The sequence below is a fragment of the Natronorubrum daqingense genome (assembly GCF_001971705.1).
Lineage (GTDB): Archaea > Halobacteriota > Halobacteria > Halobacteriales > Natrialbaceae > Natronorubrum > Natronorubrum daqingense.
Window position 1 is genome coordinate 2727004 of record NZ_CP019327.1, and the last position, 461373, is coordinate 3188376.

A 461373-nucleotide genomic window follows, 5' to 3' on the forward strand; every position below is an offset into this window, starting at 1 on the left:
TAGGGTTCGGCCGGGAAGTCGTCACGACCGCGGTTCGGGGGTTGGTACAGGTCGTGGCGGCCGGGGCGATCATCGGGATCCTGTTGACGATGCACCTCGCGTGGGCTGGCGTCGTTCTCGTGTGTATGATCGTCGTCGCAGCGTGGATCTCTTACAAGCGCGCCACTGCGCTGCCGGGCGTGTTTCGGACGTCCGTCGTCGCAATCGGATTCGGAGGTGGGCTCACGATCGTGGCGATGACGGCCGCGGGGGCCATCGAGATGACGATGGAGGACGTCATCGTCATCGGCAGTATGGTTATCGCGAACTCGATGCAGACGAATTCGCTCGCGCTAGATCGCTTCACCGGAGAGATTGCGGCCAACCGAGACGAGATCGAAGCGCTGCTGAGCGTCGGTGCCTCGCCGGATCAGGCGATCACCGAGTACGTCTCGACGAGCGTCTACGCGGCGTTGATTCCGACGTTAGATGCAATCAAGAGCCTCGGGGTCGTCAAAATACCGGGGTTGATGGCGGGGATGATCATCGCCGGCGCGAATCCGATCTACGCCGCACAGTACCAGTTCGTGATCATGCTGATGATCTTCGCCGCCGGCGGCTTAACCGTCGTCGCAAACACGCTACTCCTCAGTCGGCGCGTCTTCACCGATTCGAAACAGTTGGATCAGGATATCGTCGACGCGATCGAGACGTGACGGTATCAGTGTTGCTCGAGCGTCTCGCGATAGTCTTCGGTCGTCTCGATGGCCGACTCGAGTTTTGCCTTCGTATTGCCGTCGGCCTCCTCGCGAGCCAATCGGAGCGTGTTGAGCCGTTCGTCGAGGAGGGCGTGATCCGGCGCGCTGTCGCTCATCACGTAGTCGGAGAACGCCTCGGACGTCTCGCGGATGTCCTCACGAATGTCGTCGTCGTCCGCCGACTTCGCCGCCTCCTCCAAGTCGTCACGGGCCTGCTGCAGTTGCTCGGTCATATATGGACACTCCTCGAGTCGCCTCATAACGATTTGGCGGGCAGTCGCCACGTTCGGATGGCCGGGTCGGAGTCTGTTTCGTCCCGAGTCTTCCCGTCGGTAGATTCGATGACGCAAGCGCTCGAACGCGACCGCTTTGGTGCGACCACTCGAGATGCGAGCGCGTAAAGTACCTCGACGCCCTGAACCTGATAATGAGTGACTCCGACTCTCGAGGCCCGCTTCAGCCGGACCGACCCGACGTCGATCGTCCGTTCGAGGTCGACGCTCCCTTCGACCCGGCGGGAGACCAACCCGAAGCCATCGAGCAGTTGGCCGATGGATTCCGGTCGGGCGTGGACAAGCAGACCCTCCTCGGCGTGACGGGATCGGGCAAGACCAACACCGTCTCCTGGACCATGGAGGAAGTCCAGAAGCCGACGCTGGTCATCGCCCACAACAAGACGCTCGCCGCCCAGTTGTACGAGGAGTTTCGTGAGCTCTTCCCCACCAATGCCGTCGAGTACTTCGTCTCCTACTACGACTACTACCAGCCCGAGGCCTACGTCGAACAGAGCGACACCTACATCGACAAGGACGCCTCGGTCAACGACGAAATCGACCGCCTACGCCACTCCGCGACGCGCTCGCTTCTGACCCGCGAGGACGTCATCGTCGTCGCCTCGGTGTCGGCCATCTACGGGCTGGGTGACCCGCGAAACTACATCGACATGTCGCTGCGACTCGAGGTCGGCGAGGAGATCGGTCGCGACGAACTGCTCGCCCAGTTAGTCGATCTAAACTACGAGCGAAACGACGTGGACTTCACGCAGGGCACGTTCCGCGTCCGGGGCGACACGATCGAGATCTACCCGATGTACGGCCGCTACGCCGTCCGCGTGGAGCTGTGGGGCGACGAAATCGATCGCATGGTCAAGGTCGACCCGCTCGAGGGGACGACCCAGGGCGACCAACAGGCCGTCCTCGTCCACCCCGCGGAGCACTACTCGATTCCGCAGACGAAACTCGAGCGGGCCATGGACGAGATTCGGGACGACCTAGATTCGCGCATTTCGTACTTCGAGCGACAGGGCGACCTCGTCGCGGCCCAGCGCATCGAGGAACGAACCTCCTTCGACCTCGAGATGATGCAGGAGACGGGCTACTGTTCGGGCATCGAAAACTACTCCGTCTACCTCTCGGATCGAGAATCCGGCGAGGCCCCCTACACCCTGCTGGATTACTTCCCCGAGGACTTCCTGACCGTCGTCGACGAATCCCACGTCACCCTCCCGCAGGTTCGCGGGCAGTACGCCGGCGACAAGTCCCGGAAGGACTCGCTGGTCGAAAACGGCTTCCGACTCCCCACGGCCTACGACAACCGGCCGCTGACGTTCGAGGAGTTTCAGGAGAAGACCGACCAGACGCTCTACGTCTCGGCGACGCCCGGCGACTACGAGCGCGAGCACAGCGACCAGATCGTCGAGCAGATCGTCCGCCCCACGCACCTCGTCGACCCCGCGATCGAGGTCTCGCCGGCCAGCGGGCAGGTCGACGACCTCATGGATCGCATCGACGACCGAATCGAGCGCGACGAGCGAACCCTCGTCACCACGCTCACGAAGCGGATGGCCGAGGATCTGACCGAGTACCTCGAGGAAGCCGGTGTGAACGTCGCGTACATGCACGACGAGACCGACACGCTCGAGCGCCACGAGATCATCCGCTCGCTTCGACTCGGTGAGATCGACGTGCTCGTCGGAATCAATCTTCTGCGAGAGGGACTCGACATCCCCGAAGTTTCGCTGGTCGCAATTTTGGACGCCGACCAGGAGGGCTTCCTCCGCAGCGAGACGACGCTCGTCCAGACGATGGGGCGAGCGGCCCGAAACGTCAACGGCGAGGTCGTCCTCTACGCCGACGAGCCCTCGAACGCGATGGAGTCTGCCATCGAGGAGACCACACGTCGCCGTGAAATTCAGCGCGAGTACAACGAGGAACACGGCCTCGAGCCGACGACCATCGAGAAAGACGTCGGCGAGACCAACCTGCCCGGCAGCAAGACCGACACCTCGAGCGTCTCCGGGAAGGACATCGCCGACGAGGACGAAGCCGAACGCTACATCGCCGAACTCGAGGATCGGATGGACGAAGCCGCGAGCAACCTCGAGTTCGAACTCGCAGCCGACATCCGCGATCGAATCCGAGAAGTGCGCGAGGAGTTCGAACTCGCGGGCGACGACGAAGGTATCGCGCCGCCGACGGAGGAGTTCTAATCGCGACCCACGCTCGAGTCCGTTCGAGTGACGGGACGAGGAAGCTCACAACTCGAGCGTGTAGACGACCTCCTGGCGCTCTTCGCCGCCGATTTCGACCGTCCCCTCGCCGGTCCGCTCGAAGCCCTGTTTCTCGTAGAATCGCTGACCACCGTCGTTCGAGGCGAGGTCGATCGCCTGCATTCGCTCCATGTTGAAATCCTCCAAGTCCGCCCGGAGTCGATCGTGGAGGGCCGTCCCGATGCCCTCGCCCTGGTGGTCGGGATGAACCGACATTCTGAGGACGTCGCCTTCCGCCTCGCTGACGACGCCGTGCGTGAAGCCGACGACCCCCTCGTCGGCCGTCTCGGCGACGAGAAACGCCGTCCCCGGTTTCGAGAGGGCCTCCTCGAGTCGCTCGTCGCCGTACCAGTCGTCGACCGTCTCGTCGATCGTCTCCCCCTCGAGTTCGTCGTACGTCTCGTGCCAGGTTGCTCGAGCGACCGTTCTGATCGCCTCGTAGTCGTCGACAGTCGCTGGTCGGATCTCCATACGCTCACCGAGGACCGCGAGTGCCAAAGTGCTATCACCCACCACAGTTGGGTATCACGCGACCATCGACGAAGCGCGACCAGCAGCGAACGCGTCCGACGACGAAGCGCAACCACTGCCGAAGTGCGACTGACGGCGAATATCGTCGAACGCTACAGGTCCCGAGAATAGACCGCTTCGTCGTAGAACTCGCCGTCGATTTCGACCTCGCCGGTGTCGGTCTGTTCGAACCCCTGACTCTCGTAGAACTGCCGACTGGTGTCGTTGAACGCGAAGTCGAACGCCCGAATCCGTTCGACGTCGTAGACCTCGAGTTGTTCGACGAGGCATTCGTGGAGGTCGGTTCCGACGCCGTCGCCCTGACGGCCGGGTTCGACGTACATTCGGAGGATGTCGGCAGTTTCGCCCTGTGCCACTGCGTGGGTAAAGCCGACGACCGACCCGTCGATCTCGACGACGAGGACGACCGTTCCCGGTGCCCCGAGTGGCATCGAGTCGTCGGTGTACCACCTGTCGACGGTCCGGTCGATCAACTCGGCCTCGAGTTCGTCGTACGTATCGTGCCAAGTCGTTCGAGCGACCGCTTTGATGGCCGAAAAATCGGCAGCCTCCGCCGGACGGATTTTCATACGTGTACGTGGAGGGGGATACCATAAAGTGACTTCGATACGTTACCAGTTGGCATGCACCGATGGCGAGATCGGCTAAGCGGTCTGTATCGTGGCTCGCAGCCGCTTCAGACGATTCGAAACGTCGAACGCGGTCGTCTCACCCCTCGACGTCGAACCCGCGCTCGCGAAGCAACGACGGAACGCGGTTGCGGTGGTCTCCCTGCAGTTCGATTCGCCCGTCGCTGACCGTGCCACCAGTCCCCAACGAGCGCTTGAGTTCCGACGCCGTCGACTGGAGATCGGCGGTCTCGAGGTCGAATCCCTCGACGATCGTCACCGGTTTGTCGTATCGTCGACGCTCCATTCGAATCGAGAGTTGCTGCTGTGACGTCTCGAGATCGCCCTGACTGTCGAGTTCGTCGAGTAAATCCTCGAGTTCGTCGTCGCTTGCCATATATTGGCATGGCAGCGGACGAGGTTAGCCCTGACCTTGCGCTTGCAATGGATCGGTCGAAGCGATACTATCTATGCGGCATACATGATTATCTCCCGTCACTTTCGCTGTTGTGTGCCCGTGTACAGACGCTGAAATGCATCGTGTCGGTGTGTCGGCGTGTCGACGTGTCGACGCTTCGGCGGTCGTTCGCGGTCGACGCATACTCGAGAAGCGTACGTATCCGAAATCGCTACGCACCAGGGGGTAATATCCTATTGAGGGCGGACTGTCGGTGTCGTGGGTCGACGAATCAGTGAGAGGCGGCGAAATAGCAACGCCACTGAGAGAACGAACGGGTTCACCCGTCAATACGACTCAAAGAGCGATATCAGTCGGCACACGAGCCTGTACGGGCTGTCCGCAGTCTGGTCAAATCTGAATTCGGTCGTCGATGCCGACGAGCCAGATAGTGTGGGAGAGTAATTGTCACTACCCCTACGTTATCGGACATACATAATATATTCAATAGATTGTCCCGAGGAACTGGTGGTGTGTCCCCTGCTGTGGCCGGTATCGATCCGTGCTCAGTGTTCCCGGCTCACGTACATTGATATACCTCCGTTCATTGGTGGCTCATATGTACCGCGTACTTGCGCCGATCGATTCGGACGAACCGCGCACGCGTGCCCAGATCGAAGCCATTCGCGACCTGCCGGAGGCAGCCGAATCGGTCCGCGTCGATCTGTTGCACGTCCACGAAGAGATCGACGCCCCGGGCGACGAAGCCGGAACGAGTTACATCCGCGAACTCAACGAGCGGATCGAAGATCTTCAGGGAACCCCGGATACGGTCGGAATCGCCGTCGAAGAACTCGAGAACGCCGGAATCGAAGCGGAGATTCACGACATCACCGGCGAACCGGTCAGTGCGATTCTCGAGGTCGCCGAGGAGTTCGACGTCGATGCGATCGTCGTCGGAACGCGAAGCCAAACGCCAGTCGGAAAAGTGGTGTTCGGCAGCGTCGCACAGGGAGTAATCATCGATAGCGACCGTCCGGTACTGGTCGCCACCCCGTGACCTGCGAGTGACAGGTGCAGGTGCGATTCCGAATAGCCACGCACCACGCGCGCACCGATACACGCTCGGCGTCGGTCGTCGCCAAACGATAGAACCGGACGTGTACCGGTGGAACTACCGTGGCCGTCTCGAGAGTCATCGACATCGATACCGACGTCGACGCCTCGCCGTCAGCGAAGCGGGCGGAGAACAGGTGGGATACACACGAATGAGTGCAGAATACGAACGAGACAGTCCATGGAATACGAACGAGACAGTCTGAGTCGCAGGTCGGAGCGGCCGACACTCGAGACGACGAGCGGCCGAACTCCACGACGACGAGGAGAGATGGACACATGATCGACGGAGACGACGACACGACGGGTGAATCGACTCGAGACGACGACCGTCTCGAGCGCGACTATCGAACGCGCAGGCTCGGGCCTCGAGTGAGGGGGTGATTCCTCGATGACAACTGCCATCCAATCGGCTCACGGCCGCAGTTGGCAGGCCAATACGTTGTTGATCTTGCTCTGGCAGGTCTCTGCGAGCATCTGCTTTTATGCGGTGTACGCGGTCACGCCCTTCGTACGTGACGAGTTCGGCCTCTCCGCGACGCTCATCGGCGTGATGGTGACGGCGATGATGCTCGGCTACACGCTGTTTCTCGTGCCGGCGGGGGCGATTATCGACACCTACGGCGAGGGACGAACGCTCGTCGTCGGCCTCCTTGGGCTTGCCGGCGGCGCGGTCGGAATCACCGCTGCGCCGACGTACGCGACGGTCCTCGGCACGGTGTTCGTTATCGGTGGATTCTACGCGACGGCGATTCCCGGGACGAACAAGGCCGTCTTCAACGTGATTCCCGACGACCGCCTCAACACGTCGATGGGGATCAAACAGGTCGGCGTCACGGCGGGGAGTGGCATCAGTTCGATCGTTATCCCGTGGTTCGGCGCGACGCGATTCGGCTGGGAAGTCGGATTTCTGCTGACGGGGATCCTCGCGGTCGTCGTCACCGGCGTGTTCCGACTCATGTACGGAGCGGGGGGAGCCGGCAGTGACGCGAGCGCCCTCGATATTCGCGGCCACTTCGCGAAACCGGAGTACGCACTGCTCACCGCCGCCGGGTTCTTCCTCGGCGCGGGGCTCTTCACGACGACCGGATACACGATCCTCTTCGTCGAGGAGGCGATCGGCGCGAGCGTCGTCTTCGCCGGGATTACGCTGGCCGTCGCCCAGGGATCTGGCAGCGTCGGTCGGATCGCGTTCGGGTGGCTCGCGGACAAACTCGCCGCACCGCTCGCGGTTTCGACGCTCCGTATTCTGCTCTTTCAGGCGGCCGGCGCGAGCGTCTTGTTCTTCCTCGCGACGCAAGTCCAGACGAACCTGACCTCACTCGTCTACTTCGTCTTCCTCGGGTTCTTCGTCCTCGGATTCACGGGAATTTACTATTCCTGTATCGGTTCGATGGTCGACCCCGACGAAATCGGGAGCGCCACTGCGGGGGGACAACTCGCCCTCAACGGCGGGGCATTACTCGCACCGCCAGTATTCGGATTTCTCGTCGACACGTCCGGATACGACACGGCGTGGGCGATGCTCGGCGTGAGTACGACGGTCGCGCTCGCGCTCTTGGTTCTCGCTCGCCGCAAACTCTAATGAAGTCGTGAAAATCATACGCACTGATCCGAATATAAAGGCAGTAATCCGTGATAGAAATTGTCGTCGTATATCGATCGTGAAAAAATCCATCAGACGGCCACCATGTTGCGTTAGCCGCCTCTATGGATCCATTACGAACGATAATGATTATCATAGACTATCGCCATAGTAGAAAGGGTTAAGTATTGGCCTTCGTAAGCATGGGCTTGTATGCCAAGGGATGACAATGTTTCACGGCGAACCGTCTTGAAAGCTACTGCTGCAACAGGCGCAGTCGGACTCGCCGGCTGTCTCGGTGGGGGGGCAGATCACTCGATCGCGATTGCGGGGACTTCGAGTGGAAGTGCAACGCAGGCGGCCGGACAGGCGCTCTCGCTCGTGGCGAACGACAGCGACGTCGTCGACGTCGACGTGCAGGTTACCTCAGGGTGGACGGCAAACCTCACCGAGTTCGACGACGGCGAGTTCAGCACCATCGGCGTAGACAACAACTCGCTCGCAGCGGCACTCAACGACGAAGATCCGTTCGACGAGGACCCCGTCGACGACATGCCGATGCAGGGGTTCCTCTTCGACAGCCTCGAGATGCACTGGGTCGCGATGGACGGGTCGGGGATCGAGTCGACCGCCGACCTCCGCGACGGCGGCTACACCATCTACCCGATCGAACCAGGATTCGGTACGCGACTGATCACTGAAGAACTGCTCCGAGACGACGGTATCTGGGACGCAAACGATATCAACAACGAGGATACCGACGACATTCCGGGCGTCGTCGAGGAGGGAACCGTCGACGCCCTCGTCCTCTACGGATCGAACCGCGTCGAACTCGCCGGTTGGTCCGCAGAGGTCGACGTTCGCAGTGACGGCCAACTGTACGCTGTCGATGTCGACGACGAGTTCGAAGAAACGCTCGAGGCGAACGACGGTGTTCGCGTCGAAACCCACGAACCGTACGGCTACGAGCAGGACCTCGAGACCGACGAGGTTACGAGTTGGGTCCTCGACGGTCAGTGGGCGTTCGGACCGGACGTGCACCCGGACGCAGTCTACGAGCTGTGTCGACTCGCCCACGAAGAACACGACGAGATGCGCGATTCTGACCCGACGACACTCGATTACGACGACGTGGAAGTGATGACCGAAGCAGTCCTGCCAGAGATCGACATTCACCCAGGAGCCGCCGAGTTCTTCCAGGAGCACGACGTCTGGGACGACGAGTGGAGCGAGGGCGAAGCTGACACTGACGACTAACTTGAGGGCACCACCGAATTGGTCCTCACTGCAACTTTCGTGCTACCAATATACGACGATATCTGGATTAAATAACTATGGCAGAACAACCACCGGCTGATGACACAGAAGACGCGGCAGATATCGATATCGATGGGAAAGGCATCGATATCGACGACGAGGTGACTGATCGCCCGATCGGAACGGAGATTAGTAACCGTCTCTCGTGGGACCGTTTGCAATCAAAAATGACGTTGTGGAGCTTTTTGGCGCTCCTGTCCGTTCCGTTCTGGTTGTACGTCATGTGGATGGCGTACCTGCAGTCGGCGATTATCGGGACGGCACCGTCTCGAGCCCAGTTCGGTGCCGGGTTCCTCGGCGGAGTCATCGTGTTGTACGCGCTCTACGAGATGATCCAACGCGTCGGTGGTGGGAAACGACACTACCGCAAGGACGTGAAAGAACTGGTTTCGAAAGAAAACCGGCTCGATACGTCGTTACTCCTCATCTCGGTCGCTCTCATGGCGCCGACAGTCGTGTACATTTACATAAACGCCCTCGACCTCGCCGGGCGGGGTGGGGCGTCGACGCCGGAGGAGGTGATGGCACTGTCGTTCACGCTCGTGATGATCTACATCACGTGGCGGGCGTTCGGACTGACGTTCCTCGCAGTCTTGTTGGCAGGGATAGCCTACGGCCTGTTCGGGTCCGTGGTTCCCGGGACGCTCAGCCACACCGGAATCTCGCCGGAGCGAACGCTCCGAATTCTGGTCATCAGCATGGACGGCTTCTTCGGCTTCCTGACGCAGTTAACGGCGGCCTGGATCGCCCTGTTCTTGCTCTACGCCGGGTTGTTGAAGTCCTACGGGGCGTTCGAACTCATCTTGCGCGTTGCGACTCGATCCGCGAAGTACATCGACTCCGGCGTCGCACAGACGGCGGTCATCGCGAGCGCGGTCATCGGGTCCGTTAACGGGAGTCAGACGGCGAACGCCGGCATGACCGGTTCGTTCACGATTCCGATGATGAAAAAGAGCGGCGTCAAGCCGGCTACCGCCGGCGGGATCGAATCCGTCGCATCCACGTCGGGCCAGGTTCTTCCGCCCGTCATGGGCGCCGGCGCATTCGTCATGGCCCAACTCATTACGGGCGCATCGTACCTCGACGTCATCGTCGCCGGCCTGATTCCGGCGGCGATCCTCATGATTACGGTCTTCGTCGCGGTCCACTACGCTGCCGGACCGCAGATCGAAGATCCGGATATGGACGAACTCTACGACCAATCACTCACCACGGGCGAAATGGTCCTCGAGGGGATCAAGTTCGGTGTCCCGATCGTGATTCTCGTCTACCTGCTCGGTGTCGTCGGCTGGACCGTCGGAACGTCGGCGTTCTGGACGGTCATCACGATGATCACACTCGGGATGGCGATTCCGACGGCGAAGCGGGCGTACGAAACGACCGACGTTCGGGAAACGTTCTGGGCGTTCGTCCACACTGGCGGCCAGACGATCAACGGGTTCCGCGAAGGCGTCATCGTCCTCGCACCCGTCGCGATCATCCTGGCGTCCATCAACGGTGTCGTCGACATTTTCGAAGCGACCGGCGTTCCAGGATCGATCGCACTCGCGCTCATGGACCTCTCTGGTGGCGTACTGCTGATCGCGGCCATCCTGGCGATGATCATCTGTATCATCCTCGGACTCGGGATGCCGACGACGGCCGCGTACACGATCGTGGCAATGCTCGTCGCGCCGACGCTGGTCGAACAGTTCATGCTCCCCGAGTTCTCCGGGCACTTCTTCGTCTTCTACGCCGCAATCCTGGCGGGGCTCACACCGCCAATTGCGACCTGTGTGGCAGTCGCTACGGGGATCGCCGGATCGAACTTCTGGCGAACGTGTTTCGAGGGCGTGAAAATCTCCGCCCCGCTGTTCGTCCTGCCGTTCTCGTTCATCTACCACCCCGACATCGTCGACCACGGCGGTGACGTGTCGGCAACGGTGTTGATGACGAGTGCGATCATCCTCTTCGGCGGATTGCTCATCATCCACGGACTGAACTACCGATTCGACCGCTCGAGAGTGACCGCCTACGGCCTCCGAGCCGTCTTCTTCGGTCTCGGTGTCACGGCAATGGTCTACCCCGAGACGACCGTGCAACTCGGTGCACTCGGCGTCGGAACCGCCCTCTACCTGACGCAAGCGGCCGTCGGTGAATCGAGTCCGCTCGACAAACTCCGCGGTTCGCAATCGAACTGATCGGTCGCGAACTGTCGACGGCTCTGAGCTAATTTTTCTCCGCGGATTATCACGGTCAGCCAAAACGTATCAGGTTCATCGAACCAACTGCGCCGACCGTCTCGCCGTCCGCTGGTTCGGCCGACCGAATTCGCCGTGTGAGTGGGGAACAATTATTATACTCCCGTTCGCTTACCCGATATGGCCCGCGTTTCATACGTTCGCGCAGACGAACTCGAGTCCGAATACGAAGACCTGGTCGTCTCCTCGCTCCAGCCGGGAAAGGCGGTAAACGTCTACAGCGCAGTCGCGACGAACCCGCCGGTTCTGAAAGGCCTCAGGCAGTTTCTCGGCTCGTTGTGGTCACACTCGGGGCTGAGCGACCGACAGCGAGAACTCGTCATTCTCACGGCGGCCCACGAAATCGGCGTCGGCTACGAGTGGCACCAACACGTCAACATTGCCAGAAACGCCGACATTACGGACGCAGAGATCGCCGCACTCGCTCGAGACGATCGGGAGCCCTTCGCCGAAGACGAGAAAGCCATCATCGCGTACGCTCGAGCGGTCGTACGCGGACGCGTCACCGACTCCCTCCACGACGCCGTCGTCGAGTACGTCGGCGAGGAGGCGACGGTCGGTGCCGCAACCGTCGCGGCAGGCTACCTCGGTCTCGGACGCGTCATCGACGCCCTCGACGTCGACCTCGAGGACGGTGACGACTTCGTCGGCTGGGACCCTCGATAGGTGCGCTCGAGAGCCCACAGGGCAATCGCTCACTGCACACCAGATTATCCGCCGCTGGCTGTCGAACGCAGTAGACGGCGCGAAAAACAAAAGAGCCAACTTATGGTACACACCAACATCCCCCAATGACTGGAACGACGCGCAACGGTGATCGAACGGATGGACGATAACGACCGCTCGATCGTCACGTTCGTCTCGCTGTCGCACATGATGGTCCACACGTACGAGTTCGCCGTCCCGATTCTCATGACGGTCTGGCTGCTCGAGTTTTCCGTCACGGCAGCGACGCTCGGGGCCGTCGTCACGGTGGGATACTTCCTGTTCGGGGTGGGCGCGCTCCCGGCGGGGATGCTCGTCGATCGGTTCGGCTCGAGGCCACTCATCTTCGCGTGTCTCATCGGAATGGCGCTCTCGTTTCTCTTACTCGGCATCGCGAGTAACGTCTACGTCGTCGCGCTCGCGCTCGGACTGTGGGGGATCGCCGCGAGCGTCCACCACCCCGCCGGTCTGACGCTCATCAGCAAAGGCGTCTCGGATCCCGGGTGGGCGTACGCCTACCACGGCATGGCGGGCAACGTCGGTATCGCGTTCGGACCGCTGGCGACCGCCCTGTTGTTGCTCGCGTTCGACTGGCGACTCGTCGCGGCGCTGCTCGTGGTCCCGACGGTGATCACGATCGGCATCGGACTCACGCTCTCGTTCGACGAGACGGCACAGGTGACGGCGACCGATGGCGGCGGAACGCAGAGTAAAGGCGAGATTACTCCCTCGTCGTTCGTCTCCGATACGCGACTGCTGGCAACCGTCGGGTTTCTGACAGTGTTCGCGATCGTCATGTTCAACGGCCTCTACTATCGCGGCGTGCTCACGTTCCTGCCGGACATGCTCGGCGGGTTCCTGGCCGACCTCGACATCCACCTGGACCTCTTCGATCCCGACAGTCCCTACGCCGAAGAGTTCGACCTCGCGCAGTACGTCTACGTCGGCCTCCTGATGATCGGCATCCTCGGTCAGTACATCGGTGGCATTCTGACGAGCAGGATTCCGACCGAACGAGGGCTCGTCATCGCACTCGGGGCGCTCACGATACTCGGAATTACGTACGTGCCCGCCGCGACGGCCGGGTTCGGACCGCTCCTCGTTGTCAGCGCGCTGCTCGGCGTCTTCCTGTTCGCGATGCAGCCACTCACGCAGGCGACCATCGCAGCCTACTCTCCCGCGGAAGCCCGCGGCCTGTCCTTCGGCTGGACGTTCCTCGCCATCTTCGGCATCGGCTCGCTCGGCGCAACCATCGCCGGATTCGTGCTCACCTACGCGAGCGCGAACGTCTTGTTCCTCGTCCTCGCCTGTTTCGCCGGCACGGGCTGTCTACTCGCCCTCTCGCTCGTCGTGCGAAACCGAGCGGGTGAGTAGGCAGCTTCTTTTCGAGCGTCCTGACGCGTTGATCGATCCAGAGCCGAGCCTGCCGTTCGACCCATCTCGACTCGAGCCAGCCGTTCGTCGATTCGGACTCGAGGCGTCGCCGTCGTCCGTCGAGACGCGTCGCTCGTCCGATAGGCAACCGAAAGAAGACGGATCGAGGGCTACTCCTGCCAGGAGAAGGCCGTCTCGAGGTCGTGTGGTTCGTGGCCGCCGTTCGCGTCCGCTCGCTCGAGGGAGGACTCGAGGGCGGGTTCGAAGTCGGGGTGGGCACACGACTCGAGGATCGCGCGGGCGCGTTCGCGCGGCGAGGTCCCGCGAAGGTCCGCGACGCCGCGTTCGGTGACGATGACGTCCACGTCGTGTTCGGTGTGGTCGACGTGTGGGGCCATCGGGACGATTCTCGAGATGTCGCCGTCGACGGCCGTCGAGGGAAGCGTGATGACGGACAGGGGCGAGTTCCGGGTGAAGTCGCCACTGCCGCCGATCCCGTTGAGCATCCGCGAGCCGTCGACGTGCGTCGAATTGACGTGTCCGTAGAGGTCGACCTCGAGCGCGCTGTTGACCGCGATGACGCCGAATCGGTCGACGAGTGTCGGACTGTTCGAAAGGTCGGCCGGCCTGAGGACGACGTCTTCGGCGTAGCGCGATGCGTTCTCGAACAGGCGCTCTTGACCGTCGCTCGAGAGGGCGAAGGAGGTCGCACTCGCGGCGTGGAGTTGGTTCTCGTCGAGTAAATCGAGCAGGCCGTCCTGAATCACCTCGCCGAAGTAGACGAGGTCTCGATCGCCAAAGTCCGCGTCGGCGAGCGCGCCCATGAGCGCGTTACCGAGGCTGCCAACACCGAACTGGACGCGAACCGAGTCGTCGTACAGCGACGACTCCCTGACTTCCTCGACGAGAAACGACTGCAGATTCGACGCGATCTCGAGGTCGACGTCGGTCGGGTCGCGGAACTCGTAGGGCGAATCCGGCGTCTCAGTTTCGACCACGGCGGTCAGTGCCTCCGAATCGAACTCGATGCGCGGGCCGCCGATTCGCCCGTCAGGAGCCGACAGTGGAACCGGCTCACGATTCGGCGGCGTTCCCGGTCGATAGTTGTCGTGGAAGGCCGTCAACTCGAGGGGCTGGGCTCGGTTTACCTCGACGATAATCTGGTCGACGCTCTCGACCCACGCCGGGGTGTGGCCGATCGAGGTCGAGGGGATCAGCCAGTCTTCGCCGACGGCGATCGCCTCGACGATGGCGACGTCAGGGTCGACGAAACCACCGTACTGAACGTCGTCAGCGAGTGCGGCGATGTGTCGATCCGCGAACGCAACCGTCTCGTCGTTGACCGATCGTCGGACCGCGCCGGCGGATTGATAGGGGTAGCGCCGGTCGATCGCGCCCGCTTCGACCATCGCCTCGTCGATTTCGTCGCCGACGCTGCCGCCGCTGACGACCGTGAGCCCGAACTCCTCGTCGGCATCGGCGATGGCGAGTGGAATCGCCTTCGGGTAGCCGACGCGGCCGAAGCCACTGACGAGGACGGTTGCATCGGGTTCGAGTTGGTCGACGACCGATTCGGCGTCGACGACGGGTAAATCGCCCGAGAGGCGTTCCGACGGGATCGTCACTCTAACTCCTCCGGTTGCGTGCCGACCCCCTCCGGCCAGCCCGTCGGCTGTGCCGCGGAGGGTTGTGCGTACTCGCGTTTCAAGACCATCGGCGTCCGCTCGAGCGAGAGCACCTGCTCGCCGTCCTCGTTGTATGCTCGGAGTTCGGTCGTTACGATGCCCACGTGGTCTCGAGAGTCGCTCTCGCGTTTCTCGATGACTTCGCTCTCGGCGAAGAGCGTGTCACCGTGGTAGACGGGGCCGTGGTGGCGGATCTTGTCGTAGCCGAGGTTCGCGGTCGCGTTCGCCGAGATGTCGATGACGCTCATCCCGACGGCGAGGGCGATGACGAACGTCCCGTCGACGAGGCGCTCGCCGAACTCGGTTTCAGCGGCGTAGGCCTCGTTGAAGTGCATCGGGTTGAGGTTCATCGTGATGTTGGTGAACCAAACGTTGTCCGTCTCGGTGACCGTCCGGCCGTAGGGGTGTTTGTACACGTCACCGACGGTGAAATCTTCGTAGTAACGGCCTTCCCAGCCGGAAACAAGTCGTCGCTCCTGTTCGCCTTCTGCAGTGTTATCGTCTGTCATGGTGTGTTTGATCTGCGGTGGTGGGTTGCGTGTCGATTCCGGTTTCGGTCGCGGTGTGCGTCCGTTAGCAGTGCGTTCGCTCGCTGCGTCGGTCGTCGAATCCTCAGTACGAGCGCGGCAGCCCCAACACGTTCTCGCCAACGTAGTTGAGGACGAGTTGCTGGGTGATCGGCACCAATCGGGTCAGGCGCGCCTCGCGGAAGTAGCGTTCGACGTCGTACTCTCGAGCGACGCCGAAACCACCGTGGGTCTGGACCGCCGCGTCGGCAGCGTCGAAGGCCGCGTCGGCTGCGAGAAACTTCGACATGTTCGCTCGAGCGCCGATCGCTTTCGGATTGGCGTCGTTCTCGACGGCGCTCGCGGCCGTGTAGACCATCTGCTTTGCGGCCTGCACCCGTGCGTACGCTTCCGCGAGCGGGTGTTGAATCGCCTGATTCTGGCCGATCGGGTTGCCGAAGACCTCTCGTTCTGAGGCGTAGTCGACGCCCGCCTCGAGTGCGGCCTCGCCGAGGCCGACGCACTCCGCGGCGATGACGAGTCGCTCCTCGTTGAGGCCGTCGAGCATCTGGTAGAAGCCCTCGCCTTCCTCGCCGATGACGGCGTCTTCCTCGAGGCGGAGGTCCTCGAACCACATCTCGTATGAGTGGACGAGATTACTCGCCGTCTTCTCGATCTGTTCGATCTGGAGGGCACCCTGATCGTAGGCGTCCTCGAGGTTGACGAGGAACATGGTCATCCCCTGTGTGCGTTTCTCGACCTCGGACTTCGGCGTCGTGCGCGCCATGAGCACGATGTAGTCGCTGGCGTCGACCCGGGAGATCCAGATCTTCTGACCGTTGACGACGAACTCGTCGCCGTCTCGCTCGGCCGTGGTCTCGATCGACGTCGAGTCGGAGCCGGCGTTTGGCTCGGTGAGCCCGAACGCCTGAATCGACGTCTCGCCGCGGGCGACCTTCGGGAGGAGGTCCGCTTTCATCTCCTCGTGGCCGTATTTCACGAGGGGGACGGAGTTGTAGATCCCGCCGTGAATGGCCTGGGCGGCGCTGAAGCCGCCGCCGTTCGCGGCGATCTCTTCCATCATGACGACGACTTCCTCCGTCGACATGCCGGCACCATCGTACTCCTCGGGGATCAACGCGCCGAACCAGCCGTTTTCGGAGAGTTGGTCCACGAACTCCTGTGGATACTCGCCGGCCGCTTCGTGTTCGCGCCAGTACGCGTCATCAAAATCTGCACAAATGTCTCGGATCGAGTCTCGGACCAGTTGCTGTTGGTCGGTCAACGAGACCGTATCTCTCTGTACCATTCGAGCGTGTGAACCTGTGGGAGTCTGCGTATTAAAGCTATGCACTCATCGGCTACGGACCGTCTCGTACGCACTCATATCCGGCGTTTGCTGGCGAAGGCACTCTCGAGGGGACGAACCGAAGGTCCCCCAATCCGACTCCTTGCGTAACACTGTCACGATCCGGGCCAGTGCTGATCTCCGTTCCGTATAATCGAACGATATTTACCCGTTCTCGACGACTGTGATCACATGTCAGAGGACGACGGACAACGGACAGCAGGAACGGTACAGACGTCGCGAACGATGTTCGTAATCGTCGAGTACATCAAAGAACAGGATGGGGCCACGATCACGGAGGTGGCGAACGACCTCGGGTACGCGAAAAGCACCGTTCATCGCCACCTCTCGACGTTGACCGAGATGGGCTACGCCGTCAAGGAGGGCAACGAGTTTCACGTGGGGTTGCGGTTCGTCGACCTCGGTCAGCACGCCCGCACGCGCCGAAACGGGTACGAACTGGCCAGAGAAAAGGTCGACCAGATCGCCGCAGCGACCGGCGAGCGAGCGCAGTTTATCGTCGAAGAACACGGCGAAGGCGTCTACTTGCACCGCTCGTTCGGCGAACACGCGATTCGAACCGACCCCGGAATCGGCAGTCGAATCCCGCTTCACGCGACGGCTGCCGGAAAGGCAATTCTTGCAAACCTCGAGGAATCCCGGCGGTTCGAAATAATCGAACAGACCGACTTCGATTCGCTCACGGAACACACGATAACAGATACCGAGACGTTGTTCGAGGAACTCGAGACGATCCGCGAACGCGGCTACGGGTTCAATCGACAGGAGAATCTCAACGGACTTTACGCCGTCGGAGTCGCCGTCAAAAGCCCCACAGAAGGCGTTATCGGTGCGTTCAGCGTCTCCGGTCCGATCCACCGACTCAAAGGCGAACGCATTCAAGAGGAACTTCCAGATCGATTGCTGGGCACGGCGAACGAACTCGAGCTCAACATCACGCACTCCTGAAGTTCGAACATATCGAACGGCCTGTCCGGCCAATCGAACGCTCCCCGCGTATCGTTTTTCGTCACAAAGGCACGAATGCCGCCAACCTGATCACGTTCAGTCGACGTCGGCTCTCGCGAGAAAACGCGGATTCGTCGTTCTCGTCCAGTGTATCGCAGCTACCGGCCGATCCCGTATCATCGGAAGAGCCGAGCATTGTCGTTCCGCATGTTCGAAAGTCGTTCATCGACATCGGTCGCTCTGGCAAAATCCCGGCAAACAAGGCAACAACCGCGTTGTCGGCCGAAAAATCGAACGACACAGGTATGATTACAAACATAGAAGTGTAATGTTCAGATAGAGCGTAAGAAGGGGTCAAAAGTAGATACACATCTACCGGTTATCCGGGGAAAACAGCGATGATACAGACTGGTTCGAGAGTTGCTTGTTCGTGGACGAATATGCGGGCGATACGATGGGTTCTGATGGAATAGTCGAGTATCGAGACCAACCGTCGACAATCATACGAGTTCGAGCCGGCATCAAGAACGAAACGTGACTCGACCGACGGTTCGAGCGGGCTAAAGTGGCGAATCGGACGCTGACGCGGACTTCGTCGGTCAACGCCGGTCGAGTACGAACGCGTGTCGAATGTGTCGGTTAGAGCCCTCGAGAGAGCACAGTAGCAAGAGTAGGTGGCCACACCGAAGTACCAGCGCACTCGCTTGGGGAGATAGTGTAATCATTTCTAATCATCCTGGTCCGAAGACGAAATTGATACCTTCCCTCGTGTGAAGTGTCCTCTATGCGCATTGCATTTTGTCTCTACGATGGCATGACGGCTCTCGATTTCGTCGGCGCGTACGACGCGATTACCCGCCTCGAGCGAATGGATCTCAGCCCGCTCGAGTGGGACGTCTGCGCCCCGACGGCGTCGGTGACGGGAACCCAACTCACGCTCGAGGTCGACCGCGTCGAGCCCGATCTGGGCGAGTACGACCTGGTCTTCCTGCCCGGCGGCTACGCGACCCGTGAGCTTCGACGCGACGAGGAGTTTCTCGAGTGGATTCGGACGGCTGCGGGGTGTGAGTACCTGACGTCCGTCTGTACCGGCTCGCTGTTGCTCGGCGGCGCGGGTCTGTTGGAGGGAAAACGGGCGACGACACACCCCGGCGAGTTCGAGACGCTTGCCGAGTACGCAACGGTCGTCGAGCAACGGGTGGTACAGGACGGAAACGTGATCACGGGCGGCGGCGTCGCGGCGAGCGTCGACCTCGGATTGTACATCGTCGAGGAACTCACCGACCGAGAGACGCGGGAAACGGTCGCAGCGCAGATGGATTACCCCTACGGCGAAGCCGTCTTCGAACGGTAGGAGCGGGAACCGTCTTCAAACCGAGTCAGAGCCGCGATTTGAGGGTTTCAGCCGTCTTCGTCCCGATACCGGACACGCTCTCGAGGTCGTCCAGGCTCGCCTCGCGAACGTTCTCGACGCTGCCGAAGCGTCCGAGTAGTCGCTTTCTGGTTTCGGGGCCGATGCCGGGCACGTCGTCCAGCACGGTCTTGACCTCGTCGCGCACGGTCTGGTGGTACTGGACGGCAAAGCGGTGAGACTCGTCGCGAACGCGCTGGAGCAGGTGCAGGTGGGGCGCGTCGCTGGGCCACGAATACTCTCGATCCGGCGTCACGACGCGCTCTTCGGCCTTCGCGAGAGCGATGGCCGGAACGTCCCATCCGACTTCCGAGAGGGCGTCTCTGGCGGCCTCGAGTTGTCCCTCGCCGCCGTCGATAACCAGCAAATCCGGATCCGGGCGGTCGTCTCGGCCTTCGACGGCGCGGCTGGCGCGCCACTCGAGGAGGGCGCGCATGTTGTCGTAGTCGTCGTTCTGGTCGGTCAGCTTCTTCCGTCGGTAGTGGGCCTTCTCCGCGCTGCCGTCGACGAAGGTGACGTTGCTGCCGACCGCCGCTTTTCCCTGTGCGTGGCTCACGTCGAAGCCCTCGATTCGCCGCGCGGAGTCGATCTCGAGCGCGTCGGCGAGCATCCCACACTCGTCCCGTCCGCCGACGTTTCGTCGGGCGTTCTTGAGCGCGAGTTCGACGAGTTTGGCTTCCCGACCTGCACCCGGGACGCGAACCGAGACGCCTTCGGCCTCGAGCCACGCCTCGACCTCGCTGTCGCCGTGGCGTTCGGGCAAGAGGAGCGCGTCCGGGAGGTCACGCTCGGCGTAGTACTGGACGATGAACGCGGCGAGCACGGCGGGAACGCCCCCCTCCGCCGCCCCGTCGGCCGCCTCGTCGTTCGGCTGTCCCGCGGTGTCAGCGCCCGGTGCCTCGAGCGTGTGGCGGTCTCTGTCGACCAGCTTACCGGTTTCGGCGCGCAAGCGAGCGACGGTGGCGTCCTCGCCTTCGATGGCGACGCCGAGGATATCGACGGCCCGTTCGTCGCTTCGCGTCTGGACTGCCTCGCCGCCCTCGCCGTGGAACGCCTCGACGGTCTCGAGTCGATCGCGGAGGTTCGCCGCGCGTTCGAAGTTCTGTTCCTCGGCAGCGGCCTCCATCTCGCGGCGCAGCGGGTCCGCGAGAATCCCCGTCTCGCCCTCGAGAAAACGCTCGACCAGGCTCACGTCTTCCGCGTAGGACTCGAGGTCGATCTCTCGGGTACAGGGGGCCGTACAGAGGCCCATCTCGTAGTCGAGACAGGGGCGATCGCGGCCCGAGTACTTGTGATCCGAGCACCCCCGAACGCCGTAGGTCTCTCGGAGCGCCTTCACGACGGTCTCGACTTGCCCCTTGTTCGTGTAGGGGCCGAAGACGGTCGGTCCGCTCGCTGCGGCCGAACTGCCCGCTTCGCCGTCCGGGTCGCGAGTGATTTCGATCCGCGGCGCGTTGTGGGCCGTCAACTGCACCATCGGGTACGACTTGTCGTCTTTGAGTCGGACGTTGTACCGTGGCTGGTGGCGCTTGATGAGGTTCGCCTCGAGCAACAGCGCCTGCGTCTCGGTATCGGTGACGGCGAGTTCGATCTCGTCGGCTCGATCGACCATGCGCCGGATGCGCGCGCTTCGCGGATCGGCGTAGGAGCGAACCCGACTGCGCAGATCGACCGCCTTGCCGACGTAGAGCGTGGTCCCGTCGACTCGAAACTGGTAGACGCCGGGCTCGCGTGGCAACGATTTCGCCCGCTCGCGTACCTCCTCGGCGTTCATCAGCGGCCCTAGTTCCTCAGTGGCTTTCAGCCTGACTCATCGAATCGCTCGCTGGGTGGCGTCGGTTCGCAACGTCGTCGCGGTCGCCTGGTCGGTTCTCGCGTCCGTTGGGTCGAATTCGCCCGGTCGTCGCTCGAGTCAGTTCGCCCGGTCGTCGCTCGAGTCGTGTTGCTCGTCGGGTGCGTTGCCCTCCTCGAATTGCCCCGGCTCGTTGCTCTCCTCGAGATCGTCGAGCGACTCGTCTTCGGGCTCCGTTTGGGGGTCGCTCCCCATCGTCGTTTCACCCTCCGGGTCGTCCAACAGGAGGTGCTCCGAACCGGCTGTCTCGTCAGCGTCGTCGGTGGATGGATCCTCGTCGGACGCGACGTCGTCAGCGCTCGCGTGCTCGTCGGCATCGCCCGCCGACTCACGGGAATCGACAGCAGCTTCCGGAGGGGCGTCGTCCACACCGTCCGACCCGGGACCGATCGCCTCGTGCAAGTCGACCGGTCGGTCGGCTTCGATGTCCGCGTCGGTGACCGGCAAGACGATGTCGTCGTCACCGGAGACGCGAAGGACGAGGTGGCGCGAGCGCGAGCGGATGTATCGCACGAAAAAGATTGCGCCGATCAGGGCCACCACGCCACCGGCTGCGAACACCGTCAGGTCGAAGACGGTGAGCAGCGTTTCGACGACATCGATCACACTGCCGGCGAGACCCGTTGAATCCCCAGGGTCGACGCCGTCGACGGCGTCGGCGAGGTCGTACGTCGCTGCAAGCAGGAATAACCCGATCGCGAGAAACAGAACGATCGTTCCCCAGACGAGGTGTCCGAGTTCGCTTTCGTTTTCGACCGACACTCGCCCGACGTTCGGGCGGTCGACGTGCGTGTAATTCGACCCGTTTCCGCCTTCCGTGAACACGAGCACGCGCTCGTTCGTCACGACGACGGTCGCCGACTCGAGGTCGACGCGCTTTCGGACGCGCTCGCCGTCGTAAAGCAATTCGTCGACGTGTTCGCTCCAAGTCCCGAGCATCAGTAGGTCGTCTTCGAAGTGTTCGTTCTCGAGTGGCAAGTAGCTCGCGGCGTCTCTCGTCCACGGCGAATGTACTATGGAAACCCACCACACACTCGAGCGGTGCATCGAATCGGACACGGTACTTTCTCGAGTCTCGAGGGCGAAACGACCGCTATGAGTGATTCGACAGTCCGATGCTGGCTGGTCGAGCGGACGTTCGACGATCGGAATCTCGTGACGATCGTCTACGCGACGCCGGACGGGTCGCGATACCAACAACGCGAACGATCGGCGACGTCGCTTCGCACCGGTGCCCCCGTCACCGCGGCGACCTCGATTCCCGAGGACGAACTCGAGGGGGTTCCCGATGAGGAGACCCAGACGCGCTACGCGACGGAAGCCGAACGGGTCGCCGAGCAGTACGATCCAGACGACGAACTGTAACCGACGAAGAGACCGGACTCAACCCACCAATTGGACGAACGCGGGTCCAAAATTCGGTCTCATCGACGGACGTGTCACAGCAAGTATCAATGAGTGACAACGTTTATCGGCCAACGCCGAGAGCACACAGCCATGCCAGCGATCACAGTCGATGGCTTGAGCAAATCCTACGGTCGAACCCTCGCACTCGAGGACCTCTCGTTTCAGGTCGAAGAGGGCGAAGTCTTCGGGTTTCTGGGACCGAACGGAGCCGGCAAGTCGACGACGATCAACGTCATTCTGGACTTCATCCGCCCGACGAACGGGCAGGTCACGGTCCACGGGATGGATGCACAGGCACACAGTCGCGACATCCGCGCGCGAACTGGCGTCCTCCCCGAAGGCGTCGAAACGTACGACCGCCTGACCGCGCGCCAACACCTCGAGTTCGCCATCGACTCGAAGGGGACGACGGACGACCCCGAAGCGCTTCTCGAGCGCGTCGGCCTGCTCGACGCGATCGACAAGAAGGCCGGCGGCTACTCGAAGGGGATGTCCCAGCGACTCATGCTCGCGATGGCACTCGTCGGCGAACCAGACCTCCTCATCTTGGACGAGCCGTCGACGGGACTCGACCCCAACGGCGCTCGCGAGATGCGCGAAATCGTCCGCGAGGAGAACGCCCGCGGGGCGACCGTCTTCTTCTCGAGTCACATCATGGAACAGGTCGAGGCGGTCTGTGACCGCGTCGGCATTCTCCGGGACGGTGAGATGGTCGCCGTCGACACCGTCGAGGGGCTTCGCGACTCCGCGGGCGGTGCGACGACGCTGCGAGTCACCGTCGACCGGATCGACGACGACGCGCTGGCGGCCGTCCGGGCGCTGTCGGACGTCACCACCGCCACCGTCGACGGCCAAGACCCACCGGTAGTGGTCGCACAGGTCGACGGCTCGAAGACCGCCGTTCTCGGCGAACTCGAGGATCGCGGCATCGAGATTCGTGACTTCTCGACGCGGGAGGCCTCCCTCGAGGACGTCTTCCAGTCGTACACGACGGGAACGGAGGTGGAAGCGCAATGAGCACGGATACCGGGACCGGAGCCGATACCGAAGCGACGAGTTCGGGGGCGAGGTCGCCCTCGAGTTCGATCAACCTCGAGAGCGTCCGTGCGATCGCGAAAAAGGACTTTCAGGACTCGGTCCGTTCGTGGCTGATTTGGGTGCTGAGTTTCTCGTTTTTCCTGTTGCTCGTCGGCATAACCGGAACGCTCGCGTACTTCGGTGAAGATATCGCTGCAGAGGGCGCGACGACGGACATGCTCATCATGTACACCAGCGAAATTACGCGTGTCATTATTCCGCTAATCGCGCTGGTGCTCGGCTGGAAAGCCATTGCTGGCGAGCGGGAGACGGGGAGCATCAAGATACTACTGTCGCTACCACACTCTCGAAAAGACGTCCTGCTCGGAAAGCTCATCGGCCGATCAGCGGTGCTGTCGCTATCACTCGTCGTTGGCTTTGCACTCGCCGCCGTGGTCGTCGCCGCGCTGCTCGGCGGATTCGACATCGTCGATTACGCCGGGCTACTCGTGATGTCCATCGTCTACGGTGTCGCATACACGAGCATCGCCGTCTCGCTATCGTCCCTATTCCGATCGACGACCATGGCCGGTACCGCATGTTTCGGCGTCTTTCTCCTGTTCTACGGAGTCTGGAACGCGCTTGCCGGTGCATTCGGACAACTCGCTCAGGAAGGAGTGTTGTTCTTCGACACCGTCACCTACACGTTCGAGATAAACGGCGAAGAGGTCCAAGGAGAACGGTTACAGGATTGGGTGTACTTCGTATTGAACCTGGATCCCGGTGAGGCCTACAGTAGAGGGCTCTCGCTGGTCACCGATACGGACGCCATTCAGTTTCAGGTCGAACTGAGCGAACAGATGTTCGGTGGAGAACTTCCCTTCTTCCTTCAGGATTGGTTCTCGTTCTTGATTTTGCTGTTCTGGGTCGTCGTCCCGGTCCTTATTGCGCTCTATCGATTCGAGCGCGTTGATCTCTAATCAGAGACGACGAGTGTTTGATTCTGATTTCTCTTCTTGCAGTCCTAGGCATTCTACTCCTCAATTTCGACCGAATCGAACTCGATTGTCTCACAATCCTCACTAACCCAGAAGTTATCGACAGTTGGTGTGCAGTACGTGATTTCTTGCTCGACGGGGACACCATCGGCCACGCCGTCCCCATACGTACAGGTTCTCCCGCCGAGACTGAATGGGCCAGCGTCGAGAGAGACCTCTTCACACGATTCACCGTCTGGGTCACATTCCCACGTTTCTCTTCTGGATCCGAGGGTTCCCGCGTCGATTTCCATCTCGAAACTGCAGTTATCGTACATCTGGAACTCTAAATAGATCGGGAGATCGTAATCGATCGGAAAGTACTCCAGGAAGTTCGTAGTTATCGGCGGGCCGAACGGATCGCCCCCATCAGTGGGATCTGCCGCAGCCACTCCAGGAATAGCCACGGCGCTAGCCCCGGTCGCTGCAACTGCTTTCATTACGGATCGACGCGCCAGTACTGAGTCATCGTCCGACGTATTGGTTCCATTATCGGTCATGGCACAGTACCATACTTTTCAATATTTTATTTTTAAATTTTTGTCGTTTATGGAAGAATATCACGATAAGTGAGGTATCGAATGGTCGAAGACAGTGTGCGAAAATGAGGGATCGCTGACGCCAGCGAGCTGTTGAGCACGCTGTGGACAGGTTATCGTTCACTCGAGCGCGATTCCGTACTCCGCTAGTAGCTCGCGGAACTCGTCTTCGTCGACGATCGGGACGTCGTTGGCCTCGGCGTCGTCGCGTTTCGTCTGGCCGGGGCTCTCGCCGACGACGAGATAGTCCGTGTTCCCCGAAACGCTACCCGTCGCGTTCGCGCCGTGGGCTTCGACCGTCTCCTGTGCCTCGCCGCGAGTGACGTCGGAGAGTGACCCCGTGAAGACGAACGTCAGTTCCTCGAGCTCCTCGCCACCTGCGTCGGTGTCCGCCTCCTGCGGTGAGACGTGCTCGAGCAGGTCGTCGACGGCCGCGGCGTTTTTGTCGCTCGCGAAGAACTCGTGGAGCTGTTGGGCGACGGTCTCGCCGACGTCGTCGACCCCCTCGAGTCGCTCCGGCTCGGTCTCAGCCGTCTCGCGGAACGCCTCGAACGTGGCGAACTCGCGGGCGAGTTCGCGGGCCGTCGTGGGTCCGACGTGTGGAATGCCGAGCGCCGAACAGAAGTCGGCGAGTGGTGGCTCACGGGCGGCCTCGAGTTCGGACAGGAGGTTCTCGGCGCTCGTTTCACCCCACCCCTCGAGGTCGGTCAGCTCCTCACGCTCGAGTTCGTAGAGGTCCGCCACGGATTCCAATAACTCGGCGTCGACGAGTTGTCGGACGCTCTTCTCGCCGAGGCCCTCGAGGTCCAGCCCGTCGTCGCTCGCGTAGTACTCGATGGAGCGGCGAAGCTGGGCGTCACACGCTAAGCCGCCCGTACAGAAGGCCATCGGGCCGTCTCGCTCGACGGCGCTGTCACAGACGGGGCAGGCCTCGGGGAACTCGTAGTGACCTTCGCTTCCCTTCTCGACGACCTCCTCGACGTAGGGGATTACGTCGCCCGCCCGCTGCACGCGAACGGTATCCCCGACGTTGACGTTCTTCTCCGCGATCTCCTCGGGGTTGTGCAGGCTCGCTCGAGAGACCGTCACACCGCCGACGTCGACCGGCTCGAGGAGGGCGACGGGCGTGAGTCGACCAGTTCGGCCCACCTGCACCGCCACGTCGACGATCGGGGTGACCTCCGCGCGTGCGGGGAACTTGTAGGCGAACGCGTAGCGGTCGTGGCGCGCCGTGCGGCCCAGTTCCTCGCGAGCCTCCCGGTCGTCGACCTTGATGACGGTGCCGTCGATCTCGTAGTTGAGGTCGTCGCGCAACTCGAGCATTCGGTCGCGGTAGTCAATCGCCTCGTCGATGTCGTCAGCGTATTCGATGTGGTCGGTCACTCGGAGCCCCCACTTGGGGAAGCGCTCGAGTTCCGCGCTGTGGCTGTCTTCGAGGTCGCTGGCCTCGAGCACGTCGAAGTAGAACACCTCGAGGGGCCGGTCGGCGACGATCGAGGGGTCGAGTTGGCGGATCGTCCCCGCAGTCGCATTTCGAGGGTTCGCGAACGGCTCCTCGCCGCGCTCGATCCGCTCGCGATTGTGCGCCTGGAAGGCGTCCTTGGGCATGTACACCTCGCCGCGGACCGCGAGGAATTCGGGGTAGTCGCCGTGGAGCTGTTGGGGCACCGACCCGATCGTCCGGGCGTTTCGCGTCACGTCGTCGCCCTCGCGACCGTCGCCGCGGGTAACCGCCCGCTCGAGCGAACCGTCCTCGTAGACGAACTCCATCGAGACGCCGTCGAACTTGGGTTCGCAGACGTACTGGAGGTCGTCCGCGTGCTCGCTGGCGCGCAACTCCCTGCGGACGCGCTCGTCGAACTCCCGTACGTCCGCGGCCTCGCCGCTCTGGTCGATCGAGAGCATCGGCGCGACGTGCTCGACCGTCTCGAACGCGTCGATCGGTTCGCCCCCGACGCTTCTGGTCGGACTGTCTGGATGGGAGAGGTCGAACGCGTCCTCGAGGTCTTGCAACCGCGCGAAGAGGGCGTCGTAGGTTCGATCGGCGACGATCGGATCGTTCTCGACGTAGTACCGGCGGTCGTGCTCGCGGACGGCCGCGCGCAACAGTTCGACGTCGCGTTCGGCGTCGGCCGCCGAGAGGTCGTCGACCGGCTCGAACTCGGTCGGGGGATCTCTCACGTACGGGTTGGCGTCCTCCGCGTTCTCGTCGGCAGCGGGCATTCTTGCTCGAGCGTTTCTACTCTCACTCAAAAAGGGTTACCACCTCCTCGAGGTTCGAACAACAAATCAACCGGAAAACATATTGCCCGACTTCCAAAACCCGATTCAATGCGATCCGCCCGTGCCGTCTACCGAACGTATCGCGTCCACCTCTTGCTCGGCCTCGGTATCCCACTTTTGCTCGCAAGCGCCCTCTACGCACCGGGTATCACGCTGACCGACGACTACACTCAGTACGAGGCGCTCGAGGTCGACCACGACGAGGACGGACTGAGCACCGTACACGCCGAAAGCGAGACGGAAATCGATCCGCCACGAGGGATCGACGGCATTCTGTGTGGCGACTACCGGGACGGGGCTGGACAGCTCTGTTCGCTCGTGTACGAACTCGACGACGGCGCGGAGATCGAAACGGCACACTCGCCCGTCGGAGGGCCAAGCGAGTACGGCTATCAGTGGGAATCAGACGAGTTCGTCGAACTCACCGCCACGACTACCGAGGACAACGAGACGGTTGTGGATCTCGAACCCGTCGACGCAGAAACCGTCTTCGACGACCTCGCGGTCGAAGAGGACCGATTGACGACCGACGAACGGACGGTCGTCGAGGACGGTCAGGTCCGAACGACCGAGCGACTGCCGGAGAACCAACTGCTCGAGTTCGACGGCGAGTACTACCTCCTCGAGGAGACTGGCACTTACGACGGAGCCGTCCGCGACGCCGACTGCGGAATCACCCTCGGGAGCGACGAATCGTTCTGCGAAGAACTGCGCCCGTGGCTGTGGCTCGAGTCGGGAGCGACGGTTCTCGGCTTCGTCCTCGGCGGTGGCCTCGTCGTTCAGGGCTACCGTCGCGCCGTCGGTCACGAGTTCGACCGGGAGCGCTGGCGGAAACTGAACGAGAAGTGACGCGTCGAACGACCGACCCCCAGCACTTTACCCGTCAGGCCGCCTACGGTCGGATAGATGGGACAGGGAACGGATACGGAGTTCGGACTGGTCGACCTCGAGGAGGCAGAAACCCCCGGCGACGAGTGGGAGGAGATCGACATCTCGGAGACCGAGGCCGACCGGATCGCTCGCAAGCGCGACCGCGAGTTCGAGCAGTTCGAAGAGCGAATCAAAGACGCCGACCAGTTCAAGGTCGAACAGTCGGTGTTCGACGACGCGACGCTGGCGGCGCTCTATAAACTCGTCCAGGACGGCTACGTCGAGGCTTTCGGCGGGCCGCTCTCGACCGGTAAGGAGGCGAACGTCTACCACGCACTTGGCGACGACCGCGAGGTCGCCGTCAAGATTTACCGAATCAACGCCTCGAACTTCCGGCAAATGCGCGACTACCTCGAGGGCGACCCCCGCTTCGAGGGGCTAGGCGGCAAGAAGAAAGACGTCGTCCTCGCCTGGACGAAGAAGGAACTCGCGAACCTCGAGCGAGCGAAAAAGGCCGGCGTTCGGGTGCCGGAGCCACTCGCCACGGAGCGAAACGTCCTCGTCATGGAGTACATCGGGACCGACGACGGCCGCGCGAAGCGACTCGGCGAGGTCCACATCGAGAACCCCGAGACCGCCTACGGAGTCATGCGCGAGTACATGCGCCGACTCTACTCCGCCGGGATCATCCACGGCGACCTGAGCGAGTACAACGTCGTCTTCGACGAGGACGAAGGCCAACTCGTCATTATCGACGTCGGCCAGGCCGTCACCGTCCACCACCCCAACAGCCGCGACTTCCTCGAGCGAGACTGCGAGAACGTCGCGAGTTTCTTCTCCCGACAGGGCGTCGACACCGACGCGGACGACTTACTCGAGTTCGTCACGAGTCCGGAGCCGGACCCCTCGCGCGACTAGGGGCGAAAAACGACAGCGGCGGCCGACTCAGACCGTCTCGATTCGCCCCTCGAGTTCGGGCGAGATCGTGCCTTCGTCCTCGAGTCTGTTCATGGCGAGCGCCGAGGTGACGGTGCCTTCGTCCGGCGGCACGATGACCTCGCCCTCCGTGAGCGACTCGTAGCCGTCGCCGCCCTCCATGAGGAAATCGTTCGTTCCGAGTTCGTACGTCGCCTCGGGGTCGACGTCCTCGCCGTCGACCGTGAGTTCCTCGACGCGCTCGCCCGTCTCGGCGTCGAGATCGTAGGTGAACGACATGCCACTGACCTGCGGGAATCGACCGTGGCCGTCTTCGACCGAACTCACGCCGGTTTCGATGGCCGCCTCGAGGTTCTCGCCGGTGACCTCGATCTTCACCGTCTCGTTGGGGAACGGCAGAATGTCGACGATCACGCCGCGGGTGAGTTCGCCGGCCTCGTACAGTTCGTCGCTGCGGATGCCGCCGCCGTTCTGGATGGCGATTTCCGCGTCGACGTCCTCGCGAATCACGTCGGTCAGCCAGTTGCCGACGTTCGATTCCTCGCTACGGACGGTATCGTTTCTGGCGTCCAGGTCGGTCGTCGTCTCGCCGATAACCTCCTCGAGTTCGTCGTCGAGTTCGTCCTCGTACTCGAGGAGGAGATCCTCGATCTCGTCGTGGGGATCGACCTCGTCCGCGTCGACCAGTTCCTCGAGGTCGTGTTTCTCGAAGGCGTACTCCAAAATTTCGTCGCCCGCGATCTCGAGGTCGAGTTGCCCGACGTAGTCGAACTCGTCGCCGACGACCGAGATGATCGTGTCGTTCTCCTCGAGTGGCTCCTCCTCGACGAACGCCGCGTGGTCGCCGACGACAGCGTCGATGCCGTCGACCTCGGCGACGAGATCCTCGGCGACCGGACTCGAGAGGTGTGAGAGCAAGATGACGATGTCGACCCCCTCCTCCTCGAGGTCGGCGACGACGTCCTCGGCCGCGGTCACCGGATCGATTACCTCCGTGTCGTCGCCGACGGACGTGATCTCCGGCGTGTCCTCGGGTGCGAGGCCGGTGAAGCCAACGTCGACGCCGTCGATTTCTTCGACGACGTACCGGGCCGCGCCCTCCTCGCTGGCGAACGCCTCGCCCGTCTCTTCCTCGAGGACGTTCGCGCTCAGCCACGTGAATTCGCTATCGGCGATGTTCTCGCGGAGGCTCTCCGGGCCGTTGTCGAACTCGTGGTTCCCGATGGCGTTGTGCGAGACCGGGCTCTCGTTGAGCACGCTCGTGATGTGTTCGCCCTCGAAGACAGAGGACTCGACGGACATGTGCAGGTCGTCGCCGTTGCCGACCGCGAACGCGTTCTCCGCGTCCTCGTACAACTCCGCCATCAACCCGAAGTAGTTCGCGACGTTCAGGGGCTCCTCGGAGTCGCCGAGCAGGCCGTGAAAGTGCGTGTCGTGGATGATTCGGAGACTCGTCGTCTCCTCGTCGCCGTCGCCGTTTTCGTCGTCAGAACTCGCGTCCGAACAACCGGCGAGTGCGGCCACGCCGGCCGCGCCCGCGTACTGTAGTACTCGTCTCCGCTCGAGTTCGTTGGGTGACCCCTTCGACATAGCCCCACACTTCGACACAAGTTACATATACGTACGGGTTGGATCAAACGCTACCGCAACCGTCGTACCGTCTGAAACAACGACGAACGTCGATGCTGGTCGGTCCACCGCAGAGTATCGAACGCTACGCGCTCGAGCCTACAGATAGTACGGCCGGGTTCGATCGGTTCGTCTGAATCGCCAACCCAACCCGTGGTCTCTTCACGGATTTCAACTCTTCAACCCTACAAAGGTTCGTCTGAAACATTCTGCAGGTTCGACGCAAAGTCAGCGCCAAACAGGCTTCAACCCTACAAAGGTTCGTCTGAAACGAGTGCGGTTTCATAACCTTCGTTGATTGCATCAAGCTTCAACCCTACAAAGGTTCGTCTGAAACGAGTGCGGTTTCATAACCTTCGTTGATTGCATCAAGCTTCAACCCTACAAAGGTTCGTCTGAAACAACTCGACAACGGCGAGTACCGCGTGCTCGTCGCTTCAACCCTACAAAGGTTCGTCTGAAACCATGCCGAAATCTCGGCCCTAAGGCATCATATTGGCCACTCACACAAATGAATTTCCGTCGACCTGCAATAGTTGCCATCTGACGGGGGGTCGACGAAAGTGATAGAGAATCTTGTTACGTTCTTATATTCACGATCAGGTATACTACTAAGGGGCTCGTACTAAATGTGAAACTCGATCCATCATCATTGTTAGAATGGATGGTGTTTATAATCTGCTCGAGAGTAGTGGCAATGAGAATCGATTTTGAGACAGTCATCGGTTCGTCTCGACTGTCGTTTCGGTTCGAACTCTCTGACAAATACCGGAGTTCGGTATCTCTTTCACGTAAACTCCCAGAGACCACCTCACAATAGATTAAGAGGGACTGTATTGAAGTAGGAACCAATAATGAACATCGGAATCATCTCCGACACGCACGATAACGTCGAGGCGATCGAACGCGCGACCGAGATTTTCGAGGACGAAGGCGTCGAAATCGTTCTCCACTGCGGGGATTTCGTCGCCCCCCTGATGCTCAACGACTTCGGCGAGTTCGAACTCCACGGCGTGTTAGGGAACAACGACGGCGACGCCGCCACCCTCCAGTCGATCTTCGACGGCCTCGGCGACGAGAGCGAACTCCACGGTCGATTCGCCAGCCTCGAGTTCGACGGCCTCTCGTTCGCGATGCTCCACGGCGAGCACAAAGACGAAGTCGAGGCGATCGCGGCCGGCGAGACGTTCGATTTCGTCTGTTACGGCCACCACCACGAACGCGAGTTGTCGGAGGAGGGGCGAACGACGGTGCTCAACCCCGGTGCGCACGTCCTCGCGAAGTCCGAGGCGGACCGAACGGTCGCCATCGTCGACACCCGCACGGAGTCGGTTCAGTTCCGATCCGTCCTCGAGTAAGGCCCTCGAGTTCGAGTGGAAACGAAGGGGTTGCGTGGGGTGGGGACGTGGCACAGACGGGTGGACAAAGGTCTTAACCTCACCCAGCCAGTAGCGTGGGGTATGCAACACGTGAAGATTCCGCAGGACCGCATCGGTGTTCTCATCGGAGAGGGTGGCGAGACGATGCGCGAAATCGAGGCCGAAGCCGAGGTACGACTCGACATCGACTCGGAGAACGGCTCCGTCGCGATCGAGACCGTCGGCGACCCCGTTCGCGGCCTCAAAGCGCCGGATATCGTTCGCGCAGTCGGTCGCGGCTTTGCACCCGACGCGGCGCTTCGCTTGCTCGACGACGATATGATGATGTTCGACATCGTCGACATCGACAGCGCTGCCCGAAACACGAACGATATGAAACGCAAGAAGGGCCGACTCATCGGCGAGGACGGGCGCACGCGAGAACTCATGGAAGAACTGGGAGGTGCCGACGTCGTCATCTACGGCTCGACGCTCGGCATCATCGGCGCACCACAGGAGGTCGACGCCGTTCGAACCGCTGCCGAGATGCTCCTCGACGGTGCACCCCACGGGACCGTCTACTCCTTCTTAGAGGAGCGACACAACGAGATGAAACACCAGGGGATGCAGTACCACCGCTACCCTGGCGGCGAATCGTAGGCCGTCTTTGGCGTTCGACTCTGTGCGAGTCGGTCAGCGAGCACGATCAGTCCTGCTCCGCCAACGGCGGCAATTCCGGCTGCGATGAAGACCGGATTGTACGTCCCGATCGAATCGTATCCGAGGCCAGCGATATACGGTGCAATAAGACCTGAAACGGCAAACGACCCGGAAATCAAGCCGAACACCGCGTTGATGTTTTCTCGCCCGAACAGATCCGCGGTCAACGGCGACAGCAGTGCGCCGTTCCCACCGTAGCCGATGCCGTAGACGAACGCGAAGGCGAGGAGTGTCCAACTACTCGTCGCGAACGGCAGTGCGATCGTCGCGAGGCCCATAATCGCCGAGCAGGTTCCGAACACCGCCGTGCGGCCCACCGCGTCCGCGATGTGTCCGATTCCGACTCGAGCGACGGCGCTCGCGCCGCCGATGATCGCGATCACCAACGCCCCGACGGCCGCCGAGATCCCGATGTCCGTCACGTAGACCACGATGTGCGAGAACACGACGTACAACGTGGTGTAGATGGCCACCCAGCCGACGAACAAACAGAAGAACGACGGCGTGAACGCGATTCGCCGCACGGCCTCGAGTTGCTCGCGCAAGTTCTCGTCGGTGGCCGGCGTTGGTTCGCCGACGAACTCGTTTTCCGGCGGCGTCACGTCGGCAGCGAGTGGATCGTCCCGGATTAAGACGGCCGCGACGAGCAGTAACGCGGTCGCGCCCGCGGTGAGGAGTAAAAACGCCGTTCGCCAGCCCGTCTGTTCGATGAGTGCAGTCGACGCGGGCGCGACGAAGAGCATTCCCGCACCGAGGCCGGCGGAGGCGATTCCGCCGGCGAGACCGACGTGTCGATCGAACCAGCGCGGAACGGTCGCATAGGAGACGACGTAGACCGCACACATGCCGAAACCGGTGATGATACCGTAGAACAGAAACAACGCGAACAGCGACTCGGCCTGACTGGTTCCGAGGAGTCCGACGCAGAGGAGTCCCGTTCCGGCCAGCAGGATCTGACGCGTTCCGTATCGGTCGACGAGCGCACCGACGAGTACCGCGCCGATGTAGAGCGTGAACGTCTGGAGACCGAACGCAATCGACGTGACGCCTCGAGAGTGGCCGAACTCGTCGAGTATTCGCTCGAAGAACACGCCGAAGGAGTACGAGAGACCGAAGACGACGAACGTCCCGATGAAACATGCGACGACGACGATCCACCCGTAGTAGAGTCCGTCTTCGTCGCTCTCGCTAGGCATAGGTGTGAATGTCACGCAGGATTCTTAAAGGATCAGTTAGCGGTAGGTGTGAGTCGTACTCGGTCGGTGCGGTGACGGCGTCAGCGAAAGAAGTGTTGTGAACGGCTGAGTCGGTGCCGCCTCGGTCGACGGCAGCGCCTCGAGCGATCAGTACGGGACGACGTACAGCGCGATCGCCAGGAACGGCGTCAGCAGGATCATCATCGTGATCGCGTAGCCGAACATATCACGTGCACGAAGTCCGGTAATCGCCAGCAGCGGAATCGCCCAGAACGGGTTCAGCAGGTTCGTGTGTGCGTCACCCACTCCGTACGCGGCGATCGTCTGTCCGTGTGGAATACCGAGTTCCGCCCCCGCACTCATCATCGGTCCGCCGACGATGGTCCACTCGCCGCCCGCAGACGGCACGAACACGTTGAGGATACCGGCGGTGATCCAGGCGATGACCGGGAACGTCGCCGGCGTCGCGATCGACAACAGGAACTCCGTCATCGTGTCGACCAGCCCGGTCCCTTCCATGATCCCGATGATCCCCGCGTAGAACGGGAACTGCAGGATGATCCCGGAACTCGAATGGACGGCGTCGTAGAACTCCTCGAGGTAGTCGATCGGACTCGTGTACAGGATGAGCCCGATCATGATGAATCCGAAGTTCAGCACGTTCAGGTCCAGTGCGTCGAGTCCTTGGACGTAGAACGCTCGAACGAACAGCGCGACACCCGTCAGCGCGAGCACCCCGCCGAGTACCTTGCTGTTGTTGATTTTGTCCGCCGGTGCCGGCGACTCGTCTTCCGGGCGCATGTCGCCTTCACTCGGCGATTCCTCGTCCGCGAGTTCGGTCTGCTGGCTCCCACCGTCGGCCGCCACGTCGGCGTCCCCGTCAGCGTCTGCAACCGAGTCGCTCGATGAGTCCTCTTCGTCGTCGTTCATCTCTTCGCGACTGAGGTATTGACTCATTCCCCGTGCGTACTCTCCTGGTGGAGAGAGCAAGTAGAGACAGATCGACGCGTAGACGATGGCGAGACCGGTCAACATCAACGGGTACGGGTGGAACACCCACTCCGTCGCCGGAATAACGGTGTCGACGACACCCTGTTCCATGAAGACGTTACCCTCCGTCGCCTGGAGCAGTCCCGCCGAACTGGACATTCCCCACCCCCAGGTGAGGCTCATGCCGAGGTAGCCGGCGACGGCGACGAGCGGGTAGTGCAGTTGCATCCCGTTCTGTTCGGCGTACTTCCCCATCTCTCGAGCGAGAATCGCGCCGAAAATGAGTCCGAGCCCCCAGGAAATCCACCCGACCATCATCGCGCCGACGCCGACCACGACGACGGCCTGTTTTCCGTTGTTGGGGAGCCGAACGATTCGGTCGATTACTCCCTTTACCCACGGATGATACGCCACGACGAACGCCGTTACCAGAATCAACACCATCTGCATCGCGAAGTCGAGCAGGTCCCAGAACCCGCCGTACCACGAGAGTGCGATTTCCGTCGCGCCTGCGCCCTCGGATAGGAAGGCGATCACCGCCGCGACGTACGTGAGCAGTATCGCGAACAGAAACGGACTCGGCATCCATCGTTCCACCCTGTCAGCGATCCCTTCCCCGAACCGTTGAACCGGGGTCATCTGTGCCTCTGAAGACTCCTGTATGTCAGACATACACTCACAAGATAAAAGCATTAGTTATTATATAAGGTGAACTAGGCAATAATGCCCCATAACAAATTCATTATATATTGTCGACAGACAGAGGACTAGCCTGTGTCAGCACCCACAATCGTCGGGTCCAATCCACAACACAAACGCGTCCCGCAATTATCGCTCTGGGCATTTATAAATATAATTCACCGCATGGCAGTGTATAGCGAGGAGGTGCCAACGCAGTCGTTGCCCCGCGTCTGTCGCGTTCCTTCCTGCCGTCGTGAGCGCCCGCTTCGGCCGTCACGAACCGCTGTCTGCCTGTAATCGGTCGCACTCGTGCGAGACCAACGACCGGACGAATTAGTGTTACCGAGTGTCCAACGAGCGTGGACGACCACCAGAAGAGAGGCGAACGAAACCACACGTTACGAAACTTTTTTATAGAACCCCAAACAATCCTTCGTCTGACTATGGCACAACAGATGGGCAACCAGCCTCTCATCGTTCTCTCGGAGGATAGCCAGCGGACGTCCGGCAAAGACGCACAGTCGATGAACGTACAGGCCGGCAAGGCCGTTGCCGAGTCCGTCCGGACCACACTCGGTCCGAAAGGAATGGACAAGATGCTCGTCGATTCCTCGGGTAACGTCATCGTCACGAACGACGGTGTCACCCTCCTCTCGGAGATGGAGATCGATCACCCAGCCGCCGACATGATCGTCGAAGTCGCCGAGACGCAGGAGGACGAGGTCGGCGACGGCACCACGAGCGCCGTCGTCATCTCCGGTGAACTCCTCAGCCAAGCCGAGGAACTTCTCGAGCAGGATATCCACGCGACCACGCTCGCACAGGGATACCGTCAGGCCGCCGAGGAAGCCACCGAAGCCCTCGAAGAGATCGCCATCGACGTCGACGAGGACGACACCGAAATCCTCGAGCAGATCGCCGCGACCGCGATGACGGGCAAGGGTGCGGAGAACGCTCGCGACCTCCTCTCGGAACTCGTCGTCGAGGCCGTCCAGTCGGTCGCCGACGGCGACGACATCGACACGGACAACATCAAAGTCGAGAAGGTCGTCGGCAGTTCCATCGACGAGTCCGAACTCGTCGAGGGCGTCATCGTCGACAAGGAGCGCGTCTCGGACAACATGCCGTACTTCGCGGAAGACGCCTCCGTCGCCATCGTCGACGGCGACCTCGAGATCAAAGAGACCGAAATCGACGCCGAAGTCAACGTCACCGACCCCGACCAACTCGAGCAGTTCTTAGAGCAAGAAGAGACCCAACTGCGCGAGATGGCCGAGCAGGTCGCAGACGCCGGTGCCGACGTCGTCTTCGTCGACGGCGGCATCGACGACATGGCCCAGCACTACCTCGCACAGGAGGGCATCATCGCCGTCCGCCGCGTCAAATCCAGCGACCAGAGCCAGCTGGCACGCGCGACCGGCGCGACGCCCGTCACCAGCGTCGACGACCTCAGCGAGGACGACCTCGGCTTCGCCGGTAGCGTCGCCCAGAAGGAGATCGCTGGCGATCAGCGCATCTTCGTCGAGGACGTCGACGACGCCAAGGCCGTCACCCTCATCCTCCGCGGTGGCACCGAGCACGTCATCGACGAGGTCGACCGCGCCATCGAGGATTCGCTGGGCGTCGTCCGCACCACGCTCGAGGACGGCAAAGTCCTCGCCGGCGGCGGTGCCCCAGAGGTCGACCTCTCGCTCGCACTTCGCGACTACGCGGACTCCGTCGGCGGCCGCGAACAGCTCGCCGTCGAAGCCTTCGCGGACGCACTCGAGGTCATCCCACGAACGCTCGCCGAGAACGCTGGCCTCGACCCCATCGACTCGCTGGTCGAACTCCGCGCCGACCACGACGGCGGCGACACCGCCTCCGGTCTCGACGCGTTCACCGGCGACACCATCGACATGGGCGAGGAAGGCGTCTACGAGCCGCTTCGCGTGAAGACCCAGGCCATCGAATCCGCAACCGAAGCCGCAGTCATGTTGCTTCGCATCGACGACGTCATCGCGGCCGGCGACCTCGCCGTCGCTGACGACGACGATGGCGAAGACATGCCACCAGGCGGCGGTGGCATGGGCGGCGGCATGGGCGGTATGGGCGGTGGCATGGGCGGCATGATGTAAGAGCGATTCGGAGCGAACGCAGTGAGCGAGAATCGCTGAAAACGAGCGGGGAACGCAGTGACCCGCGAGCAAAACTAAATTTTGCTCTGCGGGCCGCCTTCGGCGGCCCTCGGCAAAATTTAGTATAAAAGCCTCCTCCCTCCCCGATGGGTCGGTCGTCGGCCCGCGAGCGCCGTACGGCGCTCGCGGTGAACGGCTTCGTTCGGGTTCTCCGAACCGCTCACTCGCCGACAAACGCTGTGGAATGATTTGCAGATCGCTGGATGAGGGAGGTTCATTCATTATCGCTCGAGCACCCGTTCACGACTCGAGTCGGCTCGATACACCTACTTTGCTCCTGCAGATTCGGTGTCGTTCCTTCGTTCTCGTACCGAGTAGCGTCGAATCCAGACTCGAGTCACGTAGTCGGCGAGAATCCTGTTGGACGTGTTACGTGCTGTGTTCGACAAATCAGGACGAATTAAGTAGGTTCCCGCAATATTCGCCACCATGAACACGCTTCTGCTGGATAGCGAGGACGTCGAGGAGTACGCACGCCTCGAGGACGTCATCGACGCCGTCGAGCAGGCCTTCGCGGCCTTCGAGCGCGGTGATACACAGATGCCTGCAAAGTCCTACATCGACTTGCCACAGTACAACGGCGACTTTCGGTCGATGCCGGCGTACCTCCAGACTGAGGGGTGGGACGCCGCCGGGTTGAAGTGGGTCAACGTCCACCCCGACAACCCGACGGATCACGACCTGCCGACCGTGCTGGGGACGATGATCTACTCAGACCCCGAGACGGCCTTCCCACTCGCCGTGATGGACGGGACGACGCTGACGATGAAACGAACCGGCGCGGCGGCCGCCGTCGCCACCGACTACCTCGCCGTCGACGACGCCTCGAGTCTCGGCCTCGTCGGCGCTGGCGTTCAGTCCTACACGCAACTGCGAGCGATCAGCGAAATTCGGGACATCTCGACGGTCGTCGTCTCCGATCCGGACGAAGCGCGCGTCGAACGGTTCGTCGACACCTTCGAGGACCAATTCGACGTTCGAGCCGGCTCAATTGTAGACGCTGGCCACTGTGACATTCTCTCGACAGTGACGCCGGTCGAAGACCCGATCGTCGGCCTCGACGACGTCGGCGAACGCACGCACGTCAACGCGATCGGTGCCGACGCCGAGGGCAAACACGAACTGAGCGACGACCTCCTGTCCGAGGCGGCGATCGTCATCGACGACCACGAACAGTGCACTCACTCCGGCGAGATCAACGTCCCCTACAACGAGGGGGTGCTGACCGACACCGATCTTCACGGCGAGATCGGCGAAGTCGTCGTCGGCTCGAAGCCGGGTCGAACGGGCGAGACGGGCGTCACCGTCTTCGATTCGACTGGGCTCGCGATTCAGGACGTCGCCGCCGCCCACGTCGTCTACGAAAACGCGAGCGAGGCGACGGACGGCCACCCATTCGACCTCGTCGGCGTCGGTTCCTCGACGTAACCGTTCTTTACCCCTCACTCAGCGATCGCGGAGTCGTCGAGGAATCGATCCCGTCATCGGTAGTTCGTCGCAGTAGTAAGCAACCGGCTCACCCGTCGGCTCCGGCAGTCCGTTCGCCTCGAGCATCGTGTTTTCTTCGATCGTCACGCGTGCGGGTTGTAACGGCCAGGGGTCGTGTGCGATTTCACCGGCCAACACGCCACCGGCTTCGGGGGCGTAGAACCGACGGCGTTCGACGAGCCAGTGTGCGAGCGAACCCGACTTTGGCTCGAACACGTCCCCGTCGGGACGGTAGCTGGCCGAGAACCGAGCGGCGGTCGTTCGCTCGAACTGTGGACGAGCACCCGCTGCGAGTTGACTCCGCACGCTCGAGAACGCGACCGACTCATCGGTCGCCCCGACTCGCATGTGCGCGTGAAAGACCGGGAGTCGGGTCGTGCGACCGACCACACCCGCGACGAGTGGCGTGCCGACGTCGATACTGAAGAAAAAGAGCGCGGGGTCGCCGCGATATCGAACGTAGGTCCGGACGTTGAGTTCGGCGACCGCCGTCCGAAGCGCGGGCGGCGTTCCACGAATCCCTGCGTTCGTGAGGACGAACGGCAGGACGCTCACCCAGGCTTCGCCGTCGCGCGTCTCGAGTGTCAACTCGTCGGGGACGTGTGGACGCAACGCGTCGGGGTCGACGGGCCAGTTGACGAACAATCCGTTTCGCCACGTCATCGAGACGACGTGCGGTGCGATCGGTGACGATCCGTCTGCGAACGTCCACCGGAACGGGCTGGTTCGCTTTCGTGTCGGTCGTCGTGTCCGTATCTCTTCTTGATATGTCATCCTCGAGTGTGAACAGACGTGCTGTCAGTGACACTACGACGCGAACGAGCATAAAGAAGCCAGCCACCTGTCAGTTCTTGTGGCGGAGTTCGAGTAGACACGCGACCGAATCCGACCACTCGATTCGAACGAGCGGATTCGGTCCGCTGTCCGCCTCAGTCGGCCGGTTCGATGTCGGGGTCGGTATCGGAGCCAATCTCGGTGTCCGTCGCGCTCGAGTCCGAGAACGTGACGTCGGTGCCGTCGGAGTCCCCACCCGTTGTGGCGTCTCGCAGGTCGACCATCGCGTCCGTCGCCCGGAGGACGAGGATGCCAAATCCGATCCGCGTCGCGATGTCGAGGTACGCACCGACGAAGATGCCGCCGAAGGCATCGAGCAAGCCAATTCCCTGCCGAGAGATGACACCGATCACGAGGTAGCCGATCCAGAGTAACAACAACAGGTTCCGGAGCTTTCCGTAGAGCAACACCCGTTCGCCACTCGTCTCGCCCGAGCGTGCCGTTACCGGCCAGACGAGCGTGTAGATGAGCACTCCGAGTACGACGACCGTCAGTCCGTTCAGCACCAGCGCCTCCGGTGGCGTCTGAAAGACGCCGACGATCGTCACGCTGATCCACGCGAACACGAGAACGACGAGCGTGATGAGTTGTCGCCGACTCGCGCCGGCGATCATACCGGCGAGGACGACCATGATCGGCGTCGCGACGTAGTACTCGACGTAACGCGTCAACGCGACCGGCTCGCCATCGGGCGTCGTAAACCGAAGCAACTCGAGTGACATCCCGAGGTACGCGAGCGAGAGCGTACCACAGATGATCGGCACCGGCAGGTAGTACCGACGGAGTCCCGCCGGCTTGCGGGCGACCCACACGAGGAACGCGACCGTCGCGAGCGCCGTGATCGCCGCACCGATTCGGTACATCTCGAGTTCGGGAATCATCGGTCCTCACCTCCGGCGTCCGAAAAGACGAGGTGTGAACCGTCGTCGCCCCCGTCTGCAGAAACGCTGAACTGGTCGACGGCGTCGGCGAGTTCCATCGCTCGGTCGTCGAGTCGAGTCGCTTCTGCGGAGACGTCGGTGATCGTCGCCGTCGTCTCTTCGGCCGCGGCGGCGACTTGCTGGGCCTGTGAAGTCGTCTCCGCGGCGACGCTCGCGACGTCTTGAACGATCGTCGCGAGTTCCTCGGTGGACGTCGCCTGTTCGTCCGTCGCCTGATCGATCTCCTGGACCCCCGCAGTCACCTGTTCGATCTCCAAGGCGATCCGATCGAGGCTGTCCGCGAGCGTTTCGACCTGATGGGTTGCAGCGCCGATCGTTTCCTCGGTCGCCTCGATCTGTTCGACACTGGTCGTCGCCCGCTGTTGTACCGATTCGATCATTGCTTCGACGTCGTCGACTGCTTCCTGGGTCTGCTCTGCGAGTTCCTTGACCTCGTCCGCGACGGCCTGGAATCCCTCGCCGTCTCCCGACGCGCTTCCCGAGCGAGCGGATTCGATCGCCGCGTTCAACGCCAGCATGTTCGTCTGCGCCGCGATGTCGTCGATCAGTTCGACGACCTGTTGAATCTGTTCGGCCTCGCGCTCGAGGTCGTGAATCGTCGACGCGACGGTGTCAGTTCGCTCGCCGGCGTCGTGCATCTCGTCGGTGAGTTCCGTCGCCGCCACCTGGCCGTCCGTCGCCAGATCGTCGACCTGACTCGATTGGTCTGCGATCGTACTCGTCGCCGCGGCGACCTCCTCGACGGTCGCCGACAGCTCCTTGACTTCCGTCGTCGCCGTCTCGAGGTCCTCAGCCTGCGCAGAGGACCCGTCCGAAATTTCCTGAATCGACGCGCTGACTTCCTCGCTGGCTCGGCTAATCTCCTCGGAACTCGTCTGAACTTCGGTGCTCGTGTGCGCGACGTCCTGGGAGATGCGCTCGACCTGGGCCACCGCCCGTTCGAGATCCGTAATCATCTCGTTGAACGAGTCGGCGATCTCGACCATCGCTTCGTGGTCCGTTTCGGGGTCGAGTCGCTGCTGAAGGTCCCCGCCAGCGCACGCGGACATCACGTCGCCAAAGCGCTGGGCTTCGGCCTCGAGTTCGCGGTTTCGCCGCGCCGTCTGGCGCTGGGCCTCGCGTGCGCGTTCGCGTTCGTCCTCGAGGTCTGCCATCGTCGTGTCGAGGTCGTCACGCATCGTGCCAAAGGAGTCGTAGAGACTGCCGACCTCGTCGACCCGGTTCGTCTCGAGGTCGACTGTGAGGTTGCCATCACCCATCTGTTCGGCCTTGTCCGCGAGGCGGCGGAGTTTCAGCGAGAGGTTGCCGCCGAGGACGATGCCGACGAAGCCGAGGTTGATGACGAAGACGAACGCGAGCGTCGCAACGCTCGCCGTCGCGACGTTGTGCGCGCCGAAGACGTCCGCTTCAGCGCCGTAGGTCGTGAGCTGAAGGGGCGTCTCACCGTCTGTGATAGCCGCCGTCGTGCCGGCGTACTCCTGAGTCGCGTCGTCGGGCGTTCCGGTGGCGATATCGGCGTCGTCACCCGAGAGAGCGGCGAGTACGGCCTCGTCACCCACGTCGGCTTCGGTGCCGGCTGCGAGGAGCGCCTCGCCCTCATTGTCGGTGACGACCGTTCGGTAGTCGTCGTTCGGTTCGATCACGGACTCGAGGCCGCTCGCCGGTGCCGAGAGGGCGACGTACCGGTCCTCACCCTCGTCCGCGGGGGCACTCACAACGTGTGAGAGGACGTCCCCGTCACCCGAGAGCGAGTCGTGTGGCGCGGTCGGCCCGTCCGTTTCGCCGTCGACGCTAATGGCGAAATCCTCGCCGGTCGCGTCGCTCGCACTGCTGGCGAGGACCTCGCCGTCGCCGTCGAGATAATGTAATTCGGTGATCCGGTCGTCACGATCGGCTTGCACCTCGGCAAAGCGGTCGTCTATCGCGTCAGTATCACCGTCGTCGACGCTCGTATCCGCAGCGAGACCGTCGGCCGTCGCGGCGTTCGTCTCGAGCCACTCGGCCGCGACGTCGCTTCGATCCTCGGCGTGGTCGCTGAACTGCTGCTCGGCCGTCGCCCCGACTGCGCCCGACGCGTGGGCGAAAAAGAGCGCGGAGACGAAAATCGTCAACACGGCTACCGCGACGAATATCACGCCGATTTTCACACTGTACGATCGTCTGAGCCGGTCTGGGGTGTAATCCTCGAGTGCCATAGTGGTCCGTGGCCGTATCGATCAACCCGATACGGAAACGTATCATCTGTACTGGACAGTCACGATAAGTTAATGTATCGATTATCGTAAACGACGACTACATCGAGAGTCGCGTTCGCGAGTAGCTAGTCCCAATAAGAGAGAGAAACTACCGGCACGTATCCAGAAATAGAACTCGAGAATACCTCTCCGTCGAAGATAGTCGACCGCCGGTCGGAGACGGGACGCGTCGTCGCCGGAGTCTACGGCTCAGTTGGGAACCCGATATACATGTAGCCGAGTCGAAAATTCACGTGGATTTCGTTGAAATCTGTTTATTCGCGATGGCCGGGATGACGGGTCTCGAGAAGACAGAGAGGACGGCCAGTGACGCACCGATTGAGATCGGGGGGAAACCCGTTCAATCCTCGATTTCGATCGCTGGTCGGCCCGGTTCGGCGTTTTTGTGGACGCTCTCTGGGACCTCCACAGCGTGAACGACGGATACCGGCGCGTCGAACTCGCGTTCGATCAGCCACGCGGCCGACTCGAGGGCGGCGTGTTCGGCCTCGGAGTCGAGCGTCGTCGAGAGTGCCTCGCGTTCGGCCTGCAGGTCCTGTCCGTAGCTCGCGGCGGCGTCGCCCTGCTCGCGGATGTGTGACTCCTGCATCAGTTCGCCGATCAGGTTGTCGGCGTCGCTCTCGATCGCGATCTCGAGGGCGTCGTACTTCCACTCGGGGGCGACGACGACCTCGATCGCCTCGGGGTCCTCGATTCCGGCCACGTCGACGATGTCGCGGATGTCCTCGCGCGTGTTCTGGACCAACTGTCGGCGCTTCGTGACGCGCTCGCGATCGATTTCGGCGGCCGGCCACTCGGCGTCGACGACGAGTCCGTCTTGGCCCAGTTCCTCCCACAGCTCCTCGGCGAGGTGGGGAGCGACGGGCGCGAGCAGACGGACGACGACCGACAGGCCCCGGCGGTACGTCTCAGCGTGTGGATCGGTGTGGGCGGCGTACTGGCGGAGCGTTCGCGTCAAGTCCTGGGTCTCCCGGAGCGCTCGGTTGAACGTCAGTTCGTCGTACTCCGCGCTCGCGATGGCGACGGTCGCGTCGATTTCGGCTCGGACGTAACTCGCGACGGCGTCGTCCTCGCCGTCGGGTTCGTCCGCTGTGATGTCGGCGACCATCTCCGTCAGGCGGCTCAGGTAGGCGTACGTCGATCGAACGCCCTCCTCGCTCCAGTCGAAGTCGCGTTCGGGCTGGGCGGCCTGCATCATGAACAGCCGGGCCGTGTCAGCGCCGTACTCCTCGACGATCCGCTGGGGCGAGACGACGTTGCCCTTCGACTTGGACATCTTCTCACCCTCGAGTTGGACCATCCCCTGTGCCAGCAGGTTCGTGAAGGGTTCGCGGTGCGCTAAGCCCTCGTGATCGGCGAGCACCTTCGTAAAGAAACGCGAGTACAGCAGGTGCATCACGGCGTGTTCGATGCCGCCGACGTACTGATCGACCGGCAGCCAGTCGTTCGCCTGCTCGAGGTCGAACGGCGCGTCCTCGAGGTCCGGCGAGACGAACCGCAGCGGGTACCACGAGGAGTCGACGAAGGTATCCATCGTGTCCGTTTCGCGAGTTGCCTCGCCGCCACAGTCCGGACAGGTCGTCTGCTTCCACTCATCGGCCGCGTCCAGCGGATTTCCGGTGGTGTTGATGAACTCCGGTAACTCGACCGGCAGGTCCTCGTCGGGAACCATCACGGCCCCGCAGTCGTCGTGACAATGGATGACCGGAATCGGCGTCCCCCAGTAGCGCTGGCGGGAGATCCCCCAGTCGCGTAGCTGGTACTGAGTCGCTTCCTCGGCGCTCTCGATGTCCGCGGTGAGTCGCTCTCGAGCCGTTTCGCTCTCGAGGCCGTCGTACTCCCCGGAGTTTACGAGGACGCCGTCGTCGGTGAACGCCTCCTCGCTGACGTCTGGAATCACCGGCTCCTCGCCCGCTTCGGGTTCGGGTGCGATGACGGGGACGATCTCCTCGTCCATCTTCTGGGCAAAGGCGTGGTCGCGCTCGTCGTGGCCCGGAACGGCCATCAGCGCGCCCGTTCCGACGTCAGAGAGGACGAAATCTGCGACGTAGACGGGAATTTCCTCGCCCGTTGCGGGGTTGGTCGCCGTCAGGTCGGTCGCGACGCCGTTTGGCTCGTCGCCCTCGGGGTCGGCCTTCTCCTCGATGAAGTGGCGAACGTCATCGTCTTCGGCTGCGACTGCCTCGCTGATCGGGTGGTCCGGTGCGAGCGCGAAGAAAGTCGCACCGTGGATGGTGTCGACGCGGGTGGTGAAGGCCGTCACCGATCCGTGGCCCGAAATATCGAAATCCAGTTCCGTGCCGTACTGGCGGCCGATCCAGTTGCGTTGCATCTGGCGAACCGAGTTCGGCCACCCCTCCAGGTCGTCGATCGCTTCCAACAACTCGTCGGCGTACTTGGTAATTTGGAGGAACCACTGCTCGAGTTCGCGTTGCTCGACGGGTGTGTCACAGCGCCAGCAGAGTTCGGCCTCGCCTTCGACCTGTTCGTCGGCCAGCACGGTTTCACAGTGGGGACACCAGTTGACCTCGGCGTCGCGACGCTCGACGAGTCCTTCGTCGTGGAACCGGGAGAAGAGCCACTGGTTCCACTGGTAGTACTCGGGCGTGCAGGTCGCGATTTCGCGCTCCCAGTCGTAGCCAAAGCCCATCGCGTTCATCTGCTCGCGCATCGTGTCGATACAGTCGAACGTCCAGTCGCGGGGGTTGGTGTCGCGCTCTTTGGCCGCGTTCTCTGCGGGGAGGCCGAAGGCGTCCCAGCCCATCGGGTGGAGGACTTCCTCGCCCTGCATCCGCCGGTATCGAGCGTAGGCGTCCGTAATCGTGTAATTTCTGACGTGGCCCATGTGGAGTTTACCCGACGGATACGGGTACATGCCGAGGACGTACGTTGGATCCTCGACGTCGTCCGGCGTCCGATAGGCGTCTTCGTCGTCCCACGCCTCCTGCCAGCGTCGTTCGACCGCCGCGTGGTCGTATCCCGCGTCGCTCATTCTTGTATGCGTGTCCGGGCGTCGTCGCCCTATAGCTTTCCATACCACTATCGACACAGCAGGTCGCGACCGCTCGAAATTCGTGAAATCCGACGACCCGGTACCATTCCACCATCCTTACTCGAGTCGAGACTGTCACAAAATGATTTGTTTTTGACAAAAATCTGTCCCTCGAACTCTTAATCTGAGGAACAGGACAATCACCATGTTCACGCGCCTGTTCGGTTCCTACCTACCATGTCAGATGATGGTAAAAATTCAAGAGGTGTGGAATTAAACGGGTGCCAGTCCTGTCCAGATGAGAAACGGACAACCCTCACAGCGGCGGACGGAACAGCCGTCGATTCGTCGACCCGACGACACGTCTTGGGGACGCTGGGCGCACTTTCGGCGACTTCACTCGCGGCTGGAACCGGAAGTGCGGGCTCCCGCGACGAACCAAAATCAGGTGCAGGCGAGAGGGAACCGAAGAGACCAGCACCGAAAGTCGACGGTCCGATCACCGGGGGGAGTGCAACCGGCGAGCCACAGCTATCGGCCGTTCCCAATCTGTCGAAGTACGGCTACGTCGAGGAGGAATATTTCATCTCCGGCCGTGCTCACAGCCTCGAGTCGCTTTCTGGTGGGAAGCGAGACGACGCGTCGTACACGACCCGGATCGTCGTCTGGCGGCCGGCCCACCGCTCGACGTTCAACGGCACGCTACTGGCCGACTGGCCGAACGTCTCGACGCAGGTCGACGTTCCCGTCACCTGGATCAACGCCGACGACTACCTGATGCGCGAGGGCTATGCGGTCGCAATGATCTCGGCACAGGAGGTCGGCGTACAGGACTCCGCCGAGGAGATGGACCTTGTGACGTGGGACCCCGAGCGCTACGGCGATCTCCACCATCCGGGCGACGACTACGCCTTTGACATCTTTTCGCAGGCGATCCGGACGCTGCGGGGCGACTCGAAGCGCCGAAAGGGGGATCCGGATCCGATGGCCGGCCTCGAGCCGAAGCGCGTGCTGGCGACGGGCGTCTCCCAGTCCGCGGGCTTTCTCCACTCGTATATCAACGCGGTCCAGGAACACCTCGGCCTGATCGACGGCTTCCTGCCCGCAACGGCCGGCACGATCATCGACGAGCAGCCGGTGCGCGACGACGTCGCCCCCGTCTTGTGGCTGAACTCCGAGGACGAGGCCGACACAAAGCAACGGCCCGACGAGGGACAGTTCCGGCTCTGGGAAGTTGCCGGCGCTTCGCACGTCAATCGCTGGCTCTCGGCATACGTCGAGATCGCCCTCGCCCGGGACCTCGAGGGCGAAGCGATCCCGTGGGAGCCAGCCATCGCGGGCCAGTACGGCGAACTCGAGGACGGCGTCTACGGCGAGTGCGAGTACAACTACTTCCCGATGCGCTACGCCTACCGGTCGGCCCTCGAGCACCTAAACGAGTGGGTAAAGACCGGCGAGAAACCGACGAGGACGCCCAAAATCCAGCGGGCGGACGACGGCGTTGCCCGCGACGAGTACGGTAACGCCAAGGGTGGCGTTCGCCTGCCGCCGATCGACGTCCCCGTCGCGGAGTACGACGCGATGAGCTGCGAACTGTTCGGCCAAACGCACCGATTCGACGAGCAGACGCTCTCGAAGCTGTATCCGACGCCTCATAAGTACCTGACAAAAATGGCGACAGCAACCGACGAAGCCGTCGAGAACGGCTATCTGCTTCCGGCGGACGCGGCCGACCTCATGCGCCGCGCAAAGGACTCACCTGTCGGCCACGACTGAGTCGGGACGCCCGAAGACTCGTCGTCGTGACTCGAGGTCTCAGGTTGCTCGAAGTCGACATCGATCGCTCTGTCGCTGGAGGTCGATCGCTCTGTCGCTCGAGGCCGATCGCTGGACGCGGACCTCTCTCGATTACTCGATGTCGATCTCTTTCGAGGTCTCGGTGCCGGTCACTTTCGGGAGTCGAACGGTCAGCACGCCGTTTTCGAAGCCGGCCGAGACCTCGTCTTCTTCGACGGGCTCCGGCAGGCGGATGCGCCGACTCGCGGACGTTCGCGTCCGTTCGCGGCGAAGGAACCGTCCGTCGACGGACGCCTCAGATTCCTCCTCCCGGTCGGCCTCGAGGCGAAGCGTTCCCTCCGAGAGCGTCAGTTCGATATCGTCCGTGTCGTAGCCGGGCAGATCGGCCGTCACGAGGTACTCCTCGCCGGTATCGACGACATCGGCCGGAACGGAACCCGGGACCTGCAACCCGCCGCTGGTCATCCCCGATTCGACCTGTTTGCTGACGCGGTCGAGCATCTCCTCGATTTCGTCGAACGGATTTCCTCGCATACGCGAACCTACGGGTTCGAGCAGGATAAATTCTGCCCGCGACGGAAGGTCAGAACACGACCTCGAGTCGACGGCCCGTCCGTCGCCTCGGGTTGGTCAATTTCGAGCGAAGAGACGAGAGCTACTCTGGAAGCGTCACGAGTCCGTCCTCGAGCGCGTCGAACAGGACGTCCCGCGCGTGGCCGTCGGGGTCGACGTTCTCGTAGACCGACTTCACCTCGCCGTCGGCGAGGACGAACGTCGTCCGCGTCGTCACGCCGCTGTCGCGCAACGCCACGTCGAACGCCTCGGCGATCTCGGCGTCGGGGTCGGCCAACAGGTCGAACTCGAGGCCCTCCTGCTCGCAGAAGGCTTCGTGGGAGTCGACGTCGTCGACCGAGACGCCGTAGACGTCGACGCCGGCGTCCTCGTAGCTCTCGCGCTCGCGCTGGAACTGGTTTGCCTCGACCGTACAGCCGGGCGTGTCGTCTTTCGGATAGAAGTAGACGACGGTGGGGTCCTCGAACTCGAGGGTTACCTCCGCTGCGTCCTGGTTCTGTGCGGTCACGGTCGGCGCGTCGGCTCCGTCCTCGAGTGGCATACGTGTATACTCCCGCAGGGGGGAGAAAAGTCGTTTGTGGTGCGGTGTCAGTTGATCACGATAGCCAGAGATAGTACTACGAGTGGACGTCGATCCACGTACAAAACGCATCAAAGTCGTGTGCACCTGCGCTGTCTGCGATATTTCGAAGTGTTCCCGTACGGAGTTCTTCATGCAACGGGACAGTTACCTGTCGCCGGTCGTCCGGGTTTGACGGGTGTTCGTAGTATAACTGGGCGTGATCACCGGTTGTGCGACGCCATTCAAATCCGCCAACGTTGACTAATACTTTGACGATCTCGAATCCGGAAAACGTGCGCCGCCCCATTCCTACTTGAGGATATCCGGTGGTTCGGTGTCACCAGTCGTATTTGCTGCTGGGTCGATGCCGAGTTCACGGAGTTCCTCCGCAGATGGCTCGGTTCCGCGCTCTCCAGTATGGAGTGCAACTGCCTCGTCGAGGTTTTCGAGTGCAGCGGTCCGAGACGAGCCCTGTGTCGTGACGCCAGTCGTAACATCGGTCGCAATCCACACGTCCTCCTCGCGCCAGAGTCGGATCTCATCGTCATAGACACCACCATCACTCGTGGAACTGGCCATGATAGGTGTAAATTGTTGGAGAATTCTCATAAGTGTTTGGCTCACCCGAGAGCAAACGCGGCCAGAGATCCATCGCCGAACCGGTACTGGCGTATACTACCCGACCACGTGTTCCGTATCGTACGATCCCAGTCGCCGCACCCAGCCCTTCTCGGTCAATCCCTCGAGTTCCTCGATCGCTTCCGTCGTCCGGGCCTCGTACAGGCCCGCTTCGATGTCGATGTGGAAGACGTAATCGCCCAGTCGCTGGCCGCTGGGGCGGGACTCGACGCGCGTCATGTTGATGTCGCGGTCGGCGAATGGCTCGAGGAGTTCGAGTAGCAATCCGGGGTAGTTCGCGTTGGGATAGACGACGAGCGAACTCTTGCCGCCGCCTTTCGAGCGCTCCTCGGCCGGTGCGAGTGCGAAGAACCGCGTCGCATTCGAATCTTGATCCTGGATGTCTTCGGCGAGGACCTCGAGGCCATCGCCGCCGTTGTCGGGGTGGCCGATGCCGGCGATCGAGGCGTCGTCACGGGCGAATTCGACGCCCTGTGCGGTGCTCGCGACGGCCTCCAAGGTGGCGTCGGGGTGTTCTCGCTCGAGGTAGGATCGACACTGCGCGAGCGCCTGCGAGTGGCTGGCCACGGTGTCGAACTCGTCGGATTGAGCGAGCAACGCGTGTTTGATCGGGGTAACGACCTCGCGGACGACGGCAACGTCGTACTCCGAGAGGGCGTCGAGGCTCTCCGTGACGCTGCCCTCGATGCTGTTCTCGATCGGGATGACGCCGCGGTCGTACTCGCCGCCGGCGACGGCGTCGACGATGGCCGTCACCGACTGGCGAAAGTCGATCTCGTCGCCGTTCGCGACGGCCGTCGCCGCACGATGCGAGTAGGTTCCTTCGGGACCCAACGTAACTGCGACCATTGGGTGACGATAGCAGGGATGGGATCAAAAGACCGTCGGGTCTGCCCTGTCAAGCCGTGACAGTGACGATGTCGTCTTCGTACTCACCGACTGCAGCGAGGACGGCGTCTCGGTCGTCGGCGTCGACCTCGAACGCCTCGAGCGTCGCCTCGAGGTGAGCGGCGATCGCGTTGAAATCGGCCGTCGTAATTCCGAGGTCCTCGTGTGCCGTCTCCATGTCTTCGCCGGAGTAGTCGACGGGACCACCGGCAACGGCGCTGATGAACTGGGTCTGGTGGGCGCGTTGTTTCTGCATGTCCACGTCGTCGAAGTAGTGGGCCACCTGTTCGTCTGCCAGCACGCGTTCGTAGAACCGCTCGACGACGGCTCCGATCGCCTCCTGACCGCCGAGTCGCTCGTACAGTGTTTCGCTCATCTACGTGCGACTACGAACAGATGCGCTATAAGTCTCCATCGACGTCTAACGAAGTTGGAAGTGACACAACATATATCTCGACGGAGATTCGTGAACCCACCTCGAGCACCCCCTCCAGCGGCGAACGGTGGGTTCGACCGATCGTTCGAACGTATCCGACGAACAGCATAAGCCACACGACCAGTTAGCGGGCGTCAAGCGTGCGCTTTTCATACCCGAGGCGATGACCCATAGCCATGAGAACGCGCGGGACGCTACGACTGGCGACACGGGGGTCCGCACTCGCTCGGCGACAGGCCTCACTGGTGAAAGAGGCCCTCGAGAATCGACGCTACGAGGTCGAACTCGTCTCCGTCGAGACGACGGGCGATCAGATCAGGGACGAACTGATCCATCGGCTGGGAAAGACCGGCGCGTTCGTTCGCGAACTCGACGAACGCGTCCTCGAGGGCGACCTCGACGGCGCGATCCACTCGATGAAGGACATGCCGACCGAACAGCCCGAAGAACTCGTCACGGCTGCCGTCCCCGAACGCGGCCGCCCGGGAGACCTCCTCGTGACCCCCGACGGATCGACGCTCGAGGAACTCCCAGACGGCGCAACCGTCGGCACCTCGAGCCTTCGGCGTCGCGCGCAACTGCTCTCCGAGCGACCCGACCTCACGGTCGAACCGCTACGCGGGAATGTCGACACGCGACTCGAGAAACTGCTCGCGCCCACGCTGCAGGCGGAACATCAGGACCGCTCCGAGGCGGACAAGGAACGAAAGGGGAACACCGGAGACGAAGATTTCGAGCCCGAGTTCGACCAGAACGTCGACGACTGGTTCGACGGCCTCTCCGAACTCGAGAAACAGGCCCTCGGCCGCGAGGTCGAAACTGAGTACGACGCAATCGTACTCGCGGAAGCGGGCCTCGAACGAAGCGGCCTCGCTCGCCACGTCGATACGCACTCGCTCTCGACGAATACGTTCGTCCCCGCGCCGGGCCAGGGTGCGCTCGCGGTGACCGCGATCGACGGCGAAACCGCTCGAGACGTCCAATCGGCGATCGACCACCCGCGCAGTCGCGTCGAGACGACGGTCGAGCGAACGATTCTTGCCGAACTCGGCGGCGGCTGTATCGCCCCGATCGGCATCTACGCCGTCGTGCAGGGTGAGTACGTCCACACCAGCGTCAGCGTCTCCGACCGCGACGGCGAGGAGTCGGTCGTCGCCAGCCGAGACCTCCCCGTCGATAACCACGCCGTGGCTGCTCGCGAGTTCGCGCAGGATCTCGCCGACCGCGGCGCTGCTGCGTTGATCGAACAAGCCAGCGAGAACGGCGGCGACGGACCTGTCTCCGAGCAAGATAAGCCGGAGGGGAAGTGAGGGGACACACGGACATGTCAGATCAGTCCCCCGACGCCGAATCCGACGCGGCCGCCGCCTCGGAGGCCGACTCCACCTCCGGCGCCGACCTCGAGACCGGTACCGTCTCCCTCGTCGGCAGCGGCCCCGGCGACCCGGAGCTGTTGACCGTCAAGGCCAAACGGCTGCTCGAGACGGCCGACGTGGTTCTTCACGACAAGCTCCCGGGCCCGGAAATCATCGAGATGCTCCCCGAGGACAGACGCGAAGACGTCGGCAAGCGCGCCGGCGGCGAGCGAACGTCCCAGCCCGAAATCAACGAGCGACTGGTCGAACTCGCCCGCGACGGTAAGCGCGTCGTTCGACTCAAAGGCGGCGACTCGTTCGTCTTCGGCCGCGGCGGCGAAGAGGCGGAGTACCTCGCGGCCCACGACGTGCCGTTCGAGGTCGTCCCCGCCGTCACGTCGGCCATCGCCGCCCCCGCCGTCGCCGGCGTTCCGGTTACCCACCGCGATCACGCCTCCTCAGTCTCGTTCGTCACCGGACACGAGGACCCGACGAAGGACGAGTCGTCGGTCGACTGGGAGGCGCTCGCCGCGACGGGCGGCACCATCGTCGTCCTGATGGGCGTCGGTCGACTGCCGGACTACACGACCGAACTCCTCGAGGCCGGAATGGCCCCCGAGACGCCCGTTGCCCTCGTCGAACGGGGAACCTGGCCCGGCCAGCGGGTCGCAACCGGGACGCTCGAGACCATCGTCGACGTTCGTGACGAGCACGACATTTCGCCGCCCGCCGTGACGGTCATCGGCGACGTCGCCGGCACCCGCGAGTCGGTCGTCGAATTGCTCCAAAACGAGTACGGCGTCGAGAGCGAGGATACCTGAGTGAGCCAAACGATGCGCGAAACACCCACCATCGCCGTCTTCCGTCCCGACGACGAGCGCCTCGCGGACGCCGTCTCCCTGCTCGAGGACCTCGGAGCCGACCCGGTGGCAGATCCGATGCTCGCCGTCAAGGCGACCGACGCGACCCCACGAACCGACGCGGAGTACGTCGTCCTCACGAGCAAGACCGGCGCGGAACTCGTCTCGCAGGCGGGCTGGGACCCCGGCGCACAGACCGTCTGTGCGATCGGTCCCGCGACGGCCGACGCGCTCCGTGCGGAGGGGTACGCAGTCGACGTCGTCCCCGAGGAGTACACCTCGAGCGGTCTCGTCGCCGAGTTAGCCGACGACATCGACGGCGCTCGTATCGAGGTCGCTCGCAGCGATCACGGCAGCCCCGTCCTGCTCGAGGGGTTCGAAGGCGCCGGCGCGTACGTTCACGAGACGATCCTCTACCGACTGGTCCGGCCCGAAGGAAGCGGCGAATCGGCCGAACTGGCCGCCAACGGAGCACTCGACGCCGCGTGTTTCACCTCGTCGCTGACCGTCGAGCACTTCCTCGAGGCCGCAGCCGAACGCGGCATTCGCGAGGACGCACTTGCAGGACTCGCTGACGCGACCGTCGGCGTCATCGGCGAGCCGACGGCCGAGACCGCTCGATCGCTGGGAATCGACGCCGACGTGATCCCCGACGACGCGATGTTCGACGCGCTCGCCCGGGAGACAGTTGCGGCCGTCAGCGATCGTTGAACGTCTCGTAGACCACGCGAATTGGCTCACTCGAGCGTGTGAGAGCATTGCAAACCAGAGTTGGCAAGGTCAATAGCTACACGCGAGAGACCCGCATTTTGTAGCGTGCATGGAAGTAGGCTCATTTCGTAAGCGAGCCCCAGATCCGCCGAACTCTGTCGGGCTTCGTATCACGTTTTTCGTCCTCTGGGCGATGGACACCATCGCCGCAACGCTGTTTTTCGTCGTTCCGCACGCAACCGAATTGAATCCCGTGACTGTCTACTTTTATCACGTCTTTGGTCTGCCAGGCGTCGTTCTCGCAGCCGCCTGCTACGCCGCGCTCGTCGTTTTCATCGGACACATCCTCTCCGATCCGTTGGACATCAAATTCGTGGGGCTCGTCGTCCTCCTTTATATTTTCTTCGTCACGAACAACGTCCTCCTCCTGGTGTTCCACGAGCCGTTACCGGAGTTTCTCGGCGTGTGAGTCTCCCGTTCGAGACGACCCGTTCTCGTCCCCAGCCTCGCACTCTGCCCCCACTCTCGAGGCCAGAGGTTTATCCCGGATGGCGCCCCAGTATCGAGCGATGAACCGATGACCGGGCCGGTGCCAGCACTCGAGGACCGAGCCGTCGCGTGTGCAAACCGACTGCTCGAGGCCGACCGCGTCCTCCTCGCCTCGCACATCGACGCAGACGGATTGACCAGCGCCGCGGTCGCCGCACAGGCGCTCGAGCGCGCCGAGATCCAATTCGAGACTGTCTTCGAGAAGCAACTCGACGAGGCGGCGATCGCCCGAATCGCTGCGACCGAGTACGACACCGTCCTGTTCACCGACTTCGGCAGCGGGCAACTCGACGACATCGGCGAGCACGAAGACGACGGCGCGTTCACGCCCGTCATCGCGGACCACCACCAGCCCGCGGATCGCGACACGGAGTACCACCTCAACCCGCTCCTCTTCGGGATCAACGGGGCCTCGGAGCTTTCGGGCGCGGGTGCCAGTTATGTCCTCGCGCGGGCGCTCGCCGATGTCTCGTCGACAGCCGCGACCGACGGTGGCACGAAACCGGCCGACGACCCCGCGACGACTCCGCGGACGGACAATCGAGACCTCGCCGCGCTTGCCGTCGTCGGCGCCGTCGGCGATATGCAGGCCTCGGGCGGCGAACTCCACGGCGCGAACGCGAAGATCGTCGAGGAGGGCGTCGACGCCGGCGTCCTCGAGACCGGAACCGACCTCGCGCTCTACGGCAAACAGACGCGTCCCCTGCCGAAGCTCCTCGAGTACGCGACCGACGTACAGATTCCTGGTATCTCGAACAGCGAGCGCGGCGCACTGCGATTTTTGGACGGACTCGACCTCGAGTTGAAACGTGACGGCGAGTGGCGACGATGGTCCGGCCTCTCGGGCGACGAAAAGCAGACCATCGCCAGCGCGCTCGTCCAGCGCGCCGTCTCGAAGGGCGTTCCAGCCTCGAAGATCGACCAACTCGTCGGGACGGCGTACGTCCTGCCCGAGGAACCCGTCGGTACCGAACTCCGCGACGCCAGCGAGTTCTCGACGCTGCTCAACGCGACCGCTCGCTACGAACGCGCCGACGTCGGCCTCGGCGTCTGCCTCGGCGACCGAGACGGAGCACTCGAGCGGGCACGGAAACTCCTACGGGATCACCGCCGAAATCTCTCGAACGGCATCGACCTGGTCACCGAGAAGGGCGTCACCCACGAGGAGAACCTCCAGTGGTTCGACGCGGGCGACGAGATTCGCGAGACCATCGTCGGCATCGTCGCCGGCATGGCGATGGGGAATCAGGGAATCAGCCGTTCGAAACCGATTCTCGCGTTTGCGGAAAAGAGCGCGGATCCACGATCCGCCGAAAACAGCGCGGACGCCCAGTCCGCGGACCAAACCGGCGAAGCCGCGACGGAGACCGACGGGGGCGAACTGAAAGTCTCGGCTCGCGGCACGCACGCGCTCGTCCGGCAGGGACTCGACCTCTCGGTCGTCGTCGGCGAGGCCGCTCGAGCGGTCGGCGGCGACGGCGGCGGACACGACGTCGCTGCCGGCGCGACGGTACCGAAAGGAGAGGAGGCGGAATTTCTCGAGCGGGCCGACGAAATCGTCGGCGAACAACTCGCCTGAACCGAGCGATTAGCTCCGACGGGGTTCGGATCGATCCATCGACGACGGAATCGTCGGGATAAGCGGCGTTCGCTTGGTCACTAGATACGACGACTTCCGTATCGCACCCTTGGTGTACTGGATCGTACTTTTGTGGATCGGCGTGCGTTTGCCCCGAATCTGGGTTCGGCCCTCGAGAATGGCGTCGACGAGGGCGTCGCCGTCGATGTCGGCTTTCGTCGCCGAATTGTCGTCGGAGGCAACGATGATTTCGGTGTAGGCCTTCCCGACGTTCGGTAGATAGTGGGCGTCGCTCGCTCCGATCTCCGGATAACCGCGACGGCGAGCGAACGTCCGCGCGCGGCGGTTTCGGTAACCGGTAAAGACCATCGAGTTGTACGTCTCGATCGCGTCGGCATCCTCGATGTGACGCTTGCGAACGCCGTGGCGACTGCGTTGAAACGGGTGGGGAACGATCGCGATACCGCCCGCCGCACGCACGGCCTCGACGGTTTCCATGAACGGCTGGCCGGGGTCCGGCCGTTCTTCGACACCGATCGCCAACAGGTGACCGTGGCGAGTCGAGACTTCGACGCCGGGAATGCCGATCAGCCCGTATTCGGGCGCAATTTCGGCGGCCCGGAGCGACTCGGTGATTTCGTCGTGGTCGGTGATAACGACCCCGTCGAGCCCGATGTCGGCCGCGTGCTCGAGGATGAGTTCGATCGGTTCGTGACCGTCGTAGGAATCGTCCGAGTGGACGTGAAAGTCGATAGCGAAGGGGAGCAACGTTGTCATGGGACCACTAGGGGACTTCGTGAAACACCCATTCACGGACGAGCGTATAAGCACTCTGTTGAGCGCCGCGGTGTGGCGAGGTAGAGCATTCCATATCCCGATATAGGGTTTATTACCCGGAGATCGGGCGTTCCAACTCACCCTACGGAGAACGTACAACACCTTCTACTGGCGGCCTGTAACTGCTGATAGCGGCGATTCCGGTTTCGAAACCGGTCATTCCACCTGGCCCGATCTGTCGCAGAACTCGACGACGAGTACGGGACACTCGAGTCACAACTCTGAGAAGGGACACTCGAGTCACAACTCTGAGAAGGGACACTCGAGTCACAACTCTGAGAAGGGACAATTCGCGTCTCGGAGGTCGGTCTTCAGCCGAGCGAATCGTACTCCGCGCCTCGAGAGACCCACCCTCCGGTTTAGTACTCGAGTTCGAGAACCCGGTCAAGAAACGATTTGTACACACCATACAACACGACCCGGACGAGAGCGGACTCGAACCAGTGGTGAACAGATACATCGAGGGACCAGCAACGATGGAACGCGCATTTGGCCAAGAGAGATCCCAGAACTGACCGCCCTCATCGCAGGTGGACGAACAGGACACGAGTAGTCACCAAAGCCAGTCGAACCGTCCGTCGACGCAGGCTGTTGGCTTCGAACGTGATCAGTAGAAAGTCCACACTTACTGGCCCGTTCGTTTCGAAGTTACTCGATATGACCTAGTAAATCATATACTGCGATACAAAATTCGAGAGTGTCGAATCGCCACGGACACAGTAGCGTCACTGGAGAGCGCCTATAGCTCCGGAACGCCGTCCGAAAGGCGAACTCGAGAGAGCAGGTCGTGCAGTGCTACCGGATCGGCGATATCGTCGATCGACGCGTTGATGAGTTCCATACACTCGAGAATCCCGTCGACGGCAGCCCGACGAGTCGCAACGCGACCGATCGGTTCGACGACGAACTGTTCGCCGAGTTCGTACCGGTACCGAAGTGCCCAGCATCGGCACAACCCCAATCTGGGATGGGAACGATCCGCCGACGTAGACTCTGCGACGAGGTCGATGAGAGGGTTTCTGTGACGGTAGATCACTTCGTCGTCACAGAACGACGTCAACCCCCATCCCGGCGGCAAGGCTTCACGCGGGATTGGTGGGTGATCGGGGAGCATATCGAGTTGTGATGGTGGTCGCGCGAGTGTTGGTTCCGCTTGCGTACGCATCGTCCGTATAGGGGGGCTTATCCGAATCAGTGTAGGTATCACGTTCGGCTGCTAACCGAGTGACTCGACGAGAGAGTCGGTACAACCGATGAACGACCTGGAGCAAGCAGGCAACACCGATCGTCCGACTTTTGTCTTCGCCACCCCTCAGAACGAGTATGGCCGATTTCGATCCCGAGAAGTTCGAAGACAAGTACGCGAATTATTTCCCCGAGCTCCAGCAAGCGTACAAGAACGCATTCAATCGAATGAACGATCGCTACGACTCGGAACTGGTCCACGCGATCGACCAACAGGTGCTCAACGAGAGCGAACCGTTCTACGTCGGCGACGACGATGACTACGAGAGCACGTTCCGTATCGAACTTCCAGATCAACCCCACGATCGCCTCTCAGGGGTCGTCGTCGAAAAAGAACGATTCGACCAACTTCTCGAGCGACACGTCGAGGAGATCGAAACCGAATTGGAGCGCGTCTTCGGTCTCCAGTAAGGACCTCAGGGACCAATACGGATCGACGACCGGAAAACGTGTCGTTTAACGAACAGAGATGACGGAAGGTTTAGGGGCACTCGTACCCAACCGTGGCGTATGAGTACCGAGACCCAAAACGACGGGGACGACCTCGAGGACCGCGTCGCGAACTTCCTGCGTCGGAACTTCCCACAGATTCAGATGCACGGCGGCAGTGCAGCGATTCAGGATCTCGACCGCGAGAGCGGTGAGGTCACGATTGCCCTCGGCGGTGCCTGCAGTGGCTGTGGTATCTCGCCGATGACGATTCAGGCGATCAAGAGCCGAATGGTCAAAGAGATTCCCGAGATCGAGCAGGTCAACGCCCACACCGGTATGGAAGGTGGCGACGAAGACGACATGGGTGGAATGAGCCCATCGTTCCCCGGTGAAACCGTCGACGACGGCGAAGCAGACGAAGGTCCCGAAGCACCGTTTTAATCGTTCACCTCTGATTCTCGAACACGTTTCGCTGTAGATCGATTCTCGCTCGCGTAGTCACGCGTGCGCACTGAAACTGCAATTACTCGAACGCAGTGACCGTAATTCGACGACAGTGACCGTGAGCCTGTTCGTCCCGACAAGCCACAGCAACCATCACGAAGAAGTTCGATAGGAGCGACTGAGAATCGATTCTATATATCGTAATATAGTTTAGAGGCCGCGTTAGCGAAGACCCTTTCCTCGTTCCCACGTTCGAACGAGGGACGTGAGGGAGTGGTTCATCGGAGTTTCCACACCAACTTTGGCGGATTGATCGACGACATAGCCGTTGAGCGAATCTATTTCGGTGCGTTGGCCAGCGAGGACGTCCTGGTGCATCGAAGACGTGTTCGCAGCGGTGTCACTCGCGACCGATTCCAGTGCAGTCAGCGCCTCACGATTCGAGAGCGAAATACCACTGGCTCGAGCGGTGCGTGCAGTTTCACGAACAACCCCACGCGCGAGAGGACGAGCCTCGTCCTCGAGCACCGCTGCATTGTCAGTTCGCGTTAGTGCCGTCACGGGGTTGATACCGGTGTTGACGGCGAGTTTCTCCCAGAGGCGACAGGGCATCTCCTCGTCGACCGTCGTTTCGAGACCGGCCGAATCGAACAGTGCCCCGACTTCGTCTGCACGCCGTGATTTCCCCCCGTCTCGAGCGCCGAGAACGACCTCCCCGATACCAGTACACTCGACGAGACCCGGTTCGACCAGAATCGCCCCGTAAGAGGCCGTTCCAGCGAGAACTGGACACTCGAGGTGTGTTTCGATCGTCGCTTCGTTCCCCAGTCCGTTTTGCAACGACAGGACGGCGTCGAACGAGCCCGTCGCGAGTGTGCGGGCGGCAGCGACCGTGTCGAACGATTTGACCGTCACGATCGCGAGGTCACCTTCGAGGTGTCGGCCGTCGGTGGTTGCAGCCGGAGTCGTCGATGCCTCGAGTTCGCCTCGGATCTCGAGTCCCGAGCGTTGAATCGCACTGATATGGGGGTCTCGGCCGACGAGCGTGACGTCGTTCGATCGTTCGCGCGCGAGAAGCCCCCCGACGAGGCTCCCCACACTCCCGGCTCCGAAAACGACGATGTTCATGGGACAACCACTGCGAGTACGATAAAAACGATTTGCGTCTTCGCGTCGGAGTGCTACCGCGTCAGTCTTCGGTCCAGTAGTAGAGGTCTTCCCGACCGGTTCCACAGGAGGGGCACGTGTCGGGAAAGTCCGTGTCGAGTGGGCCCATCTCACCGCACTCGAGACACCGCCACATCAGGTGGGCCTCGCCGAATTCGTGGCCCGAACGGACGTGTTCGACACTCATTCCCTCGAAACCGTCGCGCAGCGTGACGTAGAAGCCGTCTTCGTCGAAGCCACGGATGTGGCCGATTTTCTCTCCGTCGTCGGTGTAGACCGCCGTTCCGAACCCGAGGTCTGGGCGGTCGCGTTCTATGGCCATGTGTGCCCTCATGCCGAGGGAGGTAATAAAGGCGATACGGTGTTCAGGCAGGCTGTAGGACACGTTTTCGTGAGTGTCGTGTGTAACGATGGAACGGGTTGGTAAACCGCTATATGCGATATGCAATCGTGTCGTCCGGGAATGGCTCGCGAACGAGTCGTCGATAGAAACAGCCACAAGTGGCCAGCCCAACTGCTGGACATGCGCCCTCCATCACTTACTACAGTTCGACTCGACGAGCCGTCGTACGTCGTTCAGGCTCTCGAATCGCTCTCGGCCGACACAGCAACACGATGACGGGAACCGGCGTCGCTACCGTTCGTGGGTGTCGACTCTCCTACCGACGGGCCGGGACGAGTGGCCCCCCGATCGTGCTCTGTCACGGTGCCGGAGTCGACGACGCGAGTATATCGTGGCGTCACGCGATCGACGCTCTCGCCGAAACCCATCGCGTCTACGCACCGGACTGGCCGGGATACGGGGAGAGCACGGGGGACGTGACACACACGACCGAGTCCTACGTCGACGTACTCGAGGGGTTCGTCGAAACGATCCCCGGCGAAGTGGTATCGCTCGCCGGCATTTCGATGGGTGGTGGTGTCGCGCTAGGCTACGCCCTCGAGCACCCCGACCGAGTCGACCGGTTGGCGCTCGTCGACAGCTACGGCCTCGGTGAGAAGTTGCCGTCCGCTTTGTCCTGGAAACTCCAGTCACAGGTGCCCGGTATGACCGAATTCGGAAAATTTGCCGCGGGAGTCACGCCGGGTACGGCACGACTGGTCCTCGACAATCTCGTTGCCGACGCCGGCGAACTCCCCGAACCGTTCGTCGAAGACGTGCGAACGAAGCTGAGAGAGCCCGGATCGATGCAAGCGTTTACCGCGTTTCAGCGAAACGAACTCGCATTCGATGGACGCGTCGAGACGAACTACGTCGACGACCTCGAGTCGCTTTCCGTCCCGACGCTGCTCGTCCACGGGAAAGAAGATCCGCTCGTGCCCCCCGAATGGTCGGTCAGAGCGGCGGATCGGATCCCGAACGCGACGCTCGAGATCGTCGACGACTGCGGTCACTGGGCACCTCGAGAGCGACCCGAGGCGTTCAACGAACGCTTGATGCGGTGGCTCTCGGAGACTCGAGCGGAATTACGTGATTCGGCGGAGGCGTATCCGAAAGCTGGGATTCCGGGAGTGACTCGAACGGGAGAGTAAAAGACCCAACGTGGCGAGTGATGGGCGTGTGATTCTCTAATTAGCGTCTCGAGTTGCTCAGGTCGTTTGTGGCCGACGGGGGTCAGTAAAACTAGACTAAAGAGAAACTAGTCGCTGGGAACATTGCGTTGTTATTTCCAGCACTCGGACTCGTCTGACCCTATCTATTTGCTAGTTCTGTAAAGTAAACGGCGATATCACGCTATCGTTTACTGCGATGGAGAAGCTACCGTGTGGTTCGCTACATGAAGTCCTCAATTCCCGACTGTTTGTTCTTGTCGAACTGCGTCACGACCTCTGTGGAATTCCGAACTACTATTATCTAGTAGCCTGAGTATCTGGTATGGGGAACAGTCCACGCGAGAAACTACAGGCTCGCAGGGATCGGTTTGAGAAGCTAGTCAAGGACGGAAAGATAGACGAAAAGACGGGTGACGCTATCCGCGAATTGCTGAACGCCTACGACGAGAATAACGTCATGGTGACGAAACCCAAGGGGGAGAGTCACCGAACGCCGCAAACACTCATGGCGTGGCTCTATCGGCTGATTGTGTTTTCCCAATACCGAGACCTAACCGAAGCGACGGCCGACGGCATTAACCGCGACGTACAAGATATGCACTCCGGCAAGCACCCCCACGTTCAGGATAAAGGTCTCAAGAAGGGGACGCTTCGGGCGTATCAAGCTGCAGTCCGTCGGTTCTACCAATACCATGACTTTGAGGTAGACCCGAACGATATTCCGCTATTCGACAAAGAAGAAACGTCGGTCGATCCCAACGATATGCTCACGAAAGAGGAGATTCATGAAGCGCGGGACGCAATTGATAATCCCCGCGACTTGCTGATTTACGACCTCCTAATCTACACCGGCCAACGCCGCGAAGCCTTGCGGACGCTTCGAATCAAGGACGTAGATCCGCAAGAAGGAACGTTCAGACTCAACCCCGAAGTTGATGGATTGAAGGGGGCGGCCGAACGGAACGGGAATAGACCACTTCTCGCTGCAAAGGCGACGGTTCAGGATTGGATCAATAACTACCACCCCGATGCATCCGACCCTGAACACTACCTGATTACCGCCCGCCCTGGATACTCGAGACCTGACCCAACAACGCCCGTTAGTGGAGAGACGATTCGGAAAGTAATGGAGAACATTAAGAAAGAGACCGACATCACCAAGCCGATGCACCCCCACGCAATGCGACACAATTTCGTGACTGTCGCAAAACGGGACTACGATATTCCTGACGATACGATCAAGTACCTAATCGGCCATGACGCTGATTCGACCGTCATGGAAAGCACATACGCACACCTATCCGGTGACGACCACGTACAACGCGCGGAAGAAGCCTTCGGGATTCGTGAACCCGAAGAACAATCGTCGTTCACTCCCGACGTGTGCCGCGTGTGTAACAATCCACTCGAGCCAAGCGCCAAAGCCTGCTCGAATTGCGGGACCGTCTATACACCCGATGCACAACAGACCCAAGAACAGATAGGCGGGGATATGAAACGCTCCTATGCTGAAACCGAACCCGGTGACGATGAGACTCTAGACGAACTCGACCAGCTTGATGAACTTCTCGAGAATCCCGAGGTAAAAGCCGCCCTCCTCGAGAAACTACAGGAATGAGAAGGGTGTGCTGAACTGATAGCAAAGGAGATAATTCGCTCGAGATACTAATTCTAGCTATGTCACACCTTTGCGGTAGTTGTGGAACTACAGTAGGGACCGAAGCCAAGTTTTGCCCTGAATGCGGAACAGAGACCGGCCAAGAGAGCGGAGAATACCAAGCAGATACCGAGACGGACGAATGCCGGAAGTGCAACACAGAAATTCCACTAACGGCTATGAAGTGCTCTCAGTGTGGCTATGAGCCTTCGAAGAATACGGCCGGTCGGTGGATTATGGGGATTTTCGCGTTCCCCGTGTTTCTCCTAACTAGTCTCCTAACTGTTATCGTTCCCATTGTGTTCCTTGACGGGTCGGTTCCACTATCCTCCGCTCTCCTAACGCTGATTTTCTTTGGAGGTATTGCCGCCGGAACGGGATTCGTTCTGTACGGGATCTACAAGGCCCAAACCTGGAAGCCAACGCAAGACGCGCCAATCCAGGTTGGCCCTTCGGAATAGCCAGTATCTCGAGAATCCACACGCGAAACGCTACCTTCTCCGACCTTTTGGACTAACGTTTACGTATGTGGGAACCCGTCATTAAGCCGTAAGTCATGTTTGGGGTTCCAATCCGAAAACCACACCGAGAGGGTCCAACGTTGGGAAAGACGGACGATTTCCCGTTTCCCCCTATGGGGGTGGCTAACCGTGAGTAAGGCACAACCCCCTGAACCGGAGCCATTTAGCGAGAATATGGACCGGTCGGACGTGCTGGATATGGTCGAATCGGCTATGGAAGAAGCTCATAGCAAGGTCGAAAGCGGCCGGGTGTACGACCCCGAAAACGAGAAAATCCGAATCAAGTGGGTGAAGGCACTCGGCTACCTGGCAAACCAGCATCGACAAATCCAGAAAGATAAGGACCTCGAAGAACTCGCGGAAGAAGTCGAACACCTGAAAGAGCAACAGGGGCGAGAATGACCACCAAACGATCCATCAAGAACGACGTAGAGGACTTGAAAAGCCGCGAAGGCGTTGACAGTGACCCACTGGTTTGCGTGTTGACCCATTGCGACGGGGAGGATTCACCACACCCTGAATTGACGATTCAACCCCACCCGGAGCAAAAGCCACAGAGTCACCGCATTGCCGTTCCTATCCTCAAGTCGGTGGAATACCTTGAGGAACGATGGTTCACCGTTCACACGTGCGAGAACGCCGAGAAATTCGGTCTACACACTACAGGGAACGACGATAGTACGGTAACGGCGTGTGAGCTGTGGGACGCACTTACCGACGACGACCTCGAGCGAGAGAAGGAACTACGAAAAGAACGCGACGAACCAATCCCGCCGATCCTAGAGAACCTATGACCCGAAAGACCAAGCGGCAGATAGAGAACGAACTCGAGAGCCTTGTGGGGAGAGAAAGCAACGAGAACGATTCTCGCCACAAGATACCGGAGGTACTACTCGATGAATGGGGGTTTGACGAAAGCAGGAACAACAAGGGTGGCCTTCGGCAGAAAATCCCGGTTGAACTAGTCAAGGAATGGCAAAATAGAGACCCATGAAGCGACCAACCAAGTCGAAACTGTGGAACGCACTCGAGGATATGAAAGATAGACACACGGGCGACATTGAGGTAACAAGCAGCGTGGTCACTATCACGGACGATATGGCTGACGGGAACGGTGACACGATCCCTGGAAGCGTCCCCGACCCCGAAGCGGCCGACGGCTACGAACTCAAGCCGATCCCCACAGAGTCACCCGTAGTTGATTGTTATAGCCTTGAGTCGGCCACCAAGGATTGACGAGTTTTCTACCTTGCCCCACTTTGGATTTGTACTGTAATCTCAAGTGGCTACCAGTGAGTCCCGTTTTACGCATTTTACGCCGTTTTACGCGGGGGTGTAAAATGCCGATTCACCGACACAGACACCCTACCCCACAATATCGGTAGAATAGATTACCGTTTTACGCATTTTACGCTCCTGTGTTAGAGGGGTATGTTGTAGGAGTAGCCCATACGCCTCTACAGTACGCATACACCTACCTACAACACACAGGCGTAAAATGCGTAAATTCGGGGGCCAACCCCAGCGTCGTATTGCGATTTTCCGCTTTACACCCCACGTAAACCACGTAAATCTGAGGGGGTGATTTTACGCACCTTGTGGGAAGGCGCTCGAGAGGGGTCAAAAAATCAGTTGTCGGATAGCATTCCTTCGCGGGCAAGACGGCCTAGCTGGTTGCATGGGGTCGTTAGACGCAGAAATTGACGAAACAGTTCGGAACGATACGGGAACTTACAACTTCGACGCGGAACCGGGCGACGAAATTGAGATAGAAATTGAGAACGAAGAAGGGTTATCAACGATGGTCTTGCTCGAGGACCCGGACGATGAGCAAGTTTTGGATGAGGACGTCGAAACAGAGGAAACGTTTGAGCATGAAGCTGAAATGGAAGGGGCATACACGATCTATGTTATGCCGATGGAAGTTGCATCGGTCACGGTGTGGGTTGATAGTTAGTTAACGCTACCCGTTCACCAACGCCGATCGTCAAGGTGTGTTTTTGTGACCACAACCTGCTATACCTCCCAAGAATAGGTAACATTTTCCGGAGTATGCAGGTTATGCAACTTCTGACCTATTGAGAGAATCTGAGGAGGAGCGGCGTGTCTCTGCTGAATAAATCTAAGTGAGAAAAAAGCTGCATAACCTGCATACCCCAACCTTGTGGGATCGGTCGGTAAAAAGGAGAGGACTCAGTTAACGCTCTTTCCCGAGTTCTCCAATGTTCATGGGTATACCGACTACATTGGAGAACTCGAGAAAGAGTCTACTATTCGTCGGGATCGTCTATCAGGTGTTTGTCGATCAAGCCGCCTAGGTTTTTCCCAAGTGTTTCATCTACATCCGGGTGGTTGCTAAGCCGTTCGTGGATCTCATTGTAATCTTCTTTGGATAGTGGGACATCATGTTTCCATTTCTCTGCGGGGTCCATTCTGTCGGGGTCATGGATTTCGAGGGTTAAATCTAACTTACATTCGACGTTTGTCGGATCTTCCCCCTGATACTCAGCTTCGGCATGCATGATAGACCGCTCGAGGATTTTACTCACAAATTCGTTGGGGGTGACACCGTTGGCTCGCATACCCCTATAAGCAAATTGAATCATATGACGGACCGGCATGAATTGCCCCGGAACCTCCATTTGGGAACTTACTACAGCTTTCTTTTCGTCTGTTGCATCGTCGTCAACCCCTTTGACTTGGGTAGAAACCTCGTGTTTGTGGTCAAATATTTGCTCAATGTCGGTGTCTTTGACATACTGATTGAGGGACATGAAGTCGTGCAATCCCACACGGACCCTTTCCCGCATTTCCGCCCGGCGGGTTCTTACCCGGTTGTCATTTTCCGGCTGTAACTCCAACAATTCGCGCATATCCTTGGTTAGCAAACTAGCCCTCCGAGTGGATTTATCCGACTCCATATTAATGGGTGTGCGCTGCACCCCTATATATCCATGGGGTTCTAATAATCTTCTATGTCGCAAAGAACGACAATTCAGGTACGGGATAATACCCGAAAGAGGCTCAAGAACCTCAAGCCGTATCCATCGGTTTCCTACGACGATCTGCTGCAGGATATGGCAGAACAGTACGAAAGCGAGGACTCTGTCGGGGTTAAATGAAATGTCGGGAAACAGCAAGACCGTGTTGTCGCACGGCCTGAGTGTTGGCGCTGGTAGTGCCGAGAACCGGAAAGAGGGTGGTTCTCATGTGTAGCAATACTGTCCAACGACAAAAGTCTAACTCTGCCCAACAGTGTGAGGCACCGAGTTGTTGGGAGCGGGAACGTACAATTTCCATCCTGACGGATACGGACGGCTATACAACACTCTGTGAGTTCCACAGCGGTCTTTTCGAGGGTTCTAACCATGAATGACGTGATTGACGAGAAGCGCGACGTGTTGGAGAGTCTCGCAGAGAAGGATTTGCCGGCGAGTGAGCTAGCCGGCGCGCTGCTCGAGGTAGCGGAGGGTTCGGAATGAGTCGCGCGGATCGCTCTACAGGTGGGGACTGTAGCCCCAAAGAAACAGTATCCCGCCATCTTTCCAAATCTGGATTGGCAACGGATCGGTTCATTAACGTTGAAAACGGTGGCAAAAAGAGCACTGACCACACTCAGGTTGATTCCTCGAAGGTTTCAGGAAACTACGGTGTGTACGCTGGCCGTGGTCTCGTCTTAATCGACATTGACGACTATAACGGGAGTCACGACCTCGCCCCGATCAATGGGCTACAGGATACGCTCACTATAGGAACCCCGAACGGCGGTGAGCACCGATACTATCATATCCCAAACGCGGCCGACGTTTTCGAGGATGCGTTCGGTGTGAAAAATCCGGTACCTGAATGGGGCGAGGTTCGCGTTCATAACCAGTATGTCGTTGGGCCTGGATCAACAAACCCGGACGGCGACACTCGAGACGGGTACGTAATTGCCGAGAACCGTCCGGTTGCCCAGATTAGCGCACACGTCCTTGTGGGTGCGATTCGGGCAACTGGATACGATACAACCGATGATACAACAGAGACCGATAGCGACGAATCTGACGTGCCTACGGTCGACGTGAGTATTGACGATGCCGAACTACTCGAGAAGGCAAAGAACGCGGATAACGGCGACAAGTTCAACCGGCTGTGGCGTGGGGACACCTCCGACCACAAAAGTCAAAGTGAAGCCGATCTAGCGCTATGCAATCACCTCGCGTTTTGGACGGGTAACGATCGGAGTCGTATCGATTCGCTCTTTCGACAATCGGGATTGAACCGCGAGAAGTGGAATAACCGTGACGATTACCGCGAACGTACGCTCGACAAGGCGCTCGACGGGCGGACCGACTTCTACGAACCAAGCGGGGCGAAAGCAACAGGCGGTGGTGTGGCTACTGCAGAGACTCGAGACAGTGACTTGCCTATCCCGTCGGCTTTCGACGTTCATAATGGTGGATACGCGAAATATCACCCACCACGTGACGACGACGGTAATGGCTACTATGAGCGGATTACGAACTTCCAGATTGAGACGCTAAGCCGTCTCACCCATGACGACGATACTCGAGAGTTCCACCTTCGGGTTCACCCGGCTGGCGGTGAGAGCTACACCGTTACGTGTGAGCCGGTCGTATTAAACGACCTTCCGAAGTTTCGCCGGGGAATTTTAGACGGGTGGACGACCACCTTCGATGGATCTCAAGACGACCTCAACCGACTGAAAGAGTTCGTTGGGAACCAACAGACAAAACACCGCACAGGGACCAAATTGTTAGGTTTGCACGGTGACGAATGGGTCACTCCCGATGGTTCGCTTACAACCGATGGGTGGACTGATGACCCCGACACTGTATTCACGGACGTAGATACTCCGCTAGCAACGGCGTTCAACCTCAAGCCGTCAAGAGGTGATGAATACGACCGTGATGCCGTGCGGGAAATTCTCCGACTCTTTCCACAAACCCGAACGAAAGAACGCTTCTTGCCGGTCATAGGGTGGTTCTATGCAGCACCATTCCGACCACACATACAGCAGTGGGAAGGCGAGTTCAATATCCTCAACATCCTTGGTGACACCGGTTCAGGAAAGACAACAACACTCGAAACGCTATGGCAGGCCTTCGGTGTCGATGAAGAACTTCTCGAAGCGAAGGCTACACCTTTCTCTATCATGCGAATGATAGCCTCGAGTAACGCCGTTCCGGTTCTCCTTGACGAATATAAGCCGTCGGAGATTGGAGACTACGAGTTGAATAAACTCCATTCGAACCTGCGAGCTTCAACCCGTGGGGGGGTGGTGACTAAAGGGCGGCCGGATATGGGTGTTGACAAGTACCACCTAAAAGCCCCCGTGTGCATTTCCGGGGAGCAACCAATCCAGGGACCGGCCGAAGAACGGCGAACGATCCTTACGGTGTTCAAGCGTGACGTGACGGTCGGTGAAACGCCAGAACAAGAAGCCTTTGCCCGCTTAGTTGGGGGAGAAGCGAACGGCAAATGGTATGATGGATACGACCTTACCGACCATGCACTTGCCTATTATCGGTGGGTGCTGCAGCAAGATCCCGACGAGTTACACGGCCTATGGAAGAATAGCCGCCATGCGGTGATGGATCTACTTGCGGGGACCGAATACACCGGTTTAGACGATATGGTCATCCAGGGGTTCCAAACGATCAAATTCGGTTGTACGCTCTACAGAGCGTTTGCCGACGAAATGGGCCTTGATCCCGACGAGACACCGGTTACATCGGACGCAATCAACCAAGCTATTCACTACGTAGCAGACGGTGGGACCGGAGCAGAACACACGTCACACCTTGACCGACTCTTGGGAATCATGGGCCGGGCGGCAAGTGCCGGCTATCTCGAGGAGAATGGACATTACAAGGTGGTCAATCAAGGGGGGCCGAACGCTGAACTCGCCATCCACCTTGATACGGCGTTTGACAAGGTACGAAAGTACGCTCGAGACCATGACGTGCGTGGTGACGACCTCTTGAGTAGTTCGGGAGACTACAAAGCGCGGATAGAGGACGCTGCAGACGACCCCGAGAGTTACATTGCGGCATGTAGTCAAAACACACCACCACTAAACCGGTGTGTCCGTATCCATATTGCCGATGCAACGGAACTAGTGGGTGGATTCGAACCGGAACCCTTCGGTGCGAATAACGATTCGGACGACGAGAAGGCAAGCACCCGGTTCGATCCCGTTTCAATCCATGACGTAGCGAAAGACCCCACCGGCTACCCGACTGTTGAGGGGGAAATAGCAACGATTGACTACCCCGAAAACGACGATGCGCCGGCAGTGGCCGCTACTCTTGTGGATGGTAGCGCGGCTATCGACGTGGTGTCATGGGACGATGGTAGTTGTCTCGAGCAGGGGGAGCAGGTAATCATAGAGAACGCCAGGACAAGTGAGTTCAATGGAACGACCCAACTTGTAGTCAAGGGCGGGGTTACGTCGATTCATGAAGCTCCTAGCGACGGTCAAAGTCAGATAGACGACCCTGATAACGGCGCATAGCCGTTACGGTAGGCAAACTATCTAATCACTTGAGCGGAGACTATAACATGGCTTTCCGAAGCCAGTTCCAACGTGCGAGTGCTGATCTGGTCTTGCAGATCCAATGACTGGCCGGGTGTCGCGACGTGCACACACCACGTTGGAAACGCGACTTTCGGCCAGTTCACCCACCATTGTCTCGCATTTAGGCCCGTACTTTAGTGAATTGAATGACTGATATTTCATAGACATGGCAATGGTGGCAGAACCGGAAAATTCAGTCGATCCGAACGAACTTCTCGAAGGGTTAGACCGTCCTCGAGAGACGGTAGAACTCGGCGAACTCGAGATTGAAGTTCAATACGGCGTTCCCGGTGCGGTATCGGAAGAAGCCAAAGCCGTAGCTGCGAAGCTCAAGACCGAATCGCCGGAGATTGCCGGCGTCGTCGATGAGACGGTTACGGTCTTGGCGCATATCACCGACGACCGGTTCACTCGAGAGTTCTGGAATATGTATCTCGACGTGCACGGCAAAGCGAAGCTGCAAACGGCCGCTATGAAAGTTCTGAGTGTTCCATACAGTCGGGGGTGGTTGTAATGTCGACTGAAGAACTTCGAGGGAAAGAGGATAGGGTTCGGATTCGGTTCCAAGATCCTGAAGCCGGCGAGACGGCGATTGTGGTCACAGACAGTCAAAAGAAAATGGTTGCAAGCGCGGTAGACCGGCTAGATACGGACGTTTCCCTGTTCATCAATATGGCTTCGAAGTGGGGGAACGCGAGAGACCCGAACCTCCCCGATAGGATTACAACGAAACACAAGCGCCGCGCACACCGTTCCCCAAAGTCTCGAGAACAATTGATAGCGGATGCACGAAACAAGATCCTAAAAACGCGTGTGCTCGACTTTGCCGAGTTCGTGACGGCAGAGAACCCAAACCCGGATTGGAACACGGATGGTGGCGAACTCTCGCTGCACGGTGATCTTGAACCATGAGTGAAGAAATGCAGCGACTCGTCATTGCCGCTGAGCCTCGCGGCATCGACGAAACGAGCAGTGAGATTGAGTCACTCGAGGATACTTTAGATGACTCTGCCGACAGTATGGACGATACTGGCGATAGCTTCGCGGACATGCAGAGGCGCTGGCAGGGCGCACTTCAGGCCATTATGGTGGGCTTAACCGCCGCGAGCGCCGGCCTCTTGGCCTCTGTGCCGATTCTAGGGGAGGTGTTTGCAGGCCTTCAATCTGTAATCAGCGCGGTGGCTTGGCACATGGATGGTGTTTTGCGTCCGGTATTAACTCCCGTCCGTTCGTTGTTTTGGAGCCTCTCAGAGACCATATGGGAACTAGATGGGGCGGCTTCAGCTTTCGTCGGGATTCTTGGAACCCTGGCAACAGTGTTCGCCGCGGTCATTGTCCCTGTCGCGAAATTGACCTCTATGGTTACATCCCTCGCAAGCACGAAAGCGGTGCTGATTGCTGCAGGGAAGGCACTGGTTGCAGCATTAGGGGCCGTAGCAGGGGCGTTATCCCTTCCACTGGTCGCCGTACTTGCATTGGCCGCAGGCATTGGCCTCTTGGCATATTTCTTCTCTGACGAACTTCTTAGCGCACTCTCGACGGCGTCGGAAGGCATTACGGACTTTGTGAGTGGGGCAACAGACTGGGGGCGTGACATACTCTCTAATCTGGCGGAAGGAATCACAGACCGGGTTTCCCGAGTTGGTGGCGCTATCAGCGACGTGGCAAGCGAGATATCCGATACAATCACAGACCTGGATGCATGGCAGTGGGGGCGCGACTTAATCGCAGACGTGGCTGACGGAATTCGTGATGCAATCGGGCGAGTTGAAAGTGCCGGCGAAGACGCGGCAGAGGCACTTGGTGATTACTTCCCGAGTTCACCAGCAGAGAAGGGCGAACTCTCGAATCTTGGCGATTACGGGCCAGACTTCGTGGAAGAGTTTGCCGGCGGGATTAGCGCCAATGTCTCGAGGATTGAGCAAGCTGGGGCGAGTGCGGGCGAAGCGGCGAGTCCGTCCGATCCGACCGGATTCCGCGCGTCCCGTGGTAGCTCCCCAGATATTATCATGGACGGACGGAAGCTCAACAAAAGGAACAACAAGTATCTCTCAGATATGACGGCGTCGCGCAATAGAAACGGGTAATCACTGGCGATATTCGTCTAGTTCCTGTTCAGCTTGCTCCCGGTCGATCGGCGTAACGTCGATAACGTTCTCACCCGTTTGGCTATGGCCGGTGAAGAACGATTCTAACCGGCCTGAAGGGACGTAATAGGTATTCTTGTGTGTCGGTCGGTCCACTAAATCGAGTATGCACGTCACACGATAGACGTCCGAATCGGGGTGTGGCTTCTCGTCGACGTGCTCGTAGGTATAGGGTATATCCCCAGCTTCGGAAACCCCGGTGTGTTCGTCACTCATTCGTCGTCACCGTCCTCACACACGATTTCTTGGAGTTCCTCGAGTAGGTCAGGGGCGTGTTCCTCCAACACTTCAATGTCTTTCTCGACCTCGTCGACACGATTCAGAAAGTAAGATCGTGTTTTGTAACGGTATGAGTCTGAACGCTCCCCAGCAATTGCTTCCCGTTCGGATTCGGTCAACAGTCCACGGCCTTCGGTCATGGCTGGCCGTTCGGTCTCTGCCTTCATACTCTATATGGTATGGACTTGCCCTTAGATATTACTAAAAATGGTATGTCTTACTGTATTCGGTATGGTTAAGTCACTGCAGTATCTCGTATACAGTAAGCACTGATCGGTTGTAGAAACCGACCGGCGTTGGACCGCCGGCCGAAGTGCTGAAAGACAGCATGAACGCATACCAGATACAAGCTGTTGAATCTGCCGGAGAACAGACTACAGTACAAGAAGCCGCGGGCGATTGCGAAGTGACCACAACCAACGACGTGTGGAGTGGCCCGCACCTCGAGTATGACAAATACGGCCAACTCACCGGTGCGAAATACTTCCGGTGCCGGGATTGTGGCCGTGAGGTTCACGAGTCGATCGACAAGGAACAGGTTACGCACCGGAGCGGATGCGAGAACGGACGGTGAACACTAATGACAACACCAGAGTGCGCTATGACCGTGGAAACGATGCACCAACTGTATGACGCTAACGACGTGGCGATAGTAGCCGACGGCGAAGAATACGAGTGCGTTGTTGACGAGATTGGCGATAAGGACGGGTACGTAAGACTCCTACTCGAGGAATAGACGCAGAAAACGCGTTCTCAGCGGTTTTTTATTCGTCGCCGGCCCATTTCCAGTCTGGTTCGTTCCGTCCGTTTGCAGGGCGGATTTGCGGCATCATAGGGACGTACCGATCATACACCCGCTCCCATTGTTTGTTCACACCTGTTTTTCGCCGCGTGAGTTCCCAGCGGGATATACGCCGGCCGTTCTGTTGTGAGTGTAGGTAGCCGATTTTCTCGACGACGCGGGCGACAGTCGCGTAATCCCCTTCGGCTCTATCGGGTAGGTGGTTCGCGGCTATCTCCTTGAGTTCGTGAAAACCGGGGAAGCCCTCGGATTCGTCGTATCCGTGGTGTCCGACCCATTCAACACTCGAGCTTGTCGCAACTGTCGGGGCGACGTACTGCCAATAGACACGTTCACGGTCTATTTGATTACTTGAATGCGTCCACGTGAACGGTTCGACGTATCGCTCTAATTCGTCGTCGTGCATCTCACCCATTCCCTCAATGTGGCTGTGGACTCTAACAGCCTGCTCGAGGGACCGGTTTCCTGTGTCAGTGGTTGTAACCCACGGGACGCACGTAAACGGCGTTTCGTCAATGTCGATTGTTTCCTGGCCGTTCGCACTGGTTGGTTCACTGTCCGATTCGTCCGTTTCATCCGGGGTTTCGGGTAGGTAATCCATTGGTATCACTATCTCGCGGTTACGGATCGTCACTTTCAGTTTCATCTACCCATTCCCAGTCTGGCCGGTCGTCTAGTGGCGACGGTGGTATAATATCCGGGAACTCTCGGAGGTAGTTCATGCACCGCTTGTAATCCTTATCGGTGAGGTGCATCACACTCGAGACGAGTTCACTTCCCGAAACGCCGTGACGTGGATCATCGGATTCGTAGGTATTCCGCACGCACCGGTACATACCGCTGATCGTTTTCGGGTAGTGTCGGCGGTGGTCCATCTCATTGTCGAAATTTGGCGAGATGTTGAACTCACTGGCAATATCTTTCCATTCATCGGCACTCACCGCGTTTTCGGGATCGAACTTCCAGCAATCGTTCCAACGAATGTTGTCGTGGGTCTCGAGGGTCGGACAAACAGTGTGCCATATCCACGTTTTGTATCTCCCGTCGTCTGTGACATTCCGCGGTGACTGTGCTCTATTACTCACGTCGTTGCTGGATAGTTCACCACTTCGCTCGAGATCCTTCGCAATCCGCTGGCAAGATTCAATGAGTGAAGCCCATGACGTAGTGGGGGCAATATATTTCACGTCGGTAAACGCGGTTTCGTCCGGTTCAGGCGGTTCATCCGGCGGATTGCTAAACATGAAGTCGGTCATCCTATACACGAAATTCCGCACGACACTACCTTTAACGTTGGCCCATATGGGAACGTTATCTAATACGGGAGCCTTCCCACATGGGCCAACAATTACAGTGTGTTTACGCGAACCAACGGATGTAATGGCTACGTCAGCGAAACAGACCGCTATGACACGGCGGGGACTATTGACGGATCGTGAACGCGAGCTTATCCAAGCTGATAATCTCGAGGGGGACGAACTTGACCGGCGATACCAAGCTGTCTCTCGAGTCCGGACGAAGATTGAGGGGCGGTTAGCCGACGACGTGGATATTCTCAAGAGAAGCCACCCCGAGCTATACAACGAACTCCAAGAGGCGGTTTGCGATGAGTAGACCGACCGTTTTCCCGTCTATTACACCGTCGGATAGCGTTTCGTATTACTCGAGTGACGAACTCGAGACGTGGGACTATCAGGTACTTCGAAAGGTAGCGACCAAAGTTCCAACCGACGAGATTAGTGGTAACGATATGAAAGGCGATATTGCGTTTTTCCTTGCTCACAACTACACAGCGGGGGAGATTGACCAGTTCCGAAAGCGCGTGGAGTGACCATGAGCCAAGCCCGAGAGAATCACAAAGTGGTAAACCTGTACCGCGAGCAAACGATAGCCTACCAGAACGCTCGAGAAGCGGTTAAACGGGAACTTGGCAGCGACGTAAGCGAGGGTGAGATAATCAAGGAACTGGCACGTGCGTATACAGGTCACAACGGGTTCGCCGAACCACGTGCAATGTGCGGACTCGTAACGGAGACGGCCGCAGAGAACGGCGAAATGACGTATTCGTACGACGAACTACAGCAGATTGAAAATCATAAGCTGCGGAATATGGCCGCCGATGCCGATACGGACGCCATTCACGGAAAATCGACCCGGTTGGAGATAGTCGCGTACTTTTGTTGTCCCGAGGCGATCTAGATGAAAGCGTGTGATAACTGCGACCGGCCGGTATCTGACGACTTTTACCGAGTGCTTTCCGACAATTCCGGGGAGCTACACGGGTGTCTCAAGTGTAAGACTAATTCCGAAGCGACGAATGGAACGGCCCGGCCTTAGTCGCCGTTCTTAGGACCACCTCCCATGAAATCCGCAATAGTCGTGGGCTTATTCTTGTCGTTCTCGAAGATGCTCTCGAGCGAGCGTTCTAGGACCTCGAGTCGCTGTTTCGTGTAGTCTCGACAGTCGTACTCGTCGGCGACTTGAATCGCGGTCTGCATGTACTTGTTCACGGACCCTTTGTGGACGGTGAGGTTGACTCGGCCGCCACACTCCCTGCAGTCGCCGGTCAGGGGCATTCGACGGAACTTCTCGCCGCAATCGAGACAGCGAGTTTCCTGCCGGGAGAACGCCCGAAGGTTCCCGATCAGGTCCGGCAGGAAGTGGTACTCGATGACCCGTTCGGCGACGTCCGTCTCGTCGACAGACTCGAGTTTCCGCGCGATCTCGAGTTGGGCGTCCATCTTGTCCATCATCGAGCCGAGCGTCTTGTAGGCCGAGAGGTCGGGACCCATGGCGATGTCGGTGGTGTCGTGGGTGTGCTCGAAACCGGTGTACTCGCCGTCGGTGCCGAGCGTGTCCTCGCCGAGTTGGATCTCGACCGACTCGGGGTCGGCCTGATCCAAGGTCGCGAGGTAGAACTCGCGTGGATACTGGCTCACGATGTCCATGTTGTGGGCCTCGTCGTCGATTTCGGAGGGATCGATTCTCGAGGACATGACGAGTGGGGCGTCCATCCGCCCGCCTCGCTTGTCCGGCAGAAAACTTCTACTGAAGTTGAGAAGTCCGTCCATGAGGAGCATAACGCAGTCTTCGTCACCGTCACACTGACCGACGAACACGTCGTTCGCAACGAGCGTGTTCGTCTCCTCAACAGTGAGACAGTACGTGTGTTCGATATCGCTTTCGACGGTCTCGACCGAGACGACTTCATCGAGCCATGTTTCACCACCGTCAGCGAACAGCCGCTGTGAACGAAGTTCGGTACTCTCGAGTACGTCAGTGATCGTTTCTTGTTTCCGTTCGAGATGGAATCCGATTCGATCAGCGAACCGAGCAGCATTCTCGGACGTGATTTTGAGAACCCACGACTCGAATTCGGGAACTGGTTCTTCGTCGCCGTAGAACTCGGCAACAGCACCAGTCGACGGGCGACGGGTTTCACGATACGTTTTTGTGGCAATCCCGAAACGCTTCAGCGCGGCTACGAGGCCATCTACTAATTCGTCACTGACGGTGTGTGCCCGGATGTCGATTCGCTTACTCGACGTACTGCCATCTCCACTAAAGTACGCAGCCAAGAACGCTCGCAACTGTGGCTTCGGGCTATTGAAGATGAGATTCGGAATTCGTTTCGTTTCTGCAGTCGAGCCGAGGTTGAGCACGTCCGCGAACAGTACCGAGACGAGACGGCTCGATACGGTTACTTTCCACTCGTTTTCTTCGAAGGCGTCGATCGATAACGCGCTCTCGAACGCATCGATGATATCGTCTCGAGCTTCCCTGTCGGGCGAACAAATCGTCGTCTGATAAAACGAACCGTCTTCGTGCCGAGTGAACCCTTCGGCAGCGTAGTACCCGAGAAGCGTTGCAACGGATTCGTCGATCTCGAAATGACGCTGGACGGCCGCAGTGTCCCGTTTTATGCCGAGTGTAACGTGGTCGGGAATCCATTCGAGAAGGTCCTCGGTGTCGAACAGCGAGCAGAGTGGACCGACCGGAACGCTGTCTCGATTGACCCAATTGTAGACCGTCGACTGGGAGACATCGAGCCGCTCCGCAACCGGTTTGAGGTATGCTCGCTCCGGCGTCGCATCGTCGAGTAGCTCCTTGATTCGGTCCGACCCGAGTCCACGGACAACGAGCGAGTCGTTCGGAATCGTGTCTGCCTCGATAAACGCCTCCAACAGGTCGATCGACTCGTTCGTTCCTTCGAAATCAATCGATTTCGGACTCGGGAGTTCATCGCCAGTCGAGAGTTCTCGAGCGTCGACGGATTCCAAGCCGGCGGGCGTCCACTGCCGAAACGTGTGATCCGGCGTCACCGTTAGCGTTCGGCCACTCCGCGTTTCGACACGAACGAGATGATCAGGGGCCGGGTGTTTCGAAAGCGCTTCGACAGGGCGATTGAGAGGCGTTCCGTCAGCAGTAACTGACGGAACGGTAAGCCCGTCGACGTCCTGAACGAGTGTTCCAAAGTCGTCTTCCTGGGGGTCGCTCAACCGCTCTTCGACGATCGTTTCGATCGGTTCGTGACCCCAGTCGTCGTTTTCGTCCTGGTACCAGAGGTTCGTTCCCGGGTGGAAACAATTCCGGCGTTTCGCGGCGTGAAAGTACGGATGGGCGTATCCGACCGCCGCACTCGTAAAACCAATCACCCGTCCGACAGTTGCCGCACTCGTGTGGGGTGCCATCCCGAAGACCAGCTCCCCGACGAGATCTTGTCGATCCTCGAGTTCGTAAAAGGGCTCGAGGCCGTAGTACTGCGCCAGAAGGTCGTCGATGAAGTCGGCCGTTTGCATCATGTGCTCGGCCGCGCCGTCGGAGAGGACGATATCTTGAACCTTGAGTTCGACCAGTTGATCCTCGTGGGTCAGCGCGTCGCCGTGCATGTCCTCCTCGTAGCCGAGGGCCTGGAGTTGGCCGACATCGATGTCGAGTTCGCGCGCGCGGACCGACGTGACGGGGAGGTCGGTCATGTCGTAGCGAACGGTGCCGTCTTTGAACGAGGAAACATCGTGTTTCGCCCGGAGGACGCCTTTCTCGATCGGTTCGGGGATCTTGGTCGTCGAGGTGAGCCCCTTCACGCCCTTGAGAATCTCGAAGGCGTTCTCGCGTTCGCCGACCGACTCGAGGGCGTCGCGGTACTCCTCGTGAACGTCGACCTCGCGGATTTCGACGCAGGTCGCCTCGCGTTCGCAGTGGCCACACTCGACGCGGCCCGCTTCGTCCGGTTCGATTCGTTCGTCACAGTCCGGACAGCGATAGTCGGGTTTCGTTCGAGCCTCACACTCCGGACAGCGGTTTTTGAACGTCTCGGTGGCGCAGGACGGACAGTACGTCCGTCCGATCTGGACCTCGACGACGCCCGGCGTGTCGGCCATCGTCTCCGCGTGCGTGGCCGCATCGGCGACGTTTCGCTGTGCGCCGCCGGCTTCGCCGATCGGAAAGAGGGTGTGGACGGGGGGGCTCAGATCCCGGCGCTCTGACTTCTCGGGGCGACCCATCCGGTTGCCGACGCGCGTCGGTGCACGCTCGCGGACCTCGAAGGGAGCGACCTCGTTGACCGCCTCGATGGCGTTGTCCCCCTCGGTTTCGTGGCCCCACGTCCGCGCGCGCTCGGAGAGGTCGTCGTTGGCCCACGTTCGCTCGAGTTCGATCTGGGGAGCCTGCGCGTCGGGATCGAGTGCGGCCCCGTCGGCGACCGCTTGACGCGGTTCGCAGCCGAGCGTGCTGACGAGCGGCCGCCAGTCGTCGACCTCGAGTCTCCCCTCGTCCGGACGCTGGCGGTGTTCGACGATGATCGTCTCGAGGGCCTCGGCGGTCGACTCGTCGTATTCGAGAACGAGCGTGTCGCCCGTCTCGCCGGCGGCCTCGATTCGGCCGTCGGCGACGGCCGCCGCGAGGGCACAGAACGCGTCGACCGAGAGGTCGTGCCAGGTGTAGGTGTACTGTGGGTGAAGCGGTGCGTCGTACTCGAGGGCCCACTCGAGGGCCGCGTTGGGGTCGGGGAACTCGAGGTCGATTCGCGGGTCGTCCTCGAGGGCCTGGACGTCCGCACCGGCGGCCTTCAGGTCCTGAATCCACCACTCGTAGACGTAGGAGGCGGGTGCGAGCGGGTGGTTGTTCTCGACGAACTCGCCGTAGTTGACGAGGTACTCGCCGGCGTCCAAGATTGCCTCGACGCCGTTTCTGATCTCGAGGGCCTCCTCGGGATCGTCGATCCGACGGACGTCGCCGTTTGCGAGTTTGACGGTCGGGCCGTCGATGCTGTCGACGGGGATGATCCCGTGGGCCTTCCCGGGCCGTTCGGTCTTGATCTGGGTTCCCGTCGCGAGGAAGTCGTCGACGAGGTGCATCGTTGCGGGGTGGATCCCCCCGGTCGCGAACCCGTGATTGCGTGCGCGGCCGTAGCGGAGGCGAAATCCGCCTTCGGCGCTTGGGTGAGAGAAGACCGGCCGGCCGGCGATCAGGTCCCGAAGGAACTTCTTCGAGGGATCCGCTCGCGGGGGGCCCGACGGGCCATCGACACCGGTCTCGTCGGCGTCGGGGTCCACGGCGTCTTCGGGTGTCGCATCCGCGTCGTCGCCGTCCGTCGAATCGTCGGCCGCGTCACCGTTGTCGTCGCCGTCGCTGTCACTGTCGCCTGTTGGGTCGTCCGCAGCAGAATCGTCCGCCGACTCGTCGGCGTAGTTGCCGTCGATCAGGTCCTGCAGCCACGGCCAGTCGATCTCGTCGAGGTTGCGGGTGTATCGCTGGATCTTCGGTGCCTTGAGCGCGATACCTTCCCCGAGGACCAGACACATGCCACCGCGGGCGCTGTTGGTGTCGACGCGCTCGAGGTCTCGGAATCCCGACACCTCCTCGTCGCCGGTGGCCTCTCCGTCCAGCATGATCGGGAGGTGTTTGGCGATGAACTTGGCCTCCTTCGCCTTCGGCGTGTACTGGAGGCCCGTTTCCTTGTCGTAGAGGGCGATCTCTTCGGCGTAGCGTTCGACCTCGTCGGTCCGGGCGTCGTACTGATCGATTCCGACCAACGCACGCGTGTAGTCCGCGACGAGGACCGAGAGCGCCTGTGCCGTCCCGCCCGCAGAGCGGATCGGGCCGGCGTAGTAGACGTTGACGAACTCGCTCCCGTCGTCGTTCGTGAGGAGTTCGACCCTGTCGATCCCCTCGATGGGCGCGGCGACGACACCTTCGGTCAGCAGGGCGACCGCGGTCCTGACTGCTCCCTCGATCTTGCCCGCTTTCGTCTCGTAGTCGCCGACGCGGCCTTCGGCGAAGTCTTCGGCGAGGGCGAGTGCCGCCTCCTCGCGGGACATCTCGCCCTCGAGTTCGCGGACGCGTTCGGCGACGCCGTCGATGCCGAGGATGTTCTCGACGCGGTCGGCCATGTCCTTGGCGACGGGAATCTCGACTTCGGGTTCGGGATCCGCGCCGCGTTCTTTGGCGGTTTCGGCGACCTCGAACGCCTCGTCTAACTGTGACTCGAGTCGGGTGAAGTACTGGCGGTCCTCCTCGCGCATATCAGAGCCAGAGGTCGAGATCGGTCGTCTCGTCGTGTTCGCGCACCAGGTCGTCCTCGAAGACGCGCATGTACACTTCGCCGGCCCAGACGGTCGCCTCGTTCAGGTGGCCGGAGATCGTCTCGCCGTCTGGTCCCGAGAGGACCGCGTGCGTGTGCGCGAACAGGTCGTCCTCGAGCCAGGAGACGTTGCCGACGCAACTCGCGACCTCGAGGGGTTCGTCCGCGTCGATCGCGTCGTACTCGAGACCGTCCTGATCGTAAAAGGCGAGTTCGGCGTCCTGGACGGCACCGAGTGCGCTAAACCAGGCCGCACCGGCGTCGACCTCGCGTGCGAGCGACTCGATTTCGGCCCGCCAGTCGGCCCCGGTCTCGAGGCGAGCGACGTACTCGGACGTAGTTTCGACAGCGCGATAGTTCATAGGAAGGCACTGTACCCCCAGGAGAAAAATACTACTGGTCGTGGCGTTCGAAGGGACGGCGACCCGCGAGGATCGGTGCACGCGCGTGATGTCGCCGGAGCGATATCACCCTCGAGTAACGATAAACTCGATGTATATTGTTGGACGATAGTGTACAAATGACTTCGGTGTTGATAATATGCAAATATCACCGAGATTGTTATTCGGTAATCGATGGTGTAAAGTAAGTGCAAACTGGGTGAAGAACCAAAACTAATAAGGGTTTTCCCCTCGGCAGGATGGGTAGTATGAGAGGTAACAACAAGGGTGCAACTCGGCGGCGAGTGCTCGTCACTGGAGTGTCCGCAGGTGCACTTGCGCTCGCAGGGTGTATCGGTGGGAACGGCGACGACGATGACGACGGTGGGATCATCGATCCGGACGAATACGACTACGAGCGAGACGAACCGGACGACGAAGACGCTGCGATGGACAGTACGATGGTCTATACGCAGGAACTCGAGCGAGACGACGACTTCGATCCGGTCGTCTCGAACGACGCCTACAGCATGCAGGTCGCCGAACTCCTCTACGACAGCCTCTTCGAGTTCGATTACGAGTACGAACTCCAGCCGAAGGTTGCCGTCGACTTCCCGGACGTCGAGCGCGACGACACGCGATTCATCTACGAGATCCACGACGGAATCGAGTTCCACAACGGCGACGAACTGACCGCCGACGACGTGGCGCACTCGTTTTTGGCACCCGTCGAGGAAGAGACGCCGAACGCGACGTCCTACGACATGATCGAGGACATCGAGGTCATCGACGACACGCAGTTGCAAGTCGACCTCGAGTACCCCTACGGTCCCTGGGAGATGTTCAATCAGGGGGTCAACATCGTTCCCGAAGACGCCAGGACGGACGACGTCGACGCGTTCAACACCGATCCGATCGGCTCCGGGCCGTTCGTCTGGAGCGACTACCAGATGGGCGAGTACGTCGAACTCGAGCGAAACGACGACTACTGGGACGATCCGCTTCCGTACCTCGCGGAGATTCGCTTCGAGGACAACGTCGACGACTCGAGCCGCGTCGGCGAGATTCTCGCCGGTGACACGGACGCGATCGGTGACGTTCCGAATGCGGACTGGGACGAAATCGACGGCGAGGACGACATCAACGCGCACGTCGCGGAGAGCCCGTCGGTTGCGTACATCTTCTTCAACTGTAACGATGGCGCGGGAACGGCCAACGCGGACGTTCGCCGCGGCATCGCCCACGCGTTCTCGGCGACCGATTACGTCGAAACGTACCTGAACAACGCGGCGGCACCGGTCGTGACGCCGACGTCGCCGATCACGAACGAACTGTGGGACTTCCCGCTCGACGAGTGGGAGGACGCTTACCCCGACTACGACCCCGATCTCGCACAGGAGTTACTCGACGAGAACGCGCCGGACGATTGGAATCCGACGTTCATGGCGCCCGACGACGAGCGAGCGACGCTCGCCGAACGCGTTGCTCAACGCCTCGACGAAATCGGCTACGACATGGAGGTCCAGACGATGGCGTTCGACCAGATGCTGGATCAGACCATCTACAGCGAGGGCGATCCGGACGACTACGAACTGTACATCTCCGGGTGGACCGGCGGTCCGGACCCAGATCAGTACCTCTACTCCAACTTCCACGAGAGCCAAGAGGAGATCAACCAGGGCCACCACTACGAGGGAAGCGACGACTTCCACGACAACATCATCGAAGCCCGTGAAACCGGGGACCAAGCGGAACGGGAGGAACTCTACACCGACGTGATCGGCGAGATTATCGAGGAAGTTCCGGCACTGCCGATCTTCACGGAACACAACTCGATGGCGACGGGCGAGCACATCAAGGACATGCACGTCCACCCGCAGATGCAGTACAACCCACACGTCGTCTCCGGAGACGGAAACGTCTGGGTCGACGACGACTGACGACCGAGAGACGGCCAGTTTGCGATTCGACGCGGCCGGTCGGCGGCCGTGAACGTCCATTCGCGTTTCACCAAAAACGGAAGAGACACAGATTTAACAGACGATTTCGAGATGGGACTACTTCGATACACACTGTACCGATTCGTGCAAGCGATTCCCGTACTGTTCGGAATCACGATCATCACGTTTGCCCTCGCGAATTTGGCTCCCGGCGACCCCGTCCAGATCATGCTGCAGGGACAGGAAGTCGACGAGGACCTGATCCAGACGATGGAAGAACGGTACGGGCTCGACGAACCCGTTCACGAACGGTACATCTCGTATATGACTGGGGTATTGCAAGGCGACCTCGGGCAGAGTTTTCACTACAATCAGCCCGTTTCTGACCTGATCATGAGTCGCCTCGGACCAACGCTGCTTCTCGTGTTGTCGGCGTACGCGTTCGCGATCGTCACGTCGATACCACTCGGTATCCTCGCCGCGAAGCGACGAAACGAGCCAGCAGACCACGTGTCACGCATCGTCGCACTGCTGGGCGTTAGCACGCCGTCGTTCTGGATCGGCATCATGCTCATCATCATCTTCGCCGTCCAACTCGGGTGGTTCCCGTCGACCGGCCTCGTCTATCCGTGGTGGTCACCAGAGGCCTACGGCTACACCGGGTGGCCCGGACCGCTCGAGCAACTTCCCGTCGTTGGGGCGATGTTCAGCCAGTACACGCTGGGTGGGTGGCCCGAGCACGTGTTCCAGATCGTCCGGCACCTGCTGCTACCGATGATCGCGCTAGGAACGTTACAGATGGCGACGCTGATGCGTATCGAGCGGACGCAGATGATCGAATCGCTGCAAGGAGAGTACGTCAAACTCGCTCGAGCCTACGGCGTCTCAGAGCGGACGATCCTCCGAAAGCACGCCTTCCGAACGGCGCAGTTGCCGATCATTACGATCATCGGATTGAACCTGTCGACGGCACTCGGCGGCGCGGTGCTCGTCGAGTACGTCTTCAACATCAACGGAATGGGACGGCTGTTCATCGATGCGATTCACAACCTCGACTACCAGTTGATCATGGGAGTAACGCTCATCTTCGGGACGATATTCATCATCGGCGTCATCATCACCGACATCTCCTACGCGTACGTCGATCCGCGGGTTACGTACGGAGGTGACGACTAACGATGGCGATCGGTGAATCACAGGTCGACGACGGCAAATCGTCCGACGCCGTCGAGGCGGAGTTCGGCTGGCGACACTCGGTCAAAAAGATCAAAGACGATACGACCGCCAGATGGGGGCTCTACATCGTCGTCCTCGTCTTGCTCATCTCGGCGTACACGATGATCGACAGCAACCTCTCGCGACTCACGCTCGGAGCCGTCTCCGACTTCACGTTCGCGGAGATGCTCCCGATATTCGATCATCCGGAGCGGATTCCACCGCCGGGGCAAGGTGAGGAGAACGTGCCTCCCGCGTTCCACGTCGACGGTTCGATGAGCCACCCCCTCGGTACCGATCCGGACGGACGGGATTACTTCACCCGACTCGTCTACGGCGCGCAAGTGTCGGTGAGCGTCGGCATCGTCTCGACGCTCATCGGATTCGTCGGGGGAACGCTCATCGGTGCCGTCGCCGGCTTCTACGGCGGGAAGGTCGACGACATCCTCATGCGTAGCGTCGAGACGATCTACGCGATTCCGCCGCTGATCCTCATCATCGTCTTCACGGTCTTCGTGAGCGGCGGAACACCCGACATTAGATACGCCGTCATCGGCGTCGGAATCACGTTCATCCCGGTGTTCGCGCGGATCATCCGCAGCGAGGTGTTGTCCGTCCGCGAGATGGACTACATCGAGGCGGCGCGCGCCTCGGGGGTGAAAAACAGACACATCATCCTCAGACACGTGATACCGAACAGTTTCGCACCGGTGCTCGTCTACGCGACGCTTCAGATCGGCGTGACGATCCTCATCGTCGCCGGCCTCTCGTTCCTCGGCTACGGCGCACAGCCGCCGACCCCCGACTGGGGCGAGATGCTGAACGTCGCCCACGGCTACATGCACGCGAACGTCTGGCTCTCGATCTGGCCGGGCTTCGCGATCCTCATCACGATTATGGGATTCAACCTCTTCGGCGACGGCCTCCAAGACGCCCTCGATCCACGACTCAATGAATAAGTATGGCTGAACCACTCCTTCGCGTCGAAAACCTCAAGACACAGTTCTTCACCGAGAGCGGTACCGTTCGCGCCGTCGACGGCATCTCCTTTACCGTCGACGAAGGCGAAATCGTCGGCCTCGTCGGCGAAAGCGGCGCCGGCAAATCGGTCGCCTCGATGAGTCTGTTGCGACTCGTCGAGAATCCCGGCGAAATCGTCGCCGGCGAAATCACCTACAAGGGCCAGACTATCTTCGGCCTCGAGGAGGGGCCGGACGGCGAGCCTCGAGAGCGAGAAGACATGCTCTCCGAGCAGGAGGTTCGCCAGCAGATCCGTGGCAACGAAATCGCCGTGATCTTTCAGGATCCGATGGAGTCGCTCAATCCGGTCTTTACGGTCGGCGGCCAACTCCGCGAGTTCATCGAACTCAATCGCGACCTCTCGAAAGACGAGGCGAAACGGGAGGCGATCGAGATGCTGCGGGAAGTCGGCATTCCGGATCCCGAGGACCGATACGGCGAGTACCCACACCAGTTCTCGGGTGGGATGCGCCAGCGCGTGCTCATCGCGATGGCGCTGGCCTGTGAGCCGAGTCTCATCGTCGCCGACGAGCCGACGACGGCACTCGACGTGACCGTCGAAGGCCAGATTCTCGACCTCGTCGACGACTTACAGGAGAAGTACGATACGAGCTTCATCTGGGTGACCCACGACATGGGCGTCGTCGCCGAGATCTGCGACCGAGTGAACGTGATGTACCTCGGCGAGATCGTCGAACAAGCGCCGGTCGACGAGTTGTTCCACGACACCCACCACCCCTACACGAACGCGCTGTTGAACTCGATGCCCCGACCCGACCGAACGGTCGAGGACTTAGAGGCCATCCGTGGGGTGATGCCCGAGGCCGTCGATCCGCCGTCGGGCTGTCGCTTCCACACGCGCTGTCCGGACGCCAGAGAGGCCTGTCGGCGCGTCCACCCGGAGCCAGCGGAAGTCACTCGAGACGGCGAGTACGTTCACCGATCGGCGTGTATCAAACACGACGCCTTCGACGTCGGATACGACGAGAGCGCGCCCCTCGAGGACGAGCCACAGCTCACGACGACGTCGGACGGAGGTGAGGACCGATGAGCGAAGTGAGCAACGTTACCGACGGCGAACGGGAGGCTGGTGAGTCGACGGACGGTGACGAGCGGGTCGCCTTCGGGGAGACGCTGGTCGACGTCAACGGGCTGAAGAAGTACTTCACCCAGAGCTCGGGGCTGTTCTCGAGCATCTCGTTCGAGCCGGATCAGTTCCCGCCGGTCAGTCTCGGCCAGCAGAAGGTGAAGGCCGTCGACGACGTGAGTTTCGAGATCAAACGCGGCGAGACGCTCGGACTCGTCGGCGAGTCCGGTTGTGGGAAGAGTACGCTGGGTCGCTCGCTCTTGCGACTGGTCGATCCGACCGACGGGACGATCGAGTTCAAAGGCGAGGACCTCGCGGACATCTCCGGCGAGGAACTGCGCCGGAAACGCTCGGAGATCCAGATGATCTTCCAGGACCCCCAATCGTCGCTCGATCCGCGGATGAAGATGGGCCAAATCGTCGAAGAACCCATGCGCGCCCACGACATGCCGAAGTCGGATCCGGACGTGGCGACGACGGCGTCGGTCACGGCCGAGAACGTCGACGAACCAGTCGACGTCACCGTCGCAGACGATGCCGATCTCGTCGTCGAGGCGGACGACGAGGGCGTGGCAACGGTGCCGGTAACGGTCGCTCGAGACGAGTACGGCGTGACGGCGACCGTTCCCGAGCACCTCGAGGCGTCCGCGTCGGTCGAGTCGGATGGCACCATCTCGGTGAACGTCTCGGTCTCGACGTCGAAAGACGAACTCCGGCGCGAACGGGCGAAGGAACTCCTCGGGAAAGTCGGACTCGATCCGACCTACTACAACCGGTACCCACACGCCTTCTCCGGCGGGCAACGCCAGCGGATCAACCTCGCGCGGGCGCTGTCGGTCGACCCCGACTTCGTCGTCTGTGACGAACCCGTCTCCGCGCTCGACGTCTCGATTCAGGCGCAGGTGATGAACACGATGGAGGAACTCCAGGAGGAGTTCGGACTAACCTATCTCTTCATCGCCCACGACCTCTCGGTCATCCGGCACATCTCCGACCGCGTCGCGGTGATGTATCTGGGCCATATCGTCGAAATCGCCGAGAAGGAGGAACTGTTCGAGAATTCCCAACACCCCTACACGAAGGCGTTGCTCGAGTCGATTCCCGTCCCGGACCCCCGAGACGAGGGCGCTCGCGGGGTGCTCGAGGGAGAGGTGCCGAGCCCGCAGAATCCGCCGTCGGGCTGTCGGTTCCGAACGCGGTGTCCGGAACTCATCGCCCCCGACGAGTACGACCTTCCCGACGAGCAGTGGGCTCACGTCCGGGCGTTCATGCGAGCGGTCAAACGGCGTACGTTCGAACCGATGACGGCCGAGGCACTCGAGGCGGAGTTCTTCGGTGGCACGCTCCCCTGGGGCGAGGCTGGCGAAGTCGTCCGCGACGTCATCGACCTGATTGCAACCGACCGACAGGGCGGCGAACGCACGCCTGACGGCGACGACGAGGTCGAAGAGAACTGGGAAGAAGCGACCGACCTCCTCCTCGAGTCGTTCGCCGAACGGAGTATTTGCGCGCAGGAACGACCGTCCTACGAACTCGAGTCCGAGTACGGGTCGGGGACGCACTTCGCCGCGTGTCACCGGCATCGCTGACGGACGGACTCGGCCGGACCAGTATATCTGACTTTAGAGAGGGGTGCCATAGAACCACACTCACGCGCTTGTTTTCATCTCTTCCTCGGTGAACCAGCCGATACGTGAACCTCCTCGGGGGTCAAGCCCTCGGAGCACCCAGCCTGCTCGGTCGGGCCGGCGCGGCTAAAAAATTACACTGGCAAGTGGGCGATTCGCTTACTCCGTGCCGCCCTCCCACGGCCAGTCGCCCGCGCCGGGGCGGTCTGGAATCTCCGCGACACGGTCGGCATCGCGATCGAAGAGCGTCTCGTTGGCAGTCTCTTCGAGGACGGCGCGATTCTCGTTTCGCATGATGCGGACCATCTGTCCCTCCATCCGTTCGCCGCGGTCGGAGACCTGACCGGTCATCTCGTTGAGAATGCTGCCAAAACCGTAGGCGCCGTACGCATTGCGGGCGATGTTGACCGTATCGCCTCCGGGATAGACCGATAGCTGCGCGTTAGCTTGGCCTTCGGCCTGATCGTACATCGCGACGTTGAGCTGTTGGGAGAGCTCGGTCGCGTCCTCGTCCGCTGCGTCAGCGATCGGCCAGAAGTTCGACGAGTGGTACATGTCGCCTGGGTTCTCGTCCTCGTCGTAGTACATCCCGCTCTGCGTATGCAGATCGGATACCCAGAGCGGTTCGAGCGGGAGAACGTAGTCGAGCATCGCCTGTGTCTCAGGCGAGGGATTCTCGTCGGGCTTCGGTCCGGGGAGGAGGTCCGCAGGGAGTTCGAAGTAGTGCTGGCGGTTCGGATCGGCGGGACCGCTTTGTTCGCCGAGGAACGGATCGTCCCATGTGTACTCTTCCGGACGAGCGTTCTCACGCTGGTTGCGCATCGCCCCGTCGGGGTTGAGCATCGCCAGGACGTGGACGGTTAGCTCGTCGGTAACCGTCGTCGCGAACGGACTGCCCGACGTTGCGAGTTCTCGGAGTTCGGCCAGAATAGCGTTGGTACCGGTCGGTTCGTCACCGTGTTGCTCGGAGACGACGAAGACGTCCGTGTTACCGCTGCCGACGCGGGCGACGGTGAGTTCACGACCTTCGAGGCTCTCACCGATCTCCTCGAGTTCGAAATTTCGCCGTGCCCGCTGGTCGAGATCGTCGAGGAACTCCTGAACCTCCTGATGGGTGAAGAATCGACTCGTCTCCTCGCGCGGCCACGCGTCGTCCGCGCTTACGGTTTTCGTCCCGAGTAGACCCGCTCCTGCAACGCTTCCAAGTAGCTTGAGTGTGGTGCGTCGTCTCATAACACACCCGCAGTTGATCAGGATATATTATATAACGTTTCCCATTATATTTAGCCGCGTCTAGTCATCCTTCGATCACTTCCCCGGCGGGAGTGTGAACGTCGAGTACGTGATTCGGCCGCTGCGTGTTGTAATAGTGAACGAAGACTAGGAACTGGCCCTGGGCGCTGGCTCGCTGCTCCATTCACTGGACACAGTTTCCAGGCCCTGCAGCCACCTCTGTGAGGCGATATGATACGTACTTTAGACATTGTGGGACGATCACGTGATTCGAGGGTCATATCGTTCCGATTGTCGAAAGCCACCTCGAGAGCCCCGTATAACACCATTTAGGAGCCGACCACGAGGATTGCAATCGCGGTCGAACCAACATAATTGTTCATCTCGAAAACACTTATATGCGCGGCACGCGTTTTTACTCGTGTATGAGTAAGATCCTCGCTACCCTCACGGCAGGCACGCAACGACTCGCAAAGGCACGACGAACGATCGAGCACTCGCCGGAGTTCGGTGCGGCCGACGACTCCGACGAGGACAGCCCCACGGGACAGATCCCACCCGGTGGCTTCCTCACCGGATAAGCAGGAAGCGCGACCGCAGCAGTTCGCCCTCCCTCTCGTCTACTCCCTATCTCTCTCGTCTACTCCCTACCTCTCTCCCAGCGATCCCGTCTACCGGCCATCTACACGCTATGTCGCCCTCCGTTTTCTTCTCCCGTCTCCTCTCTCGTCTCACGTGCAGTAACTCCTCCTCGACCACAAGCGGGTGCGAGAACTCGAGGCCCAGTCATTACTCGAGGCGAATCGTCGTCGAGTCACTCGGCTGGAAACGGCCGTCGTGCGTCGCGACGAACGCGCGAAGTTCGTACTCGCCGGCGTCGGGGAGCACGGACTCGTAGCGGGTGTCAGCCCGATCATCGGTCGTGCGCTTGAGCCGACCGTTCCAGGTGACCGTCGCTCGTTTTCGCTCGCCGCCGTGAAATTCGAACGTTGATGGACGCTCTCGGGTGAACAGTCGTTCGTCGGTGGCCTCGAGTTCGCCGTCGAACGTCCACCCCCAGCGGCGTCGGCGCGGCGTCGGAATCGAGACGGGAAGCGGCGAGCGGTTCTTGAACTCGACGGTGAGTTCGACGGAGTCACCGCGTTCGTAGACCGTTCGATCGGTTTCGAGCGAGACGGTGATCGCTCGACGAGCGAGGGCCGTCGGAACGAGCGCCGAGAGAAAGGTCGCAGCGGTGTAGCGATCGCTCTCCGGTCGCGTCCCGAACTCGTTCGTCCCATCGGCTCCCTGTTCGTCTCGCGGGCGTGGACCGACCATCGAACGCCCCTACGCACGTCACCGACAAAACTGTACTAGCCACTCCACGTCAGTGCACAGCTGATCGCCAGACGGTTCGGCGAACAGTGTGTACTCCGTTTTAGTGGTACTATAGACGGTTCCTGACAGCGCGGTTTGTGGTACCAATTGCCGAAAACGGCCGATAACACCGCCGTCACCCGGGGAAACCGATGTCCGGGAACGCCTATATCTATCTGGTCCCTCAGAAACTCGTGCACGATGATATTTGCTATCGAAACGGCTGCGCTCCAAACGTTCGATGGAGCCTTTGCTGACGAACTGTTCCTCGTTGCGCGCATTCTCTTTGGCGGAGTAATCGCGTTCATCGGCCTCAACCACTTCCTGAATCTCGAGGAGATGGCGGGCTACGCCGAATACAAAGGCGCACCGGCACCGACGCTCTCCGTCGGTGCCTCCGGTGTCGTCTTGGTTTTGGGCGGGCTCGCGGTTGCGCTGGGCGCGTTCCCCACGCTCGCGGCGGGCGCACTCGCGGGCTTCCTGGTCGTCGCGACGCCGATGATGCACGACTTCTGGGCCGTTCCCGAGGACCAACGACAGGACGAACTGAACAGCTTCCTCAAGAACGTCGGCTTGCTCGGAATGACGGTGCTCTTGCTCGCGGTCAGTACGGTCGAGTGGCCCTACGCAGTGGGCGTCGGCCTCGTCTAAGCGGACTCCGCTGTATCGGACGAACGTACTCGCATTCTTTCAGTGTGGTAACTCGAGGGACGGAGCAACGGCTCTCCGGACGGATGGGGGGTCGGAAGAAGCGGATTCAACGCCCTCAGCGGAACCGAAGGGGACCTGTTAGCGGGGATTATCGCCACGCCGGAAGTGTCGGCGCGTCGTCCGCGTGCATCGATAACCAGGCTCCGTCGGCCGAAATATCGGCGATGACGTAGTCCGTACTCGAGTCGCTCGAGTCGATCGACCCAACGACGGTTTCGTCGGACGATACGACGTGAGAGTTCGTCGCCATGTATGAGAGTGTCTCCCACCCGCATATAAACTCGTCGGATTGAATTCTCACGCGATCTGATCAGTCAGGCAAATCACGGACCAGTGAAACACTGGGTTTATACTCATTTTCGCCGTAGCGTGGGGATATGAACGTAGCCGACGCCATGACGGCTCGCGAGGACGTGGTCACCGTGGAACTACCCGGCACCCGCTCGGACGTCCTCGAGTACCTGCAAGAACGGTCGTTCTCGTCCGTTCCGGTCGTCAAAGAGACCGACGACGGCCTCGAGTACCGCGGACTCGTTTCGCGGGACGTCCTGATCGAACAGCCCGACGAGGACCAACTCGTCATGTTGATGGACGACGTGCCGACGACGACGGCAGAGACCGCGCTCGAGGACGTCGCGCGAACGATGGTCGAGGAGGGAGCGCGGCGCGTCCCGGTCGTCGACGGCGAGTTCGAGGGGATCGTCACGGTAACGGACGTGATCCACGCGATCGCGACGGGCGATCAAGAGACCGACGGTGCCGTCGACGAACACGCGAGCACCGACGTGAACACGAGCTACGAGGGCGCGCCGCTGCCCGTCGCAGAGCGGGAACTGTACTACGCGAACGTGCCCTACACCGTCGCGCTGGACGAGGAGGGACAGATGAACGGCGTCCTCACGGAAGTCGACATCATCGACGTCGCGCGCATCGTCGAGGGCGAAGAGGAGACGGGGAACAACTTCCCGGATCAGGATTCCCAGTGGTCTTGGGAGGGAATCAAGGGGGTCGGCAGCCGCTACCTCCCCACGCGGGACATCGAGATTCCGAACGGGCCGGTCAGCGAGTTCATGACCGACGACGTGGTGACGGTGTCGGCCCGGACGTCGATCCAGGACGCCGCACAGAAGATGATCACCAACGACATCGAGCAGATTCCGATGGTCACGGGCGAGCAACTCGTCGGCATCGTCTGTGACGTCGACCTGCTGGAGGCCCTCTATGAGTGAACATCAGCACACGGAACCGACCGAAGACGCGACGGAACCGACGAGCGAGAAACTGGTCGAACTGGCCAAGCGTCGGGGCTACTTCTTCCAGTCCTCGGGAGCCTACGGCGGCGTCGGCGGCTTCTACACCTTCGGCCCGCAGGGAGCCTCGTTGAAGGGCAACGTCGAGGACGCCTGGCGCGACCGCTTCGCCGTCGCCGAGGGGAACATGGAGATCGACGCGCCGACGATCATGCCCGAACCCGTCTTCGAGGCGTCTGGCCACCTCGACGGTTTCGACGACATGCTCGTCGAGTGCACCGACTGCGGCGAGAGCCACCGCGCGGATCACGTCGTCGAAGACAACACGGAGTACGAGGATGCCGAGAGCCTCCCCATTCCGGAGGTCGAGGAGGTCATTGCCGAACACGAACTCGTCTGTCCGAACTGCGGAGCCGGCCTCGCGGGGCAGGCCGTCGATGCCTTCAACCTCATGTTCGCGACGAACATCGGCCCCGGCGACTCCGATCCGGGCTACCTGCGCCCCGAGACCGCACAGGGTATCTTCGTCGAGTTCCCCCGACTCAAGGAGTACGCCCGAAATCAGCTTCCGTTCGGCGTGACCCAGATCGGTCGGGCCTACCGCAACGAGATCAGCCCGCGGCGCTCCATTATTCGGACCCGCGAGTTCACGCAGGCCGAACTCGAGTACTTCGTCGATCCCGAGGAGGACGAACCAGATCTCGAAGCGGTGGCGGACGTCGCGGTGACGCTCTATCCCGCGAGCGAGCAAAACGCCGAGGACGGCGACGAGATCGAGACGACCATCGGCGACGCCGTCGAGGAGGGCATTATCGGCGACGAGTGGGTCGCCTACTTCCTCGGCGTCGCGAAACCGTGGTACGACGCCGTCGGCGTCGAGATGGATCGCTTCCGGTTCCGCCAGCACCTCTCGGGCGAGCGCGCCCACTACGCCGCAGATTGCTGGGACGCCGAGAGTGAGATCGATGGAAACTGGATCGAGATGGCCGGCTTCGCCTACCGCGGGGACTACGACCTCTCGAAACACGCCGAGCACTCCGGCGACCGATTCACCGTCTTCAAGCAGTACGACGAGCCGAAGACGGTCGAGCGCGCCACCGTCGACCCCGACATGAGCTACCTCGGTCCGGAATTCGGCGGCGACGCACAAGCTGTCGTCGAGGAACTCGAGACGCTGGCCCTCCGCGACCGCGCGGCATTCGAGGACGAAAGCGTCGAAATCGAACTCGAGGGCGAGAGCCACGAAATCCCCGTCGAGAAGACCGGCTTCGCGGTCGAAGAGCAGACGGAGGCGGGCGAGCACATCGTCCCCCACGTGGTCGAACCCTCCTTCGGCGTCGATCGACTGGTCTACACCGTCCTCCACCACGCCTACCGCGAGGACGAGGTCGACGGCGAGGAGCGAACGTACCTCGAGCTCGAGCCCGAAGTCGCTCCGACCTTCGTCGGCGTCTTCCCGCTGCAAAGCGACGACGAACTCGAGGCCGTGGCGGACGACGTGGTCGACGACCTTCGGGAGGCAGGGCTCTCGATCGCCTACGACGACTCGGGCAACATCGGCCGGCGCTACCGCCGCCAGGATGAGGTCGGCACGCCGTTTTGCGTGACGATCGACTACGAGACCGTCGAGGACGACGAGACGACCGTTACGGTTCGCGAACGAGACACGACCGACCAGAAGCGACTATCCGTTGAGGGACTGGCGGAGACGCTCTCGGCGATTCGAGCGGGCGATCTCGAGTTCGAGGAGTTGTAACGCGCAAGCGGTTCCGGAGCTATTCCGCGGCAGTATCGAAGACCGATCGTCGCGGTCCCCTTAGCGCAGTGGCCTTTATTTTACTGGCGCACATACTGTATTCGAATGTCAGACGAGAGTGGCACAGCGGACTATCAGGTGAGTGCGGACGACGACGCCGTTCACAGTAGCTGGGATAACGATCTCGAGCCGGTGGCGACGGTCGAGCCGGGCGACGTCGTCCGGTTCGAGTGTCGGGACGCGACGAACGGACAGCTCGGTCCCGGCTCGACGGCCGCGGACATCGCGACGCTGGACGTCGGGCCGATCCACCCGCTGACGGGACCAATCGCGATCGAAGGCGCCCGTCCGGGAGACGTACTCGAGGTCGAACTGGTCGAACTCGAACACCACGGCTGGGGACAGACGCTGGTTCTCCCCGGGGAACTCGAACTCGGCCTCCTCGCCGACGAGTTTCCGGAGCCGGCGCTCCACGTCTGGGAGTTCGAGGACGGCATTGCCAGGTTCGTCGACGGAATCGAGGTTCCGATCGACCCGTTCCCCGGCGTGATCGGCGTCGAACCGGCCGAGGACGGCGCACACAGCACCTTCCCGCCGCGGTCCGTCGGCGGGAACCTGGACATCAAGCACCTCACGGCGGGGTCGACGCTGTCCCTCCCCGTCGCGGTCGAGGACGCGCTGTTCTCGATCGGCGACTGTCACGCGACACAGGGAGACGGCGAGGTCTGTGGAACCGGCATCGAGGCGCCGATGACGGTGACGTGTCGCTTCGACGTCCGCTCGGAGTCGTCGATCGAACAGCCCCGGTTCGAGACGACGGGTCCGTTCACGCCGACCGGCCGAGACGAGCCGATGTACGGGACGACCGGCGTCGGCGACGATCTGATGGCGGCCGCCAGAACGGCGATTCGCCAGCAGATCGACCATATGCAGGCCGAACGTGGACTCGGCCGAACGGAGGCGTACATGCTGTGTTCGGCCGCCGTCGACCTGAAAGTGAGCGAAGCGGTCAACGCCCCGAACTGGGTCGTCTCCGCGTACCTTCCGGAGGGAATCTTCCCGACAGAGTAGCCGACCAACGTGATCGTGACGGATTCCGTCACAATGGGTGACCTGTGGAACACACATATCCGCTGAGACCGTACCTGTGCTATGGGGTGTCACCGACCCACAGAGGGGACGGTCGATCCGACGCACAGACGAGTTGGGTGTATACCCGCTGGCGGACGGTTCAATCGACGGGCCGACCGACGGCGTTCGCGTAGGGTGGTGGAGCGGTGACCGACTCACCAACTGAGGATGGCGACCTCGAGGTAGCGGACGAATACCGAACGGAGGGACTCGAGTGGGTGCCGCCGGACGATCTTGCTCGGCGAGCGTTCGACGTCAATCCGGTCGGCACCATCGTCGTCGATTCGGCGGGTGAAATGGTCTACGCGAACCGACGCGCGGCCGAAATTCTCGGGCTCGCGCGCGAGGAGCTCACCAGTCGGGAGTACGATTCGAGCATCTGGAGTATCTACTACGACGACGGAAATCCCGTTCCGGTATCGGAGAATCCCGTCACTCGCGTGTTCGAAACCGGTGACCCGGAGTTCGGGTTCGAACACTGGATCGAACTCTCCGACGGCTCCGAGCGGTGGCTCTCGAGCAACACGGCCCCCGTCTACGACGACACGGGGGCGATCGAGTACGTCGTCGTCGCCTTCGAGGACGTGACGGCGTTGAAACGCCGCGAAAAGCGCCTGACCAGCGACCACGTTCGCCACCTCGAGTTTCGCGCCGACGAGTCGGCGGTCCCGCCGAGCCTCCGCGTCGAAGACAGCGAGACGCACCTCGATATCGACTCGGTCGTCCCCCTACCCGATGGAACGACGGTCCAGTACATGGGAACCGCCGACCTTCCGGCAAGCGATCTCGTCACCGCGGTTGAAGAGGTTCCCCACTACCTCGACGCCCGCCTGCTCAGTTCGATCGAGGGCTACAATCGAGTCGAAGCGCACGCCGAATCGTCGACGGTCTCGCAGGTGTTCACCTCGCTCGGCGGCCGCGCTCGAACGATCGTTATCGCTCCCCACGAGGTCAGGTTCCTCGGGGAGTTACCGGGGGACGTCGACCCCCGCCAGGCAGCCGACGGAATCCGGGAATTTCACTCGAACGTCGAATTGGTGTCGGAAGACCTCGTCTACTCGCCGCACCTGCTGTACGACGTCGTCGCCGACGCGCTCACCGAGCGACAACTCGCCGTGCTCGACACCGCGTACTTCGGCGGCTACTTCGATTCGCCCCGGGCCAGCACGGGCGACGAACTCGCGGATCGATTCGGCGTGACGCGACAGACGTTCAACCAGCACCTCCGTAAAGCGCAGCAGATCGTCTTCCGTCACCTCTTCGAAAAATCCGGCGCGGACGCACACTGACTAGTCAACGTCTCCTCTTAGGACGTTGCACCCGTACTCGAGACTAATGAACGACGAAACAGTACGCACGGAGACGCCGTCGGTCAGCGACGACAGCGTGGGCTACGATCCAACGACAGAGACGTTTCACGCACACTTCGACGGCGGGACGGAGACAGTCACACTGGCGATCGTCGAAACCGTTGCGACCGTCATCGACTGTCGGCTCGTTTCGATGACGCCGCTTTACGATAGCGTCGATCCGGAGGCCCTCTCCACGCTCCTTGCATCACCGCGAAACCACTCCATCGAGGCGAAGTTCACGTACGAGGGGTGTCACGTAACCGTCTCGAACGACGGCTCCGTCGTCGTCGAGCCGCCGGACACCTGAACGCGTCCGGCCCCACCTCCTGCAGACAGCGGGTGGTGTACACCACGAAGCACCGTCTCTCGTTCCAGACGACGTAACCGACGGACTGAAGGTACCGACCTTCGAGGATTGGCCTGATGGCCGACGAACTGAAACGACGGCTCGTCCACTCGAGTGGCGCGGGACTCGTCGCACTCTACCTCCTCGCGAACTACGCCGACCTCGGGCTGACGTGGCCACGGTTTCAGGCGCTGATGGTCGTCCTCGCGCTCGGGACGATCGGACTCGAGTTCCTCCGGCTGCAGGTCGGATTGGACTGGACGATCTACGACAAACTCACGCGCGAGTACGAACAGGACCAGTTCGCGGGCTACGGCTACTACATGGTCAGTATGACGGTCGCCGTGTTGCTCTTCGACCCCCAGATCGCTCTCCCCGCGATGTTGATGCTCGCGCTCGGCGATCCGATCAGCGGGGCCGTCTCGGACGACAGTCTCAAATTCGTCAAGGGGCCGAAGGTGCTCGTCACGATGTTCGTCGTCAGCGCGATCATCGCGACTCCCTTCCTCTACGAACTCCCGCTCGCAGTCGTCGCGGCGGCGCTGGGAGCGACGATCGCCGACGGCGTCAAGCTCAGAATCGGCGACTACATCGTCGACGACAACCTGACGATTCCGATCTACGCGGGGGTTCTGGCCTGGCTGGTCGTCGAATTTGTGCCGGCCTAACTAGCCGTCGATTGTTCCGGTGAGCAACTTCGACGAAAGAACGAATCGCGATGGCTCGAGCGACGTTTTAGAGGTCCGTTGCGCGGAACCGCCAGCAGGCGAACGCGATCGGTCCGACGATCCAGGCGACGAGAACGGCCAGGGCGAACGTCGGCTCCTCGTAGAACGCCGGGTCGGGCGAGGGCTGGACGAGCGTGCCGGCCTGATAGTCGGGCAGGACCGCCTCGAAGAAGTACGTGTACGCCGCCACCGGATTCACGGCGGCGACGATGTCGACCCACTCCGGCGTCGTCTCCGGAAACGAGAAGCCGTGACGAACGTACAACAGCGCCAGTGGGAGCGACCCCCAGAGCCCGAAGAAAAAGAGCACGAAGACCCCGAACGCCCAAATCGTCGCTCGAGTCGTCGTGCGGACGACGGCCGAGATGGCGACGGCGATGGCAGTGAACGTCACGGCGAGCAGCGAGAGCATGATCGTCGCGGTGGCGACGTGCCCGAGATCGAACTCGACGCCTCGCAGGACGGCGACGGGGAGTGCAGCGAGGATGGACGCGACGATAGTCCCACAGACGACGAGGCTACGCCCGAGGAAGGTTCCGACGACGACCGTTCGTCGGGTAAACGGAAGCCCGAGTACGATCTTGAGCGCCCCGTTCGTCCGTTTCTCGACCAGTGCAGTGGCGAAGAACGCGAGCGCGAGCAGCGGCGTCAACATCGTAAACAGTGAGAGCAACTGTTGGAGCATCTCGGGAACGTTGTCCGACCCCGCAGGGTGCTGGTTGGCGGCGGAGTACGTCAACAGGATAGCGAGACCGACGTACACGACGGCGAGCATGTGAAACTGGCGCTCGCGAACGGTGTCGAGTACGTCCTCCCGAACGTACAACGCGAGCGAGCGGCCGAGGCTCATTGGGCGACACCCCGCGTGTAGTTCTCGAAGAGTTCCTCGAGCGACGTCTCGTCGGTCGTCACGTTTCGCACGTCAGCCCCCGACTCGTGGACCGCGGCGATGGCGGGGGCTTTCGCGGCGTCGGTGCACGCGACGACCACGCTGGAGCCGTTGGCTGACTCCGCCGGTGGTGTTTTGACTCCCGTGACGCCCTCGAGCGCGCGAACGCGGGAAAGGGTATCATCCGGGACGCTCGAGACCTCTATCGTCACGGTGGACGTTCCCCCGGCGGAGTCACGCAGCGCATCGATCGTATCCACGGCGACGAGTTCGCCGCCGTCCAAAATTGCGACGCGGTCGCAGACGGCCTCGACTTGTTCCATAATGTGACTCGAGAAGAAGACGGTCGCCCCGCGTTCGTTCTCCTCGCGGACGATCCGGCGCATGGTTCGCGCCCCGTTGGGATCGAGACCCGTCGATGGCTCGTCTAAAATGAGGAGATCGGGTTCGCCGACGAGTGCGACGGCGAGCATCAGTCGTTGGGCCATCCCCTTCGAGTACTCCTCGACGGGGTAGTCGCCGACGGTGTGCATGCCGACGCGCTCGAGGAGTGCGTCCGGGTCGTCGGCGGCGTCTTTGGCGTCGATGGCGAACTCGAGATGTTCGCGGCCCGTGCGCTCACCGATGGCTCCGTAGCCGTCGGGGAGGACGCCGACGCGCTGACGAATTGCCGCGCTCTCGGTGGCGACGTCTCGCTCGAGGACGCGAACCGTTCCCTCGGTTGGCGCGGCGTAGTCGAGCAAAAGATCGATCGTGGTGGATTTCCCGGCCCCGTTGGGCCCCAGAAATCCGAATATCTCACCCGATCGGACGGTGAGGTCGACGTCGTGGAGGGCGGTGACCGATCGGCCTCTCAGCGGGCCGAGACGCTCGTAGCGTTTGGTCACGCCGCGGAGTTCGATCGCGGTCATACGTCGGTCATCTGAGTGGTATCGTATGAGTCTTTTGATAGTTTGACGGCAGCGTCGGTCGGTGACGACGGCGTCGGGAGTTCCCGACACGAGCGGTATCGGCAACACCGTCGCTGAACGGTGTGATCTTGGGGACCGCCCGACCAAGGCACAGACAGTGGCTCAGGTACTCGGATTCGACGGGCAGCACGTGCGGAACGTCCTCGCCGACGGGCGCGGACAGATCCTCTTCGCCGTCGCGCTCGGGTGGTGTCTCTCGATCGGCGTCAGACTCGCCTACCCGGTGTTGTTGCCGTACCTCCAGTCCGGGCTGGGTCTCGACCTGACGACGGCTGGCTTTCTGCTGACCGTTCTCTGGCTCGCCTACGCGCTCGGACAGCTCCCGGGTGGCATTCTCTCGGACCGACTCGGAGAGGGAAACGTCCTCGTCCTCAGCACGGCGATCTCGGCCGTGATGCTCGGCGTCGTGGCCGTCGCCGGCTCGGCACCGTGGGTCTTCTTCGCGACGGCGTGTTTCGGGTTCGGCACGGCGCTCTACGGCGTCGCCCGCTTCACGATCCTCTCGGCGGTATTTCCGAACAACGACGGGACGGCGATCGGCATCACGATGGCCGCCGGCGAGGTCGGCAACGCCGTCCTCCCGCTCGTCGCCGGGGGAATCGCGGCCACGCTCGCCTGGCAGTACGGCTTCGGCCTCGCAGTCCCCGTCTTCGCGCTCGTCGCCGTCCTCCTCTGGTTCGTCGTCCCCGCCCGAACTTCGAGTGCGACGAGCGCCGTCGACAGCCTCTCGCTCGAGGCCGCGCGCTACGTCGTGGCGGAGCTTCGCCGCCCGGCCATCATCGTCGTCACGGTGATCCAGATCCTCACCTACTGCATCTGGCAGGGCTTTACGGGCCTCTATCCGACGTACCTGATCGAGATGAAGGGCTTCTCGGAAGCGATGGCGACGGGGCTGTTCAGCGCGTTCTTCGCGCTCGGCATCGTCGTGCAACCCCTGACGGGGCGACTGTACGATAGCTTCGGTATCCGTCGATCCCTGCCCGTCGTCCTAAGCGTTATCACGGTCTCGCTCGTCGCGCTGCCGTTTCTCGAGGGCTTTTGGCCCGTCGTCGTCGGCACGATCTTCCTCTCGAGCATCCTCGGCTACGGGACGATCACGCTGCCGTACATGACCGCAGCGTTCCCCGCGGACATGAAAGGGACGGGACTCGGCCTGTTACGGACGTTCTACATGACCATCGGGGCCGCGAGTCCAGCGTTGTTCGGCATCCTCGCGGACAACGGCTACTTCGACGAGGGCTACATCGTGCTGGCCGGATTCGCCGTCGTGGCGATCGCTCTCATTCCGTTGTTGCCGAACGAAGCGAGCGGGTGAAAAGCGGCGGAGGGGAGATGCGTCCTCGAGGGAGCCCACGCGTCGGAAGGGAGGTTCCAGCCTCGCTCACGCGTTGAGTCGCCAAATTTCGAAGTTGAGCACGGCGGCGAACGTCACCCACGCGATGTACGGTACGAGCAACGCTCCGGCGCGTCGGTCGACGCGAGCGAACGCGGCGAGCGTCCCCGCGACTAGCACCCAGAGGACGACGATGATGCCGAGGGCGGCCAGGGGCGCCTCGAGCGAGAAGAACGCGGGCGTCCACGTGACGTTGACCACCATCTGGACGGCGAACAGGCCGAGCGCGAGTCGCCGTCCGGACGAGTCGCTGCGCCAGACGAGCCACAGCGCGATCCCGAGGAGCGTGAAGATGACCGTCCAGGCGACCGAGAACGTGATTCCGGGCGGGTAGAACCACGGCTTCTCGAGTTGCTGAAACCAGGCCGTATCGCTCGTAGAGAGGACGCCGGGGAGGCTGCCGATCAGGTTGACGAGGATGACGAAGCCGACGGCCTGAAGCAGCGGGTCCCGGTCCGGAAGTCGGCGTTTGACGCTGGCGAAGTCTGCGACCATACCGCGAACACGACCGACGTCCCGATAGTGGTACGCCTCTCAACAGCAACGTTGCTGCCAAATCCGTCGGCGCGGGCGACCGAGTCCTCGAGGCGAGTGTCCCGATAGAAACACCTATTGTGTTCGATTAGAATCACATTCCCAGATGAGTCCCGCTTCTCGCGACGCCCTCTCTCAGTCGGGACGCCGGCTTCGGACGTACCTGCGTCGACGGATTCGCATCGACACGCGATCACTGGCCGTCTTTCGAATCTTCGTCGGCGTCCTGATCGTCGCCGACTTGCTGGCTCGCTCGAGGAATTTCTCGCGGTTCTACACGGACGACGGCGTCGTCCCGCAGGCACTCGCACAGGAGTTGAGCGCCGACGGCGCGTTCTCGTTCTACCATCTGACGTCGGATCCAACCGTCATCGCTGGATTGTTCGTCCTGCAAGGGCTGATCGCCCTGCAGTTGATTGTCGGCTACAAGACGCGAATCGCGACGATCCTCTCGTTTCTGTTCGTCATCTCGCTCGACCACCACAACCCGTTCGTCTTGAGCTACGCCGACACGCTCTTTCGGCTCCTATTGTTCTGGGCCATCTTCCTCCCGCTTGGCGAGCGCTGGTCGGTCGACGCCGTCCACGCCGACCGCGAGCGACGGGCGCACGTCGCCAACGCCGCCACCGTCTTGATCCTGGCTCAGATGGTCTACATGTACCTCACGAACGGTCTCATCAAGTCCCAGTCGGAGGTCTGGACCAGCGGCGACGCGGCCCCGCTCGTGCTCGGCATCGACGAGATGACGTTCTTCCTCGGGAATACGATCCGACAGGGACCGATTCTACTCGAGCTCGGCGGGCGCGTCTGGTTCACCATCCTCCTGTTGTCGTGGCTACTCATCGTCCTGCCGGCCAGAGCGCGGTACCCGCTCGTCGCCCTGTTCGCGATCGGCCACCTCTCGTTTGCCCTTACGGTTCGTATCGGCGCGTTCCCCTACGTCCCGCTCGCGGGGCTCGTGCTCTTCTTACAGGGGGCGTTCTGGACGGACCTGAACCGCCTCGGCGGGTATGTGAACGTCGACTCGAGTCGCGTCGCCGGGTCGGTGACGCGGCTCTCGGCTCTCGCGGCAACCGTCCCGGACTATCGGCTGACCTCCGAGCGGATTCGGCGTGCACGCAGACTTACCTACAGTCTCGCACTCGGCATCGTCGTCGTCTCGCTCCTGTTCGTCGCCGTCGTCATGGCGTTCAACGTCGGCACTGCGATAGCCGACACCGAAGCGGATCAGTCGATGGACGAACGAGTCGAGGGAACCGTCGACGAGACGCTGTACGAAACGGCGGGGGTAAAACAGATCGAGTCCACCGCCTCGAGATTCGGCGTCGATCAGCCCGTCGGCTGGGCCGTCTTCGCCGGGCCCGACCCCAGAACGACGGATCGCTACTACGTTTTCCCCGCCGAAACCGAGAGCGGGGAGGTGGTCGACGCCTACAACGAGCGGGAGCTGACCTACGACAGGCCGTACGACGGCGAGTTACAGAACCAATACGGCAGCTATCGAGAACGCTTCTACATGAACAGCGTTCGCAATGGCGGCAACCAGAACGACGTGCCCGTCGAGTTCGGCGAGGAGATCTGCGAACGCTGGAGCGAGGAGCACGACGAGGAACTCGTACGCATCTCGATGTACGTCGTCGAGGAGGAGATCACCCACGACACGATCACCGAACCGGGCGACCGAGAGCAAGAGTTCGACGAGTTCCACCGCCACGGCTGTGGCGACAACGAGCCGGCGGAAGTTGACTCGCCGATGTAAATCCCGCGACATACTACTCGCCGACGCGATTCGTCTCGGAGGACAACCTGTCGAGAGCACGTCCACTTTCACCCCGGTACGAGAACCCTTATTCACCGCGAGGATGAATCACCGGCAATGGCGACAACGGACGAGGGTGCAGAGCCACCCTCAATCGAGCACCCCCTCCTCGAGCCCGAGTTTCTCGAGCGGCGACTCTACCAGTTGAAACTCGCGGGGACGGCCGCGAACGGCCACACGCTCGTCTGTCTCCCGACGGGACTCGGGAAGACGACGGTGAGCCTGCTCGTGACGGCTCGCAGGCTCGAGGAGGTCGGCGGGAAGTCGCTCATGCTCGCGCCGACGAAACCGCTCGTCCAGCAACACGCGGACTTTTACCGAGAGGCTCTTCAGATTCCCGACGAAGAAATCGTCGTCTTCACGGGCGACGTCAGCCCGGACGACCGGTCGGCGACGTGGGAAGAAGCGACGATCGTCATGGCCACCCCGCAGGTCATCGAAAACGACCTCGTCGGCAGCCGTATCTCGCTTGCCGACGTGACTCACATCACCTTCGACGAGTGCCATCGCGCGACCGGCGACTACGCCTACAATTACATCGCAGAACGCTACCACGTCGACGCGAATCAGCCCCTCGTGACGGGCATGTCGGCCTCGCCCGGCGGCGACGAGGAGGCCATCCTCGAGGTCTGTGAGAACCTCGGCATCAGCGAGGTCGAGGTGATGACCGAGGAGGACGCCGACGTCTCCGAATTTACCCACGACACCGACGTCGAGTGGGAGCGCATCGACCTCCCCGAGGACGTCCTCGAGATTCGCGACGCGTTGAACGAGGTGATCACGGACCGCCTCGAGAAACTCAAGGAACTCGGCGTCGCCTCCTCGACCCAACCTGATCAGTCCCAGAAGGACCTCAACCGAATGCGCGCGGAGCTCCAGAAGCTGATCAACAACGACCAGTCGGAGGGGTTCAAAGGGATGTCCGTCCACGCCGAGGTGATGAAGCTCCGCCAGGCCGTCACGCTCGTCGAAACCCAGAGCGTCGAGGCCGTCCGGCGGTACTTCGACCGCCAGCGCAATCAGGCGCGCTCGTCGGGGGCCTCGAAAGCGAGCCAGCGGATGGTTTCGGATCCGCGCGTTCGTGAAGCCATGCGACAGGCTGAGAGTTACGACGAACTGCACCCCAAGTACCGCAAGACCAGGATGTTGCTCGCCGAGACGCTCGGCCTCGAGGGCGGCGAGCGCGTCATCGTCTTCACCGAATCTCGAGATACGGCGGAAGCCCTCACCGACTTCCTCTCGGACAGTTTCGACGCGAAGCGATTCGTCGGACAGGGCGACCGCGAGGGATCGGACGGCATGACCCAAAAGCAACAACAGAGGGTGTTGGACCAGTTCCGGGGCGGGGAGTTCGAGGTGCTCGTCTCGACCTCCGTCGCCGAGGAGGGACTGGACGTGCCGGAAGTCGACCTCGTCCTGTTCTACGAGCCGGTTCCGACGGCCATTCGCTCCATCCAGCGCAAGGGACGAACGGGCCGCCAGTCCGAGGGACGAGTCGTCGTCTTGATGGCCGAAGACACCCGCGACGAGGCGTACTTCTGGATCTCACGCCGTCGCGAGAAGGAGATGGAGTCCGAACTCCGCGAACTCAAGGGAATGGCCGACACCCTCGCCGAGGAACTCGACGACTCCCAGCAGGCGCTGTCGGACTTCGGCGGCGAAACCGCCGGCAGCGACGACGGTGACGGATACGACCCCGACGCAGGCGGCGGGTCTTCCAGTGGAAATGAAGGGGGTTCGACAGCACCAGGATTGCAAGACTTTTCGGACGACGTGACCGACGCTGCGGACGAGACAGAGAGCGAAGGCGGCGATTCGGAGGCGGACGCTGACGCCGTCGAAACTCACGAACCACACGCCGAGGGAGAGCAGATCGAAATCGTCGCCGACCAGCGCGAGATGGACGCCAACATCGCCCGCGACCTCTCGAGGCGCGAGGACGTGGAGGTGCGCCTCGAGACGCTCGAGGTGGGCGACTACGTCTGTTCGGATCGCGTCGTCGTCGAGCGAAAATCGGTGGCCGACTTCGTCGACTCCCTGGTCGGGGGCGAGCGATCCATTTTCGAACAGGTGGGCGCGATGGCCAGACACTACTCGCGACCGATCGTCCTCGTCGAGGGTGAGGGGTTGTACGAACAGCGGGATATTCACCCGAACGCGATTCGGGGCGCGCTCTCGAGTCTGGCCGTCGACTTCGGCGCGAGCGTGTTGCGGACCGAGAGCGAAGGCGAATCCACCGAACTGCTCGCGGTGCTCGCCGGTCGCGAACAGCAAACCTCCGACCGCGAGGTTTCGGTCCACGGCGAGAAGGGGGCCAAAACGGTCGCCGAACAACAGGAGTACGTCGTCTCCTCGATCGCCGAAATCGGCCCCGTCACGGCCCGCTCGCTCCTCGAGGAGTTCGGCACCGTCGAAGCCGTGATGATCGCGAGCGAAGACGAGTTACAGGATGCAGACGGCGTCGGCTCGGTCACGGCCGAGCGAATGCGAGAGGTCATCGGCACCGAGTACACGGGATCGTAACGGCGAGACGAGAGGGAGTCGAACGTGCCTGCGCGGTCGGTCGTCAGCGCGGCTACGAAACGTCTGGCACCCACCACGGAGTTGGCGACGACGAGAGCGAGTCAGCGGTGCGACTCTCGGACGTTCCAACCCATCTATAACATTCGTGTTATGTTTCGGGTTCGGAGAAGTTAATGCCCAGTATCACCGTTTTGCAGGAGATAGCTATATACTTCTACCCGGCTTCGAACAACGTGTGAGAGCAATGCGTAATCGTGCAACCAATTCTGGGTACCAACTGGACGAGGTCGACCGGCGGGTCATCTACGAGTTGATGACCGACGCTCGAGGGAACTCGTCGCCGGCGATCGCCGAGGAGATCGACGTTTCCCCGGGAACGGTCCGAAACCGGATCGAGGATCTCGAGGAACACGGCGTCATCGACGGCTATCACGCGCACATCGACTTCGAGGCGACCGACGGGCGCCTGTCGACGCTGTTCATGTGCAGCGTGCCGTTTGCGGACCGAAAGACGGCTGCGCGCGCTGCAGACGAAATTCCGGGCGTCGTCAACGTTCGAATTCTCATGGGCGGGCGGCGGAACTTTCACGTCCTCGCCGTCGGAGAGGATACCGACGACTTGCGCCGGATCGGAACGACGCTCTCGGAACTCGGCGTCGAGATCGAAGACGAGATGCTCGTCGAGAACGACAAGGTCCGACCGTACGAGCCGTTCGGTCCCGATGGGAGCCGACAGTCGCTTCCGACCGATTTCATCAGCCTCTCGGGGGACTCCGAAGTAGTCGAGATTACGGTTCGTCCGGATGCACCGATCGCTGGAGCGACCATCTCAGACGCTGCGAACGACGGCCACCTCGAGGACAATCCGCTCATCGTCGCCATCACGCGTGACGACGAACTGCTGACACCCCATGGCGACACCACAATTCAACCGGACGACATCGTGACGGTGTTCTCGAACGGCGGCGTCAGTGACGAGACCGTTCAGGCGTTCGTCGAAACCGACGCTCGAGGTGTCACTCCGTGACGACACCGCTCTTCGAACGCGTGCTCGTCCCGATCGCCGAGGCGGATGACGCGAAAACGACGTGCGAGGCCGTCGTTCCCTACCTCGAGTCGTCGGGGGAGGTCGTCGTCGTGCACGTCATCGAGAAGACCGAGGGCGGGCCCGACAAAGCGCCCAGAGAGGCCAGACAGGAGCAAGCGGAGGAGATTTTCGCGATCGCTCGCGAGCAATTCGGCGATGCCGGCTACGACGTAGAGACGGAACTGCGATACGGGCCGGACGTCATCGACGAAATCCTCGCCGCTGGGGCGGCCTTCGACGTGACCGCGATCGCATTCACACCCCGCCCAGGGGGTCGCTGGATCAAGCTTCTCTCCGGCAATCACGCGAATCGGTTAACGAGAGAGAGCACGTACCCGATCCTGATCGTTCCCCACTCCGAGAAAGAAACCCCCGAGATGACCGAGGCTACCGCGGAGACGACTGGTGGTACCGACGGATCCGGTTACCGCGTACTCGTTCCGATCGACGGCACCGAGGACGCCTTGTCGGCCGTTAGCCACGCCTGTCGCGCCTACCCGACCGCCGACGTAACCTGTCTCCACGTCCACGAGTCGGCGAGTACCGACGTCTACGCGTCGATGACCGGCGGCCAGTCGAGCGGGGTCGACGACGAAGATCGCGAGTGGCAACGAGAGGTGACACAGCGCTTCGAGGAGGCACAGGCCGTGGCCGACGACCACGGCGTCGAACTCGAGACCGTGACGTTCCCCGGGGCGGTCCCCGACGCCATCGTCACGTGTGCGGAGGAACTCGGCGTCGACCTGGTCGTCATGACCACCCGAGGCCGAGAAGGCCTCAAGCAGAAGCTCCTCGGGAGCACCACCGAGACCGTCGTGCGCCGATCACCCGTTCCGGTCACCGTCGTCCGATAGCACCGCGAGTAGCCACGGACGCTCGCGGACGAACGTGCAGTTCGACTCACTTCCGTGTCGGTATCGATGAACGCACTGTGCCCTCCGTCGCTGGCGAGTACGCATTCGGTGGTGGCTACGGACGGCGTCCGTCTCGAGGGATACGAGACGCTGCTATCGACGGGTCCGTCACTGACGCCGCCGTTCGACGACCCCGTCCTCATCTTTGGGCTCGCGATGGTGATCTTCCTCGTCGCCCCGCTCGTCCTCCAGCGCTATCGGCTGCCGGGGATAATCGGTATCATTCTGATCGGTGCGGCCATCGGTCCCAACGGCGCGCACTTACTCGAGCGAGACGCGACGATCGAGTTGCTCGGCGAAGTGGGCCTGATCTACCTGATGTTCATCGCGGGCCTCGAGATCAACCTCGCGCAGTTTCTCGAGTACAAGGATCGGAGCGTCGTCTTCGGCTTGCTGTCGTTCGTGATTCCACAGACGGTCGGCACGGTCGTCGGCGTCTCGCTGCTCGGATTGGAGCTTCCGGCGGCGCTGTTGTTCGCCGCCATCTTCTCCTCGCACACGCTGCTCGCGTATCCGGTCGTCAACCGACTCGGGATCGCGACCGACGAATCGATGACCGCGACGATCGGCGGCACGATCCTCACGGACACGCTCGCGTTGCTCGTGCTCGCGGTCGTCATCGCCGGCGTCGACGGGACGCTCGACGCCGCGTTCTGGACGCAGCTGTCGGTCGGACTGACGCTGTTTTTCGTCGGCGTCTGGGTACTCGTTCCCCGACTCGGCCGCTGGTTCTTTCGCATCCACAGCGAGGAGAGTTACTTCGAGTTTCTGTTCGTCATGGCCGTCTTGTTCATCTGTGCGTTTCTCGCCGAACTCGTCGGCGTCGAACACATCATCGGGGCGTTTCTCGCCGGATTAACGCTCAATCGACTGATTCCGGAGTCGGGGACGCTGATGAATCGAATCGAGTTCGTCGGCAACGCGCTCTTCATCCCCTTCTTTCTCCTCTCGGTTGGAATGCTCGTCAACGTCGGCGTCGTGTTCGAGGGACTCGACACGCTCGCACTCGCCGGCTCGCTTCTCGTCATGGTCTTCATCACGAAATACGTCGCGGCGTGGGCGACCGGCCGCGTCTACGGCTACGATCGAGATCAAGTCCTCGGGATGTTCGGCCTCTCCGTCGGGCAGGCCGCCGCCGCGCTCGCGATCGTCCAGATCGGCTTCGACGCGGGCGTTCCGGGGTTCGGCCAGGAGATGATCAACGCCGTCGTCGTAATGATCCTCGTCGTGAGTCTGTTCAGCCCCGCACTGGTCGAACGCGCCGGGAGCGCGCTCGTCCGCGCCCGCGAACGCGAGGCGTACGATCCGGGCCGGACGTCACAACGGATCCTCGTTCCCGTCTCGAGGGAGACCGAACACGCGGAGTCGCTGCTCGACCTCGCCGTCACGATTCGCAACGAGCGCGCACACGAGCCGATTCACACGGTCACGGTGGTTCGCCCGGAGCAACGCTCACGCACCACGGCGAACGTCGCCGAAGTCGAAGCCCTACTCGAGGACCTCGAAGCGTACACCGCCGGTGCCGAAGTTCCGATCGAACCTCACACTCGCGTCAACCACAACATCGCCTCGGGCATCGTTCGCTCGAGCGTCGAGAACCGGATTACGACGCTCGTCGTCGGCTGGGACGGTCGAACGGCACGGACCCAACAGGTGTTCGGACACATCATCGATCAGGTGCTCGATCGAACCACGGAGTTGACGCTGGTCGGTCGGCTCAGGAGCCCACTCAACACGACCCAGCGGATCGTCCTCGTGCTCCCGCCGGATATCCACCACAACGACGGGTTCTCCGAGGCGTTGCACACGGTGAAACGCATCTCGGCGCAAACGGGGGCACCGATTCACGGCCTCGTCGTCGACGGGAATCCGGGCCACTTCGATCGAGTGACGACGAGCCTCGAGCCATCGACGTCGGCGACGTTCCACGCGGTCGACGGCTGGAACGAGTTGTTCGAGAAACTCCGCGACGAGACGCGATCGGACGACTTCCTCGTCTGCGTGAGCGCCCGGCGAAACGAAGTCGGCTGGCACAGCGAGTTACGGACCCTCCCGAACCGACTCGCGAGGGTGACAGATGGAAATTTCGTCGTGATGTATCCGGCGACGGAAGAACGAGCAGACGACAGGCAATTCCTCAGATTCTCCTGAACAGGGTATTGTCACCCTGCGTTCAGTTTCGACCGAAATGATTATTTCGATAACATCGACATGTGTGAGCACATGGAGCGTCCCGTGCGGTCGCAACTCGAGACAGGGGTCCGTCGAGTGCGACGGAACCTCGCGGACTCCGTACGGATCGATACGCGGACGCTCGCGGTTTTTCGCGTCTTCGTTGGCCTCCTCATCGTCGCCGATATTGTCCTTCGCTCGCGAAACTTTTCCTTTTACTACACCGAGGATGGCGTCGTCCCCCAATCGATCGCGATGGAGTTGAGCGCCGACGGCGCGTTCTCGTTCTATCATCTGACGACCGATCCGACGGTTATCGCCGCGCTGATGGGACTGCAAGTGCTGATCGCGATTCAGCTGATCGTCGGCTACAAGACGCGAGTGGCGATGGTGCTCTCGTTCCTGTTCGTCGTCTCGCTTGACCACCACAACCCGCTCGTCCTGAGCTACGCCGACACGCTCTTTCGGCTCCTGTTGTTCTGGGCCATCTTCCTCCCATTGGGCGAACGCTGGTCCGTCGACGCCGTTCACGCCGAGCGCGAGCCACGGGAGTCGGTCGCCGGTATCGCCTCCGCGTTGATCCTCTCGCAGATGGTGTACATGTACTTCCTCAACTGGTATCACAAGTCCCAGAGCGACCTGTGGACCGGCGGGGAGGCGACGCCGCTCGTCATGGGTCTCGACGACATGACGTTTCTCCTGACACCGTACATCCGGCAGTTCCCGGCACTGCTCGAGTTGGGAACCCACCTCTGGTACTACATGCTCATGTTCTCCTGGCTGCTCATCGTCTTCGTCGGCCGGAAACGCATGTTCCTCGCCGCGTTATTCGTGGGTGGCCACGTCTCGTTCATCCTCACGGTCCGCATCGGCGCGTTCCCCTACGTCGCGATCGCCGGCCTGTTGTTGTTCCTCCAGGCGCAGTTCTGGACCGACCTGCAACGCGTCGCCGACCTCCTCGACGTCGATCGCTCTCGACTGACCCGAACGCGCCGGACGCTCGCCTCACACGCCGCGGCCGTGCCGAATCCGCGGCTCTCGAGTCCATCCCTCGATCGATTCCGGGTTAACGTCCACAGCGTCTTCCTCGGCGTGGTCGTCGGCTCGCTCGTGTTGCTCTCGATCCTGTCGTACATGCCCGTCGTCTCCGTCATCGACGGCAATTCACCGCCCGAACAACAGGTCGACGATATCGCCTCGAGTTTCGGCGTCGACCAACCCGAGTGGAGCGTGTTCGCCCCCGAGCCGCGGACGACGGATCGCTACTACGTCTTCCCGGCGGTGACCGAGGACGGCGAGTACGTCGACGCCTACAACGAACGGGAGCTGACGTACGAGCGACCGTCCGACGAACTCCAGACCCAGTACGACACGTATCGCGAACGCTTCTACATGAACAGCGTCCGCAGCGGCGGGCTAAACGACAACGAGGTGCCGACGGCGCTCGCCGAACACCTCTGTTCGACGTGGGAAGACGATCACGGCGAAGAATTGACGCACATCAACATGTACGTCGTCAGCGAAGACATCACCTACGAGACCATCGACGACCACGACGAGCGAGATAGGAACACGACGCACCTCTACGAACACGGCTGTGGCGACAACGAGCCGAAGGAAATTCAGCCACCAGATCTGTAGCGTCGGTTCCACCCACCAGCTCTGTAGCGTCGGTCGTTCTCGAGTCCGAACTTCCCTCTCAACCCGTATCGAACCCGTTTCAGCCCTACCGGAGCGTCTCGAGCGCCTCGCTCGCCTCGCGTGCGGCCTCGAGACAGGCCGTCGCGTGGCGTGGGTCGTCCGTTTCGGCCGCCTTCGCGGCGAACTTCTCGAGCGCCCGGACGAGCGAGGCTCGAGCGGCCTCGCGGTCGCCGTCGACGGCCGATGCAGACGAAGTCTCGTCGCGGCGGGGCGACCGAGATTCGTCCTCGACACCGACATCGGCCGTCGGTTGCCGAGCGCTCGGCGATCGCTGATCCGGTGTCGATGGCTGCTCGGGTGTTACGGATCGGTTCGGTACCGATTCGGCAGCGCTCGAGGATGATTGGGTGGGTTCCTTCGAGGGAGGATGCTCGGCCGCATTCTGAGTCGGTCGCTCGCCTGCGTTCGACGACGCCCCCTCGTTTCCACTCGAGTTCGGTCGTTCAGTGGCAGTCCCGTCGGGCTGGCCAGCAGTATTCGAGGCCGCCGCTTCGTTTGGTCGGGACTCGCGCTTGCTCGAGTCAGCGGTGGAGTCTGACGCATTGCCAGCGTCAGCGGTAGCGTCAGCGTTAGCGTTACCGGCCGATTCATTCGCCGGCTGAGCCTCGAGGTCCGTCCCTTCGACTGCGTCGGGGTTGCCGTGACAACTCGGACAGAACGTGGTTCCGTTTTGCTGGAACAGCGGGTCGCCACAGGTCCCGCAGTGGGCGTTCGTCATCGTCGCTCCCTTGAGCAACAGGTCGCTCATTCGCTGGGTCGCCTCGCGCTCTTTGGCGTCGCGTTCGTACTTCTCTCGAAGTTTCTCGCGTTCGGCTTCCTTGTCGAAGTCGCTCATACTCGTGTAGAGACGCTGGAACGTCTAAAAAGGCGCGAACGTGACCGAGGGGGATCGAAATCAGCCCACAGAACCCTCCTCCGGCCCGAATGCGTCCTCGACGGCGTCCACTGCTTCCGTCGGCGTTTCAACCGTCGTGGCACAGACGCCGAGATCCGACATATCGTGCGTCTCGAGGCCAACGATCGGTCGGTCGTAGATGCCGGCGAAGCCGATCTCCGAGAGCGTGCCGACGCCACCCGCGAGCGCGATCACCGCGTCACCGTTCAACGCAACGAGCGCGTTTCGGGCGTGGCCCAGTCCGGTCGCGATGACGATATCGACGAACTCGTTCGCGTCCTCGCGGTCCTCGCCGGGCAAAATGCCGATCGTCGTTCCTCCTGCATCGTTCGCACCACGGCAGACGGCCGCCATCGTTCCGCCGCGACCGCCACAGACGACCGTGTGGCCTCGAGTCGCAAGCTCGCGACCGACGCCTTCGGCGCGATTCGCTGCCGTCTCGTTGATCGTTCCGCCGCCGATAACACTGACTCGCATAGTCGAGACGTCGCGGACAGCAACCATGGTCGGTTCGATACGAGCGTCTCTCCGCGGAGACGAACCGTTCCGAATAGCCGACGGTATCCGCTCGAGGACGGTTACTCTCGATTCACTCTCGAGCGTAACCGCGGCTGGCCGGCGGTTCGACGGTGGTAGCTGCCCGATCGCAAGTGTTTCGACAGCTGTCGATTCAATGCTCGTCAAATCGCTCGAGAGAAGGGGTTTCGACGGATTTAACGCACGGGGTGGCTGATGTTTACGTGGTATGACGAAAGTTAGCGTGGTCGGCGCGGCTGGAACGGTTGGAGCCGCAGCGGGCTACAACATCGCACTTCGAGATATCGCCGACGAACTCGTCTTCGTGGACATTCCGGATCAAGAGGACACGACGGTCGGACAGGCTGCGGACACCAACCACGGTGCAGCCTACGACTCGAACACGACGATCCGTCAGGGAGGCTACGAGGACACCGAGGGCTCGGACGTCGTCGTCATCACGGCCGGCATCCCCCGCCAGCCCGGCCAGACGCGAATCGACCTCGCGGGCGACAACGCCCCGATCATGGAGGATATCGGCTCCTCCATCGCGGAGTACAACGACGACTTCATCACCGTCACGACCTCGAACCCCGTCGACCTGCTCAACCGCCACCTCTACGAGGTCGGCGACCGCGCACGCGAGCAGGTGGTCGGCTTCGGCGGCCGACTCGACTCCGCGCGATTCCGCTACGTCATCTCCCAGCGCTACGACGCCCCCGTCCAGAACGTCGACGCGACCATCCTCGGCGAGCACGGCGACGCCCAGGTTCCCGTCTTCTCGAAGGTCCGCGTCGACGGCCAGGACCGCGAGTTCGACGAGAACGAGAAAGAAGAACTGCTCGAGGAACTCCAGACCTCCGCGATGAACGTCATCGAAAAGAAAGGCGCGACGCAGTGGGGGCCAGCGACCGGCGTCGGACACACCGTCGAGGCCATCCTGCGCGACACCGGCGAAGTGCTTCCGTGCAGCGTCCCCCTCGAGGGCGAGTTCGGCCACGAGGGCACCGCATTCGGCGTCCCGGCCAAACTCGGCTCCGACGGCGTCGAAGAAATCGTCGAGTGGGAGCTCTCGGAGTTCGAGCGCGACCAGCTCGGCGAAGCCGCCGAGAAGCTCTCGGATCAGTACAACAAAATCTCGTAACGACGTCGCGACCGACGCTCGTTTTTTCGCCGCACGCTCGAGTCACCGACTGCGCCGACGAGTGAGAACGCTGCGTTCAGGGAATCAACTGCTCGCCGTCGTCGTCGTAGATCCTGATCGCGTCGACCGGGCAGGTCCGAGCCGCGAACTTTGCGTCGAGTTCCGCACCTTCGGGGACCTCGCGGACGAAGATGCCCTCTTCGATCTCCTCGCTGTCCTCGAGAATCGCTTTGCCTTTCGTCTTATCCTCTTCGAAGGCGTCCCACTCGGCGACGCACTGATACATCCCGATACAGGTTTCCTCGTCGAATTCGACTTTCATGAGCGATGGTTGGACCGATCGTCGTAAATCGTTAGCGGTCCGCGAGAAACTCTTCTCGTGATCTCTCTGCACCTGGAAACGATATATCGACTTATCGACGGACGTAGTAGACGACGATTCCTGGAACGGTCATGATCGCGAACACGGAGAACAGCGTGAGTTCATACCCGAAAACCACGTGCGAGTCGTCCAGTGAGTCGGTCCACGCACCGGCCGCGAGCAGCGTCGTGCCGTAACACCCCGAGGCCAGTCCCCGCGGCCCGCCGACGACCGAGAGCAGTCGTCCCCAGCGCGACGGTTCAATCCACGGCATCGCGCCGTAGACCGTCGATCCTACCCGGCGGAAGACGCCGCCGACTGCGGGAAGCGCCACCAGTGCCGGGAGTCCGATCCCGAACCCGAACGTTCCGAGAAGACCGTATCCCGCCGCGCGTTTGAGTTTGCCGAGTAGGTACCGGACGAACGCCACCGCGACGGCCGCGCCGACCAGCACGAGGCAGGCCTCGAGCACCGTGATCGACGTTCCAAGCGCCTCGAGTCGACGGTCGAGCGTCCCGGTGAACATCCCGAGCGTGAGCACGACGAGTGCCGTCCCCACGAGGAGTTTGCCGCTTCGACCGCGGGGCTTCTTCGTCCGCAGCGGCGACGACTCGAGCGCGCGGGCGAGTGTCGACATGCGTGAGTGTCAACTCGAATGGGACAAAAACACCGCGACTCGTCGGCGTCACGGGTGGACCGACGGACGGGCCTCGAGACGACAGTTTAAACCACGGGACGCGCCAAAGACGGGTAATGAATCTCGAGGAGCTGACGGGGCTCCCATCCGGTGCCACGGACCACTTCCGGCAGGAGGGCATCGAGGAGCTCTACCCGCCACAGGCTGAGGCGGTCGACGCCGGCGCGACCGACGGCGAGAACCTCGTCGCCGCCGTGCCGACCGCCAGCGGGAAAACCATGATCGCCGCGCTCTCGATGCTCTCGGCGGTCGAACGCGGCGGGAAAGCGCTGTACATCGTCCCGTTGCGAGCGCTCGCCAGCGAAAAACGAGCCGAGTTCGAAGCGTACGAACAGTTTGGCATCACGACCGGCGTCACGACGGGCAACTACGAGAGCACCGACGACTGGCTCGCGACGAAGGATATCATCGTTGCGACGAGCGAAAAGGTCGACTCGCTCGTCCGAAACGGGGCCGGCTGGCTCTCAGAACTCACCTGCGTCGTCAGCGACGAAGTCCACCTGATCGACGACCGAAATCGGGGGCCCACCCTCGAGGTGACCCTCGCGAAGCTCCAGCAGCTCAATCCCGCGATGCAAACCGTCGCGCTCTCCGCAACCGTCGGGAACGCCGACGAAATCGCCGACTGGCTCGACGCCTCCCTCGTCGACAGCGACTGGCGACCGATCGATCTGGAGATGGGCGTCCACTACGGCAACGCGCTGAACTTCGACGACGGCTCGACGCGAGAGGTTCCCGTCGAGGGCAGCGAAAAGCAAGAAGCCGCGCTCGTCCGGGACATCCTTCAAGAAGGAGGCTCCTCGCTCGTCTTCGTCAGCTCTCGGCGCAACGCCGAGGCCGCCGCGGGCAGATTAGGCGGCGTCTCGAGTCCGGAACTATCGGGCGAAGAGCGCACCGAACTGGCCGAACTCGCCGCGGAGATTCGCGACGACAGCGACACCGAGACGAGCAAGGATCTGGCCGACTGCGTCGAGCGCGGCGCAGCGTTTCACCACGCTGGGCTTTCGAGTACCCAACGCTCGCTCGTCGAGGACGCCTTTCGCGACCGGCTGTTGAAAGTCATCTCGGCGACCCCGACGCTCGCAGCGGGGGTGAACACGCCCGCTCGGCGCGTGATCGTCCGCGACTGGCGACGGTTCGACCCGAGTGCGGGCGGAATGGCTCCGCTGGACGTCCTCGAGGTCCACCAGATGATGGGACGAGCCGGACGTCCCGGTCTCGACCCCTACGGCGAGGCCGTCTTGCTCGCGAAGAGTCACGACGAAAGTCAAGAACTGTTCGACCGCTACATCTGGGCAGATCCGGAGGCCGTCCGGTCGAAACTCGCGGCCGAACCTGCACTCCGGACGCACGTCCTCGCCACCATCGCCTCCGGCTTCGCGCGAACCCGGGGCGGACTCCTCGAGTTCCTCGAGGCAACGCTGTACGCGAGTCAGTCGAGCGAAGCCGGGCGACTCGAGAGCGTCACCGACGAGGTATTGAGCTACCTCGAGCGAAACGACTTCATCGAACGGGATGGCGAAACTGAACAGACGAACGACGACGCCGGAGCGTTCACCTCGGCGGCCGACCTCGCGGACCGACAGCGCTCGAAGAACGAACAGGCGCTCGAGGCGACCAGCCTCGGCCACACCGTCTCGCGGCTCTACCTCGATCCGATGAGTGCGGCGGAGATCGTCCACGGCCTCGAGGGAGCCGAGGAACGACCGACGGCACTCGGTCTCTACCAGCTCGTCTCGCGAACGCCCGACATGTACGAACTCTACTTGCGCTCGGGAGAGGACGAGAAATTCGGCGAACTGTTCTACGAACGCGAGCGCGAACTGCTCGGTGACGCGCCGAGCGAGTTCGAGGAGGGGCGCTTCGAGGACTGGCTGGCAGCCCTCAAAACGGGAACGCTACTCGAGGACTGGGCTGAGGAAGCCGACGAGGAGACGATCACCGAACGGTACAAGATCGGACCCGGCGACCTCCGCGGCAAGGTCGACACCGCCGAGTGGCTGTTGGGTGCCGCCGAGTCCCTGGCCGCCGAAATCGACAGCGAATGGACCGTCGCCGTCCGCGAAGCCCGCGCACGCGTCGAACACGGCGTCGGCGAGGAGTTGCTCGAACTCGTTTCGGTCGGCGGCGTCGGCCGAAAACGTGCTCGACGACTCTATGCAGCCGGAATCGAGGAACCCGCCGACCTCCGAAGCGCCGAGAAGAGCGTCGTCCTCGGAGCACTAAAAGGCGAGAAGACGGCCGAGAACATCCTCGAGAACGCCGGTCGAGAGGACCCGTCGATGGACGGCGTCGAACCGGCTAGTAGAGACGCGAGTCCGACGAGCGGCGAGTCGAACGTCAGTGCAAGCGACGAACCGAACGGAGAAACCGCGGACGACAACCAATCCAGTCTGGGTGATTTCTAGTGGAACTCCTCGAGTGTACACTGACGGTCGACGATCTCGACGAGTTCGTCGCCCAACTCGGCCGAATCGGTGACCGCCACGACGTGACGATTCAGGCCTTCGACGCACGTTACGTCGTCGACCGCTCACACCTCGAGTGCGCCCGAAAACTGGCAGACCGGGCCATCGCTCGCGAGGAGAACATCGCCAGAGATCGAGCCGTCGAAGTCCTGCTCTACGCCGCCGGTCGACGACAGATCAATCGCGCACTCGAAATGGGAATCAACGTCGGCGAAACGGACGCCATCGTCCTGATCGACGCCGATTCCAGTGGAAATGAAGGGGGTCACAAGGGTGGAACTGCTGAGACACTCGAACGCGAGGCGGCCACCCGACGAGAACTGGTGAAATTGGACGCCATCGAACCGACTGAATCGATACTCGAGGCTGTCGACACGGAAGCAATCTGTTCGTTTTACGACGTTACTGACACCGAGCAAGCAGCAACCGATGCGTCGCTTTCGGACCTCGTCCGCGAACGCGTGGCCTTACTCGAGGTCGAAAAGTGAGTGCGAGAGAGGTCTGAGAAAGGAGCGAAGCGAGGACCTGCGGTCCGCCCCCCTAACCCGGGCGAGGGGTGTTCGATCGCGCCACTGTGGCGACTTCGTACTCGCGAAGGGACAGTATTCTCTTGACCGTCCCCGCCGTATACTCGGTATGACCACCCTCGAGGAGCCACTCGAAATCGGCGGCGTGACGGTTCCCAACCGGCTCTATCGCGCTCCGTTGCTCGAGTGTGCGGGTAACGGTTCGGAAGCGGTCGATACCCTGATCGACGACCTCGAGCCGGCCGCCGAGTCGGGCGTCGGTCTCATCTGCCAAGGAGCGACCATCGTACGCGGCGACGGCGGCTGTGCTGCGCCCGGAATGACCCGCGTTCACGACCCCGACTTCGTCTCGAAACTCGCTCGGCTAACCGATCGAATTCACGACCACGGCAGCCGAATTTTCTTGCAACTCGAGCACGGCGGCCTGCGAAGCATGGAAACCTGGCACGCTGCATATCGTCGAGAGAACCCGAATCTCGAGCAGCTCGCAGTTTCACGGCCGCCCTGGCAGTTACGACTGCTCGATCGGCTCGGATTTCTGAACTACGACCCGCACGTGCTCTCGACCGACGAGGTGTACGAACTCGCCGCGGATTTTGGTCGCTGTGCAGCGTCCGCTGTCGACGCCGGCTACGACGGCATTCATCTCGCCGGGGCCAACATGGGAATCGTCCAGCAGTTCCTCTCGCCGTTTTACAACCGACGCGAAGACGAGTTCGGTGGCGATCCCGAATCGAGACTCGAGTTTCTCGCCGTCGTCCACGACGAGATTCGCGACCGGGCCGGAGACGTTCCACTGATCACTAAGGTGCCGGCCGAAACGGCCGCACCGCCCTCACCCGTCGTGCGTCGAAAACTCTCCCTCGGAGATGGGGTCGAAATCGCGAGGCGACTCGAGCGAATCGGCTACGACGGCGTCGTGCCGGTGCAAGCCTCCGTCGTCTGGGATATGAGCATCGTTCGCGGGGAGTATCCCGACCGAGCGTGGGCGAACGAACAGTTACGCGAGGGGTACGACGAGGCCTTCGGCGGTGCACACCGACGGCGTCTCGTCGCCGGCGCAAACTGGATTCAGTCGCGACAGTACGACTTCGAGTCCGCGTGGAACGAACCGTTCTGTCGGCGCGTTCGAGAACGGGTCTCGATTCCAGTGCTGGCGGAGGGTGGCGTTCGCGAACGTGCGGAAATGGATCGGTTACTCGGTGAGACGGCGGACGCCGAGGCGGCGGCTTGCGACATGGTCGGTATGGCCCGTCCGTTTTACGCCGAGCCAAAACTCGGGGCGCGATTGCTCGAGTCCGCGGCCGCTAGTAGGGAAAAATCACCACAAGTGCTCTGTGAAAGCTGTAACAACTGCACCGTTCCGCAGGTAACCGGCGCGCCGGGAATCTGCCGGACGCCATCCGTACTGCGAGAGCGCGGTGAACTCGAGCGAGACGGGGCCTACGAACGTGACGACGTGTAATCGGCTGTCGGGCCCGAATCAGTGTGCAGCGATTCTCGAGTGTGAGTAGCGTTATGGGCCGCCTATCGAACCCCTTCGTTTCAACTGGAGACGGACCGACGGCTGGGCGATGAGCCTCGAGACGAAGAACCGAGAAGAGTAGTCCATCCTGGATTCGAACCAGGGTCTCGAGCCCCAGAAGCTCGAAGGATTGGCCACTACCCTAATGGACTGATATGTCCCCGTTGGGCGTTTTCACCAACGGTGTGTCCTGTAGTAGATGAGTCCCGTATTAGAGTGTTACGAACTGGGATACGTCTGTGGATTACTCAGTTGTATGCTTGTAGTGTTCGATTCGGTGGCAGTTAGCACAAAGGACGACACACCGTTCGATTTCGGTGCGGATTCGTTGTTTCGATCGGTTCGCAGCGACGAGGGCCGCGACAGTAGCACGCTTATTGCCCGAGTTGTGGTGGTAATCGAGACAAGCTGGATCATCTTCGACACATCGCTTACAACCACCAGAGATGTGCTTTTGAGAATGGACCCACCGTTGGAGTGGACGGGTTAGAGTGCGAAAATGTTCTTTTCGATGGCAGTTTGCGCAGAGTACGACACATTTTGTTATTTCAGCGCGAAGTGCATCTTTCCCGTAACCAAATGTAACCATCCGGCCCACGGCCATCGTTTTTGAGTCTGGATTGCGATGATGAAAGTCGAGACACCCAACGTGGTCGATAGGGCATCGTGAACAACGCTGTTTTTGATCGTTGAGCCACGCTCGGAGCCGACGGCGGCGGCGTAATGTCCGTTCGGTATTCCACTCGGTATTTCGATAGTGCCACCGTTGATCGACGGTCAACGCTTCCCAAGACATTCCCTCGGGAAGGTCGACATCGTCGGGCTTCGGGCTCACACGGGAACCTCTCGAGTACGACGTTGCTAGCCCGGCACGTTCTTTCGCATTATTCCAACCACCGCACGTTCGAATGATCGTTGCAGAGGCTGGGGTCATTCCTAGTTCTTCGTACTGCGCTTTCGTCGGTGAACAACCGAGTTCCTCGGCAGCATCTCGGAGAGCGTCCAGGCACTCCGCTTGCGTAGTCACACACAGATTCGCTGCGGAATCTGATATAAATCCTCTCACTGGACTCGACAACGCTATCGAATACGACTAGCAGTAAACCGACATTCATTTTCCTCTCACCCGCACACCTTCTCGCATGTACATCGGACGATTCGTCGTCGTCGGTCCCGACGTCGGTGCCTACCGCGTCTCATCACGATCCTTCCCGAACCGGGAGATTTCGACTCGAGACGACGCGCTCACTGTCGGTCCCACGGCGGACGCACCCGAAACGGACAACCCGTACGTCTCGTATAACTGCCTCCGACTCGTCGACACCCCGACGGGCGAGACGGCCGCGTTCGGAAACGGCTCGCACGTCGACCCCATCGCGGAGAAACTCGAGTTAGGCTATCCCGCTCGAGACGCCCTCGCGGAGAGTCTCCTGGCACTCGACTACGAGAAAGACGACTACGACACGCCCCGAATCGGGGCGACGATCGGTGCCGACGGCGAAGCGCTGATCGGAACGGTCCGAAAAGACGCCCTGCTCGTCGAGACCGTCGAAGAGCCGACGCTCGTCGCGACGTACGAGAAGAACGCACCCGAATCGTTCGACTTCGAGGCGACCACCGCGACAGAAGCAGCAACCGACGCCTACGACCTCGAGTTCGAACACGCAGTCTGTGCAGCGGGCGTCGCCCGCACTGACGGCGGCTTCGAAACGGCACTCGAGAACGGCAACTGAGTACGTACAGCCCTTTTTGCGGAACTGAACGTTCGACCTCCATCGTACTGGCTCGAACTGCCGATTTCGGGGTCAAATTACTGGGAGTGGGAGTAAGGCACGGCGAGTTCAATGGGCGTTCGCCCGGCGAACGTACAAACTGCTCAAGACCGTACACCCGGGTATGAACGTCGGACTACTCTCCGACATCCACGGCAACCGGATCGCTCTCGAGGCGGTGCTCGAGGACATGCCGTCAGTCGATCGCCTGCTGTGTGCCGGTGACGTCGTCGGCTACAACTCGTGGCCGGCGGCCTGTGTCGACGTACTTCGCACGCGAGACGTGCCGACAGTGATGGGAAATCACGACGCCGCAGTCGTCGACGAGGCTCCGTTTCAGTTCAACGGAATGGCCCGCGCTGGCGTCGAACACGCGACGGACCAGCTCTCCGATGATCAGTTGGGGTGGCTCGAATCGCTGCCGACCGAACGACTGGCGTGTGACGGACGAGTGAAACTCGTCCACGGCCATCCTGACGACCCGAAGCGCTACACTCGCTACACCTATCCCAAGGAATTCTCGCCGGGGCTCCTCGAGGACGAAGACATCCTGGTTCTCGGCCACACGCACGTCCAGGGCGTCGAGCGCTTTCGCGAGGGAATCGTCGTCAATCCAGGCAGCGTTGGTCAACCGCGAGACGGAGATCCACGAGCGGCCTACGCGGTGCTTGACCTCGATCACCTGACGGTCGACACGTACCGTGTGGAGTACGACATCGAATCGGTCCAGACGGCAGTTTCCGACGCCGATCTCCCGACGCGAATCGGGTCGCGACTCGAGCGCGGGAAGTAATTCGCTCGGGGCGCGGAAACGAACCCTTTTAGGTGATTTCGTCGGAACGGATGGATATGAACACCACCGGCAAGAGTATTGAAATCGGCTGGAACGACCACACTCGCGTCGACAGCCGGTGGTGTCACTCGTGCGGTCGAACGAACGTTCCCAGTGCACATCACACTCCAGCGACCGCGACCTCCCGGGAGGAAAATGCTCAGCCGGCTTCGTGAAGACGTCCGCACGATGTGCGAGCGTGACCCGGCTGCAACCGGGTCCCTCGAGGTCGTCTGTTGTTATCCTGGGTTGCACGCCGTTTGGGCCCACCAGTTCGCCCACTGGCTCTGGACGCGCGACGTGCGAGTTCTCGCCAGGTTCCTCTCGCATCTCGTCCGCATAGTGACCGGCGTCGAAATTCATCCCGGTGCGACGATCGGGCGACGCGTGACAATCGACCACGGAATGGGCGTCGTCATCGGCGAAACAGCCGAAATTGGTGATGACGTACATCTTTACCACGGCGTTACGCTCGGGGGCGATCGGAACGAACCAGTCAAACGACACCCGACGGTCGAAGACGAGGTCCACATCGGGGCGAACGCGACGTTACTCGGTGACATCACGATCGGTGAAGGTGCAGCCGTCGGTGCAGGCTCGGTCGTCACGAAAGACGTCGACGCGAACACGACCGTTGCCGGCGTTCCAGCCGAACGCGTCGACGAGGAGTAACCAAACGGCTCAGAGAGAAACAGCACTCGAGTACGCTGCACCCGAATAACAGACGACAGTCGCCTAACGCATCAACCGACGGTACAGCGGGTTATTCGTCGGTCTCGATCTCGAGTCGAAGCGCATCCCCATCTTGGATCTCGTAGGAGGTCGGATCGACTGACTCGTCGTCGGCGAGAAAGTCGATCGACGTCGGAGACTCCGACCCGTCGTAGACAGTGTCGTCTATCGTCACGACGTGGTCGTCGGCTTCGGTTTCGTACTCGAAGTGAGGAAGGAGATCGATTCCGGTTGCGAACGTTACCGGTTCCTCACCTTCCATGTACCACTGATCGTCGTGTTCGTGGAGGTGAAAGTCGATCGAGTGATCGTCGGCGTGTTCCGCCTGATATCGATCGGCGGAAAGGTCGTGTGGTTCGCCGTCGATGACGACATCGAGTTCTCCTCGTTTATCGATCGCATCGTCTTCGAAAAGTGTCGTACAGCCAGCCAGTGGTAGTAGACTCGAGCACGCGACGAGAACTGCCCGTCTGTTCATACGAGAGCGGAGGCAGTCGCAGCATATCGGTGCTTCGTTGTCCGCCGATAGCCCCCTATTTCGACTGGACAGGGGAGACGTGCGAGCTCTCGACAGGAACGACGTTGCTGTTCGTCGGTGTATCGATCGAGGGAGACCCGAGTACGCGTTTCCCTCACGGGGAACGTAGTTAGTTTTCGAATCGTGCCTGGACGAACGGCTGAACTTCGTCGATATCGCTGAGGCGGGAATCCGAGAGTAACACGGCCTCCGTCTCACCGAGCGGAACGGAGAGACTGATCTCCTTCGTTCGACCGTATCGTCCCTTCGAGACGACGACTGCGTTCACGATACCGAGCATATCGAGTTCACTGATGAGGTCCGTCACGCGGCGTTGGGTCAAGACGTCTGCGTCGATCTCTTCACAGAGGCGCTTGTAGATGTTGAACACTTCGCCAGTGTTGATGCTGTTGACGCCGTTTTTCTCGAGTAAAATGATCGCGAAGAGGACGAGTTTGCTCTGTGTCGGCAGCGTCCGAACGACTTCGACGACTCGGTCGAGTTCGATCTTGTCCTGTGCCTGGCGGACGTGTTCTTCGACGATCGTCTCCGTCTGAGATCGTTCCGCTAACTCGCCTGCCGTGCGAAGCAAATCGAGCGCTCGCCGTGCGTCACCGTGTTCCTGTGCGGCGAATGCAGCACAGAGGGGAATAACGTCGTCCGAAAGTGCACCTTCTTTAAACGCAACCTCCGAGCGGTGCTCGAGGATATCACGCAGTTGATTCGCGTCGTAAGGTGGGAAAACGATCTCTTCTTCGCCGAGTGAGGATTTGACGCGAGGATCGAGAAAGTCGGTGAACTTCAGATCGTTCGAGATACCGATAATCGACACGCGCGAGTTCTCGAGTTCGGAGTTCATTCGCGAGAGGTTATACAGCGTATCGTCGCCGCTTTTCTCCACGAGTTTGTCGATCTCGTCGAGCATGATGACGACGACGCGTTCGTCGTAATCGACGGCGTCGAAAAAGACGCTGTAGACGCGGTCTGTCGGCCATCCAGTCATCGGAACTTCCTCGAAGGATTCCTTGTCGTCTTCGAGTTCGGCGATTCGATCGTCGATATCCTCGCTCGTTTCGAACGGCGTCGACTCGAGTGGGTGTGGCGATGATTCCGCCGTGGCCGGTGTGTCGGAACCCGCCACCGTCGACTCGGTAGGTTCCCCCTTCGTTTCAGCTGGAACCGCGGAAGGGTGTTCGGAGCCATCGCCCGACGATGCGTTCGGAGTAGCTCGATCATCGGTGTGGGTATCAGTTTCCGATGATTCGTCGGTAACAGCGTGCGCATCTACGTCATCTGGCGATCTCAACTCCGTGGGTGTCCCCCCGGATGTATCGTCGTGGTCCGCCGTCTCTGAGAACAACGTCTCCGACCCGGTGTCAGTTCCAGCGGAAACGTCGGGGTCCGACTGAGACGCTCGATCGTACTCCTCGAATGCCTCTTTGAGCGCCTCGAGGTCGTCGATTCGGTCGTCGATGCGTTCTTTGTTCTTGTCGATGAACTTGTTCGCGAGTTGCGCGAGCACGCGATACTGCGTATCAGTGACTTCACAGTTGATGTATTCGACGTCACAGGGAACGCTATACTTCTGGGACGTACTCTCGAGTTCTTTGCTGACAAATTTTGCACTCGCAGTTTTCCCAGTGCCAGTTTTCCCGTAGATGAGAATGTTCGAGGGTGTCTCCCCGCGCAACGCTGCGACGAGAATCGTCGCCATCTTGTTGATCTGGTCGCTTCTGTGTGGGAGCTCGTGTGGCGTGTAGGAAGGACGAAGCACTTCCTTGTTCTCGAAAATCGGTTCGCCGCTGAGCAGATCGTCGAATAGCCCCTGGCTCGAGTCATTGCCATCGAGATCGGATCGCTCGAGATTCGAGAATCCGTGTGCCTCGTCGGTATCGACGTGGTCTGCGCCTGTGGGTTCTGAATTATCGTCTGACATCCGTCGTACACATACCCCCTTACTTCGAGTGGAATCCAAGACCCAAAATCAGGAATATTGTGGGGTAGATGGCCCATATTTGGTGATCTACTACCAAACGTTCCTAACCGGGGTCCAGTTGATGCAAACGAAACAGAGGAAAACCAGGCTATTAAATTCTTCCCTTCGCTTCAGGGCGAGGAACGAGAGAGTCGACGATTGTCGTCCGTTGAGCGCTAATACGCAAAACCTGCGACCAGCCGAAGACAGACCGACCCATCAGAACCACCTAACACGTCCGTTTCAGGTCGATTGCACACGAACAGTGTTCGACGATCGATGCACTCCGCTTGCACTGTCTCGAGTAGTAGTAGAACGTTACTCGAGTCCCGTGTTTGATTGTGCTAACATCCAACGCAGTGGTGTAACTCACATACCGAGATTGGAGAGAGACTAGCTTGTGGATCGAGCACCGTGCGTATCACACTGTTCTAGTACCAATAAGGGCAATTAGATATTAGAATGAAAGTTCTAGGAATGCTGACGGAGTCTACTCGAGCGGCGAATAAATCGATTTGATTGGACTGTCGAGGACGGAGGGAAAATTCCGTTGGGCGTCCGATAACGGCCGTGGAACCCCCTCTAAACGAGATTGGTTCGTTGTCGGAACCAGTTACGGGAGTGAGTGAAGCCCCCCACCCCTTCGTTTCAGGTGGAGCGCGCCGAAGGAGGGAGGGGGTCTCGAAAGGTCTTCTAAACGGGAGGGTTTTAAGTAGTTAGGTGAAAAACACGGTCCGTAGCACTAGCAAAAACAGATTTTTACTAGATGTATTGGTATTAGTTACTAGACCCTGCTAGAACGGCGTCTCTAGACTGCATGAATTACTAGACTAGTTCTTCTCCACCAAATCACTCCTCTAGAGGCTTCACGTCCGGAACATCAGCAGTATCGTCGTTTTCTCCATCCGGAAGCGACCAGATTCGACGAACGATCCCCCACAGGGGGTCGGACGTCTCCAGTCGAAACGAAGGGGTGGGGGTGATCCCTCTCGAACATTCAGTACCGAGATCCAACCCAGTATATCGATTTTCATGTTGCATGCATTCAATTCCCATGTTGCATGCTTTCAATATTCATGGGTCGGCACGTTATCTGTTCGTAGTATTCGTGGGATATATTCTTAGCATCCATGCCCTGTCATGTCGAATGTTCCTGGTAGTCGTGGGGATGTATCCAGTTTACACGACCGTAACTCCCAGACACGGATCGTTGCTGAACGAAGGTAGCTTCTGCTCTGGACCAGGCGAGCTCCAATCTATCCGAGGTATTCCGTGCTTGTTTCTATCATCGCGCACGAATCGTGACGACGAATGGTGCGCACAAATTGTGGCGACGAACGGTGAGGAGTGACTGCAGTAGCAGAGTGTGAAAGAACGGTGAGTAGCGACTAGAGTAATAGAACTAGAGTGTGAAGGTTGCTTCAACGCATCACTCAACTCTCGAGAATCACATCACGCTACACTGGTACGGTGAATTGTCTATCCGTCTGACGTAGGCTTAAGTAGATTCAGTTTGTAGTACGCGCAGATGCACCCCGCGGTCGCGCAACTGCCACCCGCGGTGCTGGAGGGCCCCAAGGATGGGACTGTTCACAGAACTCAAAACTAGTATCTCTCGGGTTACAGACCGCCTCTTTACGGATGAGGAACCCAAACGAATCGGTATCTACGGTCCACCAAACGCTGGAAAGACAACGCTCGCCAACCGAATCGCTCGAGACTGGACTGGTGACGCGATTGGTGCGGAGAGTCATATCCCACACGAAACGCGTCGCGCACGCCGGAAAGAAGATGTTCAGATCGAACGTGAGGGGAAGTCGGTAACGATCGATATCGTCGATACGCCTGGTGTGACGACGAAAGTCGACTACGAGGAGTTTACCGACGAGATGGAAGAAGACGATGCGATCCGTCGCTCCCGCGAGGCCACCGAAGGCGTCGCAGAGGCGATGCACTGGCTTCGTGAGGACGTCGACGGCGTCATTTACGTGCTCGATAGCGCAGAGGATCCGATCACGCAAGTCAACACGATGTTGATCGGGATTATCGAATCTCGCGATCTCCCGGTGTTGATCTTCGCAAACAAGATCGACCTCGAGGACTCGAGCGTCAAACGGATCGAAGACGCGTTCCCACAGCACAAGACCGTCCCGCTCTCGGCGAAAGAAGGCGAGAACATGGACGAAGTGTACGAAAAAATTGCGGAGTACTTCGGGTGAGCAACGATGCCACACGCAACTAACGCAGACGACCCAGACACACCCGACGGTGTCCAGATCGACTTGATCAGCGGCGAACGAATGGATAGTTTGGCCTCGATGGAGAAGATCCGGATGATCTTGGATGGCGTCCACGAGGGGAACATCGTTATTCTCGAGGAAGGACTGAGTCCTGACGAAGAGAGTAAACTGATCGAGGTGACGATGTCCGAAATCAGTCCCGATGAGTTCAACGGGATCGAGATCGAGACGTATCCAAAATCCTCGACACGCGATTCCTCGTTGCTCGGTCGGATTATGGGTAACAACGAGTCTGCAGCAAAGTTGACTGTTATCGGTCCTGCAAATCAAATCGAAACGCTCCACAAGGATGAAACGCTGATCAGTGCCCTCGTGTCCCGAGACTAATGCCACACGAATGTACGAACTGCGGTCGCACATTTCCCGACGGTTCCAAAGAGATGTTGTCGGGGTGTCCAGACTGCGGTGGAAACAAGTTCCAGTTTGCACCGTCTGGACAAGCGACGAGCAACTCGGCTCACTCGAGTGAGGCGTCAGCGGGTGCTACCGAGAGTGCTGGTGACGCGTCCTCTCCGTCTTCGTCTTCTCCCACCGGAACCGTCGGGCGTGCTGCGAAAACAGTTCGTGGCTGGGTTTCCTCGGAGTCGGATACCGCAGACGATGCTCCACCGGTCTCGAGCGAATCGCCGCCAACGACGAGCGAAACGCCACAAGCCTCGAGCGAATCGTCACCAGAACGATCGCCGCAGTCGAGTACACCGAGCCAACGCGATTCGTCACAGCCACAGCCCCAATCGTGGCCCGACGAGGCCAAACCGGACAACCCGTCCGAAGAGTCGACGACGGAGGAATTTACTGCGTGGCCCGAAACAGCTCGTCGACCCGAAAACCGGTCGGATGCCCCGTCGGATGGGGATCGGGGTGCACCGGAAACACAGGGGTCGGCGTCGGCCACCCCGGCTTCGAGTCCAGCGTCGTCTGAACCCTCGAGTGACGGCAACGAGCGTACACCCGAAACGAACGCCGAACCAACTCCAACTCGAGCAGACGGGACGATTGTTGCCGACGACGAGGATACGGCACAGGCCGATGCTCGGAGTGAAGTCGTCTCGAGTAACGATCTTCCGGAAACGGATCACCCGTCTCCAGATACACGAGATGGTGCGTCTCATCCACAACACGCAAACGCAGCCTCGAGCGATGCGCAGCCACCGAGTGACGGTCGTGTCGTCAGCGAACCGACGGGAGAGCAACCGTCGATCGAAGAACTCCGCGCGGAACTCAACGAACAATTCGAGAGTATCAAGATCGTGAGTCCGGGACAGTACGAACTCAACCTCATGGAACTCTACAATCGCGAAGAGTACATTATCTCGCTGCAAGAGGACGGCCGATACGTTATCGACGTTCCCGATTCCTGGCGAAACGACGAAGACGAGGAGTAATTTCGTGGGTTGGGTCTTTCGGGTAGCCCGTTAGTCGAGTTCACCGGGTAGTCCAGTAGTAGCGTTCGGCCTGTTTGAGTGCCACCGGGTACGACCGTGACCAACGAGTCTCTCGAGGGAGTCGATTCCGAAACCAGAGCGTTTGGATTCGGTTCGCTCAGGCTCTCCTTAACAGACCCCTCTGTTGCAACTCCAGAACCTCACTTCTGGCGGCATACGACGGGACTATACAGAATACATACTCCAGTTGAAATGAAGGTTTTCCAATGGTCTCACCCGTTTCGTTTTCCGAAGGGATCTAAGCGGACGCCACCCCTGCTCTGGGGATCGTCTCAAATCGGTGCCCGTGAGTCTCGTTCGCGATGGAACTCGTCGGGGATCGGTAGGCGAGACAGATGGATTTAAGCGACGCGGTCGAGTTCAGTAGCGTATGAGCACTCCAACCAAGGTCGTTCTCACCACGATCACCGTCGCAGCACTCCTGTCACTGTTGGTCGTCTTCCAGACTGTTCTCGTCTGATGTTCCAGACTCGCGACCTCTCGAGTTCGGTCGAGTCCGTTCGTGAGTCCTACGCGCCGACAGTTCGCGTCCTCGAGTCGGATCGAGACTTCGAGACGATTCCGCCCACACAGGCCGAAGATCTCGGTCTCCTCGTCGATTCGCTCGAGCCGGCGAGTTATCCTGCCGAGTGGCTTCCGAACGACGCCCCGACGTTGCTCACTCGATACGCGGGTACGGACTTCACGATCGGTATGCCGGGTGATGGAAGCGTCGCGTGGACTCGCCAGAGTGATCCGCCGGTCGTGATTATCAAGCCTCGTGTCGAAGGGTCGCCGGAGGCGTTCGTCGACTTCTTACTCGCCGAGGCGGTCGTCGAGGTATCACTCGGCGTTCCCGAACACTTCCTCGGGTTTTTCGAAGACCAGTATCGCGAACTCGACGACGCGGTCGCACTCGATCCGAACGAGACGTATCAGGTAGCGTCGGCACTATACGATGGATGGGTTGGTCTCCAGACCCGAGCGGAGTTCGCGACGTGGAACGAGGCCCACCCTGCCCTCGCCGACGCGTGGCAGGATGCGGGAACGCGACTCGAGGATCGAGTCTCGGAATTGCCACGGGCCGTCGCCCGGGGTGAGACGGACTTTGCAGATGCAACCGAACTCGCGTGTGCAGCGATCAAACACGCCATCGAACTTCCAGCGCCGTTTGCGGCACTCGATACGAGTGCGTACCGTGATCACGGTGCCGAGTACGCGGTGACATGGGCCGAGAAGACGTTCGATTCTCTCGAGGAGTGACAATTTCTCGAGCGACGAACGCGAAGGACTGGAATTACTAGTTAGTCGAAGTCGGTGTCGATGTGGCCGTCCTCGTCGAGATCGATCGTTCCGTCGAATACGTCACGGAACTGCGCAACGAGTGCCTCGTCGTGGGGGTCTTCCGAGACGTGAAAGAGACCGATTGCGTCGTGTTTCTCGAGCAATTCGACGATCCGTTCGGCGGTTTCGAGAGCTTCCTCGTCGCCGGCGTAGTAGGCGAGTTCGGTGATGGAGTCGAAACTGAGGCGAAGTTTGCCATCGTGTGCCTCGAGGAAGCCGTCGATGTGTTCGACGATGCCGTCGACGTCGTCGGGTGCGGCGACGTAGTGGACGGTGTCGGCGGAGCGTCGGGAGTAGCCGCGTTCGATACTGAGGGTGTCGAGAATCTCGGCACAGTCTTCGTCGACGTCGTAGTACTCGAGTTTTTGTTTGACTTCGCGGGCGGTGGTTCGTGTGGAGATGACGAGGAAGTAGTCGGTGTCGGTTTTGAGAAAATCGGTATCGATGCGGTCCGTTTCACCCGTACTCGGGTGAAGTAACAGTACACCCGTTCCACCCGATACCGTTGCTGGTGTCTCGTCGATTGCAAGCGAATACTCCATTACTGGCCTGAACAACTTTCGGAACCGACTTAATAGTGCGGATCTGTTTGGTGTCGACAACTGACACTCTGTCGTTTCTTCTATCGGTTTGAGTGATCGCGAATGCTCAGTTGAGATCGCTCCCTTCCTGGCGAAGCAAGATGAGCATCGAGAATCCCGAGATGAGGATGAGCAACAGCGACGGGAACGCCGCGTATCGATAGGCGAGGTCGGCTTGAGCCCCCCAGATGATAGAAACTAATGTCTCCATGCCGACGGGACGAAGCATCAGCGTTACTGGGAGTTCCTTCATGGTCGTCAGAAAGACGAGAACACCGCCGGCGACCACGCCGGGCATGATCAGCGGGAGCGTAATTCGTCTGAACGCTTCGAGTCGACTGGCGTTTAGCGTCCGTGCGGCTTCGATCGTCTTCGCGTCTACCTGCAGGACCGACGAACGAACGGTTCCGACGGCCTGTGGCAGGAAGCGAACGACGTAGGCGAAGACGAGCAGCCAGATTCCCTGGCGGTAAAACGAAGGGAGCGTTCTGGTCCCGAGAAACACCAGTGCCAGTCCGATGACGACGCCGGGAACGGCGAATCCGATGTAGGTCGCTCGCTCTAAGATCCGCGATAGTAGCGAGTTCGTTCGGCCCGAGTAGTAGGCGACGGGAAGGGCGAACAGACAGGCGACGAATGCGGCGATCAGGGCGAGGTGGACCGAGTTGAACGCGTAGACCCACTCGAATTCGAGCGACGAGATCGGATCTCCCTGACTGCGAAACAGCCAGTTCGTAAAGATCGCAACCGGAATGACGAGCGTGAGCACTCCGAGCGAGGAGATGAAGCCTATTGCCAGCCACTTCCAGCGGCCGAGGCGGATCACGCTGCCGTTGCTGGGGCCACCGGTTGCGTCTTCGTCACGACCGATACCCGCTTCGATGACGAGGACGATCGCGACGATCGCAATCAACTGCAGCGCGAGCAACGCGGCGTACTCGACGGCGAAGTTGTTGAACTCCCAGTAGATTCGACTCGTGAAGACGCTCGCACCCATAAACGCGGGCGTTCCGAAGTCGGAAATAGCGTAGAGGCCGGCGAGCAACGCACCGGCGGCGATTCCCGGCCTAATCTGTGGAAGGGTGACGCGGCGAAACGCCTCGAGTGGACCGGCGTTCAGGGTTCGTGCGGCGTCGACGATCGAACTATCCATCGACAGCAACGCGGCTCTCGTCGTCAAGAACACGTAGGGGTACGTGTACAGCGTGATGATGAATATGGCCCCCGGGAGTCCGTCGAGGTTCGGAATCGTCGTCCCGAAGAGCGTATCGACCTGCCCGCCGGAGCCGAACATTCCGGTGAACGCGATCGCACCGATATAACTCGGGATAACGAGCGGGAGCGCGGCGACGACGGTCCAGAATCGTGGGTTCGGGAGGTCTGTTCTGGTCGTGAGGATCGCGAGCGGAACGCCGAGTCCAATCGAGAACACGGTCACGAGCCCCATCAAGGCGATACTGTTGATCGTCGTTCCGGCAGTCCGCGAAGAGAAGATGAGGTCGATCGCTCGCGACGGTTCGACCGTAATCGCACGCCAGAGCAACCAGAACATCGGCGAGATGACGAGAAACGCGACGACGGCACTCAGTAGTACCAAGGCGGCCATCGAGCGGTCGGTCACGCCGAGTCGCTTCGAGAGTTCCTCGAGCGACCGCGGAGCGTCGAGATAGTTCGTGAGTGATTTCATTATGGTCGGCTACTCGGTATGTCGAAACCGGCTGTCGCTACGTGCTTTGAGTTAGGTTCACCTAAATCCCCCGAACCGCTCTCGCCCCACTGCAAGTCGAAGGCGGGTAGTTACGATGCCCCCGTAGCGTGTAACAACTCTATTCTCGCGTTTTAGACTTCCATCCCTTCGTCTTCGATGATGTCTCTGGCACCCTGCATGTCCATGTCGAAGTCGCTGAGATCGAATTCGGGTGGGTTGATCTCGTCGAGGTCTGGGAGTTCGTCGACGTAGTCGACGTCCTCGACGACGGGGTACTCGCCGTTTTGTTCCATCATGAGCTCTTGGCCTTCTTCGGCGATCAGGTGACGGACGAACTCCGCGACGAGGTCGGGGTCGCTGACGGCGTTCGTGGCGGCGACGCCCGCGACACTGAACAGACAGCCGGCGTCGTTCTCCGTAAACGCGACGTCGATCGGTGAGTCGGGGTCCTCGCTGATGAGACGGGCGGCGTAGTAGCTGTTTCCGAGTGCGATGATCGGGTCGTCGTCACCGCCTTGCTCGACGGCCGCTGCCTGGTCTCCCCCGCTCGTGAAGAGTTGGGCGTCCTGATCTTCCATCATACCGCGAACCCACTCGCGAGTGTCGTCCTCGCCCTCGAGTTCGACCATCGCCTGGATGAATCCGCGGAAGGTCCCGGAGTTGGGTCGCGTCGAAATGATCCCCTGGAACCGCTCGTCAGTTGCGAATTCCATGATGTCGTCCGGGAAGTCCTCGGGGCCGTCGAACTCCGTCTCATCTAATCGCTCCGTGTTATACTGGATCGCACGGACGCGGCCGGTGACGCCGGTCCAGTAGCCGTCGGGGTCTCGGTAGCTTTCGGGAACACCCTCGACGATATCGTCGGGCAGCGCCTGAACGACGCCCTCGCGCTCTAGTTCGCCGAGCGCGCCGGGATCCTGTGAGTACATGAGGTCCGCTGCGGTGGCGTCGCCTTCCTCGATGATCTGGTTCACGTGGACGTCGTTATCGTCGTAATCGACGCTGACGGAGAGATCGTCGTACTCGTCCTCGAGCGCCTCGAACACGTCGTCGATCTGATCACGGTCGCGACCGCAGTAAATGCTGATCTCCCCCTCGAGATTGCCGAGGTCGTCCCACCTGACGCCACCGGAATCGACCCCGCTCTCCCCTGGATCGGAGTCTGTCAGCGGTGGAGCGTCGTCATCACCAAGACAGCCGGCGAGTCCGGCGAGTCCGGCTACCGAAGCGCTCGTGGCTGCGAGGAACGGTCGACGACTCATCGTAGATCGCTGCGTTTGATCGGTATCGCGCTGTTGCATATCTAGATTTAGGCTGGCCTAAAACACATATACCTTCCGATTAGTTCGAAGTGGTTGCCAAAAAAGTGTGTCAGCAGGAGCTATTGGTTCGGCCTTCGCCCGATGCCCACGGGTTTCGGCCGGCCTAAACCTCTCCACTTTCCTCTTTTTAGGCTGCCCTAAAGAAACCATCGATCCCATCAAGCGGGCGAAAGAGATTGATCTGTAGAAACTGCTCTCTGCAACCTTCTCTAATATCAATTCAACTGATTCACACACTGGTTGCCGACACGCCTGGCGATCGGGTTGGTAACACTTGCAGTGGCTACGATTGTTTCTTAGTGGATTCGAACCCCCTTCACTTCGAGTCGAACGCGTTTTGATCGCCGAGCGTGAGCACTCGAGTATGAGCGTTCGCGAGGAGTTCGACGAGTGGGCGACGAGCGGCCGCGACCGAGGGATGGAAGACCGTCACTGGCACACCGCAAAACACGTCCTCGCGCGGATGCCGGTGGAGGCTGGCGACACGATTCTCGACCTCGGATGCGGTAGCGGCTACGCCGGCCGGGCACTGCGGGACACGAAGGACGCGGGCCGTGTATACGGGCTCGACGGCTCACCCGAAATGGCACGCAACGCAGCGGGATACACCGACGACCCCGTCGTCGGCTTCCTCGTCGGTGATTTCGACGAGTTGCCGTTCGCCGACGACTCGATCGATCACGTGTTTTCGATGGAGGCGTTTTACTATGCGCCCGATCCACGCCACACGCTCGAGGAAGTCGCACGCGTGCTTCGTCCGGGCGGGACGTTCTACTGCGCCGTGAACTACTACGAGGAGAACGTTCACTCTCACGAGTGGCAAGACAACATCTCGATCGAGATGACGCGCTGGGATCGCGAGCAGTATCGCAACGCGTTCCGAGAGAGCGGACTCGCAGTCGCCGAGCAGGACCACGTTCCGGATCGCGAAATCACGATTCCAGCCGAGGCCGAATTCCCGCTCGAGGAGTGGGACACGCGCGAGGAGATGGTCGAACGGTATCGAGAGTTCGGGACGTTGCTCACCGTCGGCGTTGCGCCGTAACGATCTGTCCGACCCAAGCGATGGCGCGGCGAACCGCCTCCTGCTCGTTCGAGACACCCAATGAGACGGCCCGCCATTTCGACTCGAGGTATCTTCTCCGGCAACCCCCTCGTTTCCACTCGAATTCCGCCGCTTGTGGTGATTTTTCGCGCGAGTAACGGACTCGAAACGGTCCCGGGGTCGACGAGACAGGCTGGATCCGAAACCGCCGTCAGCGAGCGTGATGGTCACGCTATCCGTTCCGTTCGCCGGCGGGAATCGTCACTTCGAGCCAGTTTTCCTCCGGCGGGAGGGGACAGTCGAACGTCTCGCTGTAGCCACAAAACGGCGTGTACGCGATGTTGAAGTCGACGGTAATCTCGTCGCCGTCTTCGAGCCCCCGATCGGGAGCTAACTCCATGTACCGTCCGCCCTCGTAGCTCTGTTGACCGGTCGTTTTGTCTCTGAAGGGGACGAACAGTGGCTCGTCGTTGGGGCTCTCGAGTTGGTAGGCTGCGAGTTCGTACGTACCGTCCTCGAGTTCCGCGTCGGCTCGAGTGAGGTCGAACTCGAGGGTCGCGACGCGAAGATAGCGCATCTCTCTGCCCGCCGTCGTCTCCATCAGGACGACGTCGGGGTCCTCGTGAACGGTCGCCGTCGCGGTGACGCGGTAGTCGAGGTCGAGCTCGAAGTACTCGAGTCCGTCGAACGTCTCGCGGTCTTCCGGCGGAACCGGTGACTGGGGATGTTCCGCGAAGAATTCGTCCTTTTCGGCGCGTTTGGACTCGAGTTCCTCGCGCCAGCGGTCGGCGTCGACGGCCGAATCAGAATCGTCGGATTCGCTCATATCGGTACGAGGGCGGCAAAACGGGAATGGGTTGTGTTTCACCCGCGTCGGCGAGCCTGACGCGGCGGTTACTCTTTGATCGTGAGCACGCCGTTGTTGACGGTGATGTCGCTGGCTTCGGGTGGCAGTTCGAACTCGAACTGCTCGTCGTCGGTTACGATGAGCGCGACGGAGTCGACGACGTCGATCGCGACGTTCTCACCGGTGTCGCCGAAATCGACGGCGATGATGCTTCCGTCGTCGTACTCCTGGGTGCGAACGACTGCACCGTCTCGATCGACTTCGCGGAGGGACTTGGGGACTTTCACGGTTATACTGTGGTGGCCAATACTGGTAAGGACTACGCCGGCAACGTCCAGCCGAAACACTGAAATACGCGTCACATTACCCGTTTCGAGGCTTCTTTCGACAACCGAGGGGCGGCAAGTTCACTCGCACTCGAGCGCCTCACATTTATCACTGATAAGGGAGCCAGTCTGGTTCGTCACAGCTATGGACGACCGACGACGAGTACGGAACCCATGACGGACTGGCGTTCGATCTTCGGCCACCGCGAGCCCTACGACGAGCAAGTCGACGGCATCGAATCCGCTATCGACACCGCTCGAGAGGGCGGCTATACCGTCATCGAAGGGGCCTGTGGCACCGGGAAGACGATGATCGCGCTCACCGCCGGGATCGACCTCGTTCGCGACCCCGACACCGACTACGAGCGCGTCTTCGTTCTCACGAGCGTCAAACAGCAACTGCGCCAGTTCGAAACAGACCTCGAGACGATCAACGAGAATTTGCCCGACGACTGGAACCCCGTCTCGGGGCTCACGCTCGTCGGAAAGGCCGACGTCTGTCCGTACAACCGCGAGGGGAAAGCTGGCATCGACGACGGCAACGTCTACGACCGCTGTGAGACGCTCCGTGATCGAACCCGCGACCTCACCGGCGAAGGCGGCGACACGACCGCACAGAACCTCGCCACACGCGCTCGCAGCCAACAGATCGGACTGGCGGACAGCGGCTCTCGTGGTGGCGGAACCAGCCAGTTCCTCGAGACCGCGGGCGAACCGACACCGTACCCGCCGGATCTTCCGGAGTACGGCGAGGGCGGCCCGGTAGGTGCCGAAACCGAGTACTGTCCGTTCTACGCGCAATACCTCGAGGACCTCCCCGAGGATGGCAGCGACGGTGACGCAGTCGAAGCCGTCCCCTACGACTTCACCGAAGCGGGAATGCTCACGCCCGAAGACCTGGTCGCGCGCTCCGTCGCCCACGGAACCTGCCCGCACTCGGTGATGGGGGCCGTGTTGGGCCACGTCGAGGTCGCCATCGGAAACTACTACCACGCGTTCGATCCCCAGACGACCGGGTCGTTCACCGGGGCACTCCTCGATGACTCGACGTTCGTCGTCTGTGACGAAGCCCACATGTTAGAGCCCCGCGTGCGCGACCTGGTCAGCGACGGCGTGGGAGACCGAACCCTCCGAGACGCCGAAGGCGAACTCTCTCGAGTCATCCAGCCGGTCAAGTTCGAACGCGAGGGGAGACAGGCACAGGGTGGCTCGAAGACGGCCGACGCAGACCTCGTCAGGGCGGAACTCAACGACAGCGACGTTACCTACGACGAACTCACCCGAACGCTCGAGTTCGTCCAGGACGTTCGGAGCGAACTCGACCGACGAGTGACCGCGTTTCTCGACCGGAAACACAGGGGGTGGCAGTCGAACCTCGCGGAACTCGACGATGCCGAGATTCCGCTTCGCGACCCGGCCGAGCCCGCGGAAGACGAACTGACAGAGTGGGCCCGAACGGAAGGGTACAGCGACGTCGATTGGGTTCGTCTCGAATCCGTCGGTGCCGTCGTCGAGCGAATTTTGAACGAAGCCGAAGACGAAGATAGAACTCGCGCAGCCCCCGCCGTCGGTCGCGTCCTGGGCGAGTGGTACCGACGCGGTCACACCGACTACTTCCGAGAGATCGAACTCGAGCGGACGTGGGACGACACTGAGCCGTCCGATTCGTGGCGACGCGCGTACAACGCTCGTCTCTCCTTGCACAACTGCGTGCCGAGCGACGCCATCGGCGACCGACTCGCCTCCTTTGGCGGCGGCATCCTCATGAGTGCGACCCTCGAGCCGATGGACGCGTTTACCGACGTGACTGGTTTGCAGTACCTCGAGCGCGAAGAAGACCGTCCGGTCGTCGAACGACGCTACGGTCTCCACTTCCCGGCCGAAAACCGCGAGAGTTTCGCGGTTGCCGCACCGAAGTTCACCTACGACAACCGCGGTCCTCCCGGGGACGAGAACCCGACTCGAACGCACTACGTGGACGCCATATCGAAAGTCGGCCGACTTCCCGGCAACGTCCTCGTCGGTATGCCGAGTTACGCCGAGGCCGACTGGATCGCGAGCGCGCTCGAGGGGCGCCTCGAGAAACCCGTCTTGCTCGACGCGGCGAGCGACGCCGAGACGACCCAGTCGCTCAAACGCGAGTTCTTCGACGGTGACGGCAAGGTTCTCGTCACGAGCCTCCGGGGAACGCTCACCGAGGGCGTCGATTACAGCGGCGACCGCCTCTCGGCGGCCGTCATCTGTGGCGTTCCGATCGTCAACACCTCGAGTCCGCGGACGAAGGCGGTCCGACGGGCCTACGAGGACGAATTCGGCGACGGGTTCACCTACGCGCTCACGATTCCGGCGGTCAGAAAGGCTCGCCAGGCGATCGGCCGTGTCATTCGCTCTCCACAGGATGTCGGCGTCCGCGTGCTCCTCGACGAACGGTACGCGCGCGATAGCTGGGATTCGGTTCGACCGTTCCTCCCCGACGATGGCGAGTTTCAGGCCGTCAGCCCGGATATGCTCGAGATGGGTCTCGATCGGATTCGGCCGCGTCTCGAGTAAGCCGTCGGTCCCACCGACGTCGGTCTCGTTTCGACCGCTCGAGTCGTTATTCGGACTGACGAATCGTGACGGTGGTCGTCATCGACGTCTCGGCGTACAGCGAGTACAGGACGATTCCGAACCCGCCAGCGGTGAACGAACTCTGAATCGTGACGCCGAGGGCGACGTTGTCACCGAGGAGGTGGACGAACGCACCGAAGACCGACCCGGCGACGATGAAGCCAAACCCGATCGCGAGCGCTCGCAATGCGCCAGACCCGGTCCGACGAAAGGCGCGGTAGGCGAGTAACGCGACGGCCCCGCCCGTGAGGACCGTTGCGGTGTTCGCGACCGCGATGAGGAGAACGTACTCGTCCATACTGCTGGTGAGTACGCCGCCGTGCTCGAATGTACCGATTGCCGCGTGAAAAACGAGCAGTGACTACTCGTTCTCGAGGACGTCGTCGCCGACGCGGTCGTCCCACTCCTCGAGCCAGTCGGTGACGGATCCCTCGAGGTCGTCGTAGCCCAGCGCGACGGGATCAGACGGTTCGCGAGCGATGCCGTCGAACGCCGAGTCGGTGTCGATGCCGTCGATGACGGGGAACTGGAGATTTCGGTGAGCGAGTTCGGATTGGGCTTCTTCCGTGAAGATCGTGCTGAGAAAGCCGTAGGCGAGATCGGGTTCGGTCGCCTCTTCGAAGATCCCCATTCCCTCGGGGAGCGCGTACCCTTCGTCGTCCAGAAATGCGACCTGATGACGCGAGGTATCGTCTGCTTCTCTGGCGGCGAAGGCGGGATCGGTCGAGTAGGAAACGACCATTGGGCGCTCCTCCTCGAGGTAGGCACCGACGTACGAGTCGCTCCAGGACCTGTGGATGTCGACGTCGGCATCGACGAGTTGTTCCCACCACTCGAAGGCGTCGTCGGCCCCCATCGCGTCGATCGTCCACAGGAAGAAGGCCTGTCCCGGGTTGGACGTTCGCGGATCCTGCGCGAGGAGGGTGTCCTCGTACTCGCCGTCCAACAACTCCTCGAACGTCTCTGGTCCCTCGAGTTCGTTCCCGTCGTAGACGAGGTTCACGAAGCCCGTGTCGAAGGGCAGCGCTCGACCGAGTGGATCCCCGAACTCGTACTCGTCTTGGATTTCGTCGACGCCCTCGACTCGCTCGAGATTGAGTTCGCGAAGGAGACTCCCTTCCTCGATTCGCTCGTCGATTCGCGCGAGGTCGCCGACGGTAAAGCCAAAGAGCACGTCGACGTCGATTTGGCCGCCGTACTCCGAGCGGCGAATGTAGTGGTCGACGCCGCCGTTTGGAACCACCCACTCGAGTTCGGCGTCGGGGAACTCCTCCGTAAACGCCTCCTCGAGCCACTCGCCGGCCGGGTTCGGACCGTCGACCATCGAACGGTACGTCGCGACCCTGAGCGTGCCGTCGTATCGCGGCTCGTCGGGCTCTGGATCGCCGTCGTCGCCGTTCGGTGGCTCGTCGTCCCCGTTTCGCGTCAGACAGCCGGCGAGTCCAGCCGTGGCTCCCGTCCCGACGCCGCCGAGGGCACGAACGACCGTCCGGCGTTTCATCCTGCGAGACTACGTAGTGAAGACGTAAGTCTCGTTCCCAACCAATCGAATTTCACACATATTTGTTGAAAAACAATTTCTGATTGGGCCTCGAGCGACGGCTCCACATCCGTCCGCGACGTCGTACTCGTCATCGTCACTCGTATCGGAGCGCGTCGATCGGATCCGTGCGCGCCGCTCGCCAGGCCGGATACAGGCCTGAGAGGATTCCGACGAGGACGCCGACGACAATCGCCAGCGCGACGTATTCGTAGGGGTAGACCAGCGGTAGATCGATGTACCAGACGCCGAGATAGCCCGCGGCGAGGCCGAGAATCGTGCCGATGATCGCTCCGACGACGCCGAGAATTACCGCTTCTGCGAGGAACAACCCCAGAATCTCTCGGTTTTGGGCCCCGACGGCCTTCATGATCCCGATTTCGCGGGTCCGCTCGGTGACGGAGACGAGCATGATGTTCGCGATGCCGATGGACCCGACGAGCAACGAGAGCGCCGCGATACCGACGATAAAGTTCTGCAGGAGACCCAACACGTCCTCGAGTTGCTGGAGCAACTCCGTGCTCGTCTGGAGGGTTACCTCGAGGTCATCGTCGAGTAACTCGCCGGCGTCGGAGTCCTCGCTCTCGAGGTAGGTGGTCGCACTCTCCTGGGCACGATCGATCGCTTCCTCGTCGGCTGACTCGGCTTCGACGACGATGGCGAGGAAACGAGCGTCCGCCATCGCCTGATCGTCCTCGCTGCCGTTCGCGCCAGCGTTCTCGTCGGTGGCTTCGTCCCCTTCGGTACCCTCCCCGCCGCCGGCGTCACCGTCACCCCCGGCCTCGCCTCCTGGAAGCTCTCCTGCAGCGTCTTCGGTGTAGTAGGGGTCCGTCGGGACGTACACTCGCGGCGACGGCTCGAATCCTTCGAAGGGACTCAGCCCCTCCGACGTTTCGGTGATGCCGACGACGGTGACGCTGGTCTGCTCGCCACCCTGTAACGCGACGGTTAGTTCATCGCCGGTCTCGAGATCCTCCTCGAACTGGCCGGCGACGGCGGGGTTGACGACCGCCTCGCGTTCGCCCTGTTCGAACTGTCGACCCTCCTCGAGCGTGTCGTCTCTGATGTACGTCGGCCCGGCCGCGACCAGCGCGTCGCTCTGTGGAGAGAGTTCGTCCTCGTAGACGAGCGCCTGCGTCGAAATCGGCATGTAGCCGTAGGCGGCGTCGATATCCTCGTCGTCGGAGAGCGTCTCGAGGTCGTCCTCGCTGAAGACGGGTTGTGCACCGGCCAGTGGCCCACCTTCGGTGTCGGGGTCGCTCGCCCAGCCGTAGCTGTTGCGCTGGTCGTCGGGGCTAATGTCGCCGATGACGCCCGCCTGCAGGCTCGCTCCGAGCGTGACGAACGCGATGACGGCTGCGATGCCGATCACGATGCCGAGGGTCGTCAGCGTCGAGCGAAGTTTGTGCCCGCGAATCGACCGCCAGGCGAGTGCCAGACTCGCGCCGAGACGCATCAGTGGCCTCCGTATGCGTCGCCCCGCTCGTCTGCGCCATCGGTTCCGTCGACAGATTCGACGCGCTCGAGCGTTCCATCGAGCAGGTGAACGATTCGCTCGGCGTGGGTGGCGACGTGACGTTCGTGGGTCACGACGACCATCGTCGTCCCGGCCTCGTGGAACTCGGCGAAGAGTTCGAGCACGTTCGCGCCGGTTTCGGTGTCCAGATTACCCGTCGGCTCGTCAGCGAGGACGAGTTCGGGTTCGTTGACGAGCGCGCGAGCCAGCGCCACTCGCTGGCGCTGCCCGCCGGAGAGTTCGTTCGGGTGGTGGTCCGCTCGATCCGCGAGGCCGACGCGTTCGAGTAACGTGCTCGCTCGTTCACGGCGTTCCGCTCGGCCGACGTTTCGAAACAGCTGTGGCATCGCCACGTTCTCGAGGGCGGACAGCCGCGGCATGAGGTTGAACGTCTGGAAGACGAAACCGACGGTCGTCCCGCGGAGGGTCGTTCGCTCGGCGTCGCTTAGACCGCCAACGTCGCGGCCGTCGACCACGACGGTGCCGCTCGTCGGCGTGTCGAGACAGCCAACGAGGTTCATCAACGTCGACTTTCCCGAGCCACTCGGGCCCATGATCGCCGTGTAGGACCCTCGCGGAATTTCGAGCGAGACGCCGTCGAGCGCGTGAACTGGCTCACCGAGGTGGTAGGTCTTGTGGACGTTCTCGAGGGAGACTGCCGACCCGGAGTCACCGGTAGTCGCTGGGTCCGATGTCGCCATGGGTCTCCGACCACAGCGGGGGCGAAAAAGGTTCGAGTGGCTTTCAGCGTCGGATCGAGTTCACGAACTCGAGCCAGCGTTCGTGGCCGTCGAGCGAGGCCGTTCGCGCTTCCTCCGCGAACCGATCTCGTCGCAGGCTCCGCAGTGCGTTGTGCGCGCGGTCGATGCCGACGATCATCTCGACGAGTTCCTCGCCTTCCGCCCGATCGATCGGTGCCGACTCGAGGCGTTCGACGAGTCGTTTTCGCTCGTCAGTTAGCTTCAGTTCCGTCTCCCGGAGCACCGGCTTCACGTCGTCCGGGACGCCGTCGACCTTGCGCGTCTCGATGAGGAACTCCTCGAGTGGGAGTTGTGCTTCTCCGACAGTGATGGTGTCCGGCAGTTCCTGTCCGATGGTCGCACTCTGGCTATTCGCCCGCTCGAGGAGTGTTCGTCGTTCGGTCGTATCCATCATCGTGATCGTATCGACTGGCCGAGTGGCTCAGTCCACTGCTGGCCGAATGGTTCGGTCCATTGCCGGCTGGGTGACTCGATCCAGCGACCTTCTCGATAGTGACTCATCCAGTGCAATAAGCTATGTCTTTTGAGAAATAACTACTGACTAATACAAACTATGGAGACGATCGATATTTCCAACGTGACGAAACGATACGGGTCGGAGACCGCGCTCGAGGACTTGTCCCTCACCGTCCAACGCGGCGAAATATACGGCTTCCTCGGCCCGAACGGAGCCGGCAAGTCGACGACGATTAACTTGCTCCTCGACTTCATCCGTCCCACGAGCGGCGACGTCCGCGTCTTCGGCCTCGACGCTACCGACGACACCCTCGAGATTCGGTCTCGAACCGGAATCCTGCCAGAAGGCGTCGCGTGTTACGATCGACTGACTGGTCGCCAGCACGTCGAGTTCGCCATCGAATCGAACGATGCTGGCGACGATCCGGACGACCTCCTCGAGCGAGTCGGGATCGCCGACGCGGCCGACCAGAAAGCCGGCGGCTACTCGAAGGGAATGGCCCAGCGACTCATGCTCGCGACGGCGCTCGTGGGCGAACCGGATCTCCTCATCCTCGACGAGCCGTCGACGGGACTCGACCCCAACGGCGCTCGCGAGATGCGCGAGATCATCCGCGAGGAGAACGCTCGTGGTGCGACGGTCTTTTTCTCCTCGCACGTCCTCGGCCAGGTCGAAGCCGTTTGCGACCGAGTGGGAATCCTCCGAGACGGCCAGTTGATCGCCGAGGATACCGTCGACGGCCTTCGAGACTCGATGCCGAATCAGACCCAACTCCGTCTCCATCTCGATCGAATTCCCGAGGACGCTTCGGCCGCACGGGCGGCGCTCGAGTCGCTCGAGGGGGTCTCGAGGGTGACGACGGACGGATCGACGGTCGTCGTCACCTGTGGAGACGGTACGAAGACGACCGTCATGCGGACTATCGAGGAGTACGGCGTCACCGTCGAGGACTTTGCAACCGACGAATCGTCGCTCGAGGATCTGTTCGTCGCGTACACCGAGGGCGATGCTCGAGGGGTGGCCCAATGAGTGCGATCACCGTCGGGAAGAAGGAGTTTCGAGACGCCGTCCGCTCGCGAAAGCTGGCGCTCTTGACGGCCGTCTTCGCCCTGTTCACGCTCGGCGGCGCGTATTTGGCGTCGTGGGCGGGCGACCTCTTCGCGGAGGTCGACGGCGAGGGTGCCCAGTCGACGACGGAACTCGTCCTCGCACTGCAGAGTCCCGCGGGATTTCTCGTGCCGATTATCGCGCTAGTATTCAGCTACGCGGCGATCGCTCGCGAGCGGGAGCGAGGGAGCGTAAAATTCCTGCTCGGACAGCCACACAGTCGTCGCGAGGTCGTCGCGGGCAAAATCCTCGGTCGATCCGCCGTCGTCGCCGTCTCGATTCTCGTCGGATTCGGCGTGGGTTTCGTCGGACTCGTCGTCTTCGTCGGGTCGGTGTCGATCGTCGACTACCTGCTGTTTACGCTCGTGACGATGCTGTTCGGGGCCGTCTACGTCTGTATCGGCGTTGGGATCTCCGCGATGACGCGGTCGACGACGACGGCCGCAGTCGGGGTCGTCGGGCTGATCGTCCTCTTCTGGATCGTCTGGGGTTCGCTCGCGCAGGGACTGCTGTTCTGGCGGGAGGGAAGCATGATGGTCGACCCGATGCCCGAGTGGTTCGTGAGTTTCGTTTCTATTCCGCCGGATTCGGCCTACAGCAGTGCACTCAGTGTCGTCCTCGGTGAAGGCGGATTTGCGATGGCAGACGTCTATCAAACGGAGCGCGTCCCGCTGCTCGCCGAGCCTTGGTTCGGCTTCGTCCTGCTCGCACTCTGGGCGCTCGTCCCGGTGGCGATCGGCCTCTGGCGCTTCGATCGAGCGGACCTCTCGTAGCCCGACGTCTCTCTCGAGTCGACTCGAGAGTGTGCAACGTTTTTCTCGGTCCCTACCCACCATAGACGCATGAAAACGACGGGCGGTTCGGACGCAGCGAAGCGCCGAGCGGGTGAACGCGCCGCCGAACGGGCCGAAGACGGATTCGTCGTCGGATTGGGAACCGGATCGACGACCGCCTACGCGATCGACGCGCTCGGTCGGGCTATCGACGACGGCCTCGAGATCCGCGGCATTCCAACCTCCTTTCAATCCCGACAGACGGCACTCGAGGCGAGCGTTCCGCTGACGACGCTCGAGGAAGTCGACGGCGTGGACCTCGCGATCGACGGGGCGGATCAGGTCGCAGACGATTCGACGGCCGACGCCTACGGCGCGTTGATCAAGGGCGGGGGCGGCGCGCACACCCGCGAGAAACTCGTCGACGCGGCTGCCGACGAGTTCGTCGTCGTCGCCGACCCCTCGAAACTCGCGCCGACGCTCGAGCGATCCGTGCCGGTTGAAGTCATTCCTGACGCCTACAGCGTCGTCTCCGAGCGCGTTCGGGAGTTAGGTGGCGACCCGACGCTTCGAGCGGCGGAGTGCAAGGACGGCCCGGTCGTCACCGACAACGGCAACCTCCTGTTGGACTGTGCGTTCGGATCGATCGACGACCCCGAGGGGGTGGCGTCGACGCTCGCTCGAGTCCCAGGCGTCCTCGAGCACGGCCTGTTCGTCGACCTGGCCGATATCACGTACGTCGGGACTGACGACGGCGTCGAGACGCGCGAGTACTGACGTTCAGACACTCACTCGGAGGCTGAAACGAGAGACTCGTCCTCGTCGGTGGTTGCACGTCTCGAGAACAGTGCGACGGCCACGTAGCTCGCGCCGAGTACGCGTGCGGTAGGAAGCACCCACGGTTTCACCTCGAGATCGTCCGGGTTCTCGTAGGCGACGCGAAGCCCCACCTCGAGCGCCCGCCGCGAAAGCACTGCGAGGACGAATCCGAGCGCGGCGAGCGGGCCCGAGAGTGCACGGATGCTGTGAGGGCTGCGAACGAGGAGCAAACAGAAAACCGCTCCTTTGAGTCGAGCGATCGGCACCGTCCACGGCCGCCGCCGTCCCACGTCGGCGTTTTCGAACGCGAGCCGCTCGACGGTTTCGACGAACGGGTTCGGAACGACCGCCACGAACAGTCCCGCCGCGAGCGCGAGTAGTCGTCGCATACGGCCTCTACGCGTTCCACCCGCATTAACTGGTCCCACACGTGACGCTCGAAGAGCGACTCGAGCGTCGACGGGATTTTGCTCGTCCTCTCATCCTCGTGGTGGCCGGCAACGACGGGTCCTCTATTCCCTCGTTTGTACCGACGTGCGGGCGTCGAGCAGATGGACACCTTTTCAACACCGTCACACCATCGTTCGGGTGAGACGATTCGATGCCCGAAACATCCGACCGGAAAGACGACCACATCCGAATCATCGAGGAAGAAGACGTAGAGACGACTGGTGCCGGATTCGCCGATATCGACCTCGTCCACGAGGCGTTACCGGAGATCCACCGCGACGAGATCGACACCGCCACGACGCTGTTCGGTCACGAGTTGTCGGCACCGATCGTCATCGAGAGCATGACCGGCGGCCACCCAAACACGACGAAACTCAACCGGGCGCTGGCCGAAGCCGCCCAGGAGACGAACGTCGCCATGGGCGTCGGGAGCCAACGCGCCGGCCTCGAACTCGAGGACGAAGCGTTACTCGAGTCCTACACCGTCGTCCGGGACGTCGCCCCCGATGCCTTCCTCTACGGCAACGTCGGCGCAGCACAGTTGCTCGAGTACGACGTCGACGACGTCGAGCGCGCCGTCGAGATGATCGACGCCGACGCGATGGCGATCCACCTCAACTTCCTGCAGGAGGCCGTCCAACCCGAGGGTGATATCGACGCACGCGGCTGTCTCGAGGCGATCGAACGCGTCACCGAGTCGCTCTCGGTTCCGGTCGTCGTCAAGGAGACGGGCAACGGCATCGCCCGCGAAACGGCACGGCGATTGGCTGATGCCGGCGTCGACGCGATCGACGTCGCTGGACAGGGCGGGACGACCTGGTCGGGAATCGAATCCTATCGGGCGGCGGCCGTCGGCGCGTCGCGACAGGAACACGTCGGCCAGTTGTTCCGCGCCTGGGGCGTCCCGACCGCGGTCAGCACGCGAGAAGCCGCGTCGGTCCACGACTGCGTCATCGCCAGCGGCGGCGTCCGCTCGGGCCTCGACATCGCGAAAGCGATCGCCCTCGGTGCCCGCGCAGGCGGTCTCGCGAAGCCGTTTCTCTCTCCGGCCGCACAGGGAACCGACGCCGTCGTCGACCTGATCGAAACGCTCTCCCTCGAGTTGCGAACGGCGATGTTCGTCACCGGCTCTGCGTCCGTTTCCGACCTCCAATCCGCCGAGTACGTGGTCACCGGTCGAACGAACGAGTATCTCGAGCAGCGACGATCGTAGCTGGAGAATTCACGTATCGCGTCGTATCCGGTTAGGGTGTCTGTTCCTCCGAGTCCACCACGCTCACACACTTTCGAATGAGCCAGATCTGTCGAGTTGGAGCGCTCGAAGAACTAGGTGGTACTCACAGAGCGACCAATCTCGTCGATCTGGTCGGTGACCAGTCGATAGCGGTCGCTTACGGGGTGTAGCGTCAATAAAAGAATTCTTACTGGCGTCCCTTACAGGTCGCGTGGCTGGACCGTCTTCCGGTCGTTTGCTTCGGCACGTCGGGCTGCGTCTTCGAGAAGCTCGTCGACTTCCTCGTCGAGTGCTTCGTAGAAGTCCGAGGCGACGTTCTTGTCATCGAGCGCTTCCTTTACGGCGGCTTTGACGATAAGGTCTGCCATACGATGTACGGATTTCGTGTTACCCAATATAAAGATTTTGGTTGTGGGTCGGAATACGGGGGTTGCAGCGGTTGCGCTGCCCGTTTCGATAGCCGATATCACCGGAAAGTATATGACTAATGAGTCGGGTGCGGTGACCGATCCCCCGTGAGACGGCTCTCGGTGGCTCGCGCGCGCTCAGTGGTGGCTGCAGCGCCCCTACCGGCGGTTGCATGTGTTTACCTCTCTCGGTTGGGCGTGTAGTTGCACTTCTCGCCGCACTACCGACCCCAGTACCATCCTCACGAGACGCGCTCTCGCAGGCTGGTTCTCGGCTTGAGCGACGGTGGCGTGTCGCTCCGTCGTGCGACCCGACGGATTCGAGTATATCCGTTCCCTCACCCCCAATATGCGCGAACTCCTCGAGTCAGTCGCTGACGGTTCACTCTCACCGACGGAAGCAGAAGCAGCGCTCAACGGGTACGTGACCGGTGAGGCTGGCCGATTCGACGCGGCCCGGCGACAGCGACGTGGTATTCCGGAAGCGATCTACGCCGAAGGCAAGTCGGCCCCACAGGTGGTTGCACTCGCCGAAACGGCACTCGAGACCACCGATCGGGCACTGATCACACGAATCAGCGACGAACAATTCGAGGCTCTCGAATCGACGTTCGCCGACTCTGCACCCGACGCGACGCTCGAGCGGTACGGGTCGACGGTTCGCGTCCTCGGTGCCGAGTTCGAACAGCCCTCGCTCGAGGCGACGGTCGGAATCGTCACGGCAGGAACCGTCGACGGACCGGTCGCCGACGAAGCACAGGTCGTCTGTACCGATGCCGGCGCGACGGTCGACCGCGTCGACGACATCGGCGTCGCCGCCCTCAACCGTACGCTCGACCAGGTCGACAGGCTCCGCGATGCCGACACGCTCATCGTCGCCGCTGGCCGCGAGGGGGCACTCCCAACCGTCGTCGCCGGACTCGTCGATACGCCCGTCATCGCGGTTCCCGTCTCGAGTGGCTACGGTCACGGCGGCGACGGCGAGGCCGCGCTGGCTGGGCTGTTGCAGTCGTGTACGGTCCTCTCGGTGGTCAACATCGACGCCGGATTCGTCGCTGGGGCGCAGGCGACGCTCATCGCTCGCGCGATTGACGCTGCTCGAACCGACGATGGCTCTCGCTGAAAATCGAAAATATTCTTCGGAAACCAAAACTTGACTCTGGGAACGGAGAAGCACTTTTGTCCGTTCGGCGAGTAATTGTTCGTACCGGCCCCGCCGGTGTGACCACCACCCAATGCCTACCTGTGATCACTGCGATGCGCACGTCTCCGAGCGCTTCGCACGCGTCTTCGCTGATGAGAACGGCGAAATTCACGCCTGTATCAGCTGTTCGGCCAATGCAGGGATCGCCGAAGCGTCACGAAACCGCGAACGAGGTGCGTAGGCTCGCACCCCTTGCCCGCGTCATCGTCATCGACATCGTCGGTTCCCTCGGTACGAGCACTTTTTAGACTACTAGCACGAGCGAACGCACGATGAGCGAGCGCGAGCGTGAGCACGAAGACGAACGCGAACACGTCGTTTACGTCCTCGAGTGTGCCGATGGGTCGCTGTATACCGGCTACACGACCGACCTCGAGCGGCGAGTCGCCGAACACGATAACGGTGAGGGCGCGAAGTACACGCGCGGTCGGACGCCCGTCGAACTGCGTTATCACGAACGCTACGCCTCTCGGTCGGCCGCGATGTCTCGTGAGTACGAGATCAAGCAACTCTCCCGAAGCCGAAAGGAACGACTCGTCGCACTCAAGTGAACTCGCTTCTGTTCGTTCCGATCAGAGTAGTATTCTTCTCTCAAGTACCAAAAAATAGATATCATTTCCTCTCCTGTCTCGTGCTACATGGAGATCGATTTCGTCGAGGACCTCAAGCAGCCGGAGTATACCGGCGAGAACCGGTGTGAGCCGTGTACACTACTGAATCTCGCGATCGCGGTCGCCGTCGGTTCGCTCGTCGCACGGAAGACGAAACTCGGGGGCGCGCTCGCGATCGTCGTCTCGATTGGACTCATTTACCTTCGCGGGTACCTCGTTCCGGGAACGCCGACCCTGACAAAACGGTATCTACCGCCGGAAGTCTTGCGCTGGTTCGGAAAGGAACCGGAACCCGAACTCGCCAGCGGCGTCGGCGGCATCGATAGCGGTGGTTCCCCATCCAACGACGCTACCGACACGCCTGCAGCGGCCGCTGACTCACCGCCCGAATCCAACGGCGAGTCCAGCGGGGACGACGCACCCGAGGAACCGGTCGAACTCGACCTCGAGACGTTCTTTCTCTCTCACGACGTCCTCGAGCCATGTGCCGACCGCGACGATCTTTGTCTCACCGACGCGTTCGAGGCCGACTGGCTCGACGCGATCGACAAAATCGATACCGCTGGCGTCGATTCTGCCGACGCAATCGCCGCGTTCGGTTTCGAAGAAGACCCCGACGAATTCGATATCGAGTCTCGTGAGGACACTCAGTTGCTCGTCGCCTCACACGGTATCGCCGGCCGCTGGCCGTCCCGGCCCGCACTGATCGCGGATATCGCTGCCAGTGGCGTTCTCGAGGAGTGGACACCCGAGTGGGACGATCAGGGACCAGAAACGAAGGGGCAGGTGCTCAACGGACTTCGAATGTTCCTCGAAACCTGTCCGACGAGCGGCGGCGAGATCAGTATGGATGAGGAGGTCGTCGAATCGTGCTGTAGTTCACACGACGTGATCGCCGTCACCTGCGACGAAACCGGCGAACGACTGTTCGAACAGCGTCTCGACACCGTCGGCGCCTGATTCGGCTGCGATCGATCATCGCCGAATCGGGGGCTGGAACAGGGCGTCGCTTTTTTCGCACCCCACAATGAGACACGGGTATGGAGACGATTCGTTTCGGTACCGACGGCTGGCGGGCGACGTTAGAGGAGTTCACCACACCGCGCGTCCGGATGGTCGGACAGGCCGTCGGGACGTATCTCCGCGACGAGGATCTCGAGGGCTCGGTCGTCATCGGCTACGACGCTCGAGAAACCTCGCGGGGCTTCGCGGAGGAACTCGCTCGCGTGGTGTGTGCGAACGGCTTCGATGTCATCATGCCGGAGCGAGACCGACCGACGCCGCTCGTCGCCCACGCGATCGTCGAGCGGGAGCTGGCGGGAGGACTCGCAATTACGGCCTCGCACAACCCACCAGAGTACAACGGAGTCAAATTCATCCCCGAAGACGGTGCCCCGGCGCTGCCCGAGGTGACGGACGCCATCGCCGACCGACTCGCCGAACCCGATCCGCTCCCCGCCGACGAGCACGGCACCGTTCGCGAAGTCGACCTCACCACACCCCACGCCGACGCGACCGTCGACCGCCTCGAGGAACTCGTCGGTCCCCTCGGCCTCGACGGGCAGACCGTCGCCTACGACGCCATGCACGGGAGCGGCCGCGGGACGACGGACGCACTCCTCGAGCGTGCCGGGGCGTCACTCGAGTGCTTGCGGTGTGAACGCGACCCCGACTTCGGCGGTGGGGCCCCTGAACCTGCCCCGGAGAACCTCGAGGCACTTGCCGACCTCGTCACCGACGACGCGACCGAGCCGACGCTCGGTATCGCGAACGACGGCGACGCGGATCGGATCGCACTTGTCACGCCCGAACGGGGCTATCTCGACGAGAATCTCTTCTTCGCCGCGTTGTACGACTACTTACTCGAGTCGGCCTCGGGTGCGGTGATCCGAACCGTCTCCACGACGTTTCTGATCGATCGGGTGGCCGGAGCGCACGACGAAGCCGTCCACGAGGTTCCTGTCGGGTTCAAGTGGGTCGCACAGGCGATGGCCGATAACGACGCACTCGTCGGCGGTGAGGAATCCGGCGGCTTCACCGTCCGCGGGCACGTCCGCGAGAAAGACGGCGTCATGATGGCTCTGTTCGCGGCCGCGATGGACGCCGAAGAACCGCTGGACGAGCGGGTCGATCGGCTGCTCTCCGAACACGGGACAGTCGTCCAGAACAAACGAAGCGTCGCGTGCCCCGATCACGAGAAATCGCGGGTGCTCTCGGATCTCGAGACCGAAATCCCCGACAGCGTCGCCGGTACCGACGTGGACGACGTCAATACGGCCGACGGGTTCAAACTGCAACTGACCGACGGTTCGTGGCTCCTGATCCGCCCCAGCGGCACGGAGCCGGTGTTGCGAGTGTACGCTGAGGCCACGGATGAGCCCCGCGTCGACGAACTGCTCGGGGCTGGCGAGGGCCTGCTCGAGCCACTCGTCGAGTAACGCTGGCTTTCGAACTCTTCGCAGTCGTCTGAGCGAAGTGAGCACCGCCGTCGAAGGTTCGTGGGGCCGTGTTCGAAGGGTCGACGTCGCGAACGCTCGAGGGCGACATGCACAATCCGGGTACTCGTTTACCCGTCTGGCTTCCGATAGGTTTCCTATGAACACTCACGACCGTGAAGACGCCGCGTACACGGAACTCACGCCCGACTCGTGGCACCAAAACGACGACGGCAACTACTACATCGACTGCCCGGAGTGTGGGTCCGCGGCGACGTTGATGAACGTCGTCTCCCACGGCCGCTGTAACGGCTACCTCGACCAGCGCGAAGACGAAACCGAACTGGACGAGGAGTCGTTCGGGTGCACCGCGAAACTCTGGTTCGAACTCGGGTACGTCTCCGACGCCGACCCCGCTGCGACCGATTCCGACGCCGAACAGTCCGAAGACAGCGTCACCACGGGTGAGGGCGTCCCTGCCGAAGGGTCGCCCGCTGGATCGGACGGCACTGTGGACGACGACTAGGAGTAACACTCGTCGACTCCGTGCGTTGGCTCGTCACGCCAGTGGCCCCGCTCTCGAGTGCGTCGCACGAATCGCGTCAGTGAAAACGACTTGATACTCAGTCCCGGTACCGATTCAGCGCGACCCCGACTCCACCAGCAGCGCCCGCTGCGCCGGTCGTCCCGGCGATACCGAGTTGGGTGGCGGCGACGGCGGAGTCACTCGCCGGCACGCTGTCGATAACCGGTCCCGGCGCGAGCATGCCGCCGAGAATCGAGTCGAAGGTCAGACGGATGTGGCCGAGCCACGGGATGCCAAATCGCGCTTTGCCGGTGACCCACTCGGACTTGACGACGTCACTTTGGCCCTCCTGCGCGCCGTACTGCTGGTCGTAACCCTCGTTCGCGTCACCTTTCGTGATGAATCCATCGTGCTGGGCGGGACACGTGTCGATGTCGTCACAGCTCGTGTCGCCGATGATATCGTCGTCGGCTTTCGTGTCGACCCAGTTTTCGCCCTCTTCGACCCAGAAGTGCGCCCGGTGTATGATCGGCGTCTGGTGTTCCTCGCCGTTCGGCTGGAAGACGATCACGTCACCCGGTTGATCGAACCGCTCGTGGCCGTTCTCTTCACCGTCCTCCAGCGGCACGATACCGGTGTCACCGGCAGGATCGTCGCCAACGAAGCGATCCTGATCGATCACGAAGATGAGGTCTCCCTTCTCCATGTTCGGTTCCATGCTGCCACTCTCGACGGCGACTAACGGCGGCCAGATCCCACTGACGGCAAAGAGCAAGAGTCCGATGACCGCAACGATCGCAACGGAACTCAAAATGTCTCGAGCGAAGACGACGTTCCCCTCCTCGGCTTTCAGAAACCAGTGGACGATGCCGTCGTCTTCGATCGTCACTCGGTCGTCGCTGTTGGTCTGGCTGTCCGTCCCCATCCCCTCTGCGGTGTCGTTCCCCGCGTCGTCGCGTCGGTGGGTCCAGTCACCGTCGGTATCGTCACTCGCGGGAGGATCGTCAGGAGAGTCGCCGGGGTTGGGGCCGCTCATCGTCACTGGTTTTGCTAGGGTCTGCAATCAACTTTCTGCTCTCTTGACCCGACCGAGTCGAACACTTCGAGCGAGCCTCGGTTCGCTGGAGGCCGATTTCATTACGGTATCCTTTTTGCTCCGCTCGCGAATACGATTCGTGTGCCACTCGAGGCGTCTGCACGGATCGTCAGCGAACTCACGAGTCGCGGGTACAACGCCGAACGAGAGGCGGTGACCAAACTCGCCGCTGCCGACGATCCGCAGGCGACCGTCGAACGCGTCGTCGACGACCTCCCGCCGGGAACGCTCGTCGTTCGAACCGATCACGTCGAAACGGTTCTTTCTTCGAGCGATCCGGGTGAAAAACCACGTGACGGCGGCGATGTTTCGGGTTCTGACGAGACGACCACCGACCCCTCCGTTTCAACTGGAGATCACCGTCCTGATCCGACAGCCGTGGATGGGGCGGTTCCAGTTGAAACGAAGGGGTCTTCGGCTGGTGGACGATCGAGCGATCCAGCGGTACGGTCACTCGAGATCGACGGCGATATGACCGGTGACAGTACGGGAACGGGGGAATACGATGATTTCGTCGCCGTGTTCCGAGATCGACTCGAGACGTTGGGAGGGAAACTCCGCGGCCGTGTCAATCACCGTCCGGCGACGGCGATTCAGAACATGCCGGGCGGTGGCGAAGTCGGAATGGTCGGATTAGTCAACGACATTCGTTCGACTGCCAGTGGCCACTGGTTGATCGAACTCGAGGACGCGACGGGGACGTTTCCGTGGCTGGTGATGAAAGATCGAGAGTACGCCGATCTGGTCGAGGAGTTGCTCTGCGACGAAGTGTTGGCGATGGAAGGGACGCTGTCGGACGACGCGGGAATCGCGTTCGTCGACTCGATGTACTTCCCGGACGTACCGCGAACGCACGAGCCCTCGACCGCGGACCGTCACGTGCAGGCGGCGCTCATCAGCGACGTCCACGTCGGCAGTCAGGAGTTCATGCACGACGCCTGGAACCGATTTGCAGACTGGCTCCACACTCCCGAGGCCCAGCACGTCGAGTACCTGCTCATCGCCGGCGACATGGTCGAAGGCGTCGGCGTCTATCCCAATCAGGACGAAGAACTCGACGTCGTCGACATCTACGAGCAGTACGAGGTGTTCAACGAGTACCTCAAGCAGGTCCCCGGCGACATCGAGATCGTCATGATTCCGGGCAACCACGACGCGGTTCGACTGGCCGAACCCCAACCCGGTTTCGACGAGGACCTTCGGGAGATCATGTCGGCCCACGACTCACGGATCGTCAGCAATCCCTCGACGGTCACGCTCGAGGGCGTCTCCGTCCTCATGTACCACGGCGTCAGTCTGGACGAGGTGATCGCCGAGTTGCCCGAGGAGAAGGCGAGTTACGACGATCCGCACAAGGCGATGTACCACCTCCTCAAGAAGCGCCACGTCGCGCCCCAGTTCGGCGGGCACACCCGACTCGCACCAGAGGAGGAGGACTTCCTCATCATGGAGGAGGTACCGGACATCTTTCACACCGGCCACGTTCACAAACTCGGCTTCGGCAAGTACCACAACGTGCTCGCGATCAACTCCGGTTGTTGGCAGTCCCAGACGGACTTCCAGAAGAGCGTCAACATCGACCCCGACGCCGGCTACGCGCCGATCGTGGACCTCGATACGTTAGACGTGACGGTCCAGAAGTTCAGTTAACGGTCGCTCGAGGAGCGGACGTTCGGTCGCACGCCGACGCTCGACCGTACGCCGGTCGTGTTTTTATGGCCGCCGTCGTCGAAGTCCGCGGCGATGCCCCCGACGATCGGCGCGCTCTTCCTCGCGGGAGTATTGGCCGCGGTGCACGTTAGCGCCGGCAGACTCCGATTCCTGCAAACCGTTCCTCGGAGCCGGTGGCTCTCGCTGTGTGGCGGAATCTCCGTCGCCTACGTCTTCGTCCACCTCCTGCCCGAGATCACGGACCACCAGTCGCGGATCGTCGAGACGACCGACCCGACGAACGTCGTCCTCGAGGCGACTCACGAACGCTCGCTGTTTATCGCCGCACTCGTTGGCTTCGCGCTCTTTTACGGACTCGAGCAGGCCGCTCGCCGCTCGTCTCGGGGGGTGGCCCGGCGAGCGACCGCCGGTGTGAGGACTCGGCCCGACGCGAGCGTGTTCTGGCTCCACATCGGTTCGTTCGCGGCGTACAACGCGCTCATCGGCTACTTTCTCTTACATCGAGAGGAAGCTGGGCTCGCGAACCTGTTGCTCTACGGGACGGCCATGGGACTGCACTTCGTCGTCAACGACTACGGACTTCGAGAGCACCACCGGGACGTCTACGACCGCCTCGGTCGGTGGGTGCTTGCCGGCGCGATTCTCGCCGGCACGCTGGTCGGCTTTCTGGTCGGCCTTCCGGAACTCGTCCTCAGCCTGCTGCTCGCGTTCCTGTCCGGCGGCGTCATCCTCAACGTGATCAAGGAGGAACTGCCCGAAGACCGCGAAAGTCGATTTTGGGCGTTCGGTGCCGGACTGGCGGGGTACACCGCCGTTCTCCTGGTGATCTGAAGACCGGACGTTTCGGCGACCGTTGGGCGACAGCGAGCGCTGATGACAGCAAGCGCCGACGCAGCGAGAGGTGACGCAACGAGGCCGACGACAGCGAGCGCCGACGACTCGAGGAGATGTCAGGCCGCGTCGGCTTCTCCGTCCGTCTCGTCCCGGAGTTCCGTCCGTCTGATCTTCCCCGTAACCGTCTTCGGCAGTTCCTCGCGGAACTCGACCTCGCGAGGGTACTCGTGAGCCGACAGCTCCGATCTTACGTGCTCTTTGATGTCCTCCTCGAGGTCGGCGGCGGGTTCGACGCCCTCGCTCAGTACGATGTACGCTTTCACGATGTTCCCCCGTTCTCGGTGTGGCTTCGGAACGACGGCGGCTTCGGCGACGGCCTCGTGTTCGCCGAGCGAGCTTTCGACTTCGAAGGGGCCGATCCGGTAGCCCGAGGAGAGAATAACGTCGTCGGCCCGTCCCTCGAACCAGAAGTAGCCGTCCTCATCCTTGCGCGCGAGGTCGCCCGAACAGTACCACCGACCGTCCGGACCGTCGACGAAGCAGCCGGCAGTCTGTTCGGGCTTTTCCCAGTACTCCGCGAAGAAACAGGGGTAGTCCCCGCGCTGGGCGATCTCGCCCGTTTCACCGGGCTCGAGCACCTCGCCAGTTTCCGGATCGACGACCGCGGCCTCGATGCCCGGCAGCGGCTTGCCCATCGAGCCCGGCCGCAGCTCCATCGTCGGGTAGTTGTTGATGATCATGTTCCCCGTCTCGGTCTGGCCGTAGGTGTCGTGGATCGTCACGTCTAGCGTTTCTTCGCCCCACTCGACGACGCCCGCCGAGAGCGGTTCACCGATCGACAGCGCGTGACGCAGGTCCAGCGAGACGTCCTCGAGGACCGCTTCGTGCTCGCGGAGCATGCGGTAGGCCGTCGGGACCGAGAACAACACCGTGATCGGGAACCGATCGAGGAGGTCGGCCCACGTCTCGGGGTCGAACTCGCCCTCGTAGGTGAACAGCGCGGTGCCCCAGTACCAGGCACCGAGGGTGTTGATCGGACCCGTAAGCCAGCCGAGGTCGGCCGTCGACCAGTAGCAGTCGCCCTCCTGCAGGTCGGCGGCGTACCGCTGCGTCGCGGCGACCCCCGTGACCCACCGGTGTTTGTGCAGGACACCCTTTGCCAGCCCCGTCGTCCCGCTGGTGTAGTAGAGCAGCGCGTCGTCCTCGCCGCTCGTCTCGACGGGGTCGTACTCGCGACTCGCGGACTCCATCTCGGTACGGTAGTCGACGTCGTCGCCGCGGTCGTTCGTCCCGTCGTCGCTGACGACGATGACGTGCTCGACGGAGGGCGCGTCCTCGAGGGCGTCCGCGACGGTCTCGCGGTTGTCGGCGGTGGTGACGACGGCCTTCGCGTCGCAGTCGTCGAGCCGGTAGGAGATGCCGTCGGGACCGAACCGTTCGTTGATGCCGCCGAAGACAGCGCCGCGTTTCAGCGTTCCAATGAGCGCGACGTAATGTTCCGGGATCCGCGGCATGTACGAGAAGACGCGATCACCTCGCTCGACGCCCAGCGACTCGAGGACGTTCGCAAACCGATTCGTCCGCTCGGCCAGTTCCCAGAAGGTCGTCGTCGTCAACTCGCCGTCCTCGTCGACCTGATAGAGCGCGACCGACTCTTTGTTTTTGGCGTGACGGTCGCAGACCTCACGAGCGATGTTCAGGCGCTCCGGTGCGTCCTCGGCGGCGGCGTCGTAGAGGTCGTCCCACGAGAAGCCGTCCCGAAATTGCTCGTAGTCGGGCATATTGTACGCTGTTGGCATACGTCACAGTAGCCACCGTTACTGGCAATAATTTCACCGGTTAATACGACGGGGATAGTTATAGAAACAATCTCTGTTTTCCACTGTGAACGCAGAACGCGCCGCTTAGATGGTCGATCGGCGCTACTGGTCGCTTCGAGTGTCGTCGTTTCCCGGCGAAGCTGGCCCGAAACGATCACCGGCGGCTGGTACACCGATCCGGGACACCCACTACGGCTCGAGTCGAAATCGGACCGTCGGTGCGCCGTCGAATTGTGGGCCACGGCCGTGGCGCTCGAAGCCGAGGTCCTCGGCGGCGTTCGTCACGCAGTCGCTATCGGGCGACGTGAGGAGTTCGACGGCCATCGACTCGGATTCGGCGAACCGAACCGGTTCGGCGAGCAGTTGTTTACACGCGTCCGCCGTGCCGTCGACTTGGGTGACGTGAACGGTATCTTCTTTCGCGTCGAAGCTGATGAACCCCAGCAGGTCCTCCGGATCGGAACCGTTGTACTGCGAGCCCGAAACGTCCGCGTTCGGATCGTGCGTTCCGTCTTCGGCGACGCGCACCGTCCGATCGTGAACCAGATTCCGCATTACATCGGTCGGCGAGTCCGCGATCGACGCGAGCGCGTCTGCGTCGGCCTCGAGAGCGTCCCGTACGTTCATTAGCGTGTGGTAATGATACGCACAAATATAAATCCCGCCTGCGCTGGGGCCGAATTGACCGTCTTCGAACTCGAGCGACCCGCTCGAACGCGTCGTTCTCGAGACACGAGTCGTGGTAAAAACGCGGGCGATGGGACACAGTTATCTGCTCGCTCTTGTAACGAACTGGCATATGAGCCACGTGATCCACACGACGATTGATGGGGTGGAACCATGCGCGTTGTAGCCAAATTCGGCGGAACGAGCCTGGGAAGCGGGGATCGGATCAACCGAGCGGCGGACTCGATCGCTGCAGCCGTCGAGGACGGCCACGAAATCGCCGTCGTCGCCAGCGCGATGGGGTCGACGACCGACGACCTGCTCGAGGAGATTACCTTCGAGACCGACGAAGCCGACCGCGCACAGATCGTCAGTATGGGCGAGCGAACGTCCGTTCGCATGCTCAAGGCCGCGCTGGCGGCGCGCGGGATCGACGCAACGTTCTTCGAGCCGGGTGCGGACGGCTGGCCGGTCGTCACCGACGAGTACGGCGAGGTCGACGTCGAGGAGACGCAAACGCGCGCACTCGAGGTCGCAGACGATCTCGAGGAGACGGTACCGGTGCTCACCGGGTTCCTCGCGGAAGGCCCGGAGGGCTCCATCACGACGCTCGGACGGGGTGGCAGCGACACGACGGCGGTCATGATGGGCAAGTACATGGACGCCGACGAGGTCGTCATCGTCACCGACGTCGAGGGCGTCATGACCGGCGACCCTCACGTCGTCGAGGGAGCCCGCAACGTCGGCGAAATTTCCGTCGACGAGCTCCGGAACCTCTCCTTTCGCGGGGCCGAAGTCGTCGCGCCGTCCGCTCTCTCCTACAAGGGAGGAAATCTCGACGTTCGCGTCGTCCACTACCAACACGGCGACTTGCTCTCGGGCGGGACGAGCATCGAAGGCGAGTTCAAGAATCTCGTCGACCTGCGAGAGCGCCCGCTCGCTTGCTTGACCGTCGCCGGCCGCGCAATCCGTAACGAACCCGGAATCTTCAACCACCTCTCGGAGGCGCTCGCCGAGAGCGACGTCAACATCGACGCCGTCGCGAGCGGCATGGACACCGTCACGTTCTACATCGACGAGGAAGAGGCCGAACGCGCCGAGAACATCCTCCACCGCGAGGTCATCGCCCGCGACGAACTCTCGAGCGTCACCGTCGACTCGCCGACCGCAGTCGTTCGCGTGACTGGCGGCGAACTTCCCAACCAGCCGGGCATCATCAGCGAGATCGTCAACCCCATCGCCGAAGAACGCATCCACCTGCAGGACATCATCACGAGCGCGACCAGCGTCGCCCTCTTCGTCGAGTGGGACGACCGCGAGAAGACCCTCGAGTTGACCCAGGACCTCTTTTAATCCCTGTCCGTCGGTTGTTTCGCTGTGTGACTGCTGAGCACGGTACGACGTGCATAACGCTGTCGTCACCCGTCGGTAGCGAGTTCGTAACGAATACCGTGAGTCTCACAGCTCCTGTCATGACCGACGACTCGCCAGGAACGCGCGTTTTCGAGACCATCGAACCGGACCCCGACGCAGTGCTCGAGGCGTTCGACGTCGACGCACCCGACGACCTCCTCGAGTCCGGGCGGCCGGACGACGCGGACGGAGACGACGGCGCGAACGAGATGGACGATATCGAGATCGACGACACGACGGCCGCCGAGTTGTTCGACGAGTTAGCGGCGATCGAAACGACGGACGGGCAGTCCTCGCAATCAGTCCAACCGACGAGTGACGGCGATTCCGATGTCACGGCGGACGGCTCGAGCGAGTCCGACGCGGGTGTCGAGGACGCTACCGTGTGTCCCGCTGATCACGCCGATTCCGCCGGTCACGCCGAGTCCCACGGTGTCGGTGACGCCCTCGAGGAACTCGCGTTCGAGTTCGTCGGTGATTCGGACGTCATCGTTCGAGAGGAGGGCGACGCGGTCGAGTCGACGGCGGCCGAACTCAGCGCACTCACCGCGGGGAAATCGACCGCCGCCGAGGACGAATCCGAGCACACCGAGAGCCGCTCTCTCGACGACGGTGCCGACGCTATCGGCAGTACCGATGGGACCGTCTCGAGTGGGACGCACGTCGTCGACTCGGCCGCCGTAGACGGGTTCGAACTCGTCGGCCCCGATCCGACGCCGACGCGGGTCACGAACGACGCCTTCGGCAGTGTCGAGGTCGACGCTCGCTGAATTTCCGCGTCGAAGATTCGACTCCGCTCATTACGATTGCCGTCGACTCCGTCCATCGATGCTCCGATTCGTTCGGCAGCCGACGGTTCGAGACGCCACCGGACACGAGAATTCAACTAGACTGAACACGCGCGGCGGCGTCGAGTCGGTATGGTCGCGTACAAGTCCAAGGTGGTCGAGCGAATCCAGTTGCCGTCTCGAGAGCGGCGCGAACGAGCGCTCGAGCAGGCCGGGTACAACGTCTTCGATCTCGCTGCCGAGGACGTCTTTATCGATCTGCTGACCGACAGCGGGACCGGCGCGATGAGCGACGAGCAGTGGGCCGCGTTGCTCCGGGGCGACGAAGCCTACGCGGGGTCGCGAAGCTTCGACGAACTCGAGTCGGCGGTAGGAGAGGTGATGGGATTCTCCAACGTCGTGCCGACCCACCAGGGCCGCGGCGCGGAGAACGTCCTCTACGGCACGTTGCTCGAGGACGGCGACGTCGCGCTCAACAACACGCACTTCGATACGACGCGGGCCCACGTCGCGAACCAGGGGGCCGATCCCGTCGACTGTCCGGTCGCTCGAGCCCACGATCTGACAGTCGACGGTCCGTTCAAGGGCAACTTCTCGCTCGACCGTGCGCGCTCGGTCGTCGACGACGTGGGGTCAGAGCGCGTGCCGCTGGTAATTCTGACGGTCACGAATAACTCGGCGGCGGGACAGCCGGTCAGCGTCGAAAACACCCGCCGGGTCCGCGAGTTCGCGGACGAGATCGACGCGACGTTCGTGATCGACGCCTGTCGGTTCGCCGAGAACGCCGCGTTCGTCGCGCGGCGGGAAGCTGAGTTCGCCGACGCCGAAATCGGTGAAATCGCCCGCGAACAACTCGGCTACGCCGACGCGCTCGTCATGAGCGGGAAGAAAGACGGGTTGGTCAACGCTGGCGGCTTCGTCGCGACCGACGACGAAGCGCTCTTCGAGAAATGTAAGCAGCGGGCGATCCTCTACGAGGGGTTTCCGACCTACGGCGGGATGGCCGGTCGAGACGTCGCCGCGATGGCCGTCGGCCTCCGCGAGGCCGTCGAGGAAGCCTACGTCACGGACCGAATCGACCAGGTCCGCGCGTTCGCCGCGATGCTCGAGGACGTCGGCGTCCCGATTTACACCCCGCCCGGCGGCCACGCCGTCTACCTCGACGCGGGGGCCACACTCCCACACCTCTCACCCGACGAGTTCCCGGGGCAGGCGCTGGTCTGTGCGCTCTATCGAGAAGGTGGCGTTCGCGGCGTCGAACTCGGCAGTTTCGCCTTCCCCGGTACTGACCGGCCGGAACTGGTCCGACTCGCCGTGCCGCGTCGTACCTATCACGACGAGCACCTCGAGCACGTCGCCGAGACCGCCGCCGCCGTCCTCGAAACGCGCGAGTCGATCGACGGACTCGAGATTGCCTCCGAACCCGCGGTACCCGAATTACGTCATTTCACGGCGTCGCTCGAGCCGATCTCGTCTTGACTGGCGTTCGTCGACAGTCGCGAAAAGTGGTCGCCTGGCGTTCGTCGATCAGCCTGAGAGCATCCCTCGAGCGCGATCACGAACGGTTGGCTCCGATTCGGACTGGCCTCCCAGTCGACGGTTCGCGACGCTCCGAACGCCCTGTTTCGCCGCCGGGGAGGTCGCGGCCGAGATCGCCCAGTCGGGAATCTGTGACTCGAGTTCCGCTCGTTTTTCGGCTTTGACCTGGCTGTACTTGCGTAACGCGAGTCCGACGCCGATGAACATCGCGGCGTCGAGGAGCTCTCGCCGGAATCGATCCTGGTCCTTCCGAAGTGCGATCGCTTTGGCGAGGGAGACGGCGCCGATCGCGAGGTACAGTTTCGAGCGTTTCGATGGGTCGCCACTGAGTATCCGTCCGAAGGCCATGCACCCGACGTACCACGGTCTGGACGATAAAGCTCGGCCGGAACTCGCCGGCTCTCTCGAGTGGGGGTCACTACGACCTGTCTCGGCAACTCCGCCGACACCGACGACGAGAGGGACTGGAATCGCTTTGGTCCCCGGCTAGAAACGCCGTTGGCGCTCGACTGGAAACGCTGTCAGCGCTCGTGCTGTCGGTGATTGCAACATCGACGCTCACGATATCGGGACTCACGACGCTGACGCTCACGACTCCTTGGATGCTACCGCGACGCCGTGGTACCGGTCCGATTCGGTCCGCTCGAGAGCGAAGCCGAGTCTGTCGTAGAACGGTCGGACGTCGCCGTCGAAGTGTGCCGTGAGTCGCCCTTCGCGCTCGATCCCCCGTTCGATCAGCGCGCTGCCGACGCCTCGACCTCGCTGGCGGCGGCGCACGGCGACGGCCGTCACGTGTGCACCCCGTTCGTGCTCGTGTGGCTCGAGGACAACGGTTCCCAGCAGCCGTTCGCTGCCGTCGCTTCCGCCGCGATAATCGCCGGCGACGAGGACGTGTTCGGTCTCGATCAGCGCCTCGACGTCGCCGTACTCGAGCATCGCCGCGTCGAGGATTCGGCGAGCCTCGAGTGCGTCTGCGGTCGTCGCGGGGCGAACGTGAACGGTCATGTTGGAATTCGAGTGCCTCGAAAAACCGCTATCCGCCCTTAATCAGGCGCAACACGGTTACCGATTCGCTCTCGACGGGCTGATCCTCGGGAACGGGCCGGCCGTCGACGAGGACGCTCACCTCGTGGGGGCTGAGATCGAGTTCGGCCAGCAGGTCCTGGTAGGTCGGGGTCACCTCCTCGGTATCAGTGACGTCCGTGGAACTCGGGGACACCGTCTCGAGGTCGATTTCGTGGGTATCCTCGCCCTTGACGTCGACGGTGACGTACATGGGTTCTCTTACGCGAGGCGAAACTTGAGCGCGTCGTTTGTGCAGCCGCGGTGACTGCTGACACCTTACTCTGTGGCTGGTCCGTCGGTTCCGGCTCCGGTTCGACGCGGGTACTCCCGTTTCCGGGCGTGACGCCAGCGCCCGACCAGTGCTCGAGCGAACGCGCCGAGGCCCACCAACAGGACGAACAGGGAAATCGCCTCGCCGATGACGGGGATCGGGAGCTGTGAGAGGACGGCACCGGCGACCAGCCCGACGACGAGTGCGAGCCAGCGATTCCCGAGTCCAACGAGCGAGAGGAGCCACGTGGCAACGGCGAACCAGCCGTAGACGAAGCCGATCCAGAGCACCAGTGCGAATAGCAACCCCCCGAACAGCGACAGTGGAATGCCGACGACGCTGATCGCGAGCGCGATCAGAACGATGGGGATCCCGAGGAGAGCGCCGACGCCGACCAGACCCGAGCGAAGGGGTTCTCCCGCGACGTGGCCGGCGACGCCGTCGGAGAAGCGCGGGAAGAGAGCGAGCAACAGGGCACCCACCAGCAGATTCGCCGCGAGGACGTAGGCCGCGAACACCCACGAGGCGAGCGGACCGATCATCGGCGCGCCGTCGACGCCGAGGGCGGGATCTTCCTCGAGTTCGCCCTCGACGACGTCCGTGTCTCCTTCGATCGTCGCGTCGTAGCGCAGGTCGCCGGCGACCTGCGCCTCGTCGCCGAGTTGGATCGTATCGGCTCCGATTTCGGCGTCGCCGTCGAGGGTGCCCGAAATAGTCACGACTCCCGCACCAGCCACGAGCGTGCCACCGACGGTCCCCGATTCGGTGACCGTGAGACTTCCCGCAGCGGCGTCGACGTCGCCGTCGACGGTTCCGGCGATCGTCACGCTTCCGCCGGCAGCCTCGAGATCGCCGCCGACCTCACCCGTCTCTTCGACGCGGACGTCGCCACCGACGGCGCTGACGTCACCGGTGACGGTCCCGCTGACGACGACGGTTCCGCCGAACGCCTCGAGGCTGTCGACCGTTTCGCCCTCCTCGACCACGACGGTCCCGCCAGTTTGGCCGTCAGTCTGGGCGGCAACCGATAGCGGAATCGTCCCACAGACTATCAGGACGACCAATACCACGACGAGACTCCGTCCGAGTGACCACTGCTCGAGCATTACCGTCGCTCTCACCGAGCAGCCGGTTAGAACTGTTAGTCGAATCCCGTGACCGTCATAATTCGGTCTATTGGCGTCCCTGACTGTTCCATTCGAGGGTCACTCGAGCGACTCGACCGAAGACGACCTTCGGTCGTTTTATCTTCGGCCCACTCTTTTCCCCGGTATGAGCGAGGCCGACGCCGAGGCGGCGGAGCCGACACCCGGCAAGACCGAAGTCTGGATCGAGAAGTACCGGCCCGAACGCTTAGCGGAGATCAAGGGACACGAGAATATCGTCCCGCGACTCGAGCGATACGTCGAACAGGACGACCTCCCCCACCTCATGTTTGCGGGCCCGGCCGGAACCGGCAAGACCACGGCTGCACAGGCCACCGCCCGCGAAATATACGACGACGACTGGCGCGAGAACTTCCTCGAACTCAACGCCTCCGACCAGCGCGGGATCGACGTCGTCCGCGACCGGATCAAGGATTTCGCCCGCTCGAGTTTCGGCGGCTACAACTACCGCATCATCTTCCTGGACGAAGCCGACGCGCTGACGAGCGACGCGCAGTCGGCCCTGCGCCGAACGATGGAGCAGTTCTCGAACAACACCCGCTTCATCCTCTCGTGTAACTACTCGAGTCAGATCATCGACCCGATCCAATCTCGCTGCGCGGTCTTCCGGTTCACCGAACTCTCCGAGACCGCGATCGAAGCCCAGGTTCGCGAAATCGCCGCGAACGAGGGTATCGACGTGACCGGCGACGGCGTCGACGCGCTGGTGTACGCGGCCGACGGCGACATGCGAAAGGCGATCAACGGCCTGCAGGCCGCGGCCGTGATGGGCGAAACCGTCGACGAGGAGACCGTCTTCGCGATCACCTCCACCGCTCGACCCGAAGAAGTCGAAGCGATGGTCGAACACGCCATCGGCGGCGACTTCACGGCCGCTCGAGCAGCCTTAGAGGATCTCCTGACGGAGCGCGGCCTCGCCGGCGGCGACGTTATCGATCAGCTTCACCGCTCCGCGTGGGAGTTCGATATTCCAGAGCAGGCGACCGTACAGTTGCTCGAGCGCCTCGGCGAAGTCGACTATCGAATCACGGAGGGTGCCAACGAGCGACTCCAACTCGAGGCGATGTTGGCGTCGCTGGCGCTCGAAAACGACGGATAGCGTCGTTCTGAGAGGGTTCTTTCTGTCGCAGAAAGGCGTCGTAAAGCTACGATTCGACTCGCTCGTCCGCCGCTCGCGGCTCTCGCCACGTGCGAATCGTCGCCTGCCAGTAGCACGCGAGAACGCAGACTGGCACGAGCCAGAGCACGCCGAAGGGTGCGTACCACTCGAGTGAACGCGGTGTCGTCGTCGCGACGAATCGAAGGACGCTAGCGGCGGCGACGACCGTTGCGATGGTGACGAAGATGAGTCGCGCGCTATCGAGGCCGACGCGTCGCCACGGTCGAAGCGACCCCGCTCGTCGAACGTCGGTTGCGAACAGCGCGAGCGCACAGGCCGCCGCGCCGACGGTCAGTCCGATTACGGCGTCGACGGTGAGGACGTACCGACCCGCAGCGAGGTACCCGAACCCGACGGGAACCAACGGCATCCCCATCGCGAGGGCCGGCCCGCCGTTCCAGACGGCGTAGAGAAACGGCACGACCGTGATCGTCGCCGTCGCGAGCGCGATCAGCCCTGCCGTGATGGTATCGAAGCGCGTCGACATCGACTCGAGTGCCACGTTGCCGATCGTGACCGTCGTCCCCGCGTAGCTGAGCGCGAAGAGCCCACTCAGGACGCCGAGGTAGGCGAATGCGAGTGCCGTTCGGCGTCGCTCGAGGCCGACGAGCGGATGGTCGAGCAGTCGGTACCCCGTGTGCCTTCGGCCCAGCGTGTGGTGGTCGTCGGTGCTCATGACTCCTCCGTCAGCGTCGTCTCCTCGCCGTCGGTTCGTTCCGTGATGACCGACGCGATGCCGTCGTGGTCGCCCTGCTCGTTATCGAGGTCGATCGCGTCCGGGGAGACGCGCCAGCCTGCAGCATCGAAGATGGCTTCGATCGCCGTCCGGGCGTCGCTGTAGGATTCGATTTCGTGCTCGGGGCGCGCGCCGGTGTCTTCGTGGGCTTGCATCGAGACGACGCCCTCGAACGACCAACAACGGACGTGGAGGCGACCGCTGGTCCCGTAGTACGTCTCAGCAGCCGTTCCCTCCTGACGGACGAACGTCTCGTCCGATCGGTCCCACCCGTATCGCGTGTACTCCTCGGGGCCGCGCAGCCACCCCTCCTCGTCGAGGACGGACATCACGCGCTCGAGTGGCGCACCGTCGCCTTCGGCGTCCTCGTCCGGAACGAGAACGACGTTGATCGGCGCCGTCGCGACGAACGCGTCTCTGTCGCCGAAGTCGTCGACGCCGTTGTCGATCGATCGGTACTGGTAGCGCGCGATGGGGGTTGCCTCCTCGTCGCTGATCGTCTCGTCAGTCCAGTCGGCCACCGAGGTCGGCGGATCGGCTCCTTGGACGGTTCGGTCGGCCGGCGTCGTCGCGGGCGGCGAGGGGAGTGCGACGATTCCGGCGATCGTCCCGGCCCCTGCCAACGCGCCCGTTCGGAGGACCGTTCGTCTCGTCGCCATCAGCGACACGGTCCCCGTTGCGGCTGTCTCCCCCACCTGCGGCCCGTTCGCCTCACCATCGGGTACCCGAATTTCGGATCCCGATCGAATTTCGCACCACCTGTCATTTTGGTATTACGTATTTCTCGTATTTTACTCTCCACTATATGTTTTCTCCTTCACATAACTCGCTAGCACTGCGTTCATCACTCGAGTGTCAATTCGGCCGCCGTCGGTGGATCTCAGCAGATGGGCGTTGCGGAACTGTTTTAGGCGCTGGCTCGCCAACACAGGTACAATGAGCGAACTGGCGGACGCGTACCGCCTCGAGTACTTCGAGGAGGAAGGCTTCGAGCGCAAGGAGTGTCCCTCATGTGGCGCGCACTTCTGGACTCGCGACCACGGCCGGGAGACCTGCGGTGAGCCGCCGTGTGAAGAGTACGACTTCATCGACAACTCCGGATTCGAGGAGGAGTACACTCTCGAGGAGATGCGCGAGGTGTTCCTCTCGTACTTCGAGGATCACGACCACGAGCGCATCGATCCCTACCCCGTTGCGGCCAATCGGTGGCGAGACGATGTCTTGTTGACCCAGGCGTCGATCTACGACTTCCAGCCCCTCGTCACGAGCGGCGAGACGCCGCCGCCGGCGAACCCGCTGACGGTCTCACAACCGTGCATTCGGATGCAGGACATCGACAACGTCGGCAAGACGGGTCGGCACACGATGGCCTTCGAAATGATGGCCCATCACGCGTTCAACGCACGCGAGGACTTAGACGACCCCGACCAGTACGCCTACCAGGGCGAAGTCTACTGGAAGGACCGAACCGTCGAACTCTGTGACGGCTTCTTCGAGTCGCTCGGAATCGACCTCGAGGAAGTGATCTACATCGAAGATCCGTGGGTCGGCGGCGGCAACGCGGGCCCCGCGATCGAGGTCATCTACCGCGGCGTCGAACTCGCGACGCTCGTCTTCATGTCCATGGAACAGGACCCGGACGGCGAGTACGAGATGAAAGACGGGAACCGCTACAGCCCGATGGACACCTACATCGTCGACACGGGCTACGGGCTCGAGCGCTGGACCTGGGTGTCTCAGGGCACGCCGACGGTCTACGAGGCGATCTATCCGGACATGATCGAGTTCCTCAAGGACAACGCCGACATCGACCACACCGACGACGAGTCGGAACTCGTCTACCGCGCCGCGAAACTCGCCGGGCACATGGACATCGACGAGGCCGAGGACATGGAAACCGCTCGCGGCGAGATTGCAGACGAACTCGACGTCGACGCGGGCGACCTCGAGGAGCTAATGGAACCGCTCGAGGACATCTACGCCATCGCCGATCACTGTCGCACCCTCGCGTACATGCTCGGGGACGGCATCGTCCCCTCGAACGTCGGGACGGGCTACCTCGCACGGATGGTTCTCCGACGGACGAAACGCCTCTGTGACAACGTCGGCGTCGACGCGCCACTGGACGAACTCGTCGACATGCAAGCCGACCGCCTCGAGTACGAGAACCGAGACACCATTCGCGACATCGTCCGAACCGAGGTCGAGAAGTACCGCGAGACGCTCGAGCGCGGGGGCCGTCGCGTCGAGGCGCTCGCCGAGGAGTACGCGAAGAAAGGCGAAGCGATTCCGACCCAGGAACTCATCGAACTCTACGACTCCCACGGCATCCAGCCCGATATGGTCGCCGAGATCGCCGACGACGCGGGAGCGGACGTCGACGTTCCCGACGACTTCTACAGTCTCGTCGCGAAGCGCCACGATACGCCCGAGGCCATCGACGCGGCCGAGGACGAGGAAGACGAACGCTTCGAGGATCTCCCCAAGACGGAGAAACTCTACTACGACGATCAACAGCGCACGCAGTTCGAAGCCGTCGTCCTCGACGTCTTCGAGCGCGAGGAGGGCTACGACGTCGTCCTCGACCAGACGATGTTCTACCCCGAAGGCGGGGGTCAGCCCGCCGATACGGGAACGCTCTCGACGGACGATACGACGGTCGAAGTCACGGACGTCCAGATCGAAGACGGCGTCATCCTGCATCGAACCGACGAGCGCCCGGGCAAGGGCGAGTTCGCCAACGGCCAACTCGACGCCGGCCGACGCCGGCAGTTGATGCGCCACCACACGGCCACGCACATCGTCATTCACGCCGCACGCCAGATTCTGGGCGAGCACATCCGACAGGCGGGTGCCCAGAAGGGCGTCGACAGCTCCCGGATCGACATGCGCCACTACGACCGAATCAGCCGCGAGGACGTCAAGCGCATCGAGTCGCTGGCAAACGACATCGTGATGGACAACACCGCAGTCACCCAGGAGTGGCCCGACCGTCACGACGCCGAATCGGAACACGGCTTCGGCCTCTATCAGGGCGGCATTCCGCCGGGCGAGCAGATCCGCCTGATCCACGTCGACGACGACGTCCAGGCCTGCGGTGGCACCCACGTCGCCCGAACCGGCGAGATCGGCACGATCAAAGTGCTCTCCACCGAGCGTGTCCAGGACGGCGTCGAGCGAATCACGTTCGCCGCCGGCGAGGCCGCCCTCGAGGCGACCCAACGCAAAGAAGACGCACTCTACGAGGCCGCCGAGATTCTGGACGTCTCGCCAGAAGACGTCCCCGAGACCGCCGAACGGTTCTTCGAGGAGTGGAAGGACCGCGGCAAGGAAATCGACGATCTGACCGAACAACTCGCCGCGGCTCGAGCCGGCGGCGGTGGCGACGCCAAAGAGGTCGAGGTCGGCGAGTCGACCGCGGTCGTCGACCGAATCGACGCCGACGTCGACGAACTCCGCGCGACGGCGAACGCCATCAGTGAGACGGGCAAGATCGCGGTGCTGGGAAGCGGACAGAACAGCGCCCAATTCGTCGTTTCGGTGCCCGACGACGTCGGCGTCAACGCTGGCGAAGTCGTCGGCGAACTCGCCTCGAGAGTCGGCGGCGGTGGCGGCGGCCCGCCGGACTTCGCACAGGGTGGCGGCCCGAACGTCGAGGATCTCGATGCGACGCTCGAGGACGCGCCGGATATCCTGCGACAGGTCCAGGACGCCTGAGCGACTCGAGACCGACCATCATTTGGGTGTCTGCTTCGCCGTGCTCGAGTGAATCGAAGATCGGGTTCGGGCGCGACACGAGTAGCAGGCTATCTCGGCAGCTAGCGTACGAATCCGAAACCGTCGCCTTGCTCCAGCCACATCGTTCTTCTATGCCCACTGCAACGAACGGCTCCGTCTCACTGCACTACGACCGCGAGGGCGAGGGTCAATCGGTCGTCTTCGTCTCCGAGGCCGGACTCGGGGGCTGGCTCTGGGGCTGGCAACACGCCGCCCTCGCCGGCCCCTCCGAAACCGTCGTCTGGGACCGTCGCGGGACGGGGCGCTCAGACGCACCGCCCGGCCCGTACAGCCTCGAGGACCTCGTCTCCGACCTCGAAGCCGTCCTCGCCGAGTGTGAGATCACAAACGCTCACCTCGTCGGCTGCGGTCTCGGTGGCGCGATCTCGCTGCGGGCCGCTCGAGATTCGAGTCGCGTCGGGACGCTGACGCTCTTCGGAACCGCTTCGCGAGCCGACGCGTTCGACCTCGAGTCCCTCGCCGCGTCCCCCGAAGACGACGAGGCGTTGCGAACGTCGCTCGAGACGGCGTTTTCGGACGCGTTTCTGGAAGCCCAGGCGGACGTCGTCGACGGCATCGTCGACTGGCGGGCCGACGGCGACGCCGACCCAGCGGGCTGGGACGCACAATTGGCTGCACTCGAGGAGTTCGACGCGACGGACTGGCTAATCGAGGTCACACAGCCGACGCAGGTGATCCACGGCGGAGCGGACGAACTGGTCGCACCCGCCGCTGGCGAGAACCTGGCGAACGGACTTCCCCGCGGCGAGTACGTCGAACTCGAGGGAGCGGGCCACCTCTGCTTCATCGAGCGTTCGCGGACGGTCAACGATCGGCTGGCGGGTTTTCTCGAGGCGCACGTCGACGCCGAGTGAACAGTCTCCACCGTCGAACCGATTTCGGCAAGACGGGCTTGCGAGTGACTCCCCGGCTACTACGGGCGAAAGTGTGGTATGCGTGTTCGTGACACTTTCGATGGCACGTCGGGCGGAGCGATTTCCCGATCGAACGGCGCTCGTCGATACCTCCGAGGAGCGATTGTATGCCCCCGCAGAAACGATACACGAGAACCGGGTCACTTACGGGGAACTCGCGGCGATCGTGGACCGAACTGCACAACACCTGACAGCACTCGGCATCGGTGCCGGCGACACCGTCTGTCTCCTCACGCGAAACCGGGTCGCCTCGCTGGCGATTTACTTCGCCTGCCGTCGACTCGAGGCCGCCTTCGCACCGATTTCTCACTGGCTCACACCGGTGACCGTCGAGCGCCCGTTCGCGGTTCTCGATCCCGACCTCGTCGTATCGGAAGCCGCCCAGCGCGACCTCGTCCGGTCGATTCCGTTCGACCGATCGGTCACGCTCGAGGAACTCGCAAATGCCGATCGAGCACCGATATCCGACGAAAACGGAGCCGACCACGACGGTCGTGACGAACCCGATGGCCGCAGCGACGATACCCGGATGCCGCTGGCGATTTTCCACGGTACCGAGGGTCGGCCGGTCGTGGGCTACACCGAACGCACGCTCGAGTGGAACTGCATCTCGGCGCTTCTCACCTGGGACCTCTCGCGGACCGACGTCGCCCCGCTCGTGGCACCCCTCTCGAGCGTGGCTGGACTCGTTCGGGTCGCGTTGCCGTTATTGTACGTCGGGGGGACCGTGCTGCTCGACAGGGCGTTCGACCCCGGTGACACCCTGACGGCGATCGGCGACGAACGCGCGACGGTTCTGGCCGGCAACCCACGTCCGTTGGAACAACTCGCAGCCGAACCCGGATTTGCGGAGGCCGCGGCGTCACTCGATCGAACCGTCGTCGAGCACTCCATGTCCGACGACGCTCGCACTCGGTATCGAGACGCCGGCGTCTCGCTCGCCAACGCGTACGGACGACTCGAGTGTCCGACCGCGTTGAGCCAGTCGTTCGACGCGGTTGACGACGACGCGACGGAGACCGCCTCTCCGGTCGTCGGTCGCCCGGTCGTGAACTGTCGCGCCCGAATCGTCGACGATGCGGGCAGCGTCCTCGCTGGCGAAAGCGAGGGCGAACTCGAACTCTCGGGCTCGGTCGTCGCCGACGGTTACGTCGATCCTGCTGGTATTGCGGACGGAAACTGGACCGTGAGTCTCGAGCGACAACGCGAGGCAGTTGACAACAGCGGTTCTGGGGACGAATCCGACGAGGTCGACGGAGACGCACGACTTTCAGACGGCTGGCTTCACACCGAACAGTCAGTTCGGCGAACCGAAGACGGAGACTACCAGCTTCGATGACAGTCTCCCCAACTCGTCGGCGAGGCACTCGAGCAAAAACTCATAGCCGTCCATGGTTGCGGCAACGCCGACGACGGACAGAAAGACTATCCCTCCAGAGTAGCCATTACGGAACGATGACTCAGCTTCGTATTGCCGTCCTGAACGCAGCCCAACAGGACGAGAACACGACACGAAACTTCCGGCGCGAACTGGACGCCTCTATCGCTGAATTCGATATCTCTTCGGGTGAGGTCCCGGCCAACTTCGAGTTCGATGCAGCCGTCGTTACCGGCTCGAGAACGTCAGTGTACTGGGACGAAGCGTGGATGCAGGCGACCAAGGAGTGGGTCGCCGACGCAATCGATCGCGACATTCCGTTCCTCGGCGTCTGTTGGGGCCACCAACTTCTCGCCGACGTCCTCGGGGGCACCGTCGAGGATATGGGTGCCTACGAGGTCGGCTACAGCGAAATAGGCCGCCTCGAGTCTGACTCGCGGCTCTTCGATGGGATCAGTGAGGACTTTCTCGCGTTCACCAGCCACTCGGACGAAGTCTCGGAACTTCCACCCGGTGGAACGCCCCTCGCGGAGAATCACTACTCCAATCACGGGTTCCGCAAGGACCGCGTCTTCGGCGTCCAGTTTCACCCCGAGTACGATCTGAAGACCGCCCGCGAACTCGTCCACCGCAAGGATCTCTCCGACGAGCGCCGCCAGTCGGTCCTCGAGGAGATCACCGAGGTGAACTATCGACAGGCCTGTGAAGCCAAACTCGTCTTCGAGAACTTCCTCGAGTTCGCCCGCGAAATGAACGAAGGTAGCGTCTCCGCCGAGGCCAGCAGCGACGCGTCGGCGTCGCTTGGCTGTTCTGATTGAATTCCGGTGGGGTTTCGGCGTCGCGTCAGTGTGTCAAACGCGTCGACCCTACATCGCTTTGACTCACAGCTTTCCGTCGCACTCAGAACGTAGTGTCGCCCTTGCAAAACCGATCGGAAAACAAGTGCTCCCTCGAGTTCGAAATCGAGTTCGTCGTTAGTCCGCCGCGACCTCGAGATCGGCCGTTTCTTCCGCACCGATGGCTTCGACGATGAGTTCGGCGACGTCGACGATTTCGATGTCGTCCTCGTAGCCGCCGGTCTTGCGCCCGTCCTCGTACATGGTCATGCACATCGGACAGGCGACGACGAACTTCTCGACGTCGGGGCCGTTGTCGGTGTCCTCGAGCGCTTCCCGGATTCGTTCTTCGCTCGGCTTCGGTTCCTCTTCGAAGTCCATCCAGAGACCGCCACCGCCGCCGCCACAACAGAACGAGTTGTCGCGGTTGCGGGGCATCTCGTCGAGTTCACAACCCGTCGCGCGGATGAGTTCTCGCGGGGCCTCGTACTCGTCGTTGTACCGCCCGAGGTGACACGGATCGTGATAGGTGACGGTGTAGTCGAGTTCGGTTCCGGTGAGTTCGAGTGCGCCGTCATTGACGAGTTCTTCGACGGCTTGGGTCCAGTGAAGGACGTCGATTTCGCCGTCTGCGTTCCACTCGTCTTCGTACTCGAAGGGCATCATCGGATCGTCGGCGAACTCCTCGAAGTCGACCTCCGGATACTCGTTCTTGAACGTGTTGTAGGAGTGTGGGTCCGTACAGACGATCTTATCGAACTCGCAGTCTTCCCACGTTTCGACGTGATGACCGGCGAGTTCGACGTAGAGGAACTCTTCGCCGACGCGGCGGATGTCGTTGCCGTCGTACTTCTCGTCGTCGAAGAGGATGCCGAAGCTGACGTCGGCTTCCTGGAGAATCGTCGCCAGCGAGCGCGCGACCTGCTTGTTGCGCTCGTCGTAGCTCGGGAAGTCGCCGACGTACCAGAGGTAGTCGACCTCCTCTTCGCGGGCGTCGGGCACGTCGAACTCGAGGTCGTCGGCCCAGTCACCGCGGTTTCGTGGACTGTCGCCGAACGTGTTGCCGTTTTGCATGACGTTCTGGAAGACGTCCTGCATGGAACTCGAGATGTCTCCCTGGTCGGTCATCTGGCGGTTGAGCCGGGTGAACGACTGGAGGTGTTCGATCTCGACGGGACAGGCGTCCATGCAGGCCATACAGGCCATACAGGACTCCATCGTTTCGGTGTTGATGACGCTCGTGCCGCCGTCCGCGACGATCGGTTTCTCCTCGCCGCCGGCATCGAGTTCCTCGCGGTATTTCTTCAGGTCGAGGATGACGTCCCGCGGGTCGAGCGGTCGGTCGGAAGCCTTCGCGGGACAGACCGACGAACAGCGACCGCACTTGGTACAGGCGTCCTGGTCGAGAATCTCCTTCCAGGTGAAGTCGTCGATGGATTCGGCGTTGGTCGCGTCGAGGTCCGACGGGACGTTCGGCAGCCGAGCGCCGGCCTTCTCGTCGCGCGTGACGACGTTCGCAAACGAGGAGATCATGTGGAACGGCTTGGCGTAGGGAATCCACGCGATGAAGAAGAACGCGAGCAGCGAGTGTTTCCACCAGACCAGCCAGTGGAGCGTCTCGGCGTTGTAGCCGAGCTCGTTCACCGCGCTGTAACTCGCTCCGCCGGTGGAGGCCTCGAGTGCGGCGCCGGTCGTCGGCAGGTCTATCGCCTGGAAGAGTATGGCGATTCCGTAGCCGACGAAGCTGACGACCTCGTGATCTGGCATGCCGGTTGCGTAGATTCGTGCGCCCTCGAGGAGGAAGCCACCCACGCCGAGTCCGAACAGCGTCCAGATGAAGATGTCGTCTTCGTTCGAGGTGTGACGGCCCCAGAGCCGGTGGTTCTGAACCCAGTAGCGTCGGTACATCGCCATCCCGATTCCGACGACGAAGAGCAGTCCCATCGCGTCGACGATGAACTGGTAGGAGAGATAGAAGTCACCTTCCCAGAAGACGAACCCGAAGATGAGTTCCGTCGTGTACTGCTCGAAGCCGATGATGAGCGTCGCGATGAGCAGCGTCAGGAAGCCCCAGAGGATAAACGAGTGCATCAGCCCGCCGTAGAGATCCCTGTTGAACTGCTTCTCGTTCGAGAGGACGATCTTCGTCGCGCTGATGATGCGACTCGGTAACTCGTTGACTCTGGCGAACGGGTCGTCGTCACCCTCGGCGTAGCGACTGAATCGCTGGTAGACGCCGTAGGCCAAGACGGAAAGCGTAATCACCACGAGAAGATAGAACAGCGCGTATCCCACGCTGCCAATTCCCAGGTAGGTTTCTCGTCCCACCTCCGACTGTGCTATGACGTTCATATACAATGACGTGGGGGGCTGTGACTTAATTCTTGTCACACACCCTCGAAGACAATTGGTCCGCCTTCTTTCGAAAATTCCCACTCTATTCTGAGTTTATAATTGTTTTCTATGCACGACCGAGGCGCCAATGTAAGCTGGCAACAGCCTTAAATAGCCACCCGTCGCGAATGACCATCCATGAACGAGAAAACGGAGGAACTTCGCGAGATCTTTACCGACGTCACCGACGGCGACGCGACGGTCACCGAATCCCAAGAAAACACGCGCGGATCACTCGAGCGCGACGAGCGAACGGTCGAAGAGCGCCTCGAGAGTGTCGTCCAGCAGATGCGCGAGCGCTACGAGTTCGATACCACCCTTTCGAACGACGAACTCGCCGACGTCGCGACGGCCTTCTACGAGGGTGAGACCGACGAAGAGATCGCCGACGACGTCGGCATCGATCCCGAGACGGCGTTCGACGCCCGCCTCTCGTTGCACCTCGTTCGCGACGACGACGCCGATGAAGTCGACCTCGTCGCTATCCGAGAGCGCGAGGAAGACGACGCGACGCTCGCCGAGGAGTACGACGTCAGCGAGGACCAGATCAGTCGCTACCGACGCGTCGCGACGGCGACCGACGAATCTCGAGCCGCCAACGATCGCTACCGAGACGAGTTCGACAGCCTTCTCGCGGATGCAGACCTCTCCGAGCGGATGGCCACCGACGTTCGCGAGGACGGCCTCGAGGACGCGACGGAAGGGATGGAGACGGACGTAGACTTCTAACGCTCCGTTCGCCACCGCTGGCACGTTGCAACGTTGTTCCACCGAACAGCCGCCACTGTTTTTTATACGAACGGGCGGCCAGAGCGTCCGTGACTCGAGCCCTCGTTTCGTTGAGCGATCTGCGGACGGCCGCGTACTGTCCGCGAAAGTGCTACTATCGTCAGACGAGCGACGACGACGGTGAACCGCCGCCCGTCGTCGACTCGATTCGAACCCTCGCGACGCGCTATCCCGAACTGCTGAGCGCTCCAGCGGGCGCACTCGAGGCCGAACCGATCGCCGTCACTCCGATCCAGTATCGCGAGCGACTCGGGGCGACGAGAGACCGACTCGAAGGGCGCGGCCACTGGGATCGACTCACGGCGGCGAGTGTGCAACACGTCTACGTCGCTGGCCGCGACTGCCACGGTATCGTCCACAAGGTTCTCGAGGACCCACTCGAACCCGTCCTGATTTCGACCGGTTCCCCTCCAGAACAGGGGGTCTGGGACTCTCAGTCGGTCCACGCCGTCGGAGCCGCCAAGGCGCTGTCGTGGGAACACGACCAGCGAGTCGAGCACGCCTGGCTCGAGTATCCCGCTCACGGGGTAATTCGACGAATCAAACTCTCGACGCGTCGAAAAGCCCGGTATCGACGAGTCCTTCGCTCGGTTCGGGAACTCGACGGCCCGCCGGCTCGAACGACCAATCGATCGAAGTGTTCCGCCTGCGAGTTCGCCACGAAGTGTGGCGTCCGAACCCGGACGCTTCGCTCGTTACTCGGATTCTAAAATACAGGTTAGATGCCGTGATACTCCTCTCACGGGACGATTTAGGAAGGCGACCGCTCCCGGACCGTCAGACTTTTACTCAAAACCGAGTAATGCGTTCTACGATGATGTGGCAAGACCTTGTGTTTCTCGCTGGAAGCGTTCTCTCGATCGTCTTCCTCGCACCGACGATCCGAGATACCTCCGCCCGAATCCCGCTCGGCTCGAGCGTTCCGTCGATGACGATCGGTGGCGTCTACGCCTTCACGTACGCGACGATGGGCATGACCTTCTCTGCGCTCGGGTCCGCCGGCGTCGCGATCATGTGGTCGTTGATCGTTTGCTATCGCTCGCCTGGCGTCCAGACAGGTCCCAGAAACGTCCTCCGATTTGTCGACTCGCTGTTTCGCCAAAGCGCTCACCTCGCAATCAGCGCTCTCGGCCGTGACCAGCATGCTCACACCGACCACGAACAGGCGGCCGACTAACGCGCTTCGCGATCAGTTTTCCTCGAGCCACGCGTCGATCGCCGTCGCGTTCGCTCCGCGGCGGTGGATCGTCCCCGTCGAAACGTCGACGACGGTGCTTTCGGTTCGTTCGTTCGCATCGTTCGCACCGTTCGCTTCGTCCCCGTTGTTCGCTTCGTCCGTTTCTCGACCCGACGCGTACAGATCGTCGGCCTCGAGCACGAGCGCCGCGTTTCGGACCTGCGAGCCGATGTCGGCGACGCGACGGGCGCTTGGCTCACCGCTGACGTTTGCACTCGTCGCCGTAATCGGTCGCGCCGCCCGCTCGAGAAGTTCGAGCGCGGGTTCGCAGTCGGGGACGCGCACGCCGACGCGGTCCGCGCCGGCGGTGAGCACGTCCGGAATCGCCTCGCCGCGTTCACAGAGCACCGTCACCGGCCCCGGGAGGAACTCCGCCGCGAAGGCGCGCTCGCGCTCGTTCGCGTGAATGTACTCGGCCTCGACGGCCGTCTCGAACGATGGGACAGCGAACGAGACCGGCTTCGACCGAGCCCTCGCTTTCACCTCGAAGACGCGCTCGACGGCGTCGGCATCGAGCGCGTTGGCTCCCAGTCCGTAGACCGTCTCGGTCGGATACACGACCAACTCCCCCGCACGGATCGCCGCTGCGCCTCGCTCGAGCGTCTCCGCGTCCACCGTGTCCATACAGTAGCGTCGCCGCGTCCGAGTCAAAAACGTAGCGTCCTCGGGCGGGCGGCGTCCGTCGCTGGTGACGCGGCTGTTCTAGCGCGACTCGAGGCCGAGGTCCGACTCGAGGGCGTCGTAGTCGGGGAACTCGGGCCACTCGGTCGCGACCCAGGCGGCGTCGACGGTCAGATCTGGTTCGACGGCGAAAAACGCTACTCGCGGCTCGCTGACGCCGGACATGCCGTCGAGGTCGTGGTCGATCCCGTAGGCGGCCGCAACTTCGTTGCTCGGGTCTGCGAAGAGGTCGAACGAGAACTCGTTCTCCTCGAGAAACTGCGAAATCCCGTAGGGCGTCGAGGCGGTGACGCCGACAACCGAATTCGCCCGGTCGGCCCACGCTCGCTCCTCGAGTTCGCTCCAGACGTAGGTGCCGACGAACGAGCCGATCATGGGTGTGAACACGACGATTGTGCGCCCGTTCTCGCTGAGTAGTTCGGATAGCTGGCGATCCTCCCAGAACTCGTCCGTGACCAGCGGTCGCGTGAAGTCCTCGATGGCCTCTCCTTGCGTCGGATGGTCGGCGGGCCCGAGTTCGACGACCTCGAAGTCGGGCACTACTAGTCCCCTCCGTTCGCGTTCTCGCCGTTGGTTTCGTAGGTCGACTCGAGATAGTCGACGATGTTCGCGCTCTCGGCCATCGTGACGCCGGTGTTCTCGTCGACGATGACGGGAACCGTACGGACGCCGGCGACGCGTTTGACGACGTCGCGTTTGGAGTGTAGTGGTTCGACGAATCGCGAGTGATACTCGAGGCCGGCGTCCTCGAGCACTCGAGTGACGCGTTCGCAGTACGGACACGCCTGCAGACGATAGAACGTGATCGTCCCGTCGGTGTCTGTACCGTGCGTAGCTACCATACCCGGTTGTACGGGAACCGATCTGGTAAACGTGTCGTCGGCGGCGTTCGCATCGCCTCCTCCTCCCCTGTAGAGATGTCTGGCTCGCGGCGACCCGTAAATGGTAAACGGTTAACCGGTTCGGCTATTAAGTCCCACATCAATGGCGACGTCTCTGCTGTCTGGGGTCGTGTTTGCTGCGTACGAAGTCCCCGGCGTGGGACTCGAGATCGATCAGACGACGGTAACCGTTCTCGGGGTACTCGCAGTGACCATCCTCATCCTCCTCTCCGGATTCTTCTCTTCCTCGGAAATAGCGATGTTCAACCTCCCAAAACACCGTCTCGAGGGGATGGTCGAGGACGAGGTCCCCGGAGCGAGTCTGGTCAAGGCGCTCAAGGACGACCCACACCGACTGCTGGTGACGATCCTCGTCGGCAACAACATCGTCAACATCGCGATGTCGTCGATCGCGACCGCCCTGTTGGGACTGTACTTCGGCGGATTAACGGCCGTTTTGCTGGCGACGTTCGGCATCACTGCGATCGTCCTCTTATTCGGCGAGAGCGTCCCCAAGTCCTACGCGGTCGAAAACACGGAATCGTGGGCCATCCGCATCTCGAAGCCCCTGAAAGCGACCGAGTACCTCCTCTACCCGCTCATCGTCCTCTTCGATTACCTCACTCGCCAGGTGAACAAACTGACAGGCTCGACGGGGGCGATCGAGTCGCCGTACGTCACCCGCGACGAAATTCAGGAGATGATCGAGTCGGGCGAACGCGAGGGTGTGCTCGCCGAAGATGAACACGAGATGCTCCAGCGAATCTTCCGCTTCAACAACACCATCGTCAAGGAGGTGATGACGCCCCGACTCGACATGACCGCCGTCCCGAAGGATGCGAGCATCGACGAGGCCATCGAAACCTGTATCCAGAGCGGTCACGCCCGCGTCCCGGTCTACGAAGGTAGTCTCGATAACGTTCAGGGCGTCGTTCACATCCGCGACCTCGTTCGCGACCTCAATTACGGCGAGACGGACGCCGATGATCTGGAACTCGAGGACCTGATCCAACCGACCTTACACGTCCCCGAGTCGAAGAACGTCGACGAACTCCTCACGGAGATGCGCGAAAACCGGATGCACATGGCCATCGTCATCGACGAGTTCGGGACCACGGAGGGACTCGTGACCGTCGAGGACATGATCGAGGAGATCGTCGGCGAGATCCTCAAATCCGGCGAGGACGAACCGATCGAGGAGGTCGACGACCGGGCCGTCATCGTCCGCGGCGAGGTCAACATCGAGGACGTCAACGAAGCCCTCGATATCGAACTCCCGGAGGGCGAGGAGTTCGAGACCATCGCCGGCTTTATCTTCAACCGTGCGGGTCGTCTCGTCGAGGAAGGCGAGGAGATCACCTTCGACGGCGTCCGGATCACCGTCGAGGGCGTCGAAAACACCCGCATCATGAAAGCTCGCCTGCGAAAACTCGAGCAGCCATCCGAACCCGACGAGGAAACAACGGGCGAAGAGAGCGAAGAATCGGTGGCTCGAGACTGATTTTGTCGGGAATCCAACGCAGGATCGGTGGAGGGAGACTCTCTTGAAACCCTTCAATCCTGATAGGAACTGCGTGTTGAATATAGGGCGCGAATGAGGCATACCCCAAGTGCCAATCTGTGAAGTACAGTGATCGATCAGTATAATTGACAGAGGGGTCAAATAATTCGCTGAACAACTACACTTGTATTCGATAAAGACTGATCTTCAACAGTAATCACTGTTCATCCTGCTCCTCTCGATAAATTACTTCCCAGACTCCGACGGCGATTACCAGATAGGTGAGTCCAGCCAGTATGCCACGATATCCAGAGAGGCTCGTACTCATGACGAGGTAGGGATAGACAAGTGCCATCAGTGCCAAGAGGAGGCCATACCCAACGTACTGGGACTGACCACGCTTAGCAAATGTGCCGCTGGTTGCGGCGAGGAAGCCCGCATACGGGAGGAAAACCCCCTGTCTGATGATGAACTCAATGGCCGGTTGAACATTCCAATCAGTCCCGCCACTCGTTCGAACGAGATAGATCTCCCCTTCATATTCGACAAAACCGTGGGATTCATATGTATAACCAGGGTACGAGTTTCCCGGAAACTCCGGATCTTCCTCGTACGCATCACAATACAGGAGCCATTCATTACAAATCGGAACACTACCGATACTCTGCCAGCCATCAGGAATACTGTTGTATTCCGTTCTCGGTTCATCTTTTGCTGTTTTGAACGCCTGCTGCGTGTCTTCGGAGAGGTCCTCAACCGGCGTGGCAGCATCAGGAGCCGCGTCATATTCCTCAACGAAGTCCTCAAAAACTTCTGTCGAATCATTTGCCACCGAGTAACTGTGGTGGCTATCGTTATACGGAGCCGCAAGCGCACCGGGATAGATCATTAAGCCGACAAGGAGAATCACGACGAGAAATGATCCCCGATGAATAGTCTTTGGCTCCATCAACCGATTTTATTTAATCAATTTGTAAGTACTTTCTGGGGGAAGAAGAATTAGCTGATGCTGAACTCATGCTCTGTATTTAACACCGGGATTCAAACTCGTCACTCACAGAGGATTTCAACAGAGCTGTGAAATGCTCTTCCGGTGGCTGGTTAGGATGCCACACGCTGATTACGACTCGGCTTCGGTCTCGAGCATTCGTTCTCGAAGTTTTCGTCCTCGCTCCGAGTCGACCGTGAGTTCCGGAACGGCGACCGGAGAGCCGTCCTCGTCGATCGCGACGAACGTGAACGACGACTCCGTCGTTCGCTCCATCTCACCGGTCGTTGGGGTTTCGCGCCACGCCCGGAGGCCGACGTGCACGCTCGTCCGCCCGGTATCGTAGACGAACGCTTCGACCACGGCCGTGTCGCCGATCCCGATCGGCCGCTCGAACTCGAGTTCGTTGACGCGGGCGGTGACGCAGGTCTCGCCGGAAAAGCGCATTGCAGACATCGCGCCGATCTCGTCGAGCCACTTCATCAGGTTGCCGCCGTGGAGCGTCTCGTTGTTGTTCGCGTGATTTGGCTGAACGCGAAAGCGATTCTCGATACGTGTCTCGAGGACGGTTGGCATACGCCAAAATTCGTTTCAGGCGAGGAAAACCCTCGTACTTTCGTTGGGAGGAGATTCACGCCAACCGACCACTCGCTGCACGAAAATCTCGAGAACACGTCTCGAGTCGGATCGGATGCACGCACGACGACAAAATCGGGTCTCACTCGCACTGAGGCTCGGCGATGAGTTGTCGAACGACAGTGAGGTGCCTCAGGCGTCCCGGTCCGACTCTGTCAGGCGTCCCGACCCAGTTCTGCCAGTAAGTGAGAGACGTGGATCCGGTCGCTCGAGCCCTCGTGCATCTCGAACTCGATATCGGCGGCGAGTCGGTGGATCTCGGCCAGATGCTCGCCCTGGTATCGTTTGCGAGCGACGCCGAGAATCGAATCGATGACCTCCTCGCCGTCGAGCCCTTCGTCGACCAGCAGGTCGTCCAGCGCGCTGCGGGCGTCGGTGAACTCACCGGCTTCGGCGTCGTCTAGCATCCCCTCGATTTCGTCCTCGAGGCCGACCTCGCCGATGGTCTCGTAGGCCGCTTGCATCGTGAGTTCGCCCTCGTCCTCGACGGTGGTCTGGGCGGCCAGGATGGCCTGCCGGAGATTGCCGTTGGCGTAGCCGGCGACGAACTCGAGGCCGTCGGCTTCGTACGCGACGGCCTCGCTCTCGACGATTCGCTCGAGGACGGCGACGATCTCCTCGCTCGAGGGGGAACGAACGGAGACGGGGAAACACCGCGAGCGGATCGGCGGGATGAGCTTCGTCGGCTGGCGCGTGGCGATGACGAACTGCGTCGTTCGGTGGTGTTGTTCCATGATCCGGCGAAGCGCCTGCTGGAAGTCCTCGCGGACGTCCTCGGCGTTGTCGAGCAGGATCGTCTTGTACTCACCGGAGACGGAGGCGTAGCTCGCCGACTCCTTGAGGACGCGGTTGATCATGTCCCGTTTGGACATCGAGGATCGGCCGACGAGGAACTGTTCGAAGCGCGGATCATTCTTGATCTCCGTCTTCGTCCGGCCGAAGAAGTCGGCGACGTTGATCTCGATCAGGTCGTTGTCCGGGTCTTCGTGCGCCTCGCGGGCGAGTGCGCGCGCCGCTGCAGTCTTCCCGCTGCCGGGTGGACCCTGCAGCAGGAGGTTGATCGGCTCGTCGACGGCTCGCTCTAAGTACTCGCGAGCGTCGTCCTGTGGCAACTCGGCCAGCTCCGGGGCGTGGGTGTCGGTCCACAGCGGCGCGTCCATCGCCGGACAGTAGGGGCGGCCCGAAAGTGAGTCTTTGGAAGTCGACTGTCGCGGCCCGAAAGTGAGTCTTTGGAAGTCGACTGTCGCGGCCCGATCCCGTCAATCGTCTCGAGTCGATTCCGCGTTACTCGTCGCTATCGTCTGCGTCGTCCTCGTCGTCTGCATCGTCGGCTGCGTCCGCTTCCTCTTCTACCTCGGCGATCGTGAACGTCTCCTCGATCGGTTCGCCGGTGTCTTCGTCCTCGAGTGGCGCGCCGGTCTCGTCCGGATCGCCGTCGTAGAGGGCTGCGGTGAGTTCCGCCTCGTCGTCGACGTCGGCGTCGTCTTCGAAGTCCGCGCTCACGTCCTCGTGTTCGTCGGGATCGAGTTGCTCGCTCGAGGCGAGAACGGTTCCGTCCTCGTCTTCGATCACGAGCGCTCCTTCGGTGGGAATCGCGACGTCGGCCGTCACGCGCTCGTCGCTCGCGTCGACGACGTCGACGCTGGGGTCGGTGTGGAACTCGAGGTCGATCGTTTGGATCTCACCGTCACCCTCGGTGTAGACGCCGACCGGTTGCTCGCCGGGCGGGGAGCCGCTCGTCTCGACGTCGAACGTTACGTCGCTGGATTCGCCGCCGCCGAGTTCGAGGGGCCGTTGTTCGAGGACGGTCCCGCCGAGGCGGAGCTCGACGTTCTGTTGGGTCTCGATCTCCGTCGGGTTCCTGATTTCGGCGGTGATTTCGATCGATTCGTCGGTCGTCGCCGACGTCGGTGCGTCGATGGATTCGACGGCGAAGGAATCCGAGAACGAATCGTCGTCGTCGGTCGTCATTACCGTCGCGGTATCTTCGACGGGGAATCCGCCCTCGAGGTAGGGCTGGTCGTCTTCGCCCTCGCTTTCCTCGTGGACGAACTCCTCGTCGTTCGTCGTGTCCTGGTGAACCGTCGCGGTGAGTTGGCCGACGAGTTCGTCGTCGGCGTCTTCGTCGCGATCGATGGTCACATCCTCGTGCGTCCCGGACCCGAGGTACTCGGAGACGGCGAGGGGCTCATCACTGCTGTCGGTAATGGTAATAAAGCCGCCATCAGAGAGAGACACTTCCTCGATCGTCACGTTCTCGCCGTCGCTTTGTTGATCGTCGAACTCGATCGACGCTTCGGGATCGTCCTCGACGCCGAAGAGTGTGGGTGCCTGCCCGACGACGATCCCGGCGGCGAGCACGACCGCGATCGCGATCAGAATCGCGACCACGCGCTTGATCGTGCCAAACGTCAGTCCTGAACTCATAGAGACTGGTATCGTTCTCGGATACACACTCGAGGGACGTAAAACGCTGAGTCTGTTCACGGGATTCGAGTATTGGTACCACGCGACAGCACATCCTCACCGATACTGACCGGTTGCGCCCCGTCTCAGTCGGGTCCTCGTGACGGTAATGTCACGTTACCCGTGGATTTCACTATCGACTATCGTCCATCGCCGACTTTTGAGAGTCGACAAAATAGACAGCTTCGCTCGAGTGAACTGTGTTCGACCTCGACTGATTGGACCGAGCGGCACCATCCGAAGGGGGTTTAGTGACGGCACTCCCAGTAGGGAGCGATGCCACTGCGTGTGACGTTTCTGGGGACGGCTGGGGCGATTCCGACGACCGACCGCAACCCGAGCAGCATCTTCGTCGCTCGCGAAGGCGAGCAGTTGCTCTTCGACGTCGGAGAGGGAACCCAGCGCCAGTTGATGCGCTTTGGAACTGGCTTCTCGGTCTCACAGATATTCATCACGCACCTTCACGGGGACCACGTCTTTGGCATTCCGGGACTGCTCCAGACGATGGCCTTCAACGACCGCGAGGAGTCGCTCACGATCCACACGCCCCACGGAACCCGTCGCAAAATTTCGGGACTGGTGAACGCGCTGGGCAACCGTCCGTCGTTTCCGGTCCACATTAACGAGGTCGGTGACGGCGACGTTGCCCACGGCAGCGAGGACTACGAGGTGCGAGCGTTCGCCACCGATCACGACGCTCGCTCCGTCGGCTACGCGCTCGTCGAGGACGACCGAAAGGGGCGATTCGACCGCGAGCGCGCCGAAGAACTCGGCGTCCCCGTCGGCTCGAAGTTCTCCACGCTTCACGAGGGCGACTCCGTCGAACTCGAGGACGGAACCGTCGTCGAGCCCGAGCAAGTCGTCGGCGACCCTCGCCCCGGTCGATCGATCGTCTACACGGGCGACACGCGACCGACCACGGAGACGATCGAGGTCGCGGACGAACCAGACCTGTTGATCCACGACGCGACGTTCGCTGACGACTGGGCCGATCGAGCCGCGAAGACGGCCCACTCGACGGCCAGACAGGCGGCCGAAATCGCGAACCGGGCCGGTGCGGACCGCCTCGCACTAATGCACCTCTCCTCGCGTTACGCGGGTCACACCGGTGACCACCTCGAGCAAGCCCGCGAGGTGTTCGACGGCGAGGTGTTTCTCCCGGACGACGGCGACGAACTCGAGATTTCCTACCCAGACGCTTAACTCGAGGCGTGACAGCGTTCTGTTCACGTTCTCGTGGCCGTTGGCGACACAGCTCGACGACTCCTCACGAGCAACCGATGTCGATTAGTCCTCGTCTCGAGTATCGCGACCAGTTTGTGTGTCGTGACCCGGTTGCGTGTCGTTGCTGACCCGCGTCTCACGCGTTTCGTCGTGTTCTCGGGCCTCCCGGCCGTCGCTTCCGGCGCGAGTCACACTGCTCTCTCGAGTGTCGCTGTTCGCTCGGCCGTCACGCGACGTTCGGGCGTCTCGCGTGCGTCGAGTACGCCGCGGCCGCTCTTGCACCTCGAGAGCGTTCGGTGCTCGCGTTCGCGTGGCCCAGACGCCACCCACAGCGACGAGTCCGGCGGTAATTCCGGCGAGGATCGCGTTGACGAACAGACTGCTGATATCGATGGACACCTCGAGTGGAATCGTCCCAAACAGCGCCGTGAGCGTCCAGAAGACGAACGTCGCGACACCCGTGCCGATTCCGGCGGTTACGTACGTCGTCGATCGATCACGCTCGAGTCGCCAGCCGAGGAACGCACCGACGAAGACGGCGAGGACGATCGCCAGATAGGGGGTTCCCGTAAGCGGAATCGAGACCGCCGCCTCGACCGTCGACTCGAGGCCCGTGAGGCCGTCGGCCGTGTCGACAACGCCGTTGCCAATGGCATCACTGAAGATGCCGAACAGGCCGAAGCCGACGGCGATGAGCGCGAGCAACAGCGTCAGATACGTCGTCCAGGCGGTGACGACCGGTTGCCGGGCGAGGTCGACGACCGACGCTCCACTCGGATTGTCCCGTCGTTCACCTGGCGGAGATGCGTCCCGTCGATCACCTGCCGGAGATCCGCCCCGCAGTTTACCTGCCGGGTCGTCGTCACGTCCAGAAGAACCGCTCTCTCGTCCGTCGGTCTCCTCACGGTCGGTGGTTCGATCGGTCGTGGCGTCCTCGTGCTCTCGATTATCCATATCCCTGTCACGACAGCTTGCTCCTTAGCAGTTGGGCCGACGGCCGGCACGAACCCGCGCCGGATTTATCACCGACTCGTCCCTAGACGCTCCCGTGAGTACGCGAACGAGTGCCCTCGACGCGGTCGTCTTCGGTGTCGATATTCAAAGCGGGGACGTCCGTGGCGACGCTCCATCGTACGCACTCGTCGTCTACGACGGCGAGGGCGTCACTCGAGACGTCGTCACCCACCGCAAACTCCGCCGGTTGATCGACGACGAGGAGCCGGCGATCGTTGCAACGGACAATATGTACGAGCTAGCGGCGGACAAGGATCAGCTCATCCACCTCCTCGGCTCGCTGCCTGCCGAAACGAAACTCGTGCAAGTGACGGGGGCCGAACAGCCCGAGCCGCTCTCTCGAGTCGCGAAACGCCACGGCGTCCCCTACGGCAAGGATCCGATGGAGGAAGCCGAGGCTGCAGCCCGATTGGCCGCTCACAACGTCGGCCACGAGGTCTCCGCCTTTACGGACACGACCGAACTCAAGGTTGCTCGCGGTCGCTCGACCGGCAGCGGCGGCTGGAGTGAGGACCGATTCACTCGTCGCATTCACGGCTCCGTGAAGAAACGAGCCCGCGAGGTCGAATCCGAACTCGAGGAGGCGAACCTCGAGTACGAGCGAGACGTCAGAGAGGCCTACGGCGGCTTCGCGAACGCCGTGTTCACCGTCGAGGGCCGCCCCCAGGATATCCCCGTCTCGCGAAACAGATCGGGCGACGTTCGCGTCGAAATCGAACGCGAGCGCCGCGACGGGATCGAATTCCGCCCGCTCGTCAAACGCCGGGATTACGTCCTCGTCGGCATCGACCCCGGGACGACGACCGCCGTCGCCATCGTGAGCCTCGAGGGCGAGGTGCTCGACGTCTGGAGTTCGCGAACCAGCGACACGGCCGACGTGATCGAGTGGATCGTCGAACGCGGCCGACCGATCGTCGTGGCCGCGGACGTGACGCCGATGCCCGAAACGGTCGAGAAATTTCGTCGGAGCTTCGACGCCGCGGGCTGGACGCCGACGAGCGACTTGCCGATCGACGAGAAACAACACCGGACGCGGGAGGAGCCCTACGACGACGATCACCAGCGCGACGCCATGGCCGCCGCGCTCTACGCGTTCGACGCCCACGAGGATCAGTTCGAACGCATCGCCAGAAAGCTCCCGCCGGGAATCGACCGCGGCGAGGTGATCGCCCGCGTCGTCGCCGGCGAGGAGAGCGTCGAAGCCGTCCTCACGGACCTGTCTGATGACGATTCGGGCGACGAGGATGCCACCGAGCACGAGCCGCGAGAACTGACCGAGGAGGAAAAGCGAATCAACTCCCTCGAGCGCCAGGTCGAACGCCTCGACTCACACGTCGACACGCTCGAGGGACGGATTTCCGAGCGCGACGAGCGAATCGAGGAACTCGAGTCGAAGCTGACGCTCGCCCGTCGTGAAGAACGGACGCAGGTTCGAACGGACCGAGAGGTCAGCCGCCTCGAGCGAAAAGCGAACCGGCTGGAACGCGAGCGCGACGACGCCCGCGAGGACGTCTCTGAACTCGAGGACAAAGTCGAGCGGATGAAAGCGCTCTGGAAACTCGATCACTCGAATTTCAGTGACGTCTCGGCGAAAAAGGAGGGACTCGTTCCCGTCAAAGTCGTCGAGAAGTTCACGAAGGGGGCGATTCGCGAGGCTGACGAGCAGTACGGGCTCGTCGACGACGACGTCGTCTACGTGCGAGACGCGAGTGGCGCCGGGAAATCGACGGCCACGCTCCTCGCGGGGTTCGAGCCGCGGGTCGTCTTGAAAGACGGCGGCCTCTCGGAGATCGCAGACGAGATTCTCTTCGAGAACGAGATTCCGGTCGGGCCGGCGGACGACGTCGCGATGCAGGAAGTCGACGAACTGGCCGTCGCTCGCGAAGACGACGTCGAGGCGGTCATCGACGACTGGCACGAGCGGGCGACGGAGCGAGAACTCGATCGCAAGGCGGCGATGGTCGATCAACTCATCAGCGAACACCGGGCCGGCGACAACGAGGTCTGAAGGGCCGCATGTGCGGCTTCGCGATTATTCTACTCTGGCGATTCGATCGGTGAGAGCACCTTCGGCACCGCTTCGGGTTCGACTTCTTCGGTTAGATCCGCCACTTCGTCGACCGGGCCGTTGACGAACAACGCGTGAACGATAAATCCGAGCGATACGAGTCCGAGTGCAGCGACCGAGAGCTCGAGGGCGACTGGCGTGGCGTAGCCGATAACTGCTCCAAGACCGAGACTCGCGGCGATACAGACCAGGACGAGGTCGTAGTACTGGAGCGTGTAGTCCATACGCACCGTACGGGTGCGTGCGACAAAATGGTTCGGAGCGCGATGGCAACGTCGGTTTCCGATTAGAACATGCCGAAACTCTGGAGCAGCCCCGAGACCAGCGCCTTGACGACGAGTCCGAGCCCCCCGAGAACGAGCGCTATCCCGATGGCGATCAGCGGACTCACGTACGCGATGAGCCCAATTCCGGCGAGTACGAGCACCAACCCAGCGATTCCCAACGGGCCGAGATTCTGCAGCATACGACTTCTGTCCTGTCGAAGGAAATAAACGACGTGGTTTCCCGCCTCGGGCCCGTCCTCGGATGGTTTGCGATGCAATCAGTAAAGGGTTAAACGGATCGCCTCCGAAAGGCGAACCATGAGCGACGACGGTGAGGGCGGCCGGAAGAACCTCCGGATGCCGGACGACGACGAGGTCTTCGCGACCGTCACCAACATGCTCGGAGCGAATCGCGTGAAAGTACGCTGTGCAGACGGCCAAGAACGCACTGTACGCATCCCCGGCAAGATGCAAAAACGTATCTGGATTCGCGAGGACGACGTCGTTCTCGTCGAGCCCTGGGACTGGCAAGACGAGAAGGGCGACATCACCTGGCGCTACGAGAAGAGCGAGGCCGACCAGCTCCGACGAGAAGGCCACATTCACTAGCGACGACCGTTTCTTCCGATAGCATCCGACGAGAGCGCCAGCGACGCTCTCCCCGATCACCCCTCGATGTCGTGACCGTCGAGGCTCGAGGCGCTCTCTCCACGACGGTGTCTCGTTCGGGGCGCTACGGCACAGATCACCCCGTGGCCCCGTCCCGAGCGTTGCTCGCGTTCCGCAAACAATTCAGTTTTACCGACTGTCACGATCACACGGAAGACTTATTCCGAACTTGTTCGTGTGGCCGTGCATGCAACTCAGTCGGCGGCGGATGCTCCAGGGTGTCGGTGCCGGGGCCGCGGTCGGCGTACTCGGGACGCCGGGATCGGCCACTGAACCCGATACCGATACCGATACTGACGACAACGGTGGGAGCGACACCGAACGATTGTTCGTCCACCCCGAGACGGGACTGCTCGAGGGAATCGGTGACCTCCGCAACGTCATCGAGGCCGTCGGCGGCACCACGCTCTTCGAGTACGACAACTTCGAGTTCGTCGTCGCGGAGGTGCCGGCCGAGAGCCGTTCGAATCTTCTCGAGGATCGGCTCGTCTCGGACGTCGAGGAGGACGACGAGACGGGGATTCCCGACGAGTGGTCGCCGTCTATTCCGGATCTTCTGGACCCCGGCGGTGGGAGCGACTGTTCGATGCACCCGAGCCAACAGCCGTCGTGGGGTGTCGAACGAATCGGTGCCGACGACGTCGAGCCGGACGGCTCGGGTGTCGATATCGGAATCCTCGATACGGGAATCCAGACGGACCACTGCAGCGTTTCGGTCGCCGGCGGAGAGAACGTCACTACGTCGGGGACCTCGAGTGACTACGAGGACCGTCACGGCCACGGAACCCACGTCGCGGGGGTCGCCGGGGCGTCCGACAACGACGTCGGCGTCGTGGGCGTGGCACCGGAAACCGACCTCTACGCGGTGAAAGTCCTGAACGACGACGGCGAAGGCCGATACAGCGAACTCGTCGCCGGAATCGACTGGTGTCTCTCCAACGACGTCGAACTCATCACGATGAGTCTGGGGGGCGACTCCTCGAGTTCGACGGTCGATCGAGCGATCGAAGAGGCGCACGCGGCGGGGCACCTCCTCGTCAGTGCCGCCGGCAACGAGGGAAACAATGGCGACGGCTCCTGTGACGAGGCGACGCTCACCTATCCCGCGACCCACGACGATGTCGTCGCCGTCACCGCGATGAACGAGGACGACACGCTCGCGTCGTACAGTAGCGTCGGCTCGGCGGTCGACTTGCTCGCGCCAGGAACTGACGTCACGTCGACCACCGTCGACAACGAGTACGCCGAAGCCAGCGGCACGAGCGTCGCCGCTCCATTCGTCGCCGGCGTCGCCGCGCTCTGCTGGGAGACCCGCGAAGAGGACGGCCCGGGGCCCAACGACTCCATTCGAGAGATTCTCGGCGAGACCGCGGAGCCGGTCCTCGAGTCCTGCGAGGAAGGTGACGGGCTCGTCGACGCGCCCGCGGCGGTCGGCGACGACCGCGCGAGCGACGGCGGTGAGCACCCGGTCATCTCCTCGTCGCCGGTCGACCGCGTCGTTTCGGCATTCGAGCGAGTCGTGGACCTGTTCACCGGCTTTCTCGAGTGGCTCGGTGGTTTGTTCCGGTAGCCGTCGACTCTATTCCGTGTCAATTCGAAGACAACGGCTCGGCGTCCGATTCTCGGACGATAATTTTTGAGACGATTCGTCAGTCCGAACGGGTAATATCCCGAACGATCCAGTATGGAGAGCTATATACCGTTCAGCCCCCCAACTGATACAACATTCTGTATCCGAACGCCTAAATATAATTCATAGTAATTGATTTAGGAACAGTAACACTCGTTTTGGTTGATGTCGCCTGACAACAGTTCGACCGTATCACCCACGACACGCCGGAAGTATATTGGCGTACTTAGCGGGGCCGGACTCGCGGCTGTCGCTGGTTGCTTCGACGAACTCGGGACTGACCCTTCCGATGCAGATGTTGACTTCGCGGAGTACGATGACTCGCTCGAACCCGGTGACGGTGAAGAGTACGTCGAGATGTTTCCACAACCGGCCGAAGAGATGCTCGAAATGGGAAACTATCAGGCCGACAAGGAGGGGCTTCTGGAACCATTGGAGGACCCGCGTGACGAGCCCCGATACGGTGACTCTCTCTGGGAGGTGGACGACGAGAGCGACTACATCGAACCCGACCCGATCGAGATGACGTTCGTCCCGGACGAGGATCCGGCCGCACTGGAGCGAGCGATGGAGCCACTTATGGATCAGATCGAGGAGTATACGGGACACTCCGTCGAGTACGTTGAGACCGACTCCTACGCCGCGACGGTTGAGGGTATGCGGGCAGAACGGCTACACTTCGCTCGAGTGAGTGCTTGGAACATGCCGTACGCTGCCAATCTCGCGGGAGCGACGCCGATCGCTCACATCATGGAGGACGATTACTACGGAAACGCGTTCTGGATGGTCACTCGACGGGACAACGACGATATCAACACCGTGAACGACCTCGAGGGAATCGAAGTGACTCACGCCGACCCCGGCTCCGGATCCGGTAATCTGGAGCCCCGGGTGTTCATCGAGGACGACGCCGGCCTAGTCGCCGAAGAGGACTACGATATCGACATGTCCGGAGGTCACGAGACATCACTCCGGGGCATCGAACAGGGAGACTACGATGTCGGTCCCTGCGGTGGCCCGACGTTTGCGAACATGGTCGATCAGGGTGAGATCGACGCGGAGAATTTCAAGGTGATCTACATGGGACCGGTGATGCCTCGAGGTCCGATGGCTCACATCTACAACCTGCATCCCGACCTGGTCGATGGGATTACACGGGCCCTTCTCGAGCACGATTACTCCGGGACCGCGATGGAAGAAGAACTACAGTACAACAACTTCATCGAGGTCGACTATTACACGGCCTACGATCCGATCCTGCAGGTCCACGAGACGCTGGGCGAAGAGTACGGTACCGACGAGATGGAATAGCGCGATCGAAACCGATGGCGAACTGAACGGCTCCGTTCGTAGACGGTGGTTCGTTCGGTTACCCACACTATCACCCCCTGTTTCCAATACATCATGTTAACTGCACAGAATATATCGAAGACGTATCCGGGCGGCGAAGAGGCACTAAGAGGCGTCTCCTTCGACGTAACCGGTGACGAGGTCGTCGCGATTATCGGCCCCAGCGGGGCTGGCAAAAGTACGCTCATCGAGTGTATTAACAGGCTCACCGAACCCACCGATGGCGAAATTCGTCTCGATGACGTGACGGTGACGGCGCTGTCGGATCGGCAACTCCGTCGCACTCGCCGAGACATCGCGATGATCTTTCAGGAGTACAACCTCGTCGAACGGTTGACCGTTATGGAAAACGTGCTTTCGGGTCGTCTCGGCTACCTGAGTACCTGGAACGCGTTCCGCCGCAAATTCCCCGCCGAAGACATCGAATTCGCCCGGGAGACACTCGAGAGAGTCGGACTTGGGGGTCACGAACGAGACCGGGCCGACGAACTCTCCGGCGGCCAACGCCAGCGAGTCGGCATCGCCCGTGCGGTCGTTCAACGGCCGAAAATCATGCTCGCCGACGAACCGACCAGCAGTCTCGACCCGGAAACATCTCACGCCGTCATGGAGCTACTGACGGAAATCGCCGCTGACGAACGGATCCCGGTTCTCATCAACATTCACGAAGTCGAACTCGCGGTCGAGTACGCCGATCGAATTATCGGTTTGGCGGACGGCGAGCTGGTCTTTGACGGGCCGCCCGAAGCGCTTGACGAGACGGCAAAAGACCGAATCTATCGGGGCGGAGAACCTCGTGAGCACGGAACCGATTCGGGACGATCCTCGAGCGCCGACGAGCGCTCTGAGGACGGACGCACCGTCGAAAACAAACTGGCCAAACAGAGGTACGAGTGACCGTGTTCGGAGGTCGCTTTTCGTCCGATGATCGAGAAGAGTTCGTCGTCTGGCGGCGCCCGACGGTCTTTCCAAATCACTGGGCAAAGTACCTAACCTACGTCCTCCATCCGTCTTTAGCTAAGCGAGAAACCACGCGACAGCGGCGGCTTATCGAGACTTCTATTCGAGAGGAATGAGGAAGCCGAGTCTGTGCACAACAACGGCTCCTCATCGAAGATCATGCGTCGACTCACTACTCTCTTTCCCTCCGAGTTCCTCGAAGAGCACGCCGAGGAACTCGGCGTGGTCGAGCGAGAGGGCAAGCTCCAGATTCCCGTCCTCGTGTGGGCGCTCGTGTTCGGCTTCGCCGCAGGCGAGAGCCGAACACTCGCTGGGTTCAGACGCAGCTACAACTCGACGGCTGATGAGACGATCTCTCCCGGTGGCTTCTATCACCGGCTCACACCGTCACTCGCAGAGTACCTCCGCGACCTCGTCGAGCGTGGTCTCGACGAGGTCGCTGTTCCAGAGGCTGTTGACGCTGATACCGACCGATTCAGAGACGTGATGATCGCTGATGGAACGGTGCTGCGGTTGCACGAGTTCCTTTCCGACGAGTTCCAAGCTCGCCACGAGGAGCAGGCTGGAGCGAAGCTCCACCTGCTCCACAATGCCACCGACAAGACGATTGAACGGACAGACGTGACCGACGAGAAAACGCACGACAGCACGTTGTTCAAGACAGGCGCGTGGCTCCAAGGGCGGCTCGTTCTGTTCGATCTCGCGTACTTCAAGTACCGCCGCTTCGCGTTGATCGACGAGAACGACGGCTACTTCGTGAGTCGGCTGAAGAAGAGCGCGAATCCGGTGATAACGGCGGAACTACGGGAATGGCGCGGCCGCGCCATTCCCTTGGAAGGCGAGCAGATCCACGATGTGGTCGATGACCTCTCGCGGAAGTACATCGACGTGGAGGTCGAAGCAGAGTTCAAGCGAGGTCAGTACGAGGGGACTCGTTCAGTAGACACGAAACGGTTCCGCGTCGTCGGCGTCCGCAACGAGGACGCCGACGACTACCATCTATACATCACGAACTTACCGAGAGAGGAGTTCCTGCCGGCAGATCTAGCAACGCTGTATCGGTGCCGATGGGAGGTAGAGACGTTGTTTCGTGAGCTGAAAACGCAGTACGAACTGGACGAATTCGACACAAGCAACCCTGTTGTCGTGGAAATTTTGCTGTACGCAGCGTTGCTTTCGCTGCTGGTGAGTCGTGATCTGTTGGATCTGGTCACCGAGCAGGCTGACGATGAGCTCGTGTTTCCGCCGGAACGCTGGGCGGCGACCTTCCGGTCGCACGCCCAGCTCATCCTCCACGAACTCGGTGACTACCTTGGCTACTCGCCACCGCCACTGTTGGAACGGCTGATCGAAGAGGCACAGAAGATCCACAAGCAACGGCCGATCTTACAAGAGACGCTCGCTACTGCTACGCAGCCGAGGTGTGAGGCTTAGCTAAAGACAAATGCCTACGTCCTCTTGCTCGTCGCCGTATTCTGGAGCGCGTGGTCGATTCGCCTCTCGCCAGCGCGGTTCGTTGAGGGACTCAGTTCGACCGGTCAGTTTCTGGCGTCAATGTGGCCCCCCGATTTCGGTGCGCGCGAACGCGAACTGATCCGAGAAGGGGTTACGGAAACGCTAGCGATGGCTGTCGTCGCGACGATCATCGGCGTCTCCGTGAGCGTGCCCGTCGCGTTCATGGCGGCGAAGAATCTGGCGCCGTGGCCGGTTTATTACCTCGCCCGCGGGCTGATTACGGTTTCGCGTGCGTTTCACAGTCTCATTATCGGGATCATCTTCGTGGTCGCCGTCGGGTTCGGCCCGTTTGCCGGCGCGCTCACGCTCTCGTTCGCGACGGTCGGGTTCTACGGGAAGATCCTCGCCGAAGACCTCGAGAACATTGACATGAATCAACTCCGACCGATCGAAGCCGCCGGTGGAAACAGACTGCAAGTAATCCTCTACGGTGTCGTCCCACAGGCTTTGCCCCGAATGATCGGCCTCGCGATCTACCGCTGGGATATCAACGTCCGCTCGAGCACCATCATCGGTATCGTCGGTGCCGGAGGGATCGGTTTCACCCTCCTCAACGCGTTCGACCGGTATCAGTACGATTTCGCCGCTGCAATCCTCATCGTCATCGTCGCAATCGTCCTCGCCGGTGAGGTTGCGAGTGCGATGATACGGAGGCGGGTTCGATAATGTTCGAACCGACCGCCGATGACTACGAACGGTGGCAACGCCACGATGTGCGAACCAGGCTCCTCCGGTTTGCAACCGTACTCATCACCGTCCCCATCGTCGTCTACTCCTGGCGCATACTGGGTATCAACTACGACTATCTGTCGACTGCGGGGTGGGCGGTCGGCGATCTCCTCGGGCGAATGTATCCGCCCAACCACGGCTACACCGGGGAGATCGTCGGCCCCATGATCGAAACGATCAACATCGCAATCCTCGGAACGGGCTTATCTGCCCTCCTATCGATACCGATCGCCTATCTCGCAGCAAGCAACACCACCCCGAACCGGATAACGTACGTGATTGGCCGACTCGTTATTACCGTCACCCGAACGGTGAGTACGATCATCTGGGCGATTATGTTCGTAATCCTGTTCGGCCCCGGAGCCTTTGCCGGGGTGATCGCCGTCGCGATCCGATCGATCGGCTTCATCGGGAAGTTGCTCTCGGAAGCAATCGAGGAGATCGACCCCGGGCAGGTCCGTGCCCTCGAGGCTGCCGGAGCGAACGATCGACAGCAGCTCATCTACGGGGTTGCCCCTCAGGTGAAACCGCTGTTCGTCGGGATCACGACGCATCGCTGGGACATCAATATTCGCTCGTCGACCGTCCTCGGTCTGGTCGGGGCCGGAGGAATCGGACTCGAACTCACGGCACGCATGGATGTCTACCAGTGGCAATCCGTGTCGGTGATTCTGCTTGCAATTCTGGTTACCGTTTTGCTGAGCGAGTTGATCTCCGCAAAAGCTAGAAGCGCCGTTAGCTGATCGTCCCCGATCTTCTCGTTTCGACGGCGGGTTCGCTCGACACGCTTGCTAACTACCAGGCAAACCATCTCGCCGTTCCAAAATAATCGTCGGACCGCAGTGAGGGACGGACGTCAAAGGCCGGCGATGTCCTCGATAGCGTCGGTCAACTCCTGAACGCTCTCGAGATCGTGTTCGCCCATGTGGCCGATGCGGAACGTTTCCTCGCCGAGTTGGGAACCGTAGCCGTTCGAGAAGACCATGCCGTACTCCTCGTCGACGGCGTCGATGGTCGCTGCGACGTCGATCCCTTGCGTGTTCTCGATGCAGGCAACCGTCTGCGATTCGTAGCCGTCCTCTGGGAACATCGCGAAGTGTTCGTTGGCCCACTCGCGGGTGTACTCGGCCATCTCGCGGTGGCGCTCGTCGCGGGAATCGTGGCCCTCCTCGAGCATGTGCTTCATCTGCTTGCGGTAGGCGAGCATGATCGGAATCGCGGGCGTGGAGTGGGTCTGACCCTTTCGGTCGTAGTAGTCGAGGGTGCGCTGGAAGCCGCCGTACCACGAGGCCGAGTCGGACTCGAGTTCGCGCTCGTAGGCGTCGTCGCTGACGACGCAGACGGCCAATCCGGGGGGCATCGCGAAGGCCTTCTGGACCGACGTGAAGATGACGTCGATGTTGTGCTCGTCGATATCGACGAAGTCGCCGCCGAGCGAGGAAACGGCGTCGACGACGAAGTAGGTGTCCGGATAATCGGCGAGAACGTCACCGATCTCCTCGATCGGATTTCGGACACCTGTCGAGGACTCGTTCATTACGCAGGTGACGACGTCGTAGTCGGTGTCGCTTTCCTCGAGCGTCTCGCGGACGTCTTCGGGTTTGACTGCCTGCCCCCACTCGTACTCGAGGGTGTCGACCGATTTCCCGAGTCGTTCGGCGACGTTGGCCTGGCGTTCGCTGAAACTGCCACAGGTCGTGACGAGGACGTTTTCGTCGACGAGGTTGAGAATCGAACTCTCCATGAACTCGGTGCCCGAACCGGTGAGGATGATGACCTCGTTGTCGGTCCCGAGGAACTCCTTCGTGTCCTCGACGATGGTCGTGTAAAGGTCGGTCATCTGGTCCATGCGGTGGCCGAACATCGGTTCGCACATGGCGTCGATAACGTCCTCGCGTACCTCCGTTGGGCCCGGGATATACAGCGTCTTGTCGGGATAGTCGCCCGTGTACTCGGATTTCTTGGTCACGCAAACCACCTGATAATATCTACTGTGGAGCGAGACGGTATGGTACTTTTGATGCCGAACCGAGACGGTAATGCTTCGTCCGCCTCGCGAGGTCGCCGTTTGTGGCCTCCGTTCGGGAATCCGGTAAGTACGACACGGGACTGTGTGTTACCCGTCCAATCCCGCATTCACGCCACTCCCCTTCGTGAAAACGGGCCGATATCGGCTGTCTCGCCACGTCGTTGAAAACTTGACACGGAGCAGTCGCTCGCTCTCGAGTCCCTCCGTTGAAAACGAAAATTCGGCAGATCTCGACGGAGTCGAGATGGCCGACAGCACATCTTCACTAGCCGAAGTTGTGAACACTCGGCGAAGAGTCGTCGGCGCGACGACAGTGGCCGCCTGCGATTGGTGAACTGTCGCGTTATTCGACTTCGATGGTACCGATCATGGCGTTGTCGTGGGGCGCACAGACGTACTCGACCATGTCTTCGGTTGCTTCGAACTCGAGCATCTGGTCGTCGCCGTCTGGCTCGTCGACCTCGTCGGTCTGGTGACCGTTGACGACGGAGCCGTCGTCTCCTCGGATCTCGATGTTGTGGCTGGAGCCGTCGCCTTCTTCCCAGCCGATGGTGTACGATTCGCCTTCTTCGAGGATGAGCGTCGGGTTGACTTCGCCGTCGATCTCGTCTGGGGATTCGCCTTCCCAGCCGTCGCTCTCGCCGAAGAAGATGATCTCGTCGTCAGGCTCTGCTTCGTACTCTGCGTCGCCATCGTCGCCGTTGTCGTCGTCGCCGTTGTCGTCATCGTCGGAACAACCGGCGACGAGTGCGGTCGCCGCTGCCGCACCCGTGACCTTCAGTGCTGTCCGCCGTGAAATTGCGTTATTTCGTGCCATCACCTTCTCGTTAGAGTTGAGCACATAAAAATTCATACGCTCTACCGCGACGCTGTCATGCGGTTACATACCAGTGCAAATCCTGGTAGTTCTCGGGTCTATACTCGTTGGAAATTACGTGATGACGGTCAGATACGATCGTGATCGAGACGGTCACTTCGGCCGAGAGACCAGCGCAAAAATGCCGGCACGGCGACCACGGCGATCGCGATCTCGAGACCACCGACGGTGAGGAACGCGAGGTCGTAGCCGTAGGTGCTCGCGACCGTGCCGCCGACGAGAAACCCGCCGAGGAAGCCGAGGCTGCCGGCGACGTTGAAGCCGGCCATCGCGAGGCCGCGCTCGTCTTCGGCGGCGATGTCGGTGACCAGCGCCATCGTCGCGGGCGAGACCAGCGCACCGAGGACGCCAACGGTGATCATCGCGAGCGCGACGGTCGCGACCGAGGGCGCGGCACCGACGGCGAGGATACCGAGTCCGTAACACAGGGAACCCACGACGATCGGAATCGTGCGCCCGATACGATCCGAAAGTGCGCCCATGGGGTACTGCAACAGCGCGAACGGGGCAAAAAAGCACGCGAGTAACAGTCCCGTCATCGCGGGACCGACGCCGAACGTCTCCTGAAAGTACAGCGTGCCGACGAGGGCGAAAAAGCCGGCCGTCAATCGGTCGACGAATCCGAACGCGTACGGAATCGAGAGCGACGGTCGTCGTCGAATGCCCTCGAGCAAATCGCGCGCACTCCGACTGTGTTCCTGGCTTCGATCCGGAACGCGCGTAACGAGCGCGCCGACGCAGACGAGGAGGACGGCTGCTCCGGCGAGTGGCGCGACCGGATCGAGTTCGGTGAGTTGCCCGCCGATCGGTGCGCCGAGTGCGGCACCGAGACCGATGGCGATCCCTGCGGCACCCATGTTTCGGCCGTGTCCCCCCTCTAAGTCCATCAGCATCGTCATCGTGAGCGAGAACGCGCCGATGGTCATCGCGCCCTGAACGACCCGAATGAGGAGAACGCCTTCGAACGGAATCGAGCCGATCGCGGGAACGGCGGCGAGCGCGGCGTAACTGACGGCACCCGCGAGCGCTCCGGCGACGATGAACGGCGTCCGTCGACCGGTTACGTCGCTCGCTGCACCCCAGACCCCGACGAAGGCGACGTACGCGGCGAACTCGGCGACGAGAAACCACATGCTCGCGTCGAGTTCGCTCGTCGCGAAGGACGTCGTCTCGTCGGCTCCCAGTGCCTCGACGAGCGTTCCGACCCCCGGATAGAGCAACAGCTGGGAGAACAACACGGCGAAGACGACGGCTGCGAGGACGATCCGGTCGCGGTCACTCGAGTGCACGCCCGTCGCTTGACACTATGGAACCATCAAGTCGTTCGTTTTCACTCGCTCGTGGGAGACGCCAACAGGTATTACGGCCCGAAAACGGGGACTCGAGGATCGGGGCCGTTTAGGGGCGGATGTAGGCGTATCCCTCGTGTTGCAAGCGCGTGAGCTCGCCGCCGCCGGAGGGAACCGTCTCGACGCCCTCGAGCAGGTCCTCCTCCGTCAGCTCCTTCAACTCGAGCGTGTTGGCGCAGGCTTTGAACGAGATGCCGGACTCGAGCATCGATTCGACGGTTTCGTTGCCCTCGCCGTCGGCGGTCAGCGGCTCGATGCCGTGTGATTGGGCGACGACTGCGACATCGTCCATCTCAACGGAGTCGTCTTTCGTGAGGTTCTCCGCGATAGTCAGCGTCGTTCGTTGCTCGTCGTGATTGTCGGTCGTGAGGTGGAACACCGTCTGCATGGATGTCGCTGCGCTATCTGGGACAGTAGTGATACGGCCTGCGAGAGACGTGATCGGTCTCCCTTCCTTGTGTGTGTGAATCACATCGAGTCGGCTGCGGTTTTTGCCGTTACTGACGCGCATATGTGGCTCCAGTAGTATGCATACTAAACATGAGTGACGACGCGAGCGACGGGACCGTCGACGAATCGGACTGTCCCGAGCGCGGTCTCGGGACGCGGAGCGTACACGCCGGCCAGACCCCCGACTCCGAGACGGGTGCGATGGCACCACCGATCTACCAGACGACCTCCTACGTCTTCGACGACGCCGATACCGCGGCCGATCTCTACGCCCTCGAGGCCGAGGGCTACATCTACTCGCGGATCGCCAACCCGACCGTGACGGCCCTCGAGGATCGACTCGCTTCTCTCGAGGGTGGCGCGGGCGCGGTCGCGACGGCGAGTGGAATGGCCGCGCTCGATTCGGCGACGCTCGTCCTCGCCGAGGCGGGTGACAACGTAGTCTGTTCGACCGACACCTACGGCGGGACGACGGCGTACTTCTCGAAGACGGCCTCTCGCCGAGACATCGAGACGAAATTCGTGCCGACGCTCGAGTACGACGCTTACGCGGAGGCGATCGACGAGGACACCGCGTTCGTTCACGTCGAGACCATCGGCAACCCCTCGCTGGTGACGCCCGACTTCGAGCGCGTCGCCGACATCGCCCACGACCACGGCGTGCCACTCGTCGTGGACAACACGTTCGCGACGCCGGCGCTCTGTCGCCCCCTCGAGCACGGCGCAGACGTCGTCTGGGAGTCGACCACGAAGTGGCTTCACGGCTCGGGGACGACCGTCGGCGGCGTGCTCGTCGACGGCGGCACGTTCCCGTGGGGCGAACACGGCTACGACGAAATCGCGGGCGAGAACCACGCCTACCACGGCGTCGACTTCTCTCGAGACTTTCCCGACGCGCCCTTCGCCGAAACGGTTCGCTTCCGTTCGCTGCGAAGTCTGGGCAACCAGCAATCGCCATTCGACGCCTGGCAGACCCTGCAGGGACTCGAGTCGATGCCCCTCCGCGTCGAGAAACACTGCGAGAACGCCGCCATCGTCGCGGAGTACCTCGCCGACCACGAGGACGTCGCCTGGGTCACCCACCCCGGACTCGAGAATCACCCGACGCACGACAACGCCCGGCGGTATCTGAACGACTTCGGCGGGATGATCGCGTTCGGGCTCGAGGATGGATTCGAGGCGGGCAAAACCTTCTGCGAGGAGGTCGAGGTCGCGCAGTTCCTCGCGAACATCGGCGACGCGAAGACGCTCGTGATCCACCCCGCGAGCACGACGCACGGCCAACTGACGCCCGAAGAACGCGCGGAAGCGGGCGTGACGGAGGACCTCGTCCGGATGTCCGTCGGGATCGAGAATCCCGAGGACATCCTCGCCGACCTCGAGCAGGCAATCGACGCGGCGACGGACACCCAATCCGTCGAGACAGGCGCGACGGGTGGTGACTGAACGCTTATGACGACCAAGAACACGATCGATCTCGGCGAGTTTCAGTTCCTGTCGGGCGAGTCGATTCCATCGCTCGAGGTGGCCTACGAGACCTACGGCGAGTTCGACGGTGACAATGCCGTCTTGATCTGTCACGCCCTCACCGGCAGTTCACACGTCGCCAGACGGCCCGATGCGGGCGACGAGACGGCCGGACAGGCTCGCGCCTGGTGGGGCGACGTCGTCGGTCCCGGGAAGGCCATCGACACCAGCGAGTACTACGTCGTCTGCGCGAACGCGCCGGGGTCGTGCTACGGTACGACGGGGCCCTCGAGCGAGAATCCCGAGACGGGCGAGCCCTACGGCACCGATTTTCCCCCCGTCACGGTCGGCGACTGGACGCGCGCACAGCGGGCGCTCCTCGACGAACTCGGGGTCGGCCGCCTCCGCGCCGTCATCGGCGGCAGCGTCGGCGGGATGAACGTCCTCGACTGGTTGCGACGGTTCCCCGACGACGTCGACCGCGCGGGTGCCGTCGCCACCGCCGGTCGACTCGACCCGCAGTGTCTCGCGCTCGACACCGTCGCGCGGCGGGCGATTACTGCGGATCCGAACTGGAACGGCGGGCAGTACTACGACGGACCCGACCCCGAAGAAGGGCTGGCTCGAGCGCGCCAGATCGGTCACATCATGTACCTCTCGAAGGCCTCGATGGCCCGCAAGTTCGGGAGGCGGTCGGCAGGTCGGGAAACGGTCCGCGAGGAGCCGCCGGACCCCGCGGCTGCCTTCTTCCCGTATCGGGAGGTCGAGTCCTACCTCGACTATCAAGCCGAGAAGTTCACCGACCGATTCGACGCGAACAGCTACCTCTACATGACGCGCGCGATGGACGACTTCGACCTCTCGGCGGGCTACGAGTCCGACGCGGACGCCCTTGCAGCGTTCGAGGGCGAACTGCTGGCCCTCTCGTTCACCGGCGACTGGCACTTCACCGTCGAGCAATCCGAAGCGCTCGCCGAGGCCTGTCGCGAGGGCGGCGTCGACGTGGCCCACCACGTCGTCGAATCCGACCACGGTCACGACGCGTTTCTCGTCGAACCCGAAAAAGTCGGGCCGCCGCTCTCGGAACTGCTCGAGGAGGGAATTTCTGGACGGACGATCACCGACACCGACACTGACTCCTCGCCCAACGAGACCGACTCGTTCGCGCCGGTGCACACGAGTTTGTTTTCCGAGTGACACTCCACGCTGTCTGTTAGCAATAGCCGTCTCTGATTGGCGCGGGATACGCAATCGCTCGCTACACGGAAGCCGAAGACGCGACCGAGGCGGTCAAAGCCAGTTTGACCGTCGTTCCGCCGTACCTCGTGTTCGCGCTCATCGCTGCCGTCGTGATGACCCACACGTTCACCGAGGATGCTACGGTCACCGCGTTCTTCGGTGACATCGGTGCGAACGCAGCACCGGGCCTCGAGGAGGGCGATTACATCGACGGTGACGGCGTCTCGGATGTCGAGTTCGGCCCAGCAACGAGTAGCGCCGTTCTCTACGCTGGACTCCTCGTCCCCGCTGTGCTCGCCGTAATCGGCGGTCTCATCACGCAGTGGCGTGACGCACTCGAGACCGTGATGGCGAAAGTCGACCAGCAGTAAGCGCATCTCGACGTGACACCGCCGACCAAGCGTGGTGGGGGCACCCGCAGGAATCGGCTGGTGTTTTCGCGACTACCGCTTCTCCTCGGGAGCGCCAGCAGTCGTCGGAGAAGAGATAGCGGGTTGAAGCCCGTTCGAATTCCAGGTTCGCGCGTCAATCTGCAGCGTGATCGCTCGAGTGGTGGGTGTGCGTTGGGTCACCCGTCGTGTACTGGTCGACGTCGACCGACGAGCGAACCGCCTCGACCCACCGACGGAGGTCGGTTGCGAGGAGCGTCGGACTCTCGAGTCGGAGGAGTCGCCCGGTCAGGTGTTTTCCAGTTGGCGATCGAATCGCGGCGATCAGCGCCCACATCGTGCCCGATGCGAGTGCGCCGAGCGCGGAGAGCGTCATACCGAGGCTCATGAACGTCATCCCGTAGACGACACCGATCGCCATCGACGGTAGACTCGTTCCGAGTGGCACTCGGGAGCTGGCATCCCGGAGCGTCGGTGCCAGAAAGGCGATCGAGAGGCTGCTACCGATCATGAAGACGAAGTCTTGCCACATCACAACCAGGTTACTCGATTGTGAGTTAAAACTCTCTCGGTGCCGAAATAGGCAATTACAACGGATTTTCAGCACGACGGACGCATACGGTGAGAACGGTCGGCCGGACATCCCTCGAATCCGATTTTCGTCTACAACCCGCTGGTAACCGCGGCTTGTCAGTCGATTCTTCGGTTTCCACTCGAGCAACCATCCTGACGTGAGCGACTCGATCGGACGGTCCGTCCTCAGTTCGCCGTCAGCACGTTCTCGTCGGCGAGGACCTCTCGCGCCTCCGCCATCGTCGAAACGACGACGTCACAGTGTGGTTCGACGGCCGGCTTTGGCTCGAAGCCAATGGCGAGACCAGCGACCTCGAGCATCGGCAGATCGTTCGCGCCGTCGCCGACCGCGACGGTCTCCGCGAGGTCGACACCGACGTCGGCGGCGAGGTCCTCGAGCGCGTCGTCTTTCGTGCCCTCGATGAGCGGCCCGTCGACGTCTCCTGTGAGTGCTCCCGCCTGCTCGCCGTCGTCCGAGGCTGCCCCCTCGCCGTCGTCGGCCATCGGCAGCCTATTCGAGACGATGTGATCGACGGAGACGTCCTCGGCCTCGAGTGCAGCCGCGACGCCGCGTTCGAAGCCACCCGTGAGGATTGCGGTCGTCACGCCCGCGTCGGTGAGTTCCTCGATGAGGTCCGCTGCGCCGGGGCGGAGTTCGACCTCGTCGAAGGCGGCGGTAACGTCGGCTTTCGGCAAGCCCTCGAGCAAGGCGGCTCGTTTCCGGAGGCTCTCGGCGTAGCCAATCTCGTCGTTCATCGCCCGTTCGGTGATCTCGGCCATATCGCCGGCGACCCCGCAGCGATCGCCGAGCAGGACGGTCATTTCCGAATCGGAGAGCGTTCCGTCGAAGTCGAAGGCGACGACTGTCATCGGCCGGTGGTTGTGCGCCCCCGAATAAACCAGTTCAGGTTTGGCGTCGCTCGCGGTCAGTGTTTGTGGTCGTCACCAGATCGGTCGTCGCCCATCGACAGCTCGGTCAGTAGCCGGCGGCGGGTCGGGCGGTTGTCGGTCGCCGCCCGCTCAGTCCGCATCGACGCGCCGCGCCTGCGATTCGAACAACCGCAGTTGCGTGCTGAACACCTGCGCGTCCGGCTCGAGCGCGTACTCGGCGTCCGTCTCGAGGCTATCGCGCGTGAACAAGATCGTCGTCGTTCGGACCGCGTCGTCGGTCTCGTCGCGAGCGACGTAGCCAGCGTACTCGTCGGGACGCTCGAGGACGGCGATCGTTTCTCCGTCCGGCGGCCGAAGGAGTTGGACGGTGATCGGTGCCGGCAGTCGGTCGACGACGCGGACGGAAATACCCGGCTGATAGTCGTCCATCGACACCAACAACGGTCGGTCGAGGAGCTCCGGTTCGGCGTCGTTCGCTGCCTCGCTCTCGTCGTCGCTCGTCGACGTTGCGTCCTCACTTTCGGACTCGTCGGCCGAGACGCGGCCGCCGTCGATCGAACTCGAGGAGCCAACCACGAGAACCGCTGCAGCGCCCGTCGTTCGTTTCGTCTCGCGACGGCGATTCTCTCCGTCGGTCTCTGTCGAATCGGTCGAATCGGTCGAACTGTTCGTCTGTCGTCGGGGTGGGTCGAATCGGTGTGCCATTGTCTCGAGAGTCGTCGGGTCGCCCCCCTGCGGTGGTCGCCCTCGTCGCAGTCACGGGTCGCCTGCGATCACGGGTGACTTCGGTCCGCCAGTTCGTTCGCCCGCGGGTGGCAAGCGAGTCCGTTGTGTCAGTTTGGGGCGCAGTCGGCCGTCGTGGTTCGGAGTGGATCGCGAGTCGGGGACCGTGTACACGAATCAACGCGGGAAAAAATGGTGAGTGGGTGTTAGTCTATCGTCGTGGCGAGGAGGTTCAGCCGGGAACTGAACATCGTCGCGTCCTCGCCGAGCGAGCCGCTATCGTCCGCACTCAGACTCTGGTCGCTCAGGAAGAGCAACGTCGTCGGTGCCGTCGCTCCTTCGCCGTTATTGTACCGGATAACGTGCCCGGTGTAGTCGTCCGGTTGGGATATCTCTGGCACCGTCTCTCCGTCTCCGGTCTGAAGAATATCGACCGTCGTACTCGTCTCGAGTTGCGCAACGACGTCGAAACTCTCGCCGGACTCGTAGTCGTAGGTGAACACCAGTGCGCGGTCTTCTTGATCTTGAACCATGGTTAGTTCCCTCCGTTTCCGATTACGTCGTCGTTTTCGTCGTCGACGTCGTTATCGAAGTCGTCATCATCGTCGACGTCATCCTCGAAGTCCTCATCATCCTCGAAGTCCTCGTCATCGTCGACGTCATCGTCCAGGTCATCGTCCTCGAGGTCGTCATCATCGTCGAGGTCGTCGTCTGGCTCCGCAGCATCGTCCAGGGACGTGCTGAGGAGGTTGAGATCCGGACTCAACATCGACGCGTCTTCGCTGATCGTCCCGGTGTCACCGGCGCTCAGTTGCTGGCCGTCGGCGAATAGGAACGTCGTGATTCCCGATTCCGCTCCGATATCGTAGCGGATGATGTGGCCGCCCCACTCGTCGGGCTGGCTGATCTCGTCGACGGTTTCGTCGTCGTCCTGAAGAATGTTGACCGTCGTGCTCGTCTCGAGTACGGCGATGACGTTGAAGTCCGCGCCGGGATAGTAGTTGTTCGCGAAGACGGCTACTCGATCCGTCTCCTGTGCGCCCACGGTGGCGGTGCCGAATCCGGCCGTTCCGAGCGCAAGCGCACCCGTCGCGAGGGCGCTCTTGGCCATAAACGACCGTCTCGAGTCGCCAGTTTGTTCTTGGTTGCTCATTTGTCTCTCACGCCCCTTACGGGACAGACGAGAGTACCCCCAGTTTCCAGATTAACACCGACGACCGTTCCTTCCCATATCAATGAATTTCCTTCGGGGATATCAGGCATGTAGAATACGCTCCGGTCGCTCTGTAATTCGGGGTTCACGTCAAGTCGCGCCGACAAATCGCCGATCGGAATAGTCCCCGATCCATCAAACTATATTCTGACGGCAGTGATACCAACTACTCGACATAGCTGCGACCGCCGCTAAAACACGCGATTGCGTCGTCCCTCCGAGGTGAGGATTATCGATCTCCAGAGGCCGCTCACCGGTTGCACTTTGTACGGTTCGTCGCCGGTCAATTTCGATCTAACCATCAGTTAGCTCTCGGCCACCACTCACTAGCGTAGTCGTTCCGTGGGCTTGACGCGAAGCGGCGTCTCACCCGAGAAAGTGGGCGTACGTTACCGTCGTTGGCCGGTGGCAGACGGCCGTCGCCCGGAAACGAACTCCTTCCGATTTAACGGTTCGAAACGGCCGCGTTACACCGTTGCCAACTGTTTGTTCTCCCGACAATCGAACGGCGTGCCACGTCAGCTATTCGTACTGAATTGCGGACTGGTAACTACGTTCATACGCGCGAACGAAAAGCGCACCCACACGACTCGAGGTGCCATTTCTTGACCGTTTCGGTCCCGGGTTCGTCGGTTCGCGTTCCCGGCCGTTCCGGCGAGGCGAAACGAGCGGTTGACTCGGTGTCTCGCCCCACGATCCGTCCGTCGGCACCAGAACCTCGACAGGATATGCCGGCGGTAGTATCCTCGGCACCTCGAGCGGTCCGTCCTCGCTCAGCTCGCACCGATGAGGTAGTTTTTGCCAGCGCTGGCGACAACGGAAGGGTTTACACGCTCCGCACGATTGTCTCGCGCATGAAGGTACTCGTCACGGATCCGATCGCCGATGCGGGTCTGGACGTTCTCAGAGACGCCGGCCACGAGGTCGAGACTGGCTACGAACTCGAGGGTGGGGCACTGCTCGAGGCCGTATCTGACGCCCACGGACTGATCGTTCGCTCGGGGACGGAAGTCACCGAAGAAGTGCTCGAGGCGGCCGAAGAACTCGCGATCGTCGGCCGAGCAGGGATCGGCGTCGACAACATCGACATCGAGGCTGCGACCGACGAGGGGGTCATCGTTGCGAATGCCCCCGAAGGAAACGTTCGCGCGGCCGCAGAACACACCGTCGCGATGACGTTCGCCGCCGCTCGTTCGATCCCGCAGGCTCACATTCGCCTGAAAAACGGCGAGTGGGCCAAAAGCGACTACCTCGGTGCCGAACTCGACAGCAAGACGCTCGGCGTCGTCGGCCTCGGACGCGTCGGTCAGGAAGTTGCCAAGAAACTCGACTCGCTGGGCATGGACATCGTCGCGTTCGACCCCTACATCTCCGAGGAGCGCGCCGACCGACTCGGCGCCGAACTCGTCGAGTTCGAGGAGTGTCTCGAGCGCGGTGACTTCGTCACCATCCACACGCCGCTGACGCCCGAGACGGAGGGGATGATCGGCGAAGACGAACTGGACCTGCTCGAGGACGGCTACATCGTCAACGTCGGCCGCGGGGGCATTATCCAGGAAGATGCACTCGCCGCGAAGGTCGAAGACGGCACGCTCGCCGGCGCTGCACTCGACGTCTTCGCTGAAGAGCCCCTGCCGGTCGACTCGTCGCTGCTCGAGCACGAGGACGTCATCGTCACGCCCCACCTCGGTGCCTCGACGGAGGCGGCCCAGGAGAACGTCGCGACCTCGACGGCCGAACAGGTCGTCGCCGCTATCGCGGGCGAACCGGTCATGAACGCCCTCAACGCGCCCTCGATCGACGAGAGCGCGTTCCCGCGCCTCGAGCCCTACATCGAAATCGCCGACACCGCGGGCAAGGTCGCCGCACAGCTACTCGACGGTCGAATCGAACGCGTCGAAATCACCTACGAGGGCGACATCGCCGACGAGGACGTCGAGTTCGTCACCGCGAGCGCGCTCAAGGGCGTCTTCGAACCCCTCGAGTGGCAGGTCAACGCGGTCAACGCCCCCCAGATCGCCGAGGATCGCGGCGTCGACGTCACGGAGTCCAAGACGCGACAGGCCGCCGACTTCCAGAGTCTAATCTCGGTCACCGTCGGCAACGATGACGACGAAATCGCGGTCGACGGCACCCTCTTCGCCGGCGACGATCCGCGGATCGTCCGCGTCGACGGCTACCGCGTCGACGCAATCCCACACGGCAAGATGGTCGTCACGCGAAACACCGACGAACCCGGCGTCATCGGCCTCATCGGCAGCGTGATGGGCGAACACGGCGTCAACATCGCCGGGATGTTCAACGCCCGCGAGACCCACGGCGGCGAGGCGCTGACCGTCTACAACGTCGACAGCCAGGTTCCAGACGCCGCGAAGGAGGACCTCGAGTCCGACGATCGGATCATCGGTATCGACTACATCACGCTGAACGGACAGGTCTGAGGCTCCACCAGTCGAAGATTTTTCGCTCCGCTTCGTTCGTGGTTCTTCGTTCGTCATTTTCCGTTCGTTTGCCCTCGCGCCTCGCTCGTCGGCTCAGATGCGATGTCCGTCGGGGCGTGCGGGAAGCGTCCGGAGGCAGTTTCGACAGTACGTATAGCAGTGGTCGTTCGTCGTCTCACAAACCCGGCAGGTAACCGGCTTCTCGAATGTCCTGCGAGAACTCATCGTCGATGGCTCCACTCGCGAGTGTAATAGCGTCCGCGCTCACGTTTGCAAGGCTACGCGGAAATCGTAGCAGAGACGCGCTCTCTTCGCGTGATAGGTCGGTTTGCCAGCACACAGCGTTATCTGCGTCGGCGGTCGAGCCACAGGTAGAGGAACGACCCATGTCATGTGCACACCATCCAGACGAACCCGACTCGACGCCGAGTTCCGAATCGGACGTGGCGGAGATGCAGTGGATGCTCCGCAAGGGAGTCTCCCTCGCACTCATCTCCATCGTCGCCTTGCTCGTCTTGATCGTCGGGCTCGACGTGATGACAGGCCTGATCGACCTCTCGCTCGGAACCGGGCAACTCGCTCTCGGTGGCGTCCTCGTCGTGCTCTCGCTCGTCGTCATCGGCTTCGCGTGGCCGTCCGACGACCGAGAGGAGTGATCGCCGCCGTCCCGAACGGCCGCTGAATACGACGTTCGGATTTCGGTTCTCGAGTGCGTCCCGTGTACGCACTGACATCCAGCAATCCCCGAGCGAGCGCCGTGGCAAAAGACCTATCGCCCTTCCAGACAACCATCACGTATGGACGACGCCGTTGCGGTCGACTTCGGCGAGGACGGACTCGTCCCCGCCGTCGCACAGGACGCGACGTCGGGCGAGGTACTCATGCTCGCGTACGTCTCGCCCGAGGCGCTCGAGCGCACGCGCGAGACGGGTGTCGCACACTATTATTCCCGGAGCCGCGAGGAACTGTGGCAAAAGGGCAAGACGAGCGGCCACGAACAACACGTCCAGGAGGTTCGCGTCGACTGTGACGCCGATACGTTGCTCTACGTCGTCGAGCAAGACGGCGGGGCGTGTCACACCGGCTATCGCTCGTGTTTCTATCGCACTATCGAGGGCGAAACGGTCGGCGAACGGGTGTTCGATCCCGACGCGGTCTACGACGAGTAACCACCAATGAGCGAGCGCGTTCACTCTCCCGGTGACGACGCGAGTCGCGACGATCACACGGCGCGTGAGACACTCGAGGCGGCGCGTGAGCGCTTCGAGCAGGCCGAAGCACGGATCGACGACGCGGGCGGTGACGCCGTCGCGGAGGCGGCCGAGGCCTACCGCGATGCCACCGACTTACTCGAGTCGTACGTCGACCGGGCGACCGGAACGGGCCGGGAAAACTTTCAGGCGTACCTCGAACTCGAGGGGAAGTTCGACTCGCTCGTCTCGGGGCTCCCAGACGAGCTGAAGGGGAGAGAGGCGTTCGAGGATGCGCTGGATGCGATCGACAAGCGCCGGCTCAGCGAGTCGGATTTCGAGCGAGCGCACGAGGCGCTCGAGCCGGCCGAACAGTACGCGCAGTTGCTCGAGGAGCGCGAGGCAGCCCGCGAGGCGATCGACGAGGCGCGGACGGACGCTGCGAAACGCTACCGAGCGCTGGGCGAGGAAACCGACGACCACGAGCGACTGCTCGAACTCGGGAACGCGGATATCGACGCCCCGGTCGAGGAGCTTCGAGCACCGCTCGAGACGTACAACGAGGCGATCGACGAGGCGTTTACGGCGTATCGGCTGGAGGCCTCGGCCCGCGAGGTGTTCGCCTTGCTCGAGCGCAGCCGCTGGTACCCCTTCGTCGAGTACGAACAGCCACCGGCCGATCTGGCTGCGTACGTTCGTGACGATCCGGCCGGCAAGTACACGATTCCCGAACTCCTCGAGTATGCCGACTACTCGCGGTCGAAACTCGACCACTACGTCGACAGTGCGGACGAACTCAAGCGGCAGGTGGCGACCCAACGGACGTTTCTCGACGGCATCGACGCCGGCCCGCTCAGCCTCGAGTGGCCGCCGAGGGAGGCACCCGTTTTGCAGCGAAAAACCCGGGAAATTCGGCCGTTCGTCGAGCGAGTCGCGGACGAGGAGACCGTCGCCCGGGTGCGCAAAATCCGCCGATTGACGACCGATCCCGAGTTCGAGTTCGACCGCTTACAGACGGCGGCCCAAGCCGTCGACCAGCTCACACCGACGGAGCGCGAACGACTGGCTGACGGTCGCGTCGCGGCCGAACTCGAGGAGTTGCGGGCGGAACGAGCGCGACTCGAAGCGGCGCTGGATGTCGACGATCCGATCTGAGCCGGGGTGCTCGCGACAGCGGTAGTGGCCGCTCGGACTGACTGTCTTCCGAGTCTTAATAATTCACATCGCACTATTATTATGCCGGTGCGCCGTAACCGGTGGCAATGAGTAACTGGAACCGCCTCTTGAGTGCACTGGGTGTCGTTTTGCTGGTTATTGCGGGAGGTTCGATCACGTACACGCTGCTTATCAAGGGAAATCACCTCAGCGCGGCGTTGCTCGAGGCCGCCATCGACTCGATTCTGATCGGGGTCCCGGGAATCGCGATGGTGTACGCCGGGACATGGTTACCGTCGACGACAATTCTCCCCGAGTTGTACTCGCGTATCGTGGCGTGGACTGGCGGGGGAATCGTCGTCATGGGACTCATCGTCGGCCTCCGCGAACTTCACCCGGGCGTCGAACTCACGCTCACGGGCGGCACGCAGGTGATCTTGCTGTCGATCAGCTCGGTAACCGGACTCCTCGTCGGCGTATTGAACGCCCGCACTCACACGCAGGCGAAGGCGCTCGAGCGAAAGAACCGCGAACTGAAACGAAAGTACGAACTCGAGAAGCAAAACGAACAGCTGAAACGAACCGAACGCCGCCTCGAAAACGCGATTACGGAACTCGAGGCGTCGAACGAACGCTTAGAGGAGTTCGCCTACGCGGTTTCTCACGATCTTCAGGAGCCACTTCGGATGGTGACGAGTTACCTTCAGTTGCTCGAGCGACGATACGGCGACGAACTCGAGGAAGACGGCGAGGAGTTCGTCGACTACGCCGTCGACGGCGCCGAGCGAATGCGAGCGATGATCGACGGCCTGCTCGAGTACTCGCGCGTCGAAACCCGGGGAGACCCCTTCGAGTCGGTCGATCTCGAGGCCGTTCTCGACGACGTGTACACCGACCTCCAGTTCAAAATCGAGGAGACCGACGCGGAACTCGAGCGTGCGCCGATGCCCACTGTCTACGGCGACGAGGCGCAGTTGCGACAGGTGCTCCAGAACCTGCTCACGAACGCGATGGTGTACAGCGGCGAGGTGCCGCCGCGGATTCGAATTTCGGCCGAACGGGACGGACCGCTGTGGACCGTTTCCGTCAGCGACGATGGAATCGGGATGGACCCGGATAACACCGAACGAATCTTCGATATCTTCCGGCGACTGCACACGAACGACGAACAGTCCGGATCGGGGATCGGATTGGCTATCTGTAAACGCGTCGTCGAGCGCCACGGCGGCGACATCTGGGTCGAAACCGAGCCCGGCGTCGGATCGACGTTCTGCTTCCAACTGTACGATTCGGATCGAGCGGATCTCGCCCCGGCCGGCGACAGCACGCTCTCGCGACCGGAATCGAACGGCGGCGAGTGACCGCGCGCCCCGTCTCCCGGCCGCTGGGAGGCGATAACTGAAGGCGATCGCCGACGTACGCTGGGATATGACGCGACACCTTCTCGTGCCGATGGACGACTCCGAGCCGGCTCGCGGGGCGCTCGAGCACGCCCTCACCGTCTTTCCCGACGACGAGATCACGGTCGTCCACGCTATCGACGACCTCGAGTCGGCCTACGGCGGCGGCTCGCCGGTCGACGCTGACACCGACGCTGGAACGCCCGAACCCGACTTCTTCGCCGACGTGCGCACGATCGGCGAGGAGCACGGCCACGAGGTCACGACCGCCGTCGTCGAAGGCACGTCGGCAACCGCCATCCTCGAGTACGGTCGCGAACACGGCGTCGACCAGATCATTATGGGCAGTGAGGGTCGCTCGGGCGTCTCTCGAGTGCTCCTCGGCAGCGTCGCCGAAGCCGTCACGCGACAGTCCGAGATTCCGGTAACGATCGTTCCCTGAGACGCACCCTGTGGTCCCTCGAGTGGCGCTCGTGACTCCTGTCTCGAGTCGAGCGATCATTTTATTTCGTGTTGTAAACTTCTTCGATATTGGTAGATCGTTGCACGGCTCCCTTATTCAGAACCACCCCCGATAGCTAACCGTCCAATTCGGTAACTACGTCTGCCAACCTTTTGCGCTGCGCTCCCTCGCTGGCACTCGGTCGCTCGGCAAAACGTTGATGAAAAGCACTCCTCCCTCCCCGACGGGTCGGTCGTCGGCCCGCTCGCTCACTCCGTTCGCTCGCGGTGAGTGCACACGTCTCCGTCTGTACTTACCGCTATTTTTAGAGAAACCTCACACAGCGAAACCGTGCCGCCAACCTCTTCGATATCTGACAATCGGTGAACCAGCGGGGTTTTTCCACTGACGGACAAAGCACGGTCATGGACGACCGGGTTGGGACGACGCTGCACACCGGCCTCTTACTGTCGACGACGGCAGTACTCTCGTGGCTACTGGGGGTGCCGATGTTGTTCCCGAGTCTCGGCCCCTCCGCGTTCGTGCTGGCGCTTTTTCAGCGAAGCGACGCGACGCGGCCGCGACGCGTCATCGGCGGCCACCTCATCGGCGTCGTCGCCGGGCTACTCGCGTACCACCTGCTCGCGAGTGGCATCACGATGACGAGCGCCGCCGACCCCGGCTCGATCGAGGGCCTCCGACTCGCAGTCAGCGGCGTCCTCGCGACGATGGTGACGGCCGGCGGCATGCTCGCGACGGACACCCGTCACCCGCCCGCCTGTGCGACGACGCTCATCGTCTCGCTCGGACTGTTGACGACGCCGCTCGAGGGCGCGTTGATCGTCGGGGCGGTCATCGTGCTGGTCGCTGTTCACGGACTCGTGATACGGACGATAGACGCACGCTCGAGTTGAGAGCGCCTCGTCGGTCCGGTTCGTAGAACGGACAGTGGTGAAAACCGACGGGGTCCGTCGATTCTCAGGCGTCGGCTTTCGCGTCGGCAACCGTCTCGTAGAGTTCTTCGGCGAGTTCCTGAGCACGGGTCGCGTCTCGAGCCTCGGCGTAGATTCGGACGAGCGGCTCGGTCCCCGAAGGGCGAGCGAGCACCCACGCGTCGCCGTGATCGAGTCGGTAGCCGTCGCGGGTGTTGAGTTCGGCGTCGGACTCCTGGGCGTGATTTGCCGCGGCGTCGATCATCGCGTCGCGTTCGGCCGTCGACTCGTACTCGATGTTGAAGCGAACGTTCGCGTAATCGTCGTAGGGAGCGACGATTTCGCTCGCCGGTCGGTCGGCGACGAGCTCGAGGAATCGCGCCGCCGTGAACGCCCCGTCGCGCGAGAGTCGGAACGAGGGGAAGAAGATGCCGCCGTTGCCCTCGCCGGCGATCGGCACGCGCTCGTCGTTGGCCTCGAGTTCCTCGATTCGCGTGATGATGTTCGTCGAGCCGATGGGCGTCAACTCGAGGTCGGCACCGATCTCGGTGACCACGTCGACGAGTCGCTGGGAGACGTTGACCGCGGAGACGGTCGTCTCGCCCGCCTCGAGTTCCGCGGCGGCGAGTGCGGCGAGGGCCGCGTCGCCGACGATGTACTCGCCGTTCTCGTCGTAGAAGATGGCTCGGTCGGCGTCGCCGTCGTGGGCGATTCCCACGTCGGCGTCCGTCGCGCGGACGAGTTGGCCCAGGTCCTCGAGATTGTCGGGGACTGGCTCGGGGTCGCGTCCGGGGAAGTGACCGTCGGGCTGGCTGTTGACGGTGACGACGCGACAGCCGAGTTCGCGGAAGAACTCAGGACTCGTGAGCGATCCCGCGCCGTGACCGGGGTCGAGCGCAACGGTGAGGTTGGCGTCGGCGATGGTCTCGCCGTCTGCGGCCTCGAGTAACTCGTCGACGTAGGCGCGTCTCACGCCCTCGATTTCCTGAACGCGGCCGGTTTCGTCCCACGGCGCGACGGTGGCCGACTCGGCGAGTAACACGTCCTCGATGTCCTCTAAGTCCGAGACGGCGAGTTCGATCCCGTCGCGGCCGACGAGTTTGACGCCGTTGTACTGGGGTGGATTGTGCGAGGCCGTGATCACTATTACGGGAATTCCCTCACGCTCTGCGTAGAACTGTGCGCCCGGCGTGGGAATGACGCCGATTCGGTCGACGTCCGTCCCGGTACTCGCGAGTCCGCTCGACGCCGCGTCGGCCAGCATCCGCCCCGTGTAGCGCGTATCTCGCGCGATGGCGACCCGGTCGGCTCCCCAGGCCGTCCCCGCCGCTTTTGCGACCCGCAGGACGAACGCGGGCGTCAACTCCTCGTTGGCGACGCCGCGCGTCCCGCTCGATCCGAACACTTGCATGGCTGGTACTCAGAGCGGACTCCTCAAAGGGATTCCGAAGCAGACAGAACGTTTTCGGCGCGCGGGCACGAGCGTCCACGTATGGACTCGATCGAAGAGAAACGCGTCTACGGCGACCGCGAGGGGGCCATCGAGGGATACGTCGCGAGTTCGATCGGCGTCGTCCGCGTCCGCGTCGCCGGCGACACCGTTGGCGAATTCGGGCTCTGTGACCGTTGTGACGCCCGCGACGTCGCAGCGACCGACGACATCGTCGCGATTGCGACTGGCGACGACGTTCGCGTTCTCCACCTCGAGCGCGGTGCTGACGAACGCGAGCAGTCTACCGATGACGCCGAAGGCAGCGACGAGACGTTCGTTGCCACCGGTTTCGGCCCCGCCGTCGCCGTCGGGTTCCACGACGAGGAACTGATCGCAGCCAGTCCTGACGGTGACCTCGCCACGCTTTCGCTCGAAGCCGTGGACGACTCACTCGACACAGCGTCCCTCACGTGGAACACTATCGACCGCGGCGACCTGGGAGACGTTCGCGCGATCGACGGCGGGCTTATCGGCACCGAAAACGGTGTCTACCGACTTCACGACGGCCACCTCGACCACGCCGGACTTGCTGCCGTTCGCGACGTCTCGGCGGCCGGCGTTCCGTTGGCTGCGACCGCCGACGGCCTCTACAAACTCGGCAACGGCTGGATGGAGGTCCTCGAGGGCGAGTTCGACGCCGTCGCGGCCGACCCCCGAACCGAACCCGGGCAACTCACCCGCGCACACGCTGTCTCGGGCGGGACGGTTTACGCGTACGGTGGGGTTGACGTGCACGACGGAAACGACGGCGACGACGCGTCCGACGAGAACGACTCGTGGCACGCGTACGACCGCTCGAGCGAACCGGTCGTCGGCCTCGGCTACGGCGAGACGGTGTACGCCGTGACGAAACGCGGGACGTTCCTCGCTGGAACGCCGGAGTCGGAGACCGACCGGTGGCGCTCACAGACGCTCGGCGTCGGTGATGTCACTGGACTTGCTATTCTTTCGACGAGCGGCTAACTGTTAGTGACGACTCGAGCACGGTTGTATCGGCGTCGTTCGCACTCTCTGATGGCACAATTATCAAAATTGAAAACATCATTGTCTGACGATACTTTAACTATCCCCGCTCCCATCGCTCTCACGTATGCGTGGGATAACACGACGGCAACTCCTCACGGGAACCGGTGTCGGACTCACCGGTGTCGTCGCTGGGTGCACGAGCAGCGATGGTGACGAGGAGGGTGACGACGACGAATCGAACGAAGAGAGCGAAACGGAGAGCGAAACCGACGACGAGGGATCGATCCTCGGTGACATCGTCGTCGACAACTCGAGCGACTCGAGTCACACGGTCGACGTTATCGTCGAGTTCGACCGCGAAACCGAGTCGTGGGTGACCGAATCGCTCGAGGGCAACGACTCCGTGACGCTCGAGCGAGAGTGGCCGAACGACCCCGGTTCGATTCGGGTCACGGCCCGCCTCGACGAGGGCGAGCCAATGGAAACGACGCCCGAGCAGTGGAACGAACCCGACTGCCTCGACTTGTTCGTTCGGATCGACGACGACGAGGTGACGTTCCTGAGCGACACGAACAACGACACCTGCGGCGAGGATCCGGCCGACATCGACGACGCCGAAGCAGAGTAGCACACTCGATAGGCTGACGGGCCACTCGAGTACTCCGCTCGAGCAGACAGTTCGGACCAGCAGAACGAAAACTGGTTTATTCTCCGTGCGCTGCACTCGAGTATGACGACCATCGTCAGCGGATCCACGTCCCAGTCGCTGGCCGCTGCACTCTCACGCGACCTCGAGGAACCGCTCGCCGCCGTCGAGTACAACCGATTTCCGGACGGCGAAGTGCTCGCCTCCGTTCCGAATTTCGACGACGACCGGGCCATCGTCGTCGCTTCGACGGTCTCGAGCGATGCACACCTCGAAGTGCTCCAGTTGCAAGACGCCGTCCGCGAAGCCGGCGCGTCCGAGGTCGTGACGGTCTTGCCGTACATGGGCTACGGTCGTCAGGATGCCGCGTTCGAGGCGGGCCACCCGATCTCCGCGCGGGCCGTCGCTCGCGCGATTTCGACCGGCGCGGATCGCGTGTTGACGGTCAACCCCCACGAGGAGGCGGTGTGTGACTTTTTCGAGCCGACGGCGACGGCCGTCGACGCGGCGGGGCGACTGGCCGATCCGTTGCCCGATGACCTCACGAACCCGGTCTTTCTCTCGCCAGACGCGGGTGCGATCGATCTCGCCGAAACGGTTCGTGAGGCCTACGGCGACGGCGACACCGACTACTTCGAGAAGACGCGACACTCGGGAACCGAGGTCGAAGTCACGCCGAGCGACGTGGACATCGCCGGCCGCGACGTGGTCGTCACCGACGACATTATCGCCACCGGCTCGACCATGAGCGAAGCCGTCGCCGTCTTACAGGAGCGGGACGTGGGCAACGTCTTCGTCACCTGCGTCCACCCGTTGCTCGCTCGAGACGCCGTCACGAAACTCTCTCGAGCGGGCGTTTCGGCAATCTACGGAACCGATACGATCGAACGCCAGACGAGCACCGTCTCGGTTGCGCCGGCGATTGCAGCGAAACTCTAGGGAGCGACACCTCGGTTCAGATCGCTTCGACTGCGCGACCCCACTCACAATTTTGGACAGTCTGTAACTATTATATAGGTGCTGCACCGATTCGATGGTATCCAGATCGGGTTCGTTCACACGGCACAAACGAACACACCCTACCAACACGCCATTCCAACCGATTATGCACGGAATCGTCCACAAGACGCTCAAGGAGTACGCCATCGATCGCACCGACGAAGAGACCTGGGAGGAAATTCTCGAGCGTGCGGGCCTCGAGCCGACGCTTTACCTTCCGGTCTCCTCGTACGAGGATCACGAAATACAGGCTATTCTCTCGGCCATCACGTCGATGGCGAGCCAGGATCGCCGTCAGATCGAACGCGACTTCGGACGAGCGCTCGCCCCCGAACTGCTCTCGACGTTCAGCGCGCACGTCCGTACCGACGACTTCATCGCGTTCCTCACCGCCCTCGAGTCGATTCGAGGGGACGTCGACGAGGCGACGACCGACGCCTCGCTCCCCTCGCTCACCACGACTCGCGAGTCCACAGACGACGTTCACCTCGCCTATCGAACGCACCGCGAACCGGCGTACTGCGGGTTGGCTCGGGGGATGCTCGAGGGGCTCGCCGAGGAGTTCGACGCCGAGGTGACGGTCGTGAAAACCGCGTGCGTCCACGACGATGAGTCGGCCTGTCGCTACCAGCTCACGCGGTGATTCTCGAGAAGGCGAGCGGGCTGCGAACGCAGGTCAGCGCCGTCGACCGAGCAGCCCGATCCCGAGTGCGACGCTGATCGCGAGAAGACCGGCGACGACGCCGAATCCGGGCATCGACTCGAGTTGCGCCAGTGTGCCGCCGACCGTGACGGTCGCGGTTTGCTCGCCCGCGGCGACCTCGTAGCGAGTCTCCTCGTCGAACGTCAATTCCGCCTCCGTGGTCGCCGTCTCGCCGGGTGCGAGCGCGACCGGAGCGCCGTCGACGATACCGTCCGCGGTTCGAAACGAAAGCGTCCCAGCAGCGGGCAGGTCGCCAGTGGGTTCGACCGTGGCGACCGCCGTCGCCGACTCTCCGGCGTCGACGCTACTCGGCTCGACCGAGAGATCCGCCACGCTCAGGCTCGGACTCGAGCGAACGAACACCGTCAGTCGCTCGTCGCCGACGCGAACGTCGGTGACACCGGGCTCGCTCGGCTCCCACGAGAGCGACTCGGTCGCCGTTTCGCCACCCTCGAGCACTCGCTGCTCGCCGTCGACGAGGTCGGTCCCGACCTCGAGCGTCACGCCGGCCGTCCCCGCCTGGCTATCGGTGTTCTCGACGTCGACCGGCACGGTGACGGTCTCGCCTTCGGGGACCGCCAGCACGCCGTCGCCGTCGGTCTCGAGGCCGTTGATTTCCTCGTTCTGCCAGTACTCCCACTCTTCGCCCGCGACTTGGATCGACGACGCGTCGAGGTCGGTCTCGATGTTCGACCCTGGCTGCTCGAACGCGTCGGCGTGCGCGCTCGAGCCCCACATATCTGGGGCCTCAGCCGTCTGCGTGTACTCCTCGGCGAGCGCTCGCACGTCCTCACCGCCCGCCTCCTCGAGTGCTGAGGGGAACGCTTCCTGACCGATCTCCTCGTGCTGAGCGTTGGTCTGCCTGAACGCGTCCTCGAGCGTTCGATCGCCGTCGGTGGCCACTCGCAACTGCCGATCGATCTCGCCGTAGACGAGCGGCCCCTTCACGTAGTCCGTCTCGCTCTCGTCCCAGGTCGCCGGCTCCGCGAGCGTCTCGTCGGCGTACGGTGACTGTTCGCCGCGCTCGAGGAACGCTGCGTAGTCGTCGAAGCTGATCAGCCCCTGCTCGAGGGCGAGCGAGGCGGCGTAGTACTCGGCTTGGGCCTCGACGAGCCACTCGGCGTCGCTCGCCGTCGCCGACGTGTCGTAGCCCTGGCGAACGTGGACGTACTCGTGGAGCCAGACGTTCGAGGCCTCCTCGAGTTCGGCGTCGGCGCGCACCCACGCGTCGGAGTCGCCGTACTGGACGCCTCGTGGCCCCCAGTCGGCGTCAGTCGGGGCCGCGACGATCAACGACTCGTCACTGCGCGGGCCGAGTTCGAGGTCTCCGCTGGCCGTCTCGAGCGCGTCGAGCACGTCCCCGGGCTCTTCGGCCATCTCCGCCGCGTCGGGGACCGCCAGCGTGATCGTCTCTCCGTCGACGGTTCGCTCGTACTCCTCGAGCGAGCCGAAGAATGCGACGTCGCTGCCGGCCGCGCCCTCGCCGTCGACCGACACCGTCTCCTCGACGCCGACGCCTTCGGATTCCGGTACCTGCAGCGAGTAGCTCACGTCGGGAACCTGGACGAGTCCCCACTCGCCGGTGTCGACGAACGAGTAGCCGTCGCCCGACCCGTGATCGTGGTGGTGCCCGTCGCCCGTTCGATCGGCCGGCATCGCGTATTCGATCGAGGGCTCGGCCGTCGTCTCGTCCCACCGGTACGTTCCGTCGCCACCCTCTTCGAACCCGTCGATGGACTCGAGTTCCGCGTCGGCCTCGAGGCCGATTTCGAACCCGTGGACGCCCTCGGGCGGCTCGAACGTCGTTTCGACGCCGAAGACGTCCGAGTCATCCGGCCTGTGGGTCAGTTCGGTTCGTTGCTCCATCACGTCGTCCTCGTCCGCCATCGCGCTCGTGCTATCGGTCACCTCAGCGGCGAACGCCGGATCGCTCGTATCCGCGTCCGCAGCCGATGCCGACGACAACTCGCCCGCTCCGACGACACCCGCCGGAAGGCTCGCACACAGGAGAACGACGAAGACGAAGACTGCACCTCGAGTTGTCACTACACTACTCTGTCGAGTCAATTACCATTACTGTTGTGACATCGTGACTGTCGATACGACCCGTTCACGGCGCTTGCTCGAGAGGAACACCCGACGTTCTGAAGCAACTTGTCAGCCTTCCGCCTCAGCAGACGCTACCAGCTCAGACTCCACCTTTTTCTCGTCGGGTTCGCTTCGCTCACCCTTCCTCGAAAAATCTGGACCAAAAAGCTGCCTCGCTCCGCTCGGCAGTCCTAATCGGACCCCTCAGCAGACGCCAACGGCTCGAGTGCGATCACTGCATCCACCTTTTTGCGCTCGGGTTCGCTCACCACTCGCGCAAAAATCTGGACCAAAAAGACAGAACGGCCGACTACGCTGGCCGTTCTGTGAACGATCGCACTACTCTCACGCCTCAGCAGACGCTACCGGCTCGAGTGCAATTTCCATCGTCACACCGTCGACATCCCACGCTTTGCGAGCGCCGGTGACGACCTCGAGGTCGCCGAGTTCGTCGGCGCGAACCTCTTCGCGGACAAGGTCCATCCGTTCGTCGACGAGGCTCGCGACGCGGTCGTCGTCGATCGAGAGTTCCAGCGAGATTCGCTCCTCGACGTCGAGTTCGAGGTCCTTTCGCATCTCCTGAACGCGGCGGATGACCTCTCGAGCGTAACCCTCGCTCTCGATGTCGTCGGTCAGCGAGGCGTCGACGTAGGCGACGCCGCGGTCGTCGCCGTTCAGGCCGAACGCGGTGCCGGCGATGTCGTCGGGCGTCTGCGTGACGAACGAAACCATCGACTCCTCGATCGTTTCACCGTCCTCGAGCACGTCAGAGACGGCCTTCTCGAGTTCCTCGAGGGACGGTTCGTCGATTCGGGCCTCGTTGAGCGCGTTCATGACCTCGCCGGCGCGGCCGCCGAAGGCCGGCCCGAGTTCGCTCATGTCTGCCTCGGCGCTGTAGTCGAGTTCGCCCCAGCGATCCTCTGGCGAGACGAGTTCGATCTCGCGGGCGTTGAGCCGATCCTCGAGCAAGTCGGTGTGACGGGAAACGGCGTCGACGATCCGCTGATCGTCTGCGGCGACGACGACGCGTGGGACCGGCCAGCGAAGCTTTCGGCCGGCCTGCTGGCGGGCGTTCGCGCCGGCTTCCTCGATCCCGCGGAGGATGGCGACGTCCTCCTCGAGTTGCTCGTCTTCGAAGGCCGACTCGACGGTCGGCCAGTCTTCCATGTGAACCGTCGGGTGGTCCACGTCGTCGGTGAGCGTGCCGTAGATCTCCTCGCTGATGAACGGCGCGTAGGGGGCGAGCAGGACGACGCTTTCTCGCAGGACGCGGTAGATCGTCGCGTAGGCGGCCTCCTTGGATGCGCTGTCTTCTTCCTCCCACATCCGTTCGCGGACGGCCTGCACGTAGAACCGGGAGACGTCTTCGACGACGAACTCGAGGAGGGCGTCGACTGCACGGTCCTGTCGGAACTCCTCGAGGTGTTCGGTCATCTCGGCTTTCGTCGACTGCAGGCGGGCGAGCACCCACTCGTCGACCAACTCGAGGTCGTCCTCGAGGTCCGCCAGTTCGGTTTCTTGTGGATCGAAGCCGTCCAGTCGCATGTACGGCAGCGGGAACCGGAAGACGTTCCAGAGCGTCCGGAGGTTGTCCTCCATCGTCTGCATGCCGTCCCACGAGAAGCGCATGTCGTCGCCCTGCGGGTTGTTCGAGAGCAAGAACAGCCGCATCACGTCCCGGCCGTGACGGTCGATGGCCTCGTGCGGGTCGACGAGAATGTCCTTGGACTTGCTCATCGCGCGGCCGTCGGGCATGAGCGCGTGGCCGTGCATTAGGACCTGTTCGTAGGGACTCTCGCCGAGGGCGGCCGTTCCCATCCCGAGTTGGGACCAGAACCAGCCTCGCGTCTGGTCGTGAGCCTCGAGGATGAGGTCCGCGGGCCAAAGCTCGTCGAATCGGCTGTCGTCCGAGGGATAGTCGAGGGTGCCCCACGAGGCGACCGAGGAGTCGAGCCAGACGTCGAACACGTCCGGAACACGCGTATACGTGGTGTCGTCCTCGGTGATCGTCAGGTCGTCGACGGTGTCCTTGTGGAGGTCGACCGTGTCGGCGTCGATATCCTGATCGACGCGCTCGACGAGTTCCTCGCGGTCGCTGATGACGATTCGATCCTCGTCATCATCGTGATTCTCGGGCGTCCAGACCGGGAGCGGAATGCCCCAGTAGCGCTGGCGAGAGACGTTCCAGTCGGGGGCCTCCTCGACGAAGTCGCGAAAGCGGTTGTCCCGGGCCCACTCGGGGTGCCACTCGCTATCCTCGATGTTCTCGAGCAGTTCGTCCTTGATGTCCGTGATCGTGATGAACCACTGGTCGGTGACGATCTGGATAATGCCCGTATCACAGCGCCAACAGTGGCCGTAGCTGTGGGAGATCGTCTCCGAGGCGAGCAAGGAGCCGTCGGCCTCGAGATCGGCGACGATCCTCTCGTTGGCGTCGCGGACGAACTCGCCCTCGTACTCGCCCCCTTCGGCGGTGTAAACCCCGTCGCTGCCGACGGGACAGAAGATCGGGAACTCGAGTTCGCTCCCGCGCTCGAAGTCTTCCTCACCGTGGCCGGGTGCGGAGTGGACGAGGCCGGTGCCGTCGCCGTGGGTGTCGACGTAGTCGGCCGCGTAGACCTCACACGCGCCCTCGTGGTCCGGGTGGTCCGGGACGCGGTCGGCCATCGGGTGCTCGTAGGACCAGCCGAGCAGATCCTCGCCGGTCAGTTCCTCGACGATCTCGTAGTCGTCGTAGCGACCTTTCTGCAGAACGTCTTCGACCTTCGCCTCGGCGACGTACAGCAGTTCCGTCTCGCCGTCGCTGGTCGCCTCGACGCCGACGTACTCGCCGTCCTCGTCGACGGCGACGAACGTGTTCGCGGGGATCGTCCACGGCGTCGTCGTCCAGATGACGAGCGAGCCGTCTCGGCTCGTGAGGTCGAATTTGACGTAGATCGAGGGGTCCTCGACGTCCTCGTACTCGACTTCGTTGTTCGCGATCGCCGTCTCACAGCGCGGACACTGGGAAATCGAGCGGTGTCCTTTCTCGACTAAGTCGCGATCCGCGGCGTTCGAAAAGCCCCACCACGCGGCTTCCATGTACTCCGGTTCGACCGTTCGGTAGGGATCGTCCCAGTCCATCCAGACGCCGAAATCCTGAAAGTCGGACTGGAGGCCCTCGAGTTGCTCGTCGGCGTACTCCTTACAGGCCTCGATGAAGTTCTCCTCGCCGTACGCCTCGATGTCTTTCTTGTTCTCGAAGCCCAGTTGCTCCTCGACGCGAGTTTCGATCGGCAGTCCGTGCATGTCGTAGCCGGGACGGTCCGTCACGTCGTAGCCCTGCATCCGGAGGAAGCGAATGTACACGTCCTTCAGGGACTTGTTCCACGTCGTCCCCATGTGCGCCGACCCCGACGTGTACGGCGGGCCGTCGACGAAGAAGTACGTTTCACCGTCCGATCGGTGATCGACCGTCTGCTGATAGGCGTCGACGTCGTCCCAGTAGTCGAACACTCGCCCCTCGAGGGCGTCGGGATCGTACTGGTCGTCGACCTCGCCGAACCTGCTCATGTGGATCCAATCTCACTCCGAGAGTAAAGGGGAATCGGTATCGCTGACGGCGCTGCGGGGAGGTGATTCGAAACGACCGAGTCGACCGTCCGGATCCTTACCGAGTCAGGTTGCGAAACTGTACCATCGCCTTCTGATAACCGATACCGTAGACGCCCGCATAGAGCATGACACAGCCGATTGCGGCCAGCCAGAGTGCGACTACTACCTCTCCAGAACCGAAGTACTGAACGCTCGTGTACTCGACGGCGATCCCGCCAATCGTCAATACGCTCGCGAGAATCGTATAGACAGCTAAGTGAAGTACTTCGACGAGGAGTTCCGGACTTGCAGATCCCATTGACACTGGGGAGGAACGCAGTAATTGTAAATCTGTCCCTCCCACAGAATCCGAATCCGAGCGGCCTAACTCACTCGAGCCCGACATTCGCTCGTGTCCTCCGACCCCAATCCCTCCGAGCCGCCGTTCCCCGATTCGCGACACGCGATCGAACCGAACTGTGAGCGCTGCCCGGCCCTCGCCGAACACCGCGAGTGCATCTCGTGGGGAACTGGTCCGCTCGACGCCGACGTGCTCGTCGTCGGCGAAGCCCCGGGAGCCGGCACCCCCGACGCCGACACCTGGCGAGGCGGCAACTGGACCGGCAAGGCCTACACCTCGAGACACTCCGGCCGGCGCATTCGGCGAATCGTCGACCAGGTCGGCTACGGCGACGACGCCTACTATACCAACGCCGTCAAGTGCTTTCCCGCCGACCCGGCCGACCCCTCGAGTAACCGCGAGCCGACGCCCGAGGAACGCACGAACTGCCGAACACACCTCGTCACCGAAGTCGAGACGCTCGAGCCGACCGTCGTTTTGGCCACCGGTAAACACGCGACGGCGTCCGTCCTCGCGGCCGAAGAGCGGGAACTGGACGGCTTCCTCGAGACCGTCCTCGAGCCCGTTCGCTGTTCCCGTCTCGAGACCTGGCTCGTCCCGATTCTCCACCCGTCGTACCAGGACGTCTGGATCGGCCGACTCGGCTACGAGCCGGCGGAGTACCTCGAGGCGATTCGGGTGACGCTCGAGGAGTTGTGCGACGGCGCGACGTAGCCGACGCTGCACAGCTTACGACGAACCGTAGCGGAGCCGATGCCGGAAAATGGGTGGCGGTATGCGTTGGGATGCGTGAGGGTGTGTTTCGTGACTGTGCAAGCGTGCCCGTCGTCGGTGCGGGCACCTGCGTCTCTACGATCGAGGGTAGTGAACACTACCGACGCTCACCCGCACTTACGCCGACTTCACTCCAGTTTATCCGCCCGTCGTCCCAGGAAACGATTCGGCGAGTAACCTTCATACAGCCGGCCGACACACACTCGCGTATGAGTACGATCTTCACGCAGATCGTCGAGGGTGACATTCCCGCTCGAATCGTGTACGAAGACGAGACGACCATCGCGTTTCTGGACGCGAACCCACTCGAGCCGGGACACACGCTGGTCATCCCGAAAGACGAGTACGAACGGCTGAACGACGTCCCCGAGGACGTTGCCTCGGATCTCTACGCGACGATCCATCGACTGGTTCCCGCCGTCGAGTCCGCCGTCGACGCCGACGCGACGACCGTCGCGTTCAACAACGGCGAAGCGGCCGGTCAGGAGGTTCCACACGTCCATTGCCACATCGTTCCTCGCTTCGAGGACGACTCGAGCGGTCCGATCCACGCCGTCTTCGACGGTCCGACCGACCTCGCGGACGACGAACTCGACGAGATCGCTGCCGACATCGAGTCAGGCGCGTAATTCGCCCGGACGCTCCGTTCCCGTCCGCTCGAGGAGATATCGGCCGTCGATCGAACCTCGGTCGAACTCGAGGACGGCCAGTTGCTCCTGATCGACCGTTCGCGCGCCGACTGCCGTGGTATTTTTACGATCCGCGCGCGAGATCCGCGTATGGTCGCCGATCTCGCCGCCCGCCTTCGTGGTTATCCGCTCGCGACGATCCTCGAACTCGGCAGCGTCGCTGTCTGCGTTCTGTTGTTCCTCGGAACGCTCGCGTTGCTCGCGAGTGGCCCGCCCGCAGGCCGCGGCGACCCGTGGCTCGCCCTGATCGCGATCGGATCCACGTTTGTCGTCTTCTGGACGGCGCTGGTGCCGCTGTACGAACGCTATCTGTACTCCTGATTTCCACTCGCGCCGTTTAGCGAACCGAAATCCGCGTTAGAAGAGCGTCCCGACGAGGATATCGCCGTAGATCAACGCGAGCACCAGACCGAGGAAGACGGGCACGAGAAACGGCGTCCCCGGCGAAATCCAGACAGTTTCCTTTTCCGCGAGCACCTCGAGTCCCGTCCGCAACTCCGCGGGCGAGGTACCGTAGGCCGTCCCGGGAATGTCCTCGAGGAAGGCCTCGGCTCCCCACGGATCGTCGTCGCTCGCGTTCCCTTCGGCCGTCTCGGAGACACCCTCGTCGGCTACGGCTGTGCCGCCGTCACTGCGAACGTCCGCGTCGACGGCCCCGTCGGTCGGCGGATTCGGCTCGTCCGGTAGCGTCGCCGGGTCGCGGTATCGATCCGGCCGTTCCCGAACGTCCTCGAGGGTGAGGCCCCGCCAGCGCAGGTACATCCGCAACGCGTCGAGGTCGAGTCCGCCACGGGACCGTCCCGACGGATCCTCGAGCAGTCTGCCGTGCGTTTCGGGAACACGATCCCACGGAACGGGCCAGCCGATGAACATCACGCTGTTGAACCGCCCCGAAGCGGCGTTCGCGACCGCGAGCCCGATCGGAATGGCGATGCCGATGACGACGGCGTTCGTCAGGATCGTGAACGAAAACGTCTCGATCGGCGTCACCGTCAGCGGAAACGCCACCGAGCCGATCTCGTAGTGTGGGTACGTCGGAAACAACAACGCCAGCACGAGCAACGCCTTCGCGTCCGCTCCGCCGAAGCCGCCGAACCACCAGAACAGGTACGCGATCGGGACGACGAAGCCGAGACTCACCGCCGTCGGGAGGAGGAACTCGTAGGCCCAGACGGTCGCCTCCGCGTTCCAGGCGAGCCAGCCGTCCCAGACGAGCAACGCGCTTCCGAGAAACGCGAGTGGAATCCAAACGGCGCTCGAGACGCGCCTCGTTTTAACGTCGCGAACCGCAGTCCAGGCGAAGACGGGAAGCGCGACGAGGCGCAGGAGATCAGGAATCGTCGCCTCGCTACCGGCGAGTATCACACCCGCTTCTCTCGAGCGCGACAGTGTTATTGTTTCGACCTCGCTGTCAGTTACACTAGCAATTCGACTGTCACCACCCACGACCCACGACCCACCACTCACCACTCACCACTCACCGCTCACCGCCCACCACTCACTTCTCACTACTCTCATCATGTTCCTAAAAGCGTTAGAACTTTTTACTCAGAGATCCTACTGGGGGTAATGGATCACCTCGAGGACCTCTCCGTCGACGAACTGCACGCCGCACTCGAGAACGTCGAGGGGAAAAAGCCGACACAGCGGTTACTCGCAGCGATTGCCTACAAAAATGGCGTGACGCAGACGGAACTCGCAGACTGGCACAACGTCGAGCGAAAGACGATCTACAGTTGGCTCAACAGACTCGACGCGGAGTCACTCGAGGCGGCCGTCGAAGACGAACACCGGCCCGGCCGACCGCGAAAACTCTCCGAAGACGAGCGACTCGAGTTCGAACGAACGGTACAGGAGTCCCCACCCGACGCGTACGATGTCGGTTCGGGTTGGAGTCCGTCGATCGTCCAGCAGTATTTGGTGGACACCTACGACGTCCACTATTCGCTGCCGAGTTGCCGCCGAATACTGAAAGAAATCGGATTCGAGTACCGAGGACAGACTCGGACAAGTGGTGTGAAAACACGGGACAAAACCAATGACTGGGCTACTAACGAACGAAAATCTTCTGGAAGATGGTTTTTAGAGTAATATAGCTCTACTATCCCATCCCGACGAATTTTGGTGATTGTTACGAAATTGTTCGATATTGGTTCTCTACCGGATTATCGCCTAGGCAACACGTTCCACCTTGCGATTACTATTGGTGGGTGATTACTTTTAATTCAACCACCGCTCGTTTCGGGAGTCGTTTCCTCCTTCCGTATCGTTCGACGACACGAACTCCGAAACAGTAAGGATGCTGTGCCCACCTCTCGAAAACGATGGTTCCAGCGGAATCAGACGACGAGCAACGTCGGACTCGAGGCGGGAAAGTCGCACGCGTGATTCACCAGTACGACCTCGAGGGATTCGGCGTCGAGTTAGAACGCGCCTGGACTGCCGAAGGCGAGGACCGACGCAGTCTCAGAGCGCTCGCCGACGATCTCAATCGCGAACTCCTGCGCGCGTCGATCCGTCGGGCTGACGGCGATTCCCTCGAGACCGAACTCGACGCCCTCTATCAGGGACTCGCCGACGAGGGGGTCAGTTCGGCGGATCGGACGCGTATCCGCCGCCGTCTCGAGCGTCGCGGCGTCGACGTCGACCAGCTCGAGTCCGACTTCGTCTCGTACCAGGCGGTTCGGACCTACCTCACGAAACACCGCGACGCAACCTACGAGAAGCCCGAGACGGACCGCCTTGGCGAGACGAAAACCACGATCGAACGCTTGCGGAGCAAGACCGAGACCGTCTCGGCCAACCGCCTCGAGCGCCTCGAGCGCGCCGACGAGTTGGCCGTCGGCGACCTCACCGTTACCGTCGACGTGCGGGCGACCTGTCGCGAGTGTGGAGCACAGTACACCGTCACCGAACTCCTCGAGGAGCGAGGGTGTGAGTGTTCGTGATCGGTCATCGGCTCGAATCGGTGCGCTGGTCGTCCGATCTCTTCGACCATAACACGGGTACCAGTGTTATTTCTGGGAATCGCAGTGCTATCTTTTTTGTACTCGGCCGTCGGTCATTCGTGTATGGTAACTAATTCCCTCGAGACCCAATCGCTCTCCCTCGAGGCGTCGAACGTCGGGGGTATCGACGAAACGTCGGTGCGACTCTCGCCGGACGTCACGGTGCTCTCGGGCCGTAACGCGACGAATCGAACCTCGCTTTTACAGGCAATCATGGCCGTCCTCGGTAGCGACAACGTGTCCGTCAAAGCCGACAGTTCGACGGCACACGTTTCGCTCTCGATCGACGAAGAAACGTACACGCGAACGATCACGACCGAAAACGGGACACGACAGACGGGGGGCGATCCGTACCTGGAGGATTCGACACTGGCAGATCTCTTCGCGTTTTTGCTCGAGTCGAACGACATTCGTCGGGCGGTCACGACCGAGCAAGACCTCCGCGAACTCATCATGGAGCCCGTCGATACGGACGAAATCGAGGCCGAAACCGAACGCCTCGTCCAGAACCGAGCGGAGATTGCCGACGAGCTCGAGGAACTCACATCGTTGAAACAGCGACTCCCGTCTCTCGAGGAGCAGCGGACGGAGCTTCGAGACGAGATCGACTCGACGGAAGCAGAACTCGCGGATCTCGAAGCACAACTCGACGACCACGACGCTGATGTCACGGAAACGCGAGCGGAGAAAAACGAAGTCGAACAACTCCTCGCCGACCTCCGAGAGAAACGAAGCTCGCTCGAAGACGTTCGATACACCCTCGAGACCGAAAAACGGAGTCTCACCTCGCTTCGATCCGAACGCTCGGAACTCGAGGCGGAACTCGAGGATCTGCCAGCACCCACCACGAGTACGCGTTCCGAACTCGAATCGGAAATCTCGTCCCTCCGAGAGCGAAAGCAGCGCCTTGAGTCGGAAATTAGCGACGTCCAGAGCGTCGTCCGCTTCAACGAGGATATGTTAGATGGAAATACACCGTCGCTTCTCACCGATACTCGATCCGGAGACGACGACCCAGTGACGGACGCGCTCGTCTCCGAGGAGACGGTTACCTGCTGGACCTGCCACAGCGAGGTCGAAGTCGACCAGATCGAAACGACCGCGGAGATCCTTCGAGACCGGTGTCAGGAGAATCTCGACGTCGTCGGCGATCTCAAATCCGAGATCGCGAAACTTCGCGACGAGAAAGCCGATCTCGAGGAAACGGCACAACGACGTACCCAACTCGAACGTCGTATCGACGAACTCGAAGACGAAATCGAAGAAACTGACGAGCAAACCGACGACCTCGCCACGGAGCGTGACGACCTGCGCGAAGAAATCGCCTCGCTCGAGGACGAAATCGAGTCGAAAGAAGACGAATCCTACGACGCGATTCTCGAGATCCACCGCGAGGCGAATCAACTCGAGTACGACCTCGGTTCCCTGGAGAGCGACCTCGAGCGCGTCGAGGACGAAATCGAGTCGATCGAATCGAAACTCCGGCGTGAGGACGACCTCGAGGCGGAGCACGCACGGCTCAAAGACGAAATCGAAGAGCTGCGGATGACGGTCGAGCGGATCGAACAGCAGGTGATCGACGAGTTTAACGAGCACATGGACACCGTCCTCGAGTTGCTCGATTACCGGAACCTGGAACGGATATGGTTAGAACGGGCGGAGACGGACGTTCGCGACGGTCGCCAGATCGTGACGAAGAGCACCTTCACCCTCCACGTGATCCGCCAGACCGAAAGTGGCACGGCGTACGAGGACACCGTCGAACACCTCAGCGAGAGCGAACGCGAAATCACGGGATTGATCCTCGGATTGGCTGGCTACTTGGCACACGACGTCTACGAGACCGTTCCGTTCGTGCTTTTGGACTCGCTCGAGGCGATCGACGCCGAACGGATCGCGACGCTCATCGATTATCTCACCGAGTACAGTCCGTCGCTGGTCGTCGCGTTGCTCGAGGAGGACGCTGCAGCACTGGACGACGAGTACCGATACGTTTCGGAAATATAATTCGGAGGAGCTTCGTTTCTGGAATCTATGTTCGTCGCTCGTTTTGCATTCGTTCGATCGACCGAGAGCGTCGTTCGGCTCGTCCGTTGTCGTCTCCGGTCGGTCGCTGTGGCCGAACAGTGGTACCAGTGTTAGCAATTGGTTGCAGGGCTGTCTCGTTACTCGCCCCACTCTCGCTCGAAGATTCGATACTGTTCGCACCACTGTCCGACACGATCTTAGAATGTGGGCGATTGTGCTGATAACTGCTGACTATCTTGGACCCTGTCTAGCAATCTACCGGACTTATTGAACCCGATTTTGGCTATTCCGAAAGCACGGTTACGCGTTTCACGGGGAATACCAGCTGTGGGAACCTGCCGGTAGCGGATCGAACGTTCTCTACTGTGACTCAGCCGGTCGAAAACTGTCGTCGTCGTCGCGAGCGTACACGGTATGTGTCAGTATCTGCCCGATCAAGTGAACTCGACGTGTCTCTAGTCAGTGTCTAGCCATCTGTCTTGTATCGAAACGTCTTCCTGAAGTCGGTCGCTCCATCGAATTGGGTTCGACGATTCCGAAACGGCTGTCGAATCTCGTCTGTTGCTACGACGTGTGCATTCGACTCGACATCACTTCGACGCTGTCTCGGCGATAATCGGCTCTCCACCGCGTGGTTTGCCGGTATACGACGGCTGAGGAGGATTGGTCGGTCGTACTCTCAGTTCTTCGACGACTGCCTCGTCTATCGATATGTTCATCCCACTCACACTCTTCGCTAAATTTCGATTTCCGTTTCTTTGCCCGAATTGCCGTTTCTCGCGCCACCACGAACCCGTTTCGTCGTTCTCGAGACGAGTCGTAACGCCAACTTGTTGGAGAATATCGCCGCGAGTCGATTTCGGTGTGACCGAATAGTTGTGGCCGCGCCGAGAGTCGAATATCGAATTTCACGCTACAACACTCAGAACCCATATATTCGCCACTTCTCCAGGTCGGGATCATCAAAGAGTATATGTACATTCACCTACTGTAATATAGACAATGACACGCAAAACCGATAACGGGCGTCGGATCAAGGCGACGGAGACGACCTTCGCTGTCGTCGAAACGCTGGCCGACCTCGAGTGTGCGCGGTTGTCGGAGATCGCCGCCGAGGTCGGAATTGCGAACAGTACCGCTTCGGAACACCTGTCGACGTTACAAGACCACGGTTACGTCGTCGAGGACGACGATGGGTACCGACTCGGCCTACGGTTTATGGATACGGGGACGCAGGCCAAACGCTACTACGATACCCTCCTCTCGGCGTCGAAACCAGTGTTAGAACAATTGGTCAACGACACCGGCGAGACGGTGAACCTGATCACGAACGAGAACAACATGGCCGTCTACGTCGACCGCCTGTTCGGCACTCGAGGCGTCCCGACCGACTCCTGGGTCGGCAAACGACGACCGCTGCACATGCTCGCGGGCGGCAAAGCGATTCTCGCCGAGTTGCCCGAGGAGGAACTCGACGCGGTCGTCGAAGAACACGGCTTTCCCGCGGCCTCCGAGCACACGATCACCTCTCGAGACGAACTCGAGGCGGAACTCGAGACGATACGCGAGGAGGGTATTTCGTTCAACGACCGCGAGTCTCACAAGCAGATTCGGGCCGTCGGGACGGCCATCGTCCTCGACGACGGCGTCTACGGCTCCGTCTCGATCGCCGGCCCGGCACAGCGCTTTCGGGGGTCGTACTTCCGCGAGGAACTGCCGAACATGCTGTTGGGCGTCGTCAACGAAATCGAACTCAAACTCACGTACCGCTGACGTCCCGGTCGGTTTTCGTGTCATCCGTTTCTGCGACGCGGTCTCGCCTCGCTCGAAACAAAGGACTATATCGCCACTCTCGTTACGTTTACGTAATGCTCGACTTCGTCAACGTAGAAGACGACCTCGCGGAGGAAGAACGAATGATTCGGGACACGGCGCGAGAGTTCGTCGACGAACGCGTCAAACCCGACATCGGCGACCACTTCGAAAACGGCACGTTCCCTACCGACCTCATCGCCGAAATGGGCGAACTGGGCTTTTACGCGCCGAACCTCGAGGGCTACGGCTCGCCGAACGTCTCCGAAACCGCGTACGGACTCCTGATGCAAGAACTCGAGGCCGGCGACTCGGGGCTGCGCTCGATGGCCTCCGTCCAGGGTGCCCTCGTCATGTATCCCATCCACGCCTACGGCAGCGAGGAGCAGAAAGAGGAGTGGCTGCCCGCGATGGGTCGGGGCGACGCCATCGGCTGTTTCGGCTTGACAGAGCCCGAGCACGGCTCGAACCCCTCGGCGATGGAGACCCACGCCGAAGCCGACGGCGACGGCTACGTGCTGAACGGCTCGAAAACCTGGATCACTAACTCCCCAATTTCCGATGTGGCCATCGTCTGGGCGCGCGATCGCTCGAGCGCGGACGACCCCGTTCGGGGCTTTTTGGTCGAGACGGACCGCGACGGGATTACGACGAATAAGATCACGGAGAAACTCTCGCTGCGTGCGTCGATCACGGGCGAGATCGGCCTCAACGACGTTTACGTGCCCGCGGAGAACGTCCTGCCGGGCGTCTCGGGTATGAAGGGGCCGCTGTCGTGTCTCACGCAGGCACGCTACGGTATCGCCTGGGGGGCCGTCGGTGCCGCACGCGACTGTTTCGAAGAAGCGCGTCAGTACGCCCAGGATCGCGACCAGTTCGGCGGCCCGATCGGACGCTTCCAACTCCAACAGCGCAAACTCGCGGAGATGGGCACGCAGATCACGCTCGCTCAGCTATTGGCCCACCGCCTGGCCGAACTCAAAGAGCGCGGCGAGATGCGCCCCCAGCACGTCTCGATGGCCAAACGCAACAACGTCCGCACCGCGCGCGACCAATCCCGGATCGCCCGCGAGATGCTCGGTGGCAACGGCATCACGACCGACTACTCGCCGATGCGTCACATGGCCAACCTCGAGACGGTCTACACCTACGAGGGGACCCACGACATCCACACGCTCGTGCTGGGCGAGGAGTTCACCGGACTCAAAGCCTATCAATAACGCACTCGCTGATTCTGTTTTTCGTCACTCGCTGCAACTGTGCCGAGGACCACAACCATTTGTACTCCGCCGGGAAATGCCACAGCATGACACGCATGCTGGATGCATACCCCTCGGTGATCGATCGATGAGTACGGACGCGTTCGAGGCACTCGAGGACCACCGTGAGCGCCACCTCGAGGATCTGCAGGATCTCCTCGCGCAGCCGTCGATCAGCGCGACGGGCGAGGGAATCGAGGACTGCGTCGAGCTGGTCCGACGCTCGTGTCTCGAGTACGGCTTCGACGACGCGGAGATCGTCGAGACGCCGGGACGACCGGCGGTGATCGCCCGCGCATCGGCCGACCCCGACGCGGTCGAAACCGAGGGGGACGTGCCGACGGTGTTGCTGTACGGCCACTACGACGTGCAACCCGCTTCGCCCTCGGAGTGGTCCTCGCCCCCGTTCGAGCCGACGATTCGTGCGGGACCCGACGGCGACCGGCGGCTGTACGCACGCGGCGCAGGCGACAACAAGGGCCAGTGGTTCGCCCACCTCTGTGGCGTGGAGGCACTCCGCGAAACCACTGGATTGCCGGCCGACGTCGTCCTCCTGGTCGAAGGCGAGGAAGAAAGCGGCAGCGAGCACCTCGAGCAACTCGTCCGGGACCGTCGAGGCGACCTCGAGGCGGACGTGGCCATCGTCGCCGATGGCCCGATCGACTCCTCGGGACGCCCCCACGTCTTGTTCGGCTCTCGCGGCCTGTTGTTCGTCGACATCGACGCGAACGGGGCGAATCGAGACCTCCACTCCGGAAACTTCGGCGGGCCGGTGCCGAATCCGGCGACGGCCGTCGTCGACGTGATCTCGTCGCTTCGAGACGAGGACGGCCGAATTACGCTCCCCGGATTCTACGACGACGTGCGAGTCGTGACGGACGCGGATCGCGACGTGCTGGACGCAATCTCGGTCGACGAGGATGCGATCGAAGCCGACCTCGGCCTCTCGTCGCTCGAGTTAGACCCCGACGAGGGGTACGTCGAACGACTGCTCACTCGGCCGAATCTCAACGTTGCGGGCCTCGACGCGGGCTATCAGGGCGAGGGGATGAAGACGGTGCTCCCCTCGGAAGCCAGTGCGAAGATCGACTTCCGACTGGTCGCGGATCAGGACCCCGCGGCCGTCTTCGACGCGCTGTGTGCCCACGCTCGCGAGCAGGTGCCGGAGGGGGTCGAGATCGAACTCACGAAAATCGCGTCGATGGACCCCCAGCGGACGGCCGCGGATAGTCCCGTCGTCGATCCCGCGGTTCGAGCGGTCGACAGCGCTTGGGACGACGATCCGATCCTCAAACCGTCGCTGGGCGGCTCGGTCCCGACCTACGTCTTCGCCGACGCCCTCGACGTCCCGTGTCTCGTGATCCCCTACGCGAACGAAGACGAGAACAACCACGCTCCGAACGAGAACATCGAACTCTCGTGTTTCCGCGCCGGCTGTCGCACGACGGCGGCGTTGCTCGCGGAGCTGGGATCGGCCGACCTCGAGTAGTCCGATCACGTTCGAGGTCGCGTTTGGGGAAGCACTTCGACGACGCCTCCGCCACTCGAGGATGCGTGACAATACCAATGCTTTTGGCATCGCTCGCGGATGCCCAGATATGGACTCGAATCCTGACTTAGATCGTTTTACGTCGCGTCGGTCGACGGTTCGCGCGCCTCGCGGCGTCGTCGCGACGAGCCAGCCCCTCGCCTCGGAAGCGGGGGTCGCCGTGTTACGAGACGGCGGGAACGCCTTCGACGCCGCCGTGGCGACGGCGGCCGTACTCAACGTCGTCGAACCGACGAGCACCGGACTCGGTGGCGACCTCTTCGCCCTCTACAGAACTGCAGACGGCGACGTCGGCGCGTTCCGAAGCTGTGGCGGTGCGCCGGGCGATGCGACCCTCGAGCGCGTCCGGGAGGCCGTCGCCGCGGAGCAAGACGTCGACCCCGAAGACGCCGAGATGCCGGTCTACGGCCCGCAGACGATCACGGTTCCCGGCACGGCGCGGGGCTGGGAGCGAACCGTCGAGGAACTCGGCGAACTCGATCTGGCGCGGACGCTCGAGCCGGCGATCGAGTACGCGACCGAGGGCTTCCCCGTCTCGGAGATCATCGCCGACCAGTGGGCGGAGGCGGCCTCCGTGCTCGACGGCGAGCAGTCTCGAGACGCGTACCTCTTCGACGGCGACGCGCCGGACGTCGGCGAGTCCGTCACGCTGCCGGAACTGGGTGAGAGCCTCCGGCGAATCGCCGAAGAGGGTGCCGACGTCGTCTACGAGGGCGATATCGCGGACGAAATCGTCGAGACGGTCCAATCCCGCGGCGGGTTGCTTTCACACGACGATCTCGCGTCGTTCGAACCCGAGTTCGTCGACCCCGTCAGCACGACCTACGGCGACGCGAAGATCTACGAGTTGCCCCCGAACAATCAGGGCCTGATCGCTCTCGAGGCGCTCAACATCGCCGAAGAACTCGGCGCGGGCGAGTACCCAGCAGGGTCGACCGAACGGATTCACCTCGGTGCAGAGGCGATGAAGCGGGCGATGGTCGACGGCCACCACTACATCACGGATCCGACGTTCGAGGACGTGCCGGATCTCGCCTCGAAGGAGTACGCGGCCGAGCGGGCGGCGGAGATCGACGCGGAGGCGTCTTCGGACGTGGAGATCGGCTTCGAGAACGACAGCGCCGAGAACGCGGACACCGTCTTGCTCACGGTCGCGGACGAGGCGGGGAACGTCGTCTCGTTCATCAACTCCCGGTTCAAGGACTTCGGCAGCGGCATCGTCGCCGGCGACACCGGCATCGCCCTCCAGAACCGCGGCAGTTCGTTCTCGCTGGATCCCGACCATCCGAACCGGATCGAACCGGGCAAACGGCCGTTCCACACGCTCATTCCCGGCATCGCCACCCTCGCGGACGACGACTGGGCGGCCTTCGGCGTGATGGCCGGCTACAACCAGCCACAGGGGCACCTCCAGGTGCTGATGAACCTGCTCGACGACGGAATGTCGGTCCAGGAGGCGATCGACTTCCCGCGCTGGCGCTACCAGGTCGACGGGCAACTCGCCGTCGAGGGCCGACTCGAGGGGCGCGTTCAGACGAAACTCGCTCGCCGCGGCCACGAAGTTCGGGTGATGCCGCCCGCACACTTCGGCGGCGGTCAGATCGCGCGTAACACGGACGGCGTCCTCTCGGGCGGTAGTGATCCGCGAAAAGATGGCTCGGCGGTCGGCTTCTAATCGACTCGGCGCTCGGCTTCTAATCGACTCGGCGCTCGGACGATTAGACGATCAGCGTCGGTCGATCCGTGTTGATCAGGACGTTCTGGGCGACGCTGCCGAAGACGGCTTTCCCGACGGAACTTCGCTTTCGAGGGGCCATGACGACGAGGTCGGCGTCCGCCTCCTCGACGAAGTCGACGATTTCGTCGGCCGAATCGCCGTGGCGACGCTCGAGGTCGTACTCGATCGCCGCGTCCTCGAGTAAGTCTCGAGCGCGCACGACCGCGTCGGGGTAGTCGTCTTCGTCGTAGAGTTCCGCTGAGCTAACGTTGCCGCCGTCGTCGACGGCTTTGAACTTCTCGAAGACGTTGAGCACCGTCACGCTGATCGTTTCGGCGTCGCTGATCACGCCTGCGTCGAGGAGGTCGATGACGTACTGCGTCGCTTTGGCACCGCGTTCTTCGCTGGTATCGACTGGGATGACGATGTGGTACATGCTTCGTTCGTCCCTCGCGTTGCATCCACATAATTCTTCGACGATGGACCTCGCCAGCATCGTCCGAGTCGGGTGATCGCTCGACGATTCGCCGTTCGCTCGAGTGTGCGACCGTCTCTCACTTCCAGTACAGTTTTTATGGTTGACACGCTCTCTTCCGGTAGATGAGTTACCAAGACTACCTCGCGGGCGAACCCTTGATCCTGACGGTGCCGACGACCGGCGGCGTACAGGGCAAGGAGGCGAATCCGAACCTGCCGGAGTCACCCGAGGAGATTGCGAACGCAGCACGGGAGTGTGAGAAACTGGGGGCGTCGATCGTGCACCTGCACGGACGCGACGAACACGGCGAGCGCGACGCCAGTCGATTACAGGAGATCAACGAGCTGGTTCGCGAGCGCTGTGAGGATATCATCGTCCAGAACACGACGGGAGGGACGGGCCTGCCACTCGAGGAGCGAGTAAAGGGCATTCGAACGGATCCGCTGCCGGAGATGGCGTCGCTCGACATGGGGCCGATGAACCGCTACCAGCACATCACCGCTGAGAACACCCGACACATGATCGACACGCTCGCGGCGGAGATGCAAGAGAAGGGGATCAAACCCGAGATGGAGGTGTTCAACAACGGCCACCTCAACGAGGTCTATCGCCTCATCGAGAAGGGCTTGCTCGAGGAACCCTACTACATCAACATCATCTTCGGGCCCGGTACGCTCACGCCGCCGACGCCGGAGAACATGGTCAACATGATCAACAACCTCCCCGAGAACTCGATCTTCAACGTGCTCGCCATCGGCCGCCACCAACTGCCACTCACGACGATGGGAATCGTCATGGGCGGGCACATCCGCGTCGGGATGGAGGACAACCTCTACTACCGCAAGGGAGAACCCGTCGAGAGCAACGCCCAATTGGTCGAACGCGCCGTTCGAATCGCGGACGAACTCGAGCGAGAGCTGGCGACGCCGACGGACGCCCGCGAGATGCTCGGACTGTAGGCGTTACTCGGCGGTACGATAGTGTTCACAGTCGCGATCGTGAGCCAACTCGTGGCGGTCGTTACAGACGTCCGCTCGCATCGGGCTGACGAACTCCTCGATCACGCCGCAGTAGGCTCGTTCGGTCTCGAACTCGCGGTCGCCGTCCGTCGTGCGGTAGGAAAGGTGTGGACACGTCATAGCTCTCACAACGAATGAGAGCCATGAATACGTTTGGGTCGGCTCAGTATCGGCCGCCGTTCTGTTAGCGCGTTCGCGACTACTCGGATTAGACTCCTCGTTCTGGTTCCCTGATGGGTACATATGCAGACGGCGGCTCCACGGACCGGCACATATACGGACATTGGCGTGTCATGACGAACCAATGGAAACGCAGACCGACGCCGAATACGAGTGTGGGTTTCTCGAGGACGCCGTCGAGGACGGACGGGTGGCCTACGAGGCTTCCGTTCGCGAACAGTACGCCGAAGACGCGAGTCCGCACGCGGGTCGTCTGCCCGACGCCGTCGTCTGGCCGGCCTCGACTGAGGAGGTCGCCGCGGTGCTCTCGGCGGCGAACGACCGCGAGATTCCGGTGACGCCGTGGTCCGGTGGCTCCGGCCTCGAGGGCAACGCCATCCCCGCTTCGGGCGGGATCGTGCTCACCACTGCGGACCTCGACCAGATCAGCGTCTCGCCGGACGACCTTCACGCGACCGTCGGCGCGGGCGTGGTCTACGACGACCTGAACGAGCACCTCGCCCAGCACGGCCTCCGATTCGCCCCCGGCATCTCGAGTGGCGATATCGCCACGCTCGGAGGCATGGTCGCGACGAACGCGAGCGGCTTCAACGCGGTTCGCTACGGCGAGACGCGAAATCACGTCCGCCGACTCGAGGTCGTGACCGCCGACGGGAGGATCGTCGAGTGCGGGCGCGACGTGGTGAAGACCTCGGCGGGCTACAGCCTGAAGGACCTCATCATCGGGAGCGAGGGGACGCTGGGGGTCGTCACCGAGGTGACCGTTGGCCTGGTCGGGGTGCCCGAACACCGGCGGGCGGCGCTCGTGACGTTTCCGTCCCGGGAGGACGCCTCTCGAGCCGTCTCCGACGCGATCGGTTCGGCGCTCGTCCCCGGCGCGATCGAGTTCATGGATCGGATGTCGATACGGATGCTCAACGCCTACCACGACGACCTCGAGTTCGAGGAGCAACCGACGCTGCTGATCGAACTCCACGCGAACAACGACGGCATCGAGGAGGATCTCGCGTTCGCGAAACTCATCTGTGAAGATCACGGCATGGAGTCGTGGACGGCCGCGGCCGAGGAGAACATCGACGACATCTGGCAGGCGCGTCGCGACAAGTACTGGGCGACGACGTCCTACCGCGAGGAGTGGGAGGTCGCGCTCGTGGGCGACGTCGTCGTCCCCATCTCGAACTACCCGGACATCGTCCAGGAGGTCTCCGACGCGGGCGAGGACCTCGATTTGACCGTCTCCTGTGTCGGCCACGCGGGCGACGGCAACCTCCACTACACGCCGCTGGTCGACCCCGACGACGAGGAGATGGTCGCTCGAGCACACGAACTGAACGAGCGCGTCGTCTCCAAAGCGCTCGAACTCGGCGGTAGCGCGACGGGCGAACACGGCGTCGGCATCGGGAAGCGAAAGTTCATGGCCGAAGAACACGGCGTCGCACTCGACCTCATGCGCTCGATCAAGGACACGCTCGATCCGAAGGGGATCTTGAACCCCGGGAAGGTCATCCCGGAGCCGTCGCCGGAATAACCAATTCGTGTCACCGGAACCCACAAGAGTAATGCCAACGCTTGTGAAACGTGCCACGGTACCATGTACTCGGACTTCGCGGCCCGGTTGGCGACGACCATGTGGCCGGATTTCGATCAGACGCCCGAACGCAGCACGGAAACCCCAGAAATTACCGACGTCTCGACCGTCGTCGTCGACGGCAACTTCCCCTGGACGATCGTCACGCTCGAGACCGACGCCGGCGTGACGGGCATCGGCGAAGCCTACCCCTCTCCCGGCGTCCACGAGGTGATCACGGACTACTTACAGCCTGTCCTGCGCGGCGAGAACCCCCTCGACGTCGAACGACTCTACCACCTCATGCGCGAGAGCCTCTCGGGACGGGGCTCCCAGCAGGGGATGGGTACCATCGCCATCAGCGGCGTCGAACTCGCGCTGTGGGACGCCGCCGGCAAGATCCTCGAGCAGCCCGTCTATCAGCTGCTTGGCGGCAAGATGCGCGAGGAGGTTCGACTCTACGCGGACTGTCACGCGGGCGAGGGGATGGTCGAGGCGGCGTTGGACGAACAGCCGACGGAAGCCTACGAGGCCGCCGCGTACGCTAACGCTGCTCGATCCGCGGTCGACGACGGCTTCGAGATCGTCAAGTTCGACCTCGACGTGCCCTCCGGCCGGGAGATCGACACGCTGGCTCGCCACTTCGACGGCCCCGAGATCGAACACAAGCGAGCGCTCGTCGAGGCGGTCACCGACGAAGTCGGCGACGAAGCTGAGGTCGCGGTCGACCTCCACTGGAACTTCAGCGTCGAGGCGGCCGAGAAGCTGTGTCGTGCGCTCGAGCCCTACGATCTCGCGTGGGTCGAGGACCCGATCCCGCCCGAGAACGCGGACGCGATGGCCGAGTTGAACCGGAGCGTGAGCCAGGCGCTGCTCACCGGCGAGAACTGCTACGGCCGACACGGCTTTCGCGACCTGCTCGAGCAACAGGCCGTCTCGTTCGTCGCGCCGGACATCCCGAAAACGGGCGGCATCGCCGAGACGAAGAAGATCGGCGAACTCGCCGACACCTACTACACGACGCTGACGCCCCACAACGTGGGCAGTCCGGTCGCGACGATGGCCGGCGTCCACGTCGGCGCGACGGTGCCGAACTTCCTCGCCCTCGAGTACCACGCGCGAGACGTGCCGTGGTGGGACGATCTGGTCGACTCCGACGAGCCGTTGATTCAGAACGGCCGCATTACGGTGCCGGACGAGCCGGGGCTGGGCATCGAACTGGACTGGGACGTCGTCGAGGAACACCGGAAGACGTAGCCTGCAGGTCTCGACGCTTCTCTCCGTTCGACCCCGGCCCACCGTATCGGCACGCTTTTTCTCCCTCGAGTGTGAGTGTCATCGTATGACAGACACGCTGTTTCTGACCAGCGACGAACTCGAGGGACTCGCGACGCCGGCTGAGTACGTCGACGCCGTGAGGGAGGGCTATCGACAGGTCGGTGAAGGAGCACCGGCGTATCCGCGCCAGAAGTTCTTCCGGTCGGATCCGGACGGGATGTTCACCAGCTACGCCGCCTTGCTCCCCGAGACGGGCGTCGTCGGGGGCTACATGTACACCTCTGGCTTCGGTGCGGGGAACGCCTGGTTCGTGACGCCGCTGTTCGACGCCGAGAGCGGCGAACCGTTGGCCGTCCTCGACGGGGCGAGCATGAACCCGTTCAAAACCGGCGCGGCAGGTGCCGTGGCCGTCGACGAACTCGCGCGAGACGACGCGACGACGCTGGCCGTCATCGGCAGCGGCTCGCAGGCCCGCGGGCAGGTTCACGCCACCGCGACGGTTCGCGACTTCGAGGAGGTCCGCATCTTCTCGCCGACACCCGAGAACCGCGAGGCGTTCGCGAGCGAGTTCGACGAGCGACTCGCGGCGGACGTTCGGCCCGTCGACTCGAGCGCGGCCGCACTCGAGGGCGCGGACGTCGTCATCACGGCGACGAAATCGGGCGACCCCGTCTTCGACGGCGAGGACCTCGAGCCCGGGACGCACGTGACGGCGATGGGGCAGTATCAGGAGGGGAGCCACGAGATCGATACGACGACGATCGAACGGGCGACGTACGTGCCGGACCTCCGCGAGCGCGCGACGTTCGACGCCGGCGCGTTCCTCGCGGCGCTCGAGGACGGCGTCGTCGACGAGGATCACGTCCACGCGGATCTGGGCGAGGTCGTCGCCGGGAGCGCTCCCGGCCGAACGAGCGACGACGAGATCACCGTCTTCGACAGCGGCGGGACGGGCATCGAGACGGCCGCGGCGGCGGACATGCTCTATCGGCGCGCGCTCGAGGCCGACCTCGGCTCGACGATCGACTTCGCGCCGGCGAGCGAGGCGCTCACGGGTCGACTACCCTAACACCACGCTCGCACTCGCCGACGAGCGACGCCGCCGAACGGCGACTCGCCCCGTGTAGCTAAGTGCAGTCGTCACCGACGGGGTGCCATGTCGAACGCAACCGTTCGCGAACTCACGTCGACCGACGCCGTCCGCGAGGCGTTTCCGATCGTCGCCGAACTTCGAGACCACCTGGACGAGACGCGCTACCTCGAGTTGTACGAGCAGATGGCCGAGGAGGGGTATCGGCTGTTCGCGGTCTACGACGACGGCCAGCCCGTCGCCGTCGCCGGCGTCACCATCTCGACGAACTTCTATCTGGGTCGCCACGCCTACGTCTACGATCTCGTCACGACCGAAGCGGAGCGATCGAAGGGCCACGGCGAACGCCTCCTCGAGCACGTCCACGAGTGGGCGGCCGAACGGGACTGCGAAGCGATCGAACTCGAGTCCGGCCGCTGGCGAGACGACGCGCACCGATTCTACACCGAGCGAATGGGCTACGAGAAGTACTGTTACTCGTTCGTCTACGACCTATCGTAATCGCTCGAGTGAGGAGGGGTGCCCGCGAGTTATCCGACCCGATCAGCCGACGATGTCGGCGTAGCGTCGAAGCTGCTCGCGCTGATCGCTCGCCGTGAATCGGGTGACGAATGACTCGACGCCCGCGTCGGCGTAGCGCTCGAGGTGCTCCGCGACGACCGACGGCGGGCCGAACGCGCCGCGAGCGCGGATCTCGTCGTCGCTGAAGGGGGCTTTCGCCGGGTAGTATCGCTCGAGGAAGTCTCGAGCCTCCTCGATGGCCGCGGCTTCGGTCTCGGCGATCACGACGTCGTGGTAGTAGGCCGCGTCGAACAGGGCGGGATTTCGCCCCGCGTCGTCGACGATCTCGCGAGCGCGTTCGAGCCCGGATTCGTACATCTCGGGGGTCATGCCGATGGGGAGCCAGCCGCCGCCGTGAGTTTCGATGCGCTCGCGAATCGGTCGCGGGAAGCCGTCTCGCGGGTCGAACGTCGCGGAGGCGATGTACAGGGGCGGCGGACTGCCACAGGGTCTGAGTCCGATATCGGCGTCCTCGAGGTCGAAGAACTCGCCGTCGACGGTAACGGATTCGTCCTCCCACAGGCCCGTCACGATCTCGAGTCCTTCGTCGAGGAGCGCGCCGCGGCGGCCGTAGGGCACGTCCAACTGCTCGTGTTCCTCGACGACGCTCGAGCCGACGCCGACCCCGATGCCGAGCGCGAGGCGGCCGCCGCTCAGCAGGTCGACGGTCGCCGCCTGGTGGGCGACGTGGACGGGGTGGCGAAGCTGTGGCAGGTAGACGGCCGTGCCGAGCGTGACGGCGTCCGTCGCGCCGGCGATCGCGCTCAGGGCGGACAGCGCCTCGAGTCGGGGCTTCGCGAGGACGCTGTCGCCGGCCCAGACCGCGTCGAGGCCGAGTCCTTCCGCCCGCTGGGCGAGTTCGACGACCTCCGAATCGGCGCGTGCGGCTTGCTCGAGTCCGTCGTCGGCCGAGAGAACGATTCCGCGCGTCGGCAGTACGTAGCCGTGTGATACCATGCCCCTCAGTTTTCGCGGTGTGACCGTAACTGTTGCCCCGCTTTCGGGCGCATCTGTGCCCCAACGCGGGCCGTGTGCACTACAACGGCTTTTTGTTCGTTCGCAACTCGTCGTCGCTGTCGATTGACCGGCACGCGGGCTACCACCGATTTCCGAGAGGGAAAGCGATTTGGTAACAGTCGTCAATGGACGGGTAGATGGCACCGACTATCACGAAGATCGAATCCGTCGAGTTCGGCTACGACTTACCGGACGTCGGCTACGCGCCGAACGGATTCAGTATCGTCTACGAACCCGGAACGACCACCCAGCGAAAGCTCTTCGCGCTCCGGATTCACACCGACGAGGGGATCACGGGCGAGTACGTCGGTGGCAACTCGCCCGCCGCGGCCCAGATCAACATGGTCGCGGACTACCTGATCGGCAAGAACCCGCTCGAGCGCGAGCGCCACTGGTCGGCGTTCAAACGCGCGCTCAGGAAGTACGACTGGATGGGGATGGGCCCGCTCGACATCGCGCTGTGGGACTTCGCCGGGAAATACCACGACGCGCCGATTCACGAACTCATCGGCACCTACCGAACCGAGTTTCCCGCCTACGCGTCGACGTACCAGGGCGACAGAAACGGCGGGTTGGACTCCCCTGAGGCGTACGCCGACTTCGCCGAGGACTGTCTCGAGATGGGGTATCAAGGGTTCAAAATTCACGACTGGGGCGGCGACTGGACCGACGCCGAGGAGTCGGCCGAGACCGTCCACGAGGTGGGCCGTCGCGTCGGCGACGAGATGGACCTGATGATCGACCCGGCCTGTAACCCGAACACGTACGCCGACGCGCTCGAGATCGGCAAAGCCTGCGACGACGCCGGCTTCCTCTGGTACGAGGACCCCTACCGCGACGGCGGCGTCTCACACCACGCCCACCGAAAGCTTCGTGAGTCCCTCGAGACGCCGCTCTTGCAGACCGAGCACGTCCGCGGCCTCGAGCCCCACGCCGATTTCATCGCGGCCGACGCGACGGACTTCGTTCGCGCGGATCCCGAGTACGACGGCGGCATCACGGGCGCGATGAAGATCGCCCACGTCGCCGAGGGCTTCGGCCTCGACGTGGAGTACCACGCGCCGGGGCCGGCCCAGCGCCAGTGTCTCGCGGCGACGCGCAACAGCAACTACTACGAAGTCGCGCTCGTCCACCCGGACTGTCCGAACACGCAACCGCCGGTCTACGAGGGCGAGTACTCCGACATGCTCGATTGCATCGACGAGGACGGCCGCGTGCAGGTTCCCGACGGGCCGGGCCTCGGCGTCGAGTACGACTGGGACGACATCCTCGAGCGCGAAATCGGCCGCCGAACGTACGAGTAACGCACGACCGACCGAAAATCACACTATTACGTTATCACGTTCCAACTTCCCATGTACGACGACATTCGATACGAGACCGACGACGGAATCGCCACGATCACGATCGACCGACCGGACGTACTCGACGCGTTTCGCGAGCAGACGATCGCGGAACTCAACGACGCCATCCGCGTCGCGAACGAGGACGAACGCGTCTACGTGGTCGTCCTGACCGGGGCCGGAGACGGCTTCTGTGCCGGTGCCGACATCACGGAGATGCCGGATTGGCACGAGGAGATGTCCAAGGAAGACTACGCGGGCTACCTCTGGGGCGTCCAGAACGTCGTCCGTCAGCTTCGAGCGATGGAAAAACCCTCCATCGCCGCCGTCGGCGGACCGGCCATCGGTGCCGGCTGTGACTTCGCGCTGGCGTGTGACATGCGCGTCGTCGGCCCCGACGCGATCTTGCGCGAGGGATTCGTCCGCGTCGGCCTGGTTCCCGGCGACGGCGGCGCGTGGCTGCTCCCACGGCTCATCGGCGAGTCGAAGGCCAAAGAGTACCTCCTCACCGGCAAAGACATCGAGCCCGACGACGCCGTCGACCTCGGTCTCGCCGTCGAGAACGCCGACGAGTCACTCGAGGCGGCCCTCGACCTCGCGGCAGATGTCCTCTCGCTGCCGGCACACGCCGTTCGGCGGACGAACGAACTCGTCGATTCAGAGCAGACGTTCGAGGACTACTGCGAGCGGGCGATCGAGTACCAGTGGGAGTGCGTGAACGACGCCGAACACCACGAAGCGATCGCGGCCTTCGGCGAGGGACGAGACCCGGCGTTCGACCGCGAGTACTGAGTTCGCGCTCGGCAGCACCTCGCGGCGAATTGCTCAGGCGAGGTCCGGCAACCCGCGCTGTTTCAACACCGAAGCGATCTGGTTCTTCTGGACTTCGTCGGTTCCGGCGGCCAATCGACGGCCCCGCGCCAGCCGGTAGAGGTACTCGAGCGGGTGGCCCTGCTGGTAGCCGTTCGCGCCGTGGATCTGCAGGGCTTCGCTGACGACCCGTTCGACCATCTCGCTCGAGCGGAGTTTGGCCATCGAGGCGTCGAGCCTGTCGGGGATCCGGCCGCGTTCGTGGGCCTGAATCGCCGCGCGGTGAGTGAGCGAGCGCGAGGCCTCGAGGTCGGTCGCGGCGTCTGCGAGCTTCCACTCGATACCTTGAAAGTCGGCGATGGGCTGGTCGAACTGCGTTCGTTGCTCGGCGTACTCAAGGGCCTTATCCAGCGCGCAACTGGCGATGGCGTTGGCGAGGGTTGCACTGCCGAGGCGTTCCCAGTTGAGCGCGCGGAGTTGGTTCTTGAACCCCTCGGAGCCGCGCGTGACGACGTTTTCTTCGGGGACGACGACGTCTTCCATGACGAAGTGCGTCTGGTGGTGCTCGGCCATGTTCTCGTAGTGTTGCTCGATACTCACACCTGCCGCGTCGAAGTCGACGACGACGGAGCCGAGCCCCTCCGGGAACTGCGTCCAGACGAGGACGGCACTCGAGTGCTCGACGTTGCTCACCCACGTCTTCTCGCCGGTGATACGGAGGTCGTCGCCGTCTTCTTCGACCGTCGTCCGCATTGCACCCACGTCCGAACCGGCTTCGGGCTCGGAGATGCCGATGGCGATGCTGTCCTCGCCGGCGACCACCGGCGGGAGGTAGCGCTCTTTAGCCTCGTCCGTGCCGAATAACTCGATCGCACGGGGGGCGACCATCTGCTGGTTGTAGAGGAACTCTGCCGTGTCGGGACAGACGCGGCCGACGGCTTCGATGGTGAGCATCGCGTCGAACTCGGTCATTCCCCCGCCACCGTACTCCTCGGCGATATTGATCCCGAGAAAGCCCTGTTCGGCGAGCAACTCGACGTTCTCCCAGGGCGGGTCGCCGTCCCACGTGAACGCGCGGTCCGTGAACTCCCGCTCGGCGAGGTCTTCTAACGACGAGACGAGCAGTTCCTGTTCGTCACTGAGCGTGATCATCGCTAGCCTCTACCGGGGCGGCTGATATCAATGTACGCGAAACGGCGGTTGCGTCGAACGGGTGTCGATTTCGCACCCAGTAAAAAACGCACCGAGATCCACCCCGACCTCATCGTCTTCGTCCGACCCGTCGACGCTCGAGTTATTGTCCTGTTCGTTGTGCCACTGGTGAAATCAACCGCGACCGTTACGTCTCCGGGACGGTACCCGCGACGACCGCGCCGGTCTCGAGCATCCGTTCGATCTCTCCGTCGTCGTAGGTTAGGGACTCGAGCACGTCGACCGTGTGCTCGCCGACGGCGGGCGGATCGGAGGAGAACGTCCCGTCGTGGATGTCTGAACTGAACCGAAACGGGAGGGCAGGAACGGTGATCTCCTCGCCCGTTTCGGGGTTCGTGGAATCGACGAGGGACTCGCGAGCCTCGGCGTGTGGGTCGTCATCGACGAGATCCGCCACGGACTGAACGGCCCCGGAGGGGATCTGGGCCTCGAGGAGGTACTGCTCGAGGTCCTTCGACTCGAAGCGTTCGAACTCGGCCGTGAGTTCGTCCCGGAGCGCCTCGCGGTTGTCGACGCGATCCTCGAGCGTCTCGAATCGCTCGTCCTCGAGGAGGTCGGGTCGCTCGAGGAGATCACAGAGGCGGTCGTACATCGGTTCGGTGAGCGTGGCGACGTAGGTGTAGCCCTCGCCGGCTTCGAAGACGCCGTTTGGCGCGCTGCCGATGCCTTTGCTTCCCGCTCGTTCCGGCAGGGTGCCGGTTCGTTCGTAGTTCGTGATCCAGTAGGACATCCAGGCGACGGCGACGTCGAACAGCGAGATGTCGATGTGGGTACCCTCGTCCGCCCGGTCGCGCTGTCGAATGGCCCCGAGGATGGCGACGGCGGCGTTCGCGCCCGTCCCGCAGTCGATGAGGCTCGCGCGGATTCTGACCGGTGGGCGGTCCTCGTATCCGGTGATCGACATCAGGCCCGAGACGGCCTGAATGCAGGGGTCGTAGCCCGGGAAGGTGCTGTAGGGACCGGTTCGGCCGAAGCCCGACAGCGAGCAGTAGATCACGTTCTCGTTTCGCTCCCGGACCGACTCGTAGTCGAGGTCGAACTTCTCGAGGACGCCGGGACGGAAACTCTCGATGACGACGTCGGCCTCGTCGACCAATTCCGTGGCGACGGCGTGGCCGTCCTCGGCCTTCAGATCGACGGCGATGCTGAGTTTGCCGTGGTTGAACGGCGCGGACATGTCCCCGCCCATCAGATTGCGGAAGGCGTCGCCCGCGGGCGGTTCGACCTTGATGACCGTCGCCCCCATTTCGGCGAGTAGTTGGGTACAGGTTGGTCCAGCGACCGATTGCGTGAAGTCGACGACCGTGATGTCGTCTAAAGGCTTCATGCCAATTGCTCCGTGCTAACGCTCATAATGGTTTCGACGAGAGTCACCTCGCAGTGAGTTCGCGCGATGGTTCCCCCGATTCGGTGTCGACCTCGGTGACTCGAGCGTCGTGCCATCGACCCCCACGCTTTTGCTGCCAGCATCGAATGACCAGACGATGAACGAACCGACAGCCGAGACAGACCGTCGTTCGAACCGACGGCTGGCGTCGACTCGCGGACCGTTTCGAGCAGTGCAGACTTCCCGTCGCGAAGTGCAGACTACCTGCTGTGAACCGGAGGAATCCGGATGACCGGGCTCGCAGACGCGGACGCGAGCGACGGCTTCCGCGAGTCGTTCCTCGCCGGTGACGCGCTCGGGACGTGGCTCTCGATCGGCCACCCGGCGCTCGTCGAGGCCGCCGCTCGAGCAGGTTTCGACTACGTCGCCATCGACACTGAACACACGACGATGAGCCTCGAGACCGTCGCCGAACTCGTTCGGACGGCCGCCGGCGTTCCCGGCGATCTCGCCGTCTTCGTCCGGCCCGCGTCGAACGATCCGGTTCGGATCAAACGCGTGCTCGACATCGGCGTCGACGGCATCATCGTCCCGAAGATCGACACGGTGGATGACGCACGGGAGCTGATCAGCGCGACACGGTATCCACCGAACGGCGAGCGCGGCGTCGCGTCGGGACGGGCCGCCGGCTACGGCGAGCACTTCGTCGACTACGTCGAGGACGGTCACGCCGACTTGCTCGTTGTCGCCCAGATCGAGTCGGCGGCCGGCGTCGAGAACGCCGCCGAGATCGCCGACGTCGACGGCGTCGACTCCCTCTTTATCGGCCCGGCCGACCTCTCGGCGTCGCTCGGCGTCTTCGCCGAGTGGGACGCCCCCGAACTCGCGGACGCGATGGCTCGCGTCGTCGAGGCCGGTAACGCCGCCGGTCTTCCCGTTGGCACGTTGACCGTCCGAGCGGAAGATATCGCCGCTCGAGCGGAACACGGCTTCGACTACCAGATCGCGGGCAAGGACATGACGTCGCTCATCGAGAGCGGCGAGCGAATCCGCGAGCGCTACGCCGAGTGCGCGTCAGAATAGGGCTGTCGGCGATCGCTTTTTGGTGCGACCCACGCCCGACGTCCGTCAGCTGTCAGCCGTGACCGCGTGCGTTCTTTCCGCGATCGCTCAGTCGTTCATGTGGACGCTCGACTGTGGCTCGTAGGGATCCGTCGGAATTTCGACGAGCGTCGGGCCGTCGCTCTCGATGGCCTCGGCGACCGTTGCGGCTACCTCGTCGGTCGTCGTGGCGGACATCGTGTCGATGCCGAGGCCCTCCGCGACCGTCGTGTACGAGACCGGCGCGGACTCCCAGCCGTACTCGCCGGGGTCCATCCGATAGCTCCGGCCCGCTTCCTCGCTGATGATCGCGTAGTCGCTGTTGTTGAGGACGACCACCGTTACGTCGATCTCCTCGCCCGCGAGCGTGTGCAGTTCGTGAATGCACATCATCAGGCCTCCGTCGCCGGTGAGCGCGACGACGTCCTGGTCGGGATTGGCCTTCTTCGCACCGATCGCCGAGGGGACGCCCGACCCCATCGTCGCCCACGAGCCGGGATTGACGTAGTTCTGCGTGTCGTACACCGGAAACGTCAGCAGCGTCCAGAGTCGGAACCCGCCGGCGTCGACCGCGATGATCGAGTCTCGTGGCGTTCCCTCCCGAATCGCGTCGAGCGCGCTCACCGAGGTCAGGGGCGCTTCCGTCACCGCGCGCAGTTCCTCGAGTCGGTCGTCGATCGCGTCGCGGGTCTCCCGTGCTCGCCGGGTTCCGTTCTCGCTCTGGACGGTCCGTTCTGCGAGGCTCGCGTCGAGCGCCTCGAGCGTTCGGCCGGCGTCGGCGACGATGCCGACGGCCGGATCGTAGCCCGTGCCGATGTCGTCCGCGTCGAGCGTGACGTGGACCAGGTCGTCGGGCACGTCGATCGACCAGTTTTGCATGGTGACCGCGTCGAAGTCGGTGCCGACGCCGAGTGCGGCATCGGAGTTGGCGATAATCTCCTTCTGTGCCGTTCCGGTGCCCCCACAGAGGACGCCCCCCGCGAGGTCGTGGTCGTCTGGAAACACGCCCTTCCCCTTGTACGTGAGGACGACGGGAGCCTCGAGTCGCTCCGCGACGCGTCGCAGTTCGTCGCTCGCACCCGAGGCGCGGACGCCGCCACCGGCGATGATGATCGGGGATGACGCCCCTGCGAGAAGGTCTCCTGCGCGTTCGACCTTCGCTTCCGGCGGGTTGCCGGCTTCCTGGCGCTCGCTCGAGGCGGGTTCGGCGACCTCGACGTCCATCTTGAGGAAGTTCTTCGGGATGCCGATGCGGACGGGACCCGTCGGGGCCGTCTGTGCGATATCGATCGCTCGCTGGAGTTCGGCGACCGTGCTCTGGGGCGTCTCAACGGTGATGTTCTCCTTGACGACGTTGTCGTAGGTGTCCGGAGGCGTCTCGTGGATGCCGTCGCCGCCGCGGATTTCGGGTTCGGTCTCGACGGCGATGTGGAGTAAGGGTGTGCAGTCGTTGAGCGCGTTCTTCAGCCCGTTCATCGCGTTCATGTCGCCCGGCCCGGGGATGACGACCGTCGCGGCCATCGAATCGCTCGTCTCGGCGTAGCCCCACGCCTGATGCGAGACGGCGGTTTCGTGACGAGCCATCACGAACTCGATGTCGCTGCGTTCGCTGATGGTCTCGTTCAGCGGTAGCGACTGCTTGCCGGGAATGCCGAATAGGGTCCCGATGTTGTTGCTCACTAGACACTCGATAATCGCCTCGTTGACGTTCATACGTGTACTGTGTCAGTATCCAGCGTAAAGGTTCGGTCCCCCGCCCGCCGACGACTTCCCCGATGGAAATCCTTATCATGACATTGACCCACGTTCCACGTACTTGCGACCAGCTATGACGAACGTTACGACGATGGCAGACGCCGTCTCGGATGGCGTCGCCGATGGCGACCAGGTGTATCTGGCGGGATTTACCCACCTCATTCCGTTCGCCGCGGGCCACGAGATGATCAGGCAGGGCCTGCGCGACCTCGATCTCGTGAGAGCCACGCCCGATCTCATCTACGACCAGATGATCGCCGCGGGGTGTGCGAGCAAAGTGACCTTTTCGTGGGCGGGGAATCCGGGGGTCGGGAGCCTCCCGGCCTTTCGACGCGCCGCCGAGGAGAGCGTCCCGACCGAAATCGAACTCGAGGAGTACACGCACTTCGGGATGATCGCGGCCCTGCAGGCGGGTGCGTCGAACTTACCGTTCGCACCGCTTCGGGGCTTCATCGGCTCCGATCTGCCCGAACACAACGAGAACATCGCGCGGGTCGAGAGTCCCTTCGACGACGATTACGTCTACGCCGTCGCGCCGATCGAGCCGGACGTGACCGTCGTCAGAGCCCAGCGAGCCGACGAGAGCGGTAACGCCCACCTCTGGGGCATTCAGGGCGAACAGAAAATCGCCGCGCTCGCCGCCGACACGGTGATCCTCACCGTCGAGGAGCTGTGTTCGGAGGAGACGATCCGCAGCGATCCCAACCGGACGCTGCTCACGGGCGACGACGTGGATTACGTCGTCGAGGACCCCTACGGCTCTCACCCCTCCTATGCACAGGGCTACTATGGCCGGGACAACGAGGCGTACATCGAGTGGGCCGAAATCGCGAGCGACGTCGACCGGGTCGAAGCCTGGCTCGACGAGTGGGTCTACGACGTCGACGACCGCCGCGAGTACGTCGAAAAGCTCGGCGCGTCACAGCTACTCGAGCTCGAGCCCGAGAGCGACTTCGCCACGCCGGTCGACATGGGGCGGTACTGACCGTGCGATCGGACCTCAGAGCGCAGGACGAGAGAACCGACGCACCCGAGGCGGGTGGAGAAACCGACCTAATCGACGCGATCGACGCAACGAACACAACCGACACACTCGAGACACGATGACGTACACGAACAGCGAACTGATGGTCGTATCGGCGGCGCGAGAACTCACGGACGACGACTCGGTCCTGGTGGGGATCGGGATGCCGAACCTCGCGTGTAACGTGGCGAAGCGAACGCACGCCCCCGGCTTACAGATGACGTACGAGTCGGGGACGATCGGTTCGAATCCCGAGTCGCCGCCGCTATCGATCGGCGACCCGGGGTTAGCGTCCGGTGCACTCTCGATCGAACCGATGACGAATAGCTTCAACTACTACCTGCAGGCGAATCGTCTCGACGTGGGCTTCCTCGGCGGCGCACAGATCGACAAACACGGGAACATCAACTCGACGGTCATCGGCGACTACGACGATCCGATCGTCCGACTGCCGGGCAGCGGCGGGGCCTGCGAAATCGCGTGTCACGTCGATCGAACGCTGGTCGTCACGCCCCACTCCGAGCGACGATTCCCCGAGGAAGTCGACTTCATCACCAGCCCCGGATTCGTCGGCGGCCGCGAGGGACGGCGGGAACTCGGCCTCGAGGGCGGTCCCGAGGCCATCATCACCGACCTTGCCGTCTGTCGCTTCGACGAGGCGGGCGAGATGTACGTCGACTCGCTGCACCCGGAGGCGACCCGCGAGGAGGTTCGCGAGAACACCGGCTGGGAGATCGCCTTCGCCGACGACGTGAAGACGACGCCCGAACCCGACGAGGAGGAACTGCGAATCATTCGTGAGGACCTCGACCCGGACGGACAGTACACCGGCCGAAGCGAGTGACGACGTGTATCGAGCGGAACGGCGAGCGTCGACACTAAGACGGGTGCGCGACGGGTGAGGGAGCGCGACGTGAGGAGAGTAAACTATTAGCACGCGCCTGCGAATGCTCGAGTATGCCCGCAGCACTCGTTACCGGTGCGTCTCGAGGAATCGGTCGCGGTATCGCCCGTCGCTTCGCAGCCGACGGCTACGATGTCGCGGTGAACTACCGGAGTAGCGACGCAGCGGCCCAGAACGTCGTCGACACGATCGAAACCGAGACGGACCAGCGCGCTCGAGCGATTCAGGCGGACGTCGGCGATCCCGACGCCGTCGAGTCCTGCGTCGAGGAAACCGTCGACGCGTTCGGGTCGCTCGATCACGTCGTCAACAACGCCGGAATCAACGAACACCAGTACACGCCTGAGCTCTCCCCCGAGGAGTTCCAGCGCCTACTGGACGTCAACGTCACCGGGACATTTGCGGTGACGAAAGCCGCACTCCCCTACCTCGAGGACTCGAGCGTGGACGAGGGGCCGTCCGTAATCAACCTCTCCTCGCGACTCGCCCACGCCGGGGCGGACTACGAACCCCACTACGCGTCCTCGAAGGCGGGGATCATCGCGCTCACGAAGAGCCACGCCCTCGAGTTCGGACCGACGATCCGGGTCAACGCCATCGCGCCGGGCTTTATCGAGACGGACATGACCGACGCGACGACCTCCGAGGAGTCGAAAGCACAGAAACGCCAGGAGGTTATTCCCGTCGGCCGTCTCGGGACGCCCGAGGATATCGGGCAGGCAGCAGCCTACCTTCGCGATGCGGGATTCGTCACCGGAGAGACGCTGAACGTCAACGGCGGCCAGCGAATGCAGTAGGTGGCGCTGCCCGTCAACGGCGGCCAGCGAATGCAGTAGGTGGCGCTGCCCGTCAACGGCGGCCAGCGAATGGGTTCGGGAATCTACTCCGGAACGATCGACTCGAGCAGCGCTCGCCGGTCGATTTTGTCGCTGCTCGTCTTCGGCAGTTCGTCCTCGAAGACGTACTCTCGAGGGCGTTTGAACGACTCGAGTTCCTCGGAGTCGACGAAGAACGTCTCGAGGTCCTCACTCGAGAGGTCGCCGTCGGGGACGACGAAGGCGGTGACGACTTCGCCCCACTCGTCGTCGGGGACGCCGACAACTGCGCCGGAGACTACCTCGGGGTGGCTGTGCAGGAGATCCTCGACCTCCGCGGGGTAGATGTTCTCGCCGCCGCTGACGATCATGTCGTCCTTTCGGTCAACGAAGTAGAGGAAGCCGTCCTCGTCTCTGCGCCCGAGGTCGCCGGTTCGGTACCAGCCGTCGACGAGCGCTTCTTCGGTCGCCTCGGGCTTCTTCCAGTACTCGAGCATGCACGTCGTGTTCTTCACGAGGAGTTCGCCGACCTCGTTCGCCTCGAGGACGGCCTCGGGGACGGGATTTTCGGAATCAACGACGCGGACGGCCGCGTTCGGCGCTGCCTGCCCGATACTCCCCAATTTCTCGTCGTGGAACTCCGGGTGAATGAGCGTCCCGAAGACGATCTCCGTCGTGCCGTAGGCGTTGACGAAGTCACAGTCGGAGACGTGCTTGCGTGCTCGCTTCGCTACCGCTTCGGGCATCGCCGCGCCGGAGTACTGAATCATTCGGACGTGCTCGACGTCTCGCCGCTCGATCGACGGCTCGTCGACCATCGCTCGGATGTGCGTCGGGACGGCCCACATCGTCGTGATGCCCTCCGATTCGATTCGCTCGAGGGTCGTCTCGGGGTCGAAACCGTGCTGGACGACGTTGCAGGCACCGGCGTTCAGCGCGGGCAAGACGTTACAGAGCAGCGGCCCGACGTGGTAGAGCGGGCCGAGCGCGACGTTGACGTCGGTCGGTCGCAGACGATTGTACGGTAGGGAGACGAGCGAGGCGTTGACCACGGTTCGGTGGGAGTGGAGAACCCCCTTCGGCTGGCCCGTCGTCCCGGAGGTGTAGAGGAGCAACGCCGGATCTGCTTCCTCGACGTCGACGACCGGACCCAGATCGCCGTCGTCGCCGCGAGATGTCCGTTCACCGCGGAGGGACTCGTACGAGACGCTCGCTCGCTCGCCGTCGACGTCGACTCCGACGAGCAACTCGGGTAACGCCTCGTCCTCGAGCGCGCGGACGGTGTCGAGACAGGCTTCGTCGAAGACGAGTCCCGACGACTCGGCGTTCTCGAGGACGTACGCCAGTCGCTTCGGTGGAACGCGGTAACTGATCGGGTTGAAGACCAGGCCCGCGTGAGCCGACGCGAACAGGAGTTCGACGAACTCGATGGAGTCGTTCGTCAGCACCGAAAGGTGATCGCCGGGCTCGAGTTCGGTCTCGAGCAGCCCAGAGGCGAGCGATCGCGCGCGTTCGTCCAGACGAGCGAAGGTGATGGTTTCGTCGCGTACCGGGTCACGAAGCGCGGGTCGGTCCGGAAACCGAGCCGCCGCCTGGACCAGCACGTCAGCAGTGGTTGGCTGTGTCACACACGAGGGTATCCGCACACACCGTTAAAACGCTGCCGTCCGGCGGTCGGAAGACCGAACTCGAGGCCGAGACGTGAGCACGACTGGTGTGAGGGATGTCGAACGGCGGCGAGCGATTCGGGCAGATGGGACGTCGAGCGACGACGACGGACTCGGCGTGTCGACTGGTGTGCTAATCCCACGGAATTATGTGCGTTCTCGAGAAGGGGAACGTACGATCTTCCGGTCGTCACTGAAACCATGATCTCATCGTTCGAACTCACGGACGCACACGAGGAGCACCGAGAGACGGTTCGCCAGTTCTGCGAGGACGAAGTCGAACCCCACATCGAGGAGTACGAGGAGTCGGGCACGTTCCCGATGGACGTCGTCGAGACGGTCGCAGACGCCGGCTTTCACGGCGTGCAGTACGGAACCGAGTACGACGGACTCGGACTCGACTATCGTTCCTACGCGATCACGATCGAGGAGCTCTCCCGAAGTTGGAAGCTCCTCGCCGGTACCGCCTCAGTCGCCGGCAGCCTCGTCGGCTACCCGATCCACGAGTTCGGCGAGGAGTGGCAACGCGAGGAGTGGCTCACCGAAATTTGCTCGGGCGAGTGGATCCCTGCCCTCTCGCTCACCGAACCCAACGCGGGTAGCGACGCCGGTTCGCTCGAGACGACGGCGACGCGAGACGGCGACGAGTACGTGCTCGAGGGCGAGAAGGTCTGGACGACTAACGGCAGCATCGCCGACTTCCTCGTCGTCGGGGTCCAGACGGACGAGGGCGTCAGCCTGATCGGCGTCCCGGAGCCAGCCGAGCGCGACGGCCTCGAGTTCGTCCGAGACATTCCGTGCATGGAAGGCGAGACGGCCGTCGAGACCGAAATTCGCTACGACGGCGTTCGCGTCCCGGCTGAGAACGTCATCGGCGAACCGGGACGGGGCCTTCGTTACGTGCTCGAGGGCCTCGACATCGGTCGTATCGGCACGGCGGCACAGGGTGTCGGCGTCGCACAGGGTGCGTTCGAGGAGAGCACGGCCTTCGCGGACGAGCGCGAGCAGTTCGGCCAGCCGATTCGCGAGTTTCAGGGTGTCTCGTTTAAGCTTGCGGACATGGCGATCGAGATCGAAGCGTCGCGGCTGTTGACCCTCGCCGCGGCGGCGAAACGCGACCGAGACGAACGCGTCACCGCCGAGGCCGCGATGGCGAAGACGAAGGCGACGGACGTGGCGATGGACGTCACCACCGAGGCCGTCCAGGTCCACGGCTCTCGAGGCTACTCCAAGGACTACTCGCTCGAGCGTCGCATGCGCGTCGCGAAGGGGATGCAGATCTACGAGGGGACGAACGAGATCAATCGCGTCGTCGTCGCGAACCAACTCTACGAGTAACTGCGGCGTGCAGTCGGCAGTCGGCAGTCGCCGGGGACTGTCGCCGAACGCCGTCGTCAGCCGCCAGTTGTCGGGGCGGTCGATTCTCAGCTGTCGGCTGTGAGCGAGTTCCGACAACAGTTATTAGCGAACCGATCACACGTGCTATCGTGTCGCAACTGATCGATCTCACAGCGACGATTACTGAAGAGATGACGAACCATCCCAACCACGGCCGGAGCCCGCTCTTTCTCGACGGCACGCGGATGAACCACGACCAGGCCGAGGACACCTGGCGTGGCAAGGGCGTCGAGGACCTCTCGCTGGTCAACGGCTTCGTCTACATCGCCGAACACAACGGGACGCACATCGACGCCCCGTTTCACCTCCATCCCGAGGGAAAGACGGTCGACGAACTCGACCTCGAGGAGTGTCACGGCCCCGCCGTCTGGCTCGACGTCTCCGACGTCGGACCGAAGGGAGCGATCGGCCCGGACGAACTCGAGACTGCGGCAGCCGACGCCGGCGTCGAGGTCGGCGCTGGCGACTCGGTTCTGCTGTACACCGGCTGGGACGAGTACGTGCCCGAGGACAGGGCGACGTACCTCGAGGACCACCCGGGACTTTCCGAAGCCGGCGCAGAGTGGCTCTACGAGCGCGACGTGACCGTCGTCGGCATCGACTGCGGGAACGTCGACATCGCCGGCGACGTGTCGATGCCGGCCCACCAGGTACTTCTCCGGGACGACGCACCCGACTCCTACACGCTCATCGTCGAGAACCTGCGAAACATCGACGACATTCCCGCCCACCGATTCACCTTCAGCGCGGCCCCGTTGCCACTCGACGACGCGACGGCGAGCCCGATTCGGGCCTTCGCGATCGTCGACGACTGAGATACGCGTCGACCGTCGATTACGGGTGGAGCGTGACCTTGATCCCGGATCGATTGGCGACCGCCTCGAACGCCGCTTCGTACGCCTCGAGGTCGAACGACGGGCCGAGTGCCGGCGACAGATCGACCCGTTTCGCGATCGCGATCGCTCGACGCCAACTCGAGGCTCGGCGGCCGTAGACCGTCGTGACCGAGACGCCGCGACGAACCAATCCCGTGAGATCGACGGGGACACCCTCCTGTCCGTGAAAGAGCCCGATCTGGACGATTTCGCCGCCCGGTCGGACTCGCTTCGTCGCGAGGTCGAGTGCGGCCGGGCTCCCGGCCGTTTCGAAGACGCTGTCGAAGGATGCGTCCGCCTCGAGGCCGTCCGCTGTCACCGCCGTCGTTGCACCGAGTTCGCGTGCGAGTGGGAGTCGATCCCCGGTGTCGGCGTCGGTCCCGATAACGGTCACCGAGCCGGCACCCGCCGCGACGACGGCGACGAGCGTTCCGATTCCGACCGGGCCGGGCCCGACGATCGCCACCCGGTCGCCCAGTTCGAATTCCGACTTCTCGAGGCCGTGTACTCCCAGCGCGAGGAGTTCGAGGAAGACGCCGACGTCCGCCTCGAGCTCGCCGATCGGATAGAGCGTCTCCTGTGGGACGGTTACGTACTCGGCGAACGCGCCGTCGCTGTCGGCGTCGAGCCCGATAAGCCGCCGATCGGGACAGATCGCGAACGATCCCGTTCGGCAGTGTCGACACGTCCCGCAGCCGACTACCGGCTCGACGGCGACGCGCTCGCCCGCCTGAACGCGCTCGACGCTCGAGTGGACCTCGTCGACGACGCCGGCGAACTCGTGGCCGAACAGCTGTGGCAACGCCGGTTCGTAGCGGTGCTTGCTCTCGTGCCAGTCGTAGATCAGCGCTTCCGCGCCGCCGTCGATCCCGACCGACTCGACGCGAATGCTGACCTCGCCCGCTCCCGGGGTCGGAACGTCCCGTTGCTCGAGCGTCATCCCCCGTTCGGGCTGTCTTTTGACCAGTGCACGCATCGTTTGACCATCCCGTTGCGTCTCGTTCACACTGCACTATCGTCGCGAGCAGACGAAAGGGTACCCGTTTTGGGTGGCGTCTCGTCACCGACTGAATCGCCGGAAGAATTCGCGAGTTTCGTCGACGGTTAGAACGCGTTCGAGACGATTAGGTAGACGCCGAAGAAGAACGCGAACCAGAGAATCGTGCGGAAGAAGAGTTTGCTGTAGATATCCTTGCCCGGCATCGCCGAGTGCACCTTGTTATCGAGTTCGACGAGGCGGTCGAGTATCGATCGGTTTCCCATGCGTTATCGATTGATAGTGAGTTCGACTATTAGTCCTTTTCCTCACGGAGAATCCCCCGTGAGGGTGACTTCACTCCGTCGGGATTCGCGATCCGAGGAGCATCATCGCGCCGGCGAACGCGGCCAGCGCCATGAACGCCTCGTCGAAGAAGCCGTTGTCCGCTGCAGCACCGAAAAAGACCGGGCCGAGCGCACCGACCGAGAAGCCGACCGTTCGCAGGATGCCGAAGCCGGTACCGCGAATGTCCTCGGGCAGGTGCTCGAGCAAGAACGGCTCCGTGACGGTCGCGAAGCCCAATAGCGTGCTGACGAACGCCGTCACGACGATGAGCACCCAGAAGTTGTCGAAAAACGGCAGTGCGAGAAAGGCGACGATCGGTCCACTCGTCACGAATAACAACGACCGTCGCGCCCCGATTCGGTCGTAGGCGCTGCCCGAGAGCGGCTTGATGACGATCCCCAGCGCGAAGAAGAGTCCAAAGAGGCCACTCGAGAGCGGTTCCGAGAGCCCCTTCTCCTGAACCAGATACGTGGGGTAGAAGCCGGTAAACGCCTGCCAGATGAAGAGTCCGAGCACGAGGACGGTCGTCGGATAGACGATTGCCGGCTGGCGGAGTATCGAAGCGATGTACCGAAGTCCGGACAGCGAGAGCGCTTCGGCGTCGTCGGCATCGTCAGCGGAACGCTTCGGGGTCACGACCCAGAGCACGGCGGCCATGGCGAGAAACAGCGGTACGGCGAACCCGAAGCCGAGTTGCCAGACGAGCCCCGCCGCGATGATGCCCGCGAGCGGCGGCAGGACCGACTGCCCTGCATCCTGTGAGGACGCCGTCAGGCCGTTCGCAGCGCCGATTTGTTCGGGGTAGAGCTGCGGTAAGATCGTGTACCGACCGACCGCGTACAGGGCCGCACCGAAGCCGAACAGCGCCGTCGCGACGAAGAGCACGATCGCCGACCCGGCGGTGATGACGAGCACCAGCGTGATCGCCGAAATGAGCATACTCGAGGTGAGGATGAGCCGTTCGCCGATTCGATCGGCCAGCACGCCGCCCGGGAGTTGGCCGATGGCGTATGCCATAAAGAGCACCGTCAACAGGAGGCCAGCCGTCGTCAGATCCAGGTCGTACGCCGACTGGAGGTACGGCACCATCACGGGGTAGATCATTCTGACGCCCATCGTCAGGAACCACCCGCCCGCGACGGCGATCAACACCGTTCCGCGGCGGCCAGCGAGGAGATCGCGGACGCTCCGACTGACAGCAGAGAGATAGCTTGACGTAGGTTCCGTCACTCGAAAGTGGTCTTTCGGTACAGCTAATAAAGCTACTGAAACGAGCAATTCCGGAACCGTTCGACTGGCGTCCAAAGCGGGGCCTCGACTCCTCAAGACCTTCTCCTCAGCTCCTACGATTCCACGATGACACCGTCTGCGAGCAGCGCCTCGATCGTCTCGTCATCGTAGCCCCACTCCTCGAGGACGGCCCGCGAGTGTTCGCCCTGTCGTGGCGGCGACTCGAGGTCGTCGACCGGCCCGTCTTCGAACCTGAACGGTAGCCGGGTCGTCCGGCAGGGTTCCTCGAGGTGCTGGTTGTACGTCTCGACGAAGAAGTCCCGCGACTCGGCGTGTGGGTCCTCCTCGACGAGTTCGTCGACCGATTGCACCGGCCCGGCCGGGATGCCACCCGACACGAGTTGCTCGACGAGTTCCCGCCGATCGTACTCGGCGAACGCCTCCTCGAGTTCGGCCCGGAGGGTCTCGCGGTGCTCCCAGCGGCTGTTGAGCGTCTCGAATCGCTCGTCCTCGAGGAGGTCCTCGCGCTCGAGGGTACGACAGAGTCGGCGGTAGAGCTTCGTGGAGGCGGTCGCGAGGTAGAACGGATCGCCGTCGCCCGCCTCGAAGATACCGTAGGGGGCGATGCCGTCGATGGTGTCACCCGAGCGCGAGGGAACCTCGTCGGTCGCGGTGTACTCGGCGACGCGGTAACCCATCCACGTCGTGGCGACCTCGAACAGCGAGACGTCGATGTGTTCGCTGCCGCCGGAGCGTCGACCGAGCAGGCCGCCCATAACGAGCATCGCGGCCGTCAGCCCGGTCGTGTAGTCGATCGCGCTCGTCCCGACGCGGGCCGGCTTTCCATCCGCGGGGCCGGTGACGCTCAACAGTCCCGACATCGCCTGCGCGATGGGATCGTAGGCGGGATAGTCTTCGTAGGGACCGTCCTGTCCGAAACCGGTCACGGAGCAGTAGACGACGTCGTCGTTCGTCTCGGACACCGACTCGTAGTCGAGGTCGTAGCGTTCCATCACGCCGGGTCGGAAGCTCTCGACGACGACGTCGGCTTCGGCCGCGAGTTCCTGGGCGAGCGCACGACCCTCGTCGCTTTTGAGGTCGAGACTGAGACTCCGTTTGCCGCGATTGCACGAGGCGAACATTGCCCCGTCGATCAGGGGGCGAAAGGCGTCCCCGTCCGGCGGTTCTATCTTGACAACGTTCGCACCGAGCGCTGTCAGTGATTGCGTGCAGATCGGTCCGGCGATCGATTGTGTGAAATCGAGTACGTCGATACCCTCGAGTGGTTGCATAGCCGTCCTCTCTTCGTTATCGTTGCTGTGTGTTATCTTTTCCCATCGCGTTCAGTGTGGGCGACAGCCCTCCCTCGTCTGGCGGGCCCGTCTCACCGTCCCTCGAGGAACCCTTCCATCGCCTCGGATTGCGCGTCGGTGCCGAAACAGGTCGCGATGAGTTCTAAGCTGTGGTCCATCCCCGTCTCGAGGCCGTTCGAGCGCCACTGCCGGAAGACCTCCGTCTGGTACTGCAAAATCGTCGGCTCCTTCTCGGCGAGTCGCTCGACGATTCCTTCGAGCGCGTCGTCGTGCGTTTCGGGCGTCGTCGCCTCGTTCACCAACCCTTCCGCGGCGGCCTGCTCGCCGTCGATCGGTTCGCCGAGGTAGATCAGCTCCTTCGCGCGCTGGAGGCCGACGAACCGAACCAGCAGGCCGCCTTCGATGCCCGTCACGAGCCCCACGTCGATCTCGGGGAGGCCGAGGACGGCGTCTCGAGTCGCGACGCGAAAGTCACACGAGAGCGCGAGTTCGAAGCCGGCCCCGAGGGCGTGCGTCCCGCAGTCACAGACGGTGACGGCGTCGAGATTTCGGACGGTCTGCATCGTTCCGTGCAGCGTCGTCAACACGTCTCGAGCCTCGACGACGCTCATGTCTTTCGCGCGCTCGAGGTGCAAGCCGCCGGTCAGCCCGGTCAGTTCCTCCGGCGGATGTTCCGGCCCGATCGTGAGGACGGAGACCTGCTCCGGCAGGTCTCGAAGAGTTTCCTCGAGTTCGGCGAGTCGCTGGGCCGTGAGCAGGTTCAACTTCCCGAAGTCGATGGTCAGGTGTGCGACGTGGGGTCGGTTCGAGTCGAGAGTCAGGTCGACGCTCATGTTCCGACGGTAGACAGTCGGACGCAAATAGTTGTGTGTTGGTGACAATCGACACGGATGGATTACGTTGCCCACCGATCGATGCGGAGCGATTTCGTTACCCGCCGAGGGTCACTAACACGCCGCCGGCGACGATCACGCCCGCTGCGCCGAGCAGTCGCGGGGTGACGGTTTCGACCTGTCGGAGGAAGAGCGCCGAGACGCCGATCACGATCAGCGGACTCGTCTGCATGATCGGCACGACGACGCCGACGCGAGCGATCTCGAGGGCTGCGTAATACGCCAGTAAGAACGCGGTGTTCGCGAGGCCGGCCGCCGCTCCCCAGACGAGTTCCTCCCGGGAGAATCCCTTCGGGTGGGGAAGTTGACTTCGCCAGCGCAAGTAGAGGACGAACGCGCTCAACGCGACGATCGTTTTGATCGCGAGTCCCGTCAGCACGCCCGTCCCCTCGTCGAAGCCGACGTTCGCGAAGATCGGCTCGAGGCCGAAGAAGACCGCGGCGATCAGCGGCAGTGAGAGCCCGAACCAGGGAATCTCCGTGCCGGCGGCGCGCTCTGCCGAGGAGCCCTCCCAGGAGACCGCTGCGATGCCGCCGACCATCAACACGATGCCGACGAGTTGCGGGCCAGTTACCTGCTCACCGAGTAAGATCACCGCGAAGATCGTCGCGTGTAGGGGCATCGAGGCCTTGATCGGCTCCGCGCGACTCGCGCCGACGCGTTTGATCCCGGCGTAGAAGAACGCGCGACCGACCATCGTTCCGACGAGGCCCGCGACGCCGAACGCGAGGATCGACAGGGGCGTGATCGTCGGATTCGGGTCGAGGACGAGGGCGAGCGGGATCAAGACGACGACGTTCACGAGCATGACGACGACGAGCACGTCGTTCGCGAGTCCCTTACGGGTCGCGAGCCTGATAGAGAGCGTCTGGCCGGCGAGAAACCACGCAGCACTGATTGCGAGTGCGATACCGATCCCGGAGACCATGGGTGGTGTCTGGTATCATCCCGCTTGTAGTTCACGGATTGTAACCGGCGAGGGCGTCTCATCGGCGCTGGCAGACGACGGATGAACGGAGTCGGTCGAAACGGAGTCAGTCGATAGTCTTCCCGCCCGAGACGTTCAGCGCCTGCCCGGTGACTCGATCGGCCGCGTCAGAACAGAGGTAGGCGACCGTCGCGGCGACGTCTTCCGGATCGACGAACGAGTGAAGCAGCGTCTCCGTTCGTTTCTCCTCGCGGACTTCCTCGGGCGAGTGAGGCGAGTTCGCCGCTCGCTTTTCGATGACGTCGTCGATTCGCTCGCCGGTGACCGACCCCGGACAGATCGCGTTCGCCGTGACGCCGTGAGGGCCGCCCTCGGCCGCCGCCGTTCTCGTGAGCCCGAGTAGTCCCGCCTTCGAACTCGTGTAGGGACTCCGGTTGGGAATCGCTCGCTTCCCGGACGCAGAGGAGATGTTCACGATCCGGCCGTCGCCCTGGGCTTTCATCTCGCCGATCACCGCTTTCGTGCAACAAAACGCGCCGCGAAGGTTGACCGCGTGCGTTCGATCCCACGCCTCGAGGGAGGTCTCCTCGAGCGGTGCCGTCGGGCCGGCGATTCCGGCGTTGTTCACCAGGATGTCGATCGTGCCGACCTCCTCGAGGACGTCGTCGATGGTGTCTGCGACGCCCTCCGGGTCGGTGAGGTCGAGGTGGGTCTCGAGGGCCGTGCCGCCGGCGGCTTCGATTTCTGCGACGGTGTCGCGACGGGCCTCTGCCTCGAGGTCGGCGACGACGACGGTAACGCCGTGGCTCGCGAGTTCGGTGCTGATTAGCCGTCCGATTCCGACGCTGGCACCCGTCACGAGGGCGGTCTCTCCCTGAATGTTCATCGGTACCACCTCAATGACGGAGGGCCCATATCGTTCTTTTGCGTCGAACCGTTCGACGGGTCGGTCTCGGCTGCTGGGGGCGACCGGGTTTAATATCGTCCGTCACAACCGTCCCAGTATGGAGCAACGAGAACTCGCGAGTCTCGCCGTCCTCGGCGTGTTAGCCGAAGAGTCGGTTGCGACGGTCGACCAGATTCACGACACGCTCAGACACAGACACGGCAGATACTGGGGTGCGAGTACCGGCATTTTGGTCCCGACGATCTCACAACTCGAGGAAGACGGCCACGTCAGTGCAGTCGCGGCCGACGGGAGCTACGGATACGAGATTACCGCGGATGGCCGGGACCACCTTCAGTCGTTGCTCGACCGACCGATCGACGACGTCTCCCACCCCTCCGCTCGCTCACACCTCATGGTGAAACTCGGATTTTTACACCATCTGCCGGTCGAGCGGAGGCGAGCGGCACTTCGGGAACTCCAGGAACAGGTACTCGAGACCCGCGATCACTTGCTCACGGTGAAGTCGCGCCACGGGGAGGAACCGTCGGAGTCGTCCGCGCCCCCCACTCGCGGGAGCCTGCTCGACCTTCGTCTGTTGATTCTCGACGCCGTCCTCGAGTGGCTCGAGGAGTTCGAGGTGTCCTCTCGGACCGACGCCTCGCGGTAACCGCTCGCCGGTGGTTCAGTGCTTGTTCGGTGCTTGTTCGGCGGTTGTTGGCCGGTTGTTCGGCGGTTGTTGGCCGGTTGTTCGGCGGTTGTTGGCCGGTTGTTCGGCGGTTGTTGGCCGGTTGTTCGGCGACTCACGTTCGACGACGTGAGAGTCGTTCGTTGCCGGAAAACCGCGGGTCGTCGCTCTCGCCTCGCCACGAGTCGGATTATATTGCCGCATATTCGCATTGCCTCTTTTCGGAAAAAATACGAAATTTTATACCATTGTTGTGTACTGATTGGAAGGATTTATATAGTTATTACGACGACCATATACCGTGCTATAGAATGACGAGCAATTCCAATCACAAAGCGAAGGGTAGGGTCAGTCGCCGCACTGTGCTTCAAGCGAGTGCCGGCCTCGGTGTCGTTGGCTTGGCGGGGTGTCTCGGCGATGGTGGTGAAACGGTTACTGTTGGGGCCTCATCCGACGGGTCTGCGTCGTACGGCGCGATGAACGCTCTCCAGCGGTCGGTGTCGAATCACGCGGAAGACGCGCAACTGAACATTACGGCACCTGGTGGAGACCCCGACTCGATTCGGGCGTACGACGCGGGCGAACTGGACGGGTACACGGCGGGTAACTTCGTCTTCAATCAGGCGCTCGACGACGGCGAACCGTTCGACGAGGAACCCGTCGACGACTTCGCTTACCAGGCGCTCTCGTACCTCAGCCTGCACATGCACTGGCTGGCCGTCGATGGCTCCGGCGTCGAAAGCATCGAGGAAGCGATCGACGACGACGACCTCAACATCTGGGTCGGTCCGCCAGGGTGGGGGCTCAGAACGCTCTGTACGAGCATTCTGGACGACGCCGGTCTCTGGGACGACATCGAAGATCCGGTCGACGTCGCCTCGGAGGACGTCGCCGCACAGATCGACGAAGACCGCATCGACGTCTTCTTCGGCTACGGAACCAACTTCAACAGCCTCCCCGGTTGGCTCGTCGAAGCTGACTCTCGAGAGGATCTCTACGCCCTCGAGATGGGCGACGACTACGTCGAGGCGATCGAAAGCTCTGAGGCCGGCTACGCGGAGGTCGAACCGTACGGGTACGATCAGGACATCGACGCGGACGAAATTCAGTGTTGGACCGAAGACTACAATACGTACTTCGCCTCCGACGTCGACGACGAGGTCGTCTACGAGATCATGGAGATCAGCCACGAACACTGGGAGGAGATTCAAGAAGCCGACGACAACTACATGGATCAGTCCGACCCAGCAGACATGGCCCAGTACTACCACGAAAACATTCCCGTCCACCCCGGTGCCGCCGACTTCCTCGAGGACAACGACGCCTGGGACGACGACTGGGAACGTGGTGACTGAGACGCACGTTTTTCAGTACGTGACGTCATCCACCGTTTATCTCTAAATACACAGCCTGACACATGATATTCGCAACGTTGCACGAATCGGTGTTCACCACTATCGGTGAGTAATGGAGGATCAACAATGAATGTGATACAGAACGTTAACAGAGCACTGTTCGTGGCGGCGACCGTTTCCTGGCTCGTCACACTTTGGTTTGCACAGACACAGGGGATCGCACAGGCCCGATACGGTGTGATCTTCCTCGGGTTTATGATTGCGATCGCCGTCTTCGATAATCTCGAGGAGACTATCGAAGAAGAACAATGGATACACGTCGGCTTACTCGTCCTCGCAGGGATCTTGGGGGTCGTTGCGACGGCGTACATGACCTTGCACTACGAGGCCCTGATCTACACGCGAGTCGGGTACGCCCACACGCACGAGTACGTCCTCGCGGCGGGGCTCATGTTCACGATTCTGTACTTGACCTACAAGTCGTACGGACTCGTGTTCTTCCTAGTCGTCGTGCTGGCGTTCATTTACGGCATGTTCGGGAACTACTTCCCCGGCCTGTTGAACCACGGCGGTTTCAGCGGTGAGCGACTGTTGCTCGTCACCGTCCTCGACATGGAAGGATTCGTCGGCACGATCCACCGGATCATGGCCTCCGAAGTGGCGCTGTTCCTGCTCTATGCGGGACTCATGCGCGGCTACGGGGCGTTCGATCTGATCCTTCGGGCAGCGTTGCGTTCGACGAAGTACATCAAATCCGGCGTCGGTCAGGCCGCAGTGACCGCGAGCATCATCATCGGTTCGATCACGGGTAGCCAGGCGGCGAACACCGCGATTACCGGTTCGTTCACCATTCCGCTGATGAAAGAACACGGGATGCGATCCGACACGGCCGGCGGGATCGAATCCGTTGCGTCCTCCGGTGGGCAGATTATGCCACCGGTCATGGGCGCGGCAGCGTTCGTGATGGCCTCGATTCTCGGGACGACGTACCTGACGGTCGTCATCGCGGGCATCATTCCGGCGCTCATCTTCTACATCTCGCTGGTTATGGCCGTCCACTACACGACGGTCGAGCAGGTCGGCCAGGCCGTCGAGGTCGACCCGAGCGATTACCTCGACGAAGCGAAGACCACCCAAGAGTTACTCGTTCAGGCTGCGCGGTTCATCATCCCGTTCATCGTGCTCGTCTATACGCTCGGTGTCCTACAGTGGACGGTGATGACCGCGGGGATGTACACCGTCATCACGATGCTCCTGACCGGATTCGGCGTGCCACTCGCCCAGCAGGCGTACGAAGACAGCAGCCAGATGCGAGCGGAAACGTGGGACGTTGTCAAACAGACGGCGATGGGGCTGAAATACGGTGCAATCACGCTGGCACCGATCGTCATCATCGTCGCTGCGGTCAACGGCATCGTCGACATCCTCACCCAGACCGGGCTTCCGGGGACGATGTCGCTCGCCTTGATCGACCTCGCAGGTGGCAATATGGCACTGACCGTGATCCTCGCGATGGTCATCTGCATCCTGCTCGGACTCGGGATGCCGACCGTCGCGGCGTACATCGTCGTGGCGTTCCTCATCGCGCCGACGCTCGCGAGTCAGTTCCTCGTCGACGAGATGGCCGCCCACTACTTCGTGTTCTACTCGGCGATTCTCTCCGGGTTGACGCCACCAATTGCGATTGCGGTGGTGGTGGCTACAGGCATTGCCGGCTCGAACTTCTGGCGTACGTGTTTCGAGGCGCTCAAGGTTTCGGCAGTGTTGTTCATCCTGCCGATCGCGTTCATCTACAACCCTGAACTCGTCATCGACGGATTCACCGTCGAAACGCTCATCTCCGCCGGAATCGCGATGGCCGGCGCACTGGGCGTCGTCCACGGCCTGAACACGCGATCGATCAACATGAGCATGCCACCGACGATGGTCATGCGGGGCGTGTTCTTCGTTCTCGGGACGACGGCGATCATCTTCCCCGAGAACACCGTTCGGGTCGGCGCGCTAGTCGGGATCCTCGTGCTCTACCTGTTCCAGACCAACAACCCGTTCGCCTCGCAGTCGATGACTGCGGAAGCATCGGCTGAAAACTAACACGTACCGCCTCGATCCGCTTCGCCACCATCCCGATTCGCGCCACCACATTTTCGCCGCGTTTCTCGACGATACTCGCCGAGTCGCTCCTCGACTACTCGAGCGTGGCGACGAAAAACGGCTCGTCCTCGCGTCTCCCGCGATCGAACTCCTGATCGTATTCGACCGCCTCGAGTTGAACCCGAGCACCGATCCCGAGGTCCTCGTACGAACTCTCGAACGCCGAGAGCACCCGCGGCCCGTCCTCGAGTTCGACGAGTCCGACGACGAGTTCGTCGTCGAACATCGGTGCCGTCGCGTGCTGGCGCGTGAACGAGAAGACGGTCCCGACGGCGCTCGATTCCTCCCAGGAGACGGCCCTCGAGTGGCAGTGCGGACAGACGGGTCCCGGCGGGAAAAACGACTTCTCGCAGTCGCTACACCGTTGAATCAGAAACCTGTCCTCAGCCAGTGCGTCCCAGAATCGGTCGGTTCCGAACGCGTCCGTTTCGGCTCGCTCGGTGTCCGTGTGTTCGCTCATCGGTCAGGCCTCCGTTCGAAAGATCGTCGCCGTCGCGCCGTTGACGTGGCCGTGCTCCGCCGTCGTCAGGACGCTTCGCGCGTCCGAAATCTGCGTCGACGCCGTTCCGCGAAGCTGTTTCACGGCTTCGACGTGATTGAGCAGCGGCGTCACCATGGGCGGGTGGCCGCGACCGATACAGCCCCCGGAGGGACTGATCGGGAACTCGCCGTCCGGTGCGGTCTTCCCCTCGAGGCAGGCGTCGACGCCCTCGCCGCGCGCAGCGAGTCCCAACGCTTCGACGGTCATCGCCTCGACGTGCGGGAACGGCGCGTAGGGCTCGTAGACGTCGACCTCGTCCGTCGGAACGCCAGCCCGTTCGCTCGCGGCGTCGGCGGCGGCCTCGACGGCAGGTAGTTCGGTCACCGGTTCGCCGTGGGTCACCAGCATGTGACTCGAGGCGTGGTGCGCGCCGATGCCGGCGACCTCGACCGCTCGCTCTTCGTCGCTCGCCTCCTCGGCGCTCGAGACGACGAGGGCGGCCCCGCCGTCACAGGGTGCCGGACACTCGAGGAGGGTGAGCGGGTCGGCGATGGGTCGGGCCTCGAGGACGTCCGCTCGCGTCACGGTGTCGTCGAAGAGGGTGTTCGGATCGTCGGCGGCATTGTTGCGCTTCTCGACGACGATGTCGGCGACGGCCTCGCGGTCGACGTCGTACTCGTGGAGGTAACGCTGGAGGCTCTGGGCGTAGACGCCGGGGACGGAGAGTCCCGTCGGCGATTGGAACTCCACGTCGAACATCCGCAGCGCGTACTCGAAGTAGGAGTCGGTCGTCTCGATCGAGGAATTGCGCTCGACCGCGAAGACGACGGCCGTGTCGACCTCGCCGCGGCGAACGGCCGAAACGGCCGCGTGAAAGGCCTGTCCGCCGCTCGTGCCGCCGGTCGAGACCTCGAGCGTTCGGGTCGTCTCGAGACCGAGTCGGTGGTGGAGCGCCGTCGAGAAGAACTTCTGGTCGGTCCACGGCCGCGGAGCCGACATGTAGAGCCCGTCGACGGCTGAGAGGGGCGTCGAGGCGTCCTCGAGCGCGTCGAGGATCACCTCGAGTGCGAGTTCCTGTTCCGGCGCGTCGTGCGTTCCGTTGGGGAGGTGTGTGACTCCCGATACGACCGGCGTCGAAGCTGTCATGCGTGCGAATATCACACGATCCGCGCAGGTATACGGTTCGGTTTCGGCGGGATCTGAGCGAAGTGAGTCGATGCTCACGCGGTCGGTTGGACGCCTTTCACTCGTCACGGCGTGCGTGCTTCACTCGTCGCGACCGCCGCCGTAGGACTTCGCGCTGACGCCGTAGAGCCCGTCACCCGTCTCGAATCGCGAGAGTCGGTACGCCTCGAGGTCGATCCGCGGCGACCGACCGAGAATGTCCAGCGCGACCGATTCGCCGAACGCCGGCGACTCTTTGAATCCGTGGCCGCTGCCCCCGAGGACGTTGTAGACGTTCTCGAGTCCCTTCGGGACGCCCACGATCTGGTGGGAGTCCGGCGTGACGGTGATGATGCCGGACCACGAGTCGACGACGCTCGCGTCGGCGTACCCCGGCACCCGCCCCTCGAGGCGTTCGCCGACGGCCCGGAGGAACGACTCGCCGACGCCCTGAAGACCGACGGATCGATCGACGGGCGGGCGGTCGACGCCGCCGGCGATGAAGTCGCCGCTGGGTTCGGGTTTGAGGTACATGTCCGGCGCTCGCGAGTGATCCGACAGCGTCGGCAGGTCGGGGCCGTAGGAGGTCTCCGATTGGAGAACGACGATCTTCGACTCGTACCACTCGAGGGGAACGTCGACGCCGACCATCTCGGCGAGTTCGCCGCCCCACGCTCCGGCGGCGTTGACGACGTAGTCCACGGGTTCGACCCCTTCGGGGGTCTCGATGCCCGTCGCCCGCTCGCCCTCGAGTCGGATATCGGTGACCGGCGTGTCGGTGCGAATCTCGACGCCGTTGTCGCGCGCCCCCGCGGCGAACCCCGTCGCGACCAGATAAGGGTCGGCGAACCCCGCCTGCGGTTCGTACGCCGCGAGCGAGACTCCCTCCGGATCGAGCGCGGGCAGCAGGGACGCCGCCTCGTCTGCGTCGAGGAGTTCCACCTCGAGACCGGCCCGACGCTGTCGGTCGACGACCGTCCTGAACTCGGCTTCCGCGTCCGGGTCCGCGAGAAACAGGTAGCCGTTCTGGCGGAAGCCGCCGTCGCCGCCGTCGACGGACTCGAACTCCTCGAGGAGTTCGCGCCCGCGGATGGCCGTCTCGATCTGGACGGGATTCGTGTAGTGGTGACGGACGATGCCGGCCGAGTAGCCCGTCGACTCGCTCGCGAGCGATCCGCGCTCGAAACAGACGATATCCACGTCCTCGCCCCCGAACTCGCTCAGGTAGTAGGCGACGGCGAGGCCGTAGACGCCCCCGCCCACGATTCCGACCTTCACCGGCCATCACTGGGGTGTGTGTCCCCCACGGTAGCTCGCGGTGCGGTCGAATCGGGCCGATGTACTCCACACTTCACGGGTGTCGTGACTCCACAGCGCATGGTTCGACCTCTGCGAGCAACCCGATAAAGGTACGCACCGACGACCCGGCAGCGTGCGTTTCCTCCGCACCGGTTACCACACCCGCTCGCACTCCGACCACTACCTGCTCGCGTTCCGATCCCACTTGCTCGCGTTCCGATCACCGCCCGCTCGAGTCGAAATTGCTATTTGGTAGCACGTATCTTGTCCTCGTATGTGCGCGAATGCGGATCACGCCCTCGAGCGGGTCGTGATCGTCGGGGCTGGAATCGGTGGCTGTCACGCCGCTCGAGAACTCGCGAGCGATCACGACGTGACGCTCCTCGAGTCGAGCGACGTCGCGTCCGGTGCGACGGGACTCTCGGCCGGAATCGTCGCGCCGACGCTGTTCTACGGCGATTTGCCGGACGTCGCCCGGCACGCGAACGAGTTCGTTCGGGAGTTCGACGGCACGGACGCTTTCTCGTTCACGCAACGCCACCGACTCGATTTCGTCTCGGCCGAGGAAGCGCCGGACGCTCGAGAGACGGTGCGAGAACTGGCTGGGGCGGGCTTCGACGTAACCTACCTCGAGCGATCGCGACTCTCGAGTGAGTTTCCGCGAGTCGATCCGCCCCAAGACGGCGGCGCAATACTGTACGAGGATACGGGCTGGGTCGACCCGTACACGTACGCGAACGCGCTCCGTTCGGACGCCCAATCGCGCGGCGCGAGCCTCGAGACCGGGGTCGAGGTCACCGAAATCGTCACGGAGAACGGGCGAGTTACGGGCGTCGACACGACCGGCAGTCGGTACGAGGCCGATGCCGTCGTCGTCGCCGCCGGGTGGCGAACGAGTGACCTCCTCCCCGAGGGGTTCTCCCTGCCGATCCGCCCGTATCGGACCCAGTGTGTCGTCCTCGAGCCAGCGGAACCCCTCGACGAGTCGGCGCCGATCGGTCGAATCGGGAGCGAGCACCTCTACTTTCGCCCGGAGCACAACGGCGACCTGCTCGTCGGGGGTGCCCACGAGACGGTCTCGGACCCGCTCGCGGCCTCGAGCGACGCCGACGAGTCGTTCACCCGGCAGGTCGCGGACGTCGTGCCGTCGGTGCTCTCCGGGTTCGACGACGCCGGGTTCGTCAACGGCTGGGCCGGGATCGACGTGGCGACGCCGGATACGCGGCCGATCGTCGACCAGCCGCCAGCGGCCCCCGACGGATTAGTCGTCTCGACGGGATTCAACGGATTGGGGATCATGACGTCGCCGGTCGTGGGGCCGACGGTTCGCGAGCGACTGACCGGCGAGCGAGCACCGTTTTCGACCGCGCCGTTTCGCGCTGATCGGTTCGACGTGTCCGGGTCGTCGTTCGCGTACACGTCGACGTCCGAACTGTAGCGTCGGTCGGGGGGATGCGAACTGGTCCGAACTGTCGTGTCGACGTCCGAACTGCCGTCTCGGATGTCCTCGCCTCGAGCGTCGGACTGGCGACGTTTGCGCGTCTACGGATCGGTAACTACTTTCAACGGGAGACGCTACCACCGCAGTACGACTCAGTATCTATGGGACTCAATACGAACGACCGGTCGATCGCTGGATTCACCATGGCGGGTCACTCGCTCGTCCACTGGTTCGAAACCTCTATTCCAATCTTTCTCGTCGTCTGGCTCGCCGAATTCGACGTCTCCTTGCTGGTCCTCGGACTCGTGCTCGCGCCGAGTTACGGCCTGTTCGGATTCGGCGCGCTGCCGGCCGGCGTGCTCGCCGATCGATTCGGCGCGAAACGACTGATATTGCTCTGTCTCGCCGGCATGAGCGCGGCCTTCGTCCTCATCGCGGGTGCCGCCTACGTCGATTCGATCTACGCCATCGCGTTCGGCTTGCTCCTCTGGGGGCTCGCCGCGAGCGTCTACCACCCCGCCGGACTCGCGCTCATCAGTACCGGCGTCGAGGAACGGGGCACCGTCTTCGCCTGGCACGGTATCGCCGGCAATATCGGTATCGCGCTGGGCCCGTTCGTCGCCGCCACGCTGCTCATCTTTCTCGAGTGGCAGTACGTCGCGGCCATCCTCGCGATCCCGGGCTTCATCGCGGCGGTCTACGGATTACAGGCGGACTTCGATGCGACGGCGGCCGTCGAGGAGAACGTCGACGCCGGTTCCGACGACGCGCTGACGCTCGGTGACTTCCTCTCGAACTCTCGGACGCTCTTCGCGAGCGCGTTCGCAGTCGTCTTCGTCATCGTCACGTTCGAGGGACTGTTCTACCGCGGCATGCTCACCTACCTGCCCGAAATTCTCCACGGACTGCCCGTCATGGAGGGGATCGATATCGGTGCCGGACTCGAGGGTATCGAACCCGCCGACTACATTTACGTCGGCTTGCTCGTGGTCGGGATGGCGGGTCAGTACGCAGGCGGGAAACTGACGGATCGCTTCGCCGCCGAGCGCGGACTGATGGTGATCTTCGCCATTCTCGCGCTCCTCGCGCTGGTGTTCGTCCCGGTCTCCTCGATCGGATTGGTGCCGCTGCTCGCACTCTGTGGCGTGATCGGCTTCTTCCTCTTCGCGATTCAGCCCTTCTACCAGGAGGCCGTCGCCGTCTACACGCCTGCCGATACGCGCGGACTCTCCTACGGTTACACCTACCTCGGCGAGTTCGGCCTCGGCTCCGCGAGTATCGCCGCTGGCGGGTTCGTCCTCGGCTCGTTCGAACTCGTCTACTTCTTCGCGATGCTCTCCGGATTCGCGCTGATCGGTGCCGCGCTGTCGATCGGATTGCACGTCGCGGTGAGCCACCGACAGTCCACGACGACGGACGCGAGCGCCTGAGGGGGCTCGAGCGTTCTCCGTTTTCACCTCGACAACCCACAGCACTCACAGCCGACCGACTCACTCCCCAGTGAGCACGACGAGGGCGATGAACCCCGACCCAAGCAACGCGAGTACGCCGAGGAACGACCACGCGGCGGCGTACCCCGTCGTGTCGATCAAGAACCCGAACACGGGCGGTGCGAGCAATCCGCCGAAGGTCATCGCGAACTGACCCGCCGAGGACGCCGCGCCGATTTCGTCGTCCGGGACGACCGTCGAGATACAGGAGTAGTAGACGCCCGTCGATCCGAGCACGAGAAAGCCGAGGACCGAGAAGACGACCGTGGCCTCGAGTGGCGTCTCGGTGAGCGTCACGAGAAAGAAGACGAAGCCGCCGAGGAACACCTGGACGAAGAGGATGGCTCCGATTCTGCGCCGGGGTGTGCCGGGGAGGGTGTCCGCGAGCCAGCCCGAGAGCACCTTGCCGACGCTACTGAACACCTGCAACAGGGCGAGGACGATGCCGCCGGTCGCGACCGCAGCGCCGATGCCTTCGTCGACGTAGAGGACGGTGTAGCCGGTCGTCGTGTAAAAGCCCGCGCCGATACAGACGCCGGCGGTTACGAGGAAGAGATAGGTCTGATTCGAGAGCAACTTTCCGAAATCGGGGTACGTCGCCGCAGCCGCGCTGGTTCCGCCGTAGGTCAGATAGAACAATAGGGCGCAGACGATCCCGACTCCCGCGGCGACGAGGAAGCCGGCCTGCCAGAAGAGGTAGCCGACCAGTCCCGTCACGAGCAGCGAACTGACCGCGCTGCCGATAGTCGGCCCGATCTGTTTGACGCCGATCGCCCGGTGTTGTCGCTCCGGTCGAACGTTGTCGAAAATCGCCTTGTTGGTTCCCGGCGTGGCGGTGCCGTACGCCGAACCGAGCACGAAGACGGCGACGAGCAACAGGCCGTAATTCGGCGCGAGCGCGACCAGAAACGCGCCGACCGAGAGGCCGAGAAGACCCAGCGTCAGCGTGGTGTGCTCACCGAATCGATCCGTCGCGACCCCCAGTGGCAACAGAAAGATCGCGTAGCCAAGCGTCAGCGAGGTGATGACGAGGCCGACTTCGAACCCGGAGAGCGAGAACGCGTCGCTGAACAGCGACGTGCCGGCGTAGATCGCGTAGTAACAGATGCTGGCCGCGACGTGCCAGATAGTAACCTGCGAGACGAGTTTCCAGAACCGACTTGCCATACACTGTCACCCGACAGGAACCGATTAAAACATCGGATCGAGGCAACCCGTAGTTTCCGCGCCGACTCCTCGAGGCAACTGCCGAGAACGCGCTCACTCCTCGGCCAGTCGCTCCTCGTCCTCGAGGTCGTCGAACGGCGGCGAGGGCGGCCACTCGCTCGCGACCCACGCGTACTCGACGGTTCGGTCGGGCCCGACCAGAAACATCGCCGGCCGTGGCTCCGAGATCCCCGCCATGCCGTCGAGGTCGTGGACGACGCCGTAGCGTTCGGCTACGTCGTTTCCGGGATCGGAAAAGAGCGGGTACTCGAGGCCCCGTCGCTCGATGAATCGCTGGTGGTCGAACGGTTGTGAAATGCCGACGCCGACGACGGAAACGTCGGGTGCCCAGTCGCGACCCTGCAACTCATCCCACCAGTAGACGGACTTCCCGCCCCAGTTCAGCGGGAAGAACACCACCAGTACGCGTCCGTCCTCCGCGACGAGGTCCGACAGCGACGCGTCCTCCCAGTATTCGTCGGTGACGAGCGGACGGGTGAAATCCGGTGCTTGCTCCCCTTCGGTCGGGTGCTCGGTCGGCGGAAACTCGACCAGTTCGGTCCCAGCCGGCACCGCCGACTCGTCGCCTCCCTCCTCTCCGTACGTCCGATCGAGGTACTCGAGGATGCGCGCGCTCTCGGGCATCGTCACGTCGCGGTCGTGATCGACGAGGACTGGAACCGACCGCGTTCCCGAGACTCGAGCGACGGCGTCTCGCTTGCTGTGTTCGCCCGCGACGAACCGCGAGCGATAGGAGATAGCGTATCGCTCGAGTCGGCGCACGACGAGTTCGCAGTAGGGACAGCCGTGGAGTCGATACAGTGTCATCGAGGCCGCGTCGACCGTCTCGTCGGTCTCAGTATCGGTTTTGGAAGCCATCAGCGGGTACCATGACCTCTCTCACAGCGTTACAAAGATGCACCGCCGCGGACGCTCGTGTCCCCGCTCGTGATTATAGTCGAATTTTGGGTGGAATATTCCCACACAATTCAATAACAGCTGATCGGTAGTGGAGGGAAACCAATCACCTGATATTTATGTGAACGCGTATCGTATGCGGGTCTATGGCAATGGAACGACTCGACAGCGAGACGGATTCGACGCCCGCGGCCGTTCCCCACTGGTACGACGGGGACGACGATATTCCCACGATCGTCGACGGCGAGGGCGTCACGGTGTACGATTCGGAAGGCACGGCGTATCTGGACTTCCAATCACAGCTCTATTGCGTTAACGCGGGCCACAGTAACCAGCAGATCATCGACGCGATCGCCGACCAACTGGCTCGAATCCCCTACGTCTCCTCTGGAAAGCACAACGACACGCGAAACGAGCTTCGAGAGCGCTTGCTCGAGGTCGCCCCCGAGTCGATGGCCCAGACGCTCTTTTCGATCTCCGGCAGCGAGGCCAATGAGACGGCGGTGATGCTCGCCAGAGCGTACGCCGACTCCTCGAAGGTGCTCACCCGCTGGCACTCCTACCACGGCGCGACGTACGGCATGGCCAGTCTGACGGGCGACACCGACACGCGCGCCTACATCGAACCGCACGCGACGACGACGGGCAACGCCAAGTTCCTCCCGCCGATTCCGGAGGCGTTCGACGCCGAGACGCCCGAGGAACTCGCCGAGAAGGCGGCCAACCACCTCGAGTTCGTCATCCGAAACGAGGGGCCGGACACGATCGCCGCGCTCTTGACCGAGGTCGTCGCGGGCTCGAGCGGCGCGTACACCGCCCCGCCGGGGTACTTCGAGCGCGTTCGCGAACTCTGTGACGAGTACGACATCCTGTTGATCGCGGACGAAGTGATCACCGGCTTCGGGCGCACCGGCGAGTGGTTCGGCGCGCAATCCGAGGGCATCCAGCCCGACCTGATGACGTTCGCGAAGGGGCTCACGAGCTCCTACGTCCCGCTCGCGGGCGTGATGATGAACGACGACCTCGCAGAGTACGTCGCCGCGGAAGGCTTCGACGTGGGCCAGACGTTTGCCGGCCACCCCGTCGGCTGCGCCGCCGCACTCGCCGCGATGGACGTCTACGAGAACGGACTCCTCGAGAACACGCGCGAGGTCGCGCCACGACTCGAGTCCCGACTCACCGACCTGGAGGAGCGATTCGACGTCGTCTCGTCGGTCCACGGCCGCGGCCTCCACTGGGGCGTCGCGTTCGCCGACCCCGAGGACGGCGAGCCGTTCGTCGACCCGCGAGTGAGCGACGAGGAGGATAACCCGGTCGAGACGGTGCTCTCGACGGCCGGCGAGAACGGCGCGCTGTTCGGCATGGGCCGACCGAACACCCAGCTAATCGTCTCGCCGCCGCTTTGCGTCACCGAGGACGAGATCGATCAGGCGGTCGACGCGCTCGAGGACGCTATCGAACGCACGTTCTGAGGGGGGTCGATGCCCCGACGAGACTCCAGATTACTGTTGGGGCCGAAGCACGAGTTTTCCGACCATCTCACGATCGCGCATCGCCGAGAGCATCGCTGCCGTCTCGCTCAGGGAAAACTCGTCGGCGACGACCGGGTCCAGTCGGCCGTCGGCGACGAATTCGACGAGTTGAGCGAGGTCGGCCTGCGTGCCGAGCGTACTGCCCAGAATGCGTTTGTGCCCGAAGTAGAGCTCTCGAGCGTCGAACGACGGGAACTGACCCGCGGTTCGGCCACAGAGGACGTGTGCTCCGTTGGTCCCCAGAAGATCGACGCCGACGCTGGTGTAGGGCCCGCCAAGGTGGTCGATGGTGATGTCAACGTCGCCGATCGACGCGACCCGCTCGCGCATTTCGTCGGGGTCGCCGGTGTGGATCGCGTGATCGAGGCCGAGCGCGTCGACGGCCGCGAGTTTGTCCTCGTCGGTCGACGTGCCGATCGTCTCCGCACCCAGGATGGTCGCGAGTTGAATCGCCGCGACGCCGACGCCTCCCGTCGCTCCCGGCACGAAGACGCGATCACCAGCGCCGGCGTCGCCTCGCCGGAGCATTCGGTAGGCGGTCGTGTACGCAATTGGTAGCGCCGCGGCCTTGAGGAACCCGACCGAGTCGGGGAGGGACACGAGGCGCGTCGCATCGACCACTACCTGCTCGGCGAACGCGCCGTCGAAACTGCTGTAGTTCTCGCACCTGTTCTCTGGGCCGTCCCGACAGGCTCGACAGACGCCACAGGTCTCGAGCGGGCAGAGAACGACCCGATCTCCGGCGGTCACGCTCGAGACGTCGGCTCCGGTCGCGTCGACGATGCCCGCCAGATCGCCGCCCGGAACGAAGGGGAGGTCGGAGTCGTCGAGTCGGCCGTCGTCCTCGAGTTTCCAGAGGTCTCGGTGATTGAGCGCGGCGGCTTCGACGCGGACGACCGCCTCGCCCGCGTTCGGTTCCGGCGTTGATCGGTCCTGTACCTCGAGTTCGGGCGGCAGTTCGGTGCTCGTGAGTGCAGCGACGCGCATAGTGTGTGGTCGTGACACTCTCCGAAGCGTCTTAGCTACTGTGTCGTCCGACGTTGCTTCGTCCTCGAGCGTCGAGCGGGCCGTTCGCGCCCCCGTCGCGACGAGCGTCGGTCGCGTGCACCTATAACTCACTGGAGCGTGAGTGTCGAGCAATGGCCGCGATCGGATTTACACACGTGACCGTTTACGGAGACGACCTTGAGGCGTTGGTCGACTTCTACACCGAGGTGTTCGACATGGAACGAATTCAGGCGCCGAACCTCGGCGCCCCCGTCAGGTGGTTGCGATTCGGCGACAGACAACTGCACCTCGTCAGGCGCGAGACGGACGCCCCGACGTACCACCACTTCGCGCTCGCCGTCGACGACTTTGAGGCGGTGTTCGACGCCGCCGAGGAGCGGGGCTGTTTCGACGACGCGCTCGCACCCGACGGCGGCTATCCGCTCTATCGATTGCCCGACGGCACCGTCCAGTTGTACCTCCGCGATCCCGCCGGGAACCTCCTCGAGGTCGACCGACCCGACACCTCGTCACTTCCTTCGCGCATCGACGCCCACGTCATCGACCGAAGCGACACCCACGAGCAGTCGCCGGAACAGGCGGACGCGACGCTCTTTCTCGACCCGGAGTTGCTCGCTCGAGCAGACGGCAGAGGGTCGGTTGATTCGGACGGCGAGGGGTCGGCTGACTCGGACGGCGAGGGGTCGGCTGACTCGGACGGCAGGGGATCGAGTGAGGACTAACGCGAATACAGCCGGCAGCCGATAGACCCGTTATCGGATGGGATTCCAGCACCGGACGACGTCCGGAAGCCAGTCAGTCTTAACTCGCTGGGCCGTGAGACCAACCCATGGATCCCATCGTCGTGCTCCACACGACAGCACACGGCATTCCGGCCGAGGAGTGTAGCGACCGCCTTCGCGAACGACTGCCGGACGCAGATGTTCGGCAGGCGTCCTCGAGACGCGAGGAACGCGAACTCGTTCGCGACGCCGCCGTCGTCGTCGGTCGCGACCTCCGTCCGGAGTTGCTCGAGGCCGCGGAGAACCTGCAACTCTTCGCGTGCTCGTCGGCCGGCGTCGGTCACCTCGACCTCGAGACGTTCCGCGAGCGGGGGATCGCTGTGACGAACGCGTCGGGCGTCCACGGCCCCAACATCGCCGAGCACGTGATCGGGTGGATCCTCATGATCACGCGGCGACTCGACGAGGGGATTCGCCGCCAGGAGCGCCGCGAGTGGCGTCACTTCCAGGCGATGAGCGACTTTCACGACTCGCGCGTCTGCGTCGTCGGCCTCGGCGCGATCGGACAGGCGATCCTCGAGCGCCTCGAGGGCTTCGGCGTCGAGACGGTCGGCGTTCGGTATTCGCCGGAGAAAGGCGGCCCGACGGACGAGGTCTACGGTTTCGAAGAGATCGAGCAGGCGCTGGTCGACGTCGACTACCTCGTGCTCGCCTGCCCGCTGACCGACGAGACGCGCGGACTGATCGGCGCCGCCGAGTTGGAAACGCTGCCGCCAAACGCCGTCCTCGTGAACGTCGGCCGCGGCCCGCTGGTCGACACCGACGAACTGCTCTCGGCGCTTCGCAACGAGGGTCTCCACGCCGCCGCACTCGACGTGACCGACCCCGAACCGCTCCCCGAGGACCACCCGCTGTGGGGCCTCGGGAACGTCTACATCACGCCCCACAACTCCGGCTACACGCCGGCGTACTGGGAGCGCGTCGCGGACATCCTCACCCGAAACCTCGAGCGAATCGACGAGGACGGCCCCGACGCCGACCTCGAGAATCAGGTCGCCTGATCGGGCGGCTCACCGCCGCGAAAACCACCGAGGAACCTGGTCTCGATACTGCTCGTACTCGTCGCCGTGTTTTTCGGCCAGGTGTGGCTCCTCGTACCGGATGATTCTGTTGTGGAACCCGATCCAGCAGCCGGCGGCCCACCAAAGAATCGAGACGGATCGGCGTCGAAGCGCCTGCCCGGCGATCACGAGGAGGACGCCGACGTACATCGGGTTCCGAGATCGAGCGTAGACGCCGCTCGTAACCAGTTCGTCGGGCTCGTCGCTCGGCGACGGCGTTCCGTCACCCGCCGCGAGGAACTCGTGGGCGGTGTGCAGGTACAACAAAATTCCTGAACCGATCGAGAGCGTTCCGACGAGGTTGGCGACGCTCGAGTTCACCGGTAGTCGCGGATGCGGTCGCCACTTCGCGAGGAGTTGGGGAATCGCGACGGCGAGCGTCCCGGGGACGAGGATCGTGAACAGCACCGTTTTTGCCGCCGTGCGAATCGATGTCATACTCGTCGTCTTCGCGCTGTGTCACTATGAACGTGCGTGCCCGTCGCACAGTAGTGAGCGTGGGTGTGAACGCTGAACTGTGAGCGTGAGCGCGAGCGGGAACGCCGGACTCACTCGAGTCAGCTCACGCCAGTCGGGTCCCTAACCGGTGGACGTCGATCGGGTGTTCGGTCTCGCCGTCGGTGGCGAAGTCGGCCAGCACCTCGCCGACGACGCTGGTGAACTTGAAGCCGTGGCCGGTGAAGCCGGCGGCGATCGAGACCTGCGAGTACTCCGGGTGCGTGTCGAGGTAGAAGTGACCGTCGAGCGACCGCGTGACGATGCAGGTTGCGAGGCGCAGCGTCGGCCCGTCCCCGTTCGGGAAGCGATTCGCGGACAACTTCCTGAGTCGCTGCTCGTCCTCGAGCGTCGGCTCGTCGGCCCAGTCGTCGGGGTCGATCGATTCGGCCTGAGCGGGGGTGCGCCCGAACTTGAATCCCGGCTGATCGGCCACGGGAAAGCCGTAGAACTTCCCTTCGGGCACGTCGACGCTGAACACCGGGAAGGAGTCGGGGGCGAACTGCGCCGGCGTTTCCGGCTGGAGCCAGCACATCACCCGCCGTTGGGGCGAGAGGGCGTCCTCGAGCAGTGGGAGTTGATTCGCGGCCCACGCGCCGGCGGCGACGACGAGGTGGTCGGCGTCGTAGGTTCCCCGGTCCGTTCGAACCTCGACGCCCGATTCGCGGGACTCCCACTCGAGAACGCGCTCTCGAGCGCGGACGGTCGCGCCGTGTTCGTGGGCGAGGCGCACGTGCGTCGAAATCGCGCGCTCACACGCGAGGAAGCCGCCGTCGGGCTGGTAGACGCACTCGTGGTCCGCTGGGAGTTCGTATCCGGGGAATCGCTCGTTCACGTCGCTCCCCGAGAGCACCTCGTGGGGGAGGTCGTGTGCCTCGCAGGAGTCGACGGCGTCCGAGACGTGCGAGCCGCCCGCGGGACCGGCGTGAATCGACCCCGTCTCGGTGAGGAGATCGGCTCCGGACTCCGCCTCCAGCTCCCGCCAGAGCGTCCGCGCGCGTTCCGCCAGCGGGACGTACGACGGGTGCTCGGGCTGCGTGAGCCGGAAGATTCGGGTGTCTCCATGAGACGAGCCCCGCCCGTGGGGAACGTCGTAGCGTTCGATGCCGAGCACGTCGACGCCGCGTTTGGCCAGGTGATAGACGGCCGCACTGCCCATTCCGCCGACGCCGAGGACGATCGCGTCGTAGGACCCTCGAGTCATGGGTCTGACGGACGGGGGGCGACTCCATAGGCATTCCGTTGCCGGAAGCCAAAACGCGTCGCGACGAGAAACGGACAGCCACGCTTTTGTACTGCCATTGAGTGTCTCAGCCATGGACGTGTTACACACTGCCGTGTGGATCGACGACGTGGACTCGGTGATGGAATTTTACTGCGAGGGCCTCGACCTCGAGCGGACGCGCGATTTCGTCGGCGACGACGGCGTGACGAACTACTACGTCCAGGGCGAGGCGGAGGCCGAGATCCAATTCAAACACGACGCCGACCGTAATCTCGACCTCGAGCCCTCGGGAATCGACCACATCGCGATCGGCGTCGACGACGTCGAGTCGACCCTCGAGCGACTCGTTGAGGGCTACGACAGCGAGGTGGTCGACGGCCCGCGACGGATCGAGCGCTCGAACCTGCTGATCGCGTTCGTAACCGATCCGTCGGGCTACGTCGTCGAACTCATCGAATCGTTGGACGAGTGAGGCGCACCGGTGAATTTTGAGGCGACGAGAGGCGAACCATCGCGCTGTCGCCACGTTGCAGGTACCAGTACACTCTTGGTCCGTTCGGCTCAGTGGCAAGTGAACGGTCGGTTCGAAATGATGGTGGCTTCGACTTCAGGAGTAGTCGTCCGCGCTCGTGGGATCTCCGACCGATGAGCCGCTGGCGATATCGCAACACGGTCCTCGCGCTCTGTACGCTCGCGTTCTTCGTGACGATGTTCGCCCGGGTCGCGATCAGCCCGGTCGTCCCGCAGATCATCGCGGCGTTCGAGGTCTCGAACACGGCGATCGGTGCCGCGCTGACGGGAATGTGGGTCGCCTACGGGCTGGTCCAGTTCCCGAGCGGCGTCGTCGGCGACCGCTTCGGCGAGCGCGTCGTCATCCTGACGGCGCTCGGCGGGACCGCCGTCGCGTGTTTGCTCATCGCCGGTGCACCCGTTTTCGTCGTGTTCGTAGCCGCGACGATCGTCCTCGGCGCGTTCGCCGGCCTCCACTACAGCGTCGCGACGACGCTCCTCTCACGCATTCACGACAACGTCGGGACGGCGGTCGGGATCCACAACTCCGGGGCGACGATCGCCGGGTTGGTCGCCCCCGGAATCGTTACGTGGCTCACCGTCGCCTTCGGTTGGCGGGTCGCGCTCGCCTCCACGGCGGTCGTCGGGGCCGCTGCATTCGCCCTCTTTTACGCGTTCGTCGAGCCGACCGAGCCCCAGCGACCGTCGGTTTCGATGCGCGAGCAGTTCGACTTCCGCGCGCTCGCCGAATTGCTCTCGCGCCCGGCGATCACGTTCATGGTCCTCGTCGCCATCGTCGGCGAGTTCGTCTGGCAGGGTGCCGCGTCGTTCCTACCGATGTTTCTCATCGAGCATCGAGAGTACTCCTCCTCGCTCGCGGCCGTCGGCTTCTCGGCGTACTTCGTCTCCCAGGGGTTTGCACAGGTCGGCGTCGGCTGGGTCTCCGATCGTTTCGGTCGCGACCTCGCGACCGCCGGGTGTTTCCTGCTCGGCGCGCTCGGTCTCGCGCTCCTCGTCGTCGGCCCGGGACTCGCGGCCGCGGCCCTCGGCGTGTTGCTCCTCGGCGTCGGCATGAGCTTCGAGGCCCCGCTGTTGCCCCGAATCCTCTCGAGGCTGTCCGAGGCCGAACGGGGCACGGGCTTCGGACTCATTCGAACGGTGTACGTGCTCACCGCCTCCGTCGGCTCGCTCGTCGTCGGGTTCACCGCAGACGTGTTCGGCTGGGGCGTCTCGTTCGGCCTCCTTGCCGTGTTACTACTGCTCGTCTTCGCGTCGTTCGTCCTCACCTGGGTGTTTTCGATCGACGTCTGAGGAGTACTCGAGGTGACGCGACGAACTCACTCCACGGTCAGTTCGGTCGGATCTGGCTCGAAAAACGCTGATGGCAGAGAGTGTGGCTCGACGATGACCAACCGGGAACGAGTTCGATCATCCACAGTGAGGATGTTTCCGGTCGACGTTCTCGTGACGTCGCCAGACCGGTCCCAGGTGGCAACTGAGTAGCCGTTGAGGTGCCCGTCGATCAAGCGTCGTCTCGGGCCGCTTACAGGCCGCTGGACGCCGTTTCGTGGCGTCAGGCGTGATCGGGATGGACGCGTATTCGAGCCGACACACGCGTCCGAACGCCCGCGTTCGAGACTTGCACTCGAGTGCTGGCTCGCCAGTCACGGGTCTTCGCGTCGGTTATTGGCTGTCAATATCACTCATGGTAGCTGTGGTCTATAACTGTTGTGGCCGAGCGCGTCGTTGATTATCGGTCCCACCACGGCTACTGAAATCGAATGCACCACGGGCGCTCCGGCGAAAAAGGGATGGCAGGAGTCGGTTCGCCTCGAGCGCGAACGGTGTGTTTCTCGTCGTCGTCGCCTCCCTCGAGTCGAGGGGGTCGCGTCGAGCCCTCAGGCGTCTGGCCAGCGCTCGATGTAGACCGCCTTGTCGGTGTAGAAGTGGATCATGTCCTCGCCCTGGGCGTGGAGGTCGCCGAAGAACGAGTCCTTCCAGCCGCCGAAGTGGAAGAACGCCATCGGCGCTGAGGTGCCGACGTTGACGCCGAGGTTACCGATCTCACCCTCGTGTCGGAACTTGCGGGCGTCCGCACCGCTTCCGGTGAACAGACTCGCCGCGTTGCCGAATCGGCTGCGGTTCATCCGCTCGATCGCGTCGTCGACCGAGTCGACCGAGGCCAGTCCGAGGACCGGGCCGAAGATTTCCTCTTGAGAGATGGTCATCTCTTCGCTGACGTCGCCGAACACCGTCGGTGCGAGGAAGTTTCCGTCCTCGTGACCGTCGATCTCTGCATCGCGGCCGTCGAGCAGTACCGTTGCACCCTCTTCGACGCCGGTGTCGATGTAGTCTCGAACGCGCTGTTCGTGTTCCTCGCTGATGAGCGCGCCAATGTCGGTCTCCTCGTTGAGACCGTTACCGACGACCTGCGAGGCCGTCTCTTCGACGACCAGGTCGGTGAACTCCTCGTAGACGCCGTCTTCGACCAGGACGATGTCGTTCGCGAGACAGCGCTCGCCCGCACAGGCACACGCCGAGGAGACCGTCTTTTCCGCGGCGAACTCGAGATCAGCCGTCTCGGTGACGATGATGTGGTTCTTCGCGCCACCCTGGGCCTGCACGCGTTTACCGTTCGCCGCCGCGCGCTCGTAGATGAGCTTCGCGACCGGCGTCGAGCCGACGAACGAGATGCCCTCGACGCCCTCGTGATCGATGAGGCCGTTGACCGTGTCGACGCCGCCGTTGACCAGTTGGACGACGCCGTCCGGGAAGCCCGCCTCGTCGATCAGTTCGAACAGCCGGGTCGCGACGAGTGGGTTCTGCTCGCTGGGCTTGAGAATGAAGCTGTTTCCGGTCGCGACTGCGTAGGGAAGGAACCACAGTGGGATCATTCCCGGGAAATTAAACGGCGTGATCGCGGCGAAGACGCCCAGCGGTTTGCGAACCGCGCTCTCGTCGATCTCCGGGGCAGCGTTGAGCAGCGACCCCGACTGCATCATCGAGGGAATGCCGCAGGCGACCTCAACGTTCTCGATCCCGCGTCGGAGTTCGCCGCGGGCCTCCGCGAGCGTCTTTCCGTGATCCTGGACGAGAAGTTCTGCGAGTTCGTCTTGGTGTTCCTCGAGCAGCGTCTTGAGCCTGAACAGCGGTTGAATCCGCTCTTCGACGGGAGCCTGGGACCACTCCTCGAACGCCTCGTTGCCGGCTCGGACTGCCTCGTCGATGTCGGATTCGGAACTGAACGTGACCGAGCCGAGTGGCTCCGTCGTCGCCGGGTTCGAAAGCGCCTGTTCGTCGTCGCCGGTTGGCGTCTGCCACGCCCCGTCGACGTAGTTTTCGACCGCCTCGGTGCCGTCGGGTTCGCGCAAGTCGACCATACGGGGTATCATCTCGACGAGGAAATAAAGACTTCGGTGCGAATGTACGATGTTCTATCTAACGTGGATATCTGAGGAAGCTGTCTCAATATCGGTTCCAAATCTAGACAGCAGACTACATATTTGCTCCCTCCTCGAAAAGACTAAGAGACCAGTGAACGATTGCAGTGATATCCCATGACAGACTCGACTCGATCGACGGACGAAGACGGTCGCACCGACGTCGAAGCACTCGACAAGGAGTACGTCTTCGGCACGTGGTCCTACCAGAACGAAGTCGATCCGACGGAGGTCGTCGGCGGCGACGGCGTCCGATTCACCGACGCACACGGCACCGAGTACCTCGACCTCTCCGGACAGCTCATGTGTTCGAACCTCGGTCACTCGGCCGACGCCGTCGCCGACGCGATGGCCCAACAGGCCCGGGAGGGTGCGTACTTCGCACCGGGCTTCGCGACCGAGGCTCGAGCGCGCCTCGGCGAGAAACTCGCCGAAGTCACCCCGGGAACCCTCTCGAAGACGTTCTTCTCGACGAGCGGAACGGAGGCCGTCGAGGCGGCCATCAAGATCGCTCGCATGTACACGGGCAAACAGAAGATCATCTCTCGCTATCGCTCCTACCACGGTGCGACCGCCGGCTCGATCAGCGTCACCGGCGACCCGCGACGCCTGAAAGCCGAACCCGGAATGCCGGGGTCGATCAAGGCACCGGACCCCTACGCCTACGGCTCGACGCTCGATCCCATGGAGAGCCTCGACTACATCGAGGAGATGCTCATGCTCGAGGGCGATACGGTCGCCGCCATCCTCGTCGAACCGATCGTCGGCTCGAACGGCATCCTCGTCCCGCCCGAGGAGTACCTGCCTCGGCTCAAGGAGATCGCCCACGAGCACGGCGCGCTCTTGATCTGCGACGAGGTCATGGCCGGCTTCGGGCGCACCGGCGAGTGGTTCGGCTGTGACGTCTTCGACGTGACGCCGGACATCATGACGATGGCGAAGGGCCTCTCCGGTGCGTACGCGCCACTCGGCGCGACGATCGTCACTGACGAAATCGCCGACCACTTCGAGGACGAGATGTTCTGTCACGGCCACACGTACGCGGGCCACCCCGTCGCCTGCGCCGCCGGCCTCGCCGCCGTCGAATCCTACCAGGAACAGAACCTGATCGAACACGCCAGCGACGTCGGCGCGTACCTCGGCGACCGACTCGAGGAACTCGCCGAATCCCACCCGAGCGTGGGCGACACCCGTGGTGTCGGCCTCTTCCGGGGCATCGAGTTGACGAAAAGCGAGGACGAACGCGTCCCCTTTGGCGAGCGCTCGGACAAGATTTCGACGGGTTCGACCGTCGTGGACGAGGTCGCCGACGCAGCCGCTGCAGACGGCGTCTACGTCGCGAACATGATCAACACGCTGATCATCGCGCCGCCGCTGCCGATCACCGAATCCGACGTCGACGACGCTATCGACGTCCTCGACGACGCGCTCGAGGTCTCCGACGCGGCGATGGACTGAGACGGGCTCCCGTGTCGATTTCCCGGAGACTCGCGCCTCGGGGCTCGAGTCCTGTGTTTGAAACGACACGCAAATATAGCCCGGCCCGATAACTGTCGTATTAAATGAATCACGATCTCGACGAAACCGATCTCAAAATCCTCGAGGCCGTCGAGGACGACTACGAGCGAAGCCTCGAGGAACTCGCGGAAGAGCTCGATATCTCGAAATCGACGATCCACTATCGGCTCAACAAACTCAAAGAGAACGACGTGATCTCGACGCCCTCCGTCTCGATCGATCCGAACGCGCTCGGATTGAACATGCTGCTCATCACCGAGGTGTCGGTCTCTCACGAGCGGGGCTACGCGGACGACATCGGCGACCAACTCGCCGATATCGACGGCATCGTCGACGTCTACTACACGATGGGCGATGTCGACTTCGTCATCCTCGCTCGCGTCCAGGATCGCGATCAGATGAACACGCTCATCGACGACGTGATCGCCATCGAGGGCGTCAACGAAACGTCGTCACGGTTCGTCATGCAGGAAGTCGAAACCAACGCCGATCTCATGGGGACGATGTCCGAGGAGATGCGCGAGAACGTGCTCGACGCCGAGTAACGAGACTCTCCCCGGCTTGTTTTCCGGTCAGTCGATCACGATCAGCGCCACGAAGAGCGCCGCGAGCACGACGCTGACGCCGGCGATCGCGGGGAACGCAGCGACGATCCCCCACTGTGTCGAGAGCGCGCCGAACAGCGCCGGCCCGCTCGCGCTGCCGAGGGCCGAACCGGTCTGGATGACGCCGAAGAGGCCGCCACTCGAGGTCGCCTCGGCGTGTTCGGAGACGAGCGCGTTCTTCACCGGGTAGCTCGCGTACATCATCACGCCGATGATCGAGAACCAGACGACGAGCACGGCGAGGAGAAGCCCGAACGGCACACCGTCGACGAGCGGCGTGACGAGCAGGGTCGCCGCGACGAGGACGGCGGTGGCGACCGAGGCGGCGATCCCGAGTCGCTTGCGGTCGAACCGGTCGGCGAGGTCTCCCGCCCACAGCGAGGAGAGGCTTCCGCCGACCAGCAGGGCGAAAAACGCCACGTTGCCGATCGTCGCGGACGTTCCCGTCTCGGCGGTGATGTACGACGTCGTGTAGGTCTGGATCGCTCGATGTTGCATCGAGAGCACGAGCGTGACGAAAAACAGGAGGACGATTCCTCTCGTCAGCGGAACGTCGAGGACCCCCTTCGCGGCACGTATCGTCTCGCCGACCGACGTGGGTCGACCACCGTCCGCTCGAGTCGCTCGCGTCGTTCCCGGTTCGTCGTCTGGAAACACCCGCATGATGTACACCGTGACGGCGAACCCGACGACGAGCGCGCCGGCGAGTGCGACTCGCCAGCCCGCGACCGCTGCGAGCCCGCCGACGACGAGCGGCGAGGACATCGTCCCGAGCGCGCCGCCGAAGCCGAAGACGCCCATCGCCTTCCCCTCCGTTTCGCTCCCCTCGACGTCGCTGATGAGCGACATGCCGGTGGGGTGGACGGTGCTGCCGCCGATGCCGGCGACGGCCTGTGCGAGGAGCAACACCTCGTAGGTCGGCGCGGCGGTCGCGAGCACGATGCCCGCGGACATCCCGAGGAGGCCGGCGACGAACATGCGCTTTTTCCCGACCCAGTCGGCGACGATCCCCGCGGGAAGCTGGAAGATCGAGTACATGACGAAGAAGACGGTGACCAGCACGCCCGCCTGTCCGTACGTAATACCCAGATCGGAGACCAGGAGCGGAATGATCGGCGGGATAACGATGGAGAAGAACTCGTTGACCCCGTGGCCGGCCGTCACCGGGGCGACGACCGTCGGCCGGTCGACCTCGGTAACCCGTCGAAGCGAACCCAACATGTTGCTCGAGCGTTCACTCGAGCGTTACTAAAAGCAACCGATTCCCCCACCCATCGTCCGGTTTAGCGCCAGCTGAGCGAGTCGATCGGTTCGACACTGATCGGACGATGCGATCGATTCAGCACCGGCTGAGCGAGTCGACCGGTTCCTTGCCTCGTCGGTGACTCACTCGAGGGGAAGCGGATCCGGGTCCTCGTAGCCGTTGAGCAGGTTCCGCGCGATCGTTTTCAGGTGGATTTCCGAGGGGCCTTCGCCGATCCGGCGGACGCGGGCTTCCCGGAGCCACCGCTCGAGGGGGAGGTCGGCGTCGACGCCGGCACCGCCGTGGATCTGGACCATTCGGTCGAGAACGGTCCAGAGCGACTCGGTGGTCTGGTACTTGGTGATCGAGGACTCGTGGCGGATGTCCTCGCCGTCGTCGAATTGCTGAGCGGCGTGGTAGACGGAGTACTTCGCCGCCTGGTAGTCGACGGCGGATTTGGCGATCTTCCACTGGATCGCCTGCCGGTCGGCGAGGGGCTTTCCGCCGACGGTTCTGTCGTTGGCCCACTCGATGCCCAGCCGGATCGACTGATCGATCGGACCCAGGGAGTTCGCCGCGTAGAGCACTCGAGACTCGCCGAGACACTCCTTCGCGAGTCCCAGCCCGGAGCCGACCTCGCCGAGGACGTTCGCCGCCGGAACGCGAACGTCGTTGAGCGTCACTTCGAAGGGGTACTCAGGCCGGATGACCGGAATCGATCGCATCGAGACGCCGTCGTCGTCGGTCGGGACGAGGAACGCGGTGATGCCGTGGTCGGAGATGTCGTCGCCCTTTGGCTCCGTTCGCGCGAAGAGGATTAGGAAGTCGGCGTCGCCCGCCCACGAGATGTAGTGTTTGGTTCCGTTGACGACCCACTCCTCACCCTCTTTCGTCGCCAGCGTCTCCATTCCGCGCGGGTCCGAACCCGCCGCGGGCTCCGTCAGCGCGAAGCAGCTCTGCTTCTCGCCGTCGATACACGGCTGGAAGAAGCGCTCGACCTGGTCCTCGTTCGCCGCCCCGAGGTAGGCGGAGGGCTCGCCGACCGTCAGGCCGGGCCCGAGTTCGATCACGCCCAAGCCGGGCTGGTAGAGGCCGAGTCGGTGCTTCGAGAGCTCCTCGAGGACGACGCAGCGTTCGACCAGACTGAGTCCGCCGCCGCCGTACTTCTCCGGAACGCCCATCGCCCAGAACCCGGCGTCTTTCGCCTTCTCCCTGAGTCGCTCTCGGTCGTCTTCGGGAATCTTGATCGGGTGCGGTCGAACGTTGTCGGTCAGTTCCGGGTTCTCCGGCTCGAGGTCGTGGTAGCGATCGATGTCGTCCGCGAGTTCGGTGAGTATCGGCCGAAACTCCTCGTCGACGAAGCGCCGGATCTCCCGGCGAAGCATCGTCGTCTCTGGTGAGAGGTCGAGCTCCATTGTGGTGCAATCGCCGGGACATTTGCGAGAAATTCGCATAAGTGTTGGGGTGTTCACACGGTGCACCCCCGCTGCCCTCGAGTGAATTTCTATTGTCGGCCGAATTCCGCCGTCGTCGGCTCGAGAGTCACTCGAGAGCGGAGAGCGTCTCGAATCCGGAGCGGCGGACGCGGGTTGGATCGACGCGCTCGAGGGCCTCGAGTTCCTCGTCGGTCGGAAGCGGCGTCTCGTCGACCTCACTCGAGGCGAAGCGCACGTCCCACCCCGTTCGCTCGCGGATCTCTTCGCGAGAGACGCCGGGGTGGATCGAGACGACCTGCAACTCGCCGTCGCGGCGCTCGAACTCGCAAAGCGGCGTCACGAGGTAGGTGAGGTTCCCCTCCGCAGTCGTGAAGTCGACCGCGGACGGCAGCGAGCGGGCGCGGTGTTCGGTCCGCCAGGCCCACGCCTCCTCGACGAGGGGGAGCAGGGAGCCCGCACCGCCGCCGCCGCCGAATTTGACCGACGGCTCCGCCCACGACCCCGCGACGGTGTTGTTGAGCCGCCCGCGCCGGTCGACCTGTGCGCCGCCCACGAACATCACGTCGACGCCCCCGCGCGCCGCCAGGTCGAACGCCTCGGGCGAGGAGAAGTGCGCCGGCGCTCCCTCGAGCAGCCGCGCGTCCTCCGTCGAGAGCGGCGTTTCGGCGGGCGAGCCGTTCATCGCGCCCGACGCGCTCAGGTGGGTCGTCCCGGCTCGCTCGCGCGCCGCCCGAAGGGCGACCGTCGGCAGCGGCGAGGCGAATCCCTGAAACGCGACGGAGATTTCCTCGAGTCGCCGAGCGATGGCGACGGTCATGACCTCGGCGATCGTACACGCTGCGTTGGGCGCTGGGTCCTGCGGGTGATCGCTCGAGTCCGTCGTCTTCGAACTTGCAGTGCTCGAGCCCCCTTCGGCGACACCGCCGTCGCTCGAGACCGCCGGCTGGTGAGCCCCCCACTCGAGTGCGTCCCTCCGGTCGGCGACAGCGCGCTCGCGATAGTGGTCCTCGTCCGGGCCGACGTACTCGGTGATATAGGCCTCGAGATCGCCCGAACTCGCAGCCTCGAGATACTGCTCGAGGTGTGCGCGGTCGTAGTCGTACCTGCCCGGACAGCTGCACGGATGGGCACCGTCGGGCACTTCGGCGACGGCGTCGACCAGCACCCCCGGTACGTCGGTCGAGCCGGGATCGTCCGTGAACGTGTCGGCGTCGACCACCCGCTCCGCGGTGACGAAGACCCGATCCGCCGCCTTCGCGACGAGGTTTTCGGTGAGGTCCGCGCCGTCGAAGCGAGCGTTACCGTCGGCGTCGGCTTCGGTCGCGTGAATCACGGCGATATCCGGCTCGACCCGCCGAACCGCGTACGTCGACTCGCCGGTGAACGGGTCCGACGTCTCCGCGAGGTAGGCGTCTCCGATCTCGAGGAGGTCGCTCCCGTCCAGTCCGGCGATCGGCAGGAACGGAACGCCCTGCGTCGCGGCGCGCAACGCTGTCGCGACGGTGTAGCACGTCCCCTCTCGAGCCTCGAGCGTGCCGTCCTCGATCGCCCGCCGGGTGTTCGGCGCGAGGCCGAACGCCTCGAAGCCGACGTAGCCGTAGCACGCCGCCTCGAGCTGTCCCGTTCCGGCGAGGAGGTCGATATCCATCGAGTTCGCGAGCCCGATCGGGACGAGATCCGAGACGTCCGCCCGGACCAGCTCGCGGACGAACGCCATCGGCGCTCGGTGCAGCGTCTTGCCGCCGAACGCGATCGTCGAGCCGTCCTCGACGCGGGCCGCGAGGTGCTCGAGGTCGACCACGTCGGTCATCGTCTCCCTCCGCGTGCGTTCGAGTTACTCATTGGCGGTGTGTTCGATCGAGTGTCCGCCCTGATCGTAGCTGTGTCCGCCCTCTCCGTGGTCGTGCGCGTGTCCGTGCCCGCCGTGGCCGTGGCCGACTTCCGGGGGCTCGCGGACGTCCTCGCACTCGACGTTACTGTACCCCGACTGGAACAGTTCGACGTCGTTGTCGTCGGCGCAGAAGGCGTGGCGCTCGATACAGCCCACGTCGGCTCCGAGCAGGTGGACGCTGACGCTCGGTTCGTCCGAGGTCGTCTCCACCGAGTGGATGTCGTTGTTCGGCGGCTCGAGTCGGTAGAAGTCGCCCCGGCCGTTGTCCTCGGTCCGCAGGTGCTCGAGTTCCGCGTCGCCTTCGTGGCCGCCGTCGTCGACGCGGCGGTAGAACTCCTCGCGCTGGGTGCCGCCGTAGATGCCGACGAGCCCCCACGCGAGGTGGTCGTGGATGGGCGTCTCCGCGCCCGGCGGGAGTACGAGGGTGAACAGCGCGAGTTTGTCGCCGAGTCGATAGACCAGCCACTGAGCGATGTCGCTGCCCATGTCGCCTTTGTCTTCCATGTCGTCCGGCGTCAGGTGCTGGTAGCGTTCTGGCAGCCAGCCGTCCTCCATCAGGAGTTCTTCGAAGGGCTCCTCGAGGGCGTCGAGCAGGGCCGGAACATCCTCGTGTTCGTCCGCGGTGGCGTGGACGGTGTCGACGAACTCGCGGATTCGGTCGTTCTCGTGGAAAAATTCCGGGTCTGGTTGCTGATCAGGATCGCTCATCTAGTTCGTGCGTATCGATACCGTGGGCCATAACAGTTTGCCCGGAGTGTCACTCCAGCCGGAAGGCCGATATTCAGTCGTCCCTGAATGCAGCGAGTCGGTCCTCGAGCGCCTCTATTTCGACGAGGTCGGCGGAGCCGGAGCCGAGGTGGTCGGTGAGACCCGTGCCGGTCGTGACGGCGACGACGTCGTCGCTCGAGTCGATCTCGCCCGCGTCGACCAGCCGTCGAATCCCCGCCAGCGCGGTCGCCGACGACGCCTCGACGCTGAGACCCGCCTCGCTGGCGAGGGTCCGTTGTGCCTCCAGAATCTCCGGATCCTCGAGGCCGACGGCCGCCCCGTCGGTGTCCTCGATGGCGGCGAGGGCGCGCGTCCCACTCGGCGGATCGGGATTGCCGATCGAGTAGGCGACCGTCTCGCCGCGTTCGACCCGCGACACCTCGCTCGCGCCGCGGTCGTACGCCTCGGCGATCGGGGCGCTGGCCGCCGCCTGCACGGCGTACAGTCGGGGCACGTCCGCGAGGACGCCCGCCGACTCGAGTTCGCGAAGCGCTTTCCAGATCCCGCTGAAGTGCCCGCCGCTGCTTGTCGGCACGACGATGGCGTCCGGCGCGTCGGGCGCGAACGACTCGCAGATCTCGAGGGCCGTCGTCTTCTGGCCCTCGACGCGAAGCGGAACGTCGGAGTTGAGGAAGGCGATGTCTCGCGCCGGACCGATCTCGAGCGTCCGCTCGTAGAGTCGGCCGTAGTCGCCCGCGACCCGGAGCACCGTCGGATCGAACTGCGAGATCGTCTCGAGGCGGCTCTCCGGGATGTCCTCGGGGACCAGCACGACGCAGGGCAACCCCGACGCAGCGGCGTAGGCGGACGTGCTGATGGCCATGTTTCCGTGGGAAACGGTGCCGACGGCGTCGACGGCCGGTTCCTCTCGGCCATCAGCTTGCAGCACGGCGAGGCCGAGCGCGCTGCCGCGGTCTTTGAACGACCCCGTCGGGTTTCCGCCCTCTACCTTGAGGTGGACGCGAGCGCCGGCGAACGCGTCGAGGGACGGCTCGCGAACGAGCGGCGTCCCGCCGGCCGCCGCGAAGAGCCCGTCGGGCGCGCTCACGGGGAGCAGCGATTCGTAACGCCACATTCCGGGCGCGTCGATCACGTCGTTCCAGTCGAACGAGTCCGCGTCGGTCTCGAGCCAGAGCGCTTCGCCACAGGAACAGCGAGCGACGAGTCCAGTCTCGCGCGAGCCACAGGCGTAACAGCGACGCGTCGCGCTCATACGATCACCCGCGGGGTCGCGACGCCCGCTCGAGGTCGAGCAGCTGTGGCGAACGGTTCAGAACTCGTGGTCATCGTCCTCAAGGTCGGCGACGGTCGCGCCGGCGTCGATCTTTTCCTCGATGGTCGACTCCTCCGAACGGATTTCGGCGACGGTAGCGGCGATTTCGCTCGCGCGTTCGGCGGGCACGACGACGACGCCGGTTCCGTCCGCGACGATGACGTCGTCGGCCGAGACGGCGACGCCGCCGATGTCGATCGTTCCGCCGACTTCCTCGACGGTCAGTCGCCGCTGGCCGGTTTTCGGCGTCGGCGCGCGACCGAAGACGGGGAACGATCCGGATCGAATATCCGGGACGTCGCGGTAGCCGCCGTCGACGACCACGCCTTCGACGCCCGCTCGCTCGGCGAGCACGCAGGCGTTGCCGCCCCAACACGAGAGCTCCGGGCCGACGCCGTCGATGGCGAGGACGCGGTCCGCACGAAGCTCCTCGAGCAAAGCGTAGGGAAAGTTTGTCTTCGATCCCGGTTCCGAGACGGGTTCGAACCGGAGCGTGTGGACCCGCCCGACCGCTTTCTGTGACGGATCGACCGCGCCGATTTCGGTCGCGACGCCGTCGATTCCGTACTGGTCTAGCGCGTCGGACACGATACTCGAGTCGACAGTCCTGAACGTCTCGATGACCTCCGAATCCATACGCCACCATCTCTCACGGACAGACACATAATTGCTCGCACGGGTCGCCCGCCGTGTTCGGATTCTCCTCCGACACAGCTGCTACTTGTGCAATTCGCGTGGGTCCGTGCTAAAATCACAAACCGAAACGATAAGACCGGCGGGGTGTTTGCTCGAGCCATGGACGTTGCTAGCACGGGGAGTGCGTACATCCTCGATGCGCTCGGAGCCGAGGGAATCGACACGCTGTTCGGCGTCATCGGCGAAGGAAACGCGCACCTGCTCGACGCGGTCAACGATCGGGACATCGAGTTCCAGCAGGCTCGCCACGAACAGGCCGGCGTCACGATGGCCGACGGCGCCGCGCGCACGAAACAGGGCGTCACCGCCTGCACGCTCACTCACGGTCCAGGGGTGACGAACGGCGCGACCGGCATCGCCGCCGCCGACCGCGACAATATCCCGATCGTGATCCTCGTCGGCGATACGAGCATCGAGGGGCGGGAAACGTCGCTTCAGTACCTCGACCACCCGACGTTCGCGTCGCCGATTTCGGTCTACCAGACGCGGATCGAGACGCCGGTGACGATTCCCGAGGTCCTCGAGCGAGCGTTCGATCGCGCGAGAACCCGAAGCGGCCCCGTGCTGGTCGAGGTGCCGGCGGACGTCCAGGAGGGCGAGGCTCCCGACGAGGAGTACACGCCGAGTGCACGGCCGCGCCAGCGGGTGCGACCGGATGAACGCCACGTCGAGGAGGCCGCCTCGTTGCTCGACGATGCGGATCATCCCGTTATCCTCGCGGGCGGCGGGGCGGTCCGATCCGACGCCGGCCAGGAAATCGCGACGCTCGCCGAACACGTCGGCGCACCAATCGCGACGACGTACTTCGGTCGCTCGCTCCTCGACGAAGCGCACCCGATGGTCAGTGGCATCGCGGGCACGTTCATGTCGCCAGCGAACGACGACCTCCTCTGGGACGCCGACGTGGCAGTCGTCGTCGGTGCTCGGCTGTCGGGCAAGACGACTCGCTACGGCGAGTTGTACGCGGACGCGGACGTGATCCAGATCGACATCGACGAAGAGTCGATCGGCACCCACCAGGAGCCCGCGATCGGAATCCGCGCCGACGCGCGAGAAACCGTCGCCGACCTTATCCACCGCTGCGAGACGGATCCGGAGCGAGCCTCCAGCGTCGCGCAGACGATCGAGCGGGCACCCTCGCCGTGGGCCGACGGCTTCGAGGAACGACCCGACCAGATCGACCCCCGCGAGTTCACCCTCGAGCTTTCCGAGCGCGTCCCCGACGACGCGATCCTCACCGTCGGCTCGGGGAACAACACCGGGTTCCCCGCCGTCTTTCACGAACTCGGCGCGGACGCCTCGATGCTGATCAACGGCAACTTCGGGACGATGGGCTACTCGCTTCCCGCCGCGCTGGGGGCGAAAGCGGCCGCGCCGGATCGTCCCGTCGTCTGTTACACCGGCGACGGCGCGTTGATTCAGGTGATTCAGGAGATCGAAACGGCCGTTCGCCTCGAGTTGCCGCTGCTCGTCGCCGTCTTCAACGACAGCAGCTACGGGATCATCCGCCACCGCCAGAATCTCGTCCACGACCGCGAGACGGGGAGCACCTACGACAGTCCGGACTTCGTCGACATCGCCGAAGGGTTCGGCGCGAACGGTGCCGTAATTCGTTCGGCGGACGACCTCTCAGTCGTCGAGGAGTACTACGACGCAGACCCCGACGTCCCGCTCGTTCTGGACGCGCGAACGATCCCCGAGGTTTCGCGCCCGGGATTCCCGCCGTACTGACTGCTGTCCCTGTCGATTTTGGGTTCGGCCACTGTCGACCACTGCTCTCGCCATCTCTGTTCTGTCGTGTTCCCGACCGGTTTCGCCGCCGATTTCAGGATCTCGTGTACGACACGCACCGGTGCAAAATACTAATCAGCACTCGAACACACGTCTGAACCATGGCGACACACAGCGCGAACGATCGCGATCAGTACGGCCTGTTCATCGACGGGACCGAAAGCGAGTCGGCGTCCGGAGAGACGATTTCGGTCGTCGACCCCGCGACGGAAGAGCCGTTCACGTCGATCCAGGCCGGATCGGCGTCCGACGTCGACCGCGCGGTCGACGCCGCACTCGAGGGCCAGACGGAGTGGTACGGACTCGCACCCGCCGAACGGGGTCGGATACTGCGCCGAGCGTCGGATCTCATCGCAGACCGACGCGACGAACTCGCCCGACTGCTGACTCGCGAGAACGGGAAACCGATCTCGCAGGCGCGGACCGAAATCGACGCCGCCAGCCGGTACTTCGAGTACTACTCGGGAATGGCGGACAAAATACAGGGCGAGACGATCCCCCTCGGTCGCGAGTACGTCGACTACACGATTCAGGAACCACTCGGCGTTACCGGTCACATCATCCCCTGGAACTTTCCGGCGGCGATCTTCGGTCGGACCGTCGCGCCGGCGCTCACCGCCGGCAACGCCGTCGTCGTCAAGCCGGCGGAACAGACGCCGCTGACGGCACTCGAGTTCGCTCAAATACTCGACGAGGCGGGCGCTCCTTCCGGGACGGTCAACGTCGTCACGGGATACGGCGTCGACGCCGGCGAACCGCTGACGGAACACGAGGACGTGAGCTGCGTCGCGTTCACGGGCTCCGTCGAGACCGGCAAAGCGGTCGCAGCCGCCGCTGGCCGACAGCTCACGCCCGCACACATCGAAGCCGGCGGCAAGAACCCGAACGTCGTCTTCCCGGACGCCGACCTCGAGCAAGCCGTCGAGCAGACGCTGATCTCGATCTTCACGCGAAACGCGGGACAGGTCTGCTCGGCCGGGGACCGTCTGATCGTTCACGAAGATATCCGCGAGGCGTTCCTCGAGCGACTCGTCGAGGAGGTCGAGTCGCTCGAGGTCGGCACCGGCCTCGACGATCCGGACATCGGACCCCTCGTCTCCGAAGCGCAGTACGAGACGGTCAGCGAGTACATCGAGATCGGCTCGAGCGAAGTCGGCGAGCCGATCGTCGGCGGCGCTCCCGAGGAGACGGAGGACGGCTACTTCGTCGAGCCGACAGTATTCGACGGCGCGAGCAACGACGACCGAATCAGCCAGGAGGAGATCTTCGGCCCCGTCCTCACCGTGATCCCGTTCAGCACCGAAGCCGAGGCAATCGAACTCGCCAACGACAGCGAGTACGGCCTCACGGCGGGTATCTTCACCACCGACCTCGAGCGCGCTCACCGGTTCGCCCGCGACGTCGTTGCCGGCCAGGTGTACGTCAACGAGTGGTTCGCCGGCGGCGTCGAGACGCCCTTCGGCGGCTTCCGCGAGAGCGGCTTCGGTCGCGAGAAGGGCCTCGAGGCGGTAGAACAGTTCACGGCCACGAAGAACGTCGGGTTGAAGATCGGCGACGGCCCGTCGTAGTCGTCCGCGGACACTCGCGCGCTTATTTTCCGTCGAACTCCGGTTCTCGCCCCTCGAGGAAGGCCTCCGCCCCCTCCTTCTGGTCGTCCGTCGCGAACAGGAGCGCGCTCGCGAGGCGCTCGAAGTCGAGTCCGGCCTCGATGTTCAGACTTCGGTCCATGGCCTCTTTGGCCAGTTGCTGGGCGATCGGCGCTCTCGAGGCGAGTTGCGTCGCCAGCTCCCTGACTTCCTCGTCGAACTCTTCGTCGGGGTAGACGTGGTTCACGAGCCCGATATCCTCGGCCTCGTCGGCGTCGACGGTTCGTCCGGTGAGGATCAACTCTCGAGCGAGGCCGGACCCGATGGCGTGGACCAGTCGTTGCGTCCCGCCGCCGCCGGGAATGATCCCGATGGTGATCTCTGGAAGGCCGAACACCGCGTCGGGGGTCGCGAGCCGGATGTCACAGGCGAGCGCGATCTCGGTTCCGCCGCCGAGGGCGTAGCCGTCGACCGCGGCGATCGTCGGCTTGGGGACGTCCGCGACGTAGTTGTACAGCGCCTGTCCGTGCGTCTCGCCGTACTCGAGGCCGTCGACGAGATCGTATTCGGAAAAGGCCTCGATATCGCCGCCCGCGACGAACGAGCCCTCGCCGGCTCCACGGAGGACGATCGCTCGCACGTCGTCATCGTCGACGGCGGTTTCGAACGCCGCTCGCAGCTCTTTTCGGGTCGCGACGTTCATCGAGTTGCGTTTCTCCGGTCGGTTGACGGTGATCGTCGCGATTTGCTCGCGTCGCTCGAGAAGCACTCGATCGCTCATGTACTCGGAGTTCGAGTCAGTCTCGTATAATACTTCGTTCCTCGCTCACACGTCACTCCGGCTCACACGCCCCGGCCTCGAGCGCTTCACGCCGTCCGATTCGCTTCGGGCTACTCGCCCTCGAGGTCCCAGCCGACGAACGAATCCTCGAGTGGGACCTCGAGCGCGCTCAGGAACCGGGCCGTCGCGAGGTAGTGCGTAGCGATCAGCGTGATGCCGACGATTTCCGTGGGCTCGAACCACTCCGAGAGGGCGGCGAATCGGTCGTCATCGACCTCGTCGCGGACGACGGCCTCGACGTACCGGAGCAGCGCGGTCTCCCGTTCGTCGAACCGGTCTCGGTCGCCGTCGGCGATGGCGAGGATCTCGTCGTCCGAGACGCCGCTTTCCCGAGCGATCGGGACGTGCTGGTGCCACTCGTAGACCGCCTCGAGTTCGCGGGCGATGGTGAGGATGCAGCGCTCGAGGTCGTCCGCCTCGAGGCCGCCGTCGGACCACAGCGTGGTTCCGTAGCGCATGTACGACTGCAACGCGTCGGGGTTGTTCGCCATCGCACAGAGGAGGTTGAGCTCGCCCAGCGCGTCCTCGCCGAGGAGGTACTGGTAGTCGTCCGGGAGGTCGTCCTGTCGCCTGAGTGGAACGCGCGCCATACAGGGGGGTCGATACCGGTATCCTTGAATGACACTGATGCCGGATCGACACTCGATCGCAGTTCGTCCAGTCGACTTCTGAAGGGAGAAGTCCGCTACTGGTAGATGATGTCGAGTTCGATTTCGTTGCAGACGCCGAGAATCGTACTCGGGAGTTCGTCGGTGAAGTAATCGCCGCTCATCCGGTGGGCGGGCCCCGAGACGCTGATCGAGCCGACCACCGAGCCGTCCTGTCGTTTGACCGGCGCGGCGACCGCTCGTAACCCCTCAATATGTTCCTCATAGTTGAACGCACAGCCGCGGTCACGAATCTCCTCGAGGTGCTCGTAGAGTTCGTCCCGTTCAGTGATGGTGTTTGGCGTTAGCTTCGGGAGATCGATCGATTCGATGATCGCCTCGGATTCCGATTCGGGCATGAACGCCAGTAGCGATTTTCCGGACGCGGTTGCGTGTAACATTTTCCGGCGTCGGCCGAGTCGGCTGCCGGTACTCACGGCGTTATCGCCCATCGCGATCCGGATGAAGACGCACTTCCCGTGTTCTTCGCCGACGAACTGGACCCGTTCGCCGGTTCGCTCTGCGAGCGCTTCGATTCGCGGCTCGACGAGACTGTACACCTCGTCGCGGTTTTTGACGTACTCGCCGAGGTCCATGAACCGCAGACTCAGATTGTAGATGTCGCCCTCTTTGACCAGATAGCCACACTGCTCGAGCGTCTCCATGTGGTTGTAGACCGTGCTCTTAGGCCACGTGAGTTCGTTCGCGACCTCCGTTACGCGCGCCCCATCGAGGCCCTGGAGGGTCTCGATGATCGCCAACGTCTTCGTGACGGACTTCACCTCGGTCGCGTTTTCCTCGCTATCCTGTTGCATGAGTGGTGTGTACACACTACGCCCATGTAAAGTACACTATTGCCGAACACCGACGTTATAGATTTCCTAGGAGTCGAATTCGGATCTATCGGCTCGCTATTCGCGACCTATATGTTACAGCCGTATGGGTGTAATGTTTTAGCGACGTTTGGTTGAGTGGTATCGACAACCAACAGTGATGGTGTCGAATGTCTTTGTCTGTGTACTCTGTTCACATACGGTGCCAATTCTGTTCATCATTACGGAACTTTATATGGGGCGTACTCGTTCGACGTGGAGTCTCGACACGAACGATGGTGTCACAACGATAGTGGTGATAACCGGCACCACTAAGCACCCGTCCGCAGATGCTAGACGATGGCACCCATGGATCAGGAAGCCTACGACGTCGTTATCGTCGGGTGTGGCATCGCTGGACTGACTGCCGGATTACGCGCCACGGAACAGGAGTACTCGGTCGCGATTCTCGAGAAAGCGCCGGAGGCGAATCGCGGCGGCCACACGCGCTTTACCGAGTCGTTTCGCATCCCGACGGCCGATATCGACCTCACGGACGTCGAGTTCAACGTCGAGGACTACACGGCCGCGGACTTCTACTCGGACATCATGAACGTGACCCACTACCGGGCGGACGACGACCTCGCCTCGGTCGTCACCGGCGAGGCCGCGTCGACGTTCGAGTGGCTGACCGCCCACGGCCTCGAGTGGGAGTACGACGCCCCACACCCGGGTTACACTGCCGGTCGGGTCTGGCTCGACGGCGCGGAGATGATCGCCGAGATCGTGGACGTTCTCGAGGCCGAAGGCGTCGACATCTACTACCGGGCGGACGCTCGCGGGGTGGTGAGAGCCGACGACGGCTCCGTCTCCGGCGTGGAGGCCTTCGTGGACGGCCGCCGAACGGAGTTTTCGGCCGACGCGACGATTCTCGCGGCGGGCGACTACGGCTCGAGCACCGAGAAGCGAACGCGCTACTACGGCCCCGGCTACGGGAACATGAAGGTCCGCGGCAGCCGGTACAACACCGGCGAGGTCATCGAGGCGGCGATGGACGTCGGCGCGAAATCGGCCGGCGAGTTCGGCGACGCGCACATGGCCCTGATCGACGCCGGCTCGCCCGACGTGGAGGGCGGAATCACCCGAATCGACGGCTATCAGTACGGCCTGATTCTCAATCACGACGGCGAACGATTCGTCGACGAAGGGCAGGACGCACGCGCCCACACCTACGCCAAGTTCGGCCGGCGGATCTTCGAACAGCCCCACCACGAGGCGTTCATCGTCGTCGATTCGACCGTCGTCGACGACGTGGCCCACATGGGTCCCTCTCGAGCAATCCAGGCCGACTCGCTCGAGGGACTCGTTCGCCGCCTCGACATCGCGAACGTCGAGCGCGCCGTCGAGACGATTCGAGAGTACAACGAGGCCTGCGACCCCGACGCGAGCGACAACTACGACCCGAACGTCCTCGACGGCAACGCGACCGAGGGCCTCGAGTTACCGAAGTCGAACTGGGCGCTTCCCCTCGAGGAACCACCCTACACCGGCTATCCCGTTACCGGCGGGATGACGTTCGGTTTCGGCGGCGTCGCGATCACCCCCGACGCCGAGGTCCTCGATACGACCGACACCGTGATTCCGGGTCTGTACGCCGCCGGAAACGTCACGGGCGGGTTGTTCTACAACAACTACCCGGGCGGCACCGGCCTCACCAATGCCGCCGTCTTCGGAAAGGTCGCGGCCGAATCCGTCGCCGAGTACCTCGAGTCCTGAGGTGCAGGTGGAGTCAATTCACCGCCCTGATACGAAGACGGCTCCGCGTTCGCGGGGACTCGCCGCTCTCGGCCGCGACTGCAATCTTTTTTATAATCCCCTCTCGCAGTATGACGTGATGGACTTACAGATCCATGGTAACACGGCACTCGTAACGGCGTCGTCCAGTGGACTCGGCAAGGCATCGGCGAAGGCGCTCGCTCGAGAGGGCGTCAACGTCGTCATCAACGGCCGCGACGAGGCTCAACTCGAGGAGGCCAAATCGGAGGTCGAAGCCGTCGCGACGGGCGAGGTCGTCGCCCAACCGGGCGACCTCACCGACGAGGACGACATCGAAGCACTCGTCCAGACGACCGTCGACGAGTTCGGCGGACTCGACCACCTCGTCACGAGCGCGGGCGGCCCGCCTTCCGGCCCGTTCCTCGAGACAGACGACGAGGACTGGTATCAGGCCTACGATCTGCTCGTGATGAGCGTCGTCAGGCTCGCTCGCGAGGCCGAGCCCCACCTTCGGGAGGGCGACGGCGGCACCATCGTCAACATCACCTCCCGGAGCGTCAAGGAGGCCATCGACAGCCTCGTCCTCTCGAACTCGGTTCGAATGAGCGTCATCGGCCTCGAGAAGACACTCTCGAAGGAGTTCGGGCCTGACATCCGCGCGAACGCCGTTCTCCCCGGCCCGCACGAGACGGCTCGGATCAAAGAACTCGTCGAGCAGGCTGTCGACCGCGGCGAGTACGACAGCTACGAGGAGGGACTCGAGGCCCGCGGCTCGGGCATCCCGGTCGGTCGGATCGGCGACCCGATGGAACTCGGCAACACCGTCGCGTTCCTCTCTTCGCCCCAGTCCGGCTTCATCAACGGCGTGTCGGTGCCGATCGACGGTGGTTCGGGGTCGTCGAACCTATGAAGCCGGTCGACTTCGACACCGCGGAGACGTACGAGCCCGACGAGGGTTGGCGACGGGTCTCGATGGCCGGCAGCGACCAGTTCAGCTTCGAGTGGTTCGAGAAGCCGCCGGGCCACAGTTCGCCGATGCACGATCACGAAAACGAGCAGGTGTGTCTCTGTCTCGAGGGCGAACTCACGATCTACACCGAAGACGACGAGGTCACCCTCCAGAAGCACGACTCGGTGTTGCTCGAGTCCTGGGAGGAACACCGCGTGGAGAACACGGGAGACGAGCGCGCCGTGGGGCTCGACGTGTTCGCCCCGGGTCGCTCGTTCGACTTCTGGACCGACCGCGAGTAACGACCGCCGCCACCTCCACTTTCTGCGTTCGTTCGATCGCGTCCCGTCTCACTCCGAGACGAACGCTTTCGTCCCGTCGTCGAACTCGAGTCGCTCGCGCTCGAGGACGCTCACGTCCTCGGAAATCTCCTCGAGCAGGGCCGGCGAGACGTGCATCTCGGAGAGCTCGGTGGTGTTCTCGATCCACGCGACCCTCACGGTCTCGGGATCGTAGCCGCCGAGCGCGGAGAGCGCGGTTCGGATCGCGAGTTCGTCGTCCGGGGCGACGACGGGGAGTTGTGCCTTCGACAGCGAGCCGCTGGTCAGCGCGTTCGCGTAGGTCTTTTGGAGGTCGAGTTGCTCGATCGCGTCCCGTCGCGTGATGTCGCTCAGACCGATGCCGTTACCGTTACCCTTCGTACTCTCGGTGAGCCCGCGGGCGTAGATGAGGTCGATCGCGGGCGTCTCCGGATCGGGGGCGTTGAGCACCTGATACCGGCCGATGACGTTCGTGTCCATGCCGGCGCCGGAGATCTCCTTGCCGATCTCGTCGACGACGAGCAAGTCGAGGTCGTCCGTCGGCAGCGTCGCCATCTCCGCTCTGGCCCGTGCGAGTAACTCGGGCTCTCGCTGCTCGAACGCCGAAGCCGAGACGCCCTCGATGTGCGCCGTCTCCTCGTCGAAGTTCTCGACGAGCGCGATCCCGCCCAGCAGCGGCGTCTCCTCCCTGACGACGGAGAGCAGCGCCTCCATCGTCTCGACGTAGCCGTGTCGGATCGCCGTCGAGTGAAACGACTTCGCGCCGGGTTGCTTCCCGAGGCCGACGACGCTCATCTTGCACAGCCCGCTCTCGAGTTTCCCCGTGAAGTTCGTGTGCGGTTTGACGCGATTGAGAACTATCACCCCGTCCGCCTCGCGAGCGACGCTCGAGAAGGAAACCGTCGTCTCCGTCCCGCCGACGGTCACCTCGCCGAGTTCGTCGACGGCCATGTCGGCGTCGATGGGCGCGCCGACGCTCGACTCCGTGACGCCGAGGGCCTCGAGGAGTTCGAGTTGGCCCTCGGGCGTCGCCCCGCCGTGACTGCCCATCGCGGGGACGACGAGGGGCTCGAGGTCTCGGGCCTTCAGCGCCGAGACGATTTCCTCGACGTAGGCCTCGAGGTAGTGAATGCCGCGACTGCCGACGCCGACGGCGACGGTCGAACCGGGCTCGAGGTCGTCGAGGGGCAGTTCGTCGAGTTCCGAACGAATCGTCTCGAGGGGATCGGAGACGGTTTCGGCCGACGGTTCGTACGCCACCCGAACGAACGGCGGCAGCGGTTGTGGGTCGATCAGGTCGTCCACGTGGGCTCGAGTGGGAAACTCCATGAGTTCGGTGTCTACGTGCGACGTTCACGCGCGTTCGTTAAAACAGTGCCGTCGGTTCGGAGGAGCGTAGCGGGACTCGAACCCGAGTACGGCTCGCCGACGGTCGCGTCGATCGCCCGTGATCTTGCCCGGACAACAAGTTATTTGAGAACAACCGTCACACATCGGCCCATGGAGATAACCAGCGTCGAATCCTTTCCGGTAGAGATTCCACTGGAATCGCCGGTCTCCTTCTCGAATCGAACGATCACGTATCGCGATCACGCGATCACGTACGTGCGAACCGACGAGGGCGTCGAGGGAGTTGGCTACTCGCTCGGCTACGAAGGTGCCCACCTGATCGCCGACGCGGTCGAGGACATGCTCGAGCCGCTGCTCGTCGGCGAGGATCCCCGAGACACAGAACGGCTGTGGCGAAAGATGTTCGACGGCAACGTCCAGATCGGCCGGCAAGGGATCTTACTCCGGGCCATCTCGAGCGTCGACATCGCCCTTTGGGACGCGAAAGCGAAAGCGGCGGGCCAACCGCTGTACAAGCTCCTCGGCGGGTACGCGGACTCCGTTCCGGCGTACGCCAGCGGCGGCTACTACCGCGACGACAAGGGCCACGAGGGGCTTCGCGCCGAGATGCAACGCTACCTCGAGGAGGGCCACGACATCGTCAAGATGAAAGTCGGCAGACGCTCGGTCGCCGAGGAGGTCGAACGCGTCGAGGCCGTCCGAGACGAGATCGGGCCGGACCGGACGCTGTTGCTCGACGCGAACGGCGTCTGGTCGAGCGCGAACGAGGCGATCAGGGCCTGTCGCGCCTTCGAACCGTACGATCCGTACTTCATCGAAGAGCCCGTGATGATCGACAAGGTCCAGGCGATGGCCGAACTTAACGAGGCCATCGCCTACCCCGTCGCGACGGGCGAACTCGAGGGGACCCGATACAACTTCGCGCGCCTCTACGACGACGGTGCGGCGAACGTCCTCCAGGCCGACGCGACGGTCTGTGGCGGCATCACCGAGTGGCTCAAGATCGCCCACCACGCGGCGGCTTACGACATCGAACTCGCCCCACACTACAACTGGAACCTCCACGCGTCGCTCGTCGGCTCGATCGAGAACGGGCTCTTCGTGGAGTACTTCTACCGCGACATGGACGTGAAGGTCTTCGACGATATCGTCGAGAACCCGCTGTCACCGGACGACACCGGGTCGATTCCGCTCCCACAGGAACCGGGCCACGGCGTACAGTTAGATACAGACGCACTCGAGACGTTCAAACCAACATGAGAGATTACTCAAACCACATTCAACACCGAGACGCGGACCGAGACGTCGAAATTACGGACATCACCGCCCACGTCGTCGAAGGCAACTTTGAGTGGAACATCGTCGAGATCGAGACGGACGCGGGCGTGACCGGCATCGGGGAATCCTACCGCGGCGGCGGCGTCCCCGAACTCGTCGAGTACACGAAACGCTTCCTGATCGGGGAGAACCCCCTCGACGTGGAGCGACTCTTCAGACAGATCGTCCAGGAGATGTCGGGCCACGGCGGGACGACGGGGAAGGTCGTCACGGCCGCCTCGGGGATCGAAATCGCCCTCTGGGACGCCGCGGGGAAGATCCTCGACGTGCCGGTCTACCAGCTCCTCGGCGGGAAGTTCCGCGACGAGGTGCGGATGTACTGCGACTGTCACGCCGGCGAGGCCTACGCCGTCGAGGACGGCTCGACCGCCTACGCCGAGGCCGAGGCGTACTCCCCGGAAGCCTACGCGAACGAAGCGCGGCGCGTCCTCGACCTGGGCTTCGACGCGCTCAAGTTCGACCTCGACCTCGAGATGGACAACGACCCCGACCCGTTCAACGGTCGCCTCTCGAACGAAGCGATCGAGCACAAGCGCCAGATCGTCGAGGCCGTTCGCGAGGAGATCGGCTACGACGTCGACCTCGCGTTCGACTGTCACTGGGACTACTCCGTCGAGAGCGCGAAGCGACTGGCTCACGAACTCGAGGAGTACAAGCTGATGTGGCTCGAGGACCTGATTCCGCCGGAGAACATGTCCGCCCAGATCGAGGTGAATCAGGCGACGACGACGCCGACGGCGACCGGCGAGAACCGCTTCCGGGTTCACGAACTCTCCGAGTTGATCTACGAGCACGGCGTCGACATCGTCACGCCGGACCCGACGACGGTCGGCGGCCTCAGCGAGACCATGCGAATCGCCGACCGAGCCGAGGAGAACTACATGCCGATCTCGCCCCACAACGTCTGCAGTCCGATCGGGACGATGGCCTGCGTCCACCTCGGCGCGGCGATTCCGAACTTCGACGTCCTCGAGTTCCACGCGCTGGAAGTCGACTGGTGGGACGACCTCGTCACCCGCGACGAACCGCTCATTCAGGACGGCTACATCGAGGTCCCCGAGAAGCCGGGGATCGGCGTCGAACTCGATCGGGACGTGCTCGAAGAACACCGGTTTGAAGGACCCAGCTAACCCACTCGAGTACGTATGAGCAATCGTGTGACGAGCCCTCGCTCGAGCGTCGCCGCCGAAGGGTGTCGATCGCAGCGCTCGAATCGGGTTCGAACGGAATGCAGCGACCGACGACTCGCGGGTGATCCGAGCCGATGAGCGACGACTGGAACGTCCTCGTCACCGAACCGATCGACGAGGCGGGTCTCGTGAAACTCGAGGCGTTCGCGGACGTCACCCGCTGGGACGAGTACGAGGCCGACGCGGACGAGTACGGTGCCGACGCGAGACTGCCGGCGGATATCGAGCGCTACCACGCCATCGTCGTCCGAACGAGTCCGATCGACGCCGACGCTATCGCGCGAGCCGACGCGCTTCGCGTTATCGCGAAACACGGCGTCGGCGTCGACAACGTCGCGCTCGAGGCCGCGAGCGAGCGAAACGTCCCCGTCGGGAACCTCCCCGGCGTGAACACCCAGGAGGTCGCCGAACACGCGCTGGCCTTGCTCGTGGGCGTCCGAAAGACGCTCCTGTCGACGAACGAGGCGCTCAAGGAGGGGAGCTGGGACCGTTCCGCGTGCCGATCGCGGACGGTAAAGGGCGACACGCTCGGGCTGTTCGGCTTCGGCCACGCCGGGCAGACGCTCGCCGAGATGGCGAACGGGCTCGGCCTCTCGTGCGTCGCGTACGATCCCTACGTGACCGACGCCGAATTGCCCCTGCACGTCACCGGCGTCGAGACGAAACGGGCGCTCTTCGAGACGGCCGACTGCGTCAGCGTTCACACGCCGTTGACCCCCGAGACGCGAGGGGCCATCGGTCGCGAGGAGCTTCGAGCGCTGCCCGACACGGGAATCGTCGTCAACACCGCACGCGGCGGAATCATCGACGAGGAGGCGCTCGAGGTCGCCCTTGAGAACGACGAACTCGCCGGGGCCGGGCTGGACGTCTTCACCGACGAACCGCCCGCGCCGGACCACCCGCTCGTGAATCGATCCGACGTGATCGCGACGCCCCACATCGCCGGCACGACCGTCGAAGCGCTTCGGCGGATGAGTCTCGGGGCGGCCGAGACCGTGCGGCGAGTACACGACGGGAAGCTCCCGACGTCGACGGTGAACGAATCGTCGCTCGAGCGTTGAGCGGCGCTTCCGCCGAGGCCGAGTGCAACCGCGATTCGCAGGTGGGTGTGTACGGATCGCACGAACCCACAATGCTTTTTAGCAGCGCCAGTGAGCCACACGTAGCGTATGACTCACTCGAGAGCGACGAACTCGCACACGGCGAGTGCAGCCAGTATTACGCGTCCGTATCGTTCACAGCTACAGCCACCGCGTCGGAGCGAGGCGAGTCCCCAACCGTGACCCGACTCGCCCGTGCGGCCGACGGCACGCCGCTACTCGGCGACGAGAACGGATTCGTCCCCCTCAGCGCCGCCGACCCGTCGCTGCAGTCGGTGCGGGACGCACTGCCCCTCGCCGCGGACGGCGAGTTGCCCGACCCGGCCGCTGCGCCGGCCGACCCAGTTCCGGCGTCGGACATCTCCTTCGCCTCGCCGTTCGCGGAGTACGGCAAGCTGTGGGGAATCGGCCTCAACTACGCCGAGCACGCCTCCGATCTCGACGAGGACCGGCCGACCGAACCGGCGAGTTTCATGAAGCCCTCCTCGGCCGCGACGGGGCCAGCGGGACCGATCCGACTCCCCGATCCGGAGATCACCGACCGGGTGACGGCGGAGGCCGAACTCGCCGTCGTCTTCGGCAAGACGTGTCGAAACGTCGACCGAGCCGACGCCGAAGACGTCGTCGCTGGCTACGTCCCCGTCATCGACATGACCTCCGAGGACATCCTCGAGAAGAACCCGCGATTTCTCACCCGAGCGAAGAGCTTCGACTCGTTCATCGTCTTCGGCTCCTCCATCGTGACGACGGACGAGGTCGACGACCTCGAGTCGATCACGGTTCAGACGGTTCTCAACGGCAGCGTCGAGTCCGAAAACGAGGTTCGGAACATGATGGCCCCGCCGATGGAACTCGTCTCCTTCCACAGCGACGTGATGACGTTCGAGCCGGGAGATCTCATTTCGACGGGAACGCCGGGGGCGACGGTGCTCTCGCCGGGTGACACGGTGACGGCGGAAGTCGACACCGTCGGTTCGGTGACGAGCGACGTCGTTCGATAACGACGGGTTTCGACCGCCGGCTCCTCTTCTTCCGGTGGAAAGGATCCCTGGACCACCACAATAGCTAACTTTCACCACACTCGTTGTGAGGTATGGTTGTCGTCGCTGCGATCGACCAATCGGAAGACGCACAGCAGATCATCGATCAGGCGCAAACGCTCGCGTCGGATATGGGGGAAGAAATCCACGTCGTCCACGCCCTCGACTCGACGGAGTTCGCCGAACTGCAACGAGAGCACGTCTCGAGCACGCCGAGCGACGAGGGGGTGCTCGTTCGCGAGCAAATCGCAGCCGAACTGGCCGACAGCGTCGTCTCGGAACTCGACGACACGACGGAGATCATCGGGTTGAAGGGCGAACCCGCGGATTCGATCGTCGAGTACGCCGAGCGAACCGGCGCCAAGTACATCGCCATCGGCGGCCGACAGCGTTCGCCGACCGGGAAGGCGCTCTTCGGCAACACGACGCAGTCAGTGTTGCTCCAGGCCGACCGCCCGATCGTCGTGGTGCCACTGGGTGAGTGATAGCGACGCGATGACGACGCAGGAAGGCGATACTGGCTCGAGGAGGTGACAACGTACGCGGTGGGGGATGGCGATACAGGAAGGCGATACTGGCTCGAGGGGTCGATGGGGATTGGACGGAGCCAGTGGTGAGCGAGAAACCTGAGCGATCAAAGACGCTATAGGTACCGGCGCGAATGCCTACCCAATGTCCGAAGAGACGACTCCTGAGAGCCTTCCGCTTTCTGGGGTCACCGTCGTCGACCTCACGCAGGTGATCGCGGGGCCGTTCGGAACGATGAACCTCGGCGATCTCGGCGCCGAGGTGATCAAAGTCGAGGCCGTCGGTCGCGGCGACCGAAGTCGGGGGATCCAGCCGACGCCGGCGTACTTCGACACGATCAACCGAAACAAACGGAGCATCGAGGTCGACCTCAAGACCGAAGACGGCCAGCAGATCGTCCGCGAACTCGTCGCCGACGCGGACGTGTTCGTCGAATCGACGAAACCGGGTCGCGTCGAGTCCTTCAACCTCGCTTACGAGGATCTCCGCGAGGTCAACGACTCGATCATCTACTGTTCGATCTCCGGCTTTGGCTCCGACAGCCCCTACGAGAACCTCCCCGCGTGGGACACGCTCGTACAGGCCATGAGCGGTATCATGAGCGTCACCGGCGAGGAAGGCGGCCAGCCCCTCTGGTCGGGCCTGCCGAGTGGCGACCTGATCACCTCGATGTACACCACCCAGAGCATCCTCGCCGCCCTCTACGCGCGCGAACGCGGTGACATCGACTCCGAGTGGATCGAAGTGCCGATGCTCGACGCCGCGATCTCGTGGCTCAGCGCTCGAGCGGGCCACACGTTCGGCACCGACGAGCCGTTTCCCCGACTCGGCACTCGCCACCCGACGATCGCTCCTTTCGGCCTCTTTTCGTGTCGCGACGAGAACATCGTCATCGCCGCCGGAACCCAATCGCTGTGGACGGACTTCTGTGCCGTCCTCGAGCGCGAGGACCTCCTGGCGGACGAGCGTTTCGAGACGATGCACGATCGGTCCCAGCACCCGGAGGTGCTGACAGAGATCATCGAAGCCGAGTTAGCGTCGGCGAGCGCCGACGTCTGGGTCGATCGACTGCAGGCCGCCGACATTCCGGCCGGCCCGATTCACGACACGAAGTCGATCTGGGCGGACGAACACGTCGTCCGGCGAAACCTCAAGCGGACGATGGAACGCGAGGGACGAGACGACGCCGAAGTGATCGATCACCCGGTTCATTTCTCCTCGCTGCAGACCCACCTCGGGACGCCCCCGGAAGAACTCGGGGAGAGCACCGACGGGCTGTTAGCACGATACGGCTACGACGAGGCGGAGATCGAACGCCTCCGAGAGCAGGGTGTCGTGGGAACCGGCGACGACGCGTAACCGAGCACTCGTTACTTTTCGCACACGACAGCGGCGCGAACACTGATTATATGTACACCCATGATATAGATTCGCAGGATGTCAACGTTGTACAAGTGGGGTGCCGGTCGCGACCCCGACCATCCCGTCATCACGGATGCCTACGACGAATACCTCGTCACCGAAGACGGCGAGGAGATCATCGACGCCGCCGCCGGAGCCGCCGTCGTCAACCTCGGCCACTCGCCCGACGGCGTCGACGAGGTCATGGCCGAACAGGCGTCTCGAGTCGGCTACACCTCGACGTCGTACTTCACGAGTCCGCCGGTCGACTCGCTCTCGGAGAAACTCGCGGCGATGGCGCCGGGATCGTTGAACACCACGTTCCTCTCGAACTCCGGTAGCGAAGCCGTCGAGTCCGCGATCAAGCTGGCTCGAGACTATCACGTCGCTCGCGGCGAGCCGGAACGAGAGGCGGTCATCGGTCGCTGGCAGGGCTATCACGGCGCGACGCTCGGTGCGCTCTCTGCCTCGGGGAACACCGGTCGCCGGACGACGTACAAGCCGTACCTGCAGGATTGGCCGAAGATCGGTCCGGCCTATCCCTATCGCTGGGAGTACTCGGGCTCGCCGGAAGAGCAGGCGGAGGCGGCCGCGGGGGAACTCGAGACGCTGATCAAACAGGAGGGGCCGGAGACGGTCGCCGCGTTCATCGCGGAGCCGGTTTCGGGCTCGAGCATCCCCGTCGCCCACCCGCATCCGCGTTACTACCAGGAGGTTCGTCGCATCTGCGACGAGTATGGCGTCCTGTTCATCGCCGACGAGGTCATGGTCGGGTTCGGCCGGACGGGAACGATGTTCGCCAGCGAGCACTTCGACGTCGTCCCGGATATGCTCACGCTCGGAAAGGGCATGTCGGCCGGCTTCGCGCCGATCAGCGCGACGATGATCCGCGACGAACTCCTCGAGTCCCTCGAGGACGCGGACCACTCGTTCTACCACGGTCACACGTTCAGCGGGAATCCGATCGCGACGGCCGTCGCCGACCACGTCGTCGACCAGTACACGCCGGAGCTGTTGGCGAACGCTCGAGCGCGCGGCGAGCAACTCGTCGACGGGCTTGCGCCGCTTCGGGACTCGTCGATCGTCGGCGACATCAGACAGCTCGGCTTGATGGTCGGCGTCGAGTTCGTCGCGGATCTCGAGACGGGCGAGCCGTTCGATCCCGATCTCGGCGTCTACAAGCAGCTATTCGAACGCGCGTTCGAGGAGGGCGTCTACACCTACCCGGGAGGTGGCAGCGTGGACGGTCACCGCGGGGATCACCTGATGCTCGCGCCGCCGTTGACCCTCGGTGAAGCCGTCGCCGACGAGATCAGCCGGACCGTCGTCGACGTCGTCAGTGAGGTTGAACGAGACCTCGAGTAGGGCCGAACAACGCGATTCGACGTCGCTCCCTTACTCGTCGTACACCTCGGGGTTGACCGTGTAGGCCGTTCGATCACCGGCGAGAACGGTTCGGATTCGCTGGCCGAGTTTTTCGACGCCGCGTTCGTGGAGTCGGTTACTCAGGCCCGCGACGTGTGGCGTCACCGTGACGAGATCCGAGTGGAGTAACGGATTGTCCGGCTCCGGCGGTTCGTTCGTCATGACGTCGAGGGCGACGCCCGCCAGTTGCTCGGCTTCGACCGCGTCGATGAGCGCGGCCTCGTCGATAACGTCGCCTCGAGCGGTGTTGATGAAGTACCCGCCAGCGAGTGCGTCGAACTCCTCGCGGCCGACGAATTCGCGCGTCACTTCGGTCAACGGCGCGTGGACCGTCACGAGGTCACTTCGCTCGAAGAGCGTGTCCGTATCGGTGAGTTCGATCCCTTCGTCGCTCACTTTGGCTGGATCGACGCGCGGGTAGATCGCCGAGTCGCGCTCGCCGGAGACGTACGGATCGGACGCGAGGACCTCCGAGCCGAACGCTCGCCGAACGGTCTGGGCGACGTCGAACCCGATCACGCCGAGACCGACGACGCCGACGGTACAGGATTGTAGCTCGAGACGCTCCGTCTCGCGCGCGCTCGCCCACTCACCCTCGCTCGTCTGATTGGCGGCGCTCGGAATCTTGCGGAGCATCGAGAGCATCAGGCCGACCGTGTGCTCGGCGACGCTCGGTCCGGGGTTGTCGGGCGAGTGCGTCACGACGATTCCGCGTTCGGTCGCGGCCTCGATATCGATGTGATCGTAGCCGGAATTGAGGACCGAGATGATCTCGAGGTCCTCGCTCTCGGTAATCACTCGTTCCGTGACGAGTCCCGGACGGACGATCAGCCCTTGACAGCCCTCGAGCGCGTCGATCAGTTCCGATTCGACGTCTCGGCGGAGTCCACCTGCCGGCACCTCGAGATCGCGAATCTCGCAGTCCTCGAGTTCGGCGGCGATGAGATCGAGGCGCATAGGATGCGATTCGCTGTGCGTAACGAGTATGCGTGTCACGTCTGGTGGTGAGTGTTAGCACGTAGTTATAGTTTCACATCGGCCCTGCCTCGAGCAACGACCGGTGTCCTCGAGCACTTCAGTCGTGTATCTGACACAATGTGACTTTCTCGACAACCGATATCGACATCAGGCGATGGGTTATCGGAGTTCAGTCCATTCTCGAATTCATTACTAGCTGTTAATATCCATATAATGTGTTTTGGGTGTGATAGGTGGTCAATACACTTATGGTGTTGTATTGGCATGGTGGATGTGAGCATGGACAATCGCTCGGATAGAAGAACGTTTATCAAAGGTGTAAGTGCGGGAAGTATTGCTGCCATGACTGGGATGGCCGGTTGTCTGGACGAGATTGGTGGTGGCGGTGGTGACGACTTCGTCACGATCGCGACCGGTGGGACCGGCGGTGTCTACTATACGCTCGGTGGCGGGATGGCTGACGTCTGGTCGGACGAGCTCGGACTGGACACGTCCGTCGAGTCGACCGGTGGCAGTGTCGAGAACGGTCGACTGCTCGCCGAGGACACCGAAGTCGCCCTCATGATGGAAAACGCGATCCACGACGCCATTCATGCCGAAGGTGACTTCGACGAGGAGATCCCGCTGCAGGCGCTCCACGGGGCGTACATGAACCCGACGCACGTCGTCGTCCAAGAAGACCTCGACGTCGAGACGTTCGACGACCTCGAGGGCCACTCGGTGTCGATCGGTGACCTCGGTAGTGCAACCGAGATGACGGCGTCCGACATCTTCGAGTTCTACGACATGGACTACGACGACGTCGACGCTCGAGAGTACTCCTTCGACGAGACGACGGACGCGATGATCGACGACCAACTCGACGCCGGAATGTACAGCGTCGGCCTCCCCGGTCCGGCGGTCGACGAACTGTTCACGCAGGCCGACGTCACGTTCGTCGAGTTCCCCGAAGAAGACCTCGAAGCGATGAGCGAGGAGTGGGATCACTACGAGCCTCACGAAATTCCAGCGGACACGTACGACGGCCAGGACGAGCCGGCACCGAACCCCGGCGTCCTCAACACCGTCGTCGTTCACGAAGACATGGACGAGGAGATGGCAAACGACCTCACGACGACGATCTACGAGAATATCGACCGGCTGGCAGACGTCCACCAGGCCGCGGACGACTTCGAAGAGTACGCCCGTGAGAGTCCGACCGAGTACCACCCAGGCGGAGAGTCTGCACTCGACGATCTGGATCTGTAACCAGATCGAATCCGAGCTATCGCCTGGTCGAACGAATGGTTTAACGCTTTAGTGCGTTGCTAGTGAACGACCTTCATAGATGAGTCGTGTTACCACACACTGTGTCGGCTCACCTGGTCTACCGGGCTCGATAACGGGAAGCAAAACACTCGAAGCCTGTCGACCGTGTATTCCGACGCGCATTGACACCGATGGCCCGCGTGTCCTTCGAACGAGGAGACTGTCCGACGCGGATGCTGGCACGGCGAGACACCCACCAGAATACACGAGAATATCTTCGATATGAGTCACGAGAATTTCGTGCGTACGCACACGACTTGCAGCCTCAATTGCGGCCTTCGATCGTGGCGAACGGACACCGACGTCGATGAATCGGTTCCGGTGATTTCCCGGCACCAAACTACTGACAGTAATAGACAGACACTGGTATGAGCACCAATAGTAACGACGGCGGAATCGGAGAAGAACTCACAGATATAGACGAATCGACGATAACGACGGGGAGCCACTGGAGCGGCACGGCACCGCGGCCGTTAGAAGGAAAGCTGAAGCTCACTGCGGTCTTTTTAGCCGTCGTCGTCGGTGCCTACCACGTCATCACGGCAGGAACTGGCATTCCGCCGGCACTGATCAACCGGCCGATCCACCTCGCGTTCCTCGGCGCGCTCGTATTCCTGTGGTACGAAAGCCACACCGGGAAACCGAAGGATTACATCCCGTGGTACGATTGGGCGCTCGCGTTCCTCACGTTCCCGGCGATCTTGTACGTCTCCTGGGCACTCACGTACGACGATCTGGCCGCCCGAACGGGGAATCCGACTGGAATCGACATTCTGTTCGGGTTCATCGGCCTCATCCTCGTCTTCGAGATGACCCGCCGGATGACCGGCGTCATCCTCCCCATACTGGCGGGCGTCTTCATGGTCTACGCCTACACTGGCCCACTGTGGCCAATGGAACTTGCCCACCCCGGATACAGCTACGAGCGCATCGTCTCCCACCTCATGCTCTCGACGAACGGCGTCTACGGCATCCCACTCGACGTGAGTGCGACGTACGTCGTCCTCTTTATCATCTTAGGGGCGTTCTTAGAGGTGACTGGCATCGGTGACTGGTTCATCGACCTCGCCTACAGCGTCACCGGACGCATGTCGGGGGGTCCCGCCAAGACGTCCGTCATCGCGAGTTCCTTCATGGGCAGCCTGAACGGCAGCGCCGTCGCGAACACCGCGACAACCGGCGCCTTCACCATTCCGCTCATGGACCGAACCGGATTCAAACCGCGCTACGCGGCGGCCGTCGAGGCGGCCGCCTCGAGCGGCGGGCAGATCCTGCCGCCGATCATGGGTGCCGGCGCGTTCATCATGGCCGCGTTCACCGGCATCTCCTACGCGGAGATCATCATCGCCGCGGCCGTTCCGGCGGCGCTTTACTTCGGGTGTATCCTCCTCTCGGTTCACTTCCGAGCCAAGAAACAGGGCCTCGAGGGACTGCCGGCCAGTCAACTGCCGGACGCTCGCGAACTGGTGACCAACGGGATTCACTACCTGCTGCCGATCGTCGTGTTGGTCTACATGCTGCTCTCGGGGTGGACCGCGATGACCGCCGGGTTCGTCGCCATCGTGTTGACGCTCCTCGTCGCGATTCCGCTCTCGTCGGTCAAACGACTCGGTCGCGCCACGGCCAACGGTGATTTCGACACCGTGGGAACGATCGGGTACAACGCCGTTCACACGATTATTCGCGCGCTGGATCGCGGTATTCGGATGACGCTGATCGTCGCGACGGCCTGTGCGACGGCGGGAATCGTCGTCGGCATCGTCACCCTGACCGGCCTCGGGTTGGTCTTTAGCTCGCTCGTCGCGACGCTCTCGCAGGGCGTCTTGCTGATCGGCCTCATCATCACGATGATCGCGTCGATCGTCATGGGCATGGGCCTCCCGACGACCGCGGCGTACATCGTCGTCGCGTCGCTGGGCGCGCCGGCGCTCATCGAACTGGGCGTCGACACGCTCCCAGCCCACATGTTCATCTTCTACTTCGCCATCCTGAGCGCCATCACGCCGCCGGTGATGCTCGCGGTGTTCACGGCGAGTGGTATCTCGGAATCGAACCCGTGGAACGTGGCGATAGACGCCGTTGGACTCGCCGCCGTCGGGTTCCTCGTTCCGTTCGCGTTCGTCTACGGAAACGAGTTGCTCCTCATCGGCGGCACGGGAGCCGTCGTCCTCGGCGTCCTCTCCGCTGGTGCGGGTGTCGTCGCCATCTCGAGTTCCCTCGAGGGATTCCTGCTCAAACGGGCCTCACGCGTCGAACGGCTCATCCTGTTCGCGAGCGGGATCTTACTCCTGATTCCGGGGGTTATGACGGACGGGCCGGCAGCGCTCGGACTCGCACTCGTGTTAGTCCGCCACTACACGTCCGAAGACGTCGACGTCTCGGCACCGGTCGGTAGCGACTGAACCACCCGACCGACGTCGGTTCGCCTTTCGATGGCTGGCCGCCTGTTCTCCGCTAGCTATATATCCTCGAGTGCCAACGGTTCGGATACAATGGCAGACAATGACTCGCCTAGGGTCCCATTTATCGCGTCTAAGGCAGCGATTCCTGAGGACCAATACCACAATTACGACAAGATCGTCGAGAGTCGCGGCGACGTGATCGGCCCCTTCGGCGTCTTATTGAACAGCCCCGAGGTGGCGGGCCGCGCGGGTCACTTGGGAACGTACATTCGATTCGACAGCGTGCTTCCCGACGACGTCCGGGAACTCGCGATCCTGACGACCGCACGCGAGTTCGACTGTCCGTTCGAGTGGGCCGTCCACGAACCGATCGCGCGAGACGCCGGCGTCAGCGACGAGGCGATCGAGGCCGTTCGCGAGCGAGTTGCCGTCGACGGCCTCTCGAGCCACGAGCGACGCATCGTCACGTTCGGCCGCCAACTGCTCGAGACGAACGAGGTAGACGACGAACGCTTCGAGGCAGCGGCCGAGCAGTTCGGAACAACTGGTGTAACTGAACTCGTCGCGACCTTCGGTTACTACAGCATGCTCGCCGTCGTCCTCAACGCCCTCGAGGTCGCCCCGGACGAGGACGCCCCGTCGCTCGGGTAAGCGACGAAGAACGTTCGTTGGGGCAATATTATCCGGTCAGATACACCGGGAACGCAAGCCGCTTTTTCCCACCCCCGAAACGGGGGGCTGTGAAGTGGCGGTACACCCATACGGCGTTAGTGCTGTGTACGCTCGCGTTCATGGGGACGATGGTCGCGCGGCTCTCGATCAGCCCGCTCGTCCCCGCGATAACCGACGATTTCGGCGTCTCGAACGCGGCCGTCGGCTTCGCGCTCTCGTTGATGTGGGCGACGTACGCGATCGCGCAGTTTCCGAGTGGCATCTTCGGCGATCGATTCGGTGAGCGTCGCGTTATTCTCACGGCGATCGGGTTGACGGGCGTCGCAAGCATCTTTCTCGCGCTTTCCCCGACGTTCGGATTGTTCGTCGTCTTCGCGATCGTGCTCGGATTCGGTGCCGGCCTGCACTACACGCCGGCGACGACCTACCTGACGAAGCAGTTCGACGATATCGGTCGCGCGATCGGGTTTCACATCGCCGGGAGTCCCGCTGCCGGTCTCGTCGCCCCCGTCGCTGCGGCACTGATCGCTAGTTTCTACGGCTGGCGAGCGGGTATCCTCATCGGCGCGCTCTTCGCGATTCCACTGTTCGTCCTCTTCATCTGGCGAATCCGTCCGACGACGCCAGAACGACCGGAGCAACCGATGCGAGAGCGCGTACAGATCACCACGATATTCGAGTTACTCTCTCGACCGTCTATCGCGTACACGACGCTCATCGCGTTTCTCTGTGCGTTTACGTGGCAGGCGACGGCGTCGTTCCTGCCGGCGTTCTTCGAGGACGGACAGGGGCTCTCAGCGTCGCTCGCGAGCGCGCTGTTCTCGCTTTACTTTCTCGCCCACGGCCTTACTCAGCCCCTCACCGGTTGGCTTTCCGATCGATTCGGCCGCGACGCGACGACGGTCGTCTCGATGAGTGCGGGCGTCCTCGGCTACGGTGCGCTCGTCGTCGCCGACAGCCTCGCGGTCTACGCACTCAGCGTCTGTTTCATCGGGCTCGCGATGAGTTGGGGGGCCCCGGTCCAGTCGCGGTTCATGGACTCGTTTACGGACGCCGAACGGAGCACGGGCTTCGGACTCGTCCGAACCGTCTACATGACGACCGGCGCGTCGGGCAGCGTCGCCGTCGGCGCGCTCGCCGACTTCTTCGGGTGGGAAGCCGCATTCGCCGTGCTCGCCGGCATCATGGCCCTCGTCTGTGCGACGATCGCGACCAATCGCGTCCTCCGTCTCGGGCTGTAAGTAGTGAGACGAGCCCTCGAGGAGCGAGTGCTGAAACGGGGGCTCAGTACTCGAGTCCCAGCGCCGCGTTCGCGAGCAAGCCGACGGCGACGATCCCTAACGCGGCCATCAGCATGCCAAAGGAGACGGCCCAGCCGAAGACGTCGGCGAAGAGGCCGACAGCGAGCGAGCCGAGGGACCCGATAACGAGGTAGACCGTCCGAACGAGCCCGAAGCCGCCGCCGCGTTCCTGTTCGGACATGTTTTCCATGAATCGCGGCTCGATCGCGACGGCCCAGCTCAAGCCGATGCCGACGAGGACGATGCCGCCGATGACGCCGAGGAGGCCGGGAACGGCGACGAACAGTCCCAGCCCGCTCACGCCGGTGATCATACAACCGACGATGACGGCGTCTCGGCCCAACCGATCCGACAGCGCGCCGATGCTCGGCTTGGTCACCGACTGCGTGACGAAGTACATCGCAAAAACGGTGCCCGCGATCGCTTCCGACTGGCCACGATACTCGACGAGAAACGCCGGCAAAAACGAGGCGATCCCCTGCCAGACGAACGCACAGAGTGCGGCGATCGAGACGGTGAACGCGATCTCCGGACGTTTGAGTATCCCGACGACCGGCCCGAGCTGTAGCCGTTCCACGACCGCTTTTCCCGGTTGGCGCGGTTCGGTCGGTCGAATACGCCACGCGAAGAGGAGGAAGATCGGAAAGGCGATCACGGTTGCGAACGCGACCGCCGGACGCCAGCCAAAGCGAACGCTAATCCACGCGGCGGCGACCGGGGCGATGAGTCCCGCCGCGGACGACCCGCTCGTGTGGACGCCGATCGCGAACCCGAGATTGTCGAACGTCCGACCGAGAAACGTCGTCGCGACGCTGTAGTGGAGGCCGGCCACCCCGCCGAGGGCGACGACGGCGAGGACGAACACGGCGAAGTGAGGCGACAGGGCGAGCAACACGCACATGATCGACGTCCCGCCTAACGCGAGGAGGATCACCGTCCGCTCGCCGAATCGATCCCCGAGGATACCGCTCGGAAACTGCGCGAGCGCGTAGGCCATCCACATTCCCGTCAGCGCGAATCCAATGATCGTGTTCGAAATTTCGAAATCGTCCGTAATCGCCGGGACGACCGGACTAATCGCGAGTCGAGCAACCGTCGTCGAGAGAAACGCCAGCGTACACAGCGCGAGGACCGTATACTTGTATTGCCAGGCCATCAGTTCGTCAACACACCATCACGGCTCTGGATCGAATCCTCTCAGCAGGAGCCAATCAATGTGGATGTACCGGCAAGTACGGTCGTTTCACGCACCTGAATAGTGGCGCGGACGGTAGATTCACGTCACTCCCGTTCACACTGATGATCGTTCGCGCTCACTCGAGTACACCCCACTGGCAATGAATCGAAACGACCGACAGATCTCGCGGTTTACGATGATCGGCCACGCGACGTTTCACGTCTACGAGCTGACGATCCCGCTGTTCGTCGTCATCTGGCTCGACGTGTTCGACGTCTCTGCGGCGGTGTTAGGAACGGTCGTCGCGGTCGGCTACGGCCTCATCGGCGTCGGTGCCCTGCCGAGTGGCATTCTCGCGGATCGATTCGGGTCGAAACAACTCGTCGTCTGGTCGATGGTCGGCATGGGCGGCGGGTTCGCGCTGGTGAGCCTCGCGCCCAACGTCTACGTGCTCGGCGCGGCCCTCGTCGTCTGGGGGGCCGCCGCGAGCGTCTATCACCCCGCCGGACTCTCGCTCATCACTCGCGGGGCCCGCCAGCAGGGGACCGTCCTCGCCTACCACGGCGTCGCCGGAAACGTCGGCACGGCATTCGGCCCGCTCGCTGCTGCCATCGCACTCACCCTCCTCGACTGGCGGCTCGTCGCCGCCCTCTTCGTCGTGCCGGCAATCATCGGCGTCGTCGCGGCGTACGGCCTCTCGTTCGACGAAACCGCGGCCGTCGACGAACCCACCGCCTCGAGCGACGGCGGCGACCGGACCGACTCGCACGACGGGGCCGGAACCGACGGCTTCCGCGCCGAACTCGCGACGCTGCTCGAGCAGACGAAGGTGTTGTTCGTCGGCAGTTTCATCCTCGTGTTCGCCATCGCGATGCTCGCGGGGACGTACTATCGGGGCGTCTTCACGTTCTTGCCGGACGTACTCGCCGACCTGCCAGTCTTTTCGTCCGTCGAGATCGCCGGAGAGTCGTTCGATCCGAGCCAGTACGTCTACGCCGGACTGTTGTTGATCGGCGCAGGCGGACAGTACGTGGGCGGAAAAGTGAGCGACTACCGCTCGCCGGAGTGGGCCATCGTCGGCGCGTTCGTCGCGTTGATCGTCGTCTCGTTGCTCTTCCCTATCGCGACGCAAGGCGGGTTGATCGCGACGCTCGCGATCGCCGCCGCCCTCGGCTTCTTCGTCTACGTCGAGGCACCCATCCACCAGGCGCTGATCGGAAAGTACGCCTCAGCCGACGTCCATGGCCTCTCGTTCGGCTACACGTATCTCGGCGTCTTCGGGATCGGTGCCGCAGGCGCGTCGGTCGCCGGTATCTCACTCACCTACGGTGGAATCGGCGTGCTCTTTGGCGTCCTCGCTCTGTTCCCGGCAGTCGGAGTGCTACTGGCCGGGTACTTGGTCGTTCGTTCCCGTCGAGAGTCCGCGTGATCGCGCTCTCGTCTCCACGGACCCATTAAAATCAACTACACGATCTGCACCGTATTCTTCTGGGAGCAACAATTCCCGTCTCTTCAAAATACGATTTCTCTTTGCCGACCAGAATTTCGTCGTCGACCGTCCTGATCGTCGCCGGCTGCCGTATGAGATTTTCACCGGAAAGCCGACTCTCGAGTCGCGTCTCAGACGACCACCGTCGACCATCGTCACCCACCGTCGTTTCACCGTCTGCCGTCGGCGAGTGTGTCGACGTTCCTGGCACACCCGTGGTCGCTTTCGAAACCAGTTCTTGTCGTCCAGTTCTCGAGTGTGACCGGCTCGAGACGCAGTTTCGCCATCGAACGGACACGCCTCGCTCGAGGCCACACGACGGGCTACCGGTCTTCCGAGAGGCCCGACGCAACTGCTCGATTGCTCGCGTCTGTTGTGAATACAATCGGTTGATACCTTGCGTGTGGCCTGCTGTGGTATCACCATTCCGTTGCTCCCATAGTGTGTAGCTAATTTTGCACGAAAGTGAAGCGAGTGTGAGAGACGAACTGCTCGAGACGACAGCAGTTGCTGGGGATTTTCTGCCACCGTTGCCTAAACCAGTGAAAATCGTCCCATCGTCTGGGACGGGTCGTCTATGCGGTAGTTGTAGCCGTTAGATGACGCGATTCTGCAGGTAGTCGAGGTGCTTCGCGTTGTAGACGATTTTGACCTCGTCGGTCTCGGCGGAACCGATGCAGGTCAGGACAACGTTCTTGTCCTCGACTTCCTCGTCGGAGAGGATCTGTTGCATGTCCATCTGGATTTCGCCTTCCTTGATGATGGCTGCACAGTTTGCACAGGCACCTGCACGGCAGGAGAAGGGCCAGTCGTAGCCCTGGGCCTCGGCGGCCTCGAGGATGTACTCCCCTTCGGCGACGTCGAGGGAGCCGTAATCTTCTTCGTCGAGACCGGCGTCGGCAGCCTGGTCGAAGAGGTCGTCGTCGTCCATCTCCCAGCCCTGGTCGTCCAGTACTTCGTAGTTGAGGTATTCTACCGTGGGCATCGTTCGGCGGTTCGAGTCCCGCACTGGTATAGCTTGCTGTTCGGTCCTCACTGGTCTATCAGGCAGGATATCTCTGTTCGACGCTCGAGATTTAAACACATGTTTCATACGGCTCGAACAAACTCTCCAAAAGATCACATATGTGCGAAAGCACCCCCGTCAGATCGACGGAATCCACCTCGATACCGAGTTCCCTCGACCGACATCGTCTCGAGGCAGCGTCGTTCGACCCGACTCGAGACACCACGGTGAAACAGCCTCACAGCGTTCGACAGTTTCTGTCTGTCAGTCGACGAGTGCGGCGAGGTGAGTAGTATCCTTTATCCCGACGGATTGCGTTATCTCGTCTGTGATCGAGACACTGTTACTCGTCGGTATTCTCGTGGCCGTCTTCGTTGGCTACAATATCGGTGGAGCGACCACCGGTGTCTCGTTTGGACCCGCTGTCGGTGCGCACGTGCTCTCGAAACTCGGAGCCGCCGCGCTGATGTCGGTCTTTTTCTTCCTCGGCGGCTGGATCGTCGGGCCGGCCGTCGTCGAAACCCTCGGCGAGGACATCGTCCCGGGCGACATTCTGACGCTCGAGGCGGGGATCGGCGTCCTGTTTTTCATCGGCCTCGCGCTGTTTGCGGGCAATCTGTTCGGCGTTCCGGCCTCGACGTCGATGACCGCGGTCGGTTCCATCGCGGGGCTCGGACTGGCGACGGGGACGCTCGACTGGGCCACGATGGGCGAAATCGTCTCGTGGTGGATCGTCGCGCCGATCGTGGCCTTCTGGGTGAGCGGCGTGATCGGTCGCTACTTTTATCCGCAACTCAACGAGTGGGTCGCTATTTCTCGGCGCGAGACCCACCTGTGGGTGGTCGATCGCTCGTCGACGATTCCGAAGGTCTCGGCAGCGAAGGGGACTGACAAACGCGAGATTACCGGCTCGCTGATCGTCGTCGGAATCGGCTGTTACATGGCCTTCAGTTCGGGGGCCAGCAACGTCGCGAACGCCGTCGCGCCGCTCGTCGGCAGTGGCGCTCTCGAGTTCGAGGACGGTGTCCTCGCGACCTTCTCCAACATGGAGTGGGGAATCATCTTGGCCGGCGTGGCCGTCACCATCGGTGCGTTCACCATCGCCAGACGGACGCTCGAGACGATGGGGAACGATATTACGAACCTGCCGTTAACGGCGGCGGTCGTCGTCATGACCGTCTCGGCGACGATCGTGACCCTGCTCTCGGCGATCGGGATTCCGGTCCAGTTGGTGATCGTCGCGACGATGAGCATTATCGGGCTCGGGTGGGGCCGCGCGACTCGGACAACCACGGTAACAGACGCCGTTCGAGGGAGCGAGCAGACGAGCGTCTCGGTCGGTGCACTCACCACGGAGGAGGAAGGAGAACCCGCACCCGAAATCGGTGAGGAAGAAGCCGAGGATATCCCGAAGGCGTCGGATCTGTTCGATCCGTCGACGACTGCGCGAGTGATCTTAGTCCAAAACTTCGTCCCGGTGCTCGCGACGCTGGGCGCATTCCTAACGTTCCGGTTCGTCCCGATCTTCGGCTTTTGAGTCCAAAGTGTTTCGGTTAACCGTCTCGTCTTTACAGCTAACATGTTTCCGTGTCAGTTGATTCGTCGAAGTCGGTCGACCACACCGACGTGGGGGAACTCGACTCGAGCAGCGTATTCTGTGACAGAAATCGCCGTCGCTGTCGGTGAACAATGGCGATGAACCCGGTCCGTGTCGACGCGCTCGTCGACCTCGCGTACGGGGCGTTGATCGTCCTTTCGATCGGCTTGATCGTAACGGGCGAGACGAACGTCGGGATCGCGTTCGGGATCGGTGTGTTCGCCTCATACGTCGTTCACGTCGTCTGGAAGATGGCTCGGTTCGATCCAGACTGGATGACGCAGGCGGTCGAACAGACCGTCGAGGAGCAAGTCGAAGCGGTTCAGACCCAGGTCGAGGAAACGGTCGAGAAGCAGGTCGAAGGCGTCCAGGAACAGGTCGAACAGACCGTCGAGAAGCAGGTTGAAGGCGTCCAGACACAGGTTGAAGAAACGGTCGAAGAGCAGGTCGAAGGTGTCCAGACCCAAGTCGAGGAAACGGTCGAGAAGCAGGTCGAAGGCGTCCAGACACAGGTTGAAGAAACGGTCGAAGAGCAGGTCGAAGGTGTCCAAACCCAAGTCGAGGAAACGGTCGAAGAGCAGGTCGAAGGTGTCCAGACCCAAGTCGAGGAGGTCGTCGAGCAGTCGGTCGAAGAAACGGTTGAAAGACAGGTCGAAGCAGTCCAGACGCAGGTCGAAGACGTCAAAGAACGCGTCGAACGTCGCCCTCGAGAGGCCGAAATCGAGGAGATCGTCGAGGGGTCGGTCGGGGACGACGCTGACGAGGAGTGAGCGACTGCGCCTGACGGTCTAGCGAACGATCACGACCGGTACGGGTGCTCGCTTCGACACCGTCTCGGCGACGTTGCCGACCAGAAACCGGCGCGTCGCGCGGTCCCAGTCGGAGCCGTGACTGCCGATGACGATCGTCTCGTAGTCCTCGGCGCGGTCAATGATGTTCCGGGCCGGATGACCGACGCCGACGACCGTTTCGATCTCACGATCCCGGTCGTCGGCAATCGCCTGTGCTCGCTCGAACACCGACTCGGCGCGTTCGGCGGCCGCCTCCTCGAGGTCGTCCTCGAGGGTTAGTCCAACGGCGTCACCCATCATCATCGACGGGACGCCGACGACGTGGAGGACGGTGACGTCCGCGTCGGGGTAGTTGTCGAGTGCGTACTCGAGGGCTCGACCGGCGTGTTCGGAATCGTCGACGGGGACGAGGATCGTCGAGAGCATACGGGAAGGTACGACGGCCAGCGCCTAAATCCCCAGTCAGGCGACGCCCGGAAGGAGCGTGAAAAATCCGTAGGCCAGTATCGTCGACATCGACGGGCCGATGATCCACATCGAGAGGTACTTGATTACGGCTCGCGGGTTGAACAGGTCGCCGGCGTCGAGCACTTCCTCGGGTTCTTCCTCACCGATCGGCGGTGATGGTTCGCCTTCCATCTCCTCGGCCGTGATCGCCCCCGGAACGATTTCTCGTTCCGTAACCTCGCTGTCGCGGGTGACCGCCTCGCGGACGGTGATCGGTCGGGTCGCCCGACCCCAGCCGATGCCGACGATGGTCATCACTGTCGCCATCACGAGGCTGATCGGGATCCCGATGTACGAGAGTGCGGTCGTGATCGACGACGCCGTCACCATGACGAACAGCGCCGCGAGAAGCGGGATGTCGCTCAGTTCGCCGCCGACCGATTCCATCGTTCGCCGGGCGATGGTGAACCCACCGAGTCCGATCGCGAGCGTGGCGATAACGACCGCGGTGTTGACCTCGAGTCCGGCTTCGCCGACCAGCGGCGCAGCGGCGTTCGGGACGTTGCTCGCGCCGGCGCTGAACGCCATGTAACAGCCGACGGCGAACACGACGACCGTGGTCCCGACCTCCGATCGCGTCGTGTTCGGGCCGAGCGCTACCGTCGGAATCGAGCCCCGTCGCTCGAGAGCCAGTAACGGGCCCTCCGTCTTCTCGATCGTCACCCGCTGATTGACGGCCGGATAGATGTACCGGCCGATAATGCCGCCGATCCAGAAGCCGATAATCGGCGTGACGATCCACCACGAGATAATTTCGGTCATCGTCGCGTAGTTTAGCGTGCCGGTCGCTAACCCGAGGCCGGCGATCGCGCCGACGGTCGTCATCGACGTCGGGACGGGGACGCCGAAGATGTTGGCCACGAGGATTCCCAATCCGATGAAAAAGAGCACGGCGACGCCGGCGGATAACGTGAGATCGATCGTGATAATGCCCTCGCTGAGCGTTTCCATGACGTTCTGTCCGACGCTAATCCCGCCGAGAAAGACGAACGCGGTCATGATCGCTGCCGCTGCGGTTTTCGAGACGATTCCGGCACCGACGGCGGGGCCCCACGTGATCCCTGTCGACGAACCGCCGATATTGAAGCCGACGAAAATCGACGCGATGACTCCAATCAGCAGAAGCGTTTCGACCATCTACGAATTATACGAGTGTATTCCTGAAATATCTACTGGAGAGACAACGTTGGCTACTTGAACCATTCGTGTAACCTATACAATCAAAGCGAGGATACACTTTCGTCGCGTTTCGGTTCGGGAACCACCTCACACCCCCCAGAAGAACGCGATTCCGAGCACGGTTACGATCGACAACAGCAACTGCAGCGGTGCGCCGACGCGGAAGTAATCGCTGAACTTGTATCCGCCGGGGCCGTAGACGAATAGATTTGTCTGGTAGCCGATCGGCCCGAGAAAGGCCGTACTGGCAGCAAACGTGACCGCGAGGACGAACGCGAAGGGATTCGCGCCGATACCCGCCGCGGCGGCCGCTGCGACCGGGATCAAGAGGACGACGCTCGCGTTGTTACTGATCAGTTCCGTAATCAGCCCCGTCACGATGTAAAACAGCCACAGGACCACGATCGTCGGCAGAAAGCCTGCCGTCTCGACGACGAGAAAGGCGAGGTAGGCGGCCGCACCCGACTGCTCGAGTGCGATCCCGAGCGGGATCACGCCCGCCAGCAGGAAGATGATGTCCCACTCGACGGCGTCGTACATTTCGTTTGGCTCGAGGACGCCCGTGACGATCATCGCGACGACGCCGGCGAGCGCCGAGAGGAGGATGGGGTAAATCTCGAGAGCGGCAACGGCGACGACGCCGATCATGATGGCGATGGCGATCGGCGCTTTGGCGGCCCGATAGTCGGGTTGGGGCGGTTCGCGAGCGACGATCACGTCGTCGCGCCTCGAGAGCCGATCCAGTGTATCGGAGGGCGCTTGCACGAGCAACGTGTCACCAACGTCGAGGCGTCGACCGACGATCCGCTCGCCGATCAGTTCGCCGTGGCGGCGAAGTCCGAGGACGGCGGCGCCGAACTCCTCGCGAAACGCTTCGGGGTCCAGTCGTTCGCCGACGAGTCGCGAGTCGAGCGAGACGACCAGTTCGGTGATACTGCCGTCGCCATCCTCGGAGGACAGTTCTGCCGTCGAGGTCGGGCGCCCGACTGGCTCGACGCCGAACGCGTCCTCGAGCATCGTGATCGCGTCTCGATCTGTCCGGACGACGAGAATGTCGCCTTCGACGAGTTGGGTGTCACGACCCGGTGCGATCGCCCGATCGCCGTCGCGGACGACCTGCACGATATCGATTTCGGGACCAAACTTGGAGGTCGCGTTCCCGACCGTCGACCCGGCGAGTGGCGAGCCCGCCACGACGGCCACGTCGGCGAGGTAGTCGCCGACCTCGTAGGACTCGAGGTAGTCCGCCTGTGGGGGCACGCGTTCGGGGATGAGGTAGTGGCCGACGAAGATCAGGTAGAGCGAGCCGACGACGACGACGATGGCACCTAACTGGGTGAACTCGAACATCGAGAACTGGTGGAGTTCGGCGTAGTCCTCTCCGAGGCGGCCGCTGATGTCGCTCGCGAGGATGTTCGTGGACGTGCCGATGAGCGTGAGCATGCCGCCGACTTGGGAGGCGTAGGACAGCGGAATGAGGAGCTTCGACGGCGACGTGTTCCCGCGGTTCGCGACGTCGGAGACGACCGGGACCAACAACGCGACGACCGGCGTGTTGTTGAGAAACCCGGAGACGGGTGCGCTGGCGAGGGTAGTCGCAAACAACTGTTTCCGGACGTTGTCGCCCGCGAATGCAGCCATTCGTCGGCCGACCGCTTGGACGATCCCCGTCCGGGCGACGCCGCCACTGAGGATGAGCATCGCGAGCACTGTGATCGTCGCGTCGTTCGCGAATCCGGAGATGCCGGTGCTCGGGTCGATCCCCGTCCAGGGCTCGAGGACGACGAGGACCACGATCAACAAGATCGCGGTGACGTCGATCGGCAGTCGCTCGGTGACGAAGAGGACGAGTGCCAGCCCGACGACGCCAAAGACGACGAGCATGTCGCTCGTCAGTTCCGGTTGAGTGGTCGCTTCCTGAGCGAGGAGAACCCCTGACGACATTCGACTAGTTCGATCTTCAATAGCCCGTCCTGTAGTCTCTCTGCACGAATGCCAGACTGTTCGGGTTCCGTAGGCGTCGCTGACGACTCGAGTGACACGCCGCTGCGACGGTCTGGCGTTCGCGGACGGCAGCTGAACAGACACTGTTCGCCGTTCGTCCGGTTCGGCCGACGCCGGCTGCTTCCGGAGGCTTTAGGCGCGCCCCCACCCTCCGCCCCCTCATGAGCACGTTTCCGACGTTCGAAGTCCTCCCCGCCGTCGATTTGCAGGACGGCGAGGTCGTCCAGCTCGTCCAGGGCGAACGCGGCACCGAGAAGACCTACGGCGACCCCGTCGAGGCAGCCCACCGCTGGATCGACGCGGGGGCGAACTCGCTGCACCTTGTCGACCTCGACGGCGCGTTCGACGGCGAGCGAGGGAACGCCGACGCCATCGACGCCGTCCTCGAGGCCGTCGACGTGCCGACCCAACTCGGCGGGGGTATCCGCACGGCCGCGGACGCCATCGACCTGCTCGAGCGGGGCGTCGACCGCGTCATCCTCGGCACTGCGGCGGTCGAGAACCCCGATATCGTCGCCGAGATCAGCGAGGACCACCCCGACAGCGTCGTCGTCAGTCTGGACGCGAAAGACGGCGAGGTCGTCGTCGAGGGCTGGACCGAAGGTGCCGGTATTTCGCCCGTCGAAGCCGCCGAGCGCTACGAGGAACTGGGTGCTGCGGCGATTTTGTTTACCAATGTCGACGTCGAGGGACGACTCGAGGGCGTGGCCACCGAACCGGTCAGAGAACTGGTCGAGGCGACCGACGTTCCGATCATTGCCAGCGGCGGCGTCGCGACGCTCGAGGACGTGCAGGCACTCGAGTCGGCTGGTGCCTCGGCTGTGGTCGTCGGCAGTGCGCTGTACGAGGGGAAGTTCTCGCTCGAGGACGCTCAAAACGCAATTGGTGAGTGAATTCCAGGGTCGACTGTTCCGTTTTATTGTCGATTCGCGTGTCCTCGAGTCCGACTCTCTCGTTTCGAGGACGACTGTTCCGTTTCGAGGACGACTCCTTCGTTTCGAGTCCGACTGTTCCGTTTCGAGGACGACTCGAGCGAGTTACTGCTGCTGTTGCTGGCGGCAATGATTTCCACAACCTCCCCAGCCGATTCGCTCGTTACACTCGCTCATCCCTCGCACGGGGTTCTCAGCCGTCCTCACTCTCGCTCGGACGGCTGACAGCGCGCGCCACGTAGATGCACCGTGGGCACACAGCTTGGCCGGGAGCACGGCTCGAGCAACGCGAGAGTCGTGCGACCCGGCGGAAGAGCAAGCTCTTCCGAGCATCGCAAACGCTACGCGTTCGCTCAACGGGGAAGGGCAGGCGGTTTACCGGTACTCACCGCGAGTGAGTCCGAAGGACGAACGAGCGGGCCGACGACTGACGTGAAGTGAGCAACGCGAACGAAACGGAAGGAGGAGTGCTTTTAATCGAATTTTTGCCGAGGGTGCGCCAAAGGCGCACCCGCAGCGCAAAACTTCGTTAGGACTTCCAAAAGGCCGGCGTCAGCAACACGAGCACGGGGATGATCTCGATGCGACCGATCCACATCATGACGATCATGATGGTCCGCGTGGTGACGGGGAAGCCGGCGTAGTTGTCCATCGGGCCGGCCATCCCGAACGCGGGGCCGATGTTGAGGAAGATCGAGCCCGACGCGCTGATGGCTTCGAATTCGGTGACGCTGGGGTCGCTAAAGCGGGCCGCGTCGACGACGACGACGACCGTCAGCAGGAAGAAGATGACGAGCACGAGCAGGATGTAGGCGTAGATGTCGCGGATGGTGTCTTCGTCGACGACGGTGTCGCCGAGTCGAATCGGGCGGACGGCCTCCGGGTGAACCGAGAGGAAGAGATTTCGCCGGAACGCCTTGAGCGTCACCAGCCACCGCAGGGACTTGATCGAGCAGGTCGTCGACCCGGCCATCCCGCCGATGAACATGCTGAAAAAGAGGACGAACGTCGCCCCGGAGGGCCATTCGCCGAAATCGGCGGAGGCGTACCCCGTCGTCGTCACCAGCGAGACGACGTTGAACAGGCCGTGTCTGACCGTCTCCTCGAGCGTGCCATCGATCGTCGGGTCGATCCAGAGGACGGCCGCGACGAGCGCGCTGAACCCGACGAGGATACCGACGTAGAAGCGAAACTCTTCGGACTGGAACGGGTGACTGAACTCGCCTTGCGTGATGTAATAGAGCAAGACGAAGTTGGTCGCGCCGAGGATCATGAAGGGCATGATCGCCCACTGGACGGCGGGCGAGAACGCGCCGATGCTCTCGGGTTCGGGCGAGAAGCCGGCCGTCGCGACGCTGGTCATCGCGTGGGAAACGGCGTTGAAGAGGTCCATGTTGCCGTCGAATCCGAGGAGGTGCAGTCCGTAGAAGGTCGCCGCGGCGAGGACGGTGAGGCCGACGTACAGCCCCCAGATGAGCCGCGCGGTTTCGTCGAGGTGGGGCCTGAGTTTGCGGACGTTTCTGGTCTGGGTTTCAGTCTCCATCAACTGGGCACCACCGACCATCAGGTTCGAGAGGAGGCCGATGGCGACGACAAGGATCCCGAGGCCGCCGAGCCACTGGATCAACTGCCGCCAGAGCAGGATCGCTCGAGACTGATTTTCGAAGTCCCAGCCGCTCATCACGGTGGCTCCGGTCGTCGTGAGTCCGCTCGTGCTCTCGAAGAGGGCGTTGACGAGGCCGCCGACCGGTGCCGAAAACGCGGACGCTGCGGGTGCTCCGACGCCGACGAGATAGAAGGGAATCGCCCCGACGACGGCGACGCTGAGCCACGTCAACGCGACCATCAAAAACGCCTCTCGCTGTTTCAGTTCGCGCTCGTCGCTCAGGTGCTCGAGGCCGAGTCCGACGACGATGGTGGCGGCGACAGCGGCGGCGAAGGGGAGCGTGCTATCGCCGTCGAACACTGCCAGTAAGAGCGGGGCGGAAAGCGGGACGGCGAGCCACTTCAACACCGTCCCGGTGAGGCTGCAACTCGAGCGCCAGTCGACACGAATCCCCATCGAGTGACTGTGATTGGGTGCGGCGGGGCATTAATCGGTTCGGAACGAAGCGAGAGGCTGTCTTGGTTCTGTAATCGGCCACAGGCGGTGTGTGGGGACCTCGAGTTAGCTCGCAGTCAGCGCTTGTATCCGTGGCCGACGTAGAGGGCGAGGGCGTTAGCTGTGAGTAACACGAGGAACAACAGGGTCGCCTGTGGTGAACCGAGTCCCTGCGCGAGAAGTGGCAGGTGGGCGAACGGAAGGGCGATCGCACCCCAGAACGACACGAACTGTACCGGGAGTTTGACCGAGTCGACGAGCGAGCGCCGAGGGTGGTCGTGACGGTCTGATTCGGGGCTGGACGGGTTGATCGAGTCGTTCGAGAGGGGGGTGGAGGAGTTGGACATCAGGGGGTCACCGTTTCGTATCTCTGACTTTCACTGAAACCATCATATAAGTGGTCGAACCTTGGGGTAGTTTCGGGTCGTTTTAGTCGAGAAACCGGAGCGATACGATCGGAGGAGACGGCGTCAAATGGGGCTAAAACTTTTACAACTCTTTTTCAGACCGTCGATTGTCGTGAGGATTTGCAGCTACATTCGTCCGGACTGAACGCCGATAATCGCGTTCCTACCACTATCTTGATGGAATTTGAACGCAATCGCCTTGTACCGGCGGGCACATCGATGTGGATATGAGCGAGCGAACGGCAACCGTCACGCGCGAGACCGCCGAGACGTCGATCGAGTGTACGCTGTCGGTCGACGGCGACGGTGACGCGGACGTCGACACGGGAATCGGCTTTTTCGACCACATGCTGACGTCGTTCGCCAAACACGGCCTCTTCGACCTCGCCCTCGAGTGCGACGGCGACCTCGAGATCGACGATCACCACACGGTCGAGGACGTCGCGATCGTGATCGGTGAGGCGCTAGATGGCGCACTCGAGGATCGATCCGGCATCGTTCGGTACGCAGACCGGCAGGTCCCACTGGACGAAGCCGTCGCCGGCGTCATCGTCGACGTGAGCGGGCGGCCGCGCTGGTACTTCGACGGCGAGTTCTCGCAGGCCCAGATCGGCGGGTTCACGAGCGACATGGCGCGTCACTTCGGCGAGTCGCTAGCGATGAATGCGGGGCTTACCGTTCACGCGGAGGTCTCGGGTGAAAACGCCCACCACGAGGTCGAGGCGTTGTTCAAGGCGCTCGCGCGGTCGCTCGACGACGCGACGCGAGTCGACGAGCGACGGACGGGAACGCCCAGTACGAAAGGAACGCTCTAAGCTACTCGCGTTGCAGTGTTCCGTCGGATTCGACGAACTCGCCCGTCTCGAGCGCATGGTCGACAATCGCTTCGACTTCGTACGACTCGAGGTCGTACGCACCGGCGGCCAGGTTTTCGACGGTCGTCCGGTTCATCGGGAACTCTCGGTTTTGCAGCAGTCGGATAACCTTCCCGTAGGATGCAGGCGGTTTCCTCGCCGATTTAGACTGCTGTGATGGTTGTGAGTCGACTGGTGTCTTGTCGCTCGAGTCGGCTGGAGCGTCATCACTCGAGTCGGCTGGAGCGTCATCACTCGAATTGGCCGCTGCGTCGTCGATCGTCTCGACCGCAGAAGCCGCCGCCTCGTCGCCGGTCGCGTCGACTGCGTCTGCGGATTCGACCTCGTCGAAGGTGATGCCATCTCGGTGTGGTGACTCGAGTTCGGCGATCGATGCGTGCCTCTCGTCGTCGGATTTGTCGGCTTCGTTGGCTTCGTTGGATCCAGCGGTGTCCGTTCGGTCATCTCCGTCGACAGTGTCACTCGACTCAGTCGTCGTCTCTCGTCTCTGTCGTGTCGCTGAGTCGGCATTCGGCGTGGCGGCGGGGTCGTGGTCTGGGGCCGCGGTGGTTTCTTCGGCGCTCGAGGCGGTCGCCGGCTCGCCGAGACCGGCGCGGGTGAGGAGCGGTTCGAGGAGTTCTTCGAGCGTCGGTTTACAGGCAGCACAGAGCACGACGCGCCGTTGTTCGGTTTCCGTCGGTTCGAGTTCGGGTGGCAGGACTTCGAACGTGCCGGCGGCGTCGCCACCGCAGAAGTCACAGGTCCGGAGCTCTCGCATGCGCTTCGGTAGTCACCGGACCGTCAAAAATTGCCCGTCAGACCCCGGACACGTCAGTTCCGGCGAGGGTCGTCGAGCGTGTGATCCGTCCGGACAGTGGCGTTCCCGTAGTGGGATTTTTGTGACGATTGTGGCTCGAGGAAGGACTGGCGTCGAACACCGACCATTATAGCCCGGCGCGCATTGAGATGAGAACGAATGTTCGACGAAATCATGGAAAAGTTCGAGGGATCGCCGAGCCAGCAGGCGGTTATTCGCTTGCTCTTAGAGCGCGGATTCTCCGTCAACGACGACGGCCGCGTCGTCTCGGGCGGCATCGAGATCCCGAATACGGGAATCGCGCGCGAAATCGGCGTCGACCGTCGCGTCGTCGACTCGACGACGGACGTCATCCTCGAGGATCCGGAACTGCGTCGGATCTTCCAAAACATCTCACAGGTGCCGAGTCTCATGGACCTTGCACCCGTCCTCGACCTGACGGTACTCGCGATCGCCGTCGACGACGCCGACCAGAAAGGGATCGTCGCGCAGGTGACGGGGACGCTCGCCGAACACGATATCTCGATTCGCCAGACGATCAGCGAGGATCCGGAGTTTACCGACGAACCACAGCTCTACCTGGTCACCGACCAGAAACTCCCGGGCGACGTGTTCACCGCGATTCGCGAACTCGAGTTCGTTCGGAAGATCGAAATTCAGTGAGCGATCGGCTGTTTTACTCGGTGTCGTCGAACTCGTCGAGGACCGTCTCGAGTGCGCTCGTCAATTCCTCGAATCGGTTCATCGACATGGAATCGGTCGTCACCCAGACGCCGTGTGGTCCCCGAATCACCCGGGAGAGGTAGCCGTTTTCGAACATCCGGACCGTGGCTTCGTACGCCCCGAGTTGCGTATTTCGGTACGCCGACTGGGAGCGAAAGCCCAGTCGCTCGTGGTCCGCGAATCCGACCAGATCGGCGGTTTGATCGAGATCCGAACGGAGGTAGAGCTGATCGACGTCGTCTTCGGTGAAGTACGTGATACTTCGCAGTTCGTCGCCGACTGCCGTTCGACAAACGCTCTCGAGTTCTTCGGCGAGTGTCTGGTCGATGGTATCGTTGGTCATAGACACATGGACGATAGAGGGGTGTAAGAACGTGATGGTCGGTGACATCGATTGCCGCCCCCTCGAGACGCCGTCCGACCGCGAGCCGGGACCAACGCCGGCCGACCGATCGCCGGTCGTCGGTCGTCGGAAACTGGTGTCGCTCGGACCGACGCGCTCTTTTCGGGGGCGAGTGTACCCACAACCATGCTCGAGCGGGGGAGCCGAAGACGCTGGCGATGGTCGAGATGGCGGGGACGAAACGCGGGAGGTGGGCGTCCGTGAGTCGAACGTACCTGACCGTCTCCGAGCCCGCAACCGCCGAGTTCGTCGTGCAGGGGTCCGAGTTCCTCGGTCACGCTCGGCCCGTCGACTCCGTCGCCGCCGCCGAATCCTTCGTCGAGACCGTTCGCGAGGAGTACGCCGACGCGACTCACAACGTCCCCGCGTATCGCGTCCGCGTCGGTGGCGACGCCGGGCGAAGTGACGAGGACTCGAGCGACGTTTCCGCGAGCGGCTTTCTTCGCGAGTACTCGAGCGACGACGGCGAGCCCTCCGGCTCTGCGGGGAAGCCGGCGTTGAACGTCCTCACCCAACGAGAGATCGAAAACTGTGCGGTCGTCGTCACGCGCTACTACGGCGGGACGAACCTCGGCGTCGGCGGCCTCGTCCGGGCGTACTCCCGCGCGGTCAAAGACGCCGTCGACGCGGCGGGCGTCGTCGAAGAACGCCCTCACGAAACGGTCTCGATCGACATCGCATACGATGATTCGGGGACTATCCGAAGCATCCTCGAGAGCGAGGGTTACGAGTTCGACGCGGAGTATCAGGAGAGCGTCGCGTTCGACGTTCGCGTGCCACTCGAGGCGGCCGACGGGTTTCGTGACCGACTCCGGAGCGCGACGAGCGGTCGCGTCGACCTCGAGTGAGGGTCACCGACCGTCGTTCGTCCCGACCCCGCTCGTCAGGCGTTCGTCGACGGCCTCGAGGAACGCGTCCGCGTCCGCGAGTTCGTCGCGGTCGAATCGAACGTCGCGAAGCCCGGAGTCGAGGACGAGTTCGCCGTTGCGGAGGCGGACGTGGCCGACGTCGTCCCACGCGACGAAGCGCTTCGTGTACGGCCGTCGCCTGACGAGTCCAGTCTCGTAGCACTGTACTTCACACCGTTCTCGTCCGGGACCGAACGACCAGCGACCCTCGGCGAGACAGCTGCCAACCCAGAACCCGGCGATCGTGAGCCAGACGAGTCCCTCGAGCCAGTTGCCCACGGCGGCGTTGCCGATCGCGAGCACCGCCCACATGATCGCGATGACGATATCGGCGACCGGCGTGCCGACGGGCTCCCACTCCCACGTTCGCTCGGGATTGCCGGGTGCCATTGCGTCGACGTAGCGGTTTCCGGCGAGTTGTGAGAGGGCGTATCCCGACGCAAACACGAGCAACGCGATGACGAGCGTGACGTGATTCGCAGGCGTTTCGAACGGTGCGAACCACGTCCCGAGGAACACGAGGGCAGGGAGTGCGAGCGCGACACGGCGAACGGCCGACCGACCGAGTCGGATCGGCAGCCGCTCGTCGACTCGAGCGAGGAGAAAGCCGCCGAGTGCACCCGCGAGGAACCCGCCCGCGCTCGTGGACTCGAGGCCGGCCGGCCAGCCGTCGATCGCTCCGGCGAGTATCGTGGCGATGCCGGCGAGGAGAACGCCGCCGTAGACGCCGCTTGCGACTTGAAACATCGCGTCCGGTCGCTCGGGTGGGCGATCGATACTCCCCGCGGAATCGGTAGTGTCGTGGGCGGCCACGATCCTCCTATTCTCTGCCATCTTACATAAGTCTGAATGACGTCGATGAGCGTTCCGCCAGCCCGTCTCAGGCGTCACTCACCGTCGGCGTCGACACGGTGGACTCGGCCGACTCTCCCTCGTCCGCTCGAGCCCGGTTGCGATAGGTGAGGCCGGCGAGAAGGACGAGGCCGATGACGCGAAGCGGGAAGGTGATCACGAAGATGGTCAGGTGTGAGGGGACACCGAGGAGGGTGAGGAGTAACTCGACGACGAGCAGCGACAGTTCCGGCACCATGAGCAGGATCGACGCGACAGAGTACAGCGCCCGGTCGACGGTGTCGACGCGCGTGTACTGGTAGCCGATGATCGTGACGGCGAGGGCGTAGACGCCGAGGAACATCCCGAGGACCGGGATCATCACGTCGGGGACGAAGAAGCCGAGGTCGGCGACGTCCGCCCAGCCGATCATCTCCCAGCCGTCCGCTCCTTCGCGCAGGAGGAGGATTCCCGGCGAGAAGACGAACGCGAACGGCACGAGCACCTTGTTGAGCGAGAGCAAGAACGCAGTCACTGCCGTCGCCATCTCGTCGGCTTTAGCGACCCCCGCACCGGCGAAGGCGGCGACGGCGACCGGCGGGGTCACGTCCGCCATCAGCCCGAAGTAGAGGATGAAGAGGTGGGCCGCCAGGAGTCCGATTCCGGCTTCTACGAGCGGCGTCTCGAGCATCGCGACCAGGATGATGTACATCGCGGTCGTCGGCATCCCCATTCCGAAGATGATCGACGCGATGCCGGTCAGGACGAGCAAGAGCAACATCGAACCTCCGCTGACGCTCTCGATGAGCGACGCGAGATTCGGCCCGAGTCCGGAGACGCTGATGACGCCCGGAACCACACCCGCCGCGGCGACGGCGATGACCACCGTCGTCGCGGTACGCGCGCCGGAGTCCATCGACTTCAACACGAACGTGCCGAACTGGTAGGCCCTGCTCGAGGCCATACTCGGCCGGCCAATCGCCTTCGCGGTTCGCTCGGCCGAGTTGTCGACGGCTTCGTCGAAGTCGAGTAGCGGCGCGTCGGCGAGGGGACGAGCCAGTATGAACGCGACGCTGACGAGAATTGTGATCACGCCGAGATCCGACACCGCGGCGGAGGCGGCGCCACCGATGGCGTAGGGCTCGGCGGCGCTCTCGAGGCCGGCGAAGACCTGTACCGCGTCGGCCAATCCGCCGCCGACGGTCGCGTACGCACCGGCCTGTGCGAGAGAAATCGCGGTGATCGCCGTGAGCAACGGAATTCTCGTCCGTTCGTCGTAAGCGGCGACGAGCGCGATGACGGCGATGACGGCGACGATCGTCAACCAGCCGGCGCGGTTGACCGAGAGGCGCGCGATCACGAGGTAATACAGGAGGAGCAAGACGGGAATGAGGTAGAACCAGCCGGTTCGTAACGCGCCGGAGGCGTCCGGAAGCTTCGACCGCGGGAGGCCACCGACCCCGCTCTTGACGGCCTCGAAGTGGACCATCACCCACATGCCGAAGAAGAAGGCGATCGCTGGGAGCGTGGCGGCGATGATCACCTCGTCGAAGGGCGTGCCCGTAAACTCCATGATCAGGAAGGCGGCCGCGCCCATCACCGGTGGGAGCATCTGGCCGCCCGAGGAGGCCGACGACTCGACGGCCCCGGAGAACTCGGGTGAGTACCCCGAGCGCTTCATCAGCGGAATCGTGAACGCGCCGGTCGTCACCGTGTTCGCGATCGACGACCCCGAGAGCATCCCCATGAAGCCACTCGAGACGGTGCTCGCTTTCGCCGGGCCGCCCTTTCGGGTCCCCGTCAGCGAGTACGCGAGATCGATGAACCACTTGCCGGCGCCGCTCATCTCGAGGAACGCGCCGAAGAGGATGAAGATGAAGATGAAGCGAACGCTGACGCTGACGGGCGTGCTCATGACGCCCGCTTCCGTGGTGAACCAGAGGTTGTAGACGATGTTCCCCCAGGTATCGGGCGTAATCGCGAGCGGGCCGAGCAGCGAGTCTCGCGGGATGAAGTGGCCCCACCGCGCGTAGACGATGAACGACGCGACGAGCGACATGAGGAGCACGCCGAGGGTCCGTCGCGTCGCCTCGAGCACCAACAGGATGCCGAGGGCTCCAATTACGAGGCCGAACGACACCTCGTCGAGCGGGATTCCGAGCGTGGCGACGGCCGTCACGACCGGCTCGAGCGCCGGATAAATCTCGTGTAGCGCGTCGACGTTACCGATACCGACGATCGCCATGTCCTGTCGTTGGTCGTAATTCGTGACGATGAAGTGAGCGGGAAGGAGCGAGAGGACGATACAGATGACGTCGATGGGCGTAACGCGGCTCATCGACGGGTCGACGAACACCCAACGCACGGCGTCACCGAGTCGAGTGACGAGTCCCTCGAGCGTTGAATCCGGTCCAGTTCGACGACTGACGGTGGGTTCGATTCGGCCGAGAGAGCGGGCGACGAAGCCCTCGCCGCGACTGGCCGGAAAGAGGAGAAATGCCAGGACCAGCGCGAACGTCACGTGGACCGTGTATATCTGTAGGGGCTCGAGCGACCCCAGTTCGATCTCGCCGACCAGTGGCAGTGTCGCGCCGAAGTAATAACTTCGGGCGGCGACCCACATCTGGAACGCCGAAAACGAGATGCCGATCAGGGCGACGAGCGCGGCCGCGAATCCGCTGAGCGTTCGACGCCGTTGAACTTCCTGGAGCAGTTCGTCCTGTTCGTCCTCAGAGAGTGCGTTTTCGTCGTGGTGATCTTCGCTCATAGTGGCAGTAGGGAGCGCGTCGCTATCGCTCGTGGTCGACGGTCGTTTCGAGCGCGTCTCGCAGCGTTCGGTCGGTTACCGAGAGCGTGACGGTCCGTCCGTCAGATCGCTCAACCAGATCGTACCGTTCGGCCCCGACGACCAGTTCGTGGCCGGCGATCGATCCCGGTGTGACGCGCAGTTCCTCGGTCGATTCGTCGCTCTCGCGGACGTACCCCTCGTCGGTTCGCTCGATATCGTCCGTGGGGAGGCCCGCCCCGAACGACTGAAAGACCATCCGATCCATCCGGAGCACGTCTCCGTCGACGACGTAGACGTCTTCGACGGGCGTCTTTTCGACGCTGTGGGTGTACGAAAGGGTTAGTTCTTCTCCGTCGTCGACCGGAATCTCGAGGAGGGCGTCACCGTCGGCGGCGTCGGCGACGAGCAGGGTTCGGTCGGCCGACGCGCTCGTCGCGACGGCCCCAATCGTCCCGGCAGCCGTGGCTCCAGTGGCCGCGGTAAGGGCGAGCGCGCGTCGACGGGTCAGTCGAACCACGGTAGAGAGTGGGTGAAGTGAGTCGGTCGGTGAGTCGATCAACCGGCAACTCGAGTTCGACAGAAACGCGAGTCGGCGGCAGGCGTCGACCTCGATCGGCCGTCGCTATCAGTCGAAGTACGCTTCAGCGCCGGGGTGGAAGTCGATCGGAATGGCGTCCTGTGCCGATTCGGCGTCGATGTACTCTTCTTTCTGGGTGACGTCGTCCGTGTTCTCGAAGATGGCCTCGGTCACTTCCTCGACGATCTCGTCGTCGACGTCTTCGTGGGTGGCGATCATCGCCTCGACCGAGACCGTCTGCACGTCGTCGTCGGCCCCGTCGTAGGTTCCGCCGGGGATCTCGTCCTCGGAGAACCACTCGGCTTCCTCCATCAGGTCCGCCCGAATGTCTTCGGGAACCTCGACCAACGTGATGTCCGTCGTCTCTGCAAGCTCGTCGACCGCGCCGACCGGCCAACCGCCGACGATGACGGCGGCGTCGATGCCCCCGTCTCGAATCTGGTCGGCCGCCGTGGCGAAGTCTCCGGTCTGCTCGTCGGCCTCGACGCCCGCCGTCTCGAGGATCTGCTGGGCGTTGACCTCGGTTCCACTTCCCTCGTCGCCGACGTTGACCGTCGCGCCGTCGAGGTCTTCGATCGACTCGATGTCGGCGTCGGCATCCGCAACGATGTGAATCGTTTCGGGGTACAACGAGCCGACGGCACGAAGGCTCGTCATCTCCTCGTCGATCTCGTCGATCCCGACGCCGTTGTACGCGAAGTAGCCGACGTCGTTTTGAATCAGGGCGAAGTCGGACTCGCCGCGCTCGAGGCGACCGACGTTCTCGACGCTTGCACCGGTCGACTGCACCTGCAACCCGTGTGACGTATGCGACTCGACGATACTCTTGAAATCACCCGACAGCGGGTAGTACGTTCCACTCTGGCCGCCGGCGTCCCACTCGAGGATTTCTCCCCCGTCGGGGTCTGGATCACCGATTTCGTCGTCGTCATCATCGTCGTCATCGTCCGGTTCGGCATCTTCGCCGATGCAGCCGGCGATCGCCGTGAGTCCCAGGGCACCGCTTGCCGCGACGAACCGTCGGCGTGCTATTTTCTTCTGCATGACAACCAAACGCACCTTCTTATAGAACTTATACTTACTCATCTGCAGTAACGAGTGCAAGATATAAAATTTTGTTACATTAATAGAATGTGTTGTTTGATCGCCCCTCGTTCGCTCGAGTAATCGAATTTGTCGGGTATCGTCCCCTACAACAGACGAATCCGAACCAGATATGGGGTTCGCGATACTGTCGCTGTGGTAATGCGAACGATTCGAGCCGCCGACTATCACGAACTCGCACACGTAGCCGACCCGCAACTCTCACCCGACGACGAACGTGTCGCGTTCGTTCGTCGCACGGCCGACGACGACGAATCCGACGCGGCGACGATCCACGTCGTACCGGTCGGGGGCGACGGACACACACAGTTCACCGCGAGCGACGGCGTCGACAGCCAGCCCCGCTGGAGCCCCGACGGCGACTGGCTCGCGTTCGCCAGCACCCGCGGTGAGACCGACCGCCAGCAACTCTGGGTCGTCCCAACCGACGGCGGCGAAGCCCGACGCCTCACGTCCGTCGTCGGGGGAATCGCGGACCTCGAGTGGAGCCCGGACGGCTCTCGGCTGTGTTTCACCCAGCGGGTCGGGCCGGCCGACCGCGAGGCGAACCGGGACACCGCGGTCGACCCCGAGTACGAGCCCGAGGAGCCGGACCCGCGCGTGATCGATCGGCCGATCTACCGCGCCGGAACCGAGTATCACGACGGGAAACGGAGCCACGTCTACGTCGTCGACGTGACCGTGGCTCTCGCGGCGGCCGACGAGCCCGACGGCGACGCGATTGCGCGACTCACCGACGGTTGGGATACCGACTTCGTCTCCCCCACGTGGGGTGATTCCGAGACGATCTACTACGCCTCCAAGACGGGGCCGGAACCGGACGATTCGCTCGCCTACGACCTCTACGAACACCGACTCGAGCGCGACGGGGCGGGCGAGTCCGACGCCGTCGAGGCGTTCGCACAGACGACGGGTTGGGTCACGGCGCTCGAGGCGACCGAGGACGGCCGAGTCGCCTTCGAGTACACCCCAGAGGATCGCGCTTCGATGCGCCAGACCGACGTTCGCGTCCACGACCGCGAGAGCGGTGACGAGTGGACGCCGACGGCACCGCTCGACCGCACCGTCGGGAGTCGCTGTTCGTTCGAGTGGGCTCCCGACGGCGAGGCGCTGTACGTCTCGACGCCGGACGAAGGCTCGCGGGTTCTCTGGTCGATCCCTGCGGACGAGAGTGACGAGCCCGCGCTGGTGTACGGTGACGGCGTCGACATCGACGGCTTCTCGGTGGGGTCGAACGCCGTCGCGTACACCTACAGCGAGTGGGATCACCCGGGCGACGTGTTCGTCACCACTCGCGGCGGCAACGAGTGTCACCGGCTGACTCGAGTCAACGACGACTACTTGGCCGATCGAGCAGTCCGTCAACCGGAGGAGGTGTGGTTCACGGTCGAGGGTGAGGAGGAGACACACCAAATTCAGGGCTGGCTCCTCACTCCACCCGAATTCGACGCGGACGCTACCGACGAAACGTACCCACTCGCGGTCGAGATCCACGGCGGACCCCACGCCCAGTGGACGACCGCGGGGACGATGTGGCACGAGTTCCAGACGCTCGCGGCGCGGGGGTACGTCGTCTTCTGGTGTAACCCCCGGGGCTCGACGGGCTACGGCGAGGATCACGCGATGGCGATCGAGCGCGAGTGGGGGCCGGTCACGCTGACGGACGTCCTCGCGGGCGTCGAGACCGCCTGCGAGCGCGAGTACGTCGACGACGAGCAGGTGTTCGTCACGGGCGGGAGCTTCGGCGGGTTCATGACCGCGTGGGCGGTCACCCAGACCGACCGCTTTCGCGCCGCCGTCTCCCAGCGCGGCGTCTACGATCTGACCAGTTTCTACGGCTCGACGGACGCGTTCAAGCTGATCGAGGGCGACTTCGGGGTGACTCCGTGGGACGACCCCGCCTTCCTCTGGGAACAGTCTCCGGCCGCTCACGTTCCGAACGTCGACACGCCGACGCTCGTGGTGCACTCGGATCTGGACTATCGCACGCCCGCCAACACGGCCGAACTGTTCTACCTCGGGCTGAAGAAACACGGCGTCGACACCCGCCTCGTTCGCTATCCGCGGGAGGGTCACGAACTCTCTCGGTCGGGCGAACCGGCCCACGTCGTCGACCGACTCGAGCGTATCGTCCGCTGGTTCGACGGCTACTCGAGTCACCACGACGCCCCGCCCGCCCTCGAGCGCGAGCGAGACGCGGGACTCTCGAGTCGTGACGGAGAGTCAGCGAGCGACCACTGAAATGTTACCTGAATGCTACGAAGGCACCGTTTCGACTGGACCGACGGCCGATGGGACGCCCTTTTTCGGGTGAATGAGCCGTCTCGAACCGAAATGAAGGGGTTGATCCCCGGCTGCCGAGCGGCGAGCGATTTCGCCTCGAGTTCCGCACTCGGCTGGGACCGGCGAGCGGAAAAACGCCTACGGTGCTCGCTCACGTTCGCTCGAACATGGATCGAAACGTCGGCGGAACGGATCGGACGCTTCGGATCGTTCTCGGAGTCGCGTTGCTCGCATTCGGCTACCGAAATCGCGACCGGACGGCGGGCGCGCTCGCGTTCGTCGCCGGAAGCGATATCCTCGCGACGGCCGTTATCCAGCGCTGTCCCGTGAACGCCCTCCTCGGTATCGACACCTGCGGGTCCGAATCTTCGTGAGGTCTCTCCCGGACTCGAGTGGCCGTTCGGATCGAGTCCGAGTCTACTCGTCGGGATCGTAGTGAACGGCGTCGCCGTCGACGGGCGGCGCGCCGATGGCGATCACGTCGACGGTCGAATCCGCGTCTGCGGGGTTGTACGCCCGGTGTGGCGCTTCGGGACGGGCCGAAAACAGCGTTCCCTCGTCGACCGCAAACTCTCCCTCCGGAGTTTCGACGCGTAGCGTCCCCGAACACACGAAAAACGCCTCCTCCTGTCGCTCGTGGTAGTGATACGCCAGCGGTACCTGCTCTCCCGGCTCCGCGCGAAATCGGTTGACGGCGACGTGCTCGAGTCCGGCCGGCCCGCTCAGCCGGCGCGTGTCACAGGGTCGGTCCGCGACTGGCTCGAGGTCGTCTGGATTCACGTGCGTGTAGTCCATGCGAGTGAATGCTCCCCATCCAGCAAAAGTCCGGCGGCGAGGTCCAACGATGTTGATTGGCGAAAACTCAGGTCGTACGGAAGGCTCGGTCGCCGGCGTCGCCCAGTCCGGGGACGATGAACCCGTCGTCGTCGAGGTAGTCGTCGATCGAGACCGTCAGCAAGTCGGCTTCGGGGCACTCCTCGTCGACGCGGAGCAGCCCCTCGGGAGCCGAGACCGCCGAGAGGACGATCAAGTTCTCCGGGTCGGGCGAGTTCTCGATGACGTGCTCGAGGACGGTACACATCGTACTGCCCGTCGCGAGCATCGGATCGGCGACGATAACGGTGTCTTCCTCGTGAATTTCTGGAAGCTTGACGTAGTCGACCGTAATCGGGAACGAGCCGTCTTCGTCGCGTCCGGCTTCCTCGTCGCGGCTAGCGCTGATGACGCCCTGTCGCGCGCGGGGGAACGCCTTCAACAATCCCTCGACGAACGGCGTCGCCGCGCGGAGCACGTTGATGATGACGACGTCGTCGAGCCCGCGCACGCGCTCGCCCATCGTGGGCTCGAGGGGCGTGTCGATCTCGACGTACTCGGTTTCCATACGACCGTCGATGATCTCGTAGCCACAGATGCGGCCGAGTTTGACGAGTCCTTTCCGGAAGCTTACCTGCTCGGTTTCGACGTCGCGAAGCCGCGAGAGCGTGTCTTTCGCCAGTGCGTGGGTAACGAGATACGCGTTGTCCCGGTCTTCGATTGGCATATTGCTACAGCCTGTCGCCGGATAGTTCACAGTATCGATCACCCGCGAACGCGATGTGACCGACGCGTCTACCGTTTCAGACCGTCTTGGAACCGATTTCGACCTCGATCGTCCCTGGTATCGCCCCCGGTAATCGAACCCACTCGCCATCGTCGCCGCGAGTACCGGGGGGCGCAGCACGGAAGTTTATAGCCGTCCATCGCTTAGCCCTCGCCAGCCGATGGAAGAGAGCATCTCGGGATTCAAAATCCGCGGTGATTGGGGCGACGTCGTCGAGCACGGCGAACGCATCACGCGCGCACTCCGTGATACCGGTGTCCACGACCCGAAAGACGACGCCCACGCACGATTCACCCGTGCGTTCGAAGAGTGGGACGAGTGGCGACCAAAGGCCCACGAAACGCTCGAGGCGGACGTCAGCGAGAAGACCTCAGAGCAGGCGAGCATCGAGGAGGGAAAGGGCGAAAAGGCGGGAAAGAACCCGGACGAAGACATCAAAACGGCCGGAGAGAAGCTCTCCGAATCCTACGAACGACTCGAGCACGACGACGCGGAAGCGGCGATGGGAAACTGGCGGGAATCGATCGACTACGTCGCTCGAGCGGCCGACTCCGCCGGGCGGAAGGCGTTTCGTCGCGTCGAGGATACGGTGTATCAGAACGTGATGACGCAACTCGCACCGTATTACTTCGACAACGAACTCGTCAGCGCGAACATCCAGCAATCGGCCAGAGGCGTCGACAACGGCGAGCAGTTCGTCTTCGAGGTCAACGTCAACGACGACGTGCTCAAAGACGACGTCTCCGAGCGACTCGCCGAGTACGAAGACGAGGTCGACCGCTGGCACGTCGAAGTCGAGAAGGACACGGACGCCGCCGAAGCGATCGAAGGTGTCGAAACACCACCTGATCCCGACGACAACTCGAAGTCGACGACGAACTGACGATCGTCGGTTCACTCACTGACAGGGATCGCAACCGATGGTAACTCGAGCACTCCGATTTCCGCAAGGATCGACGCTCACGACCGAGACCAGCGCTCACGACCGAGAGCAGCGCTCACGACCGAGACCAGCGCTCACGACCGAGATTGATGTTCACGAACGGTGACGACGACGCGAGCGTGTCGATGACAGACGCACCCACTGAACGGCACAGTCTCCGATTCGATACAGGTCGGCACACACTTGTAGGGCTAGCTGGAAGGTCGCCATAGATGGTCGAGTTCGTGACGGTCGCGACGTTTCTGGTGGCCGCACTTGCTAGCCTCTTTATGGCCTGGTCGATCGGTGCGGGCTCGAGCGGATCGACGCCGTTCGCTCCGGCGGTCGGGGCGAACGCGATTTCGGTGATGCGAGCCGGATTTCTCGTCGGTATTCTGGGTTTTGCCGGTGCGGTGTTACAGGGTGCGAACGTCTCCGAGACGATGGGTGGGGACTTAATCGGCGGCGTGGCGCTGTCGCCGATGGCGGCGACGATCGCGCTCATCATCGCGGCGACGCTGGTCGCAATCGGCGTCTTCCTTGGCTATCCCATCGCGACGGCGTTCACGTCGACCGGTGCCGTCATCGGTGCCGGACTCGCGATGGGTGGCACGCCGGCGTGGGCGACGTACACCGAAATCGCCGCGATGTGGATATTGACGCCGTTCGTCGGCAGTTTCTTCGCGTACGTGATCGCTCGAGCGCTGCGCGAGGAGCCGATTCCCGAACGGTACGTGATCGTCGGTCTCGCGGGCGTCGTCGGGCTGTTGATCGCGAATATCGAGTTCGCCATCCTCGGCCCGCCGGACGGCGGTGCTTCCCTCGCCGAAACTGCAAGCGCCATGCTCCCCGGATCGGTGCTTGCGGGGATCGTTGCGGGCTCTCTCGCGATGGTCGTCCTCTGGATGGTTCCGACCGCACTCGCCGTTCGAAACGATCCGGCGCGCGCCCAACGACGGTTTCTCCTCGTGATGGGCGGCCTCGTCGCCTTCTCGGCCGGCGGGAGTCAGGTCGGTCTCGCGATCGGACCGTTGATCCCGATGTCGGGTGACGTCGGGCTTCCGATCACCGCCTTACTGGTCGGTGGCGGCGTCGGGCTGTTGATCGGTTCGTGGACCGGCGCTCCGCGGATGATCAAAGCGATCTCGCAGGATTACTCTTCGCTCGGGCCGCGGCGCTCGATCGCCGCGTTGATTCCGTCCTTCGCCATCGCACAGGCCGCGGTGCTCTTTGGTATCCCCGTCTCGTTCAACGAAATCGTCGTCAGTTCGATCATCGGAAGCGGCTACGCGGCGGCCGGTGCCGGCGGTGGTGGGGTGAGCGCTCGGAAGATGGGACTCACCGTTCTCGCGTGGTTCCTCTCGCTGGTCGGTTCGATCATCATCGCCTACGGCGGCTACGTCGTCATCGACCTGATCCTCTTCTGACACCGCCCGTGTACTGTCACTGATTTCTCATATCAGATTCCAACGCGTTGGGAATCGTGAGGGGGTTGATTCTTCCCGACTCGAATGTACTACACGTCGCGTCCCACCACGCGACAGTAGCGCACGGCACACCAACCAACCATCATGCCCTGTGATCCGACCGCGACGGTCGGTCAGCCCTACCGAGCATCTCTCTCTGCGGTTTTTCGACTCCTTCTCGAGTGACACATCCGTCAGTTCGGTCACGAACCAACGCCGGATCGCGTGAGTGTCTGCTTCAGACGCTCGAGTGAACCTCAGACGCTCGAGTGAACCACAGTCACCGCGAGGTCAGGATTCTCGAGGATCGAACGGTCTTTGAGGGACGGGTGAGGAGTGTAGGTATGGACGAGGATGCGCCCGCGGATGCAGTCGGTTCCGAGACGATCCAGTGGCGACGCGACGCCTCGACGTCTCGAACCGTTCGTCTCCTGTGGTCACTCGGCGTCGGCACGTTCTTCGCGATGGCGATGATCGTTCTCACGTGGCGATTCTACGATTTCGCCGCACAGGGCGGTGCCGGGATGGTCGTCGTCGCGGCGCTCTTGGCACTCGTTACGACGGTTCTCGCGCTGGCGCTCGCACCGAACACCCAAGCGCGACTCCGGGCGATCACACGCCGGCTCCCGATGGATCAACCGTCTGAGGCGACCCTCTCGAGGGTGGTCGACGCCGCCGTCGGCACGATCGTGATGATGGCCATCATCGGGACTCTCATGGGAATCGGTCGGTACGTCTCCCAGCGCGAACTGCTCGAGGTCGGTGCCGGTCCCTTCACCGGCATGGCGGCCCTGTTGTTACCACTCGCACTCGTCGCACTCGTGCTCGCGTCGTTTCTGCGCTCCGTGGGCACGCTCGACCGCGAGGAGCGCGTCATTTACCTCCACGACCCGGACCAGCGCGTCGACCTCGAGCACATCGAGGCAACGTCCGCTCGCGAAATCGGCGACGTGACGGTTCTGAAACTCGCGTACGCCCAACCCGACGGCCAGTACGTCGCGGGTCCGCGACGGATCGCCGTTCCGCCGACAGTCGCTCGAGAACTCGAGGGACTCGTCGACGGCCGCCGGGCGTAACCGTTTTCGTTGGTTTCTCCGCGTGCCGGCTTCTCGGTTCTTCTTCGACCCTCGTTGTGGGCCGCTCGAGGCCTTATCCGTCTATTAAACCCCGGGTGCGAGCAGTTTCGCGTTCGAGAAGACTCGCAATCGACCACTCTCCGCCGAAGCGCCGCGTCCGACCTGTGCTGTGGCGACTCGCGCCCATCGAACCCGTCCTTATGAATGTATTTATCACGTTGTCCGATGGTTGATAAATATGGCCGATCGGAAGTCATATATGCACATTTTCGATATCCCTGAGTTGTGAACACGTGTGCTCGAGACCATCGTGTACAGAGCGTGCACGGGCCACTCGATCGACGCTGTGCGTGCGTCTCCGTCCGAGCCGACGGGACCGAGGGACGACCCCGAACCGTCGATCACGCCATCGTAACCGGCGCGGGGTCCATCACTGACGGCTCGGGTAGATTGGGTCCGAGCGTGCTCCGAACGACCGAGACACGACTCGCTCGAGTGCCGGCCGAGGACACTACTCAGCCATGAAACGGAGCATCATGAGCGGTTTTCTCTCGATCGTCAGCATCAAGTTTCTCCTCATCAGCCTCGATTTCCTCTCATCGCCACTGCTCACCCGGTTCTTGGGCGAAGGGTACGGTGACTACGCGTTTTTGATGTCGGTCTTCGCCATCTACATGATCTTCGTCAGCACGGGGGTCGGCGACGGCGTGCGAAAGTACGTTGCGGAAGACCGCGAGCGCGATAACTGGGACAGAGACGTCGTCGGCTTTTACCTCCGTCTGGCGCTGTTACTCGCCGCGATCGGGTGTTTCTTCCTCGCGCTCGCCGCTCGAGCGGGGATCGTCACCGCTCAGTTGGGCGCGTCCTATCAGACGTACTTCTACCTCCTCTCGCTGGTCGTCTTCACGTCGCAGTTTCGCGAGTACACTCGGCGGACGCTCATGGGATTCGGCCTCGAGCGATACTCCGAGCCGCTGCTCTTTCTCGATAAGGTGCTGTTCATCACCGTCGGCGTCGGCCTCGCCTATCTCGGTTACGGCATTCCCGGCGTCCTGATCGGGCACATGGCCGGCGCGGTCACGACGACGGTCATCGGCCTCGCGCTGGTCAACCGCGAGGTGTCGCTGTTCCGTGCGTTCACTCACATCCCCTCGAGGGAGTTTCCTCGGCGGGATCTCTTCGCGTTCAACGCGCTCAGCATCGTGTTGATCCTCTGTTTGACGTCCCTCTACGAACTCGACGTCATGATGCTCGGTCTCCTCGGAACGACCCAGGAAACCGCGTACTACCGCATCGCGCTCACGATCGCGGAGTTCCTCTGGATCGTTCCGCTGGCGCTCCAGAACGTGCTCTTACACTCGACCTCGAACATCTGGTCGAACCACGATCGCGAGCGGATCAACACGATCGCCGCTCGCGTGACTCGGTATACGCTGTTGTTCACGCTGTTGCTCGGAATCGGGCTCGCCGCGCTCGCGCCGGTCGCGTTACCGATTATCTATCCCGACGACTATATCGCGAGCTACGTGCCGATTCTCCTGTTGCTCCCGGGCTGCGTCGGGTTCGCGCTGGCGCGGCCGATTCTCGCGATCGGGCAGGGGAAAGGGGACCTTCGAGTTCTGATCGTCTCGACCGGTGCAGCGGCGCTCGCCAACGTCGTCCTCAACGCGGCGTTGATTCCCCGCTATGGCATGCACGGCGCGGCGGTCGCGACCAGTATCAGCTACGGGCTCATGTTCGTGTTTCACATCTGGAGCGCGAGGGAGATTGGATTCTATCCGGTCGCCGACGCGCGCGTTCCGCGGGCCATTCTCGTGGGGTCGTTCGCCGCCGTTCCGATCTTCCTGCTCGCACGGTTCTTTGGCGACTCGTTCCTCTCGCTGATCGTCGTGCCACCCGCCGGTGCGGTGATCTTCTTCGCGCTCTCGATCGCCTTCGGCGCGGTCGATATCGACGAAGTTCGCGAGTTCCTCGAGAGCGTCCCGCTGCCGACCGACTCGATTCCGTCCGCACTTCGGTGAGCCGTCGCTGTGGGGTGGGAACTCTCGGAAACTCGCGTTTTCACTGTTCACCCGTCTACCGTGTCAGCGATCGAGCGCCGGTACGTACCGCGTCAGCGATCGAGAATCAGGACGTACCGCGTCAGCGATCGAGAACCAGGACGTACCGCGTCAGCGATCGAGAATCAGGACGTACCGCGTCAGCGATCGAGAATCAGGACGTACCGCGTCAGCGAGCGATGCACTCGCCGCTCGAACGAGGCCTCGATCTCCCACCCCGCCGCGCGCGCCTCGGTCGCCCACGGTCGGTCGGCGACCATCACGGCTCTCGGGGCAACTCGTCGCGCTTCGGCGAGGGCACCGGAGACGAGATCCTCGAGTCGGTGGGTCTCGATCTTGGACTGACGGCCGTAGGGGGCGTCGAAGACCACGCCGTCGACGGCGTCGTCCGGGATCGCCAGTCGCGTCCCGTCGCCGCGAGCGACGTGCCAACTCCCCCGCGAGACGCCGGTTGGGGACGGTTCGTCGGACTCGAGAAAGTGAGCCAGGTTCACCCGTGCGCCCCGGACCATCTTCGCCTGCGCGTCCGTGCCGATCACGTCCGCGCCGACGAGTCCGGCTTCGACGAGGCCGCCGCCGGTGCCACACATCGGGTCCAAAATGGTCGAACCGGGGCGCGCACCGGCGAGGTTCGCGACGGCCCGGGCGAGCAGCGGGTCCATGCTCCCCGGCTGGAAGAAGGGTTTGTCGGTGGGAGCACGCGACCCGAAATCCCGAACGCTCTCGGCTGCGAGCCAGCCCAGCGCACAGACATCCTCTTCGTCCGTCCCGTCCTCATTCGCGTCGTCCTCGAGTCTGCCAATCGAAAACGCGGCCCGGAGGACGTGATCGGGGTCGTCGAGATCGACGTCGAACCCGCGCTCGACGAGAATCCCGCCGAGGTCGCGTTCTGCCTGCTCGGTGTCGACGCCGCTCGAGCCGTGGACGTCGGTCGCGCGAACGGCGACCGTTCCCTCGCGATCGAGCGAGGCCGCCTCGAGCAACGTACGGGCGCTCTCGAGGCTGGCGTCCGTGCGCCCGAGCAGGTCGCTCGCCCGGTGGGTGTACGCGAGCCCGCGAATCCGGTCGGCGGCGACGGCGTCTGCGAGGGCAAGTCCGGGGGCGAGGCGACGAACGCCACTCGCCGCGCTGGCGGCTTCCCGCGCTGCGAACGCGTCGTCTTCGCCGCCGAGCTCGAGGAGATACACGCCTCTGTCTCACCGTGGGAATACAATGAGCCTACCGCTTTCGGTGACTCTCGGGTCGTCTCCCTCGAGTCGTGAGTGTCGGTGTCGGCTACGCTCCGTCACGAAACCGGGGTGTGGGCGCTCGCAGAACTCGGCGTATATACCGGATATATCAGGTGCCGGTACCAACCTTTATAAACCTTAAATACGTCTTTTTAAGCGACTTATGACGGATCCCAAGGACACCATCAACATCGAAAACGTGGTGGCGTCGACCGGCATCGGACAGGAACTCGACCTTCAGAGCGTCGCGATGGATCTGGAGGGAGCCGACTACGACCCAGAGCAGTTCCCCGGTCTCGTCTACCGAACACAGAATCCCAAGTCCGCTGCGCTAATCTTCCGCTCGGGGAAGATCGTCTGCACCGGCGCGAAATCGACCGACGACGTTCACGAGAGCCTCCGCATCGTCTTCGACAAACTCCGCGAACTCCAGATTCAGGTCAACGAGGACCCCGAGATCGTCGTCCAGAACATCGTCACGAGCGCCGACCTCGGTCGCAACCTCAACCTGAACGCGATCGCGATCGGTCTCGGTCTCGAGAACATCGAGTACGAACCCGAGCAGTTCCCCGGTCTCGTCTACCGTCTCGACGACCCCGAAGTCGTCGCCCTGCTCTTCGGTTCCGGGAAACTCGTCATCACCGGCGGTAAGAAGCCAGAAGACGCCGAACACGCCGTCGACAAGATCGTCTCCCGACTCGAGGACCTCGGCTTACTCGAGTAACGACTCGGATCGTTTTCGTCGACTCTTCGCTCGAATACCGACGTTTCGCGCCTCGTTTCCGACGGTTCGCGTCTCACCCACACATTTTCTCGTCTCGTTCGCCGAATATCTCGCCTTCTTCGCGAATTCTCTCGTCTCGCTCACCGACGTGTCCCGTCGCTGTTTCTCGTCGCTGTTTCTCGTCGCTGTTTCTCGTTCGCAGTTCGACATCGGCCTCGCTCGAGCGAGCGCCGCTATCAACGACTCGACAGTCGTTCATCGAAACCGTACGTTCAGACCTCCTTGTTAGTCAGAAACTGGTGTCACTCTCCCTCGGATATCTGTCTCGTTCGATTCCCTCGAATTAGCGATCCGTTAGCGTCGGTTGCTCGGAGCGAACCGGATCCGTCCGTGAAATTCGGTGAAACGGTTCAGTAATGACGGTTTCACCGTCGTGATGAACGATTGAACGATCCATAGTGGGGTGAATTGATCGGCAGCGAACAGAACGACCGGCCCCGTTTATTGGGTCCTCGCTGAGTGTCAGTTATCGATGCCCATTCACACAGACAGGCTGGCGACCGTGCTGGACCGACACGCACCCGGCAGTCGCGACCACCTCGAGCACGCGCTTCCGCGCGAGGCCGTCCGTCGCGTCCTCGACAGCGACCGACGACGCGAGGTACTGCGCTGTCTGCTCGCCGAGGAGGGGCCACTACAGGTGCGCACCCTCGTCGCGCGAGTCGCGGACGCGGAACACGACGCGACGGCCATCACGTCGCTGCTGGACGTTCGTCAGCGCGTGCACGTCTCGCTGTGTCGAACCCACCTTCCGCTACTCGAGCAACACGAACTGCTCTCTTACGACCGGGCGTGCGGGCTCGTCGCGCCGGACGTGTCGCTCCCGGCGTTCGAATCCGCGCTCGAGTGTGACCTCGAGCGACCGATCACGACTCGGTTAGACCTCCAGTCGTGACCCGCGGCGAGCCGACGACTCGGCGGCGCTCGGAACCGAGTAGCATCCGGTGACGGTCGCCCTCGCGGACAGTCGACTCGCGCTCGCGCTTTTTTCTCGACCTTATTCGACCAGTCGCTCGATTTCGGTCACCAGAATGTCGCTCGCGCCGGCGTTCTTCACGTCCGTAATCGTCTCGAACACGTCCTGCTCGTCGACGACGGCGTGCACGGCGACCTTGCCGTCACCCTCTGCAGCGTCGCTTTCGTCGTCCTCGCCGGCGATGTCCATCACCGTCGGGCCGCCGAGACCGGGGATCACGTCCCGCACGGCCTCGAGTTCCGTTCGCGGCACGTTCATCATCAAATAGCGCTTCCCTTCGGCCTGTTTGACCGAGGCGAGCGCGGTTCGAACCTCGTCGACTTTCGGGTTCGAGACGACGTCCTCGCGCCCGAAGAGTCGGACCGAACTCGAGAGCACCTCCTCGACGACGGCGAGTCGGTTCATTGTGAGCGTGGTTCCCGTACTCGTGATGTCGACGATGGCGTCGGCCATCTCGACGTGGGGCGTCAATTCTGTCGCGCCCGTGACTTCGACGATTTCGGGGTCGACGCCGGCGTCCGCGAAGAAATCCTCGGTGATGTTCGGAAACTCCGTGGCGACGGTCTTGCCGGCCAGTTGGTCGATTCGTTCGATGTCGCCATCTTCGGGTGCCGCGAGGACGAGTCGACAGCGGCCGAACTCGAGGTCCAACAGTTCGGACACGGTGTCGACGCGCGCTTCCCGGACCTGGTCGTAGCCCGTGATTCCGAGGTCGGCCGCCCCGTCGGCGACGTACTCCGGGATGTCTGCCGCTCGAGCGAAGAGCACGGAGACGTCCGGGTCGACGGTGTCGGCGTAGAGCTTCCGGTCGGCACCGTTCTCGAGGTGGAGCCCCGCCCGCTCTAGGAGGTCGATCGTCGGCTCGTGCAGGCGGCCCTTGTTGGGAACGGCGATTCGCATTTGTGCCGTATTGGTGGCCGGACGGGAATTGTCTTTTCATCCGGGCGAGATTGTGGTCGCTGACTCGAGAATCCAGACGGGGAGCGAACTGGTCGTACGAGGGGCGAACTGGTCGGACGAGGAGCGACCCGCTCGCACTGGCGACGGTGATTTCCACGTCCTCCCCACCCGATTCGTTCGCTCGCTGTGCTCACTCACTCATCCCTCGCACGTCATCGGCGCGCGCCTTCGCACTCGCTCAGGCGCTCGCCAGCGTGCGCCACCGCGACGACGGGCCCCCGGCCAGCGCAGAACGGGATACAGACGGCGTATCGGAGACGGTGCATCGGAGACAGCGTATCGGAGACGGATATCGACTCAGACGGATAGATCCGCCCGCCGGAGCAACTGCGCGTTGATCGCGACGATCACCGTGCTCGCGGACATGAGCACCGCGCCGACGGCGGGCGAGAGGAGGATTCCGACCGGCGCGAGGATTCCCGCTGCGAGCGGGAGTGCGAACACGTTGTAGCCCGCGGCCCAGACGATGTTCTCTTGCATCTTCCGGTAGCTTTTCGCGCTCAATCTGACGAGACTGGCGACGTCTCGCGGGTCGTTCTCGACGAGCACCACGTCAGCAGCTTCGACGGCCACGTCGGTACCAGAACCGATGGCGATACCGACGTCCGAGCGAGTGAGCGCGGGGGCGTCGTTGACGCCGTCGCCGACCATCGCGACGAGACGGCCCTCGTCCTGTAACTCGAGGATCTTTTCGTCTTTATCCTCGGGCAACACCTCTGCGAAAACGGTGTCGATGCCGAGTTCGTCGGCGACGCTGTGGGCGACGTCCTCGTCGTCGCCGGTCAACATCGCCACCGAGACGCCCATCTCGTGGAGGGCGTCGATCGCCTCGAAACTCTCCTCGCGGATCACGTCCGCGAGCGCGATCGCACCCACCGGGTGCTCCGCCGCGAGGACGTAGACGACGCCTTCGCCTCGAGCGCCGGCCTCCTCGGCGAAGCGCTCGAGATCGGGGGACGGATCGATCTCGAGGTGGCGAAGGAGGTTCGGCCCGCCGACGGAGACGGTGTGGCCGTCGCGCTCGCTCGGCGTCCCGTTGGCGTCGTCGCCACTCGTCCCACCGGGTGCGACGGCCGAGACGGCGTCGCGTTCGACCGTCGCGCGAACGCCGCGACCCTCGAGCGCTTCGAAGGAACTGACGTCGGGAACCGAGAGACCGCGCTCGTCGGCTTCCTCGCGGATGGCCTGTGCGATCATGTGCTCGGAGTCGCCCTCGGCGGCGGCCGCGAGCGCCAGGGCGTCGTCTTCGTCCCAGTCGTCGACGGTCGTCACGTCGACGATTCCCTGTTCGCCCGCCGTGAGCGTCCCGGTTTTATCGAAGACGACCGTATCGAGGTTTCGCGCTTGCTCCATGGCGATTCGGTCGCGAACGAGCATTCCGCTCCGAGCGGCCATCGAGGTGTTGATCGCCACGACGAGCGGGACGGCCAACCCGAGCGCGTGCGGGCAGGCGATCACGAGCACGGTGACGACGCGTTCGACGACCGGTAGCCCGAAGCCGACGGCGGCGGTCCAGCCGACTGCAGTCACCGCCGCGACGCCGAGTGCAGCGTAGAAGAGCCAGCCCGCAGCCCGGTCGGCGAGCACCTGCGTCCGCGAGCGACTCTCCTGGGCCTCTTCGACCAATCGCATGATACCCGAGAGCGTCGTCTCCTCGCCGGTCGCGGCGATTCGAACGCGGAGGCTGCCGTCGCGGTTGGTCGTCCCCCCGATGACCTCGTCTCCCGGTTCCTTCTTCACCGGCTTCGACTCGCCCGTGATCATCGCCTCGGCGACGTTCGACTCGCCATCCTCGACGACGCCGTCGGCGGGGACGTTCGCTCCGGGCCGAACGAGCACGAGGTCGTCTTCCTCGAGGTCGTCGGTCGACACTTCCTCCGTCTCGCCGTCCTCGCCGATCCGTTCGGCGGTGTCGGGGAGCAACTCGGCGAGTTCGTCGAGTGCGCCCGACGCCCGCCTAACGCTTCGCATCTCGATCCAGTGACCGAGCAGGAAGATGACGATCAGCGTCACGAGTTCCCAGAAGAACGGCTCGCCGATGTCGAAGGCGACCGCAGCGAGGCTGTAGCCGAACGCGACGGTGATCGCGAGCGAGATCAGGAGCATCATCCCGGGCTCGCGGTTTCGGGCCTCGACTGCGCCCATTCGGAGGAACGGAACCCCACCGTAGGCGAAAACGGCGACGCCGAGGACCGGGCCGACGAACTCGCTGCCGGGGAACGTCACCGCGGCGTAGCCGAACCACTCCTGGAGCATCGGGCTGTAGTACAACACCGGGATCGAGAGCACCAGACAGACGAAAAACCGCGTTCGGAACATGTCCTCGTGATCCGAGTGGTCGACGTGTTCGCCGTGGTCGTGATCGTCCTCCTCCTCGTCCCCGTCGTCCGCGCGACGCTCGGTCGGCTTCTCACCAGCCTCGGGATGTCCCCGGTAACAATCGCAGACTCTACAACACGAACAGTAGCTGTCCGTAGGCTTGTTACGGTGCGTCTCGTCGCCGCTCGAGCGCGCCGAACCGTCGTCCTCATCGTGGCCGGTGGCAGATTCGCTCATCGCCGATCACGACCCTGTTCGAGTCGCTCGCGACGTTCGTCGAACTCCTCGCTCGAGAGGTCGCCGCGGGCGTAGGCGCGGCGGAGTTCTTCGAGTGCAGGATCAGGTCGGTTTGCGCTCGCGGCACGGAGCGTTCGGGCTAATACGTATCCGACCCCGAGGACGAGTCCGAGGAGCACGACCCACGGGACGAGCCACGACCAACCCGTGCCGGTCGTCCCGTTCCAGGTACCCATGTGCCCGAAGCCGGTCAGTGGCATCATGAAGACCATCATGAGCATCGGAAGGAGTACCGTGACGAGCACGACCGCTACGATGATGAACAGGAGCGTTCGTCCGAGGGAATCGTCGGTCGACATACATGCTAGTTATTGACCACCATGCTTAGTGGTTAGCTCCACTTCCCACAACACTGGAACACCCGAAATATCGAGGGCGGTGGCGAACGACGTTCGACTCGAGAGCCGTGATCGCACCCGACTTTCGCCGAATGAGTTTGGAAACATCGAACCGAACGCCTCGAGCTTTACTTTCGAAAGCTGGCTCGAGAGTAATTCATGGTTTCTGAGTCACAATTCGCTTGAACGTGCACCACGTATTCCTCTCTAATGAGTACGAGACGAGCGCACCTCGAGATCACCGGCATGTCCTGTTCGACGTGTTCGGGGACCGTCGAGGACGCGGTGAGGGAGCTTGAAGGAGTCGAGTCGGCGAGCGCGAACTACGCGACCGACGAGGGGACGGTCGCGTACGATCCCGACGCGGTCTCGCTGGCCGACATTTACGACGCGATCGAGGACGCCGGCTACGAGGCCGCGTCGGTCTCCGAGTCGATTACGGTGATGGGCATGTCGTGTTCGACGTGCTCGGGGACCGTCGCGGATGCCGTTACCGACCTCCCGGGCGTGATCCGGGCCGACGTGAACTTCGCGTCGGACGAGGCCCGCGTCGAGTACAACCCGAACGACGTCTCGCTGGGCGAGATCCGCGCGGCCATCGAGGACTCGGGCTACGACCCCGTCCGCGAGGAGCGAGACGCCGACGACGAGACGCAGGGCTCGAGTCAGCGCGAACGCGCCGTCGAGAAAGAGCTTCGCCGCCAGCGCAACCTGGTCGTCGGCGGTGGTCTCCTGACGCTCGCGTTCGTCCCGATGATGGTCGAGATGCTGTTCGATCTCGCGGGGCTCACCTCGCCGATTCCGATGGCGCTCGCCCACCCGCCGGGCTGGCTCGAGTTCGTCCTCGCGACGGTGTTGATGGCTACGCTCGGCCGAGAGTTCGTCGTCGGCGCGTGGCGCGCGTTCTCCAATAATCGACGAGCGAACATGGACACGCTCGTCGCCGTCGGCACCTCGGCGGGCTACGTCTACAGTACGGCGGTCCTCGTCGGTGCCGTTACCGGCGGACTCTACTTCGAGGCCGTCGCGTTCATCCTCTGGTTCATCACGCTCGGCAACTGGCTCGAGGTGCGCTCGAAGGCGCGGGCCGGAAACGCCCTGCGAGAGCTGCTACAGATGGAAGCCGACGAGGCGACCGTCGTGGAGGAGGGAGAAGAGCGGCAGGTGCCACTCGAGGACGTGAACCCCGGCGACGTGATGAAGGTCCGTCCGGGCGAGCGAATCCCGACTGACGGCGTGGTCGTCGACGGCCAGAGCGCGGTCGACGAGTCCATGCTGACCGGCGAGTCCGTGCCCGTCGAGAAGGGCGAGGGCGACGAGGTCGTCGGCTCGACGATCAACGAGAACGGCGTCCTCCTCGTGGAGGCGACGAAGGTGGGCTCCGAGACGGCGATTCAGCAGATCGTCGACCGCGTCAAGGAGGCCCAGTCGCGCCAGCCCGAAATTCAGCGGCTGGTCGATCAGGTTAGCGCGTACTTCGTCCCCGCGGTGATCGTCAACGCCGCGTTCTGGGCGCTGCTCTGGTTCGTCTTCCCCGAAACGCTCTACAGCGCGTCGTCGGCGCTTGGCTCGTGGATTCCGATCCTCGAGCCCGTCGGCGGCGGCCCCGAAGTCGCCGTTCCCGGCGCTGGGGTCGGCGTGCCGGTGCTCGAGTTCTCCGTGGTCGTCCTCGCCTCGGCGTTGTTGATCGCCTGTCCCTGCGCGCTGGGGCTCGCGACGCCCGCCGCGACGATGGTCGGCTCGACGCTCTCGGCGACCAACGGCGTCCTGTTCAAGGGCGGCGACGTCCTCGAGCAGGTTCGGGGCATCGACACCGTCGTCTTCGACAAGACGGGGACGCTAACTCACGGCGAGATGGTCCTGACGGACGTCGAACTCGTGGGTGAGCGGGCGGCCCCAGATGGCGGGACGGCGGCTGACGACGATACTGCGGCCGACGGTGGTGCGCTTGCCGCGCCGGACGAACGCGATGGGGACCTCGAGTCGTACGTCTTAGGCGCGGCCGCGACGGCCGAATCCGGCTCCGAACACCCGATCGCGCGAGCGATCGTCGATGCGGCCGACGAACGCGGCGTCGCCGTCGGCGAGGTCAGCGAGTTCGAGAACGTCCCCGGTCACGGCATTCGCGCCGAGACCGACCGCGGCAGCGTGTTGGTCGGACGGCGCAAACTGCTCGAGGACGCGGGTATCGACACCGAACCCGCCGAGGAGACGCTGACGCGACTCGAGCGCGAGGGGAAGACGGCGATGCCGGTCGCAATCGACGGTCGGTTGTTGGGCGTGCTCGCGGTGGCTGACGAGGTTCGCGAGAGTGCGACCCAGACCGTCAGCGCGCTTCGAGAGCGTGGCACTGAGGTCGTGATGCTCACCGGCGACAACGAGTTGACCGCTCGAGCGGTGGCCCAGGCGGTCGGCATCGATCCCGAGAACGTCCGCGCGGAGGTGCTCCCGGAGGACAAAGCCGACCACGTCGAGGAGCTACAGGCTGGCGACGAGGGCTCGAGCGTCATGATGGTCGGCGACGGCGTCAACGACGCCCCCGCGCTCACGACGGCACAGGTCGGCGTCGCGATCGGATCGGGAACCGACGTGGCCATCGAGTCCGCGGACGTGACCCTGATGCGTGACGATCCCGCGGACGTGTTGAAAGCCGTCCGCATTTCGGAGGCAACGATTTCGAAGGTGCGCCAGAACCTCTTCTGGGCGTTCGCCTACAACACGACGCTGATCCCAATCGCCTCGCTCGGCCTCCTGAACCCCGCCCTCGCCGGACTGGCGATGGCCGCCTCGAGCGTCAGCGTGATGGCTAACAGCCTCTCGTTCGCGACGTACGACCCCCACGAGGACTATCGGCTGGCCGTCTTGCGCCCGCTCGAGTGGATTCGGGGATAGGTGATTCGAGTCGTCCCTACCAGTGGATTCTTGTCGTGACGATTCGAGGTAGGGGACAAGATGAGTCAGGCGACGCTGTCAGATCGTCCGTATGCGAACTCGAATCTCTTCTCCGGGCACTATCTCGACGAGCGGATTCAGGATCGCGAGGAGTGGGACTGCGATGGGGATGCGGAGGAGGCGATGGCTGCGCTTCAATCGCTGTACGACCTCGAGTCGGGGTTAGTCGAGGGATACAAGGAAGATCCGCTGATCGACAACTGGATCGACGAGGTGCTCGACGTGCTCGGTTTCGGGACGAACGTGGAGACGACGCTGCCCGACGGTGGGGGCTACGTCGACGTGTTGCTGTTCGACGATCCGGAGGCGCGACGGGACGCTGCAGAGGTCTATCTAAGCACCGAAGAATCGTCGGATCTGTTCGAGCGCGGGATCGGTCTCGTCGAGGCCAAACAGTGGGATGCCGACTTTTCGGCTCGATTCAGCGAGCAGCGACCGTATCGAAACGCCTCTCACCAGATCAAACACTACCTCGAGCGGACGCCCGAGTCGATCCAGTGGGGCGTACTGACGAACGGTCGGAAGTGGCGACTCTACGGGACCAAGGATTACGAGACGCAGACGTACTACGAGGTCGACTTGCCGGAACTGCTCGAGCGTGGTGATCTCGAGGCGTTCAAATACTTCTACCTGTTTTTCCGTCCGGCGGCGTTTCAGGCGAGTGGCGGGACGACGTTCCTCGATTCGGTCCGGTCGGAAAGCGAGACGGTCGCCCAGGAGTTAGGAGAGGACCTCCAGGATAACGTCTTCACCGCGGTGCGGGTGCTCGGACGCGGGTTCGTCGAGACGAACGACCTCGCGATCGACCCCGACGACGAGAAGAGGTTGGGGGAACTCAAAGAGCAGTCGCTCGTGCTCCTCTATCGGCTGATGTTCGTCCTCTACGCGGAATCGCGGGGCCTGATCCACCCGAAGGGACAGGATGCGGTTTCGGAGTACGAGGACAACTTCAGTCTGGACGAACTGCGTCTCGAGATTCACGAGGAGATCGGCGAGGTCGACGACGGGTTCGACACCTACAGCGAGTACTCCACGACGATGTGGAGTCGACTCGAGGACCTGTTTCGGTTGGTCGACGAGGGCGAGGAGTCACTCGGCATTCCGCCGTACAACGGCGGGCTGTTCAACACCGAGAAACACGGGTTTCTGACGGACCACGAGGTGAGCAACCGGTACCTCGCGGAGGTCATCTATCGAATTTCGACGACCGAGAACGACGAGGGTCGGTACGTGTTGGCCGACTACGCGGATCTCGATACGCGACATCTCGGGAGCGTCTACGAAGGGTTGCTCGAGCACCAGTTTCGGATCGCGCCGGCGGACTACGCCGCGGTGACGGACGACGGCGGCGAGATTTGGAAACCGGCCACGGAGGTGTCGGTGGCGGAAGCGGTCGAAACCGTCGACGAGGGTGGGCTCTACGTGGTCAACGACGAAGGGGAGCGAAAGGCCACGGGGGCGTACTACACGCCGGATTACGTGGTGACCTACATCGTCGAGGAGACGGTCGATCCGTTGATCGACGAGATCCGGACGGACTTACAGGAGCAGGGCTTCGAGCCGGGAACGCACGAGTACCTCGGGGCCTTTTACCGTCGGGTGTTGGATCTCAAGGTTCTCGACCCCGCGATGGGCAGTGGCCACTTCCTCACGCGGGCGACGGAGTATCTCGCCCAGCAGGTGATGGAGGAGGTGCGCGAGATCGAGGAGGCGACGGCGTTCGACGAGCAGCGGGTTCGTCGGGACGTCGCGAAGGAGTGTATCTACGGCGTCGACCTGAACGGAATGGCGGTCGAACTCGCCAAGCTGTCGATGTGGCTCGAGACGCTCGCGGCGGATCAGCCACTGGCGTTTCTGGATCACCACCTCAAGGCGGGCAACTCGTTGGTCGGCTCGGACGTGACGGACGTGCTCTCGAGTGACACCGAATCCAACGACGGACAGTTGACCCTCCAGCAGGCGTTGGCTCGAGTTCGACAGGATACCTTAGAGCACGTCATGGAGCGGATGCAGGAGCTACTCGAGATCGACAACGAGACGCTCGAGGACATCAAGTCGATGGAGGAGTTGTACGACGAGGTGCGCGCCGATCCGTTCTATCAGCGCCTCTTCGAGTTGACGAACGTCCACACGGCCGAACGCTTCGATCTGGACGTGCCCGAGGGGGCTTACGAGCGCATGGCTCGAGCGATCGACGACGAGGACGAGTGGCTCGAGGTTCGAGAGGAGGGCTGGTTCAAGTCTGCGCAGGCCATGTGTACCGAGGAGGCGTTTTTCCACTGGGAGTTGGAGTATCCGGAGGTGTTCTTCGATGAAGACGGGGAGAAGCGGGAAGATGCTGGGTTTGATGTGGTGATTGGGAACCCGCCTTGGGTTTCAAACTGGGAACTGACAGAGAGTAGTGATCAGATTGTATCTACGCTGGAATCTCTGTATCCAGAGGTGACCTCAGGACATTGGGATTTATTTGTTCCATTCTGTTACCGAGCAGCAACATTAGCAAGGACTGAAGGTCGACATTCTTTTATCACACCAACTTCACTAGGGACTGAAAAATATGGGACGAAAATACGTAAGAAGTTCGTCGATGATTGGACAATACATCAATTAGTACACTTCGGAGAACATCAGATATTCAGTGAGGTTGATAGACAATATCTAATTTACATGCTGTCCACAGAAAACAATGAAAATTGCAAAACAAAACTGACGAAGTTTAATGACCCGGGTTTCGCTGCTACAGCAAGGATTCCTCAGGCCAATTTCTCAGAGTATTCGAATTATTCGCTTCGTCCATCTCTAGCGACTACTGATGTCGAACTTAAGAAGAAGGTTGACAAAGAAAGTATTCCTACTGGGCGAATTTGCTGTGTGAACGTTGGAGTAGTTGCACATGCTGCGTCCGACAGCGAACTGGATTTCAAGAAAGATGATGTAATCTCCCAAGATCCCCAAGATGGATATAAACAGTATGTCGAGGGAAGCAATATATCTAGATACTTGATCAACTGGGAAGGAGAATACATTGACTATGAGTCCAAGAAAAGCCATTTCCACCGACCCAAATACTCAGAATTATTTGAGTCTGAAAAAATTGTCATCCCGAGAGTGAGTGGTGCTGATAATAGAATCGAAGCCTCTTTTGACAAGAATGGATATTACAATAATGATAATGTGACGAACGTTGTCCCTTGGACAGATAAAATCCTGGATAAACAGTCGCCGAAAAATTTTGACCCGTTAAACGATACAGAGGCGTTCAGTCTATATTCGATTTCCGGGGTACTCAATTCTAATCTCATCACGTATTATTTCTCTCAATTCCTAGCGACGGGAACACTACAGGGGAGTTATTCCAGTATATACCCTGACGATATTCGAAAAATACCGATTCATTCCGATTTGTCAGAAGACTCTGACTTAGTAACAGAGTTGACAAGGTCGGTTGAAAAAATAATACAATTTCGAGAAACCGAAAATTCGCTTAATCTCGCTCTGCTTGACCACCTCGGCTCTTATTCCAATGAGGTATCCGTCTCGGAAGTTGGATTCATCCAGCCAACAGAAGGAGCTGCCGACTCCATCCTCACCGACACCGCCGAAGACCGCGAAAACCTTCGCGTTGGCACTGTCGAAATCGAACGCCAATCCCCCGACTCCCTCGAGATTCACCTCACAGCCCGGTACAAACCCGAAAACGAGGACGAGTACGAAACCGACCGCTGGGGCTACACCGAAACCGACCCCGAACCCGCCCTCGAGATTTCCGACCTCACGGAAACCGAAGCCGACCTGATCGAGGCGTTCGTCCCCGTCGCCGTCGACGAAGCCGGTGGGTTTGCGAACTTCCGTGAAACCGCGACCAAGAACGACTCGCTCGTGGATCGCCTGCGAAAGCTCACTCTCCCCGCCGTCGACGACGTTCGAGACGGGTTGGAAAGCTATCTCAAGACGAAAGCACGGGCCGAGGAACTCGAGGCGAAGATCGAGAAAACGGACGAACTGATCGACGAGATTGTGTACGAACTGTACGGATTGACCGAGGAGGAAATCGAGATCGTCGAAGAAGCGGTTGAGAAGTAGGACCGCGAGCGACCACCGGAAGCGAGCGGCTTTTTTGGCCCAGGTTTTTGCGCGATGGGTGAGCGAAGTGAACCCGAGCGGAAAACGGTGGATCTGAGATCGTCGAAGAGGCTGTCGGCGAGTAGCCTGATTGCCGACGAGCAACGGATTATTCTCGAGTCACGCGTACGGGCCGACTCCTCGCATTTTCCGGCCGACGGATGGTGGTGTGTCATACGGTCTGCTGTACGTCAGTACCGGTGCAACTGCAGACGGGTCGCGGTTGCACCGGTACACAGTTACAGCAGACCGTATCAGGGTGGTTCGATTTGCCGGCGTTCGAAATATCGAGGAGTCGGCTGGCCGCCGCCACTCGAGCCCGTCTGTCGATTACTCGCGCTCGAGGTGTGGCGGCGTAACGCGACAGCCACAGGGCGTCGACGTGGCCTCGCTCGGTCCGGTGACGACCGTCGCGAGGACGGGGTCGCCACAGCGCGGACAGTCGGGGAACGCCGACCCGACTAATCCGTCTTCGGCGTCGTCGTCTCCCCTCACGTAGACCACCGTTTCGGGGCCGCTGCGGGTGCTCGAGGTCGATACGACTGGGTGCCGGGATGTTTATATCCCGCGAGGAGTGATGTAATCATGGCTTTGAACCGACGTGGTTGGAAGCCAGTCTCGGGTGGTTCCAGCACCCGGGGCGTTTCGATACCCCCGTCGGAGACGGCTTCCGTGCTAATTGTTGGACTATTGTCTCTTATATCTACCGACAAGTGACGGGAAATTACTGCGAATATGGGCTCGAGGCGACGCACTCGAGACTCACTCGGTTTTACAGGGAGCAAGAGTTTTATCTGTCAACGCAGTAGTGGGTATACGGTGGTCAAAAATGGGAAACACGTCAAACGAAGCAAATCGGGGCGAAACGCTCTCGCTCACGGTAGACGACCGGGGGCGGGTGACGCTCCCCAAGGAAATCAGGGAGCGACTCGGAATCGAATCGAACGACGAGATCCCCGCGACCCTCGTCGGTTCTGTACTCGAGGTTAACCCGAAACCGAGTTCGAAGCTGGAGACGGCAACGGCAGACCGAGACGACTGGACGAACACGACTCCGGTTGATGCCGGAGAGACGCTCTTCGGGCCGATGGATCGGTGAGTGGACGAGATGAACGAGTCGCTACCGACCGAAGTCACGGTTCTCACTGACGTGAACGTTCTCGCGATCGGTCTGACCGACGATCACCCGGCGCACGACGACGTGTATCCGTGGATCCAAAACGCTCTCGACGGGCCAAACGTGTTGCTCGTGTTCGATTACTACCCGCTGCGAGCGCAGTATCTCATGACGAGTAATTTCGGCGTGGATGCAGTTGCTGCGCGAAACGCCGTTCAATCGCTCGTGAGCAGCCCTGCCCGAATCGTGAGCGCCACTGAGACGACGCTGCTCGAGGCGTATGATATTAGCGCCGAGAAAAATCACGACGTGTACGACGCCTTTATTTTGGCTCTTGCGCGGTCGTACGACGCAGATTATTTACTCACGACCGATGGTGATTTTGACGACCTGTGTGCTGGTGAAGACGTGACGTACGTCAACCCAATTCCGACGGAGAAGCACGAAAAACTCACACTCATCGATGGGTAGCCAAATTTACGATTCAGACGGTCTGTTGTGATTTGTTATCTTTGATCGCTGCCACAGTTGACCGATCATCGGTAAAACGTTACAACGATCCGTACCAGACGGCAACTCCCGGATATACGCACGCCCATACCAGTAGTCCCACAACTGAATCGCGTTTTCACGACCACATACTCAACTCCCAGTCGGGTCGCTAACACTCGAGTGTGCGACCGTCTGTTAGACCGCGTCGGGGAACAGCGCCTCCGCGACCAGGAACGTCACGTAGGCCTCGACGAACGCGGCGAGTACGAGCACCAGCCAGGCGAAGACGACCAGCGCGAGCGTCCCCACGAGATACCGTTTCGTGAACAGCGCGTCTCGAGTTCCCGCGAGTCGTTCCCCGGCGCGGTAGAGGAACCGAAAGCCCACGCCGGCGGCGACGAACAGCGCCGTCAGTTCGAAGATGCCGTGGGGGGCGAGCAGGGCAACGACGATTCCGAACCCGCTTTCCATGCCGGTGAACGCGGCGATATTCCCGACGATGACGCCGTTGAAGACCATGATGACGAACGTGAAGAAGCCGAGCGTGAGCGCGCCGAAAATCGACGCCAGAAACGGCGGCGTGTTGTTGACGATGAAGAACGTCGCCGAGAGTTCGATGGTCTCCTCGTCGGCCAACTCACCCTCGCCGCCGGGGAGTTCGTCCTCGCCTAACTCCTCGGCGACGATCTCGAGCAACAGATCGATCAGGTTGATCCCGGCGGCGTAGAGCAGGGCTCCGACGAGGATACCGAACGCGAACAGTCCGGCCGAAAATCCGACGTACCGTCGGTGCTCGGACCAGGCGTCGTCGAGGTAGCCGAAAATCAGCGGGAACGACCGGCCGGCGACGGCAATCAACCCGAAGCCCGCGCCGAGGACGACGGCCCCGGCCGTAGCCGTCGGGGCCTCGTAGGTGCCGAAAATCGCCGCTGCGGTCGCCAGCGAGATCACCGCCAGCGCAGCCGAGAGCAGCGTCCAGTTGCGAATCGCCGCCGAATCCGGCGGGTCCGCCGGTGACGGATCGCGGTCTCGTCCCGGGTCCCCCGCCGGAGCCGGACTCGAGGACCGTCCTCGCCCATCGTCGTCGGCGAGGTCGACGGTCGGATGGTCCGACTCCCACGAGTCGTCTCGTTCGGATTCCCTGTCGGTCGCGACGCCGTACTCCTCGCGACGCTCCGATTCCGTCTCGGGCCAGCCGTCACGATCGTCATCGCTCCCGTTCATACCTGTCCTGTCCACGAAAGCGAGGATAAATCCGCCGACTCCGTACACGCTCGCCGCTGTCCGACTCACTCGAGGAGCCGACGACACTGTCGCCATAGCTGTCGCCGCCCGCGATCCTCCCCCAAGAGTCGAGCGTAATTCGACCCTGACTGCACCACCCACCGCAGCTTCTCGAGCGGCGCTCGTCGCCCGAAGCCGGCCTCGAGTGGCGCGTGACGGGCGTACGACGCTCGAAACGCCGCCCGAAGCCGTCGGCGTTCACCTCGAGACAGCCGTCCCGCGTAGCCGTCGACGAACCGAATCTCCGCTCGCGCGAGGGCGTACTCGGCGTGGGTGACGTGAGCGTTGCCCCAATCGAGGACGGCCGTGATCGCGCCGCTATCGTCGACTAGCAGGTTGCTGGGCTGGTAGTCGCCGTGTGTCAACACTGGCCGTCTGTCGTCGCCGCCGGCCGGCGGAACCGAGATCGGGAGCTGCTCGCGGAGTGTATCCGAATCGACGGCGTGCCATCCCGCCGGCTCACGCAGGACGAGGTCGGTGCCGTTCTCTCCGCGGGCAAGCCCACCGACGCGCTCGAACTCGAGTTCCGACATCCCATGCAGTCGCCCCAGGTGCGCCCCCGCGTCGGCCACCAGTCGCCGACGCACGGCAGGCTCGAGAGTAGCGTACCGAGGACCGGGATTCGTCCCCTCGAGGTACTCGTAACACGCCCATCGCTCGAGTGGGTCAGCCTCGCGCGCCGTTCCCGTCTCATCCACGATGTCCCCGAATGCCAACACGCTCGGAACGGGCAGCTCACTCCGCTGCTCGAGCAACTCGAGGACGGCGGGTTCGATCACGTCGCCGGTCCAGACGCTGGCTCCGCCGCGCTTGCAGACGAGTCGCTGCGGAACGTCGCCGCGAGCGTTCTCGAGTTCGACTACGGTCGTCTCGGCGACCGAGCCCGACTTGGGTTGCCAGCGGGTCCGAACGTCGGCGTCGAACGCCGTCGCGACGATTTGCTCGATAGGGTCGGTTGGCATCGGTTCTGCGTCCACACTCGAGCAACGACGGCGTTTGCCGAAGGTGTTTGGCCGTCGCGAGTTGTCCCTCCGCTTTCCTCGAGCGCGGGGTCCGGCTCAGGGCTCGACGAACTCGAGCACCTCGAGGGTGTCCGTCGTCGCGTCGTACCAGGCCAGGTGCGCGCGAAGCGGCGGCACCTCGGTCGCGTCCGTGTTGTAGGTGATGAGGTCGCCCTCCTGAGTTAACGCGACGATCAGGTCACTGTCGGTGTCGACGTCACTCCCCTCGCCGATGGTCTCCTCGCCGCTCGGGATCGCGGCGTCGAGACCGCCGTCGGCCTCCTCGACGATCCGTAACGTGCCGGCTTCCTCGTCGACGGCGAGGTCGTACCACGGGTGGGAATCGGAGGGATCGCTCGAACTGGCGATCTCGCGGTACTCGACGTTCATGATTGCCCCACGGCGACCCACTGTGCGTCCGGCGGAGCGAACGACTCGCTCTGGTAGACCATCCACCTGGACTCGAACCCGTCTTCTGTGACCTCGATGGCCCGGAACATGCCGATGGTCGTGTAGTCGGCCGCGCCGATGAAGACGACCGGCGGCGCTTCGAACGATTCCTCGAACTCGACCGACTGCTGGTCGACTTCGGACGTGTTCCACGAGCCGTCGTCGGCCGCTCCCGGGCTCTCGTGGGAGACGTGACCCGTCTTCACGTCGATATCGCTCTGGCCTTGTCCCTGCCCATTTCCGCCTCCGTGACCCTGTCCGTTCCCGTTCCCTTGCCCGTTGTTTTCGTGTCTGGCCTGTGCCGTGTTCGCGCCGGCGAGGCCGACCGCCGCGAGGGTGCTCGCGATGACGTGTCGGCGCTCGAGTGCCAAGCCTATCCCCGAGTCGCTCGTCGGATCGACCGCCGCGGTCGACGATTGGACGCGCCTCGAGGGCCGCTCGCGGTCGGTCTCGGACTCGGAAGACCGGTGGTCGTCAGCGGGGGTCGGCTTCGATTCATCAGTTGGTTTCGTGTCCTTAGTCGTGGAGTCAGTGTCGTTCGTCATGGCTGTTTAGCAGGTGCATTCGAAGTAGTCGTCGTCCAATTCCGCCTCGTCTTCCTCGAGTTCGGCCTCCAGTTCCTCGGAGGGGTGAAACGTCCGCTGGTAGCGCTCGCCGCGCTCTGGCATCTCGTCGGCCGCCTCGGGGTCGATGTCGAAGACGGACTCGTCGGCCGTTCGCTCGAGCATGCTCACCGTCATCTCGTAGGCGGTTCTGATGAGTCGGCCGCCGGATTTTTGGCCGAACTCGTCGGTCTGGCCGCGCATTTCGATCAGGACGCAGGCGATTCCCTCCTCGCCGTAGCTGTTGCGCGCGATGCCCCGGCCGTCGCCGCCGGGGAACTGGGAAAGCGTCGTGTTCCCCTGCGAGTCGACGTCGTCGTAGATGCCACGACAGAGCTGTTTCGAGAGGTCGACCGCGTCGTCGTCGGCACCGGGTGACGTCGGCCAGTAGACCGACCCGGTGATGTTCTCGCCGTCGTCACTGATGTAGTGGTACTGGTTGTGGAAGTCGCCGACCCAGAGCGGGTCGATCTCCTCGATGGTATCGACGAGAATCTGGGCCTCTGGAACGGGATTCTCGGGGTACTCCTCGGGCAGGTTCTGGTAGAGTTCGCTCTCGGTCCAGTCGAACCAGTGGTATCGATTGACGTCCCAGCCGACGCCGGCGTCGTCGTAGTCGGTGTAGATCCCGACCGATTCGTCCCTCGCGGGGGCGTCCGGATCGACGTTGAACCGGTGGCGCAACTCGCCGACCTCGGTGCCGTCCGGGTTCGCCCGGGGCATCACGTGGATCGTCAACTCCGAGAGCAGGTCGTTCCACCTACCCCCGGCGGCGAGTTCGTCGAGCAGGTTCAACAGCGCTTCACAGCCCGTCGCCTCGTCCGCGTGTTGCTCGGCGAAGAGGAAGACGTCCGTGTCGCCCGACCCTGCCGTCGCGAGGTAGATATCACGTCCCTCGTTCGACTCGCCGACGGACTCGACGGTCACCTCGCCGCTGCCCTTTTGTTCGATCCGCTCGAGGGAGCGCTCGAGTTGCTCGTAGTCGTGTAACGAGTTGATGTTCAACTGCTGGGTTTCGGTCGGCCAGGGGCCGCCGGGTCGGATGTGCGTCTCGCTCGCGCTGGGTTCGTGGCCGCGACTCTGGGCTGCTTCGCCGAATGCGGCCCAGTCGGCGTCGACGGCTTCGGAGTCGTCGTCGTAGACCATCCACCGCGTTTCGAACCCCGTCGCGGAGACGTTGATCGCTCGGTGGAGACCCACCGAGGTCTCTTCGGCCGGTTCGACGATCACGGCCGGTGGCTCTTCGAACCCCCAGTCGAACGCGACGGACGCGCTGTCCGCCTCGACGGTGTTCCACGTGTCGTCGCTCGCCGGGCCTGGATCGTCGTGTTCGACGGTGCCGTACTCGACGTGATCGATATCACCATCACTCTCTGAGTCATTTGTTGACATGTATCATCGAATCTCGATGACAGTCTTCGGTGATATATACCGCCCGATACATTCACGATACGAAACTGTTCGAGTGGCTGAAATCGTCGGACGTTCGCTCAGAAAGTGCCAAAAGCGGTAGCGAGAATCGTTCTACCACCATCGTCGACAGTAGCCAACCCGACATCGACACCACCGCTTTCTGTCACCGTAACGTCGTATTGACATTCCAACTCGGCTCACTGGCTCACTCCCGCTTCGCTTCTGTCGATGCCTGAATCGCTCGAGAACTCGAGACGAGCGCCCGCTACAACACGCCGGCGCCTCTTCACACATCGACACCCGGACGAACCCTCAACTGCGTGGCTCGCGTCAGTGAGCACGTGCGCACGCTCGAGTCAGCCGACAGGGTCGTGAGTCGGGCACGCTCGCTCGCCTGGAGCGTCGGCTATCGGACGTACGACCGAGTGGCCAAGACGAACTACGACTACGAACTCGTCGCACGGACCAACCGAACGGCCGCGGGGCCCGTGCGCTGTTACGAACCGTTGACTCGCCACGCGGACGATTCGATGCTCGAGGAGGTCGCCCGCCGTTCCGGACCCGCGGACGTAATCTACGATATCGGCGCGAACGTCGGTATCTACGCCCTCGCGCTCGCGAGTGGCTCTCCCGACCGTCGCGTCGTCGCGTTCGAACCCTCGCCGCCGATGTACGAGCGTCTCCGGGCGAATATTCGGGCGAACGGCCTTGAGAACCGAATCGATGTCCGTCCCTGCGGACTCGGCGCGGAAACCCGAACCCGGTCGTTCTACGTCTCGACGTACCCCGAACTGTCGGCGTTCGACCGCGAGAGCGCAACTCGCTGGGGAGCCAGCGTCACGGACGTGCATCGCGTCTCGAGCTATCGACTGGACGACCTTGTCCGCCAGGACGACGCACTCTCGCCGCCGGACGCGCTCAAAATCGACGTCGAAGGGGCGGCTCCCGACGTCCTTCGCGGGGCCCGAACGACGCTCGAGTGTCACGAACCAACCGTCTTTGTCGAGATACACGACGAGGGGCTGGCGGGTGACGTGCCGGCCGAGACGGCGACGGCACTCGAGGAAGCGGGATACGAAATCGACGAGCGGGACGGGTACTGGCGGTGTTCGCCGCGAGACTCGTCGGAGACCTGCTAGAATCTCATTCGACAGTATAACGCCGTCTCGGGAGAAACGCACGTGCATGACGACACTGGCGATCACCGGCGGGCAGGTGCTGTTACCCGACATTTCGGTTACGCGAGCGGACGTACTGATCGATCAGGACGGCGGCGAGATCCTCGAGATCGGCGACGGACTGGCGGGCGACGCCGACGAAACGATCGACGCGAGCGGGTCGCTGGTCACGCCCGGCTTTGTCAACGGCCACTCGCACGTCGCCATGACGCTCCTCCGCGGGTACGCCGACGACAAGCCCCTCGACGCGTGGCTCCAGGAGGATATCTTTCCGACCGAAGCCGAACTGACCCCCGAAGACGTCCACGTCGGGGCGAAACTCGGCCTCCTCGAGATGATCAAGTCGGGGACGACCGCCTTCGCGGACATGTACTTCATGGTTCCCCAGATTGCCGATGCCGTCGAAGAGGCCGGCCTTCGTGCTCGACTCGGCCACGGCGTCATCACCGTCGCGTCGAACGACGAGGAAGCTCGCGCGGACGCCCAGGAGGGCCTCGAGGTCGCCGAGGCTCTCGACGGGCGCGCCGACGGTCGGATCTCGACGGCGTTCATGCCTCACTCGCTGACAACCGTCGGAAGCGAGTACCTCGAGGAGTTCGTTCCGAAGGCTCGCGAACTCGGCGTGCCGATCCACTTCCACGGCAACGAGACCGCGAACGAGGTGACGCCCATCGTCGAGGAACGCGGCGTGCGGCCGATGGCCTACGCCGCCGAACGCGGGATGCTCGAGGAGGGCGACTTCCTCGCCCACGGCGTCCACCTCGACGAGAGCGAGATCGGCTTGCTCGCGGAGGCCGGTACGAGCGTCATCCACTGTCCCGCCTCGAACATGAAACTGGCGAGCGGCATCGCCCCCGTCCAACGGATGCTCGACGCCGGCGTCACCGTCGGCATCGGCACCGACGGCGCGGCCTCGAACAACGACCTCTCGATGCTCGACGAGACGCGCGACGCGGCCATGATCGGCAAACTCAAAGACGGCGACGCGAGCGCCGTCGACGCCGAGTCGGCCGTCCGCATGATGACGCAGGGAAGCGCCGACGCCATCGGCCTCGAGTCCGGCCGACTCGAGGAAGGAGCCCCCGCCGACCTCGCCGTGATCGACCTCGAGCAACCCCATCTCACGCCACACCACGACCTCGTGAGTCACCTCGCGTACGCCACGGCGGCGGCCGACGTTCGCCACACGATCTGTGACGGGCAGGTGCTGATGCGTGATCGCGACGTCCTCACGCTCGAGGAGGAGTCGGTTCGAACGGCGGCGGGCGAGGCCGCGATGGCGCTCGTCGAACGCGCAGAGAACTGACGAGCGACGACCACTCGCGACGGTCACTCGTCACGGTCGAAAAGAAATCCGAACGTCTAGATTCCGTTATAAACGCTACAAACTGTTTTACTGGCGTTTCAACTGCGGGCAACTGTCGAGAACTGCCTCGGGGGTTTATTCACGAATACCTGAATGTCTCGAGTAGAATGAACGGGTACCGACTGCTTGCGGCGACACTGGCGATAGTCATGATCGTGTCTGCGCTGGCTCCACTGGGGGCAGCAGCGGCGGACGAAGCGACCGACGATGACCTCTCAGTCCACGTCGACGACGAACAGTACGTCGTGACGGTCGAATCGAACGAGAGCGTGGTCGCGAACGCGACTGTCGACGTGACGACCACCGACGACAACGACTCCTACGACGGCACGGGCGAGCACACGACCGACGACGATGGGCTGGTCGAGCTTCCCGAGCCTGACTCCGACGTCGATATCGGCCTCGAGGTGACGGCCGACGACGCGACGACGGAGACGGAGGCGACGCTCGAGGGGGCCGACGATGACGAGGAGGCCCCGTCCATCGAGGTCGATCAGGACGGTGAGAACGTCACCGCGACGGTCAGCGCGGACGGCGACGGCGTCGCCGACACGAACGTGACGGTCGATACCGTCGACGACAACGATTCCTACGCGGATGTCGGCACGCACACGACCGACGAGAACGGCACGGTCGCGCTCGAGGCTCCGGACGGGAACGAGAGCGTCGAACTCGCACTCGAGACGACTGTCGACGACGAGTCCGTCGAGGAGACCGCGACGCTCGAGTCGGTCGACGAGGACGCTGAGGCCGACAACTTCGGCTCACTCGTCTCTTCGTTCGCCCAGGACGACGACTCCGATGGTCCACCAGGCCTCTCGATTGCGAGTTTCGCAGTCGAGAACAACCCAGGTAACGCACCCGACCACGCCGGCCCGCCGGATCACGCCGGTCCATCTGGTGACGATGACGACGACGGACAGGGCCCACCGGACCACGCTGGCCCAGCGGACGATGAAGACGAGGAGGACGGCGACGATGAGAGCGACGACGACGCTGAAGACGACGAGGACGATGACGACAGCGGCGGTCCGCCGGACCACGCTGGACCGTAATCCTCTCACGTTGGACCGTATTTCCAGCACGCTGAACAGTGACCGAACGACGCTGAGCGATTCCGTGGAGACGAACGGCGACCGACGACTCGAGTGAGGCTGTCAGGGGTCCGTCCCCGTCGTGTCGTTCGTGCACTCGAGCGCTCGTGATTGCGGACGTTTCGATCGTCGTTTTTCATTTTCGAGTACGCGTGAGGTCGTGGTGATTCAGGCCAGATCGCTTCGAGTCCGACGCCATCGCTTCGGTAGGGTTTTGACGGCGCTTGCACTCACTCACCGTATGACCGAGACTGCGTATCCGCCGATCAGCGAGCAACTGGCGGACCTCGAGTCCGCACGCGAAGAGGGCCGACGGAAGATGGATTGGGCGACCCAGCACATGCCCATCCTCGAGCGCGTCCGCGAGGAGTTCCTCGCGGAACAGCCCTTCGAGGGCGAGAGCATCGCGATGGCGATGCACGTCGAGGCGAAGACGGCGGTTCTCGTCGAGACGCTCGCGGAGGGCGGCGCGGAGGTCGCCGTGACGGGCTGCAACCCGCTTTCCACGCACGACGACGTCTCTGCGGCCCTCGACTCCCACGAGAACATCACCAGCTACGCCAAGCGCGGCGTCGGCGACGAGGCGTACTACGACGCCATCGAGGCCGTCATCGCCCACGAGCCGACCGTCACCGTCGACGACGGGATGGACCTCGTCGCTGCCATCCACGAGGACTACCCCGAACTGATCGACGGCATCGTCGGCGGGGCCGAAGAGACCACGACCGGCGTCCACCGCCTGCGCGCGATGGACGACGACGGCGCACTCGAGTACCCCGTCTTCGCGGTCAACGACACGCCGATGAAGCGCCTCTTCGACAACGTCCACGGCACCGGCGAGTCTTCGCTCGCCTCCATCGCCATGACCACGAACCTCTCGTGGGCCGGCAAGACCGTCGTCGTCGCCGGCTTCGGCTACTGCGGCAAGGGCGTCGCGAAGAAGGCCGCCGGTCAGAACGCGAACGTCGTCGTCACCGAAGTCGAGCCCCGCCGCGCACTCGAGGCCCACATGGAGGGCTACGAGGTCCTCCCGATGGCCGAAGCCGCCGAAGTGGGCGACGTCTTCCTCACGACGACGGGCAACCGCGACGTCATCGTCGAGGAGCACTTCGAAGCGATGCAAGACGGCGTCTTGCTCGCCAACGCGGGCCACTTCGACATCGAAATCGACCTCGAGGCCTTAGACGACCTCGCTGTCGATCGCTACGAAGCCCGCGACGGCGTCGAAGCCTACGAGATGGCCGACGGCCGTCGACTGAACGTCATCGCGGAAGGCCGTCTCGTCAATCTCGCCGCCCCCGTCTCGCTCGGTCACCCCGTCGAGGTCATGGACCAGAGCTTCGGCATTCAGGCCGTCTGTGTCCGTGAGATGCTCGAGAACGGTGAGGCGTACGATGCTGGTGTTCACGACGTGCCCGACGAACTCGACAAAGAGATCGCCGAGATCAAACTCGAGGCCGAGGGTGTCGAGTTCGATTCGCTGACGGATACCCAACACGAGTACATGGGCTCGTGGGATCACGGAACGTAGACTCCGTCGGTAGTCCCACCGACGGATGGTGACCCGAAGAAGGAACACCCAAGGAGGCCCCACCCGTACGCCGGGGTATGGAGACGCCTTCCCGCTCAACTGACACCGATCGAGATGGTGCACCGCTTCGATCGACGCTCGTCGCCATCGGGCTGACGGTCTTCGGCCTCCTCGTCGCCGAGTTCTCGACGCTTCCGGCCTTTTTGTACGATCCAGCATTACTCGAGGGACTCGGGGACGCCTCGGTCGAAGGGCGGGCGCTCCTGTTGATCCTCAACTTCGTCGGCATGGCACTCGCCGGCGTGATCTATCTGGTCGCGACCGGCCGTGGCCTGTCGTGGATCGACCTCCACGTGCCGACGAGAAACGACTGGAAGTACCTGATCGGCGGCAGTATCGGGACGATCGTCTTCCTCTACGTCGTCAGCCTGCTCTTTACTCTCCTCAACGTGCCCGCCGCCGAGAGCAACGTCATGGACATCGTCGGCGAGGACCAGACGATGATCCTGATCATGATCTTCATCGTCTTCTTCTTCAACGCGCCCGCAGAGGAGTTCCTCTTCCGGAACGTCATCCAGAAACGCCTGTACGCGGCATTCACCCGAATGCACGCGGTCATCGTCACGAGCGTTATCTTCGCGCTCGTTCACCTCCCGATGTACTTGCTCACCGGGGAACTCGTCGCAACGTTCGCGTCGCTGACCATCATGTTCGGCGGCTCGGTCATCTTCGGCTACCTCTACGCGAAAACGGACAACCTCCTCGTTCCCACCGCGGCCCACGCCGCGCTCAACGCCTTCCAGTTCGCCATCTTGTATCTCGCCATCGAGTTCGAGATCGAGGACGCGGAACCCGCCCCGTCGATACTACTCGAGGCGATCACGGCCGTTCCGCTCCTGTAGCGTTCCGCAGTTTTCCGCGAGCGCGACGCTGTCCGTTCCTTTATGAGGGCCCGCACGTGAGTGCGGTGTATGTCTCAGGCGAAGGGTGACCGCCGCGAACGCGAACTCGTCAACGAACTCGACGAATCCGGATTCGCGGTGATGCGCGCACCCGCAAGCGGTTCTGCGACGGAACGAGAACTCCCCGACGTGCTCGCCGGTGACGGTGAGGACTTCTACGCTGTCGAGGCGAAATCGAGTTCCGGCGACCCGATCTATCTCACCGGCGAAGAGGTCGAAGCGCTGATCTACTTCGCACAGAACTTCGGCGCGAAGCCCCGTATCGGGGTTCGATTCGACCGCGAGGATTGGTACTTCTTTCACCCCGGCGACCTCTACGTGACCGACGGCGGCAACTACCGAGTCAAAAAGGAGACGGCCATCGCTGAGGGCACCGACTTCGCGGAGTTCGTCGGCCGCTCCGAAAAGGTCACCCTCGAGCAAGTCGGCGACGAACCCGACGACGGCCCGGACGAGGACATCCTCCGCGTGCTCAACGCGGTCGAACAGGGTGTGATGGACGTCGAAGAAGCCGCCGAGTTGCTCGAGTAGCCCTTACGACGAGGTCGTCACCGAAGTCGACCCTCGAGCATGCTCGAGGGTCGCGTCGGCGTTTTCAGTCCGCTTTCTCGAGTCGCGTCCGCGGGAAGACGTAGACCTTCAACGAGTCCGGAATGACGCCGTTCGTGGCAACCGTCGCGTGCGGGTAGATAGCCCCGACAACGGGCACGTCTGGTTCGTAGCGCTCGTTCGTAGCGTACTCGGCGACGGAGGTGTCGACGGCCCCGATCTCGACGGCGTCGGCTCGAAGGTCAGAGACGTCGACGACGGTGAGTCGATCTCCCGTTTCGCGGTCGACGACCGTCTCGCCCGGCCAGACGGTGTGTCTCGAGCAGTAGGCGGGTCCGTTTACGGCGTCGTCGTCTTCGGGGACGAAGAACGTCTTTCCGCAGTCGTGACACTCGACGGCGAGTTCGCCGGGTGGCGGCGTCCGGCCGTCGGTAATCTCGATGGCGACGCGGCGAATGTGCTTACAGCGCGCCTCGCGGAAGATATGATCCGGGCAGGTACAGCGGGCGCTCTCGAGGTCGACGAGGTAGGTGTGGTCACTCGCCGATTCGACCTCGTAGAGCCCTCTCCCGAGTGAACGGACGGACATAGCCTCGGATCGAGCGCGGCGGGACCGTCCGTCGAGGTGCTCGCGTGACGGTACTGGTAGTGGCGTTTTCGGTGACGCTGTTGTGTTCATAGTGCGTCGAAGTGATGATTCGATCAGCGACGACCGGCAGTGCGCAATGGCCCTCCCGGCGTCGTGATCTGACGGCAGGCAGTCGGCTGGCTATTCGATAGTGGTAGGGTCTCGAGCGAAATAACGGCCGCGCCGGCGAGTGCTGGCACGGATCTTATATGCCATTTTCCGAGGCCTCTCCCTGAATTCGGACCCGAATACGGCTACCGATCGGGTGTCCCTGCCGGTTTCTTTCGTCCGCCCCACGTCCTTCGAAGCGCTTTTTGCCGGGCCGCCGAAATCGATCCGATAATGCTCGAGCGTGACCGAATCATCGAAATCGTCGTTGCCGTCTCAACCGTCCTCCTGATGCTCGGTACGATGATCGGAATCGGTTCCGAATACGGTGGCGACAACGGTGCCCTGTCGGCCGACGGCGGCGAGATGCTCGTCTTCGCAATTATCGGCTTTATCCTCCTCTTGACGCTCGTCGGCATCGCCCTCGCGTTCGTGATGAACGAACCCGGAGACGGTCTCGAGACCGACGACGCGGACGCGAAGAGTTCGGCCTGAGTACTCGACGCTAGCTTTTTCACTCTCTACCGCTGACACGATGTATGGATAGCGGTGATACCCGGTCGACCTCGGAACACCGGACGAAATCTCGATTACGGCCACTCGCCGTTGCAACGATTTTCGTCCTTCTCGTGTCGTCCGTCCTCTTCCGTACTATTTCCGGCGTCGACCCATTCGTCGCCGTCGGGCTGGTTGGTGTGCTCGCAGTGTTCGTTCTGGTGCTTCTCTGGTGTCTATCCGGAACGACTGCGTCGGAATCTGATTCCAGTGACGACGCCGATGACGATTCGGTCGATGACTCTGACGTCTGGAACGCGATTCCGTCCTGGCAGTACGAGGGCCGACACGTCGAATCCGGTGGTCTCGCTCGAGGCGAACAGGAACGAGCGCTCGAGGACATTCAGCGACAGGCGGACGAATTAACGGACGATCAGTCTCATAAGTGATCGCTCGAGGGGTCGAAAAACACTCGCACACTCGCGCCAGCGACGTTCGCCGGTCAGTCGCCACTCGCTTCTTGTCCGTCGTCGCCGTTCGTCTCTCGCCAATCTTCGACTTCGTCGTCGTCAGCCTCGTCGATTCGCTCCTCGTAGTAGGCCATCGGGTGGGGAATGCGCTCACAGAGGTCGTCTTTGTTCACGCAATCGCCGTAGGACTTCATGGTCGCACACGATGGTGGCGAGTACTCCGTCGGCGAGGTGTCGCCGCGGATGTGGTCCGTCTGATAGCGCGTCATCTCCTCGCCGAAGGAGGAATTGACCCGGTAGAGATCGACGATTTCGTCCGTCGACATGCCGATACTCGCGAGAAACGCCGTGATCGCGAACCGCGAGTGGTGGGGCAGGTGCTCGCCTTTTTGAACCTGATCGAGGAGCGCCTTCATACACGGCGGGAAGAGGTCGGGAACCACGGTGTCGATCTCTCGAGTGAGATCGAGTTCCGAGAGCACCTCGCGTATCTCGTCGGCGTCGTCCTCGAGCGCGCTCGCGATTTCGGTCGGCACGTCGAATGGGAGGCCGTCTTCGATCCGGCTTCGAACCGCTTCCTGTAACAGCGTTAGCAGTTCGCCATCGGTTACCGGCACCTCGCCGTCGGCTAGTGCGCGATTAACCAGTCGCCACTCGTCGCCCCAGCAGTCCTCCGCCAGGAGCAGGTACGTCCCGACGTCGATTCGGTAGCCGTCGGGCGTCTCTCGAATCGGCTCCTGGAGGTCGAACTCCGCGAGAACGGTCTCGAGGTCGAGACCGGCGGACTCGACGCTCTTGAGTTCGGTCGTCTCCTCGAAATCGTCCGTGAAGCGTTCGTAGGCGCTTTCGGCTTCCGTACGAGCGTACTTTCGCACGAGCACGCGCTCTTCGACCATCGAGACGAGCACGCGGGCCACGGGATACGAAAGCAACTCGGTCCGGGTCTCTCGCCGTGGCTCGCCGGTTTCTCCCGCCTCGAGTGCCGCCACGACGCGCTCACGGGCGCGGTCGACCACTGCCCGATCCTGTTCGACGATGGTGGCCAGGTCGACGGCCTCCGTCGCCACGGCGTCGCGGGCGGCCTCGAGGAACGGGTACCGGGCGTGCAGTCGCTGCATCGGTAATGTGGTGTTACTCCGCGAGGTTAAACCCGCTGATTGTTCGTCGATTCTCGAGTGGGAGTAATCGACGATTGAAATCGGTCGTCGCCCCTGTGAAATGCTCACACTGCAGTCGAGGGTCGAATTCAAGGGAGTCCGACACGTCAGTCTCGAGTATGCCACGGGCCAACAGCGACGGCGTGTCGATTTACTACGAGCGCGAGGTGGGCGATGGCGCACGGACGCCGGTCGTCTTCGTGCAGGGACTGGGCTACGGCCGCTGGATGTGGCGATGGCAACGCGAAGCCGTTCGCGACGACGTCGACGTGATCGCCCCCGACAATCGGGGAACCGGGCGCTCTGACGTCGGCTTACCGCCGCTCGTTTCTCGGCTTCCCGGTCGGATTCGGACGCCGCTCATCTTCAAACTGGTCGGCTACTCCATCGGCGGACTGGCGGCCGACCTCGAGGCGGTACTCGAGGACGCGGGGATCCGCGAGGCGCACATCGTCGGCGCGAGCATGGGGGGGATGATCGCTCAACGCTACGCCCTCGAGTACTCCCGGGCGAAGACGCTGACGCTGTGTTGTACGAGCCACGGCGGCCCGGATGCCGTTCCCGTTCCCGAGGAGACCCGAAAACACGTCTTCGACACTCCCACGGGGGCGAGCGAGCGCGAGAAACTCCGCCATCGAATGCGTCCGGCCTTCTCCGAGCGCTTTACGAATCGGAATCCACACCTGATAGATCGTATCATCGAGTGGCGACTCGAGCAGGATGCCGGCGAACCGGCCCGCGAGGCACAGGCTGCGGCCGTCCTAAACTTCGACGTGAGCGACCGACTCGAGCGCCTTCGTGTCCCCACGCTTGTGCTTCACGGCACCGACGACCAGGTCGTTCCGGCTTCGAACGGATTGTTACTCGAGGAAGCGATTCCGAACGCCCGCCTCGAGCAAATCGAGGGCGGGTCACACCTCTTTTTCATCGAGGATGCATCGCGGGTCAACGAGGAACTGCTGGCGTTCCTCGCGGAACACGAGTGACGCTCGGCACGCTCACCGTCGACGCTCTTGAGGCGCTCGGTACACTCGAGACGCTCGCTACTCGAATCGCGGGCTCACTCGGGGTTCGGATTCGCCACGGTCGACTCTCCGATCAGTACCCGTCCGTCGCTTCGGACGCCAACCTCGAAGCCCGCGTAGGTGAACCAGAGTTCGTGCTGACCGGCCTCGCCGGAACGGCGAGCGTGTTCGACGAGCGAGTCGAGTGCGTCCGGGTCGACGACGTCGTGAAGCGGCGGTAACTCGAGCGAATCGGTCTGACTCACCGCTTCGACGGCAGTGACGACGGCGACGCTCGCCCGCTCGCCGGCGTCGGGGTCGAACGTCGAGACGTACCGTTCGTTGTCGGGACCGTGAGAATCGTCTGGGGAGGGCATACTCGTCCATTCTGTGATGGAACGGGTAGGGCGTTACCTTCCTATGTGTTGTTTTTAAGTACTGACCGGTCTCGGTCGGTGACCGTCGGTCGAGATTCTGACTCACAAGGTTTTACACAGATATACCGTTGAACGGCGACAGAGAAACTCTCGATAGCGACGTGGGCTTGGATGTAGAAAACGGCGAGTGTTCGCGGTCGCTTACTCGCTCTGGATCCGCGGGGCGAGCATGTAGGTAACCTGTCCGTCCGCTTCGGCGAAGCCGAAGTAGATCTTGACGGGGAACTCCTCGCCGAGTTGAAGCGTTACTTCGGTGTCGGCGGGGATCGCCTTGTCCATGTCCTTGAGATAATCGAGCGAGAACAGCGAGTGTGCCGGACCGACCTGCAGGTCGATCAGGTCCTCCTGGGTCAACTCGAGGTGGACGTCGTCCGTGTCGCCTTCCGCGTTGACGTAGAAGAACTCCTCACCCTCGTCGACGCCGAGTGCGATGTGGTCGGAGACCATGTCGGCGGCCTTGACCGAGCGGTTGACGTCGCTGCCCTCGAGGACGACTTCCGCTGGCAGATCGAGGTCAGGAATGTCCGGCTCCTGGCGGATGGAGTCGGGGTCGATGAGCGCGAGCGTGTACTCGAGCCCGTCGATCTGGATGTGGAGTTTACGTGTCTCTTCGTCGAGTTCGAACTGGATGAGCTGGCCGGAACCGGCCATGCCTGCGATGTCCTCGAGGCGAGAGAGGTCGACACCGATGAGTCCGCCGTCGGCTTCGTAGGATTCGAACGCCGCGGCGTCGAGCGAAAGGTCGACCATGCCGACGTTGGCGGGGTCGACGGCCCGGATCTCGAGGCCGTCTTCCTCGAGGTGAATTTTACACTCGTCGACCAGTACGCTGATCGAATCGAGCGCACTGGTGAGCGTTTCCGCGCTCACGATGGCCTTGAACATATAGCAATGGGTACGAACGGTCGGCATAAAAAGGCACCCTTTACGCGCGGGCGGATGACACCAGTGGGGCGGGAGGGAGTGCCATTGAAGCGGATTGGTGTGAGACGAGGGAGCGTTCCACTCACCACACTGGCACTCTTCGTCGAGGGTCGGTGGTCGCTCTTCTTGATACGGTCTGCTGTACGTCAGTTCCGGTGCAACCGCGATCGTCCTGTGGGTACACCGACACGTCGGGGCAGCAAACTGTATGAGTCACCGTTTCGAGTTAGTGTCGGCGGCTCCCGTCGGTGCTCAGTACTCGCCTCGGAGGTGGATCTCGTCGTCGGTGATCTCGCCGATTGCGTCGTTTCGAAGCGGGTACGTACTCGCCGTATCCGATCCCCAGCCGAGTCTCGTCTTGAGTTCGCCGCCCAGGTCCTGATTCGGTTCGACGTAGGCCGTCCCGTCTTCGACGTCCATGACGATGCCGACGTCGGTTCCCTCGCTGTCGACCACGCGCTTGCCGCTCTCGTCCGTCGTAATCTCTGCGCCCATAGATGGCTGTCCGCCACTCGGCGGGATAATTGCTCGGCCGGAGTTCGCAACTGTCCTCTCTCGAGCCGGCAGATGGGACGTGAAATCCCGACTAAATTCCACAGCCGGGTATTTACTCGTCGACGTACTCCTCGAGTTCGCTCACATCCGTTACGACGGCGAAGACGATGGGATCATCTGCGTCAGCGCCGCCAAGCGCGATAATCAGCATTTCTTCGTCCGGATCCGTCACCGAGACCGATTCGGTTTTGCTCGCGTCGCCCTCGATTTCGTCGTCCAGTTCGAGTTGCACCTCGTAGTCGCCACTCGCTCCCCAGACATCGCCGTACTCTACCTGCGAGTCCTCGTTTTCGTCGGTTTCCTCGAGGTCGAACGACTCCTCGAGCACGACGCCGTCGTCCGGGGCAGTGATCTGTAGCGTCCCGCTTACCGGAGCGGACGTATCGTTGAGTACGTTTACGTCCTCGAGGACGAAGTCAGCAAACAGATCCATCAGTGTTGCACAGCCAGCGAGTGAGACGACCGACAGTGTTCCCCCGACCGCAACGACTGTCCGACGTGAATACGCGTCCGTATTACTCCGATCCGTTTCGCTCGCGGCTGGCGTTTTGGCATCCATGCCATTTCATTCAGTATTTACACATTAAACTTGTCGGATAAGAAACCACATCAGAAACTAGTCGGTCAACTCACGGCCCCCTCGAGCAGCGTCCGGACAGCCCGTCCGACGTTAGGCCGTGGACTCGAGATGTCTCACGAACCAGTCGGCGGCGTGATCGGCAACCGCCTCGAGTTCCCCCTCGCCCTCGAAGAGGTGGCCCGCTCCCTCGACGACACGCAGGTCGGCCTCGGCCGTGAACGCCTCGAAGACCCCCCTGTTCAACTCGAGGACCGAGTCGTCGTCCCCGCCGACGATCAACAGCGTCGGGGCGGTGAGCTCGTCGGCGACCTCGGCGGCCAGGTCGACGCGGCCGCCCCTCGAGACGACGGCGTCGATGTCCGTCTCTCGTCTTGCTGCACCTCGCATCGCGGCCGCAGCGCCCGTGCTCGAGCCGAAGTAGCCCAGCGAACGCCCGCTCGCTTCGGGACGCTCGCGGAGCCACGCTGTCGTCGCGACGAGTCGATCGGTGAGTAAGTCGATGTCGAACCGTGTCTCGCGGCTTCGATCCTCTCGTTCGGTCAGCAGGTCGAACAACAGCGTTCCGAGCCCGCGCTCGCGCAGTCGCTCGGCGACGAAGTTGTTTCGCGGGCTGTGCCTGCTGCTCCCGCTGCCGTGGGCGAAGACGACCACTCCGCTCGCGTCCTCGGGGACGACGAGGTCGCCCTCGAGCGTCGCGTCCGGCAGGTCGATTTCGGTCACGGTGGACGAGTCGTCGGCCGTCATGGGCGATGGGTCCGCCGTGCGAACGGTTGACTGTTGGGGTGAGAACGGCAGGCCCGCTGACGGCTCTCCCGGCCGTCCTCGGATGGGTACCGCCTCGAGTCGCCAGCAACCCGTATCAGTCGCTCGTCTGTGCCTCGAGTTCGTCGGTCTCTGCTTCGCGCTCGAGGATTTCGGCGATTTGCTGGCTCGCGTTGCCGTCGCCGTAGGGATTCGGCGTCGTCTCGGGCCACTCGTCTTTCGTCAGGGCCGTCCGGATCGCGTCGGTGTCCGTGCCGACGAGTTCGTTCCAGCCGCACTCGGCGGTCTCGACCCACTCGGTCTCCTCGCGTAGCGTCACGCAGGGCGTCTCGAGGAAGAAAGCCTCCTTCTGGACGCCCCCGGAGTCGGTGACGACGCGCTCTGCGGCGTCGAGCAGGCGAACGAAGTCGAGGTAGCCGAGCGGGTCGACGAGTTCGAGGTCCTCGTCCGCGCGCTCCCAGAGGCCGTAGGATTCGAGGCGGTCGACGGTTCGGGGGTGAATCGGGAGGACCACCGGCTGTGAGGCGGCTGCGAGGCCGTCGAGAATCGACTCGAGCTTCTCGCGGTCGTCCGTGTTCCCCTGTCGGTGGACGGTCGCGAGGATGAACTCGCCCTCTTCGACGCCGAGCTTCTCGAGTACGGCCGTATTGCCCGCGACTCGGTTTCTGACGGCGAGGACGCTGTCGTACATCACGTCGCCGGTCATGTAGACGCCGTCGGTGATCCCTTCGCCGGCCAGCGTCTCGACGGCGTTCTCGCTGGGCGCGAAGCAGTACTCGGAGGCGTGGTCCGTCAGCACCCGATTGACCTCTTCGGGCATCTCGCGGTTGTAGCTGCGCAGGCCGGCTTCGACGTGGGCGACCTCCATGTCGAGTTTCGAGCCGACGATGGCTCCGGCGAGCGTGGAGTTGGTGTCGCCGTAGAGCAACATCACGTCCGGCTCGGTCTCCTCGACGACCGGTTCGATCTCGGCGATCATCTTCGCGGTCTGGCGGCCGTGGGTGTCCGACTTGACGCCGAGGTTGTAATCCGGTTCGGGAATCCCCAGTTCGTCGAAGAACACGTCGGACATCTCCTCGTCGTAGTGCTGGCCGGTGTGGACCAGTATCTCCTCGCCGACCTCCCTGAGCGCACTCGAGACGACGGCGGCTTTCACGAACTGCGGGCGCGCACCGACGATCGAACAGATCCGCATCTAGTTCACCCCCGTCGCCGTTCCCGCGGTCGGTTGCTGTTGTCTGTCGCCGTAGGCGGTCGCGATGTTACAGAGCAGCTCCGTCAAATTGTCCATGTCTTCGACGTACTCGTCGCGGCGTCGTTCCCAGCGATCCGTGGACGACTCGTCCGCGAGCAACTCCTGGGACTGCTCGAGGACGTCCTCGAACGACTCGAGGTTTCGGACGAGTCCGTGTTCCTCGAGTTCGATGAAGTTGCCCATATCCTCCTCGCCGACGAAGGAGTTGGATCGAATCGCGGGCGTGCCGAGCAGTGCGGCCTCCGTCACCATCGTCTGGGTGTCCGCGACCAGCAAGTCGGCGTGGGCGAGCGCGTCGTGCATCTTCGCCGGGTGGAGGTCGAACGACTCGGCCGGGAGATCCGAGAACTCGAGGTCGCCGGCTTCGTCCGAGACGAAGACGGTGGCGTGTTCGGACAACTCGGAGAGCAGCCGTCGGCGCTGCTCGAGCGAGAAGCCGCGCTTGCCGACGTCGTGGTGGCCGTTGAAGGCGTTGAGCCGGACGATGGCGTACGGTTCGTCCGCCGCCACGCCGAGGTCGTCGCGAACCGACGGATCGGGCTCGAAGACGTCGGGATGGAGGTACGCCGATTCCGCGACGCCGTTGAACTTGTAGTGTTTGCTTCCGAGGTCCTTTCGGAAGGCGGAGGGGGTCAAAATCGCCCGCACGAACGGTCTCGCGACGACGTGGTCGTAGGAGGTCTCCGAGTCGAGGACGGCGATCGCGGGCGTCCGCGAGAACATCCCAGCGGCCGCGGCGTAGGGTCCTTTTCCGAAGATGACGTCCGGATCGAACGCTCGAACGCGACGGGCGATCGTATAGAGGTGCGACGGCAGTTCGTAGGCGAGTGAGTGCAGCGACTCGCTTCGCTCGCCGTAGGTCTCGTAAGGCAGGTCGTGATACGAGAGGAGCGATTCGGTAAACTCGTCGCTTCTGGCGAAGACGAGAACGTCGTGGCCTCGCTCCTCGAGGCGCGTAACCGCGTGTTTGTACTGATGGACGTGCGCCGGTGTGTTATTGAATATCAAGCAATTCATTGGATACTCACTGCTCGGGGTGGACGTATGCTCGCTTCTGTGACACCTTGTTATGGCTGTTGTACGCGATGAACGTATCTTTCGACAGAACTATTTGAGTAATAATGAAACTGCGCTGACTCGACCGCGCCTCGAGCCGGTCCAATTCGAGGAATTCATGGGTCTGAGGGCTTGAAAAGCAACAATGATTGATCTCACTCGACCCGTGACACTCCGGGGGCGTGACGTTTCGAGCGACACAACTCGAGAATTCTGTCGCTTCTCACATACGAAATCGGTCACGTTTTTCGTCCGATCTCATGACAGTTTCTATCATTTTACATTCACTGAATTGATTATGTACGCCGAGGACAACACTCGCGGGACCGTCGGCCACCCCGGTCGCCGTTCGGTCGGCAACGACCCGATTTCGGCCACAAACTGGCTCGGACACCGCAACCCGCCACGATCTGGGAGTACACCGTCCGTGCTTTGAACCACCGGTCGGTATCGGCGAAAGCCGCCAATACGCGCCGGAAAGATTCGAATACTCTCGTCCGGCACTCCTTACATCGCGTTCGTGTCGACTACCGATAGAACGCACCGTCGTCCGTCCGAGCGCGTCCGCTGAGTCGGCCCGTGGAATGCAGGCAGGACTCGCTTCCGGCGGGTCCCGGTAGGTCGTGGTATGAGCCCAACGTTCACGGACGACGACGTCGGAAAGTCGATCGAGACCGCCACGGGCGACCATCTCGGCGTCGTCGCCGATACCGACCCGGAAACGGCCTACGTCGTGCCCGCGGAGTCGGTCACCGACTCGACGCGAGCGGCCCTCGAGTGGGACCGCGGGACGGACGAGACCGTTCCGCTCACCGACGACGCCGTCGAGGAGATTACCGACGACGCGATCACGCTCGAGTCCGACTTTCCAACGGAGACGATTACGTCGGCGAGCACAGCCGACGACGAGTCTGGGAGCGAGCCCACCGATTCGGACGCGCGCTCCGACATCGGCGGCCGGGGAAGCGGCGACCACGATCCGGGTGAACCGGTCGCCTCGAATCCAACGGAACCGGCACCCGACGACGGTCCGACCGCTGGCACCGATCCAGACGTGTCCGCCGCATCGGAACCGATGGTCGAAGACGACGGGTTCTACGACACCCCCGAAGCGGACGCGCGAGTCGACCCCGACGCCGAAATGGAGCCTCCTGCGGAGGAAAACCGCGAGTCCGAGGGGTATAGCGAGCCGGAGGGTTCGGTCGACGAATCCGAGGAGGACTCGAGCCAGGGCGGCGACGTGGACGTCGACCTCGACGAGGTGACCGAAGGAGACCCCGAGGTGGACCTCGAGCCCGGTGAGGACGTCGGGCGGCGCGATCAGCCGGGGTCCAGCCGGTCGGCCGGCGACGATTCGGGCGACTCGAGCGAGGAGTGAACCGCGAATACGCGGATCCCCATCTCGCCACACCTATCCGTTCTGGACCGCTAGCCCTGTTTCAAGAACACGCGATTATGGCCCGAAAAGACGACTACTACAACAGAGCGAAACAGGAGGGCTACCGTTCGCGGGCGGCCTACAAACTCAAACAACTCGACGACCTCGAGAACGTCATCGATGGGCGTGACGCGGTCGTCGACCTCGGGGCCGCCCCCGGCGGCTGGCTGCAAGTTGCCGCCGAGAAGGTCGGCCCAAAGGGGACCGTCATTGGCGTCGACCTCCAGCGAATCAAGGACCTCGAGGACCCGGCGCTGACCGATCAGGTCGAAACGCTCCGCGGGGACATGACCGAAGACAAGACGCGAGAGCGCGTCGTCGAGGCCGCCGACGGCCCCGTCGACGTCGTCATTTCGGACATGGCGCCGAACATGTCCGGCGAGTACTCCCTCGATCAGGCCCGCTCGCTGTACCTCGCGAGACAGGCCTTCGAGACGGCACTCGAGATCCTCGACACCGGCGGCAACTTCGTCGTGAAGGTCTTCGAAGGGCCGGACGTGGACGACTTCCGGGAAGATATCGAAGACGAGTTCCAGTACGTCCGCGCCACCGCACCGAAAGCCAGTCGCAAGGAATCCTCCGAGATTTACTTCATCGCCAAGGGCCGGCTCACGGCCCCCGTCGCCCCCGGCGACGAACTCGAGGTCGAGATTATCGACGTCGGCAGCGAAGGCGACGGCATCGCCTCGATCGACGGCTACCGACTGTTCGTTCCCGGAACCTCCGAAGGCGACGTGCTCACCGTCGAAATCGAGGACGTCAAGCCGAACTTCGGGTTCGCGCGGCCACTCGAGGAGGAATGAGAGACAGCCGCGAGTGAAGACGGCGGCCGCGTAGCGCGACTATCGGTTATTCGTCGGTCTCGAGGCGGTCGTGTCGGTCGTCGATTTCGTCGAGAATATCGAGGTTCTTTCTGATCGACGCGCGGATCGCGTCACTTCGGTTGACGAACTTGCCATCGTCACCGACGTGCTCGTCGAGGTCGTCGAGCAGTTCCTGCGGTATTTCGACGCTGATCTTCGGCATGTGCGTCGTCATTGGGTGGGGGGATTCTTAACAGCCCGTGACCGTCTGCGTTCTCCACCTCGTCTCGATTTGCTCCCTTCACTGTCTCTCGTTCTGCATTGCTCATCCCATCTCGAGGAAGCGACGTTTGTCGGAGGTGTCCTCCTCGGACGGATAGGCCACGACGACGTTCTCGGCCTCGAGCGCCGCGAGCCGACCCGGCAGCGATTGGAGCCGGTTTTCCCAGCCGCGGCTGCCGGGACGCGGGCTGAGGGCGACGACGAAGTCGTTTTCGTCGACCCGTTCGTCCATGGCGTCGTCGAATCCGTCGCCGACCGGAACGACGTCGACGGTCGTCGTCGTCTCCGGCTCGATAGCGTCGACGAGCTGTGCGTAGCGTTCGGGGTTGCCACCGACGACGTAACACTCGAGGTTGACGCCGAGTTCGTCGGCGACCGTCTTCACGGTGTGCATCGTCTCGTAGAAACCGGGGTGGGAGGCGATGTGCGCGGGCAACACGCAAACGACGCGCTCGGAGACGTTCAACGGTTCGCGAAGCCTCGAGACGAGCACTTGCACCGTCGTCTGCTCGAGAACCTGTTCGACGATGTCCCCGAAGAACCGGGAGCCAAAGCGTCGGGAACTCGCCCAGCCGAGGACGGTAGTGGTAATTCGTTCGTCGAGCACCGTCTTCGAGATACCGTCGGCGACGCTCGTTTCGACGCGGGTGTGGGTTTCGACGGGAACCTCCGCGCCGGCGACGTGTTCGGCCGCGTGCTCGAGGTGTTCTTCGGCGTCGGCGACGTCGGTCGCGGTTTGGGCCTGTTCGCGTTGGTCGGTTCGACTCGCTCTGAGTCGCGTGGGTCGTCGGTTGACGACCGTCAGGGCTCGCAACGGTTCGGCGTCGCCCGCGGTTTCGCGGACGAGCATGCCGAAGTCGAGGAGTTGGTCCATCGTGTCGCGATTGCCCGCGAGGGGGACGAGGACGCGCGTCGGTTGGTCGCCGGGGTCGTACTCGGCATCCGCTTCGGCGTCGACGATCTGGCGGCCGTAACGTTTCGAGAGCGCCGGACTGAGGAAGCTGACGACGAGGATCATCAGGACGACGCCGTTGACCATCGTCTCGTCGAAGAGGCCGAGATCCTCGAACCCGATGAGGGTGATCGCGAGCGCGGCCGCGGCTTGCCCCGAGGAGAGCCCGAACATCGCCATGCGTTCGTCGGTCGTGTAGTCGTAAATCTCGCCGGTGACCCAGCTCGCGAAGAGCTTACTGAAGAGCAACAACGCGATGATCGTTCCCGCGATGACGAGCGTCTCGGTGCTGCCGACGACGACTGCGGGATCGACCAGCATTCCCACAGAGATGAGGAAGAAGGGGATGAGGAGGGCGTTGCCGACGAACTCGATGCGGTTCATCAGGGTGCTGGTCGTCGGGATGAGTCGGTTGAGCGCTAATCCGGCGAGAAACGCACCGATGATGTGCTTGACGCCGGCGATTTCGGCGAAGGCTGCACAGACGAACAACACGGCCATGACGAACAGGAACTCGAAGTAACTCTCCTCGCTGACGTTTCTGAAGAACCACCGGCCAAGCCGCGGAACGAGCAGCCAGATACCGGCGAACAACGCGACGAGTCCGACCACGAGCGACACCCAGAAACCGATCGTCAGGTCGCCCGCTGCCGCCCCGGCGACGATCGCCAACACGAGCAAGGCTGCCGTATCGGTGAAGATCGTCCCGCCGATCGCCGCGGTCACGGCCTCGTTCTTCACGATTCCGAGCTTATTGACGATCGGATACGCGAGCAACGTGTGCGAGGAGAAGATGGCGGCGTACAGCGCCGCGGTCATGACGTCGAACCCCAGAAACCAGACCCCGACGGCCATTCCTAATCCCTGTGGAAGGAGAAACGATAGCGCACCGAAGACGAGGCTTCGATCGCGATTGGCGACGAACTCGCCCAGGTCGATCTCGAGGCCGGCCAGGAACATCAGATAGACCAATCCGACCTCGCCGAGTAGGACGAAGGTCTCGCTTCGGTCCAGAAAGCCGAACCCGTTCGGTCCGATCGCCGTCCCGACGACGATGATGCCGATAATCCCCGGGAGTCGGTAGCGTTCGAAGACGAGCGGTGCGACGAGGAAGACGACCATCGCGATCGCGAAGATGATGATCGGATCTTCGAACGGCAGCGTCTGCAGTGAGATATCCTCGAGCATGCGAATCGGTTAGTAGTACGTAAAATTCACAGCAATCGTGTAAAGAACTACTGACTGTTCGCGGACGACACGGGAACATCCGTTCAAAACCGGGCGATTTCCGCCGTCTCGAGGGAGATTCCGAGAGTCTCGAGAATCAGTTGTCGTCGGTCAGCGCAGGGTCAAATCGCCGTCAGTCCGATGCGGTCCCGGCATCCGATTCCGGTTCGGCGGGTTGGTCGGTGCTGCCGCCACCGCCGCCGAACAGTCTGCCGCCACCGGTGAGGACGTAGAGGACGGCCAATCCGAGCATGTACGTGAGCGCGATCGGGATCGCGACCAGCAACATCGTGAGGATGCCTTTCGGGCTGAGGAACGCGGCGGCCGTGAAGATTCCGACGACGATCGGCCGCCAGCGCTCGAGCATCGTCCGGTAGCTGACGATGCCGCCGATGTGGAACAGCGCCATCGTGACGATGATGTTGAACAGGAAGCCGACGCCGAGGGTCGTGTAGATCACGAGCCACGAGAAGCTGTTGATCCGGTAGGTGACCTCCATGCCGTTTTGGACGGCGTCGGTGATGAGATACGAAATCACCGCGGGGGCGAGCCAGTAGAAGCCGATGAACAGGCCGACCCCGAAGCCGGCGAACAGCGTACCACCCCAGACGAGGAACACGCGCTGTGTCCCGCCGCTGACGAGGCCACGCTCCTTGGCTGCTGGCCAGCCCCAGTACATGACCATCGGCAGGATGGCGATAATCGCGAGGATCGTACTCACCTTCACCATGAAGATGAGCACTTCGACGGGGTGTAACGCGATGACCAGCCCGAGGTCGCCGATCAGCTCCGTCGTCGACTCGTCGCCGGTGACGTTCGCGTCGTTGCTCTCTGCGACCTCGAGGAGGACCTCTTCGGGGACGCGTTCGACGAATTGTGCGAGGATCACGCCGAAGCCACCCTGATAGAGCGCGAGGAACGTGCCACCGAGGACGGCCATGAAGACGCCGACGATGTAGATCGTCTTCGAGGTCAGGCTGTCCACGATGAACGCGAGGTCGTAGGCGTAGCCGCCGATGTCGTCCTCGGTCGTCTCGTCTTCGGTGAACGGATCGAGCATCCCTGCAGCGGTGCTCGAGAACACACTCTCTTCGTCCTCGCCACCGCTTTCGGCTGCACCCGCGCTCGCCCCGCTGGCTGCGGCCCCACCACCGCTCCCGTCGCCCGCTTCGTTCGCCCTGGCTCGCTGTTCTTGTAGCGAGTCGAAGCGATCGAGGATGGCCTGAGCCTTGTCCCGATTATCGTCGTACATGGCCTGCCGGGAGTGCTCGAGGGCCTGTTCTTCGTCCATCGCGAGGAAGACCTGCGTCGGAATCTCTTCGATGTCGTCGGTCGAAATGGTGTCGAAGTCGATGTCGTCGGGGTCCTCTGCGGCTCTGATGTCGCCTTCTCGCGGGTACACCGGTGCCTGAAGCACGCGGATCGTGTACACCATGAGCCCGACCACGGCGAGCGTGAGTGCGACGACCACGCCGGCGGCGACGTCACCGAAGACGCCGTACTCGGCGGCGAACGCCTCGAGTCCGAGCGTTCCCTCGGGCCGGTAGCCCTCGGGGAACGCGGGGTAGACGGACTCCTCGAGGTAGTCGAATCCACCGTCTGAGATGAAGACGAAGACTGCAGCGCTCACGAGTATGAGTGCGCCGACGAACTGGTACAGCCGCCGTTTCATGAGGCCGGTGCCGGTGTCGAGTTCGGCGGCACCACGTCGGCGGATGTTCGCGACGATTTTCGCGAGACCGAGGCTGAACACGTAGAGGGCGACGAGCGGGATCGCCCACATGATCAGCGTGAACGGGTCGGGCGGGGAGAACATTGCGCCGAAGACGGTAATCGCGACGATGGCGTGGCGCCACTTGTCCCGGAACGTCTCGTAGGAGACGATTTCGGTGTACGAAAGGACGCTCATCAACAGCGGCAACTGTGCGGCGAGTCCGAACGAGATGGTGAGCAGGGCGATGAACTCGGTGAACTCGGTGATCCCCCAGCTCGGATTGACGCCAGCGTCGTGTGCGACGGTGCCGAGGAAGTCGAACGCGAACGGGAAGAAGATGGCGTAGGCGTAGAAGATCCCGATACAAAACAACACCATCGAGGTCAGCGCGAAGCCGGCCATGTACCCGCGAGAGACCGGGACGACCGACTCGACGCCGCGCTCTCTGAGCGCCTCGCGGGAGAAGTAAAGCAGGGCCGGAATCGCGACGATGATCCCGACGAGTAACCCGATTTTCGCCTGTAACAGGATCACTTCGAAGGGCGTTCGGGTAATAATCTCCGTCGCGTCGGCGACGGTCTGGCCCATCTCGGCTTTCGCCGTCGCCTCGAGGAAGTCCCAGATCCAGACGCGAAGGGCGTAGAACGAACCGACGAAGCCGAGGGTAAAGACGATGAACACCTTCTGCAGATGGGTCTGCGCGCCAGACAATACCGCTCCGATCGTCTCCCGGCCGGTATTGATCGCTTTGGCCGTATCCTCACCGACGGCAGAACTCATTTACTGCCTGTGGCTAACTGACATCCAGTTATCAACCTTTCGAGTGCTCGAGCGTCAACGAGCGGTTTCGGACCCTTGTCGCTCTCTTCGAATGGCCGTAAGAAAAAGGCCTATAACCAGTGGCCGTTTGATATCCCGATAGATGTCGGACGAGCCGGCGGACGACATGGCTGTCGATGATCCCGCTAGCGACGCCGAGGGGTCGACGGAGACCGACGACGAGCCGCTGCCATCCGAGATGGACGGCGAGGAGGACCCGTCCGCCGACGAAGATGCCGAACGGTCAACCGAATCCGACGCTGCGTCCGATGGTGAAGCAGATGACGATTCTGGCGCTGAAGCCGACAACGCCGAGGCTGACGACGAATCTGACGACGAGGCAGACGGCGCCGAAACTGACGACAACGCGGACGATGCTGAAGGCGACGACGCGGACCAATCGATCGAAACCGACGGCGAGGGGTACGTCCAGGACCGACCCGACAGCGCCGGGGAACCGGTTGACCCCCTCTCCGACGACGTCGGCGGCATTTCGACGCCGCCGGACGACGAGGAGATGCCCCTCGCCGACCACATCGAGGAGATGGTCCTTCGATTCGCGGTCGTCATACTCGTCGGTGCGGCCGGGACCGCGATCGGCTTGCTCTTCGCCTCACAGGGCATCAGCTACGTCTGGGACGACATTTTCCCCGGCGCAGCGGAAAACGCGCCCCCACCACACATTTACCACCCACTCGAGCTGTGGTTGACCCGGATCAAGTTCTCGGCCCTGCTCGGAATCATGATGGCGCTGCCGGTGTTCGTCTACCAGTGTTACCGGTTCATGCGACCGGGACTCTACCCCAACGAGCGCAAGTACTACCTCGCGGCGGTGCCGATGAGCGTCGTCCTCGCCGCCCTCGGGATGTTGTTTTCCTACGTGCTCGTCTTGCCGATCCTCTTCGAGTACTTCACGTTCTACGCGGAGGGGAGTGCGGACATTGCGTACGCCCTCGGCGAGACCTTCGACCTCGTCATCACGCTGACCGGCTTCCTCGCGATCGTCTTCCAGATTCCGCTGTTCATCATGCTCGCGATCATGATGGGCGTGACGACCCGGCGGTGGCTGGCCGACAAGCGCCTGTATTTCTGGGCGGCCTTCTTCGGCCTCTCGTTCATGTTCACCATGGACCCGACGATGATGGCCCCCATCCTGGTCGCTATCACGATGATCATGCTCTTTGAGGGCACGTTGCTCGTCCTCAAGTGGGTCGGGAAAGAGTAAGCCCGTCCACACCGTTGTTCTTCAACTCGATCGTTCGCCCGCTCGAGTGGGGTGAATTCCGTGGATGGTCGTACAGAAACCCGCCGGTACTCGAGCGATTCGGTCCTTATATTCTCCCTATCCATCGGTAGATTACTGGATCGGCGACTTCTTCAGTCAAAAAGTAGGATATTGTAAACGATCACGGTTTAGTAGCTTCATACGTTTTCTATCGTCGTGAAATAGTCTATGAGTTTGAGTGAAATGGCGTTCGATTGGTGTGTTTGTAAACCACACACTCGTCGTGGCGACGCCGACTCGAGGTGGCGTGTGTGACGGAACTCGTACCGACGACCTGCATGCGATGTGCCGTCGGCTGCGGACACGTCCACCGGCCCGTCGAACAGGGGTACGGCCTCGACGTCGTTCGTGGCGACGCCGCCCATCCAGTCAACAACGGACTCGCCTGCCAGCGCGGGATCAGCGAGTCCGTCGACCCCGGCGACAAGTGGCTCACCCGCCCGCTCGTCCGACGAGACGGTGAACTGGTGGCGACGACCTGGGAGACGGCCCTCGAGCGCGCGGCGGAAGGCCTCGATACGGCACTCGAGGACGGCCCCGATAGCGTCGCCGTGTTGGGAAGCGGCCAGCAGACCAACGAGGCGGCCTACGCCCTCGGGAAGCTCGCTCGCGGCGGATTCGGAACCAGCTACTACGACGCCAACACGACGCTGTGTATGGCCTCGGCGGTCACCGCCTACTACGACGCATTCGGCAGCGACGCCCCGCCGCCGACGTACGACGACATTCCCGAGGCCGAGACCCACCTCGTCTGGGGGGCCAACCCCGCTGCGGCCCACCCGGTCATGTTTCGGTGGATCAATCAGTCCGCGGACGCCGCAGACTCCGAACTGATCGTCGTCGACCCCATCGAGAGCGAGACCGTCGAGGTCGCGGACTATCACGTGCCACTCGAGCCCGGCGGCGACGTCGACCTCGCGCGGGCGATTCTCGCTCGAGCCGTCGAAACCGACCGCGTCGACGAGGAGTTCGTCGCCGACGCGACCGACGGATTCGACGAACTCTGCGACCAGCTTCCGGACGCCGCCGACGCGGCCGAGGCCGCCGGCGTCACCCTCGAGATGGTCGACCGAATCGCAACGGCACTCGAGTCGCCGACGCTGCTCTACTGGGGGATGGGGATCAATCAGAGTGTCAACGGAACCGCCGCTTCGGGCGCGTTGATCGATCTCTGTCTGGCGACGGGCAACCTCCGTCCCGGTTCGGGGCCGTTCTCGCTGACCGGCCAGGCGAACTCGATGGGGACGCGCGTCTGTTCCTCGAAGGGGACCTGGCCGGGCCACCGCCCCTTCGGCGACGCCGAGCACCGCAACGCGGTCGCCGAGGCGTGGGACGTTCCCGAATCGAGACTTCCCGCCGATCCCGGCCCCGGTCCCGTCGGTATCGTCGATGCGATCGGCGAGGACGTCTCCGCCGTCTACGCGGTTGCGACCAACCCGCTCGCGGGGATGCCGGATACGACGCACGTCCGCGAGCAACTCGAGGACGCGTTTCTCGTCGTCCAGGACGCGTTCCGCAGCGAGACGGTCGAACTCGCCGACGTCGTCCTCCCGGCGGCGACGTGGGGCGAATCGTCGGGCACGACGACCAACATGGAGCGCACCGTCTCGCGCGTCCGCGCGGCGACGGAGACGCCCGCCGGCGTCAGAACCGACCTCGAGTTGATCGGCGACCTCGCGGACCGACTGGTCCCCTCCCTCTTCGAGGAGTCCCTCGAGCCCGAATCGGTCTTCGCGGAACTGGCTGCCCTGACGGAAGGGACGCCCGCCGACCTCTCGGGGATCAGCTACGAGCGTCTCGATCACGAGGTTGCGGTTCGATGGCCGGCACCCGAACCCGACGTCTCGGCGGGGTACCGCTACTACGACGGTCCGGCGAGAGACGACGACGAGCGAAAGACGACCGGCGAAGAGCGGGCGGAGTCGTGGTCGTTTCCGACGCCGACCGGTCGCGCGCAGTTCTCGACGGGGACGACACAGCCCCTCCCCGAGCCCACAGACGAGACCTATCCGCTCACTTTGACGACGGCTCGGCGACCGGACGCGTACAACACGGGCGTGCGAGCCCGCGAAGACGAGCCGACGGCCCGCGTCAGCCCCGCGACGGCCGTCGCCCTCGCCGACGAACTCGAGTCTGGCGAGTCGGAGGGCGATGGCGGATACGGCCGCGTCGTCTCCCGGCGCGGATCGATCACCGTTCGCGTCGAACCCGACGAGTCGATCCCCGACGGCGTCGTCTGGCTGCCGATCCACCAGCCCGCGGTGAACGAACTCACCGTCTCTGCCGTCGACCCGCGCTCGAAGGAACCGAACTTCAAGCAGTGTGCCGTCCGTCTCGAGCGCCCGCGAGATCGTCCGACGAGCGCCCTCGCCGACGCGAGCGCGTGAAGGCGAGCGCTGTGTCCCTCCGTCTAGCGAGCGCGCGTCGACGACGACCGCCGCCCGCCGACCTCGAGCCGACGTTTCGATCCGCGTTCGTGTGATTTGGTCACGGATCGCACCGTTTCTGGTTTCCGTTCGTCAAACAATGGGCGGTTTCGCTCGCACCATCGTCCTAATATTGGCTATATCTGATTTGATATCCGATTTCCTCCACCAAATCTCTAAACATTCGGCCATCTGTAAACGATCACTGTTATGTGGTTTAGAAACGTGGCCGTGTAATGTGAATTGAAGCGTGTTTGGAGGAAAAATAACGGCCGATGGTTTGGATCGTTCACTCGAGGTGAGTCGCCGTGACGCGTAGGTACTGGCCGACGCGGTGCGTGAAATCGGCCGGAAGCGGTCGAGGTACAGCTGGGAATCCGAATCGAACCGTCGTTTGGACGACTGTCCAGGTGAGGCGATGACCGGAGCCGACGCCGCCCCAATCCGCGGCAATCAACACCGAGCGCTCTCGATTCTGACGATCGGGTATTTCGTCGGCTTCGCCGGTGTCGTCGTCTACGGCCCCGTCGCGACCGAGTTCGAAGACGTGCTGGGGCTCTCCGGCGTGTTGCTCGGATTATTGGTCGCGGCCCCGCAGTTGACGGGGTCGCTGTTGCGCATTCCCTTCAGCGCGTGGGCCGACAGCGCCGGTGCCAAGAAACCCTTCGCCATCCTGCTCGGCCTGTCGGCGCTCGGCATGGGCGGCCTGTTGACGATCCTGATCACGACCTATCCCGACGGATTGTCGATGGTCCATTACCCCCTCATCTTCGTCTTCGGCGCGCTCAGCGGCTGCGGGATCGCGGCCTTTTCCGTCGGAATCACCGACATCACCTACTGGTACCGCGCGAACCGCCGGGGAACGATGCTCGCACTCTTCGCCGGACTCGGGACGACCTCGCCCGGCCTGTTCACGATCGTCTCGCCCATCGCGCTCGGTGCCGTGGGCCTGACGGGGACGTACGCCGCCTGGTTCGTCTTCCTCCTCGTCGGTACCGTCGTCTTCGTGATGTTCGCCGTCGATTCGCCGTACTTCCAGTATCGAAAGCGCGGCCTCGAGGAGTCCGAGGCGAAAGCGAAGGCAGCGGATGCCGGCCAGGAGTTGTTCCCCAGTGGTGACGCGATGCAGTCGATCCGAACGGCGGCGACGATCCCGCGCTCGTGGATGCTCACGGCGATGTTCTTCGTCTCCTTCGGGGGCTACCTCGCGCTAACCACCTGGTATCCCTCCTACTGGCACAATCTCCACGGACTGGACATCCAGACCGCAGGGATCGTCACGGCCCTGACGTTCACGCTCCTCTCGGCGCTCTTTCGCGCCGCGGGTGGCGCAGTCAGCGACCGCTTCGGCGGCGAAGTAACGACGATCTCGAGTTTCGTCGTCGTCGTGGTCTCGACGCTCGCACTCGTGTTCACGCACGACCTTTACGTCGCACTCGTCGCCACGGTGACGCTCGGTGCCGGATTGGGGGTCGCGAGCGCGGCGATCTACCAGCTCCTGCCGCGATACGTTCCCGACGCTGTCGGCGGTGCGTCGGGTCTCGTCGGCGGACTCGGTGGTTTCGGCGGGTTCGTCGTGCCGCCGATTCTCGGTCTGTTCGTCGATTTGCAGGGTGTAAGCGGCTACGCGACCGGGTTCGTCGTCTACCTCGTTGTCGGACTCCTCGCACTCGCCATCGCCGTCTCCCTCTATCGAGACCAGCCAGCACCGACGACACCGTCCGTTCCGGCCCCCGCGGACGACTGACGCCGCGGCGTCGCTGCGCTCGTTTTCTCGAGTCGCGTCCGGCCCTCACATCTTCAACTAGCGCCGACGATCGCTTCCGATTCACATCCTAATACAGTCAATATTCGATTGTAGATACTCCGTTCGACGACTAACAATACTAAAAATTAGTTATTTGTAAACGATTACTATTATAGGGTTTAGAGACGTGGGTTTGAAACATGAATTCCGAAACAACTGAGAGGGAAACGCTGCGTATGGAGTCGGAATGTGGTTTCGAGGTGGTCGTCGATGGTCCATAAGAAAGAAGACCAGAAAGACGACTGCTACGGCGACGAGGTTCGCGAACACATTCTCGAGTTCGCGGAAAACGGTGGCTACGAGGCCATTCCGGAAGACGAACGCGAGACGTGGTTCACCCGGTTCAAATTCTGGGGGCTCTTCCACCAGCGCAGCGGACAGGAGTCGTACTTCATGATGCGACTGACGAACGCCAGCGGTATCTTGGAACCGGGACAACTCCGAGCCATCGGCGAAGTCGCCGGCGAGTACGCGACCGGTCCCGTCGAAAACCCCGAGTTCGGAAACGGCTGGATCGATCTCACGACCCGACAGTCCGTCCAACTGCACTGGCTCAAACTCGAGGACGTGCCGGAAATCTGGGAGCAACTCGAGGCCGAGGGCGTCCACTCCCGGTCGGCGGGCGGCGATACGATGCGGAACATTTCGGGTTCCGCCCTCCACGGCAAGGTCGAGGAGTACGTCGACTCCGGCCCGCTACTCGAGCGCTTCGAGGAGGAACTTCGCGGTGACGACGCGCTCGCGAACATGCCCCGGAAGTTCAACATCAGCGTGACCGGGACGAAATCCGGCTGTGCGCAGGATTCGCTCAACGATATCGGCTTCGAGCCGGCCAGAAAGGAGATCGGGGGCGAGACGGTCAAGGGATTCAACGTGCGCATCGGCGGCGGCCTCGGCGGCCGACAGCCCCGTGCTGCGACGCCACTCGACGTCTTCGTTCGACCCGAAAACGCCTACGAGGTCGGCCGCGGATTCGTCCAACTCTACCACGACTACGGCGGTCGACAGAACCGTTCGAAGAATCGGACTCGCTTTTTCGCCGACGACTGGGGAATGGAGAAGATTCGCGAGACGCTCCAAGAAGAGTACGTCGACTTCGAGATGCACCGTGCGGGCGAGGACTTCCGCGAGGAGTACACCTACAACGCCGGTTCGACGACCGAAGGTAAACACGACCACGTCGGCGTCTACGAGCAGAAACAGGACGGCCTCAACTACGTCGGGCTGAGCGTTCCCATCGGTCGCCTGCCCGCCGAGGACGCCGTCGCCCTCGCCGACCTCGCCGACGAGTACGGCTCCGGCGAACTCCGTCTCACCCGCCGCCAGAACCCGGTCATCGTCGACGTGCACGACGACGACCTCGAGTCCCTGCTCGCGGATCCGCTCCTCGCTTCGTACCCGCCCGAACCGAGCCCCTTCGAGCGCGGGGCGATGGCCTGTACGGGCACCGAGTTCTGTTCGATCGCGCTCACGGAAACGAAGGGTCGGATGGCGCGAATGCTGCGCTGGCTCAACGCGAACGTCGACCTGCCCGAGGACGTCGGCAAGATCAAGATGCACTACTCCGGGTGTACCGCCGACTGCGGACAGGCGATGACGGCCGATATCGGCCTCCAGGGAATGCGCGCCCGGAAGGACGGCCAGATGGTCGAGGCATTCGACATCGGCGTTGGCGGCGGCGTTGGCGAGAACCCGTCGTTCGTCGAGTGGATCCAACAGCGCGTTCCGGCGGACGAAGCACCCGGCGCGATCCGCAATCTGTTGGAGGCGTTTGCAGCCCACAGAAGTGATGGACAGACGTTCCGCCAGTGGGTCGAGTCGGTCGGCACCGAGGCGCTCGTCGAGTTCTGCGAACCCGAAGAGACCGACTTCGAGGCACCGTACATGGCCGACGCGAAGCAATCCTGGTACCCCTTCGCGGAGGAACCGTCGGCGAGCGCGGCTGAAGGGTCGGTCGCTCCGTCCGACGACTGAGACGGTCCGTTGTGATTCGGTACCGGCAATCGCTCGACCAGGGCAGCGATCATCACTAAAACGGTTCACCGATTCGTACGAGCGGTCTGGTGGCGCATTTATTGGTGTCACTGCAGGACGGTCGGGACTGCACCGAGACTGACGGACACCAATCCGTCTGCGGTCGACTCAACGCACAGCCGTCTCTTTTCAGGTACAATATTCGACATGTTACTCCGAAAGCACAGGTCTTTTCCGGACGCTGTCATTATCATGGGTCAGTTGTCATTGATCGGCTCAATTACTGCTGTTATCGGTCGATTTGATAGTACCACTACGATGGAAACTCTGCACACGCGACGATAGCACACTCGTGATACGCGTAACTGATGACACGACAGATAGCGATAGCACTGCTCGAGAATCACCGACGCGAGATTCGCCGAACACCGATGGGACGCCGACGCGGCGAGCATACCTCGGCACCCTCGGTACTCTCGCAGCGACGGGCGTGAGTGCGGGTTGTATCGACGTGACGACGGGAACCGACGGCGACGACGTGACCGAGTTCACCGCGGGGACGTTCGCCCACGAGGGCGGCCACTGCATGGACTGCGTGGACCCCTCTCCGGGCTGGGCGATCAGCGAGGAACTCGAGGAGCGTTCCGGCGGTGACGTGGTGATGAACCTCCACGGGGAAGACCAGGTCTGTGACAGCACGACCTGCGGTGGGAAAGCCCAGCAGGGCATTCTCGAGGCCGGCTACGCCTCGATTGCCAACGGGAACAACTTCTGGCCGGAGAACAACATCTGGTTACTCCCGTATACGTTTCCGAACCGGGCGTCGCTCTCTTACACGCTCTTCGACGAGCGAATCTGGGAGAATTACTGGGTGCCCTTCGCCCAGCAGTACGGAATCTTCCCGTTCTACGCCTGGTCGCCGTCGCTCCGGAATCTCTTGCTCTCGGAGGAGGCGACGGAGATCGCAGACGGACGGGTGCGAACGCCCGACGACCTCGAGGAGATTCGACTCCGTCGCTCGAACTCGCGACCGCCGAAAGTCGCGCTCGAGGAGTGGGGGGCGACCGCACCCGAACTCTCGTGGGGCGACACCGTCCAGGGGATGGACACGGGCGTCGTCCACGGCCTCGAGACGTGGTCGGGAGTCGGGATCGCCGGCGGTATGGACGAGGTCGTCGATCAGGTGACGCTCGTCGACTTCATGGCCGGACAGGGCGTCATGTGGGTCAGTACCGACTGGCTGCAATCGCTCTCCGACGACCACCGGCAACTCATCGCCGACGTGACTCGCGAACTGAGCGAGGCGGTCATCCAGCAGACCGACGAAATCGTCGACGAACGCGTCGGCCACGCGGATCCGCCCCCGGAGGATACCGGCTACGGCGAGCAGGACATCACCGTCAACGACCTCGACGACGACGAACTCGAGCAGTGGCGCGATCCCGTCGATCCCGCCGAGAACCCGGAGATGTACGAGGAAGAACTCGAGCGCGTCGAGGCGATGGACCTCCCGGTGGACGACTTCTACGACTACATCTGGGAAATCGCACGCGAATCGAGCGTTCCGGATTCGGCTGCCGACGTCACGCTCGACGCCTGGTGGGGTGAGTACCTTGCCCAACTCTAACGTGACGGTCGTCGAGACGCTTCGAAAACGGGTGGCCGACGGCGAGGTGACGACCTCTCTCGAGCGCTACTTCGAGGGCTATCTCGCGATGGTCTTGCTCGCAATCGTGGCCCTTCTCGTGTTCGTCGACGTCGTCAACCGAACGGTTCGTGGCACCCAATTCGTCTGGGGGCTCGAGGTCGTCGAAGGGCTGTTCATCTGGATCACGTGGCTGAGCGCGGCATTCGCGGTTCGACACTCTTCGCATCTGCGATTCACGCTGTTGCGCCAGCGGTGGTCCGCCCGTCGCAACTACGTGATGTACTGGGTCGAGTGGGTGCTGTGGTTCGTCGTCGTCGGCACTATCTTCTGGCACTCGATCCCCGAACTCGAGCGCCACGCCGAAGCCGGTCGCATCGTCGTCGGGACGAGCATTCCCGACACGCTGTTTTACCTCGCAGTACCCGTCGGGACGGCGTTGATCCTCCTGCGAGTCGGCCAGGAGATCCTGCACGTGACGCGACGGTACCGACGCGGCGACACCATCGAACCGACCGCTTCGATCGAAATCGAAGATCGAGCGTACGACACGACCGACGATGTCGACGACACCGACGGTGAGAGCCAATGATCGCTATTAGCCTCGAACTCGCATTGCTCGCGCTGACCGTTCTCTGTCTCCTGTTGTTCTTCGGCGGGGTGCAGATCTTCCTCGTCTTCGGACTCTGGGCGCTTGGCTTCTACACGATGGTTCCGGAGTTCCCGGCGAGCAACATGAGCATCCTCGCGTTCAGTGAACTCGAGAGCTTCACGTACGTCGCGATTCCGCTGTTCGTGCTCGTCGGCGACCTGATCAATCGGGCGCGGATCTCGGACGAGATCATCGAGTTCTCCCGGGCCTGTATCGGCTGGCTCCCCGGCAGCACCGGAAACACCTCGATCGGCTGTTCGGCGATTTTCTCGGCGATTACGGGCTCGAACGCCGCGACGACCGCCTCCGTCGGGAAGGCACTCCATCCGCCGATGGACGATGAAGGCTACGACGAGTCCTACGCCGCGGCGACGATCGCCTCGGGCGGAATCGTCGGGACGGTCCTCCCGCCGAGCGTCCTGTTGATCGTCTACGGCGTGATGTACGGCGTCTCCGTTCCCGATCTGTTCATCGCGGGCATCGTTCCGGGAATCGCGATCCTCTTCGGTCTCGTCGCCGTCAACACAACGCTCTCGTGGCGAAACGACTACGGTCAGGACAGTTCGGCGTTCGAGTTCCAGCCGTGGGAAATAGTGCAGACGGCGTGGCAGGCGAAAGTCGGCCTCGGCACGATCGTGATCCTCCTGGGTGGCATCTACATCGGGATCTTCACCCCCTCGGAAGCCGCCGCCGTCGCCGTCTTCTACATCCTGCTCATGTCGGTCGCACTCGGGAAGATCACGAGACTCGAGCAGGTCGTCAGCGCGAGTTTCACGTCGCTGCTGTTGATCGGCGTCATCCTCCCGATCGTGGTCGCTGCGGTGGCGATCCAGCAGAATCTGTCGTTCCTCGGCATTCAAGAAGCCGTTAGCGAGGCTCTGCTCTCGCTTGGCTCGCCGTGGCTCGTCATGCTCGCGATGATGCTCATCATGCTCGCGACCGGGTCCGTGCTGGCGTCGGTGCCGAACATCGCGCTAACGGTGCCGTTGTTGACGCCCGCCGCAATGGAACTGGGCCTCGATCCGGTGACGTGGGCGATCATCTTCATCATCAGTGACGCCATCGGCTTCATCACGCCGCCGTACGGCCTCAACCTCTACATCATCAGCGGAATTACCGACATCGACTACCTCCGCGTCACCTACGACGCGTTGCCGTACCTCGGCATGTTGATTGCCGTCTGGGCGCTGTTCTTCGCCGTCCCCGAACTGAACGTGTTGGCCTGACGCGGCTCCATCCGTTCAGTTCAGCGATGTTCTCGCGTCCGCTGGTAGGCGTACTCGAGGGCGTCCTCGAGCGAGCCTGGGCCGTCGTAGCTGGCCGAAAAGAGATCCATGAACTGGGTGGCGATACGCGTACAGCGTTCGAAGGTGAGAACGGTTCGAACGCGGATCGTCTCGGAGAGGTCGAGGCCGGGATACGTCGTCGCGGTCAGCGCGTACCCCGGGTGGTCTTCGCCGTCGAGCGACGCCGGGGCAACCTTGAGTCGGATATCACCCGACTCGTGGCGATAGGTGTGATACTGCATGTCTCGGTCCGTGTCGGCCGGCGTGTACGTCCGACGGTCTTCTGTGGTCCACTCGAACGGGACGTCTGCATCCATCAACCAGTGATACCATCCCTATCACAACGTCCGTATCGAATTGTGCAATATTCCCGGACGGAAACGCAGAACTACATCCATTGGTGGGTTTTCCACGGGGAAGGCGGTTATATTCTGGAAACATGTCGAACTCGAGTCTCGCCTTTCGAACGATCGAGAATCTGCAATCTACTCTCTCCTCAGTCTGACTCGAATGGGGCCGATCAGTCGTCCGTTCGCGACTCGGCGGCGAAGACGTCGTCGACGAGTGGCTCGTCCGCGGCCGCGTCGGCTTCCTCGCGACTCGCATCCTCGCTTTCGGGGCTGACGCTCCCCGTCCGGTAGCCGTGGAGGTCGAGCGTGACGTGATCGAATCCCAACCCCTCGAGTTCCTCGCGAACCGTTTCGACGAACTCGCGTTGGAGCGCGCGCTCGAGTTCGTCGGGGGCGACTTCGATGCGCGCCAACCCGTCGTGGTCGCGCACGCGGAACTGATCGAAGCCCCACTGGCGCAACAGCGCTTCGGCGCGCTCGACGCGCGTGAGTCGCTCCTCGGTGACCTCGAGTCCGGTCGGAATCCGCGAGGAGAGACAGGCCATCGAGGGCTTGTCCGCGACCGAGAGGCCGTAGTGGGTCGCGATTTCGCGAACCTCGTCTTTGCGCACGTCGTGGGCTAAAAGCGGCGAGTGAACCTCGAGTTCGTCGACCGCCTGCAAGCCGGGTCGATGGCCCGCACCTGGGTCGTCCGCGTTCGTCCCGTCACAGACCGTTTCGATTCCCAGTTCGCGAGCCGTCTCGAGCATCTCACCGAGGCGCATTGTCCGGCAGTGATAGCAGCGTTCGTCGTCGTTCTCGACGAACGCGTCGCTCTCGAGTTCGGAGAAGGAGACGACTTCGTGGCGGATGCCGATCTCCTCGGCGACCGCGCGGGCGTCCTCGAGTTCGGCCTCGGGGAGCGTCTCGCTCTTTGCCGTACAGGCGACCGCGTCCTCGCCGAGGGCGTCGTGTGCGAGTGCGGCCACGACGCTCGAGTCGACCCCGCCGGAGAAGGCTACCAACACGCCGTCGTGTCCTTCGAGGTCGTCCCGGGCGGCCTCGAGTTTCGCCTCGACCGTAGTCATGTCCTGCCGTTCGTCCCCGACGGGCAAAAGCGCGTTGTCGTGGCTCGCCCGCTCAGGCGCTACCCGCACCGTCGACCCATCCATTGCACACCTGAGTGTTAAGTCACTGTGCGTGGACTCCTCGAGAACACGATGGTTGTGCTCAATCTCGTCCGGCGAGTCCGTTCGGCGAGTCGTACTCGAACCGATCCGGAATCCGCGGACGCACACTCACGCGTCGAACACGCAAGCGGTGCGGCGATCCGGGGCTTGCAGGCGGGGTTCGTCGCGACGATCATCATGACGGCGTTTCGACTGCCGATCCTCCGGTCGTTGCCGCCGTCCGCGAATTTCTGGTCGCAGTACGTCTCCGGTGGCGACCCCGAGGATCACCCGATTGTGGGTCTCCTGTTGCACTTCGTCTACGGCGTGCAAGCCGGAGCGATCTTCGGCGCACTGTTCGCTCTCCAAGACGCCGAACGATCGATCGAACCCGAGCAACGCGGCATCGTCTGGGGATCGATCTACGGCATGGTCCTCTCGGCGTTTGGCTCACAGGTCATGCTCAAGGAGATCCTCGACATCCGACTCGAAGCCGACGAACTCGCCCTCTTTCACGCGGGCCACCTCGTCTACGGCCTCTCGCTCGGCGCGTGGGTCGGTTCCCGAACCGAGGGCGTCGAGGATCCGGACGAAGAGTACGAGTACGACGACGGTAACTGACTTTCTCTCCACCGCTTCCGACGAATTTATCCGGGGTTCGTGTCGCCGATCACGCCGACGATCCGGCCGCACCCAGGTCTCGACGGAAGTGTCTGAGTCGAGCGCTTCGAGCGCTCTGGCCGTTTCACGTTCGACTGGAGCGCCATACTCGCTTTTCGTGGCAGAACCGAGGTGTCCCGTTCGAACGCGACGTGCCCTCAGGGTGTCCCCAGTTCGCCTCGTCGCCGAACGAGATAGTAGCCCGCGACGACGGGTTGGACCACTGGTATAGAGAGACTGAGAAACGCGATGGCCAGGTAGACGCCCGGATTCGGACGCCACGCCCCTCCTTCCGTACAGACGTAGGCTGCGTCCTGATGGATCGCGACCGGGAACGTGCCGAAGGCGATCGCCCCTGCGAGTCCGATCGCCGCGGCGAGGAGCCCCGGAATCGTGAACACGATCGCCACGAGGGCGACGACGAACCCGCCCACCGTCGTCACGAGCGAGAGGGCGACGACGAGCCACCAGCCGTCCCACCCCGATCGCGTGCCAAAGCGTCGGTGGCGACGCGCGAGGTAGATCACGCCCGCAATCGGCGCAGAGACGAGGGCCACGCCGGCGTTGAGCCACGGATTCGGTCGCCAGTTGCCACTCGCTCGCGGCCGCCGCCGGATCCGACGTGCGTCGAAAAAGATCGCGACGAAGACGCCGAGCGTCAAAACGGTGTATCCGATACTTCCCAGCAGAAACAACCCGAACTGCAACCCCGGCACGCCGGGTTCTGTTTCCTGCAGGACGCCGACGACGCCGACGCCGATCACCGGCGGAAAGAGGTACAACAGTCGCTCGATCACCCGTTCCCAGCCGAGTTCGTCGACGTGCGTTCTCATCTCGAGGATGCGTGCTACCGTGCCCGTCTACTCGATCGTCCGAACCGACCTCCCCGTCGCTTACAGCGCGTGTTTGTACGCCTCGAGCGTCTCGTCGACGTCTTCGTCGGTGTGGCCGTAGCTGACGAACTGACACTCGAATTGGTTCTGGGAGAGGAAGACGCCCTGTTCTTTCATCTGGCCCCAGAAGATTCGCCGCCAGCGGTCGGTTTCGGCGTTTTTCACGTCCGCGGCGTTCCGTGGCGCTTGGCCGTCGCGAGTGAAAATCACCTTGAACATCCCGGCGGTGCCGGCGACGGTGTACTCGGGTGCCTGATCGTCGACGATATCCGAGAGCCCGTCACGGAGTCGGTCGCCGAGTTCGTCGATGTGGTCGTAGACGTCGTTCTCCGCGGCGAAGCGCAGGCTCTCGAGGCCGGCGGCCATGGTGACGGGATGTCCCGAGAAGGTGCCGGCCTGGAAGACGGGGCCGGAGGGGGCGAACTGTTCGATGAGGTCGGCGCGACCGCCGACGGCACCGACGGGGAAACCGCCGCCGATGAGCTTTCCGAAGGTCGTCAGGTCCGGCGTGACGTCGAACTCGCTCTGGGCACAACCCAGGCCACCGACGCGGAAGCCGGTGATGACCTCGTCGAAGATGAGCAGCGAGTCGTGTTCCTCGGTGATCTCGCGGAGGAACTCGTGGTAGCCGTCCTCGGGGTGGACGATGCCGTAGTTGCCGAGGATCGGTTCGGTCATCACGGCCGCGATGTCGTCGCCGTGTTCCTCGAAGGCCTCGCGGACGGCCGTCTCGTCGTTGAACGGCACGGGAATCGTGTGTTCGGCGAACGACTGCGGAATGCCCGCCGAGGAGGGTGCGACGCTCTCGGCGTCGCCTTCGACCAGGGTCGACTCCTGTGCGCCGTGGTAGCCGCCCTGGTTGACCACGATCTTGTTCCGGCCGGTGGCACCTCGAGCGAGTCTGACCGCCGAGACGGTGGCCTCTGTCCCGGAGTTGACGAAGCGAATCTTCTCGACGCTCGGGACGTGTCGGACGACGAACTCCGCGAGGTCGACTTCGATTTCGGTGGGCGTGCCGTACATCGGCCCCTCGCTCGCTTTCTGCTGAATCCGAGATTGTACCGGCTGGGGGAGGTCGTGACCCAGCATGAGCGGACCGAGGCCCATCACCCAGTCGATGTAGCGATTGCCGTCGGCGTCGATAACGTGTCCGCCGTCGCCGTTCTGGACGAAGAAGGGATAGGGTTCGATCGCCGCCCGAACGGCCGAGTTCACCCCGCCGGGCATGACCGAAAGCGCCCGGTCGTACAGCTCGCGCGAGTTGTCGTCGTTCATACCCGGGTGCTTCGGCGTGAACCGGGAAAGTAGTACCGAGGTTCGGTCGCCGTCCGCGTGGGTCAGTACTCGACGGCCTTCCGCTCGGACTGGCGCCGTCGAATCGTCTCGGCGACGTGCTCGTACTCCGGAACGCCAGGCAATCGGAGTCCCGACGTGCGAGTGAATCGCTGGGGGACAACGGCGTGAGAGACGGTGATCGTCCCGTAGCCCTGGTGGCGACCGAACGCGGACGCCTTCGTCTGCATGCTCCGGACGTCTTCCATCCACGTCTCGGTCGTCGTCCGCGCCGCAAATCCCGCGACGACGATGATTCGTCTGTCGGTGATGAGATAGTGCACTCGGCTTCGACGATACCAGACGTACCCCGCAATCGCGACGCTTGCGAGCACGCTGAGAACGGCGATACCGTCACCGAGTACGATGCCGACGAGTGCGATCACTGCCCCAACGGCGAGGTGGCCCGCCCACGCCCACCACGTCGGTTGCGCATCGACGAGCACCGTTTCGTCCTCGAGCAACGCCATCTCCGTTCTCGCCGAGCGCGTCTGTCGCGCGGATTCACGTTCCCCACCGTCCGATTCGTCGTAGCGCATCTCCGTCCCGCCCACCTGTTCTCGCCCCTTACCGTGTTGTCCTGACATTCACTCGAGACTCACAATCAGGACGAATAAACGTATTGGCAGGTTGGGTGGTTGTCGTTGCGTTTCTCCGGCCTATCGAAGCGTCGGAACCCGGAGAAGCGGAACTCAAAATGTCAAACCGAAAAGAAAACCAGCAACCCCTCGCGAACTGACCTTAGACGGCGTCCTGTCCGCTGTTTCCGGTCCGAACCTGGTAGGCGCCCTCGACGGGGATGACGAAAATTTTCCCGTCGCCGGGCTCGCCGGTGTTCGCGGCGTCCGCGATGGCGTCGACGACGTCGCCGGCCGGAATGTCCGCGACGACGCACTCGATTTTGACCTTCTGGTGGAGGTCGACCGTGTACTCCTCGCCGCGCCACTGGCCCTTCTTGGCGGGCTGAGAGCCGCGCCCGGAGACGTTCGTGACCGTGAGCGACGGTGCGCCGATTTCGGCGAGGCCCTTCTTGACCGCACCGAGGCGATCCGGACGGATGATCGCGGTGACCAGTTTGAGTTCGCCGTCGTTGGGTTCGCCACCGTCAGAGCGAAGCTCTGACGAGGATTGGTTCTCTTCGTTCACCTCACCACCGTCCGTGCGGATGACCTTGTCATCGGTGTAGCCGCCGTCGGTCGCGACGTCTGGCCCACCGAATTCTGGGTAGGTGTCGACGCCGTGCTCGGCGAGGTCGAGGCCGTCGCGTTCGTGGTCGGGCGTGACTCGAGCTTCACCGATGGCCTTGAAGGCGCCCCAGACGACTGCAGTTGCCACAACCGTCCAGATCGTAATGACCGCAACGCCGATGATCTGTGGTGCGAACGCACTCGCTTCGATCGAGAGAATGCCGCCGGAGATGACGCCGCCACCGATGGCGCTTCCCTCGAGCGACCAGAGTGGGTAGAGTATCAGTCCGAGCATCCCTGCAGTCCCGTGGACCGGGAACACTGCACAGACGTCGTCGATCTTGAGTTTCTCGTCGACGAGTTTGAAGACGATCGGGAGCTGTGCGCCGGCGATAAATCCGATCGCGATCGCACCCATCGGGGTGATGAGGTCCGTCGGACCCGTGACGCCGACGAGGCCGGCGAGCATGCCGTTGGCGACGTAAAGCGTATCGACCTTCCCGTTCAGTGCCAGCGAAACGCTCGAGGCACCGAGTGCACCGAGTCCCATCCCGAGGGCGGTGACGATCGCGACACTGCCGACGTATCCGAAGTCACCGAGCTCGAGGACCCCATCGGCGGCCGATTCGGGATTAAACACCGTCGCGGCCGTCCCGACGTTGAAGCCGAACCAGCCGAAACAGAGGATCAGCGTCCCCAGCACGGCAAACGTCAGCGAGTGACCGGGGATAATGTTGACGCTGCCGTCGTCGTTGTACTTGTCCATGCGAGCGCCGAGAATCCAGGCTGCGGTCAGCCCGGCGACGCCGCCGACGCCGTGGACGACCATCCCTCCCGCGAAGTCGGCGAAGCCGAGATCGGCGAGGATCGGCGCGTCGGCGCCCGGTGCGTACCAAACCATCGCGGCGACGACCGGGTAGATGACTGCGGCGAGCAGGAACGTGTACGTGACGTAGGCGCGCAATTTCGCGCGGCCCGCCACTGCACCAGACACGATCGTCGCGGCGGTCATCGCGAACACCGCGCTAAACAGGATTTCGGCCATGTCGTAGCCGCCATCGACGCCGAACTGCGTCAGCGCGCTGGAACCGCTGCCACCGCCGAGTATCGTCCCGACGTTGTTCGAAATGCCCATTCCGATCGCGAAGAACACGAGAATTCCGACCGCCCAAGTTAGCATGTTCTTCGTCAACTGGTTCGCGACGTTCTTCGAGCGGACCTGTCCCGCCTCGAGCATCGCGAATCCGGCGTGCATGAAGAAGATCAGGAACGTCGCGGCGAGCATCCACACGAGGTTGACCCCCGTCGCGAGCGACTCGACCTCTTCGGCACTAATTTCGAGGAGCACGGGATCGATCATGCCCATCCCTCCACTGATCCGTCGGAACTATCTGCGTATTGTGGTTGTTTGTCCACCGTTTCTCCAACTTGGTCCATAGATGTGTTCCAAATCACGTCTGAGTGGGATGGACCAGTCACATATAACGATTAGCGTTGATGTTTGGATGATAAAACGGGTGTACTAGGCACGAACGTAAAAATCTAGATTGACTATTATGTGTATAAGGGTACGGGCGATGGAACGTGACCGAGTCGTCCGCGAGAGATGTGTGCTTTCTCAATCCCGACGAGACCGTTTTCGTTCCTGAACGCGTCAAAAATCACCGCTCCACCGTCACTTTGTGGATCCGTCCCGTCGCGCGCGGCAGATGTTGCCTCGCTCACGGCAGAGTCGACCGCTGGTGGACGTTCGTCCGAAACACCCCGTCTGTGGACTTACGCGGGGAGCGATTCGGCGACGTCCTCCGCGAAGTACGTCAGAATCAGATCCGCACCCGCCCGTTTGATCGAGAGCAGCGACTCGAGCGCGACTTCCTCGAGGTCGAGCCAGCCTTTCTCGGCCGCGGCGTGGAGCATAGCGTACTCGCCGGAGACGTTGTACGCGGCGACCGGGTGATCGAACTCCCGGCGAATATCCGAGACGATGTCGAGGTACGGCAAGGCGGGCTTGACCATCAGCACATCCGCGCCTTGCTCGACGTCGAGTCGAACCTCGCGCATGGCTTCGCGCGCGTTCGCGGGATCCATCTGGTAGTGCCGACGGTTGCCGAAGGCCGGTGCGCCGTCGGCCGCGTCGCGAAACGGCCCGTAGAACGCGCTCTGATACTTCGCCGCGTAGCTCATAATTGGGACGTGCTCGAACCCTTCGCGGTCGAGCCCCTCCCGGATCGCCCCGACCATCCCGTCCATCATGCCGCTGGGAGCGATCATGTCCGCCCCCGCCTCGGCGTGGGAGACGGCGATGCGGTCGAGCGCCTCGAGCGTGGCGTCGTTGTCCACCGTCAGCGTCGGTTCGCAGGCCGGGCCGCCGTCGACGCGCTCGCCGTCGCCCCGGAGTGGCTCCTCGAGTGGCCCGCAGTGGCCGTGGTCGGTGTACTCACAGAGACAGACGTCGGTGACGACGTACGTGTCTGTCTCGGCCGTAATTCGACGCGTCGCTTCCTGGATGACGCCGTCTTCGGCCCAGGCGCGCGTTCCGTCGGGATCTTTCGATTCCGGAATTCCGAACAGCATAATCGCCTCGACGCCGGTCTCGCGGACTTCCTCGACGCGGTCGACGACCTCGCGAAGCGGAACGCGTTCGTGCCCCGGCATCGTCTCGATGGGGACTCGCTCCTCGGTCGTCGCATCGACGAACACCGGCGCGATGAGGTCCGCGGGCTCGAGACTCGTCTCGCTGACGAGCCCGCGGACCCGGTCCTGACGGAGCCGGCGAGGGCGATGGGTGAGATCCATATGGTCCATCTATAGAGGGACGGGTCAAAAGCGGCGCGCTCTGTCGTCGCTGGGACGGCCGCGGCCGAAGCTGTTGTTACGACTGGAACATCGCCATCGGTACTTCGAGAACACTCGCAGACTGCTTATCCGTCCGACGAGCAAACGAGGGTTCATGGCAACACAACCACGTCAGCGAGGTGCCGCACGGTGTCGTGACTGCGGGAGAGCGCTGGCAGTCTGGGTGGCTGCCGACGATATTCGACCGATCGGAAGCGCCGACGGCTGTCCGTGTGGAAGCACCGCGTTTCGCGTCTTCGAGTAACGACCGTCCGTTCACCGGCGTGGCGAGTGCAGGCCCCGCCATTTTGCTCCGTGACCCCTTTTTGAGACCGTGTCCGACGCGGAGGAAGCCGTTTCCGCACTCTACGAACTCGGCCTTACGGAGTACGAAGCACGTTGCTTCGTCGCGCTCACTCGGCTCTCGAGTGGCACCGCAAAGGAAATCAGTCAGGTCGCGGACGTTCCCCGGTCGCGCGTGTACGACACGATCGAACGCCTCGAACGACGGGGTCTGGTCAACGTTCAACAGACCGATCCACGCGAGTACAACGCCGTCGAGATCGACACGGCCTGTCGTCGAATCCGCGAGGACTACGATTCGCGAATCAACGCTGCCGAAAACGCCCTCGAGAACCTCGAGCGCCCGGAGTCCAAAGCGGACGAAGGGATGTGGGCGATCACGCAACAAGAGTACGTGACCGAACGGATCGTCACGTTTCTGGACGACGCCGAGGAGATCGTTCACTACATCGCGCCGGCGACCGAGATGGCGCGTCAGGAAATCATCGAGGGCCTGGCAAACGCGGCTGAACGCGGGGCTTCCGTCTACATCGAAGTACCGACGGAAGACGATCGTGACGCGTTCGAGATCGACGACCCGAACATGACCATCGTCGTCTCGCCGGACCTTCAGTCCACGGAGGAAGTCTACGCCGAGTTTCCGGGCCAACTACTTATGACGGACAACCGGGAAATCATCGCAACGGGGCTCAAACAGAGCGACCTTCCCGGCGTGACCAACGAGATGGCCGTCTGGTCGTACGGTCGCGACCACGGCTTCGCCGTCTGGATGCGCGAACTCCTCAACGACAGACTCGAGCGCGTTTCTTCGTTCGACGCCGACTCGTAGTCCGCGGGTGGTTCCGTCGAACTCTGGCACTGTCTGACCAGTGTACGGATCGACAGGAGGTGTGCACGGATCGACAGCAGGCGTATACTTTTAAGTACGCGCCACCTGTTTTCATCTGTTAGCAATGGCCATAGATCCACAGTTTCACGAGAATCGCGAGCAGGTCGACGAACACGAGGGCCACGTCGTCTGGGGACCGGTCGACGAACCCGAAGAACTCGGCATCCACGGCACCCACGTCGCGGTCGACTTCGACCTCTGTATCGCCGACGGCGCCTGTCTCGAGGACTGTCCCGTCGACGTCTTCGAGTGGGTCGACACCCCCGGTCACCCCGAAAGCGAGGAGAAGGCAGATCCGGCGAAGGAAGCCCAGTGTATCGATTGCATGCTCTGTGTCGACGTCTGTCCGGTCGACGCGATCGACGTCGACGCCGGCCGAACGGCCTGAGCGTCGGGTCGTTCGAGCAGCGCACGTTCCTCGTCCACTGCAGACAGATTTCGTCGAGCGCGTCGTTACTCCGCGCGGTCGACGTCGACTTTCTCTTTCAGCGTCTCGAGTCCGTCGGCTTCGGCGAGCTCCTGTAACCGTTCGCGGAAGTGCTCCTCACAGAGGCCGACTTTGAGCCCCTCTGATTCCGCAGCGAACGCGGCCTCGTGGTCACAGTAGTGACAGTTCATGCCCGAACCTTGGCCCCACGGGGCATTGAACCCTCCGCTATCGACCGTACTTCCGTCATGTTTCGCCGACGCCGAGCGCGTCGAACTCGCGAAGAGAGAGCCCAGCGACGCCGAGGCTCTCCCCGTGGGCGTCGCTGCCGCCCGTCGCGAGCAAGTCGTATCGCTCGATCGTCTCATCGAGCAGTTCCCGATCGACGGTCGCGCCGTCGTAGGGGTAGTCCACCTCGACGGCCTCGAGAGCCGGATGACTCGTCAGTGACAGCGCCGCGTCGGGATGGGGGTATCGGAACGGATGCGCGAGCGAGACCAGCGCGCACGCCTCCTCGAGGACGGCGAGTCCGCGCTCGAACGAGGGAACGTCTCTCGCGACGAAACACGGCTCGCCGTAGCCGATGAGGTGGTCGAACGCCCCCTCGTAGTCGAACTCGAGGTCGGAGTGGCTGTCGACTGCGCGGGCGACGTGCGGGCGACCGAAGCCGTCGTCGACGGTACAGCCCAGGTCGACGCCGAAACGCGATTCGACGCAGTCGACGATGGCTTGCCCGCGTTCGATCCGATTTTGCTGAATCCCGTCCGCGAGTGCCGCGAGTTCTTCGGTTGGCTCGACGCCGTATCCGAGCAAATCGACTCGATCGCCACTCGGCGTCTCGACGCGCAGTTCGATCCCGTTGACGATGGTAACTCCTGCCCGCTCGACGACCGGCGCGTCGAACGGCTGCAATCGATCGTGATCCGTCACCGCGACGACCTCCACGCCCGCGCGACGGGCCGCGTCGGGTACCGCCTCGAGCTCGAGACTGCCATCGGAGCGCGTCGTGTGTACGTGGAGGTCGGCGTAGGGCATCTCACTCGATGCGAAGTGCGACGCTCCTAAAGGTGTTACTCCTCGAAATCGGCCGCGTTCGGTCACCCCGAGAACGTAACTAAGGACCATTTAGGTCTACTAGGTATGCAGTGCGACTAGAAAACGTATATGGACAATGTTTATAATTATTGTTCACAGAGGATAGGGTGTAATGGTTCCCACCAACGCTGGCGAATTCGCCGCTGACTACGACTACCCCGTGACGACCGAGGAACTGATCGAGGATCAGGGCGACCGGACCATCGAACTGCCCAACGGTTCCGAAACCGTCGGCGACGTCCTCGCTCGTCTCGAATCCGAGACGTTCGAAACGGCGGACGACGTTCGCCTCGCGCTCTCGTGTGCCGTCAGCAACAAGGCGGTTGGCCGAATCGGATACAGCGATCGCGATCCAGCACCGGTCGGCAGTCCCTACACGCCCGACGCCGTTTCGTTCTAGCGTCGACTCGTTTCGATGAGGTTTTCGCTCCACCCGTTCGCTCACCGCGCGGCCGTTCGTTTCTCGTACGCGGACAACTCATGACGTGTGAGCGACCGTGGAGGCGAAGAATAGCGCTAAGCGGTACGTTCTAGAAGCTATCGATGACCGGGATGCCCTCGGTTTCGTAGTCGGTCATCGCGGCGAGTTTGTCGGAGACGTCCTCGAGGTCGATCGTCTCGGAGACGACGTCGGCGGGCCGGAGCTTTCCGGTCGAGACCATCCGGAAGATCTCGTCGTAGCGCGTCGGCGGCATGCCGAGCGAGCCGATGAACTCGATCTCCTGCATCACCATCGCGTCGGAGGGGACGGTGATCATCCCCTGTTCGTCCTGCGTGGTGAGGCCGACCTGGAGGTGCTGGCCGCGGTTGCCGAGGCTCTGGACCGAATTTTGCGACGTCGTCTCGATTCCGAGGGCGTCCATCGAGACGTCGGCACCGCCGTCGGCGATGGCTTTGACCTCGGCCGCGACGTCGTCTGCGTCGCCGGCGTTGACCGTCTCGACGGCGCCGAGTTCTTCCGCCTTCTCGAGTTTCTGCTCTTTGAGGTCGACGGCGATCACGTTCGCGCCGAGGGCGTCGGCGATGTGGACCGCCGAGAGGCCGACGCCGCCGACACCGTGAACGGAGACCCAGTCGCCCGCACTCACGTCTGCTCGGTGGGCCAGCGCGTGAAACGAGGTCATGAACCGACAGCCGAGGCCGGCCATGTCAACCGACGAGACACCGTCGGGTAGTTGGACGAGGTTGTGGTCGGCGGCTGGGACGTGGACCTGTTCGGCGAACGCCCCCTGAACGGGCGGAACGAATCCGAGTGGCATCACGTTCTCGCAGGTGTTCGAGTGGCCGCGACGACACTCGTGGCAGGTACCGTCGCCCAAATTGAACGGGACGGCGACGTGATCGCCTTCGGAGACGTTCTCGATTTCGTCACCGACGGCGATGACCGTTCCCGCCGGTTCGTGGCCCAGAATCTGACCCTGTTGGGTCTCGAGTCCGAGCCACCCCCAGTCGCCCTGCCAACCGTGCCAGTCGCTCCGGCAGACGCCACAGGCCTCGACCTCGACGACGGCACCCCGAGGGTCGGGCTCCGGCGCGTCGACGTCTTCGATCGAGAGCGGTTCACCGTGTTCTTCGAGAACTGCTGCACGCATGGGTTGATTGTTGCTACCGTATACCATATACGTGTCTGTACTGTCACAGAAATTGAGAGGTATTCAGAAGAACCAGGCCGTTCAGTTCAGCAACTCCATCGCTCCGTCCAGATCGAGCGGCACCGACCCCTTCTGGTAGCCCTCGACGTGCCCGTTCGGTCGGGTGCGATAGACGACGGCGGGGCGGTGGCGAACGTCGGGTTGTTCGCCGCGGACGGCGTTCCAGGCTTCGTCGCGGAAACTCGAGCAGTCGACGAAGAGGACGGCACCGCCGCCGTGTTCGGCGAGTTGGCCGTTGGTCTTCGTCTCGGCGGTGTCGCGCACGGCGGCGACGGGTCCCGACGCGGAGCGATTAGCCGGCGGTTGCGGGCGCGTCACTTCGACGAGGACGTTCGTCGATTCGTCTTCGGCCCGGAAATCCAGCGAGTGACCGGTCGTGACCTCGATTTCGGGTTCGATAAGATAGCCGGCGTCGGTGAGGATCTTCGCCGCGATAAACTCGCCTAATGCGGCGCTCATTCGAACGCGGTCGACGTGGTCGCTGGTCCCGAGTTTCCCCGACATCACGTGTCGATACTCGTCGAGGACGCCCGTCCGGAGGAAGTCTTCGAAAAAGCGCGTCGTCTCGCGGCGGCCGGCGTCGGGGAAACCGGCGGCGTGTTCCCGGAAGAACGCCCGCGTCGATTCACGGCCGTCTTTGGACATGAAAACGGGGAGGAAGAACCACGAAATGTGTGGGTAATCGGCGAGCCACGGGTCCTCCTCGTGAAGCGTCGCGAGGAGTTCTCGCTTGCTCCAGCGAGTGACGTGATGGGAAACCTCTCGCCAGCCGACCTTGTTGGTCCGCCACAGCGAAGAGGGCGTCTCGGTGTTTCCCATCCAGTAGGCTTCTTCGTCGTTTCGCGCGAAGAGCGCAACGTCGCCGTTTTGCATCTCGAAGCGATGCGTCTCCCAGTTCGCGCCGATCTCGAAGCGGGGCGAAACCGCTCGAGCGCCAATGTTCGAGCGAAGGGGTTGCAAAATCTCGTGTCGGACTTTCTGTTCGCTCCACGACGTGGGCGAATACCGAAAGCGAAGCGGCCGTGCCACACGCTCATTTTGGTGCGAGCGTGCATACGTGTTACGCGTCTGGGGCGGATCTTCGCCGAGTCCAGTCGGATACTCGTCGCGAGCGGTCGGGCATCCGCCGTGGCGAAAGTTCCGGCATCCGGGTGGTGTGATCGGTACATTAATGTGCGTCACGAACTAACATGTGTATACCTACCATGTCAATGGGTGCCTATGACGAAGATGAACACGAGCGGCGCGAGCAGCAGGCGTCGAAGGTCGACGCCGATTTCGACGACGAGCGGACGATCTATCACGGAACGGTCGAGTACGACTCCGGTGAGTCTGCGGAGGATCTCCTCGATCAGTTCGAGCAGATAAAATCCGACTGAGGCAACGACGCGCCGTTTTACCGACGCACTGTCCGACTCCCCGCTTCCCTCGTGAGCGGATACGCCGGCGTTCCCTGAACGTCGGCCGGACTCCTCGAGTGATCTCGAGGGCGTCCCAGCCTGGCGTTTCGGGAGCACCGCGAGCGTCTGCTCTTTCGCTTCGTGTCGCCGTCGAGTGGGTGTGCACATCGTCGACCACCCCCGAATGCGAGTCCACCCTCCCGGGAGAACGACTTTCAGCGTCGAGAACCCATTCTCGAGTATGGCACGGGACTCCTGTGACGGCTGCGGACGGACGGTTTCTGTCGCCGGCGGCATCGCCAACGTCTGGACGTTCGGCGACGGCGCGGAGGGCACCGCGATCACGCTCGAACTCGCGGACGGGACGGAGCACCTGCTGTGTTATCCCTGTCTCGAGGAGCTTCCCGACGAGCCGACCGCCGACGACGTCGCCCGGCTCGAACAGGTCGATGCGGAGACGTCGCAATTAGTGATCGACTGAGCCGTCTCTTCTGGGCTGTCGGTCGCAAAAAATTCGCGGTGGGTCGGCGTTCGATGACTGGATAACCGGCCGCGATGGGACGTATCGGTCGTCCCCACTGTCGCCCGTATCCGTCGGTTAACGAGTGACGGGCGTCCGTGTGCCGGTTCGCCGTGATGGTACGTGAGTCGAGTGCGCCACCGTCGCCGAAGCAGACCGATCGTCGACTGACCGTGTTCGAGTCGCGTGAGCCACAACCACGATCGCTGCGGCAGTCGCTGCCGCAAGCGGAAGGGGTGGGATTTGAACGCCACGTGGCACAATGGCCGCCGCGGGCCGGATGGCACCGCGATGCTCTTTCCGCTGAGCGACCCTTCCGTACTCCCATTCGTTGGCCGGATCCGTCTTTGTAATCGTTCGGTTACGGTCGACCCTCGGGTGGTAGCGCCAGCCTACCCGCGCACACTCGCTCTCACTGTCGCGGTAGGGTGTCCGTTCGCGCCCGAGTCCCCCACTCGATCACGTCTCGAGTCCCCATCTGCGGGCGAGTGTCGGAGAGAGAAACTGCACGACGAGCAACGGTTCGCAGCCTTTAGGGTGTGGCCACTCCGTGCATCGAACGGTGAATCCCGAGCGGATCTTCGAGGCGTTCCCCGCCCCCAGCTATCGCGGTGCCCAGAAGCAGGCCCTGCGGGACATTCGCGACGCCTTCGCGGCCGGCAACGACGTCGTCTTGGTTCGCGCACCGACGGGGAGTGGCAAGTCCCTGCTCGCCCGCGCCGTCGCCGGCTGTGCACGCCGGGTCGACGACGCCGATCCGAGCGATCCGACGGGTGCGTACTACACGACGCCCCAGGTCTCCCAACTCGACGACGTGGCGGCCGACGACTTGCTGGCCGACCTCAACGTCATCCGCGGGAAGTCGAACTACTCCTGTATCCTCCCGGAAGAGCGCAACACCCCCGTCAACCAGGCCCCCTGCGTTCGCGAGCGCGGCTACGACTGTTCGGTCAAACACCGTTGTCCGTACTTCTCCGACCGCGCGATCGCGTCGAATCGCTCCATCGCGGCGATGACGCTCGCGTACTTCATGCAAACCGCCGGTAGCGAGGTCTTTCGCAAACGGGACGTCGTCGTCGTCGACGAAGCCCACGGCCTCGCCGAGTGGGCCGAAATGTACGCGACGATCCAACTCGGTCCGCGAACGGTTCCCTTCTGGGACGACCTGCGCGTCCCCGAGGTCGACTCTCTCGAGCGAGCCGTTCGCTACGCCGAGAACCTCGCCCAGACCTGCGGTCGGCGAAAGGACGACTTACTCGCACAGGACTCCCTCTCGCCCGGCGAAGTTCGCGAACGCGACCGCTTGCAGGAACTCATCGGCGAACTCGACTGGTTCGTCTCGGACTATCGCGACCCACAGAGTCCGACGACGTGGCTCGTCGATCAATCCGAGCCGTCTCAGGCTCGCGCGGACGAGCGAGACGAGGACGACGACCCCGTCGGCGGCCCGCTCACGATCAAGCCGATGAGCCCCGAGAAGTACCTCAGACACACCGTCTGGGACCGGGGAAACAAGTTCGCGCTGCTTTCGGCGACGATTCTGAACAAGGAGGCGTTCTGTCGGCAAGTCGGACTCGACCCGGACGACGTCGCGCTGGTCGACGTCGAACACACTTTCCCCGTCGAGAATCGGCCGCTGTACGACGTGACACAGGGGAAGATGACCTACGAGCACCGCGACGAGACGACGCCGAAGATCGCCCGCACCATCGTTCGGCTCATGCAACACCACCCCGACGAGAAGGGGTTGATCCACGCCCACTCCTACGACATCCAGGAGCGACTGGCCGACCTCCTCTCGGATTTCGGCGTCGGCGATCGCATCCGCACCCACGACCGCGACGGGCGCGACGCCGCCCTCGACGCCTGGAAAGCGAGCGACGATCCCGACGTCTTCCTCTCGGTCAAGATGGAGGAAGCGCTCGACCTCAAGGGCGACCTCTGTCGCTGGCAGGTGCTGTGTAAGGCTCCGTTTCTCAACACCGGGGACTCTCGCGTCGCCCACCGACTCGAGGAGGGACAGTGGGCCTGGTACTACCGAACCACCCTCCGGACCGTCATCCAGGCCTGTGGCCGCGTCGTCCGCGCCCCCGACGACCACGGCGCGACCTACCTCGCGGACTCGAGCCTGCTCGACCTCTTCGAGCGGGCCCGGACGGACATGCCCGACTGGTTCGAAGCGCAGGTCGACCGAATGGGAGCGCCGGACCTGCCGTCGTTCCAGCCCACCAGCGCGCTCGCCGACCAGCACGGCGCTACCGACCGCGGAACGCAGACGGAGACGTCCGACGCCTCACGAGAGCGCTCGAGCTATCAACGCTCGCGGGGATCCTCGTCGAGTTCGTCGTCCTCGAGCCCGCTGGCGGACGTCTGGGATACGGACGGCTAAAACACTCGAGACAATAGTAGCGGCTCCGCGTCCGAGAACGAGGAAATCGACGGACGCGTCGATCAGATTGCAGCCAGTGCGCCCATCGCGATCATCGAGGTCATCATGAGGATCGCGAAACCGAGCGCGATGAACTGATTTCTGTCCATAGTGTCCACTCACGCTGGGAGTGCATGAATGTCACGACTGTTCGCCCCCGAAGCGCGCGTTCTCACTCGAAGCGCGCGTCGACGACGTGATCGACGCCGGCGCTGTGGCTCTTGACGCGTCGCTTCTCGAGAGGTACATGTTATTCAACTAAAAGGTTAAATAATCTCTCCGCATTTATTCAACTAGATGGTTGAACGGAAATCGGACGACCTCGATCTCGACGCGATCTTCGGAGCGCTGGCTCACCCGACTCGACGGGAACTCATCGAGCAGTTAGCTAGCGGACCGAATCGCGTCAGCGATCTGGCCGAGCCACACGATATGTCCCTGGCAGCAGTTTCGAAGCACTTGCAGGTACTCGAGGAGGGGGGACTCGTCGACGTCGAGAAGGATGGACGCGTGCGCCGGTGTCATCTGGACGCCACACCGTTGAGCGACGCCTTCGGGTGGCTCACCCGCTACCGCGTCTTCTGGGAGGATCGGTTCGACGAACTCGAGGACCATCTGGAGGAAGCAGACCAATGACAGACGACACGGCGAACACCGACGCAGTATCCGAATCGCGCGCGGAACACGTGATGATCAGACGGACCGTCGACGCCCCACGCGAGCGCGTTTGGCGGGCGTTCACCGACCCCGACGAGGTTCGTTGGTGGTACGGATCGGACATGATGGACGTCGAGATTCACGCGCTCGAGGCCGAACCCGGCGGCTCGTTCTCGATTACCATGCGTGACGGCGAGGACGACTACGACATGGAGGGCGAGTTCCTCGAGGTGATCGAGCGCGAGCGTCTCGTCCACACCTGGTACGTCGGCCGAGTGACGGTGGCGTTCGACGAGGTTGGCGAGGGCACCGAGGTCGTGCTCACTCACGAGGGACTCCCGGACCGAGAGACCACCGAGCAACACGCCGAGGGATGGACGGCGGCGATCGAAACGCTGGCGGCAATCGTGCGAAACGACGAGGACCGAGAACGATGACCGAAGACACGACCGGCGAGCACGAATTCGATCCGAACGAGTACGATACGACGATCACACGAACCTTCGACGCCCCCCGCGAGGCGGTGTGGGCGGCGTGGACCGACCCTGAACAGGTCGCCGAGTGGTGGGGGCCCCACGGATTCACCGTCCCCGACTGCGAGGTGGACGCGCGACCCGGCGGCGCGTTCAGCATCGACATGGAAGCGCCCGACGGAACCGTTTACCCCGACGAGGGAGAGTTCCACGAGGTCGTCGAACCCGAACGGCTCGTCCTCACGAGCCGGGCGTTCGAGGACGACGACGGTGGGTACCAACTCGAGGTACGACACACCGTCACGTTCGAAGCCGACGGCGATCAGACGCATCTCACGCTGGAAGCGGAAGTTGCCTCGGCGACGCCGGCAGTGGAGGAGTCCCTCGGCGGGATGGAAATGGGCTGGAGCCAGAGCTTCGAGAAGCTCGAGGCGTCCGTCGGCGAGTCGGGAGGCGCTCGCACATGATGGCGACGACCCCATTTCTCGAGCACCGCAGCGCTCGTCCCTGCGTGGAAATCCCGATCGAGGCCACGCTCGGTGAGTGGGGGCAGGCAAACGACCTCGTCGGAGTGCTCCTCGAGTGGCTCGACCGGCACGACGAGTCGCTCGTCGGCGCTCCGTTCTACCGGTACCGGGTCCTCGGCGACGAGACGAAGCCGTTCAAGCTCGAGGTCGACGTCCCGACCGAGGGGCGACTCGACGGCGACGATCGGGTGCAGCCCGGAACGATCCCCGCCGGCACGTACGCGATCCTGGTGCACGAGGGAGATCCCGACGATCTCCCCGGCCGACACGCGGCGCTCGAGGACTGGGCGGAGGCGAGCGGACACGAACTCGCCCGTCGAACGGACGGCGGGATAATCCGATGGGAGGGCCGATACGAGCACTTCCAGACCGACCCCACCGAAGAACCCGATCGGTCGCAGTGGACCACGGAGATCAGCTACCTGCTTCGAGACGACTTCCCCGAGGAACTGACCGCGCCTACACGCCGCGCGCTCGCCGGGGCCGGCTACTCCCGGCTCGAGCAGCTGGACGGCGCCGATCCGGACGAGATCGAGGCGTTGCACGGAATCGGACCGTCTGTCCTCGAGACGCTACGGGACGGTCTCGAATCGGCAGGAGGGAGGTTCGCAGACGGCGGTACCCGACCGTGAATTCCGATCGCCCGGAAGCCGCGGATCTCACGGCGGCCACGTTCGAAGCGGCCCTCGAACCGCTCCGAATGGACGAGAACCTGACGGCGAATGGGGGCGACGAAGCGGCGAGCGGAGGTGGCCTCTGAGATGGCCGAGGTCCGTGCGAGCATCTCGGTCTCGCTCGACGGCTTCGTTGCCGGCCCGAACGACAGCCGCGAAAACCCGCTCGGCGACGGCGGCAAGCGACTCCACGAGTGGATCTACGACCTCGCGAGCTGGCGGGAGGTCCACGGCCTCGAAGGCGGCCAGACGGACCGGGCCGACGAGATATTCGCCGAGTCCATCGAGAACGTCGGCGCGGTAGTGATGGGCAGGCGGATGTTCGACAACGGCGAAGGGCCGTGGGGTGACGAGCCGTTCGAGGGTCACTGGGGCGAGGACCCGCCCTTCGGCGTGCCGGTGTTCGTGCTCACGCACCACGAGCGAGCGCCCCTCGAGTTGGGCGAGACGACGTTCACCTTCGTGACCGACGGACTCGAGGTCGCCCTCGAACGAGCGACGGAGGCGGCCGACGGCGCTGATGTCTCGACCGCCGGCGGCGCGAGGACGATCCAGCAGTGTGTCGAGGCGGGCGTGCTCGACGAACTCGAGGTCCATATCGCACCCGTGTTGCTGGGCGACGGGATCAGGCTGTTCGAGCGATCGGCTCACGCCGGAACCGAACTGGAGCGAACGAGGGTAGTCGAGTCTCCGGGTGTGACGCATCTGCAGTTTCGCGTCGGCCACTCGAGCGCATGAACTCGAAACGAACGGGCTGTCGGTCGGACGGCCAGTCGCGAGGGTCGAATCCCGAATAAACGGTCGAGAACGACGGTCAGCTCAGCCGAGCGGGGCTCTCGATGACGGCCCGCACCGTCGCGTAGTTCCTCGAGGACCTCCACGGAACGTCACCGTCTCGTCATTCACCGGAGCCGTCGAGACAGAAATACGCCGCGTCGAACCGCCGAAGGACCGGCTTCGAGCGTTCGGTTTCGTTACCGAGCGCTACTCGAATCGCGCGTCGACGACGACGTGATCGACGCCGGCGCTGTGGCTCTTGACGCGTCGTTTCTCGAGCACCTCGAACTCCCGACTGGCTTCCTCGCTCGCCGCCTCGAGTCGCTCGAGCGGCCGCTCCCACAGCCGCGATCGGGGCGTCGCCTCGTGATAGTGGACGACACCGCCGGGTACGAGCGCACGGAGGGCATCCGACAGAAAGTCGTGAGCCTCGTCGGTTCGGGTTCCGTGACCGACCTCGCGTTGTCCGTCCTCGCTTCGTCCCTCATCGTCCACACCATCGGCCGCGCTACCGTAGTAGCCCATGACGACCCGATCCGCTTCGACGTTGCTCGCGAGGTCTCGACAGTCGCTCACGTAGACGTCGACGCGCGTTTCGACCCCGTTGAGCATCGCATTCTCGAGTAAGTAACGAACGGCGGTCGGGTTTCGTTCGGTCGCCGTGACGTGCGCGCCGGCGCGAGCCATCGGGAGGGTGAAGTAGCCGATGCCAGCGAACATGTCGAAGACGCGCTCGCCGCTCTCTACCAGCTCGCCCATCCGTGCCCGTTCAGCCTGGTTTCCCGGCGAGAACATCACCTTCGACGGATCGAGGCCGTAGCGCGTCCCGTGTTCGGTGTGGATCGTCTCGGTCTCTCGCTCGCCCGCGACGTGTCGCGTCTTGGGTTCGCGAAACGTGCCCGCCTCGCCGCCGTTCGCGATTCCTTCGTCGGCCAACACGCTGTCGGCCTCGCCGTGAATCTCGAGCAACGCCTCGCCCAGTTCCCGCTCGTCCGGGCAGTCGTCCGGAATCGTCACCACCACGACCGACCCGATCACGGCCCACGAACCGGGAACCGACTCGAGGTCCGCTTCACTCCAGCCGCGGGCGGCGAGGCGATCCTCGAGATCCGGATTTCGAGGCTCGGGCTCGAGTTGCCGGACGACCTCGAGCACTGGCGTCTCCGTCGGCGGCTTCGTGATCGGTAGTGCGACCCGTTCGGGGCCGTCCTCGCGCACCCGTCGCGAATCGTCGTAGACGCCTTCGGCTCGAAGCGACTCGATAGCCGTCTCCGAACGCGGCTTTTCGACGACGGCGGCGAGTGGCGCGTCGGCGCGCGTTCGCTCGAGAACGTCTTCGGGGGTCGTCTCGGGGTCGCGGTCGTTCTCGAAACCCGCCTCGTCGTCGCCCCTCGCGGGGGTTGCGTCGTCGTCACTCATCGTCTTTGCGCCCGTCGTCGGGAAGAACGTGCAAGCCGGCACGACTCTTGAGCACGGGAACCGTTTCGGCGTCCGGATCGAAGTACGACGGCCGCGCGACCGTCTTCGCCCGATAGGTCTCCGGATCGAGCACCTGCACCGCGTTGTCGTCCTCGACGGTGACGACCGTCGTTTCGACCCCGTCCGCGAGGTGTCCGAGTCGGCGCGCGTCCGGTGAGTTCCCCTCCTCGTAGCCCGCTTCGTAGCGCTCGCCGGTTGTCGCCCGTACGCCCTTGAGGTTTCCTCGAGCGCTGCGGACGATTACCGGACCGTCATCGTCGTCCTCGAGATCGATGATCTCACCGGGCGTATACGGCGGGAGCCGGACGGCGAAGGTGACGCGATAGACCTCGTTGCCGTCTGAGTCCTCGGTGACGAGCGTTTCGGCGTCGTTGACCGTTCCGCCGAACTCCTCGATCATCTTGTTCGAGATCTTCTTCCCGATCTTGTTGGTCGAGACCTTGATGTTCAGGCCGTCGTCGGTCTCGCTCGTCTCCGTGACGAAGGCGTTTCGGTCGCCGGTCGCTTCCATGTCGGCGACGATCGTGTTCGCGATCTCCTCTGCCCGCTCGAGTTCCTCGCTCGTCGGCGTTCGATCCTCGGCCCGGATCTGGACGATGCTGGCGTAGTAGTCCCCGGCGATTCGGCCACAGCGCGTACACGTCTGGCGGGCGATTCTGACCGGCACCGTCACCTCCTCGTCGACCGGCGTGCCTCTGACTACCCCCGTGAAGTAACAGTGCATCCGGATCGTGTTCGGGTCGATCTGCTCTGGTTCGACCTGCCAGGCGACGTCCTCCACGTCGACGTGCACGGCGAGCGCTTCGCTCACTTCTTCGATCGCGACGTCGGTGTAGTCTTGGGCCCCAACGTCGATCCACCGATTTCCGCGATAGACGGCCCCGCAGGTCGCACAGACGCGAACGTCGATTCGCTCCGGCGCGTCGACGAAATCGAAGTCGTCGAAGTAACAGGAATCACAGAGTTCGACGTCTGCGCTGGGTCGAAGCGGATCCGTCGCGTCCTCCTCGCCGTTCGCGTCGCTCGCCGACCGTTCGGGAACTGCCTCCCCACACCGGGGACAGAACGCACGCGACTCACTCATTGCCCCCGCTTGGAGAGTGAGTGAGTTAAACGGCCCGCCTTCCGCCCGTCTTCTCGTCGCCCCTGCTGGATTGCCGACGGTTACTCGGCGGGTTCGTCGGCGTCACCCGCCTTCCGACGGAGCCACTCGAGGGTCGCGAGGCCACCGACGGCACCCGCACCCGCGGTGAAACCTGGGACGCTATCGTCGGCGTCGTCTGCATCATCGCCATCGTCGCCATCGTCGCCGTCGTCATCATCGTCCGCGTCGTCTCCGTCACCGACGTCGTCGGAACCACCATCGGTATCGTCGTCTCCCGAAGCGTCGTCTCCGTCTTCGTTTTCGGCGTCGTCATCGTCGCTCCCTGAAGCGTCGTCTCCGCCGTCGCTTTCGTCACTAGTACCGTCGTCGCTGCCATCGTCCGTGCTATCGTCGTCTCCGTCGTCGCTACTACTGCTCGAGTCGCCGTCGTCACCGTCGCTGTCGTCGGACTCGCTGTCGCCATCGGCGCTCTCGTCTTCCGATTCGTCGTCAGTTTCGCCGTCGTCACCGTCGTCGTTCTCCTCTTCCTCCTCTTCGTCCGGTTCCTCGCTTCGGTCGTCGTCCTCGTTCCTGATGGCGACCAGCGTCTCCGAACTGGCGTAGATCGTCTCGTCGGCGAGTGCGATGGTCGGAATTTCGTCGGTGCCGACGGCCCACTCGATCTCGCCGGTTTCCTCGTCGAACGCGTAGACGCCGTCGGAGGGCTCCGGAACCTCGTCCGGACCGTACGCCTCGCCGTCGACGGCCAGGCCCGCGTAGACGATTCCGTCGCCGACGGCGACCGAGGGAACGCGGTACGTGTTCACCTCCGTGTCCCACACTTCCGACCCGGATTCGCGATCGTACCCCGTGACGTTGTACGCGTCGAACGCGTAGAACGCGTCGTCGCTGATCAACGCGGGCATGAACGCCCCGCGGTCGTTGTGCTCGCGTTTCCGACCGGTTTCCGTGTCGTACAGCGTCACGTGCCCCTCTCGGTAGATCGAACCGTCTTCGGAATCTGCGCTGCCGATTGCGACGACACCGTCCGTCGCCACTGGATAGTTGGGTTGATTGGCTCCCGGTTCGGGGAACCGACTGTACTCGTCGTCTCCTTCCGGTTCGTCGTCGATCCACCGCCTCGAGCCATCGTCGACTTCGAGCGCGTACGCTTTCGATTCACTCGTCGCGAAGACCGCGCCGTCGGCGACGGCGACCGGTTGCTCGTAGAGCGGATCTTCGCTCGGTTCGACGTACCACTCGATTTCGTGATCCTGCACGTCGACGGCGTACAGCGCCCCGTCCGCGACGACGATCACGAGTCCGTCCACGATGGTCGGTGACGGAATTTCCTCGTCGTAGTCGAGGTCGGCCTGACAACAGACCGTGCCGTCGGTCCGATCGACCTTCGTGAGTTGCTCCCCACCGACGTGGACCGACTCGGGGGTGACTGCAGGTGTTCCGCTCGCGCCCACGTCCTCCGTCTCCCACTCGAGCGATCCGTCGGCCGCGTCGAGCGCGTGGACGCCACCGTTGGCCACCACGAACACGGTTCCGTTGTCGACTGCGACGGGTCCCCCGTGGTCGTACTCCCACACGACGTCGACCGGTTCCTCCGGAGCGCTCGAGGCGGGCACGACGCTGTTGTTGCCCGCGTTTCCGCCGAGTGAGGACCACCCGTCAGCTTCCTCCGACGCTGAGGACTCGGCGGTGGCCACGTCGTTGGCCGCCGTTGCACCAGTGGCGAGCGATCCGAGGGTCAGCGTCACGCCTGCGTACTGCAGGACGCTCCGCCTCGTTTGGTTTGCCATACAGTAGTGATGAAATTGCTCCGCGTTACCTATCGGTCCGATAGAATCGTTTCTCTGGGCACACACTCTCGTGCAATTGTTCGCTCACTCACAACCATCTCCCATGTGCACCTGCCGAGTACACCGGTCGAAAAATCGCCGTTTTATCTCGTTTCACGCGTCGATTGTTCACTTCAAAATCACGGGGTTTTACGTCGAGTTGCCGATGCGAAAACGTCAGACGCACGTCCGACACACCCGATTTTGTCGTTCGTCTCGGTACTCGTGTCCGCGGGTTTCCATGCGAAACGAGGGGGTTCGGTGATTCGCTCGACGGAACGACGACTCGAGGCGGGTTCGATTTGTTCAGTTCACGACGGTCACGCCTCGCGACCGAACCGTCAGGGTACTTATTGTATCTGAGCCCATTGGTTTCAGTATGAACTGGCAGGCGGACTGGGGACTTCGGTTTCGGATGTTCTTGACGATGTTCTTGCTCTTTGCGCTGTACATCGTCTTCGCGGGTGCAATCTCCCTCTACATGGGCGGCAGTATGATCGTCTTCGCGCTCGTCTTCGGCGGATTCTCGCTGGTGCAGTACTTCTACAGTGACACGCTCACGCTCAGAAGTATGGGTGCACAGACCGTCTCTGCGGAGGAATATCCACAACTTCACGGTTCTATCGAACGCCTCTCACAGCAGGCTGACCTTCCGAAGCCGAAAGTCGCCGTTATCGACTCGAACGTCCCGAACGCCTTCGCGACCGGTCGGAACCAGCGAAACGCGGCCGTCGCGGTGACGACGGGGCTGATGCGAACGCTCGACGACGACGAACTCGACGGCGTCCTCGCACACGAACTCGCGCACGTGAAAAACCGGGATATGATGGTGATGACCATCGCCTCGTTCCTCTCGACCATCGCGTTCATGATCGTTCGCTGGGGCGCGTTCTTCGGCGGCGGGAATCGCGGCGGCGGGAAAGGCGGGGCCGGGATCATGGTCGCTATCCTCGTCTCCTTGCTCGTCTGGATCATTAGCTACCTGTTGATCCGCGCGCTCTCGCGCTACCGCGAGTACTCCGCAGACCGCGGGGCCGCCGCCATCACCGGCAACCCCTCCGCGCTCGCCTCCGCACTCCTCAAAATCTCCGGCGAGATGGACAACGTGCCCAAAAACGACATGCGCGAAGAAGCCGAGATGAACGCCTTCTTCATCATCCCGATCAAGTCGGGTATCGTCGGGAAACTCTTCAGCACGCACCCCTCGACGGAAAGTCGCGTCGAGGCACTGCGCGACCTCGAGCAGGAAATGCAGGCGTTCTAAGGCGACACGGTTCTCACTCGAGATATGGGACTGCTGGATGGACTTCGTGCCGTACTCGGACTCCGCGCCGAGAGCGATGCGAGACGCGACGCCGACCCCGACGACCTCTTCGGGATGAGCACCGCCTACATCACGATGCAGACCGACCTCCGCTACGACTCCGCGGACGTCGGCGCGCTCTGTTTCTCCGGCGTCGACTCGGGCAGCTTTCACGATGCCGTCGACGAAGTCGAGGCGATCCTCGAGGCCGGTCGCGAGGAGACCGGCACCGACTTCTCGGTTACGAGCGACGACCACGGCTACCACTGGGTCGTCCTCGAGGACGACGACCCCGAGGACCTGATCACGAGCATGCACTTCGCCGCGGACACGTTCATCGAACACGGCTACGGCTCCCGCCTGCTCGCTGCCGTATTCGCCTACACCCACCGCGACGGACCGGCGTACTGGATCTACTCGTTCCGACGCGGACGCTACTACCCGTTCGCGCCCCGATCCGGCCGCGAACGCGACTCGAGTGCGGAGTTCAAACTCGAGGCGACACTCGACGGCGAACTCGAGATCGAACGCGAGAAGGAGTACTGGTATCCGCTGTGGCCGAGCGAGCGCGGGACACATCCGTGGGAGTAATTTCCAAATATCACTAAGACATCGTTAAAACTGACCGGCCACCGACAGAACGCACGCATTGTTGGGGTGCTCGCTCGCTTGTACCAAATCACATTGGCACCATAGATATCCCGGTGGACGTAGTATGAAGAACTACGGCAGGAAACACTTCCATCTCAGTCACCGGCTGCGTGCCATGCACATCACGACAGTCACCGACTGTGTCATGCAGTACTTCAACTGCGCCATACACCAGTTGTTTCGTTTCCTGCCGCACCTTTTAGCCCTCGAGTGTCGACGCCGACGATAATCGATCTACGCGCCGAACGTCGATCGCTGTCGCATCCATTATATCGGATCGGTCGGTAGCCCCTGACAGTGACCAACTGGAACCAGTTCAAAGGCGACCCGCGACACTCGGGGCGTCGACGCGAACTCGAGGGGCCGAATCGGGTTCGAGAGGCCTGGACGGTCGACCTCGACGGGGACGCCGGGTCTCCAGTCTACGATCGCGACACCGTCTACGTCCTGACGAATCGGGCCTGTCACGCGCTCGAGCGAGCGCGCGGACGCGAGCGCTGGACGGTCGAGATTGATGCGGCGGCCGAGAGTACGCCCGTCGTCACCCGCGACACGCTCTATCTCACCTCCAGCGACGGCACCGTTCGCGCACTCGAGACCACGACGGGCGACCAGCGCTGGGCGACGACACTCCCCGGCACGCTCGAGTCGTCGCCCGCACTCGCCGACGGCCTCATCTACGCCGGTCACGAGGCGGGCGTCTCGGCACTCGAGGCCGACACCGGCGAAATCGTCTGGACGCACGAAACGGACGCCGCAGCCGTCGGCACCCCGGCGGTCGACCGCGTCCGTGACCGAGCACACGGAGACGAGTGGGGAAGCGACACGCCGGAAGCGGACGAACTCGACCTCCTCTCGCTCGAGGACGCCCGGATGGACGAGGACGCGTCGCAGGCGGCCGATCGCGACCGCGTCTGCGTTGCCACCGCGGACGAACAGGTGCTCGCACTCGAGGCTGACACCGGGGAACCCTGCTGGAACGCGCCGACGAACGGCACGGTCGTCGACGGGCCGACGATCACCGGCGATCGAGTGTACGTCGCCGACGACAGCGGCACGCTCGTCGCGTTACACGCCGACAGCGGGCAATCGTGGTTCACCTACAAGATCCAGCAGTCGTTCGCCTCCTCGCCGACCGTCCTTCCCGAGCGCGATACGACGTTCGTCGGCGCGACCGACGGCTACGTCCACGTCACCGACACGACGTTCGGCCGTCGCAAACTCCGCGGCTGGCTCTTCGCGAAGAAGGGCGTCGCCCTCGACGGGACAATTTCGGCGAGTCCTGCCGTCGCCGGCGAAATCTGCTGTGTTGGCGACTCGACCGGATCGTTCTATGGGATCGATCTGACCGACGACTGCAACCCCTGCTGGCACGTCGGCCTCGACGGCCCGATCACGGCTCCCCCCGCACTCGGGGAGGACCATCTGTTCGTCGTCGGTGGCGACCGACTCTACCGTCTCGAGTGGGACACAGACGAGCGATCGGTCTGAATCGGACGGTTCGACTAGAAATTTACGCCTCGATTCTTCGCTCCCAATGACTGCTGGCACTGTTCGATCACCGTCTCGCTTTCACTGGTAAACCTGTTGATTAGTTGGAACGCAACCCCGTCGCAGTCTTGCACTTTCACTTTCACCCTCCTGTTAACGAGGGTTTATGGGGGGTCCGGCACAAGCAGGGAGTATGCCCGAAGCAGATCTCGAAACACTTCCCGGCGTTGGACCGGCAACCGCAGACAAACTCCACGACGCAGGCTTCGAATCCTTCCAGAGCCTGGCCGTTGCCTCGCCGTCGGAACTCTCGAACACGGCCGACGTCGGCGAGTCGACGGCCTCCGACATCGTCCGTGCCGCTCGTGACGCCGCCGACATCGGCGGCTTCGAGACCGGTACAACCGTGCTCGAGCGACGAAACGAAATCGGCAAGCTAAGCTGGCACATCGACGAGGTCGACGACCTCCTCGGTGGCGGAATCGAGACCCAGTCGATCACCGAAGTCTACGGCGAGTTCGGATCCGGGAAGTCCCAGGTCACCCACCAGATGGCCGTCAACGTCCAGCTTCCCAAGGAAGTCGGCGGCCTCCACGGCAGCGCGATTTTCGTAGACAGTGAGGACACGTTCCGACCGGAGCGAATCGACGACATGGTTCGTGGACTGCCAGACGAAGCGATCAACGCGACCCTCGAGGACCGCGAAATGGAGGGCTCGGCCGACGACGAGGCCGCCGTCGACGAACTCATCGAGGACATCCTCGACAAGATCCACGTCGCGAAGGCGTTCAACTCCAACCACCAGATGCTGCTCGCCGAGAAGGCGAAGGAACTGGCCAGCGAACACGAGGACTCGGAGTACCCCGTCCGACTGCTCGCAGTCGACTCGCTGACCGCTCACTTCCGTGCTGAGTACGTCGGTCGTGGCCAGCTCGCAGACCGACAGCAGAAACTCAACAAGCACCTCCACGACCTCGACAAGGTCGGAAACCTCTACAACGCCGCCGTGATCGTGACGAACCAGGTCGCCTCGAACCCCGACTCGTTCTTCGGCGACCCAACGCAGCCGATCGGTGGCAACATCCTCGGCCACAAGTCCACCTTCCGAATCTACCTCCGCAAATCCAAAGGCGACAAACGAATCGTCCGCCTCGTCGACGCGCCAAACCTCGCCGACGGCGAGGGCGTCATGCGCGTCCAAGACGGTGGCCTGAAGCCAGAGTAACAACCACACCGTTCGATTTTCGATTTTCGCGTGAAACTCGAGAGGCGTCTCTCGAGCGTCACGCTCGGTGCTGTGTTTCTCAGACGCAGCGAAAAGCGGCCGGGTGACTGGCGTCGAACGGTTCCGTTAGTCTTCGGTCGTCGTCTTCTCGACGTCGAGTTCGCCCTGGTAAATCTCCGCGCCGTCCTGGGCGACCTTCTCCGCCAACACGGCACACTTGACTCGCATCGGCGAGATGTCGACGCCGAGCATGTCGATGACGTCGTCGCGATCCATCTCGAGTAGTTCGTCGACCGTCTTGCCTGCGAGCTCAGTCGAGAGCATGCTCGCCGAGGCTTGACTGATCGCACAGCCATCACCGGAGAAGGCCACGCGTTCGATCGTCTCCTCGTCGTCGGCGAGGACGACGTCCATCCGAATCTCGTCACCGCACATCGGGTTCTCGCCGATGTGGGTAAACGTTGGATCCTCGAGTTGCCCGTAGTTACGCGGGTTCTTGTAGTGGTCGAGAATCTGCTGTCGGTACATATCCGAGCCCAGTCCCATCGTTGTATCCGATTAGACGCGAGAGTTGTAAAAGGGTTCCGGGGCGACACACGAGGCTATCTCGACGGTTCGTCGTCTCGAACACGACCGCCCGCGTGACCACCTCGAGACAGCAGTCGACTCGCTTTTTCTCGGTCGGGTCCGATACACACCGTGAGAATCTGCTGGGGCCCTACGAGCGCGCCTCAGTCGGCGGATTGAGGTAACACGCGTCGGCGATCACGACCACGCCGACGAGTGACGCGACGAGCATCGTCACTACGAGTGGAACGCTCGAGAGTCCCGCCACGAGTATCGCGCTCGCGTATGCAACGGGAATAATTCCCAGCAGGACGTCGTATCGCGATGCCGCGGCGAGCGTTGCAACCACCGTCTCGAGTGGATCCGGAACGGATCCGTCGATTGTCGTCTCTTGCATCGGTCTCACCTCGGCACACAATAATACGACAGAGCGACTGAAAAACGCCGTGCCGTCTGTCGCAATGACGCTATCCAAAATTGAACTGACTCGCTGCAGTGACTGTCGAGTTCGTGGCCGTCCCTCGTCCGTCTCCCCCTCTCACTCGTCTCTTCATGCTGAGCGCTCTCGAGTCGGCCGGTGCCTCGAGTCTTCTCGCTGAACGGTCTCGATTCGAGGTTCCCGCGACCAGATATCCACCTACCGCTCACCGGCACGTTCCGCATCGAATTGCTCGAGGAACGTTCGCACGAACTGTGCCCGCTCCGTCGCGAGTTCCCGACCGACGTCGGTGTACATCCGCTCGGGCAGGTCGAGGATCTTCTTGTGGAGGTGGTTGTACTGCGTCTTCCCCGACACCGTCTCGTCCTCGGCGACCGGGACGGCAGGATCGTGCATCGCCTCCTCGAGCGTGCCGCCGTGGGCGAACACCCGCGCGACCCCGACGGCACCCAACGCGTCGAGGTTGTCCGCATCGCTGACGATTTCGGCCTCGAGCGTCTCCGGTTCGATCGCGTTCGAGTATCGGTGAGCGCGAATACACTGCTCTACGTGTTCGACGGTGTCCGACGAGACGTCGTGGGATTCGAGTATCCGTCCCGCTTCCGTGGCTCCCCAACTCGCGTGATCGTCGATCTCGCCGCGATCCTCCCGTTCCCGGCCGATATCGTGGAGGGCCACGGCGAGTGTGACGACGGTCTCGTCGATGGAACCTGACTCCGGATGGTCGCTGATCAGTCTCGAGGCCAGCGCGTCGACGCGTTCGACGTGGTGCCAATCGTGTGCTGGTGGGGCCTCCTCGAAATAGGTCTGGGCGCGAATTTGGACTGCCTCGAGCATGGTGAGTAGTGGCGTGAAACCGTGGATAAACGCTTCGTCTCCGGTCTCTCCTCGAGTCGACCGTTTCGCTCCTATCGCCAGACGGTGGGCACCGGACCCAGTGGCTGGTTCGGTTCAGGGTTGAGACCGGGTGTTTTCGAAACGATGGATGGGCGTTTCGTCCAGTTCGAAGCTGAATACCGGACGAATCCATTTCGGATACACTCTAGGTTCGATCTTGCAGCACGTCGTTGGTAAGAACCCTATCAGATGGGTGATATATGTGTCTCTAGATGGTGATAAATCGGTGGACATAACCTACGGATACCCCTACCCGTTGTCCACCTACCTACAAGATCGGTCACTCGATAGCGGAATATGTTTTGTGGTTCGATTTCCTCGCTCATCTCTCCGCTCTACACTCTCGTAATCCGGGAGTACTTACGTGTGGAAGGCCGTTATCCACCTAACCGAAAGAGGCGCTGTCCTTGGCACAGTCGGGACCGAACGTTCGATTTTGGAACCGCCACGGACGTGTTCGACTTGCTCGCTCACGTTACTGACCGTTCGGATTCCCACGAGGCGGCCAGTCTGGCTGCGAGGCTGTGTCGTACGGACTGCTATGATCGGGTTTACCAATGGAAATTGAAATTGCGACGATTGGCGGCTACGAAGAAGTCGGACGGCAGATGACTGCCGTCCGCGCCGGTGACGATATCGTGATCTTCGACATGGGACTGAACCTTTCGAAGGTCCTCATTCACGATAATATCCGAACCGAAGGGATGCACAGTCTCGATCTGATCGACATGGGTGCGATCCCCGACGACCGGGTCATGAGCGACTTAGAGGGCGACGTTCAGGCGATCGTCCCGACGCACGGCCACCTCGATCACATCGGGGCGATCAGCAAACTCGCTCATCGATACGACGCACCCATCGTCGGAACACCGTTCACGATCGAACTCGTAAGCGACGATGCCGAAGAAGAGCAGAAGTTCGATCTCGACAACGATCTCGTCAAAATGGAGGCCGGCGAAACGATGACGATCGGTGACCACGGCTGTGAACTCGAATTCGTCAACGTCACCCACTCGATCATCCAGGCGATCAACCCGGTCTTGCACACGCCCGAGGGGGCGATCGTCTACGGACTCGACAAGCGTATGGACCACAACCCTGTCATCGGCGACCCGATCGATATGGATCGCTTCCGTGAGATCGGCCGTGAAGGCGTCCTCTGTTACATCGAAGACTGTACGAACGCGAACAAGAAGGGTAGAACTCCCAGCGAGAACGTCGCGCGAGAACACCTCCGAGACGTCCTATACAGCATGGAGGACTACGACGGTGCAATCCTCGCATCGACGTTCTCGAGCCATATCGCTCGAGTCAAATCGCTCATCGAATTTGCTCGAGATATCGGACGGACGCCGATCTTGCTCGGCCGATCGATGGAAACGTACTCGGGAACCGCCAAGCAGATCGGCGTCGATTTCCCATCGGACGTCGAAATGGTTGGCTACCGTCGCTCCATCGAACAGACCTTAGAGCGGATCATGAACGAGGGCAAAGAGAACTTCCTGCCGATCGTCACGGGCCACCAAGGCGAACCGCGAGCCCTACTCACGCGAATGGCTCGTGGCGAAACCGAGTTCGAACTCGAGCCCGGCGACAAGGTGGTGTACTCCGCACGCGTAATCCCCGAGCCAACCAACGAGGGCCAACGCTATCAAGCGGAGAAATTGCTCGCCATGCAAGGAGCGCGTGTCTACTCCGACATCCACGTTTCGGGCCACCTCTGTCAGGAAGGCCACTACACGATGCTCGATGCGCTTCAACCGGAGAACATCATCCCGGCCCACCAGGATCTCAGTGGACTTTCGGGATACGTCGATCTCGCGACCGATCAAGGCTACACGCTCGGGCGAGATATACACATCACGTCGAACGGAAACGTTATTCAAATAAACTGAACCGCACCGTCTGCCCTATCGCTCGCTCCCTGGGGGAGCGACGCAACCGATGAGCGCTGTCGACACCTCTGGAAAAATTGATATATCGGCGCGCGGCGAGCGCGTATGCATGGCGCGCGCCAGCGGTTCGGTTCCGAGCACATGCTCGAGAGCCACGGTTCGTGTGGTCGGAACCAGTGACCATCGCGAATGCTGTCCGTTCGCGATGAACCGATCGAAACGCGCGACCCACTTCGGCACGATCTGCGAGTAGCGGATGGCCACGAACCGACGGTTCACCCTCGATCTGGCCAGTTGCCACGACGTCACGTTTCAGAACGGAACGCCAGTCGAAATCGAATCGACGATGCTCGAGCACAGCAACGGCCAGCCGGGGGAACTTCACGGTCTACAAGGCCTACCAGGACAAGCTGCGACGACACGACGGCTGGTACTCTTTCGTCGTCTACCGACCACACGGGCGCTCTGGCTGCACAGTCGTCAAAGACAAGATATGCAAAGCGTCGAACCTGCCGCTGCTCAGGTGGTAAGGTGGCGGCGATCACCGCGGGACCGAACAGGCAAAAATAGCGATTGAATCGGTCTTTTAGCCGGGCCAGAAGATCAGATACGATCCTGTGGGAGCACCGCGCCGTGTTCTTGCAACTCCCCGTCGAACGAGACAAGCGTTGCGTCAACAGCGTTCACAGCGGCGAGAACAAGTGCATCCATCGGATAGAGCAGCGTATCTTTCTGAAGCTGGTTTGCTTCGACCATATCTCATGCATCTGGGAACGTAACGGTTGTTCGGGAACTGATACGCTGTTCGATCCGTTCAACGTGCTCACGTTCAAATTGCTTCTTTTTCGAGAGTACTGATCGAAGTTCCATAAGGTTCAGAACTGACGTATGTGTCTCATCGAACTCGTTGAGAACACGAACGGCTGTTTCAGACTTGTCGGTATCGTGAGTGACAGCAGCGACAAGAACGTTCGTGTCGAAAAATCTTCATAGTCGTTCGCGAACGTCACGGACCTCTTCGACTGCATCAACGTCCACGTCGACGGCTAACTCGGAGAGTGCATCCCCGAGCGGGACCTCTTCGTCATCCTCAGGGTCTCCAGCCATGAATTCAGCGAAGTCGTCGGTTGTGAGACTCATACTGTACGATTGCTGGGCTAATTCCAAAAGCCTACTGGTGGAACTGAATCGAACCAATCCCGTTGACCTACTCAGTATCAACGACAATCTCGGAGTCGATTTCAAAGGTGACGGCTCTCGTCGAGAGTGTCTCGGCGATCTCTTGGCGCTGCTCGTGAGTGATCGTCGCGCCCGAGGACCTGGCGTGTGGCTACACTCAGCTGGGCCACGGCCTCACAGGCGCTACCCACTGCTCGAGTCTTGGTACAGTCATAGAAGCGGGCTGCGCGTTCAATCGCGTCCATCCGGTGTGCATAATCACCGTCGGTTCGGATTCGCATACTCGGACACACGCCCCCTCGAATCCTCGTTGTTTCGACTTACTCAACCGCGCTCATAGCCCATAATCGGGATCTCTTGTCATTCTCTCCGAGTGGTCGACGGCACCGTCGGGGCGATCGTCGCCTAATATGCACACGGCGTTCTCGGTCTCGTGTGCATATTCAGGAAACGGGATTTGTCGACCTGCAACCCCAGGGATAAATATCGCTGGTAGCGATTCCGACTCGATATGACTGCCAAAAACATTAATTTGTCTGCCTGACTTTTTGCTAATATGTCCAGACAAGATGAACGGCAAACCCACGAATCATTATATGATACTGCCCAAGAATTTGGTGATACGGAGGATTCAATCGATATAGATATCAGTTTCCGTATTATAAGGCAGTTTTCCAAACAATTATACGATAACCCTCGCAGAGCCATTGAAGAACTTGTTTGTAATAGCTACGATGCTAATGCCAAAGAGTGTTACATTCATACTCCTAATGATGTAGATGACGGGCTGTATGTCTTGGATGATGGACATTCAATGGACATGGACGGACTTGAATGGCTTTGGAAAGTAGCTTCTAGTCGAAAATCCCAGGGTGATGATGAGGATCGTGTGAGTGGTGATCGACAACAGATTGGAAAGTTTGGTGTTGGTAAGTTAGCCTCATTTGCGCTCGGATCTAGGTTAACTTATGTTGCAACTAAGAATGGGAAAACACGTATAGTCTCCGTCCATCAAGACCGATTAAAGGAGGAAACGGAAGATGATGACTTTGATGTATATGAGTTTCAAGCTAGTGAAGCGCGAGACCATTTGAATCGCTTTTTTACTAACATTCCAGACCCATGGGAAAATAATTGGGATAGTTGGACTTTAGCAGTAGTAGAAGACATCCCAGAAAGAAATACTGGTACCGATCTGCAACCTTGGCATCTGAAAAACATGATTCGCACAGCTATACCAACTTCAACAAACTTCTCTGCATATTTAAACCAAGAAAAAATATCTGAAAGAGAGCCTAACGGCGAAGAGATATTTAATGTTGATGTAACTGAAGATGTGATGATTGATAGGATTGAGACAACATTAAAGAATTACTGGTCTTCAAGGAAGAGTATCGGCCCTGATGATGTGAGTGAAGAATTATATGAGGTCACGAGGACAACTTTCAGCGACCCTCAAGACACGAACGAAAGGATTGCTGGAATTGAGGTACCCATACTAGGTCCCGTATCTGGCCAGGGACGCTATTTCGACAGGTCTCTTACAACAGACAAGCGTCGAGAAAGAGGCTTCCAGGATCACGGTTTTCGTGTCAATGTTCGCGGAAAGCTTATTAATAAATCAGATCCGCTCTTTGGATTAGAACCATTGAGCTTTTCGACCTGGGCTCAGTTTTTAGCTGAATTTGAAATGCCCGGGCTAGATGAGGTTATTCGAGTTCAAAGGGACCAGTTAATGGATGAACCGGAGACACATATTGCAAGAAGAATTCTCAAACAAACTTTTCAAGAGGTAAGGCAACAGCAACGTAATCAGGAAGACGAAGATAACGCTGGTATAATTAGTAGGTCTAGTTCTAGTTCTAGTTCTGGTGAAACACTACAGCGTACATTCTCTGATAGACTACAAGAGCGATCTAATCATTACGCATATGATGCAGTCAGTGGTCTCCATGACGAAACGGAAAAAAGGAGTTTAGATTTAGATGATATCGATATCGAAGTAAAGCCATTAAAACCTACAGACCGAGCTGTTGAGTACAATTCTGATGAACTCCAAGTGATCATTAATGAAGGACACCCCCTCATAGATACACTGAGGAGGTCGTCAGATTTCACGAGAAATATCGAAGATGCCTTTAAAGAAATACTCGCGGCAAGACTTTTGATCTATGGGTATCTGAGGAAAAATGGTGCCGACCGACTTGCTTTAGCAGCTAGTAGACAAATTTTCGATTCTGTTTTGAGAAGTGCAGCTGGTAATCTTGGAGCTGATGAGTTAGATTACCAGTTGTCTGAGTTAGACGATGCAAGTACAGTTGGTGGGACAAGATTTGAAGAAGCTATTGTGAATATCTTTCAAAATATCGGTCTAAGTGCTGCTCAGGATGGTGGTCCAGATACTCATGATGGCGTAATAGAAATACCACAAGTGGGAGATAACTTTCGAGTGTCAGTGGAGGCAAAAGGGTCACAAGGAATTGTGTCACATTCACAGCTAAGTTTTGATTCTGTAAATCGACACAGGAGTGAGCAAAATTGCGATCAGGCGATAGTCATCGCAAGAGAGTTCCAAACCGAGGGTAGAAATGAACAAAGAAGTGCACTCTTACGCAATCTAGATCCAGAAATTAATGACGAAGCAGTTAGCAACATATCACTGATGACAACCGAAGCTATTGAAACTTTTCTTCGACTTCATGACAGACAGCCTTTCACCTATTCTGAGACGAAACAAGTTCTTTCTAATGATGTATTACCAGAAAATCTGCCAGACAAAATTATTGATGTTTGGGAGGAGAAGCCAGATGATGAATTAACAAAGTCCATCCTCATGATTGGACATGAAATGATGGAGACTGATCCAAATAACCCACCATCAGTTGGAGCGGTAGCATACGACGAAAGAATGAGAACGAGGGATGTTACACGAGAGGAAATTGAGGAGCGGTTAGAATCACTAGATGTTCTTACGAAATCTGTGAAGATGTTGGGTGATGATAAATTTGAAATTGATGCAGATGCAGATACGATATTAACAGAAGTCGACGATTCAAGAGAAGCAGTTGATGATGCTCTAAGTAACAATCTAATTGTTGGTGAAAATCAAGAAAGTCAAGAGAATTAATCCAGGAAGCGTTCGGTTGGTCTTCATCGAAACCTTGACGTCATGGAGTGCGATGTATTAGTATGAGCAGTCATATTGAGGAGGACGAACTTGATCCACTTGATCTCTCCGAGAGAAGACAGTACACACATCGAGCACATCGATTTCCTGGAAAGTTCCACCCTCCACTGATTGCCGAAATAATTCAACAACACCCAGAGCACGAAGTAATTGGAGATCCAATGTGTGGATCTGGTACAACTGGTGTTGAAAGTGTCGTTGCTGGGAAGAACACTCTTTGTATTGATATTGATCCTCTCAGTGCACTAATGACTCGTGCAAAGACCAAACCAGTAGATGTGGGAGCCTTTAACGAGGTCTGTGATAGAATTATTGATCAAGTTAGTGGTTTCCCAGAAAAAGGCAGTTATTCCCAAGAGAGAGCACGTCAGGAAGTTGAGCAGAATATCTCTGTTGGCCAATATGCAATACCATACAACCTTTTCCATTGGTTTGATCCGTATGTGGCTGTTGGCTATTCTCGACTTCTAAGTGAGTCTCACCACGTTCTGAAACATGAGTCTAATGAAATGAGGGATGCAGTTCATACAGCTCTTGCTGCAATGGTGCGACAAATATCGAGAGCAGATCCAGATCCAGTAAGTGGTCTTGAAGTTACAAAGATACGGCGACAAGAACTTAACGATGGAATTACCTTCGACGTGAGCAGTTCATTTAACAATGTCTCAAATCGCCTTGCTAGGGGGTATGAGCAATTAAATTCCTTAGATGAAATTGGAGAAAGTTCTGTGATTGAAGGAGATGCGAAAAAATTCTCTGATATATGTTCCAAGGTGGATGAACCACCATCTATGATCATCACATCTCCGCCTTATTGTAACGCAATTGAATATTCCCGACGTCATCGATTGGAATACGAATGGTTGGGTCTATTCAACAACCCTGATGTGGAAAATCAACGTAATCAGCGGATTGAAACCTCTCGGGATTTTTTCGGTAGCACAACTCCCAAGCAAGGCACACTCCGAAATCTCCCTGAAGTACCTCATACGGATATAAAACGTGTTACAGGTGAGATTGAGGAAATGGGACATGAACGCAAAGCAAATTTACTCAGAAAATACTTCTTAGACGCCTATGACTGGATTAGCGAGATATACAAGGCACTTCCAAGTGGAGGTCTTTTTTGTATGATTATTGGGCCGAGTACCTCATACGGAAAAACGATTGATACACCAAATTACTTAAAAGAAATCACGCTTAAAGAAACTGGATTTGAACTTGTTGAAAAACCCCGACGATATAAACTAGTGAATAATAAAATGCAATATCCTACAAATGGGGAAACGACTGAATTAGAATGTCTCTTGAAATTCAGAGCTGAATGAAACATATGAATATATTGTATGGTGGTCAAGCACTCGAGACGATCCCATGTCTCCTATATTTTGAACACCGGAACGGAAGAATTAGGCCACTGTCAACAGCATAAGAACCACTTACTCCTTTTGATGGGGTGACCACAGCCTAATATCGGGCCCATCTGGTTCTTGAAAATAGCTCTCTCGAAATACGTTGTACGGAACTTTCGCTAGGAATCGTTTGTTATCTGCCGATTCCAATGGAATTTCGTTCGATCCTCGAGTTGGCGAGTAACCTCCAGAGGCGTGAGTCCATGTTGGTCTGTAATCTTGTTTGCGAGATCATTTGCGTGCTCTTCAGTCGGAGTTCCTTTGTGCCTACGTGAAAGGTCAGCAAAGCGCGTATACGATCAACAAGTTGTCTTATGGGTGATGCATTACGAGAGTCCGGCCGGGCTATCCTACTTAAATGCTCGACCGGGTCAACCCTCGATTCATGTGCTTCACCTGGAGATCTGCGTTCGGAGGCGGGGGCGGGGCGGGGTAATTTTTTGGCGCTGTCCCCTTGGGGACACCCGCCAAGGGGGCGTTCGCGCGCAGCGCGAAACGACCCCGCCAGCGGTGCGGCGCGATCGCGGCGCCGACCCCAGCCTCGAGGGATCGAATACAATCGGACTTGTGAAAACCATCTAAAACAAAAAGTTTACTTGCCGAAAAGAAGTAACGGGGTAGCGTTGCCACTCCGTGGGCCGGTTCACCGATCGGCGACAGCCCCGACGAACCCGGTTTCGCTGCCGCCGCCGGGCGTCTTCCAGGTCAACTCAGCGCCACGGAGTACCGTCGGATCGTTGCCCGACGTCGACCACTTCTCGAGGGCTTCAGCGGCGAGCGTCGCGACGTTCTCGAAGCTATCGTATTTCAGTCGTGAGAGATCGTATCCATCCGCATCCGCTCGGGTTCGCCGTGCTCGTCGAACTCGAGGTCGGCCCGTTCTCGGCGAGCCACTGCTGGAAAGGGGAGGACTCCGCGACGTGATCGGCCAGCCCCATCAGGTGTTGCATCCGATCGGCGTAACTCTCGATCGCGTACTCGGCGGACTCGGCGAGCGCCCGCAACTCCTCACGGTACTTCCGTTCGAGGCGGGTTCAGACACCTCCATCACCCCACTGACTTTTAAGACGGCGGACTCCCGAAACCAGTGGCTGATTCGGTTCCGGTTTGAAACCCGGTATAGTACTGATAGAATAGTCAACGCGTAACGTCTACTTGGGCAATCTCGTATTATATTCCTTCAGTAGTTGAACGAGTGGTTCCATCCCGGAAAACCTCGGCCCTTTGGAGAAATTTCCGAATATCTGATATGTTCGGTTAGGAATTATTACACCCTCAATCGAGAGCTATCGTTGCGATTGTAAACTAATGTGCGAGTGCAGTAGTGGCGAATTCAGCAAAGGTACTTAGTATTTGACTGTCGTGGTTGTAACCTAGACTACATATGTACGATCGACTGCTGTTGCCGACAGACATGAGCCCAGGTGTTGATCAAGCAATCGACCATGCGATTGATGCCGCACAACGATATGATGCTGAGTTACACGTCCTCTATGTTGTTGATGCTGAAGCATATAGCTCGTATCCCGGAGACGAATATGTCCACGAATTCGAAGGGTTAGAGAGCGCACTCGAACAGGCAGGTCGAGACGCAGTCGAAGATATCACGGGCCGTGCAGAATCATCGAATGTGGAAACGAACTCCATTATTCGACACGGCGTTCCTCACGAAGAGATTCTAGAGTACATGGATGAAGCGGACATCGAACTCACAGTCGTTGGGTCAAAAAATCGATCCGGTGAATACAGACGATTACTTGGCAGTGTTGCTGAGCGTGTTGCCAATATGGCAGAACGTCCAGTTACTATCGTGAAAACGCCAGTCGAGGAGGAATAACCGACCAATTTGGGCCCGATGATCCTGTGAAATCGGTACGAGGAACAAGTTAGACAGGCATACGTTCTCTTGACTGAGAGAGGGAGTCTGGTTTCCACCGCAGGTTGCGTATTCCGGTCATCTTTTTATACAGCTATTGGGTGGAGTCGCCCCTGATGGCATTAATCGAGAACGATCACGTAAACGAGGAGGGTTGGATGGGTGATTGTATCGATAACCGCTTTGATTTTAGGTGAGACAGACTATGGTTAATCAAACACGACGTCAGGTCCTCTACGCAATTGGAGCGTCAAGTACAGTTGGAGTTGCGGGATACACAACCACCGAAACACAAGACCACGAGAACGAAAATAACGATACTGGCTCTGATGAGGATTCGGAGTTCAACGAAGTGGACATCATGTTCGTACGGATGATGATTCCGCATCATGAAGGTGCGATTCAAATGGCTGAACTCATCCCCGAGAGAACCGACCGGGAGGAATTACTCGATCTCCGGACAGAGATCATCGAGGAACAAGAAGCAGAGATCGATCTCATGTGTGAATTGATCGACGATGCCGGCGTCGCCGGTTGTGACGAGGTCGGAAGCATGATGCCCCACGAGATGGGGGAGATGATGTACGGCGACGGAATGGGGGATGGAATGCACGATGGCGACGATGACGAGATGCACGACGACATGGATGATGGAATGCACGATGACGATGAGATGGGCGACGGAATGGGTCCCGACGAGATGGAGGAGATGATGCCACGAGAACACATGATGACCCACGACGACAGGCGGGAACTCCGCCGTGCTGAAAACGAGGAGTTCGATTGCCTGTTCGCCGAACACATGATCCGCCACCACGAAGGTGCCGTCGCAATGTCCGAACACGTCTTGGATGAAGGTGAATCAGAGCGCGTTGCCGACCTCGCAGATGACATTATTGACGCCCAGCAAGAAGAGATTGAACTGATGGATGAGTGGCAAGACGACTGGGGTTGTTGATTTACGAACCCCCAAACTTGGTCTCGTTTGGGAATGTAGGTCTTTCTGTACCAAGTGTGGGCGAATTCGAAGCCCTTGAAGGCCGCGGGGTCCGCGCGACCGTTGAAGTCGAAGCCTTCCACTATGCAGGTACCTATCACGACAGAACTGGAGTATACGCCAGAACGAACCTGGATTGAAGTGCTCAGACTCGAGTTGCTGCTGTTTATCTCGTAGCCGCTGATGACGTTCACTCCGCTCGATCCGGAGTCGTTTCCGACGATCTGGAATGATGGGCGATACCTGGTTTCGTTACGTGCGCTGGGAATCCTTCCGCTCGGAAAACAGTGGATAGACGTCTCCAAGCCGACGGTCAAGACGACTCCCGGAGAGCAGCGATACCAAATTCGAGACGAGGGTGAGGGAATACTCGTCTCTCAGTGGGATCACACCATTACAATCGCCGATACCGAAGAAGGTCACACGCAGTACATCGATGAAATAACGGTGGACGCCGGAATACTTACCCTGTTCGTCTGGGTGTACGCGAACGTGTTTTGTCGATACCGACAATTTCGACTACGGCTCCTCGTTAACCGAGGGTTCGAGTCGTTCCGATCCTCGTTCTGATCGGTGGTCACAAGGGATAATGATGATGTTGAAAGCATTGCTGACAGAATAGATGGAATATGGGAGAGAAATATAAAATCGAGCTGTTACCAGATTCGAAGACGTGCTACCGGTATCTTCAAGCCGGATTCAGCATCATCGTCCTGACCTTCCTCGTCGGACTGTTGGCGCTCGCGGTTCCGAACCTGATTCCGATATACGATGTAATGGTGATGCCCGCGCTATTCGTCGGACTCGGTTTGCTTCTCTACGGCGTCGGGACGCACCTGCACATTATGCACTTAAATATGCTTGAAATGAGGGAGGAAGACGGAAGTCACAAATAACACTCGTGTAACGGCTAATCCCTATGAACGACTCAAATTCGTCGAGAAGACGAGAGTAGAGACATGCGAATGAAACTCAGCCAGTGGCCATTGAAGATGACAAGTCGGCTCCGGAAGTTGAGTATCGGACAACGCATCGCACTGTACGTCGTCATCGTGGCCGTAATCGTGAGCGTCTACACAGCCGCTTACTGGTACGGAATGGCCGCGTACGAGGATCGGAATCTGTCTCTCGGTGGTGCCCTCCAGACTGTCGTCCAGTCGTTGACGACGACAGGATACGGGCAAGACGCACCGTGGGAGACGGCAATCATGAACCTGTTTACGATAGTGATGCAGTTTACTGGCATTCTGCTTCTATTTCTTCTGCTCCCACTGATCATCGTCCCTTGGTTTCGAGAGTTGATTCAGCAAAGACGGTTTGACGAAATTGAGCCGCTCGAAGATCACATCGTCATCTCAGGACACACTCCACACGTCCACGCTTTTCTAACACAGATCGAGTCCCATGACCATCCACATCCGTACGTGATTATCGAACCCGACGCTGATCGAGCGGCAACCCTTCACGACCTCGGCCATACGGTATACCATGGCGACCCTGAATCAGAGTCCGATCTCCGAAACGCCTCCGTTGAAAGTGCCCAGGCTGCGATCGTGGCAGGTAACGACCAAATGACAGTAAACGTCGCGCTTGCGATCCGCGACGTAGCCCCGACGGTTCCCATAACCGCAACGCTCGCCGACGAGATGCACCGGCCGTATCTCCGCTCGGCTGGAGTCGATCGCATTGTGCAACCACAACGGGTCATCGGACAATCGCTTGCCACACGATATCCGATACCGACTGGAAAAACGTCAGACCGGATCGTTATCCTCGGTCATGGAACGGTGGGAGAAACAGTTCGATCTGCACTGGACACGTGGGGGTCGGATCCAACTGTCGTGGATACCGATGAAGGCGACCACGTCGACATCGTTGGTGATGCAACTGAGAAAGACACATTGCTAGATGCGGGCGTAGAGAACTCCGACGCCGTTATCGTTTCACTCCCTGAGGATCGACAGGCGGTATATTCGACGTTGCTTATTCGAGATCTCAACGCTACTGCTGAAATTTTTGTTAGAGTAGCGGAGAGTGACGCTCTTAGTCGGGTTGACCGAGCCGGTGCTGATTACGTCCTTGAACTCCCGGATATTACCGGTCGGATGCTCGCTGCTACTGTGCTTGCCGAACCGATTCACGGCGGCGAAAACGTCCTGATTACACGCGTGAACGGATCAGAGGTTGATCCCTGTTCGGTGGAACCCACTCGTGTCATCGGCATCGCTCGGGAAGACGAGCTATATCTCGATCCAGACTCGGAATTTGAGTTGCGAGAAGGCGATATTCTCATCTACCACGAAAAATAGTCTTTCACATCTGATGCCTTCAGATGTATTTTTCAGACAGTAGACGTCACCAAAACATACCTTAATTCCGGATCGGCGATTGTTTCCGGGAGACGTTGATGCTCTAGGGCTGAAATCGATGGTGTTCTGGTATAGTTAGAGATATGACTCTGGAGATTGCAAAAATTGTTCCCGTGAGTTGTCGCTCTCGAAGTAGTAGATCGACTCGTCATATACGGTACAGTAATCGGCGTTCTTTACCGTGAGTTCTGTCCCCGTAACTGGATCTTCGACGTCTTGATCACCAGGTGCTGCTTTGCGACCTCGAAGGACCAGACCGACGAATCCGAGTCCGATGAGAATGAAAAGTACATTCATGATGAAAATCGGATCCACACCGAACACTGTAATACCGGCACCGGGGTCAGCAACTGCTGCCTCTGGTATCAGATCGAGCGTTGCGAACAGGTAGTACACCGTGAATCCGGCCGTCGCCATCGATATGTATAGGATGAGGGTCAGTCGATTGCCGATTTTCGCCCCAAATATTTGTCGGTAGATGTGGATGAGCTGTGGGACGATCAGATCTGCGTAAATATATGCGATGACACCAGCGAAGAGGAATCCTGACCCCCACAGTACTGCTGCGAGCGGGATGTTACCCATTGAGCCGACGAACGCTACGAGCGATACCAGCGGTCCGACCGCACTACTGTAGAGCACTTCCGTAAAACCCTCACCACCTGCTCCAAAGAAGGCCGCCCACGCCCAATCAGGAATTACTGTCGCAGCAAACCCAGCGATGAAAAATCCTGCTAAGAGGGGCTTTCCGAGCATCTTAACGTCCCTCCGGGTTTGATTCGCGGCTTCCACCCAGCCGTTCAGCGACGAGATTTTCTCCCTCCAAGACGTCGTGTGCGTGTCTGGATTCTGTTCGAAGAGCGATTTACATTGATCCGAACAGAAGTGGACGGCTTCGTTTTTAAATTCAACAGCGAGGGCATTCTCACGGTTCATTCGCATCTTGCAAACGGGATCAGTGACGACGGGTTGCTCCTCTCTCACGAGGCGGTCTCTCACTTCGGCGGCCTTATCGTACGGAATCAGGAAATGCGTGAGTATCACCGCAGTTACGATCATGATCGGCGCACCGACTGCTTGTGCGAGTGCGAACTCCCAACCGAGGAGCGCCCAAATGAGGAACGTGAGTGCGATCACAAAATTTGTCGAGGCAATTAAAAAGGCGACAGCAGGAATGATGTGCGCACCTTTCTTGAAGAGGGTTTTTGTCGCTGCGATATCCCCGAACGAACAAGATGTCGAAGCAAATCCGAACGCCGATGCGTAGAAAATCGATCTTGGACTCCCATCGCCCATGTAGTTGACCATCCCTTCCTTGGAGACAAACGCCTGTATCGCCCCGGATAGCATGAACCCGAATAGAAGGGCCCACAGCGACTGCCAGAGGAAGTAACCAGTCGTCCAGAGTGCGTCCCCCACGGTCGAGAGGATGGATGAAGTCATTCTTTAGACCCTTCTTGGCTAATAGACATGTCTATCGAACTTATTGATATTGGCTCAACATTCAGTTGCAATCTCTTTCGTTTCACTTGTGTCAGTTCCTCAAGCATCATTTCAGTGGCAATAGACCTCCTTGTCACCTGAATCAAACCACATGTTCCCACGACATGGGATTTGCGGTGAATAAACACGTCCGAGGTTGTACTAGTCGATATGGCAACTGAAGACTCTCTCGTTCGAACCATCGTGATCGTCGTCGCTGCAATCGTACTCGTCCCCATCCTAATGATGGCACTCATGATGCCGATGATGGGCCTATGGGGTGGGGGACATATGTGGAATGGCAGGATGTGGGACGGGACGGGAGCCACGTGGATGTGGCTGCTCATGTTGCTGGTACCATTACTTGTCCTTCTTGGTATAGTGTATCTTCTGTACAGTGTGATCCGCCAGCCCAGCACGCAACAGCAAGATACTGCGATTGAGGAACTGCGGGCTGCCTATGTCCGAGGCGACATTTCGGATGAAGAGTTCGCGGAACGCCGCGAGCGACTTCAAAGCAAGGTGTAGTCTCTACACAAACAAGCAACTCAGAAGCCTCATTGATTCTTGAAAGTGGATCCAGTTTCTCTGGATCGAAGTCAGTAAATCATACACGCGTCACCGTCCCGAATTCGGCTAGCTCAGAACCCCGCACATTTTGGATGGTCCCGTCAGATCGAAGTGTTCTATAATCGAATAAGCACCGTTTTTGTCCCCTTGAGTTCCTCTTACGCCAATCTCCTGAGCCATGGGCCCTGACGGATTCGAACCATCGACCACTCGGTATCCCACACAACCGAACCAGGTTCGATCGCGTTATGAGCCGAGCGCTCTAACCAGACTGAGCTAAGGGCCCGTACACGAGACGAAACCGCGGAACCTAGTTAACCCTTACTCTCCGTCTCGCTCGAGTGCCCTCTCACTGCCAAAGAACGCGGCCATCTCGTCCTCGGCTCGTTCCTTTCGTCGTCGTCGCTCGGCCACGGAGATTTCCTCGACGCCCTCGGGGACCGCCATATCGTGCGATTCGTAGTAGCCGTCAGGGACGACCCAGTCGTTGTAGTAGTCGGGGTGTACGTCCCGGATGACCGTCAGCGCGACAGCAGCGCCGTCGCCGGCGTTGACGATCGCCTGATGGTGCTGGCTCGTGATTCGGCCTGCCGCGTACAGCCCGTCACAGTCGGTTCGCCCATCTTCATCGGTTGGGACGACCATTACCGGTCCCGGATCTTCGGGCTCGCGCGTAACCTCGAGGTCCTCGAGGAACCCCGTCCGTGCCCAGGAGGCGACGATCACGCGTTCGGCTTGCACGGTTCGGGATTCTGTCTCGAGGACGAATCCGGCTCCGTTACCTGATTCTGATCGTCGAACCGTCGTGACTCCCTTTCGGTGGGCTGTGCAGCCGACTTCGTGGACGTGCTCGCGTGCCAACTCGAGAAACTGCGTGGGCTGGATGCCGACGGGAAAGCCGAGGTAGTTCTCGAGGTGGGCCGACTTCAGCAGGGACGCGCGGCCGTGTTCGAACAGGACCGTCTCGAGGTCTGCGCGGGCGGTAAAGACCGCAGCGGAGCAGCCGGCGGGGCCGCCGCCGACGACGGCGACGTCGTAGGTCGGATGCGTCGGCGTCGTTGCCGATTCGGTCGTGGTCGATGCTACTGGCGTCGTCGAAGGTGTCTCGTCTGCGGTCATCGGTGGCGTTGGAATGTGGTGTAGTCGTCGCTCGATACGTTACCGAGTCCGCTCGCGGCCGCGAGCAACTCGTCGGTGTAGGTGGACTCCGGCTCGGCACAGACTCGCGACGCGGGGCCACACTCGAGGAGTTGCCCGTCTCGCATGACGGCGATACGATCTGCGAGGTGACGAACGACGCCGAGGTCGTGGCTCACGAGCACGAACGCACAGTCCAGTCGGTCTCGAAGCTCGAGAAACAGGTTACACACCTGTGCGCGAACGGAGACGTCGAGTGCGGCCGTCGGCTCGTCGAGGACGACTAGCGACGGTTCGAGGGCGATTGCCCGTGCGAGCGCGACTCGCTGGCACTGCCCGCCGGAGAGTTCGCGCGGGCGACGATCGGCGTGGCGGTCGTCCAGTCCGACCAGCGAGAGCAGTTCCGAGACGCGCTCGCGTCGTCGGTCGCGATGCCAGCCGGCCTCGAGTAGCGGCTCGGCAATCGCTCGATAGACCCGCTGTCGGGGGTCGAGACTCGATCGCGGGTGTTGAAACAGCCGGCCGACGGCCGCGAGTTGGTCGCGCGAGCGGTTCGCAATCGGGCCGACGGTGTCGCCGTCGAACACGACCTCCCCCGCCGTGGGCGACTCGAGGCCGGTGGCGAGGTCGATCACGGTCGACTTTCCAGCCCCGCTCTCGCCGACGATGCCGAGGGTCTCGCCGCGACGAACGGTGAGCGAGAGGTCATCGACGGCGCTCGCGTATCGATCCCGTCCGCGCACCCGCGAGAGCCACGAGTCGTCGATCGGATAGCGCTTCGAGACGCCGCGTAACTCGAGGACCGGCTCGTCGGCCGATACGCCGCCGTCGAAGCTCACGCTCGTCCTCGCTCGCGTCGCTGTCTCGGTTTCTTCCACCGAACCGGAGCGGGCTCCGTCGGTCGAACCTGACGGTGGGGCGTGCGTTCCGTTGGTATCCGGACCTGCTTCGCGCTCACCGACAGACTCGAGTTCACCACAGCGGACCCGGCCGCGCTCGTCGTCGATCGTCGGCGGCGCGCTCTGCCGGCAGGTTGCCGTCGCGTGGGCACAGCGCGAGGCGAACGGACAGCCCGCTCGCTCGACGGTCGGATCCGGCACCGATCCGTCGATCGTCGGTAGTCGCTCGCCGGGCGTCGTCCCCTCGAGTCGACAGTCGAGGAGGGCCCGCGTGTAGGGGTGGCGTGGCGCCTCGAGCACTCCGTCGGCGGGCCCGGATTCCATCAACTCGCCGGCGTAGGCTACCGCGACGCGGTCACAGCGCTCGCCGACGAGCCCCAGATTGTGGCTGACGAGCAACAGCGCCAGATCCCGTTCGGCGACGAGGGACTCGAGCAGGTCGAGGATGTCGCTACGAGTCGTCGCGTCGAGTGCCGTCGTCGGTTCGTCGGCGAGCAACAGCTCCGGCTCGGAGGCGAGGGCAACGGCGATCGAGACTCGTTGAGCCTCGCCGCCGCTCAGTTCGTGGGGATAGCGCTCGAGATAGTCGCCGTCTGCCAGTCCGACGCGCTCGAGGAGATCGAGCGCTCGCGCTCGACGCTCACGACTTCCACTACCGCTCTCCAAATCGCGCGGATCGAGCGTGATCCCGAGCGCGGACCGGAGCGAGCGATCGTCCGGACGGTCGGCGAGCCACAACGCCTCTTTGAGGTGAAATCCCACCGTTCGCGTCGGCGTCAGCGTCGCCGCGGGATCCTGAAAGACCGTCGAGAGCCGGGTCGCGCGGATCCGACGCTGGCGCTCCTCGGAGCGTGTGCGCAGGTCTGTGCCGTCGAAGGAGACGGTCCCCTCGACGTGTGCGTCGTCGCCGTGGAGACCGGCGATCGCGCGGACGGCCGCGGACTTCCCACAGCCGCTCTCGCCGACGAGGCCGACGACTTCGCCGGAGTCGACCGACAGCGAGAGGCCGTCGACCGCGTGGACCGTCCGCCCACCCGTTTCGAAGCGCACGCGGAGGTCAGAGACCGCGAGCAGCGACTCACTCACGACGACTCACCTCCGTTCGACCGCTTTGCTCGGCTCGGTCGTTCGGATCGAGCGCGTCTCGCAGGCCGTCGCCGAGCAGGTTCGTTCCGAGAACCGCGAGGACGATCGCTATCCCGGGTGCGTTGACTAACCACGAGGCCTCCTGGAGGTGGTGGCGACCCGTCGAGAGCATCGTTCCCCACTCGGGTGCAGGTGGCTGTGCACCGAGTCCGAGAAAGGAGAGTCCGGCAGCGCCGAGAATCACACCGCCGAGATCGAGCGTCGCCAGGACGACCACGGGGCCGGCGACGTTCGGGAGGACGTGTCGGCGCAATACGCGTCGTCGCGGCGCACCGGTCAGCCGTGAGGCGGCGACGAACGGCCGTTCGCGCAACTCGAGGACGCTCGAGCGGACGACCCGCGCGTATCGGGTCCAGCCGACGACGGCGAGCGCGAGGACGAGGTTAGTGAGACTCGGCCCGAGGATGCCGGCGACGACGAGCGCGAGGATGATGCCGGGGAACGCGAGCAGGATGTCGACGACGCGCATGAGTGCCTCGTCGATCCAGCCGCCGCAGTAGCCCGCGACGAGGCCGACGACGACGCCGATCGTGAGGCGGACGACGGTGACGAGGACGGCGATGCCGAGCGTGATTCGGGTGCCGTAGACGATTCTGGTCGCGACGTCGCGTCCGAGCTGATCGGTTCCGAGGGGATGGGCGAGCGACGGACCCTGCAGCCGCGCCTCGAGGTGCTGGCCGTTCGGGTCGTACGGCGTGAGAAACGGGCCGACGATCGCGAGGAGGGTGAGTG

At 62.4% G+C, this 461373-nt stretch carries 424 protein-coding genes, 3 tRNA genes and 6 pseudogenes (2 of these 433 cut by a window edge); 237 read left to right on the plus strand and 196 right to left on the minus strand.

The window, feature by feature from the left end; translation table 11 throughout:
• Positions 1-695, plus strand: the 3' portion of a protein-coding gene (locus BB347_RS13285) for an ABC transporter permease (protein WP_076583038.1). 130 nt of this gene lie to the left of the window's left edge; the window shows 695 of its 825 coding nt (coding positions 131-825); its start codon lies beyond the left edge, outside the window; its stop codon occupies positions 693-695.
• Between the two features lie 5 nt (positions 696-700).
• Here BB347_RS13285 and BB347_RS13290 read toward each other — a convergent pair whose 3' ends face one another.
• Entirely contained in the window at positions 701-970 is a 270-nt protein-coding gene (locus BB347_RS13290) for a DUF7553 family protein (RefSeq protein WP_076583039.1), read from the minus strand.
• Between the two features lie 194 nt (positions 971-1164).
• On the opposite strand from BB347_RS13290, the gene uvrB reads away from it, so the two are divergent.
• Positions 1165-3225, plus strand: coding sequence for an excinuclease ABC subunit UvrB (gene uvrB / locus BB347_RS13295; protein WP_076583040.1), 2061 nt, complete (start codon positions 1165-1167; stop codon positions 3223-3225).
• Positions 3226-3270: 45 nt separating this feature from the next.
• On the opposite strand, the gene BB347_RS13300 is transcribed toward uvrB, so the two are convergent.
• The 3 genes from BB347_RS13300 to BB347_RS13310 form a co-directional block, all read right to left on the minus strand.
• Entirely contained in the window at positions 3271-3756 is a 486-nt protein-coding gene (locus tag BB347_RS13300) for a GNAT family N-acetyltransferase (RefSeq protein WP_076583042.1), read from the minus strand.
• 152 nt (positions 3757-3908) lie between these two features.
• Positions 3909-4385 (minus strand): GNAT family N-acetyltransferase, encoded by a 477-nt coding sequence (locus BB347_RS13305; protein ID WP_076583043.1) that lies wholly within the window; start codon positions 4383-4385, stop codon positions 3909-3911.
• Between the two features lie 139 nt (positions 4386-4524).
• A complete protein-coding gene (locus tag BB347_RS13310; protein WP_076583044.1) occupies positions 4525-4821 on the minus strand; it encodes an SUI1 family translation initiation factor in 297 nt (98 codons plus the stop codon).
• 619 nt (positions 4822-5440) lie between these two features.
• On the opposite strand from BB347_RS13310, the gene BB347_RS13315 reads away from it, so the two are divergent.
• From BB347_RS13315 to BB347_RS13345, 6 genes are all read left to right on the plus strand, one after another.
• A complete protein-coding gene (locus BB347_RS13315) occupies positions 5441-5881 on the plus strand; it encodes a universal stress protein (protein WP_076583045.1) in 441 nt (146 codons plus the stop codon).
• A gap of 447 nt (positions 5882-6328) precedes the next feature.
• Positions 6329-7522: an MFS transporter gene (locus BB347_RS13325; RefSeq protein WP_076583048.1), complete on the plus strand. Its 1194-nt coding sequence runs from the start codon at positions 6329-6331 to the stop codon at positions 7520-7522.
• Positions 7523-7735: 213 nt separating this feature from the next.
• Positions 7736-8779 (plus strand): TAXI family TRAP transporter solute-binding subunit, encoded by a 1044-nt coding sequence (locus BB347_RS13330; protein WP_076583049.1) that lies wholly within the window; start codon positions 7736-7738, stop codon positions 8777-8779.
• Positions 8780-8856: 77 nt separating this feature from the next.
• The gene (locus BB347_RS13335; protein ID WP_083687792.1) at positions 8857-11019 is read left to right on the plus strand and encodes a TRAP transporter permease; all 2163 of its coding nucleotides are present in this window, start codon (positions 8857-8859) and stop codon (positions 11017-11019) included.
• Positions 11020-11199: 180 nt separating this feature from the next.
• Entirely contained in the window at positions 11200-11745 is a 546-nt protein-coding gene (locus BB347_RS13340; RefSeq protein WP_076583051.1) for a carboxymuconolactone decarboxylase family protein, read from the plus strand.
• Positions 11746-11904: 159 nt separating this feature from the next.
• The gene (locus tag BB347_RS13345) at positions 11905-13158 is read left to right on the plus strand and encodes an MFS transporter (protein ID WP_076583052.1); all 1254 of its coding nucleotides are present in this window, start codon (positions 11905-11907) and stop codon (positions 13156-13158) included.
• Positions 13159-13328: 170 nt separating this feature from the next.
• Here the strand turns inward: BB347_RS13345 and BB347_RS13350 are convergent, their stop codons facing one another.
• The 3 genes from BB347_RS13350 to BB347_RS13360 all read right to left on the minus strand — a co-directional run bounded on the left by BB347_RS13350 (position 13329) and on the right by BB347_RS13360 (position 16658).
• Positions 13329-14783, minus strand: a complete 1455-nt coding sequence (locus BB347_RS13350) for an acetyl-CoA hydrolase/transferase C-terminal domain-containing protein (RefSeq protein ID WP_170872017.1) — start codon at positions 14781-14783, stop codon at positions 13329-13331.
• Complete coding sequence (locus tag BB347_RS13355) at positions 14780-15352, minus strand: MaoC family dehydratase (protein WP_076583054.1); 573 nt, start codon at positions 15350-15352, stop codon at positions 14780-14782. The genes BB347_RS13350 and BB347_RS13355 overlap by 4 nt, the downstream gene beginning before the upstream one ends.
• A 103-nt stretch (positions 15353-15455) precedes the next feature.
• Positions 15456-16658, minus strand: a complete 1203-nt coding sequence (locus BB347_RS13360) for an acyl-CoA dehydrogenase family protein (RefSeq protein WP_076583055.1) — start codon at positions 16656-16658, stop codon at positions 15456-15458.
• Positions 16659-16889: 231 nt separating this feature from the next.
• Between BB347_RS13360 and BB347_RS13365 the strand changes: the two genes are divergently transcribed.
• Together BB347_RS13365 and BB347_RS13370 are read left to right on the plus strand one after the other, a co-directional pair.
• Complete coding sequence (locus BB347_RS13365) at positions 16890-17666, plus strand: IclR family transcriptional regulator (RefSeq protein ID WP_076583057.1); 777 nt, start codon at positions 16890-16892, stop codon at positions 17664-17666.
• Between the two features lie 784 nt (positions 17667-18450).
• On the plus strand, positions 18451-19020 hold the full coding sequence (locus BB347_RS13370; protein ID WP_076583058.1) for a DJ-1/PfpI family protein: 570 nt from the start codon (positions 18451-18453) through the stop codon (positions 19018-19020).
• Positions 19021-19045: 25 nt separating this feature from the next.
• On the opposite strand, the gene BB347_RS13375 is transcribed toward BB347_RS13370, so the two are convergent.
• Entirely contained in the window at positions 19046-20851 is a 1806-nt protein-coding gene (locus BB347_RS13375) for an excinuclease ABC subunit C (protein WP_076583060.1), read from the minus strand.
• A 138-nt stretch (positions 20852-20989) separates the two neighbouring features.
• Entirely contained in the window at positions 20990-21907 is a 918-nt protein-coding gene (locus tag BB347_RS19495) for an ICP22 family protein (protein ID WP_211137167.1), read from the minus strand.
• Positions 21908-22024: 117 nt separating this feature from the next.
• Between BB347_RS19495 and BB347_RS13385 the strand changes: the two genes are divergently transcribed.
• From BB347_RS13385 to BB347_RS13395, 3 genes are all read left to right on the plus strand, one after another.
• Positions 22025-22294, plus strand: a complete 270-nt coding sequence (locus BB347_RS13385) for a hypothetical protein (RefSeq protein WP_076583337.1) — start codon at positions 22025-22027, stop codon at positions 22292-22294.
• A gap of 132 nt (positions 22295-22426) precedes the next feature.
• Complete coding sequence (locus BB347_RS13390) at positions 22427-23353, plus strand: ABC transporter ATP-binding protein (protein ID WP_076583063.1); 927 nt, start codon at positions 22427-22429, stop codon at positions 23351-23353.
• On the plus strand, positions 23350-24333 hold the full coding sequence (locus tag BB347_RS13395; protein ID WP_076583065.1) for an ABC transporter permease: 984 nt from the start codon (positions 23350-23352) through the stop codon (positions 24331-24333). Before BB347_RS13390 ends, BB347_RS13395 begins: the two co-directional genes overlap by 4 nt.
• A gap of 53 nt (positions 24334-24386) precedes the next feature.
• Here the strand turns inward: BB347_RS13395 and BB347_RS13400 are convergent, their stop codons facing one another.
• Both BB347_RS13400 and ligA read right to left on the minus strand, forming a co-directional pair.
• Entirely contained in the window at positions 24387-24830 is a 444-nt protein-coding gene (locus BB347_RS13400; RefSeq protein ID WP_076583067.1) for a hypothetical protein, read from the minus strand.
• A 219-nt stretch (positions 24831-25049) separates the two neighbouring features.
• On the minus strand, positions 25050-27152 hold the full coding sequence (gene ligA / locus BB347_RS13405; RefSeq protein WP_076583069.1) for an NAD-dependent DNA ligase LigA: 2103 nt from the start codon (positions 27150-27152) through the stop codon (positions 25050-25052).
• A gap of 108 nt (positions 27153-27260) precedes the next feature.
• Here ligA and BB347_RS13410 point away from each other — a divergent pair, with 108 nt between their 5' ends.
• Together BB347_RS13410 and rio1 are read left to right on the plus strand one after the other, a co-directional pair.
• A complete protein-coding gene (locus BB347_RS13410; protein WP_076583071.1) occupies positions 27261-28061 on the plus strand; it encodes a hypothetical protein in 801 nt (266 codons plus the stop codon).
• A gap of 57 nt (positions 28062-28118) precedes the next feature.
• The gene (gene rio1 / locus BB347_RS13415) at positions 28119-29000 is read left to right on the plus strand and encodes a serine/threonine-protein kinase Rio1 (RefSeq protein ID WP_076583073.1); all 882 of its coding nucleotides are present in this window, start codon (positions 28119-28121) and stop codon (positions 28998-29000) included.
• Between the two features lie 27 nt (positions 29001-29027).
• Here rio1 and BB347_RS13420 read toward each other — a convergent pair whose 3' ends face one another.
• Positions 29028-30608 (minus strand): bifunctional metallophosphatase/5'-nucleotidase, encoded by a 1581-nt coding sequence (locus BB347_RS13420; protein WP_076583075.1) that lies wholly within the window; start codon positions 30606-30608, stop codon positions 29028-29030.
• Between the two features lie 893 nt (positions 30609-31501).
• On the opposite strand from BB347_RS13420, the gene BB347_RS13425 reads away from it, so the two are divergent.
• Positions 31502-32005 carry a metallophosphoesterase gene (locus tag BB347_RS13425; RefSeq protein ID WP_076583077.1) on the plus strand — a complete coding sequence of 168 codons (504 nt, stop codon included), beginning with the start codon at positions 31502-31504 and terminating at the stop codon, positions 32003-32005.
• Positions 32006-32107: 102 nt separating this feature from the next.
• Complete coding sequence (locus BB347_RS13430; protein ID WP_076583079.1) at positions 32108-32665, plus strand: KH domain-containing protein; 558 nt, start codon at positions 32108-32110, stop codon at positions 32663-32665.
• Here the strand turns inward: BB347_RS13430 and BB347_RS13435 are convergent.
• Both BB347_RS13435 and BB347_RS13440 read right to left on the minus strand, forming a co-directional pair.
• Positions 32644-33921 carry an MFS transporter gene (locus tag BB347_RS13435; RefSeq protein ID WP_076583081.1) on the minus strand — a complete coding sequence of 426 codons (1278 nt, stop codon included), beginning with the start codon at positions 33919-33921 and terminating at the stop codon, positions 32644-32646. The two genes, BB347_RS13430 and BB347_RS13435, sit on opposite strands and share 22 nt — an antisense overlap.
• A gap of 147 nt (positions 33922-34068) precedes the next feature.
• Positions 34069-35583, minus strand: a complete 1515-nt coding sequence (locus tag BB347_RS13440) for a short-chain fatty acid transporter (protein ID WP_083687794.1) — start codon at positions 35581-35583, stop codon at positions 34069-34071.
• A 464-nt stretch (positions 35584-36047) separates the two neighbouring features.
• On the opposite strand from BB347_RS13440, the gene thsA reads away from it, so the two are divergent.
• Both thsA and BB347_RS13450 read left to right on the plus strand, forming a co-directional pair.
• Positions 36048-37709: a thermosome subunit alpha gene (gene thsA, locus BB347_RS13445; protein ID WP_076583338.1), complete on the plus strand. Its 1662-nt coding sequence runs from the start codon at positions 36048-36050 to the stop codon at positions 37707-37709.
• A 489-nt stretch (positions 37710-38198) separates the two neighbouring features.
• Entirely contained in the window at positions 38199-39197 is a 999-nt protein-coding gene (locus BB347_RS13450) for an ornithine cyclodeaminase family protein (RefSeq protein WP_076583085.1), read from the plus strand.
• A gap of 18 nt (positions 39198-39215) precedes the next feature.
• On the opposite strand, the gene BB347_RS13455 is transcribed toward BB347_RS13450, so the two are convergent.
• The 4 genes from BB347_RS13455 to leuS form a co-directional block, all read right to left on the minus strand.
• Positions 39216-40031 carry a YqjF family protein gene (locus tag BB347_RS13455; protein ID WP_076583087.1) on the minus strand — a complete coding sequence of 272 codons (816 nt, stop codon included), beginning with the start codon at positions 40029-40031 and terminating at the stop codon, positions 39216-39218.
• Between the two features lie 155 nt (positions 40032-40186).
• Complete coding sequence (locus tag BB347_RS13460; protein ID WP_076583088.1) at positions 40187-40972, minus strand: bacteriorhodopsin; 786 nt, start codon at positions 40970-40972, stop codon at positions 40187-40189.
• On the minus strand, positions 40969-43227 hold the full coding sequence (locus BB347_RS13465; protein WP_076583089.1) for a methyl-accepting chemotaxis protein: 2259 nt from the start codon (positions 43225-43227) through the stop codon (positions 40969-40971). Before BB347_RS13465 ends, BB347_RS13460 begins: the two co-directional genes overlap by 4 nt.
• 400 nt (positions 43228-43627) lie before the next feature.
• Positions 43628-46279: a leucine--tRNA ligase gene (gene leuS / locus BB347_RS13470; protein ID WP_076583090.1), complete on the minus strand. Its 2652-nt coding sequence runs from the start codon at positions 46277-46279 to the stop codon at positions 43628-43630.
• 366 nt (positions 46280-46645) lie between these two features.
• On the opposite strand from leuS, the gene BB347_RS13475 reads away from it, so the two are divergent.
• On the plus strand, positions 46646-48055 hold the full coding sequence (locus BB347_RS13475; RefSeq protein ID WP_076583091.1) for an alpha/beta hydrolase domain-containing protein: 1410 nt from the start codon (positions 46646-46648) through the stop codon (positions 48053-48055).
• Positions 48056-48187: 132 nt separating this feature from the next.
• Here BB347_RS13475 and BB347_RS13480 read toward each other — a convergent pair whose 3' ends face one another.
• The 6 genes from BB347_RS13480 to BB347_RS13505 form a co-directional block, all read right to left on the minus strand.
• Positions 48188-48610 carry an Hsp20/alpha crystallin family protein gene (locus tag BB347_RS13480; protein ID WP_076583093.1) on the minus strand — a complete coding sequence of 141 codons (423 nt, stop codon included), beginning with the start codon at positions 48608-48610 and terminating at the stop codon, positions 48188-48190.
• 121 nt (positions 48611-48731) lie between these two features.
• Positions 48732-49190, minus strand: a complete 459-nt coding sequence (locus BB347_RS13485; protein WP_076583094.1) for a peroxiredoxin — start codon at positions 49188-49190, stop codon at positions 48732-48734.
• A gap of 76 nt (positions 49191-49266) precedes the next feature.
• The gene (locus BB347_RS13490) at positions 49267-49518 is read right to left on the minus strand and encodes a type II toxin-antitoxin system HicA family toxin (RefSeq protein ID WP_076583095.1); all 252 of its coding nucleotides are present in this window, start codon (positions 49516-49518) and stop codon (positions 49267-49269) included.
• Positions 49519-49520: 2 nt separating this feature from the next.
• Positions 49521-49790 carry a type II toxin-antitoxin system HicB family antitoxin gene (locus BB347_RS13495; RefSeq protein WP_076583096.1) on the minus strand — a complete coding sequence of 90 codons (270 nt, stop codon included), beginning with the start codon at positions 49788-49790 and terminating at the stop codon, positions 49521-49523.
• A gap of 96 nt (positions 49791-49886) precedes the next feature.
• A complete protein-coding gene (gene pheA, locus BB347_RS13500; protein WP_076583098.1) occupies positions 49887-50699 on the minus strand; it encodes a prephenate dehydratase in 813 nt (270 codons plus the stop codon).
• Between the two features lie 49 nt (positions 50700-50748).
• Positions 50749-51114: a group I truncated hemoglobin gene (locus BB347_RS13505; protein WP_076583100.1), complete on the minus strand. Its 366-nt coding sequence runs from the start codon at positions 51112-51114 to the stop codon at positions 50749-50751.
• Positions 51115-51350: 236 nt separating this feature from the next.
• Between BB347_RS13505 and hemC the strand changes: the two genes are divergently transcribed.
• The 5 genes from hemC to BB347_RS13530 all read left to right on the plus strand — a co-directional run bounded on the left by hemC (position 51351) and on the right by BB347_RS13530 (position 56228).
• The gene (hemC, locus tag BB347_RS13510; RefSeq protein WP_076583102.1) at positions 51351-52484 is read left to right on the plus strand and encodes a hydroxymethylbilane synthase; all 1134 of its coding nucleotides are present in this window, start codon (positions 51351-51353) and stop codon (positions 52482-52484) included.
• Between the two features lie 14 nt (positions 52485-52498).
• The gene (gene cobA / locus BB347_RS13515; RefSeq protein WP_076583104.1) at positions 52499-53350 is read left to right on the plus strand and encodes a uroporphyrinogen-III C-methyltransferase; all 852 of its coding nucleotides are present in this window, start codon (positions 52499-52501) and stop codon (positions 53348-53350) included.
• Between the two features lie 12 nt (positions 53351-53362).
• Entirely contained in the window at positions 53363-54100 is a 738-nt protein-coding gene (locus BB347_RS13520; RefSeq protein ID WP_170872018.1) for a uroporphyrinogen-III synthase, read from the plus strand.
• A 109-nt stretch (positions 54101-54209) separates the two neighbouring features.
• Positions 54210-54569 (plus strand): hypothetical protein, encoded by a 360-nt coding sequence (locus BB347_RS13525; protein ID WP_076583108.1) that lies wholly within the window; start codon positions 54210-54212, stop codon positions 54567-54569.
• A gap of 108 nt (positions 54570-54677) precedes the next feature.
• Complete coding sequence (locus BB347_RS13530) at positions 54678-56228, plus strand: DHHA1 domain-containing protein (protein WP_076583110.1); 1551 nt, start codon at positions 54678-54680, stop codon at positions 56226-56228.
• A gap of 9 nt (positions 56229-56237) precedes the next feature.
• Here the strand turns inward: BB347_RS13530 and BB347_RS13535 are convergent, their stop codons facing one another.
• Positions 56238-57005: a PHP-associated domain-containing protein gene (locus tag BB347_RS13535; RefSeq protein ID WP_076583112.1), complete on the minus strand. Its 768-nt coding sequence runs from the start codon at positions 57003-57005 to the stop codon at positions 56238-56240.
• Between the two features lie 799 nt (positions 57006-57804).
• On the minus strand, positions 57805-58230 hold the full coding sequence (locus BB347_RS13540; protein WP_338141502.1) for a hypothetical protein: 426 nt from the start codon (positions 58228-58230) through the stop codon (positions 57805-57807).
• Positions 58231-58388: 158 nt separating this feature from the next.
• Between BB347_RS13540 and BB347_RS13545 the strand changes: the two genes are divergently transcribed.
• Together BB347_RS13545 and BB347_RS13550 are read left to right on the plus strand one after the other, a co-directional pair.
• Positions 58389-58721, plus strand: coding sequence for a DUF5783 family protein (locus BB347_RS13545; protein ID WP_076583116.1), 333 nt, complete (start codon positions 58389-58391; stop codon positions 58719-58721).
• A 99-nt stretch (positions 58722-58820) separates the two neighbouring features.
• Positions 58821-59183: a NifU family protein gene (locus BB347_RS13550; RefSeq protein ID WP_076583117.1), complete on the plus strand. Its 363-nt coding sequence runs from the start codon at positions 58821-58823 to the stop codon at positions 59181-59183.
• Positions 59184-59408: 225 nt separating this feature from the next.
• Here the strand turns inward: BB347_RS13550 and BB347_RS13555 are convergent, their stop codons facing one another.
• Positions 59409-60314, minus strand: a complete 906-nt coding sequence (locus BB347_RS13555; protein WP_076583119.1) for a ketopantoate reductase family protein — start codon at positions 60312-60314, stop codon at positions 59409-59411.
• Between the two features lie 61 nt (positions 60315-60375).
• The gene (locus BB347_RS13560; protein WP_076583120.1) at positions 60376-60675 is read right to left on the minus strand and encodes a DUF7130 family rubredoxin-like protein; all 300 of its coding nucleotides are present in this window, start codon (positions 60673-60675) and stop codon (positions 60376-60378) included.
• Positions 60676-60968: 293 nt separating this feature from the next.
• Between BB347_RS13560 and BB347_RS13565 the strand changes: the two genes are divergently transcribed.
• From BB347_RS13565 to BB347_RS13600, 7 genes are all read left to right on the plus strand, one after another.
• Positions 60969-61886, plus strand: a complete 918-nt coding sequence (locus BB347_RS13565) for an alpha/beta fold hydrolase (protein ID WP_076583122.1) — start codon at positions 60969-60971, stop codon at positions 61884-61886.
• A gap of 343 nt (positions 61887-62229) precedes the next feature.
• The gene (locus BB347_RS13570) at positions 62230-63525 is read left to right on the plus strand and encodes a tyrosine-type recombinase/integrase (RefSeq protein WP_083687796.1); all 1296 of its coding nucleotides are present in this window, start codon (positions 62230-62232) and stop codon (positions 63523-63525) included.
• Positions 63526-63584: 59 nt separating this feature from the next.
• Complete coding sequence (locus tag BB347_RS19935) at positions 63585-64025, plus strand: zinc-ribbon domain-containing protein (protein WP_076583123.1); 441 nt, start codon at positions 63585-63587, stop codon at positions 64023-64025.
• A 258-nt stretch (positions 64026-64283) separates the two neighbouring features.
• Complete coding sequence (locus tag BB347_RS13580) at positions 64284-64487, plus strand: hypothetical protein (RefSeq protein ID WP_170872019.1); 204 nt, start codon at positions 64284-64286, stop codon at positions 64485-64487.
• Between the two features lie 388 nt (positions 64488-64875).
• Complete coding sequence (locus BB347_RS13590) at positions 64876-65079, plus strand: hypothetical protein (protein WP_076583128.1); 204 nt, start codon at positions 64876-64878, stop codon at positions 65077-65079.
• The gene (locus tag BB347_RS13595) at positions 65076-65321 is read left to right on the plus strand and encodes a hypothetical protein (RefSeq protein ID WP_076583130.1); all 246 of its coding nucleotides are present in this window, start codon (positions 65076-65078) and stop codon (positions 65319-65321) included. The genes BB347_RS13590 and BB347_RS13595 overlap by 4 nt, the downstream gene beginning before the upstream one ends.
• Positions 65322-65763: 442 nt before the next feature.
• The gene (locus tag BB347_RS13600) at positions 65764-66042 is read left to right on the plus strand and encodes a hypothetical protein (RefSeq protein WP_076583131.1); all 279 of its coding nucleotides are present in this window, start codon (positions 65764-65766) and stop codon (positions 66040-66042) included.
• A gap of 313 nt (positions 66043-66355) precedes the next feature.
• Here BB347_RS13600 and BB347_RS13605 read toward each other — a convergent pair whose 3' ends face one another.
• Positions 66356-67006 (minus strand): hypothetical protein, encoded by a 651-nt coding sequence (locus tag BB347_RS13605; RefSeq protein ID WP_139327041.1) that lies wholly within the window; start codon positions 67004-67006, stop codon positions 66356-66358.
• A 635-nt stretch (positions 67007-67641) separates the two neighbouring features.
• Here BB347_RS13605 and BB347_RS13610 point away from each other — a divergent pair.
• Positions 67642-70605: a phage NrS-1 polymerase family protein gene (locus tag BB347_RS13610; RefSeq protein WP_168170955.1), complete on the plus strand. Its 2964-nt coding sequence runs from the start codon at positions 67642-67644 to the stop codon at positions 70603-70605.
• A gap of 286 nt (positions 70606-70891) precedes the next feature.
• Here the strand turns inward: BB347_RS13610 and BB347_RS19020 are convergent, their stop codons facing one another.
• Positions 70892-71113, minus strand: a complete 222-nt coding sequence (locus BB347_RS19020; RefSeq protein ID WP_139327042.1) for a hypothetical protein — start codon at positions 71111-71113, stop codon at positions 70892-70894.
• A gap of 68 nt (positions 71114-71181) precedes the next feature.
• Here BB347_RS19020 and BB347_RS13620 point away from each other — a divergent pair, with 68 nt between their 5' ends.
• A complete protein-coding gene (locus BB347_RS13620; protein WP_076583138.1) occupies positions 71182-71580 on the plus strand; it encodes a hypothetical protein in 399 nt (132 codons plus the stop codon).
• Positions 71577-72755 (plus strand): hypothetical protein, encoded by a 1179-nt coding sequence (locus tag BB347_RS13625; RefSeq protein ID WP_076583139.1) that lies wholly within the window; start codon positions 71577-71579, stop codon positions 72753-72755. Before BB347_RS13620 ends, BB347_RS13625 begins: the two co-directional genes overlap by 4 nt.
• Here the strand turns inward: BB347_RS13625 and BB347_RS13630 are convergent, their stop codons facing one another.
• Together BB347_RS13630 and BB347_RS13635 are read right to left on the minus strand one after the other, a co-directional pair.
• The gene (locus BB347_RS13630; protein ID WP_076583141.1) at positions 72756-73031 is read right to left on the minus strand and encodes a hypothetical protein; all 276 of its coding nucleotides are present in this window, start codon (positions 73029-73031) and stop codon (positions 72756-72758) included.
• Complete coding sequence (locus BB347_RS13635) at positions 73028-73261, minus strand: hypothetical protein (protein ID WP_236995953.1); 234 nt, start codon at positions 73259-73261, stop codon at positions 73028-73030. The genes BB347_RS13630 and BB347_RS13635 overlap by 4 nt, the downstream gene beginning before the upstream one ends.
• 413 nt (positions 73262-73674) lie before the next feature.
• Here BB347_RS13635 and BB347_RS19025 point away from each other — a divergent pair, with 413 nt between their 5' ends.
• Positions 73675-73830, plus strand: coding sequence for a hypothetical protein (locus BB347_RS19025; RefSeq protein ID WP_157525000.1), 156 nt, complete (start codon positions 73675-73677; stop codon positions 73828-73830).
• A 28-nt stretch (positions 73831-73858) separates the two neighbouring features.
• On the opposite strand, the gene BB347_RS13645 is transcribed toward BB347_RS19025, so the two are convergent.
• Positions 73859-74542, minus strand: coding sequence for a hypothetical protein (locus tag BB347_RS13645; protein WP_139327043.1), 684 nt, complete (start codon positions 74540-74542; stop codon positions 73859-73861).
• Positions 74517-75152, minus strand: coding sequence for a hypothetical protein (locus BB347_RS13650; RefSeq protein ID WP_076583145.1), 636 nt, complete (start codon positions 75150-75152; stop codon positions 74517-74519). The genes BB347_RS13645 and BB347_RS13650 overlap by 26 nt, the downstream gene beginning before the upstream one ends.
• 350 nt (positions 75153-75502) lie before the next feature.
• On the opposite strand from BB347_RS13650, the gene BB347_RS13660 reads away from it, so the two are divergent.
• The 3 genes from BB347_RS13660 to BB347_RS19990 are packed head-to-tail and all read left to right on the plus strand — an operon-like array spanning position 75503 to position 76233.
• Positions 75503-75727, plus strand: a complete 225-nt coding sequence (locus BB347_RS13660) for a hypothetical protein (RefSeq protein ID WP_076583147.1) — start codon at positions 75503-75505, stop codon at positions 75725-75727.
• Between the two features lie 2 nt (positions 75728-75729).
• On the plus strand, positions 75730-76095 hold the full coding sequence (locus BB347_RS13665) for a hypothetical protein (RefSeq protein WP_076583148.1): 366 nt from the start codon (positions 75730-75732) through the stop codon (positions 76093-76095).
• Positions 76096-76233 carry a DUF7563 family protein gene (locus BB347_RS19990; RefSeq protein WP_449289604.1) on the plus strand — a complete coding sequence of 46 codons (138 nt, stop codon included), beginning with the start codon at positions 76096-76098 and terminating at the stop codon, positions 76231-76233. It abuts the gene before it with no gap.
• On the opposite strand, the gene polC is transcribed toward BB347_RS19990, so the two are convergent.
• Together polC and BB347_RS13675 are read right to left on the minus strand one after the other, a co-directional pair.
• A complete protein-coding gene (gene polC, locus BB347_RS13670) occupies positions 76230-81419 on the minus strand; it encodes a DNA polymerase II large subunit (protein ID WP_076583150.1) in 5190 nt (1729 codons plus the stop codon). The two genes, BB347_RS19990 and polC, sit on opposite strands and share 4 nt — an antisense overlap.
• A gap of 1 nt (position 81420) precedes the next feature.
• Positions 81421-81840, minus strand: coding sequence for a PPC domain-containing DNA-binding protein (locus BB347_RS13675; RefSeq protein ID WP_076583152.1), 420 nt, complete (start codon positions 81838-81840; stop codon positions 81421-81423).
• 287 nt (positions 81841-82127) lie between these two features.
• Between BB347_RS13675 and BB347_RS13680 the strand changes: the two genes are divergently transcribed.
• The 5 genes from BB347_RS13680 (at position 82128) to BB347_RS19030 (ending at position 88709) form a co-directional block, all read left to right on the plus strand.
• The gene (locus tag BB347_RS13680) at positions 82128-83798 is read left to right on the plus strand and encodes an ABC transporter substrate-binding protein (RefSeq protein WP_076583154.1); all 1671 of its coding nucleotides are present in this window, start codon (positions 82128-82130) and stop codon (positions 83796-83798) included.
• Between the two features lie 111 nt (positions 83799-83909).
• Positions 83910-84974 carry an ABC transporter permease gene (locus BB347_RS13685; protein WP_076583155.1) on the plus strand — a complete coding sequence of 355 codons (1065 nt, stop codon included), beginning with the start codon at positions 83910-83912 and terminating at the stop codon, positions 84972-84974.
• Between the two features lie 2 nt (positions 84975-84976).
• Positions 84977-85972 carry an ABC transporter permease gene (locus tag BB347_RS13690; RefSeq protein WP_076583157.1) on the plus strand — a complete coding sequence of 332 codons (996 nt, stop codon included), beginning with the start codon at positions 84977-84979 and terminating at the stop codon, positions 85970-85972.
• A gap of 2 nt (positions 85973-85974) precedes the next feature.
• Entirely contained in the window at positions 85975-87084 is a 1110-nt protein-coding gene (locus BB347_RS13695; RefSeq protein ID WP_076583158.1) for an ABC transporter ATP-binding protein, read from the plus strand.
• Positions 87081-88709 carry an ABC transporter ATP-binding protein gene (locus BB347_RS19030; RefSeq protein WP_139327044.1) on the plus strand — a complete coding sequence of 543 codons (1629 nt, stop codon included), beginning with the start codon at positions 87081-87083 and terminating at the stop codon, positions 88707-88709. The genes BB347_RS13695 and BB347_RS19030 overlap by 4 nt, the downstream gene beginning before the upstream one ends.
• A gap of 198 nt (positions 88710-88907) precedes the next feature.
• On the opposite strand, the gene BB347_RS13705 is transcribed toward BB347_RS19030, so the two are convergent.
• Positions 88908-89981: a M14 family zinc carboxypeptidase gene (locus tag BB347_RS13705; RefSeq protein ID WP_076583160.1), complete on the minus strand. Its 1074-nt coding sequence runs from the start codon at positions 89979-89981 to the stop codon at positions 88908-88910.
• 425 nt (positions 89982-90406) lie between these two features.
• On the opposite strand from BB347_RS13705, the gene BB347_RS19370 reads away from it, so the two are divergent.
• Positions 90407-90562 carry a hypothetical protein gene (locus BB347_RS19370; protein ID WP_168170956.1) on the plus strand — a complete coding sequence of 52 codons (156 nt, stop codon included), beginning with the start codon at positions 90407-90409 and terminating at the stop codon, positions 90560-90562.
• A gap of 208 nt (positions 90563-90770) precedes the next feature.
• Here BB347_RS19370 and BB347_RS13710 read toward each other — a convergent pair whose 3' ends face one another.
• The gene (locus tag BB347_RS13710) at positions 90771-91298 is read right to left on the minus strand and encodes a hypothetical protein (protein ID WP_076583163.1); all 528 of its coding nucleotides are present in this window, start codon (positions 91296-91298) and stop codon (positions 90771-90773) included.
• 240 nt (positions 91299-91538) lie between these two features.
• Between BB347_RS13710 and BB347_RS13715 the strand changes: the two genes are divergently transcribed.
• Entirely contained in the window at positions 91539-91988 is a 450-nt protein-coding gene (locus BB347_RS13715) for a DoxX family protein (protein WP_076583164.1), read from the plus strand.
• A 148-nt stretch (positions 91989-92136) separates the two neighbouring features.
• Here the strand turns inward: BB347_RS13715 and BB347_RS19375 are convergent, their stop codons facing one another.
• Complete coding sequence (locus tag BB347_RS19375) at positions 92137-92298, minus strand: DUF7556 family protein (protein ID WP_168170957.1); 162 nt, start codon at positions 92296-92298, stop codon at positions 92137-92139.
• A gap of 127 nt (positions 92299-92425) precedes the next feature.
• On the opposite strand from BB347_RS19375, the gene BB347_RS13720 reads away from it, so the two are divergent.
• From BB347_RS13720 to BB347_RS13745, 6 genes are all read left to right on the plus strand, one after another.
• The gene (locus BB347_RS13720) at positions 92426-93277 is read left to right on the plus strand and encodes a CBS domain-containing protein (protein WP_076583166.1); all 852 of its coding nucleotides are present in this window, start codon (positions 92426-92428) and stop codon (positions 93275-93277) included.
• Positions 93270-95054 carry a glycine--tRNA ligase gene (gene glyS / locus BB347_RS13725; RefSeq protein WP_076583167.1) on the plus strand — a complete coding sequence of 595 codons (1785 nt, stop codon included), beginning with the start codon at positions 93270-93272 and terminating at the stop codon, positions 95052-95054. Before BB347_RS13720 ends, glyS begins: the two co-directional genes overlap by 8 nt.
• Positions 95055-95159: 105 nt before the next feature.
• Positions 95160-96125 (plus strand): acetamidase/formamidase family protein, encoded by a 966-nt coding sequence (locus BB347_RS13730; RefSeq protein ID WP_076583169.1) that lies wholly within the window; start codon positions 95160-95162, stop codon positions 96123-96125.
• 206 nt (positions 96126-96331) lie between these two features.
• The gene (locus BB347_RS13735; RefSeq protein ID WP_076583171.1) at positions 96332-97474 is read left to right on the plus strand and encodes a bacterio-opsin activator domain-containing protein; all 1143 of its coding nucleotides are present in this window, start codon (positions 96332-96334) and stop codon (positions 97472-97474) included.
• A gap of 46 nt (positions 97475-97520) precedes the next feature.
• Complete coding sequence (locus BB347_RS13740; protein WP_076583172.1) at positions 97521-97844, plus strand: HalOD1 output domain-containing protein; 324 nt, start codon at positions 97521-97523, stop codon at positions 97842-97844.
• Positions 97845-97960: 116 nt separating this feature from the next.
• Positions 97961-98551: a diacylglycerol/polyprenol kinase family protein gene (locus BB347_RS13745; RefSeq protein WP_076583174.1), complete on the plus strand. Its 591-nt coding sequence runs from the start codon at positions 97961-97963 to the stop codon at positions 98549-98551.
• Positions 98552-98618: 67 nt separating this feature from the next.
• Here BB347_RS13745 and BB347_RS13750 read toward each other — a convergent pair whose 3' ends face one another.
• The gene (locus tag BB347_RS13750; protein WP_076583175.1) at positions 98619-99461 is read right to left on the minus strand and encodes an ABC transporter permease; all 843 of its coding nucleotides are present in this window, start codon (positions 99459-99461) and stop codon (positions 98619-98621) included.
• Positions 99458-100411, minus strand: coding sequence for an ABC transporter ATP-binding protein (locus tag BB347_RS13755; RefSeq protein WP_076583177.1), 954 nt, complete (start codon positions 100409-100411; stop codon positions 99458-99460). Before BB347_RS13755 ends, BB347_RS13750 begins: the two co-directional genes overlap by 4 nt.
• A 190-nt stretch (positions 100412-100601) precedes the next feature.
• On the opposite strand from BB347_RS13755, the gene BB347_RS13760 reads away from it, so the two are divergent.
• Positions 100602-101786 (plus strand): MFS transporter, encoded by a 1185-nt coding sequence (locus BB347_RS13760; RefSeq protein WP_168170973.1) that lies wholly within the window; start codon positions 100602-100604, stop codon positions 101784-101786.
• Between the two features lie 66 nt (positions 101787-101852).
• Here BB347_RS13760 and BB347_RS13765 read toward each other — a convergent pair whose 3' ends face one another.
• The gene (locus BB347_RS13765) at positions 101853-102359 is read right to left on the minus strand and encodes a TspO/MBR family protein (protein ID WP_076583178.1); all 507 of its coding nucleotides are present in this window, start codon (positions 102357-102359) and stop codon (positions 101853-101855) included.
• A 145-nt stretch (positions 102360-102504) separates the two neighbouring features.
• Between BB347_RS13765 and BB347_RS13770 the strand changes: the two genes are divergently transcribed.
• The 6 genes from BB347_RS13770 (at position 102505) to BB347_RS13795 (ending at position 112554) form a co-directional block, all read left to right on the plus strand.
• Complete coding sequence (locus BB347_RS13770; RefSeq protein ID WP_076583180.1) at positions 102505-104157, plus strand: HTTM domain-containing protein; 1653 nt, start codon at positions 102505-102507, stop codon at positions 104155-104157.
• Positions 104158-104274: 117 nt separating this feature from the next.
• Entirely contained in the window at positions 104275-106740 is a 2466-nt protein-coding gene (locus BB347_RS13775) for a DEAD/DEAH box helicase (RefSeq protein WP_076583181.1), read from the plus strand.
• Between the two features lie 244 nt (positions 106741-106984).
• On the plus strand, positions 106985-107767 hold the full coding sequence (locus BB347_RS13780) for an Lrp/AsnC family transcriptional regulator (RefSeq protein WP_076583183.1): 783 nt from the start codon (positions 106985-106987) through the stop codon (positions 107765-107767).
• Positions 107764-108681: a universal stress protein gene (locus BB347_RS13785; protein ID WP_076583184.1), complete on the plus strand. Its 918-nt coding sequence runs from the start codon at positions 107764-107766 to the stop codon at positions 108679-108681. The genes BB347_RS13780 and BB347_RS13785 overlap by 4 nt, the downstream gene beginning before the upstream one ends.
• Positions 108682-108897: 216 nt before the next feature.
• A complete protein-coding gene (locus tag BB347_RS13790) occupies positions 108898-110892 on the plus strand; it encodes a cation:proton antiporter domain-containing protein (RefSeq protein WP_394329264.1) in 1995 nt (664 codons plus the stop codon).
• A 72-nt stretch (positions 110893-110964) separates the two neighbouring features.
• Positions 110965-112554, plus strand: a complete 1590-nt coding sequence (locus tag BB347_RS13795) for an HTTM domain-containing protein (RefSeq protein ID WP_076583188.1) — start codon at positions 110965-110967, stop codon at positions 112552-112554.
• 85 nt (positions 112555-112639) lie between these two features.
• Here BB347_RS13795 and BB347_RS13800 read toward each other — a convergent pair whose 3' ends face one another.
• Entirely contained in the window at positions 112640-113449 is an 810-nt protein-coding gene (locus BB347_RS13800; RefSeq protein ID WP_076583189.1) for an Sjogren's syndrome/scleroderma autoantigen 1 family protein, read from the minus strand.
• A gap of 60 nt (positions 113450-113509) precedes the next feature.
• Positions 113510-113986 carry a TIGR00725 family protein gene (locus BB347_RS13805; protein WP_076583346.1) on the minus strand — a complete coding sequence of 159 codons (477 nt, stop codon included), beginning with the start codon at positions 113984-113986 and terminating at the stop codon, positions 113510-113512.
• Between the two features lie 268 nt (positions 113987-114254).
• On the opposite strand from BB347_RS13805, the gene mdh reads away from it, so the two are divergent.
• Positions 114255-115169 (plus strand): malate dehydrogenase, encoded by a 915-nt coding sequence (gene mdh, locus BB347_RS13810; protein ID WP_076583191.1) that lies wholly within the window; start codon positions 114255-114257, stop codon positions 115167-115169.
• Between the two features lie 76 nt (positions 115170-115245).
• Here mdh and BB347_RS13815 read toward each other — a convergent pair whose 3' ends face one another.
• Positions 115246-115491: a ferredoxin gene (locus BB347_RS13815; protein ID WP_076583192.1), complete on the minus strand. Its 246-nt coding sequence runs from the start codon at positions 115489-115491 to the stop codon at positions 115246-115248.
• Positions 115492-115582: 91 nt separating this feature from the next.
• On the minus strand, positions 115583-116167 hold the full coding sequence (locus BB347_RS13820; protein WP_076583194.1) for a hypothetical protein: 585 nt from the start codon (positions 116165-116167) through the stop codon (positions 115583-115585).
• A gap of 116 nt (positions 116168-116283) precedes the next feature.
• On the opposite strand from BB347_RS13820, the gene BB347_RS13825 reads away from it, so the two are divergent.
• From BB347_RS13825 to BB347_RS13835, 3 genes are all read left to right on the plus strand, one after another.
• Positions 116284-118635 (plus strand): ATP-dependent DNA helicase, encoded by a 2352-nt coding sequence (locus BB347_RS13825; RefSeq protein WP_076583197.1) that lies wholly within the window; start codon positions 116284-116286, stop codon positions 118633-118635.
• On the plus strand, positions 118635-119183 hold the full coding sequence (cgi121, locus tag BB347_RS13830; protein ID WP_076583199.1) for a KEOPS complex subunit Cgi121: 549 nt from the start codon (positions 118635-118637) through the stop codon (positions 119181-119183). The genes BB347_RS13825 and cgi121 overlap by 1 nt, the downstream gene beginning before the upstream one ends.
• A 148-nt stretch (positions 119184-119331) precedes the next feature.
• Positions 119332-120687, plus strand: a complete 1356-nt coding sequence (locus BB347_RS13835) for an oxidoreductase (RefSeq protein ID WP_076583201.1) — start codon at positions 119332-119334, stop codon at positions 120685-120687.
• A 139-nt stretch (positions 120688-120826) separates the two neighbouring features.
• On the opposite strand, the gene BB347_RS13840 is transcribed toward BB347_RS13835, so the two are convergent.
• Positions 120827-120899 (minus strand) — tRNA-Gln (locus tag BB347_RS13840).
• Between the two features lie 92 nt (positions 120900-120991).
• A complete protein-coding gene (locus BB347_RS19625; protein ID WP_076583202.1) occupies positions 120992-121774 on the minus strand; it encodes a homing endonuclease associated repeat-containing protein in 783 nt (260 codons plus the stop codon).
• Positions 121775-121889: 115 nt separating this feature from the next.
• On the opposite strand from BB347_RS19625, the gene BB347_RS13850 reads away from it, so the two are divergent.
• The 3 genes from BB347_RS13850 (at position 121890) to cysE (ending at position 124023) form a co-directional block, all read left to right on the plus strand.
• The gene (locus tag BB347_RS13850; protein WP_076583204.1) at positions 121890-122480 is read left to right on the plus strand and encodes an IMP cyclohydrolase; all 591 of its coding nucleotides are present in this window, start codon (positions 121890-121892) and stop codon (positions 122478-122480) included.
• A gap of 163 nt (positions 122481-122643) precedes the next feature.
• The gene (locus BB347_RS13855; RefSeq protein ID WP_076583206.1) at positions 122644-123312 is read left to right on the plus strand and encodes a metallophosphoesterase family protein; all 669 of its coding nucleotides are present in this window, start codon (positions 122644-122646) and stop codon (positions 123310-123312) included.
• Between the two features lie 195 nt (positions 123313-123507).
• Positions 123508-124023 carry a serine O-acetyltransferase gene (cysE, locus tag BB347_RS13860; RefSeq protein ID WP_076583208.1) on the plus strand — a complete coding sequence of 172 codons (516 nt, stop codon included), beginning with the start codon at positions 123508-123510 and terminating at the stop codon, positions 124021-124023.
• A gap of 91 nt (positions 124024-124114) precedes the next feature.
• Here cysE and BB347_RS13865 read toward each other — a convergent pair whose 3' ends face one another.
• Positions 124115-124561: a hypothetical protein gene (locus BB347_RS13865; protein WP_076583210.1), complete on the minus strand. Its 447-nt coding sequence runs from the start codon at positions 124559-124561 to the stop codon at positions 124115-124117.
• A 169-nt stretch (positions 124562-124730) separates the two neighbouring features.
• Positions 124731-126536, minus strand: a complete 1806-nt coding sequence (locus BB347_RS13870) for an AAA family ATPase (RefSeq protein ID WP_076583211.1) — start codon at positions 126534-126536, stop codon at positions 124731-124733.
• A 1619-nt stretch (positions 126537-128155) separates the two neighbouring features.
• On the opposite strand from BB347_RS13870, the gene BB347_RS13875 reads away from it, so the two are divergent.
• From BB347_RS13875 to BB347_RS13890, 4 genes are all read left to right on the plus strand, one after another.
• Entirely contained in the window at positions 128156-128794 is a 639-nt protein-coding gene (locus BB347_RS13875; RefSeq protein ID WP_076583213.1) for an Era-like GTP-binding protein, read from the plus strand.
• Between the two features lie 6 nt (positions 128795-128800).
• Positions 128801-129202 (plus strand): DUF2073 domain-containing protein, encoded by a 402-nt coding sequence (locus tag BB347_RS13880; RefSeq protein ID WP_076583214.1) that lies wholly within the window; start codon positions 128801-128803, stop codon positions 129200-129202.
• Positions 129202-130260 carry an OapC/ArvC family zinc-ribbon domain-containing protein gene (locus BB347_RS13885; protein ID WP_076583216.1) on the plus strand — a complete coding sequence of 353 codons (1059 nt, stop codon included), beginning with the start codon at positions 129202-129204 and terminating at the stop codon, positions 130258-130260. Before BB347_RS13880 ends, BB347_RS13885 begins: the two co-directional genes overlap by 1 nt.
• A 519-nt stretch (positions 130261-130779) precedes the next feature.
• Positions 130780-131562: a DUF7089 family protein gene (locus tag BB347_RS13890; protein WP_076583217.1), complete on the plus strand. Its 783-nt coding sequence runs from the start codon at positions 130780-130782 to the stop codon at positions 131560-131562.
• Positions 131563-131603: 41 nt separating this feature from the next.
• Here BB347_RS13890 and BB347_RS13895 read toward each other — a convergent pair whose 3' ends face one another.
• The 3 genes from BB347_RS13895 to BB347_RS13905 all read right to left on the minus strand — a co-directional run bounded on the left by BB347_RS13895 (position 131604) and on the right by BB347_RS13905 (position 135233).
• Positions 131604-132185 (minus strand): DUF7090 family protein, encoded by a 582-nt coding sequence (locus BB347_RS13895; protein ID WP_076583219.1) that lies wholly within the window; start codon positions 132183-132185, stop codon positions 131604-131606.
• Positions 132186-132291: 106 nt separating this feature from the next.
• Positions 132292-133911, minus strand: a complete 1620-nt coding sequence (locus BB347_RS13900; protein WP_076583221.1) for an ABC transporter permease — start codon at positions 133909-133911, stop codon at positions 132292-132294.
• 152 nt (positions 133912-134063) lie between these two features.
• Positions 134064-135233, minus strand: a complete 1170-nt coding sequence (locus BB347_RS13905) for an extracellular solute-binding protein (RefSeq protein ID WP_076583223.1) — start codon at positions 135231-135233, stop codon at positions 134064-134066.
• Positions 135234-135618: 385 nt separating this feature from the next.
• Between BB347_RS13905 and BB347_RS13910 the strand changes: the two genes are divergently transcribed.
• Positions 135619-136299 carry a class I SAM-dependent methyltransferase gene (locus tag BB347_RS13910; protein WP_076583225.1) on the plus strand — a complete coding sequence of 227 codons (681 nt, stop codon included), beginning with the start codon at positions 135619-135621 and terminating at the stop codon, positions 136297-136299.
• A gap of 232 nt (positions 136300-136531) precedes the next feature.
• On the opposite strand, the gene BB347_RS13915 is transcribed toward BB347_RS13910, so the two are convergent.
• Together BB347_RS13915 and BB347_RS13920 are read right to left on the minus strand one after the other, a co-directional pair.
• Positions 136532-137125, minus strand: a complete 594-nt coding sequence (locus BB347_RS13915; protein WP_076583227.1) for a DUF1684 domain-containing protein — start codon at positions 137123-137125, stop codon at positions 136532-136534.
• 68 nt (positions 137126-137193) lie between these two features.
• Positions 137194-137433 carry a DUF7127 family protein gene (locus BB347_RS13920; protein WP_076583229.1) on the minus strand — a complete coding sequence of 80 codons (240 nt, stop codon included), beginning with the start codon at positions 137431-137433 and terminating at the stop codon, positions 137194-137196.
• A gap of 213 nt (positions 137434-137646) precedes the next feature.
• On the opposite strand from BB347_RS13920, the gene BB347_RS13925 reads away from it, so the two are divergent.
• On the plus strand, positions 137647-140022 hold the full coding sequence (locus tag BB347_RS13925) for an ATP-dependent DNA helicase (RefSeq protein ID WP_076583231.1): 2376 nt from the start codon (positions 137647-137649) through the stop codon (positions 140020-140022).
• Between the two features lie 46 nt (positions 140023-140068).
• On the opposite strand, the gene BB347_RS13930 is transcribed toward BB347_RS13925, so the two are convergent.
• The 5 genes from BB347_RS13930 to BB347_RS13950 form a co-directional block, all read right to left on the minus strand.
• Positions 140069-140380 (minus strand): DUF7521 family protein, encoded by a 312-nt coding sequence (locus BB347_RS13930; protein ID WP_076583233.1) that lies wholly within the window; start codon positions 140378-140380, stop codon positions 140069-140071.
• Positions 140381-140443: 63 nt separating this feature from the next.
• Positions 140444-141583, minus strand: coding sequence for a thiamine ABC transporter substrate-binding protein (locus tag BB347_RS13935; protein WP_076583235.1), 1140 nt, complete (start codon positions 141581-141583; stop codon positions 140444-140446).
• Between the two features lie 136 nt (positions 141584-141719).
• Positions 141720-143078: an ABC transporter permease gene (locus BB347_RS13940; protein WP_076583237.1), complete on the minus strand. Its 1359-nt coding sequence runs from the start codon at positions 143076-143078 to the stop codon at positions 141720-141722.
• Positions 143078-143839, minus strand: coding sequence for an ABC transporter ATP-binding protein (locus BB347_RS13945; protein ID WP_076583239.1), 762 nt, complete (start codon positions 143837-143839; stop codon positions 143078-143080). The genes BB347_RS13940 and BB347_RS13945 overlap by 1 nt, the downstream gene beginning before the upstream one ends.
• Before the next feature lie 43 nt (positions 143840-143882).
• Entirely contained in the window at positions 143883-144290 is a 408-nt protein-coding gene (locus tag BB347_RS13950; RefSeq protein WP_076583241.1) for a DUF5788 family protein, read from the minus strand.
• Between the two features lie 162 nt (positions 144291-144452).
• Between BB347_RS13950 and BB347_RS13955 the strand changes: the two genes are divergently transcribed.
• The 3 genes from BB347_RS13955 (at position 144453) to rpiA (ending at position 147013) form a co-directional block, all read left to right on the plus strand.
• Positions 144453-145385, plus strand: coding sequence for an ABC transporter ATP-binding protein (locus BB347_RS13955; protein WP_076583243.1), 933 nt, complete (start codon positions 144453-144455; stop codon positions 145383-145385).
• Entirely contained in the window at positions 145382-146236 is an 855-nt protein-coding gene (locus BB347_RS13960) for an ABC transporter permease (RefSeq protein ID WP_076583245.1), read from the plus strand. Before BB347_RS13955 ends, BB347_RS13960 begins: the two co-directional genes overlap by 4 nt.
• Positions 146237-146305: 69 nt before the next feature.
• Complete coding sequence (rpiA, locus tag BB347_RS13965) at positions 146306-147013, plus strand: ribose-5-phosphate isomerase RpiA (RefSeq protein ID WP_076583247.1); 708 nt, start codon at positions 146306-146308, stop codon at positions 147011-147013.
• Between the two features lie 11 nt (positions 147014-147024).
• Here rpiA and BB347_RS13970 read toward each other — a convergent pair whose 3' ends face one another.
• Positions 147025-147444, minus strand: coding sequence for a hypothetical protein (locus tag BB347_RS13970; protein ID WP_076583249.1), 420 nt, complete (start codon positions 147442-147444; stop codon positions 147025-147027).
• Positions 147445-147656: 212 nt separating this feature from the next.
• Here BB347_RS13970 and fni point away from each other — a divergent pair, with 212 nt between their 5' ends.
• A complete protein-coding gene (gene fni / locus BB347_RS13975; RefSeq protein WP_076583251.1) occupies positions 147657-148718 on the plus strand; it encodes a type 2 isopentenyl-diphosphate Delta-isomerase in 1062 nt (353 codons plus the stop codon).
• A gap of 221 nt (positions 148719-148939) precedes the next feature.
• On the opposite strand, the gene BB347_RS13980 is transcribed toward fni, so the two are convergent.
• Positions 148940-149107: a DUF1931 family protein gene (locus BB347_RS13980; protein WP_005578700.1), complete on the minus strand. Its 168-nt coding sequence runs from the start codon at positions 149105-149107 to the stop codon at positions 148940-148942.
• 388 nt (positions 149108-149495) lie between these two features.
• Between BB347_RS13980 and larB the strand changes: the two genes are divergently transcribed.
• From larB to BB347_RS14005, 6 genes are all read left to right on the plus strand, one after another.
• The gene (gene larB, locus BB347_RS13985) at positions 149496-150269 is read left to right on the plus strand and encodes a nickel pincer cofactor biosynthesis protein LarB (RefSeq protein ID WP_076583253.1); all 774 of its coding nucleotides are present in this window, start codon (positions 149496-149498) and stop codon (positions 150267-150269) included.
• A 112-nt stretch (positions 150270-150381) separates the two neighbouring features.
• The gene (locus tag BB347_RS19380) at positions 150382-150531 is read left to right on the plus strand and encodes a DUF7563 family protein (protein WP_168170958.1); all 150 of its coding nucleotides are present in this window, start codon (positions 150382-150384) and stop codon (positions 150529-150531) included.
• Between the two features lie 91 nt (positions 150532-150622).
• Entirely contained in the window at positions 150623-150901 is a 279-nt protein-coding gene (locus BB347_RS13990) for a GIY-YIG nuclease family protein (RefSeq protein WP_076583255.1), read from the plus strand.
• Positions 150902-150988: 87 nt separating this feature from the next.
• Positions 150989-151921, plus strand: coding sequence for a hypothetical protein (locus BB347_RS13995; RefSeq protein WP_076583257.1), 933 nt, complete (start codon positions 150989-150991; stop codon positions 151919-151921).
• An 80-nt stretch (positions 151922-152001) separates the two neighbouring features.
• On the plus strand, positions 152002-153399 hold the full coding sequence (locus BB347_RS14000; RefSeq protein WP_076583259.1) for a phosphoglucomutase/phosphomannomutase family protein: 1398 nt from the start codon (positions 152002-152004) through the stop codon (positions 153397-153399).
• Between the two features lie 157 nt (positions 153400-153556).
• Entirely contained in the window at positions 153557-153922 is a 366-nt protein-coding gene (locus tag BB347_RS14005; RefSeq protein WP_076583261.1) for a hypothetical protein, read from the plus strand.
• Between the two features lie 97 nt (positions 153923-154019).
• Here the strand turns inward: BB347_RS14005 and BB347_RS14010 are convergent, their stop codons facing one another.
• Positions 154020-154958: a S24/S26 family peptidase gene (locus BB347_RS14010; protein WP_076583263.1), complete on the minus strand. Its 939-nt coding sequence runs from the start codon at positions 154956-154958 to the stop codon at positions 154020-154022.
• Positions 154959-155099: 141 nt separating this feature from the next.
• Here BB347_RS14010 and BB347_RS14015 point away from each other — a divergent pair, with 141 nt between their 5' ends.
• On the plus strand, positions 155100-156668 hold the full coding sequence (locus BB347_RS14015) for a DNA-directed DNA polymerase II small subunit (protein WP_076583265.1): 1569 nt from the start codon (positions 155100-155102) through the stop codon (positions 156666-156668).
• 93 nt (positions 156669-156761) lie between these two features.
• Entirely contained in the window at positions 156762-157520 is a 759-nt protein-coding gene (locus BB347_RS14020) for a hypothetical protein (RefSeq protein WP_076583267.1), read from the plus strand.
• A 119-nt stretch (positions 157521-157639) separates the two neighbouring features.
• Here the strand turns inward: BB347_RS14020 and BB347_RS14025 are convergent, their stop codons facing one another.
• Together BB347_RS14025 and BB347_RS14030 are read right to left on the minus strand one after the other, a co-directional pair.
• A complete protein-coding gene (locus BB347_RS14025; protein ID WP_076583269.1) occupies positions 157640-159322 on the minus strand; it encodes an acyl-CoA synthetase in 1683 nt (560 codons plus the stop codon).
• 210 nt (positions 159323-159532) lie between these two features.
• Positions 159533-159970 carry a hypothetical protein gene (locus tag BB347_RS14030; RefSeq protein ID WP_076583271.1) on the minus strand — a complete coding sequence of 146 codons (438 nt, stop codon included), beginning with the start codon at positions 159968-159970 and terminating at the stop codon, positions 159533-159535.
• A 213-nt stretch (positions 159971-160183) separates the two neighbouring features.
• On the opposite strand from BB347_RS14030, the gene BB347_RS14035 reads away from it, so the two are divergent.
• The 3 genes from BB347_RS14035 to BB347_RS14045 all read left to right on the plus strand — a co-directional run bounded on the left by BB347_RS14035 (position 160184) and on the right by BB347_RS14045 (position 163689).
• Positions 160184-161362, plus strand: a complete 1179-nt coding sequence (locus tag BB347_RS14035) for an aspartate kinase (RefSeq protein ID WP_076583272.1) — start codon at positions 160184-160186, stop codon at positions 161360-161362.
• 119 nt (positions 161363-161481) lie between these two features.
• Positions 161482-162192, plus strand: a complete 711-nt coding sequence (locus tag BB347_RS14040) for a hypothetical protein (protein WP_076583274.1) — start codon at positions 161482-161484, stop codon at positions 162190-162192.
• A 150-nt stretch (positions 162193-162342) separates the two neighbouring features.
• Positions 162343-163689 carry a tryptophanase gene (locus BB347_RS14045; protein ID WP_076583276.1) on the plus strand — a complete coding sequence of 449 codons (1347 nt, stop codon included), beginning with the start codon at positions 162343-162345 and terminating at the stop codon, positions 163687-163689.
• Positions 163690-163737: 48 nt separating this feature from the next.
• Here BB347_RS14045 and BB347_RS14050 read toward each other — a convergent pair whose 3' ends face one another.
• The 4 genes from BB347_RS14050 to BB347_RS14065 form a co-directional block, all read right to left on the minus strand.
• Positions 163738-164097 carry a hypothetical protein gene (locus BB347_RS14050; protein ID WP_076583277.1) on the minus strand — a complete coding sequence of 120 codons (360 nt, stop codon included), beginning with the start codon at positions 164095-164097 and terminating at the stop codon, positions 163738-163740.
• 240 nt (positions 164098-164337) lie between these two features.
• Positions 164338-164754, minus strand: coding sequence for a GNAT family N-acetyltransferase (locus BB347_RS14055; protein WP_076583279.1), 417 nt, complete (start codon positions 164752-164754; stop codon positions 164338-164340).
• A 28-nt stretch (positions 164755-164782) separates the two neighbouring features.
• The gene (gene samp2, locus BB347_RS14060) at positions 164783-165025 is read right to left on the minus strand and encodes a ubiquitin-like small modifier protein SAMP2 (protein ID WP_076583280.1); all 243 of its coding nucleotides are present in this window, start codon (positions 165023-165025) and stop codon (positions 164783-164785) included.
• Between the two features lie 65 nt (positions 165026-165090).
• The gene (locus BB347_RS14065; protein ID WP_076583282.1) at positions 165091-166191 is read right to left on the minus strand and encodes a bactofilin family protein; all 1101 of its coding nucleotides are present in this window, start codon (positions 166189-166191) and stop codon (positions 165091-165093) included.
• A 166-nt stretch (positions 166192-166357) separates the two neighbouring features.
• Here BB347_RS14065 and BB347_RS14070 point away from each other — a divergent pair, with 166 nt between their 5' ends.
• Positions 166358-167350, plus strand: a complete 993-nt coding sequence (locus BB347_RS14070) for a replication factor C small subunit (protein ID WP_076583283.1) — start codon at positions 166358-166360, stop codon at positions 167348-167350.
• A 46-nt stretch (positions 167351-167396) separates the two neighbouring features.
• On the opposite strand, the gene BB347_RS14075 is transcribed toward BB347_RS14070, so the two are convergent.
• Together BB347_RS14075 and BB347_RS14080 are read right to left on the minus strand one after the other, a co-directional pair.
• Positions 167397-168086, minus strand: a complete 690-nt coding sequence (locus tag BB347_RS14075; RefSeq protein WP_076583285.1) for a hypothetical protein — start codon at positions 168084-168086, stop codon at positions 167397-167399.
• Positions 168083-168841 carry a hypothetical protein gene (locus BB347_RS14080; RefSeq protein WP_236995954.1) on the minus strand — a complete coding sequence of 253 codons (759 nt, stop codon included), beginning with the start codon at positions 168839-168841 and terminating at the stop codon, positions 168083-168085. Before BB347_RS14080 ends, BB347_RS14075 begins: the two co-directional genes overlap by 4 nt.
• A gap of 241 nt (positions 168842-169082) precedes the next feature.
• Between BB347_RS14080 and alaS the strand changes: the two genes are divergently transcribed.
• The 4 genes from alaS to BB347_RS14100 all read left to right on the plus strand — a co-directional run bounded on the left by alaS (position 169083) and on the right by BB347_RS14100 (position 175054).
• On the plus strand, positions 169083-171863 hold the full coding sequence (alaS, locus tag BB347_RS14085; RefSeq protein ID WP_076583288.1) for an alanine--tRNA ligase: 2781 nt from the start codon (positions 169083-169085) through the stop codon (positions 171861-171863).
• Positions 171864-172015: 152 nt separating this feature from the next.
• The gene (locus BB347_RS14090) at positions 172016-172798 is read left to right on the plus strand and encodes an alpha/beta fold hydrolase (RefSeq protein WP_076583290.1); all 783 of its coding nucleotides are present in this window, start codon (positions 172016-172018) and stop codon (positions 172796-172798) included.
• A 100-nt stretch (positions 172799-172898) separates the two neighbouring features.
• Positions 172899-174197, plus strand: coding sequence for a class I adenylate-forming enzyme family protein (locus tag BB347_RS14095; protein WP_170872020.1), 1299 nt, complete (start codon positions 172899-172901; stop codon positions 174195-174197).
• Between the two features lie 116 nt (positions 174198-174313).
• Positions 174314-175054: a type 1 glutamine amidotransferase gene (locus BB347_RS14100; RefSeq protein ID WP_076583292.1), complete on the plus strand. Its 741-nt coding sequence runs from the start codon at positions 174314-174316 to the stop codon at positions 175052-175054.
• A gap of 156 nt (positions 175055-175210) precedes the next feature.
• Here BB347_RS14100 and BB347_RS14105 read toward each other — a convergent pair whose 3' ends face one another.
• A complete protein-coding gene (locus BB347_RS14105) occupies positions 175211-177424 on the minus strand; it encodes a (Fe-S)-binding protein (RefSeq protein ID WP_076583293.1) in 2214 nt (737 codons plus the stop codon).
• Between the two features lie 180 nt (positions 177425-177604).
• Between BB347_RS14105 and BB347_RS14110 the strand changes: the two genes are divergently transcribed.
• The 3 genes from BB347_RS14110 (at position 177605) to BB347_RS14120 (ending at position 179432) form a co-directional block, all read left to right on the plus strand.
• Positions 177605-178195: a conditioned medium-induced protein 4 gene (locus tag BB347_RS14110; protein WP_076583295.1), complete on the plus strand. Its 591-nt coding sequence runs from the start codon at positions 177605-177607 to the stop codon at positions 178193-178195.
• Between the two features lie 89 nt (positions 178196-178284).
• Positions 178285-178965, plus strand: a complete 681-nt coding sequence (locus BB347_RS14115; RefSeq protein ID WP_076583296.1) for a CRISPR-associated protein Cas4 — start codon at positions 178285-178287, stop codon at positions 178963-178965.
• Between the two features lie 104 nt (positions 178966-179069).
• On the plus strand, positions 179070-179432 hold the full coding sequence (locus tag BB347_RS14120; RefSeq protein WP_076583298.1) for a hypothetical protein: 363 nt from the start codon (positions 179070-179072) through the stop codon (positions 179430-179432).
• Positions 179433-179444: 12 nt separating this feature from the next.
• Here BB347_RS14120 and BB347_RS14125 read toward each other — a convergent pair whose 3' ends face one another.
• The 3 genes from BB347_RS14125 to BB347_RS14135 form a co-directional block, all read right to left on the minus strand.
• Positions 179445-180116, minus strand: coding sequence for an L-threonylcarbamoyladenylate synthase (locus BB347_RS14125; protein WP_076583299.1), 672 nt, complete (start codon positions 180114-180116; stop codon positions 179445-179447).
• Positions 180117-180194: 78 nt separating this feature from the next.
• The gene (locus BB347_RS14130) at positions 180195-180713 is read right to left on the minus strand and encodes a redoxin domain-containing protein (protein ID WP_076583301.1); all 519 of its coding nucleotides are present in this window, start codon (positions 180711-180713) and stop codon (positions 180195-180197) included.
• Between the two features lie 2 nt (positions 180714-180715).
• Entirely contained in the window at positions 180716-181015 is a 300-nt protein-coding gene (locus BB347_RS14135) for a glutaredoxin family protein (protein WP_076583302.1), read from the minus strand.
• 142 nt (positions 181016-181157) lie between these two features.
• Between BB347_RS14135 and BB347_RS14140 the strand changes: the two genes are divergently transcribed.
• Positions 181158-182555: a hemolysin family protein gene (locus BB347_RS14140; protein WP_076583304.1), complete on the plus strand. Its 1398-nt coding sequence runs from the start codon at positions 181158-181160 to the stop codon at positions 182553-182555.
• Positions 182556-182772: 217 nt separating this feature from the next.
• On the opposite strand, the gene BB347_RS14145 is transcribed toward BB347_RS14140, so the two are convergent.
• The 4 genes from BB347_RS14145 to BB347_RS14160 all read right to left on the minus strand — a co-directional run bounded on the left by BB347_RS14145 (position 182773) and on the right by BB347_RS14160 (position 186606).
• Entirely contained in the window at positions 182773-183504 is a 732-nt protein-coding gene (locus tag BB347_RS14145) for a hypothetical protein (protein WP_076583305.1), read from the minus strand.
• Between the two features lie 171 nt (positions 183505-183675).
• A complete protein-coding gene (locus BB347_RS14150) occupies positions 183676-184119 on the minus strand; it encodes an acyl-CoA thioesterase (protein ID WP_076583307.1) in 444 nt (147 codons plus the stop codon).
• Between the two features lie 215 nt (positions 184120-184334).
• On the minus strand, positions 184335-185339 hold the full coding sequence (locus BB347_RS14155; RefSeq protein ID WP_076583308.1) for an AAA family ATPase: 1005 nt from the start codon (positions 185337-185339) through the stop codon (positions 184335-184337).
• Between the two features lie 124 nt (positions 185340-185463).
• Complete coding sequence (locus tag BB347_RS14160) at positions 185464-186606, minus strand: DUF7282 domain-containing protein (protein WP_076583310.1); 1143 nt, start codon at positions 186604-186606, stop codon at positions 185464-185466.
• 315 nt (positions 186607-186921) lie between these two features.
• Here BB347_RS14160 and rnz point away from each other — a divergent pair, with 315 nt between their 5' ends.
• Positions 186922-187848 carry a ribonuclease Z gene (rnz, locus tag BB347_RS14165; protein ID WP_076583312.1) on the plus strand — a complete coding sequence of 309 codons (927 nt, stop codon included), beginning with the start codon at positions 186922-186924 and terminating at the stop codon, positions 187846-187848.
• 84 nt (positions 187849-187932) lie between these two features.
• Here rnz and BB347_RS14170 read toward each other — a convergent pair whose 3' ends face one another.
• Complete coding sequence (locus BB347_RS14170) at positions 187933-188823, minus strand: ABC transporter permease (RefSeq protein WP_211137168.1); 891 nt, start codon at positions 188821-188823, stop codon at positions 187933-187935.
• A 94-nt stretch (positions 188824-188917) separates the two neighbouring features.
• On the opposite strand from BB347_RS14170, the gene BB347_RS14175 reads away from it, so the two are divergent.
• The gene (locus BB347_RS14175; RefSeq protein WP_076583314.1) at positions 188918-190891 is read left to right on the plus strand and encodes a DUF460 domain-containing protein; all 1974 of its coding nucleotides are present in this window, start codon (positions 188918-188920) and stop codon (positions 190889-190891) included.
• Between the two features lie 29 nt (positions 190892-190920).
• Here BB347_RS14175 and BB347_RS14180 read toward each other — a convergent pair whose 3' ends face one another.
• Positions 190921-191175, minus strand: a complete 255-nt coding sequence (locus BB347_RS14180) for a hypothetical protein (RefSeq protein ID WP_076583315.1) — start codon at positions 191173-191175, stop codon at positions 190921-190923.
• Positions 191176-191237: 62 nt separating this feature from the next.
• The gene (locus BB347_RS14185) at positions 191238-191417 is read right to left on the minus strand and encodes a DUF7470 family protein (protein WP_076583317.1); all 180 of its coding nucleotides are present in this window, start codon (positions 191415-191417) and stop codon (positions 191238-191240) included.
• A 97-nt stretch (positions 191418-191514) separates the two neighbouring features.
• Here BB347_RS14185 and eif1A point away from each other — a divergent pair, with 97 nt between their 5' ends.
• The 7 genes from eif1A (at position 191515) to phnE (BB347_RS14220) (ending at position 198813) form a co-directional block, all read left to right on the plus strand.
• A complete protein-coding gene (gene eif1A / locus BB347_RS14190) occupies positions 191515-191826 on the plus strand; it encodes a translation initiation factor eIF-1A (protein WP_257787643.1) in 312 nt (103 codons plus the stop codon).
• Positions 191827-192073: 247 nt separating this feature from the next.
• Positions 192074-193456: a S8 family peptidase gene (locus BB347_RS14195; protein ID WP_076583320.1), complete on the plus strand. Its 1383-nt coding sequence runs from the start codon at positions 192074-192076 to the stop codon at positions 193454-193456.
• Positions 193457-193681: 225 nt separating this feature from the next.
• Complete coding sequence (gene phnD, locus BB347_RS14200; RefSeq protein WP_076583321.1) at positions 193682-194827, plus strand: phosphate/phosphite/phosphonate ABC transporter substrate-binding protein; 1146 nt, start codon at positions 193682-193684, stop codon at positions 194825-194827.
• Between the two features lie 93 nt (positions 194828-194920).
• Positions 194921-195763: a phosphonate ABC transporter ATP-binding protein gene (gene phnC, locus BB347_RS14205; RefSeq protein ID WP_076583323.1), complete on the plus strand. Its 843-nt coding sequence runs from the start codon at positions 194921-194923 to the stop codon at positions 195761-195763.
• A gap of 222 nt (positions 195764-195985) precedes the next feature.
• Positions 195986-197260, plus strand: a complete 1275-nt coding sequence (locus tag BB347_RS14210; protein ID WP_076583324.1) for an IS4 family transposase — start codon at positions 195986-195988, stop codon at positions 197258-197260.
• Between the two features lie 24 nt (positions 197261-197284).
• On the plus strand, positions 197285-198007 hold the full coding sequence (gene phnE, locus BB347_RS14215; protein ID WP_083687781.1) for a phosphonate ABC transporter, permease protein PhnE: 723 nt from the start codon (positions 197285-197287) through the stop codon (positions 198005-198007).
• Positions 198007-198813, plus strand: coding sequence for a phosphonate ABC transporter, permease protein PhnE (gene phnE / locus BB347_RS14220; protein ID WP_076582926.1), 807 nt, complete (start codon positions 198007-198009; stop codon positions 198811-198813). The genes phnE (BB347_RS14215) and phnE (BB347_RS14220) overlap by 1 nt, the downstream gene beginning before the upstream one ends.
• Before the next feature lie 113 nt (positions 198814-198926).
• Here phnE (BB347_RS14220) and BB347_RS14225 read toward each other — a convergent pair whose 3' ends face one another.
• From BB347_RS14225 to BB347_RS14240, 4 genes are all read right to left on the minus strand, one after another.
• A complete protein-coding gene (locus tag BB347_RS14225; protein WP_076582925.1) occupies positions 198927-200039 on the minus strand; it encodes a pyridoxal-phosphate-dependent aminotransferase family protein in 1113 nt (370 codons plus the stop codon).
• Positions 200040-200442: 403 nt separating this feature from the next.
• A complete protein-coding gene (locus BB347_RS14230) occupies positions 200443-200916 on the minus strand; it encodes a plastocyanin/azurin family copper-binding protein (RefSeq protein ID WP_076582923.1) in 474 nt (157 codons plus the stop codon).
• 128 nt (positions 200917-201044) lie between these two features.
• A complete protein-coding gene (locus BB347_RS14235) occupies positions 201045-202265 on the minus strand; it encodes an MFS transporter (RefSeq protein ID WP_076582921.1) in 1221 nt (406 codons plus the stop codon).
• 109 nt (positions 202266-202374) lie between these two features.
• Positions 202375-202713 carry a DsrE family protein gene (locus BB347_RS14240; protein WP_076582920.1) on the minus strand — a complete coding sequence of 113 codons (339 nt, stop codon included), beginning with the start codon at positions 202711-202713 and terminating at the stop codon, positions 202375-202377.
• 152 nt (positions 202714-202865) lie between these two features.
• Here BB347_RS14240 and BB347_RS14245 point away from each other — a divergent pair, with 152 nt between their 5' ends.
• The 3 genes from BB347_RS14245 (at position 202866) to BB347_RS14255 (ending at position 205852) form a co-directional block, all read left to right on the plus strand.
• Positions 202866-204221, plus strand: a complete 1356-nt coding sequence (locus BB347_RS14245) for an O-acetylhomoserine aminocarboxypropyltransferase/cysteine synthase family protein (protein WP_076582918.1) — start codon at positions 202866-202868, stop codon at positions 204219-204221.
• Between the two features lie 6 nt (positions 204222-204227).
• Positions 204228-205439, plus strand: a complete 1212-nt coding sequence (gene metX / locus BB347_RS14250) for a homoserine O-acetyltransferase MetX (protein ID WP_076582916.1) — start codon at positions 204228-204230, stop codon at positions 205437-205439.
• A gap of 104 nt (positions 205440-205543) precedes the next feature.
• On the plus strand, positions 205544-205852 hold the full coding sequence (locus BB347_RS14255; RefSeq protein WP_076582915.1) for a hypothetical protein: 309 nt from the start codon (positions 205544-205546) through the stop codon (positions 205850-205852).
• A gap of 154 nt (positions 205853-206006) precedes the next feature.
• On the opposite strand, the gene BB347_RS14260 is transcribed toward BB347_RS14255, so the two are convergent.
• The 5 genes from BB347_RS14260 to BB347_RS14280 all read right to left on the minus strand — a co-directional run bounded on the left by BB347_RS14260 (position 206007) and on the right by BB347_RS14280 (position 209210).
• Positions 206007-206405, minus strand: coding sequence for a hypothetical protein (locus BB347_RS14260; RefSeq protein WP_076582913.1), 399 nt, complete (start codon positions 206403-206405; stop codon positions 206007-206009).
• A gap of 224 nt (positions 206406-206629) precedes the next feature.
• On the minus strand, positions 206630-207313 hold the full coding sequence (serB, locus tag BB347_RS14265; protein ID WP_076582912.1) for a phosphoserine phosphatase SerB: 684 nt from the start codon (positions 207311-207313) through the stop codon (positions 206630-206632).
• A gap of 150 nt (positions 207314-207463) precedes the next feature.
• Positions 207464-208039: a hypothetical protein gene (locus tag BB347_RS14270; RefSeq protein ID WP_076582911.1), complete on the minus strand. Its 576-nt coding sequence runs from the start codon at positions 208037-208039 to the stop codon at positions 207464-207466.
• Between the two features lie 224 nt (positions 208040-208263).
• Positions 208264-208590 carry a hypothetical protein gene (locus BB347_RS14275; protein ID WP_076582910.1) on the minus strand — a complete coding sequence of 109 codons (327 nt, stop codon included), beginning with the start codon at positions 208588-208590 and terminating at the stop codon, positions 208264-208266.
• 2 nt (positions 208591-208592) lie between these two features.
• On the minus strand, positions 208593-209210 hold the full coding sequence (locus tag BB347_RS14280; RefSeq protein ID WP_211137169.1) for a calcium-binding protein: 618 nt from the start codon (positions 209208-209210) through the stop codon (positions 208593-208595).
• A 914-nt stretch (positions 209211-210124) separates the two neighbouring features.
• On the opposite strand from BB347_RS14280, the gene serA reads away from it, so the two are divergent.
• From serA to BB347_RS14315, 7 genes are all read left to right on the plus strand, one after another.
• A complete protein-coding gene (gene serA / locus BB347_RS14285) occupies positions 210125-211711 on the plus strand; it encodes a phosphoglycerate dehydrogenase (RefSeq protein WP_076582907.1) in 1587 nt (528 codons plus the stop codon).
• 386 nt (positions 211712-212097) lie between these two features.
• A complete protein-coding gene (locus BB347_RS14290) occupies positions 212098-212367 on the plus strand; it encodes a hypothetical protein (protein WP_076582905.1) in 270 nt (89 codons plus the stop codon).
• A 141-nt stretch (positions 212368-212508) separates the two neighbouring features.
• Positions 212509-212880, plus strand: coding sequence for a phosphoribosyl-AMP cyclohydrolase (gene hisI, locus BB347_RS14295; protein WP_076582903.1), 372 nt, complete (start codon positions 212509-212511; stop codon positions 212878-212880).
• A 6-nt stretch (positions 212881-212886) separates the two neighbouring features.
• The gene (locus tag BB347_RS14300) at positions 212887-214056 is read left to right on the plus strand and encodes a DUF7118 family protein (protein WP_076582902.1); all 1170 of its coding nucleotides are present in this window, start codon (positions 212887-212889) and stop codon (positions 214054-214056) included.
• A gap of 107 nt (positions 214057-214163) precedes the next feature.
• A complete protein-coding gene (locus BB347_RS14305) occupies positions 214164-215417 on the plus strand; it encodes a sensor histidine kinase (protein WP_076582900.1) in 1254 nt (417 codons plus the stop codon).
• 67 nt (positions 215418-215484) lie between these two features.
• On the plus strand, positions 215485-215898 hold the full coding sequence (locus BB347_RS14310) for a universal stress protein (protein ID WP_076582899.1): 414 nt from the start codon (positions 215485-215487) through the stop codon (positions 215896-215898).
• A 425-nt stretch (positions 215899-216323) separates the two neighbouring features.
• Positions 216324-216812 carry an HPP family protein gene (locus BB347_RS14315; protein WP_076582897.1) on the plus strand — a complete coding sequence of 163 codons (489 nt, stop codon included), beginning with the start codon at positions 216324-216326 and terminating at the stop codon, positions 216810-216812.
• Between the two features lie 64 nt (positions 216813-216876).
• Here BB347_RS14315 and glmM read toward each other — a convergent pair whose 3' ends face one another.
• Positions 216877-218241 carry a phosphoglucosamine mutase gene (glmM, locus tag BB347_RS14320; protein ID WP_076582896.1) on the minus strand — a complete coding sequence of 455 codons (1365 nt, stop codon included), beginning with the start codon at positions 218239-218241 and terminating at the stop codon, positions 216877-216879.
• 81 nt (positions 218242-218322) lie between these two features.
• Between glmM and BB347_RS14325 the strand changes: the two genes are divergently transcribed.
• From BB347_RS14325 to BB347_RS14340, 4 genes are all read left to right on the plus strand, one after another.
• Positions 218323-219285 carry an HVO_0234 family beta-propeller protein gene (locus BB347_RS14325; protein WP_076582894.1) on the plus strand — a complete coding sequence of 321 codons (963 nt, stop codon included), beginning with the start codon at positions 218323-218325 and terminating at the stop codon, positions 219283-219285.
• 127 nt (positions 219286-219412) lie between these two features.
• Positions 219413-219916, plus strand: a complete 504-nt coding sequence (locus BB347_RS14330) for a hypothetical protein (RefSeq protein ID WP_076582893.1) — start codon at positions 219413-219415, stop codon at positions 219914-219916.
• A gap of 102 nt (positions 219917-220018) precedes the next feature.
• On the plus strand, positions 220019-220873 hold the full coding sequence (locus BB347_RS14335; RefSeq protein WP_076582891.1) for a ribose-phosphate diphosphokinase: 855 nt from the start codon (positions 220019-220021) through the stop codon (positions 220871-220873).
• A gap of 166 nt (positions 220874-221039) precedes the next feature.
• Positions 221040-221576 (plus strand): heme NO-binding domain-containing protein, encoded by a 537-nt coding sequence (locus tag BB347_RS14340; protein ID WP_076582889.1) that lies wholly within the window; start codon positions 221040-221042, stop codon positions 221574-221576.
• Positions 221577-221609: 33 nt separating this feature from the next.
• Here BB347_RS14340 and BB347_RS14345 read toward each other — a convergent pair whose 3' ends face one another.
• From BB347_RS14345 to BB347_RS14355, 3 genes are all read right to left on the minus strand, one after another.
• Positions 221610-223682 (minus strand): COG1361 family protein, encoded by a 2073-nt coding sequence (locus BB347_RS14345; RefSeq protein ID WP_076582888.1) that lies wholly within the window; start codon positions 223680-223682, stop codon positions 221610-221612.
• 387 nt (positions 223683-224069) lie between these two features.
• Entirely contained in the window at positions 224070-227276 is a 3207-nt protein-coding gene (gene ileS, locus BB347_RS14350) for an isoleucine--tRNA ligase (protein WP_076582886.1), read from the minus strand.
• Between the two features lie 97 nt (positions 227277-227373).
• The gene (locus BB347_RS14355; RefSeq protein WP_076582885.1) at positions 227374-227616 is read right to left on the minus strand and encodes a hypothetical protein; all 243 of its coding nucleotides are present in this window, start codon (positions 227614-227616) and stop codon (positions 227374-227376) included.
• Between the two features lie 93 nt (positions 227617-227709).
• Here BB347_RS14355 and BB347_RS14360 point away from each other — a divergent pair, with 93 nt between their 5' ends.
• The 3 genes from BB347_RS14360 to BB347_RS14370 all read left to right on the plus strand — a co-directional run bounded on the left by BB347_RS14360 (position 227710) and on the right by BB347_RS14370 (position 229442).
• Complete coding sequence (locus BB347_RS14360; RefSeq protein WP_076582883.1) at positions 227710-228372, plus strand: uracil-DNA glycosylase; 663 nt, start codon at positions 227710-227712, stop codon at positions 228370-228372.
• A gap of 269 nt (positions 228373-228641) precedes the next feature.
• Positions 228642-229061, plus strand: coding sequence for an HIT family protein (locus BB347_RS14365; RefSeq protein ID WP_076582955.1), 420 nt, complete (start codon positions 228642-228644; stop codon positions 229059-229061).
• A 150-nt stretch (positions 229062-229211) separates the two neighbouring features.
• The gene (locus BB347_RS14370; protein ID WP_076582882.1) at positions 229212-229442 is read left to right on the plus strand and encodes a hypothetical protein; all 231 of its coding nucleotides are present in this window, start codon (positions 229212-229214) and stop codon (positions 229440-229442) included.
• Positions 229443-229478: 36 nt separating this feature from the next.
• Here BB347_RS14370 and BB347_RS14375 read toward each other — a convergent pair whose 3' ends face one another.
• Positions 229479-230486, minus strand: a complete 1008-nt coding sequence (locus BB347_RS14375) for an A24 family peptidase C-terminal domain-containing protein (protein ID WP_076582880.1) — start codon at positions 230484-230486, stop codon at positions 229479-229481.
• A 204-nt stretch (positions 230487-230690) separates the two neighbouring features.
• Here BB347_RS14375 and BB347_RS14380 point away from each other — a divergent pair.
• The 7 genes and pseudogenes from BB347_RS14380 to ggt all read left to right on the plus strand — a co-directional run.
• Positions 230691-231134, plus strand: a pseudogene (locus tag BB347_RS14380) (helix-turn-helix domain-containing protein); the annotation flags it as partial.
• A 311-nt stretch (positions 231135-231445) separates the two neighbouring features.
• Entirely contained in the window at positions 231446-232069 is a 624-nt protein-coding gene (rdfA, locus tag BB347_RS14385; RefSeq protein ID WP_076582877.1) for a rod-determining factor RdfA, read from the plus strand.
• A gap of 123 nt (positions 232070-232192) precedes the next feature.
• Positions 232193-234136 (plus strand): archaea-specific SMC-related protein, encoded by a 1944-nt coding sequence (locus tag BB347_RS14390; RefSeq protein WP_076582875.1) that lies wholly within the window; start codon positions 232193-232195, stop codon positions 234134-234136.
• Between the two features lie 1023 nt (positions 234137-235159).
• Complete coding sequence (locus tag BB347_RS14395) at positions 235160-235930, plus strand: IclR family transcriptional regulator (RefSeq protein WP_076582873.1); 771 nt, start codon at positions 235160-235162, stop codon at positions 235928-235930.
• A gap of 95 nt (positions 235931-236025) precedes the next feature.
• Positions 236026-237189, plus strand: a complete 1164-nt coding sequence (locus BB347_RS14400; protein ID WP_076582871.1) for an acyl-CoA dehydrogenase family protein — start codon at positions 236026-236028, stop codon at positions 237187-237189.
• A 127-nt stretch (positions 237190-237316) separates the two neighbouring features.
• Positions 237317-238717 (plus strand): M20/M25/M40 family metallo-hydrolase, encoded by a 1401-nt coding sequence (locus BB347_RS14405; RefSeq protein ID WP_076582869.1) that lies wholly within the window; start codon positions 237317-237319, stop codon positions 238715-238717.
• A gap of 109 nt (positions 238718-238826) precedes the next feature.
• The gene (ggt, locus tag BB347_RS14410; protein ID WP_076582868.1) at positions 238827-240452 is read left to right on the plus strand and encodes a gamma-glutamyltransferase; all 1626 of its coding nucleotides are present in this window, start codon (positions 238827-238829) and stop codon (positions 240450-240452) included.
• 43 nt (positions 240453-240495) lie between these two features.
• On the opposite strand, the gene BB347_RS14415 is transcribed toward ggt, so the two are convergent.
• A complete protein-coding gene (locus BB347_RS14415) occupies positions 240496-240930 on the minus strand; it encodes a universal stress protein (protein ID WP_076582866.1) in 435 nt (144 codons plus the stop codon).
• Positions 240931-241094: 164 nt separating this feature from the next.
• Here BB347_RS14415 and BB347_RS14420 point away from each other — a divergent pair, with 164 nt between their 5' ends.
• Positions 241095-241931: a BKACE family enzyme gene (locus tag BB347_RS14420; RefSeq protein WP_076582865.1), complete on the plus strand. Its 837-nt coding sequence runs from the start codon at positions 241095-241097 to the stop codon at positions 241929-241931.
• A gap of 3 nt (positions 241932-241934) precedes the next feature.
• Here the strand turns inward: BB347_RS14420 and BB347_RS19385 are convergent, their stop codons facing one another.
• Entirely contained in the window at positions 241935-242111 is a 177-nt protein-coding gene (locus BB347_RS19385; protein ID WP_168170959.1) for a hypothetical protein, read from the minus strand.
• A 184-nt stretch (positions 242112-242295) separates the two neighbouring features.
• Between BB347_RS19385 and BB347_RS14425 the strand changes: the two genes are divergently transcribed.
• From BB347_RS14425 to BB347_RS14440, 4 genes are all read left to right on the plus strand, one after another.
• Complete coding sequence (locus BB347_RS14425; RefSeq protein ID WP_076582863.1) at positions 242296-243699, plus strand: FAD-binding oxidoreductase; 1404 nt, start codon at positions 242296-242298, stop codon at positions 243697-243699.
• 63 nt (positions 243700-243762) lie between these two features.
• A complete protein-coding gene (locus BB347_RS14430) occupies positions 243763-244995 on the plus strand; it encodes a mandelate racemase/muconate lactonizing enzyme family protein (protein WP_076582862.1) in 1233 nt (410 codons plus the stop codon).
• An 85-nt stretch (positions 244996-245080) separates the two neighbouring features.
• On the plus strand, positions 245081-246085 hold the full coding sequence (locus tag BB347_RS14435; protein ID WP_076582860.1) for an ornithine cyclodeaminase family protein: 1005 nt from the start codon (positions 245081-245083) through the stop codon (positions 246083-246085).
• Positions 246086-246172: 87 nt separating this feature from the next.
• Positions 246173-246607: a GNAT family N-acetyltransferase gene (locus BB347_RS14440; RefSeq protein WP_076582859.1), complete on the plus strand. Its 435-nt coding sequence runs from the start codon at positions 246173-246175 to the stop codon at positions 246605-246607.
• Positions 246608-246649: 42 nt separating this feature from the next.
• Here the strand turns inward: BB347_RS14440 and BB347_RS14445 are convergent, their stop codons facing one another.
• Complete coding sequence (locus tag BB347_RS14445) at positions 246650-247624, minus strand: LLM class flavin-dependent oxidoreductase (RefSeq protein WP_076582857.1); 975 nt, start codon at positions 247622-247624, stop codon at positions 246650-246652.
• Positions 247625-247821: 197 nt separating this feature from the next.
• On the opposite strand from BB347_RS14445, the gene BB347_RS14450 reads away from it, so the two are divergent.
• Both BB347_RS14450 and BB347_RS14455 read left to right on the plus strand, forming a co-directional pair.
• Complete coding sequence (locus BB347_RS14450) at positions 247822-248988, plus strand: enolase C-terminal domain-like protein (protein ID WP_076582856.1); 1167 nt, start codon at positions 247822-247824, stop codon at positions 248986-248988.
• 51 nt (positions 248989-249039) lie between these two features.
• Positions 249040-249819, plus strand: a complete 780-nt coding sequence (locus tag BB347_RS14455) for an enoyl-CoA hydratase/isomerase family protein (RefSeq protein WP_076582854.1) — start codon at positions 249040-249042, stop codon at positions 249817-249819.
• A gap of 33 nt (positions 249820-249852) precedes the next feature.
• Here BB347_RS14455 and BB347_RS14460 read toward each other — a convergent pair whose 3' ends face one another.
• Together BB347_RS14460 and BB347_RS14465 are read right to left on the minus strand one after the other, a co-directional pair.
• Complete coding sequence (locus BB347_RS14460) at positions 249853-250989, minus strand: acyl-CoA dehydrogenase family protein (RefSeq protein WP_076582853.1); 1137 nt, start codon at positions 250987-250989, stop codon at positions 249853-249855.
• Positions 250990-251176: 187 nt separating this feature from the next.
• Positions 251177-252376 carry a CaiB/BaiF CoA transferase family protein gene (locus tag BB347_RS14465; RefSeq protein ID WP_076582851.1) on the minus strand — a complete coding sequence of 400 codons (1200 nt, stop codon included), beginning with the start codon at positions 252374-252376 and terminating at the stop codon, positions 251177-251179.
• 288 nt (positions 252377-252664) lie between these two features.
• Between BB347_RS14465 and BB347_RS14470 the strand changes: the two genes are divergently transcribed.
• Positions 252665-253459 carry an HpcH/HpaI aldolase family protein gene (locus BB347_RS14470; protein ID WP_076582850.1) on the plus strand — a complete coding sequence of 265 codons (795 nt, stop codon included), beginning with the start codon at positions 252665-252667 and terminating at the stop codon, positions 253457-253459.
• 87 nt (positions 253460-253546) lie between these two features.
• Here the strand turns inward: BB347_RS14470 and BB347_RS14475 are convergent, their stop codons facing one another.
• Positions 253547-255190, minus strand: a complete 1644-nt coding sequence (locus BB347_RS14475; RefSeq protein ID WP_076582848.1) for a thiamine pyrophosphate-binding protein — start codon at positions 255188-255190, stop codon at positions 253547-253549.
• Positions 255191-255305: 115 nt separating this feature from the next.
• On the opposite strand from BB347_RS14475, the gene BB347_RS14480 reads away from it, so the two are divergent.
• From BB347_RS14480 to BB347_RS14490, 3 genes are all read left to right on the plus strand, one after another.
• Positions 255306-256217, plus strand: a complete 912-nt coding sequence (locus tag BB347_RS14480) for a CoA transferase subunit A (RefSeq protein ID WP_236995955.1) — start codon at positions 255306-255308, stop codon at positions 256215-256217.
• Positions 256218-256335: 118 nt separating this feature from the next.
• The gene (locus tag BB347_RS14485; RefSeq protein WP_076582847.1) at positions 256336-257100 is read left to right on the plus strand and encodes a CoA-transferase subunit beta; all 765 of its coding nucleotides are present in this window, start codon (positions 256336-256338) and stop codon (positions 257098-257100) included.
• Between the two features lie 113 nt (positions 257101-257213).
• Positions 257214-257957: an SDR family NAD(P)-dependent oxidoreductase gene (locus BB347_RS14490; RefSeq protein WP_076582845.1), complete on the plus strand. Its 744-nt coding sequence runs from the start codon at positions 257214-257216 to the stop codon at positions 257955-257957.
• 83 nt (positions 257958-258040) lie between these two features.
• On the opposite strand, the gene BB347_RS14495 is transcribed toward BB347_RS14490, so the two are convergent.
• Entirely contained in the window at positions 258041-259603 is a 1563-nt protein-coding gene (locus BB347_RS14495) for a class I adenylate-forming enzyme family protein (protein ID WP_076582844.1), read from the minus strand.
• A gap of 240 nt (positions 259604-259843) precedes the next feature.
• On the opposite strand from BB347_RS14495, the gene BB347_RS14500 reads away from it, so the two are divergent.
• Together BB347_RS14500 and BB347_RS14505 are read left to right on the plus strand one after the other, a co-directional pair.
• Positions 259844-260980, plus strand: a complete 1137-nt coding sequence (locus BB347_RS14500) for an acyl-CoA dehydrogenase family protein (protein ID WP_076582842.1) — start codon at positions 259844-259846, stop codon at positions 260978-260980.
• Between the two features lie 149 nt (positions 260981-261129).
• A complete protein-coding gene (locus tag BB347_RS14505) occupies positions 261130-261855 on the plus strand; it encodes a cyclase family protein (protein WP_076582840.1) in 726 nt (241 codons plus the stop codon).
• 19 nt (positions 261856-261874) lie between these two features.
• Here the strand turns inward: BB347_RS14505 and BB347_RS14510 are convergent, their stop codons facing one another.
• From BB347_RS14510 to BB347_RS14535, 7 genes are all read right to left on the minus strand, one after another.
• Positions 261875-262921, minus strand: a complete 1047-nt coding sequence (locus BB347_RS14510; protein ID WP_236995956.1) for a zinc-dependent alcohol dehydrogenase — start codon at positions 262919-262921, stop codon at positions 261875-261877.
• Positions 262922-263019: 98 nt separating this feature from the next.
• Entirely contained in the window at positions 263020-263178 is a 159-nt protein-coding gene (locus tag BB347_RS19390; protein WP_168170960.1) for a hypothetical protein, read from the minus strand.
• Positions 263179-263248: 70 nt separating this feature from the next.
• On the minus strand, positions 263249-264469 hold the full coding sequence (locus tag BB347_RS14515) for an MFS transporter (protein WP_076582837.1): 1221 nt from the start codon (positions 264467-264469) through the stop codon (positions 263249-263251).
• A 113-nt stretch (positions 264470-264582) separates the two neighbouring features.
• Entirely contained in the window at positions 264583-265761 is a 1179-nt protein-coding gene (locus BB347_RS14520; protein WP_076582836.1) for a CaiB/BaiF CoA transferase family protein, read from the minus strand.
• 92 nt (positions 265762-265853) lie between these two features.
• The gene (locus tag BB347_RS14525; protein ID WP_076582834.1) at positions 265854-266615 is read right to left on the minus strand and encodes an enoyl-CoA hydratase/isomerase family protein; all 762 of its coding nucleotides are present in this window, start codon (positions 266613-266615) and stop codon (positions 265854-265856) included.
• 97 nt (positions 266616-266712) lie between these two features.
• On the minus strand, positions 266713-267603 hold the full coding sequence (locus BB347_RS14530; protein WP_076582833.1) for an EamA family transporter: 891 nt from the start codon (positions 267601-267603) through the stop codon (positions 266713-266715).
• 106 nt (positions 267604-267709) lie between these two features.
• Positions 267710-268489, minus strand: a complete 780-nt coding sequence (locus BB347_RS14535; protein ID WP_076582831.1) for an SDR family NAD(P)-dependent oxidoreductase — start codon at positions 268487-268489, stop codon at positions 267710-267712.
• 118 nt (positions 268490-268607) lie between these two features.
• On the opposite strand from BB347_RS14535, the gene BB347_RS14540 reads away from it, so the two are divergent.
• The 3 genes from BB347_RS14540 to BB347_RS14555 all read left to right on the plus strand — a co-directional run bounded on the left by BB347_RS14540 (position 268608) and on the right by BB347_RS14555 (position 272623).
• Complete coding sequence (locus BB347_RS14540) at positions 268608-269159, plus strand: PadR family transcriptional regulator (RefSeq protein WP_076582829.1); 552 nt, start codon at positions 268608-268610, stop codon at positions 269157-269159.
• Between the two features lie 329 nt (positions 269160-269488).
• Entirely contained in the window at positions 269489-270532 is a 1044-nt protein-coding gene (locus tag BB347_RS14550) for a TAXI family TRAP transporter solute-binding subunit (protein ID WP_076582826.1), read from the plus strand.
• Between the two features lie 126 nt (positions 270533-270658).
• Positions 270659-272623: a TRAP transporter permease gene (locus BB347_RS14555; RefSeq protein ID WP_076582825.1), complete on the plus strand. Its 1965-nt coding sequence runs from the start codon at positions 270659-270661 to the stop codon at positions 272621-272623.
• Positions 272624-272717: 94 nt separating this feature from the next.
• On the opposite strand, the gene BB347_RS14560 is transcribed toward BB347_RS14555, so the two are convergent.
• From BB347_RS14560 to BB347_RS14570, 3 genes are all read right to left on the minus strand, one after another.
• Positions 272718-273143, minus strand: a complete 426-nt coding sequence (locus tag BB347_RS14560; protein WP_076582823.1) for a Zn-ribbon domain-containing OB-fold protein — start codon at positions 273141-273143, stop codon at positions 272718-272720.
• 3 nt (positions 273144-273146) lie between these two features.
• Positions 273147-274310 (minus strand): thiolase family protein, encoded by a 1164-nt coding sequence (locus tag BB347_RS14565; RefSeq protein ID WP_076582822.1) that lies wholly within the window; start codon positions 274308-274310, stop codon positions 273147-273149.
• 120 nt (positions 274311-274430) lie between these two features.
• Complete coding sequence (locus BB347_RS14570; protein WP_076582821.1) at positions 274431-275606, minus strand: NAD(P)/FAD-dependent oxidoreductase; 1176 nt, start codon at positions 275604-275606, stop codon at positions 274431-274433.
• A gap of 295 nt (positions 275607-275901) precedes the next feature.
• Between BB347_RS14570 and BB347_RS14575 the strand changes: the two genes are divergently transcribed.
• Positions 275902-277065, plus strand: coding sequence for an NAD(P)/FAD-dependent oxidoreductase (locus BB347_RS14575; RefSeq protein WP_076582819.1), 1164 nt, complete (start codon positions 275902-275904; stop codon positions 277063-277065).
• A gap of 164 nt (positions 277066-277229) precedes the next feature.
• A complete protein-coding gene (locus BB347_RS14580) occupies positions 277230-278498 on the plus strand; it encodes an MFS transporter (protein ID WP_076582952.1) in 1269 nt (422 codons plus the stop codon).
• A 60-nt stretch (positions 278499-278558) separates the two neighbouring features.
• Here the strand turns inward: BB347_RS14580 and BB347_RS14585 are convergent, their stop codons facing one another.
• The 3 genes and pseudogenes from BB347_RS14585 to BB347_RS19945 form a co-directional block, all read right to left on the minus strand.
• Positions 278559-279725, minus strand: coding sequence for an MFS transporter (locus tag BB347_RS14585; RefSeq protein ID WP_076582817.1), 1167 nt, complete (start codon positions 279723-279725; stop codon positions 278559-278561).
• A 93-nt stretch (positions 279726-279818) separates the two neighbouring features.
• Positions 279819-280337, minus strand: coding sequence for a peroxiredoxin family protein (locus tag BB347_RS19940; protein ID WP_236996004.1), 519 nt, complete (start codon positions 280335-280337; stop codon positions 279819-279821).
• Between the two features lie 30 nt (positions 280338-280367).
• A pseudogene (locus BB347_RS19945) lies at positions 280368-280643 on the minus strand (glutaredoxin family protein); the annotation flags it as partial.
• Positions 280644-280828: 185 nt separating this feature from the next.
• Here BB347_RS19945 and BB347_RS14595 point away from each other — a divergent pair.
• Positions 280829-282154 carry an aminotransferase family protein gene (locus BB347_RS14595; RefSeq protein WP_076582814.1) on the plus strand — a complete coding sequence of 442 codons (1326 nt, stop codon included), beginning with the start codon at positions 280829-280831 and terminating at the stop codon, positions 282152-282154.
• A gap of 30 nt (positions 282155-282184) precedes the next feature.
• Here the strand turns inward: BB347_RS14595 and BB347_RS14600 are convergent, their stop codons facing one another.
• Positions 282185-283201, minus strand: a complete 1017-nt coding sequence (locus BB347_RS14600; protein ID WP_076582813.1) for an alcohol dehydrogenase catalytic domain-containing protein — start codon at positions 283199-283201, stop codon at positions 282185-282187.
• A 152-nt stretch (positions 283202-283353) separates the two neighbouring features.
• On the opposite strand from BB347_RS14600, the gene BB347_RS14605 reads away from it, so the two are divergent.
• Together BB347_RS14605 and BB347_RS14610 are read left to right on the plus strand one after the other, a co-directional pair.
• Positions 283354-283944 (plus strand): VOC family protein, encoded by a 591-nt coding sequence (locus BB347_RS14605; protein WP_076582811.1) that lies wholly within the window; start codon positions 283354-283356, stop codon positions 283942-283944.
• Between the two features lie 107 nt (positions 283945-284051).
• Complete coding sequence (locus tag BB347_RS14610; protein WP_076582810.1) at positions 284052-285005, plus strand: D-2-hydroxyacid dehydrogenase; 954 nt, start codon at positions 284052-284054, stop codon at positions 285003-285005.
• 9 nt (positions 285006-285014) lie between these two features.
• Here the strand turns inward: BB347_RS14610 and BB347_RS14615 are convergent, their stop codons facing one another.
• Both BB347_RS14615 and solA read right to left on the minus strand, forming a co-directional pair.
• A complete protein-coding gene (locus BB347_RS14615; RefSeq protein ID WP_076582808.1) occupies positions 285015-285503 on the minus strand; it encodes a methyltransferase family protein in 489 nt (162 codons plus the stop codon).
• A gap of 124 nt (positions 285504-285627) precedes the next feature.
• Complete coding sequence (solA, locus tag BB347_RS14620; RefSeq protein ID WP_076582807.1) at positions 285628-286764, minus strand: N-methyl-L-tryptophan oxidase; 1137 nt, start codon at positions 286762-286764, stop codon at positions 285628-285630.
• Between the two features lie 112 nt (positions 286765-286876).
• Between solA and BB347_RS14625 the strand changes: the two genes are divergently transcribed.
• Positions 286877-287257, plus strand: a complete 381-nt coding sequence (locus tag BB347_RS14625; RefSeq protein ID WP_076582805.1) for a VOC family protein — start codon at positions 286877-286879, stop codon at positions 287255-287257.
• A 173-nt stretch (positions 287258-287430) separates the two neighbouring features.
• Complete coding sequence (locus BB347_RS14630; protein WP_076582804.1) at positions 287431-288606, plus strand: MFS transporter; 1176 nt, start codon at positions 287431-287433, stop codon at positions 288604-288606.
• Between the two features lie 587 nt (positions 288607-289193).
• Here BB347_RS14630 and BB347_RS14640 read toward each other — a convergent pair.
• Positions 289194-290675 carry a CoA-acylating methylmalonate-semialdehyde dehydrogenase gene (locus tag BB347_RS14640; protein ID WP_076582800.1) on the minus strand — a complete coding sequence of 494 codons (1482 nt, stop codon included), beginning with the start codon at positions 290673-290675 and terminating at the stop codon, positions 289194-289196.
• Between the two features lie 177 nt (positions 290676-290852).
• Here BB347_RS14640 and BB347_RS14645 point away from each other — a divergent pair, with 177 nt between their 5' ends.
• Both BB347_RS14645 and BB347_RS14650 read left to right on the plus strand, forming a co-directional pair.
• On the plus strand, positions 290853-292193 hold the full coding sequence (locus BB347_RS14645; RefSeq protein WP_076582799.1) for an aminotransferase family protein: 1341 nt from the start codon (positions 290853-290855) through the stop codon (positions 292191-292193).
• Positions 292194-292297: 104 nt separating this feature from the next.
• Positions 292298-292798 (plus strand): Lrp/AsnC family transcriptional regulator, encoded by a 501-nt coding sequence (locus tag BB347_RS14650; protein ID WP_076582797.1) that lies wholly within the window; start codon positions 292298-292300, stop codon positions 292796-292798.
• A 27-nt stretch (positions 292799-292825) separates the two neighbouring features.
• On the opposite strand, the gene BB347_RS14655 is transcribed toward BB347_RS14650, so the two are convergent.
• The 6 genes from BB347_RS14655 to BB347_RS14680 form a co-directional block, all read right to left on the minus strand.
• On the minus strand, positions 292826-294079 hold the full coding sequence (locus tag BB347_RS14655) for an MFS transporter (protein ID WP_076582796.1): 1254 nt from the start codon (positions 294077-294079) through the stop codon (positions 292826-292828).
• Between the two features lie 165 nt (positions 294080-294244).
• Positions 294245-295516 (minus strand): acyl-CoA dehydrogenase family protein, encoded by a 1272-nt coding sequence (locus tag BB347_RS14660; protein WP_211137170.1) that lies wholly within the window; start codon positions 295514-295516, stop codon positions 294245-294247.
• Between the two features lie 127 nt (positions 295517-295643).
• Positions 295644-297347 carry a CoA-transferase gene (locus tag BB347_RS14665; RefSeq protein WP_076582794.1) on the minus strand — a complete coding sequence of 568 codons (1704 nt, stop codon included), beginning with the start codon at positions 297345-297347 and terminating at the stop codon, positions 295644-295646.
• Between the two features lie 24 nt (positions 297348-297371).
• Positions 297372-298136: a cysteine dioxygenase family protein gene (locus tag BB347_RS14670; RefSeq protein ID WP_076582792.1), complete on the minus strand. Its 765-nt coding sequence runs from the start codon at positions 298134-298136 to the stop codon at positions 297372-297374.
• 73 nt (positions 298137-298209) lie between these two features.
• A complete protein-coding gene (thrC, locus tag BB347_RS14675) occupies positions 298210-299409 on the minus strand; it encodes a threonine synthase (protein WP_076582790.1) in 1200 nt (399 codons plus the stop codon).
• A gap of 57 nt (positions 299410-299466) precedes the next feature.
• Positions 299467-300105: an RraA family protein gene (locus tag BB347_RS14680; protein WP_076582789.1), complete on the minus strand. Its 639-nt coding sequence runs from the start codon at positions 300103-300105 to the stop codon at positions 299467-299469.
• Between the two features lie 159 nt (positions 300106-300264).
• Between BB347_RS14680 and BB347_RS14685 the strand changes: the two genes are divergently transcribed.
• Both BB347_RS14685 and BB347_RS14690 read left to right on the plus strand, forming a co-directional pair.
• Complete coding sequence (locus BB347_RS14685) at positions 300265-301896, plus strand: thiamine pyrophosphate-binding protein (protein WP_076582787.1); 1632 nt, start codon at positions 300265-300267, stop codon at positions 301894-301896.
• A 161-nt stretch (positions 301897-302057) separates the two neighbouring features.
• A complete protein-coding gene (locus BB347_RS14690; RefSeq protein ID WP_076582785.1) occupies positions 302058-303524 on the plus strand; it encodes an aldehyde dehydrogenase family protein in 1467 nt (488 codons plus the stop codon).
• 22 nt (positions 303525-303546) lie between these two features.
• Here BB347_RS14690 and BB347_RS14695 read toward each other — a convergent pair whose 3' ends face one another.
• From BB347_RS14695 to BB347_RS14705, 3 genes are all read right to left on the minus strand, one after another.
• The gene (locus tag BB347_RS14695; protein ID WP_076582783.1) at positions 303547-304323 is read right to left on the minus strand and encodes an enoyl-CoA hydratase/isomerase family protein; all 777 of its coding nucleotides are present in this window, start codon (positions 304321-304323) and stop codon (positions 303547-303549) included.
• A 110-nt stretch (positions 304324-304433) separates the two neighbouring features.
• A complete protein-coding gene (locus BB347_RS14700) occupies positions 304434-304973 on the minus strand; it encodes a carboxymuconolactone decarboxylase family protein (RefSeq protein ID WP_076582781.1) in 540 nt (179 codons plus the stop codon).
• Positions 304974-305068: 95 nt separating this feature from the next.
• On the minus strand, positions 305069-305845 hold the full coding sequence (locus BB347_RS14705; RefSeq protein WP_076582779.1) for an IclR family transcriptional regulator: 777 nt from the start codon (positions 305843-305845) through the stop codon (positions 305069-305071).
• A 357-nt stretch (positions 305846-306202) separates the two neighbouring features.
• Between BB347_RS14705 and tcuA the strand changes: the two genes are divergently transcribed.
• The 3 genes from tcuA to BB347_RS14720 all read left to right on the plus strand — a co-directional run bounded on the left by tcuA (position 306203) and on the right by BB347_RS14720 (position 308869).
• Positions 306203-307618, plus strand: a complete 1416-nt coding sequence (gene tcuA / locus BB347_RS14710; RefSeq protein ID WP_076582777.1) for an FAD-dependent tricarballylate dehydrogenase TcuA — start codon at positions 306203-306205, stop codon at positions 307616-307618.
• 118 nt (positions 307619-307736) lie between these two features.
• Positions 307737-308528, plus strand: a complete 792-nt coding sequence (locus tag BB347_RS14715) for an SDR family oxidoreductase (protein ID WP_076582775.1) — start codon at positions 307737-307739, stop codon at positions 308526-308528.
• The gene (locus BB347_RS14720; RefSeq protein ID WP_076582773.1) at positions 308525-308869 is read left to right on the plus strand and encodes a cupin domain-containing protein; all 345 of its coding nucleotides are present in this window, start codon (positions 308525-308527) and stop codon (positions 308867-308869) included. The genes BB347_RS14715 and BB347_RS14720 overlap by 4 nt, the downstream gene beginning before the upstream one ends.
• A 48-nt stretch (positions 308870-308917) precedes the next feature.
• Here the strand turns inward: BB347_RS14720 and BB347_RS14725 are convergent, their stop codons facing one another.
• Entirely contained in the window at positions 308918-310216 is a 1299-nt protein-coding gene (locus tag BB347_RS14725) for a DUF362 domain-containing protein (RefSeq protein ID WP_076582771.1), read from the minus strand.
• A 171-nt stretch (positions 310217-310387) separates the two neighbouring features.
• On the opposite strand from BB347_RS14725, the gene BB347_RS14730 reads away from it, so the two are divergent.
• From BB347_RS14730 to BB347_RS14760, 7 genes are all read left to right on the plus strand, one after another.
• Positions 310388-311497: a mandelate racemase/muconate lactonizing enzyme family protein gene (locus BB347_RS14730; RefSeq protein ID WP_076582769.1), complete on the plus strand. Its 1110-nt coding sequence runs from the start codon at positions 310388-310390 to the stop codon at positions 311495-311497.
• Complete coding sequence (locus tag BB347_RS14735) at positions 311494-312705, plus strand: mandelate racemase/muconate lactonizing enzyme family protein (RefSeq protein WP_076582767.1); 1212 nt, start codon at positions 311494-311496, stop codon at positions 312703-312705. The genes BB347_RS14730 and BB347_RS14735 overlap by 4 nt, the downstream gene beginning before the upstream one ends.
• A gap of 134 nt (positions 312706-312839) precedes the next feature.
• On the plus strand, positions 312840-313826 hold the full coding sequence (locus BB347_RS14740; RefSeq protein ID WP_076582765.1) for a hydroxyacid dehydrogenase: 987 nt from the start codon (positions 312840-312842) through the stop codon (positions 313824-313826).
• 218 nt (positions 313827-314044) lie between these two features.
• Positions 314045-314866, plus strand: a complete 822-nt coding sequence (locus BB347_RS14745) for a fumarylacetoacetate hydrolase family protein (RefSeq protein ID WP_076582949.1) — start codon at positions 314045-314047, stop codon at positions 314864-314866.
• A gap of 92 nt (positions 314867-314958) precedes the next feature.
• The gene (locus tag BB347_RS14750) at positions 314959-315390 is read left to right on the plus strand and encodes a universal stress protein (RefSeq protein WP_076582763.1); all 432 of its coding nucleotides are present in this window, start codon (positions 314959-314961) and stop codon (positions 315388-315390) included.
• Between the two features lie 187 nt (positions 315391-315577).
• Complete coding sequence (locus tag BB347_RS14755; protein ID WP_076582762.1) at positions 315578-316792, plus strand: CaiB/BaiF CoA transferase family protein; 1215 nt, start codon at positions 315578-315580, stop codon at positions 316790-316792.
• 78 nt (positions 316793-316870) lie between these two features.
• Positions 316871-318199 (plus strand): aminotransferase family protein, encoded by a 1329-nt coding sequence (locus BB347_RS14760; protein WP_076582760.1) that lies wholly within the window; start codon positions 316871-316873, stop codon positions 318197-318199.
• Between the two features lie 30 nt (positions 318200-318229).
• On the opposite strand, the gene BB347_RS14765 is transcribed toward BB347_RS14760, so the two are convergent.
• Positions 318230-319216 (minus strand): NAD(P)-dependent oxidoreductase, encoded by a 987-nt coding sequence (locus BB347_RS14765; protein ID WP_076582758.1) that lies wholly within the window; start codon positions 319214-319216, stop codon positions 318230-318232.
• A gap of 363 nt (positions 319217-319579) precedes the next feature.
• Here BB347_RS14765 and BB347_RS14770 point away from each other — a divergent pair, with 363 nt between their 5' ends.
• From BB347_RS14770 to BB347_RS14785, 4 genes are all read left to right on the plus strand, one after another.
• A complete protein-coding gene (locus BB347_RS14770; protein WP_236995957.1) occupies positions 319580-320485 on the plus strand; it encodes a TAXI family TRAP transporter solute-binding subunit in 906 nt (301 codons plus the stop codon).
• Positions 320486-320913: 428 nt separating this feature from the next.
• Positions 320914-322947, plus strand: a complete 2034-nt coding sequence (locus tag BB347_RS14775; protein ID WP_076582754.1) for a TRAP transporter permease — start codon at positions 320914-320916, stop codon at positions 322945-322947.
• Between the two features lie 90 nt (positions 322948-323037).
• A complete protein-coding gene (locus BB347_RS14780) occupies positions 323038-323598 on the plus strand; it encodes a carboxymuconolactone decarboxylase family protein (RefSeq protein ID WP_076582752.1) in 561 nt (186 codons plus the stop codon).
• 89 nt (positions 323599-323687) lie between these two features.
• A complete protein-coding gene (locus tag BB347_RS14785; protein ID WP_076582750.1) occupies positions 323688-324860 on the plus strand; it encodes an MFS transporter in 1173 nt (390 codons plus the stop codon).
• Between the two features lie 43 nt (positions 324861-324903).
• Here the strand turns inward: BB347_RS14785 and BB347_RS14790 are convergent, their stop codons facing one another.
• Entirely contained in the window at positions 324904-326076 is a 1173-nt protein-coding gene (locus tag BB347_RS14790; protein WP_076582747.1) for an MFS transporter, read from the minus strand.
• A 181-nt stretch (positions 326077-326257) separates the two neighbouring features.
• Here BB347_RS14790 and BB347_RS14795 point away from each other — a divergent pair, with 181 nt between their 5' ends.
• Positions 326258-327526, plus strand: coding sequence for an MFS transporter (locus BB347_RS14795; RefSeq protein ID WP_076582746.1), 1269 nt, complete (start codon positions 326258-326260; stop codon positions 327524-327526).
• Positions 327527-328181: 655 nt separating this feature from the next.
• On the opposite strand, the gene fer is transcribed toward BB347_RS14795, so the two are convergent.
• Positions 328182-328571, minus strand: a complete 390-nt coding sequence (gene fer, locus BB347_RS14800; RefSeq protein WP_076582948.1) for a ferredoxin Fer — start codon at positions 328569-328571, stop codon at positions 328182-328184.
• Between the two features lie 349 nt (positions 328572-328920).
• Between fer and BB347_RS14805 the strand changes: the two genes are divergently transcribed.
• Together BB347_RS14805 and BB347_RS14810 are read left to right on the plus strand one after the other, a co-directional pair.
• Entirely contained in the window at positions 328921-330129 is a 1209-nt protein-coding gene (locus BB347_RS14805) for an inorganic phosphate transporter (RefSeq protein WP_076582744.1), read from the plus strand.
• 158 nt (positions 330130-330287) lie between these two features.
• Positions 330288-330959 (plus strand): DUF485 domain-containing protein, encoded by a 672-nt coding sequence (locus BB347_RS14810; protein WP_077202644.1) that lies wholly within the window; start codon positions 330288-330290, stop codon positions 330957-330959.
• 18 nt (positions 330960-330977) lie between these two features.
• Here the strand turns inward: BB347_RS14810 and BB347_RS14815 are convergent, their stop codons facing one another.
• The 3 genes from BB347_RS14815 to BB347_RS14825 all read right to left on the minus strand — a co-directional run bounded on the left by BB347_RS14815 (position 330978) and on the right by BB347_RS14825 (position 334610).
• The gene (locus tag BB347_RS14815; protein ID WP_076582742.1) at positions 330978-331406 is read right to left on the minus strand and encodes a universal stress protein; all 429 of its coding nucleotides are present in this window, start codon (positions 331404-331406) and stop codon (positions 330978-330980) included.
• 36 nt (positions 331407-331442) lie between these two features.
• Positions 331443-332624 carry an inorganic phosphate transporter gene (locus BB347_RS14820; RefSeq protein WP_076582740.1) on the minus strand — a complete coding sequence of 394 codons (1182 nt, stop codon included), beginning with the start codon at positions 332622-332624 and terminating at the stop codon, positions 331443-331445.
• A gap of 129 nt (positions 332625-332753) precedes the next feature.
• Positions 332754-334610 (minus strand): SLC13 family permease, encoded by a 1857-nt coding sequence (locus BB347_RS14825; protein WP_076582738.1) that lies wholly within the window; start codon positions 334608-334610, stop codon positions 332754-332756.
• Between the two features lie 221 nt (positions 334611-334831).
• Between BB347_RS14825 and hisA the strand changes: the two genes are divergently transcribed.
• On the plus strand, positions 334832-335563 hold the full coding sequence (hisA, locus tag BB347_RS14830) for a 1-(5-phosphoribosyl)-5-[(5-phosphoribosylamino)methylideneamino]imidazole-4-carboxamide isomerase (RefSeq protein ID WP_076582736.1): 732 nt from the start codon (positions 334832-334834) through the stop codon (positions 335561-335563).
• 568 nt (positions 335564-336131) lie between these two features.
• Here hisA and BB347_RS14835 read toward each other — a convergent pair.
• The gene (locus tag BB347_RS14835) at positions 336132-337664 is read right to left on the minus strand and encodes a TrkH family potassium uptake protein (protein ID WP_076582734.1); all 1533 of its coding nucleotides are present in this window, start codon (positions 337662-337664) and stop codon (positions 336132-336134) included.
• A gap of 116 nt (positions 337665-337780) precedes the next feature.
• Positions 337781-338050 carry a hypothetical protein gene (locus BB347_RS14840; RefSeq protein ID WP_076582732.1) on the minus strand — a complete coding sequence of 90 codons (270 nt, stop codon included), beginning with the start codon at positions 338048-338050 and terminating at the stop codon, positions 337781-337783.
• A gap of 287 nt (positions 338051-338337) precedes the next feature.
• Here BB347_RS14840 and hisB point away from each other — a divergent pair, with 287 nt between their 5' ends.
• Complete coding sequence (gene hisB, locus BB347_RS14845) at positions 338338-338925, plus strand: imidazoleglycerol-phosphate dehydratase HisB (protein WP_076582730.1); 588 nt, start codon at positions 338338-338340, stop codon at positions 338923-338925.
• Position 338926: 1 nt separating this feature from the next.
• Here hisB and BB347_RS14850 read toward each other — a convergent pair whose 3' ends face one another.
• Positions 338927-339742 carry a hypothetical protein gene (locus BB347_RS14850; protein ID WP_076582728.1) on the minus strand — a complete coding sequence of 272 codons (816 nt, stop codon included), beginning with the start codon at positions 339740-339742 and terminating at the stop codon, positions 338927-338929.
• A 198-nt stretch (positions 339743-339940) separates the two neighbouring features.
• Here BB347_RS14850 and BB347_RS14855 point away from each other — a divergent pair, with 198 nt between their 5' ends.
• Positions 339941-340444, plus strand: coding sequence for an amino acid-binding protein (locus tag BB347_RS14855; protein ID WP_076582726.1), 504 nt, complete (start codon positions 339941-339943; stop codon positions 340442-340444).
• A 13-nt stretch (positions 340445-340457) separates the two neighbouring features.
• On the opposite strand, the gene BB347_RS14860 is transcribed toward BB347_RS14855, so the two are convergent.
• A complete protein-coding gene (locus BB347_RS14860) occupies positions 340458-340847 on the minus strand; it encodes a DUF7522 family protein (RefSeq protein ID WP_076582724.1) in 390 nt (129 codons plus the stop codon).
• Positions 340848-341107: 260 nt separating this feature from the next.
• Here BB347_RS14860 and BB347_RS14865 point away from each other — a divergent pair, with 260 nt between their 5' ends.
• On the plus strand, positions 341108-341755 hold the full coding sequence (locus BB347_RS14865) for an IMPACT family protein (RefSeq protein ID WP_076582945.1): 648 nt from the start codon (positions 341108-341110) through the stop codon (positions 341753-341755).
• A gap of 3 nt (positions 341756-341758) precedes the next feature.
• Here BB347_RS14865 and BB347_RS14870 read toward each other — a convergent pair whose 3' ends face one another.
• The 4 genes from BB347_RS14870 to BB347_RS14885 all read right to left on the minus strand — a co-directional run bounded on the left by BB347_RS14870 (position 341759) and on the right by BB347_RS14885 (position 347055).
• Positions 341759-342649: a hypothetical protein gene (locus BB347_RS14870; RefSeq protein WP_076582722.1), complete on the minus strand. Its 891-nt coding sequence runs from the start codon at positions 342647-342649 to the stop codon at positions 341759-341761.
• Between the two features lie 46 nt (positions 342650-342695).
• Complete coding sequence (locus BB347_RS14875; RefSeq protein WP_076582720.1) at positions 342696-345413, minus strand: TRAP transporter permease; 2718 nt, start codon at positions 345411-345413, stop codon at positions 342696-342698.
• 22 nt (positions 345414-345435) lie between these two features.
• Positions 345436-345951 carry a DUF1850 domain-containing protein gene (locus BB347_RS14880; RefSeq protein WP_083687777.1) on the minus strand — a complete coding sequence of 172 codons (516 nt, stop codon included), beginning with the start codon at positions 345949-345951 and terminating at the stop codon, positions 345436-345438.
• Between the two features lie 108 nt (positions 345952-346059).
• Complete coding sequence (locus tag BB347_RS14885; protein ID WP_076582718.1) at positions 346060-347055, minus strand: TAXI family TRAP transporter solute-binding subunit; 996 nt, start codon at positions 347053-347055, stop codon at positions 346060-346062.
• Positions 347056-347256: 201 nt separating this feature from the next.
• Here BB347_RS14885 and BB347_RS14890 point away from each other — a divergent pair, with 201 nt between their 5' ends.
• Both BB347_RS14890 and BB347_RS14895 read left to right on the plus strand, forming a co-directional pair.
• Complete coding sequence (locus BB347_RS14890) at positions 347257-349356, plus strand: S9 family peptidase (protein ID WP_076582717.1); 2100 nt, start codon at positions 347257-347259, stop codon at positions 349354-349356.
• A gap of 209 nt (positions 349357-349565) precedes the next feature.
• On the plus strand, positions 349566-349772 hold the full coding sequence (locus BB347_RS14895; RefSeq protein ID WP_076582714.1) for a YgaP family membrane protein: 207 nt from the start codon (positions 349566-349568) through the stop codon (positions 349770-349772).
• Between the two features lie 43 nt (positions 349773-349815).
• Here the strand turns inward: BB347_RS14895 and BB347_RS14900 are convergent, their stop codons facing one another.
• Together BB347_RS14900 and upp are read right to left on the minus strand one after the other, a co-directional pair.
• Positions 349816-350193 carry a cupin domain-containing protein gene (locus tag BB347_RS14900; RefSeq protein WP_076582712.1) on the minus strand — a complete coding sequence of 126 codons (378 nt, stop codon included), beginning with the start codon at positions 350191-350193 and terminating at the stop codon, positions 349816-349818.
• A gap of 67 nt (positions 350194-350260) precedes the next feature.
• Positions 350261-350938 carry a uracil phosphoribosyltransferase gene (upp, locus tag BB347_RS14905; protein WP_076582710.1) on the minus strand — a complete coding sequence of 226 codons (678 nt, stop codon included), beginning with the start codon at positions 350936-350938 and terminating at the stop codon, positions 350261-350263.
• A gap of 220 nt (positions 350939-351158) precedes the next feature.
• Between upp and BB347_RS14910 the strand changes: the two genes are divergently transcribed.
• From BB347_RS14910 to BB347_RS14930, 4 genes are all read left to right on the plus strand, one after another.
• On the plus strand, positions 351159-351881 hold the full coding sequence (locus BB347_RS14910; protein ID WP_076582708.1) for a DUF5828 family protein: 723 nt from the start codon (positions 351159-351161) through the stop codon (positions 351879-351881).
• Positions 351882-352153: 272 nt separating this feature from the next.
• Positions 352154-353347 (plus strand): inorganic phosphate transporter, encoded by a 1194-nt coding sequence (locus BB347_RS14915; protein ID WP_076582707.1) that lies wholly within the window; start codon positions 352154-352156, stop codon positions 353345-353347.
• 383 nt (positions 353348-353730) lie between these two features.
• The gene (locus BB347_RS14920) at positions 353731-354462 is read left to right on the plus strand and encodes a hypothetical protein (RefSeq protein WP_076582705.1); all 732 of its coding nucleotides are present in this window, start codon (positions 353731-353733) and stop codon (positions 354460-354462) included.
• A 521-nt stretch (positions 354463-354983) separates the two neighbouring features.
• Positions 354984-356483 carry a lipopolysaccharide biosynthesis protein gene (locus tag BB347_RS14930; RefSeq protein WP_076582700.1) on the plus strand — a complete coding sequence of 500 codons (1500 nt, stop codon included), beginning with the start codon at positions 354984-354986 and terminating at the stop codon, positions 356481-356483.
• 179 nt (positions 356484-356662) lie between these two features.
• Here the strand turns inward: BB347_RS14930 and BB347_RS14935 are convergent, their stop codons facing one another.
• A complete protein-coding gene (locus tag BB347_RS14935; protein WP_076582699.1) occupies positions 356663-357709 on the minus strand; it encodes an RNA methyltransferase in 1047 nt (348 codons plus the stop codon).
• 205 nt (positions 357710-357914) lie between these two features.
• On the opposite strand from BB347_RS14935, the gene BB347_RS14940 reads away from it, so the two are divergent.
• Positions 357915-358475 (plus strand): TATA-box-binding protein, encoded by a 561-nt coding sequence (locus tag BB347_RS14940; RefSeq protein WP_004267580.1) that lies wholly within the window; start codon positions 357915-357917, stop codon positions 358473-358475.
• Between the two features lie 73 nt (positions 358476-358548).
• Here the strand turns inward: BB347_RS14940 and BB347_RS14945 are convergent, their stop codons facing one another.
• Complete coding sequence (locus tag BB347_RS14945) at positions 358549-358734, minus strand: hypothetical protein (protein WP_076582697.1); 186 nt, start codon at positions 358732-358734, stop codon at positions 358549-358551.
• A gap of 273 nt (positions 358735-359007) precedes the next feature.
• On the opposite strand from BB347_RS14945, the gene BB347_RS14950 reads away from it, so the two are divergent.
• The gene (locus tag BB347_RS14950) at positions 359008-359430 is read left to right on the plus strand and encodes a DUF7344 domain-containing protein (protein WP_076582696.1); all 423 of its coding nucleotides are present in this window, start codon (positions 359008-359010) and stop codon (positions 359428-359430) included.
• A 102-nt stretch (positions 359431-359532) separates the two neighbouring features.
• Here BB347_RS14950 and hisG read toward each other — a convergent pair whose 3' ends face one another.
• The 3 genes from hisG to BB347_RS14965 all read right to left on the minus strand — a co-directional run bounded on the left by hisG (position 359533) and on the right by BB347_RS14965 (position 363386).
• Positions 359533-360411 carry an ATP phosphoribosyltransferase gene (gene hisG / locus BB347_RS14955; protein ID WP_076582694.1) on the minus strand — a complete coding sequence of 293 codons (879 nt, stop codon included), beginning with the start codon at positions 360409-360411 and terminating at the stop codon, positions 359533-359535.
• A gap of 357 nt (positions 360412-360768) precedes the next feature.
• Positions 360769-363027, minus strand: coding sequence for a heavy metal translocating P-type ATPase (locus BB347_RS14960; RefSeq protein WP_076582693.1), 2259 nt, complete (start codon positions 363025-363027; stop codon positions 360769-360771).
• Positions 363024-363386: an SHOCT domain-containing protein gene (locus BB347_RS14965; protein ID WP_076582690.1), complete on the minus strand. Its 363-nt coding sequence runs from the start codon at positions 363384-363386 to the stop codon at positions 363024-363026. The genes BB347_RS14960 and BB347_RS14965 overlap by 4 nt, the downstream gene beginning before the upstream one ends.
• 249 nt (positions 363387-363635) lie before the next feature.
• Here BB347_RS14965 and BB347_RS14970 point away from each other — a divergent pair, with 249 nt between their 5' ends.
• Together BB347_RS14970 and BB347_RS14975 are read left to right on the plus strand one after the other, a co-directional pair.
• Positions 363636-366317, plus strand: coding sequence for a heavy metal translocating P-type ATPase (locus BB347_RS14970; protein ID WP_076582688.1), 2682 nt, complete (start codon positions 363636-363638; stop codon positions 366315-366317).
• Between the two features lie 60 nt (positions 366318-366377).
• A complete protein-coding gene (locus BB347_RS14975) occupies positions 366378-370460 on the plus strand; it encodes an Eco57I restriction-modification methylase domain-containing protein (protein WP_076582687.1) in 4083 nt (1360 codons plus the stop codon).
• 369 nt (positions 370461-370829) lie between these two features.
• Here the strand turns inward: BB347_RS14975 and BB347_RS19395 are convergent, their stop codons facing one another.
• Positions 370830-371003 carry a hypothetical protein gene (locus tag BB347_RS19395; RefSeq protein ID WP_168170962.1) on the minus strand — a complete coding sequence of 58 codons (174 nt, stop codon included), beginning with the start codon at positions 371001-371003 and terminating at the stop codon, positions 370830-370832.
• A gap of 325 nt (positions 371004-371328) precedes the next feature.
• On the opposite strand from BB347_RS19395, the gene BB347_RS14980 reads away from it, so the two are divergent.
• Positions 371329-371598: an AbrB/MazE/SpoVT family DNA-binding domain-containing protein gene (locus BB347_RS14980; protein WP_076582685.1), complete on the plus strand. Its 270-nt coding sequence runs from the start codon at positions 371329-371331 to the stop codon at positions 371596-371598.
• A gap of 9 nt (positions 371599-371607) precedes the next feature.
• Entirely contained in the window at positions 371608-372087 is a 480-nt protein-coding gene (locus BB347_RS14985) for a type II toxin-antitoxin system VapC family toxin (RefSeq protein ID WP_076582941.1), read from the plus strand.
• A 216-nt stretch (positions 372088-372303) separates the two neighbouring features.
• Here the strand turns inward: BB347_RS14985 and BB347_RS14990 are convergent, their stop codons facing one another.
• From BB347_RS14990 to BB347_RS15010, 5 genes are all read right to left on the minus strand, one after another.
• A complete protein-coding gene (locus BB347_RS14990; protein WP_076582684.1) occupies positions 372304-373332 on the minus strand; it encodes a stage II sporulation protein M in 1029 nt (342 codons plus the stop codon).
• Positions 373333-373397: 65 nt separating this feature from the next.
• Positions 373398-374354: a phosphotransferase family protein gene (locus BB347_RS14995; protein WP_076582940.1), complete on the minus strand. Its 957-nt coding sequence runs from the start codon at positions 374352-374354 to the stop codon at positions 373398-373400.
• A gap of 96 nt (positions 374355-374450) precedes the next feature.
• Positions 374451-374783: a hypothetical protein gene (locus tag BB347_RS15000; protein ID WP_083687776.1), complete on the minus strand. Its 333-nt coding sequence runs from the start codon at positions 374781-374783 to the stop codon at positions 374451-374453.
• Positions 374780-375388, minus strand: a complete 609-nt coding sequence (locus BB347_RS15005) for a hypothetical protein (RefSeq protein WP_076582682.1) — start codon at positions 375386-375388, stop codon at positions 374780-374782. Before BB347_RS15005 ends, BB347_RS15000 begins: the two co-directional genes overlap by 4 nt.
• Before the next feature lie 6 nt (positions 375389-375394).
• Positions 375395-376837 (minus strand): M14 family zinc carboxypeptidase, encoded by a 1443-nt coding sequence (locus BB347_RS15010; RefSeq protein WP_076582681.1) that lies wholly within the window; start codon positions 376835-376837, stop codon positions 375395-375397.
• A gap of 362 nt (positions 376838-377199) precedes the next feature.
• On the opposite strand from BB347_RS15010, the gene BB347_RS15015 reads away from it, so the two are divergent.
• The 6 genes from BB347_RS15015 to hjc all read left to right on the plus strand — a co-directional run bounded on the left by BB347_RS15015 (position 377200) and on the right by hjc (position 383520).
• Entirely contained in the window at positions 377200-377997 is a 798-nt protein-coding gene (locus BB347_RS15015; RefSeq protein ID WP_236995958.1) for an FkbM family methyltransferase, read from the plus strand.
• A gap of 46 nt (positions 377998-378043) precedes the next feature.
• Entirely contained in the window at positions 378044-379342 is a 1299-nt protein-coding gene (locus BB347_RS15020) for an amidohydrolase (RefSeq protein ID WP_076582679.1), read from the plus strand.
• 167 nt (positions 379343-379509) lie between these two features.
• The gene (locus tag BB347_RS15025) at positions 379510-380457 is read left to right on the plus strand and encodes a hypothetical protein (RefSeq protein WP_076582678.1); all 948 of its coding nucleotides are present in this window, start codon (positions 379510-379512) and stop codon (positions 380455-380457) included.
• 280 nt (positions 380458-380737) lie between these two features.
• Positions 380738-382027 carry an adenosylhomocysteinase gene (locus BB347_RS15030; protein WP_076582676.1) on the plus strand — a complete coding sequence of 430 codons (1290 nt, stop codon included), beginning with the start codon at positions 380738-380740 and terminating at the stop codon, positions 382025-382027.
• Between the two features lie 77 nt (positions 382028-382104).
• The gene (locus BB347_RS15035) at positions 382105-382929 is read left to right on the plus strand and encodes a CPBP family intramembrane glutamic endopeptidase (RefSeq protein WP_076582675.1); all 825 of its coding nucleotides are present in this window, start codon (positions 382105-382107) and stop codon (positions 382927-382929) included.
• 69 nt (positions 382930-382998) lie between these two features.
• A complete protein-coding gene (gene hjc / locus BB347_RS15040; RefSeq protein ID WP_076582673.1) occupies positions 382999-383520 on the plus strand; it encodes a Holliday junction resolvase Hjc in 522 nt (173 codons plus the stop codon).
• A gap of 64 nt (positions 383521-383584) precedes the next feature.
• Here hjc and BB347_RS15045 read toward each other — a convergent pair whose 3' ends face one another.
• On the minus strand, positions 383585-384217 hold the full coding sequence (locus BB347_RS15045; protein ID WP_076582672.1) for an SWIM zinc finger family protein: 633 nt from the start codon (positions 384215-384217) through the stop codon (positions 383585-383587).
• 291 nt (positions 384218-384508) lie between these two features.
• On the opposite strand from BB347_RS15045, the gene BB347_RS15050 reads away from it, so the two are divergent.
• Both BB347_RS15050 and BB347_RS15055 read left to right on the plus strand, forming a co-directional pair.
• Complete coding sequence (locus BB347_RS15050; RefSeq protein WP_076582670.1) at positions 384509-384769, plus strand: DUF7472 family protein; 261 nt, start codon at positions 384509-384511, stop codon at positions 384767-384769.
• A gap of 44 nt (positions 384770-384813) precedes the next feature.
• Positions 384814-385218, plus strand: a complete 405-nt coding sequence (locus tag BB347_RS15055; RefSeq protein ID WP_076582668.1) for a hypothetical protein — start codon at positions 384814-384816, stop codon at positions 385216-385218.
• A 53-nt stretch (positions 385219-385271) separates the two neighbouring features.
• Here the strand turns inward: BB347_RS15055 and priL are convergent, their stop codons facing one another.
• Positions 385272-386357: a DNA primase regulatory subunit PriL gene (gene priL, locus BB347_RS15060; RefSeq protein WP_076582667.1), complete on the minus strand. Its 1086-nt coding sequence runs from the start codon at positions 386355-386357 to the stop codon at positions 385272-385274.
• 158 nt (positions 386358-386515) lie between these two features.
• Here priL and BB347_RS15065 point away from each other — a divergent pair, with 158 nt between their 5' ends.
• A complete protein-coding gene (locus BB347_RS15065; RefSeq protein ID WP_076582665.1) occupies positions 386516-387382 on the plus strand; it encodes an alpha/beta fold hydrolase in 867 nt (288 codons plus the stop codon).
• 74 nt (positions 387383-387456) lie between these two features.
• Here BB347_RS15065 and BB347_RS15070 read toward each other — a convergent pair whose 3' ends face one another.
• The 7 genes from BB347_RS15070 to BB347_RS15100 form a co-directional block, all read right to left on the minus strand.
• On the minus strand, positions 387457-387777 hold the full coding sequence (locus tag BB347_RS15070) for a HalOD1 output domain-containing protein (RefSeq protein WP_076582664.1): 321 nt from the start codon (positions 387775-387777) through the stop codon (positions 387457-387459).
• 201 nt (positions 387778-387978) lie between these two features.
• A complete protein-coding gene (locus BB347_RS15075; RefSeq protein WP_076582662.1) occupies positions 387979-388722 on the minus strand; it encodes a DNA polymerase sliding clamp in 744 nt (247 codons plus the stop codon).
• A 291-nt stretch (positions 388723-389013) separates the two neighbouring features.
• The gene (locus tag BB347_RS15080; protein WP_076582661.1) at positions 389014-389256 is read right to left on the minus strand and encodes a hypothetical protein; all 243 of its coding nucleotides are present in this window, start codon (positions 389254-389256) and stop codon (positions 389014-389016) included.
• A 112-nt stretch (positions 389257-389368) separates the two neighbouring features.
• A complete protein-coding gene (locus BB347_RS15085) occupies positions 389369-389875 on the minus strand; it encodes a hypothetical protein (RefSeq protein WP_076582659.1) in 507 nt (168 codons plus the stop codon).
• Positions 389876-389986: 111 nt separating this feature from the next.
• A complete protein-coding gene (locus BB347_RS15090; RefSeq protein ID WP_076582658.1) occupies positions 389987-390640 on the minus strand; it encodes a dienelactone hydrolase family protein in 654 nt (217 codons plus the stop codon).
• Between the two features lie 115 nt (positions 390641-390755).
• Entirely contained in the window at positions 390756-391853 is a 1098-nt protein-coding gene (gene wecB / locus BB347_RS15095; RefSeq protein WP_076582656.1) for a non-hydrolyzing UDP-N-acetylglucosamine 2-epimerase, read from the minus strand.
• On the minus strand, positions 391854-392930 hold the full coding sequence (locus tag BB347_RS15100; RefSeq protein WP_076582655.1) for a DUF354 domain-containing protein: 1077 nt from the start codon (positions 392928-392930) through the stop codon (positions 391854-391856).
• Positions 392931-393597: 667 nt separating this feature from the next.
• On the opposite strand from BB347_RS15100, the gene BB347_RS15105 reads away from it, so the two are divergent.
• Positions 393598-394347: a hypothetical protein gene (locus tag BB347_RS15105; protein ID WP_076582653.1), complete on the plus strand. Its 750-nt coding sequence runs from the start codon at positions 393598-393600 to the stop codon at positions 394345-394347.
• A 77-nt stretch (positions 394348-394424) separates the two neighbouring features.
• Positions 394425-395210: a 23S rRNA (uridine(2552)-2'-O)-methyltransferase gene (locus tag BB347_RS15110; protein ID WP_076582651.1), complete on the plus strand. Its 786-nt coding sequence runs from the start codon at positions 394425-394427 to the stop codon at positions 395208-395210.
• A 46-nt stretch (positions 395211-395256) separates the two neighbouring features.
• On the opposite strand, the gene BB347_RS15115 is transcribed toward BB347_RS15110, so the two are convergent.
• From BB347_RS15115 to BB347_RS15125, 3 genes are all read right to left on the minus strand, one after another.
• A complete protein-coding gene (locus BB347_RS15115) occupies positions 395257-395433 on the minus strand; it encodes a ribbon-helix-helix domain-containing protein (RefSeq protein WP_076582935.1) in 177 nt (58 codons plus the stop codon).
• Between the two features lie 102 nt (positions 395434-395535).
• A complete protein-coding gene (locus BB347_RS15120; RefSeq protein WP_076582649.1) occupies positions 395536-397632 on the minus strand; it encodes a cation:proton antiporter in 2097 nt (698 codons plus the stop codon).
• A 172-nt stretch (positions 397633-397804) separates the two neighbouring features.
• Entirely contained in the window at positions 397805-400165 is a 2361-nt protein-coding gene (locus tag BB347_RS15125; protein WP_076582648.1) for a twin-arginine translocase subunit TatC, read from the minus strand.
• Between the two features lie 142 nt (positions 400166-400307).
• Between BB347_RS15125 and BB347_RS15130 the strand changes: the two genes are divergently transcribed.
• From BB347_RS15130 to BB347_RS15160, 7 genes are all read left to right on the plus strand, one after another.
• Positions 400308-401429: a twin-arginine translocase subunit TatC gene (locus BB347_RS15130; RefSeq protein ID WP_076582646.1), complete on the plus strand. Its 1122-nt coding sequence runs from the start codon at positions 400308-400310 to the stop codon at positions 401427-401429.
• A 311-nt stretch (positions 401430-401740) separates the two neighbouring features.
• Positions 401741-403876 carry an assimilatory nitrate reductase NasA gene (gene nasA / locus BB347_RS15135; protein WP_076582644.1) on the plus strand — a complete coding sequence of 712 codons (2136 nt, stop codon included), beginning with the start codon at positions 401741-401743 and terminating at the stop codon, positions 403874-403876.
• A 457-nt stretch (positions 403877-404333) separates the two neighbouring features.
• Positions 404334-405662: an MFS transporter gene (locus tag BB347_RS15140; RefSeq protein WP_076582642.1), complete on the plus strand. Its 1329-nt coding sequence runs from the start codon at positions 404334-404336 to the stop codon at positions 405660-405662.
• Between the two features lie 270 nt (positions 405663-405932).
• Positions 405933-407696 (plus strand): nitrite/sulfite reductase, encoded by a 1764-nt coding sequence (locus BB347_RS15145; RefSeq protein ID WP_076582641.1) that lies wholly within the window; start codon positions 405933-405935, stop codon positions 407694-407696.
• 352 nt (positions 407697-408048) lie between these two features.
• A complete protein-coding gene (locus tag BB347_RS15150; protein WP_083687773.1) occupies positions 408049-409323 on the plus strand; it encodes a TRAP transporter substrate-binding protein in 1275 nt (424 codons plus the stop codon).
• Positions 409310-409933 carry a TRAP transporter small permease gene (locus BB347_RS15155; protein WP_236995959.1) on the plus strand — a complete coding sequence of 208 codons (624 nt, stop codon included), beginning with the start codon at positions 409310-409312 and terminating at the stop codon, positions 409931-409933. The genes BB347_RS15150 and BB347_RS15155 overlap by 14 nt, the downstream gene beginning before the upstream one ends.
• On the plus strand, positions 409930-411219 hold the full coding sequence (locus BB347_RS15160) for a TRAP transporter large permease (RefSeq protein ID WP_076582639.1): 1290 nt from the start codon (positions 409930-409932) through the stop codon (positions 411217-411219). Before BB347_RS15155 ends, BB347_RS15160 begins: the two co-directional genes overlap by 4 nt.
• Positions 411220-411239: 20 nt before the next feature.
• Here BB347_RS15160 and BB347_RS15165 read toward each other — a convergent pair whose 3' ends face one another.
• Positions 411240-411596, minus strand: a complete 357-nt coding sequence (locus BB347_RS15165; RefSeq protein WP_076582638.1) for a hypothetical protein — start codon at positions 411594-411596, stop codon at positions 411240-411242.
• Between the two features lie 203 nt (positions 411597-411799).
• Entirely contained in the window at positions 411800-412696 is an 897-nt protein-coding gene (gene larE / locus BB347_RS15170) for an ATP-dependent sacrificial sulfur transferase LarE (protein ID WP_076582637.1), read from the minus strand.
• Positions 412697-412828: 132 nt separating this feature from the next.
• On the opposite strand from larE, the gene BB347_RS15175 reads away from it, so the two are divergent.
• Positions 412829-413398, plus strand: a complete 570-nt coding sequence (locus tag BB347_RS15175; protein ID WP_076582932.1) for a DUF6789 family protein — start codon at positions 412829-412831, stop codon at positions 413396-413398.
• A 197-nt stretch (positions 413399-413595) separates the two neighbouring features.
• Here BB347_RS15175 and BB347_RS15180 read toward each other — a convergent pair whose 3' ends face one another.
• The 5 genes from BB347_RS15180 to hemB form a co-directional block, all read right to left on the minus strand.
• Complete coding sequence (locus BB347_RS15180) at positions 413596-414270, minus strand: hypothetical protein (RefSeq protein ID WP_076582635.1); 675 nt, start codon at positions 414268-414270, stop codon at positions 413596-413598.
• Positions 414271-414330: 60 nt separating this feature from the next.
• Entirely contained in the window at positions 414331-415605 is a 1275-nt protein-coding gene (hemL, locus tag BB347_RS15185) for a glutamate-1-semialdehyde 2,1-aminomutase (RefSeq protein ID WP_076582634.1), read from the minus strand.
• Positions 415606-415667: 62 nt separating this feature from the next.
• The gene (locus BB347_RS15190; protein WP_076582632.1) at positions 415668-416249 is read right to left on the minus strand and encodes a PH domain-containing protein; all 582 of its coding nucleotides are present in this window, start codon (positions 416247-416249) and stop codon (positions 415668-415670) included.
• A 154-nt stretch (positions 416250-416403) separates the two neighbouring features.
• Positions 416404-418209 (minus strand): ammonium transporter, encoded by a 1806-nt coding sequence (locus BB347_RS15195; protein WP_076582931.1) that lies wholly within the window; start codon positions 418207-418209, stop codon positions 416404-416406.
• Positions 418210-418625: 416 nt separating this feature from the next.
• Positions 418626-419645, minus strand: a complete 1020-nt coding sequence (gene hemB, locus BB347_RS15200; protein ID WP_076582929.1) for a porphobilinogen synthase — start codon at positions 419643-419645, stop codon at positions 418626-418628.
• A 154-nt stretch (positions 419646-419799) separates the two neighbouring features.
• On the opposite strand from hemB, the gene BB347_RS19400 reads away from it, so the two are divergent.
• The 3 genes from BB347_RS19400 to BB347_RS15210 all read left to right on the plus strand — a co-directional run bounded on the left by BB347_RS19400 (position 419800) and on the right by BB347_RS15210 (position 421264).
• On the plus strand, positions 419800-419949 hold the full coding sequence (locus tag BB347_RS19400) for a hypothetical protein (protein WP_168170963.1): 150 nt from the start codon (positions 419800-419802) through the stop codon (positions 419947-419949).
• Positions 419950-420018: 69 nt separating this feature from the next.
• Positions 420019-420816, plus strand: a complete 798-nt coding sequence (locus BB347_RS15205) for a TrmB family transcriptional regulator (protein WP_076582631.1) — start codon at positions 420019-420021, stop codon at positions 420814-420816.
• 124 nt (positions 420817-420940) lie between these two features.
• Positions 420941-421264 (plus strand): 4Fe-4S dicluster domain-containing protein, encoded by a 324-nt coding sequence (locus tag BB347_RS15210; RefSeq protein WP_076582629.1) that lies wholly within the window; start codon positions 420941-420943, stop codon positions 421262-421264.
• Between the two features lie 65 nt (positions 421265-421329).
• Here the strand turns inward: BB347_RS15210 and BB347_RS19405 are convergent, their stop codons facing one another.
• Both BB347_RS19405 and BB347_RS15215 read right to left on the minus strand, forming a co-directional pair.
• The gene (locus tag BB347_RS19405) at positions 421330-421494 is read right to left on the minus strand and encodes a DUF6757 family protein (RefSeq protein ID WP_168170964.1); all 165 of its coding nucleotides are present in this window, start codon (positions 421492-421494) and stop codon (positions 421330-421332) included.
• Between the two features lie 55 nt (positions 421495-421549).
• Positions 421550-422338, minus strand: coding sequence for a PHP domain-containing protein (locus BB347_RS15215; RefSeq protein WP_076582627.1), 789 nt, complete (start codon positions 422336-422338; stop codon positions 421550-421552).
• Positions 422339-422510: 172 nt separating this feature from the next.
• On the opposite strand from BB347_RS15215, the gene BB347_RS15220 reads away from it, so the two are divergent.
• Positions 422511-422798, plus strand: coding sequence for a DUF5789 family protein (locus BB347_RS15220; protein WP_076582625.1), 288 nt, complete (start codon positions 422511-422513; stop codon positions 422796-422798).
• A gap of 130 nt (positions 422799-422928) precedes the next feature.
• Here BB347_RS15220 and BB347_RS15225 read toward each other — a convergent pair whose 3' ends face one another.
• Positions 422929-423990: a zinc-dependent alcohol dehydrogenase family protein gene (locus tag BB347_RS15225; RefSeq protein ID WP_076582623.1), complete on the minus strand. Its 1062-nt coding sequence runs from the start codon at positions 423988-423990 to the stop codon at positions 422929-422931.
• A gap of 81 nt (positions 423991-424071) precedes the next feature.
• Complete coding sequence (locus BB347_RS15230) at positions 424072-425079, minus strand: DUF5784 family protein (protein WP_076582622.1); 1008 nt, start codon at positions 425077-425079, stop codon at positions 424072-424074.
• A 176-nt stretch (positions 425080-425255) separates the two neighbouring features.
• Between BB347_RS15230 and BB347_RS19410 the strand changes: the two genes are divergently transcribed.
• Positions 425256-425429, plus strand: coding sequence for a DUF5786 family protein (locus BB347_RS19410; RefSeq protein ID WP_168170965.1), 174 nt, complete (start codon positions 425256-425258; stop codon positions 425427-425429).
• A gap of 262 nt (positions 425430-425691) precedes the next feature.
• Positions 425692-425931: a DUF7561 family protein gene (locus BB347_RS15235; protein WP_076582620.1), complete on the plus strand. Its 240-nt coding sequence runs from the start codon at positions 425692-425694 to the stop codon at positions 425929-425931.
• A 267-nt stretch (positions 425932-426198) separates the two neighbouring features.
• Here BB347_RS15235 and BB347_RS15240 read toward each other — a convergent pair.
• Positions 426199-426288, minus strand: a tRNA-Gly gene (locus BB347_RS15240).
• Between the two features lie 244 nt (positions 426289-426532).
• On the opposite strand from BB347_RS15240, the gene BB347_RS15245 reads away from it, so the two are divergent.
• The 7 genes from BB347_RS15245 (at position 426533) to BB347_RS15270 (ending at position 431467) form a co-directional block, all read left to right on the plus strand.
• Positions 426533-428359 (plus strand): helicase C-terminal domain-containing protein, encoded by a 1827-nt coding sequence (locus BB347_RS15245; protein ID WP_076582619.1) that lies wholly within the window; start codon positions 426533-426535, stop codon positions 428357-428359.
• 336 nt (positions 428360-428695) lie between these two features.
• On the plus strand, positions 428696-429034 hold the full coding sequence (locus tag BB347_RS15250; RefSeq protein ID WP_076582617.1) for an ArsR/SmtB family transcription factor: 339 nt from the start codon (positions 428696-428698) through the stop codon (positions 429032-429034).
• Positions 429031-429492, plus strand: a complete 462-nt coding sequence (locus BB347_RS15255; protein WP_076582616.1) for an SRPBCC family protein — start codon at positions 429031-429033, stop codon at positions 429490-429492. Before BB347_RS15250 ends, BB347_RS15255 begins: the two co-directional genes overlap by 4 nt.
• Positions 429489-429995 carry an SRPBCC family protein gene (locus BB347_RS15260; RefSeq protein ID WP_076582614.1) on the plus strand — a complete coding sequence of 169 codons (507 nt, stop codon included), beginning with the start codon at positions 429489-429491 and terminating at the stop codon, positions 429993-429995. The genes BB347_RS15255 and BB347_RS15260 overlap by 4 nt, the downstream gene beginning before the upstream one ends.
• Positions 429992-430687, plus strand: a complete 696-nt coding sequence (locus tag BB347_RS19035) for a GyrI-like domain-containing protein (protein WP_076582612.1) — start codon at positions 429992-429994, stop codon at positions 430685-430687. The genes BB347_RS15260 and BB347_RS19035 overlap by 4 nt, the downstream gene beginning before the upstream one ends.
• Positions 430684-430815, plus strand: coding sequence for a hypothetical protein (locus tag BB347_RS19825; RefSeq protein WP_257787618.1), 132 nt, complete (start codon positions 430684-430686; stop codon positions 430813-430815). The genes BB347_RS19035 and BB347_RS19825 overlap by 4 nt, the downstream gene beginning before the upstream one ends.
• A gap of 1 nt (position 430816) precedes the next feature.
• Complete coding sequence (locus BB347_RS15270; RefSeq protein WP_076582610.1) at positions 430817-431467, plus strand: dihydrofolate reductase family protein; 651 nt, start codon at positions 430817-430819, stop codon at positions 431465-431467.
• A gap of 246 nt (positions 431468-431713) precedes the next feature.
• On the opposite strand, the gene BB347_RS15275 is transcribed toward BB347_RS15270, so the two are convergent.
• From BB347_RS15275 to BB347_RS15285, 3 genes are all read right to left on the minus strand, one after another.
• Positions 431714-432925, minus strand: coding sequence for a class I SAM-dependent methyltransferase (locus BB347_RS15275; protein WP_076582608.1), 1212 nt, complete (start codon positions 432923-432925; stop codon positions 431714-431716).
• Positions 432918-434069, minus strand: coding sequence for a 60S ribosomal export protein NMD3 (locus tag BB347_RS15280; protein ID WP_076582606.1), 1152 nt, complete (start codon positions 434067-434069; stop codon positions 432918-432920). Before BB347_RS15280 ends, BB347_RS15275 begins: the two co-directional genes overlap by 8 nt.
• A gap of 80 nt (positions 434070-434149) precedes the next feature.
• On the minus strand, positions 434150-435880 hold the full coding sequence (locus tag BB347_RS15285; RefSeq protein WP_076582604.1) for an outer membrane protein assembly factor BamB family protein: 1731 nt from the start codon (positions 435878-435880) through the stop codon (positions 434150-434152).
• A gap of 418 nt (positions 435881-436298) precedes the next feature.
• Here BB347_RS15285 and htpX point away from each other — a divergent pair, with 418 nt between their 5' ends.
• From htpX to radA, 4 genes are all read left to right on the plus strand, one after another.
• Positions 436299-437183, plus strand: a complete 885-nt coding sequence (htpX, locus tag BB347_RS15290; RefSeq protein ID WP_076582602.1) for a zinc metalloprotease HtpX — start codon at positions 436299-436301, stop codon at positions 437181-437183.
• Between the two features lie 24 nt (positions 437184-437207).
• Positions 437208-437813, plus strand: coding sequence for a PspA-associated protein PspAB (gene pspAB / locus BB347_RS15295; protein ID WP_076582600.1), 606 nt, complete (start codon positions 437208-437210; stop codon positions 437811-437813).
• Between the two features lie 357 nt (positions 437814-438170).
• Positions 438171-439364 carry an outer membrane protein assembly factor BamB family protein gene (locus tag BB347_RS15300; protein ID WP_076582598.1) on the plus strand — a complete coding sequence of 398 codons (1194 nt, stop codon included), beginning with the start codon at positions 438171-438173 and terminating at the stop codon, positions 439362-439364.
• A gap of 193 nt (positions 439365-439557) precedes the next feature.
• Entirely contained in the window at positions 439558-440589 is a 1032-nt protein-coding gene (gene radA / locus BB347_RS15305) for a DNA repair and recombination protein RadA (protein ID WP_076582596.1), read from the plus strand.
• Between the two features lie 126 nt (positions 440590-440715).
• Here the strand turns inward: radA and sufU are convergent, their stop codons facing one another.
• The 3 genes from sufU to BB347_RS15320 all read right to left on the minus strand — a co-directional run bounded on the left by sufU (position 440716) and on the right by BB347_RS15320 (position 442432).
• Positions 440716-441135, minus strand: a complete 420-nt coding sequence (gene sufU, locus BB347_RS15310) for a Fe-S cluster assembly sulfur transfer protein SufU (RefSeq protein WP_076582594.1) — start codon at positions 441133-441135, stop codon at positions 440716-440718.
• Between the two features lie 172 nt (positions 441136-441307).
• Positions 441308-441553, minus strand: a complete 246-nt coding sequence (locus BB347_RS15315; protein WP_076582593.1) for a hypothetical protein — start codon at positions 441551-441553, stop codon at positions 441308-441310.
• Positions 441554-441793: 240 nt separating this feature from the next.
• Positions 441794-442432 (minus strand): HD domain-containing protein, encoded by a 639-nt coding sequence (locus BB347_RS15320; protein ID WP_076582591.1) that lies wholly within the window; start codon positions 442430-442432, stop codon positions 441794-441796.
• 617 nt (positions 442433-443049) lie between these two features.
• Between BB347_RS15320 and BB347_RS15325 the strand changes: the two genes are divergently transcribed.
• Both BB347_RS15325 and BB347_RS19640 read left to right on the plus strand, forming a co-directional pair.
• Entirely contained in the window at positions 443050-444387 is a 1338-nt protein-coding gene (locus BB347_RS15325) for an RNase J family beta-CASP ribonuclease (RefSeq protein ID WP_076582589.1), read from the plus strand.
• Positions 444388-444643: 256 nt separating this feature from the next.
• Positions 444644-444917 (plus strand): annotated as a pseudogene (locus tag BB347_RS19640) (hypothetical protein).
• Positions 444918-444990: 73 nt separating this feature from the next.
• Here the strand turns inward: BB347_RS19640 and BB347_RS19950 are convergent.
• The 3 genes and pseudogenes from BB347_RS19950 to BB347_RS19660 form a co-directional block, all read right to left on the minus strand.
• Positions 444991-445371 (minus strand): annotated as a pseudogene (locus BB347_RS19950) (type II toxin-antitoxin system VapC family toxin); the annotation flags it as partial.
• 3 nt (positions 445372-445374) lie between these two features.
• On the minus strand, positions 445375-445527 hold the full coding sequence (locus tag BB347_RS19655) for a hypothetical protein (RefSeq protein WP_168170966.1): 153 nt from the start codon (positions 445525-445527) through the stop codon (positions 445375-445377).
• Positions 445528-445594: 67 nt separating this feature from the next.
• Positions 445595-445847 (minus strand): annotated as a pseudogene (locus BB347_RS19660) (DUF7692 domain-containing protein).
• A gap of 275 nt (positions 445848-446122) precedes the next feature.
• Between BB347_RS19660 and BB347_RS15345 the strand changes: the two are divergent.
• Both BB347_RS15345 and BB347_RS19040 read left to right on the plus strand, forming a co-directional pair.
• On the plus strand, positions 446123-448693 hold the full coding sequence (locus tag BB347_RS15345) for an ATP-binding protein (protein WP_076582587.1): 2571 nt from the start codon (positions 446123-446125) through the stop codon (positions 448691-448693).
• A gap of 62 nt (positions 448694-448755) precedes the next feature.
• Positions 448756-450081 (plus strand): TRM11 family methyltransferase, encoded by a 1326-nt coding sequence (locus BB347_RS19040; protein WP_139327034.1) that lies wholly within the window; start codon positions 448756-448758, stop codon positions 450079-450081.
• A gap of 727 nt (positions 450082-450808) precedes the next feature.
• Here the strand turns inward: BB347_RS19040 and BB347_RS19665 are convergent.
• Positions 450809-451187: pseudogene (locus BB347_RS19665) on the minus strand (DNA-binding protein); the annotation flags it as partial.
• A gap of 362 nt (positions 451188-451549) precedes the next feature.
• Between BB347_RS19665 and BB347_RS15360 the strand changes: the two are divergent.
• From BB347_RS15360 to BB347_RS15380, 5 genes are all read left to right on the plus strand, one after another.
• The gene (locus BB347_RS15360; protein ID WP_076582584.1) at positions 451550-452002 is read left to right on the plus strand and encodes a universal stress protein; all 453 of its coding nucleotides are present in this window, start codon (positions 451550-451552) and stop codon (positions 452000-452002) included.
• 391 nt (positions 452003-452393) lie between these two features.
• On the plus strand, positions 452394-452999 hold the full coding sequence (locus BB347_RS15365; RefSeq protein WP_236996006.1) for a DUF305 domain-containing protein: 606 nt from the start codon (positions 452394-452396) through the stop codon (positions 452997-452999).
• Between the two features lie 222 nt (positions 453000-453221).
• Positions 453222-453608: a hypothetical protein gene (locus tag BB347_RS15370; RefSeq protein ID WP_083687771.1), complete on the plus strand. Its 387-nt coding sequence runs from the start codon at positions 453222-453224 to the stop codon at positions 453606-453608.
• 59 nt (positions 453609-453667) lie between these two features.
• The gene (locus BB347_RS15375; RefSeq protein WP_076582581.1) at positions 453668-453934 is read left to right on the plus strand and encodes a hypothetical protein; all 267 of its coding nucleotides are present in this window, start codon (positions 453668-453670) and stop codon (positions 453932-453934) included.
• A gap of 69 nt (positions 453935-454003) precedes the next feature.
• On the plus strand, positions 454004-455347 hold the full coding sequence (locus BB347_RS15380) for a potassium channel family protein (protein ID WP_077202643.1): 1344 nt from the start codon (positions 454004-454006) through the stop codon (positions 455345-455347).
• Between the two features lie 135 nt (positions 455348-455482).
• Here BB347_RS15380 and BB347_RS15385 read toward each other — a convergent pair whose 3' ends face one another.
• Positions 455483-456850 (minus strand): permease, encoded by a 1368-nt coding sequence (locus BB347_RS15385; RefSeq protein ID WP_076582577.1) that lies wholly within the window; start codon positions 456848-456850, stop codon positions 455483-455485.
• Positions 456851-457060: 210 nt separating this feature from the next.
• Between BB347_RS15385 and BB347_RS15390 the strand changes: the two genes are divergently transcribed.
• Positions 457061-457417, plus strand: a complete 357-nt coding sequence (locus BB347_RS15390; RefSeq protein WP_076582575.1) for an SHOCT domain-containing protein — start codon at positions 457061-457063, stop codon at positions 457415-457417.
• 221 nt (positions 457418-457638) lie between these two features.
• Here the strand turns inward: BB347_RS15390 and BB347_RS15395 are convergent.
• From BB347_RS15395 to nikC, 4 genes are all read right to left on the minus strand, one after another.
• Positions 457639-457745: transfer RNA gene (locus BB347_RS15395), tRNA-Ile, on the minus strand.
• A gap of 35 nt (positions 457746-457780) precedes the next feature.
• Positions 457781-458578 (minus strand): NAD(P)/FAD-dependent oxidoreductase, encoded by a 798-nt coding sequence (locus BB347_RS15400; RefSeq protein WP_076582573.1) that lies wholly within the window; start codon positions 458576-458578, stop codon positions 457781-457783.
• Positions 458575-460581 (minus strand): dipeptide ABC transporter ATP-binding protein, encoded by a 2007-nt coding sequence (locus BB347_RS15405; RefSeq protein ID WP_076582572.1) that lies wholly within the window; start codon positions 460579-460581, stop codon positions 458575-458577. Before BB347_RS15405 ends, BB347_RS15400 begins: the two co-directional genes overlap by 4 nt.
• Positions 460574-461373, minus strand: the 3' portion of a protein-coding gene (nikC, locus tag BB347_RS15410; RefSeq protein ID WP_076582570.1) for a nickel transporter permease. It continues 112 nt past the right edge of the window; only the last 800 of its 912 coding nucleotides appear in the window; its start codon lies off the right edge, out of view; its stop codon occupies positions 460574-460576. Before nikC ends, BB347_RS15405 begins: the two co-directional genes overlap by 8 nt.

Coding starts and splice junctions, on each gene's coding strand:
- fer (WP_076582948.1), bottom strand. CDS start 328,571: ATGCCCACGGTAGAATACCTCAACTACGAAGTACTGGACGACCAGGGC.
- BB347_RS13680 (WP_076583154.1), top strand. CDS start 82,128: ATGAGAGGTAACAACAAGGGTGCAACTCGGCGGCGAGTGCTCGTCACT.
- BB347_RS13755 (WP_076583177.1), bottom strand. CDS start 100,411: ATGACCGCGATCGAACTCCGCGGCGTGACCAAACGCTACGAGCGTCTC.
- BB347_RS14135 (WP_076583302.1), bottom strand. CDS start 181,015: ATGGTAGCTACGCACGGTACAGACACCGACGGGACGATCACGTTCTAT.
- BB347_RS13660 (WP_076583147.1), top strand. CDS start 75,503: ATGAGTAGACCGACCGTTTTCCCGTCTATTACACCGTCGGATAGCGTT.
- hjc (WP_076582673.1), top strand. CDS start 382,999: ATGTCTCAGGCGAAGGGTGACCGCCGCGAACGCGAACTCGTCAACGAA.
- BB347_RS13375 (WP_076583060.1), bottom strand. CDS start 20,851: ATGAACGCCGAGGAGGTACGCGAGCGGGCGAAATCGTTGCCACGCGAG.
- BB347_RS14000 (WP_076583259.1), top strand. CDS start 152,002: ATGGAGACGATTCGTTTCGGTACCGACGGCTGGCGGGCGACGTTAGAG.
- BB347_RS14690 (WP_076582785.1), top strand. CDS start 302,058: ATGGCGACACACAGCGCGAACGATCGCGATCAGTACGGCCTGTTCATC.
- BB347_RS14795 (WP_076582746.1), top strand. CDS start 326,258: ATGAATCGAAACGACCGACAGATCTCGCGGTTTACGATGATCGGCCAC.
- BB347_RS13795 (WP_076583188.1), top strand. CDS start 110,965: ATGGAGCGTCCCGTGCGGTCGCAACTCGAGACAGGGGTCCGTCGAGTG.
- BB347_RS13665 (WP_076583148.1), top strand. CDS start 75,730: ATGAGCCAAGCCCGAGAGAATCACAAAGTGGTAAACCTGTACCGCGAG.
- BB347_RS15020 (WP_076582679.1), top strand. CDS start 378,044: ATGACGACACTGGCGATCACCGGCGGGCAGGTGCTGTTACCCGACATT.
- BB347_RS14915 (WP_076582707.1), top strand. CDS start 352,154: ATGGTCGAGTTCGTGACGGTCGCGACGTTTCTGGTGGCCGCACTTGCT.
- BB347_RS13835 (WP_076583201.1), top strand. CDS start 119,332: ATGACCACCCTCGAGGAGCCACTCGAAATCGGCGGCGTGACGGTTCCC.
- BB347_RS13390 (WP_076583063.1), top strand. CDS start 22,427: ATGCCAGCGATCACAGTCGATGGCTTGAGCAAATCCTACGGTCGAACC.
- BB347_RS14390 (WP_076582875.1), top strand. CDS start 232,193: ATGGTAACTAATTCCCTCGAGACCCAATCGCTCTCCCTCGAGGCGTCG.
- BB347_RS14525 (WP_076582834.1), bottom strand. CDS start 266,615: ATGAGCGTCGACCTGACTCTCGACTCGAACCGACCCCACGTCGCACAC.
- BB347_RS13745 (WP_076583174.1), top strand. CDS start 97,961: ATGGCCGACGAACTGAAACGACGGCTCGTCCACTCGAGTGGCGCGGGA.
- BB347_RS14930 (WP_076582700.1), top strand. CDS start 354,984: ATGAAACGGAGCATCATGAGCGGTTTTCTCTCGATCGTCAGCATCAAG.
- BB347_RS14400 (WP_076582871.1), top strand. CDS start 236,026: ATGCTCGACTTCGTCAACGTAGAAGACGACCTCGCGGAGGAAGAACGA.
- BB347_RS13360 (WP_076583055.1), bottom strand. CDS start 16,658: ATGGTACAGAGAGATACGGTCTCGTTGACCGACCAACAGCAACTGGTC.
- BB347_RS13560 (WP_076583120.1), bottom strand. CDS start 60,675: ATGGCCATAGAACGCGACCGCCCAGACCTCGGGTTCGGAACGGCGGTC.
- BB347_RS13590 (WP_076583128.1), top strand. CDS start 64,876: ATGACCCGAAAGACCAAGCGGCAGATAGAGAACGAACTCGAGAGCCTT.
- BB347_RS15390 (WP_076582575.1), top strand. CDS start 457,061: ATGGCAACTGAAGACTCTCTCGTTCGAACCATCGTGATCGTCGTCGCT.
- BB347_RS14305 (WP_076582900.1), top strand. CDS start 214,164: ATGAGTAACTGGAACCGCCTCTTGAGTGCACTGGGTGTCGTTTTGCTG.
- BB347_RS14650 (WP_076582797.1), top strand. CDS start 292,298: ATGAATCACGATCTCGACGAAACCGATCTCAAAATCCTCGAGGCCGTC.
- BB347_RS13970 (WP_076583249.1), bottom strand. CDS start 147,444: ATGCGACGACTACTCGCGCTCGCGGCGGGACTGTTCGTGGCGGTCGTT.
- BB347_RS15085 (WP_076582659.1), bottom strand. CDS start 389,875: ATGGATGCCAAAACGCCAGCCGCGAGCGAAACGGATCGGAGTAATACG.
- BB347_RS13715 (WP_076583164.1), top strand. CDS start 91,539: ATGATATTTGCTATCGAAACGGCTGCGCTCCAAACGTTCGATGGAGCC.
- BB347_RS15030 (WP_076582676.1), top strand. CDS start 380,738: ATGACCGAGACTGCGTATCCGCCGATCAGCGAGCAACTGGCGGACCTC.
- BB347_RS14725 (WP_076582771.1), bottom strand. CDS start 310,216: ATGGAGTTTCCCACTCGAGCCCACGTGGACGACCTGATCGACCCACAA.
- BB347_RS13620 (WP_076583138.1), top strand. CDS start 71,182: ATGTCGACTGAAGAACTTCGAGGGAAAGAGGATAGGGTTCGGATTCGG.
- phnE (WP_076582926.1), top strand. CDS start 198,007: ATGTTCGAACCGACCGCCGATGACTACGAACGGTGGCAACGCCACGAT.
- BB347_RS13440 (WP_083687794.1), bottom strand. CDS start 35,583: ATGTCTGACATACAGGAGTCTTCAGAGGCACAGATGACCCCGGTTCAA.
- BB347_RS14940 (WP_004267580.1), top strand. CDS start 357,915: ATGACGGATCCCAAGGACACCATCAACATCGAAAACGTGGTGGCGTCG.
- cysE (WP_076583208.1), top strand. CDS start 123,508: ATGCTCAGCCGGCTTCGTGAAGACGTCCGCACGATGTGCGAGCGTGAC.
- BB347_RS13690 (WP_076583157.1), top strand. CDS start 84,977: ATGGCGATCGGTGAATCACAGGTCGACGACGGCAAATCGTCCGACGCC.
- BB347_RS15360 (WP_076582584.1), top strand. CDS start 451,550: ATGTACGATCGACTGCTGTTGCCGACAGACATGAGCCCAGGTGTTGAT.
- BB347_RS13310 (WP_076583044.1), bottom strand. CDS start 4,821: ATGGCAAGCGACGACGAACTCGAGGATTTACTCGACGAACTCGACAGT.
- BB347_RS15385 (WP_076582577.1), bottom strand. CDS start 456,850: ATGACTTCATCCATCCTCTCGACCGTGGGGGACGCACTCTGGACGACT.
- BB347_RS13905 (WP_076583223.1), bottom strand. CDS start 135,233: ATGCAACAGCGCGATACCGATCAAACGCAGCGATCTACGATGAGTCGT.
- BB347_RS15115 (WP_076582935.1), bottom strand. CDS start 395,433: ATGCCGAAGATCAGCGTCGAAATACCGCAGGAACTGCTCGACGACCTC.
- BB347_RS19370 (WP_168170956.1), top strand. CDS start 90,407: ATGAGTAAGATCCTCGCTACCCTCACGGCAGGCACGCAACGACTCGCA.
- BB347_RS14075 (WP_076583285.1), bottom strand. CDS start 168,086: ATGAGCACCGACGACCACCACACGCTGGGCCGAAGGCACACGGGGTAC.
- BB347_RS14455 (WP_076582854.1), top strand. CDS start 249,040: ATGTACGACGACATTCGATACGAGACCGACGACGGAATCGCCACGATC.
- BB347_RS15075 (WP_076582662.1), bottom strand. CDS start 388,722: ATGTTCAAGGCCATCGTGAGCGCGGAAACGCTCACCAGTGCGCTCGAT.
- sufU (WP_076582594.1), bottom strand. CDS start 441,135: ATGGGACTGGGCTCGGATATGTACCGACAGCAGATTCTCGACCACTAC.
- BB347_RS15375 (WP_076582581.1), top strand. CDS start 453,668: ATGGGAGAGAAATATAAAATCGAGCTGTTACCAGATTCGAAGACGTGC.
- BB347_RS15210 (WP_076582629.1), top strand. CDS start 420,941: ATGGCCATAGATCCACAGTTTCACGAGAATCGCGAGCAGGTCGACGAA.
- BB347_RS13770 (WP_076583180.1), top strand. CDS start 102,505: ATGAGTCCCGCTTCTCGCGACGCCCTCTCTCAGTCGGGACGCCGGCTT.
- BB347_RS14450 (WP_076582856.1), top strand. CDS start 247,822: ATGGCACCGACTATCACGAAGATCGAATCCGTCGAGTTCGGCTACGAC.
- BB347_RS13685 (WP_076583155.1), top strand. CDS start 83,910: ATGGGACTACTTCGATACACACTGTACCGATTCGTGCAAGCGATTCCC.
- BB347_RS19030 (WP_139327044.1), top strand. CDS start 87,081: ATGAGCGAAGTGAGCAACGTTACCGACGGCGAACGGGAGGCTGGTGAG.
- BB347_RS15130 (WP_076582646.1), top strand. CDS start 400,308: ATGTCGGACGAGCCGGCGGACGACATGGCTGTCGATGATCCCGCTAGC.
- BB347_RS13890 (WP_076583217.1), top strand. CDS start 130,780: ATGTTCCAGACTCGCGACCTCTCGAGTTCGGTCGAGTCCGTTCGTGAG.
- BB347_RS13315 (WP_076583045.1), top strand. CDS start 5,441: ATGTACCGCGTACTTGCGCCGATCGATTCGGACGAACCGCGCACGCGT.
- BB347_RS13945 (WP_076583239.1), bottom strand. CDS start 143,839: ATGGCGACATCGGACCCAGCGACTACCGGTGACTCCGGGTCGGCAGTC.
- BB347_RS14035 (WP_076583272.1), top strand. CDS start 160,184: ATGCGCGTTGTAGCCAAATTCGGCGGAACGAGCCTGGGAAGCGGGGAT.
- BB347_RS14020 (WP_076583267.1), top strand. CDS start 156,762: ATGCCCCCGACGATCGGCGCGCTCTTCCTCGCGGGAGTATTGGCCGCG.
- BB347_RS14275 (WP_076582910.1), bottom strand. CDS start 208,590: ATGGTTCAAGATCAAGAAGACCGCGCACTGGTGTTCACCTACGACTAC.
- BB347_RS13805 (WP_076583346.1), bottom strand. CDS start 113,986: ATGCGAGTCAGTGTTATCGGCGGCGGAACGATCAACGAGACGGCAGCG.
- BB347_RS13425 (WP_076583077.1), top strand. CDS start 31,502: ATGAACATCGGAATCATCTCCGACACGCACGATAACGTCGAGGCGATC.
- BB347_RS14910 (WP_076582708.1), top strand. CDS start 351,159: ATGGAAGAGAGCATCTCGGGATTCAAAATCCGCGGTGATTGGGGCGAC.
- BB347_RS19390 (WP_168170960.1), bottom strand. CDS start 263,178: ATGGGAAACCGATCGATACTCGACCGCCTCGTCGAACTCGATAACAAG.
- BB347_RS15320 (WP_076582591.1), bottom strand. CDS start 442,432: ATGCTCGAGGCAGTCCAAATTCGCGCCCAGACCTATTTCGAGGAGGCC.
- BB347_RS13580 (WP_170872019.1), top strand. CDS start 64,284: ATGGTCGAATCGGCTATGGAAGAAGCTCATAGCAAGGTCGAAAGCGGC.
- BB347_RS14120 (WP_076583298.1), top strand. CDS start 179,070: ATGATGTGGCAAGACCTTGTGTTTCTCGCTGGAAGCGTTCTCTCGATC.
- BB347_RS14270 (WP_076582911.1), bottom strand. CDS start 208,039: ATGGCACACCGATTCGACCCACCCCGACGACAGACGAACAGTTCGACC.
- BB347_RS15025 (WP_076582678.1), top strand. CDS start 379,510: ATGAACGGGTACCGACTGCTTGCGGCGACACTGGCGATAGTCATGATC.
- BB347_RS14705 (WP_076582779.1), bottom strand. CDS start 305,845: ATGCAACAGGATAGCGAGGAAAACGCGACCGAGGTGAAGTCCGTCACG.
- BB347_RS13915 (WP_076583227.1), bottom strand. CDS start 137,125: ATGAGCGAATCCGACGATTCTGATTCGGCCGTCGACGCCGACCGCTGG.
- BB347_RS13495 (WP_076583096.1), bottom strand. CDS start 49,790: ATGGCCAGTTCCACGAGTGATGGTGGTGTCTATGACGATGAGATCCGA.
- BB347_RS13780 (WP_076583183.1), top strand. CDS start 106,985: ATGCGTAATCGTGCAACCAATTCTGGGTACCAACTGGACGAGGTCGAC.
- BB347_RS13465 (WP_076583089.1), bottom strand. CDS start 43,227: ATGGCACTCGAGGATTACACCCCAGACCGGCTCAGACGATCGTACAGT.
- BB347_RS14530 (WP_076582833.1), bottom strand. CDS start 267,603: ATGGTCTCCGGGATCGGTATCGCACTCGCAATCAGTGCTGCGTGGTTT.
- BB347_RS14055 (WP_076583279.1), bottom strand. CDS start 164,754: ATGACCGTTCACGTTCGCCCCGCGACGACCGCAGACGCACTCGAGGCT.
- BB347_RS15400 (WP_076582573.1), bottom strand. CDS start 458,578: ATGACCGCAGACGAGACACCTTCGACGACGCCAGTAGCATCGACCACG.
- BB347_RS13395 (WP_076583065.1), top strand. CDS start 23,350: ATGAGCACGGATACCGGGACCGGAGCCGATACCGAAGCGACGAGTTCG.
- phnD (WP_076583321.1), top strand. CDS start 193,682: ATGTCGCCTGACAACAGTTCGACCGTATCACCCACGACACGCCGGAAG.
- BB347_RS14980 (WP_076582685.1), top strand. CDS start 371,329: ATGGGAAACACGTCAAACGAAGCAAATCGGGGCGAAACGCTCTCGCTC.
- BB347_RS13305 (WP_076583043.1), bottom strand. CDS start 4,385: ATGAAAATCCGTCCGGCGGAGGCTGCCGATTTTTCGGCCATCAAAGCG.
- BB347_RS19935 (WP_076583123.1), top strand. CDS start 63,585: ATGTCACACCTTTGCGGTAGTTGTGGAACTACAGTAGGGACCGAAGCC.
- mdh (WP_076583191.1), top strand. CDS start 114,255: ATGACGAAAGTTAGCGTGGTCGGCGCGGCTGGAACGGTTGGAGCCGCA.
- BB347_RS13420 (WP_076583075.1), bottom strand. CDS start 30,608: ATGTCGAAGGGGTCACCCAACGAACTCGAGCGGAGACGAGTACTACAG.
- BB347_RS13645 (WP_139327043.1), bottom strand. CDS start 74,542: ATGAAACTGAAAGTGACGATCCGTAACCGCGAGATAGTGATACCAATG.
- BB347_RS13870 (WP_076583211.1), bottom strand. CDS start 126,536: ATGTCAGACGATAATTCAGAACCCACAGGCGCAGACCACGTCGATACC.
- BB347_RS14885 (WP_076582718.1), bottom strand. CDS start 347,055: ATGCAGAAGAAAATAGCACGCCGACGGTTCGTCGCGGCAAGCGGTGCC.
- BB347_RS14030 (WP_076583271.1), bottom strand. CDS start 159,970: ATGAACGTACGGGACGCTCTCGAGGCCGACGCAGACGCGCTCGCGTCG.
- BB347_RS13940 (WP_076583237.1), bottom strand. CDS start 143,078: ATGCGTCTCGGCGCGAGTCTGGCACTCGCCTGGCGGTCGATTCGCGGG.
- BB347_RS13630 (WP_076583141.1), bottom strand. CDS start 73,031: ATGAGTGACGAACACACCGGGGTTTCCGAAGCTGGGGATATACCCTAT.
- BB347_RS14105 (WP_076583293.1), bottom strand. CDS start 177,424: ATGAACGTCATAGCACAGTCGGAGGTGGGACGAGAAACCTACCTGGGA.
- BB347_RS15175 (WP_076582932.1), top strand. CDS start 412,829: ATGGTTGTGCTCAATCTCGTCCGGCGAGTCCGTTCGGCGAGTCGTACT.
- alaS (WP_076583288.1), top strand. CDS start 169,083: ATGAGCGAACTGGCGGACGCGTACCGCCTCGAGTACTTCGAGGAGGAA.
- BB347_RS14090 (WP_076583290.1), top strand. CDS start 172,016: ATGCCCACTGCAACGAACGGCTCCGTCTCACTGCACTACGACCGCGAG.
- BB347_RS13370 (WP_076583058.1), top strand. CDS start 18,451: ATGCGCATTGCATTTTGTCTCTACGATGGCATGACGGCTCTCGATTTC.
- BB347_RS15260 (WP_076582614.1), top strand. CDS start 429,489: ATGACCGAAGACACGACCGGCGAGCACGAATTCGATCCGAACGAGTAC.
- BB347_RS14405 (WP_076582869.1), top strand. CDS start 237,317: ATGAGTACGGACGCGTTCGAGGCACTCGAGGACCACCGTGAGCGCCAC.
- BB347_RS13535 (WP_076583112.1), bottom strand. CDS start 57,005: ATGACAACGTTGCTCCCCTTCGCTATCGACTTTCACGTCCACTCGGAC.
- BB347_RS15180 (WP_076582635.1), bottom strand. CDS start 414,270: ATGAGAACGCACGTCGACGAACTCGGCTGGGAACGGGTGATCGAGCGA.
- phnC (WP_076583323.1), top strand. CDS start 194,921: ATGTTAACTGCACAGAATATATCGAAGACGTATCCGGGCGGCGAAGAG.
- BB347_RS13605 (WP_139327041.1), bottom strand. CDS start 67,006: ATGGAGTCGGATAAATCCACTCGGAGGGCTAGTTTGCTAACCAAGGAT.
- BB347_RS14430 (WP_076582862.1), top strand. CDS start 243,763: ATGTACTCGGACTTCGCGGCCCGGTTGGCGACGACCATGTGGCCGGAT.
- BB347_RS19410 (WP_168170965.1), top strand. CDS start 425,256: ATGTCAATGGGTGCCTATGACGAAGATGAACACGAGCGGCGCGAGCAG.
- BB347_RS15125 (WP_076582648.1), bottom strand. CDS start 400,165: ATGAGTTCTGCCGTCGGTGAGGATACGGCCAAAGCGATCAATACCGGC.
- rio1 (WP_076583073.1), top strand. CDS start 28,119: ATGGGACAGGGAACGGATACGGAGTTCGGACTGGTCGACCTCGAGGAG.
- BB347_RS14890 (WP_076582717.1), top strand. CDS start 347,257: ATGCGAACGATTCGAGCCGCCGACTATCACGAACTCGCACACGTAGCC.
- ileS (WP_076582886.1), bottom strand. CDS start 227,276: ATGAGCAGGTTCGGCGAGGTCGACGACCAGTACGATCCCGACGCCCTC.
- glmM (WP_076582896.1), bottom strand. CDS start 218,241: ATGCAAGTGTTCGGATCGAGCGGGACGCGCGGCGTCGCCAACGAGGAG.
- BB347_RS14610 (WP_076582810.1), top strand. CDS start 284,052: ATGGATCCCATCGTCGTGCTCCACACGACAGCACACGGCATTCCGGCC.
- BB347_RS14750 (WP_076582763.1), top strand. CDS start 314,959: ATGGTTGTCGTCGCTGCGATCGACCAATCGGAAGACGCACAGCAGATC.
- pheA (WP_076583098.1), bottom strand. CDS start 50,699: ATGGTCGCAGTTACGTTGGGTCCCGAAGGAACCTACTCGCATCGTGCG.
- BB347_RS15345 (WP_076582587.1), top strand. CDS start 446,123: ATGTCCAGACAAGATGAACGGCAAACCCACGAATCATTATATGATACT.
- rnz (WP_076583312.1), top strand. CDS start 186,922: ATGCCACTGCGTGTGACGTTTCTGGGGACGGCTGGGGCGATTCCGACG.
- BB347_RS14595 (WP_076582814.1), top strand. CDS start 280,829: ATGGCAATGGAACGACTCGACAGCGAGACGGATTCGACGCCCGCGGCC.
- hisG (WP_076582694.1), bottom strand. CDS start 360,411: ATGCGAATCGCCGTTCCCAACAAGGGCCGCCTGCACGAGCCGACGATC.
- BB347_RS14300 (WP_076582902.1), top strand. CDS start 212,887: ATGAGCGAGCGCGTTCACTCTCCCGGTGACGACGCGAGTCGCGACGAT.
- BB347_RS14125 (WP_076583299.1), bottom strand. CDS start 180,116: ATGGACACGGTGGACGCGGAGACGCTCGAGCGAGGCGCAGCGGCGATC.
- BB347_RS14355 (WP_076582885.1), bottom strand. CDS start 227,616: ATGGGATCTGCAAGTCCGGAACTCCTCGTCGAAGTACTTCACTTAGCT.
- BB347_RS13775 (WP_076583181.1), top strand. CDS start 104,275: ATGGCGACAACGGACGAGGGTGCAGAGCCACCCTCAATCGAGCACCCC.
- BB347_RS14440 (WP_076582859.1), top strand. CDS start 246,173: ATGTCGAACGCAACCGTTCGCGAACTCACGTCGACCGACGCCGTCCGC.
- BB347_RS15070 (WP_076582664.1), bottom strand. CDS start 387,777: ATGCCCTCCCCAGACGATTCTCACGGTCCCGACAACGAACGGTACGTC.
- BB347_RS15105 (WP_076582653.1), top strand. CDS start 393,598: ATGAGCCCAACGTTCACGGACGACGACGTCGGAAAGTCGATCGAGACC.
- BB347_RS14815 (WP_076582742.1), bottom strand. CDS start 331,406: ATGCTCTCGACGATCCTCGTCCCCGTCGACGATTCCGAACACGCCGGT.
- BB347_RS15225 (WP_076582623.1), bottom strand. CDS start 423,990: ATGCGTGCAGCAGTTCTCGAAGAACACGGTGAACCGCTCTCGATCGAA.
- BB347_RS19380 (WP_168170958.1), top strand. CDS start 150,382: ATGCCTACCTGTGATCACTGCGATGCGCACGTCTCCGAGCGCTTCGCA.
- uvrB (WP_076583040.1), top strand. CDS start 1,165: ATGAGTGACTCCGACTCTCGAGGCCCGCTTCAGCCGGACCGACCCGAC.
- BB347_RS14565 (WP_076582822.1), bottom strand. CDS start 274,310: ATGACAGCTTCGACGCCGGTCGTATCGGGAGTCACACACCTCCCCAAC.
- BB347_RS13675 (WP_076583152.1), bottom strand. CDS start 81,840: ATGAACTATCGCGCTGTCGAAACTACGTCCGAGTACGTCGCTCGCCTC.
- BB347_RS14155 (WP_076583308.1), bottom strand. CDS start 185,339: ATGGACGCGCCGCTGTGGACCGACACCCACGCCCCGGAGCTGGCCGAG.
- BB347_RS14680 (WP_076582789.1), bottom strand. CDS start 300,105: ATGGATTCGGAGGTCATCGAGACGTTCAGGACTGTCGACTCGAGTATC.
- BB347_RS13800 (WP_076583189.1), bottom strand. CDS start 113,449: ATGAGCGACTTCGACAAGGAAGCCGAACGCGAGAAACTTCGAGAGAAG.
- BB347_RS19655 (WP_168170966.1), bottom strand. CDS start 445,527: ATGAGTCTCACAACCGACGACTTCGCTGAATTCATGGCTGGAGACCCT.
- BB347_RS14050 (WP_076583277.1), bottom strand. CDS start 164,097: ATGGCCTTCGGACGGATACTCAGTGGCGACCCATCGAAACGCTCGAAA.
- metX (WP_076582916.1), top strand. CDS start 204,228: ATGACGACCAAGAACACGATCGATCTCGGCGAGTTTCAGTTCCTGTCG.
- upp (WP_076582710.1), bottom strand. CDS start 350,938: ATGCCAATCGAAGACCGGGACAACGCGTATCTCGTTACCCACGCACTG.
- BB347_RS13455 (WP_076583087.1), bottom strand. CDS start 40,031: ATGACATATCAAGAAGAGATACGGACACGACGACCGACACGAAAGCGA.
- BB347_RS14875 (WP_076582720.1), bottom strand. CDS start 345,413: ATGAGCGAAGATCACCACGACGAAAACGCACTCTCTGAGGACGAACAG.
- BB347_RS15080 (WP_076582661.1), bottom strand. CDS start 389,256: ATGGGCGCAGAGATTACGACGGACGAGAGCGGCAAGCGCGTGGTCGAC.
- wecB (WP_076582656.1), bottom strand. CDS start 391,853: ATGCGGATCTGTTCGATCGTCGGTGCGCGCCCGCAGTTCGTGAAAGCC.
- BB347_RS13720 (WP_076583166.1), top strand. CDS start 92,426: ATGAACGTAGCCGACGCCATGACGGCTCGCGAGGACGTGGTCACCGTG.
- BB347_RS15275 (WP_076582608.1), bottom strand. CDS start 432,925: ATGAGTGACGACGACGCAACCCCCGCGAGGGGCGACGACGAGGCGGGT.
- BB347_RS14490 (WP_076582845.1), top strand. CDS start 257,214: ATGCCCGCAGCACTCGTTACCGGTGCGTCTCGAGGAATCGGTCGCGGT.
- BB347_RS13385 (WP_076583337.1), top strand. CDS start 22,025: ATGAGTGATTCGACAGTCCGATGCTGGCTGGTCGAGCGGACGTTCGAC.
- BB347_RS13365 (WP_076583057.1), top strand. CDS start 16,890: ATGTCAGAGGACGACGGACAACGGACAGCAGGAACGGTACAGACGTCG.
- thsA (WP_076583338.1), top strand. CDS start 36,048: ATGGGCAACCAGCCTCTCATCGTTCTCTCGGAGGATAGCCAGCGGACG.
- BB347_RS13505 (WP_076583100.1), bottom strand. CDS start 51,114: ATGAGCGAAACACTGTACGAGCGACTCGGCGGTCAGGAGGCGATCGGA.
- BB347_RS13410 (WP_076583071.1), top strand. CDS start 27,261: ATGCGATCCGCCCGTGCCGTCTACCGAACGTATCGCGTCCACCTCTTG.
- BB347_RS14895 (WP_076582714.1), top strand. CDS start 349,566: ATGGATCGAAACGTCGGCGGAACGGATCGGACGCTTCGGATCGTTCTC.
- BB347_RS14975 (WP_076582687.1), top strand. CDS start 366,378: ATGAGTCAGGCGACGCTGTCAGATCGTCCGTATGCGAACTCGAATCTC.
- hisA (WP_076582736.1), top strand. CDS start 334,832: ATGAGCACGTTTCCGACGTTCGAAGTCCTCCCCGCCGTCGATTTGCAG.
- BB347_RS13355 (WP_076583054.1), bottom strand. CDS start 15,352: ATGACAGACGATAACACTGCAGAAGGCGAACAGGAGCGACGACTTGTT.
- BB347_RS14970 (WP_076582688.1), top strand. CDS start 363,636: ATGAGTACGAGACGAGCGCACCTCGAGATCACCGGCATGTCCTGTTCG.
- BB347_RS14685 (WP_076582787.1), top strand. CDS start 300,265: ATGGACGTTGCTAGCACGGGGAGTGCGTACATCCTCGATGCGCTCGGA.
- BB347_RS14280 (WP_211137169.1), bottom strand. CDS start 209,210: ATGAGCAACCAAGAACAAACTGGCGACTCGAGACGGTCGTTTATGGCC.
- BB347_RS14660 (WP_211137170.1), bottom strand. CDS start 295,516: ATGGAGCTCGACCTCTCACCAGAGACGACGATGCTTCGCCGGGAGATC.
- BB347_RS14820 (WP_076582740.1), bottom strand. CDS start 332,624: ATGGTCGAAACGCTTCTGCTGATTGGAGTCATCGCGTCGATTTTCGTC.
- BB347_RS13545 (WP_076583116.1), top strand. CDS start 58,389: ATGGCCGATTTCGATCCCGAGAAGTTCGAAGACAAGTACGCGAATTAT.
- BB347_RS14110 (WP_076583295.1), top strand. CDS start 177,605: ATGAACGAGAAAACGGAGGAACTTCGCGAGATCTTTACCGACGTCACC.
- BB347_RS14580 (WP_076582952.1), top strand. CDS start 277,230: ATGGGACTCAATACGAACGACCGGTCGATCGCTGGATTCACCATGGCG.
- pspAB (WP_076582600.1), top strand. CDS start 437,208: ATGGGACTGCTGGATGGACTTCGTGCCGTACTCGGACTCCGCGCCGAG.
- BB347_RS14790 (WP_076582747.1), bottom strand. CDS start 326,076: ATGGCCTGGCAATACAAGTATACGGTCCTCGCGCTGTGTACGCTGGCG.
- samp2 (WP_076583280.1), bottom strand. CDS start 165,025: ATGTACGTCACCGTCGACGTCAAGGGCGAGGATACCCACGAAATCGAC.
- BB347_RS13565 (WP_076583122.1), top strand. CDS start 60,969: ATGACGGGAACCGGCGTCGCTACCGTTCGTGGGTGTCGACTCTCCTAC.
- BB347_RS14480 (WP_236995955.1), top strand. CDS start 255,306: ATGACGAACGTTACGACGATGGCAGACGCCGTCTCGGATGGCGTCGCC.
- BB347_RS14445 (WP_076582857.1), bottom strand. CDS start 247,624: ATGGTATCACACGGCTACGTACTGCCGACGCGCGGAATCGTTCTCTCG.
- BB347_RS13935 (WP_076583235.1), bottom strand. CDS start 141,583: ATGAAACGCCGGACGGTCGTTCGTGCCCTCGGCGGCGTCGGGACGGGA.
- BB347_RS14315 (WP_076582897.1), top strand. CDS start 216,324: ATGGACGACCGGGTTGGGACGACGCTGCACACCGGCCTCTTACTGTCG.
- BB347_RS13855 (WP_076583206.1), top strand. CDS start 122,644: ATGAACGTCGGACTACTCTCCGACATCCACGGCAACCGGATCGCTCTC.
- BB347_RS13330 (WP_076583049.1), top strand. CDS start 7,736: ATGCCAAGGGATGACAATGTTTCACGGCGAACCGTCTTGAAAGCTACT.
- BB347_RS14140 (WP_076583304.1), top strand. CDS start 181,158: ATGGCGACGTCTCTGCTGTCTGGGGTCGTGTTTGCTGCGTACGAAGTC.
- BB347_RS14755 (WP_076582762.1), top strand. CDS start 315,578: ATGTCCGAAGAGACGACTCCTGAGAGCCTTCCGCTTTCTGGGGTCACC.
- BB347_RS13825 (WP_076583197.1), top strand. CDS start 116,284: ATGAATCTCGAGGAGCTGACGGGGCTCCCATCCGGTGCCACGGACCAC.
- BB347_RS14535 (WP_076582831.1), bottom strand. CDS start 268,489: ATGAACATTCAGGGAGAGACCGCCCTCGTGACGGGTGCCAGCGTCGGA.
- BB347_RS14160 (WP_076583310.1), bottom strand. CDS start 186,606: ATGAGTTCAGGACTGACGTTTGGCACGATCAAGCGCGTGGTCGCGATT.
- BB347_RS14850 (WP_076582728.1), bottom strand. CDS start 339,742: ATGCGAGAGCTCCGGACCTGTGACTTCTGCGGTGGCGACGCCGCCGGC.
- BB347_RS13900 (WP_076583221.1), bottom strand. CDS start 133,911: ATGAAATCACTCACGAACTATCTCGACGCTCCGCGGTCGCTCGAGGAA.
- BB347_RS15325 (WP_076582589.1), top strand. CDS start 443,050: ATGGAAATTGAAATTGCGACGATTGGCGGCTACGAAGAAGTCGGACGG.
- BB347_RS13865 (WP_076583210.1), bottom strand. CDS start 124,561: ATGAACAGACGGGCAGTTCTCGTCGCGTGCTCGAGTCTACTACCACTG.
- BB347_RS14555 (WP_076582825.1), top strand. CDS start 270,659: ATGAATGTGATACAGAACGTTAACAGAGCACTGTTCGTGGCGGCGACC.
- BB347_RS14500 (WP_076582842.1), top strand. CDS start 259,844: ATGATCTCATCGTTCGAACTCACGGACGCACACGAGGAGCACCGAGAG.
- BB347_RS19405 (WP_168170964.1), bottom strand. CDS start 421,494: ATGAACTGTCACTACTGTGACCACGAGGCCGCGTTCGCTGCGGAATCA.
- hisB (WP_076582730.1), top strand. CDS start 338,338: ATGAGCGAGCGAACGGCAACCGTCACGCGCGAGACCGCCGAGACGTCG.
- BB347_RS14010 (WP_076583263.1), bottom strand. CDS start 154,958: ATGAGCGGCCCCAACCCCGGCGACTCTCCTGACGATCCTCCCGCGAGT.
- BB347_RS19375 (WP_168170957.1), bottom strand. CDS start 92,298: ATGGCGACGAACTCTCACGTCGTATCGTCCGACGAAACCGTCGTTGGG.
- BB347_RS15045 (WP_076582672.1), bottom strand. CDS start 384,217: ATGAACACAACAGCGTCACCGAAAACGCCACTACCAGTACCGTCACGC.
- BB347_RS13875 (WP_076583213.1), top strand. CDS start 128,156: ATGGGACTGTTCACAGAACTCAAAACTAGTATCTCTCGGGTTACAGAC.
- BB347_RS14575 (WP_076582819.1), top strand. CDS start 275,902: ATGTGCGCGAATGCGGATCACGCCCTCGAGCGGGTCGTGATCGTCGGG.
- BB347_RS13635 (WP_236995953.1), bottom strand. CDS start 73,261: ATGAAGGCAGAGACCGAACGGCCAGCCATGACCGAAGGCCGTGGACTG.
- serA (WP_076582907.1), top strand. CDS start 210,125: ATGAAGGTACTCGTCACGGATCCGATCGCCGATGCGGGTCTGGACGTT.
- BB347_RS14395 (WP_076582873.1), top strand. CDS start 235,160: ATGACACGCAAAACCGATAACGGGCGTCGGATCAAGGCGACGGAGACG.
- BB347_RS14965 (WP_076582690.1), bottom strand. CDS start 363,386: ATGTCGACCGACGATTCCCTCGGACGAACGCTCCTGTTCATCATCGTA.
- BB347_RS14150 (WP_076583307.1), bottom strand. CDS start 184,119: ATGCCAACCGTCCTCGAGACACGTATCGAGAATCGCTTTCGCGTTCAG.
- BB347_RS15215 (WP_076582627.1), bottom strand. CDS start 422,338: ATGCCCTACGCCGACCTCCACGTACACACGACGCGCTCCGATGGCAGT.
- rpiA (WP_076583247.1), top strand. CDS start 146,306: ATGAAAACGACGGGCGGTTCGGACGCAGCGAAGCGCCGAGCGGGTGAA.
- thrC (WP_076582790.1), bottom strand. CDS start 299,409: ATGAGCGCGACGCGTCGCTGTTACGCCTGTGGCTCGCGCGAGACTGGA.
- BB347_RS14700 (WP_076582781.1), bottom strand. CDS start 304,973: ATGGCGCGCGTTCCACTCAGGCGACAGGACGACCTCCCGGACGACTAC.
- BB347_RS13595 (WP_076583130.1), top strand. CDS start 65,076: ATGAAGCGACCAACCAAGTCGAAACTGTGGAACGCACTCGAGGATATG.
- BB347_RS14630 (WP_076582804.1), top strand. CDS start 287,431: ATGAGCCGCTGGCGATATCGCAACACGGTCCTCGCGCTCTGTACGCTC.
- polC (WP_076583150.1), bottom strand. CDS start 81,419: ATGCGCGAGGAGGACCGCCAGTACTTCACCCGACTCGAGTCACAGTTA.
- BB347_RS14855 (WP_076582726.1), top strand. CDS start 339,941: ATGTTCGACGAAATCATGGAAAAGTTCGAGGGATCGCCGAGCCAGCAG.
- cobA (WP_076583104.1), top strand. CDS start 52,499: ATGTCAGATCAGTCCCCCGACGCCGAATCCGACGCGGCCGCCGCCTCG.
- BB347_RS14145 (WP_076583305.1), bottom strand. CDS start 183,504: ATGGAGCCAAAGACTATTCATCGGGGATCATTTCTCGTCGTGATTCTC.
- BB347_RS14950 (WP_076582696.1), top strand. CDS start 359,008: ATGCCCATTCACACAGACAGGCTGGCGACCGTGCTGGACCGACACGCA.
- BB347_RS13325 (WP_076583048.1), top strand. CDS start 6,329: ATGACAACTGCCATCCAATCGGCTCACGGCCGCAGTTGGCAGGCCAAT.
- BB347_RS15100 (WP_076582655.1), bottom strand. CDS start 392,930: ATGAATTGCTTGATATTCAATAACACACCGGCGCACGTCCATCAGTAC.
- BB347_RS14860 (WP_076582724.1), bottom strand. CDS start 340,847: ATGACCAACGATACCATCGACCAGACACTCGCCGAAGAACTCGAGAGC.
- BB347_RS14185 (WP_076583317.1), bottom strand. CDS start 191,417: ATGCTGCAGAATCTCGGCCCGTTGGGAATCGCTGGGTTGGTGCTCGTA.
- BB347_RS14330 (WP_076582893.1), top strand. CDS start 219,413: ATGCGTGGGATAACACGACGGCAACTCCTCACGGGAACCGGTGTCGGA.
- BB347_RS14340 (WP_076582889.1), top strand. CDS start 221,040: ATGCACGGAATCGTCCACAAGACGCTCAAGGAGTACGCCATCGATCGC.
- BB347_RS19400 (WP_168170963.1), top strand. CDS start 419,800: ATGGCAACACAACCACGTCAGCGAGGTGCCGCACGGTGTCGTGACTGC.
- BB347_RS15005 (WP_076582682.1), bottom strand. CDS start 375,388: ATGACGAACGACACTGACTCCACGACTAAGGACACGAAACCAACTGAT.
- BB347_RS13925 (WP_076583231.1), top strand. CDS start 137,647: ATGACGGACTGGCGTTCGATCTTCGGCCACCGCGAGCCCTACGACGAG.
- BB347_RS14370 (WP_076582882.1), top strand. CDS start 229,212: ATGGTCGCCGATCTCGCCGCCCGCCTTCGTGGTTATCCGCTCGCGACG.
- BB347_RS14990 (WP_076582684.1), bottom strand. CDS start 373,332: ATGAACGGGAGCGATGACGATCGTGACGGCTGGCCCGAGACGGAATCG.
- BB347_RS15050 (WP_076582670.1), top strand. CDS start 384,509: ATGCTCGAGCGTGACCGAATCATCGAAATCGTCGTTGCCGTCTCAACC.
- BB347_RS13540 (WP_338141502.1), bottom strand. CDS start 58,230: ATGCGTACGCAAGCGGAACCAACACTCGCGCGACCACCATCACAACTC.
- BB347_RS14735 (WP_076582767.1), top strand. CDS start 311,494: ATGAGAGATTACTCAAACCACATTCAACACCGAGACGCGGACCGAGAC.
- BB347_RS15370 (WP_083687771.1), top strand. CDS start 453,222: ATGACGTTCACTCCGCTCGATCCGGAGTCGTTTCCGACGATCTGGAAT.
- serB (WP_076582912.1), bottom strand. CDS start 207,313: ATGACAGTCGTCGCCTTCGACTTCGACGGAACGCTCTCCGATTCGGAA.
- BB347_RS14100 (WP_076583292.1), top strand. CDS start 174,314: ATGACTCAGCTTCGTATTGCCGTCCTGAACGCAGCCCAACAGGACGAG.
- BB347_RS19385 (WP_168170959.1), bottom strand. CDS start 242,111: ATGACGTGTCCACACCTTTCCTACCGCACGACGGACGGCGACCGCGAG.
- BB347_RS13300 (WP_076583042.1), bottom strand. CDS start 3,756: ATGGAGATCCGACCAGCGACTGTCGACGACTACGAGGCGATCAGAACG.
- BB347_RS15035 (WP_076582675.1), top strand. CDS start 382,105: ATGGAGACGCCTTCCCGCTCAACTGACACCGATCGAGATGGTGCACCG.
- BB347_RS14900 (WP_076582712.1), bottom strand. CDS start 350,193: ATGGACTACACGCACGTGAATCCAGACGACCTCGAGCCAGTCGCGGAC.
- BB347_RS15055 (WP_076582668.1), top strand. CDS start 384,814: ATGGATAGCGGTGATACCCGGTCGACCTCGGAACACCGGACGAAATCT.
- BB347_RS14920 (WP_076582705.1), top strand. CDS start 353,731: ATGGACGAGGATGCGCCCGCGGATGCAGTCGGTTCCGAGACGATCCAG.
- BB347_RS14070 (WP_076583283.1), top strand. CDS start 166,358: ATGAGCGAGGCCGACGCCGAGGCGGCGGAGCCGACACCCGGCAAGACC.
- BB347_RS15250 (WP_076582617.1), top strand. CDS start 428,696: ATGGTTGAACGGAAATCGGACGACCTCGATCTCGACGCGATCTTCGGA.
- BB347_RS15010 (WP_076582681.1), bottom strand. CDS start 376,837: ATGTCAACAAATGACTCAGAGAGTGATGGTGATATCGATCACGTCGAG.
- BB347_RS14765 (WP_076582758.1), bottom strand. CDS start 319,216: ATGCGCCTCGATCTCATCGCCGCCGAACTCGAGGACTGCGAGATTCGC.
- BB347_RS14945 (WP_076582697.1), bottom strand. CDS start 358,734: ATGAACGACTGTCGAGTCGTTGATAGCGGCGCTCGCTCGAGCGAGGCC.
- BB347_RS14840 (WP_076582732.1), bottom strand. CDS start 338,050: ATGTCCAACTCCTCCACCCCCCTCTCGAACGACTCGATCAACCCGTCC.
- BB347_RS13335 (WP_083687792.1), top strand. CDS start 8,857: ATGGCAGAACAACCACCGGCTGATGACACAGAAGACGCGGCAGATATC.
- BB347_RS14245 (WP_076582918.1), top strand. CDS start 202,866: ATGAGTGACGACGCGAGCGACGGGACCGTCGACGAATCGGACTGTCCC.
- BB347_RS14415 (WP_076582866.1), bottom strand. CDS start 240,930: ATGTACCACATCGTCATCCCAGTCGATACCAGCGAAGAACGCGGTGCC.
- BB347_RS13525 (WP_076583108.1), top strand. CDS start 54,210: ATGGAAGTAGGCTCATTTCGTAAGCGAGCCCCAGATCCGCCGAACTCT.
- BB347_RS14465 (WP_076582851.1), bottom strand. CDS start 252,376: ATGAAGCCTTTAGACGACATCACGGTCGTCGACTTCACGCAATCGGTC.
- BB347_RS14640 (WP_076582800.1), bottom strand. CDS start 290,675: ATGGTCGACTTGCGCGAACCCGACGGCACCGAGGCGGTCGAAAACTAC.
- BB347_RS15195 (WP_076582931.1), bottom strand. CDS start 418,209: ATGATCGATCCCGTGCTCCTCGAAATTAGTGCCGAAGAGGTCGAGTCG.
- BB347_RS13485 (WP_076583094.1), bottom strand. CDS start 49,190: ATGCCACTCGAGGACGGAGCCGACGCGCCGACCGTGACCGCACAGAAC.
- BB347_RS13570 (WP_083687796.1), top strand. CDS start 62,230: ATGGGGAACAGTCCACGCGAGAAACTACAGGCTCGCAGGGATCGGTTT.
- BB347_RS14740 (WP_076582765.1), top strand. CDS start 312,840: ATGAGCGACGACTGGAACGTCCTCGTCACCGAACCGATCGACGAGGCG.
- glyS (WP_076583167.1), top strand. CDS start 93,270: ATGAGTGAACATCAGCACACGGAACCGACCGAAGACGCGACGGAACCG.
- BB347_RS14005 (WP_076583261.1), top strand. CDS start 153,557: ATGAACACTCACGACCGTGAAGACGCCGCGTACACGGAACTCACGCCC.
- BB347_RS14715 (WP_076582775.1), top strand. CDS start 307,737: ATGGACTTACAGATCCATGGTAACACGGCACTCGTAACGGCGTCGTCC.
- BB347_RS14460 (WP_076582853.1), bottom strand. CDS start 250,989: ATGATCACGCTCAGTGACGAACAGGAACTGCTCGTCTCGTCGTTAGAA.
- BB347_RS14550 (WP_076582826.1), top strand. CDS start 269,489: ATGACGAGCAATTCCAATCACAAAGCGAAGGGTAGGGTCAGTCGCCGC.
- BB347_RS13990 (WP_076583255.1), top strand. CDS start 150,623: ATGAGCGAGCGCGAGCGTGAGCACGAAGACGAACGCGAACACGTCGTT.
- BB347_RS13910 (WP_076583225.1), top strand. CDS start 135,619: ATGAGCGTTCGCGAGGAGTTCGACGAGTGGGCGACGAGCGGCCGCGAC.
- BB347_RS15235 (WP_076582620.1), top strand. CDS start 425,692: ATGGCACGGGACTCCTGTGACGGCTGCGGACGGACGGTTTCTGTCGCC.
- BB347_RS15190 (WP_076582632.1), bottom strand. CDS start 416,249: ATGTCAGGACAACACGGTAAGGGGCGAGAACAGGTGGGCGGGACGGAG.
- BB347_RS15220 (WP_076582625.1), top strand. CDS start 422,511: ATGGTTCCCACCAACGCTGGCGAATTCGCCGCTGACTACGACTACCCC.
- BB347_RS14995 (WP_076582940.1), bottom strand. CDS start 374,354: ATGCCAACCGACCCTATCGAGCAAATCGTCGCGACGGCGTTCGACGCC.
- hisI (WP_076582903.1), top strand. CDS start 212,509: ATGGACGACGCCGTTGCGGTCGACTTCGGCGAGGACGGACTCGTCCCC.
- BB347_RS13435 (WP_076583081.1), bottom strand. CDS start 33,921: ATGCCTAGCGAGAGCGACGAAGACGGACTCTACTACGGGTGGATCGTC.
- BB347_RS14335 (WP_076582891.1), top strand. CDS start 220,019: ATGACGACCATCGTCAGCGGATCCACGTCCCAGTCGCTGGCCGCTGCA.
- BB347_RS13740 (WP_076583172.1), top strand. CDS start 97,521: ATGAACGACGAAACAGTACGCACGGAGACGCCGTCGGTCAGCGACGAC.
- BB347_RS13710 (WP_076583163.1), bottom strand. CDS start 91,298: ATGGTCGGTCCACGCCCGCGAGACGAACAGGGAGCCGATGGGACGAAC.
- BB347_RS13705 (WP_076583160.1), bottom strand. CDS start 89,981: ATGAGACGACGCACCACACTCAAGCTACTTGGAAGCGTTGCAGGAGCG.
- BB347_RS14870 (WP_076582722.1), bottom strand. CDS start 342,649: ATGGCAGAGAATAGGAGGATCGTGGCCGCCCACGACACTACCGATTCC.
- BB347_RS14670 (WP_076582792.1), bottom strand. CDS start 298,136: ATGAGCGATCCTGATCAGCAACCAGACCCGGAATTTTTCCACGAGAAC.
- BB347_RS15270 (WP_076582610.1), top strand. CDS start 430,817: ATGGCCGAGGTCCGTGCGAGCATCTCGGTCTCGCTCGACGGCTTCGTT.
- BB347_RS14720 (WP_076582773.1), top strand. CDS start 308,525: ATGAAGCCGGTCGACTTCGACACCGCGGAGACGTACGAGCCCGACGAG.
- BB347_RS19990 (WP_449289604.1), top strand. CDS start 76,096: ATGAAAGCGTGTGATAACTGCGACCGGCCGGTATCTGACGACTTTTAC.
- BB347_RS13790 (WP_394329264.1), top strand. CDS start 108,898: ATGGTGATCTTCCTCGTCGCCCCGCTCGTCCTCCAGCGCTATCGGCTG.
- BB347_RS19025 (WP_157525000.1), top strand. CDS start 73,675: ATGACAACACCAGAGTGCGCTATGACCGTGGAAACGATGCACCAACTG.
- BB347_RS13345 (WP_076583052.1), top strand. CDS start 11,905: ATGGACGATAACGACCGCTCGATCGTCACGTTCGTCTCGCTGTCGCAC.
- BB347_RS14310 (WP_076582899.1), top strand. CDS start 215,485: ATGACGCGACACCTTCTCGTGCCGATGGACGACTCCGAGCCGGCTCGC.
- BB347_RS13930 (WP_076583233.1), bottom strand. CDS start 140,380: ATGGACGAGTACGTTCTCCTCATCGCGGTCGCGAACACCGCAACGGTC.
- BB347_RS13820 (WP_076583194.1), bottom strand. CDS start 116,167: ATGTCGACACTCGCCCGCGCGCTCGAGTCGTCGCCGCTGCGGACGAAG.
- htpX (WP_076582602.1), top strand. CDS start 436,299: ATGAACTGGCAGGCGGACTGGGGACTTCGGTTTCGGATGTTCTTGACG.
- BB347_RS15065 (WP_076582665.1), top strand. CDS start 386,516: ATGCCACGGGCCAACAGCGACGGCGTGTCGATTTACTACGAGCGCGAG.
- BB347_RS15380 (WP_077202643.1), top strand. CDS start 454,004: ATGAAACTCAGCCAGTGGCCATTGAAGATGACAAGTCGGCTCCGGAAG.
- BB347_RS13450 (WP_076583085.1), top strand. CDS start 38,199: ATGAACACGCTTCTGCTGGATAGCGAGGACGTCGAGGAGTACGCACGC.
- BB347_RS14540 (WP_076582829.1), top strand. CDS start 268,608: ATGGAGCAACGAGAACTCGCGAGTCTCGCCGTCCTCGGCGTGTTAGCC.
- BB347_RS14615 (WP_076582808.1), bottom strand. CDS start 285,503: ATGACATCGATTCGCACGGCGGCAAAAACGGTGCTGTTCACGATCCTC.
- BB347_RS14605 (WP_076582811.1), top strand. CDS start 283,354: ATGGCCGCGATCGGATTTACACACGTGACCGTTTACGGAGACGACCTT.
- BB347_RS15090 (WP_076582658.1), bottom strand. CDS start 390,640: ATGACGGCCGACGACTCGTCCACCGTGACCGAAATCGACCTGCCGGAC.
- BB347_RS14730 (WP_076582769.1), top strand. CDS start 310,388: ATGGAGATAACCAGCGTCGAATCCTTTCCGGTAGAGATTCCACTGGAA.
- BB347_RS13625 (WP_076583139.1), top strand. CDS start 71,577: ATGAGTGAAGAAATGCAGCGACTCGTCATTGCCGCTGAGCCTCGCGGC.
- BB347_RS15255 (WP_076582616.1), top strand. CDS start 429,031: ATGACAGACGACACGGCGAACACCGACGCAGTATCCGAATCGCGCGCG.
- BB347_RS14485 (WP_076582847.1), top strand. CDS start 256,336: ATGACGTACACGAACAGCGAACTGATGGTCGTATCGGCGGCGCGAGAA.
- BB347_RS14985 (WP_076582941.1), top strand. CDS start 371,608: ATGAACGAGTCGCTACCGACCGAAGTCACGGTTCTCACTGACGTGAAC.
- BB347_RS14560 (WP_076582823.1), bottom strand. CDS start 273,143: ATGAGCGAACACACGGACACCGAGCGAGCCGAAACGGACGCGTTCGGA.
- BB347_RS15110 (WP_076582651.1), top strand. CDS start 394,425: ATGGCCCGAAAAGACGACTACTACAACAGAGCGAAACAGGAGGGCTAC.
- BB347_RS13490 (WP_076583095.1), bottom strand. CDS start 49,518: ATGGGGCGGCGCACGTTTTCCGGATTCGAGATCGTCAAAGTATTAGTC.
- BB347_RS14045 (WP_076583276.1), top strand. CDS start 162,343: ATGGTCGCGTACAAGTCCAAGGTGGTCGAGCGAATCCAGTTGCCGTCT.
- BB347_RS14230 (WP_076582923.1), bottom strand. CDS start 200,916: ATGGCACGAAATAACGCAATTTCACGGCGGACAGCACTGAAGGTCACG.
- BB347_RS14665 (WP_076582794.1), bottom strand. CDS start 297,347: ATGACCGACGTGGTCGACCTCGAGCACCTCGCGGCCCGCGTCGAGGAC.
- BB347_RS14770 (WP_236995957.1), top strand. CDS start 319,580: ATGACTGGGATGGCCGGTTGTCTGGACGAGATTGGTGGTGGCGGTGGT.
- BB347_RS15140 (WP_076582642.1), top strand. CDS start 404,334: ATGACCGGAGCCGACGCCGCCCCAATCCGCGGCAATCAACACCGAGCG.
- BB347_RS14585 (WP_076582817.1), bottom strand. CDS start 279,725: ATGGCAAGTCGGTTCTGGAAACTCGTCTCGCAGGTTACTATCTGGCAC.
- BB347_RS14025 (WP_076583269.1), bottom strand. CDS start 159,322: ATGCCAACAGCGTACAATATGCCCGACTACGAGCAATTTCGGGACGGC.
- rdfA (WP_076582877.1), top strand. CDS start 231,446: ATGGTTCCAGCGGAATCAGACGACGAGCAACGTCGGACTCGAGGCGGG.
- BB347_RS19035 (WP_076582612.1), top strand. CDS start 429,992: ATGATGGCGACGACCCCATTTCTCGAGCACCGCAGCGCTCGTCCCTGC.
- BB347_RS14170 (WP_211137168.1), bottom strand. CDS start 188,823: ATGGATAATCGAGAGCACGAGGACGCCACGACCGATCGAACCACCGAC.
- solA (WP_076582807.1), bottom strand. CDS start 286,764: ATGACTCGAGGGTCCTACGACGCGATCGTCCTCGGCGTCGGCGGAATG.
- BB347_RS14600 (WP_076582813.1), bottom strand. CDS start 283,201: ATGCGCGTCGCTGCACTCACGAGCACCGAACTGCCGCCCGAACTCGAG.
- BB347_RS14645 (WP_076582799.1), top strand. CDS start 290,853: ATGACAGACTCGACTCGATCGACGGACGAAGACGGTCGCACCGACGTC.
- BB347_RS13955 (WP_076583243.1), top strand. CDS start 144,453: ATGGAGACGATCGATATTTCCAACGTGACGAAACGATACGGGTCGGAG.
- BB347_RS14365 (WP_076582955.1), top strand. CDS start 228,642: ATGAGTACGATCTTCACGCAGATCGTCGAGGGTGACATTCCCGCTCGA.
- BB347_RS14325 (WP_076582894.1), top strand. CDS start 218,323: ATGGACTCGATCGAAGAGAAACGCGTCTACGGCGACCGCGAGGGGGCC.
- BB347_RS14780 (WP_076582752.1), top strand. CDS start 323,038: ATGGCAGACAATGACTCGCCTAGGGTCCCATTTATCGCGTCTAAGGCA.
- BB347_RS14435 (WP_076582860.1), top strand. CDS start 245,081: ATGACAGACACGCTGTTTCTGACCAGCGACGAACTCGAGGGACTCGCG.
- fni (WP_076583251.1), top strand. CDS start 147,657: ATGCCCGAAACATCCGACCGGAAAGACGACCACATCCGAATCATCGAG.
- BB347_RS14195 (WP_076583320.1), top strand. CDS start 192,074: ATGCAACTCAGTCGGCGGCGGATGCTCCAGGGTGTCGGTGCCGGGGCC.
- leuS (WP_076583090.1), bottom strand. CDS start 46,279: ATGAGCGACGCGGGATACGACCACGCGGCGGTCGAACGACGCTGGCAG.
- BB347_RS14655 (WP_076582796.1), bottom strand. CDS start 294,079: ATGTTGGGTTCGCTTCGACGGGTTACCGAGGTCGACCGGCCGACGGTC.
- BB347_RS13765 (WP_076583178.1), bottom strand. CDS start 102,359: ATGGTCGCAGACTTCGCCAGCGTCAAACGCCGACTTCCGGACCGGGAC.
- BB347_RS14095 (WP_170872020.1), top strand. CDS start 172,899: ATGGCACGTCGGGCGGAGCGATTTCCCGATCGAACGGCGCTCGTCGAT.
- BB347_RS14040 (WP_076583274.1), top strand. CDS start 161,482: ATGACCGACGACTCGCCAGGAACGCGCGTTTTCGAGACCATCGAACCG.
- larE (WP_076582637.1), bottom strand. CDS start 412,696: ATGACTACGGTCGAGGCGAAACTCGAGGCCGCCCGGGACGACCTCGAA.
- BB347_RS14065 (WP_076583282.1), bottom strand. CDS start 166,191: ATGCTCGAGCAGTGGTCACTCGGACGGAGTCTCGTCGTGGTATTGGTC.
- hemB (WP_076582929.1), bottom strand. CDS start 419,645: ATGGATCTCACCCATCGCCCTCGCCGGCTCCGTCAGGACCGGGTCCGC.
- BB347_RS15315 (WP_076582593.1), bottom strand. CDS start 441,553: ATGCAAGAGACGACAATCGACGGATCCGTTCCGGATCCACTCGAGACG.
- BB347_RS15165 (WP_076582638.1), bottom strand. CDS start 411,596: ATGGATGCAGACGTCCCGTTCGAGTGGACCACAGAAGACCGTCGGACG.
- BB347_RS14835 (WP_076582734.1), bottom strand. CDS start 337,664: ATGGGGATTCGTGTCGACTGGCGCTCGAGTTGCAGCCTCACCGGGACG.
- BB347_RS14960 (WP_076582693.1), bottom strand. CDS start 363,027: ATGAGCGAATCTGCCACCGGCCACGATGAGGACGACGGTTCGGCGCGC.
- BB347_RS15160 (WP_076582639.1), top strand. CDS start 409,930: ATGATCGCTATTAGCCTCGAACTCGCATTGCTCGCGCTGACCGTTCTC.
- BB347_RS13880 (WP_076583214.1), top strand. CDS start 128,801: ATGCCACACGCAACTAACGCAGACGACCCAGACACACCCGACGGTGTC.
- BB347_RS14695 (WP_076582783.1), bottom strand. CDS start 304,323: ATGAGCGATCGAGTGCTTCTCGAGCGACGCGAGCAAATCGCGACGATC.
- hemL (WP_076582634.1), bottom strand. CDS start 415,605: ATGAACGACGACAACTCGCGCGAGCTGTACGACCGGGCGCTTTCGGTC.
- BB347_RS15285 (WP_076582604.1), bottom strand. CDS start 435,880: ATGGCAAACCAAACGAGGCGGAGCGTCCTGCAGTACGCAGGCGTGACG.
- BB347_RS14290 (WP_076582905.1), top strand. CDS start 212,098: ATGTCATGTGCACACCATCCAGACGAACCCGACTCGACGCCGAGTTCC.
- radA (WP_076582596.1), top strand. CDS start 439,558: ATGCCCGAAGCAGATCTCGAAACACTTCCCGGCGTTGGACCGGCAACC.
- BB347_RS14470 (WP_076582850.1), top strand. CDS start 252,665: ATGACCGGGCTCGCAGACGCGGACGCGAGCGACGGCTTCCGCGAGTCG.
- BB347_RS14760 (WP_076582760.1), top strand. CDS start 316,871: ATGTCAACGTTGTACAAGTGGGGTGCCGGTCGCGACCCCGACCATCCC.
- BB347_RS14425 (WP_076582863.1), top strand. CDS start 242,296: ATGGAAACGCAGACCGACGCCGAATACGAGTGTGGGTTTCTCGAGGAC.
- BB347_RS13750 (WP_076583175.1), bottom strand. CDS start 99,461: ATGAGCCTCGGCCGCTCGCTCGCGTTGTACGTTCGGGAGGACGTACTC.
- BB347_RS15280 (WP_076582606.1), bottom strand. CDS start 434,069: ATGAGTGAGTCGCGTGCGTTCTGTCCCCGGTGTGGGGAGGCAGTTCCC.
- BB347_RS13550 (WP_076583117.1), top strand. CDS start 58,821: ATGAGTACCGAGACCCAAAACGACGGGGACGACCTCGAGGACCGCGTC.
- BB347_RS15145 (WP_076582641.1), top strand. CDS start 405,933: ATGGTCCATAAGAAAGAAGACCAGAAAGACGACTGCTACGGCGACGAG.
- BB347_RS13850 (WP_076583204.1), top strand. CDS start 121,890: ATGTACATCGGACGATTCGTCGTCGTCGGTCCCGACGTCGGTGCCTAC.
- BB347_RS13885 (WP_076583216.1), top strand. CDS start 129,202: ATGCCACACGAATGTACGAACTGCGGTCGCACATTTCCCGACGGTTCC.
- BB347_RS14625 (WP_076582805.1), top strand. CDS start 286,877: ATGGACGTGTTACACACTGCCGTGTGGATCGACGACGTGGACTCGGTG.
- BB347_RS15120 (WP_076582649.1), bottom strand. CDS start 397,632: ATGCTCGAGGATATCTCACTGCAGACGCTGCCGTTCGAAGATCCGATC.
- BB347_RS14180 (WP_076583315.1), bottom strand. CDS start 191,175: ATGGACTACACGCTCCAGTACTACGACCTCGTCCTGGTCTGTATCGCC.
- BB347_RS13650 (WP_076583145.1), bottom strand. CDS start 75,152: ATGACCGACTTCATGTTTAGCAATCCGCCGGATGAACCGCCTGAACCG.
- BB347_RS13730 (WP_076583169.1), top strand. CDS start 95,160: ATGTCAGACGAGAGTGGCACAGCGGACTATCAGGTGAGTGCGGACGAC.
- BB347_RS14825 (WP_076582738.1), bottom strand. CDS start 334,610: ATGTCGTCAGGGGTTCTCCTCGCTCAGGAAGCGACCACTCAACCGGAA.
- BB347_RS13980 (WP_005578700.1), bottom strand. CDS start 149,107: ATGGCAGACCTTATCGTCAAAGCCGCCGTAAAGGAAGCGCTCGATGAC.
- larB (WP_076583253.1), top strand. CDS start 149,496: ATGCGCGAACTCCTCGAGTCAGTCGCTGACGGTTCACTCTCACCGACG.
- BB347_RS14520 (WP_076582836.1), bottom strand. CDS start 265,761: ATGCAACCACTCGAGGGTATCGACGTACTCGATTTCACACAATCGATC.
- BB347_RS13520 (WP_170872018.1), top strand. CDS start 53,363: ATGCGCGAAACACCCACCATCGCCGTCTTCCGTCCCGACGACGAGCGC.
- BB347_RS14775 (WP_076582754.1), top strand. CDS start 320,914: ATGAGCACCAATAGTAACGACGGCGGAATCGGAGAAGAACTCACAGAT.
- BB347_RS14240 (WP_076582920.1), bottom strand. CDS start 202,713: ATGCAGACGGTGTTCCACCTCACGACCGACAATCACGACGAGCAACGA.
- hemC (WP_076583102.1), top strand. CDS start 51,351: ATGAGAACGCGCGGGACGCTACGACTGGCGACACGGGGGTCCGCACTC.
- priL (WP_076582667.1), bottom strand. CDS start 386,357: ATGCAGCGACTGCACGCCCGGTACCCGTTCCTCGAGGCCGCCCGCGAC.
- BB347_RS13430 (WP_076583079.1), top strand. CDS start 32,108: ATGCAACACGTGAAGATTCCGCAGGACCGCATCGGTGTTCTCATCGGA.
- BB347_RS13340 (WP_076583051.1), top strand. CDS start 11,200: ATGGCCCGCGTTTCATACGTTCGCGCAGACGAACTCGAGTCCGAATAC.
- BB347_RS13815 (WP_076583192.1), bottom strand. CDS start 115,491: ATGAAAGTCGAATTCGACGAGGAAACCTGTATCGGGATGTATCAGTGC.
- BB347_RS19040 (WP_139327034.1), top strand. CDS start 448,756: ATGAGCAGTCATATTGAGGAGGACGAACTTGATCCACTTGATCTCTCC.
- BB347_RS13695 (WP_076583158.1), top strand. CDS start 85,975: ATGGCTGAACCACTCCTTCGCGTCGAAAACCTCAAGACACAGTTCTTC.
- BB347_RS13400 (WP_076583067.1), bottom strand. CDS start 24,830: ATGAAAGCAGTTGCAGCGACCGGGGCTAGCGCCGTGGCTATTCCTGGA.
- tcuA (WP_076582777.1), top strand. CDS start 306,203: ATGGCACCCATGGATCAGGAAGCCTACGACGTCGTTATCGTCGGGTGT.
- BB347_RS15000 (WP_083687776.1), bottom strand. CDS start 374,783: ATGAACGTCGAGTACCGCGAGATCGCCAGTTCGAGCGATCCCTCCGAT.
- BB347_RS13555 (WP_076583119.1), bottom strand. CDS start 60,314: ATGAACATCGTCGTTTTCGGAGCCGGGAGTGTGGGGAGCCTCGTCGGG.
- BB347_RS13950 (WP_076583241.1), bottom strand. CDS start 144,290: ATGGATACGACCGAACGACGAACACTCCTCGAGCGGGCGAATAGCCAG.
- BB347_RS13995 (WP_076583257.1), top strand. CDS start 150,989: ATGGAGATCGATTTCGTCGAGGACCTCAAGCAGCCGGAGTATACCGGC.
- BB347_RS13460 (WP_076583088.1), bottom strand. CDS start 40,972: ATGATTCCCGAACTCGAGATGTACCGAATCGGTGCGGCGATCACGGCG.
- ggt (WP_076582868.1), top strand. CDS start 238,827: ATGGACTCGAATCCTGACTTAGATCGTTTTACGTCGCGTCGGTCGACG.
- BB347_RS13600 (WP_076583131.1), top strand. CDS start 65,764: ATGGGGTCGTTAGACGCAGAAATTGACGAAACAGTTCGGAACGATACG.
- BB347_RS14475 (WP_076582848.1), bottom strand. CDS start 255,190: ATGAACGTCAACGAGGCGATTATCGAGTGTCTAGTGAGCAACAACATC.
- BB347_RS14810 (WP_077202644.1), top strand. CDS start 330,288: ATGAACCCGGTCCGTGTCGACGCGCTCGTCGACCTCGCGTACGGGGCG.
- ligA (WP_076583069.1), bottom strand. CDS start 27,152: ATGCCCGCTGCCGACGAGAACGCGGAGGACGCCAACCCGTACGTGAGA.
- BB347_RS13895 (WP_076583219.1), bottom strand. CDS start 132,185: ATGGAGTATTCGCTTGCAATCGACGAGACACCAGCAACGGTATCGGGT.
- BB347_RS13530 (WP_076583110.1), top strand. CDS start 54,678: ATGACCGGGCCGGTGCCAGCACTCGAGGACCGAGCCGTCGCGTGTGCA.
- BB347_RS13290 (WP_076583039.1), bottom strand. CDS start 970: ATGACCGAGCAACTGCAGCAGGCCCGTGACGACTTGGAGGAGGCGGCG.
- BB347_RS13960 (WP_076583245.1), top strand. CDS start 145,382: ATGAGTGCGATCACCGTCGGGAAGAAGGAGTTTCGAGACGCCGTCCGC.
- BB347_RS14420 (WP_076582865.1), top strand. CDS start 241,095: ATGAGTTACCAAGACTACCTCGCGGGCGAACCCTTGATCCTGACGGTG.
- BB347_RS13480 (WP_076583093.1), bottom strand. CDS start 48,610: ATGCGAGGAAATCCGTTCGACGAAATCGAGGAGATGCTCGACCGCGTC.
- BB347_RS14210 (WP_076583324.1), top strand. CDS start 195,986: ATGCGTCGACTCACTACTCTCTTTCCCTCCGAGTTCCTCGAAGAGCAC.